We start from the raw sequence: 461,373 nt of genomic DNA on the forward strand, positions 1-461,373 counted from the left end.
TACGAATGAAGTGCGACTGGTCTGCATAGCCGTTGTCGTAGGCAATATCCGAAAGCCTGGAATAATCTTCGGACTGCAGTTGCATCATGGCTGACCGAAACCTGCATATCCTGGCATAAAGCCTGGGCGAAATGCCCACGTGTTCCCGGAATTTGCGTTCGAAGGTGCGTTCGGAAACCCGTATATCCGTCCGGAGCGCTTTTAACGACAGGTCGCCCTTGCTCTGTGTCAAACGGGAAGTAGCATAGGTAATGCTTTCGTCCATTGTGATCTTTTTCCGGGTTATCAGATCGAGAAGGAAGCGCGACATCACTTCTATACGGTTTTCTGTATTTTGGGAAGCGAGGAGTTGTTCCTTAACATATTTTCCCCCGGGAAAAGGCAGCAATTCAAAATCAATGCAGTTATCCCTGAGCTCATCGGCACGTATGCCGAACAAGGATCGGATGAGATGGGGATAAAGGATAAATATCACGGCATTTGCGCGTCCGTAAGTATGGATGTTTATCGGTTTTATGGTCTGGCCATACAAGAACAACGACGATAATTTCTTCTCATGGAGAATTACATCGGTTTCGGATTCGACATACATAATACCCGGGCAGCCATCCGGAAAGAAGGGCATGCCACCGGCCTGGTGGTCTGTGCTGAATTGTTGAAAGGACAGCACAGACTTTACATAAGGATGTAATTCCTGTGGTATGGTACAGGTAATATCGATTTGCTCGAATAAATACGAAATGCAAAAAGGGAGCAGTGTTTGTTCCATCTTTTAATAAAAAAAACAAAATACGATGTCTAATTTACGTAAAATTAAACAGAACCGATGGGGAGGTCTCGGTGGTATTCGGTATTCAGTGATCGGTATGCGGTATCTCAACAACTGACCGCTGAATACCGAATACCGACCACTAATCCCCGTCCAGAAATTCTTCAACAAGGACGATAGTCGCTTCCGGAGCTTTGCTGTTCTTGTATGTGTCAGTGCTTTTCCTGTCCAAAAAAAGATTCCCGGGCCGGGGTGTTGGTTAAGAACGGTTCAATAAATGCTGATATGGGTTCTGTGTCCATCATCAGCCCAACATGGGTTTTGCCGGGAAGTATAACCAGTTGTGATTTTGGCAGGCCTTCGACATCTCCAAAGACATTTCCGCCACAGAGTTTGTACATTTCTGTTTTATGACTCAGGTCTACACCGTCATTATCGCCCATGATAAACAATACCGGGGATTTTATATTTTTGATGTTTTCAGCTTCCAGGTCATAATTTAATTTGTCGAAGGCTATGAATTTCTCAACAAATGCCGTCCAGTCGCCGGGGTTCGGGGCTATTTTATCATACTCGGCCTTTAAGGGAGTATTGTCGAGAAAACCGGGTTGAAGTGAATGAAATGTTTCACGCGCTTTGGGCAGCCACCCCTCGAGTTTGTATGCCGTAGAGATGATGACCATTTGATCTATCATTTCCGGAAAGTCGATAGCAGTCTTAAGGGCTACTGTTCCCCCGAAGCTATACCCTATAATATCTGCCTTGTCAATATCCAGGTGTTTTAACAGCCCTGCTATATCGGAAGCGAGGTCTTTGTAGTTGAAAGGCCTGTCGATATCTGCCGTACGGCCGTGTCCCTGCATTTCTACCGCAATGACTTTCCTGTTCCCGGATAAGACAGGGATAAGCTGTGACCAGTTAAGGTCAATAGTCATGTAGGCCCCGTGTAACAGGATCACGGGTTCTCCCTCACCGTAAACCTCGTAATACATTTCCAGTCCATTGACCGGGGCCAGTCCGGAATCGGAAGGCTTAACGGTTTCCTGACAAACGGCAGCCATAACCGATAACAGGGCTATAGCTGCGGTTAAAACAGTTTTTTGTATCATTTCTTGTATTCTAAAATTATTAACTCTTCTCGGCATAAGCCTTGAAATTATTCAGAATAGCCTGCCACCCTCCGCGCTGCATTTCTATCGGGTTTTCGCTTTCGGGATCAAAAACGGTAGTGACTTCGGTCTTGTCACCTAGGTTTTCAAAATGGGTAGTTGCCCGCCTGCCATCTGTCATCGTATAAGCAATCTTCTTATGGTCAACCACTTCGTCATAAATGGCCTCGAAGTCAAATCCGAAACTTCCGTCCTTGGCTTCCATTCTGGAGTGGAGTTTTCCACCTGGTTTTAAGTCGTTCTCCGCTTTCGGACAGTGCCAGTCGTCGGAGGGAGAGTTCCATTTTGTGATGTGTTCCGGTTGGTTCCATAATTCCCATACTCTGGCTACCGGGGCGTTTACGGTGTTTTTTACTGTGATCTGTTCCATGATTTCTGTTTTTTTAAGGTTATTATTTATTAGGGTTCAAATTTTAAGTTTAATACGTATAAAGAATAGAACGAAACCGACATGTCCTCTATGTTTTGCCGACAATACAAAGTTGCGGTGAAAAACGTGAATACACGGGGTGCAAAAATGTCAATTAAAAGGGGCTGTTTTGCCAAATGGAACACAAAGACGGGTTTATGTTCATTTTTCCCGCAGCTGATGCAGATCTTCGCAGAAAGCAATAAAAATCTGCACCTATCTGCGGGCTATTTTTTGAATTGAATCATTTTTTTAGTCCGTAATTCACATCGTATCAGTGAGGCGCAGGTCTTTGTCGTGTGCTGAAGTCTGATCTATAAGATCTTTTATCAAAACAAACTCGTAGCCTTTCTTTTCGAGCTCTCCGATCAGGCTATCCAGTTTAGTGTAGAATTTGTCTGTTCGTTCCGGGCTGCTGCCGATATGGGTTAGGAGGAAGAACCCGTTCAGTCCCCGGGTGTTTTCGTATTCCGTAATGGATGTGTATATGGCTTTGCTGTCTTTATAGTTTTTATCGTCCGGTCTGGTGTAATCGGCATGAGAAATGGTGCCGGGCGTATAATTGATGAGGGTAAGCCCGAGTTCACCAGACCATTGTGTGATGGTGCTGTCATTCCATTCATAAGGCGGAAGGAAGTAAGGGGCCTGCGTTTTGCTTATCCCGAAGCGGGACATTTCTGCGTAGTTCTGTTGAATGTCGGCTGTGAATTCTTCTTTGTTGACCAGAAGTTTTTTCTCGCCGGACCAGTCATTATAAAGGAGGTGTTGATCTGAATGGGGGCCGAGGTAATGACCATTTGCAGCCAGTTGTTCTATCAGGGAGCTGTGATCTTTATTCCGGTAAAAATCTCCTGTAAAGAAGAAAGAGGCTTTGATCTGGTGTTTTTTTAATGTCTCTGAGATGGTATGGCCTCCATCTGCATATTCATGGCCGCTGAAGATCAAAGCTATTTTTTTCTGCTTGCGGTTGCCGCGGATCAGGGCCCCGGTCGGGTCATGGCTGCCTGTTGTCGCTTTGCGATCCCCGTTCCCTTCGGCCTGCATGGAAGAAAGACCGTAAATAAGGCAGGCTGTTCCGTCCATGGTGGGCTCGTTGGTGGAGTAGTCGCCCACATCGTCGTGATAGACTATGGCATCTGACTGAAAGTCGGCATAAGGGTCTTCCCTGGTAAGCTGCAATCCTTTTAAACTGTTAAAAATAGAGCCGTATACAGGGCCGTCTACCAACCCGCCATCGGTCATGTAGCCGTAAAGATGGGTCAGGGAAGAGTGCGGGTAAAACGGGGTATCTCCTTCATCGGGAAGGCCTACCACCATGCTCGTGCCCCAGGGGTTACACCCGAAAAGCCAGTCGCGCAAAGCTGCTTCCATAGTTTCGTACCTGGTGTCTCCGGTCAGTTTTCTGTACAGGATGGCCTGGCTCCATGCTGCGGTTACGAGATTATTGGAACACCATACAAAAGGGGTGCCGATAAGGAAAGGGCCGTCTTTTCCCCTTTGGTAAAGCCGTTCCAGTCCCTCGGCGTAATACAGAGCAACGGTTTTCTTTTCTTCCGGGAGTACAGAGCCTGCCAGTTCGTAATGTCCGGCGTTCAGAAAAGGATAGAACTGGTAGTGCCTTACCGTATCACGGCCAATCCAGGGCGTTATTTTTTCTGCAGCAGCATAGTTTAGCCCGTCTTCTTTATAGGTATCGTTACCGGTAAGTTTATACAAGGTTGCCGCAGCCAGTTCCATATCGTCTTTCCAGTTGTCTTCTTCGTAAAAATAGGGTTGAGTGCCGGGAGCTGTCTGCGATACTCCGGGGTGTTTTTTTCCGTAGGCATAAGCGTCCCGGGCATGCCGGAGGAGTGTATCGGCATAATCGGGGTAAAACTCTTTCAATACCCCGGCACCCAGGGCAAAGGAAGAGGCGAATTTTCCGGCGGTAGAAGCTACTCCCGTAGAGCGGTTTTTATGCTCAAATAAACCCTGTGGTTTTCCTGAGGCCAGGTAAACGGGGCGTCCCCTGAACCTTTTGTCATAGACAACGCTATCGTGATTGGGAAGCCGGAAACCGGCATGGTCCCGGTCGTCTGCGATCTGGTTGTAGTATTCGTCCGGGGAAGGGTTCATTTTAAGGAGCCAGTCCATACCATATCTGGCCTCGTCAATGATGTCGGGAATGCCGTTGCTTCCCGGTGATCCGTCTTCATTGTGAGCGTCCCCAAAGGCTTCCGGGTTTTCCCGGTAGGAGAAAAGAAGCTGGAATACGGCGTTGGCCGATGTCGCCGTATACTGAAGGTAATCGGTGGCATCGTGCCAGCCTCCTGTGACGTCTATCCGTTGACCATTTTCCTTTTCCGGGTGATAAATAATGTAGCCGTCATCCGTATGGCAGGAGTCCCTGAGATATGGATTGAACCCGCACCTTTGTTGCCGCATATATCTCAGGAGAAAATCGGCTGTATGGTCATAGACCTCCGGAGCTATACGGAACTCAGGCGATCTGGCATTGCCGGCTTCGATATAATATTCGCCTTCTGTTTCAAATTCCGAAAAATCGAGGCGAAAAGAAGTCTTAAAAGGACCGTACTTCCCTTTGGCCTCCACCTTGTCCGATTCGTAGACCGGCTCCCCGGTTTTGGCATCGTGCAGTGAAAAGGAATGAAGTTCGAGGGTTTCGTCTTTGGAACCCAGTACGGCTGCTTTAACGGTATGGGGCAGATATCCCAGCTGATTGATACGTATCCAGGATTTGTTTTCTTTTTCGGAACATCCGGAGCATAGTATAAAAAGGAGTACAATGACAGGAAATACTTTTTTCATGGGTTCGGGTTCATGGTTGATATCAGAACTTAAAAATAAGGTATTTTTTGCATATAGTATGCGGTTTGATATACACCGGGAAGGAGAGAGAGGATAGCAGCAGGGGGTATAAAACAAAAAAGTACCAGTTAAAAACTGGTACTTTAAAGAGCGGGAGACGAGGTTCGAACTCGCGACATTCAGCTTGGAAGGCTGACGCTCTACCAACTGAGCTACTCCCGCGTATTTACACCTTAATACAGGCGGCTTATCAATAAGGGCATTTGCGATAAATGCGGGGCAAATATAAATAATCCGGAGTATTCCGTCCAAGAAAAATTTTGTGTTTTTTACCGGGATGATCATTGCTTCGGCCATGTTTTTCTACCGATCCCGGATTATTTGTTTTAATTTCAGGAGATTATAGTTAGATCGGGGAATTTGGTAAAAAAGATTAATTTTACTGTGATAAAATTGCTCACGAAAAAGAATGATGGAAAAAACTGCTTTTTATACCATTAAACAAATAGGTGCCAAAGAAACATATCCTGTGCGCCATCCTGTACTCCGTAAGGGCCTGCCCTTGTCTACCTGTGAATTCGATGGCGATGATGACGCGGCAACCTTTCATATAGGGTTGTATATGGGAGACAGGCTGGCCGGTGTGGTAACGATGCTGGAAAACGATCATGCCCTGTTTAAAGAAGAACGGCAATTTCAGCTACGTGGAATGGCCGTGCTGGAGGAATTTCAGAAACAGGGGCTCGGCCAGGTACTGGTTCGCGGGGCGGAAGAGGAAGTGCAGAAAAGGGGAGGACACTTTATATGGATGAACGCCAGGAAGATCGCGGTTAAATTTTATGAAAAACTGGGGTATACCATTGCCAGTGACGAGTTTGTCATTGAAACCGCCGGCCCGCATTATGTGATGTGCAAATCGTGGAAATAAACCTGGTAGGTGAGTTTCCTTTAAAAATATCAATAGAGAGACCTATGAAAAGAAGAACCTTCTTAAAATCTGCAACACTGACCACGGCTGCATTCGGAGTGTTTCCCGTTCAGATGTTTGCTGCTTCGCGTTATTCTTATGACGATCTTATCGGTAAGGGAAACCCTGAACTTTTCGGAAAGGGGATCAACCTGCGGAAGGAAGCCTATGAAGCCTTCGTAGAAATGCGGCAGGCTGCGGCCAAGGAGAAACTGGATATAAAAATAGTATCGAGCTATCGCGATTTCTACCGTCAGAAAGCGATCTGGGAGCGAAAATATAAACAGTATACCAAAAACGGATCAACTCCGGAACAGGCCATACAAAAGATCATCGAATATTCCACCATTCCCGGGACTTCCAGGCATCATTGGGCTACGGATATCGATATTATAGACGGGGGGGCAACATATTCCGGTGATGTGCTGGTGCCGGAAAAATTTCATGGCAATGGCCCGTTCCGCCCTTTGAGGCAATGGCTGGATGAGAACGTTAATAAATACGGGTTTTATATGGTATATACCGATAAACCGGACCGCAAAGGGTTTAAATACGAACCCTGGCATTACAGCTATGCCCCGGTTTCTGTACCCATGCTCCGGGCCTATAAAAAACTGGATGTAAAAGAGATCATTACACAGGAAAAAGTGGCTGGCGCTACCCATTTTACCGACGATTTTATAGCGATGTACAGAAACGAGAATATACTGGATATAAACCCCGAACTTATTCCGTAATTCACTGTCGGCACCCCTTTATATAAGCTGTCGGAACTAAAAAACCCTGCCGGCCGGCAGGGTTTTGAACTAATTAAAATAATTGAAAAATGAGAACAAAGTCTCATGCTTTTAATGCTTTCTCGATCAAAGCCACGGCATCTGTTGCATTGGACAATTCGGCATGTTTAAGAGCGGTAAAACCTTTGTTGTCCTTCACCTTGAGTTTGGCTCCGTTGGCGATGAGCAGTTTTATGATCTCCACTTTGTTATACCTGGCGGCATACATCAGCGGAGTCATCCCTGCAGACTTTTGATTGACATCGCTACCCAGTTCGATAAACTTTTTCACAGTTTCTATATCTCCCTTGGAAATGGCCAGGCAAAGCGGACTGATATTGGTTATTTTTGTAACTTCAACTTTATAGTTGGCAAAAGGTCTTTCGTTGGATGCTAAGGTAGTATTGGTAAATGCTACCATAGCGATCCCGGCTAAAATAAGAACTGTTTTTTTCATGATGCTTGTTGAGTTTATGGATTAATTTTCAGTGATTTAAAATTTAAAGCGCTTTTGTTTAAAAGACGGATAAGATTTTCTATTGTTACACCCGGTAGGTTTTTATAACAAAAAATTAACAGATCAGTTCGGAGATAAAGGAAAGGCCCGTTAGCGTAACAATGCACGTACGGGTAAAACTTTTTTTTATCTATCGAACGATTCATAGGGTTTTGTTTGTCTTGTAGATAAGGGATTACCGTGCCAAAATTGTAATACTTTGTATATCAGTCACTTATTTTAAAATGTAACTATGAATGGTGTTCGGTTTAGATACACTTTATGTTCGTTAGCAATACATTTTATTGCGCGGGAAGCCAAAGGGCTTGTTTTTTTCGGCGAAGATAAAATTATAGCGAGGCTTGTGTATTAACCGCATATTAAAAAGGGGTGTTCTTTTTGTTATCCTGTCAAAAAAAGCGGTATTGTACTAAGGCCTTTGTAAAAAGCACGATCTCCCTGACAGGATTTAAAAACTTTATCGTTTTCTGTGTATATCTTAACAGCGAAACAATCCTCATTTAGGGATAGTATTCGTACTTTTGCATGTAGGACACAGGGGGTGTAAAACGTAACAAAGCCCTGGAACGGAAAAACCTGAAACATTGAACCTTAACCCTTTTAAGATGCGTTTGTCCTGTGAATGAGGCCAGTTATTTTATTTTTAAACAGAAAAACAGAACATGAACAAAAAAGTTTTATTGATGATCCTCGACGGATGGGGAAAGTCCCCCGATCCGAAGATCTCGGCGATAGATAATGCAAATACACCTTTTATAGATTCCCTTTATAAAAAATATCCCAATGCCAACCTCCTCACGGATGGTATGAATGTAGGCCTGCCGGAAGGGCAGATGGGCAATAGTGAAGTAGGGCATATGAACCTCGGTGCCGGAAGGATCGTGTACCAGGACCTGGCCAAGATCAACCTGGCCGTGGAAAAAGGAAGCCTGTCTGGCGAAAAAGAGCTGGTCGATGCATTTTCCTATGCCAAAGAAAAAGGAAAAAACGTTCACTTTCTGGGCCTTGTGAGTGACGGGGGAGTGCATTCGCACATAAACCATCTTAAAGGGTTGCTGGATGCGGCCGACGGGGCCGGACTGAAAAATGTATACGTACATGCCTTTACCGACGGCAGGGATGTGGACCCTAAAAGCGGTAAGGGGTTTATCGCGGATATACAGCAATACTGCCGGGAAAAGAATGCAGCCCTGGCCTCTGTTACCGGGCGTTATTACGCCATGGACCGGGACAAACGTTGGGAAAGGGTAAAACTGGCTTACGATGCCCTTGTTAACGGTACGGGCGACCTTACTGACGATCCGGTAGGTGCCATACAGAAAAGCTATGACGAAGGCGTAACCGATGAGTTCATAAAACCGATCGTGGCGGATAACGGACAGGGGGCACCGGTAGCAACAGTACAGGAAGGTGATGTGGTCATATTCTTTAACTTCCGTACAGACCGGGGAAGACAACTTACCCAGGCCCTGAGCCAGCAGGATTTTCACGAGCAGAACATGCACAGGCTCAACCTGTATTTCGTGACCATGACCAACTATGACGATACTTTTGAGAATATCCATGTGGTATACGACAAAGAAAACATAAAGAAAACCCTGGGAGAGGTGTTGTCTTCGGCAGGTAAGAAACAGATCAGGATAGCGGAAACCGAAAAATATCCGCACGTCACTTTCTTTTTTAACGGCGGACGGGAAGAGCCCTTTGAAGGCGAAAGCCGTATTTTGTGCCCTTCGCCCAAGGTAGCCACGTATGACCTTCAGCCCGAAATGAGCGCTTATGATATACGCGATGCCATAGTCCCTGAACTGAAAAAGGGAGAAGTGGATTTTGTGTGCCTCAATTTTGCCAATCCCGATATGGTAGGGCATACAGGGGTTATGGAGGCAGCCATCAAGGCCTGTGAAACCGTGGACGAATGCGCCCGGGATGTAGTTACAGCCGCCCTGGAAAACGGGTATGCTTCCATTATCATCGCCGATCACGGTAACTGTGATACCATGGTCAATCCCGATGGAAGCCCGAATACAGCGCACACCACCAACCCGGTTCCGGTGATCCTGGTAGACGGGGACGTCAAAGAGGTCCGCAACGGCATCCTGGGAGATATTGCCCCGACGATCCTGAAATTAATAGGCATACCCCAGCCGGAAGAAATGACCCAAAAATCGTTGGTGTAAATTGTCAAAGAGTTAAGAATGATATGTTATGCCTTAGGTACTGGCGTGTTTGGTATACAATCCCCGGTTACTAACGCATAACATATCATTCCAAATATCAGATATTTTAACACCAATACAGAAAAAGGAGTGCAAACTTCACTATATTTGTATCTATATTTATAAGAAGGTTATGTTTTTATTTATCAGTGGACCGGAAATACTTTTTATTCTCTTCATCGTAGTGATGGTTTTTGGAGCTGACAAGATCCCTGAAATTGCCAAAGGGCTTGGCAAGGGGATGCAACAGCTCAGGAATGCCACCAACGATATCAAGTCCGAGATACAAAAAAGTGCTGAAAAACAGGGACTGGATAGTAGCCTCAAGGATATAAACGAGGAGATCAATAAAGTGAAGGACGATATGGACGAGATTGGCGGGTCTATCAAAAGACAGCTTTAACCGGCTAATGCGATGCGCTGAGTGCAGCCGAAGCGCGCCAATGAGTTAATGTGCCGATGCGATGCACTGAGCGTAGTCGAAGTGAGCGAACTGTCGAATGATCACATTGACACATTATCAAACCAAATATTAATGACTGCTTTGTGGCCGGACTTCGATAATGGCCTTTTAAAATTCATAAATCATCTCGGCACTTTCCAATGGGACATCTTCTGGGGATACACCACTAACATTGTAGCCTGGATTCCATTATACCTGTTTTTTATATATCTTGTGGTCAAGAATTTTTCCCGGCAGAAAACCCTGGCCATAATTACCACCCTGTTATTTACACTTGTCTTTACCCTCCTCTTTACCGAAATGATAAAAGAGCTGGTACAACGTTCCAGGCCGTTAAATGACCCTGGCCTGCAAGAAGAACTGCGCGTTGTGATCCGGGCATACGGATACAGTTTTTTCTCCGGGCATGCCTCCAATTCCATGGCTGTAACGACTCTTTTTGTACTTTTTTTGCGAAAAAAACAAAAATGGGTGTATATACTTTATCTCTGGCCCCTGTTCTTTGGTGCCAGCCGGCTTTATTTCGCAGTGCATTATCCCACCGATGTATTCGTAGGATGGCTGGCCGGATTTCTTATAGCCCTGGTATTTTACCGTTACCTGGGCCACACACTCCTAGACTACGCGGCATATCGTGAGGCCGTCCCGGACAGGAAGTAATACGGTCTCTACCCTGGGGTCTTCCTTGAGTTTTTTATTGTATTCCAACAGGGCTAAGGTGCTTTCGTCGTCCGGTTTTACTTCTTCAACCACCTTGCCGCTCCACAATACGTTGTCGGAAAGAATAACACCACCTTTGTTCATCTTGTCCATAATAAGATCGAAATACCTGTGATAGTTCGGTTTGTCGGCATCGATAAAAGCCAGGTCGAATTTGGCATCGAGCGTGGGAATGATGTCCAGGGCATTGCCTGTGTGCTGTTTTATCTGTTTGCCGTAGTCGCTGCGGTCAAAATACCTGCGTTGCAGATCGTACAATTCCTCATTGATGTCAATAGTGTGCAACGCTCCGTCCTTTTGAAGCCCTTCAGCCATACACAGGGCCGAATACCCGGTGTAGGTACCCACTTCCAGGATATAGCGGGGCGCAATGAGTCTGGATATTAAGCTCAGGAACCGCCCCTGGAAATGTCCGCTCAGCATCCTCGGGCGCAGTACCTTTAAATGGGTTTCCCGATTGAGTTCGCGGAGCAGTTCCGGTTCGTCTTCCGTATGTTGCTCTACATAGTGCTCTAAAACATCCGATATAAAGTGCATGATTTTTATTTTTTACAAAGATAAAGGATATATGGCATACGGATAACACGGATATTACGGATAAAATCTGTGAAAATCGGTATCATCCGCCTCATCCGTGTGCCATTTTCCCCGGAATTCCTTATTTTTACCGAAACAAAAAAGAATGCAGTTTGAGAATACAAGGGCATTTGCAAAAACGATGGATGCCCGCGATCCGCTGAAAAAATATAAAGACGAATTTATCTTTCCCCGTGTAAACGGAAAACCGGTGATCTATTTTACCGGAAATTCCCTGGGACTGCAACCCAAAAGAACCCGGAAATATGTTGATGAGGTCATGAAAGACTGGGCGGAACTGGCCGTTGAAGGCCATTTTTATGCCCAAAAACCGTGGTGGGACTATCAGGAGCGGTTTGCAGGGCCCCTTAGCCGGGTAGTAGGCGCCAAACCTTCTGAAGTAACTGTGATGAACACCCTTACGGTGAACCTTCATCTTTTAATGGTATCCTTTTACAGGCCAACACCGAAACGCTACAAGATATTGTGCGAGGCCAAAGCCTTTCCCAGCGATCAGTATATGTTGCAAAGCCAGGTGAAGTTTCACGGTTTTGACCCGGCGGATGCCATTGTTGAAGTGGAAAAACGGGAAGGGGAACACTATATCCGCACAGAAGACATCATGGCGAAGATCGAAGAGACCGGGGACGAGTTGGCCCTGGTACTGATAGGTGGGGTGAATTACTACACCGGACAGGTATTCGATATGAAAGCCATAACCCGGGCCGGGCATCGTACAGGCGCGCTTGTAGGCTGGGATCTGGCACATGCCGCGGGGAACATCAAATTACAGTTACACGACTGGGAGGTCGATTTTGCTGCCTGGTGCAGTTATAAATATATGAACAGCGGCCCCGGGAACGCTTCGGGAGCCTTTGTACATGAAAAACATCACGATAACGGAGATCTTCCGCGATTTGCCGGTTGGTGGGGCCATAACAAGGAACGTCGTTTTCTGATGGAACCCGGCTTTGACCCTGTTCGCGGGGCAGATGGCTGGCAGGTGAGCAATCTGCCTGTTCTGTCGCTGGCTCCATACCTCGCATCGATAGAAATGTTCGATGAAGCAGGGATGGATGCCCTGATCCGGAAAAGGAATGAACTCACGGCATACCTGGAATTTATCCTGGAACAGGTAGATGCCGGTACCGATAGTAAGTTCGAGATCATCACCCCCCGGAATCCGGAAGAAAGAGCGTGCCAGCTGTCCGTATTTTTACACGGTCAGGGAAAGCCATTGTTCGATTACCTGATGAAAAACGGAGTGATCACCGATTGGCGCGAACCCAATGTCATCCGCCTGGCCCCGGTGCCTTTCTACTGTTCTTTCGAAGATATGTATGAATTTGGACAGATATTAAAAGAGGGAATTAATTAAAAAGACATAAGACTTTAGGACTTAAGACGTAAGACCCTGGAAAATTGTCGTGTGCCTTAAGTCATAAACCATAAATTCAGCTGATGCAGACACCAAAGAAAACAGCAATAGTAGGAAGCGGACTGGTGGGCTCGTTACTGGCCATATATTTAAGGCACAGGGGACACGAAGTGGATATTTTTGACCGTCGTCCCGATATACGGACCATAAAGTTCTCGGGCCGGTCCATAAACCTGGCCATGTCGCTCCGGGGCTGGCAGGCTTTGGAAGAAGTTGGCATAGCTGATGAAGTGAAAAAGGTGGCTGTGAGGATGGATAAGAGGGCTATTCATATGCCAGGCAAGCCCCTGTACTTTCAGTATTATGGCAAAGAAGGAGAGGCCATATATTCCATTTCAAGGGACGTTCTCAATAAGAAGATGATCGACCTGGCCGAAGCGACCGGGGCCCGTTTTATATTCGAATCCAAGGTGTGGGATGTGGACCTCCCGGAGGCCACCATCCATATCGGGCAGGCCCAAAGGGAAGCCAGGAAATACGACCTTGTCTTCGGTGCCGACGGAGCCTTTTCCCGGGTGCGCCACAAAATGCAGCGCCAGAGCAGGTTCAATTATTCCCAGGAATTCCTGGATAGCGGTTACAAGGAGCTCACCATACCGCCCAATCCCGACGGATCGCACAAACTGGACAAACACTCGCTCCATATCTGGCCCAGGGGAGCGTTTATGCTTATAGCCCTGCCCAATCTCGACGGGAGTTTTACCTGTACACTGTTCATGCCTTTTGAAGGAAAGAATTCTTTTGAAATGCTGGACACCGAATCCAAAGTGCAGGAGTTTTTTGAGCATTATTTTCCCGATGTGGTGGAAGATATCCCAAGCCTGTTGAAAGAATTTTTCAAAAACCCTACCAGCGCCCTTGTTACCATTAAATGTTTTCCCTGGACCTACTGGGACAAGGTGGCCCTGATAGGGGATTCTGCCCATGCCATCGTGCCTTTTTACGGCCAGGGTATGAATGCGGGTTTCGAGGATATACAGGTATTGAACAACCTGATGAATGTACACGAAGACGACTGGGAAACCATCTTCAAACAATACCAGGCCGAACGCAAACCTAATGCCGATGCCATTGCCGAACTCAGCTTCCGGAACTTTATGGAAATGAGCACCAAGACAGCCGATAAACGGTTTATATTAAGAAAAAAGATCGAAAGCAGGTTTGCGGAAAAACACCCGGATAAATGGGTGCCCTTATACAGCAGGGTCACCTTTTCGGACCGCCCTTACGCAGAAGCCCTGGCAGAAGGCGACCGCCAACGGATCATAATGGACAAGGTGATGCAAATGGACAACATAGCAGAAATATGGGACAGCGGGGAAGTAGAACAGGAAATACTATCTCTCCTCAACCTCGTACCTTCTAAAGTTGCGAGGTGAGTTTTGGAGTCGTGGAGTTTTGAATTGGTCCCTGAGCACTTCGATTTTACTCAGTGCAGGCCCAAGCCGAAGGGTGGAGTTTTTAGTTATACTAAACTTCAAAATTTATATTTTCCCATCCTCTCACCCTCTCACCCTCTCACATTCTCACCCTCTAACTCCTGATCACAAAAAAATAGACCCAGCCGATAAACAACAGTTGAAGAGGGACCCTGAACCAGAGGTAATTGATACCGCTTCCGTCATATGTGGCTTTCTCCAGGTTTACATGGTGTAGTGCTGCGTGGATGTTGGCAGGGAGGATGAGCACAAAAAAAAGAATAAGCAACCATGCGGTGAGTACCCGTAAAGGCGGGATAAAAAGACCTATGGCAGCGATGATCTCTATAACTCCCGTAGCCAGTACCGTTTCCCTTTTGGCCGGAATAAAATCGGGGAGCATCAGGGCCATCCCTTCGGTAAATTTAAAATGCCCTATGGAGGTAAAAAGGAGCATAACGGCCATGGCCACTCTTCCCGAAAAGGAAAGATCCCACTTTCCGGTAGTTATTCCGGATATAACCAGGGAGATAGCAAAAGTAACGACCAATACGATCAGTGGTTTCATGAGCAGTGATTTTTGTGTTAATGTACCATGCAAATCTAAGGCAGGAAACCACCGGGATCAATGAACCTGGGTTAAGAAATACGAAGTATTCACGAATACCGTAAAGAAAACAATAACAAACTATGAGTAAATCCGCCTCCTGATACGGCTCAGGGCCTGGGGCGTAACACCTATATAGGATGCAATATATTTCAGGGGAATTTTTTGCAGCAGAACGGGGTTTTCTGCAAACAGGTTTTCATAGCGTTCCTGCGCACTTTGCCGTAGGAACGACATTTCCCTTTTACTCTTTTTTATAAAGAGCTCTTCTGCTGCTCTCCGGCCTATCTGTTGTCCGTCCGCAGACTCCCTGTATACCTTCTGGAGATCTGTATGGCTGATACTCCACAACACGGTATCTGCCAGGGCCTGTACGTAATAGCCCACGGGGTTTTGCATCAAAAACGAATCGTATGCGCTGACAAAAGAATTCTCAAAAGTAAAACTAAAGGTGATCTCTTTCTCTCCCTTGTCTGAATAAAACCGGACCATGCCTTTTTCGACAAAGGAAAGATATTGTTCTGTTTTTCCGCAGCACAGTATCAACTCGTTTTTTTTAAATTCCCTGCGGATGAGTTTCGAGGTAAAATGGTCGCTTTCCGTTGCGGTGAGTGGAACCAGTTTGTTAAAGTATTCCCGGATTTCTTTCATGGATGAGGCAGATTTACAGTGAGGGGGAGTATGCAAGATTGCGGAAGGCAGGATATCTTATCCCGCAGTTTCTTCAGTAACCTGCAACACATGATCGCGATTTTCCTCTCCCCATTTGTCCATGGCATCTATGATAAACAATATACCTTCCCCCACTGGGGTGAGGTTGTATTCTACCTTGAGAGGGAGCCCGGGATATATTTTTTTATCAATAATGCCGTGATCCAGTAATTCCCGGAGTTGCATATTGATAACACGCGGACTGGCTTCAGTGATATCCTGGTGCAGTTCGCTGGGGCGTTGTATCCCCCTCCGGATGGAATCGATGATACAGGGTTTCCATTTGCCGCCCAGCACTTTTGCAGTAATGGTAACACCACACTCCAGGTCTTCGGGGATCTTTCTTTCGTACATGATTAAAACAGCTTTTACACAAAAATAAGCAATTCGGTTAATATTTTTCAGTACCGTGGCCTTTCGGATCCCGCAAATTCCGTACAGGGAAAAATTTTTCACTGCCTGAATCTTTTTTCCCTTATTGCAGGAAACAACAGGTGTTCAGAACTTTGTGTCACTAATTTTTAAACAATATCATACAATGAACACATCAAACAAAATTCAGGCCAGGGTGTCCGTGATCGGACTGGGCAATATGGGGTACAAATTAGCAGAACTCTTATTGCAAAAAGGATATGAAGTAACAGTATGGAACCGCAGCGCCCACAAGGCAGGTGCCCTCGTTGCTGAAGGGGCAGTCCTGGCGGAAACTGTGGCAGAAGCGATAGCAGCAAGCCCTGTTACCGTAATCTGTGTCTATGACTACAATGCTACGAAGGCCATTCTCCGGCATGATGATGTAGCCGCTGCTGTCCACGGAAAAACATTGATAGAACTGACAACTGGCAGCCCGGAACAGGCCGATGAAGCCGAATCCTGGGCCAGGCGTAATAAGGCCACCTATCTCGACGGTGCCATCCAGGCTGCCCCGGAGCAGATGGGAAGGAAAGACACCCCGATCTTCATATCCGGCAATGAGGAGGTTTTCAGGAAGCATGGGGACCTTTTACAGGTGTTCGGAGGAGGGGTATCATACCTGGGCAGTCATGCGGGAGCAGCCTCTGCCATGGACCTCGCTACGCTTTCCTATCTCTACGGGTCCATTATCGGGTTTTTCCACGGAGCCCGGATCGTAGAGTCCGAAGGGATGGATGTAGGGGTATACGGCAAGCTGACTGCGGATATAACTCCCACTTTCGGAGAGTTCCTGGAACATGAAGGCAAGGTGATCCGGAGCGGCAATTTTGAAATTTCCCAAAGCCCGCTGCGGATATCCGTCGAAGCGGTGGAGCGTATCCTTAAACAGGCGAAGGGATCGGGGATCAATACGGAATTGCCCGAACTGGCCTCCGGGCTGTTGCAGAAAGCAAAAGCCGCAGGTTATGAAAACGAGGAACTCGCTGCCCTGATCAAGGTTATGAGAAAGAGTGCCTGAAGAAACTTAAAACTTAAATTTTACGCTTAAAAATAATAGAATGGAAGAAAATCATAAAACACCTCAAAACGTTACGGTATTAGGGCTTGGTGCTATGGGAAGTGCCCTGGCCAAAGCCTTTTTAAAGGCAGGTCATAGAACGACAGTGTGGAACAGGTCTGCAGATAAGGCCGTACCATTAGTTGAAAAAGGAGCCGTCGCGGCAGCCACGGTTTCCGAGGCGGTAGCGGCAAGCGAACTGGTGGTGATCTGTGTACTGAATTATGAGATTTTGGAAAAGATCGTGAAACCTGTGGCAGACGAACTTCAGGGAAAAACACTGGTAAGCCTCACCAACGACACTCCCGCAAAGGCGAGGCAAATGGCGTCGTGGGCTCAGGCTGAGGGAATAGACTATCTGGATGGCTCGGTCCTGGTACCTGTCCCGGAAGTGGGGCAGCCGGATGCTCTTTTGCTGTACAGCGGCCCCCGGCATATTTTCGATAAATACTTCCCCGTACTTCGGGCTCTCGGAGGAAAGAGCACCTACCTGGGAGAAGATCCCGGGCACGCGGCATTATACGATATTGCCATGATGAATATCTTTTATACCAGCCTCACCGGTGTACTGCATTCCTATGCCCTGCTGAATGCCGAGGGCGAACGGGCAGAGGAGTTCCTGCCCTTCGGCCGGCAAGTATTGGCACTGGCAGGATCGTTCCTGGAGAATTTTGCAAAAAGCGCAGATAAAAAGCACTATCCGGGAGACCTGGACAACATAACCATGGAAGCGGCAGGAATAGCTCATATTGTTCATGCCAGTCGTGATGCAGGTATAAATGTAAGCATACCGGAAGCCGTGAAAGGCGCTTTTGATCGTGCCGTAAAAGCGGGATTCGGTGCTAATGGAATGCCGGGTGCGATAGAAGGGATAAGAGCTCCGGAAAAAAACTGAAAACAAAGGTAAACGATCTGAAGCCTATAACCCGGAGACCCGTTCTTTCCGATACTATTCTGAAAGAGCGGGATTTTTTTGCCAGGGTATTCCTGAGGTATTGAAAAAAGTAATATCTTTGTACTGTAATAAAAAATATTACAGAATGAACAATGTCCGTTTTGCCACCGCTTTACACATACTCACGCTACTCGCCATCATGAAAGACGAGTTGCTGTCGTCTGCATTTATTGCCGGAAGTGTCAACGTAAATGCCGCGGTGATACGGAAAGAGATCAGTAACCTTAAAGCCTGCGGTTTGGTAGAGAGCAAGGAAGGGAAGGGAGGAGGAAGTTTCCTGGCCAGGCCGGCATCTCAGATAAAACTTTCGGAAATATACGAGGCCGTGAGACTGGTACCCGTACTGGGCAGGGCCAATACGCCCAACCCGAAATGCCCGGTAGGGAAGAAGGTCAATGAACACCTGGAAACGCTCTATGAGGAAACCGATAATTATGTAGTCCGGAAATTATCGACGATAAGCCTGGAAGAATTTGCCGGTAAATTTGGGTGATATTTTTTTAAATAAAACTGTAACAAAAATATATACAGTAATAATAAGAGTAAAGTTCAATTTTAAACATGAAACAAAAATGAAAGTAGCATTGATCGGTGCCACCGGGTTTGTGGGCACCAACATTTTAAAAGAACTGGTTAATCGCGGCCATGAAGTGAGTGCCATGTCAAGAAACTCTGAAAAGTCGGAAGTAAAAAGCGATAAGGTTACTCCCGTGAAGGTAGATGTGCTGGATACGGATACCCTGGCAAAAGCGCTTTCGGGCCATGACGCAGTGGTGAGTGCTTTCAATGCCGGGTGGACTAACCCGGAGCTCTATGACGATTTTCTTCGCGGGGCAAGGGCCATACAGCAGGCTGCGAAAAAATCAGGGGTGCAGCGGTTTGTTGTTATTGGCGGTGCAGGCAGCCTGTATCTGGAATCCGGATTGCAGGTCGTGGATACTCCTGAATTTCCGGCAGAGATAAAACCGGGTGCAGATGCGGCCCGGGTCTACCTGGAGGAGATCCGGAAAGAAAATGATCTCGACTGGGCTTTCTTTAGCCCCGCACTCGAAATGCATCGGGGCATTACCATGGGAAGAACAGGAAAATACAGGCTGGGGCTGGAAAACCCGGTATTTGACAAAAAAGGGAAAAGTGTGTTGTCCGGCGAAGATGTTGGTGTGGTCATTGCAGACGAACTGGAACAGCCACGACACCATAAACAGCGGTTTACTGCTGCGTATTAGACGTTAAAAGATTGATGGAAGATTGATAGAAGATTGATCCCGCTATGCGGGAAGATTGAATGAGATTGAAATGTTTACCAAATGGCTTTCAGGATTCAATCTGCTGTCAATCCTTTAATCAGTAACCTCCCGGCATGGTGCTTGCCTACAATATAAGGTAGTAAAACTCCCCCCTGCGAGGGAGGGATAACGAAGGCTGCATGACCCTGTATTTGTTGGAAATTTGTGAATCTCCTACCGATTTTTACTGTTAATTTTGTATTTTTACAATGCTAATGATATAAAGTTATGAGAAAAATTTGGTTGTCTTTTTTGTTGCTTTTCTTTGTGCTTTCCTGTAAAACCAATCCGTTTACGGGGAAAAGTACGCTGAATTTTCATTCCAACAGTTCCATATTTCCGATGGCTTTTCAGCAGTACGATGAATTTTTAAAGGAGCATAAGGTGGTAAAAGGCACTGCGGATGCAGAGAAAGTGAGGAAAGTAGGGCAGCGTATAGCGAATGCTGCGGAAAAATGGCTCAATGCCAATGGCTATGAGGGCTATTTAAAGGATTATAAATGGGAGTACAACCTGGTACAGGACGACCAGGTCAATGCATGGTGTATGCCGGGAGGAAAGATCGTGGTATATACCGGGCTTTTACCCGTTAGCCAGACCGAGACCGGGCTTGCTGTGGTTATGGGACATGAGGTGGCCCATGCCCTGGCAGACCATGGAGCTCAGCGTATGAGTGCAGGTACATTGCAGCAGCTGGGAGCTGTTGGCGTTGCGGTTGCCACAAGTGGTAAAAGTGCCCAGGCACAGCAATTGTGGGCCCAGGCTTATGGTGTGGGGTCACAGGTAGGTGCAATGCTGCCATTCAGTAGAAAACACGAAAACGAAGCCGATGCCATAGGTATACAGATCATGGCCATTGCCGGTTATGATCCTAGTGAAGCCGCACGCCTGTGGCAGCGGATGAAAGCCAAAGGCGGGCAGGGGCCTCCCGAGATGTTGAGTACGCACCCTTCAAGCGATACCCGTATAAGAAATCTGACACAACTGGCCCCGGGAGCAAGAGCTGAAGCACGTAAGTTCGGAGTGACCAGTTTTCAATAATGTCATGATAGCAGAAGAATGATATATTCCAGGTATCCTTAATCGTGAAATAACAATCGGTTTAAAATTAATTTCTATATTAGAAGCTGTTCTTAAGAACAGCTTTTTTTGTCCCTCGGCTCCCTTCGACTCTGCTCAGGGACCGTTGCTCGGGAACCGGGGTTACGATATGTAAAATAGAAAAGTTAATAATTAAAAATATCATCGGTTCCCGAGTGGAGCCGGGGGATGAACTTTAAACATGGCAAAAGCATTAGAAAGGGGCAGTAAAAAACTGCTCGGGGCCTGGGCGTTTTACGACTGGGCCAATTCGGTATACAGCCTGGTCATAGCTGCAGCCATTTTTCCTATTTTTTACGGGGCACTCTTCCGGGAAGCCAATATGGAGAAGATCACCGTTTTTGGGGGTAGTATTGCCCGTGCCCCCCTGATAAGTTATGTCACTGCGGCTGCTTTCCTGGTCGTGTCGCTCATATCGCCATTATTGTCCGGTATAGCCGATTATACGGGAAATAAAAAGGTATTCCTGAAATTTTTCTGTTATCTCGGTGCTTTTTCCTGTATCGGCTTGTATTGGTTTTCCCTGGAACACATATACTTAAGCCTGATGTGTTACTTTCTGGCGCTTATTGGCTTCTGGGCCAGCCTGGTCTTTTACAATTCTTACCTCCCGGACATAGCTTATCCGGAACAACAGGACCGCCTCAGTGCCAGAGGATATTCCCTGGGATATATAGGCAGCGTTATACTGTTGCTCATATGCCTGGTGATGATCATGAAGTACGAATGGTTCGGATTTACCGGTGCAGGGGCACCTACCCGGATATCCTTTATACTTACCGGACTGTGGTGGATCGGTTTTAGCCAATACACCTTTTATTACCTGCCCAGGGGAAATGCATCCAACGGGAAACTGCACAGGAATTTGATATTCAACGGTTTCAGGGAATTAAAAAAAGTATGGAACCGGCTGGGAGATTCACCAAGGCTAAAGCGATACCTGGGGGCGTTTTTCGTGTATAGTATGGCTGTACAGACCGTTATGCTTGCTGCCACCTATTTCGGAGAAGAGGAATTGGAGTGGGGCGGGGCCGAAGAACGGACCACTGGTCTCATAGTTAGTATATTGCTGATACAAATTGTAGCAGCTATCGGGGCATGGCTTACTTCAAAGATGTCTGCCCGGATAGGTAATATAAAAACCCTGATCGGGATCAATTTCCTGTGGGTGGGTATCTGTGTGTATGCCTATTCCATAATATCCCCCGTTCAGTTTTATATAGCCGCGGGATGTGTGGGCCTGGTCATGGGTGGAATACAGAGCCTGTCGCGCTCTACTTATTCCAAATTTTTACCGGAAACGGACGATACCACTTCTTTTTTCAGCTTTTTTGACGTTGCCGAAAAAATAGGGATCGTTATAGGGATGTTCCTGTATGGTTTTATAGCCCAGGTAACGGGTAGTATGCGAAATTCTGTCCTGTTTCTGGGAGTGCTCTTTGTACTCGGAATATTCCTGTTGTTCCGTGTAAGAAAACAGCAGGAAGTAAAACAGGCATAAAAATATAAGTGTAACGACGAATAATAAACAATAACCTACGATGAAAAAGGGACTTTTAATTGATATGGATGGTGTCATATACAGTGGGGACACCATGATAGAAGGTGCTGATACCTTTATAGCCGCATTGCAGAAAAATCAAATCCCCTTCCTGTTTATGACCAATAACAGCCAGCGTTCGCCTCTCGATACGGTGAACAAGGTGGCCAAAATGGGAATAAACATAAAGGAAGAAAACGTATATACCAGTGCTATGGCCACTGCCTGGTTCCTCTCATTTATGAAGCCTAGCGGCACCGTTTATGTCCTGGGAGAGGGTGGGCTTATCACCAGCCTGCACCAGCAAGGATATGTGATGGTAAACCAGAACCCGGACTATGTGGTGGTGGGAGAGGGAAGGAACTTTACGCTGGAGATGGTGAACAATGCTGTGGATATGATCCTGGACGGTGCAAAGTTCATAGCCACCAACCTGGACCCTTCTCCGAAAAAAGAAGGCTGGAACAATCTGGGCATCAAGGCTATTGTAGCCATGATCGAAGAAGCCACCGGGAAAAAGGCATTTTCCGTGGGCAAACCCAGCCCCGTTATGATGCGGGCAGCCAGGAAAACACTGGGGCTTACAGCCCAGGAAACCATTATTATAGGGGACACGATGGACACGGACATTCTCGGCGGGATACAACTGGGCTATAAGACCATACTAACCCTTTCCGGGGTCTCCAAGAAGGAAGATCTCCGGTACTATGCTTTTCAGCCTAACCGCATTATAAAGTCAGTGAAGGAGCTGAGTATCGAGGACCTTTCCAAAATTTGATCACACCATATTAACCAACCATTTTTATTATGAATAATATGCGCAACTGGTCCGTGACGGTGGCCCTGTCCGGTTTTTTGTTCGGTTTTGACACCGTGGTGATCTCCGGTGCTAACCTGCCTATCCGGGAACTCTGGAACACTTCGGCATGGTTTCACGGAACTTTTATCATGTCGATGGCCCTGTGGGGAACGGTGATCGGTGCCCTGTTCGGCGGGATTCCCTGTAACAAATACGGGAGAAAAAAAACGCTTTTCTGGATCGGGATGCTCTACCTGGTTTCCGCTTTGGGCTCCGGGCTGGCCCCGGACCCTTATACATTTTCCTTTTTCCGGTTTATAGGCGGCTTGGGTGTAGGGGCCTCTTCCGTAGCTGCACCGACCTATATTTCCGAAATATCGAGTGCAAAAAACCGGGGAAAACTGGTGGCCCTGTACCAGTTTAACCTGGTGTTCGGTATTCTGATTGCCTATATTTCCAACTATCTGCTGCAAGGCGTAGGGGGAGCCAACGACTGGAGGTTTATGCTTGGTGTAGAAGCTGTTCCGGCAGCCATATATAGTATTATGGTACTGGGTGTGCCCAATAGTCCGAGGTGGCTTTTGCTCAAAAAACAGGACGAACAGGGAGCCCGGGAAGTCCTTGAAAAAATGTACGATACCGAAACTGCCGAAAAAGCCCTGGCCGAGATACGCCTGGACAATACACCGGAAAAGGGAGGTAATGTATTTTCGCGAAAATTCGGCTTACCACTGTTGCTGGCTTTTCTGATCGCTTTTTTCAACCAGTTGTCGGGTATTAACTTTATACTTTACTACGCACCGGAAATCCTTGAAATGGCAGGACTGGCCGCCAAGGATTCGTTGATGAATGCCATTTCCATCGGTGTGGTCAACCTTATCTTTACCCTTATTGGGCTGCGACTTATTGACAATCTGGGGAGGAAGCAGCTTATGCTTATCGGTTCCCTGGGATATATTGTTAGCCTGGTCATGGTGGCCTGGTCGTTCTATGCCACGGCAAGCCCGATATTGCTGCTGGTCTTTATTTTATTGTTTATCGCATCTCATGCCATAGGGCAGGGGGCAGTGATCTGGGTGTTTATCTCCGAGATATTTCCCAACAGGGTGAGGGCTTACGGACAGGCATTCGGCTGCGGGGTGCATTGGGTCTTTGCCGCACTTATAACATTGATTGGCCCCGTGTTTATCGATAAATACAGGGAGAATCCATGGCCTATTTTTGCATTTTTTGCCTTTATGATGGTATTGCAACTGCTCTTTACCATCTTCCTGATGCCGGAAACCAAGGGAGTTTCCCTGGAAGAATTGGAAAAGAGAATGGTAAAGGAGGATAAAGAAAAAATAGCCTGAATTTTTTCAGGCAGGAACTTATAAAGTGCACACCATCCTGCATCACAAGGGGCTACATCAGCTACTTTTATCCAAACATTTGTATGCCGTAAGGATAAAACCTGTTGTATCGTTCGGTTAACGGTTCGTCAAAAGGGGGCATGCTATTTTAATCACTGTATTTGCCAAAAAACGATTTAACAGTATCAAAATATAACTCTTCCGCCTCAAGGTTTAAGTTGTGTGCTGCGTTTGGGATTATTTTTAGTTCTTTTTTACCCTCGGGTACACTTTTTAAATGCTTATAGATCATATTGGCCTGTTCGACGCCTATGGCATAATCACTTTCACCTTGCAAGACAAGAACCGGTTTAGTAATAACTGCTATTTCATCAATGATATTCAAATGGTTGTATGAGGGGGTATTCCGGAATACCCGGTTTACAAGTTCATATTTTTCCATTGCTTCACCAAACTCAGTTTTCGTATATCGCGCCCTCGCATAATAAGCAGAATCTTTCCCCAATTCAACAGCTATTTCTTTTGCTTTTGGATTGGCCCAATAAGCATTGAACCCCAATTCTTCCGGGAACTTGTGTTTGAGCAGATTCATATCATCAAAAAACTGGCCGAGATCACTTTCATCTATCTCTTTTAGCTTTGTCAATATCTTGCGATATTGGTTTTTGGCTGCGGAATCTTTTGAGTTTTCTATCAGCTCCCTGGCCAATTGCTGTTCGCGCTGTATGAGTGCCTTTATCGGATAAACGCCATCAGCTTTTCCACTGACACAGGCAAAAGAATTAATTTTATCCTGGTGTTCGATCATATAGAGCAATCCCAGAGTTCCCCCCCAGGAGCTGCCAATAAGGTTGATGCTTTTGTCTTTGAATTTACTTTGTAAAGAGTCAACTACCACATCGAGATCTTTTACAAATTGTTGCATTGTAAGCATGGTGGAATCGGTACAGACATCAGATTTTCCGCCCCCTCTCTGATCAAGATATGCAATGAGGTAATCGTCTTCAAGGTGCTTTCTGTTGAATTCGTGCTCGAAACCTGAAAAAGCTCCCGGTCCTCCATGCAAATTGATGATTAATGGTTTATCGGCATTCCCTACAAGACGTACATATAATCTTGATTTTTCAACGGGGATAAATAATTCGGTATCCATTTTAGTTTCTTTCTGGCAGGCCAGAAAAAAGAGTGGCGTGATAAACAAGAGAAAACTCAAATGAAATTTTTGTTCTTTAATTCTCATAGAAATAAATTTAATGAACTCGGTCATACTTTTCCCCATTGAATGCAGAATGTTTTTTATCCCCTGGTTTCGACCTTTCCGGAACCCGATACCTTGGAATCTTCCTTTGCAGGATTGCCTTTGTACAACACATTGCCCGATCCGGATACCCGTGCCTTTAATTTTTGGTTGCAATGTAAGCGAATATCTCCGGATCCTGATATGGAGACCTCTGCATCTTCTGTTATGAGTTCGTATGCATCAATGTCTCCGGAGCCTGAAAGATTTCCTTCGTAGACATTGGATTTTCCGCGGAGTTTTATGTCGCCAGACCCTGCGATGTTGCTTTCCAGATCTTCGGTTTCTACAAAGAGGTCTATATCTCCCGATCCGGCCAGATTGGTCTCAAAATCATTGGCTTTTATGAGGTCTTTACCCACAATATTCCCGGAGCCTGCCAGCGACACCTCGGAGATGTCCTCAAAAGGAACGGTGATAACGATCTTTTTATGTGGCCTCAGGTTTACTCCCTTTTGTGTTTTTATTTTTAATAAATTGCCCTGTACTTCCGTCTCTATATATTCCAGAAGGTTTTCTTCGGCAGTAATGCTAATGTTGCCTTCCTTTCCGGATACCAGGTCTACATCAAACATTCCGGCGACCCCGATCTTGTCATAGCTTCCTGTTTTTCGTTCCTCAGTGGTCAGGTTACCATTGCCTGAGATCTTTTTCTTCCCGAATTGCGCGTTGGCCGAGGTCATTAACAGCAGGCCAAGGCATAAAGTCATTAGTTGTTTCATTTGTTTATAGTTTATGATTTATTTTTGTTTCAGGTTTCAGGTTTCAGGTTTCAGGTTTCAGGTTTCAGGTTTCAGGACTGTTTTTTGTTGCTCTCCATCATCTCATCCCACCACTGTCTCACTGTCTCACCTTCTCACTGTCTATTTTTTATACAAGGTTATCCCCCCGTATTCAGAGGTTATAGATAGCTTATTCCCGGGTGAACTCCCGTAATGTCCTTTATAGTATTTCTCCGAGCTCTTCACCCTTTTTATTTCGTATTCAAAATCGGTATCGCCCTTTAAACCTGTGTATTCGAGTACGATCTCGAAGTTAAAATGATAGTTACTGTTATATCCTATTTTTATGCCGGTGAATTCTGTCTCTAAGGTTACATTCCCGGCATCTGCTGCCAATTCCTCTATTTTAATGGAGCCGTAGTCCGAAGTTATGTTCACATCGCCGTGTACCGTGCCGAATTTGGTGGAGAGATAATCGCCTGTGCCGTGTACGTTTTTGGCGCTTTCTACGGAAAGGTCACCGTAGTCGCAGGAATATTCCAGGGCACCAATTTCAAGGATACTGGACGAAGTATAGTCGGCATTCAGAGACAGTTTCTCCGCTTTTTCGAGAACGAAGCCGGAATAGTCGGCATTTATGCTTCCGCTTTTCATGTAGCTGATAGATGATTTGGAAGTATAGTCAAAAGAGAGCTCGTTGCCGTCGGCACGCAGTTCGCCTATCTCCAGCTTTCCGTAATCACAGCTTATTTTTGCTTTGCCGTTTATCTCGTCTATCTGGATGCCTCCGTAATCATTGCTGAGGTCCACACTGTTGTTTACCGGGAGTTTAATGGTGTAGTTGATCTCCATGCTCATATTGTTATTGCCTCCCCAGCTCCACTTCTTGTTTCCGAAAATGGTCCGGGCGGCAACCCTGCTTTTGCCCGCCTCGAAATCCACATCGATCTGGTCGAGCTTTTGCTGTACTTTGCCTTCATTGTTACCATTGACTTTTATGAGCACATCGATTTCTATCCTGTTTTCGTTCCAGGAGGTGATGTAGATGTTCCCGTAAGAGTTGTTTACTTCCAAAAGTGCATTGGAGTTTACGTTAAATGACTTTTTTATCCTTTTCTCCTTACTGTGTTTGCCGTTCCATTTCGGGTCCTGGTCCCCGGAAAGGGCAGAAGCCGTTGTAAGCAATGGAAATAATACAGCCAGTAGTAATACGATCTTATAGCCTGTTCGCTTCATGGTCATCATTTTTTAATCGTTTCATATTTTCTATTTGCTCCATTACACTCTGTAACAGGGCGACCCTGGTCTGGAAGTTGGTGATCATCGCGTTGAGCAATTGTTTGCTGTATCCGTTCTTCTGCAATTCTGCTTCCAGTTTTTCATAATCTTTTTCTATGAGGTTCAATTGTTCAACGGCATCGTCAACAATAATCCTGGTGTCTTCGGTGGTGGCTTCTTCCCGGATATTTTTTAGTTCTGTTTCGATCAGGGAAGCAAAGTAGTACCGGGTTTTTTCCAGTTCTGGATAAGCAACTTCTTCTTCGGCCTCAACGGGTATGGAAGACTGTGGTTGTGTGTTGTAAAAGACCCAGCCAAGACCTAACAGCAGTACTATGGAAGCGGCAACGGAAAGCTGCCTCCACCGGAGACGGGAAGATCTTTTTTTCTGCGGATCTTTCTGCCGTTCGGCCGCCACTTCGGCTTTGCTCAGTACGAGTTTTTCCAGGAAGCGGTTTTCATGGCCTGCTGCGGGAGATTCCGTGTCAAATTCTCCCTGTAACCGTTCAAATAAGTTGTCTATGTTATCCTTTTTCATCATCAGAAATTAAACATTTGAAAAGGAAAAATGATTCCTGTTTGTTTTTTATCGTCCGTCTGTCAGTCAGTTTATACCGATGCCTTCCAGCTTTTTTCTCAGATTTTCCTTAGCCCGGCTTATCGTGGTCCTGCAGTTGGCATAACTGATCTGCATGATCTCGCCGATCTCTTCATAATCATATCCCTCAATAAGGTGTAAGGTCAAAGAAACTCTGTAATTGTCCTTCAGTGTTTTCATGGTTTCCAAAACTTTTTGAGCCTGAACGTTTGTAAACTCATGACCGGGAGCAATGCCATCATTGTCTTCGACCTTATGCAATGTTTCATCCATCGGGATCTCCCGGTGTTGCTGTTGTTTCCGGAAACTATAGATGCTGTTGTTGATCACGATCCGCTTTAGCCAGGCGCCAAAGGCCACCTCTCCGCGGAAGGTGTCCAGCTTGGTAAATGCTTTCATAAAGGATTCCTGCATAATGTCCTCGGCTTCCATCCTGTCCTTTACAATACGCAGGGAGATGTTGTACATGGCCTTGTAATAACGGTTATATACCTCCATCTGGGCCTTTGTATTTCCTTCCTTGCACTGCTCAAGCAGCTGCTCTATATGTGTATCCGGTTGGCTCAAAAAGTAGTTGTTTTCGTTATAAGGATGAACAAGAATGGAATTTGTTACAGTTTAAGGAATTTTTTTTAAAAAATGATGTTTTTTGGTTAAAGGGCTGTTCCCAGTTTCCAGTTGCGGGTTGCCAGTTGCCGGTTTTGGTCCCTGAGCAGAGCCGAAGGGCGGGTTGCCAGTTTTCCAGGTTCTTGTCTTCCGGCTGTGGCCTTGATTTTCGAAGAAAACAATAAAAATCTGCGCCTATCTGCGAGATCTGCGGGCTGTCCTTTTAAATTTAACCATTGCTTTGCCCATTTTTTTATCCATTACCCACACCATATCAATTGTGTATATTTGTTTCTAAGCCATAAGTTAAAAAAAACAAAATTATTAAAGTGAAAAACAAAATATCCATTTGCTGATGGATACTGACCTTTGCATCTAAAGAAAACCCGACGGCACAACCATTAATTTATTAACTCACCTGAAATGACAAAAATTACAGTAAGCCCCGATTGCGGAAATGCACCGAAAAAGCAATTCCTAAAGGAGATCATTATCGCCTTTGCAAAGGGAAATACAGCGTTTCTGACCGAAAGCGTAACGGATAGAATAGTGTGGAATTTAATTGGGGACCGGATTATTGAAGGCAAGGAAAAATTTACTGATGAGATAGGGAAAACGAAGATCCGAAAAGTGTCCGAATTAATAATCGACAAGATTGTGACGCACGGAAAAGAAGGCGCTTTAAATGGAATAGTGAAAATGCAGAATGGCAAAAAATATGCGTTTTCGGACTTTTACGAATTCAGTGGGGTAAAAGCAACAAAAGTAAAGGCAATTACATCATACTTTATTGAAATATAGAGCAGGAAAATCTGGTAACAATATCCGGGAAAGAGGTATAGTTGCGGTAACAACAGCATTTTTAACGGAAGATACCACCCATATTTTACTTAAAGGTATTTAAACGGGTTTGACTTTTTTAGTTAAACCCGTTTTTTGATTGATATCCTGAACAAGCAGAATATAATTCTCCACTACGTAAAAAGCGTTTGAAATAGAGGAAGCCACAAGCTAGGCAGTGAATGGCGATGCACAAATATTAATGCTATTTTGTTTAAAATTAATCTAAATAAATTTGGTTTTGTCTTGTTGCGGTTGTTATATTTGCCATTGTTTAGAATTAGTCAAAATAAGGAAGCTTATGACCACGCTGATCACGCTTATTTCATTTTTGGGTTTCTATGCGCACTATCAGGCGTCGAAAAAGGCTTTGCTGAGCCGTACCCTCAGGGTTGAGCAGTGGATGCAGGCCAACCGGAAGCAGAGTAGGGTAGTGGGATTGCTCTTTTTACTCATGGCTGTGGTGCTTTCCGTTTTTTATTATGGTTTTGGCGCCGGGGTATTTGCTTTTTTCGTGATATTGATGACCGTGGGAAGCCTTATCGTGTTGCTGGCCCCGCTGCGTTTTGTAGGTTACAGGACATTGGCCCTGATCCTTATTCTGGCTCTAACCTTTGAATATTTGTAAAGCATGCCTGCGAATAAAAAATATTTGACCCATTCCGTAAGCCAGCGTTTTGCCAAGATCACTGCCGGTTTTATCGGCGGATATATGGTGGCGGTCACATTTCACATGGCCCTCGCTTTCTGGGTGGACCATGTGAATGTACTGATGACCCTCCGCTATGCCGGATTTTTGCTTTGGGCAGTGTTGTTCCTGCTGGCATTCCTGGCCAGGAACGGCTGGAAAATATGGGGGATTTACCTGTTAGCGACCCTGCTTTTTTCCGTGTTGATATATGTGGGAAAGATGTATAATCCCATAGTTTAAGGACAAATGATCTTATGATAAAGTACGAAGTTAGAAGTACGAAATTAGAAGTAAATATAACTTCAGACCCTATACTTCGTATTTCCAACTTCGTACTTCAGGAACAATATCAAATCTTATGAGCAATAGAATCTACAACGTTCTTTTTAACACTCACACCATAAGCGGCATTGTGATCAGTGCGGCACTCTATGTTATCTTTTTTGCCGGGTCTTTTTCCTTTTTCAGGGATGAGATCATCAGCTGGGAACGGAACGAACCCGTAAAAGAAGTGGGATTGAACGGTACGGATTTCGACCGCTTACTGGATACTATAAGCCTCGGGGAGCCTGTATATGGCCGGGATATTACATTCAACCAATATTATGAAGAAAGGCGGGTGAATGTGAGCCTGACCCCTTCCAAAGATACCCTGGCCCCGAAAGAAGCTGCCACAAGTAAGTTTTTCTATATGGACAAGAAAGACTTTGGTACGTATGACTACTTCAGTAATTATTCGATAGGAGAGTTTCTCTACCGCCTGCACTTTTTTGCACAGCTCAACTTTTTCGGGACTTCCGGCTACCTGCTTGCGGGCCTGGTGGCTTTCTTTTTTCTGTTTGCCGTCATTACCGGGGTTTTGGTGCACTGGAATAAGATCGTGACCAATTTTTATAACTTCCGCCCCCGGGCCAAACTGAAAACGCTTTGGACGGACGCGCATACCACACTGGGAATACTGGGGCTGCCCTACCAGTTCGTTTATGCACTTACGGGCACCTATCTTATTATAAGTACTTCGCTCATGGCGCCGCCGGTAGTTGCCTTGTTGTATGATAACGATGCGGGGAAAATGTACCAGGATTTCGGGATCGGTAATGCAGGCTATGCCATGAACATGGAAAAACAGGAGTCTCCGGTAAGTGTCAATGCCCTGGTGCAAAAAACAAAGAACGAGTGGAAGGATTTTGAAGTAAAGACGGTGACCGTTTACAATTATGGCGACACGGGGATGCATGTTTCGGTAGAAGGCGTCCCTTCGAACAAAATGGATTTTACCGGTAAGGGAAAAATGGTCTTTGAGGCTTCCACCGGGGAAGTGGTCTATGAAAAAAGCCCTTTCGGGAATACGTCCTACCTGGACGGGGCTGTAAACGTTTTGCAGAAACTGCATTTTGGTGATTTTGGCGGACTGGGACTGCGGATCATTTATTTTATCCTGGGAATGGTGTCGTGTTTCGTGATCATATCCGGAGTTATGATATGGCTTGTGGCCCGGGACAGGAAAAGCGTTTCTGAAAAGAAACGGCGTTTTAATGCCTGGCTGGTATGGATCTACCTTGCCATATGCCTCAGCATGTATCCCGCAACCGCACTTACTTTTGTCGGGGTCAAGGCTTTTGTGCATGATTTTGACCCGTCCAGGATTACCTGGATATATCGGATATTCTTTTATAGCTGGTTGCTCCTTTCTGTATTATTTACGGTTAAAAGAGACAATTACTTCACCAATAAATATACGCTGATAAGCGGTTCCCTGATAGGCTTCCTGGTGCCTGTGGTCAATGGTGTGGTGTCCGGAAACTGGATGTGGATAACGTTATCCGCAGGCGACTACGGGATCTTCTTTATCGATGCTTTCTGGATCATCCTTTCGGTGACGACACTCATTGTAGGGCTGAAGCTAAAACGAAAGCAGGCTGCCGTACCGGTAAAAAAGGTAAAAAGATCACCCCAGGAGAAAAAACATGCTTTAATAGAAGAAGTATAGTAAAATAAAATACTCCCTTTGCAAATACTACACGCGGTTATGGGGATGGATCTGGAATGTAATTTTTTGACTTCCTGTGATATACGCGTTGTTATGTTAAATTTAAGTCCTAAATAATAAAAATAGCAAAAAGAGTTTTGCTGTTAACTTTTCCTTAAATAGATTTGCATTTATGTTAATTGAATCTAAATAAAAATAAATGCAATGAAAATACGAACCATACTTGTGGTATGCCTTATCGCAATTTCCACATGGACTTTTGCACAACAGAACAATGCCGCTATCCAGGGATATATTACAGATACGGAAGGCGCCCCCCTCGAAGGGACCAACATTGTTATAGAAAACTCCGGCCGGGGTGTCTCTTCGAAATCTGACGGTTATTACCGGATAAAGGGACTATCTGAAGGAGCATACACGGTAAGGGCTTCCGTAGTGGGCTATAAAACCGCGTACCAGAAAATACAGCTCGGAGAAGGGGAGACCCGGCAGTTGAATATTGTACTGGAGCCCGAGGTGAGCCAGTTGGGCGGAGTAGTGCTTTCCGGGCACAAAAAGGAAAAATATAAGGTGGAGAATGTTTCTCCCAGCCTTCGTTTGAACCAGGAACTCATAAAAATACCGCAAAACATACAGGTCATTACCGACGATGTGCTCCGGGACCAGCAAATTTTTGGAATGAGAGAAGGCGTGGGCCGTAACGTGAGCGGTGTAATGGTCATGGAACACTGGGGCAATTACGCCCGGGTAAACATGCGTGGTTTCCGTATTCCGGCTTTCAGGAATGGTATGAATTTCACTACCCGATGGGGCCCCGTAGCAGAAGATATGGCCATGGTAGAACGTATAGAGATCGTAAAAGGCCCGGCCGGGTTTATGCTATCTGCCGGAGAACCCGCCGGATTGTATAATATCGTGACCAAGACCCCGACCAAAAATTCCGTAAGGGAAGTAACCTTATCTACCGGGAGCTATGGGCTGCAACGGGCTACGGTAGATATCGGAGGGAAGATGGACAGGGCAGGTAAGCTGCTTTACCGCTTTAACGGTATGGGGCATACCCAGAAATCGTTCCAGGAATACGGTTTTCACGATAAATACCTGCTGGCCCCCTCATTGAAATACCTTTTTAATGAAAATACATCTCTTACGGCACAATACACCTATCAGTATTCCAAAGTGCCCGACCTGGGATCGCCTTATGTGTTCTCACCCAAAGGATACAGAGATGTTCCCAGGGACCTGAGTATCACCCATCCGGGGATAGACCCTACTGTAAACAAGGAGCATTCGGCTTTTGTTACCCTGGAACACAAGCTGGACAACAACTGGACGATGACAGCCCAGCTGGGGTATTTGAACGGCACACAAAAAGGGTCGGATATCTGGCCCGGCGCCGTAGAAGAAAATGGAGATATCTATCGGGACCTGTATATTTTCGACGGCCAGGAAGAGCATAAACTGGGCCAGGTATTTGTAAACGGAGAAGTAAAAACCGGCCCTGTTACGCATCGTATACTGGCCGGTATAGATGTAGGGGCCAGGGATATATTATATGATTGGGACGAGTCCCACCGCATCGATCCGGAAGATCATCCTTTTAATATTTATGCCCCTGATAACTCTCACGTGATAATCCCCGAACTGGACCATTCCACAAGCCTTCGCAAAAGGGCCGGTGAGGCTGGGACCATTGTAGAACAACAATACACGGCATACTACGTACAGGACGAACTGGGATTTCTGAACGACAGGCTGAGGCTTACGCTGGCAGGGCGTTACACGAACCTGGATGAATCTTCATGGTCCGGTAAAACTTCCGACGGTAAGTTTACCCCGAGGGCAGGTTTGAGTTTTTCCATAGATGATAATACTTCGGTATACGGACTCTACGACCAGGCGTTTTTGCCACAAGCAGGAACAGACAGAAAAGGAAATACCTTCAGTCCCATTGAAGGGAACAATATAGAAGGAGGAATCAAGAGAAAATGGTTTGGCGGTAAATGGAACACTTCATTTTCCTATTTCAGGGTAACCAAGGAAAACATGTTAACGGCCGACCCGGAAGACCCTCTGAACAGCTCCATACAACTGGGAGAAGTGAGATCCATGGGAGGGGAGTTTGACCTTCAGGGAGAGATCATTCCCGGGCTTAACGTTATCCTGAACTATGCTTATACCGACGTAAGGGTGAACAAGGATACAGATAAGACCAAAATAGGGAACAGGGTAGGCGGTCATGCCCGGCATATGAGTAACGCTTGGTTGAAGTACACCCTTCAGGATACCAAACTGAGTGGCCTCAGCATATCGGCTGGATATCTCTACATGGCCAAACGTTCTACCTGGGATTCCGTATGGGGAGTAGAAGGAGCACAGTCACTACCCGATTATTTTCGCCTGGACGGGGCATTAAGCTGGGAAGGCAGGAAATTCCGGGTGGCCCTTAATATTAATAACCTGCTCAATGAATACCTGTTCTCAGGCTCTTCATACAGTACAAAGGACGATCAGGGGAATCCCCGGTTCTTTTATTCCCAACAAAACGAACCCGGAAGGAATTTTCGCCTAACCCTTGGATACAGATTTTAACTAAAAACAGAAAAGCAAAATTTTGATAACTAAAAATCCATTACAATGAAAAAACTGATTTTACTGGCCATTGCCGTCCTGGCACTACAACAGGCAAACGCCCATTTTCTGTGGCTGGAAACAGGTGCAAAAGGAAAACCGGGCCAATCGCATGAAGTACGGGTGTATTTTGGCGAATACAGCCTCGGACAAAAGGAAAAAACAGACGGACATTTTACGAATGCCGAAGATTTTACGCTCCACCTTATAAGCCCGGAGGGAAAGAAGACCATACTAAACAGGAAAGCGGCAGCCGACCATTACACAGCTTCTTTTGTTCCCAAAGTTCCAGGGGTTTACCGGGTAGTCCTCACCAACAACAATGTACAAGTGGTGGATTATACCGAGTACGATCTCGGCATTTTCAAAACGGAATACGCTTCTGTGGCCACGATATATGTGGGGGCTGAAACAAGTGGAGATCAAAAGGCTTCTTCATTGTCAAAACTCGAAATAATCCCGCTGGAGGAAGGGGAGGGGATCTCCCTGCAACTGCTTTACGACGGAAAACCGCTGGCGGAAAATGAGCTGAAGGTCTTCCTGCCCGGAGGCTGGGAAAAGACTCTGCATACCGGCGAGGACGGAAAGGTTTCCTTTTCCCTTCCGTGGAATGAGAGATACGTGGTCGAGACTTCCCATAAAGAACAGGTGCCGGGTACTTTTAAAGACAAGGATTATGAATACATATGGCATTTTACAACTTATAGTATAGCAAAAGAATAGCACAACAGATTTGTTATAAAAGGATAAAGCTGCCCTTTTAAGTCGTTGAATATGACTTGAAGGGGCATTTTATTTTCAATGATCTGATATTTCCTGCTTTGGATAAACGGATAAACTGGCTGGGTTTTCCATATCACCACGTCCCCATGCACACATGGCATCGATAACAGGGATAATGCTCAATCCTTTTGGGCTCAGGGAATATTCTACCCTGGGAGGTTTCTCCCGATATACTTTCCGGATGATCAGGCCATGGTGTTCCAGTTCCTTTAACTGCTCGGATAGAACTTTTCTCGATATGGTGGGGATGAGTACTGTAAACTTTCCAAAGCGAACGTTTCCATTCATAAGACAGTAAAGGATCACGGGGTTCCACTTGCTGCCCAGGATATGCGCCGTATGCAGTACAGGGCAGTTTTCAGGGTTGTTGTATATTCTCGGTCTTTTCATGATAAATTTAAAATAGTTACTTTTTGGTAACCACTTTTTAAGCCAAATATACCATTAGTTTCTTTTAGTAACTAATTAAATAAGTAACTTGTCCTGCAAAGAAGTGATTCAAACTTTTACTTCTGCGATTTGCGGTATGGTCAAATCAATAAAGACTACTATAAATCTTTATCAATTATCTGATACATATAAAAACAAGAATATGAAGAAGACCATGGTTATTATAGGCGCGGGTAGTGGCATAAGCCTTTCCGTAGCCTGTTTGTTCCTGTCCCGCGGGTTTCGTGTGGCCCTGGTATCCAGGAATGTTGTAAAACTGAAAAAACAGATATCCGGAGAAGGGGTGTATTTTTTTTCTGCTGACGTTACGGATGAGAAAGACATCGGAAGGGCTGTCACCGAAATAAGGGAGACTTTTAACACTATTGATGTTCTGCACTACAATGCTGCCCATATCAGAAATGTGGAAGTGTTCGAAGAAACAACAGCACAACTTATCGAAGATTTTAAAGTGAATGCGGCCGGGCTTCTTACCTGTGCACAATTATTCAAGGAAGACCTGATAACCTCAAAAGGCGCAATTTTGATCACCGGCGGAGGTATTGGCATATATCCCAATCCGCAATACGCTTCACTGTCTGCCGGAAAGGCCGGGCTGAGAAACCTGGCAATGAGCCTGAAAGAGGCTTTAAAAGGGACCGGTATCTATGTCGGCACACTCACAATTAATGGATATGTCACTAAAGGATCTGCTTTATATGATCCCGACAATATTGCACTGCAATTTTGGAATATGTACCAGGACGGAAATGTATTTGAAGTCCGGTTATAAAAAACGGAGGAGAAGCCCGATAGCAGGACGGGGAGAATTACAGGGGCTTTTGCAAATTTAGTCTACCTGTCTTTATCCCTGTCCTTATGCTTTCCTTTCAGTTTGTACAATAATTCCCGGTAAAAGTCTTTTTCTGCCCTTTTGAGGAGCAGTATCTTTTTGGCAGGCAGCACTTTTTTCAGTTTTTTGGTGAGGAGCACATCTTCTTCGTAAACTTTTTTCTCGATATCTTCCAGTTGAGCCAGGAGCTGGTTGGCTTCTTTGTCGGACATCTGGTCTATTTCCCCGCTTCTTATCTTGTGCTTGATATTTTTGTGTTCCTGGTGTCTCAACCGGGATACATTGTCATAATAGGTATTGTAAACGGGCCAGAACTTTTGTGCTTCTGAGGTGGTGAGAGAAAGTTTTTCAGTAATATAGGCCACTTTCAGGGTTTTTATCCGTTCTTTTTTGCTCTTTTCCTGGGCATGTGCAGCAGGAAAGGAGAAAAACAACAGCAAAAGGGCGCAATATAGTATTTTATATGATCTCATGGTTGTTGATTTTTATACATAGGGATGTATCAATTGTCAAAGTTTAAATCGGAATAATCTGTCAGGTGTTCTTCCAGGTAGCTTATGACTTCTTCATCTTCCAGGGTAGAGAAGCTAATGGCGTTCAGGTCGGTAGTGTCCAGCATTTCGGTAATGTCCTGGCCATACAGGGGTAACATATCGTTTTCCATATAAAACTCAATGTCTTCCGGAGCCAGGTTAACCATGGTATTGGTGTTGTTGCGTTCCGGAGAAGAGAGGTCTGCGTGAAATACTGTTGTTAAGATCACCACGGCAGCGGCAGCGGCCGAGATGGCATAAGCAATATCGCGCAGGGTATATACAGGTGTCTTTTTCCGTGGTGCCGGGGTGTTTTTGTGCTTGTCCTGTGTTTCGAGCACCGTCATGATCCGGCCCTCTACCTGGTCCATGTAGTCCGGGGGGATTTCAAAACCGTCTTTTTGCGGTAATTTTCCCTCGCGCAAAACCGTCTGCATGATCCGGTCTTCCAAAGTGTCGAAATAGTCTTCCGGCACCCGGAAATCTCCCTCCCTATCTTTTTTATGATATTTCATAACTATTTGACTGTTTTGAAAATATAAGGTTTAATCTGCTGTTAAAAACTGTTCTATTTTTTTAACGGCATGATGGTATGAGGCTTTCAATGCACCTACGGAAGTTTCCAGTATCTCGGACATTTCCTCGTAGGTGAGTTCTTCAAAATATTTCATGTTAAACACCAGTTTCTGTTTGTCGGGCAGGGTGGCTATGGCCTGTTGCAGTTTCAATAGTATTTCGTTCCCGTTAAAATAAACATCGGCCTTCAGGTTTTTGACCAGGTTTTCCTGCAGCTCGGTATTACTGATACCTTTTCGCCGGGCCTTTGCATTTAAGAAAGTGATGGATTCGTTAATGGCAATGCGGTACATCCACGAAAACAGGCTGCTTTCCTGCTTAAAGGAATTGATATTCCGGTATATTTTTACAAATGTATTCTGGAGTACATCGTCTGCATCGTCATGGTCTATTACCATTCGCCGAATATGCCAGTATAACCTCTCCTTGTATTGAGAGACCAACTCTCTGAACGCCTCTTCGCGTGTATTACTGTCTTTTAACCGGCTGATTAATATGGAATCTGGCACCAGATGTTTTTTGTAAATTAAGTTGTGAATGTATTGTGAAATTTCAAAGTATCAAATTAACAAAAAAAGGGATGAAAGTTAAGTTTAATATCTATTTTTTTGTGTTTTTGTTGATGAATAAAGAAAAATATGGTTATCTTCGGGTCAACTTTTTGACCAACCAACACTTTTTTTGCTTCATATAGGGTGAAAAAAGCCCAAATCTTACTGTGAGCACAAACATCCGCCTATATACGGGCGGATGTTTTTTTATGTTTACCCCGTTTTAGTCAAAAGACTGCATATCCACCAGTTTCTTGTAGGTGCCATTCCCGGCTATCAGTTCGTCGTGTGTACCCTGTTCCACGATTTTTCCTTTCTGCATCACAACGATGAGGTCGGCATTCTGTATGGTGGAAAGACGGTGGGCAATGACCACGGAGGTCCTGTTTTTCATCATGTTTTCCAGGGCCTTCTGTACCAGTTTTTCGCTTTCGGTATCCAGGGCCGAAGTAGCTTCGTCCAGGATCATTATGGGCGGGTTTTTCAGTACGGCGCGGGCAATACTGAGGCGTTGTTTTTGTCCGCCTGAGAGCTTGTTGCCACTGTCTCCTATATTGGTGTGTATGCCCTGGGGGAGCTCCCGGACAAATTCGTAGGCATTGGCCACTTTCAGGGCGTCCTCGACTTCCTGATCCGTAGCATCTTCTTTTCCGAGGGATACATTGGCTTTTACCGTATCGTTAAAGAGGATAGAGTCCTGGGTCACAAGTCCCATCAATCCGCGAAGGGAGTGTAGTTCCATATCCCGGATATCCGTATCGTCTATGGCAATACGGCCTTGCTGTACGTCGTAAAAACGGGTAAGCAGGTTGGCAATAGTACTTTTTCCGCTTCCGGACTGTCCCACCAGGGCCACCGTTTTTCCTTTGGGGATGTGCAGGGAGAAGTCTTTCAGCACATTTTCCTCTTCATACCGGAAATCGATGTGCTCTACTTTTATATCCTTTTCGAAATGGTCCTTAACCACAGCATTTTCGATATCTGCAATGGGGTTTTCTTCCTCGAGGATAGCGAGTACCCTCTCGGCGGCGGCATTTCCCTTTTTAACTCCATAGGAAGCCTTGGAAATGGCTTTTGCCGGGGTGAGGATGTTATAGGCCAGTCCCATATACGTAATAAATGTAGGCCCGTTAAGGCTTTTTTCTATTAGGACCATATGCCCGCCATACCACAGTAGTATGGCAATGACAATGATACCCATGAATTCACTTGTCGGAGAAGCGAGGTTCTGGCGGTTGAGTATCCTGTTGGACAGGTTGTAGAACCGTTTTGTGGAATCCCCGAACCGTTTGTTGAAATAGCTTTCGGAATTAAATCCTTTGATAACCTTAAGTCCTCCGAGCGTTTCCTCGATCACAGATAGAAAGTAACCTTGCTCCAGTTGTGCCTTGTCCGATTGTTTCTTCAGTCTTTTGCCAATGGCAGAAATAATAAATCCCGATATAGGAATAAAAATAAACACAAACAGGGTGAGCTTAGGGCTCAATGCGAACATGGCCACAATGGTAAAAATAATGGTAAGGGGCTCACGGACCACCAGTTCCAGGATAGAGAGAAAAGAGTGCTGTATTTCCAGTACATCCGAAGATATACGGGCAATGACATCTCCTTTCCGTTTTTCCGAAAAATAGGCGATGGGCAATTCTACTACCTTTTTATACATGGCGTTACGCACGTCCTTTAAAACTCCGTTGCGAAGAAAGGTAATAAAGAACATGGCCAGGTAGTTAAAAATATTCTTCAGGAGGAACAGGGAAATAATGATTGCCACCATGACCCCGAGGGTATATTCCGGCCCCTGGCTGTCTATGGTAGTGGTTATATAATAATTGAGATAATCTTCCAGGTATGATTTGAGGTGCCCAAGCCCCTCGTAGACAGGGGGGATCTCTATACGTTTCTCCTCTTTGAAGAGTACAGTGAGCATGGGAATGAGAGACACCATAGAAAGCGTCGCAAATAGTGCATAGAAAATATTGCAGATCACATTGAGTACTGCATATTTTTTATACGGCCGGGCAAAGCGAAAGATCTTTTTAAAATAATTCATTCAAAAGAGTTATGAGTGTATAGTTTAAAGTTCAAAGTTGCAGGTTTAGGAACAAGCAACCACCCAAACCTGCAACATGTAACCTATATACCGAGTTCGCTGATAATGTTGTCTATCCTGTTACGGAGTTCCTGTTCCGTTTTTTCAAATTCGTCTGTCGAATCGAGTTTTGTGTTTACGCTGACATAGAACTTTATCTTGGGTTCGGTCCCGCTGGGACGTGCAGCGATCTTGCTGCCGTCTTCGGTATAGTATATAAGTACGTTGGACTTCGGGAGATCGATAGTCTTTTCCTCACCGGTTGTCATGTGGTGTGCCACGGAACTCTGATAGTCTTCGATCAGGGTCACTTTAGACCCGTTGATCTCCTTCAGGGGCTTGTTCCTGAGGTCTGTCATGATCTGTTTGATCTCTTCAGCACCTTCCATTCCTTTTTTGACCAGGGAAACCAGGTGTTCCTTGTAAAACCCGAAATCCACATACATCTGCAGGAGTTTTTTGTACAGGGTGCTGCCTTCGGCTTTGGCTTCGGCAGCGATCTCACAGGCGAGCAGGGAAGAGGTTATGGCGTCCTTGTCCCGTACAAAATCGCCTACCATAAAACCGAAACTCTCCTCTCCGCCACCGATAAACGGCTGTTCCGGATGGTCTTTTATCATTTTGGCGATCCATTTAAACCCGGTGAGCCCTGCTTTGCATTCCACCCCATAGGCTTCGGCGAGTTTGTGCATCATAGGTGTAGATACGATGGTGGAGCCAATAAATTCCTTCCCGTTTATACGGCCGTCCTTTTTCCACTGGTCCAGCAAAAATTTGGTCATCAGCACCATGGTCTGGTTACCGTTGAGCAATATGAGTTTGCCCTTGTCGTCTCGTACGGCTATGCCCAGGCGGTCGCTGTCGGGGTCGGTACCTATCACCATGTCAGCCCCGATCTCTTCGGCTTTTTGCAGGGCTATGGTCAGGGCTTCCGGCTCTTCCGGATTGGGAGACTTTACGGTAGGGAAGTTCCCATCGGGCGTAGCCTGTTCTTCTACCACATATACGTTTTTATAGCCGGCCCTTTTCAATACTTCAGGCAATGTAGTGATGGAGGTTCCGTGCAGCGAAGTGAACACGATCTTGAAATCGTCTTTTCCCCTGGCATTAAAACTACCGTTATCTACTGAAGCGGAAATAAACACTTCGTCGACTTCCTTGTCTATGAATGTTATGAGTTCGTCTTTCGGAGAAAAACGGATGTCCTCGAAAGAAGTGGCATTGATCTCTGCAATGATCCCCGCATCCTGGGGCGGTACGATCTGTCCGCCATCGGCCCAATATACCTTGTAGCCGTTGTATTCGGGCGGGTTGTGAGAAGCAGTAAGTACAATACCGCAGTGGCAGCCGAGGTGTTTTACCGCAAAAGAAAGTTCCGGGGTGGGGCGCAATGCGGAAAAGAGATATACTTTAATATCGTTGGCCGAGAAAACTTCGGCCACCAGCCTGGCCAGGGTATCACTGTTATGACGGCAGTCATAGGCAATGGCCACCTTGAGGTCTTCCCCGGGATAGGTTTTTTTGATATAGTCGCTGAGGCCCTGGGTGTTTTTTCCAAGGGTATATTTGTTGATCCGGTTGCTTCCCGTACCCATAATACCGCGCATACCGCCCGTTCCGAATTCCAGGTCCTTGTAGAAGGACTCTGTCAGTTCTTTGGGCGAAGCCTCCATCATTTCCTTTATTTTTTCTTTGGTAGTATCGTCAAAAGCGGGGCTGAGCCACTCGTTTGCCTTTTTTAAAATGTGATCTTCAATTTGCATTTTTTAGTGCGTTGTATGTTTGTTATATACTGATAGTCTGTTTGTTTATGATGATCTCCCGCCACGGTCAGGTCAAATGGGAGTATGGTCTTTTGTGTGATCCTGGTTTTTCTTTCTTTCATCAACGTTGAGTGTGCCGGAAATCTTATACCGGTCGTTCTTTGTTTTTGTTCGGAGGATGATCTCACCCAAAAATCCGGCAAGAAAAAGCTGCGAACCTATGATCATTGTGGCCAAAGCTATAAAAAACCACGGATTCCGCGTAACCAGTATAGTAGGTAGATTGTGATATAACTTGTACAGTTTATCGGCCCCTATAAAACCGGCCGAAAGAAAACCGATGAGGAACATCAGTACGCCCAGGGCACCGAAGAGGTGCATGGGCCTTTTGCCGAAGCGCGAGAGGAACCATATGGTAATGAGGTCCAGGAAACCGTGGATAAAGCGCTCCATTCCGAATTTTGTTTTCCCGTATTTGCGGGATTGGTGCTTGACCACTTTTTCTTCTATACGCCCAAACCCTGCGTTTTTGGCCAGGACAGGAATATACCGGTGCATTTCGCCGTAAACCTCAATATTTTTAATGACCTCCTTTTTGTAGGCTTTAAGTCCGCAGTTGAAATCGTGGAGTCTTAGCCCCGACGTTTTTCTCGCCGCCCAGTTAAAGAGTTTGGAAGGGATGTTTTTGGTAAGGACGGCATCGTATCTCTTTTTTTTCCAGCCCGAGATGAGGTCATAATGCTGCCGGGTGATGAGATCGTACATTTCCGGGATCTCTTCGGGATTGTCCTGCAGGTCGGCATCCATGGTGATCACTACATCGCCCTGGGCCATTCTAAACCCGGCATGCAGTGCCTGTGATTTACCGTAATTCCGAAAAAAACGGATGCCTTTTATTGCCTCATCCTCTTCAGCCAGGGCGGTTATGATCTCCCAGGAACCGTCCGTGCTGCCGTCGTCGATAAAAAGAATCTCGTAAGAAAAGCGATTGGATTGCATTACCCGTGCAATCCAATCGTGTAATTCCCGTAAAGACTCCTGTTCGTTAAGTAGTGGTATTACTACAGATATGTTCATCGGCAAATATTAAGAAATACTTCCCAAATTTACACAAAATTGTTTCATCGGTTTGTTTTGGACTGTTGTTTGTTGGAAGAGACTAAAAATCCTGCCTTTGATTAAGTATACGTAATACAAGGACTTCTTCACTTTGAATAAGGTAGTGTCTGGAATAATGGAACTTATCCAAAGTGACAAGTTTTCCAATCTTTTCCATAGAATATATACTTTAGAATATATACTTTAGAATATATACTTTCTATATATCAACCGGTAAGCTATTCCTTAGGTTTTGATTTCCCCAGGAATGCCCCGGTAATCAGCGAAATTATAAAACCAATGAAAAGATTGAAGATAATAATGACGGGATAGCCGATCCATGCAAATTTTCGTCCCACTTCCATTTGTGTTTCAATCTGCTCATCTGTGAGTTTCCCTGAATTCTGAAGTTCCTGCCGGGCCAGTTCAAAGGATTTGTCCATCATTTCAGGGTCTATTACATAAGCGAGTAAAAGCGAATAGACCACGGAGATAAGAGCAGCTATCAGGGCAACTCCCAGTCCTGCTTTCAGGGATTGGGACAGGGAAAGGAACCCGCCGTTCAATTTTTTGAACTGAACCATGGCTATAATAATACCAAGGGCCAGAATAATGTAGTTTACGATAGCTATGGTCCAGCTTCTTTGATAATGCATATCCATAATGTATAGCATTATACCGAAGAGTACCATGATCCCCCCTGTGAGGAGCCCGTAATTCAAAGCTAACTTTCCCGTTTTAGGTTGTAGATTTTCTTCCATGATTAAATAGTTTGGTTAAAAGTACTTATTTAGTGGTAAAACAGGGGATTTTGTTACATCTTTACAAACAATATTTTCAAAAAGGATAATTTTTTTGAAACAGCTATTGTTTATTCTGTAAATATACTTAAATTTGCACCTCGAATTTTAGGAGAAAGAAATAAATATAACGGCGATGAAAAAAGGCATACATCCGGAAAATTATAGATTAGTGGCGTTTAAAGACATGTCTAACGACGATGTTTTTATCACCAAGTCCACTGCAGAAACCAAAGAAACCATAGAAGTGGAAGGTACGGAATACCCGCTGGTAAAGCTGGAGATCTCCAGAACTTCTCACCCTTACTATACCGGTAAATCCAAACTGGTGGATACTGCCGGACGTATTGACAAGTTCAAGAACAAATACGCGAAGTTCAAAAAATAATTATCGCAAACTTAAAGTATACAGACCCCTGAGAAATCAGGGGTTTTTTTATTTTTACACAAAACTCACACACATATGAACTATATTCTTATTGACGGCCCTGTTCGTAATGCGCTGTTGCCTTTTACTTTTACGAGGCCCGTTGCGGATATCCGTGTAGGGATACTGACCGTCCGGGAGAAATGGGAAAAACTGCTGGAAGAAAGAACATCGACCCTTACGGAAGATTATCTGTCTGTTAAATTTCCTCTGGTGGAAGCCCGGGAAAACATCCTTATCGATGCCTCCTTTTTACCCACTGCGGAATTAGTGGCCATGGTGAAAGGCCTGCAACCCGGGGAAGCAGTATTTCAGGGAGAACAACTTATTGCGTTTTACAGCACCGAAGCCCGACAGGAAACAGATCTTTCCGCTTTCGAAAGAAAGGAATACGACGGAGATCTGATACGTATCGAAAACAGCTGGGACATCTTCTCCCGGAACCGGGAAGCCCTCCAGGCCGATTTTGAACTCCTTACCAAAGGCAGGAAAAGCGAGCCTATACCGGAAGGTATACAGGTCATTGCCCCTGAAAACATATTTATAGAAGAAGGAGCCCGGCTCTATTTTTCCACCCTGAACGCTGCTGATGGTCCTATCTATATCGGCAGGAACACCCTGGTCATGGAAGGCTGTCATATCCGGGGAGGCTTTGCGCTTTGTGAGGGAAGTATTGTAAAGATGGGCGCCAAAATATACGGGGCCACGACCGTAGGCCCCAATTGTAAGGTTGGCGGGGAAATAAACAACTCCGTTCTGTTCTCTTATTCCAATAAGGGCCACGAAGGCTTTCTGGGAAATTCCGTGCTCGGGGAGTGGTGCAATATCGGGGCGGATACGAACAACTCCAATATGAAGAACAATTATGACGAGGTGAAACTGTGGAGCTATGAAACGGAGCGATTCAAAAAAACAGGATTGCAGTTTTGCGGACTTATGATGGGCGACCACAGTAAGTGCGGTATTAATACGATGTTCAATACCGGAACGGTCATAGGGGTGAATACGAATATCTACGGAAGCGGACTGCCCCGGAATTTCGTTCCTGATTTTTCCTGGGGAGGGGCCAGCGGTTTTACCATCTATACGTTGCCCAAGGCCGTTGCGTCCGCCCAAAGGGCCGCAGTGCGGAGAAATGTGGAATTTACGGATGTGGATGCCGGAATTCTGGAAAAGGTCTTTGAGCTGACAAAAAAATGGCGAAAAGAGTAGATGTGAGAGGGTGAGAAAGTGAGAAGGTGAGAGGGTAGTAATAAGTCAATTAGTTAATTTTCAAATTCTCACCCTCTCACCTTCTCACTTTCTCACTTTCCTTCCAGGGTGGTGTTGAACAGTTTCAGGATACGTTTGTATTCATCCGTCCAGCTACTGGGCTCTACAAAGCCGTGGTCTTCGGCCGGGTAAACGGCCATCTCCCAATTGTCCTTGCCCAGTTCTATGAGGCGTTGTGACAACCTTACCACATCCTGGAAATGTACGTTTACATCGACCATGCCGTGGGCAATGAGCAGGTTGCCTTTTAATCCTTCTGCAAAATAAATAGGGGAGGATCTCCGGTATGCTTTAGGGTCGTTAAAAGGTTCGTTCAGAATGCTGGATGTATACCAGTGATTGTAATGCGCCCAGTCCGTTACCGACCGCAATGCAGCGCCGGAAGCAAAGGTGTCTCCTTCGTTGAACAGGGCCATCAGGGTGATGAACCCGCCATAACTTCCGCCGTAAATCCCTACTTTATCTTTGTCAATACCGTATTCGGCTATCAGGTATTTTGCCCCGTCCACCTGGTCGGAGAGATCTTTTCCTCCCATGTGCCGGTAAATGGCGGTGCGCCAGTCCCTGCCGTAGCCCGCACTGCCACGGTAGTCGATGTCGAGTACGGTATACCCGAGGTCGGTCAGCAGATTGTGGAACATGTATTCCCGGAAGTAGAGCGACCACCATTTATGAGCATTCTGCAGGTATCCTGCCCCGTGAACAAAAATTACGGCAGCGTTGTTCTTTACGTTGTCTTCCGGAACATACAGGCGTGCAGGGACGGCTGTACCATCGGCCGCAGTAAAGCGAATAAGCTGCGGATCGCGCCAGGGATAGGCCCTGAAAGCCTCCGATTGTCCCGAAGTGAGCTGCGTCTCTTTGGCTCCGGAAGCGTTCTTTTTCAGGTAGAGTTCCCAGGGTTTATTGCTGTAAGAGTGCCGTATGGCCAGGTATTTTTCATCGGGGGAAAGCGATACTTCATTGTTCCCGGTCATGGAAGTGAGTTTTTCCATCTTTCCGCCATAGACAGGCATTTTGTAGAAGTGCCGCTCTCCGGGATGGACTTCGGAAGTGGTCAGGTACCAGCTTTTGCCGTCTTTGGATAGAAAAGGGTTGAATACCTCGAATTTTCCGGAAGTCAGTGCCTTTTTCTTCCCGGTCGTGACATCCAGCAGATAGAGATGCGAATACCCGGTTTCTTCTGACTGAAAATAAATGTGTTTATTGTCCGGAAGCCAGCCCAGGGTACCTCCGCCCATGGTCCAACCGATCCCGGGGCCTGCGATCCAGGATTCGTCGCGCTGGCGGTCCAGGGTTTTCAGGCTGCCGTCCTCAGGATTGAGCAGGGCGATCCACCGGTCCTTGTTGTCTTTGGAACGCAGGTTGACTATGGCATATTTCCCGTTGTCCGAAAAAGAAACCCCGGAGGCGATGACTTCCCGTTCTTCCGATTTCCATTCCCGGTCGGGATAGTCTTTGACATAATCCGGAAGGTCCTTAATCCCCGGAAGGCTTCCGGTTGATACCCTATATACGGTGTCTTTTTCGAGATTGTATACCGCTAATTCCCGTTCGGTTGTTTCAATACCCACTTTTGCGCGGGTATTCAGATCGGTAGTATAACCCGATGCATCGATATAGTCGGGAACGATCGTTTTTTCGGTATTTTCCCTGGTCATAAGGCTGAAGGTAGCGTATTTTTCGTTGGGAGAAAGTTGAAGGCCGAGCACCTGTTTTTTGCCGGAATAGAAGGTGAAAGGTTCTTTTTCTTTGGTCATTTCCCGGTAGGTTTTGCCCTGTTCTTTCTTTTCCTTTCTTTCACGTACAACCCGCAGCAGTTTCAGGTTGTCTTTTTGCAGCCATTTGCTCTTGGCGGAGCCTTCCTTTTCCTCATCGGTAGCCGGGGCACCACTTTTTATCCGGGTGAGCTGCCTGATCTTTCCGGAAGCTGTGGAATAAGTAAAAAGATCGCTTCCGGACCGAAAGGCTATCAGGTTTTCATCGGCCAGGAATTTCGGGGATTCCAATGGGTTTCCGGTTTGCAACAGTTCAGTTTTCTTCCGTTTTTTCAGGTCGTAAAGGAACAGTGTGTTGTCTTTAATGTATACTTTTTTGGTCTTTGACTTGTTGTATTCCCCGTTTTGGGGGATCATGGCCGTTTTTTCTTTTGCAGAGACTTTTTCAATGGTCTTCGGAGCCTTGATCCGGATGCGGTAAAGCGAATCTGACGGATCGCCGTCCCGGTTGTATTTGAAATAGATGGTTTCCCCGTGCTCGCCCCATCTTATATCAGAAGGAAAAGTGCCCATCCACTGCGGGTCCTGCATGATCTTTTCGACAGAGAGGTCACTCGTTTGGGCGTTGATGGAAGAGGAGAGGGAGGCTAAAAGGAATAACAGGGTAATTTTTCGTAACATGATAAACTGGTTTTGATCACAGCTTACGAAGCTACGTAATTTTTTAAAAAAAGATTGTTGGGAGATTGAATGAGATTGATGGAAGATTGATGGAATGTGTAGAAGGAGAAATTTAAAAAATGTTTCAATCTTCATCAATCTCCCAACAATCTCTCCGTAAAGGACTAAGTGTAAAATTTAAACAAACTCTTAATTCTGTTCTAAATACTTTAAGTACCTTTGCACTCCCGGAATAAATATAAGAGTCTCATCCCGAAGTCTTTGGAAGAGGCTCTCAAAATTTACAACAAGCAGGCAAATGGAACAGAGGAAAAAGGTAGCTTTTTACACGTTGGGATGCAAACTGAATTTTTCAGAAACATCTACCATTGCCCGTGGTTTCCAGGACAGGGGATTCGACCGTGTGGATTTTGAGGAAACTGCGGACATCTATGTTATAAATACCTGTTCGGTCACGGAAAATGCAGACCGGCAGTTTAAGCAGGTGGTGAAAAAGGCGCAGAAAAAGAATGAGAATGCCTTTGTCGCGGCCGTGGGTTGTTATGCTCAGCTTAAACCAGAAGAACTGGCCGCAGTGGACGGAGTGGATCTCGTGCTTGGCGCCACCGAAAAATTCAAGATCACCGATTATATCAATGACCTTTCCAAAAACGATTACGGGGAAGTACATTCCTGTGAGATCGAGGAAGCCGATTTTTATGTGGGAAGTTACTCAATAGGCGACAGGACCCGTGCATTTCTCAAGGTCCAGGACGGGTGCGATTACAAATGTACCTATTGTACCATTCCGTTGGCCCGGGGAATATCGCGTAGTGATACCCTGGAGAACGTATTGAAGAATGCCGCGGAAATAGCGGAACAAAATATAAAAGAGATCGTACTTACCGGGGTCAATATCGGTGATTACGGTAAAGGGGAATTCGGCAACAAGAAACACGAACACACCTTCCTGGACCTGGTACGGGCCCTGGATGAGGTGGAGGGGGTAGAACGCCTTCGCATTTCTTCCATAGAGCCCAATCTGCTCAAAAACGAGACCATAGAATTTGTGGCTGGGAGCCGCACTTTTGTACCTCATTTTCACATTCCGTTGCAATCCGGGAGCAATGATATTCTGAAACGAATGCGCCGGAGGTACTTGCGGGAGCTTTATACAGACCGGGTACACAAGATCAGGGAAGTGATGCCGCATGCCTGTATAGGAGTGGATGTCATTGTAGGCTTTCCCGGGGAAACGGATGAGCATTTCCTGGAAACCTACCATTTTCTGAATGAACTGGACATCTCTTATCTCCATGTGTTCACCTATTCCGAAAGAGATAACACCCTTGCCGCGGAAATGGGCGAGGTAGTGCCCAAAAAGGTCCGTGCCAAAAGGAGCAAGATGCTGCGCGGACTGTCGGTAAAAAAACGGCGGGCCTTTTACGAAAGCCAACTGGGCACTACGCGGACCGTACTTTTTGAAGGCGAGAACAAGGCCGGGTATATACACGGGTTCACCGAAAACTATGTAAAAGTAAAGGCCCCCTGGAACCCGGAACTTGTGAATACGTTGCACAAGATAAAGCTGAAGGATATTGACGAAGACGGCATAGTGCGTTTCGATTTTGTGGAAGAAGAAGTTTTTGCTTCGTAGCTATAAAAACCCAAAAGACCTTTTTATCCTACATACTAATGAAATACTTCGTATTCCTGCTGGCCGGCTTTTTATTAGGGGCATGCGGACAGACCAAGCCCGGTAAAAACAGACCCGGGGACTATACTTCGGAAACCCTGGTGATCCGTGAAATTTCCGATCATGCCTACGTCCATACCTCATTTATGAATGTCGAGGGTTTCGGGAAGGTGTCCTGTAACGGGGCCATATTTTTTGACAAGGACGAAGCTGTTGTTCTTGATACTCCCGGAAGCATTCTGGCTTCCGATGAATTGATCAGGTGGATTTCGGACTCTCTGAATTGCAGGATCAAGGCCGTGGTCCCCACACATTTCCATGACGATTGCCTGGCAGGGCTCGACGCATTCCATCAAAAAAAGATCCCTTCCTATGCCGGTAATGCCACAATAGCATTGGCCAGGGCCAAAGGAGTTGCTGTTCCTCAGCACGGTTTTGATCGTTTGCAGGAGCTAAAGGTTGGTGACAGGGATATTTACCTGGAATACATGGGAGAAGGGCATACCCGCGATAATATTGTGGGATATTTTCCCGGCGAAGAAATTGTGTTCGGAGGCTGCCTGGTCAAGGCTTCCGGTGCCGGAGAAGGAAACCTGGAAGATGCGAATACTTCGGCCTGGCCCGGAACAATAAAAAAACTGCAGGAAAAACATCCGGATATAAAAATAGTAATCCCGGGACACGGAGATCCCGGAGGAGGTGAACTGCTGGATTATACCATAGTGCTGTTCGGGAAGAAAAAATAAACAACTGTTCTTCGGCTTCGATCAGGCACCGCGGAACCAGACCCCGGGTAGCCGGGTGTAGTCAGGGCTAGATACGTATACCTACCGGCAACAGGTCTTTGTATTCCTTGTGCTTTCGCAAAAACCTGGCGATTTCCGGGCTTGTGGGTACTACGCGAAGATTGCGCTTTTCTACGATATGGAGTACGGACTCTATAAAATCGTCCTTAAAGTGATCCTCGAAGTTCTCGGGCATGACCAACTTGGTCAGAAAGATCTTTTTCTCTTGGGAAGAGTACTCAATTTTGGCCAGTTTACCGTCTATTCGCAGTTCAAACTGGCGCAAAAAGTCATTGTCTTTAACAGCTACTTCACTCATCTTTTTGTTTTTATTTACTGGGCTTACATCATTTTTGCTATCCGGAAAGTGGGGAACGACGCGGAATATAGCCATAAGACAGGGCCCCGGTCGGGTTGTGTATACGATGTACACCACTTGTTTTTCATCTTAAATCTTTCCTTGTGTAAGAATTGCAGGAGAAATGTTTCTTTTTCACGGGTAAACCCTAAATTTGTAGAGAATGCCGTACAAGTTCAGGATCTTACACCTTGCTGTTTTCTGAAAACCGTTTAAAAACGGCAGGAAACCATAGCATTTATAATTTGCGCGTACAAAGATACAAAAAATAACTAAGAGTCTATTATACAATCACATAACAAATTGATGAACACGCCTAAAATTTCTGTTTATTTTATGCCTGGCATGGCGGCCAGCCCGCTTATTTTCGAGCATATCCGGTTGCCCGAAGATCGTTTCGAAATGCATTTCCTGGAGTGGGTGCCGGCGCATAAGAACGAAACCCTGAAGGAATATGCCGGGCGGATGTGCGAAAAAATTGATCGCCCCGCCCCGGTACTCGTAGGGGTATCTTTCGGCGGGATACTGGTACAGGAAATGGCAGCATATATTCGGCCCGCAAAGGTGATCATTATTTCGAGTGTGAAGTGTAAAAAAGAATTGCCTGCAAAAATGTTGTTTGCCCGGTATACAGGAATGCACAAACTACTCCCCACAGGCCTGGTGAACAATGTGGAACTCCTTGCCAAATATGCCTTTGGAGAAGCCGTGGTCAAAAGACTGGAGCTCTATAAAAGATACCTCACGGTTCCCGACAGGGAGTATATGGACTGGGCCATTAATGCCGTAGTGCGGTGGGACCAGGAGGAGGCCATCCCGGGAATTGTCCACATTCACGGGGAAAAGGACCCTGTTTTCCCTATTGCGAGAATAAAAAACTGTATCCGCATAAAACAAGGGACACATATTATGATCATTAACCGCTATAAATGGTTTAACGAGCACCTTCCTTCGCTTATTGAAAGTTAGGAGTTTGGTGGTCGGTATTCAGTGATCGGTATTCGGTAATTGATGTGTGTTATTTATTGTAATTTATGGAGATTTGTAGAAATTTATATTATCAATCTCCATCAATCTCCATCAATCTCCATCAATCTCCATCAACTTCCGGCAACCGACCATTCTCCGTTTCATAAGATGGAATTTTTTACCTTTACCACATGTTTTTGCCATGTGCAGGTGGTAAGATCATATGATTTTAGGAAAATTAACGTTAAAGATTAGAAATAAAGAAGAGAGTTATGGAATGGATGAAAAAGGGGCTCATGGCCATAGGAGTTATTGCACTGGCAGGTTTTTTTCTGAATTCGGTGCAGGGAGTGGGACAGGATACCGAAAATGCGGGAAGTGGCCCGGAAACAACAAATAACAAGGCGGTTAATGATTATAACATATATGCGATCGATTTCCTTGAAAAACTGGACTTTGCCGGCGAATCTGTTCCGTTGGACGAGCCGGATATCAGGGAACGAATGGACCGGGAGCTCCTGGTCAATACTTACTGGCAGTCCAATGGTTTGTTGCTGATAAAACGGGCGCACAAGTATTTTCCGGTCATAGAGCCTATCCTGGCCAAACACGGGGTGCCTGACGATTTTAAGTACCTCGCCGTGATAGAGAGCGGCCTGCAAAACGTGGTATCACCTGCCCGGGCAACAGGGTTCTGGCAGATCATGAGCTCCACGGGAAAAGAATACGGATTGGAAGTCAATCAGAATGTGGACGAACGCTATCACCTGGAAAAATCTACCGAAGTAGCCTGTGAATACCTCAAAAAGGCCAAGGCGCGATTCGGAAGCTGGACGATGGCCGCTGCTGCCTACAATGCCGGCCAGGCGGGAATGGCCAGGCAGCAGACCAGGCAAAAGGAAAAAGATTACTACGATATTCTGCTGGGAGAAGAGACAGGAAGATATATTTTCCGCATACTTGCAGTGAAGGAGATCCTGTCCGATCCGTATAAATACGGTTTTAATATCGAGAAAAAACATATGTATACCATGGTGCCGACCAAAAAGATAAAGGTCGACTATGAGATCGATGACCTGACAGATTTTGCCAGGGAACACGGTATTAACTACAAAATACTGAAAATCCACAATCCCTGGCTCCGGGAAACCAAACTAAACAACAAATCGAGGAAGAAATATTTTATCGAGATCCCTGAAAAAGGATATTATGAAGTACGAAGTGTTAAATAACTTCGAGCCTCGTACTTCTAACTTTGCTATATTTTTTTCATCTGTTGCTGCATCATTTTTATCTGGTCGGCAAGCATGTTTTGCTTATCCAGTTTTTTGGCTTCATTGAGCAGGATGGTAGCTTCGCGTTTTCTGCGTTTTTGCATGGCTATTCCGGCCAGGCTAAGTTTGGCCATGGCTATGTCATAGCTCATGGAGAGTCCGAGTTTCAGCGCTTTTTTGAAGTATTTTTCGGCTTGCGTCAGGTTGGTCTGGGAGGCCATGATGCCATGAAGGTAATTGTAATATCCCTGTTGTTTCCGGATCAGCGCGGTTTCCGGGTTTTTGATCTTGCTCAGCCATTTTGCCGTACCCTTAAAATCCTGTTTGCGCATACGCAGAAAAGCGAGGAGTATCATTTCGTTCCGGAAATAGAGGAAAATGAACACCAGTGACAGTAGTATCAGGAAAATGCCGTTCCCGATATTTCCTTCGATGAACTGATAAACTGCATAGCCTATAATAAGCGCGGCGATAACTAATTTTAGGTTTTTATTGAACATGTTGTGGTTTTTAATGTTGAGTGCACCTGGGTGAACAAGAATGCAAAGTTAAAAAAAACTGACGGAGCACGTATCGTCCGGGGGAAAATTCCTTGGTTTAGCCGGTATTCAGTATTCGGTATTCGGTGTTTGATGATCGGTGTGTGACTGGTAGGATCAATAGTTATTGTTCTATCAATCTTCGTTGGTATCTATGGGATTACCAATCTTCTGTGTGGTATATTAAACGTAGCGGGGCAAATCCTGTATCTTTACTGATGTATGGAATAAAAACTCTTTATTTCAATAATCCAGTTACAATCAATTTCAAATAAAAACCAACATATCGATCATCAAACACCGAATACCGACCACCGATTAAAATATTTTTTCAAATGGTTTGCCAAAGTAAAAACTCTTCGTATATTTGCGCCGCACTTTTGTGAAGGAATATCGTGCATATTGAATTAGGTATTTTTTAAAGAAGATTTAAGATATTAGACAATGAAAAGAACATTCCAACCCTCAAAAAGAAAAAGAAGGAACAAGCACGGTTTTAGAGAGAAAATGGCCACTGCCAGCGGTAGAAAAGTGCTTGCCCGAAGAAGGGCAAAAGGAAGGAAGAAATTAACAGTATCTTCTGAACCAAGGCATAAAAAATAATGCTATTGAAATTCTATTCATATAAAGGTGTTGCTTTTGAAAGTGACACCTTTTTTTATACCCGATCTGTACATAATTCATATAAATAACACAATACCAAAGAAATGCCAAAAAGAAAAGATCTAAAATGCGTCCTGATCATCGGTTCGGGCCCTATCATTATAGGACAGGCATGTGAGTTTGACTATTCCGGTTCGCAATCCCTGCGTTCACTCAGGGAAGATGGAGTGAAGACTATTTTGATAAATAGTAACCCGGCCACTATTATGACGGACCCTTCCATGGCAGATCACGTATACCTGAAACCCCTCACCACGAAATCCCTGGTGGAAATACTCCAAGCCCATCCCGATATCGATGCCGTGCTTCCTACAATGGGAGGGCAGACGGCCTTGAACCTCTGTATCGAGGCCGATGAAAAAGGGATATGGAAAGATTTTGATGTAGAGATCATAGGAGTGGATATCGATGCCATCAACATCACGGAAGACCGGGAAAAATTCCGGGTACTGCTGGAAAAGATCGGTATTCCCGTAGCACCTTCCAAAACGGCTACCTCCTACCTGAAGGGGAAAGAGATCGCCCAGGAATTTGGTTTTCCATTGGTGATCCGGCCTTCTTTTACCCTGGGAGGTACAGGAGCATCTTTTGTACATAAAAAAGAAGATTTTGATACCCTGCTTACCAGGGGGCTCGAGGCGTCACCTATTCATGAGGTACTTATAGACAAGGCCCTGCTGGGGTGGAAAGAATACGAGCTGGAGCTCCTCCGGGACAAGAACGACAACGTGGTGATCATATGTACCATTGAAAATATGGACCCCATGGGCGTGCACACCGGCGACTCTATTACCGTAGCCCCGGCCATGACACTTTCTGACACCACCTTCCAGAGAATGCGGGATATGGCCATAAAGATGATGCGGAGCATAGGGGATTTTGCCGGCGGATGTAATGTACAGTTTGCTGTAAGCCCTGACGAAAAGGAAGATATTATCGGTATTGAAATAAACCCACGGGTGTCCCGTTCTTCGGCACTGGCTTCCAAGGCAACCGGATATCCTATTGCCAAGATCGCTACCAAACTGGCTCTTGGGTACACCCTGGATGAGCTGGACAACCAGATCACCAAGTCCACTTCGGCCCTGTTCGAACCTACCCTGGATTATGTGATCGTAAAAATCCCGCGATGGAATTTCGACAAATTCGAAGGTTCTGACAGGACACTCGGGCTCCAGATGAAATCGGTAGGAGAGGTGATGGGTATTGGACGCTCTTTCCAGGAAGCCCTGCACAAGGCCACGCAATCGCTGGAGATTAAGAGAAACGGACTGGGAGCTGACGGTAAAGGCTATAAAGACTATGACCTGATCATCGAAAAACTGACGAATCCCAGCTGGGACCGGGTGTTTGTTATTTACGATGCCATACAGATAGGAATACCCCTGAGCAGGATACACGAGATCACCAAGATCGATATGTGGTTCCTGAAGCAATACGAGGAACTGCACTACCTGGAGAAGGAAATATCTTCCTATTCCATAGAGTCCCTCCCCAAGGATCTGTTGTTGGAAGCCAAACAAAAAGGCTTTGCAGACCGGCAGATAGCCCATATGCTCGACTGCTGGGAAAGCGAAGTCTACAAAAAGCGGGATGAGCTTGGCGTGAAGCGTATCTATAAACTGGTAGACACCTGTGCCGCTGAGTTCAGGGCATTGACACCCTACTATTATTCCACTTTCGAAGACGAGATAGAAACGGCAGACGGACAACGCTACCTGGATAACGAAAGCAAGACGAGCGACAAAAAGAAGATCGTGGTGCTAGGTTCCGGCCCCAACCGTATAGGACAGGGGATAGAGTTCGACTATTGCTGTGTACACGGCGTACTCGCTGCGGCCGAATGCGGATACGAAACCATAATGATCAATTGTAACCCCGAAACAGTGTCTACGGACTTCGATACGGCAGACAAACTCTATTTTGAGCCTGTGTTTTGGGAACATATCTACGACATCATCCGTCATGAAAAGCCGGAAGGAGTTATCGTTCAGCTGGGCGGGCAAACCGCATTGAAACTGGCAGAAAAACTGGATAAATACGGAATAAACATCATCGGAACCAGCTTCGAATCCCTCGACCTTGCCGAAGACCGCGGAAGTTTTTCAACACTCCTCAAGGAGAACAATATTCCCTACCCGGAGTTTGGTGTGGCAGAAACGGCCGAAGAGGCCCTGAAGCTCTCCGATCACCTGAATTTCCCCATCCTGGTACGGCCGTCATATGTATTGGGCGGACAGGGGATGAAGATCGTTATCAACAAGGAAGAACTGGAAGAACACGTGGTGGACCTGCTCCGCAAAATACCCAACAACAAACTGTTGCTGGACCATTATCTCGACGGTGCCATCGAAGCCGAGGCCGATGCCATATGTGACGGAGAAAATGTCTACATCATCGGGATCATGGAGCATATAGAGCCCTGTGGTATCCACTCCGGAGATTCCAATGCCACGCTGCCACCGTTCAACCTGGGTGAGTTCGTATTGCAGCAGATCAAGGACCACACCCATAAGATAGCGCTTGCACTCAACACTGTAGGATTGATCAATATCCAGTTTGCGATAAAGGACGACATCGTATATATTATAGAAGCCAACCCGAGGGCTTCCAGAACGGTGCCGTTCATAGCGAAGGCTTACGGAGAACCGTATGTAAATTATGCTACCAAGGTTATGCTAAGGGAAAAGAAGGTCACCGATTTCCAATTCAAGCCCAAACTGGATGGTTATGCCATTAAACAACCGGTATTTTCCTTTAACAAATTCCCTAACGTAAACAAAAACCTGGGACCGGAAATGAAGAGTACCGGAGAAGGTATCCTGTTCATAGAGAGCCTGAAGGACGACCAGTTCTATGAACTCTATACGCGCAGGAAAATGTACCTGAGCAAATAAGTGAATTAAACTAAATTAAAGAGACTGTATCAGAAATAAGCCCAACTGTGTCATTTCGAGCGTAGTCGAGAAATTCCGGAAAGCCCTAACCGGGGGCTCGATTACGCTCGGGGCGACAGGTAAAGGCTGGTGATACAGTCTCTTTCGATTTTGAAAAGATCTATTTATACCAGTTCCTCAACCGTACTTCGATAGAACGGTCCCCGGCTTTGACCAGTTTTTTAAATTTCTTGATGTCGCTGACATCCGGGTTGCCCTGGTAATGATATGGGTAGACTACTTTAGGTTTAAAGTCCAGGACGGCATCGGCAGCCTGTTCCACGGTCATGGTATAGGGTAGGTTCATACATATAAAGGCGATGTCTATATCTTCCAGTGCACGCATTTCAGGGATGTCTTCGGTATCCCCGCTGACGTAGATCCTCTTGTCGTCCAGCGTAATGACATAGCCGTTTCCTCTTCCTTTTACATGAAGGGGATCTTCATTTTGAGGGATGTTGTACATGGGGAGGGCTTTTACGGGTATTCCGGAGATGGTATCTTCTTCCCCGTTCCCAAGGACGGTCATCTTACTTTTATAGGTTTCGGGAAGCTGGTCGGCAACGGCCTGGGGTACCACAAAGGTGGCATTGTCCGTATCCAGCCCGGAAAGCGTTTCCGGGTCCAGATGATCGCGGTGGATATCGGTGATAAAAATAAGGTCTGGGGCCTTTATTTTCGAAAACCTCCAGGCCTCTCCGTGAGGGTCTACATAGAAGGTGATGTCTTTCCACTCTATGGCCAGGGTGCCATGATATACAGGATGTATAACAATGTTGTTTCCTTCTCCGGAAATTTCCGTATCCGGAGTGACCTGCGAATATCCGCAAACAGCAGTCAGGCAGGCGAGGATCATAATGCTTAAGGTGACGATTGGTTTTTTCATAACTTACAAAATTGTAAAAGAATAGCTTATAAAGTTATAAAAAGATTTTATCTCCGCTTTATTTCCGGATAAAATCAGTTATAAAATACGAGATCATTTTGCCCACGTTGCGGCATTCATCCTCGTTCTCAGGGTGTGGAGCAGCTTCACAGATATGAAGGTATTGCGCATTTTTGTTGCTTTTCCAGTGGTGGATAAGCCTTCGTACCTGTTCTACGCTAAAGCCGGTAGGGCTCATGGCACTGCTGGGGACGTTCCGTATGGCATCACAGTCAATTTCAATACCATATTTATCGGCGTTTACGAATTCCAGAGCTTGTTTTGTCTGGTAATCAATCCCGTTTTCTGAGGGGAAGAGAAGTTCTTCCAGCGTATTGTACCGTATGCGGTCCCCGGATTCCTGCATTTTCTTGTACACGGATTTCGAAGTGTAGTTTTCGTGCAGTCCGAAGATAAAATAACGTTGCAGAAAACCTTCCCGGAAAGCATAGGAGAAGCCATTGCCACTGTGCCGGCCTTCGAGGTTACGGAAATCGGTATGGGCATCGATGTTGATACAGTTCATCGGCTTGCCGAGTGCCAGGGCACATCCTTTGAGGATGCCGTAACAGTTGTTATGTCCTCCGCCCACTACAATGGGTTTTTTACCGGCCTGCACGATTTTCCTTATCAGATCGGTAACCTCGACATCTATTTGTCCTGTAAGCTCCCGGGCTTTTTCCGTAAAAGAATTTTCGGAAGGGTCGAGCGATCCCAGTTCCCGGATCTCTTCCGAAAAATCCAGGTGCCCCAGCAATAATACCCGCTTTGCCCTGTTGTTCCGGTGGTTCTGGGTGTTCAGCAGTTGCTGTATTACGTTGTTCCAGGCGTGCCTGGCCCCTTTCCTGCCGTGATTGGCCATGATCCCGATGTCTTCCGGAATGCCGAAGAGTACGTATTTGGCTTCGGACTCCCCGAGTTGTTCTTCCAGCTCCTGTCCTTCGTTCATCAACCTTATCCGTTGACCGAATTTCACCTCTCCTTTTCTGTGACGGATCATTTTTTCTACATCTCTAAGCGTGTATAAATTCAAGAATTTTCGCATATTGATAGTTTAAAAAATCAAAGCAAATATGAAAATAAAAAATCTATTTGGTAAATTTAAACGTATATATATTCGCTGGCCGCATAACAAAAATTAAAAATAAGCGTTAACAGTTAAAAAGAAATCATTATGACTGAATCAAAGAGTAATAACGGTTTGAAAGTTATAGCAGCACTACTGGGGGTGGCCCTTGTGGGGACGTTGATCTATACTTCGAGTTTGTATAGCGACAAGAAAAAGACAACGGCAGACCTCACCAATCAGAAGAATATGGTGGTTGAGGATCTCAATAACCTGAGAGCGGATTACGACAGGGCTATCGCAGAAAGCGATTCTACCAATCAGGAGCTTCTGGATGCCAGAGAGCGAATTAATCAATATCTCGATTCCGTAAAGTCGATGAAAGCCGATATTGCTGCACTGTATCGCTACAGGCGACAGGTCAATGTGCTTACAAAGGAAAGAGAGTTCTTGCTGGCGCAAAACGATTCCCTGCGCCGTTCCAATGAAGCTCTGACCATGGAAAGGGACAGTACCAGGGTTACCCTGGAAAGGCAGGCAGAGTTTGCCGATTCCGTCCTTACACAGAACGTACAGTTGGCCAAGGTAGTGGATGCAGGTTCGGCCCTCAGCCTTTCTGCGTTTTCAGTAGAAGCGGTCAAGGAACGAAACAGTGGTAAATTGGTATCGGTTAACAGGCACCGAAGAGCGGATAAACTGAAAGTTTGTTATACCGTTGCAGCCAACCGCATAGCATCTTCCGGGGACACCCAGTTCTATGTGCAGGTAACGGGGCCTGACGGTGCAATCATGGGAGAAAATGCAGTGGCCAGTTACACACCGCCTGTAGCGAAGAGTATTTCTGATGCAAAAAGTGCCGTAAAAAGTGAAATAACATCATCAGACACTACCGGTATTGTCGAAGAAGTCGTAGAAGAGGTAGCACCTGAACAGGAGTCTTCTTCTACTGTGAATGTGACATACAGTAAAATTTCCACATTCTATTACGAAAATGCAGCCCTCGATGTATGCGATTATGTAGATAAAGAAGGTGAAGGTTTTGCAAAAGGGAATTACGAGGTCAAAGTCTTTGACAGCAAGTTGAGAGAATTAGGATCCTCTTCTTTTACCCTGAAATAAAGCGATAAAATAATCTTGATCATAATAACACCGCCCGGTGAATTCCGGGCGGTGTTTTTTGTATTATAACGAGGGGTTTCAGGCTTTTTGAGATCATGAGATCAATTGATATTGCCGTTTATCATCACCTGTTCTATATGGTTGCTGCCAAAAGCATAAGGTAGATAGGCATAACCCGGCACTTCTTTCGTGATGATTAGGTTGGCCTTTTTACCCCTGGAAATACTCCCGTGCGTATCTGATAATCCCATGGCATAAGCACCGTTGATCGTCGCGGCGTTAATGGCTTCTTCCGGGGTTATTTTCATCTTTATACAGGCAGTGGCCACAACAAAGTTCATATTGCCGCTGGGGGTCGATCCGGGGTTATAATCGGTAGCCAGGGCCAGGGGAAGGCCTGCATCGATCATTTGCCGGGCGGGAGTGTAGGGAATGCTCAGAAAGTAGGAGCAGGAGGGAAGGGCTACCGGTATGGTTTCCGTTCCTTTCAGGGCTTCGATGTCTTCATCCCGCATCACCTCCAGGTGATCTACGGACAGGGCATTGTATTTTACGCCTGTTTGTACCCCACCGATAGCATGGAACTGGTTGACGTGGATCTTCGGGATGAGCCCGAAAGCCTTTCCGGCTTCGAGGATGGCTTCGGTTTCTTCGGTGGTAAAATACCCTTTTTCGCAAAAAACGTCCACGTATTCTGCCAGGCCCTCCTGTGCTACGGCCGGAATCATTTCGTTGATGATGAGATCTATGTATCCTTCCCGGTCAGATTTGTATGCAGCAGGGATGGCGTGGGCCCCGAGGAATGTAGCCTTTACGGGGATGCCGTAGTGGGCTCTCAGTTTTTTTACGACGCGGAGCATTTTCAGTTCGGCATCCGCAGTAAGCCCGTACCCGCTTTTGATCTCTACGGCACCTGTGCCCAGGGCAATCACTTCTTCCAGGCGTTTTGCAGATTGTTCGTACAGTTCATCTTCCGGAGTGTCTTGCAATTTTTTAGCTGAATTGAGTATACCTCCACCGCGATTGGCGATCTCTTCATAGGTAAGTCCGTTTATCCGGTCTACAAATTCCTGTTCGCGGTTCCCGGCATATACAATATGGGTGTGGCTGTCGCACCATGTGGGCAGGACAACCCTGCCGGAAGCATCGATAACCTCGTCTGCCTGTGTATCCGGAAGGTCTGTCATTTTTCCGTAGTCTGCTATCCTGTCTCCTTCGACCAGGAGAAAAGCGTCTTCCAGGAGAGGAAGGGATCTCATGTCGGCTCCCGATACCTTCTGTACCGGATTGTCCCTGACCTGGAGGAGTTGTTTGATGTTTTTGATTAATATTTTCAAATGATCTGTTTTTTGTAAGCGTTGAGACGCACGGCCGTACCCTGAAATCGGGATTATCTCGTTTGAGACGCACAGTCTTGCACGTTGAGGCGCACGACCGTGCGTCTTTACGTTCATATCTTTTAATGATCTTTACTTTAATGAGCCTACCATATCTTCCGGTTTTACCCATTCGTCGAACTCTTCGGCGGTGAGGTATCCGAGATTTACGGCTTCTTCTTTCAGGGTAGTACCGTTTTTGTGGGCCGTATTGGCTATTTCGGCGGCTTTGTAGTATCCTATTTTGGTATTGAGGGCAGTCACCAGCATCAGGGAGTTGTTCAGCAGTTCTTTTATCTTGCCGTGGTTGGGTTCTATACCTGCGGCACAGTGCTCCTCAAAGCTCGTACAGGCATCTCCGATAAGCTGTGCGGATTGCAGGAGGTTGGCGGCCATAACGGGCTTGAACACGTTGAGTTCATAGTGTCCCTGCGTACCACCAACGGAAACAGCCACATCGTTGCCTATGACCTGGGCACAGACCATGGTAAGGGCTTCGCACTGTGTAGGGTTGACCTTACCGGGCATGATGGAGCTTCCGGGTTCGTTGGCAGGGATGAGTATTTCGCCGATACCAGAACGCGGGCCGGAGGCCATGAGGCGTATATCATTGGCTATTTTGTTCAGGGAAACAGCGAGTTGTTTCAGTGTAGCATGGGTTCCCACAAGAGCATCATGTGCAGCCAGGGCCTCGAATTTGTTTTCTGCGGTCTTAAAAGGTAATTCGGTGAATTTAGCAATATATTCCGCCACTTTTTGGGCATAACCCAGTGGGGTGTTGATCCCGGTACCCACAGCCGTGCCTCCCAGTGCGAGCTCAGACAGGTGGTCCAGGCTGTTGTTCAGGGCCTTTAAGCCGTGATCCAGTTGTGAAACATAACCGGAAAATTCCTGCCCCAGGGTAAGCGGGGTAGCATCCATAAGGTGAGTACGGCCTATTTTGACCACATCCATAAAGGCTTCCGATTTTTTCTTCAGGGTATCGCGCAGGCGGGTTACACCGGGAATGGTGGTTTCCACTATTTTTTTATACGCGGCAATATGCATTCCGGTAGGGAAAGTATCGTTGGAAGACTGTGATTTGTTGACATCGTCATTGGGCTGCAGTGTTTTTTCGCCTTCTCCTATAGTCTTCCCGGCCAATTGATGCGCACGGTTGGCCACGACTTCATTGACATTCATATTGCTTTGTGTGCCCGAACCTGTTTGCCAGATCACCAGCGGAAACTGGTCGTCGTGCTTTCCTTCCAGTATTTCGTCACAGGCTTTGGCAATAAGATCCCTTTTTTCTTCGGGCAGTACCCCCAGCTCGCAGTTGGTATATGCCGCGGCTTTTTTCAGGTAGGCGAATCCATAAATGATCTCCAGTGGCATGGAGGCGGAAGGGCCTATTTTAAAATTGTTCCTGGAACGTTCGGTCTGGGCACCCCAAAGTTTGTCTGCGGGTACCTTAACCTCTCCCATGGTATCTTTTTCTATTCTGTATTCCATGATGTTTGTTAAGATTTTTAGACTGCTTACAAAATTAGCATTTTGCCGTGTAATAAGCCGGTGATTTTCGGATTTTTATCACAGGTATACGAGTATGCGGGTGGTCGGGTGTTCGAGTTGTTGACCTTACTACATACCTGAACACCCGCAAACCCGAACACTGGCAAACACACTTCATATTTTAGTACCGAAAAGGCTTGGGATTTCAATTAAAAACGGTATTTTTGTGGGGAATTCGAAAATTTCCGGAAATTATGTTTGAATTTGATCAGTATTTAGGCTTTTTGGCATTCGCAGGCATAGCCCTTATGGGGTTCTGGTTGATGCTCTTCCTGACAGCTTTTGCTATTCCTTACTGGATCACCGGGTCCATTATGGAAATGATCAAGGAAAAGCGTGAAGCTAAGAAGGCTAAGAAAATGCAAGCGTAAAAAACGCATGAAAAAAAGGCTCCGAAAACGGGGCCTTTTTTTGTAGCCTTACCGCCGGTTACCTGTTTACCGGTTAAAACTGGCAACCCGAAACTGGCAACCGGCAACAACAACCTTTAACGTACCATAAAAAGGGCATTGACAAAAAACAGTTTTCCATTCTGCCAGAAGCCGCGAAACAGGGGATCGTCTACCATGTATACAATGTTCCCTTTGCCATGTTTTTGTACACCGAAAACCAGGGTATTACTGATGTTTTTCCTGGCTTCGCTGCCTGCAAATCCGGATAACGGGTCTCCGCTATCTTCGAGATATACTACATTTCCGCTATCCATCAGGGCATATGCGGTATTGCCCCTTTTCAGGGAAAAATAGGTGTCGGAATAACCAAAGGCCAGAGGGTGGGAATTGTCTACCCTGGCTTTGTAGATGGCCCCGGTGATATTGTTTTTGACATCTTCTCTTTGCCATGAAATATAAGGTGAGGTGGAATGCGGTTCTTCGTCGTCTTCCGATTGTTTTTCCTCCAGGTCAAAACCGTCAGTTCCTGCAAAGGAGCGGAGTGCCTTGCCGAGGGCGATGAGTTTTCCACCGTTCTTTACCCAGTTCTTTATAAGGGTTATTTTTTCTTCATCCAGGTATTCCGGATAGTTGCCGTCGGGAATGATCAGGATATCGTAGGAAGAGAGTTTTATTTCTTCAAAATAATCGGTGTCGAGTACAGTGACCGGATACTCCAGTTGCTGCTCGAAGAAATGCCATATCTCCCCGACATTAAGCGTGGACGAAGGTTTTCCGGACAAGAGGGCTACCTTAGTATCGCCTATCATTTTTACCGATGAGGAGCCGAAGTCCCTGCCTTTGTCCACATAGCCTGTGGAAGCAGAAGTTATTTCTTGCTTGTGTTCCCCGGCGAGGGCAGAGAGCTGTTGCAGAAAATCCTTGCGATGAGCATTATCTTTTCTGGTGATGATAAGACTCCCGGCACTGAATGCTTTTCCGGCAGCCGTAAAGGGCTTTTCGCTGTAACGTACCCGGATCCCTGTTTTTAAGAGTGAGGCGAGAAACCTGGCATCTTTCATACTGTTCCAATCGGTGATATAAGCGTAGGCATCAGAGGCAGGGGCAGGAATATTTTCTTCGGGTGAGGCACTGTCCAAAGGTATATTTCCACTTTTTGTGGCTATGGCATTCAGGCCGTAGGCGTAGGGCAGGGCCCATGCGGTTATGTCGTAGGTGAGGGAATCGTTCAGCTTGGTCCGGGGCTCGAACAGTACCTGTACCAGGGTGCCTTTGGGCTGGTCTGCCGGGATAACGAGATCTCCCGGGGCAGTTTTCATCGTGCCCTGCTTTCCGGTGGCATAGTCCAGGCCTTTTACTGTGGTTTCCCCGGCAAAGCGGTAAGTGATACCGTGTTTGTCCAGCAATCCGGTCAGGGCTTCTGTATTGTCCCTGTTCCCGCTCAATATATAGTTCTGGTATTTGAAATCTTTTCGGGTATAGAATTTCCGGAATTCTTCATTGAGTTTTTTGGCATTTCGAGAGGCGATCTCTACGGTAGAGATGCCTGTGGTATAGTGATGTGCCAGGCGGTCTTTCAGGGTCAGGGTGTCTCCGGTTCCGTTAATGACCCCGAGGCCGGCCCTGCCGCTGCCACCTTGCTCGTATGTCATACCGATGCTGCCATTGTACATGGGATAAGTGTCTCCGTAGCTCGGATAAAGAAGGTCGAACACTTCTTTGGTGAAATAGAGCCATCCTTCGGCATCGAAGTATTTGGCGTGGTTCTTTCCTATGGTTACCTGAAAATCTTTTTGCCAGTTGGTAATGACCTCGTGCAGGGGTTCGGCGCCAGGGGCAAAGTAGTAAGGGGCGTCCATGCCCTGCTCGTGGAAATCTGCATGGATATGCGGGAGCCATTGGTTGAACACCTTCACCCGCTGCCTGCTCTCTGTTTGCGTAAGCCATGCCCAGTCCCTGTTGAGGTCGAACATATAGTGATTGGGGCGGCCGTTGAGCCAGGGCTCGTGGTGTTCTTTACTGTCCGGGTCGATGTTGTTGGGCGAATTGACGAACTGATTGTACCAGTTGACATAGCGGTCACGGCCGTCGGGGTTTACACAGGGGTCTATGATAAGTACGGTATTCTCCAGCCATTCCTTTTTCCCGGTCAACAGGTCATAAGCGGTTTGCATCGAAGCCTCGGTGCTTACGCTTTCATTGCCGTGAACATTATAGCTGAGCCATACAATGGCTTTGTCGTTATTACTGTTCCCCTCAAGGGATTTTAAGTGTTCGGTACGGATGGATTCCAGGTTGGAAATGTTGGCCGGGGAGGAGATATAACAGAGGACGAGTTCCCGGTGTTCGTAAGTTTCCCCGTAGGATTGCAGCTTTACCATTTCGGGAGCCATCTCTGCCAGGTGCCTGTAATATTCCACTACACGGTGGTGCCTTGTAAAACGCGATCCCGGTTCGTATCCCAGGAATTCGGAAGGGGATCTCAGTTCCTGGGCAATGCCGGGAAACGAAATAACGATGGTAGCAAAACATATAAAACAGGAAAAGGCGGTACGGATATTCATATTGTTAATCGGTTGGTTTTTTCTTTTCTTCCGCTTGTTGATATCAACCGGCGGATGTGATATGCGTGAAGACGAAAATAACCTTTTTTTGGCAAAGGAGAATATGGCGGAAATAAAAAATGGGTCTTTTTGTCAGGAAATACAAACAGGATGTTAAAGGCTGTTCATTTTACCCTGTGCCCGGTATATTATGTGTACTTTTGTAGCTTCCCAATATAAATTCCACATCATACATAGTTAAGTTTTTGATATGACGAAGAAGCAACAACAGGTTCTTATTGTTATACTGGGCTCTATTGCTGCCCTCGGACCTTTTTCCATCGATATGTACCTCCCCGGTTTTCCCGCTATTGCGGAGGACCTGAAGACGGATGAAGCCCATGTATCGCTGACCCTTACGACATATTTTATAGGGATATCGGTCGGACAGCTCTTTTACGGCCCCCTGCTGGACCGTTTCGGGCGGAAAAAGCCGCTGCTTATCGGACTGGTGATCTATGCCCTGGCCGCCATAGGCTGTGCCCTCTCGCCGGATGTATGGTGGCTTATCGGAATGCGGCTTGTACTGGCACTGGGTGGTTGTGTAGGCATGGTGGCGTGCAGCGCCATTATCCGGGACCGTTTTTCAGCCAATGAGGTGGCACGGGCTTTTTCGTCCATTTTGTTGGTTATGGGTGTGGCCCCTGTGATAGCCCCGACCCTGGGCGGGTTATTTACAGGCCACTTCGGATGGCGTTTTATCTTTGCATTTTTGTTCGTGATCGCCGTGCTGCTCATAACGGTCATATATTTCTTCCTGGAAGAGAGCAAAGGGGAAGACAGGAAGGTCTCGCTGAAATTTGACAGTATTGCCGGGAATTACCTGGCTGTGCTCCGCAATTCCGATTTTGTGTTGTACGGATTGGCGGGCAGTATTGCCATGGCTATTATGTTTGCCTACATTTCGGGAATACCATATATTTTTATGGAACTCTACGGGGTGTCGGAAACCACTTTCGGATGGATGTTCGGGCTTAATGCCTTTGGCTTTATCACCGGAAGCCAGATCAACAGGTTCTTGTTAAAGCGGTACGATCTTGTAATACTTACCCGAAATACTTCATTTATCCAGCTAATCGTAACATCACTTTTGCTGGTCGGCGTGTGGAGGTTTGAACTGCCGCTTCCCGTTTTTGCAGGTCTCCTGTTTTTCATACTGTTTTTATTGGGCTTTATCAATCCCAATGCAACGGCGCTTTCCCTGGAGCCTTATGCATCGGGTAATGTGGGGTCGGCCTCGGCGATGAACGGCAGTTTTAAAATGGGGGCAGGGGCAGCCATTTCTGCATTGATGGGGATTTTTCACAACGGCACGGTATTTCCCATGGTGATCATGACCTTTGTCCTGGCATTGGTCTCATTTATACTGCTGCTCCTGGCCAAGAGAAAATCGTGGCGGATCCAGGAAAGGGTTTACGCAGATAAAAAATAAAACCCTGTACCTGGCATAAACCTTTGGTACAGGGTTCTACAACTAACCAACCAAAATATGAAAAAAACTAACTAACCGTTTAAGGTATTTAGTTTAAACCAAATAGCGTGCCAAATTTTGTAAATGGAAATTTCCGGGTAGTTAAATTCCTGTTAAAACCATCATGGGGGGCGCAATGCATTGCGCCCCCACTGTTATTCCATTGTGGGGATCCAATACATTGCCATCTCATATAGTAATGGACCTGTTTTTATAAAAACAAGGTGGTATACGGGCTTTTTCTTAAGACAGATGATCAACTCCCAAAGGCAGTTTTTCCCTGAGGTACTGTGCCGTAAATGATTTTTCGTTTTTGATAATTTCTTCCGGAGTCCCTTCGGCTACAACCTGACCTCCTTTTTCCCCGCCTTCAGGCCCCAGGTCAATGATATGGTCTGCACATTTAATGAGTTCCAGGTTGTGTTCTACGACGACTACGGAGTGTCCCTTGCTGATAAGGGCATTAAAGGATTTGAGCAGTTTTTGTATATCGTGAAAATGAAGTCCCGTAGTAGGTTCATCGAATATAAACAAGGCTTTTTCCCCGTTGCTTCCCTTGGAGAGGAAAGAGGCCAGTTTTATCCGCTGTGCTTCACCGCCGGAAAGGGTGGAGGAGGACTGCCCAAGGGTTACATAGCCCAGGCCGACATCCTGCAACGGCTGCAATTTATTGATGATCTTTTTTTGTTTATGTGCCCCGAAAAAAGCTATGGCGTCGTCTATGGTGAGGTTGAGGACGTCGTTGATATTTTTTCCTTCGAAGGCCACTTCCAGTATTTCCTTTTTAAAGCGTTTGCCTTTACAGGTTTCGCAAGGGAGGACCACATCGGCCATAAACTGCATTTCTATGGTCACTTCGCCTTCGCCTTTACAGGTCTCGCAGCGCCCGCCATCTACATTGAATGAGAAGTGCTTGGGCTGGTATCCCCTCATCTTTGACAATTTCTGGGAAGTGAACAGGGCGCGGATATCATCATAAGCCTTGATATAGGTAACGGGATTGGACCTGGAGGATCTTCCTATGGGATTCTGGTTAACGAACTCTACCGCTTTCAGGACACTGTATTTCCCTTCTACCTTGGTGTATTTTCCGGCTTTTTCTCCATATCCCCCGGTTTCCTTGAGAATTACAGGATAGAGTATTTTTTTAACGAGAGAACTTTTTCCGCTTCCCGATACTCCGGTCACTACGGTAAGCATGTCCAGCGGAAAAGTAACGTCGATGTTTTTAAGGTTGTTTTCCCTGGCACCCTGGATATGGATATAGTTTTTGGAAGTCCTTCTTTTCTCAGGGACCTCTATCTGTTTTCTTTCACTGAGATAGTCTCCTGTAAGCGAAGAGGCCTTAAGGATATCTTTAAAACTTCCTGCCGCTACTACATGTCCTCCCTGTGTACCCGCTTCAGGGCCTATATCTATAATGGCATCGGCCGCTTTCATGATGTCTTCGTCGTGTTCCACTACAATGACCGTATTGCCCAGGTCACGCAGGGATTTTAGTACGGAGATGAGTTTTTCCGTATCCCTGGGATGCAGGCCTATGCTGGGTTCGTCCAGGATATACATGGAACCCACCAGGCTGCTTCCGAGAGAAGTAGCCAGGTTGATACGCTGGGACTCTCCACCCGAAAGCGAATTCGATTTTCGGTTCAGCATCAGGTATTCCAGGCCTACGTTAGACAGAAAAAGCAGCCGGTTGTTGATCTCCTTGAGCAGGCGGCCTGCTACTTTCTGTTCGTATTCCGTGAGTTCGATAGTGCTGAAAAATTCCGCCAGGCGATGCAATGGCATTTCCACCAGGTCCGATATGGTCTTACCGTTTACTTTTACATAATTGGCTTCTTTCCGCAACCGTCGCCCCCCGCATTCGGTACACCGGGTTTTGCCGCGGTATCTGGAGAGCATCACCCGGTTTTGTATCTTATAGTTCTTTTCTTCCAGTTCGGCAAAGAAATCGTTCAATCCGGTGAAATAGGAATTCCCGTCCCATACCAGCTGTTTTTGTGCTTCGGAGAGTTCAAACCAGGGTTTGTGGATGGGGAAGTCAAATTTATAGGCATGGTTTACCAGTTGGTCGCGATACCAGCTCATGCTTTCGCCACGCCACGGAAAAATAGCGTTTTCATAGACAGACAGTCCGGAATTGGGGATCACAAGGTCTTCGTCTATACCAATTATGTCTCCGTAGCCTTCACATTTGGGGCAGGCGCCGAAGGGGTTGTTAAAGCTGAACAGGTGTATATTGGGCTCGAAAAACTGTATGCCGTCCCTTTCGAACTTATTGCTGAACGAGGTTTGTTTCCCCGACTGTATTTCTTCGATAATACATTGGCCTTTGCCTTCGAAAAATGAAGTTTCCACGGCATCCGACAGGCGGTTTGTAAAATCGTCGTCCCCGGGCTTGGTAATGACCCGGTCGACGACCAGGTAAAAATCGTGATCGATCTCAGAGACGATCTCATCTATGCGGACCACTTCCCCTTTGTATTTTATACGGGCATATCCCTGCTGTGCCAGGATCTTAATGCTTTCCAGGGCACTCCTGTGATCTGGAATGTGTACCGGGGCCATGAGCAGCAATTTGGTCTGCGGGTCATAGCTGTTTACAAAGTCTACGACATCGGTCACGGTGTTTTTTTTAACTTTTTTGCCCGATACGGGAGAAAAGGTCTGTCCGATACGTGCATACAGCAATTTCAGATAATCGTAGATCTCGGTGGTCGTCCCTACTGTGGAACGGGGATTGGTAGAATTTACCTTTTGTTCGATAGCTATGGCAGGGGCGATCCCCCGGATATAATCGACTTTGGGTTTGTCCAGCCTGCCGAGGAACTGGCGGGCGTAAGACGACAGGCTCTCCACATACCTGCGCTGCCCTTCGGCATAGAGGGTATCAAAGGCCAGACTGGACTTTCCGGAACCCGAAAGCCCGGTAATGACCACCAGCTTGTTCCGTGGGATGGCAACGTCGATGTTCTTCAGGTTGTGGAGCCTTGCCCCCTTGATCAGAATGTTCTGTTTCGGGTTTAATTGTGATATATCCGTCATAACTAAAAAAGGAAAAATACAAAGATAAAGGATAATGATGCAATTGAAAAAAATGTTTTGGTCTTTAGATGAGATTGCCCCTCGACGATGCTCGGAGACCGGGATTGGTGGAATATTGTAAAACAAAATATGCTGCTAATGGTCATAAATAACAACGAATTACGATGTATTGTACAAGTCTCTGCAAGCCACCATAAACCGTAATATGTCATTATAAATTATAGAAAATACCATTTAATATTTGCATATATTTAAGGAATGTTATTATATTTGGCCAGCAAAACGTTAAAAAAATAACGCTTATTCCATAAAATTACTTATTAAGAATTAGGAAAACAACGAAGCATTTCCCGCGTGTGGAATGTATTGGTTTCGATAAAAAGTAATTATTATGGAGCAACTTCTTCAGGATTCTGCTTTAGTAGAAAAATATTTGTCAGGTGATGAAAATGCATTGGAAATTCTCATCAACCGTCATTCTCAAAGAGTTTATAGTTTTATATTTTCCAAGGTATTCGACAAGGATATCGCTGAGGATATTTTCCAGGATACCTTTATAAAGGTGATAAAAACTCTTAAAAAAGGCGCATACAACGAGGAAGGGAAATTCCTGCCCTGGGTGATGCGCATAGCCCACAACCTCATCATCGACCATTTCCGGAAAAACACACGGATGCCTAAATTCGAAGGCAGTGATGATTTTAATATTTTTTCCGTGATCAGCGACAACAGTCCCAATGTCGAAAAACAGATCATCAAGGACCAGGTGGAAGACGATGTGAGGAAACTGATCGGGGAGCTTCCGAAAGATCAGCAGGAAGTGCTGGTAATGCGTATGTATAAAGATATGAGCTTTAAAGAAATCTCCGAGATCACCGGGGTGAGTATCAATACAGCTTTGGGGAGGATGCGTTACGCTATTATCAATTTAAGGAAAATAGTAGAGAAAAATAACATAGTTTTAACAAATCAATAATGCAATATTAAAGGTTTTGCCACGTTGTTAAAGAACAACCCTAAAAATTTATTGCAGAATGGCAAACCTTTACACTAAAAAGTCGGCAGAACTTAAAAAAATCGGACCCCGGCCGGAAACGGTGAGTTTCCTGCTCAATTATTCCAGAGCACTTCGTGTAGTGGATTATAAGGAAATAAAGTTCGAAACTCTGCTGAACTGAACGGAAAAAGTTCCCCCGAACTTTAAATAGACCGTCTTCCGGAATTGATTATTTTCTGGAAGACGGTTTCTTTTTAGCTTTATAATATTCGTCGATCACCGATTTTCTGCCGATAGTTTTAGTGATGACGTCCTTCTCCAGGTCCCATCCCCGGGCGGGAGAATATTCCCTGCCGTACCAGATGATCTGTAAATGTAGTTTGTTCCATTTTTCCTTCGGGAACAGCCTTTTGGCATCCTTTTCGGTCTGGACCACATTTTTTCCGTTGCTCAGGCCCCAGCGATACATGAGGCGATGAATATGAGTGTCTACCGGGAATGCCGGAATACCAAAGGCCTGTGACATAACCACACTGGCCGTTTTGTGCCCAACGGCGGGCAGGGACTCCAGGGCATCGATGTCCGCCGGGACCTCCCCGTTGTATTTGTCTATTAGGATGTGGGACAGCTCGTAAATACCCTTGGATTTCATGGGAGAAAGCCCCACAGGCCGAATGATCTCCCTGATCTCATCCTGAGTAAGTCTGGCCATGGCATACGGATTGTCCGCTTTTTCAAACAGTATGGGAGTGATCTGGTTTACGCGTACATCCGTACTCTGGGCAGACAACAGCACAGCAATTAGCAAGGTATAAGGATCTTTGTGGTCCAGCGGAATGGGGATTTCGGGATATATCTCTTCCAGCGTCCCGATCGTGAACGCCACTTTTTGGCTTTTGGTCATTTTTACATACTTTTGGTCGACTAAAATATGTAAAAAAGTATGAAGTACGAAGTATAAAGTACAAAGTACAAAGTAGAGGCGCAATGCCTTGCGTTTGAAGTCTGATCCCCCGGCCCGGATCGGGAACCGGAGATCATAATCTGACATCTCAAATCTAACGTCTAACATCTAAAATCTATACAAATAATGAATACACTGCAACCAGGAGATAAAGTACCGGAATTTACTGTTAATGACCAGGACGGAAATACGATATCCTCTTCGGATTACCTCGGTAAAAAATGGATCGTTTTCTTTTACCCCAAAGCAAGCACACCCGGATGCACGGCCGAAGCCTGTAACCTGAGGGACAATTTTCAGGAATTGAAAGACCAGGGGTATGAACTCCTCGGCGTCAGCGCAGATTCGGAAAAAAGACAGTCCAACTTCAAAAAGAAATACGATTTCCCTTTTCCCCTGCTGGCCGACGTAGATAAAAAGGTCATCGAAGCCTTTGGTGTATGGGGACCGAAAAAATTCATGGGGCGAACCTTTGACGGTATTCACCGCAAGACCTTTATCATCGACGGGGAAGGAAAGATAGAACGGGTCATCGACAAGGTAAAGACCAAGGACCACGCTGCCCAGATACTGGACGAGTCGTAAACCGGCAGGGCCGGGGAAAATTCCCCGGCTTCGGATCTCCGGTTTTATAACCCCTTAATTGTCAGGGCCTGGTAATTGTATTTCTCTTATATAAATTGTATCTTTAGTCGAGACCATTACTAACTAAACACTTTAAAATATGGAAACGACTAAATTTGAGATCAGGGGCCCGGCCTTTGCTACCTGCAATTGTGCCTGGGGTTGCCCCTGTCAGTTCAATGCCTTGCCTACCACCGGCCGGTGTGAAGCCCTATGGGCCATGCGTATTGATAAAGGGAATTTCAACGGTGTAAGGCTCGACGGGCTGGTATGGGGAACACTCTTCTCGTGGCCCGGTGCGGTGCATGAAGGGAATGGTAAGGTTCAACTCTTCCTGGAAGAACAGGCCTCGGCCGATCAACGCCAGGCACTGGAAACCATTGGAGCAGGGCAGGTCTCTGCTGAAGGTACATTCTTCCAGATATTTGCAGCCATGGCTCCGCATCTTCAGCCTTCTGTAACCGCTGCCATTGATTTTGACTGCGATATTGAGGCCGGAAAGGCACATCTGAAAGTCCGGGACCTGGTAGAAGCCGAAGGAACTCCTATCCGCAATAAGATCACCGGTATAGAATCCCGTTCCCGTGTTGTACTTCCGGGAGGTTTTGAATACCGTGAAGCAGAATATATCAGTGGTGATACTCTCACCCTGGATAAAGCCGCTATAAAGCTCGACCTGAAAGAGTCGCATGCCCATGTCTATTATGCAGCGTGGGACAATGACGGTGTAATCGCAGTCTGAAAGCTATATCTTAAATGCAGACCAAAGAGTTTTTAGTCTAATGATCAGGTTCCATGAACTTCTGCGCAGGCCCAAGCTCATCATTCTTGCAGGAATAATAGGAGTTATTGTATTGTGCTGGGCCTGGCTGGCACCTGCGGCGGTGGATATGTATGGCGGTATGGACGGCCTTTCGGCCTGGATGATGCAGGATAGCTGGGATGCCCGCTATATCACGTTTATATTCCTGATGTGGGTAGTGATGATGGCCGGTATGATGCTGCCCAGTGCAGCCCCTGCGATCCTGATGTTTGAAAAGGTCGTACGGCAAAGCCCGAACCCGTACAGGCCAGTAGCGCGCAGCTATGCTTTTGTGGCCGGTTATTTGCTGATATGGACAGGTTTTAGTGCCATAGCCACACTTTTGCAATGGATGCTGGCGGAGATGGCCCTGCTCGATATGATGATGGAACCTACCAACAGGGTTTTTGCATCCTGTATGCTCCTCCTGGCCGGAGTATGGCAATTCACACCCCTTAAACGCACCTGCCTGGGCAAATGTCGCTCTCCGATCAGTTTTCTGTCGCAACACTGGAAATCCGGTATATGGGGAGCATTGCAACTGGGAATAAAGCACGGGCTTTACTGCCTGGGGTGTTGCTGGGCATTAATGTTGCTGTTGTTTTTCGGTGGCGTAATGAACCTGCTGTGGATCGCTGCGATCACCCTGTTTGTCCTTATTGAAAAACTCGCCCCTTTTGGCCGGTGGACCTGCCGTATCTGCGGAGTGTTACTGATCCTTGGAAGCGTTTTATTATTGTTGCCATGAAGTAGTATAAGGCGGGTTGCCGGGGCCCCCAGTTGCCAGTTACCGGTTGCAAGTTGATCGGTTGAGTATATAACAGGGAACTCGCAACTGGCAACCGACAGTCTGAACTGCAAAAAATATAAAATATTTGCAGCCCTGATGTTTCGAGGGTGGCTTCTCTTTTGTAGCTTTACTCCTTAGAAAAAGTCGAGACGGATCAATGAATTATCTATCAGTAGAAAATATATCCAAATCGTTTGGAGAGCGGGTGCTGTTTACCGATATATCGTTCGGTATCAACAAGGACCAGAAAGTAGCGTTTATTGCCAGGAATGGCACCGGGAAAACCTCCCTGTTGAATATCATCACCGGAAAGGATGTGCCCGATACGGGGCAGGTGATCTCCCGCAAAGGGATATATATCGGCTTTCTGTCACAAGAACCCGACCTGCAACCGGGACTCACCATAGAAGAGACCATTTTTGCTTCCGATAACAAGGTGTTGAAGGTTATTCACAACTACGAAAGGGCATTACGGAACCCGGAAGAAGAAAAGGCCTACCAGCAAGCGTTCGAACAAATGGAACTGCATAATGCCTGGGATTTTGAAACACAATACAAGCAAATACTCTCCAAGCTGAAACTGGACGATCTCTCCCAAAAAGTGTCTTCCCTGTCCGGCGGACAGAAAAAACGCCTGGCGCTGGCCACTGTTCTGCTCAATAAACCGGACCTGCTTATCCTGGACGAACCTACCAACCACCTCGATCTGGAAATGATAGAGTGGCTGGAATCCTATTTTGCCAAGGAAAACATTACTCTCTTTATGGTGACTCACGACAGGTATTTCCTGGAGCGCGTGTGCAACGAGATCGTGGAGCTGGAAAATGGTAAACTGTATACTTATAAAGGGAGTTATTCTTATTACCTGGAAAAAAAAGATGCGCGGATAGACGCGGAACGGGCTTCCGTAGAAAAAGCGAAGAACCTCTACACCAAGGAGCTGGACTGGATGCGCCGCCAGCCAAAAGCGCGGACCTCCAAGTCCAAATCGCGTATAGACGATTTTTACGTCATTAAAGAAAGGGCCCAGGAGCGGAGAAAAGAACACCGCGTTCAGTTGGAGATCAACATGGAAAGGCTGGGCAGCAAGATCGTGGAACTGCACAATGTTTCCAAAACTTTTGGAGATAAAAATATATTGCAGAAGTTCAACTATGTGTTTAAAAAAGGAGAGCGTATAGGGGTTATCGGGAAGAACGGTACCGGAAAATCCACCTTCCTCAACCTGCTCACGGGGGCCATCCACGTCGATGCCGGAAAGATCGTGATCGGCGAGACCGTAAAGTTCGGTTATTACACCCAGGCGGGCATAGAGATAAAGACCGGTCAAAAGGTCATTGATGTTATCCGTGCATTTGGCGATTACATTCCGCTGGCCAAGGGAAAGAACATCTCTGCGGCCCAGTTGCTGGAACGTTTCCTCTTCGACAGGAAAAAACAATACGACTTTGTTGAGAAACTCAGCGGGGGAGAGCTGAAGCGGCTTTACCTCTGTACCGTGCTCATCCAGAACCCTAATTTTCTCATTCTCGATGAGCCAACCAACGACCTGGATATCATTACCCTGAACGTTCTGGAAGAATTTTTGCTCGATTTTCCCGGCTGTCTTATCGTAGTGTCGCACGACAGGTATTTTATGGACAAGATCGTCGACCATCTTTTTGTATTCAGGGGAAATGCGGAGATAGAGGATTTTCCCGGCAATTATTCCGATTACCGGGCTTATGAAGACAGTGCACCTCCTGCCGGAAACGAAGCGGGACCACCGGAAAGCGATACCAAAAAGGAAAAAAATACCTGGCGGAAGGATATCAATAAAGGACTTTCGTATAACGAGCAAAAGGAATACAACAGGCTGGAAAGGGAAATCAGGAAACTGGAGGAGGAAAAGGAAAAAATAGAAGCTATGTTTTCGGAAGGAGGACTCGAAGGCGACCGCATTGACAAATTGTCCGTAAAGCTCCGCGAGGTTCTGGCAGGGATCGAAGAAAAGACCGACCGTTGGCTGGAACTCTCCTATAAAGAATAGCACGGCTCCAATGTAAGTACCGGTTAATAGGTTGCCCCCGAATCCGGATTGTACCCGATCTGATCGTTTTGCAGAGCTACTCGAACCTCTGAACCGCACTCAGGGCAGGTTGTAATGGAGAGACCTTTCATAATTAGAAGATGTTAAGATATTTAAAATTCCTTATCAGATCTACCAACCAGCACGGCATACATTCCCCTTTTGTATATGTCTATGTTACCAGGGGACTGTACCGGGGCCGTAAGTATAAAGGACCAAAACACCGGCGTATATTGTTCCGTACTATGGCCTACTTCAAATCAAAGAGTATTCATATTGCAGACCTTTCCGATAACAACCTGTGTGATGCATTGCGGAAATATTTTCCGGGAATAAGTGTAAAACCCGAAGGGGTGTCTGACATTAGCTGCTACAATAAACCGCTCCGCCCGGACGAGGTATCCCGTTTTCTGAATGAAACCATATTCAAAGACGATCATATACTGGTGCTGGAAAAGATACATGAAACCCCGGCTTCGGAAGATGCCTGGCAGATTGTAAAGAAAAATACCAAAGTAACGGTGACCGTAGACCTGTTCTATCTCGGACTGGTCTTTTTCAGGAAAGGGCAGGTCAGGGAAGATTTCGTAATTCGTCCGTAAAAATGTAATTTTATAAGAAATTAAGACAAAATGAGCACTACCTGGATCATCATCATTGCATTACTGTTCCTTGCCGTATTGTGGAACAGCCGGAGAAACATGCGGAGATGGAAGGAACGAAAGAGGAGATCGTTCCGGGACCATTATTACGAAAAGAAAAAGGAAAAGGGACCGGAAGAAAAAACGGATAGAAGGGACAACAGTTCCGATCTTTAAACTTTTCATTGAATACCGGCTGCCGCCGGGACATCTGCAATATGCCGTTCGGCTCCGTTTCCGGATGGCTTTTTTGTATTCATCTTACAATTCATCCTGCAATTTTTACAGTTCGGGCATTCGGTTTTAGAAAGCCAGGGGGATTGGCAGAGATTTGTGGAGGCGAAAATACTTACCGGGGAAAATTGTACATTTAATGTTCCCAAACTGTTTAAGCCGGAATCTTTGATGAAAAAATGAATACAAGAGAATTTATAAAGACCATAGTCATTGGCCTGTCCATAAGCGCCATAATTTTCCTGCTGGACCAGACCTACCGGTTCCTTTCCGGATATTCGACGGCCTTTGATAACGGAATTCTGACCTCCCTTGGCTTTTACATATTGTATGGAGTTCCACTTACTTTTGTAAATGTTTATCTCATACGGTATATCAATAGAACAAACAAAAAAAGAGAGCGAAGGTATAATCTTCTTATAGGTGTGCTGAGCTCTGTTATTGTAACGCTTCTCGCAATATTCGTTCTTAGGATCGTTCACCGGGTGTTTATTGACGGAATGTCATTCCGGGGATTTCTGGCATCGGAAAACGGAGGGTTTTATTTTGTGGCTACGCTCATAGCCCTCATTATTTCCCTGTTCTTCCATGCTTTTCATTTTTATAAGGCATTACAGGAAAACAGGGTCAAGGAACAAAAGATCATTGCCGGGACGGCATCCGCCCAGTTCGACGCCCTGAAAAACCAGCTCGACCCACATTTTTTGTTCAACAGTCTTAACGTGCTTACCAGCCTTATCGACGAAAGGCCGCAGTCGGCACAGAAATTTACCACTTCGCTGTCCAAAATATACCGCTATGTGCTGGAGCAGAAGAATAAGGAGCTGGTGTCTGTCGAAGAGGAGCTTCAATTTGCCAAAACCTATGTGGGCCTGCTGAAAATGCGCTTTGAAGACAGTATAGAATTCGACATGCCGGACAAACCGGATAACCCGGAAGCAAAAGTGGTGCCGCTTTCCCTGCAACTGTTGCTGGAAAATGCCGTGAAACACAATACGGTGACTGCCCGGAACCCTTTGAAGATCAAAATATTTGAAGAAGGCGGAAACCTCGTCGTGCGCAACAATATGCAGCGCAAACAGGTGGTAAAAAAGGGAAGCGGGGTAGGACTGGCCAATATCAGCCAGCGTTATGACCTGCTTACGGAAAGAAAAGTAATGATCAAAGAAGCGGCTCCTTTCTTTGAAGTAAGAATACCAATGTTAACCAAACAAATAGAAAGTATGAATACGGAAAGTGCAGAACTGAATGAAAAGTACCTCGCGGCCAAAAGACGGGTGGAGGAACTCAAGGAATTTTACTGGAATTTAACCGCTTATTGTATTGTGATCCCTTTCCTGATCTTTATCAATTACAGGACCTCCTGGGACTTTAAATGGTTTTGGTTTCCCGTATTTGGTTGGGGGATAGGCCTGGCTTTTCACGCAGTAAGCGTATTCCTGGACAAGGGCTTTTTCGGAAGGAGCTGGGAAGAGAAAAAAATACGCGAATACATGCGTGAAGACGAAAAAACGACCAGATGGCAATAGATCGGCAGGTGTTTAATCCTGATAGATTTAAAAACAGTTCAACATGAAAATTTACACTAAAGAGGAGAGATATCTCAATGCCAAGAAAAAACTGGATAAGATAAGGGGATTTTACCGTCACCTGTTCTGGTATCTGGTCATTAACCTGTTCCTGGTGATATGGATCGGGGTGGAAGCCAAATGGGATGGCGATCAATTTTGGAACTTTGGTACTTTTTCCACAGCAGTTTTCTGGGGAATAGGGCTTTTGGCTCACGCTGTAATCGTATTTGTTCCCAATATTTTCTTCGGCAGGGATTGGGAAGAACGGCAAATACGCAAATTCATGGAAAAAGAGAACAGGCGTAGGTGGGAGTAGGAAGTTCGAAGTTGGATGGCTGTATATGAAAGCCCAGGATCAATATTCGGTAAAATTGTAACAACAGGATATGAAAATCATAATCATCGAAGACGAAAAACCAGCAGCCCGGAGGTTACAGCGTATGATAGAAAAATTGGGCGTTTCTGTGAGTTTTATGCTCCATTCTGTGGAAGAGGCGGTGGAGTGGTTCCGGAGTAATGAGCATCCCGATCTTATTTTTCTCGATATTCAGTTGTCTGACGGCTTGTCTTTTGAGATATTTGATGCAGTAGAAGTAAAAAGTGCCGTGATCTTTACGACGGCCTATGACGAATATGCTCTCCGCGCCTTTAAACTGAACAGTATAGATTACCTTCTGAAACCTATCGACGATGAAGAGTTACAGGAGGCCCTGGAGAAATACAGGAACAGGATCCCTGCGCGAAGTATACAACTGGATTTTGAAGAGGTGAAAAAAATGTTGGTAAACCCATTGGACAGGCAGTACAAAAAACGTTTTACCGTAAAGATCGGACAACATCTGAAAATGATCACGACTGAAGATATAGAATGTTTTTACAGCGAGAACAAGGGGACATATATCCACACCTCCAACGGGAGGAATTACCTGTTAGATACCACCCTGGATGCCCTGGAGGACGAATTGTCGCCGGATACTTTTTACAGGGTGAGCCGAAAATTCTTTGTCAATGTAAAAGCCATCCGCGACATTATTGCCTATACCAATGCCCGGCTTAAACTCAGGCTGCACAAATACAGCGAACAAGAGATTATCGTAAGCCGGGAGCGTGTAAAAGGGTTTAAAGACTGGTTAGGCTAATTCCCGTAACCGTTGTGCCGCACCTTCAGCGGTAATGTCCCGCTGGGGCATGGCAAACATTTCATAGCCTACCATAAATTTCTTTACCGTGGCAGAACGCAACAGGGGCGGATAGAAACTCATATGCCAGTGCCAGTGATCGTGATTCTCTTCGCTGGTCGGTGCCTGATGGATCCCTGCGGAATAGGGGAACGAGCAGTCAAACAGCTTGTCGTAGGAGGCTGTGATAAACCGGATGGCATCGGCAAACGCAGTCTTTTGTTCGCCGGAGAGCTGCCCTATGTGAGATTGGTAGTCCCTGGGTACGATCATGGTCTCAAAAGGCCATATCGCCCAGAAAGGCACGAGGATCACAAAATGTTCATTTTCATAGACCAGTCGTTCCTTGCTGCTCGTTTCCTGTAAAACGTAGTCGGATAGGAGGCTTTTGCCGTGTTTTCTGAAATATTCTTTCTGCCTGGCGTCCTTTTTTACAACTTCATTGGGAATGGAGCTCTGTGCCCAGATCTGCCCGTGGGGATGAGGATTGCTGCATCCCATAACAGTCCCCTTATTTTCAAAGATCTGTACGTAGTTGATGTTTTCGCGCTGTCCGAGGAGTTGATATTCTTCCTGCCAGAGGGAAACCACTTTTTCGATATCGGCAGTTTCCATATCTGCCAGGCTTTTGGAGTGGTCCGGAGAAAAGCAGATAACCTTGCAGCTACCTTCTTCGCTTTCCGCCCGGAGCAATCCGTCGTTAATGACAAACGGATCGGATTGCGACTGTAATGCCGCAAAGTCGTTGGTAAAAGCAAAAGTGTCGGTATATTTCGGGTTTACCTCCCCATTGGCTCTTTTGTTCCCCGGACAGAGGTAGCAGTTCTCGTCATAAGAAGGCCTTTCTTCTTCCGACCGTTTTTCCTGCTGTCCCTGCCAGGGTCGTTTGGTGCGATGGGGAGAGACCAGTATCCATTCGCCCGTTAATATGTTGTATCTTTTATGTGATTGGTTTTGCAATACGTCTGTCTGGATCATTTTTGGATTGAAAGTTTAAAGTTCAAAGTTGCAGGTTATTTAAAGTTTTTCACTCCCGGTCCCCGAGCGGAGCTGAGGGGGCGGAAAACAAGGGCCATTCCGATAAGAATAAATGGAATGCTCAGTATTTGTCCCATATTCAAAGGTATCTGGTTTTCGAATTGTACCTGGTTTTCCTTGAAAAATTCGATGGTAAACCTCGCTGAAAACAACAATATAAGAAAGAGCCCGAAAAGATAACCTTCCTGTTTTTCGGTATTCCTGTACAGTGCCTTTAAAATAAAAAATATCAGCAGGTATGACAAGGCCTCGTATAACTGTGTGGGATGCCTGGGAATGAGATCGTCCCTGACAAATACAACACCCCAGTTTCCGTCGGTGGGTTTCCCGTATATTTCAGAATTCATAAAATTGCCCAGCCTTATAAATGTCCCGGTGAGGGGAATGGCCATGGCCACCAGGTCGAGGATACGGAGCGGACGGCTTTTGTATTTTTTACAGTACAGCAGAATGGCGATAAAGACGCCAATACCCCCACCGTGACTGGCCAGTCCCTGGTATCCTGTAAATGTGTAGGCTCCGTCGATCTTCTGTATGGGGAGGAATATTTCAAGCGGGTGTTGCAGATAGTACAAGGGTTCGTAAAACAGGCAGTGTCCCAGTCTCGCTCCCACGACAGTGCCTATGACGATATAGGTAAGGAGCTTGTCGAGATCGGCTACGGGGATATTTTCCCGTTGATATATTTTCCGTACCACCGCATATCCCAGCAGAAGCCCGGTGACAAAGAGCAAGCCGTAGTATTTCAGCGGAAACGTATCGGTTATCCGGAAAATTACAGGGTCCATATTCCAATGTAGAATGCCGTCTTCCATGCCTGGGATGTGTAATTGCGATTGCTGTGTTATATCTTCATTTTTATTCAGGGGGTTCTGCCAGGGATGTACCGTTTGTAAGGGAAACGCTGTACGTACTTAGTTCCTTGTTGAAGGTGTTGGAATATTCCTGTTTGATGCCCTGTACAAAACTGTCTGCCCTGCCTTTTTTGATAAGGTTTATGGTACACCCGCCAAAACCGCCTCCCATCATCCTGCTACCTGTGATGTCAGGGTTTTTCTTTGCTTTTTCCACGAGATAATCCAGTTCGGGGCAGCTTACTTCGTATTGGTGTTGCAATCCTTCATGTGAGGCAAAAAGCAGTGATCCCAGCCGGGGAATGTCATCCTCTTTCATAGCAGCTACGGCCTGTTGCACACGCCTGTTCTCCCGGATGATATAAAGGCATCGGGCATACACTTCTTCATCCAGTTGGTGTTTTACCTCCCCGAGGTCGTTTTCCGTGGCGTCCCTCAGGGCTTTTATATGGGGAAACCGGGCCCGCAGGATGCGTACACCGGCTTCGCAGGAATTTCTCCTGTCGTTATAGGCGGAATCGGCCAGGCTGTGTTTTACATTGGTATTGATGAGCAGGAGCTCGTAGTCGTTAAAGTCTACCGGGACCGGAGTGTAGTCCAGCGATCTGCAATCGAGGAAAAGAGCGTGGTCTTTTTGGCCCAGCATGCTGGCAAACTGGTCCATGATTCCGCATTTTACCCCGGCAAAATGGTGTTCCGCCCGCTGGGAGATCAGTGTCATTTCTTTTCGGGGGATGCCCAGGTCAAAAAGCTGGTCGAGACCGAAAGCGATGCTGTTCTCCAGTGCGGCAGAAGAAGAGAGCCCGGCACCGTTGGGAATATTGCCTCCGAAAACGATATCAAAACCGGAGAGCTCCCTGCCCAGTTGTTGCATTTCAGCAACCACCCCGAGGACGTAGTTTTTCCAGCTTCCCCTTTCCTGCGGACTTACCTCGGCGAGACTGAATTCACAGGTTTCCCCGAAGTCTGCTGCATGTACGGAACAATGGTCTTTATGCCCGTTTCTGGCCAGGGCGCAAATGATATAGCGGTCTATGGCTGCGGGAAGTACAAAGCCGTCGTTGTAATCGGTGTGTTCCCCGATGAGGTTGATCCTCCCGGGAGATTGGATAAGCAGGGGAGTGCTGCCGTGTTTTTCAGTAAAAAGGGATTGTATCTTGTCTGTTAATGTCGTTGTAGTCATTCTTTGTTGTCCTTTGTATTTAACCCCCGTAAAGACGCACGGCCTCCGAAAGGACGGGGCAGGCTTTGCGTCTTTACGGGGATATGCTTTTACATGGATGATGAGGCAAGGCCTCTACCACCAAACCGTATAGATCACTGCCAGTATTCCCATGATAAGGATCGCAGAAATATTAAATACCGGGGAGGTCTTAAACAATCCTTTTTCGAAGGAAATGGCCTTCGGATCGTCCGTTTTGTTTTCCAGTAATGATATTCCGATAATTATAACAGAGAGGATGAGGAAGCTAAGTCCCATCCTGTTCATGAACGGAATACCGGATGCAAAGTATTTCAGGGCCACGGACAGGGGAATGGACAGAAGCACTACCCAGAAAGCTGCATTGGCCGATGTCCTTTTCCAGAACATACCGAAGAGGAAGACCACCACCACTCCGGGGCTGATAAAGCCGGTGTATTCCTGGATAAACTGGAAAGCCTGGTCCAGGTTGCCCAGTAATGGGGCTACGATGGCTCCGAGAATCAGTGACAGGGCAGCTACGATACGTCCTATGGTCACTATTTTTTTGTTACTTGCCGTTTTGTCCAGAGACCGGTAGATATCCATGGTGAATATGGTAGATGCACTGTTTACCATAGAGCTGAGGGAAGATCCTATGGCCGAGATCAGGGCGGCGAAGGCGAGGCCTTTGAATCCTGTTAAAACGTAGTTGTCCAGTATCCAGGGATAGGCTTCATCTGGTTTGGTAATGTCGGCATCGAGTACGAATGCGGCTATTCCGGGGATGACCACGATGAGGGGGAGCAGTACTTTTAAGAAAGCAGCAAAGGCCGTACCTTTCTGAGCCTCCTTAAGGCTCTTGGCCCCGAGTGCACGTTGTATGATGTACTGATTATTTCCCCAGTAATAAAGGTTGGCAATCCACATTCCACCGATGAGGACACTTATTCCCGGAAGGTTTTTATATTCTTCGTGACTTTTGTCGAGTATCATGTCAAATTTTTCCGGGGCCCTTTCCAGTAACATGGAGAAGCCTTCCCAGGTACTTCCTCCGATAGCGTTGAGTACGAGGACACTGGCCAGCAGTCCGCCGAAAATAAGTACGGTTACCTGTATTACATCGGTCCATACTACCGCTTTGAGCCCCCCGAAAATGGAAAAGGTTGCCGAGAAGATCACCAGGCCTATAATACCGTATACCATATCGATGCCCATGATGGTCTTCAGGGCCAGGGCCCCGAGATAGAGTACGGAAGTGATATTTACGAATACGAAGAGCAATACCCAGAATATGGCAAGCCCGGTATGCACTCTTTTGTCAAAGCGTTCCTCGAGGAACTGGGGCATGGTGTAAATCCCCTTTTTGATAAAGATAGGCAGGAAAAACTTGGCTACGATAATGAGGGTAAGAGCGGCCATGAGCTCATAGGAGGCGATGGCCATGCCCACGACATAACCGGAGCCGGACATCCCGATAAACTGTTCGGCAGAGATGTTCGAGGCTATCAACGAGCCACCTACTGCCCACCAGGGAAGCGATTTGCTCGCAAGGAAGTAATCTTCGGCCCCTTCCTGCTTGTCTTTAAAGGAAAGCCAGAGGCCTATGGCGGCTAAAACAATAATATAACCGACGAAAATAATGATGTCTGTAGTTGAAAAATTCATAAAGGTTAAAATTGATCTTGCACAAAAAAAGATAGACTTTAACACCGGTAGAAACAATAGTTGGTCAAAGCTATCTGAAAATGCTAATTGCCGCCTAAAAGTACAGATTTTTTTTATTTGCGAAAGAATGTTGTGCAGAATATAACGAAATTGTTAAAAAACTGACACGATATGATGATGGGGGAGGTGAGAGGGTGAGATTTGTATGTTTTGTTTGAAATTAAAAGTGACAGCTAATGTGTTATCAATAAATCAGGATTTTAATTTGTGGATTAGGAAATTTTGTTGTCGTCAAAAGCGGATGGGAGTAGTTGGGGGATGAATTTTACGAGAAGGGGGAGCAAAATACCTCCGCCCGGCAGTAAAAAAATGGCCAGCGAGGGTACGGATTTACAGATATCGAGCAGTTGTGTTTTTACTTTTTGTTTTTCTTCCCGGGTCAGTTCTTTTACAGTAGACTTGGAAAGTAGCACTACCAGTTCCTTGCTTTGAGAGAGTTCCTGCTGCAACCGTTTTTTGTTGCGCAGGATAAGGTTGCTGACCATTTTGGACGAGTTGTCGTAAAAGTGCTTTACGGGGTTGGAAAAATTAAGAATGGGGATATCTTCCCGGTGCTCCCTGAAAAAATCACGGACAAAGACTATGGAATTTTTTATTTCCTGAGGTTCCAGGGAAAGGGTATTGCCCAGGTCTAACACAAATTGTTGTTCTTCGTCATGGATGGTCTCGTCATTCCATATGGTAAGGCATGCGAGGTCGATAATATATTTTTTTTCCAGTGCGGACGTAAAGGAAAGTGCTTTTTGAGGCGGGAAAAGGGGCACCTGTTTGTCAAACGAACCGGTATATCTTGCCGACGCTTCGAAGAGGCGCACCAGTTGGGTGTCGTATTCGTTCTTTTCGGGTTTGGCCTCCAGGGCACGGTACATGGTAGTGATAACAAAGGTCTCCAGTTTTTTGGCATAAGCTATACAGGAAGTATTACCTTCCAGGAATTTTATATAGGTAAGCACATCTATATAGAGTAGTGCGTTGGTAAGTATGCGGTTAAAATTCTTGGTGAGGATGTTTTCGTCGAACTGTATGCGGTTGCCTATGATCTTTTCGAGCTTGGAGGCCGGTTTTTTACCGGATAAGAGCTTATCGAAAAAAGAAACATTATTGCTTTCTATTTCAGTGTAGAAAGCAATGATGGATGTTATGGCTTTTTCGTGAACGAGTTTTCCATGGTGTGTGTAATAAGCCGTTAGAAGTGAAATGTACAAATGGGTCTTGGACAATTCTTCTTCAGTCAGCTTATTCTCGATATGCAGGGGCAGGGCCAGTTTTACATTGATGCCATAAATGAACCCCGAAGCCTTTAGTTTGTCGTACAGGCTTGTATTTTTAATGGGAAATACAGTGGACTCCCCCAAAATAGTGTTCAATTTACCTATCCAGCCGGCAGCCGAAGGATTCATAATAGTATAACGGATTATATGAAAGTTTTGAAAAGTATATGAACCGGCGCCAGGGGGATTTGATGTTCGGTGTTCAGTAATCGGTAAACAGCATTTGATGTAGTACTAACTGAATACCGAATACCGATTACTAAAGTGCCTGTCCGGGCTTGTCTTCTTACTGAGGGTTATTGTATAACACCTCCACAGCTTACTCTTGAACCTGCATCCCCTGTTGGTTGGGTAACGAAGTCATCGGGGGCCTGGTGAACGATCACTCCTTTTCCGATGATGTTTTTGGTCTCGTCATCACAGTCTATACACCATTCGTCCGTAGAAAAAGTGATAGATCCGTTACCTTCTTCGTCTGCGGTAAAGTTTCCGATATCACCTTTGTGGTATCCTTCGGAATCCCCCCATTTACCGTGTTTTTGAAATGTTGGATTCCAATGTCCGCCGGTAGAAGTACCGTCGGGAGCGGAACAGTCGGCTTTTTCATGCAGGTGTATGGCGTGCTCTCCGGGCTCCAGGCCTTCGAAAGTGGCAGTCATGGTCACGGTGCCGTCTTCTTCCTTGAACACGGCCATACCTTTTACATTGGATTCACTTTTGGGCTCCATTTGAACTGTAAGCTCTTTTGCTGGTTCGGCCTGTACTTCCGTAGTAGGAGCAGGTTCTTCTTCCGTTATGGTTTCTTTTTCCTTTTTTGTCGTGTTTTTACAGGAAACAGACAAAAGCAGTACGGATAGTGTGAATAACGATATTTTTTTCATGGTGAAATATATTTTTAGGGTTTAAAGTTAGTCAGCTTCATCTTGCTGACCAAATTTATATATGGTTTTGTGAGGAGGGAATTAATTTATGGACACGATCTCGGTATCGCCGATAATGATGCCTTTGCGTACTTCCGGGGTCCCCTTATATTTTACCGTAGCCTCCCCGTAAGAGGTTACTTTGAGCCTTTCGGAAACCTGGCACTGAAAATCACTGTCGCCATAGGCTACGATCCTTGTGTCTTTGTTGTTTGCATTCAGGGTATTGATCTCGCTTTCACCGTAGGTGGTGAACTTTTGTTTTTCCACAGTTCCCTTTTTAATTTCCAGGTGACATTCTCCGTAAACAACGGTCTTCAGGTCGTTAATGTTGGCATCATTGATGTATACTTCAGAATCTCCGTATATATTTAAACGCATCCGGTCCATATGTAAAGGGCTTTCAAATACCATGGTCTCTTCTCCTCTCAGGGCAAAAGTATTTGCCTTTTTGTAAGTGACTACGGCTTTTACGACAGTACCTTTGTATAAGGGAATTTTTCTTTTTTCGTTTTCCCCCTTGATCTTTTCGGTCTTGGTGACCACCCTGGCCCCGTCGAGGTACATATGAAGGACCTTGTTCTTGACTTCGACATGCAGTTTTTCAAAAGGCTCGGTCATTTCTTCTATCACAACCGATTCTTTGTCTCCTTCCCTGAAAGTTACCTGGATATGCGGGTTGATGATAATCTTGTCAAAACTATTCACGGGAATATCCCTGGACTGGGCCTTTACGATTCCAGGCATCAAAAGCACGAGCATTATGCCTAAAAAGGCGATGTTGTTTGTTTTCATCTGTTCTTTTTTTATTTGTTAGTTCGACAGGCTCACTATAAATTTTAATAGGTCATGCTTCGACAAGTGATATACTGAGTACTTCGATAAACTCAGTATGGTATTTACCGAAGTGCTCAGCACAGGCATGGAATGCCCAATACATTATTTCGGTTGGTATCCGGGAAATTTGGTTATGGGCATTTCATAGTTTATGATATTACGATGATAATGGCTGTTCTCTTTCCCTGGAATGGAAAGCACCTATTCAAATGTAAGAAAATAAACTTAGACGGTCTCTAAGAATTTTTAACCGGAAAAGTCTTTTCTTACCTGAATTTTACAGGGTTTTCCCGGTTTTTCTGTGCCCGGTATGTCTGCGGAAGATGTGTTGGGCTTATGAATTTTTACACTACAATAGCCCTTCCGTCCCGCCCGATGAGTTTTTGGCTGTCATCCAGGTAAAAATCGATCCGGCCGAGGTTAATGCCAAAGCAGCCTACCTGGTTTACCAGTACTTTTTCACCTTTACGGTTTTCATGTATGGCCGGTTTGTCCATAAAAGTATGGGTATGGCCACCAATGATAAGATCGATGTTCTCGGTATTTCGGGCCAGGTTGATATCGGATGGGATATCGGGATTTTTATACTTGTATCCCAGATGGGACAGGCAAACAACAATGTGGCAGCCTTCTTTTTCCCGAAGCGTAGAAGACATATCCTGGGCGATCTCAATAGGGTCCAGGTATTTGGTTTCCTTGTACAGATTGTCATTGACCAATCCTTTAAGGTGGATCCCAAGCCCGAAAACGCCAATTTTCACCCCTTCTTTTACAAAGACCTTGTAGGGTTTGGTGTGGGTGTCCATGACGGTGTTGGAAAAATCGTAATTGGCAATGATAAAATCGAAATCGGCGTGGGGGAGCTGAGCGTAGAGCCCGTCGATACCATTGTCGAAATCGTGGTTGCCTATGGTGGCGGCATCGTATTTGAGCATGCTCATCAGCTTGAATTCCAGTTCTCCGCCATAGTAGTTGAAATAGGGCGTGCCCTGGAAAATGTCGCCCGCGTCGAGCAGCAGGGTGTTGGGGTTTTCCCGGCGGATATTTTCTACGAGAGTAGCCCTTCTGGCCACACCGCCCTGGCCGGGGTTCCTGGGGTCGTCTTCAGGAAAAATATCGATATGGCTGTGCACATCATTGGTGTGTAATATGGTAATATGCTTTTTGCCTGAAGCCGATGATGTACAGGAAGACAGTGAAAGCCCTCCCAGGGACAGCAGGGCAGAGGATGCCGCTGTATGTTGTATAAATTCCCTTCTTTTCATGGTTGCGGATATGAAAATTGAATTACGAAGCCCAAAGTTAAGGGTTTTTATCGAGATGAGAACCTGAAATGAATTCAGGTTGACGGGCATTTCCGGCCTAGGGTTTACTCTTCCAGGAGGTCGGGCCTTCTTTCTTTGGTGCGTTGATAGGCTTGTTCTTCCCGCCATTTTTCGATTTTCGGAAAATTTCCGCTCAGCAATATATCGGGTACTTTCCAGCCCTTATATTCCGAAGGCCTGGTATATACGGGAGGGGCGAGGAGATTGTCCTGGAAAGAATCGGTGAGGGCAGAGGTTTCGTTGTTGAGCACGCCCGGGATAAGGCGTATGACAGCATCGCACAATACAGCAGCCCCCAGTTCTCCACCGGAAAGGACATAGTCACCTATGGATATTTCCCTGGTGATAAACTGATCGCGTACCCTCTGGTCCACTCCTTTGTAATGTCCGCAGAGGATGATAATGTTTTCCTTGAGGGATAACTGATTGGCCGTTTTCTGATTGAGGGTTTCTCCGTCCGGGGTCATGTAGATCACCTCGTCATAATCCCTTTCGGATTTCAGCCGGGTAATACATTTGTCAATGGGTTCGATCATCATCACCATCCCGGCACCCCCTCCAAACTGGTAATCGTCTACGGTCTTGTAATTGTCCGTAGTATAGTCCCGTAAATTATGGGTGTGTACTTCTACCAGTCCTTTGTCAATAGCCCTTTTAAGGATGGAAGCACTGAAAGGACTGTCGAGGAGCTCCGGGAGCACGGTTATGATATCGATACGCATGTTTATAAGGTTCGGGTTAGAGGTTGCCAGTTGCAGGTTGTTGTTGGTTACAAGTTGCATGTTTAAGGTTTTAACCTGTAACCAACAACCTGTAACTTTTAACCTACTTTGCCTTGGCGATCTTCTGTTTGTTGATTTCGTCCTGTAACTGTCGCCTTACTTTTTGCTCTCTTTCCAGGGCCTTTTTGCGATGATCTTCGTATTCATTTTCCAGGTCTTCAAGAGCTTTTCTGGCATCCTGTGTAATTACATTACTGTTCCTGAATTTGTAAATAAAGAAAAGAAGTACTGCGGTAAGTAATGCTACAATGCCCCACATGGTGGCTTTGTAAGCCGATTTGTCGATCAGTGCACCGAAAAAAGAGATGCTGTCCCTTTCGTTGGTCAGAGAGGCTACGTGATCCTGGTTTTCCTTCAATTCGCCCTGGAGGGATTCGATCTCACTCTTTTGCGTTTTGGTAAGATTGATGGCCTCGGCCAGTTCCTTTTCCACCCTGGCAAGAGAATCGAGTGTGTTCTTTTTAAGGGTGTAGAGCCAGTTCTTTTTTACCACTTTGTATTCCTGGTAATTGTTGGAACGTTGTATGATAAACTCAAATTGGTTGTTTACATTCCCTTCCGTAAGTGACAATTTGTTCGCGGGGTCTTCTTCATCAGTACTTTCCTGCGCATTTATAACGTTGATGAAAGTGGTAAGTAGTAAAAGTGCAATGCATACAAAGTATAGATTTTTCATTCTCATTTCAGACTGTAACTTGTTGTTTGATTGTTAATAATAATGCTTCGTAACGTTAAGTTAATTTACTTATTGTAATAAAGATCTAAAAAAAACAGCCTCACTACGGTAAGTGAGGCTGCAAATATATGGAATATTATGTGTTTATAATAAATTGAAAAACAATAATCTAACCTTTTGTATATATTGCCTTAATACAATATTCAGAAATTGTGGAAATCCAGATCCGGATTCATTGATTCTATTCTACAAAAAGATCTAATAATAGGTATACCTCCTCACTTTAGATATATATTTGGCCAGGCGGATGACCTGGTGGCTGTATCCGTATTCGTTGTCGTACCATATATATAACACCACATTTTTTCCGTCCGGGGAAACGATGGTGGCATTGCTGTCGTAAATAGCGGGGGCGGAGGTGCCTACAATGTCAGACGATACCAGTTCATTGCTCAGGGAATACTTGATCTGTTCCACGAGCCCGCCTTCGAGGGCGTATTTTTTCATGATGGTGTTGATGCCTTCTTTGGAGGTGTTTTTATCCACTTCCAGGTTGAGTACCACGAGTGACCCGTTCGGCACGGGGACGCGAATGGCATTGGAGGTGAGTTTTCCTTCCAGCGATGGCAGGGCCTTGGCTACGGCGTTGCCCGCTCCTGTTTCTGTAATGACCATGTTCAGCGCGGCCGCCCTTCCCCGGCGATATTTTTTGTGCATATTGTCTACCAGGTTCTGGTCGTTGGTATAGGCGTGAATAGTTTCCAGGTGCCCTCTGACGACTCCGAGGGAGTCTTCAATAACTTTCAGTATGGGAGTTATGGCATTGGTAGTACAGGAAGCAGCAGAAAAAATATTCACTTTATCCGGGTCGTATTCCCCGTGGTTCACCCCGTGTACGATGTTAGGTATGCCCTTGCCCGGAGCGGTAAGCAATACTTTGTCCACTCCTTTGGACTTCAGATGCCTGCCCAGTTGTTCCTTGTCCCGGAACGCTCCTGTATTGTCAATGACCAGCGCATTGTCTATGCCGTATGTGGTGTAATCTATTTCTTCGGGTGTATCGGCCGAGATCATACGAACGGTGGTGCCGTTGATGATGAGTGCGTTGTTTTCGGGATCTATGGTTACTGTGCCGGGAAAGTCGCCGTGAACAGAATCGTTTCGAAGAAGGGAGGCTCTTTTTTCGAGGACGGTAGCATCTATTTTTCCGCGGGTCACTACGGCCCTCAGCCGGAGCTGGTTCCCTTTTCCGGTCTTGGCCATCAATTCCCTGGCCAGCAGTCTCCCGATCCTTCCGAAACCGTAGAGAATAACGTCTTTTGGCTGTATTTCCCTGCTGTTTTGTGCATCCCGGAGTTTGTCGTACACAAAAGCGGTGCTATTGGTGTATTTATCATCTTCAAGATGATATTCGTAAGTGAGTTTACCAATGTCCAGCTTAGCCGGAGGGAGGGTCATCTGCTTGATGGCTTGTGCGATTTCCACCGTATCGAAAATGGAAATGGGCTTTTGTACAAACTCTCCCGCGTATTCGTGCAGATTGATGATCTCACTGACATTGCGGTCAATAAGCTGATTGCGGAACAATACGAGTTCGATGGCCTTGTCATACCAGAGGTCGCTTACAATTTTACTGAATTCAACCGAGGCTTTGCGCCGGTCTGCCTGAAAAGCCAGTTCCTTTTCGTAAGTTTCTGTAAAACTCATTGTTTTTTGTGTGTTTAGTGTGTTGCCTGCCCGTCTTCACGGGAGGATATCATTAATTTAGTGTTCGGGGCAAAAGTATGGATTTCAAACGTTTTCGTAAAGGTTTTTGATTAAAAAGTAGCGATCGTTTTTTCCCGGTACCGAAGGCCCTTTATGTTTATTTTTTTTACCCGAAACAAGGGGCTTTGCGCAACCTTTTCCGGATTGCGACATCTTACAGGAAACAACCGGAACAGAACCGTTTTATTGTATTAAACAGCCGAAAACAAGATGAAAACTGTCTTTAGTATCTTACTCCTCCTGATGATGACCATGGGATGTTCTGACGACTCCGATATGGGAGATAAGGATGTTTCCATAGTCGGGAAGTGGCAGATGACCGAAAGTTATGTCAGTCCCGGAGGAGAGACCGAATGGAAAGAGGTAGAGGATGGTAGGATCCATCACTTTAAAGCCGACAGTACCTTTACTTCCAACGGACTGGAATGCCCTGAAGGAAGATTCTCCATAACAGGGGATACCCTCCTGCTGGAGTTTAACTGCAACTATGAGGTCAATTCCCGGACGATAAAGTTTTATTTCGATGACGGAGATCTTTTCCTCACGCCCATAATGCCTATGTGTGTCGAAAAATGCCTTTCTAAATACGAACGGATAGATTAGTTGCTTTCCTGTTCTTTATAATAGGTAAATGAACGGGTTATCAGCTCATTGTTTGCCCTTACATCTATGGAAGGGGTGCCGATGTCACGGAGCAATACGAAGTTAATATTGCCATGGGTGTTCTTTTTGTCATATTTCAAATAGGAAATAATGCTTCCTATGTCATTTTCTTCAATGGTTACTTTAGGGAAGTATGACAGTATCACGGAGCTTACCTGTTCCAGTTTTTCCCCGGGGAACTGTTCGATCTCTCTGGAGAGAAAAGTTTCCAGGATCATGCCTATGGCAATGGCTTCCCCGTGGAGGAGTGTCGGTTTTTCCGGGTTTTGAAGGAAATAGGATTCTATGGCATGCCCCAGTGTATGCCCGAAATTGAGTGTTTTTCTCAGGCCGGCCTCTCTCGGGTCTTCCATCACAATGTTGTTTTTTATGATGATGGAATCGCGTATAAGTGTATCCAGGTCGTTCAGGTCCAGGGCAGAGAGGTTTTGGAATTCCTTCCAGTAATTTTTATCGTAGATAAGCCCGTGTTTCAGCATTTCGGCCAGGCCGCTACGCATCTGTTCGGGAGGGAGCGTGTTGAGGAATGCCGTATCTACGAGCAGCGTTTCCGGAACATTGATCACCCCTACCTGGTTTTTAAGAGGGCCCAGGTCTACACCTGTTTTTCCGCCTACCGAAGCATCGACCATGGCTAGGAGGGAAGTGGGGATGTTTACGAAATCGATGCCCCGCATAAAGGTAGAGGCCACAAATCCTCCGAGATCGGTTACCACACCTCCGCCCAGGTTGATGAGCAGGCTCTTCCGGTCCGCACCCATTTCGGAAAGCACTTGCCATACCTGGCTGCAGGTCTCTATATTTTTATATACTTCACCGGCCTCGATCTCGATGATCTCAGCTGTGAAATCTTCTGCCATATTGCCCATAAATCGGGGGAGGCAATGTATATGCGTGTTTTCATCGACAAGAATAAATACCTTTGAGTGGTTTTTCTCCTGTATGAACTGACGGAGTTTCTCGTAACCGTCCTCGTTAAAATAAATGGAATAGCCGTTGCAGGAAATGGGTTGCAGCATTGCAGTATACTATTAAACTGTGAATTTTGCGCAAAGGTATTAAAAAAACGGGTATGAGGATGTGCGGGTATTCGGGTATTATGGGGTTTTTAGGGGAACACCCCCCTGGCCCCCTCAAGGGGGGAAGATTTATCTTTTTAAAAGCGATCCGGCTCTCCTTGAGGAGGGCAGGGGGCGTTCAGGTATAGAGAAACCAAAAGCCAGCCTTGCTTAGTATTGGTAATATGGAAAATATTTAAGCCGATTTGTCATAAAGATATTACGCTATGTTTTTGATGAAATTAATACATTCAAACTTTTGAAAACCAAAAATATAATTGTACTTTTGCACTCCTTTTAAGCAGACCCAGGAGGGAAAGGAGTATTAGAAACTAATTATTAATTTCTTCTGAATTCATGTTGCTGCGCCTCTTGTATGGATTCAGGATACAAATTTTTTAATCAGCAATGGCTGAAACTCAAACAAAAACAGAGCAGGAAAATCAAAATCCTGAAGAATTTTTAGCGAACTTCGACTGGCACAACTACGAAGAAGGTATTGAGAAAGTTGAAGATGAAAAACTGAAAGAGTTTGAAAAGCTCGTAGAAGACAACTTCGTAGACACTGCAGATGAAGAGGTAGTGGAAGGTGTTGTGATACACCTTACCGACAGGGAAGCTATCATAGACATCAACGCTAAATCAGAAGGTGTTATTTCCCTTAACGAATTCCGTTACAACCCAGACCTTAAAGTTGGAGACAAGGTAGAAGTACTTATCGATGTTCGTGAAGACAAGACCGGACAATTGGTGCTTTCACACAGGAAAGCACGTACTATAAAAGCCTGGGACAGGGTAAATGCAGCTTACGACAACGGAGAGATCGTAAACGGTTTTGTAAAGTGCAGGACCAAAGGAGGTATGATCGTGGACGTGTTCGGTATCGAGGCGTTCCTGCCCGGTTCGCAGATCGATGTAAAACCTATCCGCGATTACGATCAGTATGTGAGCAAGACCATGGAATTCAAGGTTGTAAAGATCAACCACGAGTTCAAGAACGTGGTTGTTTCTCACAAAGCGCTTATCGAAGCCGATATCGAAGAACAGAAAAAAGAGATCATCAGTCAGCTCGAGAAAGGACAGGTACTCGAAGGTGTGGTTAAGAACATCACTTCTTATGGTGTGTTCATCGACCTCGGAGGCGTGGACGGACTTATCCACATTACCGACCTTTCATGGAGCAGGATCAACCACCCGAGCGAAGTGGTGGAACTCGATCAGAAACTGAACGTGGTGATCCTCGACTTCGACGACAACAAATCAAGGATACAGCTTGGTCTCAAGCAACTTCAGAAACATCCGTGGGAAGCCCTTAGCGACGAGATTAAAGTTGGCGACAAAGTCAAAGGAAAAGTCGTTGTCATAGCCGATTACGGTGCCTTTATCGAGGTAGCTGAAGGTGTGGAGGGACTGATCCACGTTTCAGAAATGTCCTGGTCAACCCACCTGCGTTCCGCACAGGATTTTGTTCAGGTAGGAGACGAAGTAGAGGCTGTAGTGCTTACCCTGGACAGGGAAGAACGTAAAATGTCACTCGGTATCAAACAACTGACACCGGATCCGTGGACAGATATCACCACCAAATACCCTGTTGGTTCAAAACACGAAGGTATTGTACGTAACTTCACCAACTTTGGTGTATTCGTAGAGCTGGAAGAAGGTATCGACGGACTGATCTATATTTCTGACCTTTCCTGGACCAAGAAGATCAAGCACCCTTCAGAGTTTGTATCCGTAGGAGACAAGCTGGAAGTGGAAGTCCTGGAACTGGATGTGGAAGGGCGTAAGTTGAGCCTGGGTCACAAACAGACTACAGAGAACCCATGGGATAAATACGAGACCGAATTTGGAGTAGGTACCGTACACACTGTGGAAGTCAACGAGATCGTAGACAAAGGGGCGACCATAAACCTCAATGAGGATATCGTGGCCTTTGTACCTTCCCGTCACATGGAAAAAGAAGATGGCAAAAAACTGAAAAAAGGAGAAACTGCAGACTTTAAAGTCATTGAGTTCAACAAAGAATTCAAAAGAGTTGTGGCGTCTCACACTGCTATCTTCAGGGAACAGGAAGAGAAGAATGTTAAGACTGCAAGCAATACCAGCGTAGAGAAAACAACACTCGGAGACCTGGATGCTCTTGCAGAGCTTAAGCAGAAAATGGATAAAGAAAAGAAATAAATTTTTTGTTCATAATAAGTAGGATAAAACCTGGCAGGATCATTGCGATCTTGTCAGGTTTTTTTATTGATAACCAGTTTCTTATATGTCGCTTCCAAAAAAAGTAAAAAAAATGCTTGACCCTTACCTTGCGTCATAGCTTATTTTTGTTCCTGTTAATTATTTAATGTACAATCATGAAGTATCATTCGGTAAAAAGGCTGGCCCAAATGGCGGGTGTTAGTGTGCGTACACTACATCATTACGATCATATCGGCCTGTTGAAGCCATCGGTCCGTACTACTGCAGGGTACAGAATGTATGGAAAGGATGGCCTGCTCCGCCTGCAACAGATCCTTTTCTACAAAGAATTAGGATTTAAGCTGTCGGAGATCAGGGAAGTGCTGGACGATCCGGAATTTGATCTTGTACAGGCGCTTCAGATGCATAAGTACCGCCTTTCGGAAGAAAAAAAGCGGATAAGTACTTTGATGACTACCATTAACCAAACAATATCCAATCTAAAAAACAGGAAAATGATAAAACCGGAAGATTTATACAGGGGCCTTCCGAAGGAACAGGCCGAAACCTGGAGAAAGGAAGCCCGGGAAAAATGGCCAAACCAGGTAAAGCATGGCGAAGAACAACTGCTTAAAATGAGCAGGGATGATTTTAAGGCCTTGCAGGACGGGTTTAAAGCCAACATAGAGAAACTCGCTTCATTGAGTAGTAAAGATCACACCAGTGCTGAGGTACAGACCGAAATCCGCAGGCATTACGAGTATGTTATGCGTTTCTGGGGAAATCCGGAAGGGAGCAGGGCGGAAGGTTATAAGGGCCTCGGCGACCTTTACGTGCAGGACGAAAGGTATACGGAGGTGGAAGGGGTGCCCAACCCTGCATTTGGCCGGTTCCTGCAAAAGGCGATGCATTATTTTGTTCAAATGGAGTTCGGCCGTTGATCTTTAGCGAGGCTGTCTTCTAAAAAGTCGTGTAATTCGTCATGTTGAATTGTCACCCTGGGTGCAGTCGAAGGGTTGTTTCAGCATTCCACCATGCTGATCAGACCAGTCATCATGAGACCCAGAAACAAGTTCAGGGTGATGTATAGTCTGCTTTTTACGTCAGGCATAAGAAAAGTGACAAATGGATATTTTGTATTGGTATTTAACGGATAAAGCAAAACCCGGAAATGCTGGCCCCTTAATTTATGTGTGGTCGATTATATATCCAATTTCGATCCGTAGGCGTGCAGGCAATCGTGTACCTGCTCCAGTCCATCTTTGTTTTCGGCAAGTACTATAAGGGAATCCCCGGTCTCCAGTACCGTAGTTCCGTTTGGCGTAATGAATTTTCCGTTTCGTTTAATCATAGCAATAATGGCGTTTTTGGGAAAGTGGAGATCCACGATCTTTTTGCCTACCGAGGGGTTGCCCTGTTGTAGATTGATCTCTTCCAGGGCAGATTTGGCGCTGTCGGAGAGAAAAAGGTCTACCGGGGTTTTGCGCTTTACTTTTTGCGGAAGGGCTACATGCAGCCATTTGGCCACCACAGACAGCGTGGTTCCCTGTACGAGTACGGAAGTGACCGAAATAAAAAATACGATATTGAATATGACGTCGGCCTTGTCGATCCCCGCAAGGAGGGGATAGGTGGCAAAAACTATGGGAACGGCGCCCCGAAGTCCTACCCAGGAAATATACCACCGCCTCCGGAATTTCATTTTAAAGAACATAAGGCTGATAAATACGCTAACCGGGCGGGCAATGAATATAAGGAAAACAGATATGAGAAGGCCGATCCCCAGGATAGGGGGGATATGGCTTGGGTAGACCAGCAGCCCCAGAGTGAGGAACAGGGCGATCTGCATTAACCAGGCCAGCCCGTCAAACATACGCATGATGGTCTTTTTATGGATGATATCCTGGTTTCCCAGGTAAACAGCGCAAAGGTAAACCGCCAGAAATCCGTTACCTCCCAGAAAATCCGTGGCCGAAAAGGTAAAGAACATCACGGCAATGGCCAGAACGGGATATAAACCTTCAAAGTCTATATTGATCTTGTTGATGACAAATTTTCCAGCCTTACCAAAGAGAAATCCGAGCAGTGCACCCAGTGTTATCTGTTTAAAAAATAACGGGACGATGGTCCACAGGCTTTCATCCTGGTTGATAACCAGTCCGAGGAAAGCAATGGTGAGGAAATAGGCCATGGGGTCGTTACTTCCGCTTTCGAGCTCCAGGGTGGGGCGGATGTTGGTTTTCAGGGCGATGTTCTTGGACCGCAAAATGGAAAATACGGCCGCGGCATCGGTAGACGATACGATGGCGCCTAGCAACAGGCCTTCGTAAATAGAAAAATCGGTGATGGCCCATATAAAGACTCCCAGGGAAGTGGCTGTGATCAATACACCAAGGGTGGAGAGGGATATACCCTGCCAGAAAATGGGTTTTATAGTTTTCCAGTTGGTATCCAGTCCCCCGGAAAACAGAATGAAGTTCAGGGATACAATCCCTATGAATTGGGCAGCTTTTGGGTCGTCAAAATAAATGCCTCCCAGGCCTTCGGAGCCGGCCAGCATACCTACGGCAAGGAATAGTATAAGTGTGGGCAGCCCTACCCGGTATGAGGTTTTTCCGGCAAGTATACTGATAAAAAGCAGGGCCGAGCCTATGAGTAAAATATTTTCGGTGGTAATGTTCATAAGTGTAAAAACAAAAATATAAACCAGGCTTTCCTGTTCTTCACGGTGCGAATATTTAAAAAAAACATTTGCCTCTCTCTCCGGAAGGGGTTCCCGGTTTCATTTGCTAATGCGGGAATGCCATAGCGATTTAATTGTCCTTAAAGAAAAGAATTATAGCCAAAAAATCCTACGGGGAAAGAATTTTTTTGATTGCCAGGATTGTTTTAATGCCATTTTTACCCGTAACCCTTTCGGGAATATGATGTAAAACCGGTACATGTCATCCTGAGGAAGCTGTAATCGCAATAAAATAATGAGAAAGTAAAATTTAAAGGCCCGAGGTTATCTTAACCCGGGATATTTTTTCGGATCGGTTTCGTTCATAATACTGTAAACCTTTTCGAAAATATCTTCTGCATTGGGTTTGGAAAAATAATCGCCATCGGTTCCGTAAGCAGGCCTGTGCGGTTGTGCGGTAAGGGTTTGCGGTACGCTGTCAAGATAGCGGTATGCACCTTGTTTTTCCAGGACTTCCTGCATGAGATATGCCGATGCACCTCCCGGAACATCTTCATCGATGATCAGCAGGCGGTTGGTTTTTTTAACACTTTCTACGGTCTCATGGTGGATATCGAAAGGCAGGAGGGTCTGCGCATCGATGACTTCTGCATTGATGCCTACCCCGAGCAGGTCTTGGGCTACCTGTTCCACGATCCTGAACGTAGAGCCATAGGAGAGGAGGGTAATGTCAGTACCTTCTTTAACGACTTCGACTTTTCCTATCGGGGTTTTGAATTCTCCGAGATTTTCGGGAAGGCGTTCTTTTAGCCTGTACCCGTTAAGGCTTTCAATGATCAGTGCAGGTTCGTCGCTTTCCATCAGAGTATTGTAGAACCCGGCTGCCTTGGTCATATTCCTGGGGGTAAGAATATATATGCCCCGCAACAAATGGATAAGTCCTCCCATTTGAGAGCCAGCGTGCCATATTCCTTCGAGGCGGTGCCCTCTTGTTCTGACAATTACCGGGGCCTTTTGCCTGCCCAGGGTCCTGTAACGAAGCGTTGCCAGGTCGTCGCTCATGGTCTGCAGGGCGTACAGGATATAGTCCAGATATTGTATTTCTGCAATGGGCCTGAGCCCCCTGAGGGCCAGTCCGATACCTTGCCCGAGTATGGTGGCTTCGCGGATACCGGTGTCGGCTACGCGTATATCCCCGTATTTTTTCTGGAGTCCTTCCAGTCCCTGGTTTACATCACCGATATTACCGCTGTCTTCGCCGAAAACCAGGGCATTGGGGTATTTGGAAAAGAGTTTGTCAAAGTTGTTCCGTATCACAATACGTCCGTCCACAAGCTCGGTATCGTCGTTGTATTCGGGTGCTACCTCCGATATTGAGGTTGCTTTATCCGGAAGTTCGCTATATAAGTAAGAGCTGTAATGAGGCTGCTCTTCCGCCAGGTAGTTTTTGATCCATCCGGCCAGTTTTTCCTTTTCTTCAGACGGTTCGTGGATCACATACCTCAGGGCGCGCCTGGTCAGGGAAAGAAGATCCTTTTTTACGGGCTCGTCTATGGCAATAAGGTCATTTTTTAACTTGCTGATAAAAGATTTGTTGGCGCTTCTGCCGGCCAGGTTGTCCAGCAAGGCAACGGCCTCTTTCTTTTTGTTCTTTATAGGAGTGGTAAATGCGGCCCAGGCTTCTTTTTTGGCTTCCCGGACCTCCTTTTTCACTTCTTTTTCAAGTGTAATGAGGTCTTCTTCGGTGGCAAAGCCGTTGTCGATGAGCCATTCCCGCATTTTAAGGTTACAATCATATGCTTTTTCCCATTCCAGCCTTTCCTTGTCCTTGTAACGTTCGTGCGATCCGGAAGTGGAGTGCCCTTGTGGCTGGGTGAGTTCTATAACGTGAATCAGGACAGGAACATGTTCTTCCCGGGCCAGTTTGCCCGCATTTTCATAGGCTTCCACCAGTGCGGGATAGTCCCAGCCTTTTACGGTAATGATCTCATAACCCGGTTTGTCGTCCCGCTGAAAGCCTTTCAGTACCTCGGAAATACTTTCCTTGGTGGTCTGGTATTTGGCATGTACGGAAATACCGTACATATCGTCCCAGACGCTGATCACCATAGGTACTTGTAATACCCCGGCTGCATTTATGGTTTCGAAGAAAAGCCCTTCGCTGGTACTGGCGTTACCGATAGTACCCCAGGCTACTTCATTACCGTTTACAGAAAAATTGCTGCTGTCTATTTCCTGAGCCTTCCTGTATATTTTGGAGGCCTGGGCAAGTCCGAGCAAACGGGGCATTTGTGCCGCGGTAGGGGAAATATCGCTACTGCTGTTTTTCTGTTGGGTAAGGTCTTTCCAGCTTCCGTCTTCCTGAAGGTTATGTGTAATAAAATGCCCTCCCATTTGTCTTCCGGCACTCATGGGTTCCTTTTCTATGTCGGTGTGGGCATAAAGTCCGGCAAAAAAATGTTGAGGACTGAGTTCCTCAATGGCCATCATAAAGGTTTGGTCCCTGTAATAACCACTGCGGAAATCCCCATTCCTGAAAGCCCTGGCCATAGCCAGCTGGGGAACTTCTTTCCCGTCACCGAAAATACCGAATTTGGCTTTTCCCGTAAGCACTTCCCTTCTTCCGAGCAGGCTGCATTCGCGGCTTATAACCGCTATCCTGTAATCGTGCAGGACCTGGGTTTTGAAATCGTTGAAGGTAATGTCTTTTTGAGAATCTGTTTCGGGATGCATATCGTTATTTTAAAGGATTACAAAAGTAAGGAAAACATTCCTTTTTTGCAAGGCCGTAGAGGGATCAAAATATGAGGTTTTGATAATTTTAAATATGTTTTTTTAACAAAAAGTCAATATATATTTATATACGGGATTTTTGTTGAATATTATTTAAAATTAGGATGTGGGTATTCCCGGTTCGGAAAAATCATGTCTTTTTTACAAATTTCGTGAGGATCACGATCTGCTGACCATCTATTTTACCTTCGATCTGTTCGGGATTATCGTGTACGAGGGAGATCCTTCTTACGGCTGTCCCTCTTTTTGCAGTAAAGGAAGTGCCTTTTACATTCAGGTCTTTAATGAGTACAACGGTATCTCCGGTCTCCAGAACAGCCCCATTGCTGTCCAGGTGCTTTACGTTGTTGCCTTCTTCCTGTTCTTCGCCTGAAGCTGATGCCCAGGCGAGGGTTTCTTCGTCAAGGTACATCATGTCGAGCAGGTCCTGCGGCCAGCCTTCGGATTTTAATCGTTGCAACAGGCGCCATGCCATGACCTGTACAGCGGGAACGCTGCTCCACATGCTGTCATTGAGGCACCGCCAGTGGTTGGGGTCCATGGTCTCGGGGTTTTGTATTTGTTCGAGACAGGTTGCACTGATCAATATACAGGCATCTGCGCCCTCTACGGGAGAATGAGGGATCTCGTAAACATGTAAATTGTCTGTTGCACCGCTGAGTTCACAGGTAGAACCACTTCTTTGGTGTAGTTGTTTTTCTATATCCATTATCCGGGTTTAAATTAAGCGTGGCAAATATAATGGAATTAGAGGTTATGGGGATATAGATTATGGTTGATCTGTTTTTTGCTCCCGCAGATCCCGCGGATTTTCGCAGATGTTTGTTCCTGTCGGGATCAGAACCATTTCCGGGTGAAGAGCCCGAGGAGTGTTTTGGGTTGCAGGGTGACGATAAAGCGTATTTTCTGGTCATACCTGGGCTGTCCCAGTTCCCATCCGTTGCTGGAGTAGAGGGGAAAATACAGTTCGAAGTAATCGGTGACCAGGTTCAGGCGTATACCGGAATCATAGATAAAGCGTCCCGATTGCAGCTTGCTTTTCATCCAGCCGATATCCCCGTAGAGCTCTACCCATTTCCAGAGATTAAAACTGGCATTGGCCGTGACCATCCAGTTATTGGCATAAGGGTTCTCGAATTTCGACTTGAACCCTCCTTCTGCAATGATGATCTGCTGGCTGAGTATCCCGGTGGTTTCCGACCTGCCGAGGTAATTGAAATCGAAAAGATAGTCCGTGGGGCGATCGAGGGCAAAGCTGAAATAGTCGGAACTGGTATCGTTGTATATAAATTTTCCGGCAAACAGCCTCAGGTTGAGCTGCCGGTTGTTCTGGTACAATTTCCTGTATTCGAGATCTACGGAGAGCTTGGAGAAATTATTGGCTATCTGAAGGTCCGTAAACCATGAAAAATGATTGATAATACCATTGTTCGAATATGAATAACGGGTATTGAACACACTGTAATCAGGATCGATATCGTCGGTATCGATGATCTCGTTTTTCTGGCGCATAACGTTGACAAACCGGAAAGTGAGGGATTCCCTTTTGTTCGAACGAAAATCATCGGTGCGGAATGCAAGGCTTATGGCGGGTGTTATGGTGCTGTATCGCAAGTCTTTGGCGTAGTGGTAGCTGGATCCGCTTACCGAAAAGGTAGCCAGGTACAGGTTGTCCATATCCAGGTAGTTCCTGAATGCGATGAGCCCGGATCCGACCAGTGCTTTTTCTTTGGTAGCATAAGAGGGAATAAGGTTGTAGAGAAATGGCTTGGTGGTGAGCGTCTTATTGTGCAGCCGCATTCCGGCGACGATACCGTCGTAGAAGTTGTAAGAAGCCGTAGGGACGTAAAATATCTGATTGTAGTAAGGGTTTTCTGCATCCTTGAAAAACTGGAACTTCAATTTTCTGTTCTGGGAGAAAAAACCGTTGAGGGATTTCCAGTTATCGCGCTGGTTGAACTCGGGGATGATCTTGTCGTAGTTGAGCACCAGCCTCTTTTCGTTATTGTTGGGGATGCGGAACGTCTTTTCCCCGATAATGTTTTCAAACCAGTATTTGGAGAGTACGGTGTCATTCCTCACCCCGAACAGGGATACCGGAACATTGGCCCGTCTTTTGTTCTTTATAGTTACCGTGATGGAGTCTTCGTTTTTCTTTACCTTTTTGATGGTAAAATCTATTTTGTGCCGGGTGCTTACATATTCGTCGAAAAACCAGTCGATACTTTTGGGTGTGTCCTCTTTGAGATTTTTCTCAAGGTCCGTGGCGCTGACATATTGCAGGCGGTAATCGTGGTAAAACGCTTTTATCTTTTCCGGGATACTACCGTCTCCAAGATAGTTTTCGAGGTATACAAGCCCCAGGCCTGCCTTGTATTTTCCGGCTATTTTTTCATTGAACTTTATAAGTTTGTCCTTGGGTGTGGCCAGCGACTGGTCTATATTTTTACTGGCCATGAGCATAAACAGCAAAGGGTATTGTTCGTTAAAGCCCATTTTGGCCAGGTGAAAACTTCGCACCAGCCAGATGTCGGAGAATTTCCCCATTAATTTCATGTCGGGGTAAAATTCTTCGATGTATTTGATCATCAGGTAGGTGTGTATGGCATCGGCGATCCATTTGTCTTTCCGGGTGTCCAGGAAGAGGGTGTTTTCCAGGTAGTTGTTTAGTGTGGCTTTTAAGAGTTTTAATTCATATTGGAATTCCTCCGGGAACGGGCTTAAGAAGGCGGGTAGCTGATTAAGTCCGTAGAGCGGGGTTTTCCTGTATTCGGTTTCGGTGACCAGGAGCCTGGGGTGCGGGTAGGTGCCCAGATGATCATAGATGAAATGGATGATCCGGTCTGCTGTCAGTGTTTTGATCTCAGGAGTCAGGTCTTTGGAAGCAATATTGGTAATGAGGGACAGGTCGGTGTTGGTAAAGGTTTCGAAGCTGTTGTCTTTTTCCAGGTATAGCTTTATATCATTCCTTTTCTGACCGGTAAAGACCGCCTGTTGCAGCTGGTCTATTTTTTTGGATTCCACCAGGTCGAGATCGGTATTCAGGGAATACCCCCCGGGATAGTTAAATACCACTACGTAGTTGGTTTTGTCCATATAAAGGTCGTCCAGGTTCTTGTTGCTGTACAGTACCCAGTCGTCATTATATACTGCCGGGGTAATATACCAGTATCTGAGATTGAAATCTCCATTCTCTTCGTGGCCGTATCTCGTAAATTCGGCAGAAGGGATCTTTACGGAATAGGAGAGCTTCAACAAAAAATCGTCACCCGGGTAAACGGGGAAGTTCAGTTGGGTTTTTATAATGTCCTCGGAGTCCAGGCGTTCCCATTCGATGGGGTTGAAGTTTTTATCTACAATGGAAATGATCTTGGTGTGTCCTCTTACTTTGTTTTTGGCCAGGTGCAGGCTTTTGTCAAACTCCTCGCCAAACCTCTTGGCCAACGCGGTGTTTTTTCCGGAGTATGCATTGTTCCAGTCCGAGAGATAAATGGAATTTAGCGTGTCCTGCGAACGATTGTGGAATACGATCTCCTGCTGGATATTAATGGTCCTGCTCTCGGGGAGGAGCCTGGCCACGATGGTTTGCCGGTTTTGCGCCTCAAGGTCCTGCAATCCGGCTAACGGGAGGATAAGAATGCAGGCCATGAGAATGAGGGAATGCTGCAAAACTGCAGATAACCGGCATTTATGTGAGATATGTGTAAAACTTTTATATCGTTGTGGCATTTTATTTTAAAAGTTAGGACTGAGGTTGGACTCTCTGTAAAAGGAATCTAGTATCTCCAGTACTTCATCTTCAGTATCTACAATTTTTACAAGGTCCATATCCTGGGGGCTGATATTGCCATGTGCTTCCATGAGGGTAGTCCTGACCCATTCAAAAAGCCCTTCCCAAAATTCGGACCCGACCAAAATGATGGGAAATTTATCAATTTTTTTGGTTTGTATGAGGGTTATGGCTTCAAAAAGTTCGTCCATGGTACCAAATCCGCCGGGCATGACCACAAATCCCTGGGCATATTTGACAAACATGACCTTGCGGACGAAGAAATAATCGAAATTCAGGTTTTTGTCACTGTCGATATACGGATTGTCGTGCTGTTCGAAGGGGAGGTCTATGTTGAGGCCTACGGAAGTACCGCCACCGAGGTGTGCCCCTTTGTTGCCCGCCTCCATGATGCCGGGCCCTCCGCCGGTGATTACTCCGTAACCGTGGTTTACGATCTTATAGGCGATCTTTTGGGCAAGGTCGTAATATTTGTCCCCGGCCTGTGTCCTGGCCGACCCGAAAATGGAGACACAGGGGCCGATCCGGCTCATTTTCTCAAAACCGTTTACAAATTCGCCCATGATCTTGAATATGGCCCAGGAATCATTGGTCTTTATTTCGTTCCAGCCTTTGTGAAGATGTTGTTTGCCCATGTTTTTAATTCAGGTTAATCAATTATTTTTTGTTTTATGTGCCAGATCCGCTTCTCGATACGGGATTCCATGCCGCTCAGGCGGCTTGGATTTCCTACTCGAAGTGACGACGGGTAGTCTTATAATACTTAGTACCGTCAGGTCGAGTGCCGCGACGCAGGAGCGGTGTATCGAGACCTCGAGGCCTAATGTAGTTCTTTTTTCAGAAACTTTGCCGTGTAACTCCTGGGATGATTCACTACTTCTTCTGGGGTTCCGGTCGCTACGACCTGTCCGCCTCCTTTTCCGCCTTCATACCCGATATCGATGAGGTGGTCCGCTATTTTTATGACGTCCATGTTGTGTTCTATAATAAGTACGGTATTGCCCTTGTCTACCAGTTTGTTAAGTACATCCATCAATACCCTGATGTCTTCGAAATGAAGGCCTGTGGTGGGTTCGTCCAGGATGTAAAAGGTGTTCCCGGTGTCGCGTTTGGAAAGTTCTGTTGCGAGCTTAATGCGCTGCGCCTCTCCTCCCGAGAGTGTGGTAGACTGTTGCCCGAGGGTAATATAGCCCAGGCCTACATCCTGTATGGTCTTGAGTTTCCGGTAGATCTTCGGGATGTTCTCAAAGAATTTAACAGATTCGTTGATGGTCATGTTAAGCACATCGGAAATGGATTTTCCCTTGTACCGTATTTCGAGTGTTTCCCGGTTGAACCGTTTGCCCTGGCAGGTCTCACAGTCTACGTAGACATCGGGCAGGAAGTTCATTTCTATGACCTTTACCCCGGCACCCTGGCAGGTTTCGCACCTTCCTCCGGCCACATTAAAACTAAAACGCCCGGGTTTATATCCCCGTATCATGGCCTCGGGGGTTTTGGCAAAGAGATTCCTTATTTCGCTGAATACCCCGGTGTAGGTAGCCGGGTTGGACCGCGGTGTTCTTCCTATGGGCGATTGGTTGATGTCGATGACCTTATCTGTATGTTCCAGCCCCTTAATACTTTTGTAGGGCATGGGTTTTTTAACGGCATTGAAAAAATGAGCGTTGAGGATAGGGTAGAGCGTCTCATTGATCAGGGTAGATTTTCCGCTTCCGGATACACCGGTAACTCCGATCATTTTACCGAGAGGAAATTCCACGTCCACATTTTTGAGGTTGTTCCCCGTGCAGCCTTTCAGCACAATGGAATTGCCGTTGCCTTTTCTCCTTTTTGCGGGAATCTCTATATTTTTGGTGCCATTCAGGTAGTCGGCCGTAAGGGTGTGGTGTTTTTTCAGTTCTTCCGGATGCCCCTGAGAAATGATCTCTCCTCCGTGCCGTCCGGCCATGGGCCCGATATCGATCACGTGGTCTGCCCGTTCTATCATGTCCTTGTCGTGTTCTACCACGATCACCGAATTTCCGATATCCCTCAGGGATTGCAGGGAATTGATGAGCCGTTCATTATCGCGCTGGTGCAATCCTATGCTGGGCTCGTCCAGGATATAGAGCACACCTACGAGCTGGGAGCCTATCTGTGTGGCCAGGCGAATGCGCTGGGCCTCTCCTCCGGACAGGGATTTGGACCCCCGGTTCAGGGCGAGGTAATTCAGGCCTACATCCAGTAGAAAGCTCAACCGGGAATTGATCTCCTTGACGATCTCTTCGGCTATTTTGAATTGCTTTTCAGACAGGTGCCCGAGCAATTCGTCAAACCACTTCGCCAGGTCGGCAATGTCCATGGAGGCGAGTTCGGCAATGTTTTTATTGTTTATTTTGAAGTAAAGTGATTCTTTTCGCAGCCGCGAACCTCCGCATTCAGAGCATGCCACCTTGTCCATGTATTCCTTGGCCCATCGCTTTACGGAAGCTGAAGGGTTCTCCTTGTACTGGTTTTGGATAAAGTTGATGATGCCTTCAAAATCGATCTTGTAATCGCGTGTGATCCCCAGGGTTTTTGAAGGGACGGAAAATTTTTCATTACCCCCGTAGAGGATCATGTTCACGGCCTCTTCCGGAATATCTTTTATGGGGTCAGTGAGCTTAAAGCCGAAGCGTTCCGCAATGATCTCTATCTGTTTGAATATCCAGGACTTTTTGTATTCGCCAAGTGGGGCAATACCGCCCGATTTTATGGTGGCATTGCGGTTGGGGATGATCTTCTGGAGATTGATCTCCCTTACCGTGCCCAGTCCGCTGCAATGCGGGCACATGCCTTTTGGGGAGTTAAAAGAAAAGGTATTGGGCTCGGGGTTGGGATAGGAGATACCGGTAGTGGGGCACATGAGCGTCCGGCTAAAATACCTGGCATGCTCACTGCCGTGTTCCATGACCATCAATACATCCTCGCCGTGATACATGGCGGTGTTGATGCTCTCCATGAGCCGTTTCTGAAACTCTTCGTCCTCGTGGACCTGGAGCCGGTCTATGACGATCTCTATATCGTGGGTCTTGTAGCGGTCTACTTTCATACCTTTTTCCAGGTCTCTGATCTCTCCGTCTACGCGGACTTTTACGAAGCCCTGTTTGGCGATCTGTTCAAAGAGCTCGCGGTAATGCCCTTTCCTGGATTTGATCACCGGAGCCAGGATATACACCCGTTTCCCTGTAAAATCTTCCAGGATGAGGTCTTTGATCTGCTCGTCGCTGTAACTCACCATTTTTTCGTTGGTGTTGTAGCTGTAAGCGTCTGCCGCCCTGGCATAGAGCAACCGGAGAAAGTCGTAGATCTCCGTAATGGTGCCCACGGTGGAACGGGGCGACCTGGAAGTGGTTTTCTGTTCTATGGCAATGACCGGGGAAAGCCCGTCTATCTTGTCTACGTCCGGACGTTCCAGCCCGCCGAGGAATTGCCGGGCATAGGCCGAAAAAGTCTCGATATACCGGCGTTGCCCTTCGGCATAAATGGTATCGAAAGCCAGGGAGGATTTTCCGCTTCCGGAGAGCCCGGTTATAACTACGAGCTTCTCCCGTGGAATGGTAACATCTATGTTTTTCAGGTTGTGAACCCTGGCCCCGAGGACTTCTATATTTTCTTCGTAATTCGTCATGAGAAATGCTTAAAAAACAGCTTTTTGGACAAAGTGACGAAATTACGAATTTTCATCTTATAATCGATAGATGGAAAGCGTTGATTTGTCAAGGTCTGAAAATAATTTTCAGAAGATGCCGGTTTGAAGAAATGCCGACTGATACACTTAATATATGTTTTTTCAGATCATCGGGCACTACGATTTGATATGGTCCGAAATTAACCGGCTGCGTTGCAAATATGTTTTTCTTACGATCCTGGCCGTTTTATGGTCACCGGTATGGCTCCATCCCGGCGGCATAAACAGGTAATACAATTTGTTTTTTAGTCCGGGAGCCTTGTAAACATCTTTTAACAATGCAGTGATTTCCCCGAAATAGACATCAAAGAAATTACCGGATTCCATTTGACGCGTAATGCCGTATTCGATTTTAATGTCATCCATTTCATTTTGATAGGTACCCAATGCCTTGTCCCAGATATTTAACAGGTTGCAGAAGTTGGTGTCCATGTACAGAGGGTTTTTTGCGTGGTGAACCCTGTGGTGGGAAGGGGTGAGAATAATACGGTTTAAAAAACCCAGCCTGCCGTCCTTTAACAAATTTTCCCCTACGTGGATAAATGCCCCATATGTTCCGTCTATGAACATGATGATAAATAAAAGTTCCGGTTGTAGCCCGGCCAGGATGCAGACTGTGGTCCGGATGGTGTCTGCATAAGGCGCTTCGAGAAAGAAATGTGCGTGTGTTACGGATAGGTTCATGTCTTCCGGAGCATGATGTGTGGAATGCAGACACCAGAGTATACGGACTTTATGAGCGAGGTAATGATAAATGAAATGCCCGAATTCCCAAATGATATATCCGTAGATAAACCAGTACCAGGTCAATGAGGTTTGAAAAGGGGCATAGCTTTGAAACAGGCCGATACAAAAGGCTACCATGGCAATGGAGATAAACCTCCCGATGAAGCGATTAAAGATATAGATGATGAAATTGACCTTATACACCTTGGTTTGAGGTTTCTTGTAAATAAACCCCAGGATCAGTTCCAGTATAATGAGCAGGGGGATAATGGGGGAGATCAGGGAAACAATGCCATTATAGGTTTTAAGGGCGTCATAGTTTTTAGTGCTAAGGATTTCCCAGGCCTGGGAAATCCCTAAAAAGTTGATGATCTCGTGATATAGGGTTTCCAGAAATTCCACGGTGTATAATAACTTTATAGTGGTTTTGTTGGTATTAAGTTCGGGATCAGTGAAATATACAATAATAAGTTTAATTTCAAAAGTTAAATTAGGCCCGGCTTAGTAAAAAGTACTACACACTGAATTCGAAAAGAAAAGTTTAAATCACGTTGTTAAGGCTTGAAAATTATTTTTAAAAATCGCTGATTTTTCAAGTTGTCAATATCCTGTCCGAACAATAATAAGGTATTTTCGTTTATCCAGTTTGCTAAGGACGGTCTAATGGTAATCCCTTCCATTTCTTCTCTCGTGGCCAGGACCTGTCTTTTATAAGTCCCGTCATTTTTGACTTCGGTTGCTATGAATGCCCTGCCGTTCTGGGCAAATGAATTGGCGACATGACCTGTACGATGGCCGAGGTTTGCCGTATTGCCATTGTATAGCAAAAACAGGTCATCATTTCTCTTTACAGGATAATACGAGGAGTAGATGCCTACATTGGTTTTAATGTTCTTTTTGGCAATTTGATTAGACCAGGCCAGGTTTCCTTTGCTGTCGAGCTTTACCAAAGCCAGGTTTTCGTGAAAAAACCGGGTAACAAAATTCTGGGTGAAGGTATGGATCTGTTCCGCCATGAGAAGGATGTGATCGCCCGGCATGCGAAAAGAATTTCTCATTAGATAGAAAGGGGCTTCCAATTTTCCTTTTTTTAGCCTTTTTGATATACGCGCCTTCTTTTTGTCGTTATCGATCAATTTGGTGTAAAATGTTTCGTCAAACGAATGTTCTTTTGTTGTTGTTTTTCCGGTCTTAAGGTCGATCCTGGAAAAATAAACGCCACTAATAGCATACATATTCTTAACCGAGTAGAACCCGGTGAGTACAAGCGAGCCATCGCTTAAAAATACATGTTCAAGGATCCGCAAATGTTTGTCTCCTATTGGTATGGAGGCTATTTGTTGAAACTGTCCTTCCTTTAGGCGGTATAACATATATTGATATCCCTTCTTTCGGTCCTCCTTTAATGTTCTGGGACTGTCGAATTTTTTGGCCAGGATCATGGGTTCTCCTTCTTCAGAGAAGAACAGATCTTGGATGGAAAACTGGTCGTCAGGTACAGGGATGCCGTATTCTTCGGTGTTTATCTCCCTGAAGCCCGTGTCGAAAACTTTGAGGTGTAGTTTTGCTTTTAGCCCTTTTTTGACCGGCATGCTGTATAACAGGAATATTCTGGATCTGTCCGGAGAAATGATAAAACTGTTGTAAGCCTGGTGAATATAGCTTTCTTCATCTTTTATTTCTGTAATGAGCGCACTTTCTTCCAGAGAAAAGTTATCCAGGTTGACAAGCTGGTAGTAGAATTGTTTTGAGGATTCGGTGGTAAGCGACCAGACGTGGATAATTTTATCGTCGAATTGTGCAATTCCCAGTGTCTGGGATTCCCCTTCCTGGTTTTCGGGGATCAGGTCGATTTCTTCGCCGGCAGGCACGAGATCGGGGCTGAATTTCCGTATGGATTTGTTTTTCTTTTGCCCGAACCGTCCTCCGGAGTATAGCAGGTAATAGCCGTTTTTGTCATGGCCGATGATATCGGTGGGGATTTCCCGTTCGTCATTTTTAAAAACATTTCCGTACCGGATCTCGATGTTCTGAGTTTTTTCCTGGGCGTGTACGGGTGAAAAGGCATAAAACAAAAATGAAAATAGTAAAAATCTGTTCATGCTATGGTATGTTTGGATGATGAAAAAGGTTGTCTGGATAAAAATAAAGAAATTTTTATTGTCTTTCGGAAAAAGAAAAGACCGTTTATAATACAAAACCATGATCCGTAATTGTTCTGCGGATCATGGTTTGTTTATTTCGGTCCATATGGAATGCTGTTGCTAAAAGTTAAAATTCAGCCGGGCATAGTAAAAAGCTCCGCTAAAACCCATTTGTACGGAATCCCAGTACCCGCCGCTTTCTGACCAGTCGTCCTGTTGGGAAGGGTATATGTTAAAAAGGTTGTTGCTCCCGATATTGAGTTTCAGGTTTTCGCAAAGCCGGAAACCGAGGTTGAGGTCGGTGATGACCTTTGTGTCGTAGGTGTCCGTAGCTTCCGTGATCTGGTGTTCGAAACTGTCGAAGTCTTCCAGGGGCTCAAACATTTGCCAGTCCAGAAGTTCGATCTCACTGAAGCGGGTAAAGGCCAGGTTGGCATCAAACCATTTTATGCCGTAGTTAAGGCTCAGGTTGAATTTACTGTCCGGAGCAGAAGCGAGCAGGAAGGCCTTGTCCCTTTCCCCGAAAAATATCTGCTCGTCCAGTTCGCCGTGATTTACCTTTTTTATCTTCATATCGTTGATATTCCCGGTAAGTACAGCAGAAAACCTGCTTTTATCAAAGTGTTTTTTCCAGGACAGGATAATGTCCAGTCCTTTGGTTTCGGTATCTACCCCGTTGACAAAGAACTGTGCGAGCTCTACATTTTCTATTTGTGGCGCAGGGAAATTTCCGGTGAGTACGATACGGTCGTCCACACTGATCCAGTATCCGTCAATAGTAGCTGTAAATTCACCAAAACTGGCGGTGACCCCGGCAGCCGCATTCACCGCTTTTTCTTCTTTGAGGTCATCTATTCCGAAAGATTTTGTCACCGGGCTGTTGTTGGGTGAGAGCAAGGTCTCGACCGCCTGTCCGCCCTGGAAATCGGTAAACCGGAGATTGTAATAGATTTGTGCAAGAGAAGGTGCCCTGAACCCGGTACTTACGGATGCCCGAAGGTTTATGTTATCAGTGGCCTTAAACCTGGCGGCCAGTTTTCCGTTCAGGGTACTCCCGAAATCGCTGTAATTTTCAAATCGAGCTGCAGCGGCCACCAGAAAACTTTCCGACAGGTCAAATTCCCCGTCGGCGTAGAGGGAAAAGTTCGATCGGTTGCGGTCTATCTCGTTCGCCGGCCCATAACCCGGAAATCCCTGGGAACCACCGGGACGGGTATTTCCGGTAACAGGGTCGACGGGAAGGGTTTGGTTGGCAGGATCGGTGACCACAACACCGTTTTCGTCATAAGTGGCCCAGGAGCCTTCTTCCCCGGCGAATATTTCGAAATTCTCGGTGCGGTATTCCAGTCCGAAGGCCAGGTTCATACCGTGAAGGATATGGTCGTAGTACCTGGAAAAATTGACACTGGTGGTATTTTGACTCAGGCTGTGCCCCCCGGCATCAAAATCGGTAGGAGAGATCTCTTGCAGGGAGGCATTTAATGTCCCCTTTATAAAATAGTGAAAGTTATTCTTTCCCCAGGTATTGTTAAAGTCTATTTTCCAGCCACTGCCGGTTTCGGTCCGGATACCTGCCGAAACGGAATTATCTGTAATGTTAGATGTTATCCTCGGGGTAAAACCGTCCGGATATATTTCGGTAACGTTCCTTTCCGTGGGGTTGTTCCGGGTAAAGGCATAGGCATCGGTATCGCGATAATTCCTTCCCCCGAAGAGGTAGATCTCGGTTTTGTCTGTGACCGGAACGGCTGCGTTTACCATAACATTAAATCCTTCTATGGCAGCTTCGCCAAAGCCTTTTCGAAAGTCGAACGTAGGGCGCAGGGTCTTGTTTTTGTTGATATATTCTGTGGTGATATTGGCAAAACCACTTTCTCCGATGTCGAAGCCGTAGTTGGCGGCCACCTTGACGCTTCCGCCGTCGAAATCCTTGTCCTTTCCGATCTGGTTGCCGTCTTTTTCGGTGTCGAGCCGGTATCCGTCCGTGTTCCACATGCCATATTCGCCAAACTGGTCGAAATCCCCGTCCGCATTAGTGTTGTAGGCACCGTAGCTTATGCTTCCTGTGAGTTCGTCGATATTGTCCTTCAGAACAATATTGATCACCCCGGCAATGGCATCCGAACCGTATTGTGCCGAAGCGCCATCCCTGAGTATTTCAATGCGCTTGATGGCCGCGGCGGGGATGGCGTTGAGGTCGGTACCGGTATTTCCGCGTCCGCGGGTACCGAAGATATTGATCAGGGACGACTGGTGCCTTCTTTTGCCGTTGATCAGCACCAGGGTCTGGTCCGGGCCCAGGCCCCGGAGCGATGCGGGGTCTATATGGTCTGCCCCGTCCGAACCGGATTGTTTGTTGGCATTAAAAGATGGTGCTACGTATTGCAGGAGTTGGGTAACCTCGATCTGACCGGTCTTTTCGGTGACTTCGGCGAGGTCTATCACATCGACGGCGACCGGGGTGTCCGTAGCTGTCCGTTTGGGGCTTCTCGATCCCACGAGCTGGATCTCGTCCAGCATTACTCCTTCGGAAAGTGAAACGTCAATATTATTTTGGCCGGTCACGGATATTTCCGCTGTGGAAAAACCGATATAGCTGAATATCAGTATGGCCTCTTCGGGGACTGTGATCTCGTATTTGCCGTCAAAGTCAGTAGTAGTACCATTTGTTGTTCCTTTTTCTACAACGTTTACTCCGGCCAGCGGAGTGCCTCCTTCGTTGGTGACCGTACCGGAAACGGTTTTTTGGGAGTGGGCAATGTGTAAGCCGGCGATCAGGGAGAACAATAAGTAAAGTTTCTTCATGGTTTATAATGTTAGTGTGTTGTTTTAATGTTAAAAATATGTAAATAATATTTATGTTTTAACTATTTTAAAGTGTAAATTTCTTTTTTGCTCGGGCAGATTGTAAAAAATAAAAAGGGAGGGTTGTTTTTTTGTGCTTTGTTTTCGGGTGAAGAAGTTTATTATGGAAAAGTGTATTCAGAAATAATGGTTATTTCCCCTTATATTTGCAGTCGCAAAAAAATAAAAGAATGAAAGCCGGAATCGTAGGATTGCCCAATGTGGGAAAGTCAACCTTGTTTAATTGTTTGTCCAATGCCAAGGCACAGAGCGCCAATTTTCCGTTCTGCACCATAGAGCCGAACCTCGGGGTAGTGAATGTGCCGGACAGCAGGCTGGAAAAGCTGGAGGAATTGGTAAATCCCGAAAGGGTATTGCCCGCCACGGTAGAAATAGTGGATATTGCCGGCCTGGTCAAAGGGGCCAGCAAAGGAGAAGGGCTGGGAAACCAGTTTTTGGGTAATATACGGGAATGCCATGCTATAATCCATGTGCTGCGCTGTTTCGACAACGGCAATATTGTACATGTGGATGGCAGTGTAGACCCGGTACGGGACAAGGAGACCATCGATATGGAATTGCAGCTCAAGGACCTGGAAACGGTAGATAAGCGCCTAGAAAAAGTAAACCGGGCGGCAAAAACCGGGGATAAGGATGCCCAGAAAGAACAGGCGGTACTGCAAAAGTTCAAAACGGCACTGGAGAGCGGCATTTCGGCCAGGGCGGTAGAAGTGAACGAAGAAGAAGAGGAATTGATTAAAGGTTTTCAGTTGCTTACGGCAAAACCCATCCTTTACGTGTGTAACGTGGATGAGGCCTCGGCAAAAGACGGCAATGCCTATGTGGAAAAGGTGAAAGAGGTGGTAAAGGACGAAAATGCCGAGATCATTGTGCTGGCCGTGGCTACCGAAGCAGATATAGCCGAACTGGAAGACTATGAAGAACGGCAAATGTTCCTTCAGGACATAGGACTGGAAGAACCCGGGGTTTCCCGGCTTATAAGGACGGCTTACAAACTCCTGGACCTGCAGACCTATTTCACGGCCGGGGTCAAGGAAGTCAGGGCGTGGACCGTTAATGTAGGTGCTACGGCACCACAGGCCGCGGGCGTGATCCACACCGATTTCGAAAAAGGATTTATCCGTGCCGAGGTCATTGGTTATGACGATTACGTTACCTACGGCAGTGAAGCCAAAGTGAAGGAAGCCGGGAAAATGCGGGTGGAAGGTAAAGAATACGTCGTTAAGGACGGCGATGTGATGCACTTCCGGTTTAATGTATAAATGGGTGTTCTGGTGATCTGGAGGGAACACCCCCCTGTATCCCCCTCAAGGGGGGAGCTATTCCTCCTTTTATGCGAAATTGTTCTTATACTAAAACAACCTCCCCCTTGGAGGGGAGGGGGGATCCGCAAACCCGTATACCCGAACACCCGATAATCAACAATATTGCCACTCCGGTTGTTGATTAATTTAATTTTTACGTCTTTCATAATTTAGGCGGAGTTCCTATATTAGCGTCAGAACCAAACTTCTTATAAAATGTCGCAAACGTCTCAGTATACCGAAGAAAATATACGTTCACTCGATTGGAAAGAGCATATAAGGATGCGTCCCGGGATGTATATCGGTAAACTGGGAGACGGTTCCAGCGCGGATGATGGTATCTATATCCTTGTGAAAGAGGTATTAGACAACTGTATCGACGAATTTGTGATGGGGGCCGGAAAGACCATTGAGATCAGTGTACAGGGCAATAAGGTTATTGTGCGCGACTACGGAAGGGGGATCCCCCTCGGAAAAGTGGTAGATGTGGTCTCCAAGATGAACACGGGGGGGAAATACGACTCCAAGGCCTTTAAAAAATCCGTAGGGCTCAACGGTGTGGGTACCAAAGCAGTGAATGCCCTTTCTTCCTACTTCCGGGTAGAATCTACCAGGGATGGCAAATCGAAATCTGCCGAATTTGAGACCGGTAACCTGGTCAATGAAGAAGAACTTGCCGAAACGTCCAGGAGAAGGGGGACCAAGGTGTCCTTTATACCGGATGAGACCATATTCAAGAACTATAAGTTCCGGAACGAGTATATAGAGCGAATGCTCAAGAATTACGTATATCTCAACCCTGGACTGACCATAGTTTTTAACGGAGAGAAATTCTATTCGGAGAACGGGCTCAAGGACCTGTTGGAAGACAATAACAATATGGAAGATATGTTGTATCCCATCATTCATCTGAGGGGAGATGACATAGAGGTGGCTGTGACCCACAGCAAAACACAGTATAGCGAAGAATACCATTCTTTCGTAAACGGCCAGAACACTACCCAGGGAGGGACACACCTGTCTGCTTTCCGCGAGGCCGTGGTAAAGACCGTCCGGGATTTCTACGGGAAGAGCTATGACGCTTCCGATATCCGGAAATCCATTATTGCTGCAGTATCTGTCAAGGTGATGGAACCTGTCTTTGAAAGCCAGACCAAAACCAAGCTGGGATCGACCGATATGGGAGAGGGCCTGCCCACGGTAAGGACCTTTATCAATGATTTTATAGGTACACAACTAGACAACTACCTTCATAAGAATCCGGAAACCGCAGAAAAGCTGCAACGCAAGATATTGCAGGCCGAACGGGAACGGAAAGAGCTGTCCGGTATCAGAAAACTGGCCCGGGAACGCGCTAAGAAAGCCAGCTTGCACAACAAGAAGCTCAGGGACTGCCGGGTGCACCTCACCAATATGAAGCACGACAAGAGGCTGGATTCCACCCTGTTCATTACAGAGGGAGATTCTGCTTCCGGTTCCATTACCAAGTCCAGGGACGTCAATACCCAGGCCGTGTTCAGCCTCCGGGGAAAACCACTGAACTCCTACGGGATGAGCAAGAAAGTAGTCTATGAGAACGAAGAGTTCAATCTCCTGCAGTCTGCGTTGAATATCGAGGAATCTTTTGAAGACCTTCGCTACAACAATATCGTGATCGCTACCGATGCCGATGTAGACGGTATGCACATCCGCTTGCTGCTCATTACGTTTTTTCTGCAGTTTTTCCCCGAGCTCATCAAGGAAGGGCACCTTTATATATTGCAAACCCCGTTGTTTCGCGTAAGGAACAAAAAGGAAACCATATATTGCTATAACGAAGAAGAAAAACAGGCAGCTATAAACAAACTAAAGGGAAAACCCGAAATAACCCGGTTTAAGGGGCTCGGTGAGATCTCCCCCGACGAATTCAAACATTTTATAGGAGACGATATACGGCTGGATCCGATTATGCTGGATAAGGCCATGTCCATAGAGAGCCTGCTGGAATTTTATATGGGCAAGAACACACCCGACAGGCAGGAGTTCATTATTAACAATCTCAAAGTGGAACTGGACCTGATCGAGGAAGAATAACGTATGTCGTTACAAGTATCCCCCCAGTATATCCGACTATTTTTTTCAACAAAAGACTAACCGTATCGTAAAGTTTATAAATCTCTGTAAATGGAGGAAAATACAGAACATCAAGACCTGAACAACGAAGAGGCGAATGCAGATTCCATTACCCGGGTAACGGGCATGTACAAAGACTGGTTTCTGGATTACGCTTCGTATGTGATCCTGGAACGCGCTGTTCCGGCCATAGAAGATGGTTTTAAACCTGTGCAACGCCGTATCCTGCATTCCATGAAAGAACTGGATGATGGACGATACAACAAGGTGGCCAATATTGTAGGGCACACCATGCAGTACCACCCGCACGGCGACGCCAGTATAGCAGATGCCATGGTGCAGGTAGGGCAGAAGGACCTCCTGATCGACACCCAGGGAAACTGGGGTAACATACTCACGGGAGACAGTGCTGCAGCATCCCGTTATATTGAGGCACGATTATCCAAATTTGCCCTCGAAGTCGTCTACAGTCCCAAGATCACCGAATGGCAGCAGAGTTATGACGGACGTAAAAAAGAACCCGTTAACCTGCCTGTGAAATTTCCGCTGTTGCTGGCACAGGGAGCAGAAGGGATCGCCGTGGGGCTTTCTACCAAGATACTCCCGCATAATTTTATAGAACTTATAGACGCTTCCATAAAACACCTCAAAGGAAAATCCTTTAAGCTCTATCCCGATTTTCCTACCGCGGGCATTATGGATGTGTCTAATTATAACGACGGTATCCGCGGGGGACGGGTAAGAGTGCGGGCAAAAATAGCACAGGTAGAAAAAAATACCCTGGCCATTACACAGATCCCTTTCGGCTCCAATACATCATCATTGATAGATTCCATCCTCAAGGCCAATGAGAAGGGAAAGATCAAGATCAAGAAGATTGAAGACAATACTGCGGCAGAGGTAGAAATACTGGTGCACCTGCCTTCCGGCCTTTCTCCGGATAAAACCATTGACGCGCTGTATGCGTTCACGGCCTGCGAAACTTCCATATCTCCCCTCGGCTGTGTTATTGAAGATAATAAACCGCTGTTTATCGGGGTTTCCGAAATGTTGAAGCGGTCTACGGATTATACGGTGCAACTGCTGAAACAGGAACTGGAAATACAGCTGCAGGAACTCGAAGAGCAATGGCATTTCGCTTCCCTCGAACGTATTTTTATCGAAAACAGGATCTACCGGGACATTGAAGAAGAAGAAACCTGGGAAGGTGTTATAAGTGCTATTGACAAGGGGTTGCAGCCTCATATAAAACACCTGAGGCGCCCGGTGACCGAAGAAGATATTGTAAGGCTCACCGAGATCAGGATAAAACGGATCTCCAAATTTGATATAGACAAGGCACAGCAGAAGATCGATGCCCTGGAAGATGAAATAGCACAGGTTAAACACCACCTGGAACACCTTGTGGACTATACTATCGATTATTTTGGCAGGCTGAAGAAAACCTATGGGGAAGGCCGGGAACGAAAAACAGAGATCCGGGTATTCGACGATATCGAGGCGACCAAAGTGGTGATCCGCAATACCAAACTCTATGTAAACCGGGCAGAAGGCTTCGTGGGAACATCCCTCCGCAGGGACGAATACGTATGCGATTGCAGCGACATAGACGATATTATCGTGTTTACCGGGGAAGGAAAGATGGTGGTGACCAAAGTGGAGGCCAAGACCTTTATCGGGAAGAACATCATCCATGTTGCTGTATTCAAGAAAAAAGACAAGCGAACGGTTTACAATCTTATCTATAAGGATGGTAAAGGCGGCGCAAGCTATATAAAACGATTCCATGTCACCGCGGTTACCAGGGACAGGGAATACGACCTGACACAGGGTAAAAAGAACTCCGATATCCTCTATTTCTCGGCCAACCCCAACGGGGAAGCCGAAATGGTTACCATATTCCTGCGGCAGGCAGGCAGTATTAAAAAGCTGAAATGGGACCTGGATTTTGCCGATATCATTATTAAAGGCAGGCAGTCCAAGGGAAATATTGTCACCAAATATGCTGTAAAACGGGTAGAGCTGAAGGAAAAAGGGGTCTCTACGCTCAAACCAAGAAAAATATGGTTCGACGATACCGTGCAGCGCCTCAATGTAGATGGAAGGGGAGAACTTCTCGGTGCGTTCAGGGGCGATGACAGGCTGCTTATCATTACGCAGTCCGGAATGGCGAAGACCATATCACCAGATCTTTCAACACACTTTGACGACGATATGGTGGTCCTGGAAAAATGGAACCCCAAAAAGCCCGTATCCGCCATTTATTACGATGGAGAAAAAGAGCGTTATTTTATAAAGCGGTTCCTTGTAGAGAACGAGAACAGGGAAGAGCAGTTTATCACCGAACACCAGAAATCACAGCTCGAAGTAGTATCGACGGACTGGCGGCCGGTAGCTGAGGTGGAATTTGTGAAACTACGGGGAAAAGAACCCAAGGACAACCTGAAGATAGAGCTGGAAGATTTTATTGCCGTAAAAGGTATAAAAGCCCAGGGAAATCAACTTACTACCGACAAAGTGAAGCAAATAAACCTCCTCGATCCGCTGCCTTATGAAGAGCCGGAAGAAGTGGAGGCGGAAGATATGGATGTGGTGGACGAAGAAACTCTCGGTGAAAAAAAAGAGGCCGGGAACATGGAAACCTCCGGAAAATCCCAGATAAGCCTGGATTTTGAGTAATGTTGTGGAAAGGAAGAATCCCGGACTATGTGACTACAAACGAGGAACCCGGGAGTTTGTCATCAAGGGCAATACCACCGGTATTGCACGAAGGCATTAAAGGGATTTCTTCCAGCAAGGTTATAAAGGATATAAGGGGTGCTATCCGGGATAAAAGAGCAGAATAAAGAATTAGAGCATCCTCTTCAAAGAATGTCCTGAAAAACGACAAAAAAACCTAAAACCACTTGTTAACTGACGATTATGCCTCCCTGGTCTCTGCTTCGGGGGCATTGTTCTTTACAGAATCGATGCCGTTTTCCATACCTGCTTCCGAAGCGTACATCTGGCTTGTACCGATAATCTGTCCATTCCCGGCCTTGAGGTTAAAATAGAATTTTCCGTTCTTGGCCGTTTTTCTTTCAAACTTGGTTTCGTCCCGGGCGTTCTTTTTTACGGAGGCAACCCCGTTTTCCGCAGCGCTTTTACTGCTGTATGCTTCACTGCTCAGGATCACCTGCCCGTTTTTTGCTTTTAAAGTGAAGTGATAACCCCCTTTGGTATTCTTTTTTAACTCAAACATAGAAGGAAAAATTTTTTGGTTGTGATAGTAAATATAATAAAAAAGAAGAAAAGTCCGGTGTTAAATTATATCCGGACAAGGTGATGGAAGGATTGATAGGAGATTGATGATAGATTGAAGGAGATTGAAAAAGATTGAATCCAGGCAGCTATCGGAAAGTTGACCTTAAACCTTTCAACCTTCTTCAATCTTCCGGCGCAGCCGGATCAATCTCCCATCAATCTCCTTCAGGGCCGTGTTATTTGAACATATCCATCCCGGGAATGTTGGGCATTCCTTCCCTGGCTACGGAGGCCAGTTCGGCTTCATTGACCCTGGTGGCTTTTTCAATAGCCTTGTTGAGGGTGATGATGAGGTAGTCCTCCAGCTGTTCCCGGTCTTCCTGAAGGGAAGGGGCTATTTCAACAGCTTTGATTTCCCGGTTGGCCGTGAGGGTAACTTTAAGCAAACCATCACTTGAACTTTCGTCTATTAAAACATTGTCTAAGCGTTTTTTAGTCTCTTCGATCTTTTTCTGGGTCTCCTGAAGTTTACCCATGATCCCGGTAAGGTCTCCTAACATTATTTCTGAATTTTAAATAAAAATAAAGGCAAAATTATTAAATTGTACTGCTTTTAGGGCGAAAACATGATAAAATCGTTATGAAATAAACGTGAATAAATTTTAATCATTGAGTTGCAAAGATGGTTAAAATTTTTCATGTTAGAATGCAACGGTTCTATGTGTGCAACAAATTTTTTTCGCACGTTTTTCCCCGGGCAAAAAAAATCAAACACATGAAAAAAATAAGTGTTTTGCTTATTATATGTTTTATTTTTGCATCATCTTGTAAAAATGAAAATACTTCCAAAGTGACCAAAAACATTATCCCCCCTGTAGCGGAAAAGAAATCCACTTCCTTAAAAAAGCACGGTGACATACGAATAGACAATTACTTCTGGATGAACGAAAGGGACAACCCGGAAGTGATCGATTATCTCGAAAGGGAGAACGACTATAACGAAAAAATGACCGCCCATACGGCGCAATTACAGAAAGATCTTTTCGAGGAAATGAAATCGCGGATCAAGGAAGACGATGCATCTGTGCCTTATTTCTATAACGGCTACTGGTATATCACGAGATATGAGACCGGGAAAGACTATCCAGTATACACCCGCCGAAAAGGGTCGATAGATGCCGAAGAGGAGGTCCTTTTTGACTGTAATGAAATGGCCGAAGATCATTCCTACTTTCAACTGAAGGGTATCAACATCAGCCCTGATAATAAACTGGCGGCATTTGGTGTGGACACCGTGAGCAGAAGGATCTACACCATACAGGTAAAAAACCTCGAAACCGGAAAGATCTACCCCCTGGAGATCACCAACACTACGGGAGGAAGCACCTGGGGCAACGACAACAAAACCCTGTTCTACACTGCTAAAGACCCGAAGACCCTGCGTTCGGAAAAGATATACAGGCATGTCCTGGGATCGGAAAAGGCGGATGAGCTGGTATATCACGAAGAGGACGATACCTTCAATGCTTTTGTCTACAAGAGCAAATCCAGGAAATACATCATTGCCGGGTCTGAAAGTACCCTTACTTCGGAATACAGTATGCTCAGCGCCGACAAACCGGAAGAGGAGTTTAAAGTCTTCCAGCCCAGGGTAAGGGGGCTGGAGTATAGCATAGCCCATTATGAGGATCATTTTTATATTGTGACCAATGCTGACGGAGCTACCAACTTTAAACTGATGAAAACTCCGGAAGACAAGACCGCGAAAGAACATTGGAAAGATGTGCTCTCCCACCGGGAAGACGTATTGCTGGAAGATATTGATATTTTTAAGGATTTTCTCGTGGTCAGTGAACGGAGGGAAGGGCTCAATAAGATCCGTGTTATGCGATGGGATGACAGTGCCGACTATTACCTGCCCTTTGATAACGAGACCTATACGGCCTATACGACGGTCAATATAGAATTTGATACCGATACCCTGAGATATGGCTATAACTCGCTGACCACCCCGCTTTCTACCATAGATTTTAATATGGTAACGAAAGAGAAGGTGGTAAAAAAAGAACAGGAAGTACTGGGCGGTAAATTCGATAAGGGCAATTATACCTCAGAAAGGATCTGGGCTACGGGCAGGGACGGTAAGAAAGTGCCCGTTTCGCTGGTGTACAGGAAAGGGATAAAGAAAGACGGAAGCAACCCCTTGCTGCTTTATGGATATGGTTCTTACGGAGCTACGATAGACCCTTATTTTTCAACAGTGAGGCTCAGCCTGCTCGACCGCGGTTTTATCTATGCAATAGCTCATATAAGAGGAGGGGAATACCTCGGAAGGCCCTGGTACGAAGACGGTAAGCTCCTCAAAAAGAAGAATACCTTTACCGATTTTGTCGATTGCTCCAAATTCCTGATCCAAGAAAAATATACTTCTCCGCAACACCTATACGCCATGGGAGGTTCCGCAGGCGGATTGCTGATGGGAGCTGTGGTGAACATGGCCCCCGAACTTTACAACGGTGTTGTGGCAGCTGTGCCTTTTGTGGATGTGGTAACCACCATGCTGGATGAGTCCATACCGCTAACCACCGGGGAATATGACGAATGGGGAAATCCCAACGACAAGGAATATTACAACTATATAAAATCTTATTCGCCATACGATAATGTAAAGGCACAGGAATATCCCAACATGCTGGTAACCACCGGGTATCACGATTCCCAGGTGCAATACTGGGAGCCTGCAAAATGGGTGGCCAGGCTCAGAGAGCTGAAAACAGACGATAATATACTTCTTTTTCACACCAATATGGATGCCGGACACAGTGGGGCATCGGGGCGTTTTGAAATGTTAAAAGAGGTTGCCGAAGAATACGCATTTCTGTTAGATTTGGAGGGAATTAAAGAGTAATCAAAAAAAATAACTAAATTTGCTCGGTTTTTGGTTTTTTTAAAAAACCGACTTTGGAACCAAACACATGTTATATGGAACAAAAGATTAAGGCTTACAATAACGTATTAGAGCTTATCGGAAATACGCCACTTATAAAACTTAATACCATAACGGATTCCCTCAAAGGAAATTTTTATGCAAAAGTGGAAGCTCTGAATCCCGGTCACTCCACGAAAGACAGAATAGCCCTTTATATTATAGAACGAGCGGAGAAGAACGGAATATTAAAGCCAGGTGACACCATTATAGAAACAACCTCCGGAAATACCGGGTTCAGTATCGCGATGGTGAGTATTGTAAAAGGATATGATTGTGTTCTGGCAGTAAGTTCTAAATCCTCGAAAGATAAAATAGATATGCTCAGGTCCATGGGGGCCAAAGTATATGTGTGCCCGGCCCATGTCAGTGCTGACGATCCCCGTTCGTACTACCAGGTGGCCAGGCGTATGCATGAAGAAATGAAAGGATCGGTTTATATCAACCAGTATTTCAACGAGCTTAATATGGATGCCCACTACAATACTACGGGGCCCGAGATCTGGAAGCAGACCGGAGGTGCCATCACTCACCTGGTGGCATGTAGCGGAACCGGGGGCACAATATCCGGAACAGCCAGATACCTTAAAGAACAAGCTGAAAAGAACGGTACAAAAGTGAAAGTCATAGGAGTGGATGCCTATGGTTCCGTACTGAAAAAATATCACGAAACGGGAGAATTCGACTCCAAGGAAATATACCCTTACCGTATAGAAGGGCTCGGAAAAAATCTCATCCCCACAGCTACCGATTTCGATGTCATCGATAAATTTGTCAAGGTTACAGACGAAGAAAGTGCACATACCGCAAGAGAAATATCCAAGACCGAAGGCCTTTTTGTAGGATATACCAGTGGTGCGGTAATGCAGGCTGTAAAACAACTTTCCGCACAGGGGGAATTTGACGAGAAAAGCAATGTCATTGTGATCTTCCCCGATCACGGTTCAAGATATATGAGTAAAATATACAGTGACGAATGGATGCGGGGACAAGGGTTCTTTGATAGTAAAAACATTGAAGAGGAACAGAAAATAGAATACATAAAGTAAGAAATTTCTAAAAACATCCGCTAAAATGCGGATGTTTGTTTAAAACATGGGGAATAATAGTTCATATTTTCCCCGGGAGTTTTTGTTTTTGCATATTTAAAATATGTAATTTAGCCTGTTCGTGCTAAGGAAATTTTATTTTAAATTTTGAGATCTACATGAAGGATTTATTTGACAGGATCATTGAAAATAAGGGACCATTGGGAAAGTGGGCATCACAAGCAGAAGGATACTTTGTATTTCCGAAACTGGAAGGCCCTATTTCCAATAGAATGAAGTTCAACGGAAAAGAAGTTGTAACCTGGAGTATCAACGATTACCTGGGGCTGGCCAATCACCCCGAAGTACTGAAGGCAGATGCCGAGGCCGCTGCTGAACACGGAAGCGCTTACCCTATGGGGGCCAGGATGATGAGCGGGCATACCGATGTACACGAAAAACTCCAGAACGAACTGGCAGATTTCGTTAAGAAAGACGCAGCATATTTGCTGAATTTCGGCTACCAGGGAATGGTTTCGGCCATAGATGCCCTGGTGACCAAAGACGATATTATCGTTTATGATGTAGATTCTCATGCCTGTATCATTGACGGCGTGCGTTTGCATATGGGAAAACGTTTTACCTTTATGCACAACGATATAGAGAGCCTGGAAAAAAACCTGGAAAGGGCCACTAAGATCGCCGAGCAGACCGGGGGAGGGATACTCGTAATCTCCGAAGGGGTGTTTGGTATGCGTGGCGAACAGGGAAAACTGAAAGAAATAGTAGCCCTGAAGAAAAAATATAAATTCCGTCTGCTTGTAGACGATGCCCACGGTTTCGGGACACTGGGAGCCACCGGTGCCGGAGCTGGGGAAGAGCAGGGAGTGCAGGACGATATAGATGTTTACTTTGCTACATTCGCCAAATCCATGGCGAGTATAGGCGCTTTTCTGGCCGGAGACAGGGAGATCATTGATTACCTGAAATACAACCTGCGTTCGCAGATGTTTGCCAAGTCCCTGCCTATGATATTCGTAAAAGGAGCGCTGAAACGGCTCGAAATGCTCCGTACCATGCCCGAACTCAAAGGCAAGCTGTGGGAAAACGTAAATGCCCTGCAAAACGGCCTCAAGGCGCGTGGGTTTAATATAGGCAGTACCAATACCTGTGTAACCCCGGTATATCTCAACGGAAGTATCCCGGAAGCCATGGCACTGGTAAAAGACCTCAGGGAAAACTACGGTATTTTCTGTTCGATCGTGGTGTATCCCGTGATCCCGAAAGGACTGATACTGCTTAGGATGATCCCTACGTCTACACATACCCTGGAAGATGTAAACGAAACACTCGAAGCCTTTTCCGCCATCCGCGACCGGCTCGAAAACGGTACGTATAAAAGGCTTTCTGCTGCTGTTTCTGCGGCAATGGGAGAGTAACTACAACAACATATATTATATTGCAGAAAAGGTGCTGTTTTACAGCGCCTTTTTTTATGACCCGATACCCTAAAAAGTATGCGTATATATCGATTTTTACGTATCTTGGATAAAAATCGATGTCTCTTCAGAAGATCCGGAACTGCATTCCGGGTTGTGAAAACCACCAAAAATGGAAACAAAGCGACATATGTATATTCGCGGGTATAAACACATATCCTATGAAGCTCCTGTCTTTTCCGGGGAGGAAATGCAGAGCAGGAGCAGGAAATACTATAAATGGCTGGACAAACGCCGTTCTGTCAGGGAATTTTCCGAAAAACCCGTACCCCGCGAAGTTGTGGAGAATCTGATCAAAGCTGCTTCCACAGCCCCATCGGGAGCACATAAGCAACCGTGGACCTTTTGCGCTGTGTCTTCTCCCTCGTTGAAAAAAAAGATACGGGCTGCAGCAGAACAGAAAGAAAAGGAAAACTACGCGCACCGAATGAGTGAAAGCTGGAAAAAAGACCTGGAACCCCTGGCAACTGGCACCGACAAGCCTTTCCTGGAAACTGCGCCCTGGCTCATTGTGGTCTTTAAAAAAGTGCTGGACTATGGCCCCGATGGAGAAAAACGCAATAATTATTACGTAAACGAGTCTGTAGGAATAGCCTGTGGTATGTTGATCACGGCGATACACAATGCCGGCCTCGTTACCCTTACCCATACGCCCAGCCCCATGAATTTCCTTGCCGGAATACTGGATAGGCCGGACAATGAAAGACCGTTCCTGTTATTGCCTGTGGGCTACTCCGCACAGGAAGTATTTGTCCCGGACCTGCAAAGGAAAGAACTGAGTGAAATGGCCGTATTTTACGAATAGCAGGAGACCGGTATTTTTACCGGGATGGAGGTGTTTTTGTAGTGTAGCTTCAATGAAGCTCAAAATGTACATCTACCACGACCTCCCGGGCTATTTTGTTGCGTACGATCCCCGGTATTTTAATGCCGAAATCCCCGGGGGTAGTTGTAAAAGTAGAGTTGAGGATTATTTTATCGCCTGTCTTTCTCAGTGTTGCCGGGATATTCATCTCCTTTGTGGTACCCCTGACCGTCAATTCTCCCGATATGTGATATTTCTCCGGACGATCGCCCAGAGAAGCAGCGTTAAACTCCTCAATACGTCCCCGGAAAGAAGCCTTGGGGTAGTCGTCGGACATCACGTAGTTTTCGTTGAAATGCTCTTCCATAAGTGCTACTTTGAACCGGAAGCTCTTTATCAGTACAAGTGCGGCGAACTCTCCGGTGGAGGCTTCTAATACGGCAGAGGCACTTTTTGTTCTGGCATCTACTTCCTCGAAAGAAGGTACAGAGGCCTCGAAGTGTATTTCTCCCGTACGGGTGATGTATTTTTTCTGGGCTTGTAAAGATGGGATTGCCGATACCAGGAATATCGTCAGGAGACAGATCAGTACACCGGAGTGTTTTAATCTTCTATGAATCCCTGGTCTACCCATTCTTCGATAATATTTCTGTTCGCCTGGCTCATACGTCCCGTAGGAGGCATGGGGGAGCTGGTACTGTTTATCCGCGTCAGAAGCCCTCTGTTCTCAACAGCTTGTTTTACGGCGTTATAGGTAGTGAGGTGCATCGGCGCATTGTTTTGCGGGGGATCGGAATGGCAGCTCAGACAATTACTCTGTATGATGGGCTGCACATCATCGACATAGGTGACTTCTTCTCCCGGATCAGGATCGGGATCCGGGTCCGGATTAAGGTCGTCATCATTACTACTGGAGCAAGATATAGTGAGCAGCACTATAAAAAACGTACTACTTAAAACGGAAATAATACTCTTGGTCTTCATAATCTTGTAGTAGTTTTGGAGATTAATACAGTATGCGTTCATATATAAAATTAATAAAAAATTATGATTTATTATGTTTTTTATATATTAAAATTATCTATTTAACATTTAAAATTAAATAAACGTGTTGTTTTTATCTATGAAAAACCGGTGTAAAAGATTGTTTATAGTCAAAAAATAATGTGGTAAATAAGCGGGAATAAGGAGAGTTTTGTTTAATTTGTATATGCGAAAAATAGTGAACAAGGAACGAACTACCACTATTTGTAAATCTGGAAACCTTAACGGAAACAATTCGAATGGAAAAGATCATTATTGCCATAGACGGTTATTCTTCAACCGGAAAAAGTACCATAGCAAAACGCCTGGCCCGTGAATTAGGGTATATTTACGTAGATACCGGGGCCATGTACCGGGCGGTTACGCTTTTTGCCATGGAAAACGGCCTGCTGGACGGCGAAGTAGCAGACAGGGAAGGCCTTATCCGGAAGCTGGGCGATATCAATATACGCTTTGTGCTCAACGACGGGCTCGGGTATGCCGAAACTTTCCTGAACAATGTCAATGTCGAAGAAAGGATCAGAACGATGGAAGTGTCTAACCGGGTAAGCGGTGTGGCTGCTATTTCCGAAGTAAGGCATAAACTGGTGGAAGAGCAGAGAAAGATGGGAGAGGGCAAAGGGATCGTCATGGATGGCCGGGATATAGGCACCGTGGTTTTCCCGGATGCGGAACTGAAGCTGTTTATGACCGCGTCTCCGGAGATCCGTGCCACAAGAAGATATAAAGAGTTATTAGGAAAAGGAAAGGAAGTTACTTACGAAGAGGTCCTGGAAAACGTTATAGACCGGGATTATATAGACTCCCACCGGAAAGATTCACCCCTTATGAAAGCGCCCGATGCCATAGAGCTGGACAATACCGATATGGGTAAAGACGAGCAGTTTGAGCGTATTTACAATCACGCCATGCGGATTATAGCAGGAAAAAAGTAGAAAAAGAAATCCCGAATATTATTCCGATCCTTTGGTTTCGCCCAGGATAAACTTTAGGAGGAATCTCCATATGATGAGGTTCTTCGCTTTAGCCTGTCTTAAGCGGCAGTCGAAAGGATCGGAATAATATTCGGGATCTACAATCTTGGTCAGGATAATTTGGGAATCACCAGTTCCTGGTCCGGGTGAATGAGGTCCGGATTTTTCAGCTTGTCTGTATTGGCCTGGAAAATGGTGTTGTATTTAGAAGCATCCCCGTAGTATTGTTTGGCAATTTTGCCCAGGGTCTCTCCCTTCTGTACCACGTGCCTGTGGTATACCGAAGTGTCTTCTACACGTATATCTGCCTTGATATCCGTAGGTTGATTTCCTCCGATCTCCTTGATCTTGTCCCACAGGATGTTTTTCTCGTATTGTGTTTTTGTAGTGCCCTTTATTTTAAGGATGCCATCCACTTCTTCCACATTTCCGTTTTGTACCTGCAATTTTTCCCCCAGGTCCAGAACCGGCTGATATTTTGCTTTAACACTCATTGTTTTGTATTTTTAATAATTAGACATAGGACTTATTGAGCTTATTTAAACTTTTTGAATTGAAGCGAAAGGGGCATTTTACAGCTAATTTAAAAAAGTTTAGACAAGTTCATTAACCAAATATACGTATTTTGTGCAGTATTTTTTGTGTTAATGCTGTTGAATTATTGTTATAAAATGGATAAAATGCACGAAAACCCGGATTAAATAAAGGAGTTTGCAATACAAAAGTCCTTTATTGAAAAATATGCAATAATTTTTTCGGTGCTTTATGGTCGATTTTAAACAAATAAATTTATTTTCGTCCCGGGAAAAACAGCCCGTTTTATTTCTTTTGGCTGTTAATGCCCAACCTGTAAAAACAAAGGCCTTATGGGCACTAACTAATAAATCGATTTAACAAAGTGATCTTTTTAATGAAGTATTGTAAATGGAAAAAATTTTTGAAGACACAAAAACTGCCTTCGCCCTAAAGACCGATGCGGAACTCGAGAGGGCGTATTTTCTATTTAAGCTGATCGCCAATCAGCCTTTGGTACGGATAGGTACCGCAGTGACCAATTTTGCCATCAAGACCCATCTCCCGGTGGAGGGGCTTATACGGTCTACCGTATTCGATCATTTCTGTGGTGGTGTGAACGAAGAAGACTGCATGCCGGTCATTGACAAGATCTTTGAAAAAGGGGTGTGTTCTGTTCTGGATTATTCCGTGGAAGGAAAAGATGAGGAAAACCCGCTGGATGAGTCGCACAGGAGGGTTATCGACATCCTCAACTTTGTCAAGGAAAAGGAAGCTATCCCCTTTGCCGTATTCAAGCCCTCTGGCTTTGGCAGGTTTTCCCTGTTCCAGAAGATAAGCGAGGGTAAGGAACTCACCATACGTGAACAGGACGAGTGGGACAGGGTAGTCCACCGTTTCGATTCTGCCTGCAGAAAAGCCCACCAACTGGATGTATCATTGCTGATAGACGCTGAAGAAAGCTGGATGCAGGATGCTGCCGACGAGCTGATCACCGATATGATGCGCAAGTACAACAGAAAGAAAACCGTGGTGTACAACACGCTGCAAATGTATAGGTGGGACCGGATGGATTTCCTGAAAAAGCTGTGTAAACAAGCCGAAGAAGAAGGGTTTTATGTAGGGATAAAACTGGTGCGTGGCGCCTATATGGAAAAAGAGAACGAAAGAGCGGAAGAAAAGGGATATCCCACCCCGATCTGCCCTTCCAAGGATGCCACGGACAAAAACTTTAACGAGGCCCTGACCTATATGATAGACCATCTGGACCGTATGTCTATATTTGCCGGTACGCACAATGAAGAAAGCTCATACATACTCATGAAGCTCATGGAAGATTACAACATTGCCAAGGACGATCCCAGGATATGGTTTGGCCAGTTGTACGGTATGAGCGATCACCTTAGTTATAATCTCGGTGCCCGGGGATATAATGTGGCAAAATATATGCCTTTCGGACCTGTAAAAGATGTAATGCCCTACCTGATCCGAAGGGCAGAGGAAAATACTTCCGTAGCCGGGCAGACCAGCAGGGAACTGTCTCTTCTGAAAAAAGAAAGAAAGCGGAGAAAACTGGAATTTGTATAGATGGTGAGATGTGGGGGCTACATTTAAATAAAAATGTTTGGAACTGTTTGAATTTTGTTTGTGGAATATTTTAATCTGTAAGATTGAAGAAGATTGATAGGAGATTGGTGGAAGATTGAATCCCGGTAGCTCGGGAGATTGATCTTGAACATTTCAATCTCATTCAATCTCCCGGCATAGCCGGATCAATCTCCTGTCAATCTTTTAGCCAGGCCTCTGCCTGTTACCGTTTCATATAGAGAAAGTACATAATTTTTTTTTCACTGAGGGTTTAATGTGATTTTCAATGAAATAATTTTATGTACTTTTGAACAGTAAAAAACCATGGTGTATTGTTACTTTCACTTTCCATAAAGAACTATGCCCTCATAGACGACCTCAAAGTCCGTTTTGATCGTGGGCTGACGATCATCACCGGGGAAACCGGTGCCGGAAAGTCCATATTGCTGGGCGGATTATCCCTGATACTGGGCAAACGCGCAGACCTGAACAGTTTAAAGAACAAGGAGAAAAAATGTGTCATAGAAGCCGAGTTTTCCGTAGGGGATTACCACTTGCAATCTCTTTTTGAAAAACTCGACCTGGACTACGAGCCCCATACCATTATCCGCCGGGAGATATTGCCCAGCGGAAAGTCCCGGGCATTTGTAAACGATACCCCGGTGACGCTCGATGTGCTGTCGGCCCTGAGCCTTCGGCTTATAGATATTCATTCCCAGCACCAGACCCTGCAGCTCACCAATAACGATTTTCAGTTCCAGGTTATCGATGCCATAGCAGGGAACAAGGCCTTTATAGAAAGCTACAAGGTTAAACTTGCAGAATATTACAAGGCCAAGAAAGAACTTCAGGCGCTGATAGATTTTCAACAGGAAGCCGATAAAGAACAGGATTATAACTCTTTTTTGCTTAAGGAACTCCAGGAAGCCCGGTTGGAACCGGGAATGCTGGAAGAGCTCGAAGAGGCTTTTGAAAAATTGAGCAACGTAGAGGAAATAAAGGAAAAACTGGCTTTCTCTTCCCAGTTGCTAAGCGATGAACACAGTGGTATCCTGGTTAACCTCAATGTTATGCGAAATGCTTTGGGGAAACTCTCAGGATACGGCCCCAGGTTCGAAGAGCTGCAAAACCGTATCAATTCTGTATTCATAGAACTGGACGATACCTTCAATGAAATAGAGAACCTCGATGAAACCGTAGAGGCCAACCCGGAAGAGCTGGAACAGGTAAATGTAAGGTTGCAGCTACTCTATGACCTGCAGAAAAAGCACAATGCACTGGAAGTGGAGGAACTTATCCGGATACAAAAGGCACTGGAAGAAAAAGTGTCCGTGACGGAAAACCTCGAAAACGATATTAAAAACAAACAGCTCGAAGTCCTGAAACTCGAGGAAGAACTGGATAAACTGGCTGCCGGAATTCATGGCAACAGGGTGAAAGAAGGCCCGAAACTCAAAGAATACCTCGAAGGAGCGCTGAAGAAACTAGGCATGCCCAATGCTACATTCAAGATAGAGATTAGGCCTACCACCTCCTTTTTTGCCAATGGTAAGGACGAATTGCATTTTTTGTTCTCGGCAAACAAGGGCAGCGGTTACGGAGAGTTGAAAAAAGTGGCTTCGGGAGGGGAGTTGTCCCGGATTATGCTCTGTATAAAAGCCGTATTGGCCAGGTATGAAAAACTCCCCACCATTATGTTCGACGAGATAGATACCGGGGTTTCCGGAGAAGTCTCAGACAAAATGGGCGATATCATGCAGCAAATGGGGGAGAGCATGCAGGTGTTTGCCATAACCCACCTGCCGCAGATAGCTGCCAAGGGAGCGAAGCATTTCAAGGTGTATAAAGAAGATTCCGGAACAATGACCTCCACAGAGATCAAAGAGTTGTCTACGGACGAGCGCATCGTGGAGATCGCCGAAATGCTCAGCGGAAAGAATATTTCCGATTCGGCTATATCGCATGCGAGGGAATTGTTATTATTGTAGTTGTGTATAGTTGCAGGTTAAATACTTGTAACTTGTAACCTCAAACCTGAAACCTAATAAACGACAAACATAATAGAACGAAATGTACAATTTATTAAAAGGAAAAAAGGGAATTATTTTTGGTGCCCTGGACGAAAATTCCATCGCCTGGAAAACTGCGGAACGAGTTCATGAAGAAGGAGGCACTTTTGTGTTGACCAATGCACCCATAGCTATGCGGATGGGACAGATAAAGGCGTTGGCGGAAAAAACAGGTTCGGAGATCGTCCCGGCAGACGCGACTAACCTGGACGACCTGCAGAACCTCGTGGAAAAATCCATGGAGATCCTGGGGGGTAAGATCGATTTTGTACTGCACTCTATAGGGATGTCCGTGAATGTAAGGAAAGGAAAACATTATACAGAGCAGAACTATGATTTTACAACCAAAGGGTGGGACGTTTCTGCTGTTTCTTTCCACAAGGTAATGCAAACCCTGCATAAAAACGATGCCATGAACGAATGGGGCAGTATCGTGGCGCTGACCTATATGGCAGCACAACGCACATTCCCGGATTATAACGATATGGCCGACAACAAGGCGTATCTGGAATCTATAGCCAGGAGCTTCGGCTATTTCTACGGAAAAGATAAAAAAGTGAGGGTCAATACCATTTCTCAATCTCCCACACCTACTACGGCAGGGCAGGGCGTAAAGGGATTTGACGGCTTTATTGCCTATGCCGATATGATGTCGCCACTGGGCAATGCTTCTGCCGCCGAATGTGCGGACTATACCATAACGCTTTTCTCCGATCTCACGAAAAAAGTGACCATGCAAAACCTTTATCACGACGGTGGTTTCTCCAATACAGGAGTGAGCAACGAGGTGATGGAGAAGTTTATGAAGTAAAGGTGAAGAGGGGTAGGGATTTGTGCCTCTTAAACCCTGAACGTGTCATTCCGACGGAAGGAGGGACCTCAAAACTAAGATGTTCTTCGCTTCGCTCAGAGTGACACGTTTTTTTAGTTTTTTTCGAGCCTGCCGGATTATCCGTGCATGGTCTCCTTTTTCCCCAGGTCTTTCATGATCCCCGCTTCATATTCCAGCAGGTCCTGCCATTTTTTGTCCACTTCCTCCCGGTTTCCGTACTGGCGTGCAAAGGCCAGGAACATGGTGTAGTGGTTGGCTTCGCTGACCATAAGGTTCTTGTAAAAATCGGCTAGTTCCTCATCCTGTATATTTTCAGAGAGCAGCCGGAAACGTTCGCAGCTTCGCGCCTCGATCAGGGCGGCATATAGCAATCTGTGGATAAGGTGCGATTCCCGGCTTCCGCCTTTGGGAAAGAATTTCATCAGCTCTACTACATATTTGTCCTTTCTTTCCCGTCCCAATACCCAGCCCCGGGCTACGATCTTGTCGTGCACCATTTTAAAATGGCTGATCTCTTCCTTGACCAGTGCGGTCATGGCCTGCACCAGTTCCGTATATTCCGGGAAGGAAACGATCAGGGAAATGGCGGTACTGGCTGCCTTTTGTTCGCAATAGGCATGATCGGTAAGTATCTCTTCGATATTCTTTTCCACAATATTCACCCAGCGGGGGTCCGTCGGTAATTTTAATCCTAACATGCGTTCTCGGTGTTTTTTGCTAGTTCTATCAGTTTGTTTACGGTGTTCCGGTTTCTGGTGGTAGCACGCAGCTTCAATTTGTTTTCGAAAAAATTGTTAGACAGTTTGGTCTTTCCGTAACCTTCCGGACAATAGAGGTATATACACCCCTCGGTAACCGTGAACTGGTCCCCTTTGCTTTGGTATGTCTCCAACTGCTTTACCTGTTCGGCCGTAGGTTTTTTACGGATAAAGGTAAAATACAATTTTTTAACATCTATCCCGGAAGAATGATAGGGGTTGCGGTCCCTTATCTGTTCGAGTTCTTCCGCGGTCCTGACAAATGAGGTGACATTTTCGTAGCCGAATGTGTTAAATATTCCTTCCTCAATGCGGTTTTCCAATGAGGCTGCACTTTCACCGGAAGCTGAGGTAAAAACTATGTTACCACTCTGTACATAGGTGGTGATACCGATAAAACCAAGTGTTTCGAACATCTTCTTCAGTTCGACCATTTTTATGATGTTCTTTCCGGAGACATTAATTCCCCGGAGCAGGCAAATATATGTTCTCATTCGTCTATTGTGTTATTGTTTGTTTAATCGCATGGACCGGAAAAGTGTTTCTATAACGATGGATATACCGATCACCAGCACACATCCGATAAAGTTTAGCCACAGATATCCTATTCGCTCTTCGATATGGATAAACCTGTAATAAATAAAGAAAATGATCGACTGGGTGATAAGGGCACTCCAGAAAACCGCATTCCCCCGGATAAACCGGAAGAAGAAGGCCAGGAGGAATATACCCAGCACATTGCCATAGAATACCGACCCTATGATGTTGACCAGCTGGATGAGGTTGTCTACCAGAGATCCGAAATTGGCAAACAGTATGGCAATACATCCCCAGAGCAGGGTAAACCATTTGGAGGCAGACAGGTAATGGCTGTCCTTTTTTTCTGTTTTGTGGTTTCTTTTATAGAGGTCTATGGTTGTAATAGTGCCCAGGGCATTGAGTTCTGAGGCGGTAGAAGACATGGCTGCCGAAAGGATCACCGCCAGTAACAGTCCTATAAACCCCCTGGGAAGATTGTTCAGTATAAAATGGATAAAAACATAATCCTTGTCGTTCGTTTCTATGGAGGCATCTGCTTTTTCGATCAGTTCCCGGGCTTTGCCCCTGTTTGCCCTTTCCTGTTTATTTATGGATTGTATTTTTCGTTTGGCAGCCATGGTGAGCTGGTAATCCTTGACATTCAGTACACCCGAATAGTATTCCTGGGCCATTTTTTTTTGGGTCTCCAGGTTGCTGTGTTCCTGCTCCAGTTGCCTGTAATCATCAGCATAAGGAGAGTTCAGTACTGCTTCCGTAGCAGCCGGATTAAAGTTGAGCGGGGAAGCGTGATACTGGTAAAACACAAAAACCATAACCCCAACCAGCAGGATAAAGAATTGCATGGGCACTTTCAGCAGGGCGTTAAAAATAAGCCCGATCTGGCTTTCCCGGATCGATTTCCCGGAGAGATAGCGCTGCACCTGGCTCTGGTCCGTACCGAAATAGGAAAGCATTAGAAAAAAACCTCCGGTGATGCCGCTCCAGAAGGTGTAGCGGTTTTTAGTGTTCCACGAAAAATCCAGGATATTGAGTTTGTCGTTGGCCCCTGCCACTTTTAGTGCTTTGTTGAAAGTAAGGTCGTCCGGAAGGTAATTCATGATCAGGAAAAAGGCGACGAACATGCCAGACATGATCACAAACATCTGCTGTTTCTGGGTGACATTCACGGCTTTGGTTCCCCCGATCACTGTGTAAATGATCACCAGGGAGCCGATAATGATATTCAGGGTCTTCAGGTCCCACCCGAGTACTGCAGACAAAATGATGGAAGGAGCATAAATGGTGATCCCCGCAGCCAGGCCGCGTTGTACCAGAAAGAGTATGGCGGTAAGGCTCCGGGTCTTGAGGTCGAACCGCTGTTCGAGAAATTCATAGGCCGTATATACCTTGAGTTTGTGGTAAACCGGAATGAAAACCATGCATATCACGATCATGGCCAGGGGAAGCCCGAAATAGAACTGTACAAACCCCATCCCGTCGTGAAAGGCCTGCCCCGGCGTGGACAAAAAGGTGATGGCACTGGCCTGGGTGGCCATTACGGAAAGCCCTACGGTCCACCATTTGGCCTCCTGGTTTCCCAGAATATAATCCTTGACCGAAGTGTTCTTCTTGGTCTTCCACGTGCCGTAAACTACGATGAAAAGAAGGGTGGTGTACAATACTATCCAGTCTATACTTTCCATGCACTAACAGTTTTCCAGCATTATAAAATAAAAGAAGGCAATATACAGGGCATTGGCAATGAGTACCAGGGTATAGCTGGTTTTCCACTGCCATTTTTGAGAGGTGTGATTTTCTTCCGGCTGTTCCATTATAGGAGGAGGTATTTGTGTTTTTTTGTTGTGTGACTTATGGTTGTGTTAATTCTCCGGCCTTTCTGAAAGGTCAGTTGTCTGCCTGTTCCTTTCCGATAGAAAGCATATTGGCAAACAGTTTAAACGCTCCCGGAACGCCTGCGGGGAGTTCCCGGAAAAAGCTCAATCCCGTGTAAATATAATAACCTTTTCCGTAAGGGGCGGCGAGCAGGCTGCCTTCTTTTGCTTTTTCGCCCTTGTCGTTCATGGACAGGACGGCGGTGTATTCTTTAGCCCATTTGTCCGGGAAATACAGTCCGCGCTCCTGTACCCATCCTTCGAAATCCCTGTCGGTGATCTTGTTGGGGTAATTCAGCAGGGGATGGTCTTTGGCTATAAATTTTACTTCGGCATTTTCATCGGTGACCCTGTCCCTGGACAGGTGCAGGGGATAGGGAGGTCTTACATCCATGTTTCCGTTACGTCCTGTGGTGTTGTACTGTACAATGAGTGTTCCGCCTTCCTTGACGTAATTTAACAAGACAGGTTGTTTAGCGTACAGGGATTCCAGTACATTGTAGGCGCGGATGCCAATAACGACGGCATCGAAACCGGCCAGGGAAGAAGCGGAAATATTGTCCGTATCGAGAAAGGTAACATTATAGCCTATCTGTTGCAGGCTTTCCGGCACTTTGTCCCCGGCCCCTGCGATATAGCCTACCGACTTTCCGGCTTTTTCTATATGGAGCCGTGCCACTTTGGCTTCTGAAGGCAACAGGACGGATTGTGGGGGAATATGGTCGTAGGTGATCTCCACCAGTTCCTTGGCATAAGTGCGCCCGTTTGTTTGTACCACAGGCCTGATCAGGCCTTCACTTTCACCTTCCGGAGGGGTGACCTTGAATATCACGGTTTTTTCTTCCCCTTTCCGGGTAGAACGGATAGGGTAGCTTTCCGGTGAAACCTTCCATCCTTCGGGGACGTTAAGGGAAACGGAGCCATTGACCTGCTCCTGTATTGCTGTGACTTTTACGGGGATACCTTTCGGGCCGTTGGCAAAGAGGTTTACCTTATTGGGAATGGATGCCGTAACGGCGGGGAGTATTTCAAACGGTTGGTAGCGTTCTCCCTGGGCGGGGTCGGTGTGCTTGTATGTGATATTCTTGCGGAGGGTCATATCCACGCCGTCGATGACGAGGTGAAAATCGGCAGTGAGTATGGCCGGGGTTTCGGGAAGCCCTATAAATTTTTGTTTGGCCCTGTACATCCCCAGGGAGCCTTTTTGCATCAGCCAGTAAGGGGCGGTGTAATTTTCTTCGTCAGGGATTTTAGTGTTGATGTCGAAGTGGTTTTCTTTGTTGTCTTCCAGCCTGGCGGAAAGGGTTTTTGCTGTATTTGACGGCAGTATTTCCAGGCTGTGGAGCTCTATGTTTGCAGAACTTCGGTTAATGGCCTCTACCTGCAGTTTTACGGTGCTTCCGGGAGTGGCCCTGGGTGTTTCGGCAACGGCTTCCAGGTAAAGCCCGGCACAGGCCTGTATAATCTCATTGAGTTCCCTGCTTTTTACGGTTTTCCAGTATTCATCATCCAGTTTTTGGATCAGGGTGTAGGCCTTTACCAGTTGCGGGATGTGCTCGGAGGGGTCCTTGAAATTGAAATGGTGTTCTACCGATTTCAGCAGTTTGGCAATTTCTTCTGTACCGTCCAGTCGCGACCATGTGGTGTTTATACCGGAAAAAAGATTGCCATGATCGGGAGTATCCCCTTTGAGCAGTTCCAGGTATTCCGTCTCGCTTCCCCTGGATGCGGCACTGCCAAAGCCCTGGCTGCGGTGCTGGCTGCGGCTGAGGGCGGCTATTTCCCCGTTGCTCATGCCCAGTGCAGGGTAGTATCCGCCCATGTCTACACTGACCAATTTGTCCTTCCTGGCTTTCCTGAACTTTTCTTCACTGCCGTAAAACCACCAGGAAGTGTTGAAAAAGAGTCTTTGTGGTTGCCATGCAGCAAAATGTTTTAGTTGTCCGGGATAAGCGTCCTTGTTTCCGGCCAGGTCAAATGCTTCCACACTGAGCATGGCCGAAGAAGTATGGTGCCCGTGTGTGGTTCCGGGAGAACGGTGGTCAAAACGGTTGATGATCACGTCCGGCCTGAATTTTCGTATGGCACGTACCACATCGGCCAGGACACTGTCTTTGTTCCAGATGGCCAGGGTTTCGTCCGGGTGCTTGGAAAAGCCGAAATCGTTGGCCCTTGAGAACATTTGTTTCCCGCCGTCAATACGCCTTGCCGCGAGCAGTTCTTCGGTCCTTATTACCCCGAGGAGTTCGCGGAGCTCTGTTCCGATGAGGTTTTGTCCGCCGTCTCCCCGGGTCAGGGACAGGTAGGCGGTGCGGGCGTGTACTTCGTTAGAGAGGTAGGAGATCATCCTGGTATTCTCATCGTCCGGGTGGGCTGCGATATACAGGGCTGAGCCTAAAAAATTGAGTTTCTGTATGGCGTGAAATATTTCGGAGGAAGTATAGGTTTTCGGTTGCTGAGGGTATAGGGGCGAAGAAATAAAAAGAGTGATGCTAAACAGGGTATAGAGGGTAATTTTATACATTTCAGTTAGTTTTAGATTACCGGTTTCACATTACGGGAATGGTCGTCAGGCGGTAGTTTGGCACAGTAGCCGCCCTCTCAAAGATAGAAATAATAGAAAATATGATATAGTGTTTATCGTTTCTTTAACTATTTAAAGGCTTTGACCGCCATCGTCATCCTTGTGGCTGTTCACAACCCTTACGCCTTTTTGTAACAGCAGGTTGTTGGGGTAAGTGATAAGCTCGCCTTCATCGGTACGCAGCAGCAGGTGAAAAGCTGTGATATCCTCGATAAAGGCTTCCGTGGGGAAGTCCTTGTCCTGGATTTGTATCCTGTCGCCTATTTTGAACGGAAAGGTGAAGAAAAGAATGATCCCGGCCGTGATATTGCTCAGTATTGACCATTGGGCAAACAGGGCCACACCGATCACTGCAAAAATGGAAGACAGAAAGATCCCCAGGTCCTCAAACCTTACATTCCAGATGATACTCAGGGCTACTATCCCCGTACAGACAATGGCAAAATTGGCATACTTGAGGATGAGAGAGGTCCGGGCATCGTTGTAATTACTGATCTTGCCCACCTTACGGATAATTTTGAACAGGCCAATTTTTAAAAGCAGCAGCAGGATAACGGTTATCGCACTATATAATAACTGGCTCTGGTATAAGGCTAAAAAATCGTTCATCGATATTACTGTTGTCGTATGATGTAAAGATATAATTACCCGGATTTTCCGGAGACGTTCTGTTTATTTTTTTCAGGTATTTTCTTCTATCAGGCCTTTTAGCGTGTTGTACATCAGGTGCACGGGCAATCCTACCACGTTGAAATATGATCCCTCGATTTTCCGGATGCCGACAAGGCCTATCCACTCCTGTATACCATAAGCGCCTGCTTTGTCAAAAGGTTTAAATCGATCTATGTAATGTGTTATCTCTCCATTAGTTAAGGAGTTGAAAAAAACTTTTGTAGTGGCATTGACGGTTTTTTGTAAATGGGGTGTGGTGAAACAGATGGAAGTGATCACCTCATGGCTGTCATTGGACAGCGTTTTTATCATTTCCACCGCTTCTTCCCTGTTTTTCGGTTTTCCCAGGGCCTTTTCGCGGTGCCAGACAATGGTGTCGGAGGTGATCAGGATATCCTTTTCCTGTAATTCCTCCCTGAAAGGCAGAGCTTTGAGCTGTGCCAGATAATCCGGAATATCGCTTCCCCGGAGCCTTTCGGGGTATATTTCCTCTACGTTTTTAAGGCGTATCTCAAAATCGATGCCCAGCTCCCTGAAGAACTGATGCCTTCTCGGAGAACCGGACGCCAGGATGATGTTGTAGTTCTTTAATGTTTCCTGAAGCATATTGGTTTTAGAGCTTTGTTTTTTTTAATAACAGGGGCGGGTTTGCTCAGACCTTTATGATCTTTCCCTTTCGGTATAGCCAGTACGCAAAAAGCCATATAAAGAAAGTAAAGCAGATCGCAAACATAAGGCTGCCTAGTTCATTGCTGAAAACAGGCTGGAATATATGCTGGTACGACCACCCGAGGAAAGAAGCATCGCCAATTTTCAGCACATAGATAAATATCTTTACAACGAGTACGGAAAGCATATAGCTCACAAGTGGGTTCTGCCCGAAAACGCGGAATACCAATGTCCAGGAACCCTGTTTTTGAATGTCGATAAGCCAGATGAGCAGGGTCCATACGGCTACGATGATACCGGAAGTGTAGAGTACGTAAGGCCCGGTCCATAAGGGTTTGTTTATCGGGTAGACGGTGTTCCAGAGCAGTGCCACGACTATCAGTGCCACGGCAAGGCCGGTGAGTTTTTTTACGTGCGACAGGCCCGGGATACCATTTTTTAATGTCTGTTTGCCGATGACATATCCCAGTATCACCTGCCCGGCACCGGAGAGGGTGCCCAATAGCCCTTCTGGGTCGAATGGGATACCAAATCCTTTGTAGATGTGCCTTTCGCCCACTAAGGCCTTGTCCAGGATGTTACTGAAGTTGCCTTCCAGGGAATAAGGAGCATCGCCCCCTAAAAAATACAGGAGTGCCCAATGCCCCAGCAAAAGAACCGCAAGGACACCAATAAGAGGCCTGTTCCCGTTAAACAATACTATACATACTCCTGCGAGCAGAAAAGAGAGGGCAATGCGTTGCAGTACCCCGAAGATCCGCAGATCAGCGATATTGGTCATGTAAAAAGGAAACCAGTTGAGCAGCAATCCGATCAGGAAAATAAGGGCTGCCCTTTTCAGGAGTTTGAGCAATATTGGCCTTTTGTTGGCCGGGTCCATTTTTTTAAAGGAAATACTCATGGATAGTCCCACCACAAACAGGAAGCTCGGAAAAACAAGATCCGTAGGCGTACATCCGTTCCAGGCAGAATGCCGGAGCGGGGCATACACATAGTTCCACGAGCCCGGTGTGTTGACTACGATCATCAAAAAAATGGTAAGTCCGCGTAATACATCGACGGACAGGATTCTGGTTTTCATGGTTGGTGTTTTTTTAAGAGGGGAATTTAATAATTATAATTTACAGTCCTTTCGGTTTAATGGAAGATTTAAGATTATTGTTCCGTGCCAATAGGGGCATTTAGAGATATTATAGATTAGTCGTACTTGGCCTCAAAGCTGTTGCTCCATTTTCCCTGTACCTTAAGCACCTGTTCTATAACATCCCGTACACAGCCTTTACCACCATTTTTGTGAGAGATGTATTTGGAGACTTCCTTGATCTCGGGGGCCGCATCCTGCGGACATACAGGCAGTCCCACCATTTGCATAGGGGGGAGGTCCGGCAGGTCGTCTCCCATGTAGAGAACGTTTTGCGGTTTTATATTGTAAATATCGAAATACTCGTCCAGAGCTTCGGTCTTGTGATGAGTACCGAGGTAAATATCCGTTACTCCAAGTCCCCGCATACGTTCCCGTACTCCTTCATTGGTGCCTCCGGAGATAATACACACATTATATCCTTTTTCCACGGCTGTTTTTATGGCATAGCCATCCTTGAGGTTCATGTTGCGGAGCATTTGTCCGTCAGTAGTGATGACAATGGTGCCGTCGGTAAGCACGCCATCCACGTCAAAGACAAAAGTGGTGATGTGCTCCAGGTATTCTTTGTAGTTTTTCATACGGGGAATTTATTTTTAGGATTCAAAAGAAACAAAGGTACAAAGTTTCTTCCTGAAACCGGAGTGTGTTTTTGTGAGGAGCGAAGGCTGATTGTAAAAATCTTTTTCAGGCCTGAGTATGGGTGAGTGTAACCACAGATCTCCAAAACAGGCCGGCAATAAATAAAATTTTGCTAAGTTTGTTTTTGTGTTATTTGTTAATTACTGGTTTATAGTATTTTTCAACCTATCACTTAAAGATTAAATTGAATCGTATTGTTGCTCCTGAATGGATTTCGTAAGCAACTCATATATCTTTTTGTAGGTAGGGTGAAGGTTTAACTGGTTCAGGTGTTTTTGCAGGGTATTCTGGTCATTCCTCCTGGCCGGCCCGGTCTGTGCTTCGACGGGAGGCATGTGTTCTATTTTTTTGGCTGTTTCCGCGATGAGTGGTTTCAGCAGGTCGAAAGGAAGGTCGTTTTTCCGGCAGATATCATCACCGATAGCATAGAGATGGTTTACGAAATTATTTACAAATACGGCTGCCAGGTGAAGCGATCGCCGCTGTTCGGAATTTACCGGGTGCACCCGTTGCGAAATGCTACGGGCCACATACTCCAGTATTTCCCGGTCCCTGTCGTTCTCTGCTTCAATGCACAGGGGAATTTTGGAAAAATCCACATCCTTGTCCCTGGAAAAGGACTGTAACGGGTAAAATACCCCTCTCCGGTTCTCGGGGCTTAATTCTTCCAGCGCAACGCTTCCGGAAGTATGGGCCACCAACCGGCCTTTAAAAGGAAGTTTGGCGGAAACCTCGCTAATGGCATCGTCCGAGACGGCAATGAGGTACAGATCGGCAGTCTCTAACGCCTCATAATTATCGGTAGCGGGGATGCCCGCAACGGATAGCCCTTTCCTGTTAAATGATTGGATGACTTTGACTTTGTTGCTCCTGTTAAAAGTTTTGATCAAATGTGTGGCCACATTTCCGGAGCCTATGATAACTATTTTAATCATGCGGCTAAATTACGAAGATATTGGATATGTGTATGGATATAAGGGGTAAGAGGTTCCGCTGGTAACAAAATTATATACTTAAATATACAAAAATCTAATTTATCCTACCGCATAAGTGGCTTTATGCTGTCCGGATACAGGGTGCTGAATATAAATCCGATAGTATTTAAGAACATATTAACATTCCCTTGTATTTCTTTCCGTTCTCCAGGCCTTAAAAAGTCATAAAAACGCCCTATTTTTGCACGCATAATACCATAGTACAAGTGCATATAAACATATTGTAATGACTAACTTCCTCAAGAATACGATCTTCTCCACACGTTTAATGGCTGTTTTGTTTTTGGTGTTTGCCACCGCATTGGCCTTTGGTACATTTTTCGAAACCTGGTACAGCACCACTACCGCCAGGATATGGGTATACAATGCCTGGTGGTTCGAGGCCATTATGCTTCTTTTTGTGATCAATTTTTGCGGAAATATTGTACGCTATCAACTGCACAAAAAGGAGAAATGGGCAGTATTGCTGCTGCACCTGTCGTTTATCTTTATTATTGCGGGGGCATTTGTTACCCGTTATATCAGCTACGAAGGTGTAATGCCTATTCGCGAGGGAGAGGCTTCCAATACTTTCCTGTCAGACAAAACCTATCTCACTGCCTACATAGACGGGGAGATTGACGGGCAGCCCATGCGAAAGTCCATGAAAGACGATATCCTGGTATCCCCGGAAGGCATTCAATCCAGGCTTCCGTGGAGATCCGACTTTAACGGGCAACCGTTTACCATATCGCACGTGGGATACATCAGCGGGGCGGAGAAGGGGCTTGTTCCCGATGAAAACGGTGAGGAGTACCTGAAGATCGTCGAGGCTGGCGGAGGAACACGTCACGACCACTACATTAAAAACGGGGAAGTGACCAGTATACACAATGTGCTCTTTGCCCTGAACAAGCCTACCCAGGGCGCCATCAATATCAATACAAAAGACAGTTTATACACCATAGATACCCCTTTTGAAGGGACCTTTATGCGAATGGCAGACCAGCACCGGGGAGAAGTCGTAAAAGACAGTGTACAACCCCTGCAACTCCGGTCGCTGTATAATGTGGCCAATATGCAGTTTGTGTTTCCCGACCCTGTGGTGAAAGGAAAATATGAAGTGGTAGAGGCCGAAGACAAGCAAAATGCTGCGCAGGATGCCCTTATTCTGGATGTTTCCACCAATGGAGAGACCAAACGCGTAAAAGTCCTGGGGGGGAAAGGAATAGCGAGTCAACCGGTACAGCTAAGCCTCGGCGGACTGGATTTTCACCTTTCCTTCGGGTCTGTTGAAATAGAACTGCCTTTCAGTATTAAACTCAACGATTTTATAGCGGAAAAATACCCTGGAACAGAAAACGGATATTCCTCCTTTATGAGCAAAGTTACCGTCAATGACGACAAGCCGTTTGACTACGATATCTATATGAACCATATTCTGGACCATAAAGGGTACCGGTTCTTCCAGGCACAGTTCGATCCCGACGAAAAAGGAACGGTATTGTCCGTTAACCACGATTTTTACGGAACCTGGATCACTTATATCGGTTATACGCTGCTCTATATAGGACTGCTGGGCATAATGTTCTACGGCAAGACAAGGTTTAAGAACCTGGGACAAATGCTGAAAAAGGTAAAAACCGAAAAAGCAAAACTGGCAACAACAGTAATGCTCTTTTTTAGCCTGACCACTTTTGCACAGTTCGATCAATACAACAAAACTGACAGCATTCATGTACAGGAGGAAGAACACACGCATACCAATGTACTGCCTTCCAGGCAACAAATAGATTCCATTATCGAGGCAACTTCGGTAAGCCAGGAACATGCAGATAAATTCGGGAAACTCGTTATCCAGGACGACGGTGGCCGGATGAAACCCGTAAACACCTTTGCGTCCGAATTGCTTAGAAAGATCAGCCAGAAGGATACCTACAACGGCCTTGATGCCGACCAGGTCTTTCTTTCCATGCTGCAAAACCCCGCAGCCTGGTACAATACGGAACTGATCTATATGAAAAAGCACAATGACAGCCTGCACAGGCTCATCGGTGTGGAAGAGGGAAAAAAATATGTCCGTGCCATCGATTTCTTCGACGAACAGGGCAATTACAAGCTGGCTCCATATCTGCGGGAGGCCTACGCCACGAACATACCTAACAAGTTCCAGACAGAATTCAAGGAAGCCGATCAGCGGCTGGCATTGCTCAACAGGGCGCTGGGAGGGGAGATCCTGAAAATATTCCCTGTGCCCGATGACGAGAACCACAAATGGATATCGGCCGTAGATTACAGGACCCGGAAATATCCCATTCAGGATTCCCTGTATGCCAATTTCATCGATAAGTCGGTAAGCCTTTATCTGATGTCGCTCCAGCAGGCCAAACATACACAGGATTATTCCGATGCCGATAAAATATTGCAGGCCTTTAAGAAAAACCAGGAAAATTACGGATCGGAAGTATTGCCTTCCGATACGAAAATAGCGGTGGAGGCCGCCTATAACAAGGTGAACATTTTTGAGCAACTGCTCATGTGGTATATGACTATCGGTTTGCTGATGTTCCTTTTTATCGTATTGAAAATATTCTACGATAACAAGGTGCTCAAGAGATTGGTGCTGATATCTACCGTAACAATCGTTATCCTTTTTGTTCTCCATACTATTGGTTTGATAGCCCGTTCCTATATTTCCGGGCATGCCCCGTGGAGTGATGCCTATGAAAGTATGATATACGTAGCCTGGGCCACCATGCTTTTCGGGCTTGTATTCGGAAGAAAATCCAGCCTTACGATCGCTTCCACAGCCTTTGTTACTTCCATTGTATTGTGGGCGGCACACATGAACTGGCTCGACCCGGCCATAGCCAACCTGCAACCCGTACTGGACAGTTACTGGCTGATGATACACGTATCCATCATTGTAGGTAGCTACGGACCCCTTACCCTGGGCATGATACTCGGTGTAGTAGCATTGTTGCTCATCATCCTCACCAATAAAAAGAACAAGCAGAAAATGGCGCTCCACATCCGGGAGATCACCATTATCAATGAAATGGCATTGACCGTAGGCCTTATTATGCTCACCATAGGAAACTTTCTCGGCGGACAATGGGCCAACGAAAGCTGGGGCCGCTACTGGGGGTGGGACCCTAAAGAAACCTGGGCCCTGGTGAGTATCATGGTTTACGCTTTTATAGTGCACATGCGCCTGGTTCCCGGCCTCCGGGGCAGGTTTGCCTTTAACTTTGCCAGTATCGTGGCCTATGGCAGTATTATGATGACCTATTTTGGCGTAAATTTCTACCTCGTAGGCCTGCACAGCTATGCCAGCGGGGATAAGGTGATCACTCCGGACTTTGTGTACTATTCCGTAGTTGTCGTTGCTTTGCTCGGTGCCGTAAGTTACTGGAGGTACCGGGTGTATTACAAGGATGGTAACGGTAACGGGAATAACGGGAATAAAAAGAAGGTTTCCGCTTAAAAAATTAGGAGCAGTCTTAAAAGTAATATATACGTCCACCTGAGCCTTGCGAATTACAACAATATAAATAGCTGTCAGAGCGAAGTCGAGACGCCTTGACCAGCCCGAACCCCCTCGACTTCAACCTGTCCTGAACCCTTCGGTTTCACCCAGGATAAACTAAAGCTGGAGGACTCAGGGCGACTGGGGGCGTCATTAAAACGTTAGGTCTCGGAATGCCGGTTTCAAGGGCTTCCGAAGACAGTTTCTTTTGGTTACAAATGCCTTTCTACGGTGTGTTTTTGGTGATGGACCTTACCATCTTTACTCTTAAAAAAATATGAAACTGCAAGGTTTGTGCAGTGAATAATGTTAATTTAGCTGTCATGAACTACCTCACATTACAATTCGAAACTACCGCGAATTACATCTAAAATAACCACGAAATTCTACCCGCCCCTTTTTTTGTATTCAGAATTTGAACAGTTTTGTTACAGCTAAAACTGTTTTGAATATAATTATTTATTAACTAAAACCTTTTTATTATGAAAACGTTAGAAAGTTATGGCGTTCAGGAAATGAACATGGAAGAATTACACGAAACAGATGGTGGGATTTCATTTGACCAGGCTTATCACGACTTCCAACAGGGCGGGGCACACCTCGGTTTAGGTGCTGCAATGCTCGTTTCAGCTGCCTGGGCCGGTATTGCATTAACACCTGCACTTATCCTTGGTTCCCTGGGAACCGGACTGCTCGGTGGTGGTATAGATCTCTAAGCCGGAGGTGAAAAACAGTTGCCCGGCACTTTTTAAGGCCGGGCATGAGAGATACTGATGTGTCCGCCACCGTAAAACTAGCTTACGAGCGATGAGAGGGGCCTGCTGAAAAGTAATTTTAGTAGGCCTCTTTTTATATGGAGATACAGGTTCTTTTTCAATTTGTAACAAAGCTAAAAGGCAGAGCTTCCAAACTTTTCTTTACTTTTGATAGTCCTCAAAAAGTAAAAAGTATGTACGAAAAACGCAACGAACCTCCTGTTTCCCGGAAAAAATTCTATCGGCGGTTGTTGAAACATTTCGGCGTTTCTTCTCTTGTGGTCCTTGTTTCCGTAGGACTGGGACTGCTGGGTTTTATAATTTTCGAAGGCTATTCCCCGGCCCATGCTTTTCTTCATGCTTCCATCCTGTTAAGCGGCCTCGGCCTGGTAGAAACACCACAGACCAATATAGGAAAACTGTTTGTAAGCCTTTACGGACTGTATGCCGGGCTGGTTTTTCTTATCGCCGCAGGTATTGTGGTGGCGCCCTTAATACACAGGTTGTTGCACAAATTTAATTATGCGGAAGATGAAGAAGACTAAAAATATGGCGAGAAAAGGTTTTATCGAGAGGCAGAAGCATACGTCAAACTGTTGAATATGGGATGCCCTGTAATTTTCGTGCTTTTATATATGTTTGTTACTGAATAATGATATTTGTATGCCAACACTGTTTTACACGGATGGGTTTCGGGTTTGTTTTTTCTCTAATGAGCATAAACCAATACATGTGCATGTAGAAAAAGCCGGAGGTGTTGTAAAAATTGAATTATTACCCGAAATAGTGGTCATTGCTAATAAAGGAATGAGTGCGAAAAATCGGAAAAAAGCCCTATCTTTAGTTATGGAAAATAAAGGAACAATAATAGGGTAATCGGAAAAGTTTGTTTAATTATGGAGACAAGGGTTGCGAAAGTAGAGTTTAAAGAAAACAAACTTTTTTTTCTTCTTGAGGATGGCAGGGAAGTGGGTTGCCCGCTGGAGTGGTTCCCGAAACTTTGGAAAGCGACAGACGAGCAAAGGAACAAATATCGGATATTGCCTTATGGTATAGGAGTGCACTGGGAAGATTTGGATGAAGATATATCTACGGAAGGGATGTTTAAATATTCTCCCCCACTAAAAACATTATAGACAGAATGAAAAGGGGCCATGTCTGATAACAACACAATTGATTTTTTTAGTTCTGATAGTCTGAAGCATCCGTCAACCTGTTGAGCATTGTTGTAATAGATGCTTCGTGCCTTTTGAGATCACCAATTTTTCCTTCGTAGGTGTGTATACGGCTAAGCCTGGGAAATATTATTTTGTTTTTGGCCAGGTAAAGTGAGGCTACCAGGTTAAAATAGTTGTACAACAGAATAAGCTGTTGAATACCGTCGGTCCTTACTTTTTTCAGGCCTGTTTTAGAGGCTGTCCTCTCATTTATAATATAGCTGGTGCCCCGTAGCACAACGTTTTCTCCTTCGCTATGGATAATGTTCAGCAGTCCCTTTAAATATTCCGATAATATAAAGGCCGTCCTTTGTTTTCCGTTAAGGTTTTTGGGAATGGCAAAGTAGTAATCGAATAAAGTTCCGCCGTGGATAACAATAACTCCGTCCTTCTCCTTTTCCGCCAGGAATAATGAAGAAAAATACCTTAAATGCCCTTTGCCCACCATCGAAGGAACATCAAAAAAGGGTGCGATCACTGATAGTGTAATGACCACAAAAAACGGTATCAAAAACAACAGGGCAGGAGCTGTAAAATAGAGAATACACGTTATCAAAGAATTAACGAGTAATGAAAACAGCAGCAGTTTAAACTGAAATTTGAGCTGTTCTTTTTTGAGTTTTGTATAAAATCTGTTTTTCATAAATTATCTGGGGCACTGACCACAATGCAAGTACTGAATATGCCTTGTTAGAATGTGTATAAGCACCAAAACTAAAAATTAAGGAGAGATTTACCAATATCGGGATATATTTTTAATCGTTATACAACGCCTTGTATGGTTTTATACCTGCCGGGTATCCTTATTTTATAACCTGTTCGAATTTCAGGGATTCTTTTCCATGGGTAACTATTATTTCATAAAGACCTTTTTTTAACCCTAAGTGACAGTTTTCAGTCCTGTTTTTAACTTCGGCGATGTCAACGGGAACTGAATTATTGATATCCTCCCCTTTTTTAAATGCCAATACCATGACAGGAAAATTGATCTCAAGATTATTGACATCGACCTGTACATTCTTATTCCCGTTTTGAAATAACCAGTGCGGCCTGTTATCGATATACCTTGTATCGGGATGAAAAACAGCAATGTCGGTCCATGCTTCCCCGCGTTCATATTTATAGGGGGCTTTGTTTTTGTCTATAATGACAGAGGATTCTTTAACATCCAGTGCTTTTAAAAGAGGATGGTTAAACTTTGGGTTGCTTTTCTCGCTATACGTCACCTGGTCAATCGTAAACGGGTCTATTCCGGTATATTCTTTAAGCCGGCCGGCCATGGTTTTTTCCCAGGATTGATGGGTGCCTTCGAGAACATGGTCAAAACCGCAGTGAATCAGGAATTTTTCATCGGGATGGTTTTCCATTACCTTTTGGATGTTTTTAGCTTGTTCCATCTCCCTTGCCTTTCCGTTAACCTTACTGGTTTGTTCATATGGAAAGACGTTATACCCGATTTCGAGAGCCGTTCGGACCAGGTTCCCGAATTGTGGATCTTTTATATAGTATCCGGTTTTTTGTATGGGGTACTTTCGGGCAGCAAGTGACGAATCGAGGTGAGGCCCGTTACCCAGAGCTTCCAACCCGAGATTCCTGTATCCGGCATCATAAAGTTGCCGGAGTAGGGTAGCAGTAAATACCCGGTGAGCGGAATTGTGGTGAGCCTCGTTTATCATAACAACCCGGTTTTCTTTTGCTCGTTCAACAATATAATGAACAGCACTTACTTTCTTGTATTTTAGGTTGATGGAATCGATCTGATTTGTTGTGAAATTTCTTTCCTTCGGAGGCATGGCGGAGTCCCAATGCCGCAGCGCGTTTTTGTAATCTCCTTTGGTAGCGTAGTCCGAAGCAGAAAATTGATATTTCCAGGGGACCGTATCCCGGGCTACCTTATTTTCAATGTCTGCACTGAATTTGTAGTCGGTCGTATAGTCTATATTTTCTATTGATCTTTTTTGTTTACAGCCGGTTAACAGGTGGATGAGCAAAAAGATGAGCCAAGTGTTTTTAAGGTGCATGATGTCTTTTTTATAATTACACCTCAAATATAACTAAATTTTTAGTTACAACTAATTGTTTAGTTCTTGAGTTGTGCTTAACTATCCTGGGTGCTCGTTTGGAAAGAGGTCCTGATTTTTACAAATCACCCCGGCGCTTGCTTGCAAAGAGCATTAACGATTAAAAACAATTAATATTCATATATTTAAAGTGAAATTTTAAACATCAACACATTTACATCGAAATGTATAACGACTTAATTAAAAAAGAAGGTTAAATGAAAAAAGTCCCTACTTTATACGAATGGGCTGGCGGAAAGGAGACTTTTGAAAAACTGACAGAAGTCTTGTATAAAAAAATAGCCGACGATAAGCTGTTAGCTCCTGTTTTTCAAAATATGTCTGCCGAACATCACAGGCATATCGCCCATTTTATTGCTGAAGTATGCGGCGGCCCCAAACTCTATACCGAAGGCGACGGGGGCAGCCATGCCACCATGGTGGCCCATCATGTAGGCAAAAGATTAGACGATACCATGAGAAAAAGATGGCTGGATATGCTACTCGAAACAGCCGATGAGATCGGGATGCCCGACGACCCGGAATTCCGTTCCTCCCTGGTGGGCTACCTGGAATGGGGCAGTCGCCTGGCCGTGCTCAATTCCAACGCCACGGAAAACCCCGTATCGGAAGGCGAACCCATGCCCAAATGGGGTTGGGGCGAAACCGGAGGGCCATATATTCCGGAAGAAAACAATTAGAAACTGTTGGTGCAAGACAATCTCTGAAAAACTATAAATTAACATTTAATACACGACAAAAATTATCAACGTGAAGGAAGATATTAGATGTAAGATTATAGGACGTATGACATAGGACTTTAAAATGTGACCAAGTCAATTGTGTCAGGCTTCACAAGGCATTAAAATAAAACCAACCAACAAATCTAATATCTCATATCTTATATCGTGAAATCTCAAGTCAAAAAATATTGAATTTTTGTCATATACTTAAAAATTCACCTAAAAGCAAAAAACACATATGTACGTTAAAAAGAATTATGGTTTTTTAATGACCCTTAACTGGTCAAAAAAGCCTTTTTTGTTAGGGTTTCTCTATGTTTTTATAGTATGCGGTATCAGCTTTTTTCTGCCCTTTGATACGGCCATTCCCTGGCAGCCTATCAGTATTATCGGTATAGCCGTTGCCTTTTATCTGGGCTTTAAGAACAACAGTTCGTACGACCGCACCTGGGAAGCCCGCAAGATCTGGGGAAGCATTGTCAATAACAGCCGTAGCTTCGGGGCGGCAGTAGTTGCATTTGTGCAGGGTGAGGATGAAAACGAAATCAAAAAAGAACTCATTTACCGCCATATTGCCTGGTTTACAGCGTTGCGCCACCAGTTAAGGTTAAGCCAGCCCTGGGAACATACCGAAGAACGCCTTACGGGACTTTACAGCCCTACTATTTGCGAGGATTACACCCAAAAACTCGAACATGAGCTGAAAAATTATATTTCCCCTCAGGAATTGGCACTGCTTGAAAAAAGGTCAAACATGGCCACCCAGATCATGAAAACACAGGCGGTTCGTTTACAGGAGTTAAAAGACCAGGGATATTTTGAAGATTTCAGGCATATGGAATTTCATCACCATATGGTCTCTTTTTATGAAGACCAGGGAAAATCAGAACGTATCAAGAACTTTCCCTTTCCGCGTCAATACGCTTCTACGGCTCTTTGGCTCACCATAGTATTTACGGCATTCGTCCCTTTTGGGTTGTTGAATATCTTTTCTTCCGGTGCCTGGTGGGATTACCTGATGTGCAGCATCCTGTCTGCCCTGGTTATATGGGTGTTTTTTCTTATGGAAAAGATCGGTGACTATTCGGAGAACCCGTTTGAGGGGACCTATAACGATGTACCGATCACTTCCATAGCCAGAACAATAGAAATAGACCTCCGCGAAATGATAGAAGACGAACAGATCCCCGAACCCTTTAAAGCCAAAAACGGTTATTTAATGTAGAACGGTTTTTATTCGAACGGGGATATAAAAGATATATATCTGCGATAATTTGCGGGCTAAAATCCTCCCGCAGATCGCGCAGATTTCCGCAGAAAGTACGAGGTTGATCTGTTTCGGGTACCGGTATGTTTACAAGGTGTACTTGTTTTGTCTTTTGTTTGTGATGTATTGAATTACAATGCACTACGTCTTAATCGAATATGTGGTCTCTGTAACCGTCCCACCATTTTGCAATATCGATTTTCGGTTTCCGGCAGAGGTAAAGCGGTATTCCGTTTTCCTCTCCTATGGCATATTTATGGGTTATTGTTTTCACCGGTTCCACTTCTTCAAATACATGTTCCACCGAAGGTTTTTCATTGCCCAGGCTTATCCAGACTGTTGCATTCTTATTTCCATAGCCCCATATCCAAAAGCTGCCGTGCCTGCTTACGGGATTGGGCAGATCATGTTTTTTTCCCAGTATTTTCACCGCTCCCGCTTCGCCATAGTTTTCCGCCCAGATCACGCAGTCTTGCTGTTCCTCCGGGCTTAAGGACCGATAAATGCTGTCCACCAGTTTTACCTGTTCTTCCCACCCGAACATATCGGCATAATCCCCGGTCAGTTCTACCCTTCCGTTTTTCTCCTGCAGGCCTTTGTACCGCACAAAATTTTCGATGGGTAAAAGAGGAGTGGCTTCCGGGATAAAAAATACGGACGGTATCAATACCACAAGTGCGATCATGGAAACCAAAACGGGCTTTTTAGACAGTAAAGATTCTATTTTTACGGCTCCGGCGGCAAATAGAACCGGGTAAACGGGAAAAACATAATAGGCTTTTGCTCCGAGTAACCACAGTGAGCAAAAAATAACGATGACAGAAATACCCACAGCTCTGTATTTTTTCAGGTTTTTATCGATCAGTAGGGTCATGAGCCCAAAAACACTGACAATTAGTGTAAAAGGGAATTTTAATTGTGTAAGTCCGAAATCCATCGGGTTTACATCGTTTAGCTGCTTCCGATTCAGGCTTTCCAGGTGTTTTAAAAAAGGAAGGTCATACTGCAACTGCCAGATAACATTGGGCAGGAAAATAAGCAACGCGATGCTTCCGGCTATGTAAATCCATTTAGATTTATAGATGGCTCCCCGCTCCAAGAAGAACAGGCCTGTAAATACTCCGAAAGCCCATACCAGCATGGTATATTTGTTCAGCAAGCCCAATCCCAATGTAATGCCACATAAAACAAGGAATTTTTTGTTTTTAGAGTTGATAAATTTAATGATAAAATAAAAACCCAGGGTCCAGAATAACTGGTTAAACGCCACCGGCTGAAAAAGCGTGTGATTCCTGTAAAAGGGTAAAAAGGCAAGGATACATATCCCGGAAAGCAGGACGGACCTGGATTTTCCTCCCAATGCTTTGGCCATTAAACAACATAAGATCAAAACCCCTGTTCCGGCCAAAGTGGGGAAGAGCCGGACTCCGGACAGGGAATAATCGAAAAGCCAGTAGGATAACCGACCTAAAAAACCGATAAACGGAGGAAATTCCATATATCCCCAGGCAGGGTGTTCGCTGGCCGATAGATGAAGTAGTTCATCACGGTGAAATCCATAGTTCCTGTTCCCGAACCATTGTACGGTAAACTTGGCAACGGACAGCATTAAAATAAGGGGTAGATATTTTTTCATAGGCTGTCTTTGAGTGACACTTAAATTTTGTTCATTTCCATACAGTACAATGCATTATGGAGCGAGGTTATTCGGCCGCCGGAAATAAAGTTAATTTTTTATTTTCATATATAAAACCTCGCAGGTTTCTGCAGTATGTATAAAAGTTCCCGGTTTCAAAATGTGGCCGGTGTGCCGGTCACATCAAATAAAAGTTCTTCTCCGGCTTAACGGTCTCCGGAACTTCCGTTTCATTCAGCATTTGCCGCAGGTTGATCTCAATGGTCCGCGCAATGGAAGTTACCGGGGTGTCCGTAGGCAGGTTTTCAAAAGGGTCTTGCAGGTAGATAGCCGTTTTTTCTATAAGGAAAAAGGCTATGGCCACCGTAATGACCAGGGGAATCTGTATAAAACCGAGATCATCTACCAGGGCAAAGGGTAAAAGAAGAATAAAAAGGTATAGAAAAAGGTGAACAATAAGGCTGTATGTAGCCGGGAACACTGTATTTTTAATGCGTTCCGATTTTCCCATGGAGTCGCACAGCCTTTTCAGGGTTTCGTCCAGTTGAACCTGTTGATAGGGGTTGACCCATCCTTTCCGGAAGGCTTTTTTTAAATCAGCCGTTTGCAATTGCAGCAGGGCATTGGGCACATTATCTTGTTTGGCCACCTGTACCAGTTCTTCTTCAGACAGAAATTGTTTGGCATCTTTTAAGGGAGACTGTTTGCGGAGTGATCTTCCCAGGGCATACGACCAGGCCATTTGCCGGTACACCATTTTCTGTACCAGGGTAGCGGCCTGGCCGGCTTCTTCGCCTCCAATATCAATAAAACCGAGAAGTTGCCGGGTCAATGTGCGCGAATCGTTGACAATGGCCCCCCAGACAATCCGGGCTTCCCACCAACGATTGTACGACTGCCCGGTACGGAAAGCCAGGATCAGTGAAATGGCCGTGCCCAGGATGGAGGGAATGGCCAGGGGAATGGCAATACCGCCCACATGAAAAAGCTCGTCGGCCATACCGATAATTACGGACAAAAAGGAAACAAAAATGATCTCAGAACGGGTTTTCCTGAAAAGAAACTTCAGGGGGATTTTGTTTTTCAGTAACATGAAAATGATTTTTCTTACAATGTAAACAGGCTTTAAATTAATCTTTTTTTGAGTATAATCTGCTGTTTTATCCTGTTTTTCTCTTAAGTCCTCCCTTATGCTTGCTCGTGATATATAAAGTTAAGAAATAAAAACACTGAAAAATCTGCGATGATCTGCGAAATCTGCGGGCTGCAAATTTTCCCGCAGATCGCGCAGATTTCTGCAGAACATGTATTGTATAAAAATATGTTATTCGTGGCTTAGTTAACAAAACCAGCGACTGCATTAACAAAACTGCTATCCGTTTTAATAAATCCTGCATTTACAGCAGATTATCCCCGGAATTGCAAATAATGTTCTTATGCCTGTGTTTTCGGAAAACCCGGTCTAGGGCACATTTTTTATACGCTGGGCATTGAGCAGGGAAGCCGTGGTCATAAAGAACAGCCCGAGAATGATCCAGCGAAAGTCCACATCGGCATCCAGTAGCAGTCCCACAAGGAAAGGCCCGAGTGCAGTGCTCAATACTACGAGCATGGTGTAAAGGCTTCTGACAACGCCTAGTTTTTCCACGCCATAAAGTTCTGCGATGACCGCTGTGGTCACCGAACCCGAAGCCCCTACGGAGCATCCGGCGAGGATAAGGAAGATCAGTGCGCCTGTAATGCCGTCCATAAAAGCCAGCGGAAGCAGACCGATGGTCATGGGTAGCAGGTATATGCGAAACATCCTCCTGGCCGTGAAACGGTCTACCCAAAGCCCGCTCATCAGGGTCATAACAAAGCGTGTAATGGCATAGGCGGTGAAAAAGGAGGCATAGAGAGACACCGACCAGCCTTTATCTTCTACAAATACATATTGATAAAAAAAGAAGGAGGTGGAAGTAAAGGCCACTACAATACTCGCAGGGATCATGGTGTAGAACTTCTTTTCCGAAAGGATCTTTAAATAATCCCGGACAATGGCTTTGGACGATATGTCCTTGTTTTCTTTTTTCTTAGGGTCGAAATGGGTGAGTTTTACGAAATAAAGCCTCACCAGGTACAGCAATAAAAAAACTCCCGATGCAATGGCAGCTACCTCATAGTCATACCAAAGGATAAGCGTGGAGATCACGATAGGGAAAAAGGCTTCCCCGATGGAATAACCGAGGGCGGAGACACTCAGGGCCTTTCCACGGTCGGTATCGTAGTAGCGCGACATCACCGTCATGCTGATATGCGTCATCCATCCCTGCCCCGTAAGCCGCAGCCCGATCAATGCCAGGAACAACAGGGCTATATGATAGTGCGATATCCCCAGGACAAAACAGGAAACTGCCGCCCCGATCACCGTGATGGTGGTCACCGTTTTTACCGGTTTATGATCTATGGAATGTCCGATAGTAAGCATAATCACCGAAGAAACGATGGTACAAATGGCATAGATCCCTCCGAAAGTCCCTTCAGAAAGGGAAAATGCCTTCAGAATCTCCGGAACGTAAAGCGATATTAAAAAGGTCTGCCCGAAACTGGACAAAAAAGTAAGCACCCAGCCAAAGCTAACCTGCCTGGCGTTGCGTTTTAAAAACAGGTAAAAGTCTTTCAAAATATAGCAATTTTTTGGTGGTTTCCCTTGGGAGGGATAAAGGTATGAAATTGTTTGGGGTAGGATAGGAACAGAAGGTTTGGTCTTGTGTGGTTTACACCCCCCTGGCCCCCCTCAAGGGGGGGAACTATATCTGTTTAAAAGAAAATTATCCCCCCCTTGAGGGGGGCAGGGGGGTGTTACTCCCGGACCGGTGCTCGTTTGCAACGAGCTACCACCTTATAGCCGTATCTCTCCTTAAGAAGCCGTATCCGGTTTCCGTAAAATATCCCGCCCGGTAAATGACAACACCGCGATCATGGCCCCGACAAAAGCAACAAGTAAAAAGGAAGCCCGGAGATTCAGGTGTTCCGCAATAAACCCAATGACGGGAGGACCAAACAGGAAACCAAAATATGCGATCGTAGACACCAGGGCCAGGGAGATCCCCGGGGGGAAGTTTTTGGACCGCCCCGCCATGGAGAAGGAGAGGGGAATAACCGAAGATGTTCCCGCTCCCACCAGCAAAAGCCCGATGGTAGCAAAGATAACCGACGGAAAGATCACGGCGAGCAGCAGCCCGAAAAATATCAGAATACCGCTGAACTGTAACAGGATCACAGCGCCAAAACGCTGGGTAAAATGATCGGCTACAAAGCGTCCCGTGGCCATGGTGCTCATAAAGGCAATATACCCGAGGGTTACCAGTCCCGCATCGACATTGACCACCTTGTCAAAATACACCCCGCTCCAGTCGAACATACAGCCTTCGCACATCATACCGCAGAAAGCGATCATACCTACGCGCAGGAGCAGCTTATCTGGCCTTTTTAGTACCAGGCCTTTGCTGTCCCCGGTGTTGACATCTTCCATAAGCATATTGCGGTAGGCAAAAAATATGATAAGCAAACTTATACAGCCTATGATGGAAAAATGATAAAAAGGGGAGATGTGCAGATCGATCATTGCGGCCCCCACAGCCCCGCCCACAAAACCCGCAAGGCTCCACAGGCCGTGAAAAGAAGCCATAATGGTTTTTCCGTAATGAAACTCTACGCCTACGGCCTGGGTATTCACGGCCACATTGCTAAGGTTTCCGATCAGCCCAAAAAGGACAACAGCCGCGAGTAAGGTAAGTTTGGTTTCGGCCAGCCCCAGCAAAGGCAGGGCACAACCGTATAAAATGGCGGAGATCACGGCTACTTTCCGGCTGCCATAACGGTGTACCAGAAAGCCCGCAAGCGGCAGCGCTGCCAATGATCCGGCAGGAAGACCGAGTAACAGCCCGCCAAGTTCGCCTTCCGAGAGTTGTAACAAGTTCTTTACATCCGGAATACGGCTTGCCCAGCTGGCAAAACAAATGCCACTCAGGAAAAACACCGCACTTACGGCTACTCTTCGTTTTAGGTTAGTGTTCATGGATCTCAGTTTTTTAGTTCTTAGTCGGAGAGTTTTGGAGTTGATGGTAGTTGGTATTGATGCACTTGTTTTTGTATGGTTATCTATTTCGGCTAAACCCCCCCTGGCCCCCCTCAAGGGGGGAGCTATATCTGTTTAAAGGAAATTTATTTCCATTTGAGGAGAGCAGGGGTATAAACAATTCAACTCCAAGACTAACAAACCGCAAAGTTCATAAAAATATCCCCCGCCCCATAACCGTAATTTGTTAAAACCAAAAAAACTTACAATCAATTAAAAAAAAGTATTTATTATTGCACCATTATGAAGTTTGTGGAATTATATTAAGAAAACAACAAATCCCGGCGGGAGTGCCGGTTATTGTTGTAGCGAACATTAGTTTGCAATAAAGTTTGTGGTATTCTTTATTAATAATATAATTCTGAAAAGTAATGAGTTCTTCCAGATTTTCTTTCAAAAACTTTTTTCATTATTTTAAAATAGCCCTTAGTGGCAAAGAATCCGATTTTACACAGGGTAGTATCCGTAAAGCGATATTTATGCTGGCCATTCCCATGATCCTGGAGATGATGATGGAATCGGTATTTGCATTGGTAGATATTATCTATTTATCCAGGGTAAGTGTTAATGCTGTGGCTACCGTAGGGCTTACCGAATCGGTCATTACCCTCCTTTATGCTGTGGCCATAGGCCTGAGCATGGCTGCAACGGCCGTTATTGCCCGGAGGGTAGGCGAGAAGAACCTGAAAGGGGCACGCGAAACGGCAGTACAGGCCATAATGATAGGAGTTGTGGTCTCCGTAGCCATTGGTATCGCTGGGATAATATACCCCAGGGAAATACTGGAGTTTATGGGAGGAGAACCCGACCTGATCGCAGAGGGTTCCGGATATACACAGATTATGATAGGAGGGAATACCACCATATTCCTGCTATTCCTTATCAATGCCATTTTCCGGGGTGCGGGCGATGCTTCCATTGCCATGTGGGCTTTGGTACTGTCTAACGGACTGAACATTATTCTCGACCCGATCTTTATTTTCGGTTTCGGGCCGGTACCGGCCTATGGAGTAGAAGGAGCAGCCATTGCCACGACCATAGGACGCGGGGTGGCCGTATTGTTCCAGTTGTGGATATTGTTCTTCGGGTGGAGCCGCATAAGGTTACAGGTATCAGATTGGATATTGCGTGGAAAAGTGATGTGGAACCTCGTTAAAGTGTCTCTTGGCGGTATCGGGCAATTCCTTATCGGCACCTCCAGTTGGGTAGTGCTAATGCGTATTATGTCTGAGTTCGGCAGTGAAGTACTGGCGGGCTATACCATTTCCATACGGGTAATGATGTTTACCATGATGCCTTCCTGGGGCATGAGCAATGCCGCAGCTACACTGGTAGGGCAGAACCTCGGGGCTAACCAGCCGGAACGGGCGGAACAATCCGTATGGAAAACCGGGAAGTACAACGCGTATTTTATGCTAACGGTATCATTGGTGTATCTTCTGTGTGCCCCATATATCATAGGATGGTTTAGCGAAAACCCTGATGTGGTAAAATACGGCAGCCTCAGCCTGCAGGTTGTGGCGGCAGGATATATCTTTTATGCTTATGGTATGGTGGTAACCCAGGCGTTTAACGGTGCCGGAGATACCAAAACCCCCACGGTGATCAACTTTTTCTGTTTCTGGCTGTTTCAACTGCCTTTTGCTTACCTGGCAGCCCTTGTACTGAACTGGGGCCCCGTTGGTGTATATGTAGGAATAACTCTTGCAGAGACCCTGATAGCGGTTATGGCGCTGATATGGTTTAAAAAAGGAAAATGGAAAACGGTGAAGGTGTAAACGGGTATACCCGCACACCCGTAACATCTCACGCTGTGGAAGTATCTTGTTACAAAATCGAGAATAACCTTCCGGAAGGAGGGCGCTTCGCAAAACATTTGTATTTTTGTGTTTTAGAATTTCAAAACACATTTTCAAAAGACATATTTATGAAATGCCCGTTAACCCAAACAACATATCTATCGATAATGTTCTTCGGGCATTACATCTAACCTTTTAAAAACAAATAAAAAAACAGATGAATTCATACGATGTAGCCGTTATCGGCTCAGGCCCGGGTGGGTATGTTGCAGCGATTCGCTGCGCACAGCTCGGGATGAAAACTGCGATCATTGAAAAATACGCCACGCTCGGGGGAACCTGCCTCAACGTAGGCTGTATCCCTTCTAAGGCACTCCTGGACTCTTCACATCACTACGACGATGCCGTAAAGCATTTTGAGGAGCACGGTATAGAAATTCCCGGTGACGTCAAGGTCAACCTGGAAAAGATGATAGGCCGCAAACAGACCGTGGTAGATCAGACCTGTGCCGGGGTAAAGTTCCTGATGGACAAGAATAAGATCGATGTGTATGAAGGTATGGGAAGTTTTGAGGACAGTACGCACATTGTTATAAAGAAAAAAGACGGCGAAGAAAAGATAGAGGCGAAAAACACCATAATAGCCACAGGTTCAAAGCCTTCAACGCTTCCGTTCATCGAAATAGACAAGGAGAGGATCATCACATCTACCGAAGCCCTGAAACTGAAAGAAATACCCAAGCACCTCGTTATTATAGGAGGTGGTGTTATAGGCCTCGAACTCGGGCAGGTTTATAAAAGGCTGGGCGCTGAGGTTTCTGTGGTAGAGTTTATGGACAGGATCATCCCCGGGATGGATGGTGCCCTTTCTAAAGAACTGACCAAGGTCCTCAAAAAACAAGGATTTAAGTTCTACACCAGTCATAAAGTAAAGGAAGTGACCAGGGACGGCGATAAGGTTATTGTAAAAGCCGACGATAAAAAAGATAAGGAACTGGTACTGGAAGGTGATTACTGCCTGGTATCTGTGGGCCGCCGTCCGTATACCGACGGGCTGAATGCCGAAGCAGCCGGAGTGAAGATCAACGAAAGGGGGCAGGTAGAGGTCAACGACCACTTGCAAACCAGTGCGGCCAATATCTATGCCATAGGCGATGTGATCAAAGGCGCCATGCTGGCCCATAAGGCCGAGGAAGAAGGTGTTTTTGTAGCTGAGACCCTCGCCGGACAAAAACCGCATATCGATTATAACCTCATTCCGGGAGTGGTTTATACCTGGCCCGAAGTTGCTGCCGTAGGAAAGACCGAAGAACAGCTCAAGGAAGCCGGGGTCAATTATAAAGTGGGACAGTTCCCCATGCGTGCCCTCGGCAGATCAAGGGCCAGTATGGATACCGATGGTTTTGTTAAAATACTTGCCGATGCTGCTACGGACGAAGTACTCGGTGTTCATATGATAGGTGCCCGTACGGCAGATCTTATAGCCGAAGGGGTGACCGCCATGGAATACAGGGCCAGCGCAGAAGACATAGCCCGTATGAGCCACGCACACCCCACTTATGCCGAAGCCGTGAAAGAAGCCGCTCTGGCTGCGACCGATAACAGGCCGCTGCACGTGTAGTTGTAGCTATAAACGAGTGAATAAAAATAAGGGGGGCTAAAAAGTCGTACAATCCGTCATGCTGAACTTTTACCCTGAGCACAGTCGAAGGGTAAAAGTTCAGGTTGACGTAAACGCTACTTTTTAGCCCCCCTCACTTTTTATAGCTTATAGCGTTGGTCAATCCTCCGTCGGTGTTCCGATCTGTTCAATTTCATCTTCGCTGTCCACAGGAATGATCTGGGTATAAATGGTATAATACATGGAATACATAAATGGAAGGGTAAATATAATACCTATGCACAAAGCTACCAGCCCCACCATGATGGCCAGCGCCATAACGATCAATAGCCCGACGAGCACAAAAGGTTGTTTGGAAACCAGCATAATACTTTTTTGAATGGCATCTACGGCCTTCAGATCGGCAAAGATGATAAGCGGAACGGTAAGGAATGTAAAGAAAGAGATCGCATATGATATTACGGACCCAATATAGGGAAAAAGGGATACAAAAGCCCCGATCAGCCCCAGCAGGAAGGCCGCTATAAACAGTTCTTTAAAATATGCACTTTTGTAATAGCTGAAGGCCGTGGATACAGAGAAATCCTTCCCGTTTTTTGCCAGGTGTGCCATTTGTATAAGCCCTGCGGCGACAGGTGAGAGAAAAGCTCCGATAAGGGCAATGGCCATTATATAGATGAGGATGACCGGGAAAGGAGTGTCCAGGTTAATCTGAAGCAGGGTTTCTGACAAATTGCTGACCCCTAACAGGCCGGAAACTACCGCCATGATAAGAACAACTAAAATAACACTGACAATAAGCAGGACAAGCCCTGCCTGTAAAGCAATTTTTTTATAATTTTCGAATGCCTTTTCAAATACGGTACTAAAGTCCAGGTCGTATCCTTCCCGGAGTACGTGGTCTAACTTCTTTTGTGTAGAATTCATTTCAAATGTATCGGTTTATATAAAATTATTTCTATACCAAGATAACATTTTTAGTTCACTTTTACTTTTTTAACGCGAATATATGGATAAGAAAAAAGGCTCCCCTCTTCAGGCGAAGGCCTCTACTTCGACAGGCTCAGTACCACGCCTTCGTCTGAAGGGAGGTGCTTTATAGAGGCATTCAAATAAAGTTACAGGTTAAAAACGCCTTCGCATCAAAGAGCTTATCCATTATCCACGTTTTTTTAAGAAATAGGCAGAGTTTTATGCTCTGGTTTTTTACACCTCTTTTTTTTCATGCCGGCCAGGGCAGGATTAAAGGATTAATGGAAGATTGAATCCCATAGGAATATCGAGAGATTGACCTTAAACATTTCAATCTCCACCAATCCCCCTGTCCCGGAATAATTGATAAAAACCTAATTTTTGATGATGCTGAACGCAGCGAGAATTTTTCCCTTTACCTTTGCAAAAAATGGTATGGCCTCCCGGTAGCTCTGGTAAAATGCCAAAACAGCTTCTTTTTTCATTAACGCTGTTTTTTCTTTTATGGAGGGGCTTGCCCTGTTATACAGGAAAGACAGCCAGGTAACGATAATCATGAACAGAATGGCCCCAGGTATGGCAATATACGGGCTTAAGGAGTGGTGGAATGGTTGATATAATCCAATCCCGAAAAAGCTCGCATATAAAATAATATAGTGTATAACGTAAATAGAAAGCGTATTTTGCCCTATGGTGATCAAGGTCCTGGAGGTGAGGATACTTCGTATAAGCATAAAAACGGCAAAGAATAACAGGACAGTTCCAAGCCTTGAAAACAGTTCATTGCGCACAGGTTCAAAAGTAAACAGGGCCATTAAAAGAATACCGGCACTGAGGCATAACCCGATAGCTATGGGGTATAAATTCTTTTTATCCTTGTAGATGGTGAACAGTACTGACATAAAAGCCCCGAATGAAGCATAACCAAACCAGGGGAAAATAGTAAATACCGAACCGTTGGCTTTGGTAAAATAATTAGCCAGTATTTTAGGCATAAAACTGTAATCCCAGGAAGAATAGAACGGGGCCAGGGCAAACAGGACTATTGTAGCGCCGGCCAGCAATAAGGGCATAACATATTTTTTTCTGTAACTCAACAGGTAGATACCGACCAGGAACAGGATGGAAAGCCCTATACAGTGCAGTACATCTACCATGTGAAAATTGTCATAGAGTTCCCCTTTGAGCAGAAACCCCCTGAAATCAAGCCTTAGGATATAGCCCAGCCCAATAAGCATCAGCCCCCTTTTAAGGCCTTTTACAACCCGGGGATTGGCCCATCCTGTAAGCTCTTTTTGCCGTATCAGCAAATACATAAAGATAAACCCGGCTACGGTGAAGAAAACAGGTGCTGTGATCCCCCGGTTGTATTTCCAGATCGAGAACATCATATTGGAGGTATCCCGGAAGGCCGGATCTAGCAGCCCGTCTATAAAATGTCCCTGCAACATCATCAAAATAGCCCATGCACGCATGGCATCGATAAAATATAAGCGGGAAACTTTATTCATAAACTTTGATTTTTTAGGTCCGAAGTCAGATGTCCGTAGTTTTTCATACCCATTAATTCTACTTCCAACTTCTAACCTCGTACTTCTAACTTCGTATTTCTATATACTCCTAAAACGCCCATTTTGGACTTTTTGTATGTAAAAAAATATAAACAATAAAGCAGTATGTTGATCTGCAATGCTTTTTCACGGAATTTTTGCAGAGATATACCTGGCGATTCATTAAAAAATATTCTCTACATTCGTCCGTACGAAAAAAACACTTGTATTATGGCATCTATACTGGCTTTTGCAGGAAGTAACTCTTCCACATCCATCAATTACGAACTGGTAAAATACACTGCGGACAAAATAAAGGATATTCCCGTTCAGCAATTGAATATGGTCAATTTTCCTTTTCCGATGTACAGCGAAGACCTGGAAAAGGAAGAAGGCTTTTCCGATTCGCTTGTAGCGCTGAGTGATGATATCAAAAAGGCAGAAGGGCTGGTGATCTCTGTCAATGAGCACAACGGCAATCCGTCGGCCTATTTCAAGAACCTGATCGACTGGCTTTCACGGCTGGACCGCAGTTTTATGGAAGGTAAAAAGGTATTGCTGATGAGTACATCCACCGGAAGGGGAGGCGGCGGGCGTTCGCTCTCAAAGGTCGAAGCTACTCTGCCCGTGTTCGGAGCAGAAATTACAGCCACTTTTTCCCTCCCGTCGTTTAATCATACTTTTTCCAGGGAAGAAGAGGAAATAACCGATAATGAGTTAAAAGAAGCCCATCAAAAGGCGCTGGATGAGTTTTTAAAGACCTTGTAACCAGGCAGGGTTACGCATTGCGGGATATTTTACGGAACAGTAATTCCGAAAATTTCCCGCAATTTTGCTTCGAATGCTGCCTTGTCTGCTATGGTGGTTTCGGAGGTATGCCCGTTTTCGGTGGCCTTCAGTTTGTCGTCCGTTAGGGAGATCCTTCCGTTTTCGGTGGGCAGGGAAACCAGCTTGTTTTTTGTAAAAGGCGATTCCGGACTGCTTTGATGATAATTGCACATGGCCGAAAACTCTTCGTATTCCCGGTGGATGTTTTTAAAAATATATTTTGGGGTTTCATTTTTTCCGTCAAGATTATATACGATGAGGTATTCCGTGTCGTACTCCCGGATCACATAGTTTCCCCGGACATCCTGTTGCACGGTGTTGAGGTCTATCATTAACGGGGCAAAGGCAAATTCTCCCAGGCCAACGTCCACGAGATATTCCCGGTCATCGAGTATAACCACCACAGCCAGGTGGTCGTATTCCTGTCCAAAGGCCGAAGTTTTTCCGTTATAGACCCTTCCGGAGATCCTTCGGGTCTCAAACCCTATGGCCGTGAGCAGTTCCAGGAACAGCCCGTTGAGTTCATAGCAGAAACCACCCCTTTTTCGTTCCACCACCTTGCGGTATATGGCATCCGTGTTCAGCCGGATGGGAGTATGGTAATGAATGTCCAGGTTCTCAAAAGGAACATGGAGCAAATGCTGTTTTTGCAGCTCTTTCAGTGTTTGGAGATCGGGCTGTACATTACCGTGGTATACAATGCGTGTTAAATATGTATTGATATCCATGTTTTATGTGAGAAGTTGGGTGTTTTAGAATGATTTTACGACCTTCATGACAGATTTAGTATATTCGATCCGGCAGGAAAGTTTTGTATAAAACTACATAAATTCAACCGATATGAAAAGGAGAGACTTTGTTAAAACAGCAACCACAGCCATTGCCGCCGGAACAGTAGTGCCGGCCCTGGCTGGTTCGGCAACAACAGGAAACCACGCCCCGGAAGACAACGTAGTAAACCACTATGTACTGTTCTGGCTGAAAAAAGACCTTACGGAAAAACAGATTGAAGAGTTTACCGGTTTTTTTGAAATGCTCCGTAAGGTCCCCGGCATTCGCAATTTTTATTACGGCAAACCTGCCAACAGCACCCCCAGGGATGTGGTGGACAATAGCTTTACATATAATCTGATGATCCAGTTCAACACCCTGGAAGCACTGGAAGTTTATGGCGTACATCCCATACATATGGAAGCCATTGAAAAATACAGCCACTTCTGGGAAAAGGTCGTGGTGCACGATTCGGTACTGCATGAGTAGGGTAAAATAACGATAACCTCATTTGTGCCAAACAGATCAGGCAGGTGATCTGTTCGTAGGACGACGATCGGTAAACACCAGGATTACGGTGATCAGCCCTATGACAAAGAACCCCAGGATAAGCGGAAAAACGCCAAGAATCATAAAGTGACTGATAACAGATCCCAGGGATGACCCGATAAAGAAAAAAGAGGTGCCGTAAACCGATGAAGCCATACCAGCTGTATCTCCCATGGGTTCCATAGCCAAAGCGCTGCTGTTGGGCTCGACCGCTATATTGATGGCCATGAGCAGGGCTACAGCAATAAAAAAGAAGAGCATATTTGGCGGATCGCCGGAAATGAGTGTCAGTAACAGGAGAAGTCCGGCCGTCAGTGCATACACAACGAGCAGCCATTTAATGGTTAACCGTGCCCCAAACCGTGATGAAAGATAAGAATTAATCAGGGAAAAAAAAGACATCAGCAGTCCGATCCCTGCAAAGATCCAGGCAAAAAGAGCCGGCTTGCCGTAAATTTCGCCTACTATACGTTCGGAACTGGAAATGTACGAACTCAATGCGGCGAACAATATTGTGGTGATCCCGGTATACCGGAGAAAGGTCTTGTTGCTTAAAACTTTCCGAATAGACTCGCCGATATTTTTCCATTTCAGGGAGCTGCGCTTTTCCTGCGGGAGGGACTCTTTGAGGCGGAGTGACCAGAGAAAGACCACAATGGCAAACAAGGGAGGGGTGAGAAAGACCATTTGCCAGGACGAAACAGATAAAATAGCCATACCGAAAAAGGGAGCCAATATTGGAGTAAAGAGGAGTACTGTAAAGATCAGGGACATGATGCGGGCCATCTGGTCGCCTGCAAAACGATCGCGAACCCCGGCTATGGTGATCATAAAAATTGCTGAAGCTCCCATCCCCGCAACAAAGCGCGCCACAAACATAAATTCGAGATTTGGGGCAAAGGCAGCTGCGATCCCGCCGATGATGTAAAGCGGAAACCCGATACGAATGATGGGGAGACGGCCAAAACGGTCCGAAAATATACCGAAAACGATCTGGGCCACCTGCCCCATAAAAAAGAACACTATGATCTGTGCGGTAGCTGTAGACCCGGAACTGAGCCCAAAGTGTTCCCGGACCTCGGCAAATGCCGGGAGCATAATATCAATTCCCAGGGCGGTTAAGGTCATGGTACAGGCCGACAATGCAATGAATTCAAATGATTTCATGGACCGGATTTTTCCGGGTACATCTCCTGTGGTTGCGGTTTTGCAGGCAACAATAACTTCGCTTTCCGTTTTTTTCATCTGTTTAAAGTTTTTCGCACAGGGAATATGAGCTAAAATTCATGCACATTCAGGAACCGCTGTGCTCTTGCACGAAAAATTTTAATCATTTCCCTAGGGGAGATACCTGATCAAAATTTTTTATGTTCGTTTTATTTTTTTGAGTGTTGTAAACTGTACTTTTTTTGAATGAATATTATTTCCAATACAAATATAAGAGATCTATATAATAAACAAAATAAACACTTGGTTTATTGTTTAAAATAATACCCTAAAGAATAAAAAGATTATATTAAGCAAATGTACTATCCGGACATCAGCGGGTTGAGGGGTTGAAACGACTTTAAAGGGGGGTGATCGGGACAAGATAAATAGCTTTTCCCCAAAAGGCTGGTATGGAACATTTTAAAATGGTTGTTCCTGGCTGATAAAACAATATTAGCAACCTGGTTGGTCCTGGCTAAATATTTACCAGGGCCACCGGAGCTCAAAATAAATACAAACATCTCAGGTTGTTCCTGCAAATTCCGAAAAAAAAGATCAAATCACTTTGCAGCCGGGAAGATATTCATTTTAAAAAATGTTATTTTAGTGTAGAATAGCAGTTAAAAATAACGTTGTTTATTTTAGACAGGTATTCCCCAATATTTTTTGTATGAAAACGATCTGTTCTTTTGCCTTCTTTTTTGTTTTTGTCTTCGTTGTTGCCCAGGACGGTTATCCTGTTCCCGAAAAAACACCGGCCAGGCTGTTTTATATCCAGCACAGTCAAAACCACAACACCTATGTTTATGACGTCAACATGAATGGCACATCCATAAACCGGGAAGATCCTGTTTATGCGCATCGTATTGTTTATACCGAAGGCGGTGTTGACAAACCTTTGACCGGGATCCAGAAACGGATGGCTTACGGTATCGAGGCGAACTATGTAAAGCCCGGTCTTTACGAAATGTACCTGGCCGCTACCAAAAAACAAAAGTTATACCTCACGCTTAATGCACAGGGCCCCCCCAGGGTTTATACTACGGTTAACAATCATAAGATCTATGTAGACCGGATGTTCATAAAGCTGAAAGACAGTACTTCCGGAATTGGTGTGCATGCGGAATATGTTTTGTTTGAAGGGCAGGATTTCGATACCGGGGAAAATGTCACGGAGAAAATGGAAATGTAATGCAGGCCGTCAATAGCTATTTAACCTCACTTTCGCTTAAAAGGTTCAAAGAGTTCTACCAGGTTGCCGGACGGGTCCCGGAGTAAGATCTGTTTTCCTCCGTTCCCGATCACTAATTCGTTCCTGAATATTACATTTTGTAATTTCAATTCGGCAATCTTCTTGTCCAGGTCGGGAACACGGATCTGTATCCTGTTCCAGCCACCGGGTGAGGGGACTGTTCCGTCTGTCATGGTCCGTCCGGCACCTCCTCCGCTTCCGGGGCGATTGATAAGCAGTTTCAGATTTCCAAAAGACAACAGGGCAAAACCGCCCGATGGTGGTTGCATTTCAGTTTTAAACCCTAAGGTTCGGTTATAAAAATCAACACTCTCCTTGACGTCATTGACTATATATCTCATATAAACAAAATGATCTGCCTGGGTTTTTGTTATGTTTTCTTTCATAGTTCCGGAATTAATTTGTGCGAATACATCAGTGCTGCCTGTTACCGTAATCCAGGCAACCAGCAGGCTGCAATACCAAAGTTTTTTCATTTGGATTTTTATACTAAAGTACTGCTGCCGGGATTCACAGTATTGTATAAATGCGACATCTTGTTACCGGAACTCTGTCGTTGCCCTGTAATTGGTGTTGTTTGGGGTGTGTTGAACAAATTCTTTCGGGGTATATCCGGAGAATCTACGGAAATCGTGGGTGAAATGTGCCTGGTCATAATAGCCGTAACGGTATGCGGTTTGGGCCAGCGGTCCGGCCCCGGAGATTTCCCTGACCACGGCATTAAATCGTGCAATATTTAAGAACAACCTGGGACTGAATCCGGAAAATTCCCTGAATTTCCGTTCAAATTGTCTTCGGGACAGGAAACATTGTTCAGCCAATGATGAGATAGAGCATTGCTGCGGGGAACTTATAATATTTTTTATGGAATGGAATATTTTTGAGTAGTGGGCCTGGATGTTCTTTAAGTGTATTTCCAGAAAACGGGATACTAATTGTGCTCTTCGTATGCCGTTTGGTGCGAGCATCATTTTTTCTTCCAGGATCTCACCACTTTTGCCGAGCAGGGTTTTAAGGTCGGTCATTTGGTCGCTTAGTTCACTTGCCGGCAATGCAAATAATTGCGAAATGGCATGAGGGTACAGGTAAATCCCGAAAAGCCCGAAATCTGTTTTTGTTACAAAGGTGCTGAATTGTTGTGTTTGTCCGAAAATCCTTGATGCTAAAACTTCCTCAGACCCCGATGTTTCTGTGTATCTCCTGAAATTCCCTTTGTAATAAAAGATAAGTTCAGGACAACAGTCGGCCAATACCCGGTGAACAAACGGGCAACGGGCCGAAGCCTTTCCTTCCAGAACCCAATAAAACTGGACAAAGCCGGCAAGGTGTTCCGGTGGTGCTATGGTATGGTATTCCGTACGATTTGGTCCCATCTCTTTTGTGATATGAAATATAACAGTTGCTGTACGTGGCTGTGGACCAGTTATTTATAAATATACCATAAATATATTAAATACTCGTGCCAGGATTTTTTATGGCCGCGATATTATTTCCCGTATACAGGTGTCCTTTTCAGCAGGTAGTTCAGTGTTATACGGTAAGCATCTATTCCCGGCCAGAATGAGTTGTGTTCCTGCCCGAAAAGGTGCTGGCCGTTATGGTCATATATATTCATATTTACGGTGGTATCATAGTTTTTCTCGGAAGTGGTAGAGCTGGTTGTGGTATTTAAAATTTTTCCGATAACATTCTTTTTGTTACTTTCCTTTACAACGGAGTTTCCGGATGCTGTGGTAGATGAAACTACACTGGTTTCATTAGTGGTTATCATGCCTTGAATTACATACTCTACCTTTAAGATCTGGCATATTTCACCCATGGTATATCCCTGGATATTGTTGTTATTGACACCTGCCTTGGCCAACAGCGCATTTGTTGTTTGTATATCCTGTATTTGCAGGTTATTGGCCTTCTTGTTTAGAATGGAGAAACATTCCTGCTGGATTTTAAGGGGCATCTGCGTGCTTCCGTCTTTCTGATCTGCAATATAAGCAAAGGGCAGGATGGCCAGCTTGTTGTGAAAATCTGCAGGCTGGGCGTTATCGCCGGATGTGTCTGTTTTATCAGGGTTAAAGAACTCTATGCGGCCACTGGCAAAGGTGATCTTGCTGATGTCTGCTTTTTTAATGGTGTATATCAGGGCTTCGTTGGTATAGGCAAACTTAATTTCGTCATCTGAAATTTCGGTGACCTTGCCAGACCGCTGTTCTCCGTTGTTCATCAGGAGGAGGTCATACTTCGGGGTCTCCTGAGCATGAATAACAAAGCACATAAGGGTTAAAAGATAAAAGGTAGTGAGGCGCATAAGGGGTTTCATTTAAGGTTAAAATCTGGACAGTTGTTTATTCCTGGGTTACGAATGGATCCGGGATAATTGATTGTTTTTCTGACAACAATTTAAATAAAAAAAATCAAATAATGATGTTCAGAACAGGAAACCTCTTTGGTTTCTCCTGGCATAGCAACGAGGTTTCAGGAAGAATTAACGGTGTTTTTTGTTACTGTCACCCGGGATGGGGTAGTAGCAATACCAGGGTTTACTTTGCCATGGAGTTATTTTTTAGGCTAAAAATCAGTATGCTACATATAGTGCCAATGATAAATCCAGTAAACAGGTAGCTTCCAAAATGAAGGTCCTGATAATTTATTGCATTTTGAATTCTGCTTTCTGCAGGGTATTCAGACATTTTTAATAATTGCCTGTTGATTAGAAATACCCTGAACTGCCATGCCAGAATTCCGCATCCTATTACAATTCCACAGGTAATTATACTTTGCTTTATAAATTTTAACCGGGCAAATTTACCTGCAATCAGGTACAGAACGGGAATACTTCCCAGGGCAAGGGCAAAAATCAGGTGTGCATAAAATTGTCCGCCTATGGAGGTGCTTACAATTTGAGTATTTCCCTGGTCCAATTGAGAAAGCGATACTTCTATGAAAAGGTTACTTATCAAAAAACCGATAATGGTCAGGATCAGTATTATTCCAATATAAACCAGTGTCTTTTTCATTCTGTTTTTAAGGTGTGGTTAACTTACGGTGTTGGATGTTTTCAGGATTCACAGGCAAATTTCCATGGTTTTCAATAATTTTTCAGCCTGTAAACAACAAAAGACCCCATAGCGGGGCCTTTGTCTGATATATGATATATTTTGTGCTTTTATACTTACCATAATAGCGCACAAAATGTTTATTCCGGACGTTTAAACCCGTCTTTCTCCGCTTTTTTGCTCATGGCCTTTATTCGCTTTTCCGTATCGGGGTGGGAAGAAAACAATTGCGATCCTTTTTTCTTTCCTTCGGCTTCCCCGGAATCTCCGAGCAGTTTTTCAAATGCCATGGACATATGCCACGGGTTTACCTCATTGTCTTTTAAAAATTTATAGCCATAGTCATCGGCTTTGCTCTCCTGTTTTCTGGAAAATGCGGAGTTGGCCACAGCCTCTCCCAGCTCTCCCAGTTGAGACTGGCTTAAGGTAGCCGCAGCTCCGCCCTGTGAAGCTACACCTTCTTTGAGGGCAGAGGTGAGCAGGGCTGTTTTGAACGCGTCTTTGGAGTCGGTGTTTTTTACGTGCCCTATTTCGTGCCCGATAACTCCCAGTATTTCTTCGTCAGACATAACGTCCATTAACCCGGCACAAACACGTACACTGCCGTCGGCACAGGCAAAGGCGTTGACGTCCTTTACGAGATAAACCTTGAAGTTGAGGTCCAGTCCGTCGTAAGTGGTCAGTCCGGACGTCAGTTTTTTCAGGCGTTGTGCCAGTTCGTCATTTTCCGGGGCTACGGGATTGTTTTCATCCATCCACTGAATGTATTCCCTGGTATAGGCAATCACTTCTTCATCACTCAATGTAACGGCTTTAACCACCTTGGAGCCGGATTTCAATACATTTTTGTTCAACTTGATCTGTGCACCGGCAGTAAGCGACATTGTAACTACAAGCACACCTGTGGCACTAAGACGTAATAGGTTCATCGTTGTCTGTTTTTTTTTAAATTGATATGTACAAAAATACGGACAATATCTCTATATACGAAATCCCGGTTTTCCGGGATTTTGAAAAAGCTGCCGCGTTTGGCTATTCCGGATAGGATGCGTTGCAGGTAGTTTCTTTTGTTTTCCCCTTTTCCGTCCTTTGCGACCGCCGGTGTTTTTAAAACATACCTGAATTACAAAAGGCCCGAAGCCGGGCCTTTGTCCAATATGTTGTGTTCTGATGCCCATTTCCGTTTTACTTCAACGGGTACCGGCGGGCATGGTTACCCTTCTTTCTGAATTTCCACCTGGTGCGGATAGGGGATCTCAATACCTTCGGCATCAAAGCGGTATTTCATTTCTTCCAGTACATGCCAGCGGCAGTCCCAGAAATGTTCGTTTCTGGCCCAATACCTTAAGGACAGGTTGATGGAGCTATCGGCCAGCTCGTTAACGATGACCATGGGTGCAGGTTCCCGGAGAACCGTTTCTTTGGAGTTTACAATATCGAGAAGGATCTCTTTGGCCTTTTTAATATTGGAGTCATAACTGATACCGGCAATGATATTTTCCCTTCTTATGCTTTCGGCACTGTAATTTACAATGTTCTCATTGGATAGTTTTCCGTTAGGGATAATGGCCAGTTGATTGCCGAAAGTATTGAGGGAGGTGTTGACGATACCGATTTCCTTTACGGTTCCGGAAATGCCTTGTGCTTCTATAAAGTCGCCTACTTTAAAAGGTTTAAAGATCATGATCAGTACTCCTCCGGCAAAGTTGGCCAGTGATCCCTGAAGGGCAAGCCCTATGGCCAGGCCGGCAGAAGCGATAACGGCGGCAAAAGACATGGTCTGAATGCCAAGCGTACCCATAATAATGATAATCAGAAGTATTTTTAGCCCCCAATCCAGTATGGTGGCCAGGAAACCTTGCAGACCGACGTCGTATTTCCGCTTTTTCATGATCTTCCGGGCGTATTTGACCACACGTCCGAAGACCCACAAGCCTACGATCCATATTAAAATGGCAAGAATGATCCTGGGGGTAAACTCTACGATCAACTCTATTCCTTTTTCAATCCATTGTTCTGTTTCCATACCGATAACCTGATTTTTAGGGTTTAAATTAGTGTTATTTTACGATGTTGTTTTTATCTAAACTACAACTTGTGTATAAAAATATTTTCCAAAGGTATCTAATAATTTTCAACGCTACAAAACCGAAAAAGGCCCGTTAATGCCGGTTTATAACCGGAAACAGGGCCTTAAGCCATATCGTCCTTTATTGTTGGCGCTTCAAAGATCTCATTCCATGGCGTAGTGTTTTTAAGGATGGCAGCAGCAGTAATTTAGTTAACCTCTAAATCGAGCTGTCTTCCTTCTTCAAATGCTTTTTTATCCAATTCCGTACCTATTGCAATGCCCAATACCATTCCCACGGGCAATCCGACTCCCAGAAAAGCCATATTTCCCATGCTTATCCCGAAGATAATTCCGATCGGAATACCGAATACAGCCATTCCTAATGGTAACCATAAGTTGAGATAATGTTTTTTAGGCACTAATTTTATTTTTTTCTCAATGAGCTTAATAATTCCGTTTTGTTTTTTCCCGATCGTTTTTTTCAACGGGTTTCCATCACCCGGAATTGAGTTTATTTCCTCAATATCTTTATTGACAGAGTTTACGATCTCCGCGGGCAGTTCCCTTTTTCTCAATTCGCTTAGAAGTTTTTCAAATTGAAGGTACGTTTTTTCGGTTTTGGTATTTTTAGTAAGGTGAGGTCTTTGTTTCAGGTTGTTAATTTTCATTTGTTCATATTTTATAGGAGGTACAAGATAGCCATAATTTATGCTTTGAGCAGGTGAATATGCAATATAATATCACTGATTTCAGTGATGCGATATTACGCAACTAATAAGATCTTTGCATAAGAAACGATCGTCCGATATAAAATGAATGCTACCCGGTAGTGCGTTTTTTATTTATCACCCCCGGCATATATAAAAATATTCGGATGATTTTCGACGAAATAAATTTTATCTTTTGCCCGAAAACGATCCGGAAATGTATTTTAATTATAAAAATCAGTCCATGAGAACTCCTTTTATCACTGTTTTACTGCTCATTTGTTTTGCATTTTCGAATGCCCAAAACGACACGATCTGGTTTGACGGGAATTGGAAAAAAACGACCAAAGAAAAAGCCTTTTTTTACCGGCTTCCCGTAAAAAAGGAGAAGAAACTATACCGGATAAACGATTTTTACATCGATGGTACCAGGCAAATGACCGGGCTTTCCAGGTACAGGGATTCTGTACATCTGGAGGGTAAGGCCGTTTGGTATGATGAAAAGGGAGAGGCGATAAACGAGCAAACTTATAAAGACAATATCCTGCATGGAGTGAGCACCTTTTACAGGCCCTGGGGGTCATATGGTACCCGCCAGGAAATTACCTATCAGAACGGAAAGAAAAAAAAGGAAGTTTTTTTCGATACGGACAGGAACGGCATCCGGTTTGAAAATTACCTGGAAAAAGAGCGTATCGTTAAAAGTGTGTTTTACGGCGATGAGGGAGAACTGATCGGGAGTTTTAATGCGCAGGAACAGGAAGGGGAAAAGGTCAGCTATTATTCCAACCCCATGAAGGTCAAAACCGTTGTGGAGATCAGGGACGGCTCCTATAAATATTCGTATTCCTTTTTCCCGAACGGGCAGGCACGGAGCACCTTTGACACCATTCAGCTCAAAAAGACCTTTTATAATGAGCAGGGAGGCCGGATAGGTGAGCTCCAATACGAAAGTAAACAGAACGGGCTGTTCTACCTGGAAGGCGAACTATATGAATATAATACGGACGGGCGAACAATAGGGCGAATAATAGGCTATGAGAACGGCAGGCAAACCTCGGTTAAGGAGTTTAACAACAACGGTATTTTAAAACGCGAGGATATTTTAGAGAACGGCCGGGTGGTAAAAACCATCAGCTATACCGATAAAGGTGAAGAATTGGGAGTTTTCACCAAAAAGGACGACATCCTGAACGGCACTATCCGGGAAAAGAACAACGATATTATTACCTATAAAGACAATAAGGCGGTACAGGCAGTAAAGCACTACCATAGGTCTGACAAGGTGTTCGCTTCATTGGAAAATTCGGTTATTACCTTTTATGACAGCATTGGAAAATCCCTGGGCCGGCTCAGGGTAGCGCTGCAACCGGGAAAATATTTTCCGGACCTGCTGGAAAACGGAAGCTATAACCCGGCGCCGGTAGAAGGGACACTGTTCAGGATAGATTATCAAAACAGGATCGCCTTAAAAGCCCGATATAAAAACAGTAAAAAAACGGAAGAAACAACATATAACTATCGGAGAGAAATCGGCTCCGATGAAATAAAGGGCTTCGGGGAAACGAAAGCCTATAACGAAAATGAACAACTGATAAAACGCATTACCTATTATAGCAACGGCAGGAAGCAAAGCGAAATAAACTACAAACCGGATTCGGAAAGCACAAAGACCACAGGGATATTTTTTGATCAGGCGGGCAAACAAACAGGCGAATATAATTACGAGACCCAAACAGGTGTTCTGTACGAATTTTTTTCACAGTCCGATGATGTTGAGAAGATCATACAACGTGAAAACGGAGAATACGTTAAACAAAAAACCTATCAACAGGTTTATAACGGTGTCCTGCGTACTTACGATATCGTGTTACGCGAAGATATTGAGGCGAATGGTAAAGCGAAATTTTACGCTCGGCAAGGCCAGTTGATAGCGGAAGCCACTTTTATAAATGGTAAACCTACCGGGACGATCTATGATTTTAGATCGAAGGAAAAAATGGAGCTGAAAGAAGGTATGAGGCACGGTGCCTATATTAAATATGAAAGTGATGAAACAAATGTAAAAGAAGAAGGCTATTATATAAACGATAAAAAACACGGTAAGTTTATCGAATTCGTAGATGGCACGAAGCGGGTGGAAGAAAATTTTAATGCCGGGGAAAAAGAAGGTTATACCATTTATTACGATAAGAAAGGGGAGGAGGCTTCCCGGCTTCTGTATAAAAATGGCGCCCCTTATGAAGGCCGGCAAACATCCCGCTATGGCGATGAAAAAATATATGAAAAGGGTACTGTTGTAAAAGAAATAAAGAATAAAGAAAACCTGAAAACAGTAACCAATTATCTGTCGGAACAAAAATCGAGTACCACGGTCTATGACGCGAAAGGCAACAGCCTGTTGTCTTATGAGAAGGCAGACAACCGGCTGCACGGCAAGGTTGTCCGGTTTAAAAACAACAAAGCAGAACACACCGCCATTTTTTCAAAAGGCACATTAACCACAGGTACGGTATGGATAAAGACCGATAACGGCTACCGTTCAGAAGCCTATTCTCAAGTGAACAAGGACAACAATAAAACAAGCATAAAAACCTATAATAAAGAAGGAGAACTTCTTTTCAGCGGGGAAATCAATCCGGCCCTTTATACAGATTATAGCGAACGGATTTTAGATCATAAACTGGGCATTAAAACATATATTTCTGACCGGGACCTTTTTATCGAAGAACTCGGCGACTGATTATTCCGGTGTAACGGATGCCTGCCCCGGATAATTCAGTTTTATTTCAGCCTTTTCAATACCCCTTTCCGCTTTACGATGTTTTTATAGTCCCACTGGATGTTTCGTGATTTTTCGAGCCAGCGTTTCACATCGTCACGGTTTATTTGATCGATATGGGTATAACGTATGGAACCGTCCTTGAATTTCCCGGTGGTGGGTTTGAGCTGTTCTTCGTCAAAACCGGCCCCGCTCCAGAAAAACAGGCGTATGCAGTCTTTTAATTTGCTGTACCCCACAATGGGGTTGCCTTGCAGGAACCACACCGGGTGACCGTGCCATATCTTGTTTTCGGCTTCGGGCAGGTTATGGCAAATCTCTTCTGCCAGGGTATTGCAGATCTCCCTGTCCGCGTTTGCTTGAGAATTGTTATAGGCCTTAATTTCCCTGTTCATGTTGTTTGATTGATTGGTTCATTTTTTTAACCGGTCATTAAACCAGTGTATGACAACATCGTTAAGTTCCTTTTTTTTGTCAGAGAAAAAGTGATCTGTTTCGAACTTTTTCAACTCAAAATCATAATTCAGTTTTGTCAGATCTTTGGCGATTTTGTCTGCCTGAACGGGGTTTACCCTTTTGTCCCGGGTTCCGCATAAAATCAGTAAACTACTTTTTTTACTCAGCTCGTCGCTCCAATAGATAACGGAACGTTTTTTTAGTTCAGTGTCCTTGTGTTTCCAATAACCCGGAATACATGCTGCAATCACTTTAGATTCCAGTGCGGGGCGGTCTGCTATAATGCCAAATAAATCTGTCGGGGCATTGCCCACAATGGCAGTTTTGATCTCGTCGGACTTTTGAAGGGCAAGATATGTCATCATTCCACCTCTTGACCAGCCGAACATCCCGATACGATCAGGGTTGGCTTTTTTGATCTCCTTCACGGTTTCCGTCAGGGCCAGGACATCATTGATTTCCGAACCGCCGAATTCATCTTTTTCCCGATAATTACTTCCGACAATTACATAACCCTGTGCGGCCAGTTTGGAAGTATAAAGTATCATGGTCGAAATCGTTAATGGTGCAAAATCCCGGTTCCCGCCACGATTGAAGATCACAACCGGGTATTTTTCATCTTTTTTCGGCTCGATTAAGATCCCGTTGACCTGTATGGAGTCACTCCGGTAGGTAATAAAGTAAAAATTTAATGTATTGAGGTGTTCAAAACCGGAAATTAAGGTGTCATTTTCTGAAATTTTATCCCAGAGCTGCGTCTGTGAGATATCTACCGCTCTTTTCGACAGGATCTTTCCGTTTTGAGCACAGATGTAGCCTGAAAGTTGAAGTAAAACAAGTAGTGATATAATCTTATTCATGGGACCTGGTTTAAAGCGATCTTTAATTTTTACAGCAGGAACTTTCAAATGAATACCAAAAGATGAAATGTGCCGTAATCCGGGAAATCTTTGTAATTTCAATGAATAAATTTGCAATTTTCTAATTTACGGACTGATCCATCGAATTACAAAACCTTATTTACTGTTAAAAGTAACAAACAAACCCCACAGTAATGCAAAATAAGAATGAGACCATCAGAATAGTTCCGAATATTTATTCAAATGATATGACCGACTGTAAGAAATTCTACGTGGAATTTCTGGGGCTGAAACTAGTAATGGATATGGAGTGGATATATACATTTGCTTCCGAAAAAAATCCCCTGGCCCAGATCTCGGTTATAAAAAATGAGAACATAGCCCCTTTAGATAACAGTGCTGTATTTATCTCTATGGAAGTATCCGATGTCAACAATAAATACGAACGGGCCAAGCAACTGGGCTGGGATATCGTCTATGATATCAGGAACGAACCCTGGGGTGTACGCCGCTTTTTTGTAAAAGACCCGAATGGGGCTACCATAAATGTGTTAAGTCATTTATAAAAACAGCTTTAGTTTTTAAAACCTTCAGGGACTAATTCTCTTAAGGGGTTTCCGCCGTCTATAAAGAGTTTGCCGTTCTTTTTAAGTAGTCCGGAAATTTTTTTCAGGGCTTCCTGTTCAATTTCCGGGTGCCGTCCGTCCAGGGCTCCGACCCTTATGGCAAAAGCAAAATCAAAAGGTTCTTCTCCCGGCAGTTCCAGTGCTTCAATTTTTGCCTGTACGAATTTAAGCGCTCCCTTTTCAATTTCTTTTTGCGCGTTTTTGGTGGCTTGAGCAATGGCTTTCGGGGAACGGTCCACGGCCAGGACGTAACCGTTTTCTACCCGGTTCACAATTTCGCGTGCAGCGAGCCCCGTGCCACACCCGACTTCTAATACCCGGATACCGTTCTTTAATGGAAGGGCGTCTACAATTTCTGCCAGCCTGTTGGAAATTTTTTGTGCCATGGTGTCTCAGGTTCATTTTAATTTAATGTTGTTTAGTACCCTTTCTAAAGGTGGAACCGGGCAGGGGATTGGCCCGTGTATTTCCGGAACATATGGATAAAGGTGCTGGGGTTTTCATATCCCAGGTCATATCCTATTTCTTTTACCGGCCGCTGCTCGTTTAGCTGTTTAATGGCTTCCAGTATTTTTAGCCTGGTCCGCCATTCGCCGAAACTCATACCGAGTTCCCTGATAAACAGGCGCGAAAGGGTGCGTGTACTGACATGGGCCAGGGCGGCGTAAAAAGACAGGGGTTTCTTCTCCGATATTTGAGCAATCAGGGCTTTAGTGACCTGTTGCACCCGGGGTTCGTCACTTGTGGGCAGGAAGAGCGAAGCGGGTTTTATATGCCCGAGTTCATCTACCAGTACACCGGCCATCCTCAACACACGGGGCGATGATAAGCGGGCTTCCGGGAATGAGGTCATTTTCAGGATCAGTTCTTTCAGCAGGGGGTTCATATCAAATGCAAAACACTTGTCCGGCAGGTTTTTAGTCACCGAAGGATCGAAGAACAAGGTCCGGACCCTCACATTATCGGGAAAATATACCTGGTGTTCTTCAAGGCCGGGGATCCATATGCCCTGCGTGGGGGTTACGGTCCAGAGCTGCCCGGAAGTAACGACCTTCATAATTCCCTGGTCGGCATATATAACCTGTGCCCTGGGATGTAAATGAGCCGCTTCGCAGCGCCCGTGGGTTATGGTTTTGGAATAGGCGGTAACCGGACGCCGGGGATTTATTTCAAACCCGAGGCCGAGTCCGCTTATGATTGTCTCTTTTTCTGTATTCATTGTCTAAATATAGTAATTGTGTCATAATTACGGTTCAGATCTTTGCAGAAAGATATAAATCCGTGAAGCTATGTTACAGGACCCCGGAAAAAAATACAGCCCGAATAAACTTTTGAATTTGCCCGACAGGAAATGGCCCGACAGGGTGCAGCAATGCCCTCCCGTATGGTGTAGTGTAGATATGAGAGATGGCAACCAGGCGCTTATAAACCCTATGGGTGCTTCCCGGAAAAGGCGTTTTTTCGACCTGCTGACACGTATGGGGTTTAAAGAGGTCGAAGTCGGTTTTCCCGCGGCTTCCTCAACCGATTACAACTATGTCCGCGAACTGATCGAAGAAGGGAAGATCCCCGATGATGTCACGGTCCAGGTTATGACACAGGCCAGGCCTGCACTGATACAAACCACTTTTGAGGCGCTTCGGGGCGTTCCCCGGGCCATTGTTCACCTCTACAATGCCACGGCTCCCTTTTTCAGGGATGTGGTTTTCGGCGTGGACCGCAAAGGTTGTATCCGGATAGCCACAGATGCCGCGAGGGCGGTGAAGCGGCAGATGGAGCAATATCCCGGAAGCCGGTGGACCTTTCAGTACTCCCCGGAAACATTCTGCTTTACCGAACCCGATTTCGGATTGGAAATATGCAATGCCGTGATCGCGGAATTTGACCCTACGCCCGAAAATAAAATGATACTCAACCTTCCCACTACCGTAGAAGTATCCACCCCCAATGTCTTTGCCGATCATATAGAATGGTTTTGCAGGCATATAGACCGGAGGGACAGCCTAATAATCAGTGTTCACCCGCATAACGACCGGGGCACCGCCGTTGCCACCGCCGAGCTGGCCTGTCTTGCCGGGGCAGAACGGGTTGAAGGTACTTTGTTCGGCAACGGGGAACGTACGGGAAATGTGGATATCATGACCCTGGCATTGAACCTCTATACCTCCGGAATAGCCCCCGGACTGGATTTCTCTGATATGGACACGGTGGCCCGGGAAGTAACGCATTGCAACCAGTTGCCCGTACACCCCAGGCATCCCTATGCCGGGGAGCTGGTCTTTACGGCTTTTTCCGGTTCGCACCAGGATGCCATTAAAAAAGGTTTTGCCGCCCGTAAAGCAGATCCCGGGGGATTATGGGAAGTTCCTTACCTGCCCGTCGACCCTGCGGACCTCGGTCGTAATTACGAAGCTATTATCAGGGTAAACAGTCAGTCGGGGAAGGGGGGCGTTGCGTATGTACTGGAACAGCACGGCATTGTCCTGCCCCGGGAATTGCAGATAGAGTTCAGCCGTATCGTTCAGGAAGAAACGGAGAGGGCAGGAGGAGAGATCTCTGAAGCACAGTTGCTGGACAGCTTTTCCAGGACGTATTTTTCTGATCCGGCGCCATACCGGCTAAGGTCCCTGGAAGAAAGGAAAGAAAATACGAAGGCCCATATCACGGCCAGCCTGGAAACTCCCGGAAATACCCTTATGGTAGAGGGGACGGGAGATACTTTGCAGGCAGCCTTTGCAGCGGGCTGCGTAAAACACGGACTTTGTACTGAAATTACGGATATTCCCTGTAACAGAACCAAAACGTATGGGGGGAAAGAAATATACAGCTTTGTGAAAGTCAGGTCCGGAGCGCACGATCTCTTCGGGGCAGGGAGGGACAGGAACGAAGCGAGGGCCTTTGTAAAAGCGGTGCTTTGCGCGATAAACCGCGGTATATCCAAAGCATTGCTAAATAGTAATATAGTTGAAAATCAGTGATGTAAAAAAGGTATGTATCGTATTTTATGTGTTTTTATTGGGGAAAATTAACTTTTATTGGTATTTTTGATACGCAATTAACATTTACTGCCAAACGACCGGGGAAAGGAAATAGCTTTCGGCGTTTTCTTTTCTCAAAATCCAGGTTTTAGTCAAATTACCCCAAAAATGAGCATACCGTAAAAATGGTGTGCGGGCCCCCTGGAGGGCCTTTTTTAGACATGGCCCTTTCGTATATATTGATATAGAAACACCTCCCAAAAAGTGTTCTTCAGGCACTTTCCGGAGGTGTTTTTTATAATCAGTTCCTGCCTTACCGGCTGGTAAACCTGCCCTTTGGCTCTGCTCAGGACCAAACCCGAAACTGGCAACCGGCAACCGTCCAACAAAGGAAATCACAATTCCAGCTCCAAATAGCTGAGTTTTTCCGTAATCGCGGCAATTTCACTTTCTGTAAGCTCCGTGTCGGCAGCTTTGGCATTTTGTACGGCCTGTGCCTCATTCCTGGCACCGACCAGGGCAATGGTTATACCGGGTTGTTCCAGTGTCCAGAGGATAACGAGCTGGCCGAGGGTCAGTCCCTTGTTATCGGCAATGGGTTTAATGCTTTGCAGAAAGTCATTGGTGCGTGTAAGGTTAATGTCTTTGAAATAGGGATTGGATGCCCGGTGATCGCCAGGGGCAAACTGGTGGCCGGGTTTTAGTTTTCCGGTGAGCAGACCGCGTTCCATCGGGCTATAAGCAAGGATCCCTTTCTGATGTTTCAGGCAATGGGGAACGACCTCCGCTTCAATCTCTCTTTTTACCATGCTGTAAGGGACCTGGTTAGAAGCCAGCGAAACGTATTTTTCCGCCTCGGCCATTTGTTCTGCATCGTAATTGCACACCCCGGCATGGCGTACTTTCCCGTCGCGGATAAGCCGGTCAACCGCTTCCATACTTTCCTGGATGGGGGTGGTAAGGTCCGGCCAGTGGATCTGGTAAAGGTCTATATAATCCGTGCCGAGCCGCTTAAGGCTGTCTTCGCACTCCTTGATAATACTTTCTTTCCCCGCATATTTGTATATATCGATATCCTTTCCGGTATTGTCTTTACTGTGAGCGGCAAGTTTTCCTTTGGCCAGGTCCCAGCGCATACCGTATTTGGTGAGCAGCTGTACCTGGTCCCTGGGGATATCCCTAATGGCTTCGCCTACGATCTCTTCGCTGGTCCCCTGTCCGTAGATCGGAGCAGTGTCGATAGAGGTCACCCCGTGATCGTATGCAGCCCTTATGGCATTTACAGCGTCCTTGCGTTCCGTACCGCCCCACATCCAGCCCCCGGCCGCCCAGGCGCCAAAGGTTACTACGGATAAATTAAGGTCGGTGTTTCCCAGTTTTCTGTATTTCATAGTTCGTATTGTTTGTCAATCTAAAAGTTGCTTGTTATTCTTTGCCGTTATAGAGTATCCTGTAAATGGTCCCGCCCGCATCGTCAGAAACGTAGAGCGAACCGTCCGGGCCCTGGGCCAGTCCGCAGGGGCGGTGTTTGGCCTCCCCGGGAGCCATGACCGGGTCCTTGCCGGCAAAACCATCGGCAAAGATCTCCCATGGTCCGGCGGGCTTCCCGGATTTAAAGGGAACAAAAGCCACCATAAAGCCTTCCTGTTTTTCCGGGGCCCTGTTCCAGGAACCGTGAAAGGCTATAAAAGCACCGTTCTTATATTTTTCCGGGAACATGGAGCCGGTGTAGAATAACAGGCCATTGGGCGCTATATGCGCCGGGAAGGCCACTAAGGGGTCTATGGCGTCTTTTCCTTTCCCTTCTTCCGGTTCTTTTTTACCGTCTCCGCCAAATTCGGGCCCCAACACATTTTTCCCCTGGTCCCGGTCGTAGTATACATACGGCCATCCGGCATCGTCCCCTTCTTCGATCTTGTAGAGGGCCTCGGCAGGGAGTTCGGCAGAAGCCCCGGAGTCGTACAGTTCGGGGAAGAGGTCGTGCAGGTTGTCCCGGCCGTGCTGCATTACATAAAGGGTGTTGTCTGCGGTGTTCCAGTCCAGCCCAACTACATTTCTCAGCCCGGTGGCATATCGTGTTCCCTGGCCATAAGACTGTTTCATCATACGGGCTTTGAATTTCCAGATCCCCCCGGCAGAATCCAGGATAGGGCAGGGGTACATCCCGGGGGAATCCTTGGTCCTGTCCCGCTCCTGGCAGGCGTTGGAATAAGCCCCGATATTTACATAGAGATTCTCGTTGTTGTCCAGGACAATGGATTTGGAGTTGTGTTGCCCGCGGTCAATGAGGTTATGAACAATGGTATCGGGAGTACCGGTGTTTTCCGGCAGTTGGTTTTCGTTCAGCGGATAGCGGAAAACGGAGGTATTGGAGGAGGCGTACAGGTACTCGCCTTTGAGGGCAATCCCTGTTCCGCCGTAGTCCCCGAAGCCGGTATTGCGGTCGGCCCTTCCGTCCTTATCCTCGTCCGAGAGGATAACAATTCCCTTCCCGTCTTTGGGGCGGTTTAGTTTTACGAGGATGTCCCCGTTGTCGTTTACCACCAGGTGGCGGGCCTCGCCAATACTGTCGGCCACTTTCAGGGCGCCAAACCCCTCCGGCAGTTGCAGCTCTGCATTGTCCTTATCGGGCAGGATGGTTTTGGGTTTGTCATTGGTTTTTGTAGAACAGGCAACAATGTTCAGGGCAATACACACCGCTAAGGGAATGTATGCGCAGGAGATCTTGGTCATAGCGTTAGTTTTTAAGTTCTCATAAAAATTGTGGATTCCGGAGGAAAATTACAACAATAAATTTAATTTTTTACGGATCATCCCTTTAAAGGTCCCATGGCTGTGGAGCGATCTTGTTTTAGGTTTAACAGTAAGTATTTAAAAACAAGGGAGCTTTTTACAACTCAATACGCTCGCCCCGCAGGGCAGAGGCTTTGGCCGCTTCCAGGATCTCTACCACGATGAGGTTGTTTTCCAGGGATGACAGATGGTTTTCAGGAAGTTTTTTTCCTGCCAGGGCCGCTTCGAGAAAGGAGACCTGGTCTTTAAAATAATCTCCTTTGACGGGGATTTCCCGGCCTTTCGGCATTTCCTCATAACGGACCAGGGTTTCCCCGTTTACGGCATGGAGAGAGGTTTTAGGGCCATAGACCTGGAGGTCCTTGATGCTGTAAGGCCAGTTCCATGAGGCCTGGATAATGCCTGTTGCCCCGTTCCCGTATTCTACGATAATGGTGGCGTCGTCATCCACATCGGGGTATATATGCGGTTTTAGCTGGCGTGTAACCGCAGTAACGGCTACGGGTCTTTCGCCGTCCATAAGCCAGGTCATGAGGTTGGCGCCATAACACCCGAAATCGGTGAGCGCCCCTGCACCGTTACTGACGGGGTCTGTCAACCAGCTTAAAAATTCCGCGCTGCAACCGATCTCTTCCGGGCCCTGGTGCCCGTCCCGGGCGATCATCTTTTTTACAGGGCCGAACCCCTGCTCGTGCAAAAGCGTTTTGAGCACCTGGTTACTACCGTACCAGGTGGTTTCGTAGTTTGTGAATACCGGGGTATTGTTCGCTTCAGAAAGGCGGGCTATCCTCCGGGCCTGTTTGTTGTTTACGGCCAGCGGCTTTTCTACCATAAGCGGTATCTTAAGGGGCAGGCAGGCTTCGGCTACATCCACATGCCCGGCTATGGGGTTATAGGCCAGTACGGCATCGGGATGCACCTTGTTAAGCATGCCGGCTACATTGTCGTAAAAAAGGGAGTCCGGGAGTTGATAGTCCTTTTGCAACCTACGGATAAGCTGTTTGTCCGGCTCGGCGATCCCGACAATGTTTACCCGGTGTTGCCGGTATTGGTTTAGCAATACATGGATGTGATCGTGGTTCATCCCGGCAACGGCCACATCCAGTACTTTATTCTGGCCGGATAAAAAGTGAAAAGACAGAACAAGGGCCAGAACATACCATTTCCGGCTAAGGAGCAGCGTTTTCTTCATTTTGGTTTTTGGTCTTAAATTAGGATTATTTTTTGCTATCCTGTTGATTTTAAAGGCAGTTTAACATTTTTTAACTCCCGCCGGGAAGTTTGTATATGCATTAAGCTGTTTTTTGCTATACCTTTGTTCTAAGTACATGACAAAAATCCGTTCTTTCTTAGACTTAAGACTTCAAGACCTATGACATAAGACTAAAGCGTAGTTCAATTTTAAGATTACTTATTTAGGTATTTAAAAGTCCTATGTCTTATGTCCTACAGTCTTACGTCATAAATAATTGTACTGAAACCTTTATTATATAAGTTCTTAAAAAAAACGGCATGAAAAGAAAGCAGTTATTCACGGCAGGGAAAAGCCTGGGGCTGGTCCTGTTTTTGTCATTGATACTGGCATTTGCAAAACAGGGAAAGGACAGGGGCAGCAGGGACACGTTTGCGAAAATAAAACCTTCGAAAGAAACAATGATAGCCAAACAAAAAGACACGGCAACTTTTGCAGCCGGATGTTTCTGGTGTGTGGAGAGCCAGTTCCTGCAACTGGAAGGGGTCAAAAAAGTCGTCTCCGGTTATACGGGCGGTTCGGTGCCCGACCCTACCTATAAACAGGTATGCACCGGGACCACAGGGCATGCGGAGGCGTGCAACATTATTTACGATGCCTCCGTGATTTCCTTTGACGAACTCCTGGAAGCCTTTTTCGTGGCACACGACCCCACACAGCTCAACCGCCAGGGAAATGACAGAGGTACACAATACCGGTCGGCCATATTCTATCGCAATGGCAAGCAGAAGGAAAAAGCGGAATATTATATCAAAAAGCTCAATGAAGAAAGGGTTTACGACCAGCCGATAGTAACAGAGGTATCGCCCCTTACGGTTTTTTACAGGGCGGAAGATTATCATCAGGATTATTACAACCAGAACAAATCGGAGCCCTATTGCCAGTATGTCATTCAACCCAAGTTAAAAAAGTTTAAAAAGGTATTTAAAGATAAACTGAAACATTAAGTACATGACAGAATTCTGTTCTTTCTCAGACTTAAGATTTCAAGACCTATGACATAAGACTAAAGCGTAGTTAAATTTTAAGATTGCTTATTTAGATATTTTAAAGTCCTATGTCTTATGTCGTACAGTCTTAAGTCATAACTGATGATTTTTGCTATGTACCGAAACTAAACCATTAATCCCCCGGACGATGAATATTATAAAACTGACCTTTGTGTTGTCCGTATTGTTAGGGGCAGCAGGGGTAGGTAACGCACAACAAAAAAAGAAGATGGATACCAGACATGAGAACAACCCGTACTATTCCCGTACGGATACCACACCATTGCAGGTAAGTAACGCAGCATGGAAAAAGATCCTCTCCCCGGAATTGTATTACGTGGCCCGGGAGCAGGGCACGGAACGCGCCTTTACAGGAAAATACTGGGACAGCGAAACCAGGGGCACTTACTATTGTGCCGTATGTGGCAATCTCCTGTTCCGGTCCGATGCCAAATTTGCCAGCAGTTGCGGGTGGCCGAGCTTTTTCGAGACCGAAAGAGACAACAGTGTTATTTACAAGGAAGACCACTCGCACGGTATGCACCGTACAGAAGTGGAATGCGCCCGCTGCAATTCGCACCTCGGGCATATTTTTGACGACGGGCCCGCGCCAACCTATAAAAGGTTTTGTATGAATTCCGTTTCGCTCGATTTTGAACCGGATAAATAGGCTAACAGAACAAGAGTTGTTTTTTTCTTACGGAAAAACGATCGCCCGGTATGGCGTTCTGCACTTTAATGCTTATTTTTGAGACGGTGCCCGTACAGGTTGTTTTCTTCCCCGGAAACGGGAATATTTGCAAAGGCCGGTACCATAAACGGCACCAGCATGATCTTTAGTTTTTTAAATTTTCATTTAATACTTTAACGGTTCAGACCTGTAATACCAGGTCTGAACTTTTTTATACGTTTCTTCGGGCAAAATGGTGCTTTGAGATTTTAAGGGGAGGTGTGGAGGCTTATTGAGATTTGTGGTATAGGCATTTCACTAAAGATCTCTATAAATCATATATAAAGACAGGGGAAGACCGTATCCTTATAAAGTGATGCTGTAATGCTTAGGTATTATGCCGGCAGGGCAGTTAAGACTTACCTTCTTTGTCCCTGTCCTTAATCTTTTTCTGCAATTCTTCAAATTGTATCTCACTCTTCGCATCCCATGCTTCCGGGTCATCCTCATCAGAAGGTTCCATATCATACAGATGGTCCATCATCCAGTATTTAACCTCGGCTTCCTTAGTAGCATGGTCTACCATACTGCTGAGCTTGTCAAATTCTTCCCGGGTTATGGTATTCTCCCGGAATTTTTGAAGTAAGTCTTTTATTAAATTGTGCTGATCCATATTCCTTTGGTATAGAATCGACCTTGTTTAAATACCGTTAAAATGGTTTTTAGAGATCGATATTGTCTTTACTAGGTACGAATATCGTCATTTTTTAGTTCAAAATGAAAATCAAATAATTCTTTTGGTTGTATGTTCAGGCCATAAAGCAGGTTAAGAACTGTTTCTAAAGTGATATTTTCCGTTCCCTTTTCGATCTTGCTGATAAAACTGGCATCGAGATCACAATTCTCCGCAATATCTCTAAAACTTAATTTTTTGGTTTCTTTTAGTTGACCCAATCGTTTGGCAAATTGGATCAGGAATTCTTTTTTCTTTTTCTTTATTGATAATATGATTTTACTCGCAAACAGAGAAGCATAATGTCTTTTTAAAATAGTATGCTTGCATAATACATTCATATTTAATATCTTGCGAACTGTTTTATAACTCAATATTTGATTTGGTATTTTTTATTTGTTAACCTTAATTTTTAAATTTTACGTATTATGTCATTTAAAGCAACATTATCTGTTGGCGGCAAGAAAGTAAATATCTTGAACGCTAATTATGACCTGGCACAAGAAGTAGATGCCACAGGACGACCTTCTTCCGTAACCCGTGGAGGGCGTATTCACCTTACCGTAGAATCCACAGGGGACTCTTTCTTCTTTGAGTGGATGACCAATAACTTTGAACGTAAAAACGGTGTTATCACTTATATCAAGCGTGATACTGATGCCAAACTTCGTGAAGTAAATTTCACTGAAGGTTACCTGGTAAAATACAAGGAGAATTTTGATCACAGAGGGGACAACCCCCTGACAGAAACTTTCACTATCTCTTGCCGTATGCTTTCAAGTGGTGGTGGTGAACATATCAACGAGTGGGTATAAGCCCATTTCCAAATTAATTGTAATAAGCGATCAAATCAAATATTACAAGGGGAGCGTAAAACCTCCCCTTTATTACCCTTCCCCTAAAAGCTAAACCAATTCTGAATACATCCTTGTTTTTTACAGGGATATGTGACTTTTTTGCAAAAAAGAGGTCATAAAGAATATAGTAGAATATTGTATTTAGTATTTCCATTGGCAAAATACACAGAAGAAAACCTGCGAAAAGCAGAACAAAATTACGGACGGGCCGCAAACTTTCAGAAAAAGGCCGAATATTTCCAAAACCTGAAAGGGAGGTGGAAGAAAAAAGGCATCATTCCGGACAAGTATGTGGAAATGGAAGGCTGGGGATATATTCCCCGAAAAAAGGCCCAAACAATACGGAAAATATTGTCCATTCCGGAAATTAATTATTGCAGGCTGGTGGATCAACGGTTTATGTTTAGGGCTGTATTGGCGGAAATAAGACTGGGTAACAGGTTCTTGTATGAGTGGGAGTACCGGCTCATGGAAAAAGGATTGGCTGATCTTAGAAGTAGAATAGACCGTTTTACAGCCAGGCCAGTAGAGCCTACTATTGAGTATTTTGAGGCACTCAATAAAGTAATGGATGATGACAGGCTGATAAAAAAAGCATTGCATAGGGCAGTGGACGTAAAAACAAAGCCCATGATATTCAAGTTTTTTCCGTATCACCGGAAAAAGTATGGAGCTTACGCCCCCAAGCTCATTAATAATTATCGGCTTTTTTTTGAAGGGCTTCACCAGGAACTCAAATCATTATCGGAACGGCTAAGACTGGAATAAAAGCATGATAGGTATAAATACTGGTTTTTAAGTATATAAAATGAGAATAGAAACATATAATTTAGTAAACTGCTACAATAACAAATAATTTAACAGATATAAGGGTATGAGTTTTCTTGCGAAATTTGAGATCGACAATATGTCATACAACATTCTGGAGTATGATATTTTAGTGGAGAAGGGGACAGACCACAACGGAAAACCCGCCACCAATGCCAGGGGCGGTGAAATACGCCTGGTCGTTGAGACGGATATGAAAGACCATTTTTCCGATTGGGCAGTTAGTGCTACCCAGGTCAAAGATGGAAAACTCGTTTTTTATAAACGGGATGGTATGGCCCGGATGAAATCCACAAGTTTTAAAAAGGGTTATTGTGTCCGGTACAAAGAGAAATTCAGGGCAACCGGCGATGAACCTATGTGTACTGAGATTGTGATTTCCGCCCAGGAGATCAATATAGGGAATACCCCCTATAAAAAGAGGTGGCCCGCGACAGTATAGATCAGTATAATTATTATTCCTCCAAAATGGACCTAAGCAAGAAAACCGACCGGATGGACATTGTTATTGAGCCCCAGAGGCAAACCATTTTGGTACAGCAACGATGGAAGTATGATTGGCAAACCGTGATTCCTTTATCAAATTGGACCTATGATGAAAAAAAAGAATTTCATCATCAGGCCGACAAATTGATATGGAACCAATGGGGAGGCCATTTTTTTATAAAGATTGAGGGGAGTTCCGATTTTGCAAAGAAAGCTGTCAACAGAGAGTTTACTGTAAATTTTGATTTGAAATGGGTGTTGTCCAATGAACACTGGAGAGTTGTGATACGAAAAATCCCGAAGGGAGGGTTTAAGCAAAGTAAGACCAATTGGACGGATAGAAAGATTTTGCTTGATTCGGAAGATGTTGCGTCAACAGAGAAAATGCCCGGTTTTTTCCAACACGGGGTATCACATGAGTTTGGACACGCCATAGGTAATGTTCCCAATGAAGTTAATCATTGGGATGAATACAGAACAACAAGTTCTTATTACAGAGACCTATATAGCATTATGAATGTAGGTAGTGAACTCCGGGAAAGGCATTTGGATTACCTGGTACGGGAACTTAATACCATGATTCCCGAAACTACCTTTTCTATCAATAAACTTCAGTAAAATGAAAAATATATTGGTTCTTATAACCTGTGGCCTGATGATGTGTTGCCAACCTTCCGGACAAAAAGATAAAAAAGCGCCTCAAGAGGGAAAGACAAAGTATTTTATCACCCTGAAAGGATTGAGTGAATCCACGTTAACCCAAGCGCTGGAAAAGTATGGAAAACCCCTTGAACAGGAAACCTTCGTACTCGGTATAGATCCCATACACGAATTCAGGGTAGGACTGTTGAATATATTTTCCAAAACAGAAGTAGACAGTAAGACCATTCATATCAAAGAGATTACCTGGGAAAAGGATAAAGACTATAAAGTGACCGTCTGGTACCGGAAAAAAGAAGACAAGTGGATACCTGTTGATATTTTAGAATGGGATAAAGACGAAGTGTTTTAAAAAGAATGAACAAGCAACCGTATAAAAAGTAGAAGTTATGGCATTGCAAACTGATGTTACTGTAAAGGTAGGGGAGCTACGGATAAGTACCTTTATCGATTTTGAACTGAGCCAGCGAATAGACAGTCACCATGAACTCACCATAGAATGCCGGGAAGAAGAGGTATATCTGCAAAATCCCGGGCTTAAGGGCAATTACCATCAACTTATCGGGGAGACCATACTGGTGACCATGCAGGGCGTAGAACGGATGTTTTCCACACATACAGGATATTTCAAAGGAGTGGTAACCCGTGTCAAGGCTGTAAACCTGAATGACAGCAGTGGCAAGCGGTTGCAGTTCAGAGCGTATAGCCCTACCATACTCATGGACAACGGCCCGGAATCTTCTTCTTTTTTAAAGAAACCTTTGTCTGACATTGTACATAATACCACCAGGGAGTATGATACCCAACTATTAAAGATCGCGGCTAAGCCTTTAAAAGATAACCCCTATCCCTACATAGCCCAGTATAACGAAAGTGATTACAGCTTTTTAAGGCGTATGTGTTCCCGCCAGGGCGAATGGTTTTACTACAACGGTATAGAACTTATCATAGGCCAGGAAAATACAGGCGAGGAAATTACCTTGCACTACGGGTATAACCTGACCCAATATGACTTTGAACTCAGTTTGCAGCCTACACGTTTCAAATATCATGGAAATGACCTGTCTGAAGGGGAATCTCACCAAAGTAAAACAAGGGAATATGAAAACAGGGTCAACGGTATTGCGGCAGAGCTGGTAAAATCTTCCGGGAGGGTATTTTCCAAAGAAACTATCGTACAGCACAACCAACTGGTCAATGAGGGGACAGGGAAAGCGGATATGGACAATTATGCCGAGCTGAATTTCCAGAAAAAAGTGGCCAATATGATCTATGTCAACGGTAGCAGCGAAAACCCGGCATTGCGCCCCGGGGCCATAATCAGGATATTGGATGAAGACGGCAGCTCACAAGGGGTTTTCAAAGTCATAGCCACTACACATCATTGTGTAGACACCGGGGACTATAACAACCAGTTCAGGGCTGTTCCTGTATCCGTGGAAGTCTCCCCTTTTTCCAATCCGGGGGAATATCCAAAATGTGAAAGCCAGCCCGCAGTAGTCATGGACAACAATGACCCCAAAGGTTTGGGACGGGTCAAAGTGCAAATGGCCTGGCAGAAAGAAAATGCCCAAACAACAGACTGGATACCTCTGGCTTCTCCTAACGGCGGTAATGGTAAAGGTTTTCATTTTATCCCGGAAAAAGGAGAGAGTGTTATGCTTGATTTCCAAAGTGGCAATGCAGAGTTGCCTTTTGTTACCGGTAGCGTACACCACAACCAAGCCAAAAGCGGGTACCACGACCCGGATAATAACCTGAAGGCTTTTCAAAGCAGGAGTGGAACAAAAGTGGTTATGAATGATAAAGACGGAAGTATTTCTATAACAGATCATGGTACGGCCGTATTAACCATGGATGGCGCAGGAAATATTCATATTAACGGGGATACTTCCAAAAATATTGATGTTGGGAAAGGGGCAAGTACCTTGAATATGGATAAAAACGGGGTGATTAATTTTTTAGGAAAAGAGCAATTCGCTATAACCGTAGGAGAGAGTTCCCTTATTCTTAAGAAAGATGGGGTTATAGAACTTAAAGGAAAAGACATTCAGGTAACAGGGACTGCCAATACCAAGATCACGGGCAAAAACAACCATATTGCCGGAGAGACCAAACTGGACGGTGGTAATGTATTTATCAACTAAGGAAACGGATAGTAATGAGTGAGCTTATCAGTATAAAACAGCCGTTTGCCGAAAGATATACCCTGACCATTGATTCCGATTTGATGGCCGTAAATATGAATATGAAGTCTAAAGCACAGATCCGGTGGGATTTTCGGGTGCTAAATGTAGATAGTATAGGTGGCGATATGGAGGTGGAACTTATACAGTTGGATAATATCCTTTTGGAATCCAATAACCCCATGGTAAAGGAAGTTTCAGCCATGAGCCGGATATTTGGCAGAATGTATAACGAACTGCACCTCACTCTGGATAAAAGCGGTAAAATCATGGATGTGTTAAACATGGACTTGATTTTAAGGAAATGGAAACAAACCAAAAGAGAAATGCAGGAGGTTGTGGAAGAAAACGACGACTTGAAACAAGTCATCAACCTGAATGACGAGATATTCCAAAATCAGGCAAACCTAAAGGCTGCCATTCAGGCCAGCGAATTTTTTAGCGTGTGCTTTGGAGAAATTTATGGAGAATACATTCATACGCAAAAAACTGTGGTTAAACCCAATTTCTTGAATACAGCCAATGTGCAATGGGCATATTCCATTTATACGGATAACGATAACACCTACGACTCCGGCTGTATCAGCATATATGCCAAGGCCGACCCCCATGGTGGTTTAGGCCAGGGGTTTAACCAACGGGCGTATAAAAATTTTTCACAACAGATCGATGTTGGCAAGCTGGAGCCGGTTTTGGCAGAACATATTACCTTTGGCGTAGAACGGCAAACCGGGAAACTTTTGGAGGCCCTGGTCCGCAAAGAGGAAATTGCCCAACAAGAAAGCCTGTACACCAAGATGAATTACCATGTGATCAGCGATACGCTGCTAAAGGAAAACAGGCGCGTAATAACTGAATAATAGAGAAAACACACACCGGAAATGAGTTGCCGAATTGAAAAAACACCACAAAGCCATAATATTTTAACCCTTGACACTTTCTGGCTGGGCAGGACAAGCATTTCGTGGGGTGTAGAAAGCCGGGGTTCCGGAAAAATCAACACCACAAATATCCTTGTTCGATTCTCTAACAAGCAAAAAGGAGACAGACAGAAAATCAAAGTGTTGAGTTTTGGTGTACAGCTCGTTCGTTATAGCGGCCGGTTGTGGCTTGGTGTTATAAAACGTAAGCAGGTTTTACAGAAAGTATCATAGTTAACCCCTTATAAAAATGAATGAAGAGCAAAAAATAGATAAGATTACGAAGCAAATTCCTGCACTGAAAAAAGTGCCGAGAGAAGACAGGCTTAAAGTTATGAATAGAGTAAGAAAAAATCCTGTACTATGGGCAGTCGTTGTTTCTCTTTTTGCATTATGGCTTTATCTATTTTGGGATGAAATGCTTGCTTTATCAAGCGTAGACAATCCGCACAGGATGTTGTCTGCTAAATGGATATTTTTTCAGTTCAAAAAAATATTTTGGCCGGCATTGGTTCCAATAATGGTCATAGCAGGCGTTATATCAGTATTGAAAGTTTATATCGTAAAACGGATTGTAAAAAAGGAATATCCAGATAATACTGTGTAGGGATGGGAAAGATCATTACTGAAAAAGATTTTTGGACGTGTTCTATGGGGAATGTTCCAGCCCAATTACAGGGCTCCCGTAAAATGGTTAAAAAACAAAGTGAAGAAAAGTATATTACCGTAGTAGACACGGCGACCAGCAGCTCAATCGATTTTGGTTGTAAAAAATATATGTTTATTATGGCACTCATAGCTGCCGCAGCAGTTGTTATTGCGGCATTAACCGTGGCTACAGGTGGTGTTGCTTTAGCTGTTTTAGTTGGGATAGGAGCCGCCGCCGGGGCAGCAGGAGCTGTCATTGGCGGGGTTGTTGGAGGCCTGCTATGTGGCCAAAAGGCGGCTGCTTTGCGGAAATGGACGGGTAGCAAACCCGACCTCATTTTACAGGGAGCACCCGCCATTACATCCGATCATAAAATGATATGCCCCATAGGGGGTGAAATAAAAAATGCCCCCAATATAAAAAGCTGGAGGCAGGCCATTGCTCTTGGGGCCGCTAACTATATTAGCGGGATAATGGAAGGAATGACCAATGGTGCTTTAATAGGTTTGGGGGGAGGAGCATTAAGCGGCAGTGCCGGGGCTTTTGCCTCCGGCGGTTTAAGAGGTCTGGGCAGTGCAGGGTTTAATTTTTTTAAGTCTGCCCCAGGGTATATTAAAAGTAATCTGGTGGGGGGACTGAACATTTTTGCAAAGGGTTGGTTGGCAGACCAGGGGGTTGAAATCGCTGCATCAGGTACTGAAAATACCCTGCGAGCTTACGGGGAAACCGGGCAAACCGGCGTTGGCGCTTTTTGGGACGGTGCAGTGGAGGAATACACCGAGAGCGCCGTTGCCCTTAAAAATATAGCTACTTTTAACGGGTCCTGGTCAGATGCTCAAACAGCTATTATGCTATTAGTCCCCGGAAGTAAAGGGAACAAGCCCAAGCCAGCAGATTCCGGTGGAAATAACATCCCTGCAGATGGAAATGGGACATCAAAACCAGAGAATAATAAAAATCCGGACAATCCTAACTCTAAAAATAATGAGGCAGAGAACGGCCCTAAAAGTAGCCCTCCTGCAGATACATCAAAACCTCCGAAGAAAGGTAAAGGAGAGGCTTATGAAGGCCCGCCTTCGTACCAGCAGTTGGGAACAAAACAACCGTGTTTTTTACCCGGCACTTTAATAAAAACTCCAAAAGGGGATATAGCAATAGAAAACTTAAAGACATCAGATATAGTTTATGCCTATGACTTTAATCAAAACCGCCTGGTTGAAAAAAGAATTTCCAGATTATATGGTAACTGGACCAACAAATACTATAAAATTATTGTTGACGGCGAAAATGAAATCTTCGCAACAAAGAGACATTTATTTTGGATAGAAGACCAGAAAAAATGGATGCCGGTACAGGACTTGGAGAAAGGAATGCAGGTTCAAAATATCCAGGGAAGTTATTCTTCCATTACCGGAATAGCTATATTTCGTGGAGCAGAAGAATCAACCTATAATTTTGAAGTTGAAGGGCTGCATAATTATTTTGTACATCCCTATGGGGTCTTGGTGCACAACCAGAACAAACCTTCAATTTTTGAGAGTACAACCAAGAAGAATACCGAAATTTATGAAATAGTTGATACACAAACCCAGGAGGTTGTTTATGTAGGGCAAACAACACAAGGCACCAATACAAGATTTGAACAACATGTCAATGAAAAAGGCTGGGATCCAAGTAGGTATCAGCCAAGAACGGTTAAAGAAGGGAACTGGACTCCTTATGAAGCGCATGTTTGGGAGCAACATTATATTGAGAAAAACGGAGGGAAAGACAAACTTTTAAATAAAAAGAATGCCATTACGGAGGCAAAATATGATAAATTTGAAAATTTGCATAACCCATGTTAATCTAAACCATGAATAAAAAATTAAAAGTCGGAGATTATTTTGGATTGAACCTTGCCGATGGGAGTTTTATCATAGGAAGGCTTATTTTCGACCCTACTCAAAAAGCTGTCCAGGAAGATGGACACCATAACTTTACATTCGTACAGGATTGCTACCTGATACAAGTATATAAGGGTATCCATAAAGAATTTGATGAAAAAAAATTAAGTTCGTTAGAGACATTGATTCCCGGTTTGTACATCTATAAAAGTGCTTTTTACAAAAAATTGTACAAACCCAATTGGCAATATCTCGGTCATAAGAAAATAAACTTGGACGAAGTAGATTTTCCTATGGTTATAAGCAATGCAGAAAAGTATTATTTCCAGTATGGGGAGATTAATATCCCAATAGCAATGGAAGAAGATTTGGATATAAGAAGGACAACACATACTACACAATCTCAGGTGATTATAATGGCCCTGCACTATATGGAACGGGACGACATTATCCGAAAAGATTATTTTATGCCCAAAACCTTCCTGGAAAAAGCAGATGTGAGGTTTGCCGAAGAACAACTGCAAAACCGTATTTTTAATATGACCGGGATAAACCTTACAAAAAGTTACCATGAACTGGCATTGGAACATGGATTTGATTTATCAAGATTTTACAAATAAACATTTGATGTGGGGATGAATTACCCGAAAGAGATAATGACAGGTATTCTCTGGAGTTTTGAGGATAGGAAATTTAACAGATTGGAAGAATTTGAAAATGCCCTAATAAAATATAACAAGGACATAAAAGGAGAATCTTTTGCTTTTGATCTAACTGATAATATACTGAATGCTCCGAAAGTAACTATCCAGTATCAATATTGGGATGAGAAAGAAGAGGACCATATAGAACCTGATTTTCTGCTTTCGGCATATAATAATGAGTTTTTTTTACAGGGCGAACTACTTTTTAAGGTTCACCAGGAGGTTTGTGAAAAACTTAAGGATGCCGATAATAAATATTTTGAAGGCTTTGTATTATGGGAAGGTGAAAACCCCAATAATCCCGAAATTCCTCTTTATTTTTTATTGCAGGGGAGTTAATCAGGGGAACTTTTCCACAAAAAGGAAAGGTAGTATCTCATCTGTATCAGGGATTTGAGGTTATGTTGCAATTGCCTATTGTAAAGGTCGGATCTTGCACGTCATAAACGCTTTTATGCGATTGGCCTTTGTTTTCGAAGGGCTCAAACAAGGACCAGTTGGGGACTATTCATGCTAAGCCGTACCAACCACACAAACCGAACGATTAGTTATTGGCAAATATTTTTATTTATTTGTCCGCTTATTATTCTTTTTAAATCGTTTATTGAGTTTTCTTTTTCCTTATTAAATCCAAAATGGATTAATCCAATTCCAAATGCAATCATTATTAGGGGAAAAATTAATAGCAAAGGATTCGTCCCTTGATTTATAACTCCTATGATTACCATAACAAATGCAAACGAAATGAAAGTCAACCAAAAAATCATAAAGACGATTACAAAGGTGTGTACTTTTAAATCCGCAACTAATTTAGTACCATTAATATTTGATTGAATTTGTCCTTTGATCTGAGGGAGGAAAGAATTCCGTCCGGATATTATTCGTTGTATTTCAAATTTATCCTGTATAAAATTCCCTTCAAAAAGTTCTTTGTCACGCGACTTATTAAATCTGATTGTTAATCCTTTTTTCGGTCGAATATTGTCCATCAAAATTTTTCTAACTTCTTGGTTAGACAATTCTGTTGTGATTTCAATTTTTTCTGAGGGAATTATTTTCATTTCAAATGTTTGCCAACAAATAATATCGCAATATATGCGATATCCTGTTTAAGTTGTTTATTAGCTAAATAATTGTTATTCAATTTTATCTTTTATAACTTTTGTTTTTGATAAAAAATCGTGAATCCCATTTTTTACAAATAAGAATGAAAGTCTGTCAAATGGAATAAGTCGGCAAAAAGTCCGAGTAATTATATCTCCATCTGTCGGGTTCTCTCCGTTTATTTTCACAACTTTTGTTTTAGTTACGAACTTTCCAACAGTCTTTTGAAGTTTTATTTCCATTACCGCATAGTAAGTTATGTATGTACCCAAAAGCAAAATGAAACCCATCAATGAAATTATTTCCTGGTTAGTCGGTTGAACAAAAAGCCCGAGTATAAAACTTAGGATAAATGCTAAAACAAGCCATACTATAAAGTCAATTAGGAAATTCACAAATCTTATTCCGGAACCAACAACATTTGAGTCAACTTTTTCTTTTTGTACTTTTCCCGCTGTTGCTTTTTCTCGGATTTGCTCAAAGTTCAATGTATCAATATTCCGTTTGTCAATTTCCAATTCAGCCGCCTCTATTGCAAGGGGTTGATATTTTTCTCTCTCAACTGTAACAATCTTGATAAGTTCTTCATCAGTCCGTTCGGACATTACTTGCTTAAACTCGCTTTCCATTTAGATTTTTCCATATTACTACTAACACATAAATATACACAATCCCTCTTAGTAGGGGCGCAAGACCACCAACTATCTATTATTTCCCTGTCGCCTTAAAAATATTGAAATAGCCAGTATAATGGGGCTGTAAAGGGGGCACTCGTTTCCGTTGCACTCAAACGAGTGCCGGGTAGGATACTATTCGCCAATATTTTTAGTGACTATATTCATTATTGGATTAGGAGAAGAATCTTCTTTTATAATACCATTAGATGAAACCCTGAAAATTGATGGTAAAATTAAATCCTTATCCTCTTTACTGAGAACCTGCTCTTCCCGCTCAAAGGCTAAATAGGTCATAATCATTGTCTCTCTTTCTTTGGCATCCGACAACAGGTGAAGATTACTTAAAAAGATTTTTACCAAAAGGCGGATAATCCAAACGATTAAAGTCAAAGCACCAAGAAATACTGCGTAAACCCATATTTGCAGCGCCCCGGATTGGGTTAATAACTTTTTTCCAACGCCATCTGGAGCGTCTAAATTCAATCCAATAATGTATTTACCAAAACATATTATAGAAATGAAGGTAGTTATCATTACTAGACCGGATGTAATACCAAATACTATGCTATAAATTCTATGATTCTTGGCTTTTTGAGTCCAATAGGTTACAGCTTCTTTTACGGCAAGTTCACTTTTATAAAACTTTTCGGCTTCTTCCATTTTAATTTTATGACGATCGAATTCTTCATCAAATTTTTTGGCGATAGCCGTTTTTAAGTTATTAAGCTCTTTATTTATTGAATTGTTTTCATCTTTAGCATTTTTCAATTCTTCAAGCAGTTTATCTTTTTGAGCTATTATTTCCGAATAAAAATCTTCGTATTTCCTTTTCTCTTCCTCAAAATCCGGTTCGATATTATTGTCAAAAAGATATGCGGCAAACTGACCGTTTCTTTGAGTATCTTGATTGATTTGAGCTCCACTCCTGGGCTGTGTTTTTTGTTGAAAATACAATAAGGCTCCAGGAACAATTTTAGGATTGGTTTTGTTTAGTCGCTCTAAAAATTTTCCTTCTTTAGAACGTGAGGCAATAAATCCTTGACGTTTGTATGTTGATGAGATAAATTCTTTAAGTTCTTTGCTAAAATCGTCCCATGAAATCTCAACATTCCTGTTCTGATTGAATCTGATTGAGAGTGGATTTGTAATAACTTGATTGAAAATACTACCTATATTATTTTCTCCTATAGAAGTATAAAACTCAACTTCTAATTTACACCATTCTTTTATTTTCTCATAATTTTTAAATGAATACGAGGCCCCAACATTAATTGAAATGTTTTTTGGAAAATCTTCTTTTAAATATTGAGACATATTTGGCATAACGAGCAGGTTTTATTTTTTTCTTTCAAAGCAAACATTTTAGTATTTATACATACAAAGATATTTTTTCCAGATGCTTCAATCTCTTTCTTAGTTAAGTTAGTTTTGTTGATAAAATAGTTTCTGATCTTTTGTTCTTGTTTTCTTGTCTTCTTGTCTTCTTGTCTTCTTGTCTTCGTTTTTTATAATCTGTTAGGTCAAGGACATTCGTAGAGCCTTCAACGTACACTTTGTAGAGTGGGCATTCGCAGAGCCTGGAACACTTTGTTGAGCGGGGTAATTGCGCAAAGTCCCATTTTAGGTACAACTATCACGGAGCAACGGGTTAAAAAGCGTGGGGATCAACCACTACTTGATATGTTCAAATATCTTAATCCATCTGTTTGAAAACCACCGCATACGAGGTCCATACGTACGGTGGTGCGAGAGGCGCACTCCGTTCCTAATCAGGAGCGGAACCGTCTACTCGATAACAACTATCCTTTATATTTTTCATAGATTATATTTTGCTTTTAGTAGTGAATAATCCTTTCTATTAAACTTAGTTTTAAAACTTCCTAGAATATTCTTTTCAGATTCTGGTGTCCAATAAATTCTTAGTTTTTCCTTTGCTCTTGTAATTGCTGTATAAAAGATATTATGAGAAATCATTTCTTCTACTTCATCTGTAATAACAATTTTTACAGAATTATATTCCAATCCTTGGGCTTTGTGAATTGAAACAGCATACGCAACTTGAAATGGTATAATATTACTGGAATCGTCATCGTCATCATCAGTACTTTTATATTTGTCGACGGTAAAGCGAATCACAGAATTTCCACTTTCTGCATTGTCCAAGAGTTCAAAATCGTAACATTCAGTATCGAATTCATTAAGTACTAAATAGACTTCAATGTCAAACTGGATTTGATTTTCTAGCAATTCAATTCGAGAAATTTTACCTTTTAAGTTATTGTAAATTAAGGGTGAGAACCTACCTGATTCATTGAAAATAATTGGGTCGTTTATTTTATAAGTATGAGTTCCCCAAACGAATGCTTCATTATTATTACTGCTTTGTAAAAATGAATTTATATTATTAATGCCGTAAAGTCCATCGTAATTTAAACAAAGTATGATTTCATCCTCTTCCGTATTTTCAAAAATTGAATTATCAAGAGTTGTAGAGTATTGATTTTTAGTTAAAGTTTCTAAAATATTATCTTCAATATTCCTTACTCTTTCCCAAAGCCTCAATAAGTTATGATTATTACTTCTATAAGGTTTTTCCAATTCAAACACGGAAGACTCTGGAATAAAATATTTTATTAGACTGAACCAATTACCAAATAATATTGATTCAATCTGAAACACATCACCAACTAGAATAAGTAACCTGAATTTAGCTTTAGTAAGTATTTTAAGCATATCTGAATTGCTTACGGTACTGCACTCATCAATGATTAAAATATCGTATTCCGTTTCGTAACTCCAAGAAAATTTGGTTATAGTCTTAAATGTACAATTAGTAACTTTGATATTACGCTTTAAATTATCAACTGCAGGATTTGTATTCGCTAAGTATAGCTTACTCTCTTTGTCAAAAAAGTTTGAAATATGATTAATCATAGTTGATTTACCTGTCCCAGCAGCTCCATAAATCAAAGCTACTTTTGAGTGTTCAAACAGGTTTTTTAGAGCTGACTTTTTCTCTTCACAATCAATACTATATGTAGACGATTGAAGCCATGATTTTATAGAGTTTTTATAATTTTTAATTCCGTCTGATGAAATGTCTTTTAACTTTTCTATGATACTAAAAGTGTCTGCTTCATAACCTTTGATAAACGCATACGTTTTATAAATCTCTATTTGTCTATTTTTGTGTTTCCGATATAGATTTTCATTCCATTGTTCAATGAGTTTTTCAACATTTTCAAAGTTCTCGATTTCTTTAATAGAAGTATATAATTGTCCTTTTTGTTCAGTGTTATTTTTTATATGTCTTGCTAATATTTCATGTTTTCTATCTTCAGTGTTGATGGATAAAAAAAGGTCACTAAGTTTGGGGTTGTGATTAATTAGTGCAGAATTAAAAGGCATTTGGTCAAAAGGGATACAACCAAATTCTAGATTTAAGTTTGATAATAATTCACACATAGAATTTTTATATTGTTTTTTGATTATTTTATTGTTAAGCCTAAGAAGTAAATATCTAAGTACATTATAGCCATCGCTTCTAGTTTTACTCATTTCTCTGCATTTATCCAATAGTTTGAAGATGTGAGAAACTCTAGCTTTTTCAGTTACTATTCTTTTTACATACTTATAATACCAATCGTTTAAGTTTATAATTTCAATTAAATTCAATCCAGAAGATGTTAAGTATTTCATTAGTTCATAAGATTCCTTCCCACTACTAATTTTAGAATTTGTACCAAATATTTTCGCAAAGTTGTCTATCTCACAAGGGCGTATCGAAACTTCCCAATTATCAATGATTTGAATTGGCATTTTTTTATCCAAAATCTCTATATAGTCCATGCTTATAAATAGTTTTACAGCATAATTGCTAAGGATATCAAGTTTGGTAAATGCAATAATTCTATCAAACTTGCTAGTATAGTCGTTTGCTCTTCTGAAGGTTACCTCATAGTATATTTCATTTTTTACAAAAAATGGTTTTATCTTTTGAATATAATATCTGTCTTTGTAATTACTTTTTATTCGATTTTCCTTAGGTTGTTTAATTAACACGGAAATTTTCTCATAATACTCTTTCAGGTTAGAATCTGTGTGAATTGGAAAATCTTCAAGATTATATAGAACTTCTAAATTATATGTGTTTTTAAGGAAAGACTTTATTTTTATGAGGTACTCATAGTACTTGAGTAATAATCTCTCAGAATTTTCTTCGTTTAAAGTGTAATGAGAAGCTGTTATTTGTAAAAGTTTATGAAGTCTTGATAGAAACTTTAAATCACCTCTTGCTTTTATATACTCAATGGCTTCTTTGATATTTTCGTAATCATTATTTAATTCTATTCGCTGTGCTTCTTCAAGAACTTTTAAGGAAATATGTTCAACAAAATTCCTAAGTTGAGATAAAATATTTTGCGATAACAACCCTCTTTCCTCAACATCAAATTTCTCTATGTTTTTACAAATTGCTTTATCAATATCAAGTATATGAGAAATTATTTCACTCATTCTGATTTAGAGTTTTTTGTGGCTTGTTGCTAACCCCTTATATAATTACTTTTGTCCCTGATATCTAGCTTTATTCCCAGGTATCAACACTTTCATGTATATAACACTATTAATGCTATAAATATAAAAGAAAATATTCTCTAATATATATGGGGCTTTTTCCCTTTTTTCAAAAGAAGTAAATTTTAAGCAAAGAAAATTACGGAAAACCATAATCCGATAAAGCAATAGAGCCAATCTTTCGACTGGCTCTATTGTATAAATAGTAACAACTATAAACCTCTTTACCAATTGTCCTTTTTCAGTTGCCTTTTAAATTCTGAGTAAGTAGGAGCTTCACTTTCCGACCAATCACTCTTATGCAAAAGGTTTCTAATATCCTCTCTCAAAAGTTCTGCAATTTTGTTTAGCTCATGAACAGAGGGTTGTCTTTTGTTATTTCGCCATTTAGATACTGTACCTTCTGATCTTTTTACGTACTTGGCAACAACCCTGTTGGTAATTTTTCTTTTTTTAAATACTTCGTCTAATCTATTAGTGTTACTCATTGAATTAGATTTTATTTGAAAAAAGTTTGTCGTTTTATGACAAACTTTGTATGTTTGCATTGTTAATAATAGGCGACAATAAAGTGAGGCATTAAACAATGCGTCACTAACGATGTCACTCATACAAGAAAACCGTCAATTTTCCCTATGAGTCGACCATGAGCTCGCTATCTATTGGAATTTGTATCTTCGCGATATAAACCAATAGGGCGGGTCTCATGTCAGTCTTTGGGGAACCACGGCTTCGGTCGTGGCGGTTCTTGACGGTACCACTTGCAAAGCATTGAGGCTCGCTTTATTGGTTTTTCCCATAAAAGCGCTTCCCTGGCTTTCTGAGTATGCATCGTTTACATAACCAAAGCGATTATGAAAACGAAGTTTATCAAACCACCATTACCCGCTGCTCGCAGTTTACGTGCAGCGGTCATCGCCAATTGTGATACTGAAGGGGAACAATCGCTACAATCCATTTCAAAAACATCAAACGTGCCCCCGAATGAGGGGTCTAAAACCGGTAGCACAAGCAAGGGCGCTAAGCCATGCTTGCCAATAGTATACAATGCTATTGGCCGCTGTTCGGTAGTGCCGGCCCCATGCCTACATAAAAGGATATGTTTACCCAGGTCAAGGACGGCTCCTTGTACCGGTTATTCGCAATGACCATAAAAGTAGCTTCTTTTCTTTTGACCTGCAAACAGAACATTTGCTTTCTTAGAGCATGGCGGTCGGTTTTTTAAAACGGAGCTTGCGGAAACTTTGTATATGGGGCATAGAAAAAGAGATTGAACGGAAAGCCCGATAAGATAAGGCAACCTTATTCAGAAAATAAGATAGATTTTTTTGTGAAAATTTTAACTTTGATCGATTTAAAGAAGTATTTTGCCGAAAAAATTATATTTTTCCTTTTTGTTTATTGCTGTTAGATCAATAATGTATATATTAAGTGATATAATTACGGCTTTTTTTAATATCTATTTGACCCAAACAATACCTAAAACGTGAAATCTTTGAATGCTCATTATTAATAAGATGAGTCAAACCCAAAACCTCTTTTGAGGCACCCTGATCAAAGTTTTTACAATATCGGGAAAATTTCTCACCCCTCCCGGAAAAACTGACCATGTCCCTATTATTTATAGGCTGCTTTGTAGCGGCTAACCGTTTTTTATGGAGTAGCATACAGGATATCTGCCTTCTGATGGCTGTTTTCGGTATCGGTATGAAACTGCTATCCGGGTTAACAGTATTTTAAAAACTACCCTTCACAAACCCGGTCGGTTCATGAACTCGTTTGTTTAACCTATGATGTTGTCTGTAAAAAGACGATGTTGTTTTAAAAAAGACCTCTTGTGTTGTTAAGCCCCTTATCGTGCCTGTTCCGAAGTTCGGAAGAGGAAGCGGATAGCGCAGTAGGTTTGACCTATTTTACCTATGTATACGTATTACCCTGAAAAAAGTACCCCGGTTTTATTCCTTACCTGTATAAGCCGTCCTGGCTATGTGTTTTTGATGTCTAATGTTGTTATTGCATAGCTATATGGGCACAGATTTGTCAAAGAAAATACAGGAACGGGAATTTAATGAATTCTACAACCGGTTTTATACTGAGCTGGTACGATATGCTTATAATATCTGTTTTAACAAGGCGGTTAGCGAGGATATTGTACAGGAGGTTTTTATTCGTATATGGAAAAATGCGGATAAAGATAAAATAGAGATAGGGCCTTCACTAAAGCCTTATTTATATACTGCAGTAAAAAATGGCTGTATCGACTTTTTCAGATCTCATGGCATTGTAGACGAACTGGGGTTTCTGGATTTTTACGCCGAAATTACCCCGCATTATAACCCCGCAGCCATTGCGGATGACGAGGAAGAAAAAAAGGGAATGTTCGCCGCTATACTGAAAATTGCAGATGGCTTTCCCCCGCAAATGCAAAAGGTTTTCCGGCTTTGGCTGTGTGACAACTTCAAACAAACAGAGATTGCCAAAAAACTGAATATTCATCCAAGTACAGTTAATTCCCATTTAAAAATGGCCCAGGAAAAGATCTGCCAGGCCTTTGCTCAAAGGTCCCGTAAGAAATAGGTAGAAAAAACAATCTCCTTAATTATTTAATTCCCATTAATTGATATTTTTATCGAAATTTTTCTTGAAAAAATAGACCTTTTTATCATATTTCTTAATAAATGATCGTATTAAGGTTAAGAAATCGTTATTGTTTTTTCAAATAAACCAAACTGAAACGAGTATTATCGTAGGGGATTTGAAGAGGTGTTGAGAAAATAGCGTTTGATGTAGAAAAACCTTTGCCGCTGGAAACAGCGGTTTTTTTAGAACCGGTAATTGGTGAGTACCCAAGTTTATTACCATTGGTAAATTATCTACAATACCCATTAACAAATTTAACTTTATATTTGTATGAGAAAATCAAAACGAGTAACCATGAGTAATCCAACGAAAAAACGAATGGGAGTCACGATGGCTGAGATTCGGGAATCCATCGGATTGAACCAAGAAGAGCTGGGCCATCGCATGGGCAAAAGTCAGCAAACGGTGTCTCGATTGGAACAACAAGAAGCCTTTACTGAAGCAGAGTTTGAGGAAGTGCTTGAGGCACTTGAAGTGAAACGCCCCTTTTTTGAGCGTTGGAAGGGAAATTCCGGGAGTATGACTGTGCACCATATACAGGATCACGGTAAAGCCTTTGGAAATAATCATTTTCAAAATTGTTTCAATGTGCCTGAAAGGATTCTTGAGCTTGAAGGTAAGAACGAAAAACTATACGAACGTTTGCTGGAAGCTGAAAAAGAAAAAGTGGTTTTTCTACAACGTTTACTCGACAATAAATCCAAATAATCACCTGATTTTTTAACCGGCTGCGCTTTGGCCCGGCTGTGATATTTCCCAAAACCTTAATAAGTGATCATCATTGCGAATCCCCGCCTAAGCGGGGGTATGGCAATCTCATGGAGGCTGGTGGCACACCCTTGATGGTTGGCGCATACTTGTAAAGAGATCGCCGATCCTTCGATAAACTCAGGGCAGGCTGCTTCAGTCTACCCTGAGCACTTCGGCAAGCTCAGTATATCACCCGGCCGAAGGGCTGAGGATGACGTTTTCCTGGTGGCAGTTGCATACCCTGACTGGCGTTCGTTTGCGTAAAACGGAAACGGGTAATGACATATAACTTTATTAAACCCCGGAACTACACCCTTTGGCTTGGGCTCAGGGACCAATTCAGAACTCCTCAACACCAACCAACAACTAAAAAACTCTTATTAACCCTGTGATTAGGTTTAAAGACAAGACCAAAGAATTTTTTCAATCCGTATATTACCAACTCACCAGGAAACCCTACCGTTTTTACCTGCCCTTCCCGGTACGGTATCATGAAAAATATCTGGGGCCGCCACTGGCCTTTTTTGTAGGTATCTTTATGGTGCTGTATGGCTCAGGCTATGGTTTCTGGACGGCTGCGGGGATGCAGGAGTTTTGGGAAGCTGCCATCCCGAGCATACTCGCGGCCTGGGGGATGATAAGCTACATCATAGGACGTACCTGTATGCTGGACAGGAAACATCCCTGGTATGCCACCTGGTTTCCCCGGCCATTAAAACGGGTAGGGAGGCAGTTGTGGCACGGTATTGCCGTGCCGGGCTTTGCCGTGTTGATCTTCTTTGCCTTCTATTTTGTGGTCCGCCACCGGCCGGAGTTGTTCTGGCGCTACCTTGCGGAAGATTTTCCTTTTGTGTTGCTGATGCTTTTTGGGTTTAATATATTGCTTTGGGTGTATCACCGCCTGCAGGCCATTGAGATCGTAAGGCACTGGAACCTTACCCGACGCCGGAAGGTGGAGAAAACTGTGGCCTCCAAACTGCGGCCCGGTATAGTGGTCATACCTTATGGCGAACAGATCAAAGACAGTATTGCCCTGTTTGAGCCGGGCGTGCAGAAAAACAAAACCGGCGCCGTGGGCTTTGATGGCAAAACAGGCGTGGATTTCCGTACACTGACCGAAATTATGGAGGAAGTACGTGGCTATCACTATTTTATGGTACACCGTTCACTGATCGTAAACCGTAGTATTATCTGCGGGCTGCGCAAAACCGACAAAGGAGTGTTCGTTGTGTTAAATACCCCGCGGAAAGGGGAGGAGGTACGAGTAAGCAACGGGCGGACGGCCGGTTTTTTGGAGTGGTATGAGTCCCCCTCTACCTGTGGCATCTCCCCCAAAGGGGGAGAAAATTATCAGACCCACAAATAACATAAAAAGGAAGAATTCCTCCCCCTTGGGGGGAGGTCCCGAAGGGGGAGGGGGATTCGTTCCTTATAGCATTTCTCAAAACCCTGACCAACAGGCGTTCATTGGTAGCCATTGAACAAATATCCACTCATCCCGGCTCCATCGCATTCATCATTAATAAAAACAGTAATCTCTTGAATATCAAGTTGTAGTGCGCATACTTTTGTGCCGTTTCCGGGCAGGGTGCCTGGTTGTATGGTTTCATTTAAATAATCAATATTATGACAAAAGAGTATGTAAAGTATGCGTTTACCACCGCAGGTGTAAGCCAATGGCAGGCTTGTCTTTCCGGGGCTTCCTTGCAATCCCGGAATGCAGAAGCGACCCTGATAGAGCAGGGGTTGTATACTTACCTGCCACACCGGTTTAAACTGAATGCCGAACAAGCGGCTTACCTGGATAGTCTCGATTCGGGTATGTGCCGTCTGTGGGCTGCACAACTGGCCTATGCCGTGCGCCACGGTATTCCTGTATCGCTGGTGAAACCGGCATGCAAAGGAGACATGAATGCCATGAATACCAAGTTTATCGTGGCAGAGGGTAATTCTGGCAATGAGCCCGGCCAACCCGGGTTGGCCGCCGGTGGGGAAAGCGGCTATTTCCTACGCTTTACTATTAACTATTAGTTTACAACCTTACAACAAAAAAAGAAAACAAATGAATATAGAACGGAATGCACAGTGGTGTAACGACACCACGGGCTTACACCGGCTGCACGGCAGGTTTGGCCTACGCCTTCGCGGGTGGCTGGCGAAGCTGCCGGTGATCTTGTTGACGGATGTGCCGGTATTGTTGCTGGCACTGACACTTTTCCTGTGGAGCGGCCCGTTGTTACGATTGTGGGATGCCACGGCCGGGGTATTGGATGTGGGCATCCTCAGTATGTTGCCACTAGCACTGCTGGTGGTAGCCCTGGCCAGGCTGGCTGCCACAATAGCACATCAATCGATGGTTGAATCATTAAATCAATTAACGGTATGGCAACGCACCTTATGCCATGGCTGTCTCTGCTTGTCCTATTTCTGGGCAGTAGTCCTGGTGGTTGTGGCTTTGCTGTAAACAGTGGCGGACAAACGGCGGTTGGTGACCTGACCGCCGTATACCGCTCGGAGATCGGCGTACGTGAAGCCACCGGTCACAACGATGGCCCGCGTATAGCGGAGTACTTGCGGTATTGCGGGCTTCCGGAAAGACACGAATGGTGTGCGGCCTTTGTAAGCTGGTGCCATGGCAAGGCGGGCTATTCCGAACCGAGGAATGCCTGGGCGGCGGCGTTGTTTCCTTCGGGGCGCACCGTCTGGCGCATGAGGAACTGGAGGTCTGCGAGCGGTGGTCGGAGTTCGGTAAACGGTGATCGGAAAACTCCACGGCGGGGTGATGTTTTTGGGATTTATTTGACCCACAAAAAGCGCATTGCCCATTGCGGCTTCGTGGATGGTTGGGATGGTAAATATTGCCTTACGGTAGAGGGGAACGTAGACGATGCCGTGGTGCGGAAGCGAAGACCAGTACGGACCATTGCTGTTGTTGCCCGGTGGACGGTTGATTAGACCTACTATAGAACTTTTGTGAAGCTCTGTGAAACCTCTGTGTGTCTCTGTGAAATAAGCTATAACACAAAGTTGCACAGAGGACCGCAGAGAGCCACAGAACAAAATGTTTAACATCAAAAAACTTAAAAAAATGCGAACACCAAAATTAATTACAAACTACGGGTATATGAGCGATACGGATCTCGCTGCCATGGCCACACGTACGGCCGATGCTCTGCGTACAAATACAAACTTCCCGGAACTGGACCCGGCATTTGAAGCCTACGAACCCGTGGCACTGGATTACGTGGCCAAACAGGCCATCACGGCAAGCGGGCGCGCCAGTGGTGTGCAGAAAGAAGAGAAGGACGAAGCCCGTGAGCGATTGCTGGTGATGATGCGCAAAGTAGCGGGCTACATCAACAACTTTACGGAAGTGAGCTCTATTCAACTAAGCTCGGGCTTCCTGCCCGTAAGCTCGCCGAAGACCTCCCGGGTACCGCGTGCCTCGGCATGGGTACGCCTGGCCGACTCGAACCGGCCGGGGGAACTGTTGCTAAAGTTTGAAGCCATCCGTGAGGCCTACCTGTACGAAATGCAGATCGCCTCCACGCTGGATGAAACCGGGGAACCAGTCTGGGAAGACCTGGACCCGGCGCCACGGGCAACGGGCAATTTTTACGCGCCGGTAACCGATGGGGTCACCTACTACTTCCGCGTACGCTCACGCAACAAGAAGGGCGTAAGTAAGTGGAGCCCGGTAGATTCTTTACGGGCACGGGTAAATAACTGATGCGGTAATGAGATTGTTATCTATCCTTTGGGCAGCCCTGTTCCTCCTGGTCCCGATAATTATCGGGGTCGGGGGCTGTTCTGCCTCAAAAGAACGGCATACGGAAAGCCGCAAGACGTCCTCGACCAGGGCGGCACTAAGCCGCCGGGATAGCCTCCTGCGGAGGGATACGCTGGTGGAGTGGTATGGAAAGCAGCTCCGCTCCGGCCACGAGCTGCTGAGCATCGCACCGGTGGGCGATTTTACCTACCACCCCGATTCGGGTTTTTCCGGGCAGGCCTCTAAACTGGTCGTATACCGGGAACAAACAGGAGAAACGGCTACCCGGAAAGGCTGGGAGGGCAGTGAAGCAGGCCGGACCACCCGGCAACAAGCGGATATCCGTAAAGCGGAAAGTGGCAGTACGGTAGAAAGCCGCGAATCGCAGACGGACTTCCGCTTCCCCTGGTGGTGGGGCATTGGTGCACTGGTGTTGGGGGTTATAGTATTGCGGTACTTCCGGAAGGTGCTGTAAGGGGGGGGGACTTTTCTTCATTTTTTTGGTGTAGGTAACACCCCTTACACACCCCCAAACCCCTCTCAAGAGGGGAGCTGGAATGCTCTTTAAAGGAAACGAAGCTCCCTCCTTGAGGCGATGTGCTGAGCCCTTCGGCTTCGCTCAGGACAGGCTAAAACCGAAGTAGGGGCAGGGAGAGGTCCCAGGATAACCCTATGAACCTCTAAAATGTTTTATACCAGAACGGTATCGTATCAAATCATTCAGAAACCCTGGCGCATAGCCAGGGTTTTGTTTTTGGCTAGAAGGATATTGTTATGGCTGGAAACCTTTCCGCTGCCAGTGATGGTGTGTTCATTTTGGTTGGCAACAGTATCGTTTTGACTCGAAACGTGTTCGTTTCTAATGGTCGCACATCCGTTTTGGCCGGTCACAGTATGGATTTCATTAGCCACGGTATCGTTTTGACTGGAAACATATTCGTTTCTAATGGTCATACATCCGTTTTGGCTGGTCACAGTATGGGTTTCGTTAACCACGATATTGTTTTGACTGGAAACATGTTCGTTTCTGATAGCCTCACATCTGTTTGGGTTGGCCACGGTATCGTAATCGTTAGTCACGATATTGTTTCGACTGGAAGCAGTACTGTGGTTGGTCAAAACTTAATGAGTTTAATTGTTTGATTTTCATTGTTTTGCGAATTTGTCAAAAAAATTTTCAAAAAAAAGTGTCTTATTTATCATATATCATTAAGAAATGATCGTATTAAGGTTAAAAGATTATTATTATTTAATTAAAATATTATTAAATAATTAATTCTTTGAAAAATTGCGAAGTATACCATGCTTTCGATGAAAGCAGGTAGTGTTACGAATAGTAGCAAAAAATGGACTTTGTTCTCATAAATAGAGTTATTTGAGTTAGGATTGTTTGGGTGCGGGTTCTCAATAAAGGCCCGTACCCAATTTAAGAATGGTTAATACTACCCCTTCACATATAGCAGAGTGCCCCAAACTCCCGCCAGGTATAAAGCTGGAATAAAATAAATTCAATTGCATAAGGTAATGCAAAGATGTTTGTTGCTCATATGGATATTCACCTTCCACGTCACTATTTTACCCGCACAAGGGCTGGATTCCGTGGAATGGAATTTTACATCCAAAAGGTTGGATGATAAAACCTACGAGGTCCGTATTTCGGCCGAAATGGAATACCCGTGGCATATCTATTCACAATATACCAAAGATGGCGGCCCTTTGCCTACCGATATTGTATTCACGGATAACCCCGCAATTGAATTGGAAGGAGAAATCAAAGAGGAAGGCGGCCTTATTGAAAAATATGAAGAACTGTTTATGGTAGATACCAGCTATTATATAGGTAGGGTAGATTTCATACAGCGGGTAAAGGTAAAGAAAGAAACTCCACAGGTTTTGAAAGGTAGCGTCACCTTTATGGCCTGTACGGATAAGCAAGGCCTTACTCCGCAACAAGTAGAATTCAATATAAAATTAAATTAACCCTTCGAATATGCTCAGGGTGACAGTTTTAAGGTTATGGACAAAAAGAAAAACATAAAAATAAATTACAACCTGCTTATAAAGAAAGCGGAAGGCTTTCTTACGGAAAAGGAAAAAGAGGAGTTTGATCATTGGTATGAAGCATCTCCTTCCGAAAACAGGGAATGTTCTCAGGAAGTGGTGGAAGGTCACCGCCGTAAAATGCAAATGCTGTTTGCAAAAAAAACAGGCTCTCAGAAAGACCAATCCGCATCTCAAAAAATTGTCCGGAAATTATATTGGAGAGTGGGTATGGCCGCTTCAGTGGTGATACTCCTTTCTCTGGGAATCTACTTTTATGATTCCTTTATTCCCGGAGATGCATCCGATGCCACCTTTCACCCCGGTTCAGGGACCTCCATAGAAATAGGAAGCAGTAAGGCGGTACTTACCCTGGAAGATGGCACAGAAGTATCCCTGAAGAAGGGAGAAACATATACTTCGGGCAATGCAAGCAGCGATGGCGAATCCCTGCTTTACGGAAAGGGGCAGAAAGGAACGAAAGCATACAACGAGCTCACGGTACCCCGGGGCGGAGAGTTTTTTGTCCTTCTGGCAGACAGTACCAAAGTGTGGCTCAACTCCGATACAAAAATTAAATACCCCGATGCATTCACTGACGGACAGCCCCGGATCGTTGAGTTACTTTATGGTGAGGCCTTTTTCGAGGTATCCCCCGCCGCAATGCACGGGGGTAGCACCTTTAAAGTAACGACCCGAAACCAGGAAATAGAAGTGCTGGGCACGCAGTTCAACGTGGCTGCCTACCGCGAGGACAGGGCTGTGACCAGCACCCTGGTGGAGGGGAAGGTAGCAGTGCGTAACGGAAATGTTAAAAAAGAACTGAGTCCCGGGGAGCAGGCAGCGGTCACCGCCAAAGACTCGGAGATATTGATAAGCAAGGTAGATGTCTACAATTATACCGTATGGAAAAAAGGCCTGTTTTCTTTTGATAACAAACCTTTAAAGGACATGATGCAGGTGTTGGCCAGGTGGTACGATATGGAAGTAAAGTTCGAAAACAGGGAAGTAGAAGATCTCCGCTTTAGTGGCCTGTTTGGCCGGGACCAGGAAATAGATGAAATATTGTCTCAAATCTCCGATTATGCCAATGATGTGCAATTCGAAATTAAAGGTAAAGAAGTGATTGTAAAATAACCCGACTTCGGCTTTAGTTTATTCTTAGTTTACCTGTACTGAGCACTTCGATAAACTCATTATACCACTTGTCGAAGTATCGAAGGGTTCAGCCACCGGAATAAGCAATTAAAGAAAGAACCTAAAACAAAAACAATATATAAATTAAAACACCAATAGCCTATGAAGAAATAATCAAAGAAACCAAATACTACTCCAAAAATAAAAGGGAAAGTGTAGGAATTCTGACAACGCTAAACTCTCCCTTTAAAAAGATCCTTAGTTAAGTGTTAACCAAGAATATGCAAATTTATGAAAAATTGGCAAACAAATACGCATTTTTCCCGAGTGGAAAAGGCCATACTATTTCTGATGAGGGCATATATAATTGCAATGTTTTGCACGGTAGCTTTTGGTTTTACGTCAGAACACGGGTTTCCCCAAACCACTGTCGTTTTTGATGCCGATACTACAATGACTGTCCCCCAGGTATTTAGTCATATAAGGGCACAAACCGAATACAGGTTTGTATATATGAATGACGATATTCGGGACCTGCCTCCTGTTCATGTCAAAAAAGGAAAAACCAGTATAGTAAAGTTGCTGGATAAGGCCTTGGGAGAATACAACTTTACTTACGAACTCAAAGCTCCAAATCGAATAAATATATCTAAAAAAACTCCTTCTTCAAAAGATAAGCTACTCCAAAAAAGTCCCCAAATCCAGCAACTCCGGGTAAATGGCACGGTGACTGGAGCACCTAATGGTGCTCCCTTGCCCGGAGTGAATATTATTGTAAAGGGAACTAATAGGGGAACTATGTCCGATCCGGATGGTAAATACAATATTACAGTACAGGAAACTGATATTTTGACCTTTTCTTTTATAGGGTTTAAAACAGTGGAGGAATCTGTGGATGGACGAAGTACTATAAATATTCGAATGAAAGAAGCCGTGACTGCTTTGGGTGAAGTAGAGGTCAATGCGGGGTATTATACGGTAAAAGAAAGAAACCGTACCGGTAGTATTGCCAAAGTTACTGCGGAGGAAATACAACATCAGCCGGTGACCAGTCCGTTGATGGCTTTGCAAGGTAGAGTAGCAGGGTTAGAAATCACACCAGTTAGTGGAACACCGGGAATTGCACCAAGGATACGGATAAGAGGGGAAAATAGTTTGCGTATTCTTAGTAAAACTATACCAGGCGTACAGGTAGAAGGAGGTCAACCCCTTTATGTTATTGATGGGATACCGATAAATTCTACTCCAGTAAATGCCGCCGTAGGAGCCGTCGAAAATAGTGTTTTGGGAGGAGATGGACTTGACCCATTAAGTACAATTAATCCGGAAAATATAGCGAGTATTGAAGTCTTAAAGGATGCGGATGCAACCTCCATTTACGGTTCACGAGGAGCCAATGGAGTTATTTTAATCACTACAAAGCAGGGCACAGGTATTCCGGGAACCCGTACGGACTTGGACTTAAGTATGTATAAAGGGCTTGGAAAACTATCCAATCGGATAGAACTACTAAATACTCAACAATATCTAGACATGCGAAAGGAAGGGATAGCCAACGATGGAAGGGAACCTTTTCTTACGGATTATGATTTAACATTTTGGGATCAAACTCGGTATACCGATTGGCAGAAGATGCTTTTGGGAGGTACATCGGATATAACAGATTTACAAGGAAGTATTTCTGGAGGAAATGGATATACGTTTTATCGTCTGGGAGGAAGTTTTCACAAGGAGACTATGATATTTCCAGGAAATTTTGGATATAAGCGCGCTACTGGTAATGTGAGTGTGAACCATATTTCTGATGATCGGAGGTTAAAATCCTCAATATCTATTAATTACGGTGTGGAAAAACATAATATATATAATGGAAACCTGGTTGGTTATGCCTTAACCTTAGAACCCAATGCTCCAGAATTATATGACGAACAAGGAGAACTGAATTGGGAAACTTTTCCGAGTTCTGGACGCCCAACTTGGTTTAATCCTTTGAGTGATTTGGAAAAATCTACAACCACAGACAACAGGAATTTAATTGCTAATGGTAATTTGTCATATCGCGTATTTTCCAATTTCAATGCAAAGATTAATTTGGGATATACGGAGTTAAGCGCAAAGACCATTGTGAAGAGGCCACTATCCTCTATGCGCCCGGACAGGCGTTTTAATCCGGAGACCGGTTCCGGGACAAAACCTTCTGCAGATTTTATAAATAATTATCGGCGTTCTGTATTGATAGAACCCCAGTTAAATTATCAAAAACAATTTGGAAAACATACTCTGGATATATTGTTTGGGGTTACTTATCAAGAAAATAGGGATGAAATGATACGTATCGAAGGGGAAGATTACGTTTCGGATGCTTTTCTGGGTTCACTCCGAGGAGCCGGAGCTATCAGTATTAGGCAAGAGAGTTATGATGAGTACAAGTATAATGCCATATTCGGTCGTATCGGATATACGTATAAGGACCGATATCTGTTGAACTTAACCGGTCGTAGGGATGGATCTTCTCGTTTTGGGCCAGGTAACCGTTTCGGGAATTTTGGCGCCATCGGGGCAGCATGGATTTTTTCGGAAGAGCCTTGGATAAAGAAACCTATTCCCGTGCTGAGCTTCGGAAAACTAAGAGGGAGTTATGGAACTACGGGTAACGATCAGGTCGGGAATTACCAGTACCTAGACTTGTATCGATTTAACAGACAAAATTATCAAAATGCTACTAGTTTGTCTCCCAATGCCTTATTTAACCCCAACTATAACTGGGAAAAAACTGAGAAACTGGAAGCTGCCATCGAGATGGGATTTGCCAAAAATCAAGTTTTCCTAGAGGTGAGTTGGTTTCGAAATCAATCTTCCAACCAGTTAGTACAGAGGGCTTTGCCTGGCACAACTGGTTTTAGTTCAGTCAATGATAATTTTTCCGAAGCCACCGTGGAAAATTCAGGTTGGGAATTTCTACTTCGAGGAAATATTTTTCAATCCAATTCAATGCAATGGACCACTTCATTGAATCTGAGTGTAGCCCGTAATAAACTGGTTTCGTTTTCAGGTATTGAAAATTCACCCTATGCAACAATTTTTAAAGTAGGAAAGCCTCTATCTATTCAGCGCCTGTATACATGGCAAGGAGTAAACCCGGAAACTGGGGAACATGAATTTTTGGATGTTAACAAAGATGGTGTTATTAATGCCGAAGACCAGCAGTTCAGTAATGCTCTAAATAGGGACTATTATGGAGGGATAAATAATACTATACGTTATAAAGGTTTGGAATTGTCTTTTTTGTTCCAGTTTTCGCGGCAAAATGCTCGGTATTTACCTAGTAGGATGCCCGGAATGAGGTCTAATCAACCATCTTATGTACTTGGTCGTTGGCAGCAGGAGGGGGATATGACAGACATGCAGCGGTTTTCCGGAGGAAACCTGGGTATTAGTTATGGCAATTTTACTGAAAGTGATGCCAACATTGAGGATGCATCTTTTATCCGCTTAAAAACTCTTTCTTTGGCCTATCGCTTTCCAGAAAAACTCCTTGGACATATCGGGGTAAAACAGGCCAAGTTATTTATACAGGGACACAATCTGTTGACCATTACTGGGTATAGTGGCCTGGATCCGGAAACAGGCATTGCTGCCGCTCCTCCCTTGCGGATGATTACCAGTGGAATACAACTTAAATTTTAACAGAAAACAGGATGAAAACAAAGGTTTTATACAGGATTCAAAAAATAGGTTGTAAACCTTACCGGGTAATAGTATACCGATTACTGACCGGGGTATTTTGTTGGCTTGCCTTACTTTCGTGTGAAAGATTACTGGAGGTAGATCCGCCGTCAACCCTAACCGCCACCGACCAGGTATTTAGTGATGATGCCACTGCGGAAACGGCGGTAAGGGGGATGTACGCGGATATGGTTTCCAATCATGTTTTTTCTGGCAACCAAAACTCTGTATTGGCTTTAGCAGGTCTCTCTTCAGATGAATTATTTCATCCTCCAGGGACAAACATTGAAGCTGTTCAGTTTCAGGAGAACATATTGCAGGCGGATAATCAACTGATCTTAAGTCTTTGGGATGACATATACCGGTCTGTATATTCCGCTAATGTCCTTACGGAAAGGTTGGAAGCATCCACAGGACTGACGACAGATGCTAGGGAAGAATTTATAGGAGAAGCCTTGTTTGTACGGGCCTTTTGTCACTTTTACTTAGTGAACCTGTTTGGCGAAGTACCGTTGGTTACCACTACGGACTATCAGGCCAATGCTGTTATATCAAGGACAGGTATAACGGAAGTCTATGAACAAGTTGTAGAGGACTTATTGATAGCTATAGAATTTTTAGATCCTGCCTATCCTGATGATGAACGGGTAAGACCCAACCGAGGAGCTGCCATGGCATTATTGGCCAGGGTGTACCTGTATCTGGGAAACTGGACCGAAGCGGAAAAATGGACTACAGAAGTCATTAATGATAGTAATTATAGATTGGTAGAACTCAATAGTATCACTTTATCTAACAATGAAGAAGCCATTTGGCAATTGCATTCTTCAAGCCCAACAGTTAATGCGGCAACCCAAGAGGGAAATTCTTTTAATGTCCCCTCGTCTTTTAATGCTTTGCGGGAAGAAATGGTAGAGGCCTTTGAACCAGGTGATTTGCGAAAAATGGAATGGATTCGCCTGGATGCTTCGTCCTTTTATGCACCTTTTAAATATAAAGTAACGGGCTCCGGTACCGATCGTAGTGAGTATTCTACTATACTACGGCTGGCGGAACAATATTTAATAAGAGCTGAAGCCCGAACACAACAAAATAAATTAATAGAAGCCATTGCGGACCTAGATTCAATTCGTGGACGTGCAGGTTTACCGTTGCTTGCAGAAATCGATCCGGAAATTGGCCAATCTGAATTATTGGATGTCATTATACACGAACGACGGGTAGAACTCTTTTCGGAATGGGGACACCGTTGGCTGGACCTGAAACGTACTGGGCAGGCAGATACTGTACTAAGTCTCTTAAAATCTGAATTTACTTCAGAGGATAAACTTTATCCCATTCCACAACAGGAGCTAAATAACAATCCCAACCTGAGACAAAACGTAGGGTATTAGTTTTGGATACAAAAAATTGCAATATTAGGAACTTTAATTCGTAAATACCGAGACTCTTTGCTTTAACTCAATCTTATCCTTCGGTGTGGCACAGGGAAAGGGGGGGATTTAAAATCACGCCACGATCTCTCGATACTAATTGGCAAAGTAACTCTAGAAACACAACACAGAATGAAACAAACATCTTTTTTCGCAATCATAGTATTTTTGCTAATTACGTCATCTTGTATAGCCCAGGAAAAAAGTATCTCAATTCCTCTGGATCCGAACGTTAGATATGGAAGGTTGGAAAATGGTTTTACCTATTATATCCGAAACATAGAACAATCCAATCGGTCAAGAGAACCGGGAAGTATTGGTATACGATTGGTTGGCCCAGGAGAACGATTTGAGGATAAGGACCAATTGGGTTTGGCACACTTGACTGAGCATATGTTGGCTAAAGATGATTTGTTCTTTGATGAGGCTTTAACAGGCTTTTATGAAGTAATTTATAGCAAAGAAATTCCTAATAATAATTCAGAATTATTTATTAATGTACTCAAAAAATTTCGTGAATATGCACAGAGTGAGCAGATGTTGACTAAACTTTGGGATACTAAAAGGGTAAATGCATTGGGAAGGGAAACTGTATTAAGAGAATGGATAGGAAAGATGGGAAGTCATGATGTCAGATTTCGGATGGAGAAAGAATATAAAGTTTTAAACAATCCTAAAGGACATAGATATAATGATTTGGAGATAATTTACGATAAACATAATAAAAATATCAAAACATTTAAGCTGGAATCGCTTGTCCGGTTTTACAAGGATTGGTATCGGCCAGATAAACAGGCACTTATTGTTGTTGGTAATTTGGGTGTTGACAGGGTTGAGCAGTATGTTGCAGCAATATTTTCCGATATGAAAAGTCTGGATGATCCACGAGAAAAATCACTGAAAAAGTCTAGGGAACAAGTGAAAATCTCTCTTTCAGGTAGAAGTCGAGTAATTACTCTAATTGATACAACCCGGAGCGATATCGAGTTGGAAATCTATTACAAACGAGAAATAAATCAGAGGTTAGCAATCCAGGAACAGTATCGGGCGCAGCTAACCAAGCAACTATACAATACAATGATGCATCCTCGTATGGAACTTCTTAGTCAACAGTATAACACACCCATCCGGGATAGAGTTGTACATGGTATTAAAACATTATCAAATATAGGGCAGATTGATGTTAATCTGACTAGAGTTAATTTTAGAGATACTTCTTCCATCCCAGAAATACTCTGGTTGGTTATGAATGAGCTGGAGCGAATAAGGCGTTACGGATTTACCAAAAGTGAACTGACACAAGCCAAAGAAGTCGTTTTTGAGAAGGCAGTAACAAATCTGAACAGTCCGACCAGATTAATTGGACAGCTTACGAGGCATTTTACAGTTGGCGCTCCCGCCCCAAGTCCAGAATATGAACGGGAATTGATCACCGATATAATAAGAGATATTTCGGTTGAAGAGGTTCATGTATTTGCCAGAAAGTGGTTGGAAATGCCCGATCGGGATGTGGTCATTACCGTACCAGAGGGTATTGATACAGAAACGCTGCCAGGTGAAGTCGAAATTTCCCGTTGGATTACTAATATAAGAAACTCGGATATCAAACCCCATGAGGAACAAGATATTGAAGGGCCGAAGCAACTGCTCAGTGGTACAGAGTTGCATAATCTCTCTGATGACATTCCGTATGAGCAGACGCAGGTTGCTGAAAATGGAACAACCCAGCTCCAGTTGGCCAACGGTGTGCGGCTTATCCTAAAACCTGTCAAAAATGGAAAGAAAGATGTTTTTTTTAAAGGGATTACTCATGTAGGCGCCATAGTCTATAAAGGCCAGGATTATAACACCGCTATGAGGGCTGCAGATATTATCCGAAACAGCGGTGCAGGCGGCTGGGATAAATTTGAGTTGGCGAGTTATAGTAATAAAAATAGCATAAGTGTACGGCCATTAATTACTAGCGACCTAAGCAGTGTAGAAGGAGAAGCCCCTCTAAAACAACTGGAAGGTATGCTACAACTGGTTTATCTGTATATGGCAAAACCTAATAAGAACCAAGAAGCGTTCACAGATTGGGTGGCAGAGGAGAAACAGAAGTTGCAACGAAGGAATAACAACCAGGGCATACTTTTTCATAACCTCGTGGATACGGAAATACTTGGGAAAAAGGATGTAGTGAGTCTGGAAGATATAGAACAAATCCGACTAGAACATGCCTATGAAATCTATAAAAAGATATTTTCTAATACAACTCAGTACACATTTGCAATAGCTGGTGACTTTGAACCGGAGACGATTAAACCTCTTTTAATTAAATATCTGGGGAATTTACCGATTGATTCCAGCAAGTTCTCCGCAAAAGTAATCAGTGAACAAAAAAACCGAGTTTCACCCTCAAAAGGAATAGCCAAAACTTTTTTTGGAGAAAAGAAAGATTACTACGCCATTTCTGTAAATTATGTGGGAGACTATACTTATGATGTTGAAACCAATTTAAAGCTGGAGTTACTTCATAAGATATTATTTAAAACTGGAGAGAGGCGGTCGATGAAATCAGAGTTATATTACCCTGTTCGATTTAGCCTCAACTATACACATGACTATTACAGATTTCATGTATTTCCCTTAATCCAGGTTCCTGCCGATATAGAAACAGTGAAAATGATAGTACGAGAAGAGATAGCCAAACTCCGAGACCAGGTGCCAGACCCAACAGACTTCCGTGCTGCTGTATCTGAGGTAAAAGATAAATTGGGAAAGGATCTGAGGACTTATTCGACAAGTAATAGAATATGGGTAAACAGCCTGTTGGGTACACAGGATAGCAATATACTCGGGAAAATTGAACAACAGCTGTCATTGCTGAAAAAAATTACTCCCGGAGATATCATGAAGATGGCCCGGACATATCTCGGCGAAGAAAATTTGAGCACTATAGTAATGTTACCGGAAAATGAAAAACAGAACCACCCTTAAATTATATAAACAATGAAACGAACAAAACATCCAATGGTCTATATATTACGTCCGCTGTGGTTAGTTTTTATACTAATAATTTTGGAGGTGTCTCCAACAGGTGCCCAAGAGCGGGACGCTATGCCGGATAACTGGCATTTGCTTGATTTTGAGGAAGATAATGTATACGGTATCAGTATGGAGAAAGCCTATCGGGAACTTCTAACCGGGAAGGTGCCAGATACCGTCATTGTGGCTGTTATCGATTCTGGTATCGATACTTTGCACACCGATTTAAGGGCAGTATTGTGGAAGAATAATGCAGAACAAGGAAATGATGAAGACAGCAATGGCTATATAGGGGACAGGTATGGCTGGAATTTTCTCGGAGGGAAGGATAAGAAAAATGTGGATTCTGCTCCTCCAGAATTTATAAGACAATATTTTTGGCTGCGGGGGACATACGAAGGAAAGGCGCCTGGAGATATCCCGAGAAAACAACGTAGAGAATATCAGTTATGGAAACAGATTCGGGATAAATTCAGAGGGGACTCCTTGGAATTGGTTACCTATTATCAGAAAACTTATCAGGAGTTAGAAGAAGGAAACTTGCGCATTCAGGAAGTTTTAGACCGGCAAGAGTACACGGCTTCCAATCTTTCTACAATGGATAAATCTCAAGTAGGTGAGGGTAATCGTATGTATAGGAAATTGATGTCGCGATGGACCAAGGAGAATACAACCAACATTGAAATTCTAACTGATTGGAGAAATCGAATGGAGGAGGTAGAGCAGGAATCTCGTTTTTCTTATGCTGCCTATGCTCCCAAAGCTAATCTTCGTCAGGAAATCATAGGCGATAATTACTACAATTTTAAGGATAAATACTACGGGAACCCTTTTGTTCAGGACGGGATAGGCTCGCACGGAACGCACGTAGCGGGTATAATAGGAGCGATTCGAAATAATGAAGAAGGAATAAATGGCATAGTTAACGCAGTTAAATTGATGATACTAAAAGCTGTTCCTGCTAAGGGAGATGAATACGACAAGGATATTGCATTGGCGATACGGTACGCGGTGGATAATGGAGCAAAAATTATAAATATGAGTTTTGCTAAAGATTTCTCCCCAGAACGAGAATGGGTGGAACAGGCTATTCGTTATGCAAAAAGAAAAGACGTGTTATTGATCAATGGAGCAGGAAATGATGGAAGAAATGTCGATACGGTCCCGAAATACCCCATTTCAAAACCTATGAATAAGAAGAAGCGCTTTTCTAATATGATCACTGTAGGGGCAAGTGGTCCGACAGAACAAAACCTAATTACTGATTTTTCTAATTACGGGCAAAACGTTGTAGATGTTTTTGCTCCGGGATATTATATTTATTCTACGGTTGAGAGGGGGTATAAGAAACTTAGTGGTACTAGTATGGCCTCTCCGGTAGTGACAGGAATAGCAGCTGTCCTGCGATCCTACTACCCGAAATTGTCGGCCAGGCAGGTAAAAGAAATAATTGAGAAGTCGGTCATCCATATAGATCAACCTGTCCTAACACCAGGGTTTATTCCAGAAAAGAGGGATCATGTGATGATGGATCAGTTGTGTAAGACAGGGGGAATCGTTAATGCCTATAAAGCAATAGAACTGGCAGAATCTATTTCTAAGTAGTAACAGAAAATATTAATATTCAAATGAAAAATAATATAAAAAAAGCTCAAAGACCATATTGGTTGATAGTAGTTGTGCTGCTGAGTGGGACAAGGCTGGGTTTTGCGCAGGATAATCCGGTGAAGGATATGCTAGTAAAACTTCTAGCGTCTAATTCGACCCCTGATTGGGAGCATGTGCATTCCGAGTTTAAAAAAAAATATTCCGGTAGTACAGTAGATAGCCTGACGAGCTATACAAAAATGCAATACTTTAATGAAAAAAAGGATAGGAAAAAATATACGGCATTATTGATAGATTACGGAAAAAGTTATGGAAAAGCCTGGACAGCTGATGAGTTGAACAGTTATGCTTGGATGTTATTCAAATACGGTGATCAACCTCAGGAACTACAAACAGCATTAAAGTGGAGTAAACAATCCTTATTTGGAGAAGAAACTAAAAACAATCCGATTTTTTTGAATACTTATGCCAATATATTATATAAATTAGGAAATAAGACAAAAGCGCTTCAATATGAATGGAAAGTGTATTCTCTGTTTTCGGCTTCAAAACCTTATATGGAATCCAAAACCGGGAAAATAAAGTATGGGTTAAATAAAAAAAGAGTTATCACTACTTTGTTCAATATGGAAAAAGGAGACCCAACTTGGCCAGTTTCTAAGGAAGAAGCTGCAAAATATATCGAAACTACTAGAGATCATGCTAAATACTGGCAAAAAGTCAAAAAAAACTGGTTACGAAGAGAATTTCCCCCTAGAACTGCCGATAGCCTATTATATCTTGCTCAATTGTATTATTATGACCAAAAGGAAAACAAGGTTGCTTATATGAAGCTATTTATAGAATATGCGGAAAAGTATGGGAATACTACTATTAGTGAAAAAAACGCAAATGCTTGGGAGGTCTTTTTGCGGAGTAAGAACTTAAATCATTTGAAAAAAGCCTTGGGGTGGAGCGTAGAAACTATAAGAGATGAAGAGGATAAGAATTTTTATGCTTACCTGAACACCTATGCCAATTTGTTATATAAATTGGGCGATAAATCCAAGGCTATGGAATATGAAAAAAAGGCCCTGATCAACGCCCCTGAAGAACAAGGAGCTTCTTTTCATAATACATTGATTAAGATGAAAAAAAACCAAAAAACATGGGATTAATATAGATTTGAGATAGTGTCTTGTATTATGGAAAAGGTGTCGTTTCCGACACCTTTTCTGTTAAAATTTAAAAAGTCTATGGCTCGAGTAATTCATCGATTTGAACACCAGCAGGGAGACCAGTAGCATTTGCATTAGTTACTGTTGCAGAACTAGTATGGAACAAAGGATTGGAACATGCTGAGTCGAAATAAGTGTTGGACGTGGTATTTGGTCCTTGCTGTACATTATTTATCTGTACAGTACACTCAAATTGGCCGTCATTGTCGCATTGTTTGTCAAGTGCTACACATTCCTCTTCACCATTAGTAAGCAATGCTTTGACATGAATAGTTCGAAGATCCTGCATCAAAGAAGCAAAGGCAGTACCAATTGCAAATACAAAGACAAGGCTTCCCAATATTAATTTTTTGGTTTTCATGATAACGTTGTTTTAAGATTATACAATAATGCCTACTTTGGTTTATCCAGGTGTTCAGCTTAGTCCTGGCTCTTACCGGTAAAAAAGATTTTTTATGTCGTATTATTTGTGTTTTTCAAAGAGTGTTGTTATATAGTTTATATTTTTTAAAATATGATATTATCTGTAGCAATAGTATAGACCGAAAGGTATTGGTCATGTATGGCTAAAAGTCTGTTTCCGATGATCTTAAAATCCGAGATGCCTTTATTTTTATAATGAGGTAGGTAAAAACTATGTATATATTTCCCTTGAGTAAGGTCGTAGACATCAATTACTGTGTTTTGTTTAAACTGTTCTTCCTTTTCATTTTGTGATAACAACCCGGAGTTAATATATAGGTAAATCCCTGAAACGGAGCTAATTCGCTGTGTTACAGTGGGTTGAGAAGTCAAGGTAAAAGAGTTTTCGGATTTTATTTCTTCTGATTTTATCCGTGCAATGCTAATGGTATCTAAGGTATTATATTGATGTAATAGCTTAAGGTTTTTATCCATCACCATATATTGGTTACGATAGCGGTAGAGGTACACGATTTGTTGTAATTCTTTATTGTAATGGAGCATCCCATCTACAGAAAAGAAACCATCCATTTGTTTTTCGAGGATATCATAATTAGGTTTAAAATAAGGCTCTTTGGCCGTTTCAAGGGCTAACTCGTAAGACTCCTGACTTTTGCTGTAGTAGCGCAGGGCAAAGGAGGTGGTATCTATAGGCACAGCGTCTGTATAGTAGGCACTGTCGGCCATAAAACGCCGGGCTTCCCATTTATTAACCTTGCCCCGTAATATGGCAGGGGCGATACCGTGCATCATATAAAAATAGGGTGGTTCCACTCGGGTACGGAATTTCCTAGGATGTACCACGCTATCCAGCCCGATGATCTTTAAACGGATATGCTGAGTGTCTTTCAGTGTCATGTCAGTCCGTAATAGATGGTGTATCGTGGTGTAGTTGCTTAAATATATTTTGTCTTTCGTAAGTCCGGAAATATAATAGGAATTCACCCCAAGGTCCAGGATCTTTTGCTGTGTTACCGTGTTTTCCGGAGCAAAATTCCTATTAAAACTGCCCCGGTATATTTTTTGGTTGGCAAGAGGCGATAAGGCATATAAGCCTACCAGTACCAAAAGCATCCCTAAGGAACATAGGCTTAAAAAGCTCAAGGATTTTTTATCGGTCTTTTTCATCTTTTTTAAGGTATGGGTTTGTTATAGCTAAGTGTCATTGAGCCTTAGGCTAGGGCATAAGCATGTGCGTTTTGTTGTTGCCTGTTGTACAGGAATATCCCGAACACGGCTAGTAGGGTAAAACCTATATTAAAGATAAAGTGCTCGGTCCAGCCCATGCTGTTGAGAATGCCTCCGCAGGAGCAGGGCACATATGGGCTAAAATTTTGTATAATAAATATGTAGCCGGTAAAAACGAACATCAGAGAAAAGGAAGCATATAGGCCTATAAGGCGCAAACGCGGTATAAAAAGGAATATGGCTATAATAATTTCCAGGATAGGAACAGCCCAGGCCATAAGCCCGGAAAACTGCGTAATAAGCGGGGACTTGGACATCTGTACCTGGAATTGTTGCACGTCCATCAGTTTGCTGAAGGCCGCATACAAAAACAGGAATATAAACAAATAGCAAATGATCTCTACAATAACATTCCTGTGCTTTAGAAAAAACTGCGAAATAGCTAAGGCGGTACGTTTCATAATCGGGGTAGATTAAGATTGTTTTACTTTTTTAGTTTTTGAGTCCTGGAGTTTGTGAGTTGTTTTGTCACTACTCTTCAACTAACAACTCCAAAACTCAATATATAAAAGGTTGGTTAGTTTCACTTTTCGGTTTGGCTTTTGAAGCCGGGGAGGCGGAGTTTATTAAGGACTGTAACTCACCACATCACTCCGTGCCCCGGACTTCCCCAAAAACTTTATAGTTCTGCATCATGAACTTATTGTTCCCACTGCTCCCGGAGCTTTTCGACACTTCGACTGTGCTCAGTGCAGGTGAACTTTGATAATGTAAAGTTCTGGATTATAAAACAATAAGAGACTGACCAATCGGAAGTTTTTTACTGACCGATCCGAAGTTTTTTACTGGCCAATTGTAAATTTTAGTGCAGAAATCATTCTTTTGATATTAGGTATACACTTCTCTGTTCTAAAGGCTATTCGGATTCTACTTCTTTATTTTCCGGGACATTTTTTTTCCTTAGTTCACCAGGTGTACATCCGTATTTACTTTTAAAAGCCCGGTAGAAACCGGATTCGGAAATAAAACCCAGCTTTTCTGCGACCTCCAGATTGGACATACTGGTATGGCATAGATATTCACAGGCTTTTTCCATTCTTTTGTCCTGGTAGAACTCGTATGTGGTTTTTCCGAAAAGGCGCTTAAATTCTATCTTTAATTTTTGCTGGTTGATCCCCAGTGTTTTCGATAGTTCTTCGGCAGTAGGCAAAGGTTTGTCAAAGTGACATTCCATATATTCCGCCAATTCCCGGATCCGCTTTTCATCATCGGCCTGCTTTTTGTCCACGATATGGCGCTCAACGGCCTGCATTTCCCGGGTAAGTTTTCTGTCCGGGGAATCTTCAATTACGGAATACGCTTTGGAAGTAACATAGACCAACCCGTTTACCGGGGAGCGGAAAAAGCAGGATATTGTTTGGATCTCATCAAAACAATTCAGGTCGAAACACATAGTGTTGAACAGGGGAGATTTGCGCTGTAACAATTGAGCTTGTATAGCATCCCAAAAGACACGGGAATGAGTGCTTAGCAATTGAACAAATGGTTTTCCCGGTAATTCATGGGGCTCCCTGTTAAAGAAATGGCTTGCCGTCCTATTGGTTTTTCGGATACAAAAATCATCGTCCAGTACAAACGCCATAGTGAGGTAAGAATCCTCGGGCAGATCGGTAAAATCGAGGTATGGAGGGTCTTGTTCCATAAGTACCGCCATGAGGTTGATTGTCCTGGCAAAGTCATCGCACACACTGTCAATACCGGATATTTTGAGGCGATAAGAGAAATTGCCCAAAGACATTTCTTTCAGCATATAAAAGAAATCGTACCATTTTTCATCATTTAAATTCGGTTTCATGATATTGGGGTTTTATAGGGTTGTTAGCAATATGAAAGCGTATTTAAGTGTTTGTATTTTAGTTTTGGGAATCTTCCGGATCCGGGTATATTTCAGTAAAAAAAGAAGCCGTGAGCGCCGGAGATTATAATCTGTGCTATGGAGATCTCCGGCGGGGTAGTTTTTCAACTGTCGCCCGGGAACCGGTTCCGGTTACCGGGCGCAGCCGAGGTATGCTCACGGCTACTCACACGGGCAAGGGAGAGAAATTATTGTTTTTTGTATATGCCCTGCCTGGAACAAGGGTGCTTTATAGTCTAAGTGGCGTTTTGGGTTATTGTCATTTTCATTTTGCGCATTTCACACAAATAGCGATCGATTTTCGTGATGTAAATTTAAGGACTGAAACTTGACTATGGTGAAATGAACTTGTCTGAGAGGGATTATCTTTATAGAATCTATTGATTTAAATTGAATTCGAATAGTTAAAAACTATTATGTTGTGATATAAATATAAAACCCAAAACTTACCTGAGCGGGATTATTTTACGTTTTTATCGAAAAATAACGATCTATTATGCGGTTATTACGATTATCATGGTTATTTTAGAGATGCAGAGTTAAGCCCAATAACTTTTAAATCTACCTCGGACCATGGATAAAGACCACAACAAAAAAAGAATAGAAAGTCTGAAACAGATGTTTCTGGAGGTTGCCGATGGAAATTTCTCCTACCGCATTGACAGGTCAGGCCATATTGATGATCTTGAGGCTTTGGTAGGATCGGCAAATATGATGGGTGAAGCGTTAAAAGGATCTTTACACCTCAGGCCTTATGTAAATTATGGAGAGTCTTACAGGCATGTCGCTGAAATGAGCTTTATTCTCGACAGTAATTTTCACATTCGCAGTTTAACCCCCCAGGTCTTTGACGTGCTCCTGTACAAGGAAAAAGAGATGCTGAGCAAACCTCTGAACGATTTTCTTATGGAAGAATCCAAACCTGTATGGCAGGATTTCCTTACCCTTATATCCGGTAGTGAAATATTTGACCACACCCTGGAATTGTCTTTTAAAGCCAGGCAGTTCTTTATTGTCCCGGCCACCTGTTTGATCACCAAACTCAACAAACCTTTTGAGCAGGGCTCTATGGTAGTTACAACCATAAACACCTTTTTGCAAAGCGAAGAAATGGAAGATGAACGGGATTGGGAAATAAACAAGAAAAAAGATAAACACCCCCGGGACCATACACTTTCTATTGCCCTTAGCGATGCGGACCTCGAAAAAATAGGAAAAGTACAGCAATATATTGCCGATCACTTAAAAGAGTCCCGTCTTTCTACAAAAGAACTGGCCCATGCCATCGGTACAAATGAATTTAAGCTGAAGTATGGTTTTAAACAACTTTACGGGACTACCATATTCCGGTATGTACAGAACGAACGGTTAAGTACGGCAAAACTCCTGGTCCAAAATTCTGAACTGGCGCTGAAAAAGATTGCCATGACAACAGGTTTCAGATCAGCGGCTCACTTTTCCCGGGTATTCAAGGAAAAATACGGGCACTCCCCCAGGGAATTCCGCAAACTATTCCGGAAAAATGAATAAACTTCAGACAGTTCCTCAATAAATCACCCTTGAAGTTTTAATATAAAACGCTCCCATGACATTTCTACATCTTTGAGTGTAAACCCATAATTTCGGATATCTTCTTCCGCATCGTGGAAATATGCTTTGTCCTCCGGGGATGCCGAAGCATACCAGCGGTTAAAACTTATTTTTTCCTCAGTGGTGAGAATGTGGTGTAGGGCTTTATACAAAAGTAAATAGTCCATACAGTTTAGTTATCATTGAGCAAGATGTTCTTCTTTAAGAGTTAACTTTCCATCGGTGAAAAGGTATAGGATCCGTTAGAGCCAATTAATTTAATCTATTTTATTCCTTAAGGTTCACCAAAACTTGTCTGAGCGGGATTATTTCTTATCTCTAAGGGATTTTTTATCAACATTAACCTGGTTTAAGCCCGATCTTTGAATTAACAGGCCCTAATTTTTTCTCATAGCTTCCAAGTTAGGGAAGAAGATTGTGGTTTCCTTACGGAAATCCGTAAAGGCCTGGTATTCGTTTGTTGTATAGCGATAAGGCCGAACGGGGTGGGAGGCAGGCTGTTCGTTTTATATAGTTTCCGGGTGCGCAGGCGGGGTTTTACGGTATATGCGGAAAAATCGTACATTTGTTAGACCACCGAAAACTTTTGAGAATGAACCTGCTACGTTCCCGGATCCAAACACTTCTGCCTGCATATTTTGCATTGGTCATGGCTACGGGGATCATTTCCATAGCCGCTTTACTGGATGGGCTGACTGCTTTTGCACATACCCTGTTTTACGTGAACATGGTATTTCTGGCCTGTCTTGTTTTTTTATTCGTTTACCGGCTCGTTTTTTTCAGGGATCGGGTGCTGGAAGACCTGAGGAGTTACCAGAGAGGGCCGGGGTTCTTTACCATTGTGGCCGCTCTTTGTATTATGGGTAACCAGGTGGTTTTATTCCGGAAATCGGTGGCCGTGGCGGAGGTGATCCTCCTGGTGGCCGCGATCTCATGGCTGGTAATCGTTTATAGTTTCTTTTACAGTATCACCGTTACCGAAGACAAGAAGTCCCTGAAAGACGGTATCAACGGCACCTGGCTGGTTATTATTGTGGCCATACAGGCGTTGTCGGTACTGATCTCCTTTGTTTCGGGAGATTTTGGAAAACAGGCCTATGTTTACCTCTTCGTGGCCCTGTGCCTGTTTTTACTGGGGTGTATTTTTTATCTCTATATTATGTCGCTCATTATTTACCGTATTTCCTTTTTTTCCCTGAATGCTACGGAACTGGGGGCGCCTTACTGGATAAATATGGGGGCTACGGCCATTTCCACACTGGCTGGCTCCATGCTGATCCTGCATACCGGGGAGTTTAACTTTATAGCGGAAATACTGCCTTTTCTCAAGGGGTTTACGCTGTTCTTCTGGGCCGCCGGTACCTGGTGGATCCCCCTGCTTATTATCCTGGGGATCTGGCGGCATATGATCAAGAAAGTCCCGGTGCCCCTTTCGGCCCGGGGTTATGACCCTACTTACTGGGCCATGGTCTTTCCGCTGGGGATGTATACCGTATGTACCTTCAGGCTGAGTGAGGCCCTGGAGATCCCTTTTTTAAAGGTGATCCCCGAATATTTTATATATGTGGCCATATTTGCCTGGACTGCGGTCATGGTTGGGTTTATAAGGCACCTGGCTTTATTGTTTAAAAGAAAAAACAATGGAACAAGCTGAAACATCGAAGTTTAGAATGGCTTTAAATTATATTTTCACAGCCCTGTCCTTTAGGTATAATGCCTTAAAATCCCTACATTTAACTGTCCCAGCCATTATTTCTTCTAAAGCCCCGTGATCATGAACCGGCTCTTTCGAACTTTAAACAAAACAGCACTTGTCAAAGCGGCCATAGCAGCAGTACTGGTTGTGATAATGGTGCTTATCGGCTCCCGTAACCTGCAGTATTTTGACCCGGCCCTGATCGCCTATCTTATCGGTACCGTATTTGCCGTTTTCGGTATTGCCTACCGCTATTCGGTCTGGATACAACGGCCACCGACCAGGCTTTACTGGAGGCGGAGTATGCAGTTTCTTTTTAGCCGGCATTTTATACCCTATTTTCTGCGTTCCATACGGCTTTTTTTCCGGAATATCATGTTCCAGAGATTTCTGGCATACCGGGGCAGGACCCGGTGGATCGGACATTTTCTCCTGGCTACGGGGTGTGTACTGGCCTTTGCCATTACCATTCCCCTGACGTTTGGCTGGATACATTTTATCCTGAAACCGGGAGACGATATCACCTATTACACCTATGTATTCGGATTTGAAGCAGGTTCTTTTGCCCTGGGGTCAACCCTGGCCTTTATTGCTTTTCACGGGTTGGTATGGTGTTCCGTACTGGTCACCGCCGGGGTGGTGATCATGATGAAAAGGAGGCTTACCAATGGCGGGCTTATCGCCACACAGGGTTTTGAGAACGACTGGTTGCCGCTTATCCTCCTTATGGCCATATCCCTCACCGGGCTGGGCATCTCGTACGATTATACCTTCCTGGGAGGCAAGACCTACCAGTTCATGGCCGTAACGCATGCCATCACGGTGATACTGTTCCTGGTATGGCTGCCGTTCGGCAAGTTCTTCCATATTTTCCAAAGGCTGGCCCAGTTGGGGGCTAACCTGTATAAAAAGGAGGGAAGCAGAAGGGGAATGGCTGTATGCCCCCACACCAAAAAAGCATTTGCTTCGCAAACCCATGTCGATGACCTTAAAAAAATAACCCGGGAACTGGACTTTGATTTCAGTAAGGAAGACGGTACCAGCCACCTGGACCTGAGCCCTGAAGGAAAACGATCGGCCCTGGCCAGGGCCCATTTCAGGGCCAGGCAGGAATCAGGACATTTCTTCGGTTAAGAATATCTAAAAAAAAGACCCATGGCAAAACTTCCGGTAGCTGTCGATCAACTCATAAAACAATACGGTCCGCATAAGGCCTACACCCCGCAGGCAGGTTTTTACGGGGCCCATGAACCGGACAAACTGGTAAAGACCCATTGCTGCTACTGCGGAATGCAGTGCGGGATACAGCTTAAGGTCAAGGACAACAAAGTGACGGGTTTTGAGCCCTGGATGGAATTTCCGTTCAACGAGGGGCGCCTGTGCCCCAAAGGGGTGCAACGCTATTTGCAGAACAATCACCCGGACAGGCTCTTAAGCTCCATACAAAGAGTGGAAGGCAAAGGCTTTGAACCTGTATCATGGGATCGGGCCATGGCCAAAACCGTAAGCGAGGTTAAAAGAATACAGGAAAAATATGGCCGTAATGCCTTTGCCATGCTGAGCGGGGTTTCCATCACCAATGAAAAAAGCTATATGGTAGGAAAATTTGCCCGCGTAGCCCTGAAAACGGCAAATCTCGATTATAACGGGAGGCTTTGTATGGTCAGCGCCGGGGGAGGGAACAAAAAGGCCTTTGGCCTGGACCGGAGCTCCAATAGCTGGGCAGACCTGGCCCATGCCGAAGTGATCATCGTGGCGGGGGCCAATATCAGTGAAACCTTTCCCACGCTGACGCACTACATCTGGCAGGCCAGGGATAACGGGGCAAAGCTGATCGTGGTAGACCCGCGGGTCATCCCCCTGGCCAGGACAGCCGATCTGCACCTGCCGGTAAGACCGGGGGGCGATTCGGCCCTGTTCGGTGCCATGCTGAAGATCCTGGCGGACAATGACTGGCTGGACCACGATTTTATAAACAACTACACCTCCGGGTTTGAGGAGGCCATAGCCGCCGTAAAGGATTACGACCTGGACTGGGCCGAAGAACAAACGGGCATTCCGAAGGAAAAGATCATGGCAGCGGCCAGGCTCTGGGGAAAGGCTAAAACCAGCTTTTTGCTCCATGCCCGGGGTATAGAACACCATACCAAGGGTGTGGAGAACGTGCTGAGCTGTATCAACCTCGTCCTGGCTACGGGGCGTATAGGAAAACCGTATTGCGGATACGGCACCATCACCGGCCAGGGTAATGGCCAGGGAGGAAGGGAGCACGGGCATAAGTGCGACCAGCTCCCCGGGAACCGGGATATTACCAACCCCGAACACCGGAAATACATAGCCGGAGTATGGGGGATCGATGAAAAGGAAATGCCCGGAAAAGGCCTTACCGCCTACGAACAGATCGAAGCGATCCACCGGGGCGAGATCAAAGGGTTGATATCCATTTGTTTTAATCCGCTGGTGTCATTGCCCAATAACAATTTTGTCCGGGAAGCTCTCGAAAAACTGGAGTTTTATATGTGTATTGACAGTTTTCTCTCCGAAACCGCCCGCCATGCCGATATTGTTATGGCCGGGTCGCTGCACGAAGAGGAAGAGGGAACGGTGACCACTGCCGAAGGAAGGGTAGTGAAAATAAATGAGGCCGTAACCCCTCCCGGCAGGGCGAGAAGGGACGGGGAGATACTTATGGAACTGGCCGCAAGGCTCGGGGTGGGAGACAAATTCAATTATGCTTCCAGCGAAGCCATATTTAACGAACTGCGTATCGCCTCGCGGGGAGGAACAGCCGATTACTATGGGATCACCTATAAAAAGATCGTGGACAATATGGGCATTTTCTGGCCCTGTCCCTCTCTTGACCATCCCGGGACCCCGAGGTTGTGGGAAGACCGGAAATTCAAAACCCCCGACGGCAGGGCGCATTTCAACCCCGTGCCATACCGGCCGGCCTCGGAAGTTACGGACAGGGAATACCCTGTTGTACTGACCACGGGAAGGGTGGTCTCCCAATACCTTAGCGGAACTTCCACCCGGAGAATAGGCAAGCTCGTAGACCAGTATCCCGAACCCCTGCTGGAAATACATCCCGGACTGGCTTTGCAATACGGGATAAAGGACCGGGACCTGGTCCGTGTAGAGACCAGGAGGGGACAGGCGGAATTTCCTGCGCAGGTAGTGGAAACCATCCGGGAAGATACAGTGTTTATCCCGTATCACTGGGGAGGAAAGCACTCCGCTAACCAACTGACCATCGGAAACCTCGACCCCATATCCAAGATCCCCGAGTTCAAGGTATGTGCGTGCCGGTTGACCCCCCTGGGAGAACAGGTGCCCGATACCATGACAGAGACAGCCTATCAAAGCGGGCTGTGAAGACAAAAGGAACAGAATTGAAGTTCAACCCTGAAAAATAAATAAGATGCCAGCCACCGATTACAACCAGGAAATGGCCTTTTTCGTAGACATGCAACGCTGTATAGGTTGCCATGCCTGTGAAATGGCCTGTGCAGAGTGTGAAACCAACGGACAGGAAAGCATGATACACGTCAATTACGTAAACCGTGCGGAAAGCGTGCAAACCACCGTACAGGTGTGTATGCACTGCGAAGACCCTGCCTGTGCCAATGTATGCCCGGCCGATGCCATCCACAAGGATGATTTTGGAGTGGTCCATTCTGCCAACACCTCCCGGTGTATCGGGTGTTCCAATTGCGTTCTGGCCTGCCCTTTCGGCGTACCCAAAAAAATGGAAGAAGCCGAGTTGATGATGAAATGCAATATGTGCTACGACCGGACCAGTGCCGGAAAGAAACCCATGTGTGCCACGGTCTGCCCGAGCCAGGCCCTGTTTTACGGGACAAGAGAAGAGATCGAACGGATGCGGCCGGACAGCGTTCCTGTAAATTCCTTTAAATTCGGGAAGCAGGAGGTCAATACCAAAGTGAGCATAATGATGCCCAAAGGAACCCATCAGTTGATCGTAGAATAAACCTGTACATCATGGCTGAAAAAGAGCTTCATCACCGCCCCGAAAAAATACCCTCCTGGAAAAGCGATTTTCCGATAGAGGAAGAACAGGCTACCCATGTAGGCCGGAGGGAGTTTGCAAAATTTCTCGGCCTGCTTTCGGGGACGCTTGCATTGGGTAACGGTGTAATCGTTATTAAGGCGTTGGCTTTCCCCGCAAAACCGCTGGAGGGTGAACATTTTGTCTGCAACGCGGACGAAGTGGCTGTCGGTAAGATGTTCCAGTTCGAAATTGAAGGGAGCAAAATCATTCCCTATATCCTTATTCACCTGGAAGAAAACGAATGGCGGGCTTTTGAACAAAAATGTACACACCTCACATGTGCCGTGAGATACCGGGAAGACCTGGGGAAAATAGAATGCCCCTGTCACCATGGATTTTTCAGTGCAGATACGGGCGAAGTGTTACAGGGCCCCCCGCCCAGGCCCCTTCCCAGGCTGGAAGTGGTGGTAAGGGACGGAAAAGTATATGTAAGAGAAGAACAACAGGAGCAAACCGTATAGGCCATGAGCAATTTCAGAAGATCGCAGAACGAAGCACATCCCAACAAGACCAATACACTGATGACCGCCATTATAGTGCTGCTTATCCTTTTTGTAGGCATTCAGATCTGGTTTTTGTTCGGTGCACTCAACAACGCATTGCAGGACAATATTTATTTTGCCCTGACCACCTTTATAGGTTCTTTTCTGCTGGCCCTGGCTTCTTTCTGGCTATTACGCTACCTGCCCGACCCGTTGAAAAAGTCACAGAAAAAAGGAAATAACCAAAAGGAGACGAACAAAAAGGAGTAACCCGTTGCATATTTAGAACAAAAAGTCTACTTTGGTGGAAGACCCTTTTTTACCTCTGGTAATTAATGTTTTTTTAAACCCAAAAAAGGCTCCTCCCTTTTGACAAAGGGAGGTGGTCCCGATCTCTGATCGGGATCGGAGGGTTAGAAAGCCCGAGCCACTGATAAACCCCTAACGTTTGAAAATAATTCTGAAACCCCGGCCGATTCACCCCAAAAAAAGTACCCCGACTTTAGTTTATCCTAAACCCGCCTGTACTAAGCACTTCGGTAGACTCAGTATATTACTTGTCGGAGTGTCGAAGGGCTCACCGCAGCCTTTCGCCTGAAAAAGGAACAGGTAAGAATACCGCACAAACCCGTAAATTTTTGAAAGAGAACAACACCATAGAAGCCTTTGTCCTCGCCGGGGGGAAAAGTACCCGGATGGGAACCGATAAGGGGCTGGCGCTCCTCAGGGGAAAGCCCATGATATCCTATATCCTGGCAACACTGCAAAAAGCAGAACTACCGGTCCGGATCGTGGCCAATAATAATGCCTATGAAGTTTTTGGCCTGAAGGTCTATCCCGATATGGTCCCCGGAAAAGGGCCGATGGGCGGTTTGTTTACGGCTTTTGAACATACGACTGCCGATATGGTGTTGCTGGCCGGTTGTGATATGCCCTTGATCCCTGTGGAAATGGTTGAGAGATTGCTCAGTGATACAGGCCATGACAAGATCGTCGCTCCTGTGCTGCTGGGACAGGTCAACCCCCTGTTTGCCCTGTATCCCCGTTCCCTGAAGCAAAAACTGGAAGAATACATAGCCTCCGGAAGGCTTAAAATGACCGATTTTATCCTGGAAAACAAACATGTCCTGCTACCCCCCGTAGCGGAAGAAAAGCCCTGGTGCTTTCAAAATATCAACGACCTGTCCCAGCTCAGGGAAGTAGAGGAGAAGTGGGGCGATCTCAGCTAACCTTATTGCCCGGATACTTATATTGACTAAACCCATGATTAAATCTTTGTGAACCTCTGTGAGGCCTCTGTGTGTCTCTGTGAAACAGCTCTATTACACAAAGTTGCTCGGAGCATTCACAAAGAACCACAAAGAAAAATATATCATGGGGGAGCAGGCTTTTTAAGTGGCCAAAAGCGACTTGAAAACGGGCAGGTTTATACGCTCAAAATAACCCTTTTGGCATTTTAACAGAAACAATAATATTATTTTTTATTTTAACATTTCTTTTTTATTTAGTATCTTTCGGGGGTATAAACGACATGACCACTTATTGGTGTGGGTCAGAAAAGTATAAAAAGTCTTATTACATTGAATCATTTCTATTACGCAAATGCAGATAGCATTTTTTGTTGGACTATCCCGAAACTACCCCTTTTTTTCAAAATCAACCTTACAATGTTTTATGATCGCTATAAACCAGGAACTGGTGATATAACGAGGTTTTGAATTAAAATTTTCATACATGAAGTTTTTTGGAACGGGGTCTTCGACATTAAAGAAGAAAAAGACAAGAGAAGTAAAATGCCCGAATTGCGGCATGGATAACGAGACAGGAGTACAAAGTATTACAAAGAGATTTTACGTGTTCTGGATCCCGGTTTTTCCGCTTAAAAAAGAATTTTACCTTACTTGCCACCATTGTAAAGGGGTATACAATAAATATAATATGCACAAAGAAAAGTACAGGGAAATAAACCTGGCCGTACGATACGGGAGAACTCCGGTCAGGAAATACAGGCCGGTATTTATCCTGGCCCTGGTGTTGATACTTACTTTTCTGGCCGTACAGTTCGGACGGTGATATTATCTCTTTGGTCCTTTTGATATCCTGTAAAACATTATTTCTTCAGTATTTATTGCTATAAATTTTAACTACACCTTGTACCGGAGTGATCGATTTCCTTCTTTGGTGTAATGGAGGCTCCCCATCGGGTCAGGAGAGCATATATTCCGGGTTGTTGTATAGCGATATCTCGTCCAGCGTAAGCAACAGGTCGGTATTAAGGTCCGTAACCTCCTTTTGTTCCTGGTTGTAAACCCAGCCAAATATATTAACAATGTTCCTTTCCCGGAAGGCTTTTCGCAGATCTTCGAGCCGGCACAACTGCAAGGTTTTGCTCATGACCTTCAATTCTAAAGGAAGGCTGGTACGGCCTGGAGAAATCTCGTTTAAGGCGTAAAGTTCGGCATAGGCCTGCCATAAGCTATGGCCCCAGCCCGATAATCTTAACCATGAAGGTGGCAGCAATGATGTTTCCGGGAAGGGAGTATGCGCCTGGACAACGATGACGTACCGGATGGAGAGCGGTTTTAAAAAACGGTGCAGCTCCAGGTAGGGATATGCCTGGCCCCCGCATATAAGACTGCTGGAGCTAAGGTCGATAAAGAGGACTTCACGGGATATGGAGTTCACCAGTGCTTTGAACCCGTCGGTGTTTCCGCTTCGGAGGGATTGGTTGAGGTGAGTGAATATGCTTTGATAGTGTTCCATAAGGAAAGGAAATTTAAGGTATAAGGTTTGCCGTGGAATACCATGAAGCAATAGCTGTTACATATTAACCGGTGGAAAGCCGGAGCCCGGCGGGGGAAATGCCGGGCCCCGGCACAATGGAGGGCATTAGAGAAGCTCCAGGTATCTTTTTTCCACTTCTTTCCAGTTGACAATGTTCCAGAACGCTTCGATATATTCCGGGCGTTTGTTTTGATATTTCAGGTAATAGGCATGCTCCCAAACGTCAAGGCCCAGGAGGGGGGTGCCTCTTTCTTCGGCAATATCCATCAAAGGGTTGTCCTGGTTTGGCGTGGAAGTGACTTTTAGTTCCCCGTCCCTGTCGAATATAAGCCATGCCCAGCCCGAACCAAAGCGGGAAGCGGCTGCATTGCGAAAAGCATCCTTAAAGGCATCGAAAGAGCCAAACTGTTTGTCAATGGCCCCGGCCAGCTCGCCGGAAGGCCTTTTACCGCCCCCGGGAGAAAGGACCTCCCAGAAAAGGGAGTGGTTGTAATGCCCGCCGGCATTGTTTCTGATAGCCGGGGGAAGGGACGATGCGTTCTCCAATAGGCCTTCTATGCTGTTCGGGTTAATTCCCGCATCTTTCAGGGCGGCATTTAACTTGTTAACATAACCGGCATGATGTTTGGAGTGATGGATTTGCATGGTCTCTCCGTCGATATATGGGAACAGCGCATCATATCCGTATGGCAGTTCCGGTAATTGGTATGACATAATTTTGTTATTTTGAAGAATTGAACGTTATTTCCAGTACAAATATAATATATTTGTTTATTAAACCAAATAAATACTTTGTTTATTATGAAAAAAGATGTCTCCGAAAATGAAAAGGCCATTTGGATACTAAAGAACCAGGGGCCAAAGAGCCTTAAGGAAATTGCGGTGGAATTGGGGATCACTACAGAAGGGGCGCGTTTTCAGTTGATGAAACTCTCGGGAGAAGGCCTTGTAAAGTCCGAAAGCATATCCAGGGGAAGGGGCCGGCCGCAACAAATATGGTCGTTGACGGAGAAAGGGCATTCCAGGTTTCCGGATATGCACGGGCACCTTACCGTAAAACTGATACAAACCATCCGGGAGAGCCTTGGGGAAAATGCCCTGGACAAGGTGATTGCCTCGGCCGGAGAGGATAATATAAAGAAATACAGCGGGCAAATGCAGGAGGCTAAGGACCTGGAAGAAAAAATAAGGATACTGGCCCGTATACGGGAAGAGGAGGGATACATGGCCCATTACGAAAAAACGGACGAAGGTTATCTGCTCCTGGAAAATCACTGTCCTATTTGTGAAGCTGCCAAGGCCTGCCAAAACTTCTGCAGCACCGAACTGAGAACCTTCCAGACCGTCCTGGGCGACGAAGCCGTCGTGAAGCGTGTAGACCATATTCTTGCCGGGGCCCGCAGATGTGCCTACCTCATTAAAACCTAAGGTAACAAACGCTATAAAATTATTGAGCTTTTATATGAGAATCCCTGTGTTACCTTGTGCCTGCTTTGTGAGCCCCTTCGACTTTACTCAGGGCATCGCTTTGTGGTAAAATAAGGCGCGGCACATGGAAAAAGTACAAAGCAATGTCCTGAAACTATTTTATATCTTTATTTTTCTAACATTCCCCGTCCATGTACAGCATTTTAAAAGCATACCTTTCGGAAAGGTCGGAATTGCCCGAATCGGATCTGTCCTGTATACTCGATCGCTTTCAATGGAAAAAGGTACGAAAGAACGAGATCATTATTGATTTCGGGGAAGTATGCCGGTATTTTTACTTTATCAATAAAGGGGCGGTACGTATATTTACCATCAACAGCGAAGGCGTTGAACTTTCCCGTTTTTTTGCTTTTGAAAGGACATTCTGCACCACACTGCCGAGTTTTATAGACCAGCAGCCCGCACACGAATACCTCCAGGCCATTGAAAGATCGGAATTGCTCGTCATTTCCAGAAAGGACTTTTACGGCCTGGTATCGGAATACAACGAATTTGACCGGATTTACAGGGAGATCCTGGAATTTAGTTTTATCAGCAACCAGAAGCGGATATATAGTTTCCAGGGATACAGTGCCCTGGAAAAAGTACAGCTCCTGCTCAAAATGCAACCCGATTTTCTACTTCGCGTCTCCAACAAGCTGGCAGCATCCTATCTCGGCATGTCTCCTTCCACCCTCAGCAGGTTGAAATCAAAGATATGACAGCTTGAATGAGATTGAAATTGAAATGTTTAAGAATTATCCGGTATTCGGTAATTGATGTGTGTCATTTATTGTAATTTATGGAGATTTGTAGAAATTTATCGAAATTTGTATTATCAATCTCCATCAATCTCCATCAATCTCCATCAATCTCCATCAATCTCCATCAATCTCCATCAATCTCCATCAATCTCCATCAATCTCCATCAATCTCCATCAATCTCCATCAATCTTATAACCCTGTCCCGTCTGCTACAAAAAAGTCCTTAAGAAAATCGAAGTACGGAATTACGGCGGTTTCTGAAAATATTGCTCCAGGTCAATGTTTTTGACCGGATTTAGGCCTTTCTTTGCCTGCTAAAATCAAATAGCTGTAACGGAGTTCAGGAAAACACACTTTTTTGAACAGTAATAGCTATAATAAACAATAAGCAGGAATGTCGTCAAAGATCAATAATGCCACGCTGTATTTAATGAGTTTTTCAGCAGGCCTGGTCGTAGCTAATTTATATTACAACCAGCCTTTGCTCGATCAGATAGCCCGTAGTTTTCACGTCAGTGAAGCCGAAGTAAGCCATGTAGCCCTGTCCACACAATTGGGATATGCCCTGGGGTTGCTGTTCATCATACCTTTGGGCGATAAGGTCTCGAACAAGAAAATACTGGATATCGATTTCCTGGTGATGATCATAGCCCTTTTTATAACGGCATTTTCTCCTTCTCTGAGCACATTGATCATCAGTAGTTTCCTGGTGGGTTTCACTTCTTCCATTCCGCAGTTATTCGTACCTATGGCTGCTCATCTGGCCCATGCAGAAAATCGCGGGCGTGCCATCGGTATCGTTATGAGCGGCCTGCTTATCGGTATTCTGGGAAGCAGGACCCTCAGCGGCCTGATAGGGGAGCAGTTCGGGTGGCGCCGGGTGTATGTCATTGCTGCCATTGCAATGATGGTGCTCTATTGGATACTGAGATGGAAACTGCCCAGGATAGACCCGGCGTATAAGGGGACTTACAAAGCCTTGATGCGGTCTATTGCAGGATATGTAAAAGAGGATGCCACTATCCGCCTGGCAGCATTACGTGGGGCCCTGGCATTTGCCGGATTGAGTGCGTTCTGGACCACATTGGTCTTTTTGATGAAAGATTCTTTCGGATACGGCAGCGGAGTTACCGGTGCATTCGGACTTGTCGGTATTGTCGGGGCAGTAGCCGCCTCTTTGGTAGGTAAATGGAATGACAGGATAGGCAGAAGGCCGATCTTAATAACTTCCGGGATACTGTTGCTACTGTCCTGGGGGATCTTGTGGGAATCCGAACACTCCATCCTGGGGCTTATACTGGGAGTTATATTAATTGACCTCGGTATGCAGGCACTTCACATTACAAACCAGAATATTATATTTTCAAAATATCCCGAGGCCAGGAACCGTATCAATACCATCTATATGGTCAGTTTCTTTATCGGCGGGGCCATCGGCACGAGTATCGGGGCCGTATCTTATGAACTGGCCGGATGGCACGGTGTTTCCATGCTGGGCATTGGCCTGACGCTCGTGCTGCTTGTGATTATTTTTTCAAAACGCACCGTTGAATGGTCCGGAGAACAAATAAAATAAGCGATGGGCATAAACAGCAATTGAAATTGTTTTAATTACGAAATAATATGATCAATACACCATACCTGCCGATCTCTTTAAGAAAGTATTTTTATCTTATACCCAGATAACTAAATAACGATCCCCCGGAAAAGTGATGAACGAAAAGGATATTTTTCCCATTATAGGTATTAATGATCTGTATGAAGATCACCTGGACCATATGTCGCTTTTACGTCATAATGTAAACGGAAAGGAAGTTATTGACACCCCTCATAAACACGATTTTTTCCTGATCTTTCTCGTCCTGAAGGGAGGCGGGGTGCACACCATAGATTTCACCGATTACGAGGTCAGGGATAATACCCTGTTTTTTCTGGCGCCCGGGCAGGTACACAAATGGAAGCTCAATAAAAATACGGAGGGGTTCCAGTTTGTATTTTCCGGATCATTTGCGGAAAAACTTCAGCGGCTTCACATACATCAGCATATTTTTGCCGAAAACCCGATGCTTGAACTTTCGGAGGCAGAAACCAATGAACTGGCCGGAGAACTTATCCGTATTGAAGAAGAGCTGATAACCAGGGATGCCCTATCGGACATGATCCTTGCAGACCGGCTCAGGATCGTGCTGTTATTAGTAGAGCGTTTACAAAAAAAATATGCCGAAGAAAGATGTGTTCATCCGCAAGGCAGGATCGTCCTGGAATTTAAGAGCCTGATCGAAAAGTATTTTAAGGAGCATTGTTCCGTTCAGTTTTATGCCGATCATCTTCACATAACCGCGAATTACCTGAATACCATTTGTAAAAAACAATTAAAACAAACTGCCGGCGAACAAATAAGAAATCGCATTATCCTGGAAGCACGGCGTTTATTGGCAGTGACCCCGCTTTCTGTCAAGGAGATCGCCTATGGCCTGGGATTTTCGGATGTCGCTTATTTTTCGCGCTTCTTTAAAAAAAGCGAAGGAATGACCCCCGGCATGTTTCGGGTACATGCCAGGAAAATGTAATAATATTTATATAAAAATGATTTTTGTCGAAAGTGAGTTTGCACCCTTGCGCAAAGTGGTCCTGGCCGAGTCTGAATTTGGGATACCGCGGGAACCCCGTATAGAGGACCTGAGATTTTTAACCCCGGAAGCACGGGACGAGGTATTAAAGAATCGGGGAGCAGACTATGCCGCTGCCTTCCCCGAAATTCAACGGGCCTGGGAAGGAGAAAGAAAGGATTTTGAACAATTGCTGGCCGGGCATGGAGTGGAAATTTTACGCCCGAGGAAATTGAAGCAGGCCGAAAAGTTAATTGCCGGCGATGATGGTTATGCCAATTTCTTTACCCGCGATCCCTTTTTCACTGTGGGGAATTTTGTTGTGGAAGGGGCACTTCGCTTACGGCACCGTCGCCGGGAGGTCCTTCCGTTACGGGATATCATGTTGCAATATGTCTATCCCTCAGATTGTACTTATGTGGCCGCTCCTGCCCCGGAAGTTGCAGAGAAAGATGATCCTGCCCATGGAAAAGGGCCGTTTATAGAAGGCGGGGATGTACTTGTATTGGACAAGCATGTTTTTGTGGGGATATCCGGCCTGGCCTCCAATGAACTCGGAGCCCGATGGCTGGAAAAACTCATTAAGCCCCTGGGTTATACGCTGGAGATCGTAAGGCTCAAGCCAGACATCCTTCACCTGGATTGTGCTATGGGGCTTGTCCGGGAAGGTTTAATGATAGTATGTGAAGAAGCCTTTGCAGATGGAATTCCGGAAAAACTAAACCGCTGGACCAAGATCCCGGTTACCTATGACGAAACCACACAGCTGGCCACCAATGGCCTGCCCCTGAGCCCGGAAGTCTATGTCACCGACCCTGCATTTCGCCATATCGGTGACAGGATAGCAAACCACGGTGTACATGTTGAATATGTGGACTTCCGGATCACCCGGAGCTTTGGCGGGGCCTTTCGTTGCAGTACACAGCCTTTGCTGAGGAAGAGCTAATACTCTTTTGAAGCGCAATTTCTTCACGGCAGCACGACCACCTGTAAAATTGTGAGATCACGGAATAATATCCTGAAATTCATAAAAAGTGCAATAAAACCCATGATATGTGCAACTGTTAGCGGGTGTTATGTCATTATTTTTGTTAAAAAATAAGAAAAAACTAATGAGACCGCGAAGTAGACAAAAAAAAGTGTTCAATATCCTGATATGCCTGTTCGCCAGCGTTTCGGGTGCTTGTGCCCAGCCGGATGACCCTGCGGAAAAAGAATTGTGGCGGGCTGCAAAAAAGAATGATGTAGCGGCCATTCAAAAACTTCTTAAAAAAGGAGTGGACCTGGAGGCTAAAGACGCTAAAAAAAGAACGGCTTTAATGTTGGCAACCTACGAAAACAATGTAGAAGCTGCCGGGGTGCTCATCAAAGCAGGTGCCGATGTAAATGCCCGGGACCATATTTTAACCAGTCCGTTCCTTTATGCAGGGGCCAATGGGTACCTGGAAATACTGAAGCTGTGCCTGAACAGCGGAAAGGTCGATTATAAGGTCGTAAACAGGTATGGTGGTACAGCCCTGATACCGGCCTGTGAACGCGGGCATGTAAGCACGGTCAAAGAATTACTGAAACTGGATGATTTCCCCATCGATCATGTCAATAAGCTCGGGTGGACAGCCCTGATGGAAGCCATTGTTTTAAGTAATGGCGGCCCCAGGCATGTAGAGATCGTACAATTACTGGTAGATGCGGGGTGCAATGTTAATATTCCCGATAACGACGGCGTTACCCCTTTGATGCATGCCGAACAAAAAGGATTTAAGGAGATCGCAGCTATTTTAAAGAAAGCCGGGGCAAAGTAATAGATAACAAATATATTGAAGATGAAAAAAATCAGCTTATGGATTGTTGCAGGCTTATTGTGTATAGCATGCGAAAAAGAGGTCCGGCCGCAATTCGATATTGTCATTAAAGACGCCAGTATCATTAATACCCGAACCGGAGAGGTCACCGAAGGGCAAAGCATCGGAATTACAGGCGATACCATTAAAAAGATCGCCTCCTCGGAAACTGCCGGGAAGTGGAAGGCCGCCCAAACGGTAAATGCCGGCGGAAAATATGTGATCCCCGGGCTTTGGGACATGCATATGCATTTCGGTGGAGGGGATACCCTGGTCGCCGAAAACAAGAACCTGTTGCCACTATACATCGCAAACGGGGTAACGACGATAAGGGATTGTGCTGCCGATATAAGCCCGGCGGTGTTAAAATGGAAAAAACAGGTAGAAGAGGGGACCCTGGCAGGGCCTTCTATATTTACAGCAGGGCCGAAGCTGGAAGGAAAAAATTCCATCTGGCCCGGTGATCTGGAGATCGAAAATGAAGAAGAGCTGGAGAAGGCCCTGGATTCCCTCGATAAACTGCAGGTCGATTTTGTAAAAATAACCGACAATGCCCTTAGCCCCGAGCTGTTTATGAAAAGCGTAAAGGAGGCTACGAAAAGAGGATACAGAACTTCCGGGCACATCCCTTTTGCACTGACCATTAAAGAGGTTTCGGATGCCGGATTGAGCTCCGTGGAACACATGGGGTATATGCTTAAGGCCGCATCGGCAAAGGAAGAGGAGATCGTATCAAAGGTGAAGGAGGGCACGCTCGATTACGGGGCCGCACAGTCCTTACTGTCGGAATCATTCGACGTTGAAGCGGCGGTAGAGAAATACAAAAAACTGGATGCCAACGGAACGGTGGTGCTGCCAACCCTCATCGGCAGTAAAATTATCTCATACCTGGACCAGGACGACCATCTTTCCGACCCGGAACTCAGCTATATTGGCCCCGGCCTTATAAAAACCTACGAATGGAGAATAGACCGGGCCAGCAAGGCATCAAAAGAAGATATCGAGGCCAGGCACAAAAGATTTGAAAAACTGCTCTCCCTGATCCCGATCATACAAAAATCCGGAATGAACATCGTTGCAGGTACGGATGCCGGGTTCCTCAACTCCTATATCTACCCCGGTTTTGCACTGCATGAAGAACTCGAAATATACGTAGACGGCGGACTCACCCCGCTTGAAGCCCTGCAAACATCCGTAGTCAACGGGCCTGAGTTCTTTGACCTGTCAGATTATTACGGAAGCATAGCGGAAGGAAAGGTCGCAGATATACTGTTGCTGAACACTAATCCCGTAGAAGACATTAAAGCGACCAGGGATATCCATACCCTGATCAAAAAGAACAAGGTATACAGCAAAACTGATCTGGACCAATTACTTGAAGAAACTGCGGAGAAGTATAAAAAAGAAAAGTAGTATAGTTATAACAGGACAATACGATTGATGCGTTAAATTTTGGTTGTTTGAGTACCTCTATATTTTAACAAACCTCAAAAAGCTCCCCTCTTCAGATGAAGGCCTGTGCTGAGCCTGCCGAAGTAGGAGAAGCCGTGTTAGCCTTGATCAGGGCCAAATGTGAAAATAAAAAAACACCTGAGATTATCAGGTGTTTTTTTATTGTTGAAAATGCGGACTTATAAACTTTATCAGTCTATTTCCGGATTGGCCTGTATTTCCGTCTGGGGTACAGGTAGGTAAGCGTGTTGTTCGCTTCTGAAATTGGTTCTTCCGGCCTTGCTCATGGCGCTGTCGAGCATGCCCCACCGGCGAAGGTCAAAAAAGCGGGTGGATTCTAATGTGAACTCCATCGTACGTTCGTGAATGATGTGTTCTTTAACCTCTTCTTTGGAGCTGGCCGTAACGGGAGGCATGTTTCCGTGAATGTCCCTTACCTGGTTAATGAGGTTTACAGCCTCTGCCGTATTCCCTGTTTCGTTCAGTGTTTCGGCATACATCAACAAGACGTCGGCATATCTCATAAGCACTACATTGAGTCCTATATAGCCGTTGTCTTCGTCATAATCGGGCAGCCATTTCCTGAAATAGGCATGGTTTTCATGGAGGTCCTTGTACTGGGTCAGCATAAGTGTATCCCAGGTGCTTCCCCGCATTTCGCTGGTGTTGGGGTCATTGTAGAACGGGTCCCTGAAATAGAGGGTGTTGTAGAGCCTGTTGTCATACCGTCCGTCGTTTGCTACGGGGCCTTCCTTTTTCATTTCTTCCACCAGCCCCATGGTGGCCTCGATACCTCCCCAGCCGCCAAAGGACCAGTCGGCAATAAAGGCGTGCAGTATAGTGGCGTTCCAGGAATTGGCATCCCCGGCTTTAAACTGGAGTTCGAAGACAGATTCGCTGCTGTTTTCATTATGTCCGTTAAAAAGGCTTTGATAATCGGGTTCCAGCGTATAGGTGCCTGCATCGACAATTTGTTTAAAAGCAGCCGCAGCATTTTCAAACTCATTTCCGGAAGCAGAGGTCGGGTCCCCCGCTTTGTGCAGATAGGCTTTTCCCAGGTAGGCCAGGGCAGCCCCCCTGGTGGCCCTTCCGTAGTTTTCGGGCGATATTTCTGCGGGCAATGCTTCTGCCGCATGCTGAAAATCGGTGAGGATGGATTCCCATACTTCCGGCCGTTCGGCCAGGGGGCGGTCCAGGGTCTCATAGGTGATCATTTCTTCCCTCAATACGATCTGTTTATAGAGCGTAAGCAATTTAAAGTGATAATAGCCTCTCAAAAAGGTAGCTTCTCCTATGATCCTTTTTTTATCGGCATCAGAAATTTTATCGGGAGCTATTTCCTCTATTTTGGTGAGCACCTGGTTCGCATAATTAAGGCCTTTGTAATTGGTGGACCACAGTATATTGATAAAAGTATGGGCATTGTCGTATGTAAAATTGAACATGGACATCCAGTGGGCATAATTGGAAGCATCCGGCCCGGGAAGGGCATAGTCGGACCTGAAATATTCCACTACCGGGCGGCCTTCCTGCCAGCCGTCCCAGAACTCGCTCCTGGACTCGAGCTCCGAATAGGCGGCTACCAGCCCGGATTCGGCGTCATTGACATCCCGCCAATACGATTCGGAGGTCAGCTTGTCCGGTGACTTTTCTTCGAGAAAATCTTCATCATTACACGAGGTGGCGAATATGATCACCAATAAAATGGAAAGGGATTTATATAGTGTTTTCATTGTAACGGTCTTTAAAATTGTAGTTGAACTCCTAAAATAAACGATTTGCTTTTCGGATAGAGCGATCGGTCAATACCCCTGGAAAGGATCTCCCCGGCAACTTCCGGGTCGAGGCCGTCATAGCCGGTAAAGGTGAACAGGTTTTGCCCGGTCACGTAAATACGCAGTTTGCTCATGGCCATTTTGTCCAGAACATCCGATGGAATGGAATATCCCAGCTGAATGGTCTTGATCCTCAGGTAGTCGCCATTGTGAAGGAATCGGGTAGAAGCCCTGGTGTTTTTGTTGGGATCTTCCAGCACAGCCCTGGGAATATCTGTATTGGTATTGGAAGGGGTCCACGCGTTCAGGGTCTCTACCCTGAAATTGCGTCCGCCGTCCATACCCAGGGTCTCAAAGCCGTTACCGTCGTATATTTTGTTTCCGCCCACACCCCGGAAGAAGATGTTAAAGTCGAAATTCCGGTATTCGGCAGCGAGGTTTAAGCTGTATTCATATTTCGGAATGGCAGTGCCCTGGTAGACCGCATCTTTGTCGTCTATTACCCCGTCATTGTTCTGATCTATAAAGCGCATATCTCCGGGTTGGGCAAGAGGCTGGATCGGTACGCCATCCAGATTATGGGCGTCGATCTCCGCCTGGTTCTGGAATATGCCATCGGCCGCAGGCAGGAAAAAGGCACCCGGTTCATAACCCACCCTGGTCTGGTTGACAAAGTGGTCGGATCCGTACTTCAGGCCAGCACCATAGATGACCTGGTCATTGCTGCTCAGCTTGGTCACTTCGCTTTTTATCGTGGTAAATGTACCGAAGGCACTGTATTTGAAGTCGTGGTCCCTGTTGTTGTAACCTATTTCAAACTCAAGCCCGCTGTTTTTGAATTCGCCCACATTGTTCACAGGGTCATTGACTCCGCCCGAGGGTTCTATGACACTGGTGATCAAAAGGTCGGAGGTACGGCTCTGGTAATAGTTGACAGCTCCCTGTATCTTGTTGCCCAGGCTGGCGAAATCCAGTCCGAAGTTAGAGGAAGTATTGGTCTCCCATTGCAGATCGTCATTTTGCAGGTCGCGGGCAATACTTCCCTGGTAGGAAGTCTGCGGATCACCGAAAACATACCCGCCGTCGTCCTGGCTTTTTCCCTGTTCGATCAAAGCGACATAATCGTAATACCCCAGTGCAGAATCGTTACCGGCCTGTCCCCAGCTATACCGGAGCTTCAGAAAGTTAAAGATATCCTGGTTCTTCATAAAGGCCTCTTCCGTAATTTTCCACCCCAGCGCAAAGGAAGGAAAATACCCGTATCGATTATTTTTTCCGAATTTGGAGCTACCGTCCCTCCGTATACTCGCCTGCACAAGATAGCGGCTCTTATAGGCATAGTTCATACGCCCGAATTGGGAGACCAGTGCGTATTTGGCATTGGTGCCCGAAGCACTGTAAGTACCGTCCTTAAAAGTATTGAGGGTCTTAAAATCAGGGTCCAGGATGGTTGCAGGGATCTTGGTTTCCCCGTCATCGTCAAATTTATAGCCTGCGGCCTCCGCAAGGGTCTCTTTGAAAGGTTCGGATATCCTTTGGTAGCCGGCGAGGAGCTGGAAGTTGTTCTCGCCCAGGTCGAACTCATAATGCAGGGTATATTGCTGGTTGATCCTCCGTTCTTCGGAGTGGTATTCGGAAATGGCGGGGTATATATCGGCTTCTTCCTGTACGGCCCCTACCTTAAAGGGCCGGTTAAAATTAAAGGTATAACCGTTAAGGTTGGACAGCGACAGGTTGGCTTTTGCTGTCAGCCCGTCGATGATCTCATAGGAAACATCTACACTGCCCAGGAAATATTTGGATTTGGAATACCCTTCGAGAAAGTGGTCTACACCTACGGGATTCCTGTGATTGGGAATATCGCCGTCCCTGTATCCAAAACCGGATTCCTTGCTGTCGTCGTAGATAGGGATCAGGGGCGATATCTGGTAGGTTTCGCGAAGGGAGAACTTATATTCTTCATTACGGGTTTCGCTGTAATTGAGATTTGTATTGATCTTTAACCTGTCTTTTGTAATGCCGAGACTGGCGTTGATCCCTTTTTTGCTGAATTCCGAGCCGATGAGGAGCCCTTTTTCGTTGGCGTAGTTTCCGCCCACGCTGTAATTAATGGTTTCGGTGGCCCCGCTTACCCTGGCATTGAGTTGTTGCATGAGCCCCTGCCTGTGAGTGGCGTCTATCCAGTCGGTATCGACATTCGGCGGGGTTTGTACGTACGATGGCAGTGAAGCACCCCTGTTTTCATACATTTGGCGATGTACATTGACATAGCCTTCGGCATCGAGCAATCTCATTTTTTTCCGGGGGTTCTTGATGCTCAGGGATGAGTTGATCTCCACTACGGGTTTCCCTGACTTTCCTTTTTTGGTGGTAATGATAATAACCCCGTTGGCCGCCTTTGTACCGTAAATGGCCCCGGAAGCAGCATCTTTTAATACTTCCATGGAAGCGATATTGTTGGGGTCTATGAAGTAAGGGTCGGCCTGGACACCATCAACGATGTACAACGGCTGGTTGTTACCGAAACTGCCGATACCCCGGATCATGACGTCTGCTACGGAGCCCGGACCACCGGAAGTGGTTACGGTAACCCCCGATACTCTTCCCTGAAGTGCATCGGTAGGATTGGTAGTGACCACCTGGGTGAGGTCCTCGCTTTTTACCGTACTTATGGCCCCCGTGACATCGCTTCTTTTCTGTGTGCCATAACCGACAACAACGATCTCTTCGAGGTTCTGGGCATCTTCTTTCAACTGAACATCGATGGTGGTGTTGGAGCCTACCTGTACTTCCTGCGGAGTGAACCCGAGATAGCGATACACCAGTACCGTCTCAGGACCGGGGACCTCCAACGTATAATTTCCGTCAAAATCCGTCTGTGTCCCCACAGATTCGTCTCCTTTGATAAAAACGGTGGCACCGGGCAGGGGAACTCCTTCCGTATCGGAGACCGTTCCGCTGACCAGGAGTTCCTGCGGTTTTTCTTCTTTGGGAGCGGGAACCGGTATTTTTTCCAGGAGTATGGCCCCGTTCGGGGTAAAGGAATAATTAAAATTCCCGTGGGACAAACTTTTTTTAAGAAGCTCTTCGGCCCTGATAACACCTTTTTTCAAAGGGATCTTCGGAGCGTTCCTGAACCAGTCGGACCGGTAGATGAAATTGTAGTCCGTTTGTTGTTTGATAAGTTCAAAAACTTCCTCAACGGTGAGTTTGACGTCCGATTTGATTTCGATCTTTGCATTTTGGGAAAAGCCCTCCCGGGGGCCGAATGCGAAAGCCGTAAAGCAACACAGAAAGATAAAAATTTTCATAAGGATCTTCGGAATGTTTTCTGCAATAGGTATGCAGAACCCATTAAATTTAGTTTTCATAAATTTGGATGTTAGTTAAATGTTATGTTTAATTAATCTGGCCGGGGATGGAGGTTTAAATTGTCCAGGTCTAAACTCCATCCCCTTTTTGTTACTTCATGATAATTGTTTTTCCAATAGTTTCAAATTTTGCTTCGTCAGTGTTTTCTATGATCAATAGGATGTTCTCTAAATCCTGTTTTTTGTTGAATACTCCGTTGAATTTGATATTCCCCGCTTCGGGGTTTTCGATCCTGATGTCCACATCATACCATCGCGACAGGACTTTTACGATCTCCTTCAAAGGTTTGTTTTTGAAACTGAACAGCCCTTCTTTCCACGATATTTCGTCCCGGACATTTACAGGGGATATGTTTACGCTATGGTCTTTTTTGTTGTAAACCGATTGATCCCCGGGGGTGAGTTCCCTGCGTATATGATCAACGCCGAGGACAATACTGCCTTCAACGAGTGTGGTGGCAATCTCCTTTTCTTCCCGGTATGCCCGGATATTGAACTCTGTTCCCAGGACCTCTACCTCCTGGCCTGATGTATTTACCTTAAAGGAAGTGCCGTTGTGTTGTGTGCTCGGTGATACTTCGAAATAAGCCTCACCGTAGATAAGCTCTACCGTACGGGGCTTGCTTCCCGAAAAAGACACGGGATATTTTAATTGCGATTCGGAGTTTAACCATACCCTGGTACCGTCGGCCAGGGTGAGCTCAAATTCCCCTCCCCGGGGAATGGTCAGGGTGTTGTGCCGGGGTTGGTCCGTAGTGTCCGGGTTATGATTATACACGAGCGACTGGCCGTTACTGTGTGCCGAGCTGTTCTTATAGTCTTTTCCTTCTTCCAGGTCAATAGCAGAGCCGTCTTCGAGGGTTAGCACCGCTTTGTGGCTTCCGGCCTCTATGGAGGCACTCTCTGTCACTTCAGGGGTGTCCGGGGTGGTTTCGTCATTGTTGTAAAAAACAAGGAGAGAAACAGCTATAACGGCGGCAGCGGCTGCAAATTTCCAGTAAGGCAAACGTTGATTCTTAACCTCCGGTAAATTTTTGCTCCATTTTTCATAGGCCGGTTCCCAGTCTATTTTTTCCTCCTGCCTCCCGTAGTTTTCGGCAACATATTCAAAATAGGTCCGGTGTTCTTCGGATTCCTCGTACCAGGTATTAAAAATGACCGCTTCCTCCGGGGTCAGGTTATTGTTTATTTTTTTCAGGATGATTTCAATATCTATCATTGCACAGCTGTATGGTCTTTTATGACTAAGACAATATATCCGGAAAAAAGGGTGACAAAAAAATGAGAAAATGAAAAAAATTAATGGGGAAAACCGATCAATCTTTTATAAGAGAGCCACGGATACAAGATCGGGTTACACCTTAAATTTTTATACACCGCTCTGTGCATCTTTGTGCCTTCTTTGTGTATCTCAGGGGTAAAATAAGGCCTATACTATGGAAAAGGACGAAAAAATCGCAAAGTCATGAACTTTTTAGAATGCCTGTTTATTTGAGGAAGTAATGCAGAAATACCATGATCGCGATAACAAAACTTTCCATAATTTTCAACCGCGCCCGTTTTAGTTGTGTTTTTACCGTATTGACGGAGATGCCGAGCTCTTCGGCGATCTCGGAATATTTGTAATTACCGATAAAGCGCAATTTTACGATCTCCTGCATTTTCTGGGGGAGCGCTTCCAGTTTTTGCCTGATCCTGCCATAGATAAATTGCCTGTCGTCTTCAGACGGTGTTTCGGTCTCTGCTTCGGCGGCAAGACTGCTGTTGAGTTCCAGCAGGTTCAGGGAATCCTCGATCTTAAGGGATTTTAAATGGTTAATGGCCCGGTTCCTGACCATAGAAAACAGGTAGGACCTCAGGGATGTCCTGATCTCTATACGGTCTGCCTTTTCCCAGATATGGAGAAACACCTCCTGTACCAGGTCCTCACTCGTATCCCGGTCAAACAAGTAACCGCGGGCATAGTTTACGAGGTCTTCATAAAGTTCCCGGAACAAGCTGCTAAAAACCTTTCGGTTTTGTTTGCGTATTTCCCTTAAAATTAATTTTTGATTCAATGTGCTATGCTAAAAATGCTTATTTGTCGCATTCCGGTAAAGTTGGAGCATTGAACTCGCTTCAGTTAAAAAAGAGTTCATTAATTGCAAATGTATTTTTTTTTGAGGAATCTTTAAATTAAAGTTAATAAATTGAGAAACTGTCTAAGTTTTATCCTTAGGCAAGCTCAGGGCATCGCCTTTGGTTCTTTTATGCTGCCCACACGCCAGCTGGCCCCTTCACTAAAAACAGCTGTCGGCTGTTTTCTTAACGTTCGGTCCTGCCATGCTTCAGCTATTTTTCGGTCCATAGCTATACTTCGACAAGCTCAGCAACCATGACTATGCCTCTCAAAATACCTTCGCCTGACGAAAAAATACACTATAAAATATTCCAAAAACAAAATTTAGACAGTTTCTGATTTTTTTGTAATTTAGCGGGGTCCGGAAAATGCAAAGCGCATTTTTGTAGTTACTTCACGATACTTATTTCCTTTCAGGTTTTTCTTCCGTTGAGTTAATATTCACATGGGAAAAATTGTAATGGAAAAATGAACAAGCATATATTTTACGGAACAGCCTGCATGCTGTCCCTGTTTCTGGCCTGTAACCGGCCGCAACAGGATAAACCGGATAAAGACCGCAGGTTGCACACCAATCTGGAACTCACCAAAAACAGTATAAATTATACAGGCGAACCCCGATCGAAAAAGGACAGGGATATGCTCATGTATTCCGACCAGGGAGCCTGGTTCGCTTACGGGTTTACCGATACTCCTGCCACTTACGGAGGTTTTACCGGCCCTTTTTTAATGACACAGGACAACGGCGAATGGCTGGCGAAATCCCTGGCCCGGGTACAGCTCACAAATCCGGAGAATAATACGCCCCTGGTCCGTTGGGAAAAAGACCTCGATCACCGTAACGCTTATCACAGCCACCTGGAACAGGTTTTTGAGAACGACACGGTCCGCGTATCCCAGGAACTGGTGTTCATGTCCGGCCATACCGCATTGCAGCGGACGAAAATTGTCAATGTCTCAAAGCATAAAATAAATGTGAGGGCCTCCTTTGCCGGAAGCCTGTTTGATACGGGAATAAAGATCTCCGGGGCAGACGGGTTTATAAAACTGACTTCAGAAAAATCCCCTGCTATCGGGTATGTGAGGCTGTTGCAGGACCGTGCTACGGTCGATCGTCCGGATACCCTGCGTTATGAGATGTCTGCTCCGGATATGACCCTGGCTCCCGGGGAGACTAAAGCTGTGGTGCTTGCCCAGACATTTATTTTTCCTGAATATTCCTGGAAGGATGAACGACAAAAAATAAAAGAGGCAGATTTTGAAAAGATCCTGGAGAAGCGAAAAAGCGAAAAAGAAACCCAATTATCTGCATTGATGTCCCGGATCAGGCCCGGATTCCGGGAAGACCCATACAGGCAGGTACTGGCCAAAGCAGTGCTTACCCTGCAAAACAACTGGCGTATCCCTGCCGGAGAATTAAAACACGAGGGGCTCTTTCCGAGTTATCACTACGAATGGTTCCACGGGTTCTGGTCCTGGGATTCCTGGAAACATGCCGTAGGGCTGGCTGCCTACGATCCCCGCCTGGCCAAAGACCAGATCAGGGCCATGTTCGACTTTCAACGCGAAGACGGTTTTATCGTAGACTGTATATACCGCGATACTACCATCGAAGCCCATAACGAAAGAGATACCAAGCCTCCCCTGGCAGGCTGGGCCGTGGCCAAAGTGATCGCAGCAACCCCGGACACCGCCTTTGCAAAAGAAATGTACCCCAAATTAAAAAAGTATCACTATTGGTGGTACAAAAAACGCGACCACGACCAGGATGGCCTCTGCGAATACGGCTCGACAGACGGTACGCTGATCGCGGCCAAATGGGAGAGCGGTATGGACAATGCCATTCGTTTTGACCATTCTGAAATATTGAAAAATGAAGACGGGGCCTATTCATTAGACCAGGAAAGCGTAGACCTGAACGCTTATCTGTATGCGGAAAAACAGTATCTCGCAGAGTTAGCGGCTATGCTGAACAAGGAGGCAGACCGGGAAATGTTTAAAAAGGAGGCGCAGGAGCTGAAGCAGCGTATCCGCGAACAGTTCTATTCCGAAGAGGACGGATGGTTTTACGATACCTCCCTCGACGGAAAGACGTTTGTAAAAGGTGCGGGAAGTGAAGGATGGATACCCCTTTGGGCAGGAGTGGCCTCTGAAGTACAGGCGGAAGCTGTGATGCTGAAAATGATGGACCCCGCTAAATTCTATACCAAAGTACCTTTTCAAACCATGTCCAAAGACCATCCCGAATTTGCACCGATGGACGGTTATTGGCGCGGGCCGAATTGGCTGGACCAGTCCTATTTCGGGATCAGGGGACTGAGAAACCACGGCTATGACAAGGAAGCAGACAAGGCTACTACGCAGCTTATCAAAGGGGCCGAAGGACTTTTGGAAAGAGGGGTGCCCATAAGGGAAAATTATCACCCCCTGACCGGAAAAGGATTGTATGCCAAAAACTTTAGCTGGAGCGCCGCGCATATTATCATGATGCTGACAGAAGAAAAATAACCCTCCGGGGAAAGAATTTATAAAAGATGAACTATAAAACATTACAGATCGATCCCGGGAAGGCCGGAAGCATAGCCTCAACGCTTTATGGGGTTCATGGAACAGCTACGGCCCTGCCGGGGGAAACCGAATTTAACTTCAGGTTGGATACGAATGATGGCAAGGTGTATATTTTAAAAATTTCCCGTCCGGGCCGGGATATGGATTACCTGGATTTTCAACAGCAGATATTGCGGCATGTTTCGGGAAGTGACGAGGAGATCGCGGTTCCCGAAGTACTTGACGACATTGACGGAAACTCCATTGCAGAAATTGTGGATGACCATGGTGAAGCCCGGAAGGTAAGATTGCTGACCTGGGTGCCCGGCAGGGTGTGGAGCACTGTAAACCCGCAGTCGGACCAGCTTCGTTTCAGCCTGGGAGAGACATGCGGGAAAATAACTGCAAAACTCCGGGATTTTGACCATCCCGCAGCACACCGGACCCTGGAATGGGACGTGGCACAGGCCGGCTGGACCGAAACATACCTCGACCGTTTTAATGGTGAGGAAAAAGAGGTCGTCTCTTTCTTTCAGCAGCAATTCAGAGCCTCGCGGCAAGGCTATGGCCGATTGCGGAGATCGGTTGTTCATAACGATGCCAATGATAACAACATCATCGTTTCGGACGATCTGCGAAATCCCGGAGTTGTAGGATGTATAGATTATGGCGATGCGGTATATACCCGGACCATCAACGACCTGGCTATTACCTGTGCATATGCCGTAATGCATCACAATAACCCGCTGTCAGCGGCATTGCCCGTAGTAAAAGGTTATCATAAAAGTTTTCCCCTGCAGGCCGAAGAACTGAAATACCTGTATATGGCCATAGGCATGCGGTTGGTGATATCGGTGACGAAATCGGCAATTAATAAAATAAAGGAACCGGACAACCCATATCTGAGGATCAGTGAAAAACCGGCCTGGGAGTTGCTTAAAAAATGGTATCGAACGGATGCGGAATTCGCGCATTTCAGCTTCAGGGAAGCCTGCGGATTTACAGCGCATCCCCGCGAGATCGATTTTAAGGAATGGGCTGAAGAGCAAACTTTTTCATTACAGCATTTGTTCCCTTCCGTCCCCGCGAGCTCTGTTTGCCCTGTTGATCTGAGCGTATCGAGCAGGTGGCTGGGGCACGAACAGGACTTTAACGACCCTGCCTTTTTCAGGTTCAGGCTCGACAAGCTGCAGCAGGAACACCCGGAGAGCCTTATTGCCGGCGGATACCTGGAGCCCCGACCGTTCTATACGAGCTCCATGTATGAAAGGACCGGGAACCACGGTCGTGAAAGCCGGACAATCCATTTGGGCATAGATATCTGGCTGCCTTCCCGGACCCCTGTTCACTGTTTTATGGAAGGCGAAGTGTTTACCTCCGTGATGGACACGGGAGAAAAAGGATACGGAGGCCTCATTATTCTGAAACACGGGGCAGGGGACCTTGAATTTTATACGCTCTACGGACACCTGTCTGAAGAAAGTGTCCGGAATAAAAGGAAAGGAGACCGGTTAAGCCCCGGTGATCGTATCGGCCTGCTGGGCGATTTTGGAGAAAACGGGGACTGGGTGCCTCATCTGCATTTCCAGGTACTGCTTTCCACGCTCGGGTATAAAGACGATTTTCCCGGGGTAACTTACCACAGTGAAGTATCCGTATGGAAAAGCCTGTGTCCCGATCCCAATCTGTTGTTTAAATCAGAACCGTTAAACTATAAGGCGGAGATCCCCGATGGGGAAATTATAGCATACAGAAAGAAACACCTGGGGAAAAGCCTGAGCCTTCAGTATAAAACCCCTGTGAAGATGGTAAGGGGTGCCGGGCAGTACCTGATGGACCAGTACGGGAAAAAATATCTCGATACCGTGAATAATGTGGCACATGTGGGCCATGAACATCCGGAGGTCGTAAAGGCAGGCCGGGAACAAATGGCACTTATTAATACCAACTCACGCTATCTGCACGAGGGGATCAATGCCCTGGCCGGGGAACTGCTGAAAACCCTGCCGCCTGAACTGAGCGTATTACACTTTGTAAATTCCGGGAGTGAGGCTAACGAACTCGCCATAAGGATGATAAAATCCGTTACGGGGAGCAGGGACATTATAGTCTCTGAGTCGGGCTATCACGGTAATAGCAATATGTGTATCGATATCAGCTCTTATAAGTTTGACGGAAAAGGAGGGAAGGGCGCTCCCGAACATACGCATGTGTTCCCGCTGCCGGACAGTTTCCGGGGAAAATACCGGGGAGAAGGCGCCGGGACCGCCTACGCCGGGGAAGTTAAAAAACTGATCCGCGAGATCAGTGATAAAGGGAGAAAAACAGGCGGTTTTATCGTGGAACCCATTATCAGTTGCGGCGGACAGATCGTTCTGCCCGAAGGCTTCCTGAAACAGGCCTATGCCGATGTCAGGGAAGCCGGTGGCCTGTGTATTTCCGACGAAGTGCAGGTAGGCTGCGGACGTGTGGGAAAGGCATTTTGGGGATTTCAACTGTATGACGTAGTGCCGGATATTGTAACCATAGGAAAACCACTGGGCAACGGGCATCCCCTGGCTGCCGTGGCCTGTACACAGGAGGTCGCGGAAAAATTTGCCAACGGTATGGAATATTTCAACACCTTTGGCGGAAACCCCGTGTCCTGTGCCATAGGAACTGCCGTCTTACGCGTGGTCAGGGAAGAGCACTTACAGCAAAATGCCTTGATAGTGGGGGATTTTTTAAAAACGGAATTGCAGCAACTGGCCGGAGACCACCCGATCATCGGGGATGTAAGGGGAGAAGGCCTCTTTTTGGGTATTGAATTTGTAGACCGTAAAATGCAGCCCCTGGCCGCACAGGCAGACTATGTGATCAACCGGATGAAAGATCATGGCATCCTGATGAGTACCGACGGCCCGGACAATAATGTACTGAAGATCAAACCCCCTGTGGTTTTTGCGAAAACCGATGCGGAAGAGCTGATCTTTTACCTGAAAAAGATCCTGGCCGAAGATTTTATGCGCACTTATTGAATCTCTGGTAAAACTGGAAAAATAAAGCCTGTATGAGGACAGGTGACCGGTGACGGAGGATCGGGATATTCATCCGTCACCGGTCACCGGTCTTCCGTCAAAACTTAAAAACATGAAAAAACTATACGTATTGTTCGCTGCTGCTGCATTATGGCAGGGATGCGGCAAACAACAACTCGAAAAAGTACCGGAACAAACCTATCATTACGATCACCGTATTTTCGAAGAGCACAAATTACCGCCTAGGGCCACTTTTTTCGGGCTGGAATCCTCCGGGGTTGACCGAAAAGAAGATTCCCGGAGATTTTTAAGCCTCAACGGAACGTGGAAATTTCACTATGTAAAGGACCCGAAACAACGCCCGGACCATTTTCAGCATGTCAGTTATGACGATTCTGACTGGGACAGTATCACGGTTCCCGCTAACTGGGAAACCGAAGGATATGGACATCCCATTTACCTGGATGAACGCTATCCGTTTACTACCCAATGGCCCGACGCACCTACGGATTACAACCCGGTAGGGACTTACAGAAAAACGATAGAACTGGACGGGGATATGCTCAGCGAAGATGTGATCCTGCATTTCGAAGCCGCTAAATCTGCCATGTATGTATACATAAACGGAAAGTTCGTAGGCTATTCACAGGGCAGCAAAACCCCGGCCGAATTTAATATCACCCCATACGTGCACAAGGGAAAAAATCTCATAGCACTGCAAATGTTCCGCTGGAGTGATGCCAGTTACCTGGAAAGCCAGGATATGCTCCGCATGAGCGGAATAGAACGCGGCGTATACATCTATACGCGACCGGAAGTCTTTATCACAGATTATCACGCTTATACCAATCTCGAGGATAATTATGCCAATGGTATTTTCAGAAGTAAGGTCATCCTGAACAATACCACTGAAAAAGATGCCGTGAGGAGAGTTACGGTAACATTACGGGACGGAGATGATACGGAAGTTTTCAGGGGGTCCGGACTACTGACAATACCTCCTGGAACGGATATGGAATTTAAGGCTGAAAAGGTCATTCTGCAGGTAAAACAGTGGTCTGCAGAAGTCCCCAACCTGTACGACCTTGTGATTGCCGTGGAAGACGAAAAGGATAAAACCCATAACCAGTATATAAAAACATATACGGGATTTAAACGGGTGGAGGTAAAGAACAGCCAGTTACTGGTCAACGGCCGGCCTGTTTATATTCGCGGCGTGGACCGGCATGAAACAGACCCGCTTACAGGACATGTGGTGTCCCGGGAGACCATGGAAAAGGACATTCGCTTAATGAAACAAAACAATATCAATGCCGTAAGGAGTTCACATTACCCGAACGATCCCTACTGGCTGGAACTTTGTGATAAATACGGCTTGTACGTAGTGGATGAAGCCAATATAGAAAGTCATCCCCTGGCCATACACGAAGAGACCCAGATCGGCAATGAAATGAGCTGGCTGCCCGCACATATGATGCGTACACAGCGCATGTATTACAGGGACCGCAACCATGTGAGCATTTATTCCTGGTCTTTGGGGAACGAAGCCGGGGAAGGGGAGATCTTCAGGACCACTTACAAATGGTTGAAGGAACACGACGATAACCGGATCGTACAGTACGAACCAGCAGGGAAAGGGGATTACACAGACATTTACTGCCCTATGTATCCCAAACCGGAATACCTCATAAAACACGGAAGATCCGGCTCCGGAAAACCGGGTATCATGATCGAATATGCCCATGCCATGGGAAACTCGGTAGGGAATTTACAGGACTATTGGGATATTGTAGAAAAGTACCCGAACCTTCAGGGCGGTTTTATATGGGACTGGGTAGACCAGAGCCTGGAGTATAAAGACAAGAACGGAAAGCCGTATTTTGCTTATGGCCACGACTTTCATCCCGATCTGCCTACGGACGGTAATTTCCTGAACAACGGCCTGGTTGACCCCTATCGTAACCCGCACCCGCACCTTACCGAAGTAAAGAAAGTATACGAACCCGTACAGTTCCGTTATCTCGGAAACGGAAGGGTAGAGGTGGAGAACAAAAACTTTTTTGCGTCGTTGTCCGATAAGACGATCTCCTGGAAAGTCCTGGCGGACGGGATTCCCGTAACAACGGGAGAATATGCCGGAACAGGGATACTCCCGCAGCAAAAAGAAAAAATAAGCCTGGACGGATTCCCGGAAAACCCGGACAGGGATAAAGAGTATATACTCGAAGTAAGCCTGTTGCAAAAGACGGGGACAGCCCTTATACCTGAAGGTTATGAGATTGCCTGGGATCAGTTTATACTTCAGAAAGGGAGGTATATTTCCACGGACTACAAGAAAATGGAAGGCCTGGAAATTATCGAAGAAAAAGACGGTTTCGAGATAAAAAATCCGCAGGTAGCCCTGAAGATAGATAAAGAAACGGGAGAGATTGTAGATTGGCATTACGGAGGTTCACTGATAACTGCAACCCCGGTTAAACCGAATTTCTGGCGCGCCCCGACGGATAACGACCTCGGGAACGATATGCAGACATGGGCAAAAATATGGCAGGATGCTACTTACAATTATAAAGCCAGCCTGGTGACCCCTCCGAAGCGTGTAAATGACGGGGTCCGCTTTAAAGTGGCCTATGCATTGCCCGGCGATGAAGCTGAGGTAACAGTGGTTTACCTGTTGCGGAAAGACGGGGCACTCAAAGTGGATTACACGTTCAGTCCCTTAAAAAAAGACCTTCCGAATATCCCCAGGATCGGGATGTATATGACATTGTCCCGGGTGTATTCACAGGTTAGATGGTATGGCAACGGCCCAGAAGAAAGTTATTGGGACCGGAAAACCGGCGTTAAGACCGGCGTTTATACTTCCACGGTAACCGAAGGTTTTCACAGGTATATGCGTCCCCAGGAAACCGGGAACAAAACCGGTGTACGATGGATGGAAGTCGCCTCTCCCAACCTGGTTTTAAGGGTAGAGGGATTCCCCGATCTTTTAAACGCAAGTACCTGGCCTTTTTCGATGAAAGAGATTGATTTTATCGCAGGAAAAGACGGGGCCGCTTCCGCTTCCGGGCTTGTACCGGTAACTTCAAAACACGGAGCGGACATAAAGATCGGAAATACCGTACAGTGGAACATCGACCTCCTCCAGATGGGTGTCGGTGGCGATAATTCATGGGGGGCAAAGGTACATGACGAATATACTGTAAAAGCCACACATCATACATATTCTTTCCTGATAACTCCTTTACCGGAAAGCAGGGAATAGTTATGTTCATCGCCCGGGCAGTATACCACAGGATGGTTGTTCTGTGTATAACATATACTTTCGTATTTAAGAAATAACATAATAACTACATGACATTGAATTTTGATTATAAATATCCATCGGTAGACGATTTAAGGCGAAAGGCCAAACAAAGAATCCCCGGATTTGCATTTGAGTACCTGGATGGTGGCTGTAATGAAGATGTCAATCTTCACCGGAATACGGCCGAACTCAGAGAAGTACAATTAGAGCCCCGCTATCTCAAAAATTATAAAGATGCCACCATAAAAACCACATTATTCGGAAAAGAGTACGATGCCCCTTTCGGGATCGCTCCTGTGGGATTACAGGGCCTGATGTGGCCCAACTCCCCCGAAATACTGGCTAAAGCGGCCTTAAGGCATAATATTCCCTTTATTTTAAGTACCGTAACCACATGCAGCATTGAACGCACAAGCGAACTTACTGAAGGAAATGCCTGGTTTCAACTATACAACCCGGTGGAAGACCGTATCCGGAATGATATCATTCGAAGGGCAGCAGATGCCCAGTGCCCTGCATTGGTCTTATTGTGCGACGTACCTACCTTCGGGTACAGGCCCCGTGATTTTAAGAACGGTTTGGCCTTACCTCCGAAAATGACGTTGCGGAATATGATCCAGATTTTGGGCAAACCTGCCTGGGCCTTCCAAACCCTGAAACACGGACAGCCCGATTTTGAAAATATGAAACCTTACATGCCCGAAGGACTTAATTTAAAACAATTGGGAAAATTCATGGACCAGACTTTTTCCGGCAGATTAAATGAAGAGCGAATTAAACCGATCAGGGATCAATGGAAAGGAAAGCTGATCTTAAAAGGCGTTGTTTCCGAAGCAGACACTCAGGAAGCTATACGATTGGGATTTGACGGTATAATCGTTTCAAATCACGGGGGAAGACAATTGGATGCCGGAGAATCGACCATCAGGCCTTTAATCGACATTGCCGGGAAATACGGGGATAAAATTGAAGTAATGATGGATAGCGGGCTCCGTTCCGGGCCTGATATAGCCAGGGCCCTGGCCGGCGGGGCCAAATTTACATTTATGGGAAGGTCATTCATGTACGGAACCGCTGCCCTTGGCCGTAAAGGCGGAGATCATACGATCTCCATGCTTAAAGTGCAGTTAAAACAGGTTATGGACCAACTTTGCTGTGAAGATGTCAGAGACCTGCCCCGGCATTTTGTCCGATAAGTAAATTTATAGGCCAGTAGATAAAAAGCACCGTTAATCGCAGTATTTCCGGTGCTTTTTTATTTTTATGATATGGTTCGAAGTCTTCCGGGGTACGTCCAGGTAGGGTATTTTGTGATATATTTTATTCGAAGCGGGAATGATAAGGATGTGATAAAAATAAAAAAGAGGCGCCCTATGAACACCTCTTTTTGTAGCGAGGACGGGATTTGAACCCGTGGCCTCCGGGTTATGAATCCGACGCTCTAACCAACTGAGCTACCTCGCCATTTTTAATCAAAGATACCGCAGCGTGCAGTAATATTGCCTTTGCGGCTGCAAATATAGAAACAAAATCGGGTACCGCAAATACATAATGCAAAAAATATTTTACGATTTTAAGTTAGGATTTTTGTAAGAAATAATTATATTGTCAGTCTTAAAAAAAGGAACAGATATGCAGGATAAAATAAAATACGAGCTTGAATTTCAGATACATTCTTCTCCTCAGCTTTTATATCAATATATTTCCACGCCTTCAGGATTGTCCGAATGGTTTGCCGATAATGTAAATTCGCGCGGGGAGATCTATACTTTTATTTGGGATGACAGTGAGGAGCAGGCCAAGCTGGTACGAAAAAAGAGTGGGGAATCAGTTAAGTTCAAATGGGTGGCCTCCGAAGACGATGCTTTTTTCGAATTCAAGATCGTAGTGGATGAAATTACCAAAGATGTTTCGTTACTGATCACCGATTTCACGGAAGAGGAAGAGCTCGACGAAGCCAAAATGTTGTGGGAAAACCAGATATCAGATCTCAAGCACGTTCTGGGCTCCGTATAAGGTTATTTCTGTTTTTACCAGTATATTTGCCCTGAATAAATTTTCAGGGCTTTTTTATGATCAATTTCAACGGCAAACTACAATCGTCCACTTCACTATTTTTAAATCACGAAAACCGGGGCCTTCGATATGGCGATGCCCTGTTCGAAACACTGAGGGTTGTTAATTCCAAGGTATTTTTCTGGGAAGAACACTATTTGCGGCTTATGGCCTCTATGCGTATCCTGCGGATGGAGATCCCTATGGCGTTCACCATGGAATATCTCGAGAAGGAGATATTAAAAACCATAGAGGCGAATGCCCTGGGCAATAAGGCTGTAAGGGTGAGGCTCAGCGTGTACCGGGAACCCGGAGGGCTGTACCTGCCCGAATCGAGAGGAGTAGAGTATATTGTAGAAACAAAGCCGCTGGAAAGCCCGTTCTATACGCTCAATGCAGAAGAATACGGCGTAGAGCTCTTTAAAGACCATTGGGTCAATTCCGGTTTGTTGTCTACCCTCAAAACCAGTAGCAGGCTTGTTAATATCCTGGCCGGTATCTATGCGGAAGAGAACGGATATGACAACACCCTCCTGCTCAATGAGAAGAAAAATGTGATAGAGGCCATTAACGGGAATGTTTTCCTGGTCAAGGGAAATACAATAAAAACTCCGCCTGTGAACGATGGTTGTATCAATGGCATACTGCGCAAACAATTGACCAAGATCATTTCCAAACTGGAAGGATATGCACTGGAAGAAGCCTCCATATCCCCGTTTGAACTGCAAAAGGCAGACGAGCTGTTTATCACCAATGTAATAACAGGTATCCGGCCCGTGACCCGGTACAGGAAAAAACAATTCCATACAGAGGTGAGCAGGGACCTTCTCGGTAAATTGAACCTGCAGGTACGTCTCGGGGGGTGATAAAAATATAAAAAGGGGTAGTGGAAAAGGTTGTGAAGGATTAGTTGAGGTTCGGGTTTTCCGGGGCATTGGACCAAAGGAGGTAATCCCCGCCGAATTCTACCATTTTTTCCTTCCAGAAAGAAGTAGCAGGCTTGCGGATAACATTGCTTTTATAGGTGTTTTCCGAAACCACCCAGGAGTTGGACTGTAATTCTTTTTCCAGCTGAAAAGTATCCCATCCGGAGTATCCCAGAAAAAATTTGATATCGGCATTTTTAATGGTGCCGTCATTGATCAGCTGCACAATGACCTCAAAGTCTCCGCCCCAGTATATCCCGTGGGATATTTCTATACTGTTGCTGATCAATTGTGGCACTTTGTGAATGAAATAGAGATTGTCCTGCTCTACCGGCCCCCCGTTGTAGATCTTAAAAGATCTGGTAACTTCCGGTATCAGTTCATTGAGCCGGAAAGCCAGGGGTTTATTGAGGATAAAACCAATGGAACCCTCTTCATTGTGTTCGGCAAGCAGGACCACAGACCTGTTAAATGAAACATCTCCTATGATGGAAGGCTCTGCGATCAATAAATGTCCTTTTTGTGGTTTTAAGGCAATCATAGGCATTTTGTTTCTTTAAATCTAAAGAAAAAAATAATAAAAACAAACTTTCAAATGTAGAAAGTGATAGGGGAACATAAAAAAACACCTGTGATTTCACAGGTGTTTTTACTGTTATTTGAAAAAGCAGATAAATTAGTTTACAGCACCGCTCAATTCAGCTCCTGCTTTAAACTTAACCACTTTTTTAGCAGCGATCTTGATGGTCTTTCCGGTTTGCGGGTTTCTTCCTTCTCTGGCAGCTCTTTTAGAAACTGACCATGAGCCGAAGCCTACTAAAGAGACTTTATTACCTTTTTTCAGGCTTTTCTCTACGCTCCCCAGAAAAGACTCCAGAGCTTTTTTGGCTGCGGCTTTTGTGATGCCAGCATCGGCAGCCATGGCATCGATTAATTCTGTTTTGTTCATAATATTAAGAATTTAAAAAATTAATTGTTGGTTAAACATTGTTTTTAAATTGGCTACACAAATTTATACGGATTTCCTTATAACGCAAGTAAAATAAGGGGAAATCCCCTTTTTTGTTGATAACTTCGGAAAATTGTTGATAAAGTGTAGGCTTTTTCTTTGTTTTTTGCTAAGCTCAGTAATCATAGGCCTTTAGCTGACCCTGGCTCCCGGATGGAATGTATATCCGTTCAATACGTCCACGATATTCATTTTTCGTTTTCCGGGGAGTTGTATTTCTTTCAACTTTATAAAACCATCACTTGCGGCGACCTTTACTTCTCCTTTAGCTGTAACGATATTCCCCGTGGGTTCATTGTGCGAAACCTTTTCTTTTTCCGTCCCGTATATCTTTACCTGGGTTTCTTTGTCGTTGTTGAAAAGTGTGGTCCAGGCCCCGGGGTAAGGGCTGAGTCCCCGGATATGGTTGTATATTTCAGCAATACCCTTGTTCCAGTCTATCCGGCAGGTGTCCTTATCTATTTTGCTGGCGGTTTTTGGATCGGAGACCTCTTCCTGTTTCCTGGTAGCTACATGGCCCGTTTCTATTTGCCTTACGGTGGTCAGTACCAGCTCAGCCCCGGTTTTCATCAGTTTGTCGTGAAGGCTTCCGGCATTGTCGTCCGGAAGGATGTCCTCCTTTTCCCGGAGAATGATCTCTCCGGTATCGATCTTGTCATCGATAAAAAAGGTGGTGACCCCGGTGACACTTTCACCGTTTATGATGGCGTGGTTGATGGGAGCTGCTCCGCGGTAATCGGGCAGGAGGGAGGCGTGCAGGTTAAAGGTCCCGTATTCCGGCATCTGCCATACGGCCCGGGGAAGCATACGGAAAGCCACCACTACCTGCAGGTTGGCGTTTAGTGACCGCAATTCGGCCAGGAACTGCTCGTCCTTTAGGTTAGTGGGTTGCAGTACTTTCAGGTTTTGAGACACGGCATACTGCTTTACGGCCGATTGCCGGATGCTTCGGCCCCTTCCCGCAGGCTTGTCCGGGGCTGTGATTACCCCGGCTATGGTATAGTTGTTTTCTACAAGTTTTTTCAGGCTTTCCACCGCAAACTCCGGGGTGCCCATAAAGACTATTCTCAAATTTCTCATTTGTCAGGTTCAGGATTTAATGTTTAAGATTCAAAGTTTTTCGTCTTGCCTCCTAACACCCCCCTGCCCCCTCAAGGGGGGAGTCTTAATTCTGTTAAAAAGTGTAACAGCTCCCCCCTTGAGGGGGGCAGGGGGGTAACGAGCGAATGTTAAATTAACTCATACTCATTCTTATCATTTATTGTTATTTTGTCTTCTTCGAGCAATTTTTTCAAAACGTCCAGGATATATTTTTCTTTAAAAGTAAGGCTTTCGGTAAGTTCTCTGGAGGTCATGCCTTTTTGTTTCAGGGCTTTCAGGGTTTCTTCTTCGATGATCTTTGTGACTTCTCCCGAAATGCGGTTTTGTTTTTTCTGTATACACACCGAGCAAATGTCGCAGTCTGCCGTATCCTTTTCTCCGAAATAAGAGAGTATCTGCCGGCCTTTGCAGGTCTTGTTGTCATTGACATACCGGATAACCGACGCTACCTGTTTGTATTTTTGCTTGTTCTGCTTTTTGATCCCCTTGGCGATGACATTTATGGTAATATCGTCTTCGCGGGGGACCAGGAAGGTGATCTGTGCATCGGAGTGCTGAGCAGTATAGGAAATGATCTCGTCTTTGGCGAGTTGTTCCAGTACGGCGATCACTTTTTTTTCTTCCGAAGTGGTTTTTTGTGCTATGAGCTTCGGGTTGATTTTGATCTCGTTGTCAAAAATGCCTCCGTAGGTACGAAGGATGGCCTGGGTAATGTGTTCAACCCCCGGATTCTTGTCCAGATACAGAAAGAGCTGATGATTGGACACGACGAATTGAAGTGTGGTTTTCCTTTCGAATTGTTCGGACAGTGATATTACGGAATTGCGGTCGAGTAGCTTCAGCCCGTTGTACGCGAGTACGGGGTTCAGTTTGTAGGTGGAGCAAAATTGGTTGAAATTGAAGGAAAACGCGGCGTTTTCTCCTTCGCCATAGGATACCTGGAAATAGTTGTTGAGTTTTTTATATAAGTGTTTTATGAATTGCACCTCCGGCAGGTTGTCGAGGAATTGGTTTCTCAGGTAGCGTTCGTCGTCCTGGTTTTTCAGGATCACGGCAAACGCTTTATTGCCGTTTCTACCGGCCCTTCCGGCTTCCTGGTAGTAGCTTTCCATGTTCTCCGGCAGGTGCATATGGACGATCGTTTTTACATCCGGCTTGTCTATGCCCATACCAAAGGCATTGGTGGCCACCATGGCCTGTGTACTGTTGTTGAGCCATTGCCGCAACTTTTCGTTCTTTTCCTCGGGGGTAATGCCGCCGTGATAGTAATCTGCCGTGATATTATTGGCTTTCAGGTGAGCAGCTATTTCTGCCGTGGCTTTACGGTTCCTGACGTAAACAATAGAAGAGCTGGGGTTCTTTCTGAGGATCTGCTTGAGCTTGTAGAGCTTATCCTCTTCTTCAAACACCATATAAGCAATGTTGGGCCGGGCGAAGGAATGCCGGAAAACAGTGGCTTCCCCGATCCGGAGATTTTCCAGGATATCTTCGGTGACCTTTGCGGTTGCGGAAGCAGTGAGGGCAATGGTCGGGACGTTCGGGAACATTTCCTTGAGCACAGCACAGTTCCGGTAGGCCGGCCGGAAATCGTTTCCCCATTGAGAGATACAGTGAGCCTCGTCTATGGCTACGAGGTTTACGGGCATCTGGCGTATCCTTTCCAAGACCAGGTCTTGTTGCAGGCGTTCCGGAGACAGGTACAGGAATTTGTAATTGCCGTATATACAATTGTCCAGAATACTGTCTACCTCGCTGTATTTTAGTCCGCCAGTCAGTGCCGTTGCCTTGATGCCTTTGGCCTTCAGGTTCTCCACCTGATCGCGTATAAGGGCCACCAGGGGAGAGATAACAATGCATATGCCGTCCCTGGTCAGGGCAGGGACCTGGAAACATATGGATTTTCCGCCGCTTGTTGGAAGCAGGGCCAGGGCATTTTGTCCGCCCAAAAGTGCATTGATGATCTGCTTTTGCGGATGCCGGAAGGTGTCAAACCCCCAGTACTTGTTTAATATGTGTAGTGGTTCTAGCGTGGTTTATAGTTTTAGGTTCAACCCTTCGACACTTCGGCTGCGCTCAGTGCAGGCAAGCTCAGGGTGACAGGTTTAAAGTCTAAAGTTCAAGGTTTCAGGTTTGGTTTTGGTTTTTGGGCTTGTCTGAGTTGTGTTGATGAACTTTAGTGTAAAAACTAACTCTAAGTTAGGAAAAAGTACCCGAAGTAAGGAAAATATGTAGGGTTTTCAGACAGCCCGGAGAGGCTTAAGGCCTCATAAATCGTCATTCGGCTATTTCCGGGAGATACCCTCATAACTGTTGTTAGGGATTTTTGTCTTGTCCAGTTGCTTTTTCATTTTATAATTTGTGAGTTCAATACCTTGTTTTATCACCTTTTGCTTTGTTAATACCTCAAATCCGGCTTTTTCAAAAAAGGGTCTGGCCGTTATGCTGGCATTTACGGTCAGTTCCGATTGTCCTCTTTGTATGGCTTCTTTCTCAATTTTATTATAGAGTTCACGGGCAATTCCCTGGCGCTGGTAATCCTTGTGAACAAAAAGGAGGTCAATATGATGGCCTTTATCCAGGGTGCAAAAACCGGTTATTTTTTCGTTGTTTTGGGTAACCCATACCTGCTGACTTGTTAAAATGCGATGCCACCTGTCTTTGTCTTCAATGCCCGAAGCCCATACATGTATTTGTTCGTTATTGTAGTCACTCCTGCATATTGTAGAGATGGTATCGGCAAACAGTTGCCGTAATTCTTCCAGGTCTGCAAGTTGTCCCTTTCTCAATGTTCTTGTTTTTAATTTACTAATGAATATACCGGGAGTTGTTGGAGGTTTAACGGATCTTATGCGATACATTCAATCAAAAGGCAAAAGGTCCGGTTCTAAAAAATGTTTTTTTGCCCATGGAGAATTGTAAATATCTACTCCGTAATGACAGGACATGAGGTCCTTAAAATTATATTTCAGTCTTGGAAATTCTCTTATGAATGCCCTAAATGTCCCGGATTCCGATCTCAGCATAAAGTGATAAACCGCCTTAACTGCTGCAACCGTCAGGGTCTTATTGAATTTATGGGCTGCTCCGAGTTTCGTTACATAGTTCAGTAATTGAAAACACAGGTTGTCAATAGCCTTGTCAATCCCATATTTATCAATATGGATCCAGGCAAGCCTTAGATGGGCTTCGTGGTTGAACAATTCAGGACTAAGGGTTCCGCTTTCAAACTGTTGTTCAAATTCGAAGTCACTTAATGTGAAATGATTTTCCATAACTTCTTTATTTATCATTGTTTTTTCTCAGTCTGCCGTCAACCATCCTTCTCTGATTGCATTCAATCTGCAATCAATCCTCATTTCCCCGTCACCACTGCTTTTCCGTTTCCAGGTATTTCAGCATAAAATCTACCCGGGCCGATACAGGGCCGATGGGGACCTCTACAAGTTCGTATCCGTAAGCAATATAAGTAGATTTTATAAAATGATGAATAACTTCGGCCTGTTGAAAGTTTTCATAACGTTCGTTGTCGGAAACATAGATGTCTTCCCAGGGGGGTAATACGAATATTACATCATACCTGCAATGTTTACAGATCTCTGTAAAATCTGGCGGATAGGAAGTGCCGGCATAGTCCATGTAAGCGAGTACATCATGGACTCCCCGGTCTATAAAGACCCTGCCTGCCTTTTCTTTTTCTGCCCCGGCATATTGCTGCCTTCGGCTTTCCAGCAATTTTTTACTGAACAATAAAGGATCAGTGAGAAATAACTGGGCTATTCCCTGTTTTTGCGCTTCCAGGGTAACCTGCCTGGATATTTCCGGAAAACAGGTGTCCCCCCTCAGGGAGAGCTCCTGCAGGACGGATGATTTTCCCGTTCCCGGCCCTCCTGTGATAACAATTTTCTTCGTATTCACCGCTATTTTTTCAAAAATGCAAAATAAGGAAATGCAGGTGGAACTAAAAAATCTAACATGGAATTTATACCAGGATAAAGGCCAAAGAACACATCGATTACCGAATACCGAATACTGACTACCAACTTTTGGCAGAAAGTACATTTGCGCTGTTCGGGAGAAGCTGTATCTTTGCACTAAACAAGAAACACTAATTTATTTGGAAGATCAGACGATGGGTTCGGAAAAGGAATTTTACAAGCGATTGAAAGAAGAATTGAACAATACAACTACGTGGCCATCGAGTTACCTATATAAGTTTATCGTTCCGACCGATACGGATAAAATCAGCCAGATCGAAGATATTTTTGACAACAGGGGTGCGGTAATAAGCAGTAAAAAATCGTCCAATGGCAAATACACTTCGATTTCCGTTCAACTTATCATGCAAAGTGCAGATGATGTTATTGAAAAATACAGAGAAGTAGGGAAGGTAGAAGGAGTGATCTCTCTTTAATAGGGATCTGTAAATTTATTTGTAATTAAAGAAGCAAACGTATCAGGATGTAGAAAGTTGGTATTTGCTGATCCGTATTGATCGGCCACACCAGATACCGAATACCGATCACCGAATACCAAACCACTCATCTCTCCTGCGATAATTGCTGGTTATTCGGAAAAAAATTAGTATTTTGCACTCCGTTACTTTGCTCCGCCCCAACTTGGTTACACTTCAATTATAGCAAATTTAATTCTTAAATATTTTGATCAATAGTTTAGAGTATAATACAGAGCGTAAAAGGCTTATTATTCCCGAATATGGCCGTCATATACAAAAAATGATAGACTATGCGGTTTCCATAGACGACCGGGAGGAACGCAATAAGGTGGCCAGGGCCATCATTGGAGTTATGGGAAATCTCAATCCCCATTTAAGGGATGTTCCCGATTTTCAGCACAAGTTGTGGGACCAGCTCTTTATCATATCCGATTTTAAACTGGATGTGGATTCGCCTTATCCGAAACCGGAAAGAGAACTTCTGGAACAAAAACCGGAACCGTTGAAATATCCCCAGAATCATCCCAAATACCGTTTTTACGGGAACAATATCAAAAGGATGATCGATGTCTGTAACAGCTGGGAAGAAAGCGATCTCAAGGAAGGCCTGAAATTTACGATTGCCAACCATATGAAAAAGAGCTTTCTCAACTGGAATAAAGACACTGTGGAAGATGGAGTGATATTTGATCACCTTTACGAGTTGAGCGAAGGTAAGATCAACCTGGCCAAATGGGATGAAGACCTTACGGACAGTGATGACCTGATGCGTGGCAAATCCAGGCACGGAGGGAAGCCCAGCCAGAAAAACCGGAATACCAAGAATAACCGGAACAAAAAACGCTACTAAATCTTATTTTCAAATCCCCGATTTCGGCTTCGCCCTGCCATGGATATGTTACCGGAGGGAAGGGGCTGGAATTTTTTAAATACGATGGTCTTTAATGGGTACATTTAAAATAGAAGGAGGACAAACACTACGAGGAGAAATCACCCCTCAGGGAGCAAAAAACGAAGCCTTACAAATATTGTGTGCCGTACTGCTTACGGACGAAACCGTTACCATACACAATATTCCCGATATATTAGATGTCAATAAACTTATTGACCTGCTGGAACGGCTGGGTGTCAAAACAGAAAAGCTGGGCAAGGGCGCATATAGCTTCAAAGCTGATGAAATAGACCTGGACTACCTGCAATCCGTACAATTCAAGGAAGACGGTAAAGGCCTTCGCGGTTCCATTATGATCGTAGGGCCGCTGCTGGCGAGATTTGGCAAAGGATATATTCCCAAACCCGGCGGAGATAAGATAGGGCGCAGGCGCCTGGATACGCATTTCGAAGGCCTCATTAAACTGGGAGCCAGGTTCCGGTATAACCGGGAGGAATATTTTTATGGCGTGGAAGCCGAAAAGCTGAAAGGCGCATACATGCTGCTGGACGAGGCTTCGGTGACCGGAACGGCAAACATTGTCATGGCTGCCGTACTTGCAGAAGGGACTACGACCATCTACAACGCCGCATGCGAACCTTATTTACAGCAGTTGTGCAAAATGCTCAACAGGATGGGAGCCAGGATCAGTGGTGTAGGGTCTAACCTGCTTACCATTGAAGGTGTTGAAAAACTGGCGGGAACCTCGCATACCATGCTGCCCGATATGATAGAGATAGGCAGCTGGATAGGCCTTGCTGCCATGACACAAAGCGAACTGACCATTAAAAATGTTGGCTGGGGAAGCCTGGGGCAGATCCCGAATGTGTTCCGTAAACTGGGAATTACCATTGAAAAAAGAGATGACGATATCTATATTCCGCCTCATACCGACGGTTACGAGATACAGAGTTATATAGACGATTCCATACTAACGGTGTCTGACGCTCCGTGGCCAGGCTTTACACCGGACCTGCTGAGCATTATACTCGTTGTGGCTACCCAGGCCAAGGGTAGTGTGCTTATACATCAAAAGATGTTTGAAAGCCGCCTGTTTTTTGTGGATAAGCTGATAGATATGGGAGCCAAGATCATCCTTTGCGATCCACACAGGGCTACGGTGATCGGGCACGACTTCAAATCCAGGCTCAAGGCCACGACCATGACCTCTCCCGATATCAGGGCAGGAGTTTCGCTATTGATCGCCGCACTTTCCGCCAAGGGAACATCTACCATACACAATATCGAACAGATAGACCGCGGTTATGAAAATATCGATGAACGTTTGAGGGCTATCGGGGCCAGGATAGAGCGGATTGCATAGGTGATTCCGGTTTCACCGCGTATTATGCGGTCCCGGGAATGTATCCCCAATGTTTGAGTTCATCTTTGTCACTGATCTGCTTTGTTCCGCCGTCATGGAGCAAAATTGTCTTTGTGGCAATCCCGGTAATATTTTTATAGTCGTGGTCAGTAATAATAAATCCCTTATGCTCTGATTGTTCCCTGATCATTGCTTTAATGTCGTCTTTATAAACGGGAGCAATACCATTGAAGGGTTCATCGATAAGGATAAACTTAGCGTTCGAAAAAACGATCAATAATACCTCGATCAAACGTTTTTCTCCGGAAGATAATTGTTTGCTTGTTCTGTTGAGCAATGGCCTTATGTGAGAATAGTTTTTTATTTTTTCCGCGTTCTTTTTATGGCAGAACAAGGATATTATGGTTTTTACTTTTGTATGGTCTGGCAGGAAATTGTCCTGGGGTAAGTATTTAATGAGATTTCGGGTGTCGGCCACTCCTTTTAAAACTTTCTCATCAATTCTTACAAATTTGTTTTCTGCCGGGATGGAGCCAAAAATAATCTTCAATAAGGTCGATTTGCCCGACCCGTTTCTCCCGAGCAACCCGACAATTTCGCCGGACTTACATGTAATAAAAACATCTGTCAGCAACTGTTTGTCCGGGAAGATTTTTCTTATACTGTCTATATGAAGTAAGCTCATATCAGTGAGAGGATCAGGGCAATGAATAAACTTATGGAAATGGTGCTTGCCCATAGCACAGGTTTGTTTAACCCGAGATTAAAATAGAAATAATATTCGTTTTTATTCCTTACCTCATAAATGAAATAGTGAAATAAGGGAGTCAATAAGAAATAGGCCAATCCGGACCATTTAAATGAAAAGCTCCCTGTGGCCGATAATCCTAAGATCCCTGTCAAAATAGCTATTGAAGCCAAAGGAAGTATCAGTTTTTTATAAAAGGTCCATATGCTTAAGATTATACTCATATACTCAAAACTGTCTGATGGTATATCCTTCTGAAAAATAGATATGGTTAATGTTTTTTCAGGGATAAGACCTTGTTAAAGGTACTCAAAATCCTCAAAATTCGCTGCGTCTTCCCCGAGATATCCCAGGCCACGGACAAAAAACGAAATATAGGGGCAAAAGGATCATCTTGTAGTCAATTAAAGGAAGTTTAAACGAGTTCATTGGTTTATGTACTATCTTTGTTGTGTAAAATATGTGTTATGCAGAGAGTTGTAATAGACATACCGGATAACAAAATAAACTTCTTTATGGAGTTCATAAGGCAACTTGGCTTTAAAAAAGTGTAGAGGCTTTCCAAAGAGAAAAAGGAATTTGTAGATGATGTAAAAGACTCTTTAAAAGAAGTGGAAAAACATAGGCGGGGAAAAATAAAACTTTCCACCGCAAAAGAGTTTTTGGATGAGCTTTAGTGTAATTACTATCAATGTTTTTAATATCAAAAAAACTCCTCCCTTGTGATGAAGGGAGGTGGCCAAACTTCAGTTTGGACGGAGGGTTAGAAAGCCTATGTCTCAGGAAAAATATAAACGTATGGGGTGAAATCCCAAGGCTTGGGCCGGGTCAACAAACTCCCCGACCCACCAAAGGTGGCCCACCCCTACTTCGGCAAGCTCAGCACAGGCCTTCATCTGAAGAGGGGAGCCTTAAGCTCTTAAAATCAATAGAGTATTTGCAACGGAAATTTAAATCACTTCATGGTATAAAGCCAAAAAAAGGCTTTGAATCCAGGGTCTTTTACTAAATCTATACTATCTTTTTTAAGCCTGTGTCTTAAAAGCCCTGTCCGAACCATAACACTCTCACCCAATAGCGTGGTACTTTTAAGGACGTAATAGAGTAAAAAGTATTATTTCTTCTTAGCCTCCACCAGCTCCAACTGATCCAGGCTTACATTGGTGGTAAAAAGTCCGTAATTGACCACAGCTTTGTTCTTTTCTATGGTTTCGATATCGCCTACGGCTTTTCCGTCCGTCATCCTCACCCTGTCACCGATCTTGAGTACGGGCTGGGGTTTGTTCTTTTCCTGGAGGGCGGCTTTTTTCTTTTCCTTCTTTTTCTTTTCGCGGATGACTTCCACTTTTTTCTCCATTTCCTGTGCCACCTGCTTTTTCTGTATTTTTTCTTCCTTCTTCTGCTTGGGGGGCTTGGGCTTTCGTTTGCTGTTCTCGGTTTCTACAATACGGAGAAATTCGGAGATCAGCGGGCGTTTTTTTTTGTCGGCAAAATATTTTTCAGCAATGTCGTTGACCTTGTTGCCCAGGTAGATCATCCGTTGGTTATGGTCGAACAGTTGCTGGTAGCTTTCGAGTTTGGACTGTATCTTTTCGTTAAGGCCCTCCAGTCGTACAGCCTCATCCCGCGCCTTGGTTTCCTCGTCTTTAAGCTGTTTCGAGGTTTTCTCCATTTTGTTGCGCTCTTTCTGGAGTTTGGCTATGGTGGCGTCGAACCGCACTTTTCCACGTTCGATCTTTTTCTTGGCCCGGTTAATAAGGCTGTAAGGGATACCGTTTTTCTGCGCTACTTCGAAAGTAAAGGAGCTTCCTGCTTCTCCCACGATAAGGCGGAAAACAGGTTCCAGGCTTTTACTGTCGAACAGCATATTGGCATTGGAAGCACAGGGCAGCTCATTGGCCAGCATTTTCAGGTTGGCGTAGTGCGTGGTTATAATGCCGAAGGCTTCCCGGTGATAGAATTCTTCCAGGAAAGTTTCGGCCAGTGCCCCGCCCAGTTCCGGGTCGCTCCCGGTACCGAACTCATCGATGAGGAACAGGGTTTGGGCATTGCACTTCCGGAGGAAAAAGTTCATGTTCTTTAGACGGTAGCTATAAGTGCTCAGATGGTTCTCTATGGATTGGTTATCGCCTATATCCGTCAGGATACGGTCAAACAGGCACATTTCACTCCTAGGGTGTACGGGGACCAGCATACCGCTTTGCAGCATGAGTTGCAGGAGCCCTACGGTTTTCAGCGTAATGCTTTTTCCTCCGGCATTTGGGCCGGATATGACAATGACCCGGTTGCCCATATCCAGTGAAATGCTTTGCGGATAGGTCTTTTCTTCCTTTTTTTTGTTGGTAAGGTAAAGCAGGGGATGATAGGCTTCTATGAGATGCATTTTCTTTTCTTCCTTTACCGAAGGGAGAATAGCATTCATTTCCTGAGCATATTTGGCTTTGGCAGCTACCACATCCATAGTAGCCAGGAAATCCTGGTAGTCTTCCAGTAAAGGGATGTACGGACGGAGAAAATCGGTGAGGGCCCTTAATATCCTTTTGATCTCCTCGGATTCTTCGTATTCCAGGTTGCCGAGCTCCCGTGAATACCGCAGGGTAGTTTCGGGTTCGATATAAACGATGCTCCCGGTTTTGGAATTTCCCATGATGGCACCTTTTACCCGTTTGCGATACATGGCTTTTACGGCCAGGACCCGGCGGTTTTCTACCACGGTCTCCCGGATGTCATCGAGATATCCGGCAGTATTGCTGGACTGGAGAGCGCTCAGAAAACTCTGGTTGATCTTTCCCCGGACCTCACCAATGGATTTCCGTATGGCCGACAGTGCTTCGGAAGCGTCGTCCTTGATCTCTCCGAAACGGTCGATAATACTATTGATCTCCTGGATTATTGCAGTGGTGTGTTCTACTTTATCTGCCGTTTGGTGCAATGTAGGATAGTATTCCCTGAATTTCCTGAAAAACAGTATATGTGTATTTACCGTAGCGGAAATCGAGGCTATTTTTTTAAAACCACCGAGCTCGATCAGGGTATTCTCTATGTGCAGCAGTTTGATCTCCGGGCTGATACTGTCAAAATAATGGCCCGGGATGCTGTTGTTGTTATCAAAGGAAGCCACGTATTCCGACGTTTGGCGGAGGGACGTAAAAAGTTCCTCTTTCCTGGTGTAGGGAAATATCTGCAGGGCCATTTCCTTTCCGAGCTCCGTGTTACAGATAGATTCGATCTGTGACAGCACGGTGGAAAATTCCAGGTCCTGAAGGGTTTTATGATGGATCTTATGCATGGCTGTTCTTTATTGTACCAAATATTTCGGTGCAAAGATAAGCAGTATGTGCAAAGTATATTACCGGGAAGAAGATATCCTTGTGATCTTTATGGTGTCATTTCTTTTCAGTACCTCCCCGATAAACTCTTCGTTGGATTCCGGGCTGATGTAAATGTCATTGTATTTATCGTATTTAATGATCAACCCTTTTCTTGCCAGGGCTGGCTTTAACCCGACATACATCGTTTTGCCTACAACGATCTCCCCGACCCTTTCTAAAGCTATTTCACCGCTTATCGGGCCGCAGTGATACCGGAAAGAACGATCGGTCAACAGGTATCCGGTATGGTGCAAAATCCATAGGACAAAACCGGAGGAAAGAAAAACTATGATATGTACTCCGATGTGCGACCACCCGTTTCCTGTAATAATATCTGTAACAGAACTGCCCAGTAAAACTAAAGTTATGGCATAAAGAAAAATGAAGAGGAATGGCTCCTTTCGGCTTTTGAAATACATGCGGTATAAATTTTTATGACCATCAAATATAAATAAAATTTAATTGTTATTTAATTTAATTGATTTAATATTTAATTTTATTTATATTTGAAGAACTAAATATAATATTCTATGGCTTTTAAACTCCCTGTGCATTGCCCCAGTTGTGAAACGATGCTTTCAGTATCCCAACTCAGTTGTCCGGAGTGCAGCACGGTGGTGTCTGGCAATTATGACCTGCCGTTATTTTTGCAGCTCACCCGGGACGAACAAGATTTCATTATGCAGTTTATTTTAAACAGCGGAAGCCTGAAGGAAATGGCCGCTCAGATGGGTAACAGCTATCCTACGGTAAGAAATAAACTGGATGATATCATAGGAAAAATCAACCAACTAAAAAATAAGAATGGAAAGGATGATGACTAACCCTTTTGTAAGGTATTCCGAAAAAAAGCTCCTTTTTACGGGTCTGTTTGCTACGATCATCGGGTCTGTGCTGGCAGCGCACTTTTATACACGTTACGATGGCGTTCTGGATGCCCATACCGTCAGTGAACTGAAATACTATATGCCCTTTCTTGACAATGTGATAAATGTTTTCTGCCTTTCCCTGGTTTTATACGGGATAGGAAAATACATTAACCGGAAAACAAGAGGGGTGGATATATTAACGGTGGTATTAATATCGAGAATTCCTTTATACATATTCCCGCTGTTTCAGATCGGAGGATATTTGGATGAGATAACAAAAAAGTTGCTTCCCGCTGCCGGAAATGCCTTTGAATTGAATATAACCGGAATAGAGATGATATTCTTACTGGTGTTCGCTTTGGTATACTTTGCTGCTTTGGCGTTGTTTATCGTTTTGTTAAGGTATGGCTTTGCTGTGGCTTCGAATGTAAAATCAGTGAAGCATTGGGTGCTGTTTGCTTTTGGAATACTGGTGGCCGAGATACTGAGTAAATTGATCTTCCTGACATTAAATTAAAACAAATGATAAAAAAAATACTTTACACCGCTGCCTTTTTAGTTACGGCCGTTGCAACAGCCCAGGAGTCTGACATTACGACCCGTGATCTGCAAGTGAACGAACTGCTGCCGGGAACCCTGTTCTCTGCCGGAAACACTCCGGGGAAAAAGAACCTGATTATTCTTATAGCAGGTTCCGGCCCTACAGACAGGTATGGCAACGCCCCGGGGTTGGGGTTGAAATGCAATTCGTTGAAATATCTTGCAGAAGGCCTTGTGAGTAATACCTGGGATATCTTTAGCTTTGACAAACGCATTTTTGCTTTGGCAAGGTCCGGGAAACTGGATGAAAGCAAACTGAGGTTCGAAGAACTCATTGGCGATGTAAAGGATATCATTGCTTATTTCGAAAAAGACTACGACAAGATCGTCCTGGCCGGGCATAGCGAAGGATCCCTGATCGGGATGATGGCTATGGGGAAACAGGTCGATGCATTTATCTCCCTGGCAGGCCCTGGAAGAGATGCAGGTGAGGTTATGGAAGAACAAATAGCAGCCAATTCACCGATGCTCGATACGGTACAGACCGGGAAATACATTTCACTCCTGAAGGAAGGAAAGACTTTTGTGCCCGAAGGCCCTGTTTATAAAATGATTTTCCGGGAAAGAGTACAGCCCTACGTGATCTCATGGATGAAGTATACCCCTGCTGAAGAAATTAAAAAACTCTCCGTCCCCGTACTTATCGTAAACGGTACACGGGACCTCCAGGTAAAACCGTCCGAAGCCCGTTTACTCAAAAAAGCACAGCCCGGAGCGGAACTGGTCGTTATAGAAGGTATGAATCATATCTTCAAAGAAGTCAGGGAAGACAGGGCAGCAAATCTGGGCACATACAGCAACCCCGACCTTCCTGTTGTTCCGGAACTGCTGGAAAAGATCCGGGGCTTTCTGAATGCTTCACTATAATAGGAGGTCTTATCTTTTTAAGGCCGGAAAGGGAAAATGGACATAGGACTGTATACGGCCAAACCAAACTTTCCTGTATCGAATTTCAAAATTAAATGCTTCTCATGTGTTAACAAGTTCGTAGAAATACGTATTTTTACGGCGAAATACGTTTGGAAACATGAGTCAAAAAGTTCTGCTTTCTTCCAAAGAGATCCATATTATTCTCCATCGATTGGCATGTCAGCTAATTGAAAACCATCTTGACTTTAAGAACACTGTTTTGATCGGCATACAGCCAAGAGGAAAATATCTTGCAGACCGGCTGTGCAGGGTTCTTCGTGAGGAATATCACGTAAAGGACATACAATTGGGTTATCTGGACATTACCTTTTACCGGGACGACTTTCGCCGGGGAGACAAACCTCTGGAAGCCAATAAGACCCAGATAGATTTTCTTGTCGAGGACAAGAAAGTGGTGTTTATAGACGATGTGCTCTATACCGGGAGGAGCATCAGGGCAGCACTTACGGCCATTCAGTCTTTCGGAAGGCCTGCGGAGATAGAACTGCTAGCCCTCATAGACCGGAGGTTCAGCAGGCATTTGCCTATTCAACCAGATTACAGGGGGCGCCAGGTAGATGCCATCAACGAAGAAAAAGTAAAAGTAATGTGGAAAGAGAACGAAGGAGAAGATGTCATATACCTTGTAAGCAATTAGCCCCTCGGCTCCCTTCGGTTAAACTCAGGGACCAGGTGAACTTTGAATCTTGCCCTTCGGCTTTACTCGGGGACCGAGTAAAACTTTGAACTTTGAACATTAAATTTTGAACTATAAAGCATGAGCGAGCTAAGTGTAGATCACTTATTAGGAATAAAATACCTGAATGAAGCGGATGTCCAGCTCATTTTTGAAACGGCAGACCATTTTAAGGAGGTCATCAACCGTCCGATCAAAAAGGTCCCTTCACTTCGGGATATTACGATAGCTAATCTTTTTTTTGAAAACAGTACACGTACAAAACTCTCCTTTGAACTGGCGGAAAAAAGGCTTTCTGCGGATGTCATTAATTTTTCTGCAGCCCAGTCTTCCGTGAAAAAAGGAGAAACCCTGATCGATACGGTAAACAATATCCTGTCCATGAAGGTGGATATGGTGGTGATGCGGCATCCCAACCCTGGTGCGGGTGTTTTTCTTTCAAAACATATAAAAGCGAGTATTGTAAATGCCGGAGACGGTGCGCACGAACATCCCACACAGGCCCTGTTGGATTCGTACTCCATAAGAGAAAAGCTGGGTGACGTAGCGGGGAAAAACGTGGTTATTGTGGGGGATATCCTGCATTCCCGGGTAGCGCTGTCCAATATCTTTGCACTGAAACTGCAGGGGGCTAATGTAAAGGTATGCGGTCCAATGACCCTTATCCCGAAATATATAGATTCCCTGGGGGTGGAAGTGGAAACCAATTTGAGAAAGGCCCTGGAATGGTGCGATGTGGCCAATATGCTCCGCGTACAGAACGAGCGAATGGACATCAGTTATTTTCCTTCTACCCGCGAATATACCCAGCAATTCGGGGTGAATAAAACCCTGTTGGACTCGCTGGACAAGGAGATAGTGATCATGCACCCCGGACCGATAAACCGCGGAGTGGAAATTACCAGTGATGTGGCCGATTCCAAACAGGCCATTATACTGAATCAGGTAGAGAACGGCGTAGCCATACGCATGGCCGTGATATATTTATTAGCGTCAAAAATTAAAAATTAAGCGATGATTTTTGATAAACAGGACAACAATACTACGATAGTGACCCAGGAAACAGGTTCCGTGCAAAACTTTTGTGGCCGCCTGGCAGAGGCATATGACAAGATCAGGACAGACAATCTAATCGTAAACCTGTTTTCGCTGGATGCCCTGACCATTAATGAACTGCTGGAATTTCTGGAAATATCCAACAGGCACCGGGCAGCGAAAAGATCTTTTGTTATTGTAACCAACAAGGTCAATTACGATGAGGTCCCCGACGAAATGGTAGTGGTCCCTACCTTGCAGGAAGCTCATGATATCATTGAAATGGAAGAAATAGAAAGAGATCTTAATTTTTGATTAGCGATTAACGATTTTGGATTTAGGGTTGACAATTTATCAGGGTGTTGGATGACAGATGTATATTAATAACAAATCCAAAATTACAATTTATTAATCTAAAACCGCAATTCGTAAATCCAAAATCCGATGAAACTTACCATCCTGGGATGTTATTCAGCCACACCAAGCGCTTTTGCCAATCCCACATCTCAGGTACTGGACATTAAAAATCATCTGTTCCTCATAGATTGCGGGGAAGGGACACAGGTACAGCTCCGCAGGCAACGGGTTAAATTTGCCCGGATAAAACATATCTTCATATCACATCTTCACGGCGATCATTTTTTCGGGCTTCCGGGGCTTATTTCCACTTTTGTGCTCCTGGGCAGGGAAGCTCCTTTACATGTTTATGGGCCCAAGGGGATCAAGGATGGCATTACCCTTTTGCTGAAACTGGGAAAGTCCTGGACCAATTTTCCCCTGGTATTTCACGAACTTTCTTCAGCAGTGCCCGAATGTATTTATGAGGACGACAAGGTAGAAGTGCATACTGTGCCCCTGGATCACCGGGTGTATACCAATGGTTTCCTGTTTCGGGAAAAACCGGGGGAAAGAAAACTGAAGATAGAAGAAGTACTGAAATACGATATCGATAAGTGTTATTATCGGAATATCAAGAACGGCAAGGACATACAGTTGGCCACCGGTGAGGTCATCCCCAATGAAAAACTCACTGCCGATCCGCCGTCTCCTAAAAGTTATGCATTTTGCAGTGACACGGCCTACAAGCCGGAGCTTGTTCCCTGGATCGAAGGTGTGGACATGCTCTATCACGAATCTACTTTTCTGGAACAGCATACAGATCTGGCTGCCAAGACGAAACACTCCACGGCAAAACAAGCCGCTATGATCGCACATGAGTCCGGGGCGGGTACCTTGCTTCTCGGACATTACTCTTCGCGTTATAATGATCTGGAAGCGTTTAGAAAGGAGGCGCAGACTGTTTTCCCCCGGGTGGAACTGGCCGAAGACGGTAAAACGTTTGATTTTTGATGTTGCCAGTTACCAGTTGTATTTAGTACTAAACCGGCAACCGGAACCTCACTAATCCAATAACAAAAAGTATCTTTGTAGAAAATCCTTTCCTAATACTTACGGAACAATGCAAAAAGACTTGAGTAATTACAGGCGATCCTATGAAAAAAAGGAACTTCTGGAATCGGAAGCTCCCGAAAACCCTATGGAACTGTTCCAGAAATGGTTCTTTGAAGTGGAGAAGGCCGGCGGGGTAGAGGAAGCCAATGCCATGACGGTCTCTACTATCGGGCTGGATGGTTACCCGAAGAGCCGGGTGGTTTTGCTTAAGAAATATACCTACGAAGGCTTTATTTTTTATACCAATTACAACAGCGAAAAAGGAAAGGCCATTGCTGCCTGTCCCCGGGTAAGCCTGTCTTTTTTCTGGCCCAATATGGAGCGGCAGGTCATTGTAAAGGGAACAGCCGAAAAGGTAGCTCCGAATTTGTCTGACGGATATTTCGAATCCCGTCCCCAGGGCAGTCAGTTAAGTGCCGTGGTTTCTGCACAGAGCGAGGTGATCTCCGGAAGGGAGGAATTGGAAAAAGCGTTGAAAGAACTGGAAACGGCCTACAAGGGCAAAGAGATCCCCCGGCCCGGGCATTGGGGCGGCTATATCGTAAAGCCGGTTTCCATAGAATTCTGGCAGGGCCGCCCGAACAGGTTGCACGACAGGATACGATACACCCTGCAAGAGGGCCTGGACTGGAAGATCGAAAGGCTTGCTCCTTGATAATTTGCCTGGAAAAACGTATCATTATACCACAGAAAGTGAATATCAGCAATCCGAATGATACAGAAATTGTAATTTCATGAAGCAACTCACCCTAATAAGACATGCCAAATCCTCCTGGGATTACAGTGTGGAAGACAGGAACCGGCCCCTCAAAGAAAGAGGGATGATGGATGCCGAAATGGTGTCTTCTCATGTAAGGGGAAAAGTCCCCGTTCCCGATATGGCCTTTTCCAGCCCTGCAAACAGGGCGTTGCACACCTGCACCATTTTTCTGAAAAACCTGGATATCCCACTTTCCCGCCTACAACTCACCGAGGCACTGTATGATTTTTCCGGAAGTTCCGTAGATCACTTTTTAAGAACGTTAGATAACCGTTATAAAAACGTTATGATCTTCGGGCATAATCATGCATTTACCGCTGTTTCCAATAAATTTGGGGATAAGTATACAGATAACCTGCCCACATCCGGATTGGTACATATAACCTTTAAAGCGGAACACTGGGCAGAGATCGGAAAAGGCACTACGGACCTCATGGTCTTTCCAAAGCATTTACGTTAATATGGAAGAAATAAGAAACCAGTACATCAACAGGGAACTCAGCTGGCTGCAATTCAATGCCAGGGTATTACAGGAAGCCACGGACGAAACCGTACCGCTTATAGACAGGCTCCGCTTTCTCGGAATATTTTCTAACAATCTGGACGAATTTTTTAAGGTAAGATATGCCACCGTAAAACGCATAGCCCTTTCCGGGAGAAAAGGGAAAAGCGCCCTGGGTGGTGAAGTGGCGAAAGACCTGCTCGAGGACATCACCAAAATAGTGATAAGACAACAGGCCGAAAGCCAGAACATTCTTCGGTATATCGAAAAAGAGCTCGAAAAAGAGAATATTTTTATCATAGACGAGACCGAGGTGTCCGAATCCCAGAAAGAATTCATGGTAGATTATTTCGTGCAGAAGGTCAGTCCGGCTCTGATGACGATCTTCCTGAACGATCTGGCCGAATTTCCCCTGCTCAAGGACAGTGCTGCCTACCTGGCAGTGAAAATGGTAATGAAGCAGGAGAACAAGGCTACGGGGCTGAAAAAAATGTTTGCTTCCGAACCCCGTGAAATACGTTATGCCCTGATTGAAATTCCGAGGGATATAGGCCGTTTCGTTGTCCTTCCGAAAGAAGGGGAGAAGAATTATATCATTATCCTCGACGACCTGATCCGGTATTGTATGCCCACCATTTTCAATATTTTCAATTACGAGTCGCTTTCCGCTCATATGATAAAAATAACCCGGGATGCCGAACTGGATATAGACAACGACCTCAGTAAGAGTTTTATAGAAAAGATATCCAGTAGTGTAAAGGGCCGGGAAATAAGTGAGCCTGTACGTTTTGTATATGACGACAACATAGATAAGGATACCCTGAGATTTCTCAAAGAAAAGATGCGGGTAAAAAATACGGACAGCGTTATCCCAGGAGGAAGGTATCACAACAGGAGGGACTATATGGGCTTTCCCAGTCTCGGGAGGAAAGACCTGCTGTATAGGACCTATCCGCCCCTCCCTGTAAAAGGGTTGAGCCTGCAGGGGAGTGTGCTGGATAAGATAGCACAAAAAGATTACCTCCTCTTTGCACCATATCATACTTTTTCATACGTAATACGTTTTCTTCGTGAGGCGGCCCTGGATCCCAGGGTAAGAAGCATAAAGCTCACGGTATACAGGCTGGCCAAAACCTCACAGGTAGCGAACAGTCTTATCAATGCCGTAAAGAACGGCAAGAAGGTGACGGTACAAATAGAATTACAGGCCCGTTTTGACGAAGAGGCCAATATAGAATATGCCGAACAATTGCAGAATGAAGGCGTAAAACTCATTTTCGGCGTGCCTGGGTTAAAGGTGCACAGCAAGATATGCGTTATTGAAAGGGAGGAAAATGAAAAAATTAAGCGTTACGGTTTTATAAGTACGGGAAATTTTAACGAATCGACCGCAAAGATCTATACGGATTATACATTGTTCACTTCCAGGGAATCCATATTAAAAGAAGTCAATATGGTTTTTGACTTTTTTGAGACCACATATAAAATACGTAAATACAAACACCTGGTGGTATCGCCACACTATACGGGGAAGACATTCTCTAAACTCATAGACAAGGAGATAGCCCATGTAAAAGCCGGAAAGGAAGGCTATCTGAAATTGAAAATGAACAGTATTACCAATTATAAGATGATAGACAAGCTCTACGAAGCCAGCCGGGCGGGCGTAAAAATACAGATGATCGTAAGAGGAGCCTGCTGCCTGGTACCCGGTGTGATGGGAATGAGCGAAAACATAGAGGTGATAAGTATTGTGGATAAATTTTTAGAACACCCCAGATTGTTTATCTTTGGAAACGGAGGCCACCCTAAAGTGTATATATCTTCGGCAGACTGGATGACCAGGAATATCGATTACCGGGTGGAGGTTAGTTGTCCTGTTTATGATGAAGAGATAAAAAAAGAGCTTATAGAAACCTTTGAGATCAGTTGGAGTGATAATGTAAAGGCAAGGGTAATATCGGCCAAACAGGACAATGCCCATCGGAAGAACGATCTTCCCAGTGTACGGTCACAGTTTGCTACATACGATTATTACGTACAGAAATTGAAATAAGAAGGGGATAAATACTCAGAGGGGCGGGCCCGTATTCCCGGTTCCTTCTGTGTAACACCGGTATTGATGGCCTTTCCGGTGGTAACATGTCCCGGAATATGTTTTATATGATCAGAATACGAAAATTTGCAGGTATAGATATTGGTTCGAATGCCATAAGATTATTAATAAACAACGTTATAGAAGAACCGGGAAAAGAACCCCAGTTCAAAAAGAGTTCCCTGGTGAGGGTACCTATAAGGCTGGGGCAGGATTCCTTTACCCTGGGAGAAATATCCAGAGCCAATGCTATACGGATGACCGATGCCATGAAGGCCTTTAAGCTGTTGATGAAAGTGCACAATGTGGAAAAATACCGGGCCTGTGCCACATCGGCCATGAGGGAAGCCAGTAACGGTAACGAACTCGTGGAAGAAATAGAGAAAAAGTCCGGCATCCATATAGAGGTCATAGACGGAAAGAAAGAGGCGGCCATCATCGCATCAACCGACCTGCATGAGCTCATCGAAAACGAAAAGTCTTACCTGTATGTCGATGTAGGGGGGGGAAGTACGGAATTTACCATATTTTCCAACGGAAAGATCATAACATCAAAATCCTTTAAAATAGGAACTGTACGCTTGCTGAATGAGACGGTGGAAGAGAATATCTGGGCAGCGATTGAAAAGTGGATCAGGAAAAATACCAAAAAACTGAAAAAACTGTCGCTCATCGGTTCCGGAGGAAATATTAACAAGCTGTATAAAATGTCCGGAAGAAAACCCGGAGAACCGCTTTCGTATATTTGGTTGAATGCTCAGTACCAGTTTCTGCAAAGCATCAGTTATGATGACCGGATATCCGAACTTGGGCTCAATCCCGACCGGGCAGATGTGATCATACCTGCTACCCGTATTTTCCTTTCCGCTACGAAGTGGAGCGGGGCGAAAAAAATACATGTTCCCAAAATAGGGCTATCTGACGGGATCATTAAATTGCTGTATTATACCGAAAAAGATAATTGAGGCAGACCAACCAACTCCTGATCATGAATTTCCGAAACACATATTTGTGCGTATTCCTGTTGCTGGGCATTGTTCATGCCGCTTGTCCGCAATCGGAAATGAAACCTCCCGAAGGGTTCGACACCATCCGTAAGGAGATCTCCAGGGGCAGGATAGAGACCATAGAATATCCTTCTAAAACTGTGGGGACAAACCGTAAGGTAACAGTATATACTCCTCCTGGTTTTTCCGAAGATCAAAAATATAATGTGTTGTACCTGCTGCATGGCATAGGCGGGGATGAGACGGAGTGGTATTATCACGGCAACCCCGGTATTATACTGGATAATCTTTATGCCGAAAATAAACTCGCCCCCATGATCGTGGTTATGCCCAACGGAAGGGCCATGAAAGACGACAGGGTAGGAGATAATATGTTCGACAAAGAAAAATTAAAGGCTTTTGCCGATTTTGAGAGTGACCTTATTCGCGATCTTATTCCGTTTATAGAAGCTAATTACCCCGTGTACAGTAACAGGGAAAACCGCGGGTTGGCCGGACTCTCCATGGGAGGAGGACAGGCATTGAATTTCGGACTGCATAACCTGGGTGCGTTTGCCTGGATCGGAGCTTTTTCACCGGCACCGAACACCTGGATACCCGAAAAACTGGTGCCCAGACCCGGAAAAGTGATACGAAAACTCAAATTGTTGTGGATATCCTGTGGCAATGAAGACGAACTCCTGTATATTAGTGAACGTACACATAATTACCTGGGCAGAAAAGGGGTCCCTCATACCTATTATGTAGAACCAGGCAAACACGACTTTACCGTGTGGAAAAATGATCTTTACCAATTTTCCCAGTTACTTTTCAGATAAAGCCTGTCCGGAAGGGTGGAAGTACAAGGTTTAACGACGCAAGGCGATTATATCCTTCCAGAGTTGTTCCCGGCTTGTTGGTTCTCTGAATATTTGTACCAGTTTCCGGTAAGTTATATCCTTGCACAAGGCCAGAACATACGAATCAAAAGACTCCGGCCGGATGTCCTTTCTTTGTTCCCATACTTTAGTACATATTTCCCGGACAATTTCATCGGTTATTCTCTTAGACTTTACCAGGGAAAAAATGTATAAACGGACTCTGGTCTCGTACTGACGACAGACAATTTCACGGGCATACAGATCTCCTTCTTTCAAAGATTGTAGTGTGTTGACGGTTACGGTTTGCTCTTCCGGATTTTCCATTTTGTTTAAGTTTTTGTTTGGTTAAACGCTTAGTTCTATATATGCCTAAAAAAATACCGGACTCCTGGTGAGCTACAATATTACAGACAGTCATCGGGAATTGTTCATAGGGAAAACAAGGTATTTTTCCGGTTTGTTTTCGACAGGTTCTTCTATCTCTTTTACTCTTAAGAGTGCTTTTTTGGAAAAATAACCTCAACAATTAGTGAAAAGTTATTAAGAATTTTGGCGAAATGAAAATGCTATGATTTTGTTGTGTCTGTAAATCAGTGTATTATGTTTATACCGAAGGATGTTTATTGTTAATAACTTTTTATACGTGAAGTGTTATTAAACTTACTTATTATGTAAGTAATATTGTATTTTGTGTAAATTAATATGTCAATCTTGTTTTTTACCGGTTACGGTAATAGCGGCAAGGAGATCTTTATAGCTCATGGATTTGAGGTCTTCATCTGTGTAGAAGGGACTGAGTTTATCATCATTAAAACTATAGAGTTCCCAGTGTTTTTTATGATATTCCAAAGAGGTGAGGTTCTCTACCCAGTCTCCCGAATTAAGATAGAGACAAGTGCCATATTTATTGACTTTTCGAATCATTTTCGGTTGGTGTATATGTCCGCACACTACATATTTATACCCGTTCTTTATGGCCAGGTCGGCAGCTACTTTCTCGAAGTCGTTAATGTATTTCACCGCTTTTTTTACGCTGTTTTTGATCTTTTTGGACAGGGAATATTTTTCCCGCCCCATTCTTACCAGGACCCAATTGATAAAACGGTTGAATAAAATAAGGAAATCGTAACCCCATCCGCCGAGTTTGGCGATCCATTTGGTGTGCTGGATAGAAGCGTCAAAAACATCACCGTGGAATATCCAGGCCTTTTTTCCATCCAATTTAAGGGAAAGTTTGTCTACAATGGCGATATTTCCCATGGTTACATCACTGAATTTGCGCAACATTTCGTCGTGATTCCCGGTAACATAAAAAACCTGCGTACCTTTGGTAGAGAGGTCAATGATCTTTTTAATAACTTGCAGGTGTTTTTTCGGAAAGTAGCGTTTTCTGAATTGCCAGATATCAATAATATCGCCGTTGAGAATAAGTTTTTCCGGGTTTATACTGTTTAGATATGAAAGTAACTCTCCGGCATGACATCCGTAAGTGCCGAGGTGAACATCCGATATGACGACGATCTCTACTTTACGCTTCTTCAATGCAGAAATATTTTTTGTAAAGAAAATACTTCTATGTTAGTAAAAGATTACCTTGCAATTAATTATATATTAAAAGATTTTTTCGACTCCCTTCGATTCCGCTCAGGGACTGCCGCTCGGGAACCGTTGTAATTTTACCTTAAACCAGGAACCTGGAACCTCTTCATTCCTCAAATTCCATTTTAATTTTGAATAATTAACGATTAACATTTACTTTTGTTCAAAATCGACTTAGATGGCAGGAAATTCCTTTGGAACGATATTCAAACTTACCACATTTGGAGAATCACACGGAAAGGCTTTAGGGGGGATCATAGACGGATGTCCGGCCGGACTGGAACTTCAGTTAGACAAAATACAACAAGATCTCAACCGGCGAAAGCCCGGACAATCAGCTATTGTGACCCAGCGAAAGGAACCGGACGAATTCCGTATTCTTTCCGGGGTTTTTGAGGGAAAGACCACGGGTGTGCCCATTGGTTTCGTTATAGAAAACACCAATCAGAAATCGCACGATTATTCACATATCAAGGATAGCTACCGTCCCAGTCATGCAGATTATGTGTATGACCAGAAATATGGTTTCCGCGACTATCGGGGAGGAGGAAGGAGTTCGGCCCGTGAGACAGCCTGCAGGGTAGTGGCAGGTGCGGTGGCCAAACAGTTGCTCAAAAAGGTGAAGATACAGGCCTTTGTTTCGTCCGTAGGTGATATTTTTCTTGAGAAACCATACCAGGAGCTGGATTTTTCGAAAATAGAAAGTAATCCAGTACGTTGTCCTGATCCTGAAACTGCTGCCAGGATGGAAGACTATATCCGGGAGATCAGGAAACAGGGAGATACGGTCGGGGGGACAGTGACCTGTGTCATTCAAAACGTACCGGTAGGATTGGGAGAACCGGTCTTTGACAAATTGCACGCCGACCTTGGCAAAGCCATGTTGTCGATCAATGCAGTAAAGGGATTTGAGTACGGCAGTGGATTTTGCGGGGCAAAGATGAAAGGAAGTGAACACAACGACCTTTATAATGAGGACGGCACTACAAAAACCAATCTTTCCGGAGGAGTACAGGGCGGCATCAGTAATGGTATGGATATATATTTTCGCGTAGCCTTTAAGCCAGTGGCCACTCTGATGCAATCCCAGCCAACCATAGACAAGGAAGGTAATATTGTGGAAATGCAGGGTAAGGGACGGCACGATCCCTGTGTAGTCCCTAGGGCAGTGCCCATCGTAGAAGCGATGGCTGCACTTGTACTGGCCGATCATTATTTACTGAGCAAAAATTCCAGGATATAGGCCCTGTGTTGACCGGGAGATGTGCTGTGCCCCGGAAATGGGAGGAGTATACTTTAAAAACTTAACAAGACTGTATGAAGAAAAAAATAGCGCTGCATTGGCAGATTGGTATAGGAATGGTTTTAGGAGTCGTATTCGGCCTGCTTTTGGGAAAATACGAATGGGGAAGGCCGTTTGTTGAAAATTGGATATACCCTTTTGGAGAACTGTTCATCAACCTGCTTAAGCTCATAGCTATTCCCCTGATCATCGCATCGCTTATCAAGGGGATTTCCGATATGCAGGACATATCCAAGCTCTCCAGTATAGGGATACGTACTTTGATGTTGTACATATTTACTACGATCTGTGCCATAACCATTGGTCTTGGGGTGGCCAATATTGTAAAACCGGGTTCCGGTATTTCTGAAGAAACGATCACTCAGCTTACCAGCGACTCGGATAAGGCAGATATCGTAAACCAGAGGATAAGTGACAGTCAGACGAAGACCAAGAACTTTGTGGAATTTATTGTGGATATAGTGCCCGACAATATTCTTGGGGCAATGAGCGATAACAATCAGATGCTTCAGGTGATCTTTTTTGCCGTATTGCTCGGGGTTTCCCTTCTGCTTATCGGGGAAGAAAAGGCAAAACCACTAAAGCGTTTCTTTGACAGTCTTAACGATGCTGTTCTGAAAATGGTGGACCTTATTATTAAAATTGCTCCCGTAGCCGTTTTTGCCCTGCTGGCCAATGTTGTTGTCGGAACTAACGATATTGATGTACTGGTGGCATTGCTCAAATACTCCTTTACCGTGATCGGCAGCCTGTTTTTGATGATTGTGGTATATATGATCTTTATAAGTGTTTATGTCAAAAAGAATCCCTTGTGGTTTTTAAGGCAGATGAGCCCTGTGCAGTTGCTGGCTTTTTCTACAAGTTCCAGTGCGGCAACCCTGCCGGTGAATATGGAAAGAGTACAGGAGTATATAGGAGTGGATGAAGAGGTGAGCAGTTTTGTCTTGCCTGTCGGGGCTACCATAAATATGGATGGTACCAGCCTTTATCAGGCGGTAGCCACCATTTTTATTTGTGAAGCACTGCATTTTGATATCACCTTTGCAGATCAACTGACCATTATTTTCACGGCATTACTGGCTTCGATCGGGACCGCGGCAGTTCCGGGCGTGGGGGTTGTAATGTTGATTATAGTGTTGCAGTCCATTAATTTTCCTGCGGATAAACTCCCCCTGGGTATTGCGCTTATCCTATCGGTAGACCGGATACTCGATATGTGCAGAACAGTGATCAATGTCACCGGGGATGCTACCGTGGCTACCGTAGTGGCAAAATCGGTAGGTAAACTTGGAGAGCCAAAACATAAAGACTAATGATAAGTGAAATTATATAAAGTGGTTATATAGCTTGATAATGTAATAACTGTTTAATTAAACGGTTGAATATCAGGGGGCAGGCAAGATCGTTGTATGACAAAAAGAAAGAATTGCTATGAAGGAATATGATGTATTAATCGTAGGTGGTGGCCCTATTGGTATTGCCTGTGCCCTTGAAGCGCAGAAAAAGGGACTGACCTATGTGGTTGTCGAAAAGGGATGCATTGCAAATTCGCTTTATAACTATCCTTTGAACATGACCTTCTTCTCCACTTCGGAGAAACTCGAAATAGACGACATCCCTTTTATCAGTATAAAGAGCAAACCGCAAAGAGCGGAAGCCCTGGAATATTACAGGCGGATCGTAACTTCCAATGAGCTCGACCTCCGTTTGTTTGAGGCAGTAAAGGATATCCGGAAGGAAAAGAAAGGCTTTACAGTGACTTCTTCAAAAACAGTATATAGTACAAAACAGGTTATTGTAGCAACGGGCTTCTACGATATTCCCAACAGAATGGGTGTTCCCGGGGAAGATCTGCCCAAAGTGTCTCATTACTATAAGGATCCGCACTACTATGCCGGGCAAAAAGTTGTGGTAGTGGGAGCCAGTAACTCCTCGGTCGATGCCGCTCTGGAAATATACCGCAAGGGAGGAGACGTAACGATGGTGGTAAGAGGAGAAGAAATAGGCAGGAGGGTGAAATACTGGGTACGCCCCGACATCGAGAACCGCATTGCAGAAGGTGCTGTAAAAGCATGGTTTCAAAGTACCGTAAAGGAGATCCGGGAAGGCGAGATTGTCATAAACACCCCTGAGGTTGAGCAAGTATTGCCTAATGATTTTGTACTCGCACTTACCGGTTATATGCCTAACTTTGCTTTCCTGGAAAAAATAGGAGTGAAGCTGTCGGATGACGGTAAATTCTATCCTTCATACGACCCGGAAACCATGGAAACCAATGTGGGAGGGCTATACCTGGCAGGAGTGATCTGCGGAGGGATGGACACGCATCTCTGGTTTATTGAAAATTCCAGGATACACGCTAAATTGATCATAAAAGATATTCTCCGGAAATACAGCGGAGAGACCGTTTCCGGGTAAGATTCACCTCTATATTAATCCAGTGGAGTGATCGTGGCTATTTTGGCAATACGATCACAGTTTTTTACAAAGACCTCAATTTTTCCGGTAGTGAGTGTCCCTTCGATAGTGTAAGTCTTGCAGGAATCTAGCTCGGTATTGCTTTTAGAGAAGATGACATCGCCTTTCGTAAAGACAGAAACAGAGATCCCGGTGGTGTCTATGGCATTTTCTTTCAGGCTTTTTCGGGCATCTTCCGAATAAACGATAGCTTTTTCCCGGATATTCTTTAAAACCCTGCAATTTGGCGAATAACAGAATTCTGTACCCTTTTCCCTGAAAATAAAGGTTACGATCACAATTCCTATGGCGAGGCCAACCAGATAAAGGCCTATCCTTCTCAATATATCCATACGGGTCAGTAATTAATTTTCAGCTGCTGAATGGTCTGGTTTCCTTTAAGACAGTAAGGTATCCCCTGTTTTTTTTTAAAAAATCAGCAGGTTGATATCGCTGTGCGAGAGATTGAACCATTCGGCTACTGTTCTGTTCGTTAAAATTCCGTGGTAAAAATACAACCCGTTTCGCAAACCGCGGTCAAATCTCAGGGAATTTTCCAGTCCGCCTTCTTCACCGATCTTCAGGAGATAAGGCGTAAAGATATTACTGATAGAAACAGAAGCCGTGCGAGAATATCTCGCGGGGATATTGGGAACACAGTAGTGAATGACCCCGTATTTTTCAAAGGTGGGTTTGTCGTGAGTGGTTACTTCACTGGTTTCGAAGCATCCGCCCATATCGATGCTGACATCGATAATGACTGCTCCGGTCTTCATGTTTTCCACCATGGTTTCGGTAACGACAACCGGAGCCCTGTTGTTACCTCTTACCGCTCCGATAACCACATCGCATCGCCTCAGGGCTTTAAGGAGGTTTTTGGGCTGCAGGGTGGATGTGTGCATTGGCCTTCCCAGGCTGGTTTGTATACGTCTCAACCTGGAGATGGAATTGTCGAATATTTTAACATTGGCTCCGAGCCCCAGGGCAGATCTGGCCGCAAATTCCCCTACGGTTCCCGCGCCTAGGATCACAACCTCTACCGGAGGTACGCCACTTATATTGCCAAACATAAGTCCATTGCCGTTGTTAACATTGGTCATCAGTTCCGCAGCGATCAATACAGAAGCAGTCCCTGCGATCTCACTCAGAGAGCGTACGGCGGGATAATTGCCATCTTCGTCCCGGATATATTCGAAAGCAATGGCTGTGATCCTTTTTTTAGCCAGTTCCTCGAAATATTTTTTGTTTTGTGTTTTGATCTGAAGGGCGGAAATAAGTATGGTTTGAGGGTTGATAAGTTTCAACTCATCAAGAGAAAGAGGTTCTACCTTTAAAATAATAGGGCAAGAGTAGATCTTTTTGACATCGTTGGTCACTTCGGCCCCCGCTTCGCTGTATTCCGTGTCTGTGAAATTGGCCCCTTCCCCGGCTTTAGATTCAATAATGACCCGGTGGCCATGAGCGGTAAGTGCATTTACAGCATCAGGGGTCAGGCAAACCCTTTTTTCCTGATAAGCGATTTCCCGGGGAATACCGATAAATAATTCGCCTTTTTGTTTCAGGACTTCCAACATTTCTTCCTGCGGCAGTAACTGCTGTTTGGTAAATGGCGACGGAGCTACGTTCATAATCTTACACTGCAAATACTTGTAAAGCTAAAAAATTATTTGGAGAAATCGTCGTCTTCTACCTCATACTTTTTCAATTCTTCATCCAGTTTTTTCATATCAATGCCGTGGACGATCTTGTCGAAGAGCCTCAACCGTAACAAGTATACAATAGGGATAATGACGAGCATAATGGGGATGAGGTAATAAATTTCCATTTCATCCACGTATGAAACATTATCATTAATAGTACCAAATAACTGAAAAGCATACATAGCTATAGGTATCAGGATTATATGATACCACCAATGTCTGCAAGTAAAAAACCAAAGAAGAAGAAGATATAGAGGGACAAACTTATTAACGAAATTCCAGGCAGCCATATATACGGTACTAAAGTAAGCACTTTTGAACGAGAAAAATGGAGTTTCCCATACCTCTGCTTTAGGAAAACTTTCATATAGATAAAAAACATATGGGGATATGGCTATTAGAAGAGCTATAAGGCTTCCCAATATCAATGATCTCCTCATTGTTTTTTTCTTCTTTTCTGGTTTCATAGAATTATGGAATAAGAAATTGATTTAGACAATGGACTCGTTTTGAGTTGTTTCATTTAGGCAAAAAACCACTATTTTATGTCCAGATGAAGATTTTTTCGAGCCACATAACATAGCTATGTGGGAGAAAAAAAGCAAAATATGGGTGCAAAAGAGGGGTTTGCAGCAAATTATAATAACTCAAGACGAGTTCAATATACGAAGAAAAAAAGAATGGAAAAAAGAGAAAAACTAATTTCGTTTTTTCCGACGAGGTTATTTAGCAGAATATCCTAAAAAGGCTTAGGAGATTTTATTATTAACTTGTATCAGGCAGTATAGAAAACAAAACACCAACTAAACAATACTTGATACTTATTTTTTTAAGTGTATTGTTTAGTTGATATATTTCCTTGATGGAATTTGTCTGTTTATCCTACGGTTCCTTTTTCCATAGTTTCTTTGTCAACCGCCACTATACCTACGGATCCTTTTTCCATAGTTTCTTTGTCAACTGCCACTATACCTACGGATCCTTTTTCCATAGTTTCTTTGTCAACCGCCACTATACCTACAGATCCTTTTTCCATGGTTTCTTTGTCAACTGCTAATGAATTATTCATATTTTCTTGAGAGACATCGAACTTGATGTTATTTTCCTGGTAATGATTATGCAATGAAAGAAAAGTAACGGTTAAAAAGAATGCGGAAAGAATTGAGAAGAATAATTTTACTGATTTCATGATAGTATGCTTTTTGGTTATTTAGTTGAAGCAAACCTATCAAAAAATAAAATACTGTCATTTAATACTTTCGTCGTAACTTTATTACTTTTTATCGAAAAAAAAGAGGGGTGAAAAATATTTTTAGTATATATAAAAGAGTATACAATATTACGCAAAAATTCTAAAATAACCCCGGATTATTTTATTGGGCCATTTTTACTTGTCTCGTGATTTTTTAGTTCTTCATCCAGTTTTTTCAGGTCGATGCCGCGTACTATCCTGTAAAATAACTTCAACCGGAATGTCTGGACCACTGCTGTGGTCACCAATATGACAGGGATAAGCCAGTATATTTCCATTTCATCCACATATCTAATGGAGCTGTTAAGCACAGAGAAAAGCTGAAAAATAAACAAGGTCATTGGTATAAGGATAATATATTTCCACCAATGCCGACAGGTCAGGAACCAAAGAAGAAGAAGGTATAACGGGACAAATTTATTTACAAAGTTCCATCCTGCTGCGTAAACACTACTATAGTTTAAACTCTTTAAAGTAAAGAAGTAGGTTTCCCATGTTTTGGTTTCCGGAAAACCCTTATAAAGATAAAAGATAAAAGGAGATACTGCTATCAGAAGAATGGTTAGCAATTCTGCAAATTTTCTTTTTTTTAATGATTTTTTAGTTTTCTGTCTTTTGTTTTTTTTGATACTTAAGGTCTTTACATCAATGCCATTCATCATAGGGTTTAATAGTTTTATACGTAAAAGATAGGCAACGGGAATTATAAATAGCAAAATGGGAATGACATGGTAGAGATGTATTTCTTCAATATACCGGATATTATCATTGATAGCAGAGGTAATTTGATAGATATACATGATAATCGGGATAAATATAGCGTGATACCACCAGTGTTTGCAGGTAAAGAACCAGAGTGATAAAAGGTATAATGGTATAAGTTTGTTTGCAAAAGCCCAGGCAGCAACATATAAAGTGGAAAAAAAAGAAGTTTTAAGCGTAAAAAAAGGGGTTTCCCACGTTTTGGTTTTTGGAAAAATTTCGTAAAGGTAAAAGAGGTAAGGGGATATAGCGATCAGAATAGCTATTATACTTCCCATAAGCAGTAACCTTCGAATCTGTTTGTCTTTTATATCTGGTCTGTTCATGTCCTAAGTCTTGGATGGGTTAAAATACAAAGAAATGAGGATCAATATGAAATGGTGAATCCGTTTTACAACACGAATTTTCAACAACCTTCTTTTAAAGAAAAGTATAGTTCACTTTTTATCCAGGTCATAACTTTTTAGTTCTTTGTTCAGTTTTTCCAGGTCAACGCCGCGCACCACCCTGTAAAATAGTTTTAATCGCAGTGTATGCACCACGGCTGCGGTTACCAGTATTACAGGAATAAGCCAGTAGATCTCCATTTCATCAACAAATTCAACGGAGGTGTTGAGGATGGTAATAAGCTGGAAAATATACAGGGTTACCGGTATAAGGATAATATATCTCCACCAATGCCGGCAGGTCAGGAACCAGAGGAGGAACAGGTAGAAGGGAACAAACTTATTTACAAAATACCATGCAGCACTATGCAGACTGGAATAGTTGGAGACTTTGACCGTGAAAAAGGAAGTTTTCCATACTGTGCTGTTCGGGAAAGCCTCGTAAAAATAAAAAATACAGGGAGATACGGATATTAAAAAGATAATCAGGATTCCTGTGAATGTCACTTTTTTTAATAATTTTTCTGCTCTTTTTTTCTCTTCTTCGCTTTTTATGACGCTTAAAGTTTTTACATCAATATCTTTCATTACAGGGTTTAACCATTTTATGCGAAAAATATAAGTAATTGCAATAATAAAGGACATGATCGGGAGGAAGTGATAAAAATACAGCTCTTCAACATACCGGATATCTTCATTAATGAGGGAGACGAATTGAAAAGCATACATGGAAACTGGGATAAGTATAACGTGATACCACCAATGCCGACAAGTCAGGAACCAAAGAAATAAAAGGTACAATGGTATCAGTTTGTTTGCAAAATACCAGGCAGCACTATATAAGCTGGAATAGTTGGACACTTTGAGTGTAAGAAAAGGAAGTTTCCATATTTTGGTCTTTGGAAAAACTTCATAAAAATAAAAGATATAGGGAGATATAGCAATCAGAATAGCTATTATACTTCCCAGGAATAACAGCTTTCGAACCGGGCTATTTTTTATATCTGCTCTATTCATGTATCAAACTTTGGGAGACCCAAAATACGAAGAAAGAAATATAAAACGAAGGTTATTTGATGATAGTGGTGGTGATTAACAGTTTTTATGATAGATGTCTATTGAATAGGTTTTTTTTGTGAGAATAACTCATGCGGAGAGTTTGTGGATACTCTTCAAAGTATCGATTAAATGTTTGTTTTTTACGATAAAAGACATACTTTTAGCCAAAAATAACAAATCAGTCTTTATGGGATATTCAAATAAGTGGGCATTTTTTGTGTTCGGTATTATGTTTTTCCCGTCGGTTCTCTTTGCGCAGGATCATAGCCTGAAGGGTAAAATTGTAGATGCTGTACAGGCTCCACTTTCTTTTGTCAATGTATTGTTGCTTAAAGAAGAAGATTCCACGGTTGTTCAGGGAACATCTTCCGATGGCAACGGTATTTTTAATATTCATTATATTGAGGATGGAAGATATATAATAAAAGCAACATATATAGGATATAGATCATATGTAAAACGGGTAGAGGTAAAAGAAGACCTTGATATCGGGGTTCTGTCGTTAATAGAAAACAGGGAAAAACTCAGTGAAGTTACAGTAACTGGTAATATGCCAGTAATTGAAAAAAAAGCGAACCGGCTTGTGTTTAATGTAGAGAACTCTGTTTTGTCCCAACAAAATTCCCTGGAGATATTAAAGAACACTCCAGGAGTTCTTATGGTCAATGACCAGATAAAAATAAGAAATACCCCGGCAACGGTGTACATAAATGGTAAACGCGTTTTCCTTACCGGAGATGAATTAAAAAGTCTTTTAGAAAACTATCCCGGAACCAATATCCGATCTGTGGAAGTCATGGCCACACCTCCGGCACAATATGATGCAGAAGATGGAGCTGTATTGAATATTGTTACTTCAAAGAATATCTCCATTGGCTATAAAGGAAGCGTAAATAGCCGTTGGACAGAAGCTATTTTTCCAAAATACAGTTTTGGTACGAATCATTACTACAAAAATGATTTTCTGGATCTTTTTGCCAGTTACAGTTATAGCCCGAGAAAGGAGTACAAACACGATAAAAGCTATTTTAATTTTTTTGAGAACAATACTCCGGATGACCGTTTGGAGGTCGATTTCCGAAAAGTTACCAGGTCCTATGCACACAACTTGCATTCTATCCTCGATTTTACGATTGACAAAAAGAATTCCCTGAGTTTGTCAGCTAATATTTTACATTCACCGGGGAAAACCTTTAACAATAAGGTGATTTCCGATGTTTTTGATGCAGACCGGGATTTGGAGTCGTACTTCCTTACAAACAGTGAGCTGGAAAACGACCGGTCCAATCTGGCGTTTTCTTTGGATTACAAGCATACCATCAATGACAAAGGTGCTGTAATGAAAGCTATAAGTAATTATATTTATTATGATGACTGGCAATCCCAGTACCTTTCTACGGATTATTACAACAATAATGATAACCTTACGGACAATAATACTTTTGATTTTTTAGCTGACCAGAGGAATAATATTTTTACTCAACAATTGGATTTCTCCATTCCTCTGGAATCATTCTATGTCGAAACAGGACTAAAATATTCCGTAATAAATAGCAAAAGCAAGGCTTCGTTTGAAGGGGCTGATATTCCCGAAGATGCCGATGATGATAATTTTGATTACAAAGAAGATATTTATGCTGCCTATGGCAGTATGACGAAAGAATGGGAAAAATGGGCATTGGTTTTGGGGCTGAGAGGGGAGTATACCGATGTAATGGCCAATTCTATAGTTCTCGGAGATGTAAACACTCAAAAGTATTTTGAATTGTTTCCCACAATAAATCTGCAACATACCCTTGCGGACGATCATCAATTGGAATTCAGCTATAAAAGAAGTTTAAACCGGCCGAGGTATAGTAAGTTAAACCCTTATAGGTATTATATATACGAAAAAGAGTTTTCTTCAGGAAATCCTACACTGACCAGGTCTATTGATAATAAAATAGCTTTGGATTATACCTATAAGAAAAAATATACTTTTTCCCTTTACTATCAGCATACCAATGGTTTGATAGAAAAACTGACTTTTCAGGATAACGAAAACAGGAGTGTATATGCTTCCTATTTTAATATTGATGAAGAATTTCAGTATAGCCTGGATTTTATGTATTACGGATATATCCGGGATTGGTGGTATTTATTCGTTTACATGTCCGGATTCTATATCGAGAATACATTTCAGGCATTAGAAAGTGATAATGTAATGCATACAGACAATACTTTGGGATATTTAGGAAGGGCATATAACCAGTTTGTATTGTCGGAAGACCGGACCTTTACTGCCGACCTAATTCTGTATTATTCATCAAACTTTTTATACGGGTCTATTAGGACCGATCCCCGTTTTTATACCGATATAGGATTTACCAAATCTTTCTGGGACAAACGATTGGTGGCCACGTTAAATTTTACCGATATTTTCAATACTAAAAATATATGGCAAAAGTCGAATTACCTGAATCAGGATAACGGTTATACCGATATGCCAGAGAGGCGAACCGTTACTATAGGCCTCCGATACAATTTCGGCAACTATCGCCTCAAAGACAATGAAAGAAACACTACCCCCGATGAGCAGGAAAGGCTCGAAGAAAAGGAGTAGTGCTTCCGTTTTTTACAAGTTTAGCTTCTTGCGAATATCTTTTGATAAACCGTCTTTGTGCAGCATTACCGATATGGCCTTTAATTTCATATAAGGTACACTCATATAAATATAGCCACCACTGTCACCTACACGGGTCTTATCCGTTCCCCACGAATTTTTGACCTTGTAGTAAATATGGCCTTCCTGATCCTTTACCTTGCCAATGATATGCATGAGGTGGTCGTCGGTGGTGTGGAAGTTTTCGAATTCCTGTTGCCGGTATTCCGGGGTGATGCTTTTTTCCTGTTTTATGTCTTCCAGTATGGCCTTTTTTTCAAACTCGTTTTCCGGGATCACCGCCACACCGTGTTTTTGTGAAAAAGTGGGCTCGCTCACGTCACAGTCCAGCCCCAGGGTGTAGCCGTTTTCTAGGGCGTGGTCTATAACCTGTATAAATTCGTCCAGTTTGAGGTTGTAAAAACTGCCGTTCGAAAAGTTGTCCGGAATATCCAGGACGAAACTGGTGTAGAAAGGTTCGTGTAAAAAAGAAGTTACCGACACATAATCTTCCGGTTGAATTTTGGTCATATCCAGAAAGGATTGTGGGCTGTACTTTTTTCCTTCATAGGTAAATTCGTCCACTTTTGGCCCCAGGTAAACATCGAGGACACTTTCAATAGCGGCTTTCCAGTCTCCCGAAAGGGTTTTTGCAGGATTTTCCACATACACCTTTAACATGGCTTCCAGCACAGAGACCATTTCGATATGGTTGTGTTTTTTCTGCCCCTCTTTCAATCCTGAGTAGACACTTTGAGGAACCAGGCCGTATCGTTCCACACTGTTTATCACATCGTGAGCCAGCCCGCCCTGGCTGAATTGTGCTTTTCCCTGGCGCATGACATAATTCCATGCCTTTTTCGGATAAGTATTCCGCACGTTGTACATTTCGGAAATATCGATCTCCTTTCCCGTAATCCGCATGATCTCCGATTCCAGGAAGGAAGAAGTGGAAAAACTCCAGCAGGTCCCTGTAATACCCTGGCTGATCACCGGGGTGGACTCCAGGTCTGTAACTGTTTCAAAAGTATAGTGTTGTGAAAAGCTGAGGGTTGTAAAACATAGACAACCCAGTGAAACGAGTATCTTTTTCATTTGTTTGTTTTTGGGGTCAGAAGTCCGAGGTCCGGAGTCTGAAGATATAGATTCACTTTACTTCTGATTTCTGACTTCTGACCTCGGACTTCCGACTTTTTCCGTGGTATTGGGTTAAAAAGACTAAAAAGAATTATTTTTACGCAAAATAACAAAATTATGAGCAAAGCAGATTGGAAAGTCGTTAAAGAATACGAGGATATCACCTATAAAAAATGTAATGGTGTAGCCCGGGTGGCATTTAACCGTCCCAACGTGCGCAATGCTTTCCGTCCAAAAACGGTCGGAGAGCTTTTCGAGGCCCTGCTCGACGCCCGTGAAGACACATCTATTGGAGTAGTCCTGCTCTCTGCTGAAGGGCCATCCACCAAAGACGGGGTGTATTCCTTTTGCAGCGGGGGAGATCAGAATGCCCGCGGGCACCAGGGATATGTAGACGATTCAGGCATGCCCCGGCTCAATATACTCGAAGTACAGCGCCTTATCCGTTTTATGCCCAAGGTGGTGATTGCCGTGGTCCCCGGATGGGCCGTAGGCGGAGGGCACAGCCTTCACGTGGTGTGCGACCTTACCCTGGCCAGTAAAGAACATGCCATTTTTAAACAGACCGATGCCGATGTTACCAGCTTCGACGGGGGGTATGGATCCGCTTACCTCGCCAAGATGGTAGGGCAGAAGCGCGCCCGGGAGATTTTCTTTCTCGGCAGGAATTATTCGGCCCAGGATGCCTTTGAAATGGGAATGGTCAATGCCGTGGTGCCCCACGAAGAACTCGAAGATACGGCCTATGAATGGGCCCGGGAGATCCTGGCCAAGTCGCCCACTTCCATAAAAATGCTGAAATTTGCCTTTAATGCCGCAGACGACGGTATGGTAGGCCAGCAGGTCTTTGCCGGAGAAGCTACCCGCCTCGCTTATATGACAGACGAAGCCAAAGAAGGGAGAAACGCTTTTCTCGAAAAACGAAAACCGGATTTCAGCAACATCAAGTGGATCCCTTAAGCGGATCTGTAATTTCCGCTCCCGGAACAGGTATTCCGGTTGCCGAGGGAAATATCTGAAATCTGGTATCTAACATCTAAAATCTGCATATTGAGTAAAACAAAGGCATTTATATCCGCTGCACGACTGCGTACACTTCCCCTTTCCTTATCGGGGATCATTGCAGGAACAGGGATCGCCGCTTCGCGTGGTTTTTTCGACTGGAAGATTTTTGTCCTTGCGCTCTTCACCACGGTAGGCTTCCAGGTACTTTCAAATTTTGCCAACGATTACGGAGACGGTGTTAAGGGAACGGACAATGACGACCGCGTGGGCCCGCAGCGTGCATTGCAGAGCGGGACCATAACCGCTGCGGAAATGAAAAGGGCCATGGCAGTGACCATTGCCATAACCATGCTGGTAGCTTTGTTGCTTATTTATGTTGCCTTCGGAAAGGAGAATTTTGCCTATTCCCTGCTTTTTTTTATCCTGGGTGTAGCTTCTATTGTGGCGGCCATAAAGTATACTGTCGGAAAATCCGCATATGGCTATCACGGCCTGGGCGATGTGTTTGTTTTTCTGTTTTTCGGGCTGCTCAGTGTGGCAGGCAGCTATTTCCTGTATGTGAAAAATATCGACTGGACCGTATTCCTTCCTGCCACGTCCATCGGGCTATTGAGTGTGGGAGTACTCAACCTGAACAATATGAGAGATGAGCGAAGTGATGCAAAATCCGGAAAGAATACCCTCGTTGTGAAAATCGGAGGGAAAAAAGCAAAACAATACCATATTACAGTGCTGATCGTGGCATTACTCCTGGTTTTACTTTTTGCTCTGCTTCAAAGTTTCTATATTTATCAGTATTTATTTCTTTTGGCATTTGTTCCCGTGTTAAAACATATAAAGACCGTGCGGGAGAATAAAATACCGGAAGAACTCGATCCCGAGTTAAAAAAACTGGCCATAAGCACGTTTTTATTGTCGGTTTTGCTTGCGGTGGGGGCAATATTGTGAAATGAAAAAAGAATGGCTTACTTTTTTATAAATAAGAGAAGTTTTCAATACTCTTAAAATTTTTAAGTAAAACAGGGAATGATTTAGCGATTCCCGTATAAAATAAGAAAGAAGATGAAAATCACATTTTACGGACACGCGAGTTTGGGCATAGAAGTGGACGATACCCACATTCTGGTAGACCCCTTTATTTCAGGTAATGAAAAGGCAGCGCATATAGACATCAACCAGATCAAAGCAGATTATATTCTGATAACCCATGCCCATCAGGATCACACACTGGATGTGGAGACCATAGCAAGACATACCGGGGCAATGGTTATTTCCAATTTTGAGATCGCCAATCACTACGGGGATAAAGGGATAGATTTTCATCCGATGAATCATGGGGGAAGCTGGGATTTTGAATTCGGAAAGGTAAAATATGTCAATGCCGTTCACACGTCTTCTTTTGCAGACGGTAGCTATGGCGGACAACCCGGAGGTTTTGTCATAGAAGGAGAGCGAAAGAACATTTATATTGCGGGAGATACTGCCCTTACGATGGATATGAAGCTCATTCCGATGCAGACCAAACTGGACCTCGCTATCCTGCCCATAGGCGACAATTTTACCATGGGAGTTGATGATGCCATTATAGCCTCCGATTTTATACAGTGCGATAAGATACTGGGATATCATTACGATACCTTCGGTTATATTGAAATAGATCACGAAGAAGCCAAGCGGAAATTTTTTGATAAGAACAAAGACCTGATGTTGCTGGCCATAGGAGAAAGTATTGAGCTTTGATGAAAGAGACAAGATGACAAGGAGACGGGGAGACTTGGAGAAGAGGTTAATAGAATTTAAATATAGAGCGGAATGGGAGAAAAAATCAGGACGCATAAAGATTTAAAAGTGTATCAGCTTTCTTTTGAAGCAGGCATGGAGATTTTTAAGATTTCCAGGTCATTCCCTAAAGAAGAAACATATTCCTTAACAGATCAGATAAGAAGGTCTTTCGGGTCCGTATCCGGAAATCTGGCAGAAGCCTGGAGAAAAAGAAGATACCCCAAAGCATTTACGGCAAAGTTGTCGGATGCTGAAGGAGAAGCTGCCGAGACCCAGGTATGGCTGGATTATGCCCTGGCATGTGATTATATCGATGATGAGACTCATGTTGCTCTACATAAGAAATACGATCATATCTTGGGAATGATAGTTAAAATGATAATAAATCCGGAAAAGTGGAATTTGTGATGGTCAATGGAAAAAATAGAAAAGCAGAACAAAACAATTCTCCTGTTTCTGGAGCTTCCACATCACCTCTTTCTCCCAATCACCCCATCTCTCAATCTCCCCGTCTGAAAAAATGAAGGCATCATACCAGAAGTACACGCTTCAATTCAAACGCCCCAGCGGAACCTCTCGGGGCATTCTCACAGAAAAAGAAACCTGGTTTATACTATTGGAAGATACAGGCAGGACAGGTATAGGAGAGTGTGGTATCCTGAGAGGATTAAGTGTAGACGACAGGGGTGGTTATGAAGAAAAACTAAAGTGGGCCTGCAATAATATTCATCTGGGGAAAGAAGCATTATACGATGCATTAATGGAATTCCCGTCCATTCAATTCGGAATAGAACAGGCATTCTCTTCGCTCAAATCCCGATCCTCTTTTATATTATTTCCTTCAAGATTTACAGAAGGAAGTAAAAATATTTCAATAAACGGCCTGGTCTGGATGGGAGACAAGGCCTTTATGCAGCGTCAAATAAGAGAAAAACTCGAACAGGGCTTTCGCTGCATTAAGATGAAGATAGGCGCCATAGACTTTGGTGCCGAACTGGAATTACTACGATCTATACGAGAAGAATTTTCTCCCGATGACATAGAAATACGTGTAGATGCCAACGGAGCCTTTACACCGGGTAACGCCCTGGAAAAATTAAAAAAGTTGTCAGAACTGTCGCTACATTCCATAGAGCAACCCATAAAACAGGGCCAATGGGAAGAAATGGCAGTACTTTGTGAAAATTCCCCGCTGCCTATTGCACTGGATGAAGAACTGATCGGTGTTTTTGACTTTGCGACGAAGAAAGAACTCGTCAACACCATAAAACCACAATATATTATCCTGAAACCGAGCCTTGTAGGAGGGTTCCGGGGAAGTAAAGAATGGATACAGTTGGCTGAAAACTGCAATACGGACTGGTGGATAACCAGTGCACTGGAAAGCAATGTTGGACTGAATGCCATAGCGCAGTGGACGTATACCCTGAATAATACAATGCCACAAGGCCTGGGCACTGGAAGCCTCTACACCAATAATCTGGATAGCCCATTGAAGGTAAAGCATGGAGAACTCACCTACGATCCCTCCGAAAATTGGAATATAAGTGTGTTAAAAAAATAATATATGTTTATAGAACAGGCGTTTAAAGGTAAAAATCACAACTGGTTTTATTATGTAGCAGGCGTTGTCCTGGCTTTTACAGGGTGGCAATTCATCGGGGCAGTGCCCCTGATCGCAGTACTGTTTCTCAAAGTACCCGATATGATGTCTTTCCCATCCGATATTGGGGGAATGACCGACCTGTTAGGAGCAAATCTCTTTTTGTTCTTAATGATCATTTCATTTCTTACGGGTTTATTGGCCCTGCTCTTTACGGTGAAATACATACATAAACAACCTCTGTTGGCACTGACCACTTCCCGTAAACGGATAGATAAAAAAAGGATTTTGTATGGTTTTGGATTGGTTGTTGCAATCAATTCCATATTGTTTGTCATCGGATATTTCCTGTCTCCCGGGGATTTTCAGTGGAACTTTAAGCCACTGCCCTTTCTGATCCTGCTTGCCATTACGATAATAATGTTACCAATACAGACCAGTTTTGAAGAATATTTGTTCAGGGGGTATCTCATGCAGGGGCTGGGAGTACTTGCAAAAAACAGGTGGTTTCCGTTGATTACAACCTCGGTTTTTTTCGGTTTGCTTCATATTTTTAATCCTGAAGTCAAGGAATTAGGATACATTATCATGGTATATTACATCGGAACCGGTTTATTGCTTGGAGTCATGACCTTAATGGACGATGGTATGGAGTTGGCCCTGGGATATCATGCAGGAAACAATATGTTAACCGCCCTTTTGGTAACGGCAGACTGGACAGCCCTGCAAACGGATTCGCTGTTCCTGGATATATCTTCCCCGGAAGCAGGGTTTGATGTTCTGGCACCAGTATTGATCTATCCGGTTGTCATATATATATTAGCCCGAAAATACGGCTGGACAGGATGGAAAGAAAAACTATTCGGAAAAGTAGAACCTCCGCTACCGGCAGAAGCAGAAACAGAATATCTGAAATAATATCGTATAAAAATAAACTCAAACCCAATGGCAACGACTGATAAGCAGAAACTTTCCATAACCTATAAAAACATTCACAACCGGTTTAAAATTAACGGTATGTACTTTAACCGGGAAGACCTCAGGATGGTTGCGTGCAGTTTTATCAAGGAAGGAGAGCCTCATGAAAAGATCGTAGGAGATTTTTTGCTGGATTGGCTGGACGACCGGGAAACCATTGTGGTATACACGTCAGGTTCTACGGGAAAACCCAAGCCGGTGGAGATCAGTAAGCAGTATATGGTAAACTCGGCCATAGCCACAGGCAACTTTTTTGATATCACCGTGGGCAATACTGCATTACTCTGCTTGCCTGCCGATTACATAGCCGGCAAGATGATGCTGGTGCGTGCCATGATCCTTGGTCTGGAAATAGATTTGGTAAAGCCCTCTTCCCATCCATTGGAAGAGCTGAAAAAAGACTATGATTTCTCTGCAATGACCCCTATGCAGGTACAGCATTCCCTTTCCGAATTACAACGGATAAAAAAACTTATCGTTGGCGGAGCACCCATGTCCGGAACATTGAAGGCTTCCCTGTCCGGAACAGCATGTAAGGTTTATGAGAGTTATGGTATGACCGAAACAGTATCACATATTGCAGCCAGAAGGGTCAATGGACGTAAAAAAGAGGAAATTCCATGCTTTTCATTGCTTCCCGGGGTAAAAACCACACTGGATGATAGAGGCTGTCTGGTTATAAATGCCCCGAATGTAGCAGATGGCCCGGTCGTTACCAATGATCTTGCAGAACTGGTTTCCAAAAAGAAATTCCGGTGGCTGGGAAGGTATGATAACATTGTGAACTCAGGAGGAATAAAACTGATCCCGGAACAGATCGAAGAAAAAATACGCCCGGTGATCGACGGCAGGTTTTATGTAAAAGGTATTTCAGACGATAGGCTGGGAGAGAAGCTCGTTCTTTTCATAGAAGAAAAAACCAATCCCGGCCTGGGCGAAAAGGATCTCCGGAAAGCCATAATGGAACTGCCTGTTCTTGACAAATACGAAATACCCAAAGAGATTCGCCTGGTAGAAGCCTTCGGAGAAACCAAAAGCGGGAAGGTACTAAGACATAACGATTTGTAGGATAATCACTGGCCTCCGGAGACAAATTATCCTTATTTGTGTTGTTTTGTACAATATTCGGTTATATATTTGCACCGCTTTTCAGAAAAAGCAACAATTATTAAATCGGTCGCGTAGCTCAGCTGGATAGAGCATCCCGACTAAGGTCGGGACGGTCACAGGTTCAGTGAGGTTTTGAAGAAATACAATATGGTCGCGTAGCTCAGCTGGATAGAGCATCTGCCTTCTAAGCAGACGGTCACAGGTTCGAATCCTGTCGCGATCACTATCTCAACAAAGGGACGTGAAATTTCACGTCCCTTTGTTGATTTAAAATACCTATATCCCAGGGATGTGAAACTTCACTTAAATAATATCTTTTCGGGACTCTGCTTAAACAACTTGCCCTAAAAGTTTTTTAATCATCCATATATTGCATGTGATGTGGCCTGAATTTCCCAAAGGAGTTTCCAGTTTTTGAAAACCCAATTTTTCATACCATTTTACGGCATTGGAGAATTGCGGTAAACTTTCAAGGTATAGTTGGGAGTAACCAAACCCGATTGCGGATTGTATATTTCGTTCCATCAATTTTGAGCCTGTGCCTTTTCCTCTCGCTCCTGAGGTGAGATAAAACTTAACCAGTTCCGCACAGTTGCCAGGTAATCCTTCAGTAGGATAAATTCCGCAGCATCCTAAAATTTTTCCGTTTTCTTCAGCTACCCAAAGAACGGACTTTTCCTTTTTAAACAGTCCGTATAAGTTATCGGTAGTCGGATCGGAATAAACCGTTCCCTCCCTGGGGGCATGGTGTTCTTCGAATACATTTTTTATTATATCGGCTAATAATTGATTGTCCGATTTTTTGACTTTTCTGATTTCCATAGTTACACTTTTAATTTCATATGATTGTGAGGGATCCCAACTTCTTCAAAAGGTTCTCCGTATACCTCAAAGCCAAGTTTTTTGTAAAAATTAACGGCATATGCCCTGGAATGGCAGGTGATCTCTTTAATATCCTGGTTCTTCGCAAATGCTATGATCTTATAGATTAAAAGTTTTCCTATTCCTTTCCCCTGAACAGCAGTATCGACCGCCATTTGAATCAATCGGGCTTTATTCGGTTTTTCTTCCGCAGGAACCAGAACAGCGCACCCAACGACTTTTTTATTTTCAACAGCAACAAAATGCCAGGATATGTCGTCATACATTTCCCAGGAATTATCAGGGATTCCCAGTGGGCGTAATAGAATTTTATTTCTTAATTCCCGCATTAAAGCATAAAGCGGATCATCTGTTGTGATGTTCTTTATCGTTATCATTTTTCTTTTTCAATTTTAATTACATTTTGTATATTACTTGACTAAAGCAAATATAATTAAAAGAACTTGACTAAAGCAAATAATGTGATTATGAATGAAGAGGAAATTATACATAAAATAAGAAAGTTTAACCGCAGTTATGTCAGAAGTATCGGCCTGCTGGAAAAAAAACTTCTGAATAGTGACTACTCGTTAACGGAATCACAAATTCTTTACCTTGTTAATGATCAAAAGAAAACAACAGCGACCGAAATAAATAAAATATTGAAACTGGATGAAGGCTACCTGAGCCGCATCATAAAAAAACTGATTTCAAAATCCTTGTTAACCAAAGAACAGTCTTTTTCCGATAAGCGGATTTTTGAGATAAGACTTACTGAAAAGGGGCTGAAGGAGCAGCAAAAACTAGACACATTATCTTCTGATTCAATCCGGTCGATCATTGCCCATTTAAATAAGTCGGACCAATCGGAACTGGCAAATTTGTTTAATCGAATTATGACCTTGTTGTATAAGAAATAAATTTTCCTCTCATTTAATTTAGTGCTTGTTTTAACAAGATGCTTTCAAACTAATCCACCTCAGAAATAGCCTGTATTTCTACGGAAGAGCTCACCGGGGTGGAGGAGGCCCATACGCGCCCCGGGCGTGTTTGATTGTAAGTTGTAGTTGACTTTAATACTTTAATCCCGGTTTCTTTCTTAGTATTGAATGATCCTTATTCTTTTTGTATCGATTTTTTTTGGTTTTATAGATGGTCAATGTGGCGATTATACACCATAAAACATTGGTGGCAAATGAAGGAAATGCATTGTAGTAATAACAATTGATGGCAATTAAAAAACCTCCAAACAGGTTTAAATACTTTCCGTAACGGGTATATTTCCGGCCCTCAAGCGAAGAAATTGCATAGGCAAGGACCACAAGGCCTGAGCCAAACCAACCGAATATATCAATCAATAGCTTCATCTTCATATTGACTATGTGTTTTTCAGATAGACCTCCATTCGCTCCTTAAAACCGGATAGTTTTAAATTATTTTCTAATTGTTCAAGCTGAAATAATAGATGCTCACTTTCGTTCAATAGATCGTTTAACGATTTTTCCCCGGCATCCCAATACCTTTTTAGCAGGGGAAGTTTTTTCATTGCCTTTTTAGTGAGTTTTAATTGTTGTTTTCTCAGGTCATCAGGATTCCTGAAAGATTCTACATAACCATTTTTTTTCATTTTATTGGTTAGTTTTATCACCGCCGGATGGGATATTTGAATGGCTTCAGCTATTTCTGTAACCGTAAGGCTATCGTGCTTTTCGAGCATCAGGAAAATCATATGCCAGTTAGGCTCTATATCTATATCGTGCTCGTCATAAAATTGTTTAGTCTGATAAACAAACAAATCATTTAACCGTTTTAGTCTTCCGGTTAACCCGGCAACTCCCATTTCAACTAAAAAGTCTTCCATAATTAACGTAACTGGTTACGCAAAAATATAAAAAAATATGTAACCGGTTATATTATTTTGTTTTTTCATGAGTTAGGCCCAATAGAGGGCCCCGGGTTTAGAGGAGGGGACAAGACGGACGATCTTTCACGGTCATAACCTCGTCCGTTATACCGTTACCATTTTCGCTCAAGATCTTCTTTCCAATCGAAAGGCAATAGTTCTTTGAGGGGTTTAAAAAGGTTGTTTTTTACTTCCACCACGGCATGAAGATTATCTTTGGAAAGCTGGCTCATCAATTCCCGACAACGGCCACAAGGCGGAACCGCATTTCCGGCATGATCTACTGCCACTATGTTTTTTATATGGTGTTCACCGTGTTTCAACATCTCGGCAACGGCACTGTGCTCGGCACAGAAGCCCATAGAGCAGGCTGTATCGATACTGATACCCGTGTAAATATTTCCATCGATGGTTTCGATCGCTGTCGCTACACCTCCGTATGCTACAAAATCGTTTAAAACGATGGATTTTGCATACTGCCGGGCAAATTCTTTTAAATTTCGGGTTATCATATCTCTTATTTATAACACTTTTTTCATTTATAATTACCGGTTCTTTTCCTTATCCCTGAAAGATTGAGGTTGCTTCCGTTGAAATTCGGTAATTTCTTTTATAAGATCTGTATTTCAAAAAATGCTTTTACCTTGGCCAGCCATTCCCGGATATGGGTTTTGGGATCGGTGGAGAAAGATTGCTTTTTAGTGTTGTATCCCAAGGCTTTTATATTCCATTTCCGGGCGATAAACACGGCTCTTTGATTGTGAAATTTTTGGGTAATGATGATCACCGGATCGTTGTGAAACCGCTTTCCGTAATTTTTAACCGAAAGGATAGTATTGGTCCCTTTTACATCCTGAAGTATAACATTTTCCGGGACCCCTTTCAGGAGCAAAGCCTTTGTCATTCGTTCGGGCTCATTGTAATATTTATCGGAAGTATCTCCGCTTACAATAATGTATTTAATATGGCCCGACTGGTATAACTTTACAGCAGATGCTATCCTTTCCTTAAAATACAGGTTTTCCCCGCCACCAATTAAATACGGACTGGTTCCCAGAACTAATCCGTATTTGACCTTAGGGAGATCGGTGGTGTCTGAATGCAGAAATTCGGCCGAATAACTGTTTATATAAAGATTGCAAAAGACGGACAACAAAATACCACAGATTATCAACCACCGTAAAATCCTCAAAAATCTTTTATACTTCATCCCACACGATATAATGAACTCATCTTGACTTTTTCTATTACCTGCAAAATCATCATTTTGCCCCCTAATTTCGCCTTTTTCTTGCACCGTAGCTCTGCTATGCTGCTCCCAAAAGTCTTCATTAGGGAACAAAAGCATGATTTTTCGCTCAAATACAAAAAGTCAAGATGAGTTCAATTTCAAAAATGCACAAATAATATAAAATTCTCAAAAAAATTGTGATATAAAATAAAGCCCCTTTCCTTTTGTTTATAGTAAAGATTGAAAAAATCGTATATTGGTATGCTTAAGTGTATAAAAGACCTGTTTAAAATTCAATATCATAATCACATGAAAAGACGAGATTTCGTAAAAAATACGGGACTCCTTACCGCAGGAGCCTTTGCGATGGGCCATACTGGTTTGGCTGCTAATATTTTAAAAGATAAAACCATAAATCCGTTTGGAGTACAGCTTTACAGTGTACGGGACGTTTTGCCGAAAGATCCTAAAGGGGTGATGGGCCAACTGGCCGCCATGGGCTATAAACAGTTTGAAAGTTACAGTGGAAAAGAAGGCTTTTTATGGGGATTATCCCCTAAGGAAATGAAAACTTTCCTCGGGGATATAGGTGTTGATATGGTCAGTACCCATTTTAATTATATGGGGGTGGCAGATAAGCCGGATAAACTGAAGAAAAACATAGAAATGGCCGAAGGAGCAGGATTGAAATATCTGTTGAGCCCCTACATCGGTGCGCAGAAGAGTTGGGACGACTGGAAAAGAATTGTCGAAACCCTGAATAAGGTAGGGGAAGAGGTGAACAAAGCCGGATTAAAGTTCGGTTATCACAATCACGATTATTCATTTAAGCCGCTGGAAGGAAAACTTCCCCAGGAATACCTGCTGGAGCATACAGATCCGAACCATGTGATGTTTGAGCTGGACCTGTGCTGGATCGACGTAGCAGGAGTAGATACGGCGGCACACCTGAAAAAGTATGGAAACCGGTATGAACTGTGCCACGTAAAGGATTATAACATCGAGAATGGAAAACCCGTTCAGTGCGATCTGGGGAAAGGAAGTGTGGATATGAAAAACACGCTCAAAAGCGCCCTTAAAAGCAGCATTAAATACTTTATGGTAGAACAGGAAGAATATCCGGTATCTTCATTAGAGAGTCTAAAGCACGATGCAGCGTATATGAAGGCTTTGAAAGTGTAACAAATCCATAGGAACGAAAAATAATGTACTAAATTTCCAGGAATCATATCAAAAAAGAAGCTGTCTAAAAAGCACTTTAATCTGTCATGTTGAACCCCCATACATCAGGGTTCAGGTTGACGTAAAGATTACTTTTTAGACAGCTTCTTTGTTTTGTAATACTTTGAAGAACTTACCTTACAACTGTGGCTTCAAATTCAATATTTAAGGTTTCGTAGAGGTTTTTTACCTCCATTAAAGTGAGTGCGGTTTTAATACCGTGTTTGGCTGCCCAATCTACATAAATATCAAAGCAGGTCGTAAAGAGCTCGTCCGATGAAGTGGTGAAGACATTCAACCGTACGATATTTTTACATTCGTATCCTGCTTCGGTGATCACCTGTTCCAGGTTTTGTAAGGCCTGGATCAACTGGGTTTTCATATCGGCAGCGCTCGAAGTTCCGTCGGGGTTTACCGCGGCCTGTCCGGCACAATAGAGTGTACCTTCTGTCTGTTTTACTTCCACGGCTTGTGCGTAACCGCGTTCTTCCTGCCATTGCCAGGGATTTATTGCTCTCTTTTCCATGAGTTTGTGTTTTTATGATTAAAAGAATAACACAGCAAAGATGAGGACGGGATGAGGTTTCCCGGCGTGACAAATGTCACAATTATGTACTGACCGGAACAGGTTCAGGAAGAAAGCCTGCTGAGGGTTTCGCGCGAAACACCCAGGTAGGAGGCAAGGAGGGTTTTAGGCACTCTTTGGAACAGGGAAGGATAGCGTTTAAGCAGTTGTTCATAACGCTCTTTTGCATTGGAACTGAGAAGGGATAGTATGCGTTGTTGCGATGCGATATGGCCCGAGGTTGCTTTTTTAAGAAAAAAGTGTTCCATCTTTGGAAGGCCCGCACACAATGTCTGATAATCTTCCGGGGAAATACAGAATACATGCGTATCTTCCAGGCATTGCAGGGACATGGTGGCCTTGGTTTTGGTATAAAAAGCCAGAAAATCGGTCTCCCACCAGTCTTCCATGGCAAAGGATAGGATATGCTCCTTTCCCGATTCGTCGTTATATATCAGCTTCAGGAGTCCCGAAACTACAAAATAGGTATACTTCACATCTTCTCCCTGCCGGATGAGAAATTCATGTTTTTTAAAGTTCTGAACAGAGAAGTGGGAGTCAATAAATGCAAATTCATCATCCGTCAGCGGCATTATTTCTTCTATGTGCTCTCTTAGTTTTTCCTGCATGCGTATGGAAGGTCGTAAATCTCAAAGTTCGGGATAGTATTATTTCTATCCTCACCGTATTGCAAAAACACGATATTTATTGAAGATCGGACAGTTTTAAGATTCATTTCATGCTCTCAACGGTCACCCGGACCGATTTACTTACGGCCTGCCTGCTCTTGGGGTCAAACCGGTTGTGGGGCACCAATATATTTGTTTCCGGGTAATAGGCAGCGGCATTTCCCCTGGGAATATCGTAGGGAACGACCAGGAACTGCCTGGCTGTCCTTTTTTTGCCGTCATATTCACTGTGAAGGTCTATCACGTCCATTTTTTTAAGGCCCCTTTTGCGCATATCTTCGGCATTCATAAAAATAACGCGCCGTTCGTTATAAACCCCGCGATAACGATCGTCCAGACCGTAGATCGTAGTATTGAACTGATCGTGTGAACGAAAGGTCATCAATAAGAGTTCATCTTTTTTAATACTGTTCTCAGACAAGGCGTTGACCGTCAATTGGGCTTTTCCGTTTGGCAGCATACTAAAATCGCCTTCACGCGCATTGTTGGGAAGATAGTACCCAAACCCTTTGGAGCGGTCGCCGGTATTTTCAAACCCCTTAACAGTTTTGTCGATATAACTGCGGATAAGATCATAATCATGCCCCAGGGCTTCCCAATCAACGGGGTGGCCTCCCTTAAAATAAGTATGGGCCATCGAAGCGATGATCTCAGGTTCGCTCTTGATGTGCCCGGATGCCGGTTTGAGCAATCCACGGCTCTGCCTTACCTTACCCGTACTGCTTTCCATGGTGAGAAATTGCAGTTTTCCGTTCTTCATGTCTTTTTCAGACCGTCCGAAGGTGGGCAGTAACAGTGCCGTTTTCCCGGTAATTAAATGGCTGCGGTTTAATTTGGTGCTGATCTGTACGGTAAGGGAACAGTTTTGAATCGCTTCAGCGGTGTATTCCGTATCGGAGGCCGCCATTACAAAATTGCCTCCTAAACAGATAAAGACTTTCGCTTTGCCTTCGTACATGGCCCTGATAGCACCCATAACATCGTGACCGTGTTCGGTGGGGGGAGTAAAGCCCATGTGCTCTTCGATACGTTTGTTAAACCCTTCGTTCACAAAATGCATGATGCCCACACTGCGATCGCCCTGAACATTGCTGTGGCCACGCACGGGGAAGGTACCTGCCCCCGGTTTGCCTATGGCTCCTTTAAGCAGGATAAGGTTGACGTATTCCCGAATGGTTTCAACGGCATTTTTGTGTTGGGTCAGTCCCATGGCCCAGCACACCACGATTTTCGAACTTGTGGCCAGTAATGCTACGGTCTTCTCAATGTCCTGTTCCGGAACACCGGTCCGGGCCAGCAACTCTGCTTCATTATAAGTAGCAAGGTCGTTCAGTAGTGTTTCGTAGCCATCGGTGTGTTTTTCTATAAATTCGCGATCAAACACATCGCCTTTTTGGGCATTGAGCCTAACCAATTTTTTCAGGATCAGCTTCATCAAAGCGATATCCTCATTTATTTTTACGGGAAGGTGAATATCCGCAATGGTTGTTCCGTTCCCCAGCATATCGCCTACTTTTTGCGGGTTTTTGAAATGGACCAATCCCGTTTCGGCCAGGGGGTTGATACTGATGATCTTACCGCCGTTCCGCTTGCATTTCTCAAGGGCCGATAACATCCTGGGGTGATTTGTGCCCGGATTTTGCCCGGCAGTAATAATGACTTCAGCGTTATACAGGTCTTCCATGGTCGTAGAACCTTTACCGATGCCCAGGGTTTCCAGCAGGGCCACTCCGGAAGATTCATGGCACATATTCGAACAATCCGGCATATTATTGGTGCCAAAAGCCCGTGCAAACATACCGTACAGGAAGGCTGCTTCATTACTCGACCGGCCCGAGGTGTAGAAAATGGCTTCATTGGGGTTGTCCAACCGGCCTAGTTCTTCCGCAATAAGCCCATAAGCATCCTGCCACGCAATAGGTTCGTAATATATCTCGTCCGGGCGAAGCACTAGGGGGCCGGTAATGCGTCCCAGTTTATTGAGCTCATAATCTGTTAACTGCGACAGTTCTTCTACCGAATGAGTGGCAAAAAAATCAGCCCCGATACGATCCGTAGTGGCTTCATCGGCCAGGGCTTTAGCACCGTTTTCACAGTATTCAGCGATCTTTGAAAGTTCTTTGGGCACAGGCCAGGCACAACTTGGACAGCGAAAACCGTCTTCCTGGTTCATTTTTAACAAGGCTTTGGTTGAACGAAAAACGCCCATTTCCTTAAAAGAATGCCTCAGGGCTTCCTTGACTCCCAAAAACCCCGCCGCAGTACGAACGGGCTCACCGATCCTGATCCCGGTAAACCTGATCGCTCCGGTGAGCGAAACGTTTCGCTTAAAATTATTTTCCATGTCTGACAATTGATAAGTTGTATTGTTTTCTGTGAAGACCGGTGACCGATGACTGATCACCGATCACTGAATACTGATAGACACCCAGGCCTTCCGTCACTGATTACTCCAGATGAGCACGTAACATCCAGGCCATTTTTTCGTGTTTTTCCAGTAGGGCTGTGGCAAAATCGGCTGTGCCGGCATCCTGGCAGGCTTCGTTCTTTACAATATCACTACGTAAAATACGGATGATGGTCTCGTGGTCATCCACAAGTGTTTTGATCATGTTCCCGGCTGTCAGATCTTTGTGATTGACCTCTAACAGGTTTGTGAATTTCAGGTAATCGTTCATGGTGGCCATAGCAAAATGTCCCAGTTGCCTGATACGTTCGGCAGTATCGTCTATCATGCTGTCCAGTTCGCGATAGTGCTTTTCCAGTAAGATGTGTAAACTGTAAAAACTCTTTCCAGTCGCATTCCAGTGAAAGTTTCGTGTTTTGATGTACAACACATTTTCGTCCGCCAATAACTTATTGAGCAGATCTGCTACTTTTTGGGTGTTTTCTTTTGAAATTCCGATGTTGGTGTTCATAATGTCTCTTTTTATTATCCGGTAAAAAATTAATATCCTGCAATCCCCTTGCAGTTACTTTGGTTTCTATATTTTTTACCCATTGCAAAGCCTTGCCTTAACCCAGCAACCGGCAACCAGTCCGTGCCCGGCGGTTGGGTCATTCATACAGGCTTAACCGGTTCTTTAATTGTTGAATGGTCCGATGCATATTTTCCATTCTATCGATCATATGCCTGATAACATCGATACCTTCCATATTGATCTCCAGTACGTAATGCAATCTTATGATCTGTTCCAGCCGGGGGAGTTGTCTTACATACACATACCGATCCGTGTCTTTCACGACAAATTCAACAAGCTGATAGGTCTCCAGGTTCCTGATGAACGCCTCATCCAGATCATGATGGATCATAATTTTTTTTACGCTTATTAACTGATCGTTTTTCATCATGCAAGTTTGGAAAGTTTTGTAAAGAGTTCGCGCTGTTCCGGGCTAAGCCCGGATGGGATGTCTACTTTATAGGTGATATAAAGATCGCCAAAGTGGCCTTCTTTTTTATATACCGGAAATCCTTTGCCCTTTAAGCGTACTCTGGTACCGTTTTGCGTACCTTCTTTGACTTTAAGTTTTACTTTATCTGTAAAAGTGTCGACAATGACGTCACCGCCAAGGACTGCAGTATACAGGTCTATGGTCTGTTCGGTGTACAGGTCTGCGCCATGGCGTTTAAAGCGTACATCCGGGGTAATGTTAAAAGTGATATAAAGGTCCCCTTGAGGCCCTCCGTTTATACCTTCGCCACCATGGCCTTTTATTTTTATGGTCTGCCCGTTCTCTACACCAGCGGGAATGGTAATGCGTATCTTTTTGCCATTTACTGTAAGTATTTGCTTTTGTGTGGTATAAACATCTTTTTCGGCGAGCTGTAATGCGGCATTATAATCCTGCCCCCTAAATTTGGCCGAACGCCTGCCCGAGCTCCCGGCACCGCCGAACATGGAGTTAAAGAAGTCAGAAAAATCACTTCCTTCAAAATCTGCCGAAGAATAGCGTTGGTAGTGGCCGCCGTCAAATCCACCCTGTCCGGAACCTCCCTGGTATGCCCCTTGTTTTTTAGCTTCCTCATAGGCTTCGGCATGTTCCCAGTCTTTGCCGTACTCATCGTACTTTTTGCGCTTTTCGGGATCGCTCAGTACTTCGTTGGCCTCATTGATCTGCTGAAACTTCTTTTGGGCTTCTGTATCATTGGGATTGGTATCCGGGTGATATTTCCGGGCCAGTTTGCGGTACGCTTTTTTAATATCGGCCTGTGTAGCAGATCTGTCTACACTTAAAACTTTGTAATAGTCTATGAACTCCATATAATCTTATTGTGTAGAAACAAAAAGAACTGATTTTTGCAGTTTGTATAGGGTTTCGTACGCTAAAGATAAGGATTATTTATGAAGAAGTTTATACAAGGATCTGACAAAGAAAGCGGAAGACTTTCCTTAAAACCGGAATAAACGAGTTGGAGCATGACAGGCATAATGATGCTTACCACGCTCCAATCGTAACCCTGTTCCTGCGCAAATGGCTATTTGATATTGTTTTTGTTCAGGAAGTTGATAATATGACCTGCAATCTCATCGCCTTTTTCTTCCAGGGCAAAATGCCCGGTATCCAATAAGTGGAATTCCAGGTTTTTAAGGTCCCTTTTATAGAGATGGGCTCCAGCGGCCGGAAAAATAGCATCGTTCTTGCCCCAAACGATGAGGGTAGGGGGCTGGTGTTCCCTGAAATATTCCTGCCATTCGGGATACAGGGAAACATTGGTCCTGTAATCGTAGGTCAGGGCGAGTTGAATCTCGTTGTTCTCTTCCCGGTTGAGGTGTTGCAGGTCTATATACCAATTATCCGGGCTGATATTTGAAATGTCCTGAACGCCATGTGTGTACTGCCATTTGATGCTGTCCAGGGAATTAAATTCTTCCAGGGGCTTTCTGTTTTCCGGGCTGGGGTCGTTCCAGTATTTTTTGAGTGGAAGCCAGAAATCGGTCAGGCCTTCCTCATAGGCATTCCCGTTCTGGACGATCAATGCCTCAATACTTTTGGGCCGCCCGGAAGCAAGGCGGAACCCTACGGGCGCACCGTAGTCCATAACGTAAAGGCTGTATTTTTTGACCTTCAGATTTCTTAAAAATCCTTCCACGATATTGGTAAGGTTGTCAAAAGTATAATCGAAATCCTTCATTGAAGGCTGGTCACTTCTGCCGAATCCCGGGTAATCCGGGGCCAGTACGTGATAATCGCCGGATAGGTCTTCAATTAAATTGCGAAACATATGCGAAGATGTAGGATAACCGTGCAGCAATACCACAGTGGGCCTGTTTTTATCGCCTGCCTCCCGGTAAAAGATATTCAAACCGTCGACTTCAACGGTTTTGTAGTGTGTGGTCTGTGTTTTCATTTTGTATTATTTTAATTTTAATGTTGAAAATAGATGAATCTGATCTTTAGTTTTTGATTGTCAGGTTATTCAGGTAATACATATAAACTCAGTAACCCTGCACCTCGAACTGGTTTAAACCCAATCAAAGTTTCCTGTCCGTTTCCTCTATAGGGATGTCATTGGCGCTCATATCCCGTATTTGCATCAACCCCTCCCCGTTGAATTCCCAGTGTTCATTTCCGTGGGTGCGCATCCACTGTTTGTTTTCCTGGTCGTACCATTCGTATTCAAACCGTACGGAGATGCGATTGTCCGTATAACTCCACAGGTGTTTCTTCAGTTTGTAGTGCAGTTCTTTTTCCCATTTTCTCTTCAGGAAATCCACGATGGCACTGCGGCCGGTGAAAAATTCGCCCCGGTTGCGCCACTGAGAGTCTTCCGTATACGCTAATGATACCTTTTCGGGGTTTTTTGTGTTCCATGCATCTTCTGCAGCCTGTACTTTCGCTGCGGCTGTTTCCCCGGTAAAGGGAGGTTTTAATGTTGTCATTTTGAATTTTCTTTTGAACAGATAAGGCTGTTCTTTTTTGTTGATTTAATGTGAATTGATAGATATTCTGTTTTTTAATTGAACAGACAAGTCTGTTCGTTTATGAGCTTAAAAAAATTACGTCAATAATTTCATCGCTGTTTTCTTGGCAGCTATGACCGGCCAGCTGTCCTTTTGGATCTGGGACAGTATAATGGCGCCTTCCATTACTACCATTAACTGGTCGCCCAGTTGTTCTACATTGGCCTCCTGATATTCCCCGGTGTCTTTCAGCAATCGACAGATCAGCTTTTTTACCTCGTTTTTATGCAGCTTGACCTGGTCCTTTATTTTTTGATGATCTTCGGGCAGGTCACATATAATGTTTTGAAATCCACACCCCCGGTATTCCACCTCCTTCAGCCATTGCAGCAGATAGTCGAAGCACGCGGTCAGTTTACCCTTAGCGGTTTCTTCTTTGGAGAGGAAAGCGGTCAGGTCATCTATCCAGCTAATGTGCCTTTTTTGCAGGTAGGCCACGGCAATATCCTCTTTAGACCTGAAATGCTGATACATGCTAGCTTTGGCCACATCAGCTTCGGCAATGATCTGGTTGATCCCCGTCTGGTTATATCCGTTGTGGTAAAACAGGTCGGATGCCGTGGTTATGATTCGCTCTTTTACTCCCGCTTTTTTCATGGTGTAAAGATATAAAGCATTTTTATAAAACAGACAAGTCTGTTCGTTTTTAACAAAACATTAGCTTTAGCTTCAGAAGGCAAAGAAATCTCTTTTCTCGGATATTTCGGAATCTATGGGTTGTGGCGTATAAAAAGATTCGGGCTAAAGGAAGAAATTACCCGGCATACTCCGTAAATTTGTCCTAAATTAAAAGTCCGTGACACCTTCTATTCTTATTATCGATGACGAAAAAGACCTGCTGAATATGCTTGCCCGTATCCTGGAACTCGAAGGATACCGGGTATACAAGGCAGAAACGGCCAAAGCAGGCAAGGATGTTTTAAAGCAGCAGGCGATAAATGTTTTGCTGGCCGACGTAAAACTGCCGGACGGGCATGGCATTTCCCTAATTGAAGAATATAAAGGCATAAGCCCGGAAACCGAGGTGATCTGTCTTACAGCCTACGGAAATATCCCCGACGGGGTACAGGCCATCAAGAACGGGGCACTGGATTACCTCGTCAAAGGGGACGACAATGTAAAAATTGTCCCCCTGGTGAGCAAGGCCGTGGAAAAATCACAATTGCGGTTTAAGATAAAACGATTACATGCCCGGATCCAGGAAGATTTCGGGTTCGACAAGATCATCGGTACTTCAAAGGCCATAAAAGAGGCCATACAACTGGCACAAAAAGTCGCCCCGCTGGATACCACAGTTTTACTTAACGGTGAGACCGGCACCGGAAAAGAAGTCTTTGCGAAGGCCATTCATGCCCATAGCGAACGAAAGACCGAGCAATTCCTGGCCATTAATTGCAGTGCGCTGGGCAGGGACATTCTGGAGAGCGAACTTTTCGGACATAAGGCAGGGGCGTTTACCGGAGCACAGCGCGATAAAAAGGGATTGTTGGAAGAGGCTCACCTCGGAACCCTGTTCCTGGACGAAATAGGTGAAATGGATATCGACCTGCAGGCCAAGATACTGCGTTTCCTCGAAGAGGGCACTTTCATTAAACTGGGAGATACGAAAGAAAGTAAAGTAGACGTCCGGATCATAGCCGCCACTCACAGGGATCTGAAAGCCGAAGTTGACAGGGGGAATTTCCGGGAAGACCTGTATTACAGGTTATCTGCCTTTACCGTGGTCCTCCCTTCACTGAATGAGCGGGTAGAGGATATTCCGCTGCTGGCTGAGTATTTTATCAGAAGTTTTAATGTAAAGAACAGGAAACAGGTGGACCGGATGAGCCCCGAATTCCGGAATGCCCTGCTGCAACACCACTGGAAAGGAAATATCCGGGAGCTGCGCAATATTGTGGAAAGAGCGGTGATCCTTGCAGAGACAGACATACTCGAGGCAGAGCTGCTTCCCATGGATTTTTACTTTTCGAAGTACCGGGCCAAGAATACACCCGTGCTTTCATTGAAAGAAATGGAGCAAAACCATATTCAAAATGTACTGGAATATGTAAACGGCAATAAAACCAGGGCCGCAAAATTACTCGGTATAGGACTTACCACACTCTACCGGAAAATGGAAGAATACGGCCTCGATTCGTGATTTATTGTAGTTTCCAAAGTACATCTGCCATATAAGACCCTCCCATTTTGAAAAAACCTTTCCATTTTGGAAGGGTTTTATTTTTTCCGGGAAAAACACTTCTTTTTTTAATTCGTTGATTGATTGTTGATTATAGTTTATTGGGCTTGCCAATGTCCCGATGGCATGGGATTGGCATACCGGGGTGTATCAAACAAGTATAATTCGTAATACAACTATGGAAACACTCTTGAGTTTAGCTATGATCCTGCTGACCGTTGCAGGTTTTATCATCCTTTTTAAATCTATCGACTGGTTTGACGACCTTATCCAATAAACAAATCCGATTATGTTAACAGAACAAGACGCATCAGACCTTATCCGCCTCGAATTTCCCGAGACTGCGGCTGTCGAAAAGTTTACCGGCCGCCTGGAAGTTTTGGCACAAAAAACAGATGAAATGCTTTCCTTTCCTGCGACCGGAAAAACGGACGGTGTATTAAGACTGATAAATTATCTCTTTGTACACGGAAGCAAATATGTCCGCATACAACTGATCGATCACTATTTCAAATTGCTGAAAAAAGTAAAATGCAAACTTAGCCTGGGAGAAGGGGAAAACGAACAAAAAACCGTTTCCCTGGCGGAGGAATGTAAATTCAGCATTCATTACCGCTGGCGATGTGCCCGTCAATATTCCCGATTAACTTTAATAACTATAAGATCATGATTGTACTCCTCATATTAGCCGTAGTGACCCTGGGCTATCTTTTTTATGCCATTGTAAAACCCGAAAAGTTCTAAACACAATAGCCCATAATGGGCATTTAACAATTAAACGACTTTGCCTGTCGATTAAATTACGCGAGATCGAAGGCTTGTAAAAATTTATTTAAATGATACAATATGAAATTATAGGGGCTGCCCTTGTTTTTTTACTCTCTGCCGCTTTGGCCTGGCCCCTGGGGAAATTTATAGTAAAGGTGTTCCTGGGAGAAAAGAACTGGATGGGGTTTATGTCTCCCATAGAAAAATTGATCTTTAAAATAAGCGGGGTAAATCCCGATAAGGAAATGGACTGGAAACAGAATATGAAAGCCCTGTTGGGGTTGAACCTGCTCTTTTTCCTTGCAGCATTCGTTATCCTTTCCATACAGGGGCTCATAAAATTCTGGAACCCCGTAGGAATAGGGAACTGGGAGCCTACCCTGGCCTTTAACACGGCTATCAGCTTTATGACCAATACCAATTTACAGCACTATTCAGGGGAGACCGGGGCCAGCTATTTTACCCAACTGGCCGTTTTTGCCTGGCTGCAGTTTGTCAGCGCAGGAACCGGTATTACGGCCTGTGCATTGCTGTTCCGGGGATTGACAAACCGGAGTTCTGCCGCCCTGGGAAATTTTTACAACCTGTGGTTAAAAAGCTGTACCCGTATCCTGCTGCCCCTGGCCGTTATATTATCACTGATCCTGACCGTAAGCGGTACTACGACCAATTTTAAGGGCCTGCAGGAAGTGTCTACCCTGGAAGGAGAGACACAGATGGTCGCCGGAGGGCCGACCGCTCCCATGGTAGCCATTAAACAACTGGGGACCAATGGCGGTGGATATTTCGGACCCAATTCCACCCATCCCTTTGAAAACCCCACTTACCTGGCCAATATGGCCGAGAATATAGCCATTATCCTGGTCCCCATGGCTCTTGTATTTGCTTTCGGGTTTTATATAAAAAGGAAAAGACTAGGACTGTACCTGTTCGGAGTCATGTCGCTGCTGTTCGTTTCTTTCGTGGCCATATCTGCCTGGCAGGAAGTGGAAGGCAACCCCAATTTTGCCAAAATGGGACTGGAGCAAACGGTGAACATGGAAGGCAAAGAAGTCCGTCTGGGACCGGTGGCATCTTCCATGTGGGGCGTGTCTACCACATCTACATCCAACGGCTCGGTAAATTCCATGCACGACAGCCATACGCCACTTTCCGGAGGGATATTCCTCCTGGATATGTTTATCAATGCCATTTACGGCGGGGTAGGCGTAGGGTTTATCAACTTTTTTGTTTTTATGGTCATCGCCGTGTTCATCGCCGGGCAAATGATTGGCCGTACCCCGGATTTTCTCGGTAAAAAACTGGAAGCCCGGGAGATCAAGATTGCGGCCATAGTGGTGATCCTTCATCCTTTGTTTATCCTGGCCGGAACGGCAATATCCAGTTACCTGGTCACCGCAGACCCGGAGCTGGGCTGGCTGAACAATCCTGGTTTTCACGGTTTTTCCGAAATGATGTATGAGTTTACTTCTTCATCGGCCAATAACGGATCGGGCTTTGAAGGGCTGGGAGACAACACCCCGTTCTGGAACATTGCCACAGGTTTGGTGATGCTGTTTGCCCGGTTCCTGCCCATCATTGGCCCGCTTGCCATTGTGGGATCGCTGGCCGTAAAGAAACATGTGCCTCAGACTGCGGGAAGCCTGCAACTGGAAACCCCGGCCTTTGCTTCGGTTCTGCTGGCGGTTATTATCATTATTTCTGCCCTGGCATTTTTCCCGGCCCTGACCCTGGGACCGATCGCTGAGTATTTTACGTTCTAATCAACATAAATGAAGATTTCCGAGGCCTTTACAATGCCCGGAACCGTCATCCCGGTACGCTCGTATTATAGCTATCCGACCCGACGCTAAATAACTGAAAAAATGGATTCTACAAATAAGATCTTAAACAAAAACATCCTGAAAGGCGCATGGAGTGATGCTTTCGTAAAACTCCATCCTGCGCAAATGATGAAGAACCCGGTGATGTTTACCGTGGAGATAGGTACGCTGGTAATGATCGCCGTGACCTGTATATCCCTGTTTGTCCAGAACGGAAGTGTGGGCAGTTTCGGATATAACTTTGTCATTACCCTTATCCTGGTCATTACCCTCTTGTTTGCCAATCTGGCCGAAGCCATTGCAGAAGCCCGTGGCAAGGCTCAGGCCAATGCCCTGAAAAAAACGCGGACCAATACCATGGCCAAGCGCCTGCTGGTAGATGGCACCGTAAAAATGGTAAATGCCACCGAACTCCGCAAAAATGATATTTTTATTGTGGAAGCAGGAGATGTCATTGCCGCAGACGGGGAGATCACAGAAGGATTCGCGTCCATCGACGAATCTGCTATTACCGGAGAGTCCGCCCCTGTGATCCGCGAAGCCGAAACCGATCACAACAGTGTTATCGGAGGTACAAAGGTGTTGTCGGACACCATAAAAGTAAAGGTAACTTCCGAACCCGGCGAATCCTTTCTGGACAAGATGATCGCCCTGGTAGAAGGGGCCAACCGGCAGAAAACACCCAACGAGATCGCCCTGACCATACTTCTGGCCAGTTTTACCGTCGTGTTCCTGATCGTTACCGTGACTTTACAGCCGTTTGCGGCTTATGCCAACACCATGCTGTCTATTGCGGCCCTGGTCTCCCTGTTCGTATGTTTGATCCCTACGACTATCGGCGGACTGCTTTCCGCTATCGGTATTGCGGGAATGGACAGGGCCTTGTCTGCCAATATCATTGCAAAATCGGGTAAAGCTGTGGAAACCGCCGGGGATATCGATGTATTGCTCCTGGATAAGACCGGGACCATTACCATAGGAAACCGGAAAGCCACGAACTTTTATGCCCTGGACGGTACTGATGAAACCTCTTTTGCCAGGCTGTGCGCCATGAGTTCTGCTTCGGACAATACTCCCGAAGGGAAGTCTATTGTAGAACTTGCCGAATCCCTGAAAGTATCTATCGATGATCTTCAGGATACAGAGGTCAATGACTTCGTGAAATTCTCTGCGGAGACCCGGATGAGCGGGGTGGACCTGAAAGACGGGCGGCAAATACGAAAGGGCGCCTGGGATGCCATAGAAAAATGGTGCAACATAGAACCGGAAGCGCTTCAGGCATTCCGGGACAAGGTCCGGGAGATCGCAGAGAAGGGAGGTACACCGCTGGCCCTCGGTGTAGATAAAAAAGCCATAGGGGTCATCCAGTTAGAAGACATTATAAAACCCGGTATACAGGAACGCTTTGCCCGTTTCCGCAAAATGGGACTGAAAACGGTCATGGTCACCGGAGATAATCCCCTGACTGCCGAATACATAGCCCGACAGGCCGGGGTAGATGATTTTATTGCCGAAGCCAGGCCGGAGGACAAACTGCAATATATCAAAAAAGAACAGGAAGCCGGTAAACTGGTGGCCATGATGGGAGACGGTACCAACGATGCCCCGGCCCTGGCCCAGGCCGATGTGGGGATTGCCATGAACAGTGGTACACAGGCGGCCAAAGAAGCCGCGAACATGGTAGACCTGGACAACGACCCGACCAAACTTCTGGAAGTCGTGGAGATCGGTAAACAATTGTTGATCACCCGTGGAAATGTCACCACCTTTTCCATCGCCAATGATGTGGCCAAATATTTTGCTATCGTTCCCGCCCTGTTTGCCATAGGTATTCCCGGACTGAATACATTGAACATTATGGGACTGGCCAGCCCCCAGTCGGCCATACTTTCTGCGGTGATCTTCAATGCGGTCATCATTCCCGCACTGATCCCGTTGGCATTACGGGGTGTAAAATACCGCCCGATGGGTGCATCCACCCTGCTAACCCGAAATCTACTGATATACGGCCTCGGCGGAATAACCCTGCCCTTTATCGGAATAAAACTCATCGATATGATCGTCAACATATTCATGTAACCCCAGAACCCTTTCGCCCGGGAAAAGAAAAAATTCCCCCCTTGAGGGGGGCTATGGGGGGGCTCATAAGCTCAAAACACAAAAAAATAAAAAAACACAACAATGAAAACACTAAGAACCATTCTCGGCCTCACGCTCTTAACTCTCCTGCTTTTCGGTATTGGATATCCGCTTGCTATGGTGGGGTTGGGTACTGTCCTCGCCCCGGACAGTGCCCAGGGTAACCCCATCTATAAAAGAGAAAAGCTGGTAGGCTTTGAAAATATAGGCCAGCAGTTTCACAGCAATCGTTATTTCTGGAGCCGTCCGTCTGCGGTAGATTATGACGCATCGTCCACCGGAGGGTCTAATTACGGCCCTACCAATCCCGAATACCTCGAACTGGTTAGAACGAGGATAGATACTTTATTGAAATATCATCCGGGACTTACCAAAAAAGACATTCCCGTAGACCTCGTTACCGCTTCCGGTTCCGGGCTGGACCCGCATATCTCCAAAGAAGCAGCCCTTATCCAGATCAACAGGATTGCCGGGATAAGAAAAGTGCCTGAAGACAAGTTGAAGGAACTGGTAGAAAAACATACGGAAAAACCCCTGTCGGGCATTGCCGGCCCCGGAAATTACGTCAATGTACTAAAAATCAACATGGCATTAGACGAATTAAGCACTAAGAAATAAGTAGATTAGCAAAATAAACGGAATACAAACAAACCGAAGACCGATTACTGATCACCGATCACCGATCACCGACAACCAATTACTGATTACCACCCCTCGTCACCGGTCAACGGTCCCCCGTCCAAACAGACAAACAATGAAATTATACCGATTTTTTATCCCCGTCCTACTATGCTTTGGTACTGTTCACGCTCAGGAAAAAAACAAAACCCTGACCATTTCGGGATATATAGACACCTATTACAGTTATTTTACCCACGATACCGATGCTAATGCATTCCAGCCCTACACCACGGTTTCTGCGCGGAACGAACGGTTCGGGCTGAATGTTGCCCAGATCGGTGCACATTACAGTTCGGATAGGATAAGGAGCAACCTCACCCTGCACTGGGGCGATATTGCCCAGGCTACATGGTCTGAAGAATACCGCGCCATCCAGGAAGCCAACCTCGGGTTCAGGATTGCAGAAGACCTGTGGATAGATGCCGGGTTCTTTACCACGCATATAGGAACGGAAAGTTTTCTGCCAAAAAACAATTTCCTGAGTTCTACGGCTGTGGCTACCTATAATGAACCATTTTACCAGGCCGGTGCCAAGATTTCGTATGAAGGTTTTGAAAAGCTCTACATTGAATTATGGGCGGTAAACGGCTACAATTATTTTCAGGATGTCAACGATGCCAAGTCTTTCGGATTATTGCTGCAATATCAGTTTAATGAAGCTACATCCCTGACTTATACCAACCTGCTGGGACGGGAGTCCCCGGATGATTTCCCGGTAAAACAGTTCAGGACGTATCACAATATGTATCTGAACACCCGGTTGACCGACAAATTGTTCTTAACTTTAGGAGGAGATATAGGAACGCAGTCCAATACCACAGGAGATGGAGCCGGGACAGCATTTATGTACAATGCCCTGGCCACGGTACGCTACCAGGTCAATCCCCAATGGTCGGTAACGGCAAGAGGGGAGAGGTTCCGGGATAAAGAAGGATTTATAAGCGGCTTTATACCCCGTACCGACGGAGAAGAAACAGGGCTCGATCTTTGGGGAATAACCCTGGGAGGAGAATACAAGCCGGTAACAAACGCCTATATCAGGGGAGAGGCCCGGTTTCTCCGTGCAGACAAAGACATAGCCATGTTCCCGGACAATCACAACACCAATGAACGATGGGAGCTTATGGTTACCCTTGGGTATCACCTGGATCATCTCTTTAATTTTTAAAGATGTCTGATAGCAATACAGAAAAAGACCGCTTTCTGCACCTTATTCAAAGACGTAAAAAAGGCCGGCTCAAAATATATATAGGCATGATCGCCGGCGTGGGAAAAACGTACAGGATGTTGCAGGAAGCCCACCAGTTGCTGGCAGCGGGAGTGGATGTAAGGATAGGCCTTATCGAAACCCATGGCAGGGAAGAAACGCATGCCCTGGTAGAGGGGGTTCCGCAGATCCCGCTGAAAAAGGTGTTTTACAAGGGGAGGGAGCTGGAGGAAATGGACCCGGACGCCATTATCCTCTCCCGGCCCGATGTGGTCCTGGTCGACGAACTGGCCCATACCAATATCCCCGGGTGCAAAAATAAAAAGCGATGGCAGGATGTAGAGGAGTTGCTGAATTACGGTATAAACGTCATCACCGCCTTTAATGTTCAGCACCTGCAGAGCATGACGGATAAGGTAGAGGATATTTCCGGTGTAGAGATCAAAGAGACCATCCCGGACAGCATACTGAACGAAGCAGATGAAGTGGTCAACATAGACCTTCCTGCCGAAGACCTGATCAAGCGCCTGAACGAAGGAAAAATATATAAAGGAGAACGGATAGGCCGGGCCCTGAACAATTTTTTTCAACCCGAAAAAATATTGCAGCTCAGGGACCTGGCATTGCGGAAAGTAGCCTCCCAGGTAGAAAAGAAGATAGAAAGCAGCCTGCCCGCCGCAAGCCGTATGCAGTTGGAGCGTTTTATGGCCTGCATCAGCACCAACGCTGAAAGCGGCAGGCATATTATAAGAAAAACCGCAAGGATGGCCGGTTATTACCATGCCGAATGGTTTGTAGTATATATAAAGACACCCCGGAAAGACGTCTTTAAAATAGACCTGAAAACACAACGCAAATTGTTGAACAATATGCAACTGGCCAGGGAACTCGGGGCACAGGTCATGACCATAAGGGAAGACAATATTTCCAGGGCCGTTTTCCAGAAGGCCGTGGATCTGAAGATCACCAATATTGTCATGGGAAAACCACATTTTTCCCTGTGGAGGCAATTACGGGGAAAAAATCATTTCGATAAACTATTAAAATGTTTACGAGATACGGAAATAGATGTTATTATTGTTTTTTAATACAAGAGCAACACCAGTCACCTGTCATCGGTCATCCGTCAAAAAAACATAGTATGAAATTCAAGACCAAATTACTGCTCTCATTCGGGTTTTTATTTATTATCATCCTGTTATTGGGGTTGGTAGGCAGCTTTTATGTCAAAAAACTGGGAGATGAGGCTTCGACTATTCTCAAGGACAACAACCGTACCCTGCAATATATGGAGCGGATAAACACGGAGGTCGGGGCCATTGAAAAAATACTGGTCTTTGACCTGTCCGGGCCGGTAGATGCTCATTTGTCTGCATTGGATGCCCAGCTCAAACTTCAGCAAAACAATATCACCGAAACCGGGGAAGCGGGGCTCACCCGAAAACTGGAAAGCAGTATAAACGACTTTATCGCAACGCTGAACAGCAGCTCAAAAAAGGAAAGCCTGGAATACACCTTCCAAATAAGAGAAATTACCAGTGAGATCTATGCGATCAACCAGGAAAACCTGCTGAAGAGCAATGAAAGGGTAAACCATATTTCCGGCCAGGTATTTGTCTCCATGGTCACGATCTCTTTTGCTACACTTGTTATCGGGCTTTTCTTTACGTTCGGTATGCCCGCTTACCTTACCAGGTCCATCAAGATATTTGACAAAGCTATCGACAAGGTCTCAAGGGGAATTTATGATGTAAATGTCCCGCTCAACAGGAAAGATGAATTCGGGCATCTTGCCGCTTCCTTTAACCTGATGGCCGTTAAACTCAGGGAGTTTGAAAGAAGCAATTACGCCAGGATACTTTTTGAAAAGAACAGGCTCGATACCATAATCAACCAGCTTTCCGAAGCCATCGTAGGGCTGGACCAGGATAAGAATATCCTGTTTGTAAACCAGAGGGCGCTCAGCCTGCTGGGTGTAAAGCAGGAAGAAGTACAGGGAAAATACGCACCGGATATTGCCATACACAACGAATTGATGCAAAACCTGATCCGGGAACTCATGCTCGGCGGACATGCCGAAGGGAAAGTGCTGCCTCCTGTAAAAGTAACGGAAGGCAGGAGCGAAAGACTGTTTTCCAAAGACGTTATAGATATTACCACGACCCCAAAGGGACAGGAAGAAAGAAATGTACTGATAGGGCATGTGATCATCCTTACCGACATCACAGAGTTTGCGGATAAGGACAAGGCCAAGACCCGCTTCATGGCCACATTGAGCCATGAATTAAAAACACCCGTTGCGGCAATTGATATGGGCGTGGGACTGCTGCAAAATGAAAAGACCGGAACATTGAACGGCGAACAAAGAGAATGGATAGCGACCATTATGCAAAATAACGACCGTATAAAAAGGACCATTAACGAAATCCTGGACCTGTCTAAAATAGAAAGCGGCAGCATAGATGTACTGAGTTCCAAAACCAAAGTGGGCTACCTCATGGACTCTGCCATAATGGGGATACAGCCTTTTATTAAAGAGAAGGAACTGAGGGTAAAAAACCTTTCGGCCATTGATAAACAGGAAGTCCTGGCCGACCCCCAGAAAACGATCTGGATACTGAACAACTTTCTGACCAATGCCATTCGTTATTCTCCTGCCCAGGAGAGGATTGCGGTAAGTGCAGAGGTCGAAGATTATTTTGTAAAGATCTCGGTAACAGATCGGGGAAAAGGTGTGAGTTCGTCACAGAAGAAAACTATCTTTAAGCCTTATTCCAGGCTCAGGAGCGACCGGTCCGAAGGCACCGGACTGGGACTTGCCATTTCCAAGGAATTTGTAGAAGCCATGGGTGGAAGTATCGGCCTGATCTCCAGGGAAGGAGAGGGAGCTACATTTTGGATCAAGTTGAGGAAAGCGTAAGTGATCGGAATTTTAATAATTGTAAATTGTTGGTTTGTTGAATTTTAAGGCGTTTATTTGATTCAATAGTTTAATGTGTTTCCAAGGCAATTACACAATCACCAAAGCCTGGGGGCTTATGGGATAAAGTGGTTTAGTGTTCGCGATATTCTTCAGCCAGTACATTCTCATTGCGGCGTATGGCAATTTCTGCGACCTTTTGGGCATGGACCTCTCCCCAGGACTGCATGGCCTGGATAAGCGGGAGAACGGTCTTTCCAAATTCCGTAAGCTCGTATTCCACTTTCAGGGGGTATCCCGGATACATTTTTTTGGACAATACTTCATATTCATACAATTCCTTTAACTGTTGATTGATAACCCTCCGGGGGGCCTGTCCGATAGCCTGGTGAATACAGCTCGGTCTGTTGATGCCTTTGGTAATACAGTCAATGATACAGGGTTTCCATTTGCCACCGATAACCTTCATGGCTACCGTAACACCGTCGCCGAGATCCTGTGGTATCTTGTTTTCGTATACATACATTTTTAAAATGGGCTTATTGCCAAAGTTACGAATTATACCCGTTGCAGACATGGAAGAAGACAGGGATAAATTTATCAGTAAGTGATTCTTTTATCCCGTATTTTTTTTCCGTATGCCCGGCATTAATTTTACTCCGAAAACAAAAAACAGTTTTATTATGAAGTATATATTTCTCCTGGGCGCTATTGTTTCCGAGATCATCGGTGGCGTAGCCACCCGTCAATCATCGGGGTTTACCCGGATATGGCCTTCAATTATAGCCGTATTTGGGGTAGTAGGTGCTTATTACTTTTTATCACTGTCTCTGAAGCATGGTATGGGTATCGGGGTGGCTTACGGCATTTGGGCGGCGGTGGGAATAACGCTGATGGCCTGTATAGGGGCCATATTTTTCAAGGAACAGTTAGGCACGGTACAGGTCATAGGGCTGGCGCTGATCATTGTCGGGGTGTTGGCTCTTGAATGGGGAGGGAAGTCACTGACATAAACAACAGGGGTGAATGGAGGTTGAAAAAGGATTTTATATTCTTTTTTTGTGTGCAGGCCAACGAAAGAAAAACCACTTCTTTGACGTGCTTTCTTTTGTTATATATTTGCCCTATGCATTTGGATTTTTCATTTATCATTCCGGTTTATAACCGCCCGGGCGAGGTGGAAGAATTGCTGGAAAGCATGGTACATCTCGACTTTGACCACCCTTTTGAAGTGGTTATCATCGAAGATGGGTCTACCATACCCGCAAAGGAAGTCGCCGACAGTTTTTCAGACCGTCTGCATATATCCTATTATTTCAAGGAAAACTCCGGCCCCGGGGATTCCAGGAATTACGGCATGCAGAAGGCCAGGGGCAATTATTTTATTATCCTGGATTCTGACTGTATCCTGCCACCGCATTATCTTCGGGAAGTACACACTTCACTTAAGTCGGACTATGTGCACTGTTACGGCGGACCGGACACAGCTCATTCGTCTTTTACCGACCTGCAGAAAGCGATAAACTATGCTATGACCTCTACCATCACCACCGGAGGCATACGCGGAAAGAAAAATGCAGTGGGCAAGTTTCAGCCCCGGAGTTTTAACATGGGGATCTCCCGGGAAGCATTTCAGAAAACCGGCGGATTTGGCAAGATACATCCGGGAGAAGACCCTGACCTCACCATACGCCTGTGGGCCGTGGGTTACGATACCCGTTTTCTTGCCAACGCTTTCGTATACCATAAAAGACGTATCTCCTGGTCGAAATTCTTTAAACAGGTCTATAAATTCGGAATGACGCGCCCCATTCTCAACCGCTGGCATCCGCATACCGAAAAAACAGTGTATTGGTTGCCCGCACTTTTTGTGCTGGGCCTGATTTTTTCTATGCTCCTGTGGATACTGGGAATACCTGTATTCGCCGGATTGTATGCCCTGTTTTTTCTTATTGTTTTTATCGATGCCCTTTACAGGAACAAAAATGTAAAAGTGGCTTTTCTTTCAGTTTTTGCCGTACTGATACAATTTTCGGGATACGGTTACGGTTTTATTAAAAGTACCTTTGCAATGAAGGTCCTGAACAAGGACCCTCAAAAAGTTTTTCCCGAACTGTTTTTTAACTGATGGTATGGCTTCAATACTTTCCCGCATAAAAAAATACAAACAAAAAATATGGGCCCGTCTTAAAGGAGAAAGGGCATCACTGTTTATGTTCTTCTTTCTCTTTTCCTGTGTGTTGTGGTTTCTGATAAAGCTGCCCGACCGTTATACCACAACAGTGTCCGTACAACCCAATTATACGGGGGTACCTGAAGGACAGCTATTGGTAAATCCCGTCCGGGAGATCCGTATGGATGTCAATGCCAAGGGATTTAAGCTGTTCAATCTGAAGTATTTCGAAAGTACGGTGGACATAGATCTATCGGAACTGAGGAAAACAGGTAACAAATTCTACCTTCTTGCGACAGATATAAGAAAGCAGTTAAGGACAGCCATGCCCGGAGAAGTGGAACTGCGACAGCTGGACCGGGATACACTCTTTTTTCAACTGGGGAAAAATATAACCAGGGAAGTAAAAGTTATTCCGGAAGTAGAGGTTTCCTTTGCGAGGGATTATCATATTTATGACAGCCTTACGGTGTCTCCCGGAAAGATCAGTGTATTTGGTCCGGATGTGGAGGTCAACGAGCTGGATACGTTATATACGGTGAAGCTCATGCTCAGAGATGTGAGTGATGATATACATATAAATGCAGCGGTGAACATTCCTAAAAAATATCGCCATCTGAAATTTAAAGACAAGAAGGTAACTGTCTCGGCAAGTGTGGAAAGATTTTCGGAAGAAAAACTGACAGTACCGGTCTCCGTGGTCAATGTACCCGAAGACAAGACCGTCCGGACTTTTCCTTCGGAAGTGGATATCGTTTGCCAGGGAGCACTGAAAGACCTGGGCAAGCTGAAACCATCCGATTTTACGGTGGCATGTGATTACAAGGCCATAGCGGATTCGATGGAATACGTACCGATCCGGGTGACTAAAATGCCGGAAACCGTACGGCGGATAAAACTGTCCCGTAAACAGGTGGAGGTCCTGATAAAGAACACAAAAACAGGATCGTCCGGATAACCCATATCGAGACCTTCGGGAATGTGTAACTTATGTCAAACAGAATCAATTAAGAATATTCAATAAGGCTATGATAGTCGGATTAACAGGAGGGATTGGCAGCGGAAAATCCACGGTGGCAGCGATGTTCTCCGAACTGGGGGTCCCGGTGTATATTGCAGATACCGAGGCAAAGAAACTAATGCACACCTCTCCGAAGATCAGGGAGCAGATCGTACAACTATTCGGGGAAAAGGCCTATACCCAATCCGGGCCCGACAATGCTTATATTGCAGGGATAGTGTTCCGGGACAAAACGCTTTTGACCAGGCTTAACAGCATTATTCACCCTGAGGTAGGAAGGCATTTTAAGGGCTGGTACACGAATCAAAAAGCCCCTTACGTCATCAAGGAGGCCGCTATTCTTTTTGAGAGTGGCGCCTATAAGGATTGCGATGCAGTGATCACCGTTACGGCCCCCCTGGAAACGCGAATAGAAAGAGTGATACTCCGCGACGGGGCCGCGCGTGAGGCTGTTGAAGCCCGGATAAAGAACCAATGGGACGAAGCCCGGAAAATAGAACTGTCGGACTACGTGATCACCAATACCGATCTGGAAAACACGGAAAAGCAGGTGCAGGAATTACATTTAAGGTTGATAAAGGCCCGGGAGCAATAATGTGTATGGTATGCTGCGAGGGGCGGGATGTGTATAACATAACAAACAGCCCGGCAACTAGATAAGAACTTTGAACCTTGAACTTTAAACCTTGAATATTAAACATTGAACCATCCCTCGATTTTAAGATGTGCCTGCCCTGAAAAAAGCCCATACTTCCCGTTAAATAACGGATAATTTTGTTAAGGTTTGGTTAAAGCCAAGACAAACTGGATATTAAACCCTTAATTTTGCTTCAATGAGTAAGAAGTTATTTGTCCTTCTGGTCGCTCTGATGAGTTTATCTCTGATTGGTATCATTTTTGTGCAGGGATACTGGATAAAGACAGCGGTAGATGACAAAGAAGAGCAGTTTTCCAACAGTGTCATGCAGGTACTGAAGTCAGTAGCTGACAAGATTGAAAAAAGAGAAATAGAGGATTATTCCAATAAATACCTGCAATTAATAGACAGTATAGGAGAATTCAAGGAGGCAGAACTCAGACAGATATTATTTATTGATAAGGATGAGGAAAATAATGAGACATTTATTTATTCTCACGGTGTTTTAGAAGAGGATTACGGCATATCTTCTACGTTCTTTGATAGTGAATCGGATTCTATTCCTATTAAAAACTTTAACAGTAAACGAAGGACGTTTATTGTAAAGGAAGGGATAGATATTGATGGTAAGGTAACTTATACACCCTCTGAAAGGATTGAAAAGATAGGGGGCATGACTGCGATAGACAAGGCCCATTTCGAAACCTATTTTCGGCATTATGCAAAACGAAAGCCCATAAGGGAAAGAGTATCGGATCAGGAAATACAGTTGCTCATGCAGCGCGAACTTTCCGAAGCCGGGATCGACCTGAATTTTGAATACGGTGTATATGGTAACGGCCTGGCCACCAAAGTGCGCTCCAGGGATTTTGCCCTCAGTGAAAGCACCAGATACAAAGTGCCGCTGTTTGTGGATGAGGAAGGAAAGACCGACTTTGACCTGTTGGTAACATTTCCCCAGAAAAAGAAATTCCTGATATCCAGTATTATGGGTATGGCTTTACTGTCCATCATTTTTACCTTGATCATTGTAATAGCATATTCCGGGGCCATTCATCAATTGATCCGTCAAAAGCAGATCTCCGAAATAAAAACGGATTTCATCAACAATATGACGCATGAATTCAAGACCCCCATCGCCACCATTAATCTGGCTCTGGATGCCATTCAAAACCCCAAGATACTGGATGACCGGGAAAGAGTAAGGCAGTATCTGCAGATGATAAGGGACGAGAACAAGAGAATGCACGCACAGGTAGAAAACGTGTTGCGGATATCCAAACTGGAAAAAAATCAACTGGAGATCACCAAGAACGCCGTAGATATCCACGATCTTATGGAAGAGGCCATAGCTCATGTTTCCCTTATGATAGAAAATCGCGGTGGGCATATACATACACATTTTGATGCAGAACAAAGTGAGGTTCTGGCTAACGAATTTCACATTACTAATGTGCTGGTCAATATTCTGGACAATGCCATTAAATATTCCCCGGATTCACCAAAAATAGATGTGTTTACCGAAACGATAAAAAATAACATACTCATAAAAATCCAGGACCAGGGCATGGGAATGAGCAAGGCGGTCCTGAAAAGGATTTTTGAAAAATTCTACCGCGAACACACAGGTAATATCCACAACGTTAAAGGGCACGGACTCGGGTTGGCTTATGTAAAAAGTATCGTTGAGGACCATCAGGGTGTGGTTTATGTAGAAAGTGAAAAAGATAAAGGAAGTACCTTTTTTATAAAGTTACCTTTAATATAAAGATTATGGAAGCAGTAAATAAAAAAATCTTATTGGTTGAAGACGATCCCAATTTCGGGATTGTTCTTAAAGATTATTTAGCGCTAAACAATTTTGATGTGGTTTTAGCAAAAAACGGGATGGAAGGTTTCGAAAAATTCCGGAAGGATAATTTCGACCTCTGTATCCTGGATGTAATGATGCCGTATAAAGACGGCTTTACTCTGGCTAAGGAGATCAGAGAAAAGAACGAGCATATACCGATCATATTCCTCACCGCCAAGACAATGAAGGAAGATGTTCTGAAAGGCTATAAAGCAGGTGCGGATGATTACCTGAACAAGCCTTTCGATTCGGAAGTACTGTTGTTCAAGATCAAGGCTATCCTTCAGCGAAAAGCCAATGCCGGAGCGGCGGAGAGCAGCCAGTTCGAGTTCCAGATCGGAAAATTCCACCTGAACTCAAAACTGCGTTTTCTCACATATGGAGACGAAGAGCCCATAAAGCTGTCGCCTAAGGAAAACGAATTGCTGCGCCTGCTGGCACTGCACGAAAACGACCTGATGCCCAGGGAACTGGCGCTTACCAAAATATGGAGGGACGACAATTACTTTACCTCCAGGAGTATGGATGTGTATATTGCCAAGCTGAGAAAATATCTTAAAAAAGACGAAGATGTTGAAATACTCAACATTCACGGCGAAGGTTTCCGCCTCGTAGTAAAAAGCGAAGCAGAATAACAATTTTCATCACTCCAAACAACACTTCTGTCACACCCCGGGCGCAGTTAAGGGAATAAGCTAAAATCCCGCTGCGCTCGACGGTAACAGAATACTAATATCCTTTTCCCTCCCTAAAGCATACAGTTTTTCCACAAGGCATCTGTCGCTGGCGGTGGTGCCGTGACAGTTATTTCTTCCTTTTTAACAGGGTGAATAAAAGAGAGCTTTCGGGCGTGCAGGTGAATACTCGCGTCTTTATTACTCCGGTCAAATCCATATTTAAGATCGCCCTTTATCGGGCATCCTATGCCAGATAGTTGTGCCCGTATCTGATGGTGCCTGCCCGTGTGCAGGTCTATTTCCAGAAGGTAGTAGCGCTGTAATTTTTTTACAATTTTATAGGTGAGGGCCGCTTTTTTTGCAGCGGGGACCTGCCTGGTATGGGCATAAGACCTGTTTTGCCTGGGGTTGCGCACCAACCAGTGTTCCAGGCGTTTTTCATTCGCCGGAGGAGCGTTCTTTACGATGGCCCAATAGGTTTTCCGGGCCATTTTCTCCGCAAACATTTTGTTGAGCCTGGGCAATGCCTTGGAGGTCCGGGCAAATACCACGATACCACTTGTAGGCCTGTCGAGCCGGTGAACTACACCGAGGTAGACATTTCCGGGTTTGTCGTATTTTTCCTTAATGTATTCCTTGACAACATCACTGAGCGGCTTATCTCCCGTCTTATCTCCCTGAACAATGTCTCCCGGGCGTTTGTTTACCACAATGAGATGATTGTCTTCGTAAAGTACCTGCAGATTGTTTTTATCGGAAAGCAATTTCATTTATGAGTAACGATTAACGAATTACGATTTACGATTTTGGGACACTTTGATATCGGTTGAATTTCTTAACACAAAATCGTAAATCGTCAATCCAAAATCAATCAATATTGTTCTTCCTCATTGGGGAAGTCCAGTGCCTTTACATCGTCTACATACCGGGACAGGGCCTTGGTCATATCGTCATAGAGGTTCATATAGCGGCGGAGAAAACGGGGACTGAATTCATAGGTCATTCCCAACAGATCGTGGAGTACCAGCACCTGCCCGTCCACTCCGTTTCCGGCACCGATACCGATAACGGGGATGGAAACGCTTTCCGCAACCTCACGGGCCAGTTTGGCGGGGATCTTTTCCAGGACAATAGCAAAACAACCTGTTTTTTCCAGGAAAATAGCATCTTCCTTCAGTTTTTGCGCTTCTTCTTCTTCCTTGGCCCTTACGGTGTAAGATCCGAATTTGTAGATGGATTGCGGGGTAAGGCCCAGATGGCCCATAACCGGGATCCCGGCATTCAATATCCTTTTTATGGACTCTTTGATCTCCTTGCCGCCTTCCAGTTTTATAGCGTGGGCCCCGCTCTCTTTCATGATGCGAATGGCAGAACGAAGAGCCTCTTTGGGGTCGGACTGGTAACTTCCGAAGGGGAGGTCCACTACTACCAGAGCCCGCTTTACGGCCCGTATCACTGACGAAGCGTGGTATATCATCTGGTCCAGGGTTATGGGCAGGGTAGTTTCGTGCCCGGCCATGACATTACTGGCCGAATCGCCGACCAGTATAACATCGATTCCCGCACCGTCCACGATCTTGGCCATGGAATAGTCGTAAGCCGTGAGCATACTTATTTTTTCGGCGTGTTCTTTCATCTCTATCAGAGATTTTACCGTAACCCTCTTGTATTCTTTTTTTGCAACGGACATGATTTGTTGTTTATTTTGGTTCAAAATTCAACCCTTCGACTACACTTCGGCACACTCAGTGTACCACGTTCAGGGTGACAGGTTCAAAGTTCAGAGTTTCAGATTTCCCAATCCGGTCCCTGAGCGGAGCCGAAGGGGAAATTGTTGTAAAAGTACTAAATTGTATGCTTAAATTCACGATCTATGAGAGCGGTTTTATTTTTAGGGTTGTTGCTGTGCCTGGGATGCCTTAATGCGCAGCCAATACCGGAAAAAAAGGCTATCAGGAAGGCCATAGAAGAATTCTTTGACGCTTTTCACGCGCAGCACCCGGCGCGGTTAAAACGCACTGCTGGCCCCGGGTGTATCCTGAAGAGCATTTCAGTAAACGGTGAAGGGCAGGTAATCGTAAGCACACAAACTTTTGATGGGTTTGTAAAAACAGTGACAACTTTACCGGAAACAGTAGATTTCAGGGAAAAACTACTGTCCTTTGACATTCGCCACGACGGACTGATGGCCCATGCATGGACACCTTATGAGTTTTATTACGACCATAAGCTGCACCATACCGGGGTAAACTCCTTTGTACTGTTCCGGGATGAGAAAGGGGAGTGGAAGATCATCGGTATAACCGATACCAGGAAAAAGAACATATCCCGGTAATCCGTGATTTTACGATCAGGCAAGGGCATTCCATATGCTTTTTGGGCTAAATTTTATTTCTTTGTGTTGCGATACCATCGGCAAAAAAGAAGAGTATGGTATTGAGATCTTTTTATCCGTAATCTTTCCCGCTCGTATATGAAAAAATTGTTATTGTATTCTGTGTTTTTGTTTTTGGTCATTCTCCCGGGATATGGCCAGTATACCATAAAAGATGTTCCCAGCCCAAAGCTGAAGGGGCAGGACCATTTTGTGAGCAATCCGGACGGAATACTGAGTTCTTCTGCCGAGAATTCCATCAATGCGCTTGCTGTTGACATAGAACGCCAGACTACCGCAGAGGTGGCCGTGGTAGTGATCCGGGATTTTGAGGGGAGTGATGATTTTCAATTTGCTTTCGACCTCTTTAACGAATGGGGAGTAGGGAAAGCAGAGAACGATAACGGACTGTTGTTGCTGGTGGCCCGAGACAAGAGGGTATACAGGTTTATCACTGGCTATGGTATGGAAGCTACATTGCCCGATGCCTTGTTAAAACGTATAGGGGAGTTCTATTTGATACCTCATTTCAGGCAGAAGCAATACGACAAAGGCATATTGAAGGCCATGGAAACGATCAGTGAGATCATACTATCGCCGGAAAAAGCCGATGAGATCAAGGCAGGATTAAAACAACCGTCTTTTTGGGACCGCAATAAATGGGTGTTCCTGGACTCACTCCTGATCATTCTTCTGGTTTTTGCTTTGTTGAAGTGGATGGATCACATTCTTAAGAAAGCAATAAAAGATAAGAGAAGGTTAAAAGGAAACAAGTTATTAGGCACTTATAATCTCATAGGCTGCGGATGTACTTTGTTTTTCGCATTTATAGCGTTGATCGTTGTAATAGTCGTTACCGGACAACCGGAAAAAATTTTCCGCATGTCGTTAGTACCCTGGTACATGGCTGCCTTGGGAAGCCTTCTTGTTTTTGCGAAATACGATAGGGGAAATGAACTTGTTTTCAAGTCGTTCCGCGATGAAAAAAACAGGCTCGAAGCCCTGGGGGAATACCACCGCAGCATGTTGCTTCCCCTGTTGGTATCTCCCCTGGCACTACTAACCGTATGGAGATTCAGGAGGAGGCAAAAAAGAATGAGTCAGCGGTTTGTTCCCCCGGACAATAGCGGGGCCTGGGAAAGAATGGACAGGGACAAACTGAAGATGAAGACTGAATTACTCAGTACGGGGCAGTGGAAAGAAGAGTGGGCCCTGTCGCGAAGTTACGAGATATGGAAACATAAGGAGACCGGAGAGATCCGGTTAGTGGCCTGGGATGGCAGTAAGGCCCGGGATTATTCCGATTGTCCTTCCTGCGGATATAAGACACTGAAAAAACCCGTGATCAAAACGATCAGGGCAGCTACCTATAAAAGACAGGGGAAGGGCGAGCGTATAAGTAAATGCGTGTTTTGTGAACATGTTGAAAATCTTGGCGTCGTGGTGATCCCGCGTAAACAAAGAAGCTCATCATCTTCGGGTGGAAGTTCCGGCGGTAGCTCCGGGGGCGGGGGCAGTTTCGGCGGAGGAAGCAGCGGGGGAGGCGGCGCCGGGGGAAGCTGGTAAAACGGGTTATACCTTGTAAAGCCCGGTACGGATCTCTAGCAATCCGATAAAAATACGCCCACTGCCAGTCCTCCTTCAGAAGTTTCCTTGTACTTGGAGTTCATGTCCTTGGCCGTTTCCCACATGGTGTTGACCACTTTGTCCAGGGGGACCTTGGCATTTCTGGGATCGCTGTCCATAGCCAGTTCTGCCGCGTTGATCGCCTTTATGGCACCCATGGCATTCCGTTCTATACAAGGCACCTGTACCAATCCGCCGATAGGGTCGCAGGTAAGCCCGAGGTGGTGTTCCATGGCTATTTCTGCAGCCATCAGTATTTGTTCGGTGCTACCTCCTGACAGTTCTGTTAAACCGGCAGCGGCCATCGCGGAAGAAACACCTATTTCGGCCTGGCACCCTCCCATGGCTGCCGATATGGTAGCCCCTTTTTTAAAGATACTGCCAATTTCTCCGGCCACAAGCAGAAAACGCTTTATATGCTCAAAACCGGCATCGTGGTTTTCAATGACCATATAGTACATCAACACAGCGGGGATCACCCCGGCACTTCCGTTGGTGGGGGCGGTGACCACCCGGCCCAGGGAGGCGTTTACTTCATTGACACTAAGGGCAAAGCAGCTTACCCATTTGAGTATCTGCCGGAATTTCACCTCTGTTTTCCGTATGGTCCCGAGCCATTCCTGAGGGGTGTTATAAGGAAGCTCCCCCTTGAGTTTCTGGTATGAATCGTATGCGCGGCGCCTTACCTGCAATCCTCCCGGGAGCGTGCCTTCGGAATGACAGCCGATGTACATGCACTCCAGCATAGTATCCCACACCCTTTGCAGTTCACGATCGATCTCCGCGTCGGTTCTCAGCGACCGTTCGTTCTCAAGGACAATTTCACAGACATTTTTGTTTTCACGGAGGCAATATTCCTGGAGTTGAGCCGCATTTTCAACGGGATAGGGAAAGCGGTTGAATGCCTTTATATTTTTTTTGGCAGAAACTCTTTCTTCCTTGACCACAAAACCTCCACCTATGGAATAATAGGTTTCAGAGAAGGTATCACCTTTATCGGAAACCGCCGTAAATTCCATACCGTTGGCATGAAATGGCAGAAATTCCTTCCGAAAGGCAATATCTGTGGCCATGTCGAACTTTATGGTATAGGTATTTCCAAAGCAGATCTCCTTCCTTTCCTTCACACAGTTGATGATCTCCGGGATCTCTTCTACCGGGACGTATTCCGGGTCCTTTCCGGAAAGCCCGAGGACCACGGCCAGATCGGTAGCATGCCCTTTTCCCGTCAGTGACAGGGAGCCGTAAAGGTTTACCTTTATAGATACAATATGATGAAAACAGCCTTCTTCCCTGAGTTCGTCAATCCATCGTTCCGCAGCTCTCCAGGGGCCTAACGTATGCGAGCTGGATGGGCCTATGCCGATCTTTAGCATATCAAAAACACTAATGCACTCCATAACTATGCTATATCTGGTCATCCCGCCACAAAGACCGCGGGACAGACAAGTGTTATAAAATATAATGATACTCCCGGTATGCGTTACAATACCAACAAAAATACAGAGGCAAATATAAATGAATAGTTGAGAAATCACGGTGGAAGGGAGAAGGATTTTTGTTTGGGAATTTGGCTTTGGGGCTAACATTTTGGTTTAGCCTGGTTTTGAGTGTCTTGTTAGGTTAACCCCCCCCCTGTGTCCCCCCTCAAAGGGGGAGCCTTATCTTTTTTAAGAGAATTTCATTCCCCCATTGAGGGGGGACACAGGGGGGTGTCAATCTATGTTATTGAATCCCTCCGCCACCCCTCCGGGGCAATGACCACGACAGTATTTTTATATGGGCTTTCCGTCAAAATGACAGGAATGTTTTCAATATGGCAGTAAAAATCTGATTATGATTTTTTGGCACAGTGATTGACTTATCGATAGCAAGCAAGTAAAAACACCAAAAAAATAAAAATAAGAAACACACTATTATGAGTAAGATTATTGGAATCGATTTAGGTACTACGAACTCCTGCGTTTCCGTAATGGAAGGTAATGAGCCCGTAGTGATACCTAATGCTGAAGGAAAAAGGACAACGCCTTCTGTGATTGCGTTTGTAGAAGGAGGGGAGATCAAGGTGGGAGACCCGGCAAAACGCCAGGCAGTGACCAACCCGCATAAAACCATTTATTCCATTAAGCGTTTTATGGGGAACAAATTTTCCGAATCCCAAAAGGAAGCGGGCAGAGTACCCTATAAAGTGGTAAAAGGAGATAACGATACACCCCGTGTGGATATAGAAGGACGTTTATACACTCCCCAGGAATTGTCTGCCATGATCCTTCAAAAAATGAAGAAAACGGCCGAAGATTACCTCGGGCAGGAAATCACAGAGGCAGTGATCACCGTTCCGGCCTATTTTAACGACTCCCAGCGTCAGGCTACCAAAGAAGCCGGGGAGATCTCCGGACTGAAAGTACAGCGTATTATCAACGAACCTACTGCTGCGGCCCTGGCTTATGGCCTGGACAAATCCGGTAAAGACCAGAAGGTTGCCGTATATGACCTCGGGGGAGGTACTTTCGATATTTCCGTACTGGAACTCGGTGACGGCGTTTTTGAAGTATTGTCTACCAACGGGGATACACACCTGGGAGGTGACGACTTTGACGAAGTTATTATCAACTGGCTCGCAGACGAGTTTAAACAGGAAGAAGATGTAGACCTTCGCAAAGATCCGATGGCACTGCAACGTTTGAAAGAAGCTGCGGAAAAAGCCAAGATCGAATTGTCTTCTTCTTCACAGACCGAAATAAACCTGCCGTATGTCACAGCTACGGCTTCAGGACCGAAACACCTGGTAAAAACCCTGACAAGGGCCAAATTTGAACAACTGGCAGACGAACTGGTAAAGCGTTCCATGCTTCCATGTGAAAAAGCGCTGAAAGATGCCGGATTGTCTAAATCAGACATCGACGAGGTGATCCTGGTAGGTGGTTCTACCCGTATCCCCAAGATACAGGAAGAAGTAGAGAAGTTCTTTGGTAAAAAGCCCTCTAAAGGCGTTAACCCCGATGAAGTAGTGGCCGTAGGTGCCGCCATTCAGGGAGGTGTACTTACCGGAGACGTAAAAGACGTATTGCTGCTGGATGTAACCCCCTTGTCACTGGGTATCGAAACCATGGGAGGAGTGATGACCAAGCTCATCGAGTCCAACACCACTATCCCTTCCAAGAAATCACAGGTATTCTCTACGGCAGCAGATAACCAGCCTTCTGTGGAAATCCACGTATTGCAGGGAGAAAGGCCCATGGCCAATGACAACAAGACCATTGGACGTTTCCACCTGGACGGTATTCCGCCTGCACCGAGAGGTACGCCGCAAATTGAGGTTACTTTCGACATCGATGCCAACGGTATCATCAAGGTGTCGGCTACGGACAAGGCTACCGGAAAATCACAGGATATCCGTATTGAGGCTTCTTCCGGGCTTACCGAGGAGGAAATAGAAAAAATGAAGAAAGAGGCCGAAGCCAATGCAGAAGCCGATAAGAAAGCCAAAGAGAAAGTGGATAAGCTCAATGAGGCCGATGCCATGATCTTCCAGACTGAAAAGCAACTGAAGGAATTCGGTGATAAATTGTCTGATGACAAGAAAAAACCGATAGAAGATGCACTGGAAGAATTGAAAAAGGCTTATGAAAGCAAGGATGTTGCCGTGATCGAGCCTGCCCTGGCCAAGATCAACGAAGCCTGGAAAACCGCCAGTGAAGAAATGTACAAAGCACAGGCCGAAGCACAACAAAACGGTGCTCCGGAAGGTGCAGAAGCCAATGCTTCAGCTGATGACAAGAAGAAGCAGGAAGGTGATGATGTACAGGATGTAGATTTTGAAGAAGTGAAATAAGGGATAAACCTTTTTCCGAGTTATACTAAAGCTGCCTGAATTATTTTCGGGCAGCTTTTTTTAGTTACATGTTGGATGGGCCATATACCTGAAAGTGTTCTTTTTTTCAGGAGATGTAAGTATACGGATATTTTAGCCACAACTTTTCTCCGGTTTTTTCATATGTAGGCAGAACGACGAAACAATTCTGTATAAAGGTCCTTTCATCAAACCTGCAACTTTCAAAGCGCATCGTTATTGAGCCGGTGAAGCTCCTGAATAAAAAAAGAGACCGCTCAAAAAATCAATTTTGAGCGAATCTCTCTACCCCAATTACCATAAACATGGTTCCAATGCGCATAATGATTATATGCTGCACGTTTATATGTATAAATATACGATTTATTTCGTCTTTTTGCGAATATCTTCGTATTTATTTTTTACTTATATTAAAATTATATGATTTCCAGGTAAATAAAATCAGTCTTTTATCTGTCAGAAATGGTGTAATATCAGTCCTCCGGATCTCATTTTTTTGCCGTTGACCTCTATTTTGTAGTAATAGGCACCATTAGTAAGCCTTTCCAGGGATATAAAGTCACGGTCGGAGATCAGTTGTTCCTTCATCATAAATTTTCCGTCAGCGGAATACAGGTAGATATAAACGGTGTCGCTTTCCCGGAATTTTTTACTGTAAATATTAAGGCCGCCCGAAGTAACGGGATTGGGGAACAGGAGAAAAGGAGTGGCAGAAAGGTAAATGGTATTTACCGTTTCGGAATACAGTTCGCTGCCGTCTTCCAGGATCAGCTTGGCCCGGTATACATTGGCACCCTCCAGGGGAGTATTGTCTATGATTTCAAATTTCTTTTGATTCACCGGTTCGATGTTCTGTATGCGTTCTTCTCCTTCCGGAAGAACTTTGAAAACTTCTATTCTCTCCGCGAGATAGGTACTCCCCAGGGAAAAATAGAGCCGGATATGACCTTCTTCATTTGTAGTGTACAGGGATTCCCAGTAACAGTGTTCTTCGCTTTCCGAAACGTTCAGGGCCTGGCTTCGTATTCCCTTCGTTCCGTTCTGGTATACAGGGGCAACGGCAAAATAGGAAGAGGAACTGTCTGTTATATAGGTGGTATCTGTAATACGTTCGGTAAAGGTCATTGTGTTGTTTTGCAGTGAAAAAATGTCATAGGCTGTTGCAGCGATATTTTTTCGCCAGGAGACTTCCGTAGTTCCGTTACATTTTAGGCTTATCCCGGGATCTGGGGTATAGGAAATGACAAATGGCGGGGAGGTAAAGGATTGGTTTTCGATGGTCATTCTCAGCAGGGCGGTACTGCCTTCGTTTTCCACAGGGTCCCAGGAAAGATAGCCTTGTTGCGGGGTGATGCCCGTAGCTATGGACTCCCATGTACTGCCTTTGTCGTAACTGATATCTAGCGTTCCGGGAGTGTTGTGGAATGTGGTTTTCCAGCGGATAAAATCAGCAGAGGCACCATCATGGGGAAAATTGCCATTTTCTACCGGGTTTATCCAATGAAATTCACCTTCCTTTTCCCAGGAGTAGGCGATGGAAAAAGGCTGTTCTTCTCCGGTAATATGATAACCATCTACCCGGATGATCAATTGATTTCCAGTCACTTCAGGGATAAAAACCTGTTCAGTGTTATTGAGATGATCTGTTCCTTTTGTGGCAGGCTTGTTCAGGGCCTGTTCGTCCGGGGTATGATCCAGGACCCAGGGTTCATATACCGTCCCGTTGTGGCTGATGGTCATATCCAGGTCGTTGACCAGGGCTATGTTGGAATTCGGTTCGGCCGGGAGGTCCGTCCAGTTCAGGGTGGCTTTTATGTTGATGGCGTTTTCCGGTATTTCAAGGGTGTATTCCCTGATCCCGGCATTTCCCACCTTGTCGGTGATAAACTGCCCGTTGCGGAGAATGTTATGGCTTTGCAGGGCATTGACATTGCCGTATCCGGAACGATAGTCCGGCCCGGGGCTACCCAGGTCGTCGGCCCCGTTTATGAGAAGTGCTTTTATGAGGGAGGCCGGGGGCAGGGAACCCTGGTGTTCCCCGCGATAGTATTGTTGCAGCAGAAGGGCAACACCCGAGACCAGGGCGTTGGCATTTGAGGTTCCTATGGAACTGAAGGCGGAGAGGTCGGGTTTTATCCTCCCGTCGTGGGCAGGGCCTTTGGAAGAAAAATCCGGGATAGACAGTTGTGCATCCAGTGCCCCGACAGTGAGTATGTTTTTGGCCATTTTAAAATTGCCTGTAAGATTCGCGTAGCCCGGTATGCCCGAATAGAGCCCGTTCTTAGGGGGTTCGTTCCCGAGGTTCCCGGAGGAAAACAGGTGTACCTGTGTAGGGTTTTCATAGAGGAAGGCATCGTATTCCCGGGCAAGTATACCGTAAAAATTTTCTATTTCCGTGCCATAGGAATGATTTTGTACAGATACTCCCATGCCCTCCAGGCCGTTATCGGGATAGAGGACATTGAAGTCCGAGGAAGATATACGGGCTTCGGGAGCTGCTCCCTTCCCGTTTGCCGAACTGTTTCCGAGGCCCGCGGCCAGTGTGGCCATAGCCGTAGCGTGTGCACTCACCTCACTGCTTTCATTTCCCGAGGGAAGGTGTTTGCCTGTCAGGTCTATATCTTCCGGGTCATACATATCGTCCTTTATGGAAACCACCATGTCTTGTCCCATCTGGCCGGGGGCCTCCCGGTGCAACTGTGCGATATTGTTTACCGTGAGATTGAGATCGGGAATACTGCTTTCCGTTACAGGAACGAGAGATTCCATACCGACATAAGTAACACAGTCGAGGGGAAGGATATGTTTTTTGACCTCCTTTGCGGTAGCCCTTACCAAATATGTCCTGCTGTCCGGAAGAAAGCGAACTGTTTTATGTTTTTCGGTGTGTTTCAGGCATTCATCATCAGAGGTTTTTATGATAAAAATCATTTTCCTGTTACGGGACAGGCCGGTATTGGGAGAAACTTTCCAGAGATCATTGGCGGACCAGAGTTTATTTTTTCCGCGTTTATGTATGTTTCCGGTTGTGTGTTTCGGGGCATGTGTTATCACATATTCACGGTCCAGCACCCTGATCACTTTGTGGCCTTCGGGAATATTTCTGCCGCCGGAGGTCTTTACTAAAAAATAATTTCCATCCGTGTTTTTACGGACCAGATGCTGCCATTTTGTAGTCTGCCCGTAAATATTGAGGCTAATTATAAACAGTAAGTAAAAAATGGGTTTATGTAGGTTCATATAACAAATTAAAGCCTGAAACAGTAAAATCATCGTTAAATAAAACAAAAAATATATAATAAAATGTTAAAATTAGAAAATATTTTATTAAGTTTGTTTACTTCTATTGTAAGTTAAGACGTCTGCTTATGGTAAGAAACAATTATTAACTCAAATCAAATTTTACATGAAAACAATGAAGTCTTATGTAATCCTTTCCCTGATGGGGATCGGATTATTGTTTACCTCTTGTGACAATGACCCCAAGGACGAGAGCATGGACCCGCAACAGGAAGTCGGTAAAGAAGTCCTGGACAAGATCGCATCTCTGGAGCTGAATACAGATGATGTTACGCTTACGGATGTTACGCTGCCCGACGGTACCGTTCGTACCGATTACCTCGTAGAAGGAGATATCCTGATCTCTGCCGAGCAACTCGCCTCGATGGAACTCCATGGTGGTGTAGAGAGTGAGCAGTATCACACGTATAACCTGGTGAATTCCCCGAGAACCATTAACGTGATAGGATATACCGGTAGCAGCCAGGGCCTTTCTACCAAAATGCAAACAGCATTGCAACAGGCCATAGATAACTATAATGACCAGAACCTGGGGCTTACCTTTACTCTGACGTTCGGTACGAATTACAATCCATACGACATCGTAGTATACAGCCCTAGCGGAGGAGCAGGCGGACAAGCAGGCTTTCCTTCAGGTGGCGATCCGTACAAATGGGTACAGATCTATTCCGGGCTGAACAATTACACTACTACCGTAAACCGCCACGTTATAATGCACGAGATCGGACATTGCATAGGCATGCGGCATACCGACTGGTTCAGCAGACAGAGTTGCGGACAGAACTCCAACGAAGGAGAAGGTAGTGTAGGTGCCGTACATATTCCCGGGACCCCCACCGGGTATGATGCCAATTCTGTAATGCTGGCCTGTTTCAATACCGGATCCAGCGGAGAATGGGGATATTATGACCAGATCGCACTGGATTACCTGTATTAGTGCACTGTAAACAGGTAAATTCCATAAAGAACAGAAGAGCGCAAAACCCGGGTTTTGCGCTCTTTTTTTGCGAGTGTACGAGTGTGCGGGTATTCGAGTTATACTTTTTACACCTGAATTACTCGAATACCCGTATACCCGATTTGTTTTGTATTTTTACATCATAAACCGGACATATGAAAAAAGACAAACAAGCTATCCTGGACAGATGCAATGCCACGAGCAAGAATACCTTGATGGAAACCCTGCAGATCGAGTATACGGATGTGGGTGAGGACTATCTGGTGGGCAGGATGCCGGTTGACGAAAAGGTGCATCAACCCGATGGTGTATTGCATGGCGGGGCAATGGTAGCCCTTGCGGAAAGTGTGGGAAGCATGGCCTCTTACCTGTTCCTGAACACGGAGGATTTTTTTGTACGGGGTATCGAAATTTCCGCCAATCATGTGCGAAGTATAAAAGAAGGAGAGGTATATGCAAGGGCAGGGATGCTCCACCAGGGACGGACCACCCAGCTCTGGCAGATCCGGTTGACGGATACGGAAGGCCGCCTGATCTCCGTATGCAAGCTCACTACGATAGCGTTGCCCAAAAAGAAGGATTGAGAACCCAAGAAGGAAAAAATGATGATTTCCGAAGAAGATTTTTTTGAACAAATACGAGAACAATACGCTTCCGGACTGCCCTTTGTGGCTTACAGAAAACCCGGTAATTCTCCTGCCTCACATGAGAGCACCAGCCTTACAAAAGCGGTATTGCAACAGGATGATGCGCTACATCCGGTCAAAGATTTTTCTGAAAAAGGATTTGTATTTTCTCCTTTCAACCAAAATGAAAAGGCGGTCCTGATCCCTTGCCCAACAGAAGGGAAGGGAACAGTAGTGCTACTGTCCCGTTTTCAGCGAAAAAAAACAGATACGGAAGAAAAAAACGGGCAGGGCACACCATCCGGAAGGGAAACGGAAAATACCGACAGGGGTAAGCATATGGACCTTGTGCAAAAGGGGATAGAAACCATAAGGAAAGGAAAACTGGAAAAAGTGGTCCTTTCCCGGAAAGAAGAAGTACCTGTAACACTTTGTGAGCCTGTTGCCATCTTTCAAAAACTGCTGGAACGCTATGAAGATGCTTTTTGCTATATATGGTTTCACCCGAAAGTAGGGTTGTGGCTGGGAGCTACTCCGGAAACCCTGCTCCGTATCCGCGGGTGTGTGCTGTATACAATGGCATTGGCAGGCACCCAAAAGTATACGGGACAGACCAGGGTATTCTGGGGAGAGAAGGAAAAACAGGAACAGCAGGTGGTCACCGATTCCATTGTAGATAGCCTTAGGTTTAAGGTTAAAAGCCTTAAAATATCGGGCGCAGGGACTCATAGGGCGGGCAACCTGCTTCACATCCGTACCGATATACAGGCCACACTGATCCCTGAATATAAAACCAAAAACATAGCCCCTTTGCTCAAAAGCCTTCATCCTACACCTGCTGTTTGCGGTTTTCCCAAAGATGAGGCCAGATTGTTTATCCTGGAAAACGAAGGGTATGACCGGAGTTTCTATACGGGATTCCTGGGAGAACTGAACACAGACATTTCCGGACAACAGGATGGCAATACCGAAAACAGGGACTCGGAACTCTATGTAAATCTCCGGTGCATGCAGATGAACGGCAATATCGCAACCTTATATGTCGGCGGAGGCATTACACGTGATTCCGACCCGGGATCGGAATGGGAGGAGACTGTGAATAAGTCTTTTACGATGAAAAAGATACTGGACTGATAAGTAGGGTGAGGTATTTTAAAGGGGTACACTCCCTGTTTTCCCCTCTCAAGGGAGGACCGAAAGTCTCTTTAAAAAGCGGTAATATCTCCTGAGGGTAATGTCGTTTAGTTAAGGCCATGGATAATAAATGTACCACCCCTTCGGGGTTTAGGACCTCTTTAATGTCTTTGTTGCTATAAGTATTTCAGCCTTTCAGGCTTTTTTAATCCCGAAGGGATGACAGAATTATAGAACCAGGAAGGGTAAGACTATATATAAACCCCGAAGGGGTGGTGTAATTTGACATTGCCCTTGAGGGAGGAAACATGGCGGTGTAAAACGAAACAAAGTGTCCGGGAACAGATAAAACTTTACCCCAGGAACTAAAATCCTGCGAATCCTTTGTACTTACCGGGCTGTACTCTACTTTTGCGGTACTGAACACGGATCCTGTTATTGCCCCATAAAAGGAGGCCAGATTTACTTATAAGAAACAATACATGATATATCCGAAAATACCGCTTGCACAGACCGTACTCCAGTTGTGCAGAGCGAAGAACATTACCGAAGTGGTGATCTCACCGGGGTCGAGGAATGCACCGCTTACCATAGGTTTTACCCACGACGAATTTTTTAATTGTTACAGTATCATAGATGAACGCTGCGCCGCTTTCTTTGCCATGGGAATGGCCCAGTGGACCAGAAGACCGGCTGCCCTGGTGTGTACTTCCGGGTCGGCATTGCTCAACTATTATCCGGCTGTCTGCGAGGCTTTTTACAGCGATATCCCCCTGGTGGTGATCTCGGCAGACCGTCCGGCGGACAAGATCGATATCGGGGACGGGCAGACCATCAGGCAGCAAAATGTCTTTGCCAACCACATTCTCTATTCGGCCAATCTCAGGGAAGGGGACAAGGCCTATAATGAAGAACAGGTACAAAAGGCCATACATACAGCCGTGACCGGAAAAGGCCCTGTACACATCAATGTGCCCTTTGAGGAACCCCTTTATGAAGTTGTGGAAACGCCGGAAGCCCCAGCGGTAATATGGGAGTCCAAGCCGGAAAAAAAGGAGGCCGATAAAGATTCGATGGATACCTTTGTGAAACGCTGGAACCAGGCCCGGCGAAAAATGGTACTGGTAGGAGTAAACCACCCCGGGGACATTCCCGGAAAGTACCTGGATATGCTGGCTGACGATCCTTCGGTGATCGTGTTTACCGAAACGACATCCAACCTGTTTCATTCCAAATTCTTTCCCGGTATTGACAAGATCGTTGCCCCGGTGGAGAAAATAGAAGAAGAACTCCAAAAACTGCAACCCGAACTTCTCCTTACTTTCGGAGGGATGATCGTCTCCAAAAAGATCAAAGCCTTTTTGAGGAAGTACACGCCCGAATGGCATTATCATATAGATACGAAGAAAGCCTATGATACTTTCTTTGGCCTCACCCATCATTTTTTGAGCTCTCCGGCACATTTCTTTTCTGAAGTGGCTCCGGGGCTCGAAAAGGGGGAAAGTGATTACCAGTCATACTGGCAGGACGCTAGAGTGCGGAGGGAAGAGAAACACGACAGTTATCTGAAAACAATCCCCTTTTCGGATTTCAAGGTATACGACAGGGTGTTCAGGGCCATTCCTGAAGAACAGCTTGTGCATTTCAGTAATAGTGCTACCATAAGGTATTCACAACTGTTTGCCATGCGCCCGGGCTGGCAGGTGTATTGCAACCGGGGGACCAGTGGTATTGATGGCAGTACTTCTACTGCTATCGGGGCATCGGTAGCCGGCAAGGTCCCGGCCACTTTCATAACGGGCGACCTGAGTTTCTTTTACGATAGTAATGCCTTGTGGAACAAACATATACGAAAGGATTTCCGGATCATCCTCATCAACAACGGAGGCGGAGGTATTTTTCGCATATTGCCGGGGCATAAAAACACACCCAATTTCGATACCTATTTTGAAACGATACACGGGCTTACCGCGGAACACCTTTGTAAAATGTACGGAATAGATTATGTAACTGCAGATGACGAAAATTCCCTGAAGGACCGGCTGACCGGGTTTTATGCTGCTTCCGACCGTCCGAAATTGCTGGAGGTATTTACTCCGAGAACGATTAACGATGGGGTTTTAATCGATTATTTCAAACATTTAACCGATGATTTTTCTGAATAAACCGGGATGAAAAGTTAAAATCCTGATAATTTTTGCTAAATTAGAACCACCTTATTAACTAAAAAAATAAAACTAATGAGCAAAAGAGACGAACTTATCGCCAAGTATGCCGCCGACCTTAAAGACAAGTGTGGCGTAAAACCGGACACAGACCTTTTAACCAAAGTAACTGTGGGGCTTGGGCCTTCTATCTACAATGCGGATGCCTCGACGGTTTCCGGAAGTGATCCGAATGAGCTTGCTACGGTAAAAAAGAACTTCCTGATCAAGAAACTGGGCTTGAAGGATGGTGCGGACCTCGATAAGGCGATAGATTCTGTTATAGAAAAGTACGGTCGTTCCAACAGGAATAAATACAGGGCGGTGATTTATTACCTTTTGGTAAAACACTTTAAGAAAGAAGCAGTTTATAACTAAGCTGCAATTTCAGCTAAAAAAACAGAAGGTTGTCTGTAAAGCCTTCTCCGGGATCGGGGAAATTGACGCGCTTTGCAAGACAACCTTTTTTGTTTGGCGTTTTTAGTTTATGGTTTTGTTTTAGCCATTGCCTGCCCTGACCTAAAGCCGGGGATACACGAATGTGTTTAGGGTTGAAAGTTGCAGGTTATATGTTGGCTAAAAACCGTAAACCATATATCCTATGTCCTGCAATCTTACGTCTAAAATCTAACTACCTAATTCTTAACGTCAAAAGTTCCCTGAGACAACCTTTTCATGTCCTTACTGCTCGGTGATTCGTAGATCTCCAGGTCGAAATAAGGTACGGCCGCCAGGATGTGCTCAAAAATATCGGCCATGATATGTTCGTAATTGACCCATCTTTTGTCGCTGGAAAAGATATAGATCTCCAGGGGGATTCCCTGAGCCGTGGGAGGGAGGTGGCGTACCATCATGGTCATGTCCTTGTTGATCGCCGGGTGATTTTTTATGTATGTATCAATATATTTTCTAAAAACTCCCAGATTGGTCTGGTTTCGTCCGTTCAGGAGGATGTTTTTATCGATATTGTTTTCCGTGTTATATTTTATAATATCTGTTTGGCGGTGATCCAGGTAAGAGGCCAGGAGATGTATTTTTTTCAGGTCTTCCACTTCCTCTTCTGTAAGATAACGGATACTGCTTACGGCGATGTTCAGGGCTCTTTTTATACGTCGTCCACCGCTATCCTGCATGCCCCTCCAGTTCCGGAAAGAATCGGAGATCAGGGCATAAGTGGGGATGGTGGTTATGGTTTTGTCGAAATTGCAGACCTTTACCGTAGCCAGGTTGATCTCCATAACGTCACCGTCTGCCCCGTATTTCTCCACGGTGATCCAGTCACCGATCCGGACCATGTCATTAGCAGCCACCTGTATGCTGGCCACAAAACCCAGGATGGAATCCTTGAAAATAAGTAAGATAACCGCTGAAGCGGCACCCAGGGCAGTGAGGAAGGTTATCGGATCTTTTTCGGTGAGCACTGTAAAGAGGTATATGGAAGCAATAATCCAGGCTATGATGAGGAATACCTGTACAAAACTGTCAAGAGGTTTGTCTTTGTAGGCATTCTTGGTGCGGAGATAATTCTTGAGGGAGCGGAGAAAACTGCGGAATATCCAAACCGCAAGCACAGCCATATAAATATCGACAGCCTTGAGGGACAATTTGCTCCAGCCCGGAAAATCGGACAGGACCACCGGGATCATCTTTATAACAAAGATCATCGGGATAATATGGGCCAGGTACTTGGGAAAATTGCTCTGTACCAGAAAATCGTCGAAAGTGGTTTTGGTCTTGGAGGAAAACACGGCAAACGCACGGATAACCACTTTTTTAAAAAGCCAGTCGAGCAGGAATACCACTATGGCTACTGCAATGAGATTTACCAGCAGGTTCAGTTGAGTGGCAAGCTCTTCCGAAACACCTTTGGCAACCATAAAATCGTAGAACTTCCGGCTCAATTCATAAACGGGTCCTTGTTGCATATAAAAGAAATATTTTTGGTTTAGCACTCTTGCAAAGATACGGTTATTGGGGGAATCGGAGTGCTGTGGGAGTTGAGACGGTTTACACCCCCCCTGTGCCCCCCTCAAGGGGGATGATCATCTGTCGAAGAGAAATAGGTTCCCCCCTTGAGGGGGGCACAGGGGGGTGTCCTTTTCACCCGGCTGCCTGCAATTCTTCAGCCGTTTTTTGTACCTCGTCCAGAACGCGGAGCAGGTTGCCGCCCCATAATTTTCGGATATCTTCTTCTGTGTATCCCCGTTTTACCAGTTCGAGGGTAACGTTAAAGGTTTCCGAGGCGTCGTCCCAGCCATCGATACCGCCGCCACCGTCGAAATCGGAGCTGATGCCTACATGGTCTATCCCGATAAGATCTACCATATAATCGATATGGTCTGCGAAATCGGAAACATTAGGGCCTTTGGGAAGGTTGTCGTTTTGCCTAATTTTTTCTTCGCCTATGGCCTTTACCCTGTCATATACGTTGCTGAGGTACTCTTCCCTTTTTTCCGGGGGCAGGGCAAGGAAACCTTCTCTATCCAGCCAGGTAAGCCCGAGGGAGTCGGCAATTTGCTTCCGGAGCTCCCGTATAGCCTCGTTTCTGGCTTCACTCTTTTCGGTATTGACATAGCCGGAAAATGCTACGGTTTGCACCACGCCGCCGTTGTCCCGTATCATCAGGAGTTCTTCATCGCTCAGGTTCCTGCTGTGGTTACAGAGTGCACGGGCCGAAGAATGCGAAGCGATTACCGGGGCTTTTGACAGTTTTATGGTTTGTTTGTTCGATTCGGCAGAAGGGTGGGAGAGGTCTATCATAATGCCCCATTTGTTCATTTCGGTTATGGCCTGTTTTCCGAGTTCGCTGAGGCCATTATGCAACCATACGCTGTCTTCTTCCCCTGTGTTGGAATCGCAAAACTGGCTGTGGCCATTGTGTGAGAGTGACATATACCGGGCCCCCAGGTCGTGGAATTTTTTGATATTAGACAGGTCTGTTCCCACAGGATAGGCATTTTCCACACCGATCATGGCCACCAGCTTTCCTGAGTCGTGTATCCTGTGCACATCGTCGGAGGTAAGGGCCAGTTCTATGCGGTCTGGCGCGATCTCTTCGCAAAGCCTGTGGATAGCATTGAATTTGGCCATGGCATTGTCATAGGCCATGGCGTATCCTTCCGCATTCAGGGAATCCTGCCCGGTATAGACAATAAGCCAGGAGACATCCAGCCCGCCTTTTTCCATTTTGGGCAGGGTGACCTGGGTTTCCAGGTCCATCGTGTAATTCAGACTATCAGTGAAGTTTTTTACATCGAAGTCATTGTGTGTATCTATGGTGATGACATTGTGGTGTATCTTCCGGGCTTTTTCAATCAGGGCAAGAGAGTCCTGTTCCCGGGAAGTATCGGATGTTTCTGTCTTTTTATCGGTCTTGCACGCTACCGACAGGACAAGAACGAAAAGGATTAAATAATTGTAGTTCTTCATGGATTATGAGATTTTTTTGGTTTATCCGGAATGAAAAATACAAATTATTATTGAGGTTTGTGTTAAAGTTACCGGTTGCGGGTTGCCAGTTTCGGGTTCTAATACAGCTTTTAACTGGCAACTGGCAACCGGCCATAAAAAAACTGCCCGGAAACGAGGTCCCCGGGCAGCTTGTCCATTGAATATATTTTGGCAGACTATGATTCCAGCAGTGCAAAGAATTTATCCAGGTTAGGGATAATGACTATTCTTGTACGCCTGTTTTTGGCCCTGTTCTCGGGAGTATCGTTGTCCACCAGAGGCATATTACTACCTCTTCCTGCAGCTATCAGTTGCTTGGGGTTTACGCCAAATTTGTTCTGCAGTAAACGGATGATGGATGTAGAACGTTCTACGCTCAGTTCCCAGTTATCTTTGATATAGGCACCTTCTTTAACGGTCTGGGAGTCGGTATGCCCTTCTACCATAACGTCCATGCTGGGCTCGGAATTGATCACCTGAGCGAGTTTCTCCAGCAGGCCGTAAGCCTTTCGGTTTACGTGATAACTACCACTTCGGAACAACAGCTTGTCCGATATATTGATCATAACTACGGTCTTGTCTACATTGATATCAATGTCCTCGTCGTTAGAATCATCGGTAATGGAGTTTTTCACATTGTAAGAGATAGCCAGGTTTATGGAATCTTCCAGGGTCTCAGCTTTTGCCAGTTCTGCCGGGTCTACCTTAGCCAGGGTAGCTCTCATTTTTTCCTTGGTATTGTTAGACATTACAGCAAGATCGCCTACCTGAACCAATTTTTCGTCGTTGTCTTCTCTGAGAGAGTTTATTTTAGCATTGTATTCGGCTACTCTCGCTTCTATCTTTGCAAATTTGTCCTCCAGTTCTTCTTTTTCCATGGTAGTCTTTTGCAAAGTACTCCTGGTATTGGACAGGTCTTCTTCCAGCGCCACGTATTTCTTCTTGGAGACACAGGAGGTCAGGACCACACTTCCCAATACAGTTGCAATAATCGCTTTCTTCATAGTTGAGATAATTTGATTTATAAGTTTCAATCGCTTCTATAACGACTCACGCATGGCGATGTTATATATAGCTAAAAAGAAATGATTGTTTTAACAAAATTTTAACATTTATATTTTGAGAGAAAAAATGGGCAAAAAGGATATATCCATATGAAAAAGAGTGGTTAAGCTATAAATGATATCGCCCCGCACCGGACAGATATGTTTTTTGCTAGCTAAATATCTTAGGATAAGAGCTTATACCTGTTTTTGTAGTCTTTTTATGATATACGGGTTATTGAACATGGAACCATATAACTAAAAATAGCGTTTTTGGTAGTAAAAGAATGATTATAGGAACAGTGATAGTAGTTTGGTAATATCTAAAACAAATAGAAAAAGCCTTCAAAATCAAAAACTTTGAAGGCTTTTTCTAACTGCCCCGGCCTGTACCGTTCCGGGTTTTCTATAAAAACAACTCAGCTACGGCCTGGTGTTATTCGCCTGGTTCCATCCACCACCTAAGGCCCGGTAGATATTGACCATGGCGTTCATCTGCTGCATTTTGGTTTCGACAAGCTCAAATTTAGACTCCAGCGCATCGCGTTGGGTCATTAATACTTCCATATAATCGGCCCTGGCCGATTTAAAAAGGATATTTGAAATGGAGATCGAGCGGGTCAGGGCATCGACCTCCCGGGATTTCAGGTCGTAGCTCTTTTCGAGATTACCGATCTTTGCCAGTTGATTGGCCACTTCGATATAGGCATTCAACAGGGTGCGTTCGTAATTGTAAACGGCTTGTATTTGCCGGGCATTGGCACTGTAATAGGTGGCTTTGATCTCGTTCCTGTTGATGAGCGGGGCGGTGATGTCCCCGGCCAGGGAATACAACAGGGACTCGGGCGTTCTTAACAGGTATTTCGGGTTAAATGCCCGGTAACCGATGCTTGCGGAAATACCCAGGGAAGGGTAGAACCTGGCTTTGGCCACTTTAACATCGAGTTTTGTCGCGGCCAGCTCCAGTTCGGCCTGTTTTACGTCCGGGCGGTTTTCCAGCAATTCTGCCGGGAGCCCGGAGTGCACATGGTCGGGGACCAGGTCGGCAAAGGCTTCGGATTTTCGCTCAATAGGTTGCGGATACCGGCCTATGAGAAAGTTGATCCTGTTTTCCGTCTCGATGATCTCCTGCTGAATATCGTATTGAAGGCTCCTGGTGTGGAGTACTTCCGCTTCGAATTTACGCACTGCCAGTTCGTTGGCCCGCGCGGCCTGTTTCTGCAGTTTTACGATCTTCAGGGCATTGTTCTGGATCTCGATGTTCTGCTTTACGATGTTCAGCTGGTTGTCGAGCGCCAGCAATTCGTAATAAGAACCGGCGATCTCCGCGATGAGATTGGTGATCACGAAGTTCTTTCCTTCCACCGAAGACAGGTACCTGCTGATGGCTGCTTTTTTGGCATTGTGCAGCTTGTTCCATATATCCACCTCCCATGAGGCATAGGCACCTGCCATGTAATCGGGCAGGGGATCGGGCATTTCCCTTCCCGGTTTAATATCGGTGGTAGCTTCACTGGCACCCTGGCTGGTATACCGGGCCTTTTTGTCAAAACCCGCACCACCTTTAAGGCCTATAAAGGGCAGATATTCCCCTTTCCGTGCCCTGACCTCGTTCCTGGCGATCTCGAGTTCCTGCAGGGTGATGTTCAATTCCTGGTTGTTTTTCAGCGCTGTGTCTATCAGGGTGTCCAGGTACGGATCTGTAAAATAATCCTTCCATTTTATCCGGGCTGAATTTAAACTGTCTTTTGACTGACCTGCATACTGAACCGGAACCGTTGTGTCTTCCTGCACAGTTTTTAAAGTGGGGGCGCAGGAATACAGTGTAGCCAATGCAAAAATCCCAACCAAAGATGTTTTGCCATATTGTACTATATTGTTTTTATTCATCGTCTGATCTTTTCATTAATTTTTTCAAAACCTTATTCATTTTACGGATCCTGACCTGCAATTTGCTTTCTCCCTCGCTTATTCTCATAAACTCTTCCGAAACGGGCTCGGTGTCTTCATCCCTGATAAGTTCCTTTCCGTCTGACATTTTTGCAAAAACATAGTATAATCCCGGGATGACCAGCACCCCAAGTATGGTACCTATAAGCATTCCTCCCAGGGCAGAACCGCCTATGGTCCTGTTTCCTATGGCTCCGGCTCCGGTAGCCATAACCAGTGGAATTAATCCGGCAATAAAAGCAAATGAGGTCATCAGTATGGGCCTGAACCTTGCTTTGGCTCCTTCAATAGCGGCATCTATAATAGAAGAAGCTCCGTCCCTTCGCTTCTGAACGGCAAATTCAACGATCAACACGGCATTCTTACCCAAAAGGCCCGCGAGCATAATAACACCGATCTGTGCATACACGTCGTTTGCCAGCCCCATTAGCTTCAGCAACAGGAAAGAACCAAAGATACCTACGGGCAACGAAAGAATAACGGCCATCGGCAGCATGAAACTTTCGTATTGGGCCGCAAGCACGAGGTATACAAAAATGAGTACGACTGCAAAAATGTATATGGATTCATTTCCACGGGATGCTTCATCATAAGACAAGCCTTCCCAGGCAATATCATATCCTCTTGGCAGTGTTTGCTCTGCTACTTCCTTTATGGCGTTGATAGCGTCTCCGGAGGTATATCCGGGAGCCGGAAGCCCTCTGATGGATGCGGAATTATACAGGTTATACCGGGTGATCTCGTTAGGTCCCAGTTTCTTTTCCAGGGTCATAAAGGCAGAATAAGGCACCATTTCTCCCTCCTCATTTTTAACATAGAGTTTTTCCAGATCGGAAGGCATTCCCCTGTACTCCGGAGCTGCTTGTGTATATACTTTAAAGAACCTGCCGTATTTAATAAATCCCTGTTCGTAAGTACTACCGATCAGAATATTGAGGTTTTCCATGGCTTTTCCGATAGAAACCCCTTTCTGCATGGCCGCCTTGTTATTGATTTTCAATTCATACTGCGGATAATTTGCGGCAAAAAAGGTAAACAACCCGGTTATTTCCTTACGTTCCCGCAGCGCGTCCATGAAATTGTTGTTAATTTTTTCAAACTCCTTATAATCTGTATCGTTTGTTTTGTCAAGTAAACGCATGGAGAACCCCCCTGAAGACCCAAAACCGGGAACTGCAGGTGGTTCGAAATATTCTATAATAGCTCCGAGGTCTTTAGTCTCTTCTTCCAGCTCTTCCATAATCTCATGAACGCCGTGTTCGCGTTCCGACCAGGGTTTCAGGTTAATAAGACAGGTCCCCGCATTGGAGCCCCGTCCTTCGGTCATGATCTCATATCCGGCCAGTGAAGAAACCGATGCAACGCCTTCCGTTTCTTCACAGATCTTCTGCAGTTTCCTGGCCACTTCATTGGTCCGTTCCAATGTAGCTCCGGGAGGGGTCTGTATGATGGCGTAGATCATTCCCTGGTCTTCGTTTGGAATAAATCCTGCCGGTAATACCCGGTTTGTTAAAAAGATACCGACACAAAAGGCTATTAACATACCGAAGGTAATCACCCTTCGGTTCACGATTAATTTCAGGACGTTTACATATTTTCCTGTCAGTTTATCAAATTTGCCGTTAAACCAATCTATAAACCTGTCAACAGGGGATTTTTTCCTGGCCTTTCCGTGGTTATTCTTTAACAGCATGGCACATAATACCGGGGTAAGTGTAAGGGCTACGACTGCTGACAATATGATGGCCCCTGCCATGGTGATGGAGAATTGACGATAGAACACCCCGACAGGTCCCGTCATAAATGAAATAGGTATAAATACCGATACCATAACCAATGTAATGGCAACAATAGCGCCTCCTATCTCTCCTAATACGGCATAGGATGCCTTGTATGGCGAGAGGTTTTCTTCTTCCATTTTTACGTGTACCCCTTCCACAACCACAATGGCATTATCTACCACAATACCGATGGCCAGTACCAATGCAAAAAGCGTGATCAGGTTTATGGAAAGCCCGAACAGTTGCATAATAAAGAAGGTACCTATCAAAGATACCGGCACGGCTATAATGGGGATAATGGTAGAACGCCAATCTCCTAAAAACAGGAATACCACAATGGCCACAAGAATAAAGGCGTCTCTCAATGTATGTAATACCTGGTCTATGGAGGCATTCAGGAAGTTCGACACATCATAACCTATCTCGTATTCCACTCCCGGTGGTAACTCTTTTCCCAGTTCCTGCAATTTTGCTTTAACGGCTTTAATAACGTCACTACCGTTACTTCCAAAGGTTTGCTTTAGTACGATAGAGGCTGCCGGGCGGCCGTCTAAATTGGAATAGATATCGTAGAACTCGCTACCCAGTTCTACATCGGCTACATCCTTGAGTTTTAATATTTCGCCGTCTTCCTTGGCCCGGATAATAATATTCTTATAATCTTCGGGCTCATTATACCTTCCTTTATACACCAATACATATTCCAGGGCCTGTGTTTTCTTGCCCGAACTTCTTCCAAGCCGTCCCGGGCGGGCAATAATACTCTGCTCATCCATCGCTTCCAGAACTTCTTCGGCGGAGACTTTATACGCCCTCATACGGTCGGGCTTCAGCCAGACCCTCATGGCATATTTTCGGCTACCGAGTATTTTTGCACTGGCTATACCGTTTATACGTTGAATTTCCGGGACTATTTTAGTGTATGCATAGTTGTAAAGAAATTTTTCATCGTTATTTTTTTCTTTACTGGACAAATTCACATACATAAGCATACTGGGCTGCACAGGGGTGATAATAACTCCTTCCCGCTGTACGAGCTCCGGGAGTAAGGGCATCACCTGGTCCACCCGGGTCTTAACGCGAACTACGGCCTGGTTGGGATCGGTTCCGGGTTCGAAGATGATACGCAAAGTGCCTTCACCCGCACTTGTAGCATCTGAAGCTATATAACGCATGCCCTGAACACCATTTATAGATGTTTCCAAAGGAATGAGCGTTGATTTTACCAATACATCCGAACTGGCTCCGGGGTATGCTATAAAAATATTGACTGTTGTCGGGGCTATTTGCGGAAACTGTGATATGGGTAACTGCTTAATGGCCAATAAACCAACAAAAACTATGACGACCGATAAGACAATGGCCAATACCGGTCTCTTTATAAATTTAGCAAACATTTTACACTGTTTTATAGGTTTGAATTACTCTGCATACATCTCCAGGTTTGCTACCACTTCTTTCGGTTTTTCAACTTTATAAGCGATCTTTTCACCATCCTTCACCATCCGGATCCCTTCGAGTAATATGTTGTCGTTTACAGACAATCCTTTATCCACAATGAATAAATGTGGTAATTCTGCTTTTACGGAAATCTCCTTTTGCTTAACACGCCCATCATTACCGACTACAAAAACAAATTTTTTGCTCAGGATCTCAAAGGTTGCTTTTTGCGGTATGATCAATGCGTCCTTAAAAGGGACTTTCATAAGAATACTTCCGGTCTCACCATGTCTTAAAAGCCCTTTGGGATTGGGAAAAGTGGCACGGAAGGGAATATTTCCGGTTTCGTTGTCAAAATCAGCTTCTATGGTTTCTACCACTCCCGGTTGTTCAAAAATCCTGTTGTTGGCCATCAGGAGGTTAACAGCCGTTGAGTCGTCTTTTTCGGTCTGCGACATATAATCCAGGTATTCGGCTTCGGTGACATTGTAATACACCCACATTTTACTGTTGTCGGACATATTGGTCAGTAGTTCTCCCTCTTCGAGATAACTACCCTGTCTTACGTGAAAGCGGTCGATGATACCGTCAAACGGTGCCCTGATCTCTGTGAACTGCAAATGCACGCCCGACAGCGCCAGTTCTGCTTTTGCCTTGTCGAGCTTTGCCTTGGCCATGGCCAGTTCGTTCGGGGCCACGACATCGGTATCGGTAAGCGTTTTGGTGTTTTTGTATTCGATCTCGGCAAAATCGGCTTCGGCTTTCGCCTTTTGCAATTCGGCCTTGTATAATTTGGGCATGATACGGAACAACAATTGCCCTTTTTTAACAAACTGGCCTTCGTCTACATAGATATCCTGCAGATAGCCCCTTTCCTGTGCCCTGAGCTCAATGTGGCGTATGGAATGTACCTGGGCCACGTATTCTTTGGTGATCAGAGTGTCTTTTTTTAGCGGACTGGTAACGAGAAACTCCGTAGCTGCTTCTTTTTCTTTTTTACGGGGTTCGCAGCTTGTGTGGAAAAACAACGCACACAAACCTGCAAGCATGAGAATTTTCTTCATCATGATTCTGGTTTTAATAATGGTTTGGTAGATAAATTTTATGAAGTATGTGATATACAGCACAGCCAGGCATCCCTTTTAGCGTAGTGCCAAGGGCGTTTCTGTACATATATTATAAAGGGGGTGAAACAGGCAGGATGGCCTGCTCACCGGAATTTAAAAAATCATAATCTGAACACCCGGAACCTGATGTACAACGGGCAAAAAGCTGAAAACCGGACAAAATGCCTGCCGGTGAACAGGCTGTTCTTAATATAACGGAAGAAATGCCCGAAAGTCAGGGCATAAAAAAGAGCAGTAAGGCTGTTACTACTCTTCAGGTATTTTTTTACCGGTACAGGTTCGTATTCCTCTTCAATATTTTTTTCATGTGTTCTGTGCCGGCGCTTTTCTGAATCGGACGAATCGGAGTGGATATCAAAAGCCCTGTTGTTCTGAATGGCGTTGAAGCCGGCCACTCCCGGGGTGCCGATTGTTTGTGCAAAAGCGTAGTCAGTATACTTCTGTTGGTTATGGCCGTCTGGTTGACCATATCCGCTCAGTAAGAGTATACACAGTGATATGAAAAAATTGAATAGCAATTTCATCTTGGGCACCAAAACTAATAAATGCCAAATTTACAGACAAGAGGCAGATCGTTAAATAATGGTAAAATTTTTACACCATATGCTCCGTAAAAATACCAGAACTGGCCTCTTTTCTATTGTGCTGGTATAAGCTACTGTAATTAAATGAGTCATAATAAGATACCTTTTTTAAATAAAAAATAAATATTTTTGTAAATAATGTGACCTTAACGGTACATAATGTGTCTAACTTTAAAAAAGGATTGCCCCTGATCTGTCTATGAAGGAGAAAAACCGTAAAACGGATGTAGAGAACATCACGGATGAGGAACTTGTATCCCGGATAGTACAGGTAAACGATCCCCATCTGTTTGCGGCTCTTTATGACAGATATTCACGTACGGTATACAACAAGTGTCTTTCCTTTACCAAATCAAAAGAAGAGGCACAGGACCTGACGCACGATATTTTTGTGGTGCTTTTTGCAAAACTGAGAACATTTAAGGGACGGTCCCGGTTTTCGACCTGGCTGTATTCGTTCGTATATAATTTTTGTGTAAACTATATGCAGCGGAACCTGAACAAACGCAGACAGGTGTTTGTCGCCACTGAAGATTTTGCGGATGAAAGGGAAGAAGTGAATGACAATGAGATCCTTGGCCTGAGAGAAGAGAAGCTGGCACAGGTCTTACAAGAGATCAATCCGGATGATAAAATGATCCTCCTGATGAAATACCAGGACGATTTTTCTATAAAAGATATTACCGAGGCTCTGGAAATCGGAGAAAGTGCTGCAAAAATGCGTTTAAACCGGGCCAAACACCGCCTACTGGAGCTGTATAATAAAATGAATTGAAAAGAGCAGTGGAAAATCCATTTAAGAAAATAATACAAGACGAAGAACTGCCGGAATCTATCCGCGGAAAGGTCATGGATGATATTGCCCTGATAAAACTTTCACTGGATGTAGCAGACCTCGTAGCCGTTAAGTATCCGTTAACGGTGAATGAGCTGTTGAATATTAAGAACAAGCGAACTAAAAAATAACCCTCCTAATCTGGCAAAAAATTACCTGCAACTATGGGAAACGGCCTGGACCTCAATGTATTGAAAAGACTTTTTGACGAACTTTACGGGATACTTCCAAAAATTTTATGGACATTGTTGTTTCTGCTGCTGAGCTGGGTGGTTTACAAAGTGGTTGTAATTCTGGTAAAAAGCGCTTTAAAATTGACCAGAATAGATAAACTGTCTGCAAAGATCAACGAAGTTGAATTTTTAAAAAACTCTTCCTTTAAAATAGACCTGGTCAAAGTAGTACTGGCCTTTGTAAAATGGTTTGTGATCCTTATCCTTATCATTGTCGGCTCTGACATGCTGGGACTAACAGTAGTATCGACCGAAGCCAGCAGGTTAATAGCCTATTTACCGCAATTTTTCAGTGGCCTGGCTATTCTGGTCATAGGTGTAATTGTGGCCACTTTTCTCAAAAATACCGTACAGGGCATGCTCAAATCGTTCGACCTGAGCGGTTCCAAATCCATAGGATTGCTGGTTTTCTATGTGGTTGTCATCATTGCAGGCATAACAGCGCTGAACCAGATAGGGATCAATACCGATATCATTACCAACAACCTGCTCATCGTTTTGGGAGCATTCCTGGCAGCTTTAACCATTGCGCTGGGATTGGGCTCGAGAGATATTATTTACAGGCTCATACTCGGTTTCTATACCCGGAAGAATTTCGAAATAGGAATGCGGGTACGGATCGATGGGGTAGAAGGTGTCATCGTAATGATCGACAATATCAGTTTTGTGGTGGCAACAGGCGAGAAGAAAATAGTATATCCCATAAAGAGTGTTTCCAACCGGAAGGTGGAGATACTTGAGGGGGATGATGTGTAGTGGTTGCTCCGTAAATCCCAATAAATCTTTCCCGATTTTCAATCTAAAAATAAACTTTTCTGTATATCCGGGATTTAATTTCATTGTATTTTAAAATATTTTAGATTTTAAAACGTTGATATATAGAAAGTTTGTGTCGATACGAAATTTTTATTGTGACTTTTTGTGACTTTCCGTGTCAAAATAAATAGAACGGAAGAAGTTTTTGAGTGACCATGGTGTTCCCGCCCAAATTTGGGCGAAGCCATGACTTCTTCAAAAATTCGTGAAAAATGTTTGGATTTAAGAAAAGAGAGTTAACAGAGGACGAAAAATACATTAAAGAAATCGTATTGTATTTTTCAGAAAAGGAGAGTGTAAAAAAATTGATCTCCCCTATTTCCGACGAATATTTTCTTATGGACGATGAAAATCAGATCTATATTTGTCTGGGAAATGGAAGGTTTTCGCTTTCTAACCATAAATTTTTATATGAGAAGATCTTTAACCTGTCTTTTACCGAAGAACTCAAAAAACAGGTAAGGCACAGTATGGAAGCGGAAATGCAGGCTTTGAAAAAATCTTTGTTCAAGAACGAAACAAATCTCCTGCACAAAGTGCTGAACCTGGTGAATAATGCCAGAAAAGCACAGATCATAAGCCCCAACTTTAAAAATCAAAAAAGCACATTGAACGGAAAGGTTCAACAAACCGTTTAGTTTAGACAGGACAGATGGAAAAAGCGGGGATATTTCCCCGCTTTTTTATTGGCCCCGGTTGTGGTTTAAAATCCTGAAATTTGATCACAGTTCCTTTAGTTTATATAGGCTTAGACCACTAATACACGGATATTCATCCGGTACTGAAGTCCTTCAGGCATCCGTTTTTTTCGGTATCTTTGCATTGTTTTTCCGGTGAGGCTCCGACACCCGAACTACTGCATTTGTGATTTAACCCGGTTATTTACATGGGAAGGTACTTTATATATTTCTGGATTCTGTTCATCCTATATTTTATTTTCGCGCATCCCGCCATTATTTATTACAATACGGCTTCTGATGCATTTCTTGCACAGAGAGATGGCAAGGCGGCCCTGGCATATCTTGCACTGAGTGTATTGATGTGGGGATTTATCCTGTTTGTGTTACTACGGCTGATCTATAAGAATTCGTTTCTGGCAAAAAAGAATATACGCGACCTGATGCACGAAGGAGTAAGGATGGAAGCGGAGATCATTGAAGTAAAAAAACTGAAACCTGTACACCCGTCGGCGGAACGCAAGGCGCTGGTACTGGAGTTGCAAAACCTGGAAGGAGAAAAGGTGTGGCATAAAATGGAGGTCAACGATACGAGGCCCCGGCAAAACCGTTTTGTAGCAGGAAAACATATCTTTCTGCGGGTGGACCGTAAATTTAAAAAAAGGCCTTATGTGGTGCTCGACGGAACGAAAAGCCGCATCAATTATAAATTTTTTGTTTTGTGGCTCTTATTTGCCGCCGGACTGGGTTGGTATTACACATATGCCTACACTACCGAAAATAAAGGTTATGGATGGCGTTTTTTATCCCTGGATCATCCGCTTATCAGCTCGGCCGGGATGCTACTGCTCTTTGCGGGGATCTTTTATTTGGTTATTGTCAAGGTCATCTTTAAAAATGTGCCGGTAGGAAAAGAAGCGTTGCGGTTGAAGTTTACAGGGAGCAGAACGATGGCAAAGATATCGGATGTCTCTGAGACGGGAACTTATATAAACAACCAGCCAGAGGTCCGGTTTACGGTAAGGTTTGCAGATAAGAACGGGCAGGAGCATAAGGTAGTCATTAAGAGAATAGTTCCGCTTACAGAGATAGGCAGGGTAAACCTGAAAGAAAAGGAGATCTTTTATCTGCCCGGGGAACCTCATACAATAGCCTTTGCCCAGGATGTTAATTCCATTTGATGATATGAAAGGAAATGCCGTACTTAAAGCGTTCTGCTTGTTCGCCCTGTTGTGGAGTGTTGCTTCGTGCGAACAGTTTTCAAGATCTATTAAAGACACTTTAAAAAACAAGGAAGAGGACGGGCAGAAAACCGTAAACAGGAATACTCACGAAACGGATGCCGGAGAAAAAATCGGTTCCGGAAAAAAGGATACGGAAGAACCAAAGGTTAAGGAACCGCCGCTGCCCTTAACTGGTGACCCGGAAGCTCTAAAGGAGGCCGAGGAGTCCCTCAGAAACCTGCCGGAATTCAGGGGGAAAACCATATACGTACACAGGATCATTTATTTTTACGATGACGGAAGAATACATCTCCAGATACAAAACCCGGATAATCCGGAATATGCCGATATGTACCGTTATGGAGACGGACAATGGCAGGATGCCCAACCTGTAAGGCTTTCTGCGTGATAATATTGCCCGGGATCGTATGGAACTGGATAAGGTCCCTTTTGAGAATGCCTATAATGTATATAAGGTGCTGAAGGAAAAATATATGGAAATGGGAAGTACTTCCGATGATTATACATTTCATCTCCGGATACACAACGGATCTTTACGCTGGTATGCCCCCGATGTGAGTAACGAAAGGGTTTCTTATGCCCTGATATTAAACCCGGACGGTACTTTGAAGTCTGTGGTAAAGCACTGATTTCATACCGGAGGAGGGAAGTTTTAATACAGGCCGGAAGACTAAATGTAAAACCCTGTTAAATAACTCATCCGAACGTTAATTAGTGATAAAATCTTCTCAATAAAACATTAAATAACATATGATTTTCAACGGAATGCATTATTTTCAGGCTAAAATAAGCTCCATGAAGTTATTCTACTTAGTACTAGCCGTATTCATATGTGGTGTACCCCATACCGTGGCCCAGCGATCTGTTACAGCCAGGGTCATTGACAGCGCCAGTCAAAAACCGATCCCGTTCGCAACGGTCTCAGTGAACAAAAGTATCGGGGTCATAAGTTCGGAATCAGGCGATTTTACACTTCATCTTAAAGATCAATTAGATAAAGATGACTCTCTGTATATAAGTTGTTTAGGGTATAAAGAAAAGACAATTCAGCTTATAGGGTTTAAGGACTCTTTAATTGCTTTGAAGCCCAAGATCATCGAACTGGACGAGGTGTTCCTTTTGAATAAGAACTACACTGTGGATGAAATTATAGCACATGTCAAAGACAGCCTGGAAAAGAATTACGATTTCGATATGCTGAAACAAAAACTGTTTTTCAGAAAATCGGATTATTCCTATATCGACAAAAAAGAAGCTACTTTAACAAAGAGCAGCATTCCCGAATTTAACCAGGCCTTTGTCGATAGCCTGTTATATGCAGTACCCGATCGCAATTCGGACCATACGGAGTTCCTGGGCGAATTTTACGGGAAAGTAACCCCCGATGACCCGAATACCAAATTGCATATCATCAAAGCCTCCCGTTTATATGATAAGGACAACGAAATGTCTGTCAATGCACTGACCGATAAACTACAACGGATCATAAGGGCCCACGTGAAGCGCGATTCCTATTTTAAGGTCAAATCGGGATGGATCGGCACTAAGACAGAAATAGACTCCTCCCTGTTCGGAGACGATAAGGCCCGGGAAGCAGAAGCTGTGATCGAAGAACGCCAAAAACAGGAGGAGGAGCGGAAAAAGCAATTTCTTCAATATGAAAAACGGTCGCTTGCCAAACTGCAGCATCACAATTTTATCTTTAAAAAATCGGACCTCAATTTTATTCATAAAAACCGCAAATATGAGTTTAAGCTGGAAAATATAACCACCCTGCACGATTATATTGTATATAAGATCTCTTTCCAGCCCAGGCACGGGGCAGATTATAAAGGCACGCTTTATGTAAATGCCGATGATTTTGCAGTGATCCGGGCCGATTATGAAAATGTGAAACCGATCCAAAAATTCAGCCTTTTGGGTGTATCGTACAATGAACACCTTCAAGAAGGGACCCTGCTCTACGAAAAAAACAGCAGGGATAAATACGCGTTAAAGTATATCGAGGAAAAACACGGGCGAAAAGTAGGCTTTAAAAGGCCCATCAAGATCATTGAGAAAAACAAGCACGTAAAAGGCCGGCGCAAACAAAATGAGGTGGCAGGCGATGTTCATTTGATCCTCGGGTATAACGACAAAAGCGAAATGATCGTTTTTGAAAGCGATGTCATAAATGAATCGGATTTTGAGAGGTATAAAGAAGAGCCCGGTGTTGTTCCGCAATACTTGTCTGAATATGATCCTTCATTCTGGGAAGGATATAATATCATAGAACCCAATGCTGCCATTAAAGAATTTAAAAGTGTTGAGAATTAGGTTGATGGGTTAAGTACGACCGGCATTAGGTATACTACCAATGATATATTTTTCTCTGTGATTCTTTGCTCCCTCCATATTACGGCTTCAGTTTATCCTGAGTGAAATCGAAGGACTCGGCACAAGCGGGGAAGAGCTAAAGGCTCCCCTCGATGTATTTTTTGCCATGTACTAAACAGTTTCTTATAAAAAGAAAGGGAGGCTGTGATAACAATTCTTATTTTTCATGAATTTGTTCTTTAACACTTAATTTTTCCTAAAGATTAATGATAAAATTAAAACTATTTGTAATTTAAGGCGGTAATTGAAATCATCTCAATAAAGTTCATATAAGAAGGGAAGATCGACCCCGAAAGCATGAGGACCCGGACAGGACGGGGTCGGGACAGGATAAGGGAAAACTGGTGGCAGAGAAGGTGAAAACTGCTTCTGAAGCCATAAGAACAACAAGAAAAAAGTTTTAACCCAAATAATAAAAACAGTTTTAATTATGGAAGAAAAGAATGGCAAAAACCAATCCAAACCTTCAAATTCCAGGAGAAACTTTATTAAAAGTGCTTCTGTTGCCGCTGCCGGTTTTTATATCGTTCCCCGGCACGTTTTAGGAGGCCCCGGTTTTATTGCTCCGAGTGATAAATTGCTGATCGCCGGTGTAGGTGCCGGAGGTAAAGGTGGCGACGATATCCGGAAATTTGCAGCAGCAGGTAATGCAGAAATAGCATTCCTGTGCGATGTGGATGATCGTCAGGCCAAAAAGAACAGGGAATTATTCCCCAAAGCCAAATACTACAAAGACTGGAGGGAACTTTTCGATAAGGAAAGCAAACATTTTGATGCCGTTTCGGTAGGAACTCCCGATCATACACATGCCATCGTTGCATTTAACGCTATGAAAATGGGGAAACACGTTTACGTGCAAAAACCCCTGACTCACGATATTCATGAGGCTTATATGCTGGGTGTAGCCGCAAAAAAATACAAGGTTGTTACCCAAATGGGAGACCAGGGTTCTTCCAACGACGGGATCCGTATCCTGAAAGAATGGTATGAAGCCGGACTTATAGGAGAGGTTCACACGATCAATTGCTGGACCGACCGTCCCGTATGGCCACAAGGTATAAAATGGCCGGACCAGAAACCGCCCGTGCCTGCCGGCCTGGATTGGGACCTGTGGTTGGGGACAGCACCTTACAGGGAGTATGAAGATATGGTTGTACCGTTTAACTGGCGAGGCTGGTGGGATTACGGAACCGGGGCACTCGGAGATATGGCCTGCCATATCGTAGGGCCGGTATTTAAAGTTATGGAGTTAGGCTTCCCAACGGAAGTGAATTGCAGTGTCAGTACTCCTTATGTAGACAATTTCAAGGCCGGATACTTCCCCGATAGTGCCCCGCTTTCATCTTCTGTTCACTTTAAATACAAAGGGAAGAACGGAGAGGATATCAAACTGAACTGGATGGACGGAGGTATTCAGCCCGAGCGTCCGGAAGAACTAGGCCCCAACGAGATCATGGGAGGCCATAACGATCTGGGCAACGGTGTTATCTTTGAAGGGACCAAAGGAAAAATGATGTGTGGTGTTTATGGAGACGATGCACAATTGTTACCGACCAGCCGCACTCAGGAAGTCAATGTTCCTCAAAAGTACAAACGTATTCCCGGACAAGCCGAAGGCCATTATAAACAATGGGTAGATGCCTGTATTGCCGGTTACGGAAAACAGGAAGTAGACTCTCCTTTCGTCGAATATGCCGTGCCGCTTACACAGAGTATTTTAATGGGTAACCTGGCCATCCGAAGTTTCAATTACAGGAAAGAGGTCAATGGAAAGATCACTTACCCCGGAAGGGGCATAACCCTCGAATGGGATGGTGTAAACAGAAGGGTAACCAATTTTGAAGCCGCTAACCAATTCGTAAAACGCAATTACCGCGAAGGCTGGCCTGATCTGGAACTTTAAACCCGGACCGAAACAAACTTATATGGTCAAAAGAGCGGAATCGGGGAAGGCTTTAATGCTGTTATTTTCTGGTTCCGCTTTTTTTGCCCGTACTACTGCATGGATAATTTATTGATACGCATTTCGTATTCTTCCATCGCTGCACGGACCATATCTACATTGTCAGAAGCTCTCTGATGTGCCTGCTCCATGATTTCTTCGAGTTTGGGGTCCGGAGACTGAAACAGGTCTGTAATTACATGGTTTATTTTGTCTATACTGCTTTCCTGCGTGTTTTTAATATCTTCCAGCTTGGAAAGGATCTTTCGCATATGATCTAATTTATTCTCATCGCTCATAATATTTGTTTTTTGTTGAAAATATACAACTTATCCTACATTTTTCCAATTTTTTAAAACTTATAAATATACTGTTAGAAGGAGGCAAAACAAGTCTGTACATTTATTTTTACTACTTTAAAGCCGTGGAAAAACAGATAAAAACCGGAAACAGACAACAATGAAAGTATTCGTGTCCCGCAGAATTCCTGAGAAGGTGATCGGGTTCCTGGAAGAACAGGGGCTGGAGGTAATATATAATAATTCGGACCAAAAGATGCAGCAGAGCGATCTTATAGCAGCCTGCAAAAAAACAGATTTGTTATTGAATGTAGGGAGTGTCGGACTCAATGCATATTTTATGGAGTCGTGTAAGCATCTGAAAGGTATTGCCCTGACCAGTGTGGGGTATGACCATGTAGATTTAAAAGCCGCTGCACATTATGGTATTCCGGTGTCCAACACCCCAGATGTATTGAGTAAAACGACGGCCGATACAGCTTTTCTCCTGATGCTGGCCACTTCCCGAAAAGCATTTTTCCGGGCCGGGCAAATAGAAAAAGGGGAGTGGAAGGACAAGGGCTTCCTGTACGAACTCGGAACGGAGATAAATGGAAAGACCCTGGGGATCTTCGGATTGGGCAGGATAGGAGCGGAGTTTGCCAGGATGGCCAGGGCAGCTTTCGGAATGCATATTATTTACAACAACAGAAGCCGAAATGCGAAAGCCGAAAAACTTGTAGATGCACGTTATGTAGGCTTTGATGAACTACTTGAAGAAAGTGATGTACTTTCCGTACATACCAACCTCACTTCCGAAACACAGTACCGTTTTAACAGGGACTGTTTCCGGAAGATGAAGAAAACATCCATATTTATCAATACGGCAAGAGGTAAGATACACCACGAAAGCGATCTTATTACCGCCCTGGAAGAAAGGGAAATATGGGGAGCCGGGCTGGATGTAACAGATCCGGAGCCCATGCTTCCGGACAATCCCCTGTTGCAGATGTCCAATGTCTGCGTTTTGCCCCATATAGGCTCCGCGACCCTGGAAACACGAACAGCCATGGCCACCATGGCGGCAAAAAACCTGGTGGCCGTGTTCAAAGGAGAAAAAATGCCCCAGGCCATCAATTCCTGAATAACGGAGGGTTTATACTATTTTTAGCTTAATTAACGTGAATAATGTTTAAGCCCTTTGGATCAAAAACATTTAAAAATTGCAACCTTTGTTTGAGATTTCTAACAGGCTCCTCTACTTCGACAAGTGATATACTGAGCTTGCCGAAGTAGAGGAGCCTTTTTTCTTATCCATTATTAACGTTAATTAGTTTACATTACGCTTATAGAGCGTTATCTTCCGTTTTTTTCTTTCAGCCGTTCAATTTCTTTGGACAGGGTTTGTTTTTCAGTTTTGGATCTGGTCAGGTTAATGGCTTGTTTGTAATGGTCAACCGCCTTATCAATATCCAGCTCCGCATACAGATAGCCCAGCAGCTCGTGGTAATAATTACTTTCGGACAGGTTTAATTTTTCTGCTTCGGGGATGGCTTTTTCGCGTCCGTACACTTGGGCGAAGGCAAATATTCTGTTCAGTGCAGTTATTTGCGAATATTCAATTAAAATAAGTTGATTGTACAATTGCAAAATATGCGGCCACTTTTTTTCGCCTGTTGAAGCCGTGTGCCAGTACGCAATACCTGCTTCCAGGTGATATGTTGAGATCTCATTTCCGTTGGTGGCGTTCACCAGGTAGTAATTACCCTTTTCAATGAGCGATTTGTCCCATAGGCTTTTGTCCTGTGCTTCAAAAAGTACGGTTTCACCTTTGTGGTTTGTCCTGGCTTCCAGCCGGGAGCTCTGGAAACACATCAATGCCAGTAAAGCATTGGTTTGTGGCGTATCTGTCAATAGGTTTTCCGTTAGCAGCAAAGCAAGTCTTACTGCCTCGGAACACAACTCTTTTCTGATGAGCTGATTGTTGGTTTTGGAAAAATACCCCTCGTTAAACAGCAGGTACAGTGTTTTTAAAACAGTGTCCAGCCTCGATCGGATTTCGGTTTCGCTTATTAACCTGATCCGGAAATTGTCGTTGCGGAGATTGGTTCTTGCCCGTTGCAAACGCTTTTTGATGGTCTCTTTTTTGGTAAGAAAGGCATTGGCTATTTCTTCTACACTAAAGCCACAAAGGATTTGAAGCGCCAGGCAAATTTGACCTTCAGGAGGATTGTTAGGGTTACATACCGTAAAGATCATGGCCAGTTGACTGTCTGCAATAATCTGGTCGCTAAACTCAAGCTCCTTTTCTTTTTCGTGTTCACCGGGTTTTAATGCCGGTCTGATTTGCGTTTCAAAAACAGAAATATGTTTGAAATAATCTTTTGTCTTGTTTTTCGCAACCGTATAAAGCCAGGCTGCCGGGTTATCCGGAACCCCGTTCATGGCCCAGTGTTCGGAGGCTTTCAGGAATGTGTCGCTGGCTATGTCTTCGGCGATCTCAATGTGCTTTAAACCAAAATGACGGCATAAAACAGCCGTCATTTTTGCATATTCCTGCCGGAACAGATGTGGTAAAAGGTCGTTATGTGATGTTGGCCTGCCCAATACTAATCGCGTTTTAAAACTTCACGGACTTCAATGTTCCCCCCGATCTTAAAAATCGGGTTTTCTTTTGCCATTTCAACCGCCTCGTCAATGGTTTCTGCTTTTACAACGACAAACCCGCTGATAAATTCCTTGATCTCAGTATAGGGCCCATCCGTTACTACCTTGTCAGCTTTTACGGTTTTGGCACTTCCGGGAACAGGTAAAAGCGTTGTGCCTTTGCCTGCCAGTTTGTTTTGTGCGGCAATACTTCCCAGCCAGTTCATCCGTTCCTGCATTTGCTCGGGCGAAGGCTTAAAGTCGGTAATGTCTTTGAGTCTGAAAATTAATGCAAATTCTTTCATTTTTAAAATTTTTAAGTTCACCCTAATGACGGCTGACATTTTAAAATGGGGACAGGGTTTCTTTATTTTTTTATCCTGGAAGAATTTTTTACTCTAAATAGTTTATCCAGAATACTGCGCTTAAATATATCCACAGCCCGCTGAAGATAATATGAATCATTGTTTCAAATGTCTTCCCTTTCCACAGCTTTGACGAATAGCCAAAGAATTGAACAAACAATCTTATGCCCCAAAAGACCCCAAACCCAAGTGAAATGGTCTTGCCAAGTTTTGTTTCTATAAGTTCTGTTGCTGAAGTTAGGCATAAGAGCCCCATTAAAAAAACTACAAGTGCAATGAAAAAAGTATGAACGATCATCATTTGCCGGTTTATTAAACTCAACGATTTTAATTCATCGTTCCATTTGAAGTATTTTGGGAAGATGATGTGAACTAAAGCTAAAGCCATTAATAAAACCCCGATTATTTTAAAATGTATCTCCATTCTTTTCCAATACAAAAGTCGTTATAAATGGCGTTGTTCTAATTTCCTGTTTTACGCTCAGGTTGGCCTGTTCAAAGGTTTGCAACCAACTTGACCTGGAGTGAAAATGTAAAAAACCAATGGTATACGCCATAAAATTATTCAGGTCTCTTAAATGTTCGGTTACAAATATCTGTCCCGTTGTTTTTGTAACCCGGTTAAGTTCTTTAAAAAAGTCTGTCCTTTCTCTTTTGTTCCTTATTTCGTGTGCTGATAAAACAGCTAAAGCATAATCAAAAGAACGGTCTGAAAATGGAAAATTATCTGTTGTAACCCGGATAGTGTTGTCTTTGGGAGGATAGGCTTTTCTTGCTCTTTTGATAGATATTTCTGTGTGCCTGAAGGGGTTATAGAAATCGCACACGGTTAAGTCGCTGTCCGGGTATTTACTTTTAATAATTTCACTTGTCTCGTCAAATCCCGCATTTATGTTCAGAATGTTCTTGTGGTCAGCATCTTTAAGCCACTTAAGTTGGTAAAGGTCTGAAATATCATAGATATAAAATGAAATGATCAATGAAACGATTATGGTCAAGGTGGCGAGCAATGCAATCCCCAGGGTAAAAGACTTTACGGGTTCCGGTAAATGTTTCCTGAATACAATTAATAAAGCAAGAATAAGGCCGGCAACCAAATAAAAGTGCCAGTTAAAACGGATGATGTTGAATACTCCCTGTAAAGGATTTCGTTTTAGTTCCATTTTTCAATTCTTCCTTTTTTCCAATAGTACGGAATATTCCTGATCTCAAATGCGTTGGCCAGAACCATACCTTTAAGGTTTAGCTTATTCAGAAATTCGACTTCATAGCTTTTTACTTTTACAGGCTTGGGTTTCCAGTTTTGCCGGACTCCCTCAATGATTAAAACAGTATTATCTTCTTTGTTGTAAGTAAAAGTAAAGGGCAGGGGGCCAGCAAATTTTCTTGCGTCTTTCCAGTCGATAAAGGGTGATCCGTCAGGGATTTTTACATGATCTTCGGTTTGATCGATTTCTATCTGAAATTTCGATCTCTCCGATTTTATGGTCAATAAGTTTCCTGTTATATTTTGTTTGATGTCGGTTGTTGTATAATTGTAATGTGTAAAAGTATTACCCAATATCTCCATTTTCTTCTTGTCTGTCTCTGATTTGATGATATACAAGCCTCTTAGCCGTTTTCCGGCTATGTTGGAATAACGAACAAAAATGCGATACCCTATAAGAAAGAAGTTATTCCCCATAAACTTTGGAAATCCCTTTGGTCGCAGTTTGGTTGTCTGAACCATTGCCACAGCGATAAATGCCCATTTGTCCTGAAATGTATCGAGTTCCAGGCATTCGGGAACAAAATGTTGAAGTTGTTCTTTAGGTACGGCAAAAGTCAGCACAAGAGAACGCTCAAAAAAAGCCTCCACTGCAAACGGATGATTTTTTAAAAACTTCATGGCAATGTTTGCAGTTTTAATTTCCGGTTCAAAACAAATTCATTATAGTAAACAAGCCCGACAAACAGTAACGCAAAAACAGCGTTAAGTCTGCCCCAGAGTAGCAGATCGGGAGTTAAAATAAACTCTAAAGTATTCATTATTACTACAATTATTATTTGAGTAATAGCATTGAATTTTGATTTAAACCTGGTCAAAACCCAAATTCCCATAATAATTTCTGAAAAGCCGATTAAAATAGTCAGATGCCTTGAATGATCTTCTCCCAGAATTCTTGCAACAATTTGCTGGTGTCGGGGAACAAGGTTCAGCATTTTACAGACAAGGCCGTTGATAAGCCAGACTCCCGTAATAAAAAATGTCAGGATTCTATATGTGTTTATAGCTGTCAATCCTGACTGTTTGCTTTAAGTTTCTTCAGCATTTCTTTTCCACCTTTATTATCAGGATTTAAAGATATTGATTTTTCATAATGATCTATGGCTAGCTGTCTTTTACCCTTTTTCATGTAGGCTTCCCCCATACTGTCATAGGCATTCCATGAACCGGGATAGTTTTTTATATTCTGTTTGAATATTTCAATAGCAGCATCGATATTATTCGATCTCAGTTGTTTATAGCCGTAGTTATTCATAAAATCTTCCCGGGGTACCATCGTATAGCCAAACTCTTCCGACAATTTATCAAAATGTGACCGGATTTCGTCATAGGTCATATTTGCTGTGGCATAATTGTCTATAAACCAGTTTTTACAGATGAATTTAAGAGCATCGAACATGCTTTTGTAAGTCACGGAAAAATGATTTTCGGCTTCGTATTTTTTAAATTCCCAATCCATACTTTCGGGCGCGAACATCCTTAGTTGCTCGACGATGGAATCGACAGCCCGGGTATTTTCATTTCCGATCGAGATAAAAAATTTATCAGACAGATCCTGGTGACTTTTCAGGAAGGATTTAAAATCGTCGAGTATTTTTGTGTTTCCGCCATCCATGCCAATGGCCGGGCTCATCAGTATTGTGGCATTAAACAGGTCGGGATTTGTTACCTTAGTGTATAAGCTAAAGAGCCCGGCCAAAGAATGTCCGGCTAAAATACGATAAGGGGCAGTCCGGTAATTGGTATCGACATAGGGGATAAGCTCGTTTTGTATAAATTGCAGGAATTGATGTCCGCCGTCAGTGTTTGATGTTCCCGTACGGTCTGTTTTTCCGTTGAATAATTGAACAGGTGTAAGGTCTCTTCCACGGTCGATATTGGGAATGGCGATCACGATCATTTCGGGAATCCTGTTCCTGTCATAGCCTGAAAGGTAATCTACAAGGCCGGAAACATATTTGAAGTGTCCTTCACCATCCAGCAAATAGAGTACAGGGTAAGGTTTTTTGGTCGAATTATATGCTGCGGGCAGATGTACCCAGATACTTCTCGGTTCGTTCAGCATTTTTGAATGGAGCAGCAATGCATTATCGTTATTTACCGGAATGCTGTCCGGTTGTGCCCGGGCAACACAGGACCATAGAACAGCGAGAAACAGGAGGGGATAAATTTTTCTCAATAAGATCATGCTATTAAATTTTGTTTTGGAAAGCACCCCGTAACAGGTATGAGATTTTTTAACGCACCAGGTGAGGCTTATGTAAATGTAAATCAACACACACAAATATACATAATTAGATACCTTATAGAGCCTTCCCTGAAAAATGTATAAAAAACATAATATTAGATTTGGCTAACACAGGCGTAGATATGGAAAAATAAATCCGCCCCTGACTTGCCAACTTTGTCCTGTAATTTAAAAACAATAATTATGGATACTAAAAAAGTTTGGTTTGTTACGGGAGCCTCCAAAGGCTTGGGATTGGCACTGGTGAAAAGATTATTGGCCGAAAACCATTATGTCGCCGCCACTTCGAGGACGGTTGTAGCCCTGAAACAGAAAATATCCGATGTCTCCGATGTTTTTCTTCCGTTGGAAATGGATATTACAAACGACCGGGAAGTAAAAGAAGCTGTTGAAAAAGTAACAGCTCATTTCGGACAGATTGATGTTGTGGTAAACAATGCCGGATATGGCCAGACCGGAACCGTAGAAGAACTATTGGACCGGGAGGTAAAACAAAACTTTGATGTCAACGTCTTTGGTGTGGCAAATGTCATTCGTTATACGGCGGCTCACCTCCGCCGGCAAAGGTCCGGTCATATTTTCAATATTTCATCCGTTGGAGGTTTTGTCGGCAGTTTCCCGGGATTTGGGGTTTATTGCAGCACCAAGTTTGCCCTTGCCGGTCTTACGGAAGCATTGGCCGAAGAAATGAAACCTTTCAATATCCGTACAACCCTTGTTTATCCCGGGTATTTCAGGACTGACTTTCTTACTTCAGGTTCTATAAAAACCCCGGAAGCTCCCATTGATGCTTATACAGAAGCAAGGAGAGCAGAACAGGTTCATTTTAATGAAATCGATGGAAACCAGCCCAACGACCCTGAAAAAGCTGCCGGGGTTATTCTTCAGTTGAGTGAATCGGATAATCCTCCTGTGCATTTCTTTATGGGAGAGGATGCCTGTCAATTTGCACAGCAGAAAATAGCCACGTTGCAACGGGCACTGGACGAAAATAAAATCTTGAGTTGTTCTACGGGATTTAAAAATTAAAACATAAATTTATAGATGATATGGCCCGGGGATTTTGTCCTGAATTCCCGGGGCCTTCAATAATTACTTTTGCAGTGATGAAAACTACGCTTCAGTTCAATTCGATCAATGAATTTCATGAGTTTAGCAACCTGCCTAAACCAGAACATCCGCTAATCAGCCTGATCGATTACAGTATGGTGCAATATCCGGAGGATTATCACAGTATCAAATGGATACAAAATTTTTATTCCATTGGTTTAAAACGGAATGTATGCAAAAAATTCAATTACGGGCAACAACCTTATGATTTCGGGGAAGGCGTTATGGCATTAATAGCACCGCGGCAAATCCTTCACATTGAAATAGACCCGGATGCAAAAGCCGACCCTTCCGGATGGTTATTGCTTATACATCCTGATTTTCTGTGGAATACGGACCTTGCCGGGAAGATCAAAAAGTACGATTTTTTCGGATATGCGGTCAATGAAGCCCTTTTTCTTTCGGAAAAAGAGGAAAATATGATGATTGATATTTTTAAAAATATTCAGCGCGAATATCAGTCTAATATCGATAAATTCAGTCAGGACATCATTATTGCCCAGATAGTATTGTTGCTCAATTATACCGAACGTTTTTATGAACGGCAATTTATTACCCGTCAGATTACCAATCATAAGATACTGGGCCGGCTGGAAGATCTGTTAAACCGTTATTTTGATGCGGATGACCTGATCGATAAAGGCATTCCAAGCGTGAAGGAAGTAGCGGACCGGCTGAACCTTACACCTAATTACCTGAGCAGTTTGCTTAAAGTTCTGACAGGGCAGAGTACACAACAGCATATTCACGGCAAATTGATTGAAAAGGCGAAGGAAAAACTGTCTACCACCGGGCTTTCAGTAAGCGAAATTGCTTATGAGCTGGGGTTTGAATACCCGGCATCATTTAACAAATTATTCAAATCGAAAACGACTTTATCTCCTTTGGAGTTCAGGAGGTCCTTTAATTAACTTGTAAGGTTGATGGAATGATTATGTTACGATTGGTTTGTTTGAAGTCGGAGGAGAGTAGGATTACTTTGCTGTCGTCGCCCGGTGGTGATCCGTAAGGGTGCCCCTTACTCAAAGTTTTCAAAACGCCGCCTTACAAAAACGCTGTGTACTTTTTCACGTCAGCTTTTTCAGAACAACCAGGATTACCTCGCTGTCGCTCGGTGATCCGTAAGGGTGCCCCTTACTCAAAGTTTTCAAAACGCCGCCTTACAAAAACCTATCGGCTTTTGACGCCGGCTTATTTGAAAACTTTGTGGGGAGAGCAGGATTCGAACCTGCGAAGGTAAAAACCAACAGATTTACAGTCTGTCCTCGTTGGCCGCTTGAGTATCTCCCCGAACCTATATATAAGAACGTCCGCATGGCAAACGAACGGTGCAAATATAGTGCGGTTTTGCGATTGTGCAAGGAAAAAATAACGGAAGTTTACACCGGAAAACACAACTGTTTGAGTATGAAAACCGTCCGGGGGTGAAAATAATTGATAATCACCGCTTACTAACTATCCGTGCAGAAAGATCGCCAAGTACCTCCCGGATGTCACACTCGTGATCGTACCAGGTAATATCTTCCTGTTTCCGGAACCAGGTAAGCTGGCGTTTGGCAAAACGGCGGGTGTTCTTTTTAATTTCGGAGATGGCAAATTCCAGGCTGCACCGGTTTTCGAAATATTCAAATAATTCCTTGTACCCCACGGTCTGTAAAGCGTTGAGGTGTTTATAGGGGAAGAGGGATTCGGCTTCCTGTAATAAGCCGTTTTCTATCATGATGTCCACCCTGCGGTTAATACGGTCGTAAATGATCTTCCGTTCTGCCGTCAACCCTATGATGATGGGTATAAAGTTCCTTTTTTTTGTCTTTTGGGATAAAAAGGAAGAATAGGGCTGGCCTGTTCCTGTACAGATCTCAAGTGCTCTGATAAGCCTGTGCGGGTTTTCCCGGTCTACCCGCTTATAGTAATCCGGGTCCAGTTCTTCCAGCCTGGCCTGAAGGGAAGCCAGGCCTTTTTCCTCAAGATCACGGTTGAGTTGTTCCCGGATCTCCGGGGCCACTTCCGGAAATTCGTCGAGCCCGTTCAGCACGGCATTGACATATAAACCGCTCCCGCCTGCCATAACGACCGCCTTATTGTTGCGGAAGAGTTCGTTGAGCACCGTCATGGCTTCCCGCTCAAAATCCCCGACAGAATAGTCGTCAAAGATGCTTTTGTGCTGTATGAAGTGGTGAGGGACGGTCGCCAGTTCTTCTTCAGCCGGTACTGCGGTCCCGATATTCATTTCCCTGAAAAACTGCCGGGAATCGGAAGACAGGACCTCGGTTTGAAAATGCCTGGCTATTTCAATGGCCAGTGATGTTTTTCCGATGGCGGTGGGGCCTACAACGGTTATCAGGTATTTGTTTTTTTCCGGTCTTAAGGCTCTGGGCATATTGGTTTTGAAAGCATTAAAATAGTTGTTCCGTATTGTCCAGGGGGCTGCCACAATGATGGCAATACCGCGCTCCTGCAATATGGTTTTCGGTATTGCATTGGCTGCACATATTTTTCCTGACCACCGGATCTGTTTGTTCATTTTCTCTTGTTCTACGCTTGCTCCTGGCATATTCCACAGTGACGATCCCGGTGGGGACTGCAATGATCCCGTATCCCAGGATCATGATAAGTATGGCGATAAACTGCCCGAGTTCCGTTTGCGGGGCAATATCACCATAGCCTACCGTGGTAAGGGTTACGATGGTCCAGTAAATACTCCTGGGAATACTGGTAAACCCGTTTTCTTCTCCTTCAATAATAAACATCAGCGACCCGATAACCACCGAGATAATTAGTACGGTATATAAAAAGACCGCTATTTTGGTCCGGCTTGCTTTCAGAGCTGTCTTTAATTGAGAAGCCTCTCCGATAAACCGCATCAGTTTCATGATCCGGAACACCCGTAGCAGGCGTAACGAACGGATCGTGGCCAGCACGTGGGTACCTGTAAAGAAATAGGAGAGGTACATCGGCAGAATGGCTATGAGGTCTATAATGCCGTAAAAACTAAAAATATAAGTCCAGGACTTTTTGATGGTAATGATACGGAGAATGTATTCTGCCGTGAAAATCAATGTAATGACCCATTCGGAGATCAGCAGGATTTCGTGGTATTTCTGGTCTATTTCCTCTACGCTTTCCAGCATAACGATAAGAATGCTGAGCATAATGAGAAAGAGTATAATTATATCAAACAGCCTTCCTGCAGGGGTGTTGGTACCGTATATGATGACACGGGCCTTCTGTTTCCATAATTCGTATTTGGTCTTGGTCGTTTTCACTTTTTTGAGTGCAGTACAATGAATGATGATAGCGGACTATCATCGTGTAAAAATTATTTAAGGGGCAAACTCCACGATCTTGTACCCGTTGTGTTTTCTCAGGTACATCTGGATAATATGTCGGGCATCGGCATTGTTTTTCATGGGGGTAAGCACTTTTTTCAGGATGTCAATATTGTTTACCTGATAGTTTAAGTCATAAAACGCAATTCCTTTAAAATCATTGTTTTCTATCATAACAACACTTCGTTCTCCGGTTGCTCTTCCTTTGTGGATAATAAGCATGTTTTTGTGGGGATAGCTGTATTTTTTTACGGCTTCTTCCACACGCTTATTGTATGTTTCTGCGGGTTCGAGGTTTATACAGGCACCGTTGCATTTCTGTATGGTGTAGTTAAAGCAATGTTTTTTGGAGTCGGACAGTCCGTTGAGTTTATTGCACAGGGTAAATTCTTCCGTGAGTTTGTATAATGTGTTTTTGGCTTCGTGGACGGATGTAAAGGTGGTGACGGGTTTTTTGGCTGCAGGGGGCCGGCCGTTGAGTTGCTCGGCAAACAATTCGGTGTAACCGCTGCCATTTTGTTTTTGAAACAGGCCGTAGGAAAACAATTTGCGCTTTCTGGCCCTGTTATATCGTGGCTGGTTCTTTTTTATTTCCTCGTTCTCCTTTAAAAGGGCTATGAGTTCGTTCCCCGTTTCCTCGTAGGTAACAGCCACGACCTCCTTTTGGATGAACCTGGCTTTTTTGGAAGTCCGGGTAAAATGCTGGTTTACCCGTTTTCTGATGTTTTTGCTCTTGCCTATATAGATAATGTTGCCGTCTTCCTTGTGGATGTAGTAAACCCCCACGGTTTCGGGAAGTTTTTCCACAATATTGAGCAGCTTTGGGGATAAGGTACCTGTATTTTCAGATTTTATACTGTGCTTTACGATGTCTTTTGCCTGGTCTTTGGCGAGCAACAGTTTAAAGAGCTTTACCGTGGCCTGGGCATCGCCACCCGCCCGGTGTCTGTCACTTACGGGAATACCCAGAGAGCGTACCAGTTTGCCCAGACTATAAGACTCGGCATCGGGAATGAGTTTTTGAGAAAGCTCTACCGTACAGATCGTTTTTCTTTTGTAGTCAAAACCGAGCCGGTGGAATTCTGTTCTCAAGATCCGGTAGTCGAACTGTGCGTTGTGGGCCACCAGGATACAATCTTCGGTAATTTCCACAATGCGCTTGGCCACTTCGTAAAACTTGGGGGCCGACCGTAACATGTTGTTATTGATCCCTGTGAGATTTACTACAAAGGGCTGTATTTCCCGTTCGGGATTGACAAGGCTGATAAAACGGTCCGTGACCTTATGCCCGTCATATTTATATATGGCAATTTCCGTAATGCCTTCTTCATTATATTGCCCACCTGTGGTTTCTATGTCTAAAATAGCGTACATACTCCCTTTCCCCCCTGGGGAATTATGGATTTCACTTCTTCTTATAATTTCTTTTTTATTCCGGGCTTACCGTTGTCTCCGTATTTTCCGGAGATCAATGGTAATTCCGCGCCCCAAATATACTACTTCCTATTCTAACCATGGTACTGCCGCAATCTATGGCCATAGTATAATCGCCACTCATTCCCATGGATAATGTATTTATTTCGGGCCTGTTATGTGCTATTTTAACGAAAAGGGACCTGAGAGTCTGGAATTCTCTTTTTACCTGGTCCTGATTATCCGTAAAGGTTGCCATTCCCATTATCCCCGTGATCTTAACATGTTTCATGGCCTGAAATTCTTCAGATTCCAGCAGGGCAAGGGCTTCTTCTTCGCTCAGGCCGAACTTGGTGTCTTCTTCCGCAATGTGTATTTGCAAAAGACAGGAGATCACGCGTTGGTGTTTTGCGGCCTGTTTCTCTATTTCCTTAAGCAGTTTAAGGCTGTCCACACCGTGGATGAGGGAGACAAATTCGGCCATATATTTAACCTTGTTGCGTTGCACATGACCTATCATGTGCCATTCCACATCCCCGGGCATTTGCTGCCACTTTTCGGTCATTTCCTGTATTTTGTTCTCCCCGAAGATCCGTTGCCCGGCATTATAGGCTTCCATAAGGTCACTTATGGGTTTGGTCTTGGACACCGCTACCAGGGTAACGTGCTCCGGAAGCTCATTTTTCAGGTTTCTGAGGTTTTCGGAAATACTCATTTTTCAGTTTTAGCTATTTACAAGCAACAAATCTAACATCTAATATCTAAAGTCTAAAATCTAAAATCTATATAAACCTAAAACTCATAGATCGTCATCCCGCTGCGTAACTTGGGCTCGATATATGTGCTTTTCGGCGGCATTTGCAGGCCTTCGTCCGCTATTTTTTTGATCTCATCTATCGTTACGGGCAACATACCGAAGCCTACATCGTATTTGTTCTTATCGATCAGTGATTTCATTTCCACAACATTGTCTTTCCCACAGCCATACGCGATGCGGCCGTCGTTCCTCAGGTCTCCGATACCGAGGATAGGCTCCAGGATGGTCTTGTAAAGGATCTGGGTATCCAGAGTACTCAGGGGGGCGGAAAAGTCATAGATCGTTTTCCGGAGATAGAGCGAATAGAACTCTCCGTCCAGGTACATGGTAAAGTGGTGTTTTTTAGAGGGGCGGTAGAGTTCTTCCCCGCGGTTTTCAATACGGTACCACTCGTCCAGCCGGATCAGGAAATCTTCTTTGGAAAGGCCGTTAAGCCCCTTGATCATCCGGTTGAACTCATAGATCCTGAGATCGGATTCCGGGATAAAGTAGCTCATAAAATAATTATAAGCCTCTTTGCCCGTATGCCCGGGATTTTCCGTTTTCAGGTTATCCGCAAGCAAACAGGAGGAGGCCGAACGATGATGTCCGTCCGCGATATAGATATCACCTATTTGCTCAAATTCCTTTTGAACCACAGCTATTTTTTCCGGGTCGGAGAGCTTCCACAAGAAGTGTGTTATCCGGTCGGTCGTGGTAAACTCATATTCAGGAATGGTGGAGGTTATGTCGGTTATGATGTTTTCTATAAGATTATTGTCCGGGTACGTAAGAAGTACCGGTTCCGTATTGAAACCTACGGTTTTAAGGTACTCCATAAATAACTCTTCGCGCGATTGTATGGTGGCTTCGTGCTTTTTAATGATATTATTCCTGTAATCCCCGGCACTTGCACCACCCAGGATACCGCAGAAGGTATGTTTTCTTGTTTTTTGCTTATAGATATAGAGTGAAGGAGTTTCGTCCTGGATAAAGATGTGGTCTTCCCGGAACTCCAGGTAACGGTTACGCACCAGTTTAAAGCGGTTCTCTCCCGAAACTTCCCGGTGATATTTATAGCCGGGGTTTACGATATGTAAAAAGGAGAAAGGATTGTACTTCAGCCGGGATTCCCGTTCCTTCCTGGAATAACTTTCATAGGAACGCGAGGCTACCAGGCCCACTTTGTCTTTTGTGGGGCGAACGGCTTTGAAGGGTTGTATTGTTGCCATGAATCAAAAAATCTGTTTTTTTAGGGGTTATACCCAAACGTTAAGAGGCAGTAGGAACCATCCTTTCAGCCTAAAAAACCTAAAACGTCCAACCGGTAGAGACGCACGGCCGTGCGTCTCTGACCAGGTATCTATTTTAAGAAAACATTTTCGATATTTTTTCCGCCTTCTTGTTTTCGGAATAATCGTAAAACCCTTCGCCCGATTTTACGCCCAGTTTCCCGGCAGTCACCATATTCACCAGCAGGGGGCAGGGAGCGTATTTCGGGTTTTTAAACCCGTTGTGCATTACGTTGAGAATGGACAGGCATACATCCAGCCCAATGAAATCGGCCAGTTGCAGCGGGCCCATGGGGTGTGCCATTCCCAGTTTCATCACCGTATCTATTTCTCTTACACCGGCCACGCCGTTATACAGGGTCTCGATAGCTTCGTTGATCATGGGCATTAGGATACGGTTGGCTACAAAGCCGGGGTAGTCATTGACCTCTACCGGGACTTTCTGCAGCTTTTCGGACAATTCCATAACGGTTCGGGTGGTTTCGTCCGAAGTGTTGTATCCTCTTATGACCTCTACCAGCTTCATAATAGGTACGGGGTTCATAAAGTGCATGCCTATAACGCGCTCCGGTCTATGCGTCACCGCTGCGATCTGTGTTATGGAAATGGAAGAGGTGTTGGTGGCCAGAATGGTGTCTTCGGGACAAAACTCGTCGAGCTGACGGAAAATATTCAGTTTCAGTTCATGGTTTTCCGTGGCAGCTTCCACGACCAGCCCTGCGTGTTCGATGCCCTTTTTTATATCGGTGGAGGAATGGATATTATCCAGGGTCCTGGTCTTGTCTTCTTCAGTGATTGTACCTTTGTTTACCATCCGGTCCAGGTTTTTCCCGATGGTGGCCAGCCCTTTGTCCAGGGCCTTTTCCGAAATATCGATAAGCTGTACTTTAAAGCCGAATTGTGCAAACGTATGGGCAATGCCGTTACCCATCGTTCCGGCGCCAATGACTGCAATGTTTTTCATATACTGTTTTTATGTGTTAAGTGTAATAGTTATATGCAGGTGTAATGTATATGCCTTCCGGGAGTAGCCGGGATCAGAAACTCGCAATGACTTCCAGGGCCACTTTCAGGGCTTCTTTGCCCTGGGTGAGGGTAACGACAGGAGTAGTGTTGTTCGCTATGGCATCGGCGAAAGTCTCCAGTTCGTCGAGAATGGCATTGTTCAGGGATATTTTTGGGTTTTCGAAGTATATCTGTTTTTTAACGCCCTCTGCATTTTGCAGGATAAGTGCAAATTCATCGGCGGTTTTCGGGGCGTCTTTCATCTTCACCACTTCGACCTGTTTTTCCAGGAAATCTACCGAAATATAGGCATCCCTCTGGAAGAAACGGGACTTGCGCATGTTCTTCAGGGAGATCCTGCTCGCCGTGAGGTTGGCCACACAACCATTCTCGAACTCGATACGGGCATTGGCAATATCCGGGGAATTGCTGATCACCGATACCCCGCTGGCATTGATGTTTTTTACCGGGGAGTTGACCAGGCTGAGGATAATGTCGATATCGTGTATCATAAGGTCCAACACTACCGGAACATCGGTCCCTCTCGGGTTAAATTCCGCCAGGCGATGGGTCTCTATGAACATGGGGTTGCTGATCTTGTCCTGTACCGCCATAAAAGCAGGGTTGAACCGCTCCACATGGCCCACTTGTCCCTTTACGCCGTATTTTTCCGCAAGTGCTATGATCTCATTGGCCTCCGCAACCGTTTTGGCTATGGGTTTTTCTACAAAGATGTGCCTGCCTTTTTCCAGGGCCTTCTTAGCACAATCGAAATGAGAAAGGGTGGGGGTAACAATGTCCACCACATCTACGGCATCGATCAGTTCTTCTATGGAAGAGAAAGAGGTATACCCGAATTCCCTGGCTACTTTTTGTGCATTTTTCTGATTGGGGTCGTAAAAACCAGCCAATTCGTATTTATCGGATTGGTTAAGCAATCGAAGATGAATCTTTCCCAGGTGCCCGGCACCCAGAACTCCGGCTTTAAGCATAGAATTAATGTTTTGAACAAAAATAAGGTTATTCACCGAAATACACCCAATAATATCTGCTGTTTATAGGGAAAAATCCGGAGTTTTCCCCAATGTAACAGGATTGCCGCGCTAAGGGGCGTAACCTTCCCGAGACTTTACATTAAGACCATATATCGCTTTCGACTTTACTTGAAATTAACAATTTGATAACTATTTATTGTAAAAATATTTTACTTATATGAAAATTTATATATAATTTAGTCAAAAATTATTCACATAAGTAAAACAACTGATTTTCAATACTCCACATTGAATGTGCTGCTAAACCAATTAACTAAAACCTAATAAACCAATGAAAGCAAAAAAGATCAGATGCCTGGGCCTGTTACTGCTTGCAGGAACACTTCCGGGCCGGGGGATGGAAACCGCTGAAGAGGTCTCCCGGATCGAAAGAACAGTCCGTATCATGCAGCAAACCGTAAAAGGTGTGGTTACGGATGAACAGGGGATTCCTTTACCCGGAGCCACGGTCCTTATTAAAGGGACCAAACAGGGAGAAGTGACCGATTTTGACGGGAATTTCAGCATCGAGGCTGCTCCGGGAAATGTATTGGTCATTACCTACGTAGGTTACGAGCCACGTGAAGTTACCGTAAGTGACCAAACCGATATTAAAGTAGTACTAAAGAGTACGGATACCCGGCTGGACGAAGTCGTGGTCACAGCATTAGGGATTAAAAAAGAAAAGCGAAAAGTAGGCTATGCCGTGCAGGAAGTAAAAGGAGAGTCCCTGCAAAAGGCCATAGCTCCCAATGTGGTGGAATCTTTAACAGGGAAAGTTGCGGGGTTGACCGTTACAAACAGTAATGACTTCTTTTCCGACCCCGGTATTTTTCTCCGCGGAAAAGAACCCCTTATTGTTATAGACGGAGTACCTACCGATACCGATATGTGGAATATCAGTCCCGATGATATTGAGAGTATTTCCGTTTTGAAAGCGGCATCGGCCTCTGCCCTTTACGGTTCAAGGGGGATTAACGGGGCCGTGCAGATCACCTTAAAATCCGGCGCCTCTGCTCCCGAAGGGGTAACGGTTTCGGTAAATTCATCAACCACTTTTCAGGGCGGGTTTATCCGTATTCCCAAAGTGCAGAACGAGTATGGCCCGGGTAATGCCGGTAAATACAGTTTCGGCACCGGCTCAGCCGGCGGCGGAGGCATCAATGATTTTGACTATTCTATCTGGGGCCCTAAGTTCGACGGCAGGCTTGTTGCCCAATACGATTCCCCGATAGACCCTGAGACCGGCGAGCGTATCCCTACACCCTGGGTAGCCAGGAGTACCAATAATTTAAAACACTTTATGGAAACGGGGCTGGTGAGTTCTACAAACGTCACCGTGCAGAGCAATGGCGAAAAAGGTTCCCTGCTCATATCCAATACCTACAAACACTCCAAGGCATCGCTGCCCGGGGCCAAACTGGATATCAACGTGACCCGTATCCGCGGATTGATCAACATGTCGGATAAGGTATCCCTGGAGGGTTCCCTGCAATACGACTATCAATATTCGGATAACAGGCCCCGGGCCAGTTACGGACCGCATTCACCCATCTACACGCTGGCAATCTGGGGCGGTGCGCATTTCGATGTCCGGGATTTTAAACACGTCTGGGAACCTGGTAAAGAAGGTATTCGCCAGGATTTTGTGGAACACTGGAGGTATAACAACCCCTATGCCATGGCCCACGCCTGGAAAAAGCCCTACACAAAACACGATGTCCTGGGATATTTAAAGTTAAATTATAAGATCAGTGACAAGGTCAATGCCTATATCAGGACCAACCTGAATGTCTGGGCAAGGACAGATGACGAGGAAATCGCCGTAGACCTGTATGATTACGATATTCCGGACAGGGGAGGCCGGTACAGGCATTCCGAAGATAACCTTTTCGAATCCAATACCGATTTCCTGATCACTTATAACGATAAATTCTTTAACGATGATTTTTCCATCGATGCCACGCTTGGAGGGAACCAGAGGTTTTACCGGTATAACAGCAGCTATGCGACTACTACACAGTTAGTGGTCCCTGGAGTGTTTAAACTGGACAACTCGGTGGACAAGGTCACCCCGGAAAGCGAAAAATTCAAAAAAGGAGTATACAGCGGCTACGCTTCGGTAGATCTGGCCTATAAAAACTGGTTTTATTTCGGAGTAACAGGAAGGGTAGACAAATCTTCGACATTGCCGGAAAAAAATGATACTTTTTTCTATCCGTCAGTTTATTTTAGCACGGTTTTGAGTGACATATTCAACCTCCCGGAAACCATAGATTTTTTAAAATTAAGGACTGCCTATGCAAAAGTGGGGGGAGATATTGATATTTACGATGCTGTAAATTCATATGATACGGGAGATAGATACCGTAACCTTCCGATAGCAACTTATCCGGATATTATTGATAATCCCGACCTTGAACCTTCCTTTAACACTTCTTACGAATACGGTATAGAGGCCAAGTTCTTTAATAACAGGTTCGGATTTGATTTTTCTTATTATGAAAACAACTATGGTCCGGGGATTTTTAACCAGCGGTTTTCCCGCGCTTCGGGATATGAAGGTATCCGCCTGAACGGAAGGACCACACAGCGAAAAGGAATAGATTTTTCGGTAAACGCCACCCCGGTACGAACAGACAATTTTTCATGGGACCTCCTCTTTAATTTTGACAGGGGAAGGGATTACCTCACGTCGCTTCCGCCACTTCCGGACGGTACTCCTCAGGAAAGGGAAGGCAGAACACCCGTGGGAGGACGTTTATACAATTACTGGTATTCGGATTGGGAAAGGTCTCCCGACGGACAACTGGTCATACAGGAAAACGGCCTGCCCAAAACAACCGATACAGACAGGCTGATAGGCAATACCCAGTCCGATTTTATAGCCAGTGTCAACAATACGCTGACCTATAAGAATATATCACTGAATTTTTTACTGGACGGCCGTTTTGGTGGCATTACTTACGATCGCTATGAAAGAGATCTCTGGCGCTCAGGAGCGCATCCCGATGCCGTGCACCCGGAAAGGGAATTGTCCAATATGGCTTATGCCAATGGCGAAAATGCAAAGACCATGCAGATACCGGGCGTAAAAATAGTGAGTGGGGAAATAGCCTATGATCCCGAGGGCAATGTTCTTTCCGACACCCGGGAGTTCGCCCCCAGCGATTACAAAGTGGATTACCAGACCTGGGCCACAGGATATAAAGCAGCCTGGCAGAACAATGTCATTGAAAAAACCTTTATTAAACTAAGGGAAGTGTCCCTGACCTATACATTTCCTTCTTCCCTTTTGGAGAAAACGTTTTTTGACCGGGCTTCCATTTCCCTCATAGGGCGAAATCTCTGGTACTGGACCAAAGACGACACCTACGGTGACCTGGACACCTATACCATGAGTACCGGAGATACCGATCTGCAGATGCCCTCACAAAGGACATACGGGTTTAACATAAACTTACATTTCTAATTCAAAAAGTCATGAAAACATCAAACCTTATAAAATCTGTGATTCTACTGTTTTTCGGAGGCATGGTTACCGGCTGTCTGGATTATGATGAACTGCGGGAGAACCCCAATGACCCTGTATCGGTACAGCCAAACCTGCTGTTTACCGAGGTGACCCCTGGTCCGTCGTCCTCATTTTCCGGGCTTTACAGGGATTCTCAATATCACAATTATATAGCTGCCGACCTGGGAGTGTCTCCTCCGGTAAACTACCGTTACGGAAGCAATAGCTTTAATTATGACAAATTACGGAATATCGACAAAATGGAAGAAGAGGCGGAGTTGGCAGGCAGGCCTGTTTACGCTATCTTAGCTAAGTTCCTCCGGGCATATTATTATATAGATATGAGCAGGGAAATGGGAGATGTTCCGTTATCAGATGCCATGAAAGGCGCCGAAGTACCGCAACCTGAGTACGACTCCCAAAAATCGGTATACATTCAATGCCTGAACTGGCTCGATGAAGCCAATGAAGAACTAGGGCAGTATATCCAGGCCAATCCCGGTGAAATCATAGACGGTGATTTCTATTTCGGCGGAGACCCGGTGCAATGGCAGAAAGCGATCAATTCGTTTACCATACGCGTGCTTATCTCGTTAAGTACAAAAGCCAATGACCCCGATGTGGATGTCAGAGGGCGTTTTTCCAGGATTATAGCCAACCCGTCGGCATATCCCCTGATGACCGGCCCGGCAGATAATATGCAGATCACGCACCGGGATGAAGATGGCTTCAGGGGGACCTATCACCCCAATAACCAGATACTCGTGGAAGGAGTGATATACGCCGATACGTATATTGACCTCCTCAAAGCATATGAAGACCCCAGGCTTTTTAAAGTGGCAGACCCTACGCCAAAAGCTGTGAAAGCAAATCCGGATAACCCGGAAGAAGTGAGGAATGATTTTAATTCCTATGCAGGTTCCGATATTTCTATTGGCCTGGAGGAGAACAATGCCATGAAAAGCAACGGAGAGTTTTCTTACCCCAATGCAGACCGTTTTTTAAATTTTGTCGGGCAGCCGTCCATACTTCTGGGTTATGCCGAACAGGAACTGAACATTGCCGAGGCCGCCAACCGGGGATGGATCACCGAAGATGGGCAGACCCATTACAACAATGGTGTAAGAACTTCCATGGAGTTTTACGGTGTGGTATCAGAGGATATTGACAATTACCTGGCCCAAAAGGCTCCTTATCAATCGGGAGAAGAAGGGCTAAGACGGATACACCGGCAAATGTACCTGGCCTTTGCCGAGAACTCGGACTGGGAAGCCTGGTTCCTGCACCGGCGAACAGGAGTCCCTGAATATAAGTTTTCCGGAATTAACAATGTAGAAAAATTTCCGCTGAGATGGGCATATCCCACAGCAGAAGATACGGACAATCACGAAAATTATAGGGCAGCCCTCAAAGCCCAGTTCGGTACTGAAGTAGACGACAGGGACCAGGTCATGTGGTTGATCAGGGAATAAAGGAAGATATTAGATGTTAGACGTAAGACTTAGGACTTTAAAATGGGACTCTCGGGGCAAGCCCTTCGGTAAATACTATACTGAATTATCTGTACTGAACCTGCCTGCGCTGAGCCTGCCTGTACTGAGCTTGCCTGCACTGAGCTTGTCGAAGTGTCGAAGTATCGAAGGACTCAGGACAGGCTCCATAAAGCATTCAAATAAAATAAACCATAAATCTAAAATCTCATGTCTAATATCTCATGTCTTATGTCTTGAAGTCCTAAGTCAAAAAATAACGGATTTCAGAATTTTTGTCATGTACTAAAACTAAACCCAATAACTTAAAGATGAGAAAACACTTTATTACGGCAGCATTATTAATATTGTCAATCAGCCTTAACGCTCAGATCAAAGAAGTCAAACACGTGGTGCTTGTCGGCTTTGACGGGTTTGGAGCATATGCCGTTCCGAAAGCGGAGATGCCCAATCTAAAAAAAATGATGAACGAAGGAGCCCATACCCTGAAAGCGCGATCGGTACTGCCGTCGTCCAGCGCCGTAAACTGGGCTTCCATGCTGATGGGAGCCGGTCCCACCATGCATGGCTATACCGAATGGGGAAGCAAAAAGCCGGAGATACCTTCCGTAACCAAAACAGAATATGGCCTTTTTCCAAGTATTTTCAGCGTTATCCGGAAACAGAAACCCGAAGCAAGGACCGCGGTCATATATAGCTGGGGTGGCATCGGCTACCTCATCGAAAAAGAAGCCATAGACGATGTGATCCCTACGGATGATGACGATGAAGCTGCCCTCAGGGCTGCCATACAGACCATAACGACCCAAAAACCCCTGTTCACCTTTGTCCATTTTGACGAACCGGACGTAACAGGCCACAATATAGGCCATGATACTCCGGAGTATTATGCCCAGCTGAAAAAAGTGGATACCCGTCTCGGAAAGATCCGGGCTGCCATAAAGGAAGCAGGTATGGAAAAAGAGACCATAGTTATTGTTTCGGCAGACCACGGAGGTATCGACAAGGGACACGGAGGAAAGACCCTCACGGAAGTGGAGATCCTCTGGATCATAGCCGGTCCCGGGATCGCCAAAGGAAAAACACTGGAAAATACCATAATCACTTACGACACCGCAGCGACCATAGCCTGGATACTGGGACTAAAAACCCCGCAGGCATGGAGAGGCGCTGTAGTAAAAGAAGCATTTAACCGATAGCACACAACAAATGACCAAAAAATTTGACCTTATCGTAGTAGGAGGGGGCATCCTGGGAACATTTCATGCCTTTCACGCACTGAATGCCGGCTTAAAAGTCCTGCTGCTGGAAAAAGACAATTATCCCGTAGGGGCCACAGTTCGTAATTTCGGCCAGGTGGTGCCCTCCGGAATGGAGGGAAAGTGGTTTGAATTTGGCGTAAAAGGGCTCGGCGTATACCGGGAGCTCCAGCAAAAGTTCGATATCTCCGTGCGGAACAACGGAAGTGTCTACATCGCCTCTGACCCCGACGAACAACAACTGCTGCACGAACTGAAAGCCCATTACGATACGGTAGGATATGATTGTGAGCTGCTCACCAAAAAAGAGATCGGGCAAAAATACCCCGCCATACGCTCGTCCTATGCCCGTGAAGCGCTTTACTTCCCGCAGGAAATAAGCGTAGAGCCCGGCAGGATGATCCTAAGGGTACATGAGTATATGAAACAACACTTTCCCGGATTTCAGCTCATGTACGATAGCCCGGTAACAGATTGTACCGAAGGATCGGCAGGAGTGGAGGTAGCGGTAAGCGGAAACCGGAAGTTTATTTCCGAAAAGGTGGTGATCTGTAACGGGAATGAGTTTAAACTGCTCTTCCCGGACATATTTGCCCGGAGCGGGCAAAAGGTCAGTAAATTACAGATGATGCGTACATCGCCCATGCCCGCGATCGACCTGGAGGGCAATATCCTCACCGGGCTTACTATCCGGAGGTATGAGAGTTTTGCAAAGTATTGTCCTTCTTTTAAAAGCATTCCGGTACCCGACCATTACAGGGAATTGCAGGAGCATGGCATTCATGTCCTGTTTAAAAAAGCGGTGGACGGCAGCTTTGTCATAGGCGATTCCCATCACTATGCGGACGTGACCCGTACAGACGACCTGGGCTATGACCTCGACGAACATGTCAATGATCTGATCCTCCGGGAAGCCTCTCGCATTGCAGATTTCGATGTTTCGGCCATTACTGCCAGATGGGCAGGATTTTATCCGCAGCATCCCGACAATATTGTAGAGATCACGGTTTCCGATCATGTATTTATCCGTACCGCCATAGGAGGGAAAGGAATGACCGCCGGTATCGCATATGCACAAGACAGTATAGAAAGGATCTGCACCGGTGACGCACCGGTCAGTCTTTAGGAAAGACCTGAAACGGATACACCATAAATTGTTTTCTTTAGTTGCCGGTTGTGAGTTACCGGTTTTTAAACCCGCAACCGGTAACTCGTAACTGGATCACAAAATAAAAAACACTAAAAATCATGTCCTATATACAGGATCTATTAAAAAAATATCCGAAATCCCTGTTCATCTTTTGGAGCATACTGGCTTCTTTTGGTGCATATTTTTCGATGTATGCCTTCAGGAAACCGTTCAATACCGGGGTTTATGAAGACCTTTACCTCTGGGGAATGGAGTACAAGGCCGTTTTAATTATTGTACAGGTCCTTGGTTATACACTTTCCAAGTTTATAGGGATCAAAGTTATTGCCGAACTGAAGCCTGCTTCCCGCATCCGGCTGATCGTATGCCTTATCCTCTTTGCCGAACTGGCATTGCTCGGTTTCGGGGCGGTGCCTTATCCCTATAATTTTATATTCCTGTTCTTTAACGGCCTTCCGCTTGGTATGGTATGGGGTATCGTTTTTAGTTTCCTCGAAGGGCGGCGCTTTACGGAAGTCCTTGTTTTCGGTTTGAGTATCAGCGTTATCATTGCTTCCGGCCTGTTAAAGACCATTTATCTGCAGGTTCAGGAATGGATGCCATTTATCAGTGAGTTCTGGATGCCATTTGCGATAGGGGCCATTTTCCTGCCCCTGTTCGTCCTTTTTGTCTGGATGTTGTCGGTAATACCGGAACCGAGCGAAGAGGACAAACGGCTGCGTACGGAAAGGGTACCCATGAACAATACGCAGAAGAAAGCAGCACTGAAGCACTTCGGTACCGGGCTGGTATGTATAGCCATCATTTATATGCTGCTTACGGCCATGCGCGATTTCCGGGATAATTTTTCGGTGGAAATATGGGATGTCATAGACCCCGGTTGGGACAAGAGCATTCTCTCGGTCACCGAACTCATCGTCGGGGCCATAGTGCTGTTGATCATAGGGCTTATCTCCCTGATAAAAAACAATGTCTACGGATTCTGGGTCTCCGCTTCCCTGATCGTTGTAGGACTTGCAGGCTGTGGCCTCAGTACCTTCCTGTATCAAAGCGGTGTACTATCGCCTTTTGGATGGATGTTGCTGGTGGGCATATGTCTTTTTATGGCCTATACCCCCATACAGACCATCTTTTTTGAGCGGATGCTGGCAGTTTTCCGTTATCGGGGCAACGCCGGTTTCTTTATTTACATATGCGATTCCCTGGGCTATCTGGGAAGTGTATTGCTCCTGCTTTACAAGGAATTTTTTATTACCGAGCTCAACTGGTCCCAGGTGTTGATCTATTTCAGCTATGGGGCCTCAGCGGTCGGTATGCTATTGTGGGTGCGGGCGCTTCTCTTTTTCAGGACCAGGTGCTATAACAGGAAATGTAGTGTCTCTGTGGAAGAAACACCGGTCCGGGCATCGCATATGGCAGAATAAATTTTAATAATCATCAATAAATATAATCATGAATAAACAGATCAGTACGAACAAATTCTCGGTAAACGGAAAAGAATATGTGCCGCCTTCCAGGCCCGTAGTGGTAGTGTGTATGGACGGTTCTGCAGATGAATACCTGGACACGACCATGGCACTGGACCGTATGCCCAACCTGAAAAAAATGGCTGTTCAGGGGTACAGAGGCATGGTTCGCGGGGCGCTTCCTTCGTTTACCAACGTCAATAATTCATCTATCGTAACCGGGGTGTCCCCGGCAGTTCACGGCATTTGTGGCAATTTCTTTTACGATACCGTCAATGACGAAGAAGTGATGATGAACTCCTCCAAATACCTCCGGGCAGATACGATCCTTGCAGCCGCCGCAAATGCCGGCCGAAAGGTAGCAGTGGTCACCGCCAAGGAAAAGCTCCGTGACATCCTTTCCTACAAACTGGAAGGAGGGATCGCTTTTTCAGCAGAAAAGGCCGACCAGGCTGTCCTGGAAACCCATGGTATAGAAAAAGTGGAAGAGGTCGTAGGGCATAAAACCCCGCCGATATACAGCGCCGATGCCAGCCTGTTTGTTCTTCGCGCAGGAACGGCCCTTATCGAAAAGGGGATGGCAGATTTTCTCTACCTGTCCCTCACCGATTATATGCAGCACACCTATGCCCCCGATACCGAAGAGTCCCTGGCCTTTTACGAAGCGCAGGATGCGGAGTTCGGAAAAATGCTGGAACTCGGGGCGGTTATCGGTGCCACGGCCGATCACGGTATGAACGCCAAGATCAAAAGTGACGGTTCCCCCAATGTACGTTTTATAGAAACGATGCTCACCGAAAAGTTCGGGAACGGGTTTCGGGTGATCTGCCCCATTACCGATCCCTATGTAAAACACCACGGGGCACTCGGATCGTATGTGGCGGTGCATATGGAAGACAAGTCGAAAATAAATGAAGTGAAGGACTGGCTGGCTGTTCAGCCTGGTATTACGGAAGTATATGACAGGGAAACCGGCTGCCGTATCCTGGAACAGCCAGAGGACAGGACTGCCGATCTCCTGGTACTTTCCGGCAGGGATGTTGTACTGGGCAGGACCCCGGCCGATCACGACCTGAACGCCCTGGATGGTTCTTTACGCTCCCACGGTGGCAGGTATGAAGAAATGGTACCGCTGGTGATCTCCCACCCGCTAAATGCCACATACAAACGAAAAGCCATGGGAGACCCCAGGAATTTTGATGTTTTTGACTTTACGACAAACGGAATACAATAATCAATAGGCAATGTTTATGAAGAATACAGAGAATAAGATCACAGACGATAAAACTGTTATTCAGACCTGTTGCTATGTAGCCGGAAACCCCGTAAAAGGGACCGGGGAAATGCCGGTGTTTCATCCTTATGACAACAGGCAGGTAGGCACTGTGGCCCTGGCTTCCGGAAAAGATGTAGAGGCCGCCATACGATCGGCGCTTTCCGGAGGGCAGGTACTGAGCAGGTATGAACGTTATGAGATCCTGGAAAAGACCCGGAAATTACTGGAAGCACAGAAAGAGGATTTTGCCCGGCTTATCACTGCTGAATCCGGACTTGCCATACGCGAGGCGAGATATGAGACCAACCGTGCACACGACGTGCTGATGTTTGCCGCTATGGAAGCCCTGAAAGACGACGGACAGATCTTCTCCTGCGATATTTCCCCGAATGGAAAGTCCAGGAAAATATTTACGATCAGGGAACCCCTGCCACTCGCTGTGGCCATTACGCCGTTCAATCACCCGCTGAACCAGGTGGTGCACAAAATAGCCCCGGCCATTGCAGCGGGGACCCCCGTGATTTTAAAACCATCCGAAAAGACCCCGCTTACGGCTATCAAGCTGACAGAAACCCTGTATGAAGCAGGATTGCCTCCGCATATGCTCAGTGTGTTGCTGGGCCCAACGGATGAAGTGGCCGAACCCCTGGTCAAAGATCATAGGGTATCCATTGTATCGTTCACGGGGAGTGTGGCCGTCGGAAAAAAGATCGCCGAAACCGTAGGGTACAAAAAAGTGGTCCTTGAACTGGGGGGCAACAGCCCGCTTATTGTCATGGAGGATGCGCATATGGATACAGCAGTGAAACTGGCAGCAGAAGGATCGTTCCGGAACAGTGGCCAGCGTTGTACCGCAGTAAAACGTATCCTCGTACACGAAAAGATCAAAGACGGGTTTACAGAACGTTTTGTTCAGAAAGCAGGTACCTATACCTGCGGGGACCCGTCGGACGAAAATACTGTGGTGGGTACCGTGATAGACGATACGGCCGCAGCCTATCTTGAAGAAGTGGTCGGGAAAGCCGTTGCGGAAGGAGCCGAGGTATTGCTGGGCGGAAACAGGAGAGGTGCTCTTGTGGAGCCTACGGTGATCGACAAGGTTCCCCGTAACACGAGGATGGTCGTGCAGGAATCTTTCGGCCCATTGGCACCCATACTTACTTTTAAGGATATTGACGATGCCGTTGCCCTGGCCAATGCCACCGATTTCGGCCTGTCCTCCGGCGTGGTGACCAACAATATGGAATATGCCCTGCGCTTTGTTAAGGAACTCCGTACAGGAACAGTAAATATCAACGAAGTACCGGGCTATCGCATAGAAAGCTCCCCTTTCGGAGGGATCAAGGATTCCGGCCTGGGTATCAAGGAAGGCGTGATAGAAGCGATAAAGTGCTTTTCTTTTGTAAAGACCTTCTCCATGCCGTGGTAGGGTTATTGAGTTTACCGGTATGACCTGGTGAGGTGGTTTAAACCTTTTTAAATATTTATAGAGGTTTCTCCCTTGTGATGAAGGGAGGTGGTCCCGATCTCTGATCGGGAGCGGAGGGTTAGAAAACCCAAACCATAGGTCAAACACAAATGTTAGAGTTTAAGTCCCAGGGCATGGGCTGGGTCAAACTCCCCGACCCACCAAAGGTGGCCCACCCCTCTTCATCTGAAGAGGGGAGCCCTAAATATTTAAAAAAGTTTAAACCACTTCAGTAACTCATTCTCCTGCTAACCAAAATCATGTAACAAATCAAAAAAGGTGTTTTTGCAGAAGATATTTTCGTATCCCTACCCCTTATACTGATGGATGAGGTATATTTTCAACAGGACCACAACTTCGTCGAAATCATTGGATACTCCGTGGGGGATGGAGCCATCAAAGAACAGCAGGTCTCCTTTTTCCAGTAATACTTTTTCCTTTTTCAGCAGGTAATTGACCTTTCCGCTCAGTACGTAGACCAGTTCGGTGGCATCTGTGGATATGGGCTTCCTGTAAGCCCCCTTTGCAATGCTTACCGTATATACCCTGAGGTTGTGGTCGGAGATACTGCTGGAAAACAGGTGCTGGTATTCCAGGTTCTGGGAATCTTCCCTTTCTTCCTGCGTACCCTGGCCGTTCTTTATCAGTACATAATCTTCCTGGTCTTTTGGAGAAAGGTCCAGTTCGGACAGGTCTATGCTCAGGGTTTGCATGATCTTTAACAGTACGGACAGGGAAGGCGTGGTCCTCAGGTTTTCTATTTTTGAGATCAGCCCCGGGCTTACTCCGCTTCTGCGGGCTACCTGTTGCAGGGTGAGTTCTCTTTTCTGCCTTGCCCTTTTGAGCTGCTTTCCGATATTCATTAGTATGTCGTCCATATCTGTTATGCGTTGAGAAAGACAAAAATAAGAATTTGATTTATAAAAAGAAGAATAGGGAAGGAAGCCGGTCCGTATTATATATAAGGACCCCGCATTTTTGCGGAAAATATGAATAACTCTTTCATGTTGAACCACTCAGAAAAAATAATGTTAAGATGTGTTTTTCCGACCCGAATATTATGCCCAAAATTTTTAAGACGAATGCCCGTGTCTGTTTGCCCAATTTATTTTTCGTCGTAACTTTACGTGCGCTAACACTACACAACCTTGAAAGATACCTTAAGACATAAAGGAAAGAGAAACAGACTTGCCGAAACCGTTGCAGGAAAGGGGATTAAAGACAAAAAAGTGCTGGACGCCATACGAAAAGTCCCCCGTCACCTGTTTATGGACAGCAGTTTTGAAGATCACGCCTACCAGGACAAGGCTTTTCCCATTGCCGCCGGACAGACCATATCGCAACCCTTCACTGTGGCTTTCCAGACGGAACTACTGGAAGTTTCCCCCGGCGACAAAATACTGGAAATAGGAACGGGAAGTGGATATCAGACCGCCGTATTACTGGAGATGAAAGCAAGGGTCTATACCATAGAGAGACAACTGGAACTGTTTAAGATTACCAACCTTTTTCTACCCAAACTGGGCTACCGGCCCAAAAGGATGATCTTCGGCGACGGCTATAAAGGCCTAAAGGAAGAAGCCCCTTTTGACGGTATCATCGTCACCGCTGGCGCTCCCGAACTCCCCAAGGCCTTACTGGCACAGTTGAAAGTAGGAGGGAAGCTGGTGATCCCCGTAGGAGAGATCATCCAGACCATGACCATGTATACCCGGAAGTCTGCCAAAGAATTTGAGAAAAAAGAGTTTGGCGAATTCCGGTTTGTACCTTTACTTGAGGATAAGAATTAGAAAGAGGAAGATTTGATATAAGAATACTTTCTTGGTTTAAAGGCTTTGAGCTACTCCTGATAAAACACTGAAGAGGCTGTATAAAAAGTAACCTTTGCGTCAACCTGAACTTGTTTCAGGTTCTCATGGCGATCATCATATCAGCATAATGGGATGCTGAGACAAGTTCAGCATGACGGATTATAGTACTTTTTATACAGCCTCCTTCTTTATGATATCTATACAGTGGTGTCCCCGTACTTATGCATCTGTTGCGATGACTAAATTCGGTTGTTCTCCGGCCTCCAGTTTTCTATAATTTACAAAAGCTCCGCATTCCAGGATTGCCATATATAATTCAGGAGCTTTTTCCCTGAGCAGTTTTCCGTGTTCTATCTGCAAGAGCGTCGGTTTATCTGTCAGCTCATCAACACAGTCGATCCAGGCATCCATATTTTTCCCGTAATAGTCCGGAAAATCCATGATGGCTTTGAATTCGGCGTGGAATGAGTTCCAATCCTTTAGTTTTCGACCGTCGATTTTAAATTTGATCATTCAGGTTGATGTTATCTGACTTACTATCTTCCCAATGCTTGTCTGATCTTGGTGTAGATCTCATTATTGTTATAAATACCGCGAAAAGCCTCCGATCCCGGGCCGTAGGCAAAAACGGGTACCATGGCCCCGGTGTGTCCCCCTGTGGTGAATGCTCCTTCAATCTGATTATAATCGTTATCCTTGCTACGGAGCGAATATCCCCCTGTCTCATGGTCGGCCGTAATTACGATCAGGGTGTTGCCGTCTTTTTCTGCAAAGTCCAGGGCTTTGCCGATGGCCTTGTCAAAATCGATCATTTCCGTAATGATGTATTCCGAATCATTCTCATGGCCGCCCCAATCGATCTGGGAGCCTTCCACCACCAGAAAGAAACCTTTGTCCGATTCCTTTTGCAGGTGACGGATGGATGGTGCTATGGAACGCGGTAGAATATCATCACGCCCTTTGAGGATAGATTCCGGATGGCCGTCTGCAAGAAAATATCCTACCTTTCCGGAGGTGGTCTCCAATGCATCGAGTGTGTTGATAAATGAAAATCCCTTACCTTCCAGCTCCTTGATGATGTTCCGGTCGTCAAAAGGGCTCTTTTTGGAATCTACACGGTTTTCAAAATACTTTTTTCCTCCGCCGATAAAAAGGTTTACGGGGGCATTGACCATATCGGCCGCAATTTCGTTTTGCATGCTTCTTTTCAGCTCGTGTGCAAAAAAACTGGCCGGGGTGGCGTGTGTAATGGCACAGGTGGCAATGAGCCCGGTGGAATAACCATCACTGCCCAGAAGTTCCAGCAGTGTTTCTTTTGGTTTTCCGTCCTTGTCTACACCAATGGCGCCGTTGTACGTTTTTTCTCCTATGGAAAAAGCGGTTGCTCCTGCGGCCGAATCCGTAATCAGTTCGGCGGAAGAACTGGTTTTGCTGAAGCCTACGTTGTTAATCCGCTCTACGTTGAGCGATTTATTCCTGTATATCCCGCTCGAGACCTGGGTAACCCCCATACCGTCCCCGATCATCAGGATCACATTTTTAGGATGTTTCTGCGTTTGGTCTGCAATAGCGCCGTCGGTCCTGGCTACGGAGTTTACATTGGTACCGCAGGCGGAAATGATAAAAAGAACGGTAAGTGTGCTTAATCTGGCAAATGATTTCATGGTTTGTATGTATTGTATATGGATTTTAAAGAATACCCCGGTCTGTGCCAGGGTTCCCAAATTTAGCAAACGAGTTGGAGTTATACCTGTTTTCGGACTTTATATTTCTGTGATTTTTTGTTAAAAAAAGGAGGGAGGTGTTATAAATGCTGTTTATGATGGGAGAATACTCCTTGCAAACGAGTGTCGGGGTTTAAGAATTTATTGTTTTGGTTATCTTTATTCTTTTTTGAAGTATTGCCATAAAAAACGAATCGTTCTTTTTCAACCGGTTTATTTGCATAATGCTAAAACCCGATATCAATCCTGTAAAATTTATTATCCATGAAAAAATCATTGTTGTCATTTATTTCATTTTGTTTTTTGTTATCCCTTCAGCTCAACGCTCAGGAAACGAATACCAGGGTAGTTATCAACCATATTGCAGTTTATGTTGTTGACCTGGCCAAGAGCACACACTTTTATCAGGATGTCATCGGGTTGGATACTATACCCGAGCCTTTTCACGATGGCAGGCATACGTGGTTTACCATTGGTTCCAATGCTCAATTGCATTTAATACAGGGGGCAAAAGCTGCTAATAAGCGCGATAAAAACAGTCATCTTTGTTTTTCCGTTCCCTCAGTTCCGGATTTTATTAAGGTGTTGAATAAGAACGAAATTGCCTATGAAAGCTGGCAGGGCAAAAAACAAGCGGTCACCACCCGGGTAGACGGCGTAAAACAAATCTATATTACCGACCCCGATGGGTACTGGTTAGAAATCAATGATGCCAGGAACTGAAAACATTCGTTCGCAACGAATAGCAATCGTTTCTTGTATTTGCCATACCCGAATAGTACAAAAACAGATTGGCGCTCGTTTGCAACGAGTGCCTATTTTACCTCGCATTTGCAATGCCCTCTTTTACCACAATGCTCTAAGTTCAACATTCAATGCCTCGGTTATATCATCTGTATATGCTCTATATCTACTATTCACCCATGCGATTCTTCATAGACAAACCCGGCTTCTACCGGGATAATGCACAGGTCTACCCAATCGGTTACTGTAATGGTGATAAAAGTGGGATGTGTACTGTCTATGACTTTATACCTTTCGGACATTTTTGTTTTTTATGGGGCGTTGCAAACGCTGTTTACAAAAAGCACTCGTTGCAAACGAGTGCCAGTGAAGCAATAACGATAAGTCTAATTGATGTTTCATAGACAGGAATTTTAATATTATTTTTCGTTAAACACCCACTTTAGTAACCCTGTTCCAATAATGGATATGTCAATTATAAGGAATAAATCGACTGTTATACGCTATGATTATTTTATTGTTATCATTTAAATTAATATACGTGAAATTGCAATATTTGTTCAGTATATGAAACTCTTGTGATCCGTTTATTTTAATACTCAAGTCACTTATGGTTGAAAGTTTTCCCAGTTCCACATCTTTGGCGAACCCAAGTACTCTATCGGTAGTGATTTTGCCAGAAAACACTTTCTTGCCATTTTTAAAGACTTCAATACTATCATTGTTAAAGCCATCTTCGAAAAATAAAACCGAGATGTCCTTTTTGTTTTTATCACATTTGTTTTTTTCTATAAAGACTTTATAATCTGGGATACTGTCCAATTTGTCCCGCTGTTTCAAAACCGTGTTTTCTTTTTTGGGTTTGTTTGAATTATTACAAGACCAAAAAACTGTTAATACAATAATCAAGATAATATTTTTATATTTCATTTGGCTTTTTTGAGTGTGATCTATGATTTTTTATGCTAGGTAACAGTTCTTCTTACGGCAGTAAAGGAGTTATAATTTTTATACATATTTTACAATCATAATTATCCCAATAATAATCAGTATTATTGATACTCTCCATGAATTGACAGCATCTACCTTAGTAAATGTATTCGAATATTTTTCATACTTCTTTCTAAGGTTCCATAATCCATATAAGAGCCCTATTATTAAAAGAACTATCCCTATAAAAAAATTATCATTCATCTTTATTTGATATCAAAGCAATTAGTGCCGCGAGTGCCCCCGTTCGTGCTAAAAAAATCTATCTTACAATATACAATATTCTGCAAATCATAGGTTGAAAACTTTATACCTGGGCCGTGTATTTTGGGTTTCGGGATACTAATTATGGCCTGAAAAACGTTTAGATCATTACCATATATTGAAGGATCGAAGGTGAGTATATCTATATATAGCTCACCAAAAATTATAACCCCTAAACCTGCTATTATGATCAAACAACTGCTATGCCCCGGACATTCCTCACGGATTTCCCGGATATCACCGAAACCTTTTCCCATCCTGTTCCTGGCCCTTTTTGTATTGACAGCCACAGGCTGTACGGAGAGCGATCCGCCCCCGGAAAAAGAAAGTATAGACAGTTTTGTCTATCAACTGACCAATTACCCGGATGGCAGGCTGGACGAACTCATAACTGCCCCGCATGACCTGGCCGTTATTGACCTGGCGCGCGACGGGGGAACAGACTATTTTACAGTTGAAGAAATCAAGGCCCTGCGCAATTCCGGCAAACGGGTGCTGGCCTATTTCTCGATGGGCACTATTGAAACCTATCGCCCGGAATACGACACCGTATCTGAAGCGGGACTGGAACTCAATAACTGGGGTGACTGGCCTGATGAATATTTTGTACGTTACTGGGAGCCCGAATGGTGGGAACTGGCCGTTAAAGGCCGGGTAGACCAGGCCATCGCCGCCGGGTTTGACGGTGTTTACCTCGATGTGCCCAATGCCTATGAGGAGATAGACCTTAGCCTCGTTCCGGAAGAGGACCGCGAAAGCTTGGCCCGGAAAATGGTGGACCAGGTTGTGCGCATCAGCGAATACGCAAAAGCAAAATCGCCCGGCTTCTGGATCTTTCCGCAGAACTCCCCGGAACTACGTCACTATAAAGGCTATACCGAAGCCATAGACGGACTGGGTATAGAAGACCTCTTTTTCCTCGATACGGACATTCCCTGCAATGAGGACTGGTGTGCTGAAAACCTGGCTAATACCCGGGCATTGCAGCAGGCGGGGAAACTGATCCTTGCTGTGGATTATGCCGGTAAGCCCGGTAATATATCGTATGCCTGTGACCGGTATGTGGAATTTGGTTTTGCAGGTTATGTTACGGTAGTGGAGCTGAACAGGGTACTGCCGCCATGCGGGGAATAAGGTCATAGAGAAGTTATGGACATAGTTTTTCCTATCGTTCGATGATCTCTACGAAAATATCTTGTTGATGGGCAAAATTACTGAGAAGATCCCGTTTGAAGCCTGACGATATACTGACTATTTGCCCCAGGTGATTTTCAAATAATAAATGCGGATAGCCCTTGGTATTATAATTATTTACCATTCGGGATGATACATCATATATTTTCGCTTTCTTCTCATGTGGTGAACTATTCTGGGGATACCAGGCAGGATCATTGTTAGAACCCAAAATCAAATTTCCGGCCGTACTTATTCCCGAGGGAAATTGAGGCTCTGCAAAAGATTGAAGAACAGTGAAATCATCGGCAGTATAGAGTTTTTTGTTTATAAAATCCGCTAAATAGTGTTGCTCAGAATTGTATGAGATCTGCAAGGTGTTATTTGACCACTTCATTCCAATATCTACGTTTTTTCTTGCTGTGATTTGGCCATTGTTATCAAATGTAAATTTAATGCTCTGAGGTTCCATATGATGCCCTACAATAGCCTCATTGTTATTCATTGGGATGATATAATAACCGGTAGCGCCATGATGTGTTGTAAAATGAGGTTCTTTATCGATTAATTTTAAGGTGTTTTCTTCTCTTTTACATACATATACGTCATCTGTATCGGTAAGTATCCACAAATTGTCGTGGAGATAGGCAAACCGGTCAGAGAAGATATAAACATCACTTTTTAATTTATACTTTAATTCTAAAGTCCTGGCATCATATGCATAAAGTTCGTCAGATTGATGGAAGATAACTTCTTTACCGTGATCGGCAGATTGTATAACCTCCATTCTCACACTTGTATATGACTCTGGTAATGTACCGGCGACTGCCTCTATGGTGTGTGAATTGTAATTATACCTGTAAAGTTTATTTCCTCCATAGAGACCACTTTTTGCATACAGGTAAATTACGGTTTCCTCCCTGTCTATGGCAATAAATTTAATGGAATTGAAGGGGAGAACTTCGGGGTTTTCATATACAGCCTTCTGACTATTCACGCCAACGGTGATATCGCTTTTTTGTCCGAATATGTTATACACATAAACGGTATAGACAGGATCTATCAAATAAGGCGGAGCATCATCTGTATATGTAGTGGTATTGATGTCTTCTATTTTTGCGATAACTACTTCCTGCCTGGGATAATCGTCATCATCACCTGCTCCGACTGTGATTTCGTAATGGGAAAAATAATTTCCTTCATAAGTTTCCCAATGAAGTTCAATGACATCATTTGTAGTTGTGGGGGTAGACAATTTTACCTGGGAAACCCTCAAATAATCCGTAGTGATGTCAGTGAGAACACTTTCTCCGACCATTCCCTTATCTGTATATAACCTGAAGAAGTAACAAATTCTTTCCAGGGCAGGAGGATCTTCGTCAATAAAAAAGTTCTGATCTATATCCGTGACGGTTCCTATGAGTTCAGCATTGGTTTTACTACAATCCCCCGTACTTCTGTAAATCTCGTACCTGTCAAAATTGTTGAATCCCTGGTATGTCATCCATTTAAACCGTATTTTGTTCTGATGTGCGGAATCGTTGTCCCATTGAAAGGATGAAGTATATATATCAGTATTATTTGGTGGCGTATATCGATGTGCGGTAAAAGTTAAAATGTCTGGAATACCGTCTTCATCGATGTCTAGTTTTATTCGGAAAACGAGCTTTTCCTCACTCAAACCGATCAAAACCATCTCATCTGATCGGGGTACATTCGGGCCTATGTAAACAATTCCCTCATTCAAAGACCAGTTAATATTATTCTTAGTATAGTCACATTCGCTGGAAATAAAAGCGTATTCTTTATATTTGCCGTTTTCCATAAAGATGAAAAAATCCGAGCCACATTCTTGATAGGTAGCAGGTACAGGTACTTTTTCTCCTTGATATTCTGCTTCGTATATAAACCAGATTCCTTCCAGGTCTTTTGCCTTTGCAGAGGTAAGAGCCCCATTATAAAAAGAATCGAACGCGGGATCATCATCATCATTAGAACAACCGGACAGGATCAGGACAAATAATAATAGTATTTGGGGAAAGACTTTTAAGTTGTAATTTTTTATCATCTACTTTTCAGATTAGGAATGGGTTAGTAATGGATTGTAATTCTATAACGATGTTTAAATATACTGGATTTTCCGTGAATTTTTCCTTGTAATAAAGAGGAAGAGTTTTGAATGTTTCTTTTATTAAAGGTATTTTTCTGATGCGTTTAAGTATATACCATCCCCCAAAGTTTATGCATTGTCTGCTTTCTCGAATGATCGAGGTAATATAATAAACCTCATAGCTTAACAGCTCATTAATTCATCGACTAACAAACCTGACATCACATGTTCGTTTATAAAGGGGGGTTCACCTACCTGGTGCTCGTTTGTAACGAGTACCATTCCATCCCTCACATTTTAATATATTTATTGACAGGCAACCGCCTCACCCTTTTCCCACAGGTATGATAAACAGCATTGGCCACAGCCGCAGCGGCAGGGCCTTGCGCAGCTTCTCCCGCGCCGAGCGGAGGGGCTTCGGGACGGTCTATAATGATAACTTCAACTTCCGGGACTTCATCGAAACGGAAAATGGGGTAGGAATTCCAGTCCCTGCTGGTGATATGTTGGGTGTTGAAGGTGACTTCTTCTTTCAGCGTCCAGCTGGCAGATTGTATCATGCCCCCTTCGGTCTGGTTTTTCAGTCCGTCGGGATTTATGGTTTCCCCGGCGTCGATCACGGCCCACATTTTTTGCAATTGTATGTCATTATCGTCTTTCACGGCCACGCGGGCAGCGATTGCGCAATAGGCGGCATTGTTCTTGTAGCGCGAAAAGGCGATGCCAAGGCCTGTGCCTTCGGGATGAGATGTGGTGGAGGTGAGCTTATGGAGTTTTTCCACGACCTCTTTGGCACGCGGATCATCCAGGTGCATGAGGCGGAAGTCATACGGGTCTTTGCCGGCCTGTTCTGCCAGTTCGTCCATAAACGATTCGATGGCAAAGATATTGGCATAAGCACCGAGGCCCCGCAAGGCGGAGATACGCAACGGCCCATGGAAAAAATGGGTGTGTACCTGCTGATTAGGTATCCGGTAATAGGGTTCGGCATTGCGGGAGGCCCCACCAAAATATCCGTCCGAATTATCGGTCATAGGTTTGTCCAGGTACCAGGCCGGTAATAACCTTCCGGGATTGCCACCGGGGCGGGTACTGTGCGTGTCAGACCACAGGTCATATTCCCAATGGGTGATCTTGCCGGAATTGCTAAGACGGGCTTTCGGTTCAAGGATCATGGCGCTGCCGTAGGGTTCCCAGGCATGTTCATCGTGTCGTGACCATTGCAGCCGGACGTGTTTTCCGGGATATGCCCTGGCCAGGAGAGCCACATCGGCCGTTACATCGTCTGCCCCGTTATGGCCATAGCAGCCCGAACCGGGGACACCTTTGACATGAATGTTTTCCATGGGCATGTTCAGCATGCCACTAAGGGTTTCCCGCAGGGGATATACACCCTGGCTGTGTGTCCAGATATATAGTTGATCTGCCTCGTAAAGCCCTACGGCGCAGGAAGGGCCTATGGCACCGTGCATAATATAGGGTTTAAAGTAGGAGGCTTTGATCCAGGAGGTATCTGCGTTCGCTTTTGAAATATTTCCCTTATCTACAACAGTTTCATCTTTTGCGGGCAGGGATTTCAGGTATTCCGGAAGCCCCCCGTCTTTGATATCGGGCAATTTTTCCGAAACGGTCCATGTGGTGTTTTCTTTGAGGAATTCCTGTGCGCGGATGGAGGTGTATTCGTCTTTCGAAATCACCCCGAGAAAACTGCCGTTCCTGACAACTTTGAGCAATTTCGGGAATTGCTGTAACAGTGCAGTTTCGTCTGCTTCCTTCAGGTTAGCCTGGTATGCCGGAGGGCGTACCACACGGGCATGGACCATATCGGGGAAGCGCAGGTTGTGTACAAATACGGGGGCTGCGGCTGCCATGTCGTAAATATCCTGTCGCGGAACGGGCTTGCCAATGACCTTGCGATCTGCCCTGGGTTTCAGTTGTACTTCAAGGTTAACCTCGTCTTCGATCTGGTGGCCGCCGAGGATGTCGTTGAAGCTCACTGTCTTTTTATCATTTTTATGGCCTACTTTGCCGTTTTTGATCCACAGGTCGTCTGTGGATGTGTTCAGCCGTTTTGCGGCGAGATCCAATAGCTTTTGCCGGGCATAGGCCGCAGCATGGCGCACGGACATGGCACTGCTTTCTATAGAACGGCTTCCGGAGGTATAGCTTTCGTTGGGAGTACGGTCGGTATCCGCGAGGACCACTTCTATTTTTTCCATATCCATGTTCAACTCCTCGGCGGCTACCTGGGCTATGGCAGTACGAATGCCTTGCCCTATTTCTATTTTCCCGGTGAATACACGGAGATTTCCGTTCGGCAGTATTTCAAGCCAGGCATTTACGGAGCTGCTGCTACGTGTGGTATCCGGAATTTCCCCGGAACAGGAAAACACTCCCGGAAATAAGGGAATACCCCCGAGGGAAAAGCCAATGGTGAGGCTACCTGCGGTTTTGATGAAATTACGTCGGGTTTGCGGGATCATGGTTTTTAGTTTATTAGTTTGTGAGTTTTGGAGTTGATGGGTTTTGAAATTGGATTTTATATGCGGCACTTGACGCCCTTCTGCCTTCGGCATCCCGATTATGACCAGGACAATTCATCCCCTCAAAAGGAGAGTCTTTTATCTTTTTTAATTTATTTGAATTCAAACTAAAATTTATCAACTAAAAAACTCAGAACTCCAAAACTCCAAGACTCCAAGATTCCCCAACTCACCCCTTCACTTTCTTTATAGCCCGTATCATCCGTGCCTGTGCACCGCAGCGGCAGAGTATGCCGTGCAAGTCATTGCGTATTTCCTCGTCATTCGGATCGGGGTTACGGCGAAGCAGGGCCACTGCGGCCATGATGGCCCCGTTAAGACAATAGCCACACTGGGCGGCCTGTTCTTCGACAAAGGCTTGCTGTACTGGATGAAGCGATTCCGCATCCTGCGCAATACCCTCGAGTGTTGTGATCTCGGTTTCGGTAACGGCCTGTACAGGGATGCTGCAACTACGTATAGCATTGCCGTCCATCAGCACGGTACAGGAACCACATTGCGCCAGTCCGCAGCCAAACCGGGGGCCGTTGAGTTGCAGGTGGTCCCGCAATACATAGAGCAGGGGCGTGGCAGGATCGGCTTCGACCGTATGTGTTTTTCCGTTGACAACTATTTGAAGGGTGATGGTACTCATGGAGCCTTTTTTATAAAAATCTGTTTTTGAGTCTTATAGAGTCCTATAAATATAAACAAAAGTTCAGAAGCCGTAAAACGGACACGTCTTTTTTAACAGGAGTTTTGAGAGATCATTGCGAAGGGATAAACCGCAGGGGGCCGGATATAAAAAAACCGGTAGTCCGGAAACACCGAACCCGAAAAAATTACCTAACTTCCCGGGAAAAACAGGATTTATGCATTCAAGGGAACTTCAAGAAACCGAATATCATTCTTATTACAGCAATTACGTCCTTATACTGGATGAAACGGAACTGATGGAAGCATTGAGAAATACGGAAGAAGAGCTGCTCACCTTTATAAAGGAACTCCCAGAAGACCGGTTATCTTATCGTTATGCGGAAGGAAAATGGAGCATAGCAGAGGTCATACAGCATATTGTAGATACGGAAAGGATCTTTACCTACCGTGCGCTGCGTTTTGCCCGGAACGACCAGACCGACCTGCCGGGGTATGAACAGAATGACTATGTACCTTTTTCCGAAGCGGATAAACGAACCAAAGAAGAATTATTGGTAGACTTCAAAGCGACCCGACTTAACACAGTTTCACTTTTCCGCACCTTTTCTGACGAAATGCTGATGCGCTCGGGTAGAGCAGATGGTAACCTGATGTCCGTAAGAGCCGTGGGATTTATCGTTTCCGGGCACCTGATGCATCATTTGAAGGTATTGCGGGAAAGATATATGTAAAAATATTACAGTTGGTGCATTAAAACGTTTTTAAGCACAGTTTTTATTGGTTTTTTATCAGGTCTTTTAATTTTTTAAGTTGATAATCCTCCTTAAAAAGTACCTGGTCTAAATTCCTTTCGATTTTTATGTCGGGTTCCGTGCCGATACCATCCAATATCTTACCGTCTTTTTGAAAGGAGACCATTGTGCTTATTTTTCCCCGTAATTCCGAATTCGGCAGTTCAAAACGTTGGCTATTGCCGCTTGAACCATCCGTATTTACCCCGGTAATTTTAATGTTCGGCAAACCTTTGAATACGGAAACAAGAATGGATGCAGCACTAAAAGTCCTTTCATTTGCTAATATATAGATGGGTTTGTTGTAATAATATTTGTTTTGGGTAATCTTGTGGCCATTAAGAATATAAAAGTAATATTCGCTGAATTTTTTGCTGTCCAGATCGTACATTGGCTTAAAGTAGGCCATAAATTTATCTACCGCATTTTGTTCTCTGGAATCCAATTCGTTTTTCGGAAATAAAAAGCGGGACTTCAATTCTTTCTTTAGATCCTCATTCAAAGGTAGTTTTCCCCTTTGTTTCGTGGCATTTACAACATACACCGAATCAGGATGAACAAAATACCCTGCCAATTCCTGAATTAAATCACGATTACCGCCTCCATTATCCCGTACATCTATGATCAGGGCATCGCTATCTTTTGCTTTTAGCATAAAATCATTGAGCAGTTCAAAGAAAATGGGGCTGCCTTCCTTTCCTACCATAGAAGTAATTTGAATATATCCGACGTTGTTTTCTACGGTGAAAAACTTTTCAATAATTGCCTTATCATTTTGCTGCTCTTCTTTATAATCGAAGAAAAAATTGTTGTGCTGGTAGCGTTCATCCCATATTTTCGGCTTTTGTTCTTTTGTTACTAAATTAACCTTTGCCCTTTTTTCGATTCCTTTTTCGTTGGTGAGCGTGACAGGAAGAGGGTTGGGCAAGTTAATATTTAGCATGCTGAAAACAGTCTCGATATCTCTCAACTCCCTAACTGCACGGGTGAAGTATGAGTTTTTCGGTGCAAGAATTTCTCCTGGAAGGATTTGTGGCAGAACTTGTTCGACGGGTATGTTGTTGATCGATTTCAGATAAGGGTATTCCGAATTCCAATAAGTGTATTCCTTTTTAGCCTTATCATAATCGAGTACTAAAATTTTGTCTTGATAAGGGGCGAAAGCCATTGGGAAGTAAAGCGATTCGGGTAAATCATAGCCTTTTATGGAAGCATGCCTATCTCCGATTTTCCCTATAATTTTGGATATAAGCAATCCAAAATCTGATGAAGTTATGTTTTCGTTTTTTGTTTGTTCTAAAAACAGGTTGAAATCTTCTTTGTAATTGTATCCGTTCAATCCTTGGTAAGAAGATTGGTTTTGAAGAATGTTGTCAAGAAATACCAAATCATTTTGAATGTCATTTTTTGTCAAATATTCAGTTTCATTTTGTGCATTGCCGTAAAAAGTGCAGATTGTTACTAAAACAAGTATATAATTTTTCACTCAGGGTTGTTTTTAAATTGTGCCTAATGTGTTTGTGTAAGCGCCAGTAGTGGAAAATGCGCGGGTATTTTACATTGATACAACCAAGATAGCAAAACGAGTTGAATTTCCTGTTGAAAATCAGCTCTGTTTATCTGAAACATCATTTTAAGGTGTTGAAAGAAAATATATGTAAAATGGTGATCCCCGCCAGGTGAGGGAAAGATATTTTTAAGTTTACGTAAAGGTTAAATCTCTTGTTTTGTTGTATTTTTTTTATATGACGTAAGATTTTTTGTTAAATTTAACATATTATTAACCTTGAATCTTATGTTTTATGAGAATAAAACCTACACATCTGCTAAGGCTTTTTATGGCCTTATTTGCGCTGGCCATTTACAGCTGCCAGAACGACACCACGGAACTTCCGGACGAAGTTGCCGAAGAACAACAAACCACGGAAGATCTCAGAAGTGAGTTAACGCCCCTGTCTACACAGGATTTACCGGAAAAGGTAAAAGAGCAATTGGAACTGACCCGCGAAAACCTGGCCAAATACCTGCCCGATGATTTACAGATCGAGAATGTACAGGTTCTGGGAAGTGTTACCACAGAAAAAGGAATGGAGCTTTCGCACCGGGCGGTTACAAATAAAGGGGGAGTCATCGCTTACGGGAATATTACAGATCCTGCTTCGGTACACATCGGTTTTATGCAAAGCATATATTCGGGTAAAGAACTTTCTGATACACAAAGCCGGATTTCAGAGGCCGCTTCACAGGAGATAAAAACGGGTGACAAGGTCATGGAGATCACCTGGAAAAACGGAACAGAGACTTACAGGACTCAGTGTTTCTACCGCAACGACGGTATTGTATGGGACAACATCCTCAGCGGACTGGTTATGATAGATACCGAAGGACAGACGGAAACTTCGGAAGAAACCGTTTCGTCCAAAGACAACAATACTCAGGCCAGGACATACAGCAAGTATTATAAATCGTGGTGGACCGCCAAGTGGCTCTGGGGTTCCGAGCGTGGCCAAATGGGATATAAGATCACCATATATTATTCTTCGGGACGGGTGTCCAATACGGATGTAAGCGACTGGGGATATATTTCGCTGGGAAAAGCCAAAAGTTACAGCCGTGTCGTAAAAAATTACGGAAGCTATGGCAAATGCCAGTATGCCCTGGGCATGTGCACGCCTTTCGGTTCGCTTAGCTTTAGTTACAGTGGATTTAAGGTGTCTTTTTCAGGTATAGGAAGTAATGTGGTAGCCAACGGTTATAAATCGCTCTATCCATAAACAAAAGAATAAAAATATATCGGGTTATACGCTGATTCCTATACAACACTCTGTGTATCTTTGTGTGCAGTTGAAATGCCGAAGGAACCATAAAGTCAGGAACCATTTGAAATAGTATCCGTATAACTCAGAAGATATAAATAAAAAGCTCCTGTTTGTCAGCAGGAGCTTTTTGGTTTATTACGCATCGTCATCTTCGGGATTGTCCGGTATCTCTACGGCGCGGTCAATTTCTCCGGAGTCAAAGTTGTCTTCATCTTCGTCAAAATTTTCCATAGTATTGGCCAGCCGGGTACTTACTTTGACCAGGTAAATGGCATCTTCGGTACGTACTTCCAGCGCTTCAACAGCTTCGTTATTGGCATTCCTGAACTTGATGATGTCATCATCGCCATAGCCGTCAGGATATTTTTCTACTAACAGCGCCAGGATCTCATTGGTAAGTTTCTTGTAATCAACTATTATTCGTTTCATGTAGGGGAAATGTTAATTCTAGCCTAAAAATAAATCAAAATAGATATTGCACGCAAGTTATTTTTTAACATTTTACTTATCCAGTAAATATGCAAAAATAAGCGGGGCCACTATGGTGGCGTCCGATTCTATAATGAACTTTGGAGTGTCTATATCGAGCTTGCCCCAGGTAATCTTTTCGTTGGGGACAGCCCCTGAATAAGAACCATAGCTGGTCGTGGAATCGGAGATCTGGCAGAAATAACTCCAGAACGGCACATCGTGCATTTCCATATCCTGGTAAAGCATGGGCACCACGCATATGGGGAAGTCCCCGGCAATGCCACCGCCGATCTGGAAGAACCCTATGCCATTGGCAGAATTTTTGGTATACCAGTCGGCCAGGTAGGCCATGTATTCTATACCGCTCTTTACGGTAGAGGCCTTCAGTTCACCCTTAATGACGTATGAAGCGAATATATTGCCCATGGTACTGTCTTCCCAGCCGGGTACCACAATGGGAAGATTTTTCTCGGCTGCGGCATACATCCAGGAGTCTTTGAGGTCTATCTCATAATATTCTTCCAGGGCACCGGAAAGCAACAATTTGTACATATATTCATGGGGAAAATAGCGTTCGCCTTTTTCATCGGCTTCCTTCCATATTTTATAAATGTGCTTTTGTAGTCGGCGAAAGGCTTCTTCCTCCGGAATACAGGTATCGGTGACCCGGTTGAGGCCTCTGTCCAGCAGTTCCCGCTCTTCGTGTGGGGTGAGGTCGCGATAGTGAGGTACTCTTTTGTAGTGAGAATGGGCTACAAGGTTCATCAGGTCTTCCTCGAGGTTGGCCCCCGTACAGGAAATGATCTGTACCTTGTCTTTACGGATCATTTCGGCAAAGATCTTGCCCAGTTCGGCAGTGCTCATGGCCCCGGCCAGGGTTACCATCATTTTGGCACCGTTCTGTAACTGTTGTTCGTAACCTTTAGCCGCATCTACGAGTGCGGCTGCATTGAAATGCAGGTAATATTTTTCTATAAAATTTGAAATTGCTCCTTTCATAATCCTTTATTTTTCAATTCTCGTCGGGCCGCACAGCCTGCCCCGAAATTTCGGGGACCGTGCGTCTCTAACGGGAATGATTGATAATATTAAAATTTTATTAATTGTTAATTATCATCGTCTTCGTCGTCATTTTGCGTTCCGGTATATTTGAATTTATAGGCCAGCATTTTATAATACAGTTTGGCGGCCAGGAAATCGGACGATTTTTCGTTTTCATCGGGACATAGTTCCACAATATCGAAACCTACCACGTTTTTCTTCCTGAATATCTTTTTCAGGAACTCCAGCATTTCGTACCACAACAGTCCTCCCGGTTCGGGGGTTCCGGTTGATGGAAGGATGGAAGGGTCGAAAGCATCGAGGTCTATGGTGATGAACACGTTTTCGGTCATCTGGTGTATGGCATCGGTTATCCATTCGTCATCATGAATGATATCATGTGCAAAATAAACTTGGTTTTCGTCCATATGTTCCAGTTCGGAAATATCCATGCTCCGTATCCCTACCTGTATGAGATTGGTGGTTTTACTGGCCTCGTGTACGGCACAGGCGTGGTTGCATGCAGAACCTTCGTATTCCGGGCGCAGGTCGGCATGGGCATCGATCTGTACCACGGTGAGGTCCTCGAAACATTCGTTAAAGGCGCGGATAGTTCCTATGGAAATGGAATGCTCTCCGCCAAATATGGTGACGAACTTGTCCTGATTGATATAGTTTTTCGTAGTCTTGTGTACGGCTTCGACCATCTTTTCAGGAGAAGTATTCTCCGTAATGGCAGGGGCGAGGTACACGCCTTTTTTATAGGGTTCTGTACGGGTCTCTATATCGAACAGTTCCATGTTCTCCGAAGCATGGAGAAAGGCATCGGGCCCTTTGTCGGCTCCCTTTTGCCAGGTGCTGGTACCGTCGTAGGGCACGGGGATCAATACCACCTTCGCATCGTCGATACGGGTATATTTATCAGGTATTCCGGCGTATGTTTTTTTATTCATTGGTGTGGTGTTTTGGACGGATGACAGGTGACAGGTGACGGGTGACGGGTGACGGATGTGTATGATTTTGTTTTTCGTTATCGGCCTGTTGTCATCAGTCGTGGATCATTTTTAATGTTTAATGCTGTTGCTTGTATATGGGTAACGGACGCATACTTCGGTCATCGGTCACCCGTCATCAATCTTCATAACCTAAGATTTTAAGAAAGTTTTCTGCTTTTTGTTGTTCGGCAAATATTTTAGTGGTCATATTGCCGTCGGGATCTTTATCTATTAATATGTGTTTTGGCGAGGGAATAAGGCAGTGCTGTAATCCGCCGAAACCTCCAATGGTCTCCTGGTAAGCGCCGGTGTTGAAAAAGCCGATGTACAGCGGTTTTGATTTGCTGTATTTGGGCAGGTAAATGGCGTTCATATTCTGTTCGCTGTTGTAATAGTCATCGCTGTCGCAGGTAAGCCCGCCCAGCAACACTCTTTCGTATTCATCGTTCCAGCGGTTAATGGCCAGCATAATAAAGCGCTTGTTTATGGCCCAGGTATCGGGCAGGGTGGTGATAAAGGACGAGTTTATCATGTTCCACTTCTCCCGGTCGTTCTGCTGCTTCTGGTACAATACCTCATAGATGGCACCTCCGCTTTCGCCCACGGTAAAACTGCCGAATTCGGTAAAGATATGCGGCACAGGCACATTGGCCTCTTCACAGGAGATCCTGATCTGGTTGATGATCTCATCTATCATATACTGGTAATCGTAATTAAAGGCAAGAGAGTTTTTAGTAGGGAAACCTCCGCCTATATTCAAACTGTCTACCGTAGGGCATATTTTTCGCAATTGTGTGTATACCTTGAGGCATTTAAGGAGTTCGTTCCAGTAATAGGCCGTGTCGCGTATACCGGTATTGATAAAAAAGTGGAGCATTTTAAGCGTCACTTTTTCGTTGTGAAGGATGGCCCTGTTATAGAACGGAATAATGTTTTTGTACCCGATACCGAGCCTGCTGGTGTAGAACTCGAACTTGGGCTCTTCCTCCGATGCAATGCGTATACCGATGTCGAAGTTGCCGTCTATGGCTTCGCTGAGCAGGTCGATCTCCTCGTAATTATCGATAATGGGGATACATTTTTTATGCCCGTTGTTAATGAGATCGGCAATGTTCTGTACATATTGCTCGCGTTTAAAACCATTGCACAGCACATATTGGTCCCTGGTGAGCTTGCCCTGCTTCATAAGATTGTTCACGATATCGATGTCGAAGGCCGATGAGGTTTCGATATGGATATCATTTTTCAGGGCCTCGGTGAGCACATGCCCGAAATGTGAGCTCTTGGTGCAGTAGCAATAGTGATATTTACCAGGATAGTTATGTACTTCAATAGCTTTGCCAAACCAATTTTTGGCTTTTTGAATATTATTGGATATCTGCGGCAGGTAGGTAAATTTGAGCGGTGCCCCGTATTTCTTTACCAATGCCATAAGGTCTATATCATGGAACTTCAGCGTATCATCGTCCAGCGTAAATTCCTCCTGCGGAAAATAATAGGTTTGATCAATAAGATCTATGTATTTCGTTTTCATGTTCTGCTTTTGTACTATAATGAGATAATAAGGTACGAATAAGATATAAAATATAATATAAAGCAGAATGGTTAGATACGCAACGATATGGCGTTGTGCACAATAGCAGCCCCTAAATAGGGGTGGAGTCTGGATATAAGTCCGGAAGTGAGCTTTAAAACCCGGTCGCTCCACTTGGGAACCGTATATGGAAATGACTTCCTCATGACCACATACCCGGGATTAAAAACGAGTTTCATTCTTGTTCAGCCTAATCGGGTACAAAAATGTATAAAAAAAATAAATTGCCAAATAGGGACAGGCTTTTTTTACATTTTTTTTAGATGATATTATTTTACTGTTAACCAGATGTTTGTATACCATTAACCGGACGCTGCCATGCCGGGCCCTTCGACACTTAGACTGCGTTCAATGCAGGCAGGTTCAAAACAGGTTAAAGTTGAGATCTTTCCGGACACAATACAACGCCCTCACAAATACTATCAGTAACATCTGATGCCCGGTAACGCATCAGCGGGATATCACATCTTAAAAGTAAAGCCGTCGGATACTTTTTCTTCATATCTTTTCTTGTCGAACTCGTAGAGAAAGGAGCCTTTTCGCGAAGAGGTCATGTCTTTCTCCTTGAGTTTTACGAGAACGTTCATTTGTTTTATTTTCTTCTGGAAATTCCTTTTGTCCAGTTCTTCCCCGAGGATCACTTCGTAGAGCTTTTGTAATTGCCGCATCGTAAATTTTTTGGGAAGCAGCTCAAAGCCCACGGGATTGGTAGATGTTCTTCGCCGGAGCCTTTCGAGGGCTTTTGAAAGCATTTCGCTATGGTCGAAAATAAGATCGGGCACATCAGATATGGAAAACCATTGTGCAGAGTGTTCGTCCAACAGTTTGGGATTGTGGTCTTTGATATTAATAAGTGCGTAATAGGCTACGGAAATAGTACGTTCCACAGGGTCACGGTCTACCTTGCTGAACCCGTAGAGCTGCTCCATATACACATCGTTGAGCCCCGTGAGGTTGGAGAGCACCCGGTTGGCAGCGACATCCAGGGTTTCGTTTTTCTTTAAAAATCCTCCCATCAATGACCATTTTCCTTTTTCGGGCTCAAAAGCCCTTTTAATAAGGAGTAACTTGAGGTCCTCTTCATCAAAACCAAAAATAATGCAATCCACAGCCACAAGAGCCTTGTCTTCTTGATTGTAATTAAAATCCATCAGTCAAAATTTATTCGATTCGATAAAAATAAGAACACTATACAAAGAGGGGAGAAACGGTTTTGCACAATAGATTCTTGTAAGATTATAATTTATTTACGGATAAATATACACTTAATTTCAGGAAAAACTAAGAAACTGCCTGAATTTTGTTTTTAGAATATTTTGTAGTGTATTTCTTATCGGACTCGGTAGGATTGAAGAAGATTGATGGAAGATTGAATCCGGATAGTTTGGAAGATTGATCTTAAACATGTCAATCTCCTATCAATCTTTTAACCCCACCTTTCAGGCTAAAATTGTTTTGTTCTCAATGAAAGAATACATTTTTTTCGATTATGATTAGCATTTTAATATTTTTTGGCTACTTTTACAAATGTAAAACATACACTTTTAAATTTTAGACTATGAAAACCAACACCATTTTTTTGTCTATGGCCTTCGGGTTATCGGCCTTGTGCACCAGAGCACAGCAGGAGGTCACCGTTCATGCCGATGCAGGTAAGCATACGATCAGCAAACATATCTACGGTCATTTTGCGGAACACCTCGGGCGGTGTATTTATGACGGCTTTTATATAGGGGAGAACAACAAGGTCATTCCGAATACCAACGGAGTGCGAAACGATATCGTAGAGGCGCTGAAAGAACTGAAGATACCCAATCTGCGCTGGCCGGGCGGGTGTTTTGCAGATACCTACCACTGGAAGGATGGCATAGGCCCCAAAGAAGACCGCCCGACCATTGTAAACCAATGGTGGGGAGGGGTAACAGAAGACAACAGTTTCGGCACGCACGACTTTTTAAATATGTGTGAGCTCCTGGAAACCGAACCTTATCTGTCCGGTAATGTGGGCAGCGGAACGGTTCAGGAACTCATCGACTGGGTGCAGTATACCAACCACGACGGCAAAAGCCCCATGGCAGACCTGAGGAAAGAGAACGGCCGGGAAGAACCCTGGAATGTAAAATACTGGGGCATAGGTAATGAAGCCTGGGGATGCGGTGGAAATATGACTCCGGAATATTATTCGGATGTTTATCGCAAATATTCTACATTTCTTTCCGGTTGGTCCAATGAGAACGGAATATTCCGTATAGCTTCCGGAGCATCGGGTTCAGATTACAACTGGACCGAGGTGCTGATGAAAAACATCAAGCATAACCTTATAGAAGGGATGGCACTGCACCATTATTCTGTTATAGAATGGAACAACAAAGGTCCGGCCGCTACCTTTAGCGAAGAACAATATTTCCAGACCATGCAAAGCGCCCTCGAAATGGAGGAGCTCGTGACCAAACACGGCGCCATCATGGACAAATACGACCCGGAAAACAAAATAGCCCTGATCGTAGACGAGTGGGGCGGATGGTACGATGTAGAACCCGGCACCAATCCCGGTTTCCTCTACCAGCAAAATACCATGCGCGATGCCATGATCGCCGGGGCTACCCTCAATATATTCAATAATCACGCGCGAAGAGTAAAAATGGCCAACCTTGCTCAGGCAGTTAATGTATTGCAGGCCGTAATCCTGACAGATGAGGAGAAAATGATACTGACCCCGACCTATCACATCCTGAAAATGTATAGTGTTCATCAGGATGCTACCCTGCTCCCGGTGGAATTTGAGAATGTGAATTACACCTATAACGGGAAAAGCCTTCCTGCACTTTCGGTCTCCGCTTCAAAAGACAAAAACGGGCTTATTCACGTGTCACTGGTCAATATAGACGCTTCCAAAAAGCACAAAGTATCCCTGAATATAGAAGGGGCTGAAGTAAAAAACACCACCGGGACCATACTGACTTCAGATAAGTTACAGGATCATAACACTTTTAAAGATCCGGAGAAGGTCACCTCAAAAGAGTTTAAGGATTTTTCAGGAAAAAAAGGACAGCTTGAGGTAGAACTCCCTCCGTTTTCGGTGGTTGTTCTGGAATGGAAGTAATACCTGTTTTCGGGTTTTAAAGCATCGATAAATAAGCGTAAAAGATATATAGAATGAAACAATATGTAGTGGGGCTGGACTTCGGGACGGATTCGGTCAGGGCTGTACTCGTGGACACTTCCACAGGCCGGACCCTGGAGAGTGAAGTGCATTGGTACAGCAGGTGGAAAGAAGGGAAGTACTGCAACGCCCGGGAAAACCGTTTTCGCCAGCATCCCCTGGACCACATAGAAGGAATGGAAACCACTGTGAAAAAAGTGGTGCAAAGGTCCGGTGTACCGCCGGAGGCCGTAAAAGGGATCTGCATAGATACCACCGGATCGTCGCCTGTCCCCATAGATAGCAGTGGTACGGCACTGGCCCTGACACCGGGTTTTGAGGAAAACCCCAACGCCATGATGGTGTTGTGGAAAGACCATACTTCAATTGCCGAAGCAGCAGAGATCAATCACCTGGCCAAAAACTGGGGCGGGATAGACTATACCCGGTATATAGGAGGTGTATATTCTTCAGAATGGTTCTGGGCCAAGATATTGCACATCGCAAGGGAAGACCGCACAGTAAAAGAGGCCGCCTGGTCGTGGATGGAGCATTGCGACCTGATGACCTATATCCTCACCGGGAAAAAGGATCCGAAAACCTTTAAATGCAGCAGGTGCGCCGCCGGTCACAAGGCCATGTGGCACGAAAGCTGGGGAGGTCTCCCGGAAGACGGTTTCCTCTCGCGCCTGGACCCCTATCTCGTAACGGTAAAGGAGAACTTATATACAGATACCTTCACTTCCGATATGGTAGCAGGTACCCTGAGCAGGGACTGGAGTGAAAAACTGGGGCTTACGGAGCATACCATAGTGGCTGTGGGTACTTTTGATGCACATGCAGGTGCCGTAGGTGCCGGGGCAGAGGCCTTTGCCCTTGTCAGGGTGATGGGAACTTCTACCTGTGACATCATGGTAGCCCCGAAAGAAATTATAGGGAATAATGCCGTAAAAGGTATCTGCGGGCAGGTAGACGGTTCGGTCGTCCCCGGGTGGATAGGCCTTGAGGCAGGACAGTCTGCTTTCGGCGACCTGCTGGCCTGGTTCAGGGAGGTACTGGCCTGGCCTTTGGAGAACCTGCTGAATGATACGATATTGCTTTCGGAAGAAACCAGGCAGCAATTGCGGGAAGAACTAAAAAGCAGAATCATTCCCGAACTATCGGCACAGGCCGAAAAAATCCCTGCCGAAGAGAGTGTGCCCCTGGCCCTTGACTGGATCAATGGCAGGAGAACCCCCGATGCCGACCAGGCATTGAAATCAGCCATAACCGGATTGAACCTCGGCACGAGGGCACCGCATATTTTCCGGGCCTTGGTAGAGGCCATCTGTTTCGGCGCCAAAAAGATCGTGGAACGATTTGAGGAAGAAGGCGTGGAAATAAGATCGGTTGTCGGCATAGGCGGAGTGGCTAAAAAAGCCCCCTTTGTAATGCAGACCCTGGCCGACGTGCTGGACAGGCCCATACGAATAGCGGTTTCAGACCAGGCCCCCGCACTTGGGGCAGCGATCTATGCAGCCGTTGCCGCGGGAATCTATCCTACGGTAGAAGAAGCTGTAAAAGCGATGGGAAGCCCTATGGAAACTACCTATGAACCCCGGGAGGCCCCGGTAGGTTTTTACAGGGAAAAATATGCCCGCTATAAAGAACTGGCCGCATTCGTCGAAAAGGATATCCATAAAAAGAACCCTCTAAAAGCTACATCCGATGTCTGAGTACAAAACGATCAAAGAAGCGTGTTATCGTGCTAATATGAAATTGCCAGAACTGGGCCTGGTGGTATACACCTTCGGGAACGTAAGTTGTGTAGACCGTGAAAACGGCGCCTTTGCCATCAAACCCAGCGGGGTGCCCTACGAAGACCTGTCACCGGAAGATATGGTCATAGTGGATTTTGAAAACAATATACTGGAAGGGACAATGCGCCCCTCTTCCGATACCAGGACCCATGCCTATCTCTACAAGACCTGGAAAGACATCGGGAGCATAGTTCACACCCATGCCACCTATTCCGTGGCCTGGGCACAGGCACAAATGGATATCCCCATTTTCGGTACCACACATGCCGACCACCTGACCTGCGATATCCCTTGCGCCCCGCCCATGAAAGACGAATACATCCGGGGAAATTACGAACATATGACCGGAAAGCAGATTGTAGATTGCTTCGGGGAAAAAGGGCTGTCCCATACAGAAGTGGAAATGGTTCTTCTCGGCAATCACGGCCCCTTCGCCTGGGGAAAAAATGCGGACAAGGCCGTCTATAACAGTAAAGTTCTGGAAGAACTGGCCCGGATGGCCTACCTCACATTACAGATCAACCCTTCCGCACCGAGGCTCAAGGAAACCCTAATACAAAAACATTACAACCGTAAGCATGGTAAGGATGCCTATTACGGACAATAGGGTTGCCAGTTGTTGTGAACCTTCAACCTGCAACCTATAACCTGCAATTAAAAAAATAAACATGATAAAATTGAGCGATCACGAAGTGTGGTTCATCACAGGGAGCCAGCACTTATACGGAGAAGAAACATTAAAAAACGTAGCAAAACATTCCGAAGAAATAGCCAAATACTTGAACGACAGCCGGGAAATCCCGGTAGATGTGGTGCACAAACCGATAGTGACCACCCCAGAACAGATAGCAACAGTCTGCCGCGAAGCCAATGTGACGGACAGATGTGTGGGGATCGTGGTGTGGATGCACACCTTTTCCCCGGCCAAGATGTGGATCAAAGGCTTGCAGTTGCTGAATAAACCGATGTGCCATCTGCATACGCAATACAATTCTGAAATACCGTGGAAAGAGATAGACATGGATTTTATGAACGAAAACCAGTCCGCCCACGGAGGAAGGGAATTTGGTTTTATGGCTGGCAGGCTGCGAAAGAACAGGAAAGTGGTCACAGGCCACTGGAAAGATGAGAACGTACATCAAAAACTGGGGATATGGAGCCGTGTGGCCGTAGGATGGCATATCCTTCAGACAGCTAAAATAGCCAGGATAGGGGACAACATGCGGCAGGTAGCCGTTACCGAAGGTGATAAGGTAGAAGCCCAGATGCGTTTCGGATTCTCCGTCAACGGGTACGGTATCGGGGATATCGTGGAATACCTCAATGCGGTTACCGACAAAGAAACGGATGCCCTCGTAGCGATCTATAAAGAACAGTACAGGACGGACAGTCCTTCGTTTAACGAAAACGCTGTAAAAGATGCTGCACGGATAGAGCTCGGGCTCCGGGCTTTCCTGGAAGAAGGCGGTTTCGGAGGTTTTACCAATACCTTCGAGGACCTTCACGGTTTTAAACAGCTCCCAGGTATTCCTACGCAACGGCTTATGGCCGATGGCTATGGTTATGGCGGAGAAGGCGACTGGAAAACTGCGGCCCTTTTGCACGCCGTGAAAGTAATGACACAGGGACTGGAAGGCGGAACTTCCTTTATGGAAGATTACACCTACGATTTCAGGAAAGACGGTTCCAGGGTATTGGGATCGCATATGCTCGAAATATGCCCGTCCATCGCCTCGGAAAAACCAAAACTGGAAGTTCACCCGCTATCCATAGGAGGGAAAGAAGACCCCGCACGGCTGGTGTTTAACGTTGGTGCAGGACCAGCCATAAATGTAGCCCTGATGGATATGGGAAACAGGTTCCGGCTGGTGGTCAATGAAGTACGTACCGTAGAACCCGACCACGACCTGCCGAAACTCCCTGTGGCCAGGGCACTGTGGAAACCCGAACCAGACCTGGAAACCGCCGCTTCCGCATGGATCCTGGCCGGAGGGTCACACCATACCGTGTACAGTAAAGCTGCTACAACCGAATTTATGGAAGATCTTGCCGAAATGGCCGGAGTGGAACTGCTGACTATCGACAACAATACCGTAGTCCGGGATTTTAAGGAAAAGCTACGGTGGAATGAAGTATATTATCACCTTTTTCAAAATAATATGTAACATGTTTCGGCTTCAGTTCATCCTGAGCCTGCCAAAAGGTTCAGCACCCGGTGGGAATGAAGAACTCTTCTCCGGTTGCTGAGCGAAGCCGAAGCACATCCGTCAAAAACAACAGATCTATGAAAACCAGTTATTTATCTGTGATATTGCTTGCCTTACTGGCCTGTAATACCACTCCGAAAAAACAGGCCGGACAAAAGGACCGGGAAAAGCAGGAAGAAAAAATGATAGCTACTGTTACCCGTGAAAAGTTCGGAACATTGCCTGACGGAAAGGATGTATCCCGCTATACCCTGACCAATGCCAACGGAATAAAGATGAAAGTGATGACCTACGGAGGAATCATCACATCATTCGAAACACCGGACCGGGAAGGAAAGCAGGGAGATATCGTACTCGGATTTGATTCCCTGGAAGGTTACTTACAGGAAGTTCCCTATTTCGGTGCTATTATCGGACGATATGGCAACCGGATAGCCGATGGTAAATTCACCCTCGATAATACCGAATATACGCTGGCACAGAACGATGGCAGCAATCACCTTCACGGCGGAAAAAAGGGATTTGACAAAGTCCTCTGGAAAGCCTCTGAGGAAAAAGCAGAAAACGGTGTTGCCCTTAAACTGCAATACAAAAGCAGGGATACGGAAGAAGGCTATCCCGGAAACCTGGATGTCACCGTAACCTACACCCTGACCAATGACGACGAACTCCGGGTCAATTATAAGGCAACAACCGACAAAAAGACCGTGCTAAACCTTACCCAGCACTCCTATTTTAACCTGGCCCCGGAAAGCAAGACCATCCTCGATCAGGAATTACAGTTAAATGCCGATGCTTTTCTTCCGGTAAACAAAACCCTCATCCCAACCGGAGAGTTAAAAAAAGTAAAAGGCACCCCGTTCGATTTCACGGCGGCCAGGCCCATAGGAAAGGATATCGAAAAGGAAAACGAGCAACTGAATTTTGGCAAAGGCTATGACCATTGCTGGGTGTTGAACGGCGAAAACGGCGAGATGAAACAGGCAGCCTCCCTTTATGACCCCCAAAGTGGCCGCTTGATGGAAGTGTATACCACCGAACCGGGGATCCAGTTCTATTCCGGTAACTTTCTGGATGGATCCCTGGTAGGGAAAAAAGGAAAAAAATATGATTTCCGGTCCGGTCTGTGCCTGGAAACACAGCACTATCCCGATGCTCCCAACCAGCCGGAATTTCCGTCCACCATATTGAATCCCGGAGAAGAATACAATACCACGACGGTATTTAAATTTTCCGTGAAATAATCGCATAAACCAACCATAGCATATGAAAAGTTTAGATACTTTAGACTGGATATGTATATCCGCATATTTTCTCGTCCTGTTCGGCCTGGCCGTGTGGGTGATCCTTAAAAAGACCAAAAATACCGAAGACTATTTCCTTGCAGGGAGGAATATCGGATGGTTTGTAGTGGGGGCTTCCATTTTTGCTTCCAATATCGGTTCTGAACATGTAGTGGGCCTGGCCGGAGCAGGAGCAGGGGACAAGATGCCTATGCTCATTTATGAGATCCAGGCCTGGGTGGTGCTTATTCTTGGCTGGGTATTTCTGCCGTTCTATGCCCGTAGTGGTGTGTTTACCATGCCGGAATTCCTGGAACGGCGGTTCAATGCAAAATTGAGGTGGTTTTTGTCCATAGTATCGCTGGTAGCCTATATACTCACCAAGGTTTCCGTGACGATCTATGCCGGAGGTGTGGTCGTATCGGCATTGCTAGGTATCAATTTCTGGGTGGGCGCCATTGCCACCGTAATATTGACCGGGGTCTATACAGTTTTCGGAGGAATGCGCGCCGTGGTCTATACCGAGACCCTTCAGGCCATCATCCTCCTGGTCGGTGCAGCTGCCCTTACTTTTATAGGACTGGATCATGTAGGAGGATGGAGCGAAATGAAAGCCACCCTCGGGCCGGAATACTTTAATATGTGGCGCCCGGTGACCGATCCGGATTTCCCGTGGCCCAGCCTGTTGATCACCAGTACCATTACCGGTATCTGGTATTGGTGTACCGACCAGTATATCGTACAGCGGACCCTTACGGCCAAAAACCTCAAGGAGGGAAGAAGAGGGGCTATCTGGGGAGCGTTCCTCAAGTTGTTGCCCGTATTTATATTCCTGATCCCCGGGGTTATTGCCCTGACCTTAAAACAAAAAGGGATGCTGCATTGGGAAACCCCGGACGAAGCCTTCCCGGTATTGATGAGCAACCTTTTACCTTCCGGGTTAAGAGGCTTGGTAGCGGCCGGCCTTCTCGCCGCCCTGATGAGTTCCCTCGCATCGGTGTTCAATTCCTGTTCCACCCTGTTCACGGTAGATATCTACAAAAAGCTAAGGCCCGGCACCCCGGAGATAAAACTCGTGAGAATAGGGCGTATCGCCACCCTGGTGGTAGTGTTCCTCGGAATTATCTGGATCCCCATTATGGCCAATATATCCGGAGTGTTATATGAGTACTTGCAATCCGTACAATCCTACATAGCCCCGCCCATCACCGCAGTGTTCCTGCTGGGAATATTTTCGAAGCGTATCAATGCCACCGGAGCCTATGCCACACTGGTCATTGGCTTTATCACCGGGATGGGCAGGATCGCAATCGAACTGATGAGCGGTTATTTTACGGAGGGAAGCATATTCCATACCCTGGCCACGATGAACTTCCTGACCTTCGGTGCCTGGTTCTTCCTTTTCTGTATTGTGTTACTGATAGTCGTGAGCCTGCTCACCCCGGCACAGGACGAAAAACAACTCGCCGGGCTAACATTCAGCACACTTTCTCCCGATGACAGAAAAGCAGAAAAAAGTTATAACTGGGTAGATGTTACCGCTTCTGTCCTTATTGTAGCTATTGTGATCTGGATCATGATCTCCTTTAACGGAACCTAAATTCCTGTATAGTTTAAACACTGAAAGAGCCCTGTTAGCACATTATCCGCTAACAGGGATTTTTTTAACATATACATTGGTGTATTGCTTTGTTTTTAAGGTTATCTGTGAGATTTTGCTCATTTGAAGCGCTATTTAAACGATAACTTGCTAATATAGTATTAAAATATGCTAATATCTTATTTAACAGTATGGGCGGTGAGTTTATACTTTTATAACGTGTAAATTATACACTTTATAATAATTAACTCTTTAATATTATGAAACCAACGCCACCCATCTTTTCATTATGGAAAAAGAAAGCACATACCGGAGTAGTAAACAGGAGGTTGTTTTACGTACTGTGTTTTTGCTGGTCCGTGTCATCCTTTGCACAGCAGGTTATAAGGGGCACAGTGACGGACGAACAGGGAATACCCATCGGTGGAGCTTCGGTATTGCAGAAAAACACCACCAATGGCGGTGTAACCGATTTTGACGGAAACTTTGAGTTGACTTTAAGCGGTGATGATCCCGTTATGGTAGTATCTTACCTTGGATTTGCAACCACCGAGATCAGTATCGGGGACCGGACCACCGTGAATGTTATTTTAAAGGAAGATCTGCTGGAGCTGGATGAGGTAGTTCTCATAGGTTTCGGGACGCAGAAAAAAGGAGATGTTACCAGTGCCGTAGCTTCGGTAAAATCGGAAGATTTCATCCAGGGAAATGTGAGGGATGCGGCACAGCTTATCCAGGGAAAAGTTGCCGGGCTTACTATTTCAACTCCTTCCGGGGACCCGACTGAAGACTCACAGATCAAACTGCGTGGCTTGTCCTCACTTACCGGAAGTACCGATCCACTTGTCCTTATCGACGGAGTGCCCGGAAACCTGGGAACGGTGCCTCCGGAAGATATAGAATCGATAGATGTACTAAAAGACGGTTCTGCTACGGCTATATACGGAACCCGGGGCACTAACGGGGTAATTATCATTACGACGAAAGGCGGTAATTATAACATGAAACCTACCATAGAATACAGTGGCTATCTTTCCATGTCTACCATAGCCCGAAAACTCGATTTTATGGATGCCTCCGATCTCAGGAAAAGATGGGAGGAGGGCTATGAGTTTAACGGGGCCAATGTTGAAGATTTCGGAACGGCCACCGATTGGCTCGATGAAATTACACGGAATGCCCATAGCCATGTTCACAATCTGATCTTCCGGGGAGGGAATGAACGGACCAGTCTTACCGCCTCCCTGAATTACAGGGATATCGAGGGGATCTTCCTGAAGTCCGAAAATAAGAAATATACCGGTAGGATAAATGTCAGCCACGCCATGTTCAACAATAAGCTCAAAACCAACCTTGGTGTTATTGTTAGTGAGCAGACCTATAATGCGTTGGCAAACGAAACGGATAATGCGCTGGGAGAGGGCACGAGCTTTAACCCTTATATATACCGGCAGGCCCTGATAAGGAACCCCACCGAACCTGTCAGGGATACGGAAGGGAACTGGTTTGAGCGGGACGTCTATTTTTACGATAATCCTGTGGCCTATATAAAAGAGACCATGGGGGAGAACAGGTATAGAAATATGCGTTTTGACCTTAGCATGAGCTATGATATCAACGAACATTTTATTGCAAAAGGACTGTATACCAAGAAGGGAAATTCGAATATCCGGGGGTTCTACCAAACGAAAAACCACGTCAGTACCGTCAAATACGGACAAGACGGATTTGCTTCGAGGGGAACGGATGATCATACAGGCAATTACGGACAGCTCACCCTGGATTACAATCAGTCTTTCGGAAAACATAAAGTAACAGGATTGCTGGGATATAATTATGAAGACAATACTAATGAAGGCTTCTGGCTCAATAACCGGCGTTTTTCAACAGATGGCTTTATGTACAATAATATAGGAAACGGCAAGGGGCTGGAATTGGGGGAAGCCGAAATGAGGAGTTATAAAAATTCAGATAAGTTGATAGCATTCTTTACCAGGCTTACCTATAATTTTGACGATCGCTATTTACTACTGGCCAGTTTAAGGCGGGAAGGATCTTCAAGGTTTGGTGCAAATACCAAATGGGGCTATTTCCCGGGAGTTTCTGCAGGATGGCGTATAAACAGGGAATCCTTTCTGAAAAATACCGGTTGGATATATGACCTGAAGCTGAGAGCGGGATTTGGAGTAACAGGGACAAATGCCGGAGACAGGTATGAATCGCTTAGCGGGCTTACCTATGGAGGATATTTTTTTAATAACGGTAACTGGACCCGCGAACTTGTACCCTCAAGGAACCCTAATCCCGATCTCAGGTGGGAGAAAAAGGAAGAACTTAATTTCGGATTGGATTACGGTTTCCTGGACGGCAGGATAAGCGGAACCATAGATTATTACAGCAGGAAGACCAAAGATGCCCTGTATGATTACGACGTGCCTACACCTCCCTATTATTACCCGTCAATACTGGCTAATGTTGCACAGATAAAAAATTCGGGACTGGAGGTATTACTGAACGTAATTCCGGTGAAAACCGATACTTTTGAGTGGACGTCTAACATGACGTATTCCACAAACTCCAATAAAATCGTATCGCTCTCCAATGATGAATTCCAACTGACCAATGATTTTTTTGATGAAGGTTATGCCAGTGAACCCATACAGGTGAGCACCCACCGGGTACAGGTCGGGCAGCCTATCGGCAACTTCTTCGGTTGGAAAAGCGTGGATATTACCGACGACGGTATCTGGCTGATCGAAACTCCGGACGGGGAGATAAAACCTGCTACCGAAACTACTACGGACGACAGGCAGGTGCTCGGAAACGGCCTGCCCAAATCGTATTTCAGCTGGAATAACTCGGTAAAATACAAAAACTGGGACTTTAATGTAAATATGAGGGGAGCGTTCGGATACCAGATACTCAATTTTTCAAGAATGTATTACGAAAACCCTACCGTAGATTACAATACCCTGAACTCTGCCTATGACCTGGTCTATGGAAAAGCTGTTCTCAATGATGTTCAACGCCTTGTGAGCTACTATGTGGAGGACGGGGATTTTCTGAAAATAGATAATGTAACCATTGGGTACACCTTACCCGGATCATTACTCAAATTTGTTCAGAATTGCAGGATATACGCTTCCGGGATTAACCTGGTCACTATAACCGGCTACAAGGGCATCGATCCCGAAGTCGACCGGAATGGCCTTTCACCCGGTAATGACGAACGGGACAAATACCCGTCTACAAGAACATTTACATTGGGAATAAACCTAACCTTTTAATACCCGTAATATCATGATAGCAAAATATATAAATCCGTTCCGGTTAAAGTTGTGGTTATGTAGTCTTATGGCCGGATTGTCCTTGGTTGCATGTACCGATCTGTCTGAAGAGGTTTTCTCTGAAGTAACCGAAGATTCCTTTATTCCGGCCGATTCCGATGTTATAGCACTAATGGCCTCGGCCTATACCCCCTTGCGTTATGTCATGGGCTGGCAGGGATATTTTGACCTGCAGGAAGAACCGGCAGATGTTATCGTAACCCCCACACGCCCCAACGGCTGGGACGATGGAGGGATATATAAAAGGATGCACTGGCACAAATGGACCAGTACAGACTGGCAGCCCAGAAATACATGGATTACCTGCTTTAATGGTATAAACAACATAAACAGGGTTATATTGCAGATCACTTCGGGCGAATATCCCGTAGACGAAGGCCAGATAAAATATATTACGGCAGAAATGAGGGCCTTAAGAGCATTGTATTATTCCATATTGATCGATACCCATGGCAATGTCCCCATCATATCCGATTACGGGGAAGATCTTCCCGAACAAAGTACGCGACAGAAAGTCTACGAATTTATAGAGGCTGAACTCACCGAGGTGATCCCACTACTTACCAATGTGGTGGATAATACCACTTACGGGCGCATGACCCGCTACGCGGCATGGCATGTGCTGGCCAGGTTATATCTCAACGCCGAAGTGTATACCGGCACACCGCAATGGAACAAGTGTATTGCGGCCTGTGACGAGATTATCAATGACGGAAAATTCAGCCTTTCGGATAGTTACAGTGCTATTTTCAATACCAATAATGAAGAGAATCCCGAAATGGTCTTTGCTATTCCCTACGACCGCATTTATGCACCGGAATGGTCTGCCCACATGAAGATGCTCCTGCCGGACCACAGGGATGTATTTAATATGGAAGCACAACCCTGGGGAGGTTCCAGTGCCAATCCCCAGTTTATCGATAGTTATGATCCGAAAGACAATCGCTTAAAGGATACCTGGCTTATGGGAGATCAGCTCAATGCCAGCGATGGGAGTGTGGTTATGACCCTTGTAAAAGAAATGCCGAGTATCTACGATTGTAAGTTTACCGAGGGTTTCCGCTGCGGAAAATATGAAATAGAAGAGGGGGCCACCGGATCCCTGAGCAATGACTTTCCCCTTTTGAGGTATACCGATGTGTTGATGATGAAAGCCGAATCCCTGTTGCGAACCGGCGACAGTAACACTGCAGCGCAGTTGGTAACGGAAGTCAGAAGGCGCTCTTTCGATGATCCGGCCGATGCGGGGGTTACCGGCGCAGAACTGGAAGGAGATACCAATATGGCCTATGGTACCCTGGCTGAAGACGGAAGTATTGACGAACCCGGAGACCAGTCACCTGTGGTTTACGGGCGCTTCCTGGATGAACTTGGCTGGGAATTTGCCTGCGAAGCAAGACGAAGGACAGACCTTATCAGATTCGGGGTATATCAAACAAAAAACTGGTATGATCATACCCCTCAGGGATCGCATACTGCCTTGTTCCCTATTGGATATGAAGAGATGAATACCAATCCCAACCTGAAACAGAATCCGGGATATTAGGTGTCATAAACGAATGAAAAGTTCATTAATTTAGTACGGGGTATTGTATAAATGATGGGAGCAGGCCTCCCGATATCGACAATAATCGTAAAGGTAATGGTTACAAAGAAAATTAAAAGCATTATGATCGCCGGGTTTTGCCTGGCCGGTACGTGGTTTGGATATCTCCGGGCACAAGGCGGTGATCAGATATTAGACGGTATAGGGGAGACGGGATTGGTTGCACGCTATATATTCGACGGGGATACCAAAGACTGGTCCCGCAATAATCTGCACGCCCGAATTCAGGGTTCAGGCGCAGGATTTATCAATGACGACAGGTTCGGGGAGGTTTTGTCACTTCACGGCAAGGGAAGATCTTTTGTCTCTATCCCCGGAGAGGCGCTGACAGGAATAGAATCGCTCAGTATAACAGGGTGGGTCTACCTGCGTTCGGAGCAACGCGGTCAACGTTTTTTCGATTTCGGGACGAATGCCGGAACACATTTTTTTGCCGCACCTTCCGGAACGGATGCCCGGGAAGGATATCAGGCATTGATCGCAACAGGTACCGAAGGCGAAAGCGGCCCGGTTTCATCAGCAATAGCGATTAATCGTTGGGTACATCTTGCCGTGGTTGTCGACCTTCCCTCAAAATCCATGCGTACATATGTCGATGGAAAGCAGGTAGGAGAAACCGGGGATATGCCCCTGGAGTTGGGAAAAGTGTTTAATGATGAGTCTGGTGAAAATAACCTGCTCTGTATCGGAAAATCGCTTTTACCCGGAGAACCATATCTCAATGCCGGTATACACGATTTCCGCATTTATCGTGTTTCCCTGCATACAAAGCAGGTCGCCAGAATTTATTACAATGCCCTGAAAGGTGTAAATGAAGATACTGCAACTATGGGCAGGCAGGAAGACGATCTCCCGGAATTTTCCCCGGCCACACCGCAACTTTACAATGAATACCTGGTTGATGTACCGGATGTTGAGGTAGAGACTAAGGTAGGCTATTTACCGCAGTTACCACCTTATGTAGAGGGAACATATCGAGATGTGCCGGATGGCCCGAAAGTACGTGTACTTTGGCCGGCTCCGGCAGATAACAGTGATGTGCTTCAACCGGGGCATTACACCGTGACCGGCCGGATTGCCGGTACGGATCTCCGGCCGAAAGCTACGGTAACGGTAAAAGGTGGGGAAGAACCCGCCACGCCCCGCCGCAGACTGGAGGCTTTTGACCTGGATCAGGTATTCTTAAGGCCGGCCTCTCATGGACATCATACCAGGTTCATGGAGAATCGCGATAAATTCATAACCACCCTGGCCAAAACAAACCCTGACGCCTTCCTCTATATGTTCCGCAATGCCTTTGGACAAAAGCAACCCCGGGGAGCAAAGCCCCTTGGGGTCTGGGATAGCCAGGAAACCAAATTGCGGGGGCATGCTACGGGGCATTACCTCACAGCGATCGCACAAGCCTATGCCGGTACGGCATACGATAAATCGCTCCGGGAAAATTTTGCCGATAAGATGGGCTATATGGTAAATACCCTGTATGAATTGTCGCAAATGTCCGGGCGACCGGGAGAAGCCGGTACCGGGTGTGTGTCTGATCCAATAGCCGTGCCCCCTGGCCCGGGAAAACAGGATTATGATTCCGATCTTAGCGAAGCCGGTATCCGTACCGATTACTGGAACTGGGGCGAAGGATTTATCAGCGCCTACCCTCCCGACCAGTTTATTATGCTGGAAAACGGAGCCTCCTACGGAGGGCAGGATACCCAGGTGTGGGCACCTTATTATACCTTGCACAAAATCCTGGCCGGGTTGATGGATGTCTATGAAGTAAGCGGTAATAAAAAAGCTCTTGATGTGGCTACGGGTATGGGAGACTGGGTATATGCCCGCTTAAGCCGGTTACCCACAGGGACACTCATAAAGATGTGGAATACCTACATTGCCGGCGAGTTCGGCGGAATGAATGAGGCTATGGCACGTTTATACCGGATCACCCGTGAAGAGCGCTACCTGAAAGCAGCCCGGTTATTTGATAATATCGATATGTTTTTTGGAGATGCAGAGCATTCGCACGGACTGGCCAAAAATGTAGACACTTTTCGCGGACTACATGCCAATCAGCATATTCCCCAGGTTGTGGGAGCACTCGAAATATATCGCGACTCCGATGCCCCAGAATATTACCGGGTGGCCGATAACTTCTGGAATAAGATAACGAACGATTATATGTACAGTATCGGAGGGGTTGCAGGGGCGCGTAACCCTGCCAATGCAGAATGCTTTATCAGCCAGCCGGCTACGCTTTACGAGAACGGATTCTCTGCCGGCGGACAGAACGAAACCTGTGCTACGTATAACATGCTGAAACTGACCAGGAACCTGTTCCTGTACGATCAGCGGGCGGAGTTGATGGATTATTATGAACGCGGACTGTACAATCACATTCTCGCTTCCGTAGCCGAGAACAGCCCGGCCAATACCTATCATGTTCCGCTCAGACCGGGGTCCGTGAAACAATTTGGCAATCCCGGTATGACAGGTTTTACCTGCTGCAATGGTACAGCCATAGAAAGCAGTACCAAACTGCAGAATTCCATTTATTTTAAAAATAAGGATAACACTGCCCTTTATGTAAACCTTTATATCCCTTCAACACTAAAGTGGAACGAGCGCAATATTACTGTGGAGCAAACCACTGATTTCCCGAAAGAAGACCACACCCTTCTGACCATTAAAGGGAGCGGACAATTCGATCTGAATGTGCGCGTTCCGCAATGGGCTACCCGGGGATTTTTTGTAAAGATCAATGGCAGGGAGAAAAAGTTCAGAACCAGGCCGGGAAGCTACCTTACCATAAGCCGTAAATGGAAAGACGGCGATACCGTAGCATTACAAATGCCATTTACATTCCGCCTTGAGCCGGTAATGGACCAGCAAAACATTGCCAGTCTGTTTTACGGACCGGTACTGCTCGCCGCCCGAGAACCGGAACCGAGAAAGGAGTGGCGTAAAATAAACTTAAATGCCAAAGATATCAGCAAATCGGTTAAAGGCACCCCGGGGCAATTGCAATTCACTATTGACGGTGTAGTGTTCAAACCTTTTTACGAAACCTACGGGCGTCATTCGGTCTACCTTGATGTTACGCTGGAATAAACCCTTTAAACAAAGCAAAAGTATTTACCCGGATGAACGGGGTTTTATGAAGGTAATATGCCACTGCGAGAGATAGCATTTAAGCAATCGCATAAATTGTAATGACATTTCTGCGTCATTGCGAGCGAAGCGTGGCAATCTCCCCGCAGATTGGCACTTACCTGAAGGAGATTGCCATCCTTTGAAAAAACTCAGGACAGGCCTTGGAAAATAAAAACCATTTAATGGGATTAAAAATAACCAGACATAAAAATGATAAAGTTTCTAAAATACCAGTTTACCTTCATCCTAACCCTTATTTCCATTCAAACCACAATGGCCCAGGATTACTGGAGCAGGATCACCGGTAAACCCTCGGTACTGGAACTGGAAAAGGGCTTTTTAACGTATAAAACCCCGGATTTTCGGCTCAAACTGGTAAAATCCTCACAGACCGTAGCCGCCCTGTCCCCGGCTTCCGTTCCGGATTTCGATTTTACCCCGGGCGACCGTTTAAATATTCGCGACAAGGACAGTCTGTATCACCTGGGGGATATCAACCTCAGGATAAGGCAGGCCGGAGGTGCCTGGAAAAGTTATTCCACGGCGGCAAAACGATCGGCAGTACAACCGTTAAATACTTCGGGCAATATACTTGCGGCGGCAGACCTGTCCGCAACCTTGCCGAAAGATATCCCGGTGTCTGTGAAGCGCTATTACGAAACCGCGGGCAAAAACCTCGTCATGCGGTTCGAAATTACCAATACCTCTTCCGAAGATGTGGAAATAGGAGCCCTTGGTATTCCCATGATCTTCAATAATATCCTCGAAGGCAAGTCGCTGGACGAAGCTCATGCACAAAATGTATTCTTTGATCCTTATACAGGCCTGGAGGCGGGTTACCTGGAAGTCAAACGCCTTCACGGGAACGGGCCTGACCTCCTGGTCATCCCCGGAGAGCATATGTCTTTTGAAGCCTATCGTCCCTTGCTGGACGATCCTACCCCCAGAAGTATTGTTTTCGAGGGATTCCACGAATGGATGGCACACAGTCGTGCCTACGCCGAAAATGAATGGAAAGGAGCAGAACAATGGAATGTACCGACCTCGGTAACCCTCCGTCCGGGGGATTCCCGGAATTATACCCTGAAATTCGTACTGGCCGATGATATCCGGAAAGTCCCGGATGTCCTGGCAGAACAAAGCCGTCCGGTAGTCACGGGGATTCCCGGATATGTGATCCCCATGGATGTAAAAGCACACCTTTTTCTCCGGTACACCGAAGATGTGGATTCGTTTAAAGTAGAGCCGGAAGGGGCGTTGGAGCTCGAAACAGAAAGGACAACCTCAAAAGGAGCACAAAAGTATGCCGTTTACGGAAAAAAATGGGGCAGGGCCCGGCTTACCGTCCGGTACAAAGACGGACTCAGGCAAACCATTCATTATAAGATCATAAAACCGGAAAGTGAGGTCGTTGAGGACTTCGGCCGTTTCCTTTTGACGGAACAATGGTTCGACGGGAAAAATGATCCCTTTCATCGCAATCCTTCTGTAATCAGTTATGATTACGAAGAGAAAAAACAGGTGAGCCAGGACAGCCGCGCCTGGATCGCCGGGCTGAGTGACGAAGGGGGCGCGGGTAGTTGGCTCGGCGCTGTGATGAAACAACTCATACAACCCGATAAGGAAGAACTGGAAAAACTACAACGCTTTGTGGACGAAACCCTCTGGGGGACCATTCAGCACAGTGACGGCCCCCGGAAATATGGCGTAAAGAAAAGTGTCTTTTACTACGAACCGGAGCAGATGCCCGAAGGGACCTATGACAAAAATATCGACTATACCACCTGGGCGGCGTGGAACAGGGAGGGAGCCGATGATGTGGGCAGGTCATACAACTATCCTCATGTAGCAGCGGCTTACTGGGTGATGTACCGTTTGTCCAGGTATCGTACGGGACTGGTTTCCGGCCGGAAGTGGGACTGGTACCTGAAAAATGCCTATCACACAACGGTGGCCATGACAAAATTGGCTCCGCACTATGCCCAGTTCGGACAGATGGAAGGCACGGTATTTTTGCTGATACTCGAAGATCTGTATCGTGAAGGATTAACCGAAATGGCAGACGATCTGGAGGCCAGGATGAGAGCGCGAGCAGAACACTGGAAAGGACTCAGCTATCCGTTTGGCAGTGAAATGCCGTGGGACTCCACCGGGCAGGAAGAGGTCTATGCCTGGTCTGATTATTTCGGGTTTGATAAAAAAGCCCTGGTTACACTCAATGCCATCCTGGCGTATATGCCCGTAATACCACACTGGGCATATAACGGCAATGCCCGCAGGTACTGGGATTTTCTCTACGGAGGCAAATTATCGCGTGTAGAGCGGCAAATACATCATTACGGGTCGGGGCTTAATGCCATTCCCGTACTTACGCAGTTCAGGAAAGCCCCGGAAGACCTCTATTTGCTGAAAACAGGTTACGGCGGACTGCTCGGGGCCATTTCCAATATTACCCGCGACGGTTTCGGCCCGGCAGCTTTTCATTCGTTCCCTTCTACATTGCAAATAGACGGCCTCTCCGGGGATTACGGCTCCGGTTTTTTCGGATATGCAGTAAATACGGCAACATATATCACAAGGGACGATGACATGGGATGGCTGGCTTTCGGCGGAAATGTCATAGCAGAAGGGAAACAAACAGAAGTTGAGATCACCACCGCTGCCCGGAACAGGGTCTATATCGCTCCCGGAAAGCTCTGGCTTACGCTCGATGCAGGGACCTTTAAAAAGGTGCGTTATAACCTGAAGTCAGGTCAGGTGGAAATTACATTAGATCCTAAAGACAAATTTACTCCGGTAGCATATTTAAGGATAGATGGGGCCGATAAAAAACTCCCTTATAAAAGGGTAAGGGGAGCCTATGCCATCAAACTGAAGAAACAGGAAATACAAATAAAAATATAAAACCCTTAGTGTCTCAGTGCCTTCGTGGCAAAAAACAGCCACAAAGGCACGAGGACACAAAGTTCATAGGGTAAAAAGGCATAATTCCTGGATAACCCGGATGGTTATCCCTGATTCTTTATCTCCCCGTTCGATTTGATCTTAATGTCCGGCGTGTGATAAACCAGTGAATTTTCCGGTACGGAATTGGTAAGCCACACATTTCCTCCTATGATACTGTTGGCCCCGATCACTGTTTTCCCTCCCAGTATGGTAGCATTGGCATAAATGGTGACATTGCTTTCCACGGTCGGGTGCCGCTTTATATCTTTCAGTGATTTTTCCACATGAAGAGCACCGAGGGTCACCCCCTGGTAGATCTTTACGCGGTCTTTGATCACGGTGGTTTCCCCGATCACGATCCCTGTGGCATGGTCAATAAAGAAAGATTCGCCGATCTGCGCCCCGGGGTTAATGTCCACCCCCGTAAGCCGGTGGGCATACTCCGTCATCAGCCGGGGAACGATGGGAAGGCCGTAGAGGTATAAGGGCCTGGAAAGCCGGTAAATGGCAATGGCATAAAATCCGGGGTAAGCGAGGCATACCTCTTCGATAGTCCGGGAAGCCGGGTCGTTTTCCACAATGGCCTGAGCATCCAGGTTTAGTTTTCTCAGGAGTTCCGGAAGTTCGTTCAGGTAGCTTTCCCAGATCTTCCCGCAGGGTTTTCCCGGGGCCCAGCAGGCCAGGTCTACGATCTCCTGGAATTCTTCTTCCAGCAGGTCTATGTTCTCTGCTACCGAAGTATCGTTGTCAAACAAGGTGTAGAACAGATGGGAAGCAAAGGCTTCGGTCTTTTCCTTCAGCACGAATTTCAGATTCGGATTTTGCTTGTGCTTTATGATGTCTTTAATAATCGTTTCTTTTTTCATTGGTTTGTTTTTTGGGTACGAGGTCCGAAGTTTTACATATGGATTAATTCCACTTCGTACTTCTGCCTTCGTACTTCGTACTTTTTTATGGTGTGTTGCGTTGTTTGTGCCATGTGTGGCAATAGGGGTTATAAATATTGCTTTGGATCAATGTCTTGAACATTGATCGTGTTTTTATTTTGATAAAATGTAAAAAGTGGAAAAAAGACAAAGCAAAAACCCGCCGGAGGCCTTAACAGACCCCGATAAGGGATTTGACTTTCCAATAGGTTATATATAAATGATGAAGATAAAACACAATATAACTTTATGGCTTTGAGAATACAAAGTTAAGAACCTTCCGTTACATATATGTTAATTTTTATATTTTTAAACAAAAAAATATCAAATGCTGACAAAAATATACGGAAGTGCCGTCTTCGGGGTAGAGGCCACAACAATCACCGTAGAGGTCAATGTAGTTACCGGTGTGGGGTATTATCTGGTAGGGTTGCCGGACAATGCTATCAAGGAAAGCAATTACCGGATAGCCGCTGCATTGCAGAATACGGGCTACAAGATCCCTGGAAAGCGGATCACCATAAACATGGCGCCTGCCGATCTGCGCAAGGAAGGTTCGGCCTATGACCTTACGCTGGCACTCGGTATACTGGCCGCTTCCGGGCAGATAAAAAGCGAAGGTATAGAACGATATATCATCATGGGGGAGCTGTCCCTGGACGGCAGCCTGCAACCTCTCAAAGGAGCCTTGCCCATAGCATTACAGGCCCGGGAAGAAGGGTTTAAAGGGCTGATCCTTCCGGAACAAAATGCAAAAGAAGCCGCTGTGGTAGACGGCCTGGAAGTATATGGAGCGGAAAACATCAAACAGGTGATCGATCATTTTGACAACAAAAAGCTGTTGGAACCTGTTAAAGTAGACAGCTGGGAAGAGTTTTACAACAAACTCGATTTCCCTGAGCACGATTTTGCCGATGTCAAAGGGCAGGAGAGCATAAAGCGATGTATGGAGATTGCTGCGGCAGGCGGGCACAATATTATTCTTATTGGGCCGCCGGGAGCAGGGAAGACCATGCTGGCCAAAAGGCTCCCCAGTATCCTGCCGCCCATGACCCTTCACGAAGCCCTCGAAACCACCAAGATACACAGCGTGGCAGGCCGGATGGAAAACTCCGGGTTAATGACAGCCCGGCCATTCCGATCGCCACATCATACCATTTCCGACGTAGCCCTGGTCGGAGGCGGTACATATCCTCAACCGGGAGAAATATCCCTGTCACACAACGGTGTTTTATTCCTTGACGAACTCCCCGAGTTTAAACGCAATGTACTGGAAGTGATGCGCCAACCCCTGGAAGACCGGGAAGTTACTATTTCCAGGGCTAAATTTACCATCACCTATCCCTCATCGTTTATGCTGGTTGCCAGTATGAATCCCAGTCCCGGGGGGTACTTTAATGACCCCGATGCTCCCGTAACTTCGTCTCCCACGGAAATGCAACGCTATCTCGGCAAGATATCCGGTCCGCTCCTGGACCGTATAGATATTCATGTTGAAGTAACCCCGGTACCCTTTGAAAAACTCTCGGACGATCGTAAGGGCGAAAGTAGTGTGGATATCCGGAAACGGGTAACTGCGGCCCGGAAAATACAGGCTTCCCGCTTTAAGGATACTGAAAATATCCACTACAACGCCCAGATGAGCAGCAGGCAGATCAGGGAATATTGCGAACTCGACGACGCCTCCAAAGCACTTTTAAAGAATGCCATGACACGGCTCAACCTTTCCGCCAGGGCCTACGACCGCATACTCAAGGTAGCCCGGACCATTGCCGACCTGGACCATGCCACACATATATCGGGTAACCATATCAGCGAGGCCATACAATACCGCAGCCTGGACCGGGAAGGATGGCTGGGATAACGCTCCCTCCGAATATGATAATATGAGATAGATAAAAAAAACGATGGTAAGGGCGCAAGATCTTGCGCCCCAACGATAAAGGTGCAGGACCTTGTAGCTCGTCACCAGATCATAAAAAACAAAAAACAATCTCCAATACATCTAAAATCTAATGTCTAACATCTACCAAATGAAGCAACTTTTTACCATACTGATCCTTTTACTCACCTGCTGCACTCCTGACAAGCAGAAAAATACTTCTACCGAAACTGCGGAGGACACCCGGATATTACAGCTTACTTTAAAAGAAGCCAACAGGCTTGTCCGATTGCCGCTGGAATGCATGCAGACCGAATATCCCAACAAATTAAGCCAGACCCTGAACGATTCCACCGATATACAGGCTCCCCAAAAATTACACCCTGCCTTTTACGGGTGTTTCGACTGGCATTCGTCCGTACACGGGCACTGGATGCTGGTAAGTTTGCTAAAACAGTTCCCGGATATGGCAAATGCGGAAGAGGCAAGGCAAAAATTACGGGGCAATATCTCCGAAGAAAATATCCGTGGTGAAATAGCCTATTTTGATAAAGAACCGTCCTATGAACGCACCTACGGATGGGCATGGCTGCTAAAACTGGCCGAAGAACTACATACCTGGAATGATCCGTTGGCCAGGGAACTGGAGGGCAATCTGCAACCGCTTACCGACGTCATTATCCGGGGATACCTGGATTTTTTACCAAAACTGAACTACCCCATCCGAGTAGGAGAACATACCAACACCGCATTCGGGTTGACATTCGCCTATGATTATGCCAAAACCGTAAACCATACAGAACTCCTCGAACTTATCGAAAAAAGGGCCAGGGATTTTTACCTGAGTGATGCGGATTGCCCCATGACCTGGGAACCGGGCGGATTTGATTTTCTGTCACCCTGCCTCGAAGAAGCGGATATCATGAGGCGGATACTCCCTAAAGAAGAATTTCGCGGGTGGCTGCAAAAATTCCTGCCACAGCTCGGAAAATCATCGTTTAGGCTCGAACAGGGAAAAGTATCTGACCGGGAAGACGGCAAGCTGGTGCACCTTGACGGGGTGAACTTCAGCAGGGCCTGGTGTCTCTACGGCATCGCCAAAGATTTTCCGGAATACGGACATTTGAGAAAGATGGCCAATGACCACGTGTTGCATTCCCTCCCCAATATTGTGGACAACAATTATGAGGGTACACACTGGCTGGGCTCATTTGCCGTTTATGCCCTGCAAACTGCGCATTAATGTTTAAGTTTTTTAAAAATATAGGACCCGGCACCCTGGTGGCGGCTGCATTTATAGGTCCCGGTACCGTAACCGTGTGTACCCTGACCGGAGTAGGCTTCGGTTACACCCTGTTATGGGCTATGGTACTTTCCATAATAGCCACAGTGATCCTGCAGGAAATGGCCGCCCGTATAGGTATAATAACCCGCCTTGGCCTTGCAGATGTTATAAAAGCTCAGATACGTCATAAATATTTAAAAATACCGGCCATAATCCTTGTCCTTTCAGCAGTAGTGATTGGAAATGCAGCTTATGAAGCAGGAAATCTTAGTGGGGCTTCCCTGGGGATGACAGGTGTCTTCGGAGCGGGTTTTACCCCGTTTTATCCTTTACTTATCGGTGCAATGGCTTTTATGCTGCTCTTTATCGAAAATTATAAGGTGCTGGAACGATGTATGATAGGCCTGGTATTAGTGATGAGCCTGTCTTTTATACTCGCAGCAGTCCTCACTAAACCCGATATTGGTGCTGTATTACGGGGTGCTTTTATTCCCGGCTTTTCAGAAGGAAGTATCCTTACGGTTATTGGTTTGGTGGGGACTACCGTGGTTCCCTACAACCTCTTTTTACACGCTTCGCTGGTCGGGGAGCGATGGAAAAGCCCGGACGATCTCAAAGCCGCCCGGAAAGATACGCTGGTCTCTGTAATTCTGGGCGGCCTGGTGTCCATGGCCATCATTATTACTGCCGCAGGAAGTGGACTTACCGATGTAAGCAATGTTATGGATATGGCCAAAGGGCTGGAACCGCTTTACGGCAGGTTTGCCGTCTATTTTATCGGAACAGGCCTGTTTGCAGCCGGGATCACCTCTTCTGTGACCGCTCCGCTGGCTGCTGCCTATGTGGCCAACGGTTGTTTCGGTTGGAATGCCTCCCTGAAAGATACCAGGTTCCGGGTGGTATGGATGGCAGTGATCGGTGTCGGGGTGCTTTTTGCCTCCCTGGGATTTAATCCCATAGAACTGATCCTGTTTGCACAGGTGGCCAACGGTATATTGCTTCCCGTGATAGCCCTGTTTTTATGGTGGGTGGTCAATAAGGCAGGAGTGTTGGGCAGGTATAAAAATACGGTCTTGCAGAATGTGATTTCCGGGGTAATCATCCTTATTACCATCCTTTTAGGAATACGTAGTATATTTAAAGTTTTCGGATGGTAACGAAATAATGAACTTTCGTTTTCTGAACCCCGCATTTTCAATAATTTTGAACCTCCTTCGGCTTTAGTTTATCCTGAGTTTAATCGAGGGGCCCAGGGACCAAAATTTTGAACTTTCCCTTCGGCTTTGCTCAGGGACCGATGGGTAAAACCTTGAACTTTGAACCTGTCTCCCTGAGCTTGCCTGCACTGAGCGCAGCCGAAGTGTCGAAGGGTTGAACCTTGAACCTTGAACCTTGAACTGATATGACCATAGACATCAATTGCGACGTAGGCGAAGGCCTGGACAACGAACATCTGTTAATGCCCTGTATATCTTCGTGCAGCATAGCCTGTGGCGGCCATGCCGGAGATGAGGAGGCCATGCGGAAAGTGGTAAACCTTGCCGTAGAGCACGGCGTAAAGATAGGGGCACACCCGTCCTATCCGGACCGGGAAAATTTCGGTCGCAGATCCGTAAAGCTAGAGCGTCAAGACCTGATCGCGTCGATCCGGGAACAGGTGAAGGCGTTGGAAGATATCGTAATAGAAAAAGGAACTGCGTTCTTCCACATAAAAGCGCACGGGGCCCTGTATAATGATATGGCCAGGGACAGAAGCACGGCAGAAATATTTTTGTCCGCTATTGAAGAATACAGGGAAAGCGTTTTTATATATGCTCCGTATAATTCCGAAATAGAAAGCCTTGCAGTTTCCGAAGGTTTCCGGATAAAATATGAAGCATTTGCCGACAGAAATTACAATGACGACCTTTCCCTGGTACCGAGAAGCGCAGAGAATGCCGTAATCCACGATAAGGAAAAAGTCCTGGAACACCTGCTGGTTATGATAAAAGAAGGAAAAGTACTTACCACAACAGGAAATAAGATCACCATTAAAGCCGATACCTTTTGCCTGCATGGCGATAATGCACATGCGGTGGAAATACTGGAATTCCTTTCAAAAGAATTTAAACGCCGGTGAGGGTTATAAGGCTGCTTTGCGAGGGAATAGTAGTTCGAAGATGTTTCGAATAATTTATGAAGGTTTTATCACATGTTGTTCCAGGAACTGATAAGCCTGCAATACTTCGATCTCCGAAAAATAAAAATCACAGGTATTTTCTGTTACAATACATTGACATCCGGCATTTAAGGCGGCGTAGTATTCCAGGCCGTCCTCAAAATCTTCCACGGCTTTGTGCTGTGCGGCAAGCATAACTGCCTTCCGGTCGGCCTCGGCAATATGGATCCTGGAAATAATTGTCTGTATCTTTTGTTTAGCCATTTTTCTGCCGCTTTTCTTTTCGGAGAAATAAAAAGCAATGGCCAGGCATACGGGAGAGGTGAACAACTTAAACTTTTTGCTGTCCGCCAGGCTTAAAAGTCTCGAAGAATAACTGAACAGCGGGTATTCCTTGTTCAGTACCGAGACCAGTATATTGGCATCGATAAAGACCTTCATTTTTTGTTTTTGAAGTATTCTTCTTTGGCCGATTTTCTGCTTCGGGGTTTTATTTTGTACTCGGCCTCACCTTCTGCCACCATCCCTACCCAGCTTGCAATGGGCAATTCTTCCAGGTTTTGGTAGTGCCCGCTGGTAATTTGCCGGTACAGGAACTCCGTAAGCCTTGACAGGCTGACGTTCTGGGACCGGGCAAACTCTTTGGCCTTATCAATGACATCCTCGTCAAAGGACAAGGTGATCTTGGCATCCATAACTCTCTGGTTTTTCGTTTATACGACAAAAATATAAAAATTATACGTATCTTTATCAATAGGCCATTATATTTCCAACTCATTTAAACTTTCTCGCTTCAATTAAGGAAAGTTTAAACAGGTTCGTTATAAATTTACGCTGGTTTTACTTTTAAATCCTGGAGTTTTTTTGGTAATTAGCGGTATGACTTTACCTATGAAAAGCTATGACCTCACATACAGGCCCATGGGTGAAAGGGCCATCCTCATTGAATGGCCCGGAGAGATAGACGAGGCTGTCCTGGAAGATGTGATCCGTTTCAGGAAAATGATCCGTAAAGCCTTTCGGGACGAGTGTGAACTGGTTCCTGCATATCACACCCTTCTTGTTATTTTCCCTGAAAAAATACAGGTAGGGGACATGACCGAAAGGTTCCGCAAGCTGTATTCCAATCGTAAAAATAAACCCTTAAAAAGGCGACTGTGGAAGTTTCCCGTATGCTATGACAAAGAATTCGGGCTGGACCTGGAACTTCTTTCCAGTGAAAAAAGCATGCCTGAAGATGAGCTTATAACGCTGCATACCGGGAAGGTTTACACGGTGTTTGCCATTGGTTTCCTGCCGGGTTTCATGTACCTTGGCGGATTGGACGAAAGGCTCTTTTCCCCGAGAAAAAGCGACCCCAGGCTCAAGGTAGCCAGAGGAGCCGTAGGTATAGGAGGGAAGCAGACCGGTATATACCCGCAGGAAAGTCCGGGCGGATGGAACATTATCGGAAACTCCCCGGTAAAGCTGTTCGACCCTTACGCGAAAAAACCCTGTAAAATAAAGATTGGCGACAAAGTACAATTCTACCGGGTGAAAAAAGCCGAACACGAACTGATAAGCATTGAAGCGGCAGCAGGGGTATATAAAATAGAGAAAGAGAATTGGCATGATTAAGGTATTAAAGCCCGGATTTTACACTTCTGTACAAGACGCGGGAAGAACAGGATACCGGGACATGGGAGTTCCTGTTTCCGGTGCTATGGACCTTTTTTCCGCAACACTGGCCAACCGCTTGCTGAACAATGACGACAATGCCGCTGTCTTGGAAACGACCATGACCGGGCCCGACCTGGAATTTACCGAACCTACACATATTGTGGTCACCGGGGCAGAAATGCAGCCCGCCGTAAATGATGCGAAAATACCCTATAACCGGGTAATAAAAATAAACTCCGGGGACGTGTTGTCCTTCGGAAAACTGCAAAGAGGTTTCCGGGCTTACCTGGGGATAAAAGATGGATTTAAGACTGAAAAAGTACTGGGAAGCAGGTCGCTCTATATTCCCGTAACCCAAACCGCCCGTATTGTTGAAGGGAACACCCTGCCTTACCAGCCCTATGAGGGCGATATAGAAAACCTTATCGAAATAAAGATCGACAACGAATTTTTATTTGACACGCATATAGAAGTATTTCCCGGCCCGGAATACGAGCTGTTACCGGAAGCCGATAAGGAGCGGATCAGAACAGCAACATTTACCGTTTCTCCACAGAACAACCGTATGGCTTATCAACTCAAAGAACAACTGTTGCCCAACGATTTCGGTATTATCACTTCGGCTACTTTACCAGGAACCGTACAGCTAACCCCTTCCGGAAAAATGATCGTCCTGATGAAAGACTGCCAGACCACCGGAGGATACCCGCGTATTCTGCAGCTTACAGAAAAAAGTGTTTCCGTACTGGGGCAGAAGAAGGTGGGCGACACCATAGATATCAGGCTCCGGGGCTAAAAACATGGTATCATTTTACCTTCACTTCAGGAGCAGTTTGCTGTCTGTTTTCGGGATAGTTTAACATGCAGGACAAAGGTGTTTCCACCAATACGGAGGCACAAGGGTGTTTTCCCGGGAATTAAAAGGGGATTTTTCCCCTTTTCGTAAAGGAGGCTTTCCTCTTTATCGTTTTCTCCATACTTTTAACTAAACCAATAAAAATTTTTTATTATGAAAACTACCTTATGTAAACGGGGCTTCTTGTTTATGGCCTTATGCACTTTAATTATTTTAGGTTCCTGCCAGCCTCCTGAAGTGGAAAAGCCGAAAAAAACAATAGACAAGGAACAGGCGGCGAGATTAAGTGGCCGGTTTGTGGATGAGCTCACGGAACTTATGGAAGGAACAAAAGATACGGCCAGGCTGAACAGAATGCAAAAGGCCGGGTTTGTCCCCAGGGATAATAAAGCAGATTTTAAACTGGCAAGCTACACTTATTATACTGTGGAAGAACTGGAACACTATTTTGCCTGGGTCAAGCAGGAAGCCTGGGAAAAGGGATATGCGCTGGAAGGTTATCGCTTTTACTTCGGCATCTATCCGGATGAAGATGATTATGGAGAAAAGCAGAACTTTATGACCATGTTTATTTCCCCTGCCGGGAGGAAAGCGGAACGGCAGGAAGGGGCTGTGGTGAATTTGTCTCCTGTGTTTTATTATGCAGAGGAAATTACGGAAATCGATTCTTATAATTATGGCGGACAGGGAGAACCTCCTTCTGAAAAGTATGCAGACTAAATTTTAAAAGTATAATCAATTATAAATAATTTGGTTTTAATTGATCTTACGAATATTTCCCCGAAGTAAAATATTGGGGAAATATTCTAACTTTTGGATGAAATTACCCGGCTTACTCCCGATACTAAAAAAGGCAATATTCTTTCTATCTGCAATGAGGCTATTGTAATTATTATCTTTAATGGAAAAAAATAAATTTTTCTTTATATTCTTTATAGAAATACTAACATTAATAGTAGCAATTTCTACTTATGAAAAAAACAGAAGTAGGGCTTTCAATATTATTTTATATTATTTGTTGGTCACTGTTGTTACTGAATTCTTCGGTTTTTTAAGGATACTGGCCTTTAATGAAACCATATTTTTGGGTGTGAATTTTAAACAGGTCATCCCGCAAGTCATTGTCAATAGTACGCATTGGATATATAATATATACTCAATCTCAACTTTTTATTTTTTTCTTTTCTTCTTTATTCAGATAGTTGAATCAAGGTATAAAAAAACAATATACTTCCTGTTAATTTTATATACTGTTTTGGTTGTAATAGATCACATTGGTAATTATTCGTTATTTAACCGGACTATGTTGGTCAATCATAAAATAGCGGGTGTTATATGTGTTTTTATTGCGGCTTCAATATATTTTTACTCCTTGATAACCAGCAATAGAATTTTTACTTTTTATTTGAATTTATACTTTTGGATAACCGTAGGTATATTGTTTTTCAATTTGGTTACTATTCCTATATTTATTTTTGCAGAATATTTTAATTTTTCAAAATCTATATATTCTTTCATTTTGGTACCTTCATGCTATGTTATGTATGGTTCTTTTATTATCGGTTTTTTAATTAATGTGTGGCAATCACGAAAGAATAAAAAACACAGTTCCCGCCGGTAAATTCAGTTTGAAAAAACAGACTCATTCGGTGAAAGATAAAGCAGTTCCAGCTATTTTTATTTTAATGGCAAATGAAAAAGAAATAATAAGCCTAATCATATACGTAAGTGTACTTATCGTTATTTTGGTGATCTTTGTTGTTGCTTTCTTTTTAGCCTATCATCGACAAAAAACCAAATTGCTGATAGAAAAAGCCGAGGACAAAAAACGTTTCGAGGAAGAACTTGCAAAGACCCAGACCGAAATACAGGAACAGACCCTGAAGAACGTAAGCTGGGAACTGCACGACAATATCGGGCAATTGCTTTCCGTGGCCAAGATGCAGCTTACCATGCTGGAAAACCAGGTTCCTGAAGCACAGAAAAAACAATTTGAGGAAGCCACAGACATCCTGGGCAGGGGCGTGAACGAAATACGGCAATTGTCGCATTCACTCAATGCAGATTTTATCCTGAACGTAGGCCTGGAAGAGGCCCTGAGGGCAGAAGTGGGCCGGTTTAAACGCCTCAACTTTCTTAAAGTGGATTTTAAAGTAGAAGGAAAGGCCGTTTCCATTGACAAAAAGGACGAAGTGATCATCTTCCGTATCTTCCAGGAATGCTTTTCCAACTGTATCAAATATTCCAGGGCCACCCTGTTGTCTGTTTGCATCCGGTACCTGCCGGGAGAGGTCGTTATCTCTGCTGCAGATAATGGTGTGGGTTTCGATTTAAAAGATACAGATCGGGGGGTCGGGATCTTCAATATGCGAAGAAGGGCGGCATTGATCGGAGCAAAATTATCGCTAAATGTTAAAATAAATGAAGGAGTTTCAGTAACTTTGGTATATCCCTATAAACCAACCAAAACCAAAAATGAATAATAATGGTATTGCCATAGTCGATGATCATTTACTTTTTGCGCAATCCCTTATCTCCCTTGTTTCCACTTTCAATAAGTATAAAGTGCTGTTCCACGCCCTGAATGGAAAAGAGTTTATTACTGAAATGGAAAACAGAGAAAGGGTTCCCGACCTGGTGCTCCTGGATATCAATATGCCCGTTATGGACGGACTGGAGACCATGGCCTGGATAAAACAGCATAACCCGGAGCTGAAGGTGCTTGCCCTTTCTATAGACGACCGGGAAGAAACGATCATAAAAATGCTCCGCCTGGGAGCCCGGGGATATGTATTAAAGGATATCCATCCCGATATTTTTAAAAAAGCGGTGGAAGATGTGCTTACCAAAGGCTTTTATTTTTCCGACAGGATCACCAATACCATCCTGGATTCTATTGACAAGAAGGAAGATACTAC

408 protein-coding genes and 4 tRNA genes (2 of these 412 running past the window's edge) are annotated in these 461,373 nt (G+C 44.8%); 218 read left to right on the forward strand and 194 right to left on the reverse strand.

Features of this window, described 5'->3' with window-relative positions:
• The 5 genes from KN811_RS01485 to KN811_RS01505 form a co-directional block, all read right to left on the reverse strand.
• A protein-coding gene (locus KN811_RS01485) for a helix-turn-helix domain-containing protein (RefSeq protein ID WP_187965094.1) crosses the window boundary here: on the reverse strand, positions 1-769 show its 5' portion. 65 nt of this gene lie to the left of the window's left edge; the window shows 769 of its 834 coding nt (coding positions 1-769); it begins with the start codon at positions 767-769; its stop codon lies beyond the left edge, outside the window.
• A gap of 212 nt (positions 770-981) precedes the next feature.
• Positions 982-1,878: an alpha/beta fold hydrolase gene (locus tag KN811_RS01490; protein WP_247716384.1), complete on the reverse strand. Its 897-nt coding sequence runs from the start codon at positions 1,876-1,878 to the stop codon at positions 982-984.
• A gap of 19 nt (positions 1,879-1,897) precedes the next feature.
• Positions 1,898-2,308 (reverse strand): SRPBCC family protein, encoded by a 411-nt coding sequence (locus KN811_RS01495; protein WP_187965095.1) that lies wholly within the window; start codon positions 2,306-2,308, stop codon positions 1,898-1,900.
• A gap of 303 nt (positions 2,309-2,611) precedes the next feature.
• Positions 2,612-5,155 (reverse strand): bifunctional glycoside hydrolase family 9 protein/polysaccharide deacetylase, encoded by a 2,544-nt coding sequence (locus tag KN811_RS01500; protein ID WP_187965096.1) that lies wholly within the window; start codon positions 5,153-5,155, stop codon positions 2,612-2,614.
• Positions 5,156-5,304: 149 nt separating this feature from the next.
• Positions 5,305-5,377: transfer RNA gene (locus tag KN811_RS01505), tRNA-Gly, on the reverse strand.
• 247 nt (positions 5,378-5,624) lie between these two features.
• Here KN811_RS01505 and KN811_RS01510 point away from each other — a divergent pair.
• Both KN811_RS01510 and KN811_RS01515 read left to right on the forward strand, forming a co-directional pair.
• Complete coding sequence (locus KN811_RS01510; RefSeq protein ID WP_247716385.1) at positions 5,625-6,083, forward strand: GNAT family N-acetyltransferase; 459 nt, start codon at positions 5,625-5,627, stop codon at positions 6,081-6,083.
• Between the two features lie 44 nt (positions 6,084-6,127).
• A complete protein-coding gene (locus tag KN811_RS01515) occupies positions 6,128-6,859 on the forward strand; it encodes a M15 family metallopeptidase (protein WP_187965097.1) in 732 nt (243 codons plus the stop codon).
• A 103-nt stretch (positions 6,860-6,962) separates the two neighbouring features.
• On the opposite strand, the gene KN811_RS01520 is transcribed toward KN811_RS01515, so the two are convergent.
• Positions 6,963-7,355 carry an ankyrin repeat domain-containing protein gene (locus tag KN811_RS01520; protein ID WP_187965098.1) on the reverse strand — a complete coding sequence of 131 codons (393 nt, stop codon included), beginning with the start codon at positions 7,353-7,355 and terminating at the stop codon, positions 6,963-6,965.
• A 722-nt stretch (positions 7,356-8,077) separates the two neighbouring features.
• Between KN811_RS01520 and gpmI the strand changes: the two genes are divergently transcribed.
• From gpmI to KN811_RS01535, 3 genes are all read left to right on the forward strand, one after another.
• Positions 8,078-9,595 carry a 2,3-bisphosphoglycerate-independent phosphoglycerate mutase gene (gpmI, locus tag KN811_RS01525; RefSeq protein ID WP_187965099.1) on the forward strand — a complete coding sequence of 506 codons (1,518 nt, stop codon included), beginning with the start codon at positions 8,078-8,080 and terminating at the stop codon, positions 9,593-9,595.
• Between the two features lie 172 nt (positions 9,596-9,767).
• The gene (locus KN811_RS01530; protein ID WP_187965100.1) at positions 9,768-10,037 is read left to right on the forward strand and encodes a Sec-independent protein translocase subunit TatA/TatB; all 270 of its coding nucleotides are present in this window, start codon (positions 9,768-9,770) and stop codon (positions 10,035-10,037) included.
• A gap of 132 nt (positions 10,038-10,169) precedes the next feature.
• A complete protein-coding gene (locus tag KN811_RS01535) occupies positions 10,170-10,757 on the forward strand; it encodes a phosphatase PAP2 family protein (RefSeq protein ID WP_187965101.1) in 588 nt (195 codons plus the stop codon).
• Here the strand turns inward: KN811_RS01535 and KN811_RS01540 are convergent.
• The gene (locus KN811_RS01540) at positions 10,713-11,354 is read right to left on the reverse strand and encodes an O-methyltransferase (RefSeq protein WP_187965102.1); all 642 of its coding nucleotides are present in this window, start codon (positions 11,352-11,354) and stop codon (positions 10,713-10,715) included. The two genes, KN811_RS01535 and KN811_RS01540, sit on opposite strands and share 45 nt — an antisense overlap.
• Before the next feature lie 145 nt (positions 11,355-11,499).
• Between KN811_RS01540 and kynU the strand changes: the two genes are divergently transcribed.
• Complete coding sequence (gene kynU, locus KN811_RS01545) at positions 11,500-12,771, forward strand: kynureninase (protein WP_187965103.1); 1,272 nt, start codon at positions 11,500-11,502, stop codon at positions 12,769-12,771.
• A gap of 83 nt (positions 12,772-12,854) precedes the next feature.
• Positions 12,855-14,210 (forward strand): FAD-dependent oxidoreductase, encoded by a 1,356-nt coding sequence (locus KN811_RS01550; RefSeq protein ID WP_187965104.1) that lies wholly within the window; start codon positions 12,855-12,857, stop codon positions 14,208-14,210.
• Between the two features lie 154 nt (positions 14,211-14,364).
• On the opposite strand, the gene KN811_RS01555 is transcribed toward KN811_RS01550, so the two are convergent.
• The 3 genes from KN811_RS01555 to KN811_RS01565 form a co-directional block, all read right to left on the reverse strand.
• Positions 14,365-14,817: a DoxX family protein gene (locus KN811_RS01555; RefSeq protein ID WP_187965105.1), complete on the reverse strand. Its 453-nt coding sequence runs from the start codon at positions 14,815-14,817 to the stop codon at positions 14,365-14,367.
• Between the two features lie 120 nt (positions 14,818-14,937).
• A complete protein-coding gene (locus tag KN811_RS01560) occupies positions 14,938-15,507 on the reverse strand; it encodes a Crp/Fnr family transcriptional regulator (protein ID WP_187965106.1) in 570 nt (189 codons plus the stop codon).
• Positions 15,508-15,564: 57 nt separating this feature from the next.
• Positions 15,565-15,921 (reverse strand): winged helix-turn-helix transcriptional regulator, encoded by a 357-nt coding sequence (locus tag KN811_RS01565; protein WP_187965107.1) that lies wholly within the window; start codon positions 15,919-15,921, stop codon positions 15,565-15,567.
• Between the two features lie 184 nt (positions 15,922-16,105).
• Here KN811_RS01565 and KN811_RS01570 point away from each other — a divergent pair, with 184 nt between their 5' ends.
• The 8 genes from KN811_RS01570 to KN811_RS01605 all read left to right on the forward strand — a co-directional run bounded on the left by KN811_RS01570 (position 16,106) and on the right by KN811_RS01605 (position 24,071).
• Complete coding sequence (locus KN811_RS01570; RefSeq protein ID WP_187965108.1) at positions 16,106-16,999, forward strand: NAD(P)-dependent oxidoreductase; 894 nt, start codon at positions 16,106-16,108, stop codon at positions 16,997-16,999.
• A 40-nt stretch (positions 17,000-17,039) separates the two neighbouring features.
• Positions 17,040-17,933, forward strand: a complete 894-nt coding sequence (locus KN811_RS01575; protein WP_187965109.1) for an NAD(P)-dependent oxidoreductase — start codon at positions 17,040-17,042, stop codon at positions 17,931-17,933.
• 145 nt (positions 17,934-18,078) lie between these two features.
• Positions 18,079-18,486, forward strand: coding sequence for an RrF2 family transcriptional regulator (locus tag KN811_RS01580; protein WP_187965110.1), 408 nt, complete (start codon positions 18,079-18,081; stop codon positions 18,484-18,486).
• Between the two features lie 79 nt (positions 18,487-18,565).
• Positions 18,566-19,219, forward strand: a complete 654-nt coding sequence (locus tag KN811_RS01585; RefSeq protein ID WP_187965111.1) for an NAD(P)-dependent oxidoreductase — start codon at positions 18,566-18,568, stop codon at positions 19,217-19,219.
• A gap of 288 nt (positions 19,220-19,507) precedes the next feature.
• Positions 19,508-20,320 (forward strand): M48 family metallopeptidase, encoded by an 813-nt coding sequence (locus KN811_RS01590; protein ID WP_187965112.1) that lies wholly within the window; start codon positions 19,508-19,510, stop codon positions 20,318-20,320.
• Between the two features lie 241 nt (positions 20,321-20,561).
• Positions 20,562-21,881, forward strand: a complete 1,320-nt coding sequence (locus KN811_RS01595) for an MFS transporter (protein WP_187965113.1) — start codon at positions 20,562-20,564, stop codon at positions 21,879-21,881.
• Positions 21,882-21,921: 40 nt separating this feature from the next.
• Positions 21,922-22,698: an HAD-IIA family hydrolase gene (locus KN811_RS01600; protein WP_187965114.1), complete on the forward strand. Its 777-nt coding sequence runs from the start codon at positions 21,922-21,924 to the stop codon at positions 22,696-22,698.
• A gap of 29 nt (positions 22,699-22,727) precedes the next feature.
• Entirely contained in the window at positions 22,728-24,071 is a 1,344-nt protein-coding gene (locus tag KN811_RS01605) for a sugar porter family MFS transporter (RefSeq protein ID WP_187965115.1), read from the forward strand.
• Between the two features lie 148 nt (positions 24,072-24,219).
• On the opposite strand, the gene KN811_RS01610 is transcribed toward KN811_RS01605, so the two are convergent.
• The 5 genes from KN811_RS01610 to KN811_RS01630 all read right to left on the reverse strand — a co-directional run bounded on the left by KN811_RS01610 (position 24,220) and on the right by KN811_RS01630 (position 28,533).
• Positions 24,220-25,311 (reverse strand): alpha/beta fold hydrolase, encoded by a 1,092-nt coding sequence (locus KN811_RS01610; protein ID WP_187965116.1) that lies wholly within the window; start codon positions 25,309-25,311, stop codon positions 24,220-24,222.
• A 56-nt stretch (positions 25,312-25,367) separates the two neighbouring features.
• The gene (locus KN811_RS01615) at positions 25,368-26,090 is read right to left on the reverse strand and encodes a head GIN domain-containing protein (protein WP_187965117.1); all 723 of its coding nucleotides are present in this window, start codon (positions 26,088-26,090) and stop codon (positions 25,368-25,370) included.
• Between the two features lie 141 nt (positions 26,091-26,231).
• Positions 26,232-27,326 (reverse strand): hypothetical protein, encoded by a 1,095-nt coding sequence (locus KN811_RS01620; protein WP_187965118.1) that lies wholly within the window; start codon positions 27,324-27,326, stop codon positions 26,232-26,234.
• Positions 27,307-27,909 carry a hypothetical protein gene (locus KN811_RS01625; protein WP_187965119.1) on the reverse strand — a complete coding sequence of 201 codons (603 nt, stop codon included), beginning with the start codon at positions 27,907-27,909 and terminating at the stop codon, positions 27,307-27,309. Before KN811_RS01625 ends, KN811_RS01620 begins: the two co-directional genes overlap by 20 nt.
• 63 nt (positions 27,910-27,972) lie before the next feature.
• Positions 27,973-28,533, reverse strand: coding sequence for an RNA polymerase sigma factor (locus KN811_RS01630; protein WP_187965120.1), 561 nt, complete (start codon positions 28,531-28,533; stop codon positions 27,973-27,975).
• A 462-nt stretch (positions 28,534-28,995) separates the two neighbouring features.
• Between KN811_RS01630 and KN811_RS01635 the strand changes: the two genes are divergently transcribed.
• The 6 genes from KN811_RS01635 to KN811_RS01660 all read left to right on the forward strand — a co-directional run bounded on the left by KN811_RS01635 (position 28,996) and on the right by KN811_RS01660 (position 35,447).
• The gene (locus tag KN811_RS01635) at positions 28,996-29,373 is read left to right on the forward strand and encodes a nuclear transport factor 2-like protein (RefSeq protein ID WP_187965121.1); all 378 of its coding nucleotides are present in this window, start codon (positions 28,996-28,998) and stop codon (positions 29,371-29,373) included.
• Between the two features lie 340 nt (positions 29,374-29,713).
• Complete coding sequence (locus KN811_RS01640; RefSeq protein ID WP_187965122.1) at positions 29,714-30,040, forward strand: hypothetical protein; 327 nt, start codon at positions 29,714-29,716, stop codon at positions 30,038-30,040.
• Between the two features lie 3 nt (positions 30,041-30,043).
• Complete coding sequence (locus KN811_RS01645) at positions 30,044-30,343, forward strand: hypothetical protein (protein ID WP_187965123.1); 300 nt, start codon at positions 30,044-30,046, stop codon at positions 30,341-30,343.
• A gap of 118 nt (positions 30,344-30,461) precedes the next feature.
• Positions 30,462-32,093: a PepSY-associated TM helix domain-containing protein gene (locus KN811_RS01650; protein ID WP_187965124.1), complete on the forward strand. Its 1,632-nt coding sequence runs from the start codon at positions 30,462-30,464 to the stop codon at positions 32,091-32,093.
• Positions 32,094-32,297: 204 nt separating this feature from the next.
• A complete protein-coding gene (locus tag KN811_RS01655; protein WP_187965125.1) occupies positions 32,298-34,685 on the forward strand; it encodes a TonB-dependent receptor in 2,388 nt (795 codons plus the stop codon).
• A 45-nt stretch (positions 34,686-34,730) separates the two neighbouring features.
• Complete coding sequence (locus tag KN811_RS01660; protein WP_187965126.1) at positions 34,731-35,447, forward strand: DUF4198 domain-containing protein; 717 nt, start codon at positions 34,731-34,733, stop codon at positions 35,445-35,447.
• A gap of 75 nt (positions 35,448-35,522) precedes the next feature.
• On the opposite strand, the gene KN811_RS01665 is transcribed toward KN811_RS01660, so the two are convergent.
• Complete coding sequence (locus KN811_RS01665) at positions 35,523-35,897, reverse strand: winged helix-turn-helix transcriptional regulator (protein WP_187965127.1); 375 nt, start codon at positions 35,895-35,897, stop codon at positions 35,523-35,525.
• Positions 35,898-36,099: 202 nt separating this feature from the next.
• On the opposite strand from KN811_RS01665, the gene KN811_RS01670 reads away from it, so the two are divergent.
• Entirely contained in the window at positions 36,100-36,729 is a 630-nt protein-coding gene (locus KN811_RS01670; RefSeq protein ID WP_187965128.1) for an SDR family NAD(P)-dependent oxidoreductase, read from the forward strand.
• A 62-nt stretch (positions 36,730-36,791) separates the two neighbouring features.
• Here KN811_RS01670 and KN811_RS01675 read toward each other — a convergent pair whose 3' ends face one another.
• The 7 genes from KN811_RS01675 to KN811_RS01705 form a co-directional block, all read right to left on the reverse strand.
• Positions 36,792-37,262: a hypothetical protein gene (locus KN811_RS01675; protein WP_187965129.1), complete on the reverse strand. Its 471-nt coding sequence runs from the start codon at positions 37,260-37,262 to the stop codon at positions 36,792-36,794.
• A 29-nt stretch (positions 37,263-37,291) separates the two neighbouring features.
• Positions 37,292-37,837, reverse strand: a complete 546-nt coding sequence (locus KN811_RS01680; RefSeq protein WP_187965130.1) for a hypothetical protein — start codon at positions 37,835-37,837, stop codon at positions 37,292-37,294.
• A gap of 30 nt (positions 37,838-37,867) precedes the next feature.
• The gene (locus KN811_RS01685; RefSeq protein WP_425596670.1) at positions 37,868-38,407 is read right to left on the reverse strand and encodes an RNA polymerase sigma factor; all 540 of its coding nucleotides are present in this window, start codon (positions 38,405-38,407) and stop codon (positions 37,868-37,870) included.
• A gap of 265 nt (positions 38,408-38,672) precedes the next feature.
• Positions 38,673-40,499: an ABC transporter ATP-binding protein gene (locus KN811_RS01690; protein WP_187965131.1), complete on the reverse strand. Its 1,827-nt coding sequence runs from the start codon at positions 40,497-40,499 to the stop codon at positions 38,673-38,675.
• An 83-nt stretch (positions 40,500-40,582) separates the two neighbouring features.
• A complete protein-coding gene (locus KN811_RS01695; protein WP_187965132.1) occupies positions 40,583-42,301 on the reverse strand; it encodes a phospho-sugar mutase in 1,719 nt (572 codons plus the stop codon).
• 72 nt (positions 42,302-42,373) lie between these two features.
• A complete protein-coding gene (locus tag KN811_RS01700; RefSeq protein ID WP_187965133.1) occupies positions 42,374-43,378 on the reverse strand; it encodes a glycosyltransferase family 2 protein in 1,005 nt (334 codons plus the stop codon).
• Positions 43,379-43,638: 260 nt separating this feature from the next.
• Positions 43,639-44,160 (reverse strand): DUF4199 domain-containing protein, encoded by a 522-nt coding sequence (locus tag KN811_RS01705; RefSeq protein WP_187965134.1) that lies wholly within the window; start codon positions 44,158-44,160, stop codon positions 43,639-43,641.
• 175 nt (positions 44,161-44,335) lie between these two features.
• On the opposite strand from KN811_RS01705, the gene KN811_RS01710 reads away from it, so the two are divergent.
• Complete coding sequence (locus KN811_RS01710; RefSeq protein WP_187965135.1) at positions 44,336-44,587, forward strand: type B 50S ribosomal protein L31; 252 nt, start codon at positions 44,336-44,338, stop codon at positions 44,585-44,587.
• Positions 44,588-44,662: 75 nt separating this feature from the next.
• Positions 44,663-45,838: a GlmU family protein gene (locus KN811_RS01715; protein WP_187965136.1), complete on the forward strand. Its 1,176-nt coding sequence runs from the start codon at positions 44,663-44,665 to the stop codon at positions 45,836-45,838.
• Positions 45,839-45,930: 92 nt separating this feature from the next.
• On the opposite strand, the gene KN811_RS01720 is transcribed toward KN811_RS01715, so the two are convergent.
• Entirely contained in the window at positions 45,931-48,297 is a 2,367-nt protein-coding gene (locus KN811_RS01720; RefSeq protein ID WP_187965137.1) for a S9 family peptidase, read from the reverse strand.
• A gap of 298 nt (positions 48,298-48,595) precedes the next feature.
• On the opposite strand from KN811_RS01720, the gene mtaB reads away from it, so the two are divergent.
• Positions 48,596-49,933, forward strand: coding sequence for a tRNA (N(6)-L-threonylcarbamoyladenosine(37)-C(2))-methylthiotransferase MtaB (gene mtaB / locus KN811_RS01725; protein WP_187965138.1), 1,338 nt, complete (start codon positions 48,596-48,598; stop codon positions 49,931-49,933).
• A 38-nt stretch (positions 49,934-49,971) separates the two neighbouring features.
• Positions 49,972-50,718, forward strand: coding sequence for a subclass B1 metallo-beta-lactamase (bla, locus tag KN811_RS01730; RefSeq protein ID WP_187965139.1), 747 nt, complete (start codon positions 49,972-49,974; stop codon positions 50,716-50,718).
• A 67-nt stretch (positions 50,719-50,785) separates the two neighbouring features.
• Here bla and KN811_RS01735 read toward each other — a convergent pair whose 3' ends face one another.
• A complete protein-coding gene (locus KN811_RS01735) occupies positions 50,786-51,076 on the reverse strand; it encodes a GNAT family N-acetyltransferase (RefSeq protein WP_187965140.1) in 291 nt (96 codons plus the stop codon).
• A gap of 345 nt (positions 51,077-51,421) precedes the next feature.
• Between KN811_RS01735 and KN811_RS01740 the strand changes: the two genes are divergently transcribed.
• A complete protein-coding gene (locus KN811_RS01740) occupies positions 51,422-52,084 on the forward strand; it encodes an alpha/beta hydrolase (RefSeq protein ID WP_187965141.1) in 663 nt (220 codons plus the stop codon).
• Between the two features lie 272 nt (positions 52,085-52,356).
• Positions 52,357-53,316, forward strand: a complete 960-nt coding sequence (locus KN811_RS01745) for a lytic transglycosylase domain-containing protein (RefSeq protein ID WP_187965142.1) — start codon at positions 52,357-52,359, stop codon at positions 53,314-53,316.
• Positions 53,317-53,342: 26 nt separating this feature from the next.
• On the opposite strand, the gene KN811_RS01750 is transcribed toward KN811_RS01745, so the two are convergent.
• The gene (locus tag KN811_RS01750; RefSeq protein WP_187965143.1) at positions 53,343-53,858 is read right to left on the reverse strand and encodes a DUF2892 domain-containing protein; all 516 of its coding nucleotides are present in this window, start codon (positions 53,856-53,858) and stop codon (positions 53,343-53,345) included.
• 483 nt (positions 53,859-54,341) lie between these two features.
• Here KN811_RS01750 and rpmH point away from each other — a divergent pair, with 483 nt between their 5' ends.
• Positions 54,342-54,500 carry a 50S ribosomal protein L34 gene (gene rpmH, locus KN811_RS01755; protein WP_187965144.1) on the forward strand — a complete coding sequence of 53 codons (159 nt, stop codon included), beginning with the start codon at positions 54,342-54,344 and terminating at the stop codon, positions 54,498-54,500.
• A gap of 104 nt (positions 54,501-54,604) precedes the next feature.
• Positions 54,605-57,457, forward strand: coding sequence for a carbamoyl-phosphate synthase large subunit (carB, locus tag KN811_RS01760; RefSeq protein WP_187965145.1), 2,853 nt, complete (start codon positions 54,605-54,607; stop codon positions 57,455-57,457).
• A gap of 160 nt (positions 57,458-57,617) precedes the next feature.
• On the opposite strand, the gene KN811_RS01765 is transcribed toward carB, so the two are convergent.
• Positions 57,618-58,382 carry an MBL fold metallo-hydrolase gene (locus KN811_RS01765; RefSeq protein ID WP_187965146.1) on the reverse strand — a complete coding sequence of 255 codons (765 nt, stop codon included), beginning with the start codon at positions 58,380-58,382 and terminating at the stop codon, positions 57,618-57,620.
• 58 nt (positions 58,383-58,440) lie between these two features.
• Positions 58,441-59,466 carry a formimidoylglutamase gene (locus KN811_RS01770; RefSeq protein WP_187965147.1) on the reverse strand — a complete coding sequence of 342 codons (1,026 nt, stop codon included), beginning with the start codon at positions 59,464-59,466 and terminating at the stop codon, positions 58,441-58,443.
• A gap of 129 nt (positions 59,467-59,595) precedes the next feature.
• Between KN811_RS01770 and KN811_RS01775 the strand changes: the two genes are divergently transcribed.
• Positions 59,596-60,606 (forward strand): hypothetical protein, encoded by a 1,011-nt coding sequence (locus tag KN811_RS01775; RefSeq protein ID WP_187965148.1) that lies wholly within the window; start codon positions 59,596-59,598, stop codon positions 60,604-60,606.
• Positions 60,607-60,707: 101 nt separating this feature from the next.
• Here KN811_RS01775 and hutI read toward each other — a convergent pair whose 3' ends face one another.
• Both hutI and fumC read right to left on the reverse strand, forming a co-directional pair.
• Positions 60,708-61,943, reverse strand: coding sequence for an imidazolonepropionase (gene hutI, locus KN811_RS01780; RefSeq protein WP_187965149.1), 1,236 nt, complete (start codon positions 61,941-61,943; stop codon positions 60,708-60,710).
• A 132-nt stretch (positions 61,944-62,075) separates the two neighbouring features.
• Positions 62,076-63,473, reverse strand: coding sequence for a class II fumarate hydratase (gene fumC / locus KN811_RS01785; RefSeq protein ID WP_187965150.1), 1,398 nt, complete (start codon positions 63,471-63,473; stop codon positions 62,076-62,078).
• A gap of 224 nt (positions 63,474-63,697) precedes the next feature.
• On the opposite strand from fumC, the gene KN811_RS01790 reads away from it, so the two are divergent.
• Complete coding sequence (locus KN811_RS01790; RefSeq protein ID WP_187965154.1) at positions 63,698-63,904, forward strand: hypothetical protein; 207 nt, start codon at positions 63,698-63,700, stop codon at positions 63,902-63,904.
• 116 nt (positions 63,905-64,020) lie between these two features.
• On the opposite strand, the gene KN811_RS01795 is transcribed toward KN811_RS01790, so the two are convergent.
• On the reverse strand, positions 64,021-66,489 hold the full coding sequence (locus KN811_RS01795; RefSeq protein WP_216334642.1) for a M14 family metallopeptidase: 2,469 nt from the start codon (positions 66,487-66,489) through the stop codon (positions 64,021-64,023).
• 250 nt (positions 66,490-66,739) lie between these two features.
• Here KN811_RS01795 and KN811_RS01800 point away from each other — a divergent pair, with 250 nt between their 5' ends.
• Positions 66,740-67,960, forward strand: a complete 1,221-nt coding sequence (locus KN811_RS01800; RefSeq protein WP_187967729.1) for a multidrug effflux MFS transporter — start codon at positions 66,740-66,742, stop codon at positions 67,958-67,960.
• A 282-nt stretch (positions 67,961-68,242) separates the two neighbouring features.
• Here KN811_RS01800 and uvrA (KN811_RS01805) read toward each other — a convergent pair whose 3' ends face one another.
• Positions 68,243-71,047: an excinuclease ABC subunit UvrA gene (uvrA, locus tag KN811_RS01805; protein ID WP_216334643.1), complete on the reverse strand. Its 2,805-nt coding sequence runs from the start codon at positions 71,045-71,047 to the stop codon at positions 68,243-68,245.
• A gap of 391 nt (positions 71,048-71,438) precedes the next feature.
• Here uvrA (KN811_RS01805) and KN811_RS01810 point away from each other — a divergent pair, with 391 nt between their 5' ends.
• Complete coding sequence (locus tag KN811_RS01810; RefSeq protein WP_187967286.1) at positions 71,439-72,023, forward strand: RNA polymerase sigma factor; 585 nt, start codon at positions 71,439-71,441, stop codon at positions 72,021-72,023.
• 58 nt (positions 72,024-72,081) lie between these two features.
• Entirely contained in the window at positions 72,082-72,225 is a 144-nt protein-coding gene (locus KN811_RS01815) for a hypothetical protein (RefSeq protein ID WP_187967287.1), read from the forward strand.
• Positions 72,226-72,273: 48 nt separating this feature from the next.
• On the opposite strand, the gene KN811_RS01820 is transcribed toward KN811_RS01815, so the two are convergent.
• Complete coding sequence (locus KN811_RS01820; protein WP_187967288.1) at positions 72,274-72,948, reverse strand: endonuclease III domain-containing protein; 675 nt, start codon at positions 72,946-72,948, stop codon at positions 72,274-72,276.
• 186 nt (positions 72,949-73,134) lie between these two features.
• Between KN811_RS01820 and bcp the strand changes: the two genes are divergently transcribed.
• The 9 genes from bcp (at position 73,135) to KN811_RS01865 (ending at position 80,877) form a co-directional block, all read left to right on the forward strand.
• A complete protein-coding gene (bcp, locus tag KN811_RS01825; protein ID WP_187967289.1) occupies positions 73,135-73,593 on the forward strand; it encodes a thioredoxin-dependent thiol peroxidase in 459 nt (152 codons plus the stop codon).
• A gap of 139 nt (positions 73,594-73,732) precedes the next feature.
• Positions 73,733-74,374, forward strand: a complete 642-nt coding sequence (locus KN811_RS01830; RefSeq protein ID WP_187967290.1) for a DUF1326 domain-containing protein — start codon at positions 73,733-73,735, stop codon at positions 74,372-74,374.
• Between the two features lie 40 nt (positions 74,375-74,414).
• Positions 74,415-75,182: a DUF2182 domain-containing protein gene (locus tag KN811_RS01835; protein WP_187967291.1), complete on the forward strand. Its 768-nt coding sequence runs from the start codon at positions 74,415-74,417 to the stop codon at positions 75,180-75,182.
• A 199-nt stretch (positions 75,183-75,381) separates the two neighbouring features.
• The gene (locus tag KN811_RS01840; protein ID WP_187967292.1) at positions 75,382-77,253 is read left to right on the forward strand and encodes an ABC-F family ATP-binding cassette domain-containing protein; all 1,872 of its coding nucleotides are present in this window, start codon (positions 75,382-75,384) and stop codon (positions 77,251-77,253) included.
• Positions 77,254-77,393: 140 nt separating this feature from the next.
• On the forward strand, positions 77,394-77,894 hold the full coding sequence (locus KN811_RS01845; RefSeq protein WP_187967293.1) for a hypothetical protein: 501 nt from the start codon (positions 77,394-77,396) through the stop codon (positions 77,892-77,894).
• Between the two features lie 30 nt (positions 77,895-77,924).
• Positions 77,925-78,110: a hypothetical protein gene (locus KN811_RS01850; RefSeq protein ID WP_187967294.1), complete on the forward strand. Its 186-nt coding sequence runs from the start codon at positions 77,925-77,927 to the stop codon at positions 78,108-78,110.
• Positions 78,111-78,346: 236 nt separating this feature from the next.
• A complete protein-coding gene (locus tag KN811_RS01855) occupies positions 78,347-79,696 on the forward strand; it encodes a 2TM domain-containing protein (RefSeq protein WP_187967295.1) in 1,350 nt (449 codons plus the stop codon).
• A 43-nt stretch (positions 79,697-79,739) separates the two neighbouring features.
• Positions 79,740-80,054 (forward strand): 2TM domain-containing protein, encoded by a 315-nt coding sequence (locus KN811_RS01860; protein WP_187967296.1) that lies wholly within the window; start codon positions 79,740-79,742, stop codon positions 80,052-80,054.
• Positions 80,055-80,124: 70 nt separating this feature from the next.
• Complete coding sequence (locus tag KN811_RS01865; RefSeq protein ID WP_187967297.1) at positions 80,125-80,877, forward strand: LytR/AlgR family response regulator transcription factor; 753 nt, start codon at positions 80,125-80,127, stop codon at positions 80,875-80,877.
• Here the strand turns inward: KN811_RS01865 and KN811_RS01870 are convergent.
• From KN811_RS01870 to KN811_RS01920, 11 genes are all read right to left on the reverse strand, one after another.
• Entirely contained in the window at positions 80,869-81,894 is a 1,026-nt protein-coding gene (locus tag KN811_RS01870) for a UDP-glucose--hexose-1-phosphate uridylyltransferase (RefSeq protein WP_187967298.1), read from the reverse strand. The two genes, KN811_RS01865 and KN811_RS01870, sit on opposite strands and share 9 nt — an antisense overlap.
• A 35-nt stretch (positions 81,895-81,929) precedes the next feature.
• Positions 81,930-82,769, reverse strand: a complete 840-nt coding sequence (gene lgt, locus KN811_RS01875; RefSeq protein WP_187967299.1) for a prolipoprotein diacylglyceryl transferase — start codon at positions 82,767-82,769, stop codon at positions 81,930-81,932.
• A 43-nt stretch (positions 82,770-82,812) separates the two neighbouring features.
• Positions 82,813-83,991 carry a galactokinase gene (gene galK, locus KN811_RS01880; protein WP_187967300.1) on the reverse strand — a complete coding sequence of 393 codons (1,179 nt, stop codon included), beginning with the start codon at positions 83,989-83,991 and terminating at the stop codon, positions 82,813-82,815.
• Between the two features lie 114 nt (positions 83,992-84,105).
• Positions 84,106-85,656 carry a sodium/sugar symporter gene (locus KN811_RS01885; protein ID WP_187967301.1) on the reverse strand — a complete coding sequence of 517 codons (1,551 nt, stop codon included), beginning with the start codon at positions 85,654-85,656 and terminating at the stop codon, positions 84,106-84,108.
• A gap of 272 nt (positions 85,657-85,928) precedes the next feature.
• Positions 85,929-87,116, reverse strand: a complete 1,188-nt coding sequence (locus tag KN811_RS01890; RefSeq protein ID WP_187967302.1) for an LETM1-related biofilm-associated protein — start codon at positions 87,114-87,116, stop codon at positions 85,929-85,931.
• A 167-nt stretch (positions 87,117-87,283) separates the two neighbouring features.
• Entirely contained in the window at positions 87,284-87,868 is a 585-nt protein-coding gene (locus KN811_RS01895; protein WP_187967303.1) for a superoxide dismutase family protein, read from the reverse strand.
• Between the two features lie 81 nt (positions 87,869-87,949).
• Positions 87,950-88,702, reverse strand: a complete 753-nt coding sequence (locus tag KN811_RS01900; protein ID WP_216334644.1) for a GIN domain-containing protein — start codon at positions 88,700-88,702, stop codon at positions 87,950-87,952.
• A gap of 386 nt (positions 88,703-89,088) precedes the next feature.
• Complete coding sequence (locus tag KN811_RS01905; RefSeq protein ID WP_187967497.1) at positions 89,089-90,009, reverse strand: bifunctional metallophosphatase/5'-nucleotidase; 921 nt, start codon at positions 90,007-90,009, stop codon at positions 89,089-89,091.
• A 104-nt stretch (positions 90,010-90,113) separates the two neighbouring features.
• Positions 90,114-90,791: a tRNA (guanosine(37)-N1)-methyltransferase TrmD gene (gene trmD, locus KN811_RS01910; RefSeq protein ID WP_187967505.1), complete on the reverse strand. Its 678-nt coding sequence runs from the start codon at positions 90,789-90,791 to the stop codon at positions 90,114-90,116.
• A 103-nt stretch (positions 90,792-90,894) separates the two neighbouring features.
• Entirely contained in the window at positions 90,895-91,527 is a 633-nt protein-coding gene (locus tag KN811_RS01915; protein ID WP_187967498.1) for a tRNA (guanine-N1)-methyltransferase, read from the reverse strand.
• 258 nt (positions 91,528-91,785) lie between these two features.
• Positions 91,786-93,234, reverse strand: a complete 1,449-nt coding sequence (locus KN811_RS01920) for a glyceraldehyde-3-phosphate dehydrogenase (RefSeq protein WP_187967499.1) — start codon at positions 93,232-93,234, stop codon at positions 91,786-91,788.
• A gap of 270 nt (positions 93,235-93,504) precedes the next feature.
• Between KN811_RS01920 and KN811_RS01925 the strand changes: the two genes are divergently transcribed.
• On the forward strand, positions 93,505-93,897 hold the full coding sequence (locus tag KN811_RS01925) for a lipocalin-like domain-containing protein (protein ID WP_187967500.1): 393 nt from the start codon (positions 93,505-93,507) through the stop codon (positions 93,895-93,897).
• Here the strand turns inward: KN811_RS01925 and aroB are convergent.
• A complete protein-coding gene (aroB, locus tag KN811_RS01930) occupies positions 93,894-94,976 on the reverse strand; it encodes a 3-dehydroquinate synthase (RefSeq protein WP_187967501.1) in 1,083 nt (360 codons plus the stop codon). The two genes, KN811_RS01925 and aroB, sit on opposite strands and share 4 nt — an antisense overlap.
• Positions 94,977-95,423: 447 nt before the next feature.
• Between aroB and rpsA the strand changes: the two genes are divergently transcribed.
• A complete protein-coding gene (rpsA, locus tag KN811_RS01935) occupies positions 95,424-97,196 on the forward strand; it encodes a 30S ribosomal protein S1 (RefSeq protein WP_187967502.1) in 1,773 nt (590 codons plus the stop codon).
• A gap of 176 nt (positions 97,197-97,372) precedes the next feature.
• Entirely contained in the window at positions 97,373-98,137 is a 765-nt protein-coding gene (locus tag KN811_RS01940; RefSeq protein ID WP_187967503.1) for a MerR family transcriptional regulator, read from the forward strand.
• 260 nt (positions 98,138-98,397) lie between these two features.
• On the opposite strand, the gene KN811_RS01945 is transcribed toward KN811_RS01940, so the two are convergent.
• The 9 genes from KN811_RS01945 to KN811_RS01985 all read right to left on the reverse strand — a co-directional run bounded on the left by KN811_RS01945 (position 98,398) and on the right by KN811_RS01985 (position 115,849).
• Positions 98,398-99,879: a potassium/proton antiporter gene (locus tag KN811_RS01945; protein ID WP_187967504.1), complete on the reverse strand. Its 1,482-nt coding sequence runs from the start codon at positions 99,877-99,879 to the stop codon at positions 98,398-98,400.
• A 324-nt stretch (positions 99,880-100,203) separates the two neighbouring features.
• Entirely contained in the window at positions 100,204-102,612 is a 2,409-nt protein-coding gene (locus KN811_RS01950) for an alpha-ketoacid dehydrogenase subunit alpha/beta (RefSeq protein WP_216334645.1), read from the reverse strand.
• A gap of 190 nt (positions 102,613-102,802) precedes the next feature.
• Entirely contained in the window at positions 102,803-103,381 is a 579-nt protein-coding gene (locus tag KN811_RS01955; RefSeq protein ID WP_187967777.1) for a PhnA domain-containing protein, read from the reverse strand.
• A 128-nt stretch (positions 103,382-103,509) separates the two neighbouring features.
• Positions 103,510-106,320 (reverse strand): gluzincin family metallopeptidase, encoded by a 2,811-nt coding sequence (locus KN811_RS01960; RefSeq protein ID WP_216334646.1) that lies wholly within the window; start codon positions 106,318-106,320, stop codon positions 103,510-103,512.
• A gap of 87 nt (positions 106,321-106,407) precedes the next feature.
• Positions 106,408-107,097, reverse strand: coding sequence for an LOG family protein (locus KN811_RS01965; protein ID WP_187967650.1), 690 nt, complete (start codon positions 107,095-107,097; stop codon positions 106,408-106,410).
• A gap of 185 nt (positions 107,098-107,282) precedes the next feature.
• The gene (gene uvrA, locus KN811_RS01970; protein ID WP_187967649.1) at positions 107,283-110,114 is read right to left on the reverse strand and encodes an excinuclease ABC subunit UvrA; all 2,832 of its coding nucleotides are present in this window, start codon (positions 110,112-110,114) and stop codon (positions 107,283-107,285) included.
• 177 nt (positions 110,115-110,291) lie between these two features.
• Positions 110,292-111,302, reverse strand: a complete 1,011-nt coding sequence (locus tag KN811_RS01975) for a sterol desaturase family protein (RefSeq protein ID WP_187967648.1) — start codon at positions 111,300-111,302, stop codon at positions 110,292-110,294.
• Positions 111,303-111,454: 152 nt separating this feature from the next.
• On the reverse strand, positions 111,455-113,002 hold the full coding sequence (locus KN811_RS01980) for a hypothetical protein (RefSeq protein WP_216334647.1): 1,548 nt from the start codon (positions 113,000-113,002) through the stop codon (positions 111,455-111,457).
• A 162-nt stretch (positions 113,003-113,164) separates the two neighbouring features.
• A complete protein-coding gene (locus tag KN811_RS01985; RefSeq protein ID WP_187966142.1) occupies positions 113,165-115,849 on the reverse strand; it encodes a TonB-dependent receptor in 2,685 nt (894 codons plus the stop codon).
• Between the two features lie 230 nt (positions 115,850-116,079).
• Between KN811_RS01985 and ychF the strand changes: the two genes are divergently transcribed.
• The 3 genes from ychF (at position 116,080) to KN811_RS02000 (ending at position 122,004) form a co-directional block, all read left to right on the forward strand.
• Complete coding sequence (gene ychF / locus KN811_RS01990) at positions 116,080-117,171, forward strand: redox-regulated ATPase YchF (protein WP_187966141.1); 1,092 nt, start codon at positions 116,080-116,082, stop codon at positions 117,169-117,171.
• A gap of 258 nt (positions 117,172-117,429) precedes the next feature.
• On the forward strand, positions 117,430-119,286 hold the full coding sequence (locus KN811_RS01995) for a DNA topoisomerase IV subunit B (protein ID WP_187966140.1): 1,857 nt from the start codon (positions 117,430-117,432) through the stop codon (positions 119,284-119,286).
• 90 nt (positions 119,287-119,376) lie between these two features.
• A complete protein-coding gene (locus KN811_RS02000; protein WP_187966139.1) occupies positions 119,377-122,004 on the forward strand; it encodes a DNA gyrase/topoisomerase IV subunit A in 2,628 nt (875 codons plus the stop codon).
• 241 nt (positions 122,005-122,245) lie between these two features.
• Here KN811_RS02000 and KN811_RS02005 read toward each other — a convergent pair whose 3' ends face one another.
• Together KN811_RS02005 and KN811_RS02010 are read right to left on the reverse strand one after the other, a co-directional pair.
• Positions 122,246-122,566, reverse strand: coding sequence for a YegP family protein (locus tag KN811_RS02005; RefSeq protein ID WP_187966138.1), 321 nt, complete (start codon positions 122,564-122,566; stop codon positions 122,246-122,248).
• A gap of 238 nt (positions 122,567-122,804) precedes the next feature.
• Complete coding sequence (locus KN811_RS02010) at positions 122,805-123,128, reverse strand: YbaB/EbfC family nucleoid-associated protein (protein ID WP_187966137.1); 324 nt, start codon at positions 123,126-123,128, stop codon at positions 122,805-122,807.
• A gap of 215 nt (positions 123,129-123,343) precedes the next feature.
• Here KN811_RS02010 and KN811_RS02015 point away from each other — a divergent pair, with 215 nt between their 5' ends.
• The 4 genes from KN811_RS02015 (at position 123,344) to KN811_RS02030 (ending at position 128,886) form a co-directional block, all read left to right on the forward strand.
• A complete protein-coding gene (locus KN811_RS02015) occupies positions 123,344-125,476 on the forward strand; it encodes a S9 family peptidase (RefSeq protein ID WP_187966136.1) in 2,133 nt (710 codons plus the stop codon).
• 74 nt (positions 125,477-125,550) lie between these two features.
• Positions 125,551-126,603, forward strand: a complete 1,053-nt coding sequence (capA, locus tag KN811_RS02020; protein ID WP_187966135.1) for a cysteate synthase — start codon at positions 125,551-125,553, stop codon at positions 126,601-126,603.
• 158 nt (positions 126,604-126,761) lie between these two features.
• The gene (gene capB, locus KN811_RS02025) at positions 126,762-128,021 is read left to right on the forward strand and encodes a cysteate-C-fatty acyltransferase (protein WP_187966134.1); all 1,260 of its coding nucleotides are present in this window, start codon (positions 126,762-126,764) and stop codon (positions 128,019-128,021) included.
• Positions 128,022-128,193: 172 nt separating this feature from the next.
• The gene (locus tag KN811_RS02030; RefSeq protein WP_187966133.1) at positions 128,194-128,886 is read left to right on the forward strand and encodes a nitroreductase family protein; all 693 of its coding nucleotides are present in this window, start codon (positions 128,194-128,196) and stop codon (positions 128,884-128,886) included.
• A gap of 49 nt (positions 128,887-128,935) precedes the next feature.
• On the opposite strand, the gene KN811_RS02035 is transcribed toward KN811_RS02030, so the two are convergent.
• Together KN811_RS02035 and KN811_RS02040 are read right to left on the reverse strand one after the other, a co-directional pair.
• Positions 128,936-129,520, reverse strand: a complete 585-nt coding sequence (locus tag KN811_RS02035) for a YceI family protein (RefSeq protein WP_187966132.1) — start codon at positions 129,518-129,520, stop codon at positions 128,936-128,938.
• Positions 129,490-129,870, reverse strand: a complete 381-nt coding sequence (locus tag KN811_RS02040) for a hypothetical protein (protein WP_187966131.1) — start codon at positions 129,868-129,870, stop codon at positions 129,490-129,492. The genes KN811_RS02035 and KN811_RS02040 overlap by 31 nt, the downstream gene beginning before the upstream one ends.
• Positions 129,871-130,169: 299 nt before the next feature.
• Here KN811_RS02040 and cmk point away from each other — a divergent pair, with 299 nt between their 5' ends.
• The gene (gene cmk, locus KN811_RS02045) at positions 130,170-130,865 is read left to right on the forward strand and encodes a (d)CMP kinase (RefSeq protein ID WP_187966130.1); all 696 of its coding nucleotides are present in this window, start codon (positions 130,170-130,172) and stop codon (positions 130,863-130,865) included.
• A 149-nt stretch (positions 130,866-131,014) separates the two neighbouring features.
• Here cmk and KN811_RS02050 read toward each other — a convergent pair whose 3' ends face one another.
• The gene (locus KN811_RS02050) at positions 131,015-131,398 is read right to left on the reverse strand and encodes a LysM peptidoglycan-binding domain-containing protein (protein WP_187966129.1); all 384 of its coding nucleotides are present in this window, start codon (positions 131,396-131,398) and stop codon (positions 131,015-131,017) included.
• Between the two features lie 430 nt (positions 131,399-131,828).
• Between KN811_RS02050 and KN811_RS02055 the strand changes: the two genes are divergently transcribed.
• The 3 genes from KN811_RS02055 (at position 131,829) to KN811_RS02065 (ending at position 135,884) form a co-directional block, all read left to right on the forward strand.
• Positions 131,829-133,004, forward strand: a complete 1,176-nt coding sequence (locus tag KN811_RS02055; RefSeq protein WP_187966128.1) for a proline dehydrogenase family protein — start codon at positions 131,829-131,831, stop codon at positions 133,002-133,004.
• A 332-nt stretch (positions 133,005-133,336) separates the two neighbouring features.
• Complete coding sequence (gene recN / locus KN811_RS02060) at positions 133,337-134,992, forward strand: DNA repair protein RecN (protein WP_187966127.1); 1,656 nt, start codon at positions 133,337-133,339, stop codon at positions 134,990-134,992.
• Between the two features lie 82 nt (positions 134,993-135,074).
• A complete protein-coding gene (locus tag KN811_RS02065; protein ID WP_187966126.1) occupies positions 135,075-135,884 on the forward strand; it encodes an enoyl-ACP reductase FabI in 810 nt (269 codons plus the stop codon).
• A 137-nt stretch (positions 135,885-136,021) separates the two neighbouring features.
• Here the strand turns inward: KN811_RS02065 and KN811_RS02070 are convergent, their stop codons facing one another.
• The 10 genes from KN811_RS02070 to KN811_RS02110 all read right to left on the reverse strand — a co-directional run bounded on the left by KN811_RS02070 (position 136,022) and on the right by KN811_RS02110 (position 145,717).
• Positions 136,022-136,603, reverse strand: a complete 582-nt coding sequence (locus KN811_RS02070; RefSeq protein WP_187966125.1) for a MiaE family protein — start codon at positions 136,601-136,603, stop codon at positions 136,022-136,024.
• On the reverse strand, positions 136,597-137,157 hold the full coding sequence (locus KN811_RS02075) for a DUF1697 domain-containing protein (protein WP_187966124.1): 561 nt from the start codon (positions 137,155-137,157) through the stop codon (positions 136,597-136,599). Before KN811_RS02075 ends, KN811_RS02070 begins: the two co-directional genes overlap by 7 nt.
• Before the next feature lie 12 nt (positions 137,158-137,169).
• On the reverse strand, positions 137,170-138,885 hold the full coding sequence (locus KN811_RS02080; protein ID WP_187966123.1) for a sodium:solute symporter family protein: 1,716 nt from the start codon (positions 138,883-138,885) through the stop codon (positions 137,170-137,172).
• Positions 138,886-138,888: 3 nt separating this feature from the next.
• Positions 138,889-139,014, reverse strand: coding sequence for a hypothetical protein (locus KN811_RS21915; RefSeq protein ID WP_282097927.1), 126 nt, complete (start codon positions 139,012-139,014; stop codon positions 138,889-138,891).
• 73 nt (positions 139,015-139,087) lie between these two features.
• Positions 139,088-141,598, reverse strand: coding sequence for a PIG-L family deacetylase (locus KN811_RS02085; protein WP_187966122.1), 2,511 nt, complete (start codon positions 141,596-141,598; stop codon positions 139,088-139,090).
• Between the two features lie 132 nt (positions 141,599-141,730).
• A complete protein-coding gene (locus KN811_RS02090) occupies positions 141,731-142,267 on the reverse strand; it encodes a mechanosensitive ion channel domain-containing protein (RefSeq protein ID WP_187966121.1) in 537 nt (178 codons plus the stop codon).
• A 72-nt stretch (positions 142,268-142,339) separates the two neighbouring features.
• Entirely contained in the window at positions 142,340-142,936 is a 597-nt protein-coding gene (locus KN811_RS02095; RefSeq protein ID WP_187966120.1) for a Maf-like protein, read from the reverse strand.
• 46 nt (positions 142,937-142,982) lie between these two features.
• Entirely contained in the window at positions 142,983-144,080 is a 1,098-nt protein-coding gene (locus KN811_RS02100; RefSeq protein WP_187966119.1) for an acyltransferase family protein, read from the reverse strand.
• 116 nt (positions 144,081-144,196) lie between these two features.
• A complete protein-coding gene (locus KN811_RS02105; protein ID WP_187966118.1) occupies positions 144,197-144,721 on the reverse strand; it encodes a KdsC family phosphatase in 525 nt (174 codons plus the stop codon).
• 240 nt (positions 144,722-144,961) lie between these two features.
• Positions 144,962-145,717, reverse strand: a complete 756-nt coding sequence (locus KN811_RS02110) for a Rossmann-like and DUF2520 domain-containing protein (RefSeq protein ID WP_187966117.1) — start codon at positions 145,715-145,717, stop codon at positions 144,962-144,964.
• 286 nt (positions 145,718-146,003) lie between these two features.
• Here KN811_RS02110 and KN811_RS02115 point away from each other — a divergent pair, with 286 nt between their 5' ends.
• From KN811_RS02115 to KN811_RS02135, 5 genes are all read left to right on the forward strand, one after another.
• Entirely contained in the window at positions 146,004-149,243 is a 3,240-nt protein-coding gene (locus KN811_RS02115; protein ID WP_187966116.1) for a cytochrome c biogenesis protein CcsA, read from the forward strand.
• Between the two features lie 524 nt (positions 149,244-149,767).
• Positions 149,768-150,001 (forward strand): hypothetical protein, encoded by a 234-nt coding sequence (locus KN811_RS02120; RefSeq protein WP_187966115.1) that lies wholly within the window; start codon positions 149,768-149,770, stop codon positions 149,999-150,001.
• Between the two features lie 233 nt (positions 150,002-150,234).
• Positions 150,235-150,585: a hypothetical protein gene (locus KN811_RS02125; RefSeq protein WP_187966114.1), complete on the forward strand. Its 351-nt coding sequence runs from the start codon at positions 150,235-150,237 to the stop codon at positions 150,583-150,585.
• Positions 150,586-150,703: 118 nt separating this feature from the next.
• On the forward strand, positions 150,704-150,916 hold the full coding sequence (locus KN811_RS02130) for a DUF4160 domain-containing protein (RefSeq protein ID WP_187966113.1): 213 nt from the start codon (positions 150,704-150,706) through the stop codon (positions 150,914-150,916).
• Between the two features lie 20 nt (positions 150,917-150,936).
• Positions 150,937-151,176: a DUF2442 domain-containing protein gene (locus tag KN811_RS02135; protein WP_187966112.1), complete on the forward strand. Its 240-nt coding sequence runs from the start codon at positions 150,937-150,939 to the stop codon at positions 151,174-151,176.
• Positions 151,177-151,222: 46 nt separating this feature from the next.
• On the opposite strand, the gene KN811_RS02140 is transcribed toward KN811_RS02135, so the two are convergent.
• Together KN811_RS02140 and KN811_RS02145 are read right to left on the reverse strand one after the other, a co-directional pair.
• Positions 151,223-151,900, reverse strand: a complete 678-nt coding sequence (locus KN811_RS02140; protein ID WP_187966111.1) for a hypothetical protein — start codon at positions 151,898-151,900, stop codon at positions 151,223-151,225.
• 160 nt (positions 151,901-152,060) lie between these two features.
• On the reverse strand, positions 152,061-153,278 hold the full coding sequence (locus tag KN811_RS02145; protein ID WP_187966110.1) for a hypothetical protein: 1,218 nt from the start codon (positions 153,276-153,278) through the stop codon (positions 152,061-152,063).
• A gap of 257 nt (positions 153,279-153,535) precedes the next feature.
• On the opposite strand from KN811_RS02145, the gene KN811_RS02150 reads away from it, so the two are divergent.
• Positions 153,536-154,018, forward strand: coding sequence for a group II truncated hemoglobin (locus KN811_RS02150; protein WP_216334649.1), 483 nt, complete (start codon positions 153,536-153,538; stop codon positions 154,016-154,018).
• Between the two features lie 280 nt (positions 154,019-154,298).
• Positions 154,299-155,285 carry a bestrophin family protein gene (locus KN811_RS02155; RefSeq protein WP_187967714.1) on the forward strand — a complete coding sequence of 329 codons (987 nt, stop codon included), beginning with the start codon at positions 154,299-154,301 and terminating at the stop codon, positions 155,283-155,285.
• A 190-nt stretch (positions 155,286-155,475) separates the two neighbouring features.
• Here KN811_RS02155 and KN811_RS02160 read toward each other — a convergent pair whose 3' ends face one another.
• From KN811_RS02160 to KN811_RS02175, 4 genes are all read right to left on the reverse strand, one after another.
• Positions 155,476-156,963 carry an ArnT family glycosyltransferase gene (locus KN811_RS02160; protein WP_187967713.1) on the reverse strand — a complete coding sequence of 496 codons (1,488 nt, stop codon included), beginning with the start codon at positions 156,961-156,963 and terminating at the stop codon, positions 155,476-155,478.
• Between the two features lie 178 nt (positions 156,964-157,141).
• The gene (locus KN811_RS02165; protein ID WP_187967712.1) at positions 157,142-158,056 is read right to left on the reverse strand and encodes a bestrophin family protein; all 915 of its coding nucleotides are present in this window, start codon (positions 158,054-158,056) and stop codon (positions 157,142-157,144) included.
• A gap of 369 nt (positions 158,057-158,425) precedes the next feature.
• Complete coding sequence (locus KN811_RS02170; protein WP_187967711.1) at positions 158,426-159,625, reverse strand: MFS transporter; 1,200 nt, start codon at positions 159,623-159,625, stop codon at positions 158,426-158,428.
• A gap of 237 nt (positions 159,626-159,862) precedes the next feature.
• Positions 159,863-161,023, reverse strand: coding sequence for an MFS transporter (locus tag KN811_RS02175; RefSeq protein ID WP_187966646.1), 1,161 nt, complete (start codon positions 161,021-161,023; stop codon positions 159,863-159,865).
• 431 nt (positions 161,024-161,454) lie between these two features.
• Here KN811_RS02175 and KN811_RS02180 point away from each other — a divergent pair, with 431 nt between their 5' ends.
• Together KN811_RS02180 and lpdA are read left to right on the forward strand one after the other, a co-directional pair.
• Complete coding sequence (locus tag KN811_RS02180; protein WP_187966645.1) at positions 161,455-162,861, forward strand: MATE family efflux transporter; 1,407 nt, start codon at positions 161,455-161,457, stop codon at positions 162,859-162,861.
• Between the two features lie 238 nt (positions 162,862-163,099).
• Positions 163,100-164,503, forward strand: coding sequence for a dihydrolipoyl dehydrogenase (lpdA, locus tag KN811_RS02185; protein WP_187966644.1), 1,404 nt, complete (start codon positions 163,100-163,102; stop codon positions 164,501-164,503).
• A 159-nt stretch (positions 164,504-164,662) separates the two neighbouring features.
• Here lpdA and KN811_RS02190 read toward each other — a convergent pair whose 3' ends face one another.
• Together KN811_RS02190 and KN811_RS02195 are read right to left on the reverse strand one after the other, a co-directional pair.
• Positions 164,663-165,430 carry a DUF2189 domain-containing protein gene (locus tag KN811_RS02190; protein WP_187966643.1) on the reverse strand — a complete coding sequence of 256 codons (768 nt, stop codon included), beginning with the start codon at positions 165,428-165,430 and terminating at the stop codon, positions 164,663-164,665.
• A 419-nt stretch (positions 165,431-165,849) separates the two neighbouring features.
• Entirely contained in the window at positions 165,850-166,986 is a 1,137-nt protein-coding gene (locus KN811_RS02195; RefSeq protein WP_187966642.1) for a heparan-alpha-glucosaminide N-acetyltransferase domain-containing protein, read from the reverse strand.
• 270 nt (positions 166,987-167,256) lie between these two features.
• Between KN811_RS02195 and KN811_RS02200 the strand changes: the two genes are divergently transcribed.
• A complete protein-coding gene (locus KN811_RS02200; protein WP_187966641.1) occupies positions 167,257-167,793 on the forward strand; it encodes an NADPH-dependent FMN reductase in 537 nt (178 codons plus the stop codon).
• Between the two features lie 29 nt (positions 167,794-167,822).
• Here the strand turns inward: KN811_RS02200 and KN811_RS02205 are convergent, their stop codons facing one another.
• Positions 167,823-168,581 carry an arylamine N-acetyltransferase family protein gene (locus tag KN811_RS02205; protein ID WP_187966640.1) on the reverse strand — a complete coding sequence of 253 codons (759 nt, stop codon included), beginning with the start codon at positions 168,579-168,581 and terminating at the stop codon, positions 167,823-167,825.
• 112 nt (positions 168,582-168,693) lie between these two features.
• On the opposite strand from KN811_RS02205, the gene KN811_RS02210 reads away from it, so the two are divergent.
• Entirely contained in the window at positions 168,694-169,113 is a 420-nt protein-coding gene (locus KN811_RS02210; RefSeq protein WP_187966639.1) for a Dabb family protein, read from the forward strand.
• 36 nt (positions 169,114-169,149) lie between these two features.
• On the opposite strand, the gene KN811_RS02215 is transcribed toward KN811_RS02210, so the two are convergent.
• Positions 169,150-170,418 (reverse strand): MFS transporter, encoded by a 1,269-nt coding sequence (locus KN811_RS02215; protein WP_216334650.1) that lies wholly within the window; start codon positions 170,416-170,418, stop codon positions 169,150-169,152.
• Between the two features lie 634 nt (positions 170,419-171,052).
• Between KN811_RS02215 and KN811_RS02220 the strand changes: the two genes are divergently transcribed.
• The gene (locus KN811_RS02220; RefSeq protein WP_187966638.1) at positions 171,053-171,574 is read left to right on the forward strand and encodes a DUF4833 domain-containing protein; all 522 of its coding nucleotides are present in this window, start codon (positions 171,053-171,055) and stop codon (positions 171,572-171,574) included.
• 26 nt (positions 171,575-171,600) lie between these two features.
• Here KN811_RS02220 and KN811_RS02225 read toward each other — a convergent pair whose 3' ends face one another.
• The 7 genes from KN811_RS02225 to KN811_RS02255 all read right to left on the reverse strand — a co-directional run bounded on the left by KN811_RS02225 (position 171,601) and on the right by KN811_RS02255 (position 177,426).
• Positions 171,601-172,110: a VOC family protein gene (locus KN811_RS02225; protein ID WP_216334652.1), complete on the reverse strand. Its 510-nt coding sequence runs from the start codon at positions 172,108-172,110 to the stop codon at positions 171,601-171,603.
• Positions 172,111-172,173: 63 nt separating this feature from the next.
• The gene (locus KN811_RS02230) at positions 172,174-173,007 is read right to left on the reverse strand and encodes a response regulator transcription factor (protein ID WP_187966637.1); all 834 of its coding nucleotides are present in this window, start codon (positions 173,005-173,007) and stop codon (positions 172,174-172,176) included.
• Positions 173,008-173,120: 113 nt separating this feature from the next.
• Positions 173,121-173,939 carry a hypothetical protein gene (locus KN811_RS02235; RefSeq protein WP_187966636.1) on the reverse strand — a complete coding sequence of 273 codons (819 nt, stop codon included), beginning with the start codon at positions 173,937-173,939 and terminating at the stop codon, positions 173,121-173,123.
• Between the two features lie 232 nt (positions 173,940-174,171).
• Positions 174,172-174,648, reverse strand: coding sequence for a hypothetical protein (locus KN811_RS02240; protein ID WP_187966635.1), 477 nt, complete (start codon positions 174,646-174,648; stop codon positions 174,172-174,174).
• 179 nt (positions 174,649-174,827) lie between these two features.
• Positions 174,828-175,616: a M48 family metallopeptidase gene (locus tag KN811_RS02245; RefSeq protein ID WP_187966634.1), complete on the reverse strand. Its 789-nt coding sequence runs from the start codon at positions 175,614-175,616 to the stop codon at positions 174,828-174,830.
• A gap of 284 nt (positions 175,617-175,900) precedes the next feature.
• Entirely contained in the window at positions 175,901-176,713 is an 813-nt protein-coding gene (locus KN811_RS02250) for a mechanosensitive ion channel family protein (protein WP_187966633.1), read from the reverse strand.
• Positions 176,714-176,964: 251 nt separating this feature from the next.
• Positions 176,965-177,426: a hypothetical protein gene (locus KN811_RS02255; protein ID WP_187966632.1), complete on the reverse strand. Its 462-nt coding sequence runs from the start codon at positions 177,424-177,426 to the stop codon at positions 176,965-176,967.
• Between the two features lie 283 nt (positions 177,427-177,709).
• Between KN811_RS02255 and KN811_RS02260 the strand changes: the two genes are divergently transcribed.
• Positions 177,710-180,208, forward strand: coding sequence for a toxin-antitoxin system YwqK family antitoxin (locus tag KN811_RS02260; RefSeq protein ID WP_187966631.1), 2,499 nt, complete (start codon positions 177,710-177,712; stop codon positions 180,206-180,208).
• 41 nt (positions 180,209-180,249) lie between these two features.
• Here KN811_RS02260 and KN811_RS02265 read toward each other — a convergent pair whose 3' ends face one another.
• On the reverse strand, positions 180,250-180,642 hold the full coding sequence (locus KN811_RS02265; RefSeq protein ID WP_187966630.1) for a DUF1801 domain-containing protein: 393 nt from the start codon (positions 180,640-180,642) through the stop codon (positions 180,250-180,252).
• 18 nt (positions 180,643-180,660) lie between these two features.
• Positions 180,661-181,563: an alpha/beta hydrolase family protein gene (locus KN811_RS02270; protein ID WP_187966629.1), complete on the reverse strand. Its 903-nt coding sequence runs from the start codon at positions 181,561-181,563 to the stop codon at positions 180,661-180,663.
• Between the two features lie 194 nt (positions 181,564-181,757).
• Here KN811_RS02270 and KN811_RS02275 point away from each other — a divergent pair, with 194 nt between their 5' ends.
• A complete protein-coding gene (locus KN811_RS02275) occupies positions 181,758-182,129 on the forward strand; it encodes a VOC family protein (protein WP_187966628.1) in 372 nt (123 codons plus the stop codon).
• Between the two features lie 8 nt (positions 182,130-182,137).
• Here the strand turns inward: KN811_RS02275 and KN811_RS02280 are convergent, their stop codons facing one another.
• Positions 182,138-182,575, reverse strand: coding sequence for a class I SAM-dependent methyltransferase (locus KN811_RS02280; RefSeq protein ID WP_187966627.1), 438 nt, complete (start codon positions 182,573-182,575; stop codon positions 182,138-182,140).
• 44 nt (positions 182,576-182,619) lie between these two features.
• Positions 182,620-183,408, reverse strand: a complete 789-nt coding sequence (locus tag KN811_RS02285; RefSeq protein ID WP_187966626.1) for an AraC family transcriptional regulator — start codon at positions 183,406-183,408, stop codon at positions 182,620-182,622.
• Between the two features lie 70 nt (positions 183,409-183,478).
• Here KN811_RS02285 and KN811_RS02290 point away from each other — a divergent pair, with 70 nt between their 5' ends.
• The gene (locus KN811_RS02290) at positions 183,479-185,167 is read left to right on the forward strand and encodes a 2-isopropylmalate synthase (protein ID WP_187966625.1); all 1,689 of its coding nucleotides are present in this window, start codon (positions 183,479-183,481) and stop codon (positions 185,165-185,167) included.
• A 395-nt stretch (positions 185,168-185,562) separates the two neighbouring features.
• Here KN811_RS02290 and KN811_RS02295 read toward each other — a convergent pair whose 3' ends face one another.
• From KN811_RS02295 to KN811_RS02305, 3 genes are all read right to left on the reverse strand, one after another.
• Positions 185,563-186,558 carry an aldo/keto reductase gene (locus KN811_RS02295; protein ID WP_187966624.1) on the reverse strand — a complete coding sequence of 332 codons (996 nt, stop codon included), beginning with the start codon at positions 186,556-186,558 and terminating at the stop codon, positions 185,563-185,565.
• A 34-nt stretch (positions 186,559-186,592) separates the two neighbouring features.
• Entirely contained in the window at positions 186,593-187,900 is a 1,308-nt protein-coding gene (locus KN811_RS02300) for a PQQ-dependent sugar dehydrogenase (RefSeq protein WP_187966623.1), read from the reverse strand.
• A 157-nt stretch (positions 187,901-188,057) separates the two neighbouring features.
• Positions 188,058-189,152 (reverse strand): Gfo/Idh/MocA family protein, encoded by a 1,095-nt coding sequence (locus KN811_RS02305; protein ID WP_187966622.1) that lies wholly within the window; start codon positions 189,150-189,152, stop codon positions 188,058-188,060.
• Between the two features lie 320 nt (positions 189,153-189,472).
• Between KN811_RS02305 and msrA the strand changes: the two genes are divergently transcribed.
• Together msrA and msrB are read left to right on the forward strand one after the other, a co-directional pair.
• Positions 189,473-190,159 carry a peptide-methionine (S)-S-oxide reductase MsrA gene (msrA, locus tag KN811_RS02310; protein ID WP_187966621.1) on the forward strand — a complete coding sequence of 229 codons (687 nt, stop codon included), beginning with the start codon at positions 189,473-189,475 and terminating at the stop codon, positions 190,157-190,159.
• A 190-nt stretch (positions 190,160-190,349) separates the two neighbouring features.
• Complete coding sequence (gene msrB / locus KN811_RS02315; protein ID WP_216334653.1) at positions 190,350-190,871, forward strand: peptide-methionine (R)-S-oxide reductase MsrB; 522 nt, start codon at positions 190,350-190,352, stop codon at positions 190,869-190,871.
• Between the two features lie 412 nt (positions 190,872-191,283).
• Here msrB and KN811_RS02320 read toward each other — a convergent pair whose 3' ends face one another.
• Complete coding sequence (locus KN811_RS02320; protein ID WP_187967001.1) at positions 191,284-191,544, reverse strand: hypothetical protein; 261 nt, start codon at positions 191,542-191,544, stop codon at positions 191,284-191,286.
• Between the two features lie 71 nt (positions 191,545-191,615).
• Positions 191,616-191,945, reverse strand: coding sequence for a helix-turn-helix domain-containing protein (locus KN811_RS02325; RefSeq protein WP_187967000.1), 330 nt, complete (start codon positions 191,943-191,945; stop codon positions 191,616-191,618).
• A gap of 87 nt (positions 191,946-192,032) precedes the next feature.
• Here KN811_RS02325 and tssD (KN811_RS02330) point away from each other — a divergent pair, with 87 nt between their 5' ends.
• From tssD (KN811_RS02330) to KN811_RS02380, 11 genes are all read left to right on the forward strand, one after another.
• Positions 192,033-192,419, forward strand: coding sequence for a type VI secretion system tube protein TssD (tssD, locus tag KN811_RS02330; protein ID WP_187964373.1), 387 nt, complete (start codon positions 192,033-192,035; stop codon positions 192,417-192,419).
• 195 nt (positions 192,420-192,614) lie between these two features.
• Positions 192,615-193,229 (forward strand): hypothetical protein, encoded by a 615-nt coding sequence (locus tag KN811_RS02335; protein WP_187966999.1) that lies wholly within the window; start codon positions 192,615-192,617, stop codon positions 193,227-193,229.
• Positions 193,230-193,335: 106 nt separating this feature from the next.
• Entirely contained in the window at positions 193,336-193,731 is a 396-nt protein-coding gene (gene tssD, locus KN811_RS02340; protein WP_187966998.1) for a type VI secretion system tube protein TssD, read from the forward strand.
• A gap of 26 nt (positions 193,732-193,757) precedes the next feature.
• Positions 193,758-194,393, forward strand: coding sequence for a hypothetical protein (locus KN811_RS02345; protein ID WP_187966997.1), 636 nt, complete (start codon positions 193,758-193,760; stop codon positions 194,391-194,393).
• 1 nt (position 194,394) lies between these two features.
• Positions 194,395-194,787 carry a hypothetical protein gene (locus KN811_RS02350; protein ID WP_187966996.1) on the forward strand — a complete coding sequence of 131 codons (393 nt, stop codon included), beginning with the start codon at positions 194,395-194,397 and terminating at the stop codon, positions 194,785-194,787.
• A gap of 37 nt (positions 194,788-194,824) precedes the next feature.
• Positions 194,825-196,582: a type VI secretion system Vgr family protein gene (locus KN811_RS02355; protein ID WP_187966995.1), complete on the forward strand. Its 1,758-nt coding sequence runs from the start codon at positions 194,825-194,827 to the stop codon at positions 196,580-196,582.
• Between the two features lie 14 nt (positions 196,583-196,596).
• Positions 196,597-197,481, forward strand: a complete 885-nt coding sequence (locus tag KN811_RS02360; protein WP_187966994.1) for a hypothetical protein — start codon at positions 196,597-196,599, stop codon at positions 197,479-197,481.
• Positions 197,482-197,791: 310 nt separating this feature from the next.
• Positions 197,792-198,148, forward strand: coding sequence for a hypothetical protein (locus KN811_RS02365; protein WP_187966993.1), 357 nt, complete (start codon positions 197,792-197,794; stop codon positions 198,146-198,148).
• A 2-nt stretch (positions 198,149-198,150) separates the two neighbouring features.
• Complete coding sequence (locus KN811_RS02370) at positions 198,151-200,037, forward strand: polymorphic toxin-type HINT domain-containing protein (protein WP_187966992.1); 1,887 nt, start codon at positions 198,151-198,153, stop codon at positions 200,035-200,037.
• An 8-nt stretch (positions 200,038-200,045) separates the two neighbouring features.
• Positions 200,046-200,696 (forward strand): Imm26 family immunity protein, encoded by a 651-nt coding sequence (locus KN811_RS02375; protein WP_187966991.1) that lies wholly within the window; start codon positions 200,046-200,048, stop codon positions 200,694-200,696.
• Between the two features lie 15 nt (positions 200,697-200,711).
• Entirely contained in the window at positions 200,712-201,119 is a 408-nt protein-coding gene (locus KN811_RS02380; RefSeq protein ID WP_187966990.1) for a hypothetical protein, read from the forward strand.
• Between the two features lie 209 nt (positions 201,120-201,328).
• On the opposite strand, the gene KN811_RS02385 is transcribed toward KN811_RS02380, so the two are convergent.
• From KN811_RS02385 to KN811_RS02405, 5 genes are all read right to left on the reverse strand, one after another.
• Complete coding sequence (locus KN811_RS02385) at positions 201,329-201,841, reverse strand: hypothetical protein (protein ID WP_187966989.1); 513 nt, start codon at positions 201,839-201,841, stop codon at positions 201,329-201,331.
• Between the two features lie 75 nt (positions 201,842-201,916).
• Positions 201,917-202,513, reverse strand: coding sequence for an RDD family protein (locus KN811_RS02390; protein WP_187966988.1), 597 nt, complete (start codon positions 202,511-202,513; stop codon positions 201,917-201,919).
• Between the two features lie 180 nt (positions 202,514-202,693).
• Positions 202,694-203,884 carry a DUF6161 domain-containing protein gene (locus KN811_RS02395; protein ID WP_187966987.1) on the reverse strand — a complete coding sequence of 397 codons (1,191 nt, stop codon included), beginning with the start codon at positions 203,882-203,884 and terminating at the stop codon, positions 202,694-202,696.
• A gap of 492 nt (positions 203,885-204,376) precedes the next feature.
• Complete coding sequence (locus tag KN811_RS02400) at positions 204,377-207,076, reverse strand: ATP-dependent DNA helicase (RefSeq protein WP_187966986.1); 2,700 nt, start codon at positions 207,074-207,076, stop codon at positions 204,377-204,379.
• 284 nt (positions 207,077-207,360) lie between these two features.
• Positions 207,361-207,624 carry a helix-turn-helix transcriptional regulator gene (locus KN811_RS02405; protein ID WP_187966985.1) on the reverse strand — a complete coding sequence of 88 codons (264 nt, stop codon included), beginning with the start codon at positions 207,622-207,624 and terminating at the stop codon, positions 207,361-207,363.
• Between the two features lie 1,549 nt (positions 207,625-209,173).
• Here KN811_RS02405 and KN811_RS02410 point away from each other — a divergent pair.
• The 8 genes from KN811_RS02410 (at position 209,174) to KN811_RS02445 (ending at position 214,770) form a co-directional block, all read left to right on the forward strand.
• On the forward strand, positions 209,174-209,713 hold the full coding sequence (locus KN811_RS02410) for an RNA polymerase sigma factor (protein WP_187966984.1): 540 nt from the start codon (positions 209,174-209,176) through the stop codon (positions 209,711-209,713).
• A gap of 357 nt (positions 209,714-210,070) precedes the next feature.
• Positions 210,071-210,484: a helix-turn-helix domain-containing protein gene (locus KN811_RS02415; RefSeq protein WP_187966983.1), complete on the forward strand. Its 414-nt coding sequence runs from the start codon at positions 210,071-210,073 to the stop codon at positions 210,482-210,484.
• A gap of 430 nt (positions 210,485-210,914) precedes the next feature.
• Positions 210,915-211,892, forward strand: coding sequence for a LytTR family transcriptional regulator DNA-binding domain-containing protein (locus KN811_RS21990; RefSeq protein WP_187966982.1), 978 nt, complete (start codon positions 210,915-210,917; stop codon positions 211,890-211,892).
• A gap of 260 nt (positions 211,893-212,152) precedes the next feature.
• Positions 212,153-212,557: a hypothetical protein gene (locus KN811_RS02425; RefSeq protein WP_187966981.1), complete on the forward strand. Its 405-nt coding sequence runs from the start codon at positions 212,153-212,155 to the stop codon at positions 212,555-212,557.
• 31 nt (positions 212,558-212,588) lie between these two features.
• Positions 212,589-212,990 (forward strand): hypothetical protein, encoded by a 402-nt coding sequence (locus KN811_RS02430; RefSeq protein WP_187966980.1) that lies wholly within the window; start codon positions 212,589-212,591, stop codon positions 212,988-212,990.
• Positions 212,991-213,097: 107 nt separating this feature from the next.
• Positions 213,098-213,481, forward strand: coding sequence for a CHAP domain-containing protein (locus KN811_RS02435; protein ID WP_187966979.1), 384 nt, complete (start codon positions 213,098-213,100; stop codon positions 213,479-213,481).
• A gap of 133 nt (positions 213,482-213,614) precedes the next feature.
• Positions 213,615-214,256: a hypothetical protein gene (locus tag KN811_RS02440; RefSeq protein ID WP_187966978.1), complete on the forward strand. Its 642-nt coding sequence runs from the start codon at positions 213,615-213,617 to the stop codon at positions 214,254-214,256.
• A 7-nt stretch (positions 214,257-214,263) separates the two neighbouring features.
• On the forward strand, positions 214,264-214,770 hold the full coding sequence (locus KN811_RS02445; RefSeq protein ID WP_187966977.1) for a hypothetical protein: 507 nt from the start codon (positions 214,264-214,266) through the stop codon (positions 214,768-214,770).
• Between the two features lie 245 nt (positions 214,771-215,015).
• On the opposite strand, the gene KN811_RS02450 is transcribed toward KN811_RS02445, so the two are convergent.
• A complete protein-coding gene (locus KN811_RS02450; RefSeq protein ID WP_216334654.1) occupies positions 215,016-215,414 on the reverse strand; it encodes a hypothetical protein in 399 nt (132 codons plus the stop codon).
• Positions 215,415-215,819: 405 nt separating this feature from the next.
• Between KN811_RS02450 and KN811_RS02455 the strand changes: the two genes are divergently transcribed.
• From KN811_RS02455 to KN811_RS02485, 7 genes are all read left to right on the forward strand, one after another.
• Positions 215,820-216,275, forward strand: coding sequence for a protein-disulfide reductase DsbD domain-containing protein (locus KN811_RS02455; RefSeq protein WP_187966851.1), 456 nt, complete (start codon positions 215,820-215,822; stop codon positions 216,273-216,275).
• Positions 216,276-216,311: 36 nt separating this feature from the next.
• Positions 216,312-217,472, forward strand: a complete 1,161-nt coding sequence (locus KN811_RS02460) for a FecR domain-containing protein (protein ID WP_187966850.1) — start codon at positions 216,312-216,314, stop codon at positions 217,470-217,472.
• Positions 217,473-217,763: 291 nt separating this feature from the next.
• Complete coding sequence (locus KN811_RS02465; protein ID WP_187966849.1) at positions 217,764-221,159, forward strand: SusC/RagA family TonB-linked outer membrane protein; 3,396 nt, start codon at positions 217,764-217,766, stop codon at positions 221,157-221,159.
• An 11-nt stretch (positions 221,160-221,170) separates the two neighbouring features.
• Positions 221,171-222,592: a RagB/SusD family nutrient uptake outer membrane protein gene (locus KN811_RS02470; protein ID WP_187966848.1), complete on the forward strand. Its 1,422-nt coding sequence runs from the start codon at positions 221,171-221,173 to the stop codon at positions 222,590-222,592.
• A gap of 171 nt (positions 222,593-222,763) precedes the next feature.
• Positions 222,764-225,610, forward strand: coding sequence for a M16 family metallopeptidase (locus tag KN811_RS02475; protein WP_187966847.1), 2,847 nt, complete (start codon positions 222,764-222,766; stop codon positions 225,608-225,610).
• Between the two features lie 12 nt (positions 225,611-225,622).
• Positions 225,623-227,263 (forward strand): S8 family serine peptidase, encoded by a 1,641-nt coding sequence (locus KN811_RS02480; protein ID WP_187966846.1) that lies wholly within the window; start codon positions 225,623-225,625, stop codon positions 227,261-227,263.
• Between the two features lie 23 nt (positions 227,264-227,286).
• A complete protein-coding gene (locus KN811_RS02485) occupies positions 227,287-228,423 on the forward strand; it encodes a hypothetical protein (RefSeq protein WP_187966845.1) in 1,137 nt (378 codons plus the stop codon).
• A gap of 76 nt (positions 228,424-228,499) precedes the next feature.
• Here the strand turns inward: KN811_RS02485 and KN811_RS02490 are convergent, their stop codons facing one another.
• From KN811_RS02490 to KN811_RS02505, 4 genes are all read right to left on the reverse strand, one after another.
• Positions 228,500-228,844: a DUF6520 family protein gene (locus KN811_RS02490; protein ID WP_187966844.1), complete on the reverse strand. Its 345-nt coding sequence runs from the start codon at positions 228,842-228,844 to the stop codon at positions 228,500-228,502.
• 146 nt (positions 228,845-228,990) lie between these two features.
• On the reverse strand, positions 228,991-230,073 hold the full coding sequence (locus tag KN811_RS02495) for a hypothetical protein (protein ID WP_187966843.1): 1,083 nt from the start codon (positions 230,071-230,073) through the stop codon (positions 228,991-228,993).
• A gap of 44 nt (positions 230,074-230,117) precedes the next feature.
• A complete protein-coding gene (locus KN811_RS02500) occupies positions 230,118-230,594 on the reverse strand; it encodes a MauE/DoxX family redox-associated membrane protein (protein WP_187966842.1) in 477 nt (158 codons plus the stop codon).
• 455 nt (positions 230,595-231,049) lie between these two features.
• Positions 231,050-231,988 (reverse strand): helix-turn-helix domain-containing protein, encoded by a 939-nt coding sequence (locus KN811_RS02505; RefSeq protein ID WP_187966841.1) that lies wholly within the window; start codon positions 231,986-231,988, stop codon positions 231,050-231,052.
• A gap of 633 nt (positions 231,989-232,621) precedes the next feature.
• On the opposite strand from KN811_RS02505, the gene KN811_RS02510 reads away from it, so the two are divergent.
• A complete protein-coding gene (locus KN811_RS02510; RefSeq protein WP_187966840.1) occupies positions 232,622-233,578 on the forward strand; it encodes a helix-turn-helix domain-containing protein in 957 nt (318 codons plus the stop codon).
• Positions 233,579-233,601: 23 nt separating this feature from the next.
• Here the strand turns inward: KN811_RS02510 and KN811_RS02515 are convergent, their stop codons facing one another.
• Positions 233,602-233,805 carry a hypothetical protein gene (locus KN811_RS02515; RefSeq protein WP_187966839.1) on the reverse strand — a complete coding sequence of 68 codons (204 nt, stop codon included), beginning with the start codon at positions 233,803-233,805 and terminating at the stop codon, positions 233,602-233,604.
• A gap of 425 nt (positions 233,806-234,230) precedes the next feature.
• On the opposite strand from KN811_RS02515, the gene KN811_RS02520 reads away from it, so the two are divergent.
• From KN811_RS02520 to KN811_RS02555, 8 genes are all read left to right on the forward strand, one after another.
• Positions 234,231-235,292 (forward strand): tellurite resistance/C4-dicarboxylate transporter family protein, encoded by a 1,062-nt coding sequence (locus tag KN811_RS02520; protein WP_187966838.1) that lies wholly within the window; start codon positions 234,231-234,233, stop codon positions 235,290-235,292.
• Positions 235,293-235,412: 120 nt separating this feature from the next.
• A complete protein-coding gene (locus KN811_RS02525; RefSeq protein WP_187966837.1) occupies positions 235,413-236,468 on the forward strand; it encodes an MFS transporter in 1,056 nt (351 codons plus the stop codon).
• Positions 236,469-236,489: 21 nt separating this feature from the next.
• Positions 236,490-238,709 carry a molybdopterin oxidoreductase family protein gene (locus KN811_RS02530; protein ID WP_187966836.1) on the forward strand — a complete coding sequence of 740 codons (2,220 nt, stop codon included), beginning with the start codon at positions 236,490-236,492 and terminating at the stop codon, positions 238,707-238,709.
• A gap of 46 nt (positions 238,710-238,755) precedes the next feature.
• The gene (locus tag KN811_RS02535) at positions 238,756-239,325 is read left to right on the forward strand and encodes a 4Fe-4S dicluster domain-containing protein (protein WP_187966835.1); all 570 of its coding nucleotides are present in this window, start codon (positions 238,756-238,758) and stop codon (positions 239,323-239,325) included.
• Between the two features lie 11 nt (positions 239,326-239,336).
• Complete coding sequence (locus KN811_RS02540; RefSeq protein ID WP_187966834.1) at positions 239,337-239,867, forward strand: Rieske (2Fe-2S) protein; 531 nt, start codon at positions 239,337-239,339, stop codon at positions 239,865-239,867.
• A 3-nt stretch (positions 239,868-239,870) separates the two neighbouring features.
• Positions 239,871-240,158, forward strand: coding sequence for a hypothetical protein (locus KN811_RS02545; RefSeq protein ID WP_187966833.1), 288 nt, complete (start codon positions 239,871-239,873; stop codon positions 240,156-240,158).
• A 368-nt stretch (positions 240,159-240,526) separates the two neighbouring features.
• A complete protein-coding gene (gene mobA, locus KN811_RS02550) occupies positions 240,527-241,117 on the forward strand; it encodes a molybdenum cofactor guanylyltransferase (protein ID WP_187966832.1) in 591 nt (196 codons plus the stop codon).
• 505 nt (positions 241,118-241,622) lie between these two features.
• A complete protein-coding gene (locus tag KN811_RS02555; protein WP_187966831.1) occupies positions 241,623-241,961 on the forward strand; it encodes a zinc-ribbon domain-containing protein in 339 nt (112 codons plus the stop codon).
• 132 nt (positions 241,962-242,093) lie between these two features.
• On the opposite strand, the gene KN811_RS02560 is transcribed toward KN811_RS02555, so the two are convergent.
• Together KN811_RS02560 and KN811_RS02565 are read right to left on the reverse strand one after the other, a co-directional pair.
• Positions 242,094-242,651, reverse strand: a complete 558-nt coding sequence (locus tag KN811_RS02560; protein ID WP_187966830.1) for a hypothetical protein — start codon at positions 242,649-242,651, stop codon at positions 242,094-242,096.
• 126 nt (positions 242,652-242,777) lie between these two features.
• Positions 242,778-243,386: a superoxide dismutase gene (locus KN811_RS02565; RefSeq protein ID WP_216334655.1), complete on the reverse strand. Its 609-nt coding sequence runs from the start codon at positions 243,384-243,386 to the stop codon at positions 242,778-242,780.
• An 87-nt stretch (positions 243,387-243,473) separates the two neighbouring features.
• Between KN811_RS02565 and KN811_RS02570 the strand changes: the two genes are divergently transcribed.
• From KN811_RS02570 to KN811_RS02600, 7 genes are all read left to right on the forward strand, one after another.
• Entirely contained in the window at positions 243,474-244,100 is a 627-nt protein-coding gene (locus tag KN811_RS02570) for a helix-turn-helix transcriptional regulator (RefSeq protein ID WP_187965414.1), read from the forward strand.
• A gap of 191 nt (positions 244,101-244,291) precedes the next feature.
• On the forward strand, positions 244,292-244,861 hold the full coding sequence (locus KN811_RS02575; RefSeq protein ID WP_187965413.1) for a Crp/Fnr family transcriptional regulator: 570 nt from the start codon (positions 244,292-244,294) through the stop codon (positions 244,859-244,861).
• A 437-nt stretch (positions 244,862-245,298) separates the two neighbouring features.
• The gene (locus KN811_RS02580) at positions 245,299-246,480 is read left to right on the forward strand and encodes an MFS transporter (RefSeq protein ID WP_187965412.1); all 1,182 of its coding nucleotides are present in this window, start codon (positions 245,299-245,301) and stop codon (positions 246,478-246,480) included.
• A 136-nt stretch (positions 246,481-246,616) separates the two neighbouring features.
• Positions 246,617-247,474, forward strand: coding sequence for a helix-turn-helix domain-containing protein (locus KN811_RS02585; protein ID WP_247716402.1), 858 nt, complete (start codon positions 246,617-246,619; stop codon positions 247,472-247,474).
• Positions 247,475-247,490: 16 nt separating this feature from the next.
• The gene (locus KN811_RS02590) at positions 247,491-248,459 is read left to right on the forward strand and encodes a dimethylarginine dimethylaminohydrolase family protein (RefSeq protein ID WP_187965410.1); all 969 of its coding nucleotides are present in this window, start codon (positions 247,491-247,493) and stop codon (positions 248,457-248,459) included.
• 166 nt (positions 248,460-248,625) lie between these two features.
• The gene (locus KN811_RS02595; protein ID WP_187965409.1) at positions 248,626-249,315 is read left to right on the forward strand and encodes an ankyrin repeat domain-containing protein; all 690 of its coding nucleotides are present in this window, start codon (positions 248,626-248,628) and stop codon (positions 249,313-249,315) included.
• 21 nt (positions 249,316-249,336) lie between these two features.
• Positions 249,337-250,767 (forward strand): amidohydrolase family protein, encoded by a 1,431-nt coding sequence (locus KN811_RS02600; RefSeq protein WP_187965408.1) that lies wholly within the window; start codon positions 249,337-249,339, stop codon positions 250,765-250,767.
• Between the two features lie 230 nt (positions 250,768-250,997).
• Here KN811_RS02600 and KN811_RS02605 read toward each other — a convergent pair whose 3' ends face one another.
• The 4 genes from KN811_RS02605 to KN811_RS02620 all read right to left on the reverse strand — a co-directional run bounded on the left by KN811_RS02605 (position 250,998) and on the right by KN811_RS02620 (position 258,009).
• Positions 250,998-252,539, reverse strand: a complete 1,542-nt coding sequence (locus tag KN811_RS02605; protein WP_187965407.1) for a RagB/SusD family nutrient uptake outer membrane protein — start codon at positions 252,537-252,539, stop codon at positions 250,998-251,000.
• 11 nt (positions 252,540-252,550) lie between these two features.
• Entirely contained in the window at positions 252,551-255,952 is a 3,402-nt protein-coding gene (locus tag KN811_RS02610) for a SusC/RagA family TonB-linked outer membrane protein (protein ID WP_187965406.1), read from the reverse strand.
• Positions 255,953-256,043: 91 nt separating this feature from the next.
• Positions 256,044-257,171, reverse strand: a complete 1,128-nt coding sequence (locus KN811_RS02615) for a FecR family protein (protein WP_187965405.1) — start codon at positions 257,169-257,171, stop codon at positions 256,044-256,046.
• Between the two features lie 268 nt (positions 257,172-257,439).
• A complete protein-coding gene (locus KN811_RS02620; RefSeq protein ID WP_187965404.1) occupies positions 257,440-258,009 on the reverse strand; it encodes an RNA polymerase sigma-70 factor in 570 nt (189 codons plus the stop codon).
• Between the two features lie 530 nt (positions 258,010-258,539).
• Here KN811_RS02620 and KN811_RS02625 point away from each other — a divergent pair.
• The 4 genes from KN811_RS02625 (at position 258,540) to KN811_RS02640 (ending at position 268,138) form a co-directional block, all read left to right on the forward strand.
• Positions 258,540-260,579 (forward strand): MGH1-like glycoside hydrolase domain-containing protein, encoded by a 2,040-nt coding sequence (locus KN811_RS02625; protein WP_187965403.1) that lies wholly within the window; start codon positions 258,540-258,542, stop codon positions 260,577-260,579.
• Positions 260,580-260,605: 26 nt separating this feature from the next.
• Positions 260,606-263,635, forward strand: coding sequence for an aminotransferase class III-fold pyridoxal phosphate-dependent enzyme (locus tag KN811_RS02630; protein WP_187965402.1), 3,030 nt, complete (start codon positions 260,606-260,608; stop codon positions 263,633-263,635).
• Positions 263,636-263,747: 112 nt separating this feature from the next.
• Positions 263,748-266,900 carry a glycoside hydrolase family 2 TIM barrel-domain containing protein gene (locus tag KN811_RS02635; protein WP_187965401.1) on the forward strand — a complete coding sequence of 1,051 codons (3,153 nt, stop codon included), beginning with the start codon at positions 263,748-263,750 and terminating at the stop codon, positions 266,898-266,900.
• Between the two features lie 89 nt (positions 266,901-266,989).
• A complete protein-coding gene (locus KN811_RS02640; RefSeq protein WP_187965400.1) occupies positions 266,990-268,138 on the forward strand; it encodes an alpha-hydroxy acid oxidase in 1,149 nt (382 codons plus the stop codon).
• A 194-nt stretch (positions 268,139-268,332) separates the two neighbouring features.
• Here KN811_RS02640 and KN811_RS02645 read toward each other — a convergent pair.
• Positions 268,333-268,406: transfer RNA gene (locus KN811_RS02645), tRNA-Met, on the reverse strand.
• 168 nt (positions 268,407-268,574) lie between these two features.
• On the opposite strand from KN811_RS02645, the gene KN811_RS02650 reads away from it, so the two are divergent.
• Together KN811_RS02650 and KN811_RS02655 are read left to right on the forward strand one after the other, a co-directional pair.
• A complete protein-coding gene (locus tag KN811_RS02650) occupies positions 268,575-268,958 on the forward strand; it encodes an START-like domain-containing protein (RefSeq protein WP_187965399.1) in 384 nt (127 codons plus the stop codon).
• 56 nt (positions 268,959-269,014) lie between these two features.
• Positions 269,015-269,863 carry an aminotransferase class IV gene (locus tag KN811_RS02655; RefSeq protein WP_187965398.1) on the forward strand — a complete coding sequence of 283 codons (849 nt, stop codon included), beginning with the start codon at positions 269,015-269,017 and terminating at the stop codon, positions 269,861-269,863.
• Between the two features lie 40 nt (positions 269,864-269,903).
• Here KN811_RS02655 and KN811_RS02660 read toward each other — a convergent pair whose 3' ends face one another.
• The 7 genes from KN811_RS02660 to KN811_RS02690 all read right to left on the reverse strand — a co-directional run bounded on the left by KN811_RS02660 (position 269,904) and on the right by KN811_RS02690 (position 275,948).
• Positions 269,904-270,464, reverse strand: a complete 561-nt coding sequence (locus tag KN811_RS02660) for a YqgE/AlgH family protein (protein ID WP_187965397.1) — start codon at positions 270,462-270,464, stop codon at positions 269,904-269,906.
• Between the two features lie 135 nt (positions 270,465-270,599).
• Positions 270,600-270,872, reverse strand: coding sequence for an HU family DNA-binding protein (locus KN811_RS02665; RefSeq protein ID WP_187965396.1), 273 nt, complete (start codon positions 270,870-270,872; stop codon positions 270,600-270,602).
• A 192-nt stretch (positions 270,873-271,064) separates the two neighbouring features.
• The gene (gene fmt, locus KN811_RS02670; protein ID WP_187965395.1) at positions 271,065-272,012 is read right to left on the reverse strand and encodes a methionyl-tRNA formyltransferase; all 948 of its coding nucleotides are present in this window, start codon (positions 272,010-272,012) and stop codon (positions 271,065-271,067) included.
• A gap of 149 nt (positions 272,013-272,161) precedes the next feature.
• On the reverse strand, positions 272,162-274,045 hold the full coding sequence (locus KN811_RS02675) for a RecQ family ATP-dependent DNA helicase (RefSeq protein ID WP_187965416.1): 1,884 nt from the start codon (positions 274,043-274,045) through the stop codon (positions 272,162-272,164).
• 270 nt (positions 274,046-274,315) lie between these two features.
• The gene (locus KN811_RS02680; RefSeq protein WP_247716386.1) at positions 274,316-274,819 is read right to left on the reverse strand and encodes a GNAT family N-acetyltransferase; all 504 of its coding nucleotides are present in this window, start codon (positions 274,817-274,819) and stop codon (positions 274,316-274,318) included.
• 72 nt (positions 274,820-274,891) lie between these two features.
• Positions 274,892-275,305, reverse strand: a complete 414-nt coding sequence (locus tag KN811_RS02685) for a hypothetical protein (protein WP_187965393.1) — start codon at positions 275,303-275,305, stop codon at positions 274,892-274,894.
• A gap of 91 nt (positions 275,306-275,396) precedes the next feature.
• Positions 275,397-275,948 (reverse strand): AAA family ATPase, encoded by a 552-nt coding sequence (locus KN811_RS02690; RefSeq protein ID WP_187965392.1) that lies wholly within the window; start codon positions 275,946-275,948, stop codon positions 275,397-275,399.
• A 214-nt stretch (positions 275,949-276,162) separates the two neighbouring features.
• Between KN811_RS02690 and KN811_RS02695 the strand changes: the two genes are divergently transcribed.
• The 3 genes from KN811_RS02695 (at position 276,163) to murA (ending at position 278,741) form a co-directional block, all read left to right on the forward strand.
• A complete protein-coding gene (locus KN811_RS02695) occupies positions 276,163-276,444 on the forward strand; it encodes a DUF493 family protein (protein ID WP_187965415.1) in 282 nt (93 codons plus the stop codon).
• Positions 276,445-276,691: 247 nt separating this feature from the next.
• Entirely contained in the window at positions 276,692-277,336 is a 645-nt protein-coding gene (locus tag KN811_RS02700) for a DUF4290 domain-containing protein (RefSeq protein WP_187965391.1), read from the forward strand.
• Between the two features lie 94 nt (positions 277,337-277,430).
• Positions 277,431-278,741 carry a UDP-N-acetylglucosamine 1-carboxyvinyltransferase gene (murA, locus tag KN811_RS02705; RefSeq protein ID WP_187965390.1) on the forward strand — a complete coding sequence of 437 codons (1,311 nt, stop codon included), beginning with the start codon at positions 277,431-277,433 and terminating at the stop codon, positions 278,739-278,741.
• A 22-nt stretch (positions 278,742-278,763) separates the two neighbouring features.
• Here murA and KN811_RS02710 read toward each other — a convergent pair whose 3' ends face one another.
• The 4 genes from KN811_RS02710 to KN811_RS02725 form a co-directional block, all read right to left on the reverse strand.
• On the reverse strand, positions 278,764-279,426 hold the full coding sequence (locus KN811_RS02710) for an ATP-binding cassette domain-containing protein (protein WP_187965389.1): 663 nt from the start codon (positions 279,424-279,426) through the stop codon (positions 278,764-278,766).
• The gene (locus KN811_RS02715) at positions 279,423-279,713 is read right to left on the reverse strand and encodes a hypothetical protein (RefSeq protein ID WP_187965388.1); all 291 of its coding nucleotides are present in this window, start codon (positions 279,711-279,713) and stop codon (positions 279,423-279,425) included. The genes KN811_RS02710 and KN811_RS02715 overlap by 4 nt, the downstream gene beginning before the upstream one ends.
• A gap of 890 nt (positions 279,714-280,603) precedes the next feature.
• Positions 280,604-282,778, reverse strand: coding sequence for an endonuclease MutS2 (locus KN811_RS02720; protein ID WP_187965387.1), 2,175 nt, complete (start codon positions 282,776-282,778; stop codon positions 280,604-280,606).
• Positions 282,779-282,838: 60 nt separating this feature from the next.
• Entirely contained in the window at positions 282,839-283,279 is a 441-nt protein-coding gene (locus KN811_RS02725) for a PH domain-containing protein (protein ID WP_187965386.1), read from the reverse strand.
• 111 nt (positions 283,280-283,390) lie between these two features.
• Between KN811_RS02725 and KN811_RS02730 the strand changes: the two genes are divergently transcribed.
• From KN811_RS02730 to KN811_RS02785, 12 genes are all read left to right on the forward strand, one after another.
• Entirely contained in the window at positions 283,391-283,684 is a 294-nt protein-coding gene (locus KN811_RS02730) for a DUF2089 family protein (protein ID WP_187965385.1), read from the forward strand.
• Complete coding sequence (locus tag KN811_RS02735; RefSeq protein ID WP_187965384.1) at positions 283,674-284,246, forward strand: hypothetical protein; 573 nt, start codon at positions 283,674-283,676, stop codon at positions 284,244-284,246. Before KN811_RS02730 ends, KN811_RS02735 begins: the two co-directional genes overlap by 11 nt.
• 5 nt (positions 284,247-284,251) lie before the next feature.
• Complete coding sequence (locus KN811_RS02740) at positions 284,252-285,196, forward strand: alpha/beta hydrolase (protein WP_187965383.1); 945 nt, start codon at positions 284,252-284,254, stop codon at positions 285,194-285,196.
• A gap of 160 nt (positions 285,197-285,356) precedes the next feature.
• Entirely contained in the window at positions 285,357-285,896 is a 540-nt protein-coding gene (pyrR, locus tag KN811_RS02745; RefSeq protein WP_187965382.1) for a bifunctional pyr operon transcriptional regulator/uracil phosphoribosyltransferase PyrR, read from the forward strand.
• Between the two features lie 120 nt (positions 285,897-286,016).
• Complete coding sequence (locus tag KN811_RS02750; protein ID WP_187965381.1) at positions 286,017-286,946, forward strand: aspartate carbamoyltransferase catalytic subunit; 930 nt, start codon at positions 286,017-286,019, stop codon at positions 286,944-286,946.
• 3 nt (positions 286,947-286,949) lie between these two features.
• Positions 286,950-287,285 carry a ribonuclease Z gene (locus KN811_RS02755; protein ID WP_187965380.1) on the forward strand — a complete coding sequence of 112 codons (336 nt, stop codon included), beginning with the start codon at positions 286,950-286,952 and terminating at the stop codon, positions 287,283-287,285.
• Between the two features lie 129 nt (positions 287,286-287,414).
• Entirely contained in the window at positions 287,415-288,320 is a 906-nt protein-coding gene (locus tag KN811_RS02760) for a ribonuclease Z (protein WP_187965379.1), read from the forward strand.
• 109 nt (positions 288,321-288,429) lie between these two features.
• A complete protein-coding gene (pdxH, locus tag KN811_RS02765) occupies positions 288,430-289,077 on the forward strand; it encodes a pyridoxamine 5'-phosphate oxidase (protein WP_187965378.1) in 648 nt (215 codons plus the stop codon).
• A 79-nt stretch (positions 289,078-289,156) separates the two neighbouring features.
• Positions 289,157-289,642, forward strand: coding sequence for a SixA phosphatase family protein (locus KN811_RS02770; RefSeq protein ID WP_187965377.1), 486 nt, complete (start codon positions 289,157-289,159; stop codon positions 289,640-289,642).
• 1 nt (position 289,643) lies between these two features.
• Positions 289,644-291,740 (forward strand): polyphosphate kinase 1, encoded by a 2,097-nt coding sequence (ppk1, locus tag KN811_RS02775; RefSeq protein WP_187965376.1) that lies wholly within the window; start codon positions 289,644-289,646, stop codon positions 291,738-291,740.
• Between the two features lie 107 nt (positions 291,741-291,847).
• Positions 291,848-292,744 carry a Ppx/GppA phosphatase family protein gene (locus KN811_RS02780; RefSeq protein ID WP_187965375.1) on the forward strand — a complete coding sequence of 299 codons (897 nt, stop codon included), beginning with the start codon at positions 291,848-291,850 and terminating at the stop codon, positions 292,742-292,744.
• A 23-nt stretch (positions 292,745-292,767) separates the two neighbouring features.
• Positions 292,768-293,604 (forward strand): alpha/beta hydrolase, encoded by an 837-nt coding sequence (locus KN811_RS02785; RefSeq protein ID WP_187965374.1) that lies wholly within the window; start codon positions 292,768-292,770, stop codon positions 293,602-293,604.
• A 30-nt stretch (positions 293,605-293,634) separates the two neighbouring features.
• Here KN811_RS02785 and KN811_RS02790 read toward each other — a convergent pair whose 3' ends face one another.
• Together KN811_RS02790 and KN811_RS02795 are read right to left on the reverse strand one after the other, a co-directional pair.
• Positions 293,635-293,970, reverse strand: coding sequence for an RNA polymerase sigma factor (locus KN811_RS02790; RefSeq protein WP_187965373.1), 336 nt, complete (start codon positions 293,968-293,970; stop codon positions 293,635-293,637).
• A 381-nt stretch (positions 293,971-294,351) separates the two neighbouring features.
• The gene (locus KN811_RS02795; RefSeq protein ID WP_187965372.1) at positions 294,352-295,188 is read right to left on the reverse strand and encodes a UDP-2,3-diacylglucosamine diphosphatase; all 837 of its coding nucleotides are present in this window, start codon (positions 295,186-295,188) and stop codon (positions 294,352-294,354) included.
• Positions 295,189-295,423: 235 nt separating this feature from the next.
• Here KN811_RS02795 and aroC point away from each other — a divergent pair, with 235 nt between their 5' ends.
• The 3 genes from aroC (at position 295,424) to KN811_RS02810 (ending at position 298,966) form a co-directional block, all read left to right on the forward strand.
• Positions 295,424-296,488, forward strand: a complete 1,065-nt coding sequence (gene aroC / locus KN811_RS02800) for a chorismate synthase (protein WP_187965371.1) — start codon at positions 295,424-295,426, stop codon at positions 296,486-296,488.
• Positions 296,489-296,562: 74 nt separating this feature from the next.
• Positions 296,563-297,861, forward strand: a complete 1,299-nt coding sequence (locus KN811_RS02805) for a dicarboxylate/amino acid:cation symporter (RefSeq protein WP_187965370.1) — start codon at positions 296,563-296,565, stop codon at positions 297,859-297,861.
• Positions 297,862-297,979: 118 nt separating this feature from the next.
• Entirely contained in the window at positions 297,980-298,966 is a 987-nt protein-coding gene (locus KN811_RS02810) for a YpdA family putative bacillithiol disulfide reductase (protein ID WP_187965369.1), read from the forward strand.
• Positions 298,967-298,980: 14 nt separating this feature from the next.
• Here the strand turns inward: KN811_RS02810 and KN811_RS02815 are convergent, their stop codons facing one another.
• From KN811_RS02815 to KN811_RS02840, 6 genes are all read right to left on the reverse strand, one after another.
• Positions 298,981-299,358: a DUF4258 domain-containing protein gene (locus KN811_RS02815; RefSeq protein WP_187965368.1), complete on the reverse strand. Its 378-nt coding sequence runs from the start codon at positions 299,356-299,358 to the stop codon at positions 298,981-298,983.
• Between the two features lie 75 nt (positions 299,359-299,433).
• Positions 299,434-300,633: an alanine dehydrogenase gene (locus KN811_RS02820; protein WP_216334656.1), complete on the reverse strand. Its 1,200-nt coding sequence runs from the start codon at positions 300,631-300,633 to the stop codon at positions 299,434-299,436.
• Between the two features lie 35 nt (positions 300,634-300,668).
• Complete coding sequence (locus KN811_RS21780) at positions 300,669-300,830, reverse strand: hypothetical protein (protein ID WP_247716387.1); 162 nt, start codon at positions 300,828-300,830, stop codon at positions 300,669-300,671.
• A gap of 752 nt (positions 300,831-301,582) precedes the next feature.
• A complete protein-coding gene (locus KN811_RS02830; protein ID WP_187966404.1) occupies positions 301,583-301,894 on the reverse strand; it encodes a hypothetical protein in 312 nt (103 codons plus the stop codon).
• 179 nt (positions 301,895-302,073) lie between these two features.
• Positions 302,074-302,298, reverse strand: a complete 225-nt coding sequence (locus tag KN811_RS21785) for a hypothetical protein (protein WP_247716388.1) — start codon at positions 302,296-302,298, stop codon at positions 302,074-302,076.
• Between the two features lie 858 nt (positions 302,299-303,156).
• Positions 303,157-303,693: a hypothetical protein gene (locus KN811_RS02840; protein WP_223129407.1), complete on the reverse strand. Its 537-nt coding sequence runs from the start codon at positions 303,691-303,693 to the stop codon at positions 303,157-303,159.
• 658 nt (positions 303,694-304,351) lie between these two features.
• On the opposite strand from KN811_RS02840, the gene KN811_RS02845 reads away from it, so the two are divergent.
• On the forward strand, positions 304,352-306,766 hold the full coding sequence (locus KN811_RS02845; RefSeq protein WP_187966403.1) for an outer membrane beta-barrel family protein: 2,415 nt from the start codon (positions 304,352-304,354) through the stop codon (positions 306,764-306,766).
• Between the two features lie 12 nt (positions 306,767-306,778).
• Here the strand turns inward: KN811_RS02845 and KN811_RS02850 are convergent, their stop codons facing one another.
• Positions 306,779-307,900 (reverse strand): C1 family peptidase, encoded by a 1,122-nt coding sequence (locus KN811_RS02850; RefSeq protein ID WP_187966402.1) that lies wholly within the window; start codon positions 307,898-307,900, stop codon positions 306,779-306,781.
• A 159-nt stretch (positions 307,901-308,059) separates the two neighbouring features.
• On the opposite strand from KN811_RS02850, the gene KN811_RS02855 reads away from it, so the two are divergent.
• From KN811_RS02855 to KN811_RS02890, 8 genes are all read left to right on the forward strand, one after another.
• Entirely contained in the window at positions 308,060-308,902 is an 843-nt protein-coding gene (locus tag KN811_RS02855; RefSeq protein WP_187966401.1) for a 1,4-dihydroxy-2-naphthoyl-CoA synthase, read from the forward strand.
• A gap of 90 nt (positions 308,903-308,992) precedes the next feature.
• Positions 308,993-309,895 carry a 1,4-dihydroxy-2-naphthoate polyprenyltransferase gene (locus tag KN811_RS02860; RefSeq protein WP_187966400.1) on the forward strand — a complete coding sequence of 301 codons (903 nt, stop codon included), beginning with the start codon at positions 308,993-308,995 and terminating at the stop codon, positions 309,893-309,895.
• Between the two features lie 114 nt (positions 309,896-310,009).
• Positions 310,010-310,687 (forward strand): metal-dependent hydrolase, encoded by a 678-nt coding sequence (locus tag KN811_RS02865; RefSeq protein ID WP_187966399.1) that lies wholly within the window; start codon positions 310,010-310,012, stop codon positions 310,685-310,687.
• Between the two features lie 72 nt (positions 310,688-310,759).
• Positions 310,760-311,137 (forward strand): four helix bundle protein, encoded by a 378-nt coding sequence (locus tag KN811_RS02870; RefSeq protein ID WP_187966398.1) that lies wholly within the window; start codon positions 310,760-310,762, stop codon positions 311,135-311,137.
• A 112-nt stretch (positions 311,138-311,249) separates the two neighbouring features.
• Entirely contained in the window at positions 311,250-312,293 is a 1,044-nt protein-coding gene (locus KN811_RS02875; protein ID WP_187966397.1) for an o-succinylbenzoate synthase, read from the forward strand.
• Between the two features lie 3 nt (positions 312,294-312,296).
• Complete coding sequence (locus KN811_RS02880; RefSeq protein WP_187966396.1) at positions 312,297-313,250, forward strand: CPBP family intramembrane glutamic endopeptidase; 954 nt, start codon at positions 312,297-312,299, stop codon at positions 313,248-313,250.
• A 27-nt stretch (positions 313,251-313,277) separates the two neighbouring features.
• The gene (locus KN811_RS02885) at positions 313,278-314,378 is read left to right on the forward strand and encodes an AMP-binding protein (RefSeq protein ID WP_187966395.1); all 1,101 of its coding nucleotides are present in this window, start codon (positions 313,278-313,280) and stop codon (positions 314,376-314,378) included.
• A gap of 191 nt (positions 314,379-314,569) precedes the next feature.
• Positions 314,570-314,643 (forward strand) — tRNA-Arg (locus KN811_RS02890).
• A gap of 107 nt (positions 314,644-314,750) precedes the next feature.
• Here KN811_RS02890 and KN811_RS02895 read toward each other — a convergent pair.
• Positions 314,751-315,242 carry a GNAT family N-acetyltransferase gene (locus KN811_RS02895; RefSeq protein ID WP_187966394.1) on the reverse strand — a complete coding sequence of 164 codons (492 nt, stop codon included), beginning with the start codon at positions 315,240-315,242 and terminating at the stop codon, positions 314,751-314,753.
• A gap of 2 nt (positions 315,243-315,244) precedes the next feature.
• Complete coding sequence (locus tag KN811_RS02900) at positions 315,245-315,679, reverse strand: GNAT family N-acetyltransferase (protein WP_187966393.1); 435 nt, start codon at positions 315,677-315,679, stop codon at positions 315,245-315,247.
• A 90-nt stretch (positions 315,680-315,769) separates the two neighbouring features.
• Here KN811_RS02900 and KN811_RS02905 point away from each other — a divergent pair, with 90 nt between their 5' ends.
• A complete protein-coding gene (locus tag KN811_RS02905; RefSeq protein WP_187966392.1) occupies positions 315,770-316,201 on the forward strand; it encodes a MarR family winged helix-turn-helix transcriptional regulator in 432 nt (143 codons plus the stop codon).
• Positions 316,202-316,354: 153 nt separating this feature from the next.
• Here KN811_RS02905 and KN811_RS22085 read toward each other — a convergent pair whose 3' ends face one another.
• From KN811_RS22085 to KN811_RS02920, 4 genes are all read right to left on the reverse strand, one after another.
• Positions 316,355-316,654, reverse strand: coding sequence for a CBU_0592 family membrane protein (locus tag KN811_RS22085; RefSeq protein ID WP_425596703.1), 300 nt, complete (start codon positions 316,652-316,654; stop codon positions 316,355-316,357).
• Between the two features lie 5 nt (positions 316,655-316,659).
• Complete coding sequence (locus tag KN811_RS02910; protein ID WP_223129406.1) at positions 316,660-317,142, reverse strand: MarR family winged helix-turn-helix transcriptional regulator; 483 nt, start codon at positions 317,140-317,142, stop codon at positions 316,660-316,662.
• A 155-nt stretch (positions 317,143-317,297) separates the two neighbouring features.
• On the reverse strand, positions 317,298-317,696 hold the full coding sequence (locus tag KN811_RS02915) for a cytidine deaminase family protein (RefSeq protein ID WP_187966391.1): 399 nt from the start codon (positions 317,694-317,696) through the stop codon (positions 317,298-317,300).
• Between the two features lie 98 nt (positions 317,697-317,794).
• Positions 317,795-318,394, reverse strand: coding sequence for a SanA/YdcF family protein (locus KN811_RS02920; protein ID WP_187966390.1), 600 nt, complete (start codon positions 318,392-318,394; stop codon positions 317,795-317,797).
• Positions 318,395-318,724: 330 nt separating this feature from the next.
• On the opposite strand from KN811_RS02920, the gene KN811_RS02925 reads away from it, so the two are divergent.
• Positions 318,725-319,597: a sugar phosphate isomerase/epimerase family protein gene (locus tag KN811_RS02925; protein ID WP_187966389.1), complete on the forward strand. Its 873-nt coding sequence runs from the start codon at positions 318,725-318,727 to the stop codon at positions 319,595-319,597.
• 172 nt (positions 319,598-319,769) lie between these two features.
• Here the strand turns inward: KN811_RS02925 and KN811_RS02930 are convergent, their stop codons facing one another.
• The 9 genes from KN811_RS02930 to KN811_RS02970 form a co-directional block, all read right to left on the reverse strand.
• Positions 319,770-320,162, reverse strand: coding sequence for a RidA family protein (locus KN811_RS02930; RefSeq protein ID WP_187966388.1), 393 nt, complete (start codon positions 320,160-320,162; stop codon positions 319,770-319,772).
• Positions 320,163-320,266: 104 nt separating this feature from the next.
• Positions 320,267-320,830, reverse strand: coding sequence for a Crp/Fnr family transcriptional regulator (locus KN811_RS02935; protein WP_187966387.1), 564 nt, complete (start codon positions 320,828-320,830; stop codon positions 320,267-320,269).
• Between the two features lie 103 nt (positions 320,831-320,933).
• A complete protein-coding gene (locus tag KN811_RS02940) occupies positions 320,934-323,234 on the reverse strand; it encodes an FdhF/YdeP family oxidoreductase (RefSeq protein WP_187966386.1) in 2,301 nt (766 codons plus the stop codon).
• 103 nt (positions 323,235-323,337) lie between these two features.
• The gene (locus KN811_RS02945; protein ID WP_187966385.1) at positions 323,338-323,808 is read right to left on the reverse strand and encodes a Dps family protein; all 471 of its coding nucleotides are present in this window, start codon (positions 323,806-323,808) and stop codon (positions 323,338-323,340) included.
• A gap of 139 nt (positions 323,809-323,947) precedes the next feature.
• Positions 323,948-324,241, reverse strand: a complete 294-nt coding sequence (locus KN811_RS02950) for a chaperone modulator CbpM (protein WP_187966384.1) — start codon at positions 324,239-324,241, stop codon at positions 323,948-323,950.
• Entirely contained in the window at positions 324,238-325,152 is a 915-nt protein-coding gene (locus KN811_RS02955) for a DnaJ C-terminal domain-containing protein (protein WP_187966383.1), read from the reverse strand. Before KN811_RS02955 ends, KN811_RS02950 begins: the two co-directional genes overlap by 4 nt.
• 215 nt (positions 325,153-325,367) lie before the next feature.
• Positions 325,368-326,240, reverse strand: coding sequence for an alpha/beta fold hydrolase (locus KN811_RS02960; RefSeq protein WP_187966382.1), 873 nt, complete (start codon positions 326,238-326,240; stop codon positions 325,368-325,370).
• Between the two features lie 124 nt (positions 326,241-326,364).
• Positions 326,365-326,772, reverse strand: a complete 408-nt coding sequence (locus KN811_RS02965) for a nuclear transport factor 2 family protein (protein ID WP_187966381.1) — start codon at positions 326,770-326,772, stop codon at positions 326,365-326,367.
• Between the two features lie 117 nt (positions 326,773-326,889).
• Positions 326,890-327,450 (reverse strand): TetR/AcrR family transcriptional regulator, encoded by a 561-nt coding sequence (locus KN811_RS02970; protein WP_187966380.1) that lies wholly within the window; start codon positions 327,448-327,450, stop codon positions 326,890-326,892.
• Between the two features lie 199 nt (positions 327,451-327,649).
• Between KN811_RS02970 and KN811_RS02975 the strand changes: the two genes are divergently transcribed.
• The 9 genes from KN811_RS02975 (at position 327,650) to KN811_RS03015 (ending at position 338,570) form a co-directional block, all read left to right on the forward strand.
• On the forward strand, positions 327,650-328,993 hold the full coding sequence (locus tag KN811_RS02975) for a sigma 54-interacting transcriptional regulator (RefSeq protein WP_187966379.1): 1,344 nt from the start codon (positions 327,650-327,652) through the stop codon (positions 328,991-328,993).
• Between the two features lie 328 nt (positions 328,994-329,321).
• Positions 329,322-329,702 (forward strand): hypothetical protein, encoded by a 381-nt coding sequence (locus KN811_RS02980; RefSeq protein ID WP_187966378.1) that lies wholly within the window; start codon positions 329,322-329,324, stop codon positions 329,700-329,702.
• Complete coding sequence (kdpF, locus tag KN811_RS22090) at positions 329,699-329,776, forward strand: K(+)-transporting ATPase subunit F (protein WP_425596704.1); 78 nt, start codon at positions 329,699-329,701, stop codon at positions 329,774-329,776. Before KN811_RS02980 ends, kdpF begins: the two co-directional genes overlap by 4 nt.
• Before the next feature lie 95 nt (positions 329,777-329,871).
• Positions 329,872-331,563: a potassium-transporting ATPase subunit KdpA gene (gene kdpA / locus KN811_RS02990; protein ID WP_425596676.1), complete on the forward strand. Its 1,692-nt coding sequence runs from the start codon at positions 329,872-329,874 to the stop codon at positions 331,561-331,563.
• Positions 331,564-331,665: 102 nt separating this feature from the next.
• On the forward strand, positions 331,666-333,702 hold the full coding sequence (gene kdpB / locus KN811_RS02995) for a potassium-transporting ATPase subunit KdpB (RefSeq protein ID WP_187966375.1): 2,037 nt from the start codon (positions 331,666-331,668) through the stop codon (positions 333,700-333,702).
• Positions 333,703-333,804: 102 nt separating this feature from the next.
• Positions 333,805-334,380, forward strand: a complete 576-nt coding sequence (gene kdpC / locus KN811_RS03000; RefSeq protein WP_187967752.1) for a potassium-transporting ATPase subunit KdpC — start codon at positions 333,805-333,807, stop codon at positions 334,378-334,380.
• Between the two features lie 136 nt (positions 334,381-334,516).
• Entirely contained in the window at positions 334,517-335,611 is a 1,095-nt protein-coding gene (locus KN811_RS03005) for an outer membrane beta-barrel protein (protein ID WP_187967751.1), read from the forward strand.
• 2 nt (positions 335,612-335,613) lie between these two features.
• Entirely contained in the window at positions 335,614-336,738 is a 1,125-nt protein-coding gene (locus KN811_RS03010) for a sensor protein KdpD (RefSeq protein WP_187967750.1), read from the forward strand.
• Between the two features lie 53 nt (positions 336,739-336,791).
• On the forward strand, positions 336,792-338,570 hold the full coding sequence (locus tag KN811_RS03015; protein ID WP_216334657.1) for a sensor histidine kinase: 1,779 nt from the start codon (positions 336,792-336,794) through the stop codon (positions 338,568-338,570).
• A 133-nt stretch (positions 338,571-338,703) separates the two neighbouring features.
• Here the strand turns inward: KN811_RS03015 and KN811_RS03020 are convergent, their stop codons facing one another.
• Complete coding sequence (locus tag KN811_RS03020; RefSeq protein ID WP_187967757.1) at positions 338,704-339,096, reverse strand: winged helix-turn-helix transcriptional regulator; 393 nt, start codon at positions 339,094-339,096, stop codon at positions 338,704-338,706.
• 157 nt (positions 339,097-339,253) lie between these two features.
• Here KN811_RS03020 and KN811_RS03025 point away from each other — a divergent pair, with 157 nt between their 5' ends.
• From KN811_RS03025 to KN811_RS03050, 6 genes are all read left to right on the forward strand, one after another.
• Positions 339,254-339,583 carry a DMT family transporter gene (locus KN811_RS03025; RefSeq protein ID WP_187967756.1) on the forward strand — a complete coding sequence of 110 codons (330 nt, stop codon included), beginning with the start codon at positions 339,254-339,256 and terminating at the stop codon, positions 339,581-339,583.
• Positions 339,584-339,696: 113 nt separating this feature from the next.
• Entirely contained in the window at positions 339,697-340,698 is a 1,002-nt protein-coding gene (locus KN811_RS03030; protein ID WP_187967755.1) for a glycosyltransferase family 2 protein, read from the forward strand.
• Between the two features lie 4 nt (positions 340,699-340,702).
• Positions 340,703-341,701 carry a YbbR-like domain-containing protein gene (locus KN811_RS03035; RefSeq protein WP_187967754.1) on the forward strand — a complete coding sequence of 333 codons (999 nt, stop codon included), beginning with the start codon at positions 340,703-340,705 and terminating at the stop codon, positions 341,699-341,701.
• A gap of 70 nt (positions 341,702-341,771) precedes the next feature.
• A complete protein-coding gene (gene coaE, locus KN811_RS03040) occupies positions 341,772-342,359 on the forward strand; it encodes a dephospho-CoA kinase (RefSeq protein ID WP_187967753.1) in 588 nt (195 codons plus the stop codon).
• 238 nt (positions 342,360-342,597) lie between these two features.
• On the forward strand, positions 342,598-344,169 hold the full coding sequence (locus tag KN811_RS03045; protein WP_187967701.1) for a sensor histidine kinase: 1,572 nt from the start codon (positions 342,598-342,600) through the stop codon (positions 344,167-344,169).
• Between the two features lie 5 nt (positions 344,170-344,174).
• Positions 344,175-344,888, forward strand: a complete 714-nt coding sequence (locus tag KN811_RS03050) for a response regulator transcription factor (RefSeq protein ID WP_187967702.1) — start codon at positions 344,175-344,177, stop codon at positions 344,886-344,888.
• A 113-nt stretch (positions 344,889-345,001) separates the two neighbouring features.
• Here the strand turns inward: KN811_RS03050 and KN811_RS03055 are convergent, their stop codons facing one another.
• Positions 345,002-345,700 (reverse strand): RluA family pseudouridine synthase, encoded by a 699-nt coding sequence (locus KN811_RS03055; RefSeq protein ID WP_187967703.1) that lies wholly within the window; start codon positions 345,698-345,700, stop codon positions 345,002-345,004.
• A 101-nt stretch (positions 345,701-345,801) separates the two neighbouring features.
• On the reverse strand, positions 345,802-346,620 hold the full coding sequence (gene panB, locus KN811_RS03060; RefSeq protein ID WP_187967704.1) for a 3-methyl-2-oxobutanoate hydroxymethyltransferase: 819 nt from the start codon (positions 346,618-346,620) through the stop codon (positions 345,802-345,804).
• 183 nt (positions 346,621-346,803) lie between these two features.
• Between panB and KN811_RS03065 the strand changes: the two genes are divergently transcribed.
• Positions 346,804-347,265, forward strand: coding sequence for a nuclear transport factor 2 family protein (locus KN811_RS03065; protein ID WP_187967705.1), 462 nt, complete (start codon positions 346,804-346,806; stop codon positions 347,263-347,265).
• A 138-nt stretch (positions 347,266-347,403) separates the two neighbouring features.
• Positions 347,404-348,870: a TPM domain-containing protein gene (locus KN811_RS03070; protein ID WP_187967706.1), complete on the forward strand. Its 1,467-nt coding sequence runs from the start codon at positions 347,404-347,406 to the stop codon at positions 348,868-348,870.
• A gap of 35 nt (positions 348,871-348,905) precedes the next feature.
• Here the strand turns inward: KN811_RS03070 and KN811_RS03075 are convergent, their stop codons facing one another.
• Positions 348,906-350,330 carry an L-serine ammonia-lyase gene (locus KN811_RS03075; protein WP_187966650.1) on the reverse strand — a complete coding sequence of 475 codons (1,425 nt, stop codon included), beginning with the start codon at positions 350,328-350,330 and terminating at the stop codon, positions 348,906-348,908.
• Between the two features lie 518 nt (positions 350,331-350,848).
• Between KN811_RS03075 and dnaK the strand changes: the two genes are divergently transcribed.
• Entirely contained in the window at positions 350,849-352,765 is a 1,917-nt protein-coding gene (gene dnaK / locus KN811_RS03080; protein WP_187966651.1) for a molecular chaperone DnaK, read from the forward strand.
• Positions 352,766-353,239: 474 nt separating this feature from the next.
• Here dnaK and KN811_RS03085 read toward each other — a convergent pair whose 3' ends face one another.
• Positions 353,240-356,023 (reverse strand): S8 family serine peptidase, encoded by a 2,784-nt coding sequence (locus KN811_RS03085; RefSeq protein WP_187966652.1) that lies wholly within the window; start codon positions 356,021-356,023, stop codon positions 353,240-353,242.
• A 166-nt stretch (positions 356,024-356,189) separates the two neighbouring features.
• Here KN811_RS03085 and KN811_RS03090 point away from each other — a divergent pair, with 166 nt between their 5' ends.
• The 5 genes from KN811_RS03090 to KN811_RS03110 all read left to right on the forward strand — a co-directional run bounded on the left by KN811_RS03090 (position 356,190) and on the right by KN811_RS03110 (position 361,383).
• Positions 356,190-357,020 (forward strand): M57 family metalloprotease, encoded by an 831-nt coding sequence (locus KN811_RS03090; RefSeq protein ID WP_187966653.1) that lies wholly within the window; start codon positions 356,190-356,192, stop codon positions 357,018-357,020.
• Between the two features lie 176 nt (positions 357,021-357,196).
• Positions 357,197-357,625 carry a PaaI family thioesterase gene (locus KN811_RS03095; RefSeq protein WP_187966654.1) on the forward strand — a complete coding sequence of 143 codons (429 nt, stop codon included), beginning with the start codon at positions 357,197-357,199 and terminating at the stop codon, positions 357,623-357,625.
• 18 nt (positions 357,626-357,643) lie between these two features.
• Complete coding sequence (locus KN811_RS03100) at positions 357,644-358,801, forward strand: isochorismate synthase (protein ID WP_247716389.1); 1,158 nt, start codon at positions 357,644-357,646, stop codon at positions 358,799-358,801.
• A gap of 482 nt (positions 358,802-359,283) precedes the next feature.
• Positions 359,284-360,966 carry a 2-succinyl-5-enolpyruvyl-6-hydroxy-3-cyclohexene-1-carboxylic-acid synthase gene (menD, locus tag KN811_RS03105; RefSeq protein ID WP_187966655.1) on the forward strand — a complete coding sequence of 561 codons (1,683 nt, stop codon included), beginning with the start codon at positions 359,284-359,286 and terminating at the stop codon, positions 360,964-360,966.
• 75 nt (positions 360,967-361,041) lie between these two features.
• A complete protein-coding gene (locus KN811_RS03110) occupies positions 361,042-361,383 on the forward strand; it encodes a DUF2853 family protein (RefSeq protein ID WP_187966656.1) in 342 nt (113 codons plus the stop codon).
• A gap of 257 nt (positions 361,384-361,640) precedes the next feature.
• Here the strand turns inward: KN811_RS03110 and KN811_RS03115 are convergent, their stop codons facing one another.
• The 7 genes from KN811_RS03115 to KN811_RS03145 all read right to left on the reverse strand — a co-directional run bounded on the left by KN811_RS03115 (position 361,641) and on the right by KN811_RS03145 (position 372,320).
• Positions 361,641-362,930 carry a mechanosensitive ion channel family protein gene (locus KN811_RS03115; RefSeq protein ID WP_187966657.1) on the reverse strand — a complete coding sequence of 430 codons (1,290 nt, stop codon included), beginning with the start codon at positions 362,928-362,930 and terminating at the stop codon, positions 361,641-361,643.
• A gap of 175 nt (positions 362,931-363,105) precedes the next feature.
• On the reverse strand, positions 363,106-364,434 hold the full coding sequence (locus tag KN811_RS03120) for a dipeptidase (RefSeq protein WP_187966658.1): 1,329 nt from the start codon (positions 364,432-364,434) through the stop codon (positions 363,106-363,108).
• A 197-nt stretch (positions 364,435-364,631) separates the two neighbouring features.
• The gene (locus KN811_RS03125; protein WP_187966659.1) at positions 364,632-365,459 is read right to left on the reverse strand and encodes an OmpA/MotB family protein; all 828 of its coding nucleotides are present in this window, start codon (positions 365,457-365,459) and stop codon (positions 364,632-364,634) included.
• A 462-nt stretch (positions 365,460-365,921) separates the two neighbouring features.
• Complete coding sequence (locus KN811_RS03130; protein ID WP_187966660.1) at positions 365,922-367,388, reverse strand: TolC family protein; 1,467 nt, start codon at positions 367,386-367,388, stop codon at positions 365,922-365,924.
• Positions 367,381-370,626 (reverse strand): efflux RND transporter permease subunit, encoded by a 3,246-nt coding sequence (locus KN811_RS03135; RefSeq protein WP_187966661.1) that lies wholly within the window; start codon positions 370,624-370,626, stop codon positions 367,381-367,383. The genes KN811_RS03130 and KN811_RS03135 overlap by 8 nt, the downstream gene beginning before the upstream one ends.
• A 24-nt stretch (positions 370,627-370,650) precedes the next feature.
• Positions 370,651-371,733 (reverse strand): efflux RND transporter periplasmic adaptor subunit, encoded by a 1,083-nt coding sequence (locus tag KN811_RS03140; protein WP_187966672.1) that lies wholly within the window; start codon positions 371,731-371,733, stop codon positions 370,651-370,653.
• 164 nt (positions 371,734-371,897) lie between these two features.
• Entirely contained in the window at positions 371,898-372,320 is a 423-nt protein-coding gene (locus KN811_RS03145; RefSeq protein WP_187966662.1) for a hypothetical protein, read from the reverse strand.
• A 259-nt stretch (positions 372,321-372,579) separates the two neighbouring features.
• Here KN811_RS03145 and KN811_RS03150 point away from each other — a divergent pair, with 259 nt between their 5' ends.
• From KN811_RS03150 to KN811_RS03190, 9 genes are all read left to right on the forward strand, one after another.
• On the forward strand, positions 372,580-373,155 hold the full coding sequence (locus tag KN811_RS03150) for an RNA polymerase sigma factor (RefSeq protein WP_187966663.1): 576 nt from the start codon (positions 372,580-372,582) through the stop codon (positions 373,153-373,155).
• Positions 373,152-373,346 carry a hypothetical protein gene (locus KN811_RS03155; protein ID WP_223129415.1) on the forward strand — a complete coding sequence of 65 codons (195 nt, stop codon included), beginning with the start codon at positions 373,152-373,154 and terminating at the stop codon, positions 373,344-373,346. Before KN811_RS03150 ends, KN811_RS03155 begins: the two co-directional genes overlap by 4 nt.
• Before the next feature lie 33 nt (positions 373,347-373,379).
• On the forward strand, positions 373,380-374,204 hold the full coding sequence (locus KN811_RS03160; protein WP_187966664.1) for a mechanosensitive ion channel family protein: 825 nt from the start codon (positions 373,380-373,382) through the stop codon (positions 374,202-374,204).
• Positions 374,205-374,476: 272 nt separating this feature from the next.
• A complete protein-coding gene (locus KN811_RS03165) occupies positions 374,477-374,902 on the forward strand; it encodes a hypothetical protein (protein WP_187966665.1) in 426 nt (141 codons plus the stop codon).
• Between the two features lie 248 nt (positions 374,903-375,150).
• A complete protein-coding gene (locus tag KN811_RS03170) occupies positions 375,151-376,122 on the forward strand; it encodes a hypothetical protein (RefSeq protein WP_187966666.1) in 972 nt (323 codons plus the stop codon).
• Between the two features lie 4 nt (positions 376,123-376,126).
• The gene (locus tag KN811_RS03175) at positions 376,127-376,573 is read left to right on the forward strand and encodes a hypothetical protein (RefSeq protein ID WP_216334658.1); all 447 of its coding nucleotides are present in this window, start codon (positions 376,127-376,129) and stop codon (positions 376,571-376,573) included.
• A gap of 19 nt (positions 376,574-376,592) precedes the next feature.
• On the forward strand, positions 376,593-376,814 hold the full coding sequence (locus KN811_RS03180) for a hypothetical protein (protein WP_187966668.1): 222 nt from the start codon (positions 376,593-376,595) through the stop codon (positions 376,812-376,814).
• Positions 376,815-376,980: 166 nt separating this feature from the next.
• Positions 376,981-378,501 carry a carboxypeptidase-like regulatory domain-containing protein gene (locus tag KN811_RS03185; protein WP_187966669.1) on the forward strand — a complete coding sequence of 507 codons (1,521 nt, stop codon included), beginning with the start codon at positions 376,981-376,983 and terminating at the stop codon, positions 378,499-378,501.
• A 490-nt stretch (positions 378,502-378,991) separates the two neighbouring features.
• On the forward strand, positions 378,992-380,464 hold the full coding sequence (locus KN811_RS03190) for a Gfo/Idh/MocA family protein (protein WP_216334659.1): 1,473 nt from the start codon (positions 378,992-378,994) through the stop codon (positions 380,462-380,464).
• A gap of 92 nt (positions 380,465-380,556) precedes the next feature.
• On the opposite strand, the gene KN811_RS03195 is transcribed toward KN811_RS03190, so the two are convergent.
• On the reverse strand, positions 380,557-380,802 hold the full coding sequence (locus KN811_RS03195) for a hypothetical protein (protein ID WP_187966909.1): 246 nt from the start codon (positions 380,800-380,802) through the stop codon (positions 380,557-380,559).
• A 160-nt stretch (positions 380,803-380,962) separates the two neighbouring features.
• Between KN811_RS03195 and KN811_RS03200 the strand changes: the two genes are divergently transcribed.
• Entirely contained in the window at positions 380,963-381,925 is a 963-nt protein-coding gene (locus KN811_RS03200) for a 2-hydroxyacid dehydrogenase (protein ID WP_187966908.1), read from the forward strand.
• 212 nt (positions 381,926-382,137) lie between these two features.
• On the opposite strand, the gene KN811_RS03205 is transcribed toward KN811_RS03200, so the two are convergent.
• The 7 genes from KN811_RS03205 to KN811_RS03235 form a co-directional block, all read right to left on the reverse strand.
• Complete coding sequence (locus tag KN811_RS03205) at positions 382,138-383,388, reverse strand: RNA polymerase sigma factor (protein ID WP_345725297.1); 1,251 nt, start codon at positions 383,386-383,388, stop codon at positions 382,138-382,140.
• 2 nt (positions 383,389-383,390) lie between these two features.
• Complete coding sequence (locus KN811_RS03210) at positions 383,391-383,732, reverse strand: YciI family protein (protein ID WP_187966907.1); 342 nt, start codon at positions 383,730-383,732, stop codon at positions 383,391-383,393.
• An 88-nt stretch (positions 383,733-383,820) separates the two neighbouring features.
• Positions 383,821-384,216 carry a hypothetical protein gene (locus KN811_RS03215; RefSeq protein ID WP_187966906.1) on the reverse strand — a complete coding sequence of 132 codons (396 nt, stop codon included), beginning with the start codon at positions 384,214-384,216 and terminating at the stop codon, positions 383,821-383,823.
• Positions 384,200-384,955 carry a class I SAM-dependent methyltransferase gene (locus tag KN811_RS03220; RefSeq protein WP_187966905.1) on the reverse strand — a complete coding sequence of 252 codons (756 nt, stop codon included), beginning with the start codon at positions 384,953-384,955 and terminating at the stop codon, positions 384,200-384,202. The genes KN811_RS03215 and KN811_RS03220 overlap by 17 nt, the downstream gene beginning before the upstream one ends.
• Positions 384,946-385,680: a DUF2071 domain-containing protein gene (locus KN811_RS03225; protein WP_187966904.1), complete on the reverse strand. Its 735-nt coding sequence runs from the start codon at positions 385,678-385,680 to the stop codon at positions 384,946-384,948. The genes KN811_RS03220 and KN811_RS03225 overlap by 10 nt, the downstream gene beginning before the upstream one ends.
• Positions 385,677-386,072 (reverse strand): DoxX-like family protein, encoded by a 396-nt coding sequence (locus KN811_RS03230; RefSeq protein WP_187966903.1) that lies wholly within the window; start codon positions 386,070-386,072, stop codon positions 385,677-385,679. The genes KN811_RS03225 and KN811_RS03230 overlap by 4 nt, the downstream gene beginning before the upstream one ends.
• Positions 386,069-387,247 carry an alpha/beta hydrolase-fold protein gene (locus tag KN811_RS03235; protein WP_187966902.1) on the reverse strand — a complete coding sequence of 393 codons (1,179 nt, stop codon included), beginning with the start codon at positions 387,245-387,247 and terminating at the stop codon, positions 386,069-386,071. The genes KN811_RS03230 and KN811_RS03235 overlap by 4 nt, the downstream gene beginning before the upstream one ends.
• A 243-nt stretch (positions 387,248-387,490) precedes the next feature.
• Here KN811_RS03235 and KN811_RS03240 point away from each other — a divergent pair, with 243 nt between their 5' ends.
• Positions 387,491-388,336, forward strand: coding sequence for an SDR family oxidoreductase (locus KN811_RS03240; RefSeq protein WP_187966901.1), 846 nt, complete (start codon positions 387,491-387,493; stop codon positions 388,334-388,336).
• Positions 388,337-388,413: 77 nt separating this feature from the next.
• Positions 388,414-389,328 carry a helix-turn-helix domain-containing protein gene (locus KN811_RS03245; RefSeq protein ID WP_187966900.1) on the forward strand — a complete coding sequence of 305 codons (915 nt, stop codon included), beginning with the start codon at positions 388,414-388,416 and terminating at the stop codon, positions 389,326-389,328.
• 296 nt (positions 389,329-389,624) lie between these two features.
• Here KN811_RS03245 and KN811_RS03250 read toward each other — a convergent pair.
• The 8 genes from KN811_RS03250 to KN811_RS03285 form a co-directional block, all read right to left on the reverse strand.
• Positions 389,625-389,707: transfer RNA gene (locus KN811_RS03250), tRNA-Tyr, on the reverse strand.
• 151 nt (positions 389,708-389,858) lie between these two features.
• Positions 389,859-390,797: a tRNA (adenosine(37)-N6)-dimethylallyltransferase MiaA gene (miaA, locus tag KN811_RS03255; RefSeq protein ID WP_187966910.1), complete on the reverse strand. Its 939-nt coding sequence runs from the start codon at positions 390,795-390,797 to the stop codon at positions 389,859-389,861.
• Between the two features lie 16 nt (positions 390,798-390,813).
• The gene (locus KN811_RS03260) at positions 390,814-391,683 is read right to left on the reverse strand and encodes an ion transporter (RefSeq protein ID WP_187966899.1); all 870 of its coding nucleotides are present in this window, start codon (positions 391,681-391,683) and stop codon (positions 390,814-390,816) included.
• A 57-nt stretch (positions 391,684-391,740) separates the two neighbouring features.
• A complete protein-coding gene (locus KN811_RS03265; protein WP_187966898.1) occupies positions 391,741-393,120 on the reverse strand; it encodes an exonuclease domain-containing protein in 1,380 nt (459 codons plus the stop codon).
• Between the two features lie 94 nt (positions 393,121-393,214).
• Positions 393,215-393,874 carry a YggS family pyridoxal phosphate-dependent enzyme gene (locus KN811_RS03270; protein ID WP_187966897.1) on the reverse strand — a complete coding sequence of 220 codons (660 nt, stop codon included), beginning with the start codon at positions 393,872-393,874 and terminating at the stop codon, positions 393,215-393,217.
• Positions 393,875-393,951: 77 nt separating this feature from the next.
• Positions 393,952-395,187 (reverse strand): DUF1015 domain-containing protein, encoded by a 1,236-nt coding sequence (locus KN811_RS03275; RefSeq protein WP_187966896.1) that lies wholly within the window; start codon positions 395,185-395,187, stop codon positions 393,952-393,954.
• Positions 395,188-395,323: 136 nt separating this feature from the next.
• A complete protein-coding gene (locus KN811_RS03280) occupies positions 395,324-396,211 on the reverse strand; it encodes a 3-hydroxybutyryl-CoA dehydrogenase (protein WP_187966895.1) in 888 nt (295 codons plus the stop codon).
• Positions 396,212-396,284: 73 nt separating this feature from the next.
• A complete protein-coding gene (locus KN811_RS03285) occupies positions 396,285-397,244 on the reverse strand; it encodes a Gfo/Idh/MocA family protein (protein ID WP_187966894.1) in 960 nt (319 codons plus the stop codon).
• A 334-nt stretch (positions 397,245-397,578) separates the two neighbouring features.
• On the opposite strand from KN811_RS03285, the gene KN811_RS03290 reads away from it, so the two are divergent.
• The 7 genes from KN811_RS03290 (at position 397,579) to phnY (ending at position 408,870) form a co-directional block, all read left to right on the forward strand.
• Positions 397,579-400,758 carry a SusC/RagA family TonB-linked outer membrane protein gene (locus tag KN811_RS03290; RefSeq protein WP_187966893.1) on the forward strand — a complete coding sequence of 1,060 codons (3,180 nt, stop codon included), beginning with the start codon at positions 397,579-397,581 and terminating at the stop codon, positions 400,756-400,758.
• 11 nt (positions 400,759-400,769) lie between these two features.
• Complete coding sequence (locus KN811_RS03295) at positions 400,770-402,272, forward strand: SusD/RagB family nutrient-binding outer membrane lipoprotein (RefSeq protein ID WP_187966892.1); 1,503 nt, start codon at positions 400,770-400,772, stop codon at positions 402,270-402,272.
• A 329-nt stretch (positions 402,273-402,601) separates the two neighbouring features.
• Positions 402,602-403,489 carry an alkaline phosphatase family protein gene (locus tag KN811_RS03300; protein ID WP_187966891.1) on the forward strand — a complete coding sequence of 296 codons (888 nt, stop codon included), beginning with the start codon at positions 402,602-402,604 and terminating at the stop codon, positions 403,487-403,489.
• Positions 403,490-403,499: 10 nt separating this feature from the next.
• Positions 403,500-404,675 carry a TIGR03364 family FAD-dependent oxidoreductase gene (locus tag KN811_RS03305; RefSeq protein WP_187966890.1) on the forward strand — a complete coding sequence of 392 codons (1,176 nt, stop codon included), beginning with the start codon at positions 403,500-403,502 and terminating at the stop codon, positions 404,673-404,675.
• A gap of 122 nt (positions 404,676-404,797) precedes the next feature.
• Positions 404,798-406,123, forward strand: a complete 1,326-nt coding sequence (locus tag KN811_RS03310) for a DUF5690 family protein (RefSeq protein ID WP_187966889.1) — start codon at positions 404,798-404,800, stop codon at positions 406,121-406,123.
• Positions 406,124-406,151: 28 nt separating this feature from the next.
• Complete coding sequence (gene phnA / locus KN811_RS03315; RefSeq protein ID WP_187967486.1) at positions 406,152-407,399, forward strand: phosphonoacetate hydrolase; 1,248 nt, start codon at positions 406,152-406,154, stop codon at positions 407,397-407,399.
• A 16-nt stretch (positions 407,400-407,415) separates the two neighbouring features.
• On the forward strand, positions 407,416-408,870 hold the full coding sequence (phnY, locus tag KN811_RS03320; RefSeq protein WP_216334660.1) for a phosphonoacetaldehyde dehydrogenase: 1,455 nt from the start codon (positions 407,416-407,418) through the stop codon (positions 408,868-408,870).
• A gap of 347 nt (positions 408,871-409,217) precedes the next feature.
• Here phnY and KN811_RS03325 read toward each other — a convergent pair whose 3' ends face one another.
• On the reverse strand, positions 409,218-409,787 hold the full coding sequence (locus KN811_RS03325; protein WP_187967484.1) for a helix-turn-helix domain-containing protein: 570 nt from the start codon (positions 409,785-409,787) through the stop codon (positions 409,218-409,220).
• Between the two features lie 270 nt (positions 409,788-410,057).
• Between KN811_RS03325 and KN811_RS03330 the strand changes: the two genes are divergently transcribed.
• Positions 410,058-410,699: a protein-L-isoaspartate(D-aspartate) O-methyltransferase gene (locus KN811_RS03330; RefSeq protein WP_187967483.1), complete on the forward strand. Its 642-nt coding sequence runs from the start codon at positions 410,058-410,060 to the stop codon at positions 410,697-410,699.
• 240 nt (positions 410,700-410,939) lie between these two features.
• Here KN811_RS03330 and KN811_RS03335 read toward each other — a convergent pair whose 3' ends face one another.
• Together KN811_RS03335 and KN811_RS03340 are read right to left on the reverse strand one after the other, a co-directional pair.
• Positions 410,940-411,233: a barstar family protein gene (locus KN811_RS03335; protein ID WP_187967482.1), complete on the reverse strand. Its 294-nt coding sequence runs from the start codon at positions 411,231-411,233 to the stop codon at positions 410,940-410,942.
• A gap of 23 nt (positions 411,234-411,256) precedes the next feature.
• Positions 411,257-412,453 carry an alkaline phosphatase gene (locus tag KN811_RS03340; protein WP_247716390.1) on the reverse strand — a complete coding sequence of 399 codons (1,197 nt, stop codon included), beginning with the start codon at positions 412,451-412,453 and terminating at the stop codon, positions 411,257-411,259.
• A gap of 255 nt (positions 412,454-412,708) precedes the next feature.
• On the opposite strand from KN811_RS03340, the gene KN811_RS03345 reads away from it, so the two are divergent.
• The gene (locus KN811_RS03345; protein WP_187967481.1) at positions 412,709-413,167 is read left to right on the forward strand and encodes a VOC family protein; all 459 of its coding nucleotides are present in this window, start codon (positions 412,709-412,711) and stop codon (positions 413,165-413,167) included.
• Between the two features lie 194 nt (positions 413,168-413,361).
• Here KN811_RS03345 and KN811_RS21925 read toward each other — a convergent pair whose 3' ends face one another.
• Together KN811_RS21925 and KN811_RS03350 are read right to left on the reverse strand one after the other, a co-directional pair.
• Positions 413,362-413,490 (reverse strand): hypothetical protein, encoded by a 129-nt coding sequence (locus KN811_RS21925; RefSeq protein WP_282097941.1) that lies wholly within the window; start codon positions 413,488-413,490, stop codon positions 413,362-413,364.
• Positions 413,491-413,659: 169 nt separating this feature from the next.
• Positions 413,660-414,118 carry a hypothetical protein gene (locus KN811_RS03350; protein ID WP_187967480.1) on the reverse strand — a complete coding sequence of 153 codons (459 nt, stop codon included), beginning with the start codon at positions 414,116-414,118 and terminating at the stop codon, positions 413,660-413,662.
• Positions 414,119-414,628: 510 nt separating this feature from the next.
• Here KN811_RS03350 and KN811_RS03355 point away from each other — a divergent pair.
• Positions 414,629-415,576 (forward strand): glycoside hydrolase family 191 protein, encoded by a 948-nt coding sequence (locus KN811_RS03355; protein WP_187967479.1) that lies wholly within the window; start codon positions 414,629-414,631, stop codon positions 415,574-415,576.
• 31 nt (positions 415,577-415,607) lie between these two features.
• Here the strand turns inward: KN811_RS03355 and KN811_RS03360 are convergent, their stop codons facing one another.
• The 3 genes from KN811_RS03360 to KN811_RS03370 form a co-directional block, all read right to left on the reverse strand.
• Positions 415,608-417,683, reverse strand: coding sequence for a lipocalin family protein (locus tag KN811_RS03360; protein ID WP_187967478.1), 2,076 nt, complete (start codon positions 417,681-417,683; stop codon positions 415,608-415,610).
• A 332-nt stretch (positions 417,684-418,015) separates the two neighbouring features.
• On the reverse strand, positions 418,016-420,208 hold the full coding sequence (locus tag KN811_RS03365; protein WP_216334661.1) for a molybdopterin cofactor-binding domain-containing protein: 2,193 nt from the start codon (positions 420,206-420,208) through the stop codon (positions 418,016-418,018).
• Between the two features lie 229 nt (positions 420,209-420,437).
• On the reverse strand, positions 420,438-420,902 hold the full coding sequence (locus KN811_RS03370; RefSeq protein ID WP_187965511.1) for a (2Fe-2S)-binding protein: 465 nt from the start codon (positions 420,900-420,902) through the stop codon (positions 420,438-420,440).
• A gap of 217 nt (positions 420,903-421,119) precedes the next feature.
• Between KN811_RS03370 and KN811_RS03375 the strand changes: the two genes are divergently transcribed.
• Positions 421,120-421,635 (forward strand): DinB family protein, encoded by a 516-nt coding sequence (locus KN811_RS03375; protein WP_187965510.1) that lies wholly within the window; start codon positions 421,120-421,122, stop codon positions 421,633-421,635.
• Between the two features lie 43 nt (positions 421,636-421,678).
• Here KN811_RS03375 and KN811_RS21995 read toward each other — a convergent pair whose 3' ends face one another.
• Positions 421,679-423,181: a S41 family peptidase gene (locus KN811_RS21995; RefSeq protein ID WP_187965509.1), complete on the reverse strand. Its 1,503-nt coding sequence runs from the start codon at positions 423,179-423,181 to the stop codon at positions 421,679-421,681.
• 316 nt (positions 423,182-423,497) lie between these two features.
• Between KN811_RS21995 and KN811_RS03385 the strand changes: the two genes are divergently transcribed.
• On the forward strand, positions 423,498-424,469 hold the full coding sequence (locus KN811_RS03385; RefSeq protein ID WP_187965508.1) for a hypothetical protein: 972 nt from the start codon (positions 423,498-423,500) through the stop codon (positions 424,467-424,469).
• A gap of 180 nt (positions 424,470-424,649) precedes the next feature.
• On the opposite strand, the gene KN811_RS03390 is transcribed toward KN811_RS03385, so the two are convergent.
• The 6 genes from KN811_RS03390 to KN811_RS03415 form a co-directional block, all read right to left on the reverse strand.
• A complete protein-coding gene (locus tag KN811_RS03390) occupies positions 424,650-424,943 on the reverse strand; it encodes a hypothetical protein (protein ID WP_187965507.1) in 294 nt (97 codons plus the stop codon).
• A 72-nt stretch (positions 424,944-425,015) separates the two neighbouring features.
• Positions 425,016-425,984, reverse strand: a complete 969-nt coding sequence (locus KN811_RS03395; RefSeq protein WP_187965506.1) for a deoxyhypusine synthase family protein — start codon at positions 425,982-425,984, stop codon at positions 425,016-425,018.
• A gap of 107 nt (positions 425,985-426,091) precedes the next feature.
• Positions 426,092-426,979, reverse strand: coding sequence for an agmatinase (speB, locus tag KN811_RS03400; protein WP_187965505.1), 888 nt, complete (start codon positions 426,977-426,979; stop codon positions 426,092-426,094).
• A gap of 178 nt (positions 426,980-427,157) precedes the next feature.
• Positions 427,158-428,555 carry a type III PLP-dependent enzyme domain-containing protein gene (locus KN811_RS03405; RefSeq protein ID WP_187965504.1) on the reverse strand — a complete coding sequence of 466 codons (1,398 nt, stop codon included), beginning with the start codon at positions 428,553-428,555 and terminating at the stop codon, positions 427,158-427,160.
• A 71-nt stretch (positions 428,556-428,626) separates the two neighbouring features.
• On the reverse strand, positions 428,627-428,794 hold the full coding sequence (locus tag KN811_RS03410; RefSeq protein ID WP_187965503.1) for a hypothetical protein: 168 nt from the start codon (positions 428,792-428,794) through the stop codon (positions 428,627-428,629).
• 282 nt (positions 428,795-429,076) lie between these two features.
• Positions 429,077-429,766: an NUDIX hydrolase gene (locus KN811_RS03415; protein WP_187965502.1), complete on the reverse strand. Its 690-nt coding sequence runs from the start codon at positions 429,764-429,766 to the stop codon at positions 429,077-429,079.
• Between the two features lie 407 nt (positions 429,767-430,173).
• Between KN811_RS03415 and KN811_RS03420 the strand changes: the two genes are divergently transcribed.
• The 10 genes from KN811_RS03420 to KN811_RS03465 all read left to right on the forward strand — a co-directional run bounded on the left by KN811_RS03420 (position 430,174) and on the right by KN811_RS03465 (position 449,647).
• A complete protein-coding gene (locus KN811_RS03420; RefSeq protein WP_187965501.1) occupies positions 430,174-431,718 on the forward strand; it encodes an alpha-N-arabinofuranosidase in 1,545 nt (514 codons plus the stop codon).
• A gap of 53 nt (positions 431,719-431,771) precedes the next feature.
• The gene (locus KN811_RS03425) at positions 431,772-433,472 is read left to right on the forward strand and encodes a ribulokinase (RefSeq protein ID WP_187965500.1); all 1,701 of its coding nucleotides are present in this window, start codon (positions 431,772-431,774) and stop codon (positions 433,470-433,472) included.
• Positions 433,465-434,163 carry an L-ribulose-5-phosphate 4-epimerase gene (locus tag KN811_RS03430; protein WP_187965499.1) on the forward strand — a complete coding sequence of 233 codons (699 nt, stop codon included), beginning with the start codon at positions 433,465-433,467 and terminating at the stop codon, positions 434,161-434,163. Before KN811_RS03425 ends, KN811_RS03430 begins: the two co-directional genes overlap by 8 nt.
• 61 nt (positions 434,164-434,224) lie before the next feature.
• The gene (gene araA / locus KN811_RS03435) at positions 434,225-435,721 is read left to right on the forward strand and encodes an L-arabinose isomerase (protein ID WP_187965498.1); all 1,497 of its coding nucleotides are present in this window, start codon (positions 434,225-434,227) and stop codon (positions 435,719-435,721) included.
• Between the two features lie 119 nt (positions 435,722-435,840).
• Positions 435,841-437,007, forward strand: coding sequence for an aldose epimerase family protein (locus tag KN811_RS03440; RefSeq protein WP_187965497.1), 1,167 nt, complete (start codon positions 435,841-435,843; stop codon positions 437,005-437,007).
• Positions 437,008-437,029: 22 nt separating this feature from the next.
• Entirely contained in the window at positions 437,030-438,646 is a 1,617-nt protein-coding gene (locus tag KN811_RS03445; RefSeq protein WP_187965496.1) for a sodium:solute symporter, read from the forward strand.
• A 260-nt stretch (positions 438,647-438,906) separates the two neighbouring features.
• Positions 438,907-441,933, forward strand: a complete 3,027-nt coding sequence (locus tag KN811_RS03450; RefSeq protein WP_187965495.1) for a SusC/RagA family TonB-linked outer membrane protein — start codon at positions 438,907-438,909, stop codon at positions 441,931-441,933.
• A 13-nt stretch (positions 441,934-441,946) separates the two neighbouring features.
• Positions 441,947-443,539 (forward strand): RagB/SusD family nutrient uptake outer membrane protein, encoded by a 1,593-nt coding sequence (locus KN811_RS03455; protein ID WP_187965494.1) that lies wholly within the window; start codon positions 441,947-441,949, stop codon positions 443,537-443,539.
• A gap of 96 nt (positions 443,540-443,635) precedes the next feature.
• Positions 443,636-446,701, forward strand: coding sequence for a beta-L-arabinofuranosidase domain-containing protein (locus tag KN811_RS03460; RefSeq protein ID WP_187965493.1), 3,066 nt, complete (start codon positions 443,636-443,638; stop codon positions 446,699-446,701).
• A 252-nt stretch (positions 446,702-446,953) separates the two neighbouring features.
• Positions 446,954-449,647 (forward strand): DUF5695 domain-containing protein, encoded by a 2,694-nt coding sequence (locus KN811_RS03465; RefSeq protein ID WP_187965492.1) that lies wholly within the window; start codon positions 446,954-446,956, stop codon positions 449,645-449,647.
• Positions 449,648-449,751: 104 nt separating this feature from the next.
• Here KN811_RS03465 and KN811_RS03470 read toward each other — a convergent pair whose 3' ends face one another.
• Complete coding sequence (locus KN811_RS03470; RefSeq protein WP_187965491.1) at positions 449,752-450,555, reverse strand: serine O-acetyltransferase; 804 nt, start codon at positions 450,553-450,555, stop codon at positions 449,752-449,754.
• A 388-nt stretch (positions 450,556-450,943) separates the two neighbouring features.
• On the opposite strand from KN811_RS03470, the gene KN811_RS03475 reads away from it, so the two are divergent.
• The 4 genes from KN811_RS03475 to pxpA all read left to right on the forward strand — a co-directional run bounded on the left by KN811_RS03475 (position 450,944) and on the right by pxpA (position 455,901).
• Positions 450,944-452,479 carry a YifB family Mg chelatase-like AAA ATPase gene (locus tag KN811_RS03475; RefSeq protein ID WP_187965490.1) on the forward strand — a complete coding sequence of 512 codons (1,536 nt, stop codon included), beginning with the start codon at positions 450,944-450,946 and terminating at the stop codon, positions 452,477-452,479.
• A 169-nt stretch (positions 452,480-452,648) separates the two neighbouring features.
• Positions 452,649-453,740 carry a DUF2891 domain-containing protein gene (locus KN811_RS03480; protein ID WP_187965489.1) on the forward strand — a complete coding sequence of 364 codons (1,092 nt, stop codon included), beginning with the start codon at positions 452,649-452,651 and terminating at the stop codon, positions 453,738-453,740.
• Positions 453,740-454,939 (forward strand): Nramp family divalent metal transporter, encoded by a 1,200-nt coding sequence (locus KN811_RS03485; protein WP_187965488.1) that lies wholly within the window; start codon positions 453,740-453,742, stop codon positions 454,937-454,939. Before KN811_RS03480 ends, KN811_RS03485 begins: the two co-directional genes overlap by 1 nt.
• Positions 454,940-455,184: 245 nt before the next feature.
• Complete coding sequence (pxpA, locus tag KN811_RS03490; RefSeq protein ID WP_187965487.1) at positions 455,185-455,901, forward strand: 5-oxoprolinase subunit PxpA; 717 nt, start codon at positions 455,185-455,187, stop codon at positions 455,899-455,901.
• Positions 455,902-455,955: 54 nt separating this feature from the next.
• Here pxpA and KN811_RS03495 read toward each other — a convergent pair whose 3' ends face one another.
• Both KN811_RS03495 and KN811_RS03500 read right to left on the reverse strand, forming a co-directional pair.
• On the reverse strand, positions 455,956-456,381 hold the full coding sequence (locus tag KN811_RS03495) for a type II toxin-antitoxin system VapC family toxin (protein ID WP_187965486.1): 426 nt from the start codon (positions 456,379-456,381) through the stop codon (positions 455,956-455,958).
• Positions 456,378-456,635: a DUF6364 family protein gene (locus KN811_RS03500; protein WP_187965485.1), complete on the reverse strand. Its 258-nt coding sequence runs from the start codon at positions 456,633-456,635 to the stop codon at positions 456,378-456,380. The genes KN811_RS03495 and KN811_RS03500 overlap by 4 nt, the downstream gene beginning before the upstream one ends.
• A gap of 196 nt (positions 456,636-456,831) precedes the next feature.
• Between KN811_RS03500 and pxpB the strand changes: the two genes are divergently transcribed.
• The 5 genes from pxpB to KN811_RS03525 all read left to right on the forward strand — a co-directional run.
• On the forward strand, positions 456,832-457,557 hold the full coding sequence (gene pxpB, locus KN811_RS03505; protein WP_187965484.1) for a 5-oxoprolinase subunit PxpB: 726 nt from the start codon (positions 456,832-456,834) through the stop codon (positions 457,555-457,557).
• The gene (locus KN811_RS03510) at positions 457,550-458,395 is read left to right on the forward strand and encodes a 5-oxoprolinase subunit C family protein (protein WP_187965483.1); all 846 of its coding nucleotides are present in this window, start codon (positions 457,550-457,552) and stop codon (positions 458,393-458,395) included. Before pxpB ends, KN811_RS03510 begins: the two co-directional genes overlap by 8 nt.
• Positions 458,396-458,608: 213 nt before the next feature.
• The gene (locus KN811_RS03515) at positions 458,609-459,175 is read left to right on the forward strand and encodes a hypothetical protein (protein WP_187965482.1); all 567 of its coding nucleotides are present in this window, start codon (positions 458,609-458,611) and stop codon (positions 459,173-459,175) included.
• Positions 459,176-460,140: 965 nt separating this feature from the next.
• Positions 460,141-460,938, forward strand: a complete 798-nt coding sequence (locus KN811_RS03520; protein WP_187965481.1) for a sensor histidine kinase — start codon at positions 460,141-460,143, stop codon at positions 460,936-460,938.
• On the forward strand, positions 460,931-461,373 hold the 5' portion of the coding sequence (locus KN811_RS03525) for a response regulator (RefSeq protein ID WP_187965480.1). Its footprint extends 202 nt past the window's final position; only the first 443 of its 645 coding nucleotides appear in the window; it begins with the start codon at positions 460,931-460,933; its stop codon lies beyond the right edge, outside the window. The genes KN811_RS03520 and KN811_RS03525 overlap by 8 nt, the downstream gene beginning before the upstream one ends.

It is taken from the genome of Sinomicrobium weinanense, from assembly GCF_018863395.1.
GTDB lineage: Bacteria > Bacteroidota > Bacteroidia > Flavobacteriales > Flavobacteriaceae > Sinomicrobium > Sinomicrobium weinanense.

Coding starts and splice junctions, on each gene's coding strand:
- KN811_RS03475 (WP_187965490.1), top strand. CDS start 450,944: ATGCTGACAAAAATATACGGAAGTGCCGTCTTCGGGGTAGAGGCCACA.
- KN811_RS02140 (WP_187966111.1), bottom strand. CDS start 151,900: ATGAAAAACAGATTTTATACAAAACTCAAAAAAGAACAGCTCAAATTT.
- KN811_RS03085 (WP_187966652.1), bottom strand. CDS start 356,023: ATGAACCTACATAAACCCATTTTTTACTTACTGTTTATAATTAGCCTC.
- KN811_RS02480 (WP_187966846.1), top strand. CDS start 225,623: ATGAAACGAACAAAACATCCAATGGTCTATATATTACGTCCGCTGTGG.
- aroB (WP_187967501.1), bottom strand. CDS start 94,976: ATGCTGCAACCCATTTCCTGCAACGGCTATTCCATTTATTTTAACGAG.
- fumC (WP_187965150.1), bottom strand. CDS start 63,473: ATGGAATACAGAATAGAAAAAGATACCATGGGAGAGGTTAAGGTACCC.
- KN811_RS01950 (WP_216334645.1), bottom strand. CDS start 102,612: ATGCATCCCGAAACAGATTCTCAAAAAGACATTACCTTCAACGATTTC.
- KN811_RS02755 (WP_187965380.1), top strand. CDS start 286,950: ATGATTTTTGATAAACAGGACAACAATACTACGATAGTGACCCAGGAA.
- KN811_RS01775 (WP_187965148.1), top strand. CDS start 59,596: ATGACTGAATCAAAGAGTAATAACGGTTTGAAAGTTATAGCAGCACTA.
- KN811_RS02110 (WP_187966117.1), bottom strand. CDS start 145,717: ATGATTAAAATAGTTATCATAGGCTCCGGAAATGTGGCCACACATTTG.
- KN811_RS03090 (WP_187966653.1), top strand. CDS start 356,190: ATGAAAACAATGAAGTCTTATGTAATCCTTTCCCTGATGGGGATCGGA.
- KN811_RS02545 (WP_187966833.1), top strand. CDS start 239,871: ATGAGCAATTTCAGAAGATCGCAGAACGAAGCACATCCCAACAAGACC.
- KN811_RS02080 (WP_187966123.1), bottom strand. CDS start 138,885: ATGGAAAGTATAGACTGGATAGTATTGTACACCACCCTTCTTTTCATC.
- KN811_RS02485 (WP_187966845.1), top strand. CDS start 227,287: ATGAAAAATAATATAAAAAAAGCTCAAAGACCATATTGGTTGATAGTA.
- KN811_RS03015 (WP_216334657.1), top strand. CDS start 336,792: ATGAAATTCAAGACCAAATTACTGCTCTCATTCGGGTTTTTATTTATT.
- KN811_RS02880 (WP_187966396.1), top strand. CDS start 312,297: ATGTTTATAGAACAGGCGTTTAAAGGTAAAAATCACAACTGGTTTTAT.
- KN811_RS02665 (WP_187965396.1), bottom strand. CDS start 270,872: ATGAACAAAACAGAATTAATCGATGCCATGGCTGCCGATGCTGGCATC.
- KN811_RS03460 (WP_187965493.1), top strand. CDS start 443,636: ATGGTTACAAAGAAAATTAAAAGCATTATGATCGCCGGGTTTTGCCTG.
- KN811_RS01580 (WP_187965110.1), top strand. CDS start 18,079: ATGAACAATGTCCGTTTTGCCACCGCTTTACACATACTCACGCTACTC.
- KN811_RS01985 (WP_187966142.1), bottom strand. CDS start 115,849: ATGAAGAAACTTTACTTATTGTTCTCCCTGATCGCCGGCTTACACATT.
- KN811_RS01595 (WP_187965113.1), top strand. CDS start 20,562: ATGGCAAAAGCATTAGAAAGGGGCAGTAAAAAACTGCTCGGGGCCTGG.
- KN811_RS02165 (WP_187967712.1), bottom strand. CDS start 158,056: ATGTTACTGAAAAACAAAATCCCCCTGAAGTTTCTTTTCAGGAAAACC.
- msrB (WP_216334653.1), top strand. CDS start 190,350: ATGAATATTATAAAACTGACCTTTGTGTTGTCCGTATTGTTAGGGGCA.
- KN811_RS02600 (WP_187965408.1), top strand. CDS start 249,337: ATGAAAAAAATCAGCTTATGGATTGTTGCAGGCTTATTGTGTATAGCA.
- KN811_RS02685 (WP_187965393.1), bottom strand. CDS start 275,305: ATGGAAAATCATTTCACATTAAGTGACTTCGAATTTGAACAACAGTTT.
- KN811_RS02610 (WP_187965406.1), bottom strand. CDS start 255,952: ATGAAAACTAAATTTAATGGGTTCTGCATACCTATTGCAGAAAACATT.
- uvrA (WP_187967649.1), bottom strand. CDS start 110,114: ATGACGAATTACGAAGAAAATATAGAAGTCCTCGGGGCCAGGGTTCAC.
- KN811_RS02160 (WP_187967713.1), bottom strand. CDS start 156,963: ATGAAAAAATATCTACCCCTTATTTTAATGCTGTCCGTTGCCAAGTTT.
- KN811_RS03200 (WP_187966908.1), top strand. CDS start 380,963: ATGAAAGTATTCGTGTCCCGCAGAATTCCTGAGAAGGTGATCGGGTTC.
- KN811_RS01710 (WP_187965135.1), top strand. CDS start 44,336: ATGAAAAAAGGCATACATCCGGAAAATTATAGATTAGTGGCGTTTAAA.
- KN811_RS02525 (WP_187966837.1), top strand. CDS start 235,413: ATGAACCGGCTCTTTCGAACTTTAAACAAAACAGCACTTGTCAAAGCG.
- KN811_RS02840 (WP_223129407.1), bottom strand. CDS start 303,693: ATGAAAGATATTGATGTAAAAACTTTAAGCGTCATAAAAAGCGAAGAA.
- KN811_RS01965 (WP_187967650.1), bottom strand. CDS start 107,097: ATGGGCAAACAACATCTTCACAAAGGCTGGAACGAAATAAAGACCAAT.
- KN811_RS03160 (WP_187966664.1), top strand. CDS start 373,380: ATGGGAAACGGCCTGGACCTCAATGTATTGAAAAGACTTTTTGACGAA.
- KN811_RS02945 (WP_187966385.1), bottom strand. CDS start 323,808: ATGAACACCAACATCGGAATTTCAAAAGAAAACACCCAAAAAGTAGCA.
- KN811_RS02010 (WP_187966137.1), bottom strand. CDS start 123,128: ATGTTAGGAGACCTTACCGGGATCATGGGTAAACTTCAGGAGACCCAG.
- KN811_RS02245 (WP_187966634.1), bottom strand. CDS start 175,616: ATGAACCTATTACGTCTTAGTGCCACAGGTGTGCTTGTAGTTACAATG.
- KN811_RS02965 (WP_187966381.1), bottom strand. CDS start 326,772: ATGACAACATTAAAACCTCCCTTTACCGGGGAAACAGCCGCAGCGAAA.
- KN811_RS01535 (WP_187965101.1), top strand. CDS start 10,170: ATGACTGCTTTGTGGCCGGACTTCGATAATGGCCTTTTAAAATTCATA.
- KN811_RS02940 (WP_187966386.1), bottom strand. CDS start 323,234: ATGGAAAATAATTTTAAGCGAAACGTTTCGCTCACCGGAGCGATCAGG.
- KN811_RS03355 (WP_187967479.1), top strand. CDS start 414,629: ATGATCAAACAACTGCTATGCCCCGGACATTCCTCACGGATTTCCCGG.
- KN811_RS02200 (WP_187966641.1), top strand. CDS start 167,257: ATGGCATCTATACTGGCTTTTGCAGGAAGTAACTCTTCCACATCCATC.
- KN811_RS03195 (WP_187966909.1), bottom strand. CDS start 380,802: ATGAGCGATGAGAATAAATTAGATCATATGCGAAAGATCCTTTCCAAG.
- KN811_RS01870 (WP_187967298.1), bottom strand. CDS start 81,894: ATGATCCAGACAGACGTATTGCAAAACCAATCACATAAAAGATACAAC.
- KN811_RS02365 (WP_187966993.1), top strand. CDS start 197,792: ATGAATGAAGAGCAAAAAATAGATAAGATTACGAAGCAAATTCCTGCA.
- KN811_RS01660 (WP_187965126.1), top strand. CDS start 34,731: ATGAAAAAACTGATTTTACTGGCCATTGCCGTCCTGGCACTACAACAG.
- KN811_RS03215 (WP_187966906.1), bottom strand. CDS start 384,216: ATGGAGATACATTTTAAAATAATCGGGGTTTTATTAATGGCTTTAGCT.
- KN811_RS01850 (WP_187967294.1), top strand. CDS start 77,925: ATGAGCACTACCTGGATCATCATCATTGCATTACTGTTCCTTGCCGTA.
- KN811_RS01865 (WP_187967297.1), top strand. CDS start 80,125: ATGAAAATCATAATCATCGAAGACGAAAAACCAGCAGCCCGGAGGTTA.
- KN811_RS02915 (WP_187966391.1), bottom strand. CDS start 317,696: ATGATAACCCGAAATTTAAAAGAATTTGCCCGGCAGTATGCAAAATCC.
- KN811_RS01655 (WP_187965125.1), top strand. CDS start 32,298: ATGAAAATACGAACCATACTTGTGGTATGCCTTATCGCAATTTCCACA.
- KN811_RS01995 (WP_187966140.1), top strand. CDS start 117,430: ATGTCGCAAACGTCTCAGTATACCGAAGAAAATATACGTTCACTCGAT.
- KN811_RS02300 (WP_187966623.1), bottom strand. CDS start 187,900: ATGACCAAGATCTCCTGCGCATACATTCCCTTAGCGGTGTGTATTGCC.
- KN811_RS03270 (WP_187966897.1), bottom strand. CDS start 393,874: ATGAGTATTTCCGAAAACCTCAGAAACCTGAAAAATGAGCTTCCGGAG.
- KN811_RS03345 (WP_187967481.1), top strand. CDS start 412,709: ATGAAAAAATCATTGTTGTCATTTATTTCATTTTGTTTTTTGTTATCC.
- KN811_RS01540 (WP_187965102.1), bottom strand. CDS start 11,354: ATGCACTTTATATCGGATGTTTTAGAGCACTATGTAGAGCAACATACG.
- KN811_RS03280 (WP_187966895.1), bottom strand. CDS start 396,211: ATGAAAAACATTGCAGTCATTGGCGCCGGAACGATGGGTAACGGCATT.
- KN811_RS03405 (WP_187965504.1), bottom strand. CDS start 428,555: ATGAAAACGAAATACATAGATCTTATTGATCAAACCTATTATTTTCCG.
- KN811_RS02740 (WP_187965383.1), top strand. CDS start 284,252: ATGATAAAAAAAATACTTTACACCGCTGCCTTTTTAGTTACGGCCGTT.
- KN811_RS03005 (WP_187967751.1), top strand. CDS start 334,517: ATGAAATTATACCGATTTTTTATCCCCGTCCTACTATGCTTTGGTACT.
- KN811_RS21785 (WP_247716388.1), bottom strand. CDS start 302,298: ATGACCTTGTTTATTTTTCAGCTTTTCTCTGTGCTTAACAGCTCCATT.
- tssD (WP_187966998.1), top strand. CDS start 193,336: ATGAGTTTTCTTGCGAAATTTGAGATCGACAATATGTCATACAACATT.
- KN811_RS03055 (WP_187967703.1), bottom strand. CDS start 345,700: ATGAAATTGCTTTCCGATAAAAACAATCTGCAGGTACTTTACGAAGAC.
- KN811_RS02980 (WP_187966378.1), top strand. CDS start 329,322: ATGTTAACAGAACAAGACGCATCAGACCTTATCCGCCTCGAATTTCCC.
- KN811_RS03220 (WP_187966905.1), bottom strand. CDS start 384,955: ATGGAACTAAAACGAAATCCTTTACAGGGAGTATTCAACATCATCCGT.
- KN811_RS03310 (WP_187966889.1), top strand. CDS start 404,798: ATGTCCTATATACAGGATCTATTAAAAAAATATCCGAAATCCCTGTTC.
- KN811_RS03170 (WP_187966666.1), top strand. CDS start 375,151: ATGGGAAGGTACTTTATATATTTCTGGATTCTGTTCATCCTATATTTT.
- KN811_RS01575 (WP_187965109.1), top strand. CDS start 17,040: ATGGAAGAAAATCATAAAACACCTCAAAACGTTACGGTATTAGGGCTT.
- KN811_RS02215 (WP_216334650.1), bottom strand. CDS start 170,418: ATGAAAAAAACGGAAAGCGAAGTTATTGTTGCCTGCAAAACCGCAACC.
- KN811_RS01795 (WP_216334642.1), bottom strand. CDS start 66,489: ATGAATATCCGTACCGCCTTTTCCTGTTTTATATGTTTTGCTACCATC.
- KN811_RS02725 (WP_187965386.1), bottom strand. CDS start 283,279: ATGTATTTCAAAAGCCGAAAGGAGCCATTCCTCTTCATTTTTCTTTAT.
- kynU (WP_187965103.1), top strand. CDS start 11,500: ATGCAGTTTGAGAATACAAGGGCATTTGCAAAAACGATGGATGCCCGC.
- KN811_RS03180 (WP_187966668.1), top strand. CDS start 376,593: ATGGAACTGGATAAGGTCCCTTTTGAGAATGCCTATAATGTATATAAG.
- KN811_RS02210 (WP_187966639.1), top strand. CDS start 168,694: ATGAAAAGGAGAGACTTTGTTAAAACAGCAACCACAGCCATTGCCGCC.
- KN811_RS02175 (WP_187966646.1), bottom strand. CDS start 161,023: ATGAACACTAACCTAAAACGAAGAGTAGCCGTAAGTGCGGTGTTTTTC.
- KN811_RS03440 (WP_187965497.1), top strand. CDS start 435,841: ATGAAAACCAGTTATTTATCTGTGATATTGCTTGCCTTACTGGCCTGT.
- KN811_RS02735 (WP_187965384.1), top strand. CDS start 283,674: ATGATGACTAACCCTTTTGTAAGGTATTCCGAAAAAAAGCTCCTTTTT.
- KN811_RS03145 (WP_187966662.1), bottom strand. CDS start 372,320: ATGAAATTGCTATTCAATTTTTTCATATCACTGTGTATACTCTTACTG.
- KN811_RS01940 (WP_187967503.1), top strand. CDS start 97,373: ATGAAGTATCATTCGGTAAAAAGGCTGGCCCAAATGGCGGGTGTTAGT.
- KN811_RS02630 (WP_187965402.1), top strand. CDS start 260,606: ATGAACTATAAAACATTACAGATCGATCCCGGGAAGGCCGGAAGCATA.
- bcp (WP_187967289.1), top strand. CDS start 73,135: ATGAATACACTGCAACCAGGAGATAAAGTACCGGAATTTACTGTTAAT.
- KN811_RS03070 (WP_187967706.1), top strand. CDS start 347,404: ATGAAAAAATTGTTATTGTATTCTGTGTTTTTGTTTTTGGTCATTCTC.
- KN811_RS02265 (WP_187966630.1), bottom strand. CDS start 180,642: ATGAACAGGGAAATTAAGGCCTATAACAATTCTCAAGCAAACGCGGAC.
- KN811_RS02260 (WP_187966631.1), top strand. CDS start 177,710: ATGAGAACTCCTTTTATCACTGTTTTACTGCTCATTTGTTTTGCATTT.
- KN811_RS02225 (WP_216334652.1), bottom strand. CDS start 172,110: ATGAAAAAACTTTGGTATTGCAGCCTGCTGGTTGCCTGGATTACGGTA.
- phnY (WP_216334660.1), top strand. CDS start 407,416: ATGAAGAATACAGAGAATAAGATCACAGACGATAAAACTGTTATTCAG.
- KN811_RS03050 (WP_187967702.1), top strand. CDS start 344,175: ATGGAAGCAGTAAATAAAAAAATCTTATTGGTTGAAGACGATCCCAAT.
- KN811_RS02960 (WP_187966382.1), bottom strand. CDS start 326,240: ATGAAAACACAGACCACACACTACAAAACCGTTGAAGTCGACGGTTTG.
- KN811_RS02050 (WP_187966129.1), bottom strand. CDS start 131,398: ATGAGTGTTAAAGCAAAATATCAGCCGGTTCTGGACCTGGGGGAAAAA.
- KN811_RS02710 (WP_187965389.1), bottom strand. CDS start 279,426: ATGAGCTTACTTCATATAGACAGTATAAGAAAAATCTTCCCGGACAAA.
- KN811_RS02590 (WP_187965410.1), top strand. CDS start 247,491: ATGATTTTTGTCGAAAGTGAGTTTGCACCCTTGCGCAAAGTGGTCCTG.
- KN811_RS02870 (WP_187966398.1), top strand. CDS start 310,760: ATGGGAGAAAAAATCAGGACGCATAAAGATTTAAAAGTGTATCAGCTT.
- KN811_RS02180 (WP_187966645.1), top strand. CDS start 161,455: ATGAGTTCTTCCAGATTTTCTTTCAAAAACTTTTTTCATTATTTTAAA.
- pxpB (WP_187965484.1), top strand. CDS start 456,832: ATGAAAAGCTATGACCTCACATACAGGCCCATGGGTGAAAGGGCCATC.
- KN811_RS03245 (WP_187966900.1), top strand. CDS start 388,414: ATGAAAACTACGCTTCAGTTCAATTCGATCAATGAATTTCATGAGTTT.
- KN811_RS01920 (WP_187967499.1), bottom strand. CDS start 93,234: ATGAGTTTTACAGAAACTTACGAAAAGGAACTGGCTTTTCAGGCAGAC.
- KN811_RS03395 (WP_187965506.1), bottom strand. CDS start 425,984: ATGAAAGGAGCAATTTCAAATTTTATAGAAAAATATTACCTGCATTTC.
- KN811_RS01770 (WP_187965147.1), bottom strand. CDS start 59,466: ATGCGAAAATTCTTGAATTTATACACGCTTAGAGATGTAGAAAAAATG.
- KN811_RS02460 (WP_187966850.1), top strand. CDS start 216,312: ATGGACAAAAAGAAAAACATAAAAATAAATTACAACCTGCTTATAAAG.
- KN811_RS03020 (WP_187967757.1), bottom strand. CDS start 339,096: ATGTATGTATACGAAAACAAGATACCACAGGATCTCGGCGACGGTGTT.
- pyrR (WP_187965382.1), top strand. CDS start 285,357: ATGAGTCAAAAAGTTCTGCTTTCTTCCAAAGAGATCCATATTATTCTC.
- KN811_RS02830 (WP_187966404.1), bottom strand. CDS start 301,894: ATGAAATCAGTAAAATTATTCTTCTCAATTCTTTCCGCATTCTTTTTA.
- KN811_RS02325 (WP_187967000.1), bottom strand. CDS start 191,945: ATGAATGTATTATGCAAGCATACTATTTTAAAAAGACATTATGCTTCT.
- KN811_RS03100 (WP_247716389.1), top strand. CDS start 357,644: ATGATGATTTCCGAAGAAGATTTTTTTGAACAAATACGAGAACAATAC.
- KN811_RS01855 (WP_187967295.1), top strand. CDS start 78,347: ATGAATACAAGAGAATTTATAAAGACCATAGTCATTGGCCTGTCCATA.
- KN811_RS01705 (WP_187965134.1), bottom strand. CDS start 44,160: ATGGAAGAAAATCTACAACCTAAAACGGGAAAGTTAGCTTTGAATTAC.
- KN811_RS02190 (WP_187966643.1), bottom strand. CDS start 165,430: ATGAATTCTACACAAAAGAAGTTAGACCACGTACTCCGGGAAGGATAC.
- KN811_RS01740 (WP_187965141.1), top strand. CDS start 51,422: ATGAACACGCCTAAAATTTCTGTTTATTTTATGCCTGGCATGGCGGCC.
- KN811_RS02155 (WP_187967714.1), top strand. CDS start 154,299: ATGTACGTTAAAAAGAATTATGGTTTTTTAATGACCCTTAACTGGTCA.
- KN811_RS02820 (WP_216334656.1), bottom strand. CDS start 300,633: ATGAACGTAGCTCCGTCGCCATTTACCAAACAGCAGTTACTGCCGCAG.
- KN811_RS02695 (WP_187965415.1), top strand. CDS start 276,163: ATGGGTTCGGAAAAGGAATTTTACAAGCGATTGAAAGAAGAATTGAAC.
- KN811_RS02220 (WP_187966638.1), top strand. CDS start 171,053: ATGAAAACGATCTGTTCTTTTGCCTTCTTTTTTGTTTTTGTCTTCGTT.
- KN811_RS02380 (WP_187966990.1), top strand. CDS start 200,712: ATGAATTACCCGAAAGAGATAATGACAGGTATTCTCTGGAGTTTTGAG.
- KN811_RS01700 (WP_187965133.1), bottom strand. CDS start 43,378: ATGAACATATCTGTAGTAATACCACTACTTAACGAACAGGAGTCTTTA.
- KN811_RS02465 (WP_187966849.1), top strand. CDS start 217,764: ATGAAAAATTGGCAAACAAATACGCATTTTTCCCGAGTGGAAAAGGCC.
- KN811_RS02205 (WP_187966640.1), bottom strand. CDS start 168,581: ATGGATATCAATACATATTTAACACGCATTGTATACCACGGTAATGTA.
- KN811_RS02575 (WP_187965413.1), top strand. CDS start 244,292: ATGTACAGCATTTTAAAAGCATACCTTTCGGAAAGGTCGGAATTGCCC.
- KN811_RS03120 (WP_187966658.1), bottom strand. CDS start 364,434: ATGAAGAACTACAATTATTTAATCCTTTTCGTTCTTGTCCTGTCGGTA.
- KN811_RS02055 (WP_187966128.1), top strand. CDS start 131,829: ATGGAAAAAATTTTTGAAGACACAAAAACTGCCTTCGCCCTAAAGACC.
- KN811_RS01765 (WP_187965146.1), bottom strand. CDS start 58,382: ATGAAAAAACCAATCGTCACCTTAAGCATTATGATCCTCGCCTGCCTG.
- KN811_RS03350 (WP_187967480.1), bottom strand. CDS start 414,118: ATGAAATATAAAAATATTATCTTGATTATTGTATTAACAGTTTTTTGG.
- KN811_RS02375 (WP_187966991.1), top strand. CDS start 200,046: ATGAATAAAAAATTAAAAGTCGGAGATTATTTTGGATTGAACCTTGCC.
- aroC (WP_187965371.1), top strand. CDS start 295,424: ATGGCAGGAAATTCCTTTGGAACGATATTCAAACTTACCACATTTGGA.
- KN811_RS02100 (WP_187966119.1), bottom strand. CDS start 144,080: ATGAAAACCAGAATCCTGTCCGTCGATGTATTACGCGGACTTACCATT.
- panB (WP_187967704.1), bottom strand. CDS start 346,620: ATGTCCGTTGCAAAAAAAGAATACAAGAGGGTTACGGTAAAATCTCTG.
- KN811_RS03185 (WP_187966669.1), top strand. CDS start 376,981: ATGAAGTTATTCTACTTAGTACTAGCCGTATTCATATGTGGTGTACCC.
- KN811_RS02075 (WP_187966124.1), bottom strand. CDS start 137,157: ATGAGAACATATATTTGCCTGCTCCGGGGAATTAATGTCTCCGGAAAG.
- KN811_RS02370 (WP_187966992.1), top strand. CDS start 198,151: ATGGGAAAGATCATTACTGAAAAAGATTTTTGGACGTGTTCTATGGGG.
- KN811_RS01845 (WP_187967293.1), top strand. CDS start 77,394: ATGTTAAGATATTTAAAATTCCTTATCAGATCTACCAACCAGCACGGC.
- uvrA (WP_216334643.1), bottom strand. CDS start 71,047: ATGACGGATATATCACAATTAAACCCGAAACAGAACATTCTGATCAAG.
- KN811_RS02455 (WP_187966851.1), top strand. CDS start 215,820: ATGCAAAGATGTTTGTTGCTCATATGGATATTCACCTTCCACGTCACT.
- KN811_RS02445 (WP_187966977.1), top strand. CDS start 214,264: ATGAGATTGTTATCTATCCTTTGGGCAGCCCTGTTCCTCCTGGTCCCG.
- KN811_RS01905 (WP_187967497.1), bottom strand. CDS start 90,009: ATGAAAAGAAGGGAATTTATACAACATACAGCGGCATCCTCTGCCCTG.
- KN811_RS02730 (WP_187965385.1), top strand. CDS start 283,391: ATGGCTTTTAAACTCCCTGTGCATTGCCCCAGTTGTGAAACGATGCTT.
- KN811_RS01735 (WP_187965140.1), bottom strand. CDS start 51,076: ATGAGTGAAGTAGCTGTTAAAGACAATGACTTTTTGCGCCAGTTTGAA.
- KN811_RS02320 (WP_187967001.1), bottom strand. CDS start 191,544: ATGGATCAGCACAATTTAATAAAAGACTTACTTCAAAAATTCCGGGAG.
- pdxH (WP_187965378.1), top strand. CDS start 288,430: ATGCAAAAAGACTTGAGTAATTACAGGCGATCCTATGAAAAAAAGGAA.
- KN811_RS01550 (WP_187965104.1), top strand. CDS start 12,855: ATGCAGACACCAAAGAAAACAGCAATAGTAGGAAGCGGACTGGTGGGC.
- KN811_RS01490 (WP_247716384.1), bottom strand. CDS start 1,878: ATGATACAAAAAACTGTTTTAACCGCAGCTATAGCCCTGTTATCGGTT.
- KN811_RS02580 (WP_187965412.1), top strand. CDS start 245,299: ATGTCGTCAAAGATCAATAATGCCACGCTGTATTTAATGAGTTTTTCA.
- KN811_RS02810 (WP_187965369.1), top strand. CDS start 297,980: ATGAAGGAATATGATGTATTAATCGTAGGTGGTGGCCCTATTGGTATT.
- KN811_RS02555 (WP_187966831.1), top strand. CDS start 241,623: ATGAAGTTTTTTGGAACGGGGTCTTCGACATTAAAGAAGAAAAAGACA.
- KN811_RS02770 (WP_187965377.1), top strand. CDS start 289,157: ATGAAGCAACTCACCCTAATAAGACATGCCAAATCCTCCTGGGATTAC.
- KN811_RS03065 (WP_187967705.1), top strand. CDS start 346,804: ATGAGAGCGGTTTTATTTTTAGGGTTGTTGCTGTGCCTGGGATGCCTT.
- KN811_RS01565 (WP_187965107.1), bottom strand. CDS start 15,921: ATGTACGAAAGAAAGATCCCCGAAGACCTGGAGTGTGGTGTTACCATT.
- KN811_RS02560 (WP_187966830.1), bottom strand. CDS start 242,651: ATGGAACACTATCAAAGCATATTCACTCACCTCAACCAATCCCTCCGA.
- KN811_RS01520 (WP_187965098.1), bottom strand. CDS start 7,355: ATGAAAAAAACAGTTCTTATTTTAGCCGGGATCGCTATGGTAGCATTT.
- KN811_RS02285 (WP_187966626.1), bottom strand. CDS start 183,408: ATGAATACAGAAAAAGAGACAATCATAAGCGGACTCGGCCTCGGGTTT.
- KN811_RS01690 (WP_187965131.1), bottom strand. CDS start 40,499: ATGAATTATTTTAAAAAGATCTTTCGCTTTGCCCGGCCGTATAAAAAA.
- bla (WP_187965139.1), top strand. CDS start 49,972: ATGAAATACTTCGTATTCCTGCTGGCCGGCTTTTTATTAGGGGCATGC.
- KN811_RS02865 (WP_187966399.1), top strand. CDS start 310,010: ATGAAAATCACATTTTACGGACACGCGAGTTTGGGCATAGAAGTGGAC.
- KN811_RS02570 (WP_187965414.1), top strand. CDS start 243,474: ATGAAAAAAGATGTCTCCGAAAATGAAAAGGCCATTTGGATACTAAAG.
- KN811_RS03285 (WP_187966894.1), bottom strand. CDS start 397,244: ATGCTTAAAGCCGGAGTTCTGGGTGCCGGGCACCTGGGAAAGATTCAT.
- KN811_RS03295 (WP_187966892.1), top strand. CDS start 400,770: ATGAAAACATCAAACCTTATAAAATCTGTGATTCTACTGTTTTTCGGA.
- KN811_RS02875 (WP_187966397.1), top strand. CDS start 311,250: ATGAAGGCATCATACCAGAAGTACACGCTTCAATTCAAACGCCCCAGC.
- dnaK (WP_187966651.1), top strand. CDS start 350,849: ATGAGTAAGATTATTGGAATCGATTTAGGTACTACGAACTCCTGCGTT.
- KN811_RS21780 (WP_247716387.1), bottom strand. CDS start 300,830: ATGGAAATTTATTACCTCATCCCCATTATGCTCGTCATTATCCCTATT.
- KN811_RS03175 (WP_216334658.1), top strand. CDS start 376,127: ATGAAAGGAAATGCCGTACTTAAAGCGTTCTGCTTGTTCGCCCTGTTG.
- KN811_RS21925 (WP_282097941.1), bottom strand. CDS start 413,490: ATGTCCGAAAGGTATAAAGTCATAGACAGTACACATCCCACTTTTATC.
- KN811_RS02935 (WP_187966387.1), bottom strand. CDS start 320,830: ATGCAGGAAAAACTAAGAGAGCACATAGAAGAAATAATGCCGCTGACG.
- KN811_RS02895 (WP_187966394.1), bottom strand. CDS start 315,242: ATGGAAATCAGAAAAGTCAAAAAATCGGACAATCAATTATTAGCCGAT.
- KN811_RS03385 (WP_187965508.1), top strand. CDS start 423,498: ATGAGAATAAAACCTACACATCTGCTAAGGCTTTTTATGGCCTTATTT.
- KN811_RS02035 (WP_187966132.1), bottom strand. CDS start 129,520: ATGGGTAGACCAGGGATTCATAGAAGATTAAAACACTCCGGTGTACTG.
- KN811_RS02290 (WP_187966625.1), top strand. CDS start 183,479: ATGTTACAGGACCCCGGAAAAAAATACAGCCCGAATAAACTTTTGAAT.
- KN811_RS02475 (WP_187966847.1), top strand. CDS start 222,764: ATGAAACAAACATCTTTTTTCGCAATCATAGTATTTTTGCTAATTACG.
- KN811_RS01945 (WP_187967504.1), bottom strand. CDS start 99,879: ATGAACATTACCACCGAAAATATTTTACTCATAGGCTCGGCCCTGCTT.
- KN811_RS02070 (WP_187966125.1), bottom strand. CDS start 136,603: ATGTTAGGATTAAAATTACCGACGGACCCCCGCTGGGTGAATATTGTG.
- KN811_RS02970 (WP_187966380.1), bottom strand. CDS start 327,450: ATGAAAAAAGCGGGAGTAAAAGAGCGAATCATAACCACGGCATCCGAC.
- KN811_RS02305 (WP_187966622.1), bottom strand. CDS start 189,152: ATGAAGAAAACGCTGCTCCTTAGCCGGAAATGGTATGTTCTGGCCCTT.
- KN811_RS02240 (WP_187966635.1), bottom strand. CDS start 174,648: ATGAAAAAGACACTGGTTTATATTGGAATAATACTGATCCTGACCATT.
- KN811_RS02150 (WP_216334649.1), top strand. CDS start 153,536: ATGAAAAAAGTCCCTACTTTATACGAATGGGCTGGCGGAAAGGAGACT.
- KN811_RS02520 (WP_187966838.1), top strand. CDS start 234,231: ATGAACCTGCTACGTTCCCGGATCCAAACACTTCTGCCTGCATATTTT.
- KN811_RS03455 (WP_187965494.1), top strand. CDS start 441,947: ATGATAGCAAAATATATAAATCCGTTCCGGTTAAAGTTGTGGTTATGT.
- ychF (WP_187966141.1), top strand. CDS start 116,080: ATGAAAGCCGGAATCGTAGGATTGCCCAATGTGGGAAAGTCAACCTTG.
- KN811_RS02790 (WP_187965373.1), bottom strand. CDS start 293,970: ATGGAAAATCCGGAAGAGCAAACCGTAACCGTCAACACACTACAATCT.
- KN811_RS02015 (WP_187966136.1), top strand. CDS start 123,344: ATGAAAAAAATAAGTGTTTTGCTTATTATATGTTTTATTTTTGCATCA.
- KN811_RS01815 (WP_187967287.1), top strand. CDS start 72,082: ATGGCAAACCTTTACACTAAAAAGTCGGCAGAACTTAAAAAAATCGGA.
- KN811_RS01600 (WP_187965114.1), top strand. CDS start 21,922: ATGAAAAAGGGACTTTTAATTGATATGGATGGTGTCATATACAGTGGG.
- KN811_RS01720 (WP_187965137.1), bottom strand. CDS start 48,297: ATGTTACGAAAAATTACCCTGTTATTCCTTTTAGCCTCCCTCTCCTCT.
- KN811_RS02815 (WP_187965368.1), bottom strand. CDS start 299,358: ATGGATATATTGAGAAGGATAGGCCTTTATCTGGTTGGCCTCGCCATA.
- KN811_RS01750 (WP_187965143.1), bottom strand. CDS start 53,858: ATGTTCAATAAAAACCTAAAATTAGTTATCGCCGCGCTTATTATAGGC.
- KN811_RS01980 (WP_216334647.1), bottom strand. CDS start 113,002: ATGAACAGATTTTTACTATTTTCATTTTTGTTTTATGCCTTTTCACCC.
- KN811_RS01830 (WP_187967290.1), top strand. CDS start 73,733: ATGGAAACGACTAAATTTGAGATCAGGGGCCCGGCCTTTGCTACCTGC.
- lpdA (WP_187966644.1), top strand. CDS start 163,100: ATGAATTCATACGATGTAGCCGTTATCGGCTCAGGCCCGGGTGGGTAT.
- KN811_RS01590 (WP_187965112.1), top strand. CDS start 19,508: ATGAGAAAAATTTGGTTGTCTTTTTTGTTGCTTTTCTTTGTGCTTTCC.
- KN811_RS02640 (WP_187965400.1), top strand. CDS start 266,990: ATGACATTGAATTTTGATTATAAATATCCATCGGTAGACGATTTAAGG.
- KN811_RS02415 (WP_187966983.1), top strand. CDS start 210,071: ATGAGTAATCCAACGAAAAAACGAATGGGAGTCACGATGGCTGAGATT.
- KN811_RS02295 (WP_187966624.1), bottom strand. CDS start 186,558: ATGAAATACAGAAAACTGGGAAACACCGACCTTAATTTATCCGTAGTA.
- KN811_RS01615 (WP_187965117.1), bottom strand. CDS start 26,090: ATGAAACAACTAATGACTTTATGCCTTGGCCTGCTGTTAATGACCTCG.
- KN811_RS03500 (WP_187965485.1), bottom strand. CDS start 456,635: ATGGATGCCAAGATCACCTTGTCCTTTGACGAGGATGTCATTGATAAG.
- capA (WP_187966135.1), top strand. CDS start 125,551: ATGGAACAAAAGATTAAGGCTTACAATAACGTATTAGAGCTTATCGGA.
- KN811_RS02090 (WP_187966121.1), bottom strand. CDS start 142,267: ATGAACGATTTTTTAGCCTTATACCAGAGCCAGTTATTATATAGTGCG.
- kdpC (WP_187967752.1), top strand. CDS start 333,805: ATGAAAACACTAAGAACCATTCTCGGCCTCACGCTCTTAACTCTCCTG.
- araA (WP_187965498.1), top strand. CDS start 434,225: ATGATAAAATTGAGCGATCACGAAGTGTGGTTCATCACAGGGAGCCAG.
- KN811_RS01560 (WP_187965106.1), bottom strand. CDS start 15,507: ATGAAAGAAATCCGGGAATACTTTAACAAACTGGTTCCACTCACCGCA.
- KN811_RS03420 (WP_187965501.1), top strand. CDS start 430,174: ATGAAAACCAACACCATTTTTTTGTCTATGGCCTTCGGGTTATCGGCC.
- KN811_RS03305 (WP_187966890.1), top strand. CDS start 403,500: ATGACCAAAAAATTTGACCTTATCGTAGTAGGAGGGGGCATCCTGGGA.
- KN811_RS03010 (WP_187967750.1), top strand. CDS start 335,614: ATGTCTGATAGCAATACAGAAAAAGACCGCTTTCTGCACCTTATTCAA.
- KN811_RS02510 (WP_187966840.1), top strand. CDS start 232,622: ATGGATAAAGACCACAACAAAAAAAGAATAGAAAGTCTGAAACAGATG.
- gpmI (WP_187965099.1), top strand. CDS start 8,078: ATGAACAAAAAAGTTTTATTGATGATCCTCGACGGATGGGGAAAGTCC.
- KN811_RS01605 (WP_187965115.1), top strand. CDS start 22,728: ATGAATAATATGCGCAACTGGTCCGTGACGGTGGCCCTGTCCGGTTTT.
- msrA (WP_187966621.1), top strand. CDS start 189,473: ATGAAAAGAAAGCAGTTATTCACGGCAGGGAAAAGCCTGGGGCTGGTC.
- KN811_RS01890 (WP_187967302.1), bottom strand. CDS start 87,116: ATGAATCCTTCGGCTGCCGGCTGGATAGGTAAATTGAACACTATTTTG.
- KN811_RS02065 (WP_187966126.1), top strand. CDS start 135,075: ATGTACAATTTATTAAAAGGAAAAAAGGGAATTATTTTTGGTGCCCTG.
- KN811_RS01860 (WP_187967296.1), top strand. CDS start 79,740: ATGAAAATTTACACTAAAGAGGAGAGATATCTCAATGCCAAGAAAAAA.
- KN811_RS01745 (WP_187965142.1), top strand. CDS start 52,357: ATGGAATGGATGAAAAAGGGGCTCATGGCCATAGGAGTTATTGCACTG.
- ppk1 (WP_187965376.1), top strand. CDS start 289,644: ATGGAAGAAATAAGAAACCAGTACATCAACAGGGAACTCAGCTGGCTG.
- KN811_RS03465 (WP_187965492.1), top strand. CDS start 446,954: ATGATAAAGTTTCTAAAATACCAGTTTACCTTCATCCTAACCCTTATT.
- coaE (WP_187967753.1), top strand. CDS start 341,772: ATGATAGTCGGATTAACAGGAGGGATTGGCAGCGGAAAATCCACGGTG.
- cmk (WP_187966130.1), top strand. CDS start 130,170: ATGGAAAAGATCATTATTGCCATAGACGGTTATTCTTCAACCGGAAAA.
- KN811_RS03135 (WP_187966661.1), bottom strand. CDS start 370,626: ATGTTTGCTAAATTTATAAAGAGACCGGTATTGGCCATTGTCTTATCG.
- KN811_RS02145 (WP_187966110.1), bottom strand. CDS start 153,278: ATGCACCTTAAAAACACTTGGCTCATCTTTTTGCTCATCCACCTGTTA.
- KN811_RS03240 (WP_187966901.1), top strand. CDS start 387,491: ATGGATACTAAAAAAGTTTGGTTTGTTACGGGAGCCTCCAAAGGCTTG.
- KN811_RS01835 (WP_187967291.1), top strand. CDS start 74,415: ATGATCAGGTTCCATGAACTTCTGCGCAGGCCCAAGCTCATCATTCTT.
- KN811_RS01915 (WP_187967498.1), bottom strand. CDS start 91,527: ATGAAAAATCTATACTTTGTATGCATTGCACTTTTACTACTTACCACT.
- KN811_RS03510 (WP_187965483.1), top strand. CDS start 457,550: ATGATTAAGGTATTAAAGCCCGGATTTTACACTTCTGTACAAGACGCG.
- KN811_RS03480 (WP_187965489.1), top strand. CDS start 452,649: ATGAAGCAACTTTTTACCATACTGATCCTTTTACTCACCTGCTGCACT.
- KN811_RS01665 (WP_187965127.1), bottom strand. CDS start 35,897: ATGAAAAGACCGAGAATATACAACAACCCTGAAAACTGCCCTGTACTG.
- KN811_RS03450 (WP_187965495.1), top strand. CDS start 438,907: ATGAAACCAACGCCACCCATCTTTTCATTATGGAAAAAGAAAGCACAT.
- KN811_RS02440 (WP_187966978.1), top strand. CDS start 213,615: ATGCGAACACCAAAATTAATTACAAACTACGGGTATATGAGCGATACG.
- murA (WP_187965390.1), top strand. CDS start 277,431: ATGGGTACATTTAAAATAGAAGGAGGACAAACACTACGAGGAGAAATC.
- KN811_RS02505 (WP_187966841.1), bottom strand. CDS start 231,988: ATGAAACCGAATTTAAATGATGAAAAATGGTACGATTTCTTTTATATG.
- KN811_RS03190 (WP_216334659.1), top strand. CDS start 378,992: ATGGAAGAAAAGAATGGCAAAAACCAATCCAAACCTTCAAATTCCAGG.
- KN811_RS03415 (WP_187965502.1), bottom strand. CDS start 429,766: ATGGATTTTAATTACAATCAAGAAGACAAGGCTCTTGTGGCTGTGGAT.
- KN811_RS02360 (WP_187966994.1), top strand. CDS start 196,597: ATGAGTGAGCTTATCAGTATAAAACAGCCGTTTGCCGAAAGATATACC.
- KN811_RS01680 (WP_187965130.1), bottom strand. CDS start 37,837: ATGAAATATCATAAAAAAGATAGGGAGGGAGATTTCCGGGTGCCGGAA.
- KN811_RS02855 (WP_187966401.1), top strand. CDS start 308,060: ATGAGCAAAGCAGATTGGAAAGTCGTTAAAGAATACGAGGATATCACC.
- KN811_RS02275 (WP_187966628.1), top strand. CDS start 181,758: ATGCAAAATAAGAATGAGACCATCAGAATAGTTCCGAATATTTATTCA.
- KN811_RS03035 (WP_187967754.1), top strand. CDS start 340,703: ATGGCTTCAATACTTTCCCGCATAAAAAAATACAAACAAAAAATATGG.
- KN811_RS03130 (WP_187966660.1), bottom strand. CDS start 367,388: ATGAATAAAAACAATATAGTACAATATGGCAAAACATCTTTGGTTGGG.
- KN811_RS03445 (WP_187965496.1), top strand. CDS start 437,030: ATGAAAAGTTTAGATACTTTAGACTGGATATGTATATCCGCATATTTT.
- KN811_RS01675 (WP_187965129.1), bottom strand. CDS start 37,262: ATGAGATCATATAAAATACTATATTGCGCCCTTTTGCTGTTGTTTTTC.
- KN811_RS03140 (WP_187966672.1), bottom strand. CDS start 371,733: ATGAAGAAAATTCTCATGCTTGCAGGTTTGTGTGCGTTGTTTTTCCAC.
- KN811_RS01670 (WP_187965128.1), top strand. CDS start 36,100: ATGAAGAAGACCATGGTTATTATAGGCGCGGGTAGTGGCATAAGCCTT.
- KN811_RS01510 (WP_247716385.1), top strand. CDS start 5,625: ATGATGGAAAAAACTGCTTTTTATACCATTAAACAAATAGGTGCCAAA.
- KN811_RS03325 (WP_187967484.1), bottom strand. CDS start 409,787: ATGGACGACATACTAATGAATATCGGAAAGCAGCTCAAAAGGGCAAGG.
- KN811_RS02650 (WP_187965399.1), top strand. CDS start 268,575: ATGCAGGATAAAATAAAATACGAGCTTGAATTTCAGATACATTCTTCT.
- KN811_RS03410 (WP_187965503.1), bottom strand. CDS start 428,794: ATGAAACTCGTTTTTAATCCCGGGTATGTGGTCATGAGGAAGTCATTT.
- KN811_RS01810 (WP_187967286.1), top strand. CDS start 71,439: ATGGAGCAACTTCTTCAGGATTCTGCTTTAGTAGAAAAATATTTGTCA.
- KN811_RS01695 (WP_187965132.1), bottom strand. CDS start 42,301: ATGCAAATTGAAGATCACATTTTAAAAAAGGCAAACGAGTGGCTCAGC.
- KN811_RS02120 (WP_187966115.1), top strand. CDS start 149,768: ATGAAAACGTTAGAAAGTTATGGCGTTCAGGAAATGAACATGGAAGAA.
- KN811_RS03375 (WP_187965510.1), top strand. CDS start 421,120: ATGCATTCAAGGGAACTTCAAGAAACCGAATATCATTCTTATTACAGC.
- phnA (WP_187967486.1), top strand. CDS start 406,152: ATGAATAAACAGATCAGTACGAACAAATTCTCGGTAAACGGAAAAGAA.
- lgt (WP_187967299.1), bottom strand. CDS start 82,769: ATGGAAGACGGCATTCTACATTGGAATATGGACCCTGTAATTTTCCGG.
- KN811_RS02540 (WP_187966834.1), top strand. CDS start 239,337: ATGGCTGAAAAAGAGCTTCATCACCGCCCCGAAAAAATACCCTCCTGG.
- KN811_RS02530 (WP_187966836.1), top strand. CDS start 236,490: ATGGCAAAACTTCCGGTAGCTGTCGATCAACTCATAAAACAATACGGT.
- KN811_RS03210 (WP_187966907.1), bottom strand. CDS start 383,732: ATGAAAGAATTTGCATTAATTTTCAGACTCAAAGACATTACCGACTTT.
- menD (WP_187966655.1), top strand. CDS start 359,284: ATGATATATCCGAAAATACCGCTTGCACAGACCGTACTCCAGTTGTGC.
- KN811_RS02395 (WP_187966987.1), bottom strand. CDS start 203,884: ATGCCAAATATGTCTCAATATTTAAAAGAAGATTTTCCAAAAAACATT.
- KN811_RS03365 (WP_216334661.1), bottom strand. CDS start 420,208: ATGATCCCGCAAACCCGACGTAATTTCATCAAAACCGCAGGTAGCCTC.
- KN811_RS02905 (WP_187966392.1), top strand. CDS start 315,770: ATGAATGAAGAGGAAATTATACATAAAATAAGAAAGTTTAACCGCAGT.
- KN811_RS02280 (WP_187966627.1), bottom strand. CDS start 182,575: ATGGCACAAAAAATTTCCAACAGGCTGGCAGAAATTGTAGACGCCCTT.
- KN811_RS03470 (WP_187965491.1), bottom strand. CDS start 450,555: ATGAAAAAAGAAACGATTATTAAAGACATCATAAAGCACAAGCAAAAT.
- KN811_RS02085 (WP_187966122.1), bottom strand. CDS start 141,598: ATGTATAAAATTACCCTCTATACCCTGTTTAGCATCACTCTTTTTATT.
- KN811_RS02805 (WP_187965370.1), top strand. CDS start 296,563: ATGAAGAAAAAAATAGCGCTGCATTGGCAGATTGGTATAGGAATGGTT.
- KN811_RS02720 (WP_187965387.1), bottom strand. CDS start 282,778: ATGCATAAGATCCATCATAAAACCCTTCAGGACCTGGAATTTTCCACC.
- KN811_RS02400 (WP_187966986.1), bottom strand. CDS start 207,076: ATGAGTGAAATAATTTCTCATATACTTGATATTGATAAAGCAATTTGT.
- KN811_RS03225 (WP_187966904.1), bottom strand. CDS start 385,680: ATGAAGTTTTTAAAAAATCATCCGTTTGCAGTGGAGGCTTTTTTTGAG.
- KN811_RS01715 (WP_187965136.1), top strand. CDS start 44,663: ATGAACTATATTCTTATTGACGGCCCTGTTCGTAATGCGCTGTTGCCT.
- speB (WP_187965505.1), bottom strand. CDS start 426,979: ATGAATAAAAAAACATACGCCGGAATACCTGATAAATATACCCGTATC.
- KN811_RS02390 (WP_187966988.1), bottom strand. CDS start 202,513: ATGGAAAGCGAGTTTAAGCAAGTAATGTCCGAACGGACTGATGAAGAA.
- KN811_RS02255 (WP_187966632.1), bottom strand. CDS start 177,426: ATGAAAATTAACAACCTGAAACAAAGACCTCACCTTACTAAAAATACC.
- KN811_RS02760 (WP_187965379.1), top strand. CDS start 287,415: ATGAAACTTACCATCCTGGGATGTTATTCAGCCACACCAAGCGCTTTT.
- KN811_RS03110 (WP_187966656.1), top strand. CDS start 361,042: ATGAGCAAAAGAGACGAACTTATCGCCAAGTATGCCGCCGACCTTAAA.
- rpsA (WP_187967502.1), top strand. CDS start 95,424: ATGGCTGAAACTCAAACAAAAACAGAGCAGGAAAATCAAAATCCTGAA.
- KN811_RS01570 (WP_187965108.1), top strand. CDS start 16,106: ATGAACACATCAAACAAAATTCAGGCCAGGGTGTCCGTGATCGGACTG.
- KN811_RS02130 (WP_187966113.1), top strand. CDS start 150,704: ATGCCAACACTGTTTTACACGGATGGGTTTCGGGTTTGTTTTTTCTCT.
- KN811_RS02500 (WP_187966842.1), bottom strand. CDS start 230,594: ATGAAACGTACCGCCTTAGCTATTTCGCAGTTTTTTCTAAAGCACAGG.
- KN811_RS02000 (WP_187966139.1), top strand. CDS start 119,377: ATGGAGGAAAATACAGAACATCAAGACCTGAACAACGAAGAGGCGAAT.
- kdpB (WP_187966375.1), top strand. CDS start 331,666: ATGGATTCTACAAATAAGATCTTAAACAAAAACATCCTGAAAGGCGCA.
- galK (WP_187967300.1), bottom strand. CDS start 83,991: ATGACTACAACGACATTAACAGACAAGATACAATCCCTTTTTACTGAA.
- KN811_RS02345 (WP_187966997.1), top strand. CDS start 193,758: ATGGACCTAAGCAAGAAAACCGACCGGATGGACATTGTTATTGAGCCC.
- KN811_RS02355 (WP_187966995.1), top strand. CDS start 194,825: ATGGCATTGCAAACTGATGTTACTGTAAAGGTAGGGGAGCTACGGATA.
- KN811_RS02565 (WP_216334655.1), bottom strand. CDS start 243,386: ATGTCATACCAATTACCGGAACTGCCATACGGATATGATGCGCTGTTC.
- KN811_RS02655 (WP_187965398.1), top strand. CDS start 269,015: ATGATCAATTTCAACGGCAAACTACAATCGTCCACTTCACTATTTTTA.
- KN811_RS03520 (WP_187965481.1), top strand. CDS start 460,141: ATGGCAAATGAAAAAGAAATAATAAGCCTAATCATATACGTAAGTGTA.
- KN811_RS02250 (WP_187966633.1), bottom strand. CDS start 176,713: ATGGAAACAGAACAATGGATTGAAAAAGGAATAGAGTTGATCGTAGAG.
- KN811_RS02030 (WP_187966133.1), top strand. CDS start 128,194: ATGGAAACAAAGCGACATATGTATATTCGCGGGTATAAACACATATCC.
- miaA (WP_187966910.1), bottom strand. CDS start 390,797: ATGCCCAGAGCCTTAAGACCGGAAAAAAACAAATACCTGATAACCGTT.
- KN811_RS02885 (WP_187966395.1), top strand. CDS start 313,278: ATGGCAACGACTGATAAGCAGAAACTTTCCATAACCTATAAAAACATT.
- rpmH (WP_187965144.1), top strand. CDS start 54,342: ATGAAAAGAACATTCCAACCCTCAAAAAGAAAAAGAAGGAACAAGCAC.
- KN811_RS02095 (WP_187966120.1), bottom strand. CDS start 142,936: ATGCTTCAGGAAACATTAAAGAACTACAACATCATCCTGGCGTCCGGT.
- KN811_RS03300 (WP_187966891.1), top strand. CDS start 402,602: ATGAGAAAACACTTTATTACGGCAGCATTATTAATATTGTCAATCAGC.
- KN811_RS02535 (WP_187966835.1), top strand. CDS start 238,756: ATGCCAGCCACCGATTACAACCAGGAAATGGCCTTTTTCGTAGACATG.
- KN811_RS02715 (WP_187965388.1), bottom strand. CDS start 279,713: ATGAGTATAATCTTAAGCATATGGACCTTTTATAAAAAACTGATACTT.
- KN811_RS03150 (WP_187966663.1), top strand. CDS start 372,580: ATGAAGGAGAAAAACCGTAAAACGGATGTAGAGAACATCACGGATGAG.
- KN811_RS02780 (WP_187965375.1), top strand. CDS start 291,848: ATGATCAGAATACGAAAATTTGCAGGTATAGATATTGGTTCGAATGCC.
- KN811_RS02515 (WP_187966839.1), bottom strand. CDS start 233,805: ATGGACTATTTACTTTTGTATAAAGCCCTACACCACATTCTCACCACT.
- KN811_RS02930 (WP_187966388.1), bottom strand. CDS start 320,162: ATGGAAAAGAGAGCAATAAATCCCTGGCAATGGCAGGAAGAACGCGGT.
- KN811_RS01555 (WP_187965105.1), bottom strand. CDS start 14,817: ATGAAACCACTGATCGTATTGGTCGTTACTTTTGCTATCTCCCTGGTT.
- KN811_RS02490 (WP_187966844.1), bottom strand. CDS start 228,844: ATGAAAACCAAAAAATTAATATTGGGAAGCCTTGTCTTTGTATTTGCA.
- KN811_RS02845 (WP_187966403.1), top strand. CDS start 304,352: ATGGGATATTCAAATAAGTGGGCATTTTTTGTGTTCGGTATTATGTTT.
- KN811_RS02430 (WP_187966980.1), top strand. CDS start 212,589: ATGAATATAGAACGGAATGCACAGTGGTGTAACGACACCACGGGCTTA.
- KN811_RS03165 (WP_187966665.1), top strand. CDS start 374,477: ATGTTTGGATTTAAGAAAAGAGAGTTAACAGAGGACGAAAAATACATT.
- KN811_RS02625 (WP_187965403.1), top strand. CDS start 258,540: ATGAACAAGCATATATTTTACGGAACAGCCTGCATGCTGTCCCTGTTT.
- KN811_RS02495 (WP_187966843.1), bottom strand. CDS start 230,073: ATGAAAAAGACCGATAAAAAATCCTTGAGCTTTTTAAGCCTATGTTCC.
- KN811_RS02950 (WP_187966384.1), bottom strand. CDS start 324,241: ATGATGAAAAACGATCAGTTAATAAGCGTAAAAAAAATTATGATCCAT.
- KN811_RS03290 (WP_187966893.1), top strand. CDS start 397,579: ATGAAAGCAAAAAAGATCAGATGCCTGGGCCTGTTACTGCTTGCAGGA.
- KN811_RS03370 (WP_187965511.1), bottom strand. CDS start 420,902: ATGAGTACCATCACCCTTCAAATAGTTGTCAACGGAAAAACACATACG.
- KN811_RS03275 (WP_187966896.1), bottom strand. CDS start 395,187: ATGGCAACAATACAACCCTTCAAAGCCGTTCGCCCCACAAAAGACAAA.
- KN811_RS02920 (WP_187966390.1), bottom strand. CDS start 318,394: ATGAAGTATAAAAGATTTTTGAGGATTTTACGGTGGTTGATAATCTGT.
- KN811_RS02230 (WP_187966637.1), bottom strand. CDS start 173,007: ATGGGACCAAATCGTACGGAATACCATACCATAGCACCACCGGAACAC.
- KN811_RS02115 (WP_187966116.1), top strand. CDS start 146,004: ATGACTAACTTCCTCAAGAATACGATCTTCTCCACACGTTTAATGGCT.
- fmt (WP_187965395.1), bottom strand. CDS start 272,012: ATGAGAAATTTGAGAATAGTCTTTATGGGCACCCCGGAGTTTGCGGTG.
- KN811_RS01500 (WP_187965096.1), bottom strand. CDS start 5,155: ATGAAAAAAGTATTTCCTGTCATTGTACTCCTTTTTATACTATGCTCC.
- KN811_RS01620 (WP_187965118.1), bottom strand. CDS start 27,326: ATGAAGCGAACAGGCTATAAGATCGTATTACTACTGGCTGTATTATTT.
- KN811_RS02595 (WP_187965409.1), top strand. CDS start 248,626: ATGAGACCGCGAAGTAGACAAAAAAAAGTGTTCAATATCCTGATATGC.
- capB (WP_187966134.1), top strand. CDS start 126,762: ATGAAGGATTTATTTGACAGGATCATTGAAAATAAGGGACCATTGGGA.
- tssD (WP_187964373.1), top strand. CDS start 192,033: ATGTCATTTAAAGCAACATTATCTGTTGGCGGCAAGAAAGTAAATATC.
- KN811_RS02235 (WP_187966636.1), bottom strand. CDS start 173,939: ATGCGCCTCACTACCTTTTATCTTTTAACCCTTATGTGCTTTGTTATT.
- KN811_RS03115 (WP_187966657.1), bottom strand. CDS start 362,930: ATGCAACAAGGACCCGTTTATGAATTGAGCCGGAAGTTCTACGATTTT.
- KN811_RS21915 (WP_282097927.1), bottom strand. CDS start 139,014: ATGGAACAGCCGGAAGAAAATCACACCTCTCAAAAATGGCAGTGGAAA.
- KN811_RS02605 (WP_187965407.1), bottom strand. CDS start 252,539: ATGAAAACACTATATAAATCCCTTTCCATTTTATTGGTGATCATATTC.
- KN811_RS03265 (WP_187966898.1), bottom strand. CDS start 393,120: ATGTACGCTATTTTAGACATAGAAACCACAGGTGGGCAATATAATGAA.
- KN811_RS03075 (WP_187966650.1), bottom strand. CDS start 350,330: ATGGAGTGCATTAGTGTTTTTGATATGCTAAAGATCGGCATAGGCCCA.
- KN811_RS02405 (WP_187966985.1), bottom strand. CDS start 207,624: ATGAGTAACACTAATAGATTAGACGAAGTATTTAAAAAAAGAAAAATT.
- KN811_RS03125 (WP_187966659.1), bottom strand. CDS start 365,459: ATGAAGAAAGCGATTATTGCAACTGTATTGGGAAGTGTGGTCCTGACC.
- KN811_RS03335 (WP_187967482.1), bottom strand. CDS start 411,233: ATGATCAAATTTAAAATCGACGGTCGAAAACTAAAGGATTGGAACTCA.
- KN811_RS01955 (WP_187967777.1), bottom strand. CDS start 103,381: ATGGATATAGAAAAACAACTACACCAAAGAAGTGGTTCTACCTGTGAA.
- KN811_RS02925 (WP_187966389.1), top strand. CDS start 318,725: ATGAAAAGACGAGATTTCGTAAAAAATACGGGACTCCTTACCGCAGGA.
- KN811_RS03390 (WP_187965507.1), bottom strand. CDS start 424,943: ATGAAACGAATAATAGTTGATTACAAGAAACTTACCAATGAGATCCTG.
- KN811_RS02785 (WP_187965374.1), top strand. CDS start 292,768: ATGAATTTCCGAAACACATATTTGTGCGTATTCCTGTTGCTGGGCATT.
- KN811_RS02750 (WP_187965381.1), top strand. CDS start 286,017: ATGAGCGAGCTAAGTGTAGATCACTTATTAGGAATAAAATACCTGAAT.
- KN811_RS02910 (WP_223129406.1), bottom strand. CDS start 317,142: ATGGAAGACTTTTTAGTTGAAATGGGAGTTGCCGGGTTAACCGGAAGA.
- KN811_RS01625 (WP_187965119.1), bottom strand. CDS start 27,909: ATGATGAAAAAGGATAACATAGACAACTTATTTGAACGGTTACAGGGA.
- KN811_RS01585 (WP_187965111.1), top strand. CDS start 18,566: ATGAAAGTAGCATTGATCGGTGCCACCGGGTTTGTGGGCACCAACATT.
- KN811_RS02615 (WP_187965405.1), bottom strand. CDS start 257,171: ATGATAGATATTGAAATCATCCTGAAAAAAATAAACAATAACCTGACC.
- KN811_RS02660 (WP_187965397.1), bottom strand. CDS start 270,464: ATGATTGCCTTAAAACCACAAAAAGGACATTTATTGATCGCAGAGCCT.
- mtaB (WP_187965138.1), top strand. CDS start 48,596: ATGGAACAGAGGAAAAAGGTAGCTTTTTACACGTTGGGATGCAAACTG.
- KN811_RS01515 (WP_187965097.1), top strand. CDS start 6,128: ATGAAAAGAAGAACCTTCTTAAAATCTGCAACACTGACCACGGCTGCA.
- KN811_RS02955 (WP_187966383.1), bottom strand. CDS start 325,152: ATGGAGTTCATAGACTATTACAAAGTTTTAAGTGTAGACAGATCTGCT.
- KN811_RS03045 (WP_187967701.1), top strand. CDS start 342,598: ATGAGTAAGAAGTTATTTGTCCTTCTGGTCGCTCTGATGAGTTTATCT.
- KN811_RS02850 (WP_187966402.1), bottom strand. CDS start 307,900: ATGAAAAAGATACTCGTTTCACTGGGTTGTCTATGTTTTACAACCCTC.
- KN811_RS01820 (WP_187967288.1), bottom strand. CDS start 72,948: ATGACCAAAAGCCAAAAAGTGGCGTTCACGATCGGGACGCTGGAAGAG.
- KN811_RS02585 (WP_247716402.1), top strand. CDS start 246,617: ATGAACGAAAAGGATATTTTTCCCATTATAGGTATTAATGATCTGTAT.
- KN811_RS03515 (WP_187965482.1), top strand. CDS start 458,609: ATGAAAACTACCTTATGTAAACGGGGCTTCTTGTTTATGGCCTTATGC.
- KN811_RS01925 (WP_187967500.1), top strand. CDS start 93,505: ATGAAAACTGTCTTTAGTATCTTACTCCTCCTGATGATGACCATGGGA.
- KN811_RS01900 (WP_216334644.1), bottom strand. CDS start 88,702: ATGAAAACAAACAACATCGCCTTTTTAGGCATAATGCTCGTGCTTTTG.
- KN811_RS02900 (WP_187966393.1), bottom strand. CDS start 315,679: ATGATAACGATAAAGAACATCACAACAGATGATCCGCTTTATGCTTTA.
- KN811_RS01495 (WP_187965095.1), bottom strand. CDS start 2,308: ATGGAACAGATCACAGTAAAAAACACCGTAAACGCCCCGGTAGCCAGA.
- KN811_RS03485 (WP_187965488.1), top strand. CDS start 453,740: ATGTTTAAGTTTTTTAAAAATATAGGACCCGGCACCCTGGTGGCGGCT.
- KN811_RS02105 (WP_187966118.1), bottom strand. CDS start 144,721: ATGAAAAACTACAAAGAATACCTGGAGCACATCACCACTTTTGTCTTT.
- KN811_RS03025 (WP_187967756.1), top strand. CDS start 339,254: ATGAAGTATATATTTCTCCTGGGCGCTATTGTTTCCGAGATCATCGGT.
- KN811_RS01960 (WP_216334646.1), bottom strand. CDS start 106,320: ATGGCCTGCATTCTTATCCTCCCGTTAGCCGGATTGCAGGACCTTGAG.
- KN811_RS01800 (WP_187967729.1), top strand. CDS start 66,740: ATGACGAAGAAGCAACAACAGGTTCTTATTGTTATACTGGGCTCTATT.
- KN811_RS03360 (WP_187967478.1), bottom strand. CDS start 417,683: ATGATAAAAAATTACAACTTAAAAGTCTTTCCCCAAATACTATTATTA.
- KN811_RS03495 (WP_187965486.1), bottom strand. CDS start 456,381: ATGAAGGTCTTTATCGATGCCAATATACTGGTCTCGGTACTGAACAAG.
- KN811_RS02470 (WP_187966848.1), top strand. CDS start 221,171: ATGAAAACAAAGGTTTTATACAGGATTCAAAAAATAGGTTGTAAACCT.
- KN811_RS01645 (WP_187965123.1), top strand. CDS start 30,044: ATGCCTGCGAATAAAAAATATTTGACCCATTCCGTAAGCCAGCGTTTT.
- KN811_RS02350 (WP_187966996.1), top strand. CDS start 194,395: ATGAAAAATATATTGGTTCTTATAACCTGTGGCCTGATGATGTGTTGC.
- KN811_RS02005 (WP_187966138.1), bottom strand. CDS start 122,566: ATGTTTGAGTTAAAAAAGAATACCAAAGGGGGTTATCACTTCACTTTA.
- KN811_RS03425 (WP_187965500.1), top strand. CDS start 431,772: ATGAAACAATATGTAGTGGGGCTGGACTTCGGGACGGATTCGGTCAGG.
- KN811_RS02270 (WP_187966629.1), bottom strand. CDS start 181,563: ATGAATAAGATTATATCACTACTTGTTTTACTTCAACTTTCAGGCTAC.
- KN811_RS03095 (WP_187966654.1), top strand. CDS start 357,197: ATGAAAAAAGACAAACAAGCTATCCTGGACAGATGCAATGCCACGAGC.
- KN811_RS03235 (WP_187966902.1), bottom strand. CDS start 387,247: ATGATCTTATTGAGAAAAATTTATCCCCTCCTGTTTCTCGCTGTTCTA.
- pxpA (WP_187965487.1), top strand. CDS start 455,185: ATGACCATAGACATCAATTGCGACGTAGGCGAAGGCCTGGACAACGAA.
- KN811_RS01840 (WP_187967292.1), top strand. CDS start 75,382: ATGAATTATCTATCAGTAGAAAATATATCCAAATCGTTTGGAGAGCGG.
- KN811_RS01635 (WP_187965121.1), top strand. CDS start 28,996: ATGACAAAAATTACAGTAAGCCCCGATTGCGGAAATGCACCGAAAAAG.
- KN811_RS03030 (WP_187967755.1), top strand. CDS start 339,697: ATGCATTTGGATTTTTCATTTATCATTCCGGTTTATAACCGCCCGGGC.
- kdpF (WP_425596704.1), top strand. CDS start 329,699: ATGATTGTACTCCTCATATTAGCCGTAGTGACCCTGGGCTATCTTTTT.
- KN811_RS02135 (WP_187966112.1), top strand. CDS start 150,937: ATGGAGACAAGGGTTGCGAAAGTAGAGTTTAAAGAAAACAAACTTTTT.
- KN811_RS01530 (WP_187965100.1), top strand. CDS start 9,768: ATGTTTTTATTTATCAGTGGACCGGAAATACTTTTTATTCTCTTCATC.
- KN811_RS22085 (WP_425596703.1), bottom strand. CDS start 316,654: ATGAAGATGAAGCTATTGATTGATATATTCGGTTGGTTTGGCTCAGGC.
- KN811_RS02195 (WP_187966642.1), bottom strand. CDS start 166,986: ATGAATAAAGTTTCCCGCTTATATTTTATCGATGCCATGCGTGCATGG.
- KN811_RS02040 (WP_187966131.1), bottom strand. CDS start 129,870: ATGAAGACCAAGAGTATTATTTCCGTTTTAAGTAGTACGTTTTTTATA.
- KN811_RS01885 (WP_187967301.1), bottom strand. CDS start 85,656: ATGAATTTTTCAACTACAGACATCATTATTTTCGTCGGTTATATTATT.
- KN811_RS03430 (WP_187965499.1), top strand. CDS start 433,465: ATGTCTGAGTACAAAACGATCAAAGAAGCGTGTTATCGTGCTAATATG.
- KN811_RS02125 (WP_187966114.1), top strand. CDS start 150,235: ATGTACGAAAAACGCAACGAACCTCCTGTTTCCCGGAAAAAATTCTAT.
- KN811_RS02425 (WP_187966981.1), top strand. CDS start 212,153: ATGACAAAAGAGTATGTAAAGTATGCGTTTACCACCGCAGGTGTAAGC.
- KN811_RS01610 (WP_187965116.1), bottom strand. CDS start 25,311: ATGAGAATTAAAGAACAAAAATTTCATTTGAGTTTTCTCTTGTTTATC.
- trmD (WP_187967505.1), bottom strand. CDS start 90,791: ATGCGTATCGATATCATAACCGTGCTCCCGGAGCTCCTCGACAGTCCT.
- KN811_RS02635 (WP_187965401.1), top strand. CDS start 263,748: ATGAAAAAACTATACGTATTGTTCGCTGCTGCTGCATTATGGCAGGGA.
- KN811_RS01640 (WP_187965122.1), top strand. CDS start 29,714: ATGACCACGCTGATCACGCTTATTTCATTTTTGGGTTTCTATGCGCAC.
- KN811_RS02385 (WP_187966989.1), bottom strand. CDS start 201,841: ATGAAAATAATTCCCTCAGAAAAAATTGAAATCACAACAGAATTGTCT.
- KN811_RS01650 (WP_187965124.1), top strand. CDS start 30,462: ATGAGCAATAGAATCTACAACGTTCTTTTTAACACTCACACCATAAGC.
- carB (WP_187965145.1), top strand. CDS start 54,605: ATGCCAAAAAGAAAAGATCTAAAATGCGTCCTGATCATCGGTTCGGGC.
- KN811_RS01895 (WP_187967303.1), bottom strand. CDS start 87,868: ATGAAAAAAATATCGTTATTCACACTATCCGTACTGCTTTTGTCTGTT.